The following is a 461,373-nucleotide window of genomic DNA, read 5'->3' on the forward strand; positions in this document are numbered from 1 at the left end:
CCGTCTCACGGGTCATTACCGTCTGGTAGCCCATGCCCTTGAGGCGGTCGCGCAGTTTTTTGGCCACGGACAGGGTGAGGTCCGCCTCCCGGCTGATGCGGTTGCGCGCGCCGCTGTCATGGCCGCCGTGGCCGGGGTCGATGACTACCGTGTTGAATCCGCGGCGGTTGGCGATGTACGTGGGCCGCAGGACGGGGTCAATGATTTTGTGAAGGTCCATGTTGGAGACCATCAGTCCCTTGGAGGGGTGGTCAGCCACGGGGTAGGACAGGATGAACTTCATGTTGTTCATGTACATGTCCTGGCTGTGTGCCTGCATGCGTATCTGAATTTTTTCCGGCACCTCGTAAACTTTCTGGCGTCCCTCCGTCCGTTCCCGGGTAAGCTTGTAATGGGTGCGCACTTCCGACATGGGGATGTACTGCACTCCGTTGATGGTTTCCGGATTCCATCCGAGCGCCGTGGACAGCGTCAACAGGAACATGCCCAGAATGCCGAGCATGGCTGTGCAGGATGTACGAGAGGACGGATACATAGGACGATATCAGGCACAGACTAACGGATTTTTCATGACGTACAAGAGAAAAGTTGCCGTGAAAGATCCTTTCATAAAGGGAGTGAACGGGATTCTTTCATTTTTTTCCGGCATGCCGGAAGTGTGGGGTCCTGACAGCGGCCTGCCGGAAAAACCGTTTCCGCGGGGTGCGGGAGATAGCTCCGGGTTTTTGTAAACGGCACGTTTCCAGTGCGTGCGTGGACGCCGGAAGAGGGATGCACCACATCATTGAATTCCGGCAGGAAAGCCGGAGAATGCAGTTTCCGGGAGGGTGGCAGGGATTTGAAGGAGGATGGAAAAAGGCGGACTCCCCGCAAAGAGGAGCCCGCCCGGTTGAAGGAAAAGTAAAGACGGCAGTTACTTGGCCGCCTTTTCGTCCATTTTGGCTTTAACCTGCTCTTCGATTTCCGAGTACAGTTCCTGATTGGATTTGAGGGCTTCCTTGGCGGCGTCGCGCCCCTGGGCGATCTGGCTGCCGTTGTAGCTGATCCAGGAGCCGCGCTTCTGGATGATGTCGTATTCCATCGCCAGGTCCAGCAGGCTTCCCACGGAGGAAATGCCTTCATTGTACATGATGTCGAATTCGCATTCCGTGAAGGGAGGGGCCACCTTGTTCTTGACCACCTTGATCTTGGTGCGGTTGCCGGTTACGGAGCCGTCGCTGCCCTTGATCTGGCCGATGCGGCGGATGTCCACGCGCACGGAGGCATAGAATTTCAGGGCGCGGCCGCCGGGTGTGGTTTCCGGGTTGCCGAACATGACCCCGATTTTTTCACGGATCTGGTTGGTGAAGATGCAGACGGTCCTGGCCTTGGAGATGAAGCTGGTCAGCTTGCGGAGGGCGGCGGACATCAGGCGGGCCTGGGCGCCCACGGTGGAGTCGCCTATTTCGCCTTCCAGTTCCTGTTTGGTGACAAGGGCGGCTACGGAGTCCACTACGATGACGTCAATGGCGTTGGAACGCACCAGGGCTTCGCAGATTTGCAGGGCTTCTTCCCCCGAGTTCGGCTGGGAGACCAGCAGGTCATCCAGGTTGACGCCCAGGCGGGCGGCGTATTGCGGGTCCAGGGCGTGTTCCACGTCGATGAACGCGGCCAGGCCGCCGGATTTCTGGGCCTGGGCAATGGCCGTGAGGGTGAGGGTGGTTTTACCGGAGGATTCCGGTCCGTAGATTTCCACGACGCGTCCGCGGGCGAACCCGCCCACGCCCAGGGCGCGGTCAATGAGAAGGTTGCCGGTGGGGATGACATCCACTTCCATTTTGGCGTTGTCGCCAAGACGCATGATGGCGTTTTCACCGAAGTCTTTCTGAATCTGGGTCAGGGCAAGGTCAAGGTTGCGCTTGCGTGCGGCCGACAGTTTTTCCGCTTCGGGAGATAAGGGTGTATCGTTACTCATATATCGTGGAAAATTATAGCTGAACGGGGCCTGTTTGCAAGCGTTCAGTGGGTCTTTCCAGAGTCATTTTCCCTTGATGTAGAGTAGAATTCTGACATGTGGGAAATCCTGTGAAAACCCGCGGGAGCAGGGTTATTCCTCAATGGGCTCCGCCAGCGGGATGTCCTCGTAGGCACCGTCAAAAAGGACGGGAACGTTATGTTCAGGGATGAGGTTGATGGCGTTGATTTTACGGTGGGTTTGCCGCGCGTGTTCCAGCGCCTGTTCCAGCTTGTCCACCTGTCGTTCCAGACCGTAGTGGCTGAACGTGGCCTGGCAGTCGTTGGAGAAGCGCACGCAGAAGGACCAGTCGTTGGGCGTGGAGATGGAGACGATGCCGGGCAGGAATTCGGATACGGCACCGGACAACAGTTCAATCAACTGCATGGGCGCTTCCAGATCCCGGGTACGGACGCCGTAGGCGAGCTGTCCGGAACTGGGTGGCCGGAGGGAGACGGAAGGCAGCTTTTTCTCCTGGATGTAGGGCATGTGGATCGTTTCCATGCATGGGAACATCACGCCGTCCTTGTCCGCCAGTACGCCATATTTGGCGTCTCCGGGATGGATTCCCAGCTCCGGGCAGTCAATCCAGGCCGCGGGAATGCGCGCGTCAATGTCCACAATCAGCGTGGGGTTGGAGGAAACCTGGTACTTGACGTCTGCCCGGCGGATGGCGGGGCATTTCTGCAGGCGCTGTTCCAGTACGGAGGCGTCTATGGAAAAGATGTTGTCCTGTGGCCCGATACCCATGACGGCGAAGGCCTGTTCCGCATTGAAGATGCCGTTGCTGTTCAGCGTAACGGTGTCGATGGAAAGCCAGTCGTACTTGAGGATGTAGTTGGCCCACAGGAAGACGATGGCGCTGATGAGGCCGATGATGAGCGTGTAAACGACAACGATGTGGTACAGCTTGCGCCGGAAGAGCCAGAAACGGTAATTCTTGCCCTTGCGTTCTATGGCCTCTTTTCTGGCCTCCCGTTCCAGCAGAAGCATTTCCTGCCTTTTGGCGGAGGAAGGGACTGGCGTTGTGACTTTATGAGACATCGGGGGGTGTGGGATGGGCGACTCCCCGCCCTTTGTCAAATACTACGCTATTTCCTGGGGGTGGCTAGCGATAATTCTGCAATTTTTTCACAGAGGGCTTCATAGGACCAACCGGCGGCCGCCGCGGCTTTCGGAAGCAGGCTGGAGGGGGTCATGCCGGGAATGGTGTTGATTTCCAGGACGAAGGGGGCTTCGTCCCCGTCGCGGAGCAGCACATCCACGCGGCCGTAAATTTCCACGCCCGCAGCGCGATAGGCCTGAAGGGCAGCTTCCTGAACTTTTTTTGCGGTTTCCTCCGGGAGGTCCGCCGGGCAGATGTAGTCCGTTCCGCCGCCCATGTTCATCCAGGGATATTTGTTACTCAGGTCATAAAAACCGGAACGGGGGCAAATATGGATGACGGGCAGGGCTTCTCCGTCCAGAATGCCTACGGTAAGTTCCCTGCCCTGGATAAATTCTTCCACCAACACTTCCGGGCCGTGGGTGACGGCTTCCTCCATGGCGGGCAGCACGTCTTCCTGCCGGTGAACGATGTGGACGCCCACACTGGACCCTTCACAGGGCGGCTTGATGACGAAAGGCAGCGGAAGGGACGGCATCATGATGCCGTTGGAACAGTTCAGGATTTCTGCCTTTGGGGTGGGGACTCCGGCTGCCGTGAAGATTTTTTTGGATTTGGTCTTGTCAAAACAGACGGTGCTGGAACGGGAGCCTGCTCCGGTGTACGGGATGCCGCGTTTTTCCAGGATGGACTGGAGTGCTCCGTCCTCCCCGAAGGTGCCGTGAATGATGTTGTAGGCCAGTTCCGTGCCTTCCGGCAAACGGAAGTCCGGGCCTTGCACGTCCACCCGCGTGACGTTGGTGAATCCGGCCCGGGCCAGGGCGTCGTAAACGGAGTTGCCGGAGACGAGGGATACCTCCCGTTCCGCGCCCGGTCCGCCGAGGAGCAGGGCGATGCTGAGGTCGCGTTTGAGGGTGCTCATGATGAAACAGTAAATGGTTGGTTAGAATTGAGGTTCGCGGTCGCCGATGACCTGGGCTTCCGATTTCAGGTCGATTCCCCGGTTTTCCATGGCTTCCTTGCGGATCATGTCGATCAGAATGGTGATGTCCCGTGCCCTGGCATGGCCCCGGTTAATGATGAAGTTGGCATGCACGCTGGAGACGCACGCGTCCCCCACGCAGGCGTTTTTCAGCCCCAGTTCATCAATTAGTTTGCCTGCGGGGATTTCCTCCGGATTTTTGAAGATGCAGCCGGCGCTGGCGCCCGAAGGCTGGGACAGCCTGCGTTTGGCGCGGGCGTTTTCCAGTTTTTCTTCAATTTCTTCCTTGGCGCAGGGGCTTCCTTCAAAGACGGCCTGCAGCACGAAGTTGTGGGCCAGGTCCGGAATGGAGCGGTACTGGGCGTTGAGATCGCTGGAGGGATGGCTGCGGATCTCCCCGTCTTCATCCAGGCAGGTGACGGAGACAAGGTTCCGGATCATGTCCCTTCCCATGGCTCCGGCGTTCATGCGGAGGCTTCCGCCCACGTTGCCGGGGATTCCGTCCATCCATTCCAGGCCGCCTAATCCGCTGCGGAGGGCGGCGGAGACCATTTTTTTCAGGCGTACGCCCGCTCCTGCCGTGATGAAGTTGTCCCGGATTTCCAGTGTGTCGAATTCTCCGCCGGAAGGGTGGATAACGGCGCCGCGCAGGCCGCCGTCGCGCACGATGATGTTGGAGCCGCGGCCCACGACGTGAACCGGGATGTTTCTGTCCCGGCAATAGTTGACAGCCGTCTGCATGGCGGCAAAGGTGGAGGGCTCCAGCCAGAATTGGGCGCAGCCGCCCACTCCCATGGTGGTGTGGCGGGACATGGGTTCATACAGCGTTCCGTTCAGGGATTCTCCCGCCGTGCGTTCCAGGTCTTCCAGCAGGGCTAGGTCCCGGGCGATGCGCATGCCGCATTCGTGAACGTTGCCCGCTCCCAGAGTCAGGAACAGGTCGCCGGGTTTCAGGGCGTTGCCGATGGCGTGGTGGGCCGTGTTGAGGTCCGGCAGGTAGCGGGTTTCCACCCCGCCGTGCCTGTGCATGGCGTCAATGATGGTTTGGCCGCTGATTCCTTCAATGGGAAGCTCGCTGGCGGGATACACGTCCGCCACGAAGACGAGGTCCGCAGCCTGGAGCACTTTCCCGAAGTCTTCCGCCAGCATCTGGGTGCGCGTGTAGCGGTGCGGCTGGAAGTACACGACCAGGCGCTCCGGCTGGAGGGAGCGGGCCGTCTGCAGGGTGGCGGCTATTTCCGTGGGATGGTGGCCGTAGTCGTCCACGATCCGGATGGAGGGGGAAAGGTATTTGGTTTCAAAGCGGCGTTTGGCCCCGGCAAAGGAGGCCAGGCCGCGCGTGACAGACGGAAAGTCCACGCCCAGTTCCGTGGCCAGGGCGATGGCGGCCAGGGCATTCAGTACGTTGTGGCGGCCGGGAATGCCCAGTTCCACACGGCCCAGTTCTTCCGTTCCCTTGAAAACGGTGAAGAGGGTGCGGCCGCGGCGTTCCACCACGTCGGCCGCGGTGTAATCCGCATCAGACCAGCCGTAGGAAACGGCATTGGGAAACCTGCCGCAGACGTCCGCCGCGCCGGGATGGGCCTTGCAGTAAATGATTTTTCCGCGGGTCTGGGTGCAAAGCTGGTGGAACACCGTCTTGATTTCATCCAGGTCCTTGTAGTGGTCCAGGTGTTCCGGCTCTACGTTGAGGACGATGCTGTGTTCCGGAATGTAGTTGACCAGCGTGCCGTCGCTTTCATCCCCTTCCGCCACCAGGTATTCGCTGTCTTCATTCCAGTGGGCGTTGGTGCCCAGCACGGGGATTTCCGCCCCTACGTAGTGGCAGGGACGCATGCGGCCTTCCCTCATCAGATGGGCGCAAAGAGCGGAGGTGGTGGTTTTACCGTGTGTGCCGGAGACGACTACGCCTTTTTTCCCGTTCAGGATGGCTGCCAGACATTCCGCCCGGCGCATGCAGGGAATATTGAGCTGGCGCGCGGCGGCCAGCGCCGGATTGTCTTCCCGGATGGCGCTGGAATAGATGACGATTTCCGCGTCCGCCACGGCGTCCGCAGAGTGCGGGCAGGAGAAAGCCAGCCCCAGGCTTTGCAGACGTTCCGTTTCCGTGCTGGTTACGCGGTCGCAGCCGCTGACCCTGTGCCCCATTTCCATGAGCATGAGAGCCAGGCCGGACATGCCGGACCCCGCCACTCCGATGAGGTGAAGGCGCGCCGGGGACTTCCTGTTGATGAGGCGTTTGTGCAGGGTTTTAATCATGGCTGGCTGGAGAGTCCGTGTTTTCAATGACGTTGGCGATGCGGGATACTGCATCAGGCATGTCCAGACGTAAAGCACATTCATTCATGGACGCCAGCAGGGCGGAATCCGTGAATACTTCCTTCAGGAACGCGGCGATGTCGTCCGGAGTCAGCGTGTTTTCACGCATCATACGCGCCGCGCCGTGGGCCGCGAAAACGCGGGCGTTGTGGGCCTGGTGGTCGTCCGCGGCAAAGGGGTAGGGCACCAGCAGGGCCGCTTTGCCCATGTGGGCCAGTTCCGTCAGGCTGGAGGCCCCGGAACGAGAGACGACCACGTCCGCGGCTGCGTATGCGGAGGCCATGGCGGAACAGAATTCAATGACGTGCACATGGGGCATGTCAGCCGTGAGCTGGCTGACCCGCGCAAAATCCGCCGCGCCGGTAATGATGAGAAAGTCGCACAATTCAGCGCATTGTCTGGCCGCTTCAATGACCAGGGAGTTGAGGTTCCTGGCCCCCTTGGGAGCCGCCCATCACCAGGACCACGCGGCGGTCCTGCGGCAGATTGAGCTCCGCACGGGCTTCCCGCCTGTTCTTGCGGACGGCCATTTCCTGGCGCACCGGGGTTCCGGTGACGATGCATTTGGCGGCGTTGAAGTAATGTCTGGCTTCCTCAATGCCCAGCAGCACATTCGTGCAGCATTTGGCGGTCATGCGGTTGGCTTTGCCGGGCAGCGCGTTGGAGTCGTGCACGTAGGTGCGGATGCCCTTGCGGTGAGCGGCGTATACGGGGGGGAATGAGGTGAAGCCGCCCATGCCAATAACGGCGTCCGCGTTCACTTCATCCAGCAGGCTGCGGCTGAAGCGGATGGCCTTATACAGCCTGAGTCCAAAACCCAGCAGCCCCAGGGACGGAATTTTAGGCATGGCGATGGCTTCAATGACGCGGAAGTCAAGATCGCCATAGTTTTTGCTGGCCTGGGCGTCCACCTTTTTCTGGGAGATGAGCAGGGTGACCTTGTGGCCGCGTTTCTTGAGTTCCTGAGCCACGGCTATTCCGGGGAAGAGATGGCCGCCGGTGCCTCCGCAGGCAATCACGATGTTCAGCGGGGAGCGTGTGGGAGAGGGCTGGGTCATAATCTTACGTCAATGGAGCGTTCGTCTTTGCGGGTGATTTCACAGTTGGGCTGTGCGCCGGTGGAAAATCTCTGGATGCTGGTGAGCATTCCCAGTGCGGCCAGGGTAAAGACAAGGTTGGTGCCCCCGAAGCTGATGAAGGGAAGCGGCAGCCCGGAGTTGGGCACGGCATTGGTTACCACCGCAATGTTCAGCATGGCCGGGCAGAAGATGATGGCCACGATTCCCACGGCCAGGAACCGCCCGTAGGCGTCCCGGCACTGCATGGCCACGCCGATGCCGGCGTATGTCATCAGGAAGTAGGCCAGAAGCACGGCCATGGTTCCGTAAAAGCCGAATTCCTCTCCAAGCGGGGCGAAGATAAAGTCCGTGTGGGCAAAGGGGAGGGTGCCGTGCTTTTCCGCGCTGTTGCCCAGCCCCACGCCTTCCAGGCCTCCGCGCGAAAGGGCGATGGCGGCGCGGTACTGTTGCAGGCCGGCCCCCTGGCTGTGGGCGTCCAGGTCCTTCCAGGCCAGGAAGCGTTCCAGGCGGTTGGCGTTGCTCTGTACGAGGAAGTAGAGGGATGCCCCGGCCACGATCAGGGCGGCGCCCAGATAGATTTTACGCGTGCCTGCCACGAACATTACGCAGAAGGCGGCCAGTGCCAGGGCTACGGAGGTGCCCATGTCTTTTTCAAACAGGATCAGGGCCAGCGGAATGCCGAAGATGATGCCCGGCATCACGAACCCCCACCAGAAGGAAGTGGTGCGGTCCCGATACAGGGCCAGCCAGTGGGCCAGGGCCATCATCATGCAGAGTTTGGCGCATTCGCTGGGCTGGAACTGCATGCCGATGGTGATCCAGCGGCGTTCCCCGTTGATTTCCTTCCCGATGCCCGGCACATAGCACAGGATCAGCAGGAAGGAGGCGAGACCCAGAATCCACCAGATGTATTTCCGCCACAGGCGGTAGTCTATGCGGGACAGGACCAGGGCGCCCACCAGCCCAGCGCAGGCGAAGGCCGTCTGCTTGAAAAGCGGTTCGTACGGATGCTTGGTTTCCTCAGCCCACGCAGCTGTACTGGACACCATCACCAGACCCACGACCAGAAGGCAGATGACGAAGAACCAGACCAGAATCATGCAGACTTTGGAAGACATGGCGGCAGCCGGACGGACCGGAAAAGATTACTTCTTGGGAATCATGATTTTCTGGCCGATCTTTAGACGTGCCACGTCCTTGTCGCTCATCTTGTTGAATTTCTGAATATTTCTCCAGTTCATTTTGTACTTGCGGCCAATGACGGAGAGCGTTTCCCCTTTTTTCACAATATGGGCGGTTCCGCTCAGGGCCGTGTCGGCTTCAGCGGGTTTTTCCTGGACGAGATTATCGCCGGGGCGCGCCGGGATGACCAGCGTGGTACCGCTGACCAGTTTCTGCATATTGGGGTTGACGGCTTTCAGGTCCGCGACGGAGACCCGGTTGTCACGGGCGACGCGTTCCCAGGTGTCTCCCGTGCGCACGATGTGGCGAGCGGGGCCTGCCACCGGGGCGGCATCGGGGATATGTTCCTGAGAGGTCGGGGCCGGAGCGGCCTGTTCCTGCCTGCCGGGGCGCGCGTCCACTACTTGTTCCGGCTGGGTGATGGTCACCGGGGCGGCGGGAGCCGCCTGGGGAACGGCGGGAGCCGTTACGGGAGCTGCGGCGGGGACGGGGATTTGCGGGACGGTGGGCGGGGAGGGCAGAGTGGCGGTCATTTCCACCATTTCCGTGGTGTTCTTGAACCAGGTGCTGCGCACCCACACCCCGCCGATGACGAGAAGATGGAGGAGAAGGAGGACGACGAGCCAGCGCACGACGGTGCTGCTGGGAGCGTCGTCTTCAAATTCGGAGACACGGGCACGGTACCTGCTGAGTTTGGCGCGAAGTACGGTACCCAGCTTGCGCTTCGGACGCGTGCGTCCGGTCGGATTGTGATCGGGGTTTTTGGTCGTTTTCATGATGATGGTTTTGGTGGGATGGTCAGGAGAGGGGAGATAGGGCATTCACGGCGTCGCGAAAAGCCTGTCCCCGCTGGGCGTAGCCGGTGAACATGTCGAAGGAGGAGGTGCCGGGGGAGAACAGGACGGTGTCTCCCGGCCGGGCGAGCAGGCGCGCTTTTTCCACGCAGTCCGCCACGTCTGCGGCTTTTTCCGTGGGCGCCGCAGGAGAAAAGGAGTCGTAAAGCTGGTCCGCAATCTGGCCGAAGACCACGCAGGCGCGCACTTTTTCCTTCAGCATGGAGCGGAGGGGGAGGTAGTCCAGTCCCTTGTCCTTGCCGCCGGCAATGAGGACGACGGGGGCGTTCTGGGATTTCAGCGCCGCTTTCAGGGCATGCAGGTTCGTGGCTTTGGAATCGTTCAGCCACAGCACGCCGTCCAGCGTGCGGACGGCTTCACAGCGATGGCCGGGAGGGGTGAATTCCTCCAGCACTTCCGCGGCGGTTTCCGCCGGGATACCCAGGTGGCGGCAGGCCAGCACGGCGGCCATGACGTTTTCCGCGTTGTGGCGCTGGCTCAGGGAAGTCCCTGCCAGGTTCAGCAGAGGGGAGCCTCCTCCCATGACAAAGGGTTCCCGGTAGTACAGGTCCGCTTCCGGGGATTCGGAGCTGAATGTCCGGACGGGAGCTTTCAGAGCGGGCAGATGTTCTCCGAAGCGCACCACGGCCAGGTCGTTTTTCGTCTGGTTGTCGAAGATGTGCAGCTTGGCCTTGTAATAGTCTTCCACGGCGGTGTAACGGTCCATGTGGTCCGGCGCGAAGTTGAGCCATACGGCCACGTCCGGATGAAAGTTGCGGATGGTTTCAAGCTGGAAGGAACTGACTTCCAGCGCCAGCACGTCCGGAACGGCATCCCGGAGAAGCACTTCCGCCATGGGCACGCCGTAGTTGCCGCAGGCAACGGCCTTTTTTCCGGCGCGGAGCAGGATTTTTTCCACCAGGGACGTGGTGGTGGTCTTGCCGTTGGTGCCGGTGATGGCAATGATTTTCCCCCGGTAGAAGCGGGAAGCCAGTTCCATTTCCCCGATAGTCTCCACGCCTTCCCGTCCAAAGGATTTGACAAAGGGGCAGTCCGTTTCAATGCCCGGGGAAATCACGACCAGGTCCGCGCGGAACGCGTGCCCGTCTTCTTGCGTGGCGCCTGCATGCAGGGGGATGTCTTCCGGCCAGCCGGTGATCGCCGGAGAAGTGTCGAATACGCACACGCGTCCGCCATGCTTCATGGCCAGGCGCGCCGCGGCGCGTCCGCTTCTTCCCGCTCCCAGAACGGCTATGTTGAGGTCGTGAAGATTCATGGGCGGTTTATGCGGTGGTGATGAGGAACAGGCCCAGGAACGCGAGCAGGAGGCTGATCATCCAGAACCGGGTGATTACCTGCGTTTCCTTCCATCCCTTGAGCTCAAAGTGGTGGTGGATGGGCGCCATGGCGAAGATGCGCTTGCCGTGGCGCAGCTTGAAGCTGCCTACCTGGAGGACTACGGATGTAGCTTCCATAACGAAGACGCCGCCGATGACGATGAAGAGGATTTCCTGCGCGGTGCAGACCGCCGCCATGCCGAAGGCGCCCCCCAGGGCCAGGGAGCCGGTATCCCCCATGAAGACCTTGGCCGGGTAGCAGTTGTACCACAGGAAGCCCAGGCAGGCCCCCACCACGGCCATCATGAAGACGCTTATTTCATTGGCAGCCGGATGGAAGGGAATGTTCAGGCCGTCCGCTATCAGCCAGTTGCCGGCCAGCACGGCAAGGATGGCGTAAGTAATGCCTGTGGCGACGGAACAGCCGGAGGCCAGCCCGTCCAGGCCGTCCGTCAGGTTCACCGCATTGGAGGCGGAGACCACGACCAGCGCGCCGAACGGGATATAAACGTACCACGGCAGATTCACCTGCCCGTAGAATGGGATGAAGAGGGAAGTGATGTAGTCGTGCAGTTCCACGCGCGGCTGCCCTTCCGGATACAGCCACAGGAAGGCGACGCCCAGCAGGCCCACCAGGGCTTGAACGATGAGTTTTTTGCGTGCGGAAATGCCGTCGGAAGTTTTTTTGGTTACTTTCAGGTAGTCGTCCCGGAAGCCCAGCAGGCCCAGCCCCACTGTGACAAACAGGCAGGAGATGATAAAAGGGTTGGCGACCCTGGCGCACAGAAGGGTGGCAGCCAGCGTGGCGCCCACGATCAGCACACCGCCCATGGTGGGCGTTCCCGACTTTGCTCCATGAAGTTCCGCCAGTTTGTGCACTTCTTCCGCTGTCCGGATGGGCTGGCCGATTTTCAGGGAAATCAGCGCACGGATGACCCTGGGTGCAAATGCCATGGTCAGCACGAAGGAAAGCAGGCAGGCCAGGAGAGCCCTCCCTGCCGTGTCTGCAAGCCCGCATCCGGGGCAGATATGTTCAATGAGGGAATACATGATTTACTGGGGCGGAAAAGTGAGGTTCATGACTTGCTCCATGCGGGCGGCGCGGCTGCCTTTGAAGAGGACGATGTCACCCGGGGCGACATGGTTGCGGAGCCATTCGGCGGCTTCCTCCGGAGCGGCGAGATACAGGGCCCGGGTGGCGGAACCGGGAGGGATGGCGTCCGTGATTTGCGCGGCGTCCTGCCCTACGCTGACTACATAGTCGAAATGGAGTTCCTCCGCCGTACGGCCCACCAGGGCATGGCCTTCCGCGGAGAAGGTACCCAGTTCCCCCATTCTGCCCAGCACGGCAAAGCGCCTGCCCGTGCAGGGGAGGTCGGCTGCCGTGCGCAGGGCCGCCTGCATGGAGTCCGGGTTGGCGTTGTAGGTGTCGTCTATCACCAGGATGCCGCCGCTCTGCTTGCAGTGCAGCCTGCCTCCCGTCAATTTTGCCTCGTTCAGGCCGGAGACGATTTGTTCCTTCGCAAGACCTGCCACCCAGCCGGCGGCGGCCGCAAGCAGTGCGTTGCAGACCATGTGGCGGCCATGCACGGGCAGTTCCACCGTTTCCCGGCAGAAGTCCGGTATGACGAGCGTGAACCGCGTTCCGTCTTCCGTGGAAATGAGGTTTTCCGCACGCACCGTCCCGGAATCAATGCCGCAGTCGATGCAGGTGGCGCGGGTGGACTGCCGGATCATGTCCGCATAGTCGCAGTCCGCGGGAAAGATCATGTGGCCGTTTTCCGGAAGGCATTCGGCAACTGTGCATTTTTCCCGTGCGATGTTGTCCCGGGAACCCATGTATTCCATGTGGGAGGTACCGATGCTGGTGATGATGCCGATGTGCGGCTGCGTCATTCCGCACAGCGGGGCCAGTTCCCCGGGATGGTTCATGCCTATTTCCCACACGGCCATTTCATCGGCGGGTTCCGCTTTCAGGATGCTGAGGGGGACGCCGATGTGGTTGTTCAGATTGCCTTCCGTGGCGACAGTGCGGAATTTCCGGGAGAGGACGGCGGCGGTCAGGTCCTTCGTGGAGGTTTTCCCATTGGACCCGGTCAGGCCCACGACGATCAGCTTCAGGTTGGAGCGCCACCAGGAGGCCAGTTTCTGCAGGGCGGTCAGCGTGTCTTCCACCAGGATGACGGCGCAGGAGGGATCAATGCCGGGTTCCACGCGGCTGACGACAACGGCCGCCGCAGTGCGGGAGGCCTCCGGTGCGAACAGGTTCCCGTCGAATTTTTCTCCGCCCAGGGCAAAGAAGACGGCATGCGGCGCCAGGGCGCGGCTGTCCGTGCAGACACCGCCGGAAGCGACCCTTTCAAAGGGGCCGCTGACCAGCTGTCCGCCGATAGCGTTGCAGATGCCGTGTGCCGTGAGGGAGGTCATGGGAATGATGGTCGTGTGTTATGCCTGCGTGAACTCGTCCTTGATGCGCATGTTGCGGCGCACTTCCTTGGCATCGCTGAAGTCGATGCGCCCCGTGGAAAGTTCCTGGTAGTTTTCATGACCCTTGCCGGCAATGAGAACGATGTCTCCCAGCCGGGCCTGGTCGATGGCCGTGGCAATGGCCCGTGCGCGGTCCGGGATGATGGCGTACCGGCCTTCCGGCATGCCCGCCGTGATCTGGTTGATGATGGATAGGGGTTCTTCACTCCTGGGATTGTCCGACGTGACGATGCATGCGTCCGACAGGCGTGCGGCCACGGCGCCCATCAGCGGACGCTTTCCCTTGTCCCGGTCCCCGCCGCAGCCGAATACGGTGATGAGACGGCGGGAGCACAGTTCCTTGAGCGTCTTGCAGACGTTTTCCAGGGCGTCCGGGGTGTGGGCGTAGTCAATGAAGATTTGTGCGCCGCCCGGATGGGTGAACAATTCCAGCCTGCCGGGCACCTGCGGAATGTTCTGGAGGCTGGCGATGGCGTCCCTCACGGGGATTCCTGCGCAGATGACGGCCGCCAGCGCCGCCAGACTGTTGTACATGTTGAACTTGCCGATCAGGGGTACGCGGACCAGGTAGCTTTTCCCCTTATATTCCAGCTCGTATTCGCTGCCCCTGGCCGTAGCGTGGTGCACGAGCATGCGGAAGTCCGCCCCCAGGGCGGAACCATAGGTTTTCACCGCCATGCGGCCGGAGAACATTTCCGCCAGGCGACGGCCGTAGGCGTCGTCAATGTTGATGACGGCCACGGGCTTGCGGCGGGATTTGGTGTCCGCCGCCATTTGCTCAAACAATTTCACCTTGGCCTGGAAGTAGTTTTCCATGGTGTGGTGGTAGTCCAGATGGTCCTGGGTCAGGTTCGTGAAGATGCCCACGTTGAAGTTGATGCCCGCCACGCGTTCCTGGTCCAGGGCATGAGAGGAGACCTCCATGGCTACTCCGCGGCAGCCGTTTTCCAACATTTCCTTCAGCAGGCGTTCCAGTTCCAGGGGACCCGGCGTGGTGTGGGTGGAGGGGGTAATTTCCTCCCCGTTGTCATAGGCGATGGTGCCGATCAGCCCGGCGCGCAGCCACGATTGCTTGAGGAGGGAATGGGCGATGTACGCCGTGGTGGTTTTCCCGTTCGTCCCGGTGACGCCGATCATGGACATGTGGCGGGAGGGGTGGCCGTTCCAGGCCGCTCCCATCAGGCTGACGGCCAGCCGTGAGTCAGCCACTTCCACCCAGGAGACCTTGGCGTCCATGGCCTGCTGCGTGCAGGGGGATTCCGCCACGACAGCGCATGCTCCGCGCCTGATGGCCTCCGGAATAAAGGCGTGCCCGTCGGCCTGCGTTCCTTTCAGGGCAATGTAGCAGGAGCCGGGCAGAACACGGCGGCTGTCGCATTCCAGATGGGAGATTTTCACCTGGCCGGAACCGGTGAGCGTATGCTTGGGAAGGTCTTTGAGAAGAGTAAGTAGCTTCATGATGTAGTTCTATCTGCGCGGCTGGTTGGACGGGGAAGCGGAGGCGGGAACCCGGGACGTTTTCTTGTCCGGATCTGCGGAAGGAGTATTCTTGGGAATGTTCATGGCCGCCGCCAGGCGCGTGGCCAGTTTCTGGAAGATGGGGGCGCAGACGGTGCCGCCGCCGGGGTGGCAGTGCTTGGAGGTGGGATCGTCAATGACCACCAGGCAGACGAAGGCCGGGTTTTCCACAGGCAGCATGCCCACAAAGGAAACGGTATAGCGGTTTTCATAATAGCCTCCGGTCGGCTTTACCTTGTGGGCGGTTCCTGTCTTGCCGCCTACGTTGTATCCTTCAATGCGGGCGCGCTTGGCGGTGCCGTCCATGTCTGTGACGTGAAAGAGCGCGTTCCGCAGATTTCTGGCCGTTTTTATGCTCATAACGCGGCAGACTTCCACAGGAGGGGAGGGCTGGAAGTTTTTGTCATCCACGTAGATGCCGTCCACCAGGCGGGGGCGCATGCGCACGCCGTCGTTGGCGATGGCGGCGTACGCCATGGCCACCTGCAGCGGAGAGACCATCAGGGAATAGCCGAAGCTGATGCGGGAGAAGTTGACGAAGTTGCTGCCATCCTGGCACTGGCTGTTGGTTTCCCCCGGCAGTTCGATGCCCGTCTTGGAGGAGAAGCCGTACAGGTCAAAGTATTTTTTATAAGTGGGCCAGCCCGCTTTCAGAGCGATACGGAAGGCGCCGGGGTTGCTGGATTTTTTCAGCACGCCTGCCAGCGTCAGAGCGTTGTAAAAGCGAGGCTTGTCCGTCACGGGGCGGGAGCCGGGCACGATGTAGGGCGTGCAGTTGATCATGGTGTCGAACGTGGCCTTGCCGGAATCCACGGCCGCCGTGGCCGCCACGATTTTGAACGTGGAGCCCGGTTCATAGAGGGATTGCACCGCGAAATGGTAGGCACCTTCCCGAAGGCCCTCCCGCGTATTTAAATTATAGTGGGGCCTGCTGGCCATCGCCAGAATGTTGCCGGTTTTAGGTTCCACCACGATGATGCAGCCCCTGGGCTTGTGTGTGCTGTCCGTATAGAAGGAAATGGCCGCATCCAGTTCCTCCTCCACAATGGTCTGGTATTCCATGTTCACCGTCAGACGCACGTTCAATCCGTCCACGGCGTCCTTGAAGCGGGAATCCGCGGAAGGGATGATGCGCCCGCGGCTGTCCTTCCGGCATTCCCGGATGCCGTCATGGCCCAGAAGCTGGTCGTCCAGCTGTTTTTCAAGGCCGGCAAGCGCGACGGGGTAGGGACCGCTGGTTTCCGTCTGGGCGATGTAGCCGAGAATGTGCACCATGCATTCAGGTACGGAATAGATGCGTTTGGAAGAGGTTTCAAACTGGAAACCCCGGATGCGGGCGTTCTGGATGGCTTCACGCAGAAGCTCCGCTTTTTCCTCCGACAGGTTTTTGGCGATGACGATGCGTCTTTTGGGGATTTTCCCGTCTTTTTCCACGGAGCTGATGATGTCCTGAACGCTCATGTCCGGCAGAAAGGGTGCAATGACCCTGGCGGCGTATTCCAGGTGGGCCTGAACGTATTCCTGCACCGTGGCCGGGTCGTAAAGCTCCTCCATTCTTTTTTGAGCCTTGTCCGTGCCTTCCGGTTCTTCCTCCGGTTCCTGGAGAAGAATTTTTGCCAGGTTGTATTCCTTGCTGCCGTTTTTCCTGCTGGCGGCCTGGTTGAGAATTTTCCTGCGGAATCCGGAGATGAGCCTTTCCTGCTCCTTTTCCGTTTCAGCTTCCGCCCAAAGGGGGGAGTGGACCGCCTTGGAATAGGCGAGCGCGTAGCTGATGACCTTGGGGTCGCTCAGGTGGTAGCCGTCCGCCACCAGGATGGAGCTGTGCATGTTGTTGGTGAGGATTTCCTCATTGGCATCCATGATGCGGCCACGCTGGGGGCGCAGTACCTCGCGTTCCAGAATGCCGCCGCTGGGGAGTCCTCCCGTTTTCCGCGGGGAGACAAGCTGGATGTTGACCAGGCCCAGCATGAGCCAGATGACCACGCCGCCCGCCACGCCGCACAGGACGAGGCTTCTTCTGGCGAATCTGGATTTCGTGAGCGTGGTCATGAACGGCGCGACGCGTTTAGTTGCCGGCCGCAGCGATGCGGGAGGCGTTTTTCGGTGAAATGTATTCTACGGCTGCGGGATCAATGGGCTGAAGGTTGGATTTGTCCTGGGCCAGCCTGTCGCGAATGGCCCATCGGCTGGTCAGGGAGGAGATTTTGGAACGGTAGTATTCCCCGGTAAGTTCGCAGGAGGCAATTTCGTCGTTCATCTGCTTGATATCGCGCGTAACCTGGATCTGGTCGTTTTTCAGGACTGCATAGGTGATGCCCGCGCCGCAGGTGAGGGAAGCGAAGGCAATGAGCCACATAATCATGCTTACGCTGATCTGGTGGCCGGTGAAATGCTGTTTGAATTTTTTCATGATGGTGGGAGCGGGAGAGCGGTGTCAGATGATTTTTTCCACGCCGCGCAATTTGGCGCTGCGGGAACGGGGGTTGGTTGAAAGTTCTTCCTCTCCCGCAGTGACTGGCTTGCGGGAAAGCAGACGGAAGCAGTAGTCCGGGTTGGGGCGCGGGGCAGGCCATTCCGGGCGGTCGATTTCCGGACGGCTGTGCAGATCGAAGAATTGCTTGACCCTGCGGTCTTCCAGGCTATGGAAGGTGATGACGGCCAGGCGTCCTCCCTTGCCGAGCAGGCCTACGGAGGAGGCCAGCAGTGAGTCCAGGGCGTCCAGCTCCCCGTTTACGGCGATGCGCAGGGCCTGGAAGGTGCGGGTGCCCGGATGCTGCCTGCCCTTGCGGGGCAAAACGGATTCCACTATCCGTGCAAGCTGTCCGGTGGTGGCGATGGGAGCCTGGGAACGGGCCTTCACGATGGCGCGGGCGATGGCGCGGGAGGCCCGCTCTTCCCCGTACTGCCAGAGAATGTCTGCAAGTTCCTCTTCCGGGGCTTCATTCACCAGGTTCCGGGCGGAAAAGGCGGAGCGGGTGTCCATGCGCATGTCCAGGGGGCCGTCCTCCCGGAAGGAGAAGCCGCGTGAAGCGGTGTCAAGCTGGTGGGAGGAAACGCCCAGGTCCGCCAGCAGGCCGTCCACCCGGGAAACGCCCTGCTGGGCGAGAAGGGATTCCACATCCTGAAAGTTGCCAGCAAGCACCTTGAAGCGGGAACCGAAGCGGGCAAGCTTGAGCGTGGCGGCGCGCCGTGCGTCCGGATCCCGGTCAATGCCCCATACGGTAGCTCCCTGTTCCAGGAGAAGTTCCGTGTGTCCTCCTCCGCCCAGCGTACAGTCCACGATGAGCTTGCCGGTGGCGGGGGCGAGCATTTCCACCGTCTCGTGCAGAAGGACAGTGGTGTGGCTGAAGTTCCCGGAGGAGTCTTCCTGCCCCTCCTTCGGAGCAGGGGCGGCCACAGTTTCCGCTTCACCGATTTCAGCCACCAATTCATCCAGTCTGGCGCCGACTTCCGTCGCTTTCAGAGCTTCCGTATGGTACGCGCTTTCCCAGTCCGCGGCGGGGGCCAGGGCTTTCCAGGAGCAGACCAGTTCATCCACTCCCATTTCTCCGGTCAGCTCCGCGATCACATGAACGTGGTTGCGGCAAATGCTCCACGCCAACAGACGGCAGGCCGCGCTGGCCGAGATGCCGTCCGCGAGCGCCTGGATGGCGTCCGTGCGGAGATGGGCTCCCGCGCCCGCGCGTAAAGAAAGCTCAACATGGTCCTCAAAGGCCCGGTTCAGGTCGGAGGACAATGCGCCCAGTTTGCCGTAGGCGCCCTTCTGGCCGGCCAGGGCCATTTCCGCGGTGATGCGGGCCTTCTGCTTCTGCCAGGCGATCATGTCCTGTGCCGGCAGGGCGTCATGCAGCCAGAAGACGATGGAATATGCCGTGACTTCCGCATCCAGTCCGGTCCTGGCGGCAATGCCCAGGCGGGAGACAAGCCAGCCCGGGCGCAACGCAAGCGTTGCGAAGGTGTCTGCCTGGTGCACGGACTGTGTAGACGGATCTGGAGGCATGAGAGGAGATCAGAAAATGCCGAAGGATTGGTTAATGTCGGAAATGCTGGCGTTTTCACGCAGGGCGACTTCTTCATAGGCCGAGGGTTCCCATAATTCGAAATAGCCGCCGCGGCCGGCGAGACGCACCGCGGAACTCAGTTGTGCATGCTCGCACATGGGTTTGGGAATCAGCAGCTTGCCCTGGGCGTTGATGATGGCTTCCACGCAATTTGCGTATAGTTTGCCGATGAACAGGTCGATCTGCGCTTCACTATAGCCTGGCGCAGATTTAATTTTTTCAATGAGTTGCAGGAATTTGTCCTTGGTGTAGACTTTCACCGTCGGCAGGTCAAGGCGCCGTCCGGATAGCAGGAGCAGGGCACAGCCTTCGCTTGGCCTCCATTCCGTCGGAATTGCAATCCGGTTTTTGGGGTCAAGCTTGTGCGTGTATGCACCAAATAGGTTGTCTGATACACTGCTCATCGCCTGCAAGTACACTACGTAGTGCTTTCAATACACTTTAATGCACCTGAAATGTCAACCCCGTACTGGATAAAGTCATTCTTTTCTTGCATGAATGCCGGGAAAAAAGCATTGATCCGGTCTTGCCCCGCCTACGGGAGAGGATTATATTTCCGCCCATGATGCAGTTTTGCGTGTTGGGCAGCGGCAGCGGAGGAAATGCCACCATTGTGAAAGCGGGGGATACCGTGTTGCTGGTGGATGCCGGGTTCAGCGCCGCAAGGCTCAGGGAAAGAATGAAATATGCCGGAGTAGAACCGGACGACTTGGATGCCATTCTGCTTACTCACGAACACGCCGACCACATGAAGGGCGTGCATCAGTTCACCAGAAAGCACGCCGTGCGCGTGTACGCCACGCGTCATACTGCCATGTGCGTCCAGGAAAAGGCTCCGGAAGCTCCCTGGACCTATTTTGAAAAAGGACAGTCTTTCAAGATAGGGGATATTGTCATTACGCCTTTTCCCACCTACCATGATGCCGTGGACCCCGTGGGCTTCAAGTTTGAGACGGAACAGTCCAGCCTAGGCTTTATCAGCGATACCGGGCAGGCGCCCGGATGCGTGGCGGAATATCTGTCCATGGTGGACAGCCTGGTAGTGGAATCCAATTACGATCCGGAGATGCTGGCGGCTACGCCCAAAAGGCCGTGGCCGCTGAAACAGCGCATAGCGTCCGGACACGGCCATCTTTCCAACGAACAGGCGTGCGACCTGTTGAGGCGTGTGGCGCACAATGCCCTGAAAAATGTTGTTTTGGCCCATTTAAGCGCTGAAAGCAATTCTCCGGCGTTGGCAGAAAGCCTGATGCGTGCTACATTGCATGACATAGGTCTCGGCTCCACCTCCCTGTTCTGCGCCATGCAGGATTCATCTCTTCCGTGGATACGGGTGTGCTGATCCCCGTTTTTCTTCCTTCCCCCGCCCCGTCATGTTCCTCTCCATCTGTGAAATCATGAGTACCATCATTGGCGCCCTGGCGGGATCCATTGCTTCTTCGCGGGTGAAGATGGACTTGTTCGGCGTGATCGTGTGCGGAACGCTGGCCGCTCTGGGCGGAGGAACCGTGCGCGACCTGCTGCTGGATATCCCGGTGTACTGGACGCTTCCCAGTGGGGAAATTTTTGTTCTTGCCGCCGTCATTACCAGTCTGGCGACCTTCTACCTGGCCCAGAAGTATCCGCCGCCCCTGGGAACCATCCGCGTGGCGGACGCCATTGTGCTGGCCCTCTTCGGCATGATTGGCACGGAAAAATCATATTTGCACGGCTATACGCCTACCGTTTCCGTGATGATGGGGATCTGCACCGGCGTGGCGGGAGGCCTGCTGCGCGATGTGCTGACCGGAAACGTTCCCTACGTTTTCCGTCCCGGTGAATTGTATGCCACGGCGGCGCTCATGGGCGGCGTGGCCTATGCCGCGCTCTCTTATCTGGGCATCGACTCTTCCACCTGCTTTGTGACGGGGTTCGTCGTGACGCTTTCCGTACGCCTGGCGGCCATTCGCTGGAACTGGAACCTGCCTTCCTACATTCCGCTGTTTTCTCCGGAAGCGGAGGCGGAAGTTTCCGAAGATTCTGAACCGTAAGGCGTAAAAGTCTTCGTGAATATCCCGCAAAAACAAGTACCGTGAAGCAGGGAGAAGGTTGCGGAACATTTTAAAATGGAAGTATTAAGACATCATGGACATTGAGCCAGTTGTTGCTGTTTTCGCTCTCCGGATGCAGGAAATTGTCCGTTTCATTGGAGACGACGGCTCTTGTTCAAGATTTTTGTCATTGTCGGAATTTGTAAAGTAAATAAATTCAATTATTTCTGTAGATTTATTGATCTCCATTGCCCAGCAGTTGATCACATTACGGTTGAATTTATTTCCTTCATGGGTATCCACTTCTCCTATCTTGAAATCATTTTGATAAATGTTGCTGTTAAGGGTGTCCTCTCCCATATGCCATTCCTGTGCATGCACCATACTTCCTGATGTATTTTCCCCGTTGGCAATGAAAGGATGATCAATTCCCATATGCCTTTTTTCCCAGGCCGTTACGGATGGATGCCGGAACGCCGGAAAAATTGTCCTGTCGCCATAACAGCAGGTTGCCGGCTGTTGCAGCCCAGGACAAATTGTAAGCGGTGCCGTCCCATCATTTTTTGGGGAATTTACGAAGACCTTCCGCGGGAAAATATGTTTTTGCCTGAACAGGAAGGATGCAGAAGGAGGAAACAGCGCGAAAATAAAGTAACCCGCGCATGAGAGATATATTGAAGATAATCAATAAGATTTGCTATCATCCTTGCCAAGGTATTACTTTCCCAGGCAGAAGGAGGAAAAAATGGCTCCCAGCACGTCTTCCGTGTCCACGGCTCCCGTGATTTCCCCCAGATGGGCCAGAGCTTCCCGCAGTTCCAGAGCCGTGAATTCCGGGCTTTCCTGCCGGGAGATGGATTCCGAGGCCAGGTGGACGTGTTCCAGGCACAGGCCCAGTTCATGCTGGTGCCTGGCGTTGATGGCCACCAGGGAGCTTCCCGCTTCACAGGGCAGTTGGGATGCAAAGGTGCGGATAATGGCTTCTTCCAGCTCTTTCCTGCCTTCTCCCGTGGAACAGGAGAAATGGATTCCGGAAACTTCCTGCCAGTCCGAATGGATCCCCAGGTCGCATTTGTTCAGGATTAGCAGGCTGGGCGTATTGCGGTTTTCAGCCAGAAGAGGGGCGGTCCGCGGAAGGGAGGCGTCCATCACTTCCAGAACCAGGTCTGCGGTTTCCAGTGCCCTGTTAGTTCGCAGAATGCCGGCCTGTTCAATGACGTCGGAGGATTCCCTGACTCCTGCCGTGTCAATCAGGCGCAGGGCCAGCCCGGCGATCTGGATGGATTCTTCCACGGTGTCCCGCGTGGTTCCGGCAATGTTGCTGACAATGGCGCGTTCGTATCCCAGCAAGGTGTTGAGCAGGCTGGATTTGCCGACGTTGGGCGGTCCTGCGATGGCTGTCCGGATACCCTCCCTCAACAGGCGTCCTGCGGCAGCCGAACCCAGCAGGCCGGAAAGCTGTTCTTCTGCGTTGCCGAGCCGTGAGAGAAGGGCGGACGCAGTGTCCGGAGAAATATCCTCGTCCGGGAAATCAATATAGGCTTCCACATGTGCCAGGACGTGGACAAGCTCGTCCTTAAGTTCATCCACCCGTGCCCCGATGTTTCCGTCCAGCTGGGATTGCGCGGCTCTCAGCGCCAGATCGCTTCCCGCGGAGATTACGTCCATGACGGCTTCCGCCTGGGTCAGGTCCATTCGTCCGTTCAGGAAGGCCCTTTTCGTAAATTCTCCCGGTTCCGCCGGAGATGCCCCGCACCGGTACAGGCGTTTCAGGAGGCGTTCCGTTACCAGCATGCCGCCGTGGCAGGAAATCTCCACCGTATCTTCCCCCGTATAGCTGGCGGGAGCCGGGAAGTAGGTAAGCAGCACCTGGTCGATGGGGGTGCCTTCCGCATCCAGCAGATGAGTCAAGACGGCGCGGCGGGGATGCAGGCGCTCCGCAAGACTCGGGCGGGTGCATTTGGCCAGGATCTCCATACACCGACCACCGCTCATGCGGATGATGGCGATGGCTCCCTGGCCTGCGGCGGTCGCCTGGGCGGCTATGGTGCGTTCCGGACCAATCATGACTCTATGGATTCAAAGAAGCCGCCGCCAAGCAGTTTGCCGCCATCGTAAAACGCGCATACCTGCCCCACGGCCAGGGCGCGCAGCGGCACGTCAAAGCTCAGGCGCACCTTTCCTTCCTCCAGATATTCGCAGGCGGCCCATTCCGCCTTGGCGCGGTAGCGCGGCTGGGCCATAATGCGGGAGGGCAACGGTAACAGGGTGTTGGAGATGCCGCCGACAACCGCATGGGAGGCATACAGGCCCTGTGTGGAAGTCTCTTCATACCCCAGGATAAGCTGGTTGCGCTTCACGTCCTTCCCCACGACGACGTACGCGACTCCTTCCCGCGGAGAAGCCACTCCGTGTCCCTTCCTCTGACCCATCGTGAAAAGGTGCAGTCCGTTGTGGGTGCCGAGAATCCTGCCTTCCGTATCCACAATTTTTCCGGGTTTGTCCGGCAGGTAGTGCCGCAGGAAGTCGCTCATCTTCACCTGGCCGATGAAGCAGATGCCCTGGCTGTCTTTCTTGTGGGCTGTGGGAAGGCCGTATTTGTCCGCCAGCGCGCGTACTTCCGGTTTCAGCAGATCGCCCAGGGGAAACATGGCCTTGGCAATCTGGGCGGGCCGCATCAGAGAGAGGAAATAGGACTGGTCCTTGTTTGGGTCACGGCCGCGCAGGATGAAGGAGCCCTGCGGCGTGTCGAGCCTGCGGGCATAGTGGCCGGTGGCGACGTACTCGAATCCTTGTTCCAGGGCATAATCCAGAAACACGCCGAATTTCATTTCTCGGTTGCATAGCACATCCGGATTCGGCGTGCAGCCGGCACGGTAGCCTTCAATCAAATAGTTCACGATGCGTGCGCGGTATTTTTCCACGAGGTCGATCACACGGAATTCGATCCCGATTTTTTGAGCGACAGCCAGCGCGTCCCGAATGTCCTGTTCCCATGGGCATTCCCCGGGAATGCCTTCATCATTCACCCAGTTTTTCATGTAAGCCCCCACGACTTCATGGCCCTGCTCCACGAGCAGCGCCGCCGCAACGGAACTGTCCACTCCGCCGGATAAGCCTACAAGAATACGTGCCACTGTGCTGGAAGGAAAATTGATGCCGACGCTCCCTGTCTCCGTTTGCGAGATTCGCTGCGCCAACTCCTGTAAATCAAATATGGCCCGGCAAGCCAAGGAAAAAGTGGCATCATTACGTGATGGGAAAGGCTTTCCCATTGGTCAGAAGGAAGGGATGTGGCGGACGGATCCAGTGTTTCAGGAGGTGAAGTCCTCCGTATGGGAAGATAACCGTCTGGAAAGATTTGAATTTATGATTTTTTTGTCTGATTGCGATTTAGGCGACTGATACGATTTATGGAAAGACTGTTTTTTTGAGAAACTGCCTTTTTTGATCATGGTGCTGTCCGGGCTGTTTTCGATCCGTCTTATTATTAATTGACTTTAAATGCTTTTACCATGTGGCTGAATAAATTAGGTGGAGGCGTATGCATAGCGTTCTGGATACTTTATGCGTTGCTGTCATGTTATTTTTTAATTAGTTTTTTGAATTTCAACAAGTTGTGATATGATTATTTGCGGTATTATGGACAATGGATGGAAGGATTGATGCCATGCAGGGATTTATTTGATCAAAAAGGGCCGTTGATCTGATCTATGGAGTGACCTTTTTATTGTTCAAATGATTTTGGCTGGTCTTTCTGCTGGAGCTGGTGACCATATTTGTTTCCATGGCATTCAGTTATAAGATTGATGTTCTATTTGTTTCCGCCAAAAAGGCGTTTTTTATTTTTTTGCTGCTTGTTTTACTCCTTTGCAGTTTTCCCTATTATGGAGAGAATATACGGTTACCGTTTATACTCCAGCACGTGGCAGAATGGATGAAGTGCCGCATTGGTTACTTTGAAATCCGTTCGATGAAAATAAACACCATACCGGGGGCGCATTATGCCCTTACTTGTACAACTGGCTGTACCGTGAAAGCCATTCTCAATGACGGAAAGAGGTCTCTCACCATACTGGAAGTAACTGCTGCCGGACAATTCTGTTTTACCGCTCCTACGGAAACCGTAGAGGTCTCCGATGAGAATGCCCTTGTAACGCAGACTTTTAAGGGCGCCGTTTTGGGATTGTCTGCCCAAGACGGCGGTATTAAAAACGGTGAGGATGCTGTTCTGAAGAATTTGACAGCCCAGGGAGGTACGTTTTCCAGCACTGTGAACGCCAACGGGGGGATTAATATTCCCGTAGCTCCATCCATGGACACGCAGGCGGCCAGATTCCGCGAGGTGCAGCTTCTTCAGGAGATGGAGTTTTCTCCATTGAGGACTTATTTCAAGTCTCCCGACCCTGTTCCCTTTGGCGTGCTTCTGGACCGTTTTTGGTGGGCTGCCAACAGAGATAATATGCCGGCATGGACAGTAGCCACGGCCGAGTTTTCCCAGATCAGTCCTGACTATTTCAATTTCGATTACGACAGCTTGACGAGTTGCTATTTTCCGATGTCCTGCGGTTTGGGGTTTGGACGGTGTTTCGATTCCATCGCCATCGGCAATGTTGCTTTCAATGCGGATTACGCGAGCCTGGATGGAGATCCGTTTGTCACGCCCGCGGATTATATGAGGTATTGGGTTGATGTTCAGATTGGCCGTCCGGCCAATGCTCAGTGCAGCGTGTTTGTCCGCATGTTCTGGTGGGATCGTGGTTCCAACAGTCTCGTCAATACCGAGTATCGCTCTTCAGTTCCTGACAGTCTTGCGTTGCGGGGGGTGGCCTTGTCCATGACGAGTGAGTTTTCCGGGGTGTGGCTGGTTGGTTTTGATAAGAAGGTTGGCCGTCTTGTTTCCTATAAGGTTTTGCCGGAGACGTTTGAAGGGAGTTCCTATCGTGGGGTACTATCCAATAATAGATTGTCTCTGGCAAAGACAGGATGGCATGCGGCTATGGGAGTCCATGCTCCCCGGTATTATGGAGGGACTGTTGTGGGAGAGTGGTGCAGTTTGATTCAGGCCAGTTAGAGTTATGAGTGAAAGACAATTACAAATTCAGTTTCCCCGGCCCGGAGTGTGGGAGGAGTTTACGATGACCGCCGTGTACCGGGATGCGGAGGGTTACATCCGCACGGACCGCTATACGCAAAAAGAAATACCCTCCAATTATCTGGAGGCGTTTGCGGGAGTAGTGTCTGTCCTGTGCGTTTTGTCGGATGACTGGCAGGCCAGACAGGTGTGGGCGTGTTTGCATGATGCTCCTGCCTTGGAAGAGGAAGATTTTCAGGATTCCTCGAATATTGCAGAAGTCGTAGTTCTGACGGTGGAAGCGGTTAATGCCGGAGGCGGACGCCGCATGTTTACATCCGCACATTATCCGAAGTTCGCGATTGATGCTGATACCGCCGTGGCGTTTTTCAAGCATTTTACCGGGTTCGGTAACAGTGGCATGAAAAATGGAATTGAAGTGGCTGGACGGAAAAAGCTACTGCTACACGGCGAAAAATCATGACTTCAGATCCTGCATGATGCGTTTTGCAAGCTGCCGTGCGGTAGAATTTTGATCGGCCGGCAATTCCCGGAGCCATTGTTCCCGTTTCAACCAGGTGCGCTGGCGTTTGGCGTATTGCCGGGTGGCAAGAGCCAGTTTCGCTTGGCAGATTTCACGAGTAATCTCCCCGCGAAGCATGCTGCGTATTAATGCTAGACCCAGGGTCCGTTCCGCCGTGGCGGAGCAGGGCCCCAGGGTGGCTATTTCTTCCACGGCTCCCTCTTGCATCATGCGCGCGGCGCGGAGAGCGATTCTGCTGTCCAGTTCCGGAACCTCCCTGGTGATGGCCCAGCCAGGCCCCCGAGGCGGCTTCAGCCAGTTCCGTTTCCAGAAGGAGAGGGGTTTTCCTCCGGCAAGGACAATTTCCAGATTGCGTTCCACATACCGCCGATTGGAGGAATTGGTCAGGACTGCACCTTCCGGGTCCAGGGAAGCCAGCCTGGCGTACAATTCTTCCGTGGAATAGTTCGCAAAAGAGGCGCGGAGGGCGGCATTCCCCGGCGGCGCTTCCGACAGGCCGTGAGAAAGGAATTTGAAGTACAGGCCGGAACCGCCCGTGATGATGGCCGTTTTTCCGCGGGAATGAATATCCTTCACGCACCGCATGGCGCGGTGGTAGTGTTCCGTGGCGTCCCAGGGCATTTGGACTGGAATGATGGAAACCATGTGGTGGAGAATGCGCGCCCGATCTTCCGGGGAAGGAGCCGCCGTCAGGATGGGAAGTTCCCGGTAGACCTGATAGGCGTCCGAACTGACGATCTCTGCTCCCAGCATTTCCGCCAGTTCCACAGCCACGGCGGATTTTCCCGACCCGGTGGGACCTGCCAGGAACAAGGTCATGGGAAACGCTATTTTGTTGGGGGGAAAAGTTTCAATCATAACATGGAGCAATGGCGGATAGTGCTTGTTGTTTCCGTGAGATACCTAAAAGCTGTTGAAGAAAAGGGTAAAGTGAAGACGAGATGGCTTCATATTTCAGGGCGTTGAGATGCAGGGCGCCCTAAGTGTAAAGGTTGGTATCCTTTCCCGGAAGTAAGAAATAGAGGGGAGGAATACGGACATTTTTTCAAAATCCTGTTTGAACAGCATTTTTTGAATATTTCTGTGCGCGATCCTTTTTGGTAATAAGCAGTGGAATGATAATGATGACGGTTGTTTCAGGGCTGTAAATTTCCTTGTTTTTTTAACGATGGCCATATTTCTTAAAAGAGTCGGCCAACCCAGACTTTTTTGTCCTCTCATATTCATGACTCCTGAAGGGAGGAAAGAGATGCTCTGTTCCAGAAAAGAAAGGGGATGAGCAGCGTATAACGCCGTTTGAACGCTTTTTTCCAGGAATTATTTCGACCCATGAAATAGGCTGCCAAAATCAGGAAGAATGCCACCCAGCCATTGAACACCGGCAGCCGGAACATGCTGGCGAAAGAAAAAATCGGCGTATGGACACATGCAATCAGGCATGCTGCAAGAAATCTGGATATGTCAATCCAATGTTCTTGGGATGATGCGTTTTTATCAGAAAGATTTGTTTGAGGAATTTGAGATGTCATGACAGAATCTGCCTTTTGGCAGTCCTGAGGCAGGCAAGAGAAATGTTCAAGGGTAGATGGCTCCCGGTGTTTCTCAAGGATGTTTGAGGCGTTCGGGAAGAGGTTTGTTCTCTGCGGGATTGCCGATGGCGAGACAGCCGGAGGGAACGTCTCTGGTGACGACGGCTCCCGCGGCGACCACGGCTCCGGGACCGATGGTGACGCCTTTCAGAATAATGGCTCTGGCGCCAATGAAGCATCCTTCCCCGATATGAATGGGGCGCCCCTGCTCCGGTTGTCCCCAGGTATTCCCCCATCTGGCGCCGCGCAGGGGATAGTGCATGTCATTGTCCAGAATCAGCGCGTTTGCGCCTATCAAGGTGTGGCGCCCTATGTGGATGCCGTTGACGCAGACCAGAGTGGCTCCGCTGACGCCGCAGCCGTCTTCCAGAGTAATGCGGGCTTCATGTGAAAGAGCCGCCAGGCAGGCATGATGGGAAAGAACCGGATTCATCCGTGCCATGGAGTGGATGGTGACGCCGTTGCCGATGGTGATGGAAGCTCCCGGGAATTTTTTGATCCGAGGCAGTCCGGACAGGATGACGCCCGTTCCGGTACGCACTCCCCGGAGTTTGAGGAGCAGGCATCCTATTCCGGAGAGCAGATGGATAAGGAATAATTTCATCAGCGTAAATGCAGCATGGTGTGATAACGTGAGAGGCAATCAGCCGCTGTTTGCTCTGCGTCAAGCAGACGGCGGCATTCCTGATGTTCCTCCATTCCCATGGAAAGGGCCGTATCCAGGTCTTTGGAAAGTTTCAGTGCGGCTTCCCTGATGGCTCCGCTGTCGCGGACTGGGATGATGTATCCCGATATTCCATCTTTGACATATTGGACCTGCCCCCCTTCCGCCGTGGTGATTACCGGGAGGCCCATGACTCTTGCCTCCTTCACGATGTTGGGACAACAGTCCGCCAGGGTGGGATGCGCCAGGAACCACGCTGTGGAGAGATGCTGTTGGAGTTCTGGGCGGGAAATGCTGCCCAGCCAGTGGATATTAGGCGTAGATTGGGCTTCCAGACGTTCTCTGAGAGCGCCTCTGCCTGCAATGAATAGCTGGATATGCGCAAGATCCGGATGCGAGAAAGCCTCCACCAGGTAGGAGATGCCCTTCAATTCATAAATAGTTCCGGCAAAGAAGCAGGAGGGTGTTGGAGAAGGTCTTCTGGCAAGATGGTAGAAGGAGGGCTCCACTCCGTATTCCATGCAGGAAAGCCGGGCATGGGGAGCAATCTCCGCAACGCGGTCGCACGCCCAGGGAGATTCACATGTAATCAGGTCATAATGCCTGACGGCCAATCGTTCCCAGAACGCCTGCATATGCAGGAGAAAAGCCTGCGGCGCGCGCTGGCAATAAGCGGTAAGGGCGCCTTGGTAGGAAAGGAGCTTCTTTCCCCGGAAGGTTCTTCCCGCCATCGCGTAAGCCTGTTCCACGCCCCATATGTGCAGGAGATCCGGCCGTATGCCGTTCAGGGTTTTGCGTATCCTCCGAACCGTTAGAAAATGGGCTGTAAGGATATTTTTGCCCATACTGCCCAGGGGAAGGATGTGGATAGTTTGGTTGTGCGTGTGGATAGTCTCCCCGGTAGAAACATCTTTACTGATTGTAATCCAATGGATATCAAAATCTTTCTGGTATTCCAAGGCATGGAAGAGGGCAAAAAGCCAGGGAATTGTACGCTGATCCTTGTCGCGAAAGGGAGCCAATAGCCGGCCAAGTGGCAGGTCGGCTGCTATGGCTAATACGGGGCGAAGGCGTTTAGTCGGCATGGCTTGAAGAATAGAGTTGGACGGAGGTGGAGGATAGCAAAGCGCTTGCGAACGGAGCAGGATACGGACGAAGACTTTTTTTGCGGATGGAGAAACTTATAAAAAATCCTGAATCCAGCAGACGGGCGATGAGGTGAATATCCCGGTTCAGGGAGTTCACGCTGTGTTTCGTTTCACAGGCATCCAGGTCTGCGTGGAGGGGAAATGTACGCAGCGATGAAGTGCCGCCCCTTGCTCATGAGCAACAACATAAATGAAAAGGAGGAATAAAGCAAGAACGCTGTATGAATCTTTACCGGATTCTTCCTTATACGGGGCAAGTTGTGAGTTTGTTTTTTATTCGGCGGTTGGAGGCAATGCGGTTCCGGGGAGAGGCTGTTTAAGACGCTTTGGAATTGTCTAATATGCCAACAGCTATTCATGCTTCAGCCTGGAATCTTTTTCCCGTTTAAGGCGGCGTTATCTCTGGCATATCCTTTTGCTTTCCTGCCGGAGAGGCGGCCTGCTTCAGCTCCCCTGACCGTGATGGATAAACTGCGCCTTCCGGTCAGCAATTTGACGCGGCGGTACTCAACCTGATGGCGAAGGAAAGTGCGGGAAAACCCCGTGCGGCGATCCGTGAATGATTTTCTTACGCCTCCGTGGCGCTGAAATCCTCTACGGACTCAGACACAATGGCGTTGATTTCCATGGTGGAAAACCCGTAATACGCCGGGTTCAGGCCGGACAGGCCGACATGCTGAGTCAGCGTCCCTATTCATACTTGCTGGATTCCCGTTGTGCCGGAATTGTCAATATCTAGGTAAACTTTCCCCAGGAAATTGCTCTCAAAGCAATGTGTCCCGCGCACCGTCGCTATCTTCATGCAGGGGGGTGTCGTTGAGCCGGAATGAACCAGACACAGTGCCCCTCGTTCCTCAGTATCTATCTGTCCATCCTGGTACTGTTCATAAACAATCTTCGCGACGCACAGGGGAATCCGCTGGTTTCCAGCAGCCTTGGCAAGAGAATGCTTCTTTTCACCTTCATCCCGGCCTCCTGATTGGACCAGTAAACCTCCCGGACGCGTACATGGTAACCACCTGCAACGGCGTCACGCGCGGGATTGAACGTCATATCCAGAATCTCTCCGAAAAAAGAACCGGAGGCGGAAGGAATAAGCGTGAAAGAATCCATCCCCAGCCCCGCGAGGAAGACGGCGGGGACCTTATAAACAGGCAGCGTCACCTTGCAGGAACCTGGGACAGGGAAACCGGCAGCGCAAAACCGCGCGTCCCGCTATAATTATGATAGGAATGGCCCGATTCGGCAAACCCGATCCTAGCCGAGACCGCTGTTTGCGCAGGCACCCGCAACCCGATGGAGACAGGGGCAACGGCCTCATCAAATGAGGAGCCTCCGGTGGCGGAACAGGAAGATTTCACAGGATAAGACGGGTGGGAAAAGCACTCGGCCGCCAAGGCCAGCCCCGCGGCATAAAGACGGCTGACCGCCGCCGTGTCCGTCGGAGCGCCCACGGCCAGCGAATGTTGATGCCCCCGTTGTCATTGATGGACCCTGTAAAAGTTCCGGGCTCCGCCGTCAGGTGCTTCAACACGGCATCTTCTCCCGGCAGGATGCCGCCCCGGACGGACAATCCCGGAACGGCTGTTTTGGAAGCCTTTGTGATCAGGGCGTCGCCGACGGATACTTCCACAGAATCCGTCGGAGCCGTAAAACCGTGTTGGCCTTTTTCCTGCGCCTCCAGAATAAGCATGGAATCCCCGCCGGTGTTTAACACAGCGCGAACGGTACAGGCTTTTGTACAAGTTACTGCATAAGAACTTCCCTTAATGGTATCGACTTTCATAAACGAATCGCCGGGGAAGTCATCAGGTCTAAAACGTTGACGTGTTCTGGAAAGCGTTTACGGACGGACATTTCCGGATGCAGCGCAATTCCTGAATGTAAGGAAATGGGAATGACCCGCTGGAAGGAAAATGACTGGAGCCGGTATTCCGTGATGAAGGATGGCGTTGAAAATCGGACGGATGCCGGGAAAATACGGGAACAGCCGCCGCAATCCTGCCGGTATTCCCGTGCAAGGGCTGTTCGCTTTTCTGCGGCAGGCATTTGGCCCGTGTTTTGCTGCCTGCGGAAATGCCGAATTTTCTCATGGAACAATCATTGGGCCTGGCAGGGAAGAGAGGGAAGGTGCAGGTGGTAAAACGGAGCGGAATTCATACGACGGACACGGATCGCGCGATGCGGGAAATATGTATGGCAGGCGTTCTCGTTTTATTTTTGCAGCCGGACTCTTAACTTTTGCAGCAACAGGAGAGGTAATGAAAAAATGATGACATTCAGGCAGTTGAATGAAACGAACAGAGCAATCCAGAGGCTGGTCAGGGTGCCCGTCATGGCTTTTCTCTCACGAATGTAGGGCAGCCACGCGTTGAGCCGGCTGCACATGATCCGGTCAATCCAGAAGCCCTGGGACATGCTTTGGTAATAATTCATGGCGGCGCGTGCGTCTTCCCGGTTTGTGGGGATGGCCATGAAATGCCTGAAAATGGCGGCATCCTGCTCCACTTTCGTATTCAGGTCAATGGGGGTGTACACGGCGGAATCCCGCCTTTGCCTGTACAGGACGGTGATGGAGTCATTGACGCCGATTATGGGGTGGAGGGAGGCGATGGACGCAAATGCGACAAGGTCTTCGCCATAGCGGAGATCCTCGGGGAACATGCCCCCTTCCGGGATGGCGTCACGGCGGATGATCGTCGATGATGTATGAATCCGAAAGTTATGGTCGGTAAAATAATGACACAGGCGTAAAACGGGCTGTTCTCCGGGATGAATATTTTTTTTATCCTGTTCGGGGGAAAAGCTCTTGGCATAGTTGGACGTGTACCATGCTGCGTTGGGATGAGCCTGAAAAAAATGGGCGGCGTGGCTTAAGTGCTCAGGCAGCCATATGTCGTCTCCATCCAGAAAGGCAATATAAGTGCCTTTGGCCGCGTTGATGGCGATATTGCGCGCGCATGATACGCCTTTGTTACGTTGATGGAGTACGGTAAGACGCGGATTGTCAAGCCTGTCCAGCAGTTCTGCCGTGCCGTCCGTAGAACCATCGTCAACGATGATGATTTCATAATCATCCCACAACTGGTCTTTAATTCCCGAAAGCGTCTCCTGAATATAATCCACTAAATTATAGACGGGGATAATAATACTGAAAAAAGGGACGCGGGAAGGCATTGTTATGTTACGGAATATTTCTCCGGATGAGGCTTGAAGTTAAACTGCGCAGAATACAGTATAAGCGGTACTATAGAAATTTCCTATTCGTGGTCAATGGCAAAGAAAGGGAATATCGACGATTCCCGCAGGAACGGGAAAAGTTCTTCTTGAATATTGTCTCTAATTCCTTTAGGGAAAGTTTGACTGTTATACGTTCATGAAAGTTCTCATCTCCGGCATGGCCTCATGGCATATGGACAAAACGGCTGCTTCCTTTGAGAAGCTGGGCTGTTTGTCCGGCATGTGGGTGAGCAGCAAAAACAGGGGGCTTCCCCTTGGGAAATATAAGCGCATTTGGCCCTACCATTTGGGCATGAAGCCTTTTTACCATGCTGCCCCTGCTTATCTTGAAGAGGAGATGAGGTGGAGGAGCCTTTGGCTTTATGATTGTTGGGTAAGGAGGCAGGAGCTCCCTGCCGATGTGGATGTCGTGCAGTGCCCGATGGGTTCTTGTACGCCTGTGTTTGACCTGGCTGAAGCTTCCGGAAGAACCATTCTAAAGGTGTTCGAAGCCATGAACGGGCATCCCACTACGCAACGCGGCTATTGGCAGCGGGAGGCGGATATCTATTCCCCCGGTTTCCGGATTCCCGTAGGAGAAAAAGTGTGGAGCCGCATGAACCGGGAAATTCATCGGGCCGATTGTGTTTTATGTCCCAGTACCTATGTTATGGAGAGTATGGTGGCCAATGGCGTTTCACCGGAAAAATGCCTGCTGAATCATTTTGGCGCGGACACTTCCCTCTTTTTCAAAAGAAAAAAGGAAGACATCCCTTCCTTCCCCAAATTCATCATTACGGGGAGCCTGACGGTTCGGAAAGGCCATCAGTACCTTTTCCTGGCTTTTCAGAAATTGGTCGAGCGATATCCCGATGCGGAGCTGCATGTATACGGAGGCATCCGGCCCGATTTCCGGCTGCTGTGGGAGAAATGGAAAACCTGCCCGCATTTGTATCATCATGGGTCCGTAGCCCAGCAGGAACTGGCGCGCCAGCTCGGCTCGTGTACGGCGTTTATACTTCCTTCCCTGGAAGAGGGGTTCGCCCGTTCGCTGCTGGAAGCCATGGCTGTGGGGTTGCCCATCATTGCGACTCACGAATCCGGGGCTACAACGCTGCTGGATGACAGGTCCGCCAGGATCATCCCTGCCGCCGATGCGGAGGCTATTTACTGGGCCATGAGGGAACTGTGCGACAACCCCGCCTTGGTGCACAGCCTGGGCGAGCAGGCGTATGCAGCGTTTGGCGGTTCGGAAAATACCTGGGAAGCCTACGCCGGGCGTCTTGCTGAAGCCTATCGGGAACGGCTGGAACGCTTGCGGGGAAGCGCTCAAAACGGACTCTGCGGCTAGGGAAAGGAAGGCGGCTTCTTATTTCCGGGCCGAACACAGGGAACTGAGGAGAAGAAGGTATTTGGCTGCAACTCGAGAGATGCGGGCAAGGAAAAAGGCTGTATTTTTCTGCGGAGTTCTGAAATTGAGCAGCATATCCATATAATAAGGGGCGATGGGCGAGGCTAGCAAAAGCCGGTAGTCATCCAGTATGGCGGCCGGCAGGGTCTCCTTCAGGGATCTGGCGTCTTCCTTAAGCATGGTTGCCGCGGCGGTGTGGCTGATGCCCGTCGTGTCAAAATAAGCGATAAATTCGTTGATGGGCTTGAACGTGGCTGACTCATGAAACAGAAGTGAAAGCAGCATTTTCCTGTCAGCGCAAATTCTGTAAGTCTCATCGAACGGATGCTTGCGGCAAAGCCGTGTTCTCATGAATGCCGCCTGGTGGCAGAAGTTTTTGATGATGAAATACAGGGTGCCATTTCTCCACGGCGGGGATGCCTTCCCGCCTGACCCCCCTGTCGTTATTACCCTTCCGCAAAACACGTCGGGAGCAGTTCCCTTCCGGTGCATGTCGGCAAGAACTTGAGAGGAATAGAAACAATCTCCGGAATTGAGAAAGCAGACATATTCCCCATGTGCCTGTTTCAGCCCCTTGTTCATGGCATTGTAAATGCCGGTATCCCGTTCGCTGGCCCAGTATGAGAGGGCGCCCTGGTATTCTCTGATGACTTCGGCGCTGCCGTCTGAAGAACCTCCATCAATGATGATATATTCATAATCGGTGCATTCCTGTTTGATGACGCTTTGGATGGTTTTTTCCAAACCTGCCCGGTTGTTCAGGTTGATGGTGACGATGCTGAATCTGGGAGGAGTGTCCTTCATGTTTTTTTGGTGGCACCTGATGATCTTAATTTATAGGGGAAGCGGCGTAGCAGGTCTCTTGCGCCCTGGCTGATGCATAATAGCAGAATGCCGTAACATACCGAGAAAGGCGCGCAGAGGCAGACTGCGTAGGACAGCCATGAACCGAATGAGGAACTGTGGTTGGGGAAAAGCGTAAGAAAAGGTTTGCTGATAAAATGAAAAGCCGTGTATAAAATGGCAAAGGCAAGCAGAAGGGGAAAAGTTTTTTTCCAGTACAGCAGGTAGGAAGTTTGCAATCCCCGGGAAAAAAGGTAATAGGGTTTCCATAGGACAATGATAAGCGCTGTACTGATGATCTTGCCCAGCAGAATACCATTGATGCCCAGATAAAAGGCTGTGGCAACGGTAATGCCGACGTTGAGAATCACTTCCGTCCAGGCGGCCCATGTGTCTGCATACAAACCGAAAGCCGTATTGAACATATCTACCGTGCCGCGGGTAATCATGATAAATACGTAAATCATCAGCAGAACCACAATGGAATTTTCCAAAATGTACTCACTGCCCAGCCACAGCGAAATGAAAGAATTGATGAGATGGTAGCTGCAAAAGACGATGATGCCGGCCAGGAAATACCGGAAAGCCATCAGTTCCCAGAATACGGACAGTATTCTTGGCCGGTTGCCCTCTGCAATCAGATTTCCGATCCCGGCGGTGATACTGTCCATAGTGGTGGTGAACAGCCCCGTAATGCGGGTGGTGATGAGAGTATAGTTGCCGTAATAGGCAACCATGGAAAGAGAAACGAAAGCGAAGACAAAAATCTGGTCGCTTTGCATTAACAGGAAATCCTTGATCTTGTGGATAAAAACCTGTTTAGTGCGGATCAGGATATCGGGATATTGGCGCTTGAGGGCAGCGCCGTTTCTGGTGCATGTCTTCAGCCAGGGATAGACCTGGCGCACCTTCCACCTTAATATCAGCGAGTATAAAATGCCGAAAGATAATTCGATGGCAATCCAGATGTACGGATTGCCGTATTTCCAGGTCAGAGCCATCTGAAGCAGTATCTTGAGAATATTGGCTGTCTGGAAATAGGCTGCGACCAGATAATTCTTTTGATCGGCAACAAACAGGATTTGCGTGTAGTTGACGAAATAACTGAGCAGAGACGAAAACAGGAATGTGTAGAAGGCGCTATAAACAACGCCGTAGGAAACAGGACTGTTCCGAAAGATCAGAGGAAAAAACGCGCTGAGGATAATAGCTGCGCCAAAAACAAATACCCCTATTTTTTTATAAAAAAATCCAAATAAGGAGATAATATCGCTGATGTCAGTTTTTTTGTTCTCCTGCAATGGTTTATAAAGGGCGAACGAGATGGCTGCCCCCAGGCCAAGTTCAGCCAGATTCATCAATCCCAGAATATTTTGCAGAGTGCCGATCAGCCCCAGAAAATTGCTTCCAAGCGATTTCAGAAAAATAGTGCGCGAAAAAAACGTACATGCCAGTGTGAGAATATAAAAAATAAAACTGACACGGGCATTTAGAATGCTTTTTTGGACGCGGGATTTTGGCATGTTAAAGCTGAATCGGCATATTGAGAAAACAAATCCAGTCAGGAGAAATGATTACTGGCGGAAGAAAAACGGGGAATTGTCAAAAAAATTAAATAAAGAATTAATAAAAAACTCCTTCGCATAAATGGAAGGAGTTGAAAGCGCAGGCATGGTCCAAATCAATACACATCCCGCTGGTAACGGCGGTGCTGCTTCATGTCCGCCACATATTCCGCGGCTTCCTCCGGAGTTTTATGGCCCCAGGTCTGGATCACTTCATGAAGGGCGGCATCCACATCCTTCGCCATGCGGGCAGCGTCTCCGCAGACGTAGAAACAGGCGCCGTTTTCCAGCCATTTCCAGAGCTCTTCGCCTTCCTGAACCATGAGGTGCTGCACGTATACCTTCTTCTCCTGGTCGCGGGACCAGGCCACGGACAATTTCAGTTTGCCGGTGCCGGTCAGCCGGTTCAGCTCGTCTTCATAACAGAAATCAGTGGCTCTGTACGGATTGCCGAAGAACAGCCAGTTGCCGCCCTTGGCGCCGGAGGCGGTGCGTTCCTCCCAGAATGCCCGGAAAGGGGCGATGCCGGTGCCGGGGCCAACCATAATGATGGGGGTATCCCCGTCTTCCGGCAGGCGGAAATTCTTGTTGGTATGCACGAATACCCTGGCCGTATGTCCCGGCTGGAGGCGGTCCGCCATGTAGGTGGAGCAGACGCCGCCGCGCTTGCGGTCACGCGCCGTATAGCGCACGGCGCCTACGCACAGATGCACTTCTTCCGGATGGGCGTTCGGACTGGAAGCGATGGAATACAGGCGGGGCATGATCTTCTTCAGCATGCTTACGAAAGCTTCCGCGGATTCAAAGGAAGCGGGATATTCCATGGCCAGGTCCAGCACGTCGCGGCCCCACAGGAAATTGCTGAGGGTTTCCTTGTCCCCGGCCAGAAGCGTTTCCAGTTCCTGGCTGCCGGAGGCCACCGCCCATTTGGTCAGCAGGGCCTTGTTGACGTTCGTGATGTCGTAATTGTTGATCAGAGCCTCGCGCAGATCGGTGCTTTCGCCGTCCGGAGTAGGGACGGCGGAGCATGGGCAGAAGCCGAGCTTTTCAATCAGCGCGTCCGCCAGGGCGGGATCGTTGGCGGGAATAACGGCCAGAGCGTCTCCAGCGATGTATTCCAGGCCGGAGCCGTCCAGGCTGTATTCAATGTGGATGGTCTCTTTGGGGCTGTCTTCCGCGGTGAGGTGCTTGACGGAAAGTACGGGTGCGGGAAACGGATTCTTCTTGCCGTATGGTTCGGTAGTCATGTGTGAGAATAAAGTCTGGATGAATAAAGGAGATTACCAGCGGATGGCGGCGGCGGCCCATGTCAGTCCTGCCCCAAAGGTAACCAGGACGACGTTGTCCCCCTTGCCGAACCTGCCGGAGCGGCGCGCCTCGTCAAAGGCGATGGCTACGGCGGCGGCGGAAGTGTTGCCGTATTTTTCAATATTGATGAATACTTTTTCTTCCGGAATGGAGAGGCGTTGGGCCACGGCATTGATGATGCGGAGGTTGGCCTGGTGCGGAATGATCAGTTTGATCTCGTCGGAAGTCAGGCCGGCGCGTTCAATCACACTGGCGGCGGAATCTTTCATGCGGGGAACTGCCTGACGGAAGGTTTCCTTCCCGCGCATGGCGAGGGTAGCCAGGCGTTCATGGGCGTTCTCCGCCGTGGTGGGGCAACGGGAGCCGCCTCCGGGAATCTGGAGGAGGTCATGCAGGGAGCCGTCCGTGCCGATGTCCGTAGCCAGGATGGAGCCTTCCCCCTCTTCCCCCGTGGCGGCCTGGAGCACAGCGGCGCCAGCTCCGTCCCCGAACAGGACGCAGGTGGTGCGGTCCTCCCAGTTCACGACGGTGGAAAGCTTTTCCGCGGCAATGATGAGCGCCGTTTTCATCTGGCCGGTGCCCAGGTACTGTACGGCCGTCTTCATGGCGAACAGGAAGCCGGAGCAGGCGGCGGAAATATCAAAGGCGGCGGCATTCCTGGCCCCCAGGGCATCCTGGATGTAGCAGGAGGTAGCGGGCGTGAACGTATCCGGGGTGATGGTGGAGACGATGATCAGGTCGATGTCTTCCGGCTGCAATCCGCAGGACTCCAGCGCGCGCTGGGCGGCCTTCGTACCCATGTGGGAAGTGTACTCGTCAGGGGCGGCGATGCGGCGTTCCACGATGCCCGTGCGTTCGATGATCCATTCGTGGGAAGTGTCCACCATCTTTTCCAGATCCGCATTGGTCAGGCGGCGTTCCGGAACATAGGAACCCGTGCCGATGATCTTGACGGGCAGTCTTTTAAAAGCGATTTCAGAATTTGCGGCCATAGCTTTAGGCGTATGATGAACAGAAAACGTCCTGACGTTTAATGTGGAAACAGTCTAAAAGAAAGGAAGCCCCATGACCAGCACAAAACGCAGGACTCCTGCCATGCCGTAAAGGGGTGTTCTACAACAGCCATCCCTGGCCGTTGGCGGGCGGAGTGGCGCCCATCTTGAGATAGGCGGAGGGCATCGCCACGCGTCCCCTGGGAGTGCGGCTGATGTACCCCTGCATAATCAGGAAAGGCTCGTGCACGTCCTCCAGCGTGGAGGCGTCTTCCCCCACGGCTACGGCCAGGGAGGAAAGGCCCACGGGACCGCCGTTGAACTTGTAAATCATGGCCTCCAGCAGACGCTTGTCCATCTCGTCCAGGCCGTCGTCGTCAATCTCGATCATCGTCAGAGCGTCATGAGCCAGCTGCTCCGTGATGATGCCGTTGCCGCGCACCTGCGCGAAGTCCCGCACCCAGCGCAGCAGGGAATTGGCCACGCGCGGCGTACCGCGGGAACGCAGCGCGATCTGAAGCGCGCCTGCCGGTTCCACGGGAACGTTCAGCAGCCCGGCGGAACGTTCGATGATGGCGCACAGATCCTCCTGCGTATAATAATCCAGCCTGTTCACCAGGCCGAACCGGGAACGGAGAGGGCTGGTCAGCATGCCGGCGCGGGTGGTGGCCCCCACCAGGGTGAACTTGGGAAGATTCAACTGGATGGAACGGGCGTTCGGCCCCTGGTCGATAATAATATCCAGCCGGAAATCCTCCATGGCCGGGTACAGATACTCCTCAATGGCTGGGTGCAGGCGGTGAATCTCATCGATGAACAAAATATCCCCCTTCTCCAGATTGGTCAGCACGCCGGCCAGGTCCCCCGCTTTCTCAATCTGGGGGCCGGACGTCGTATGGATGCGGCAGCCGACGGCATTCGCGATAATATTGGCAAGCGTCGTCTTCCCCAGGCCCGGAGGGCCGCTCAGCAGAATGTGGTCCAGCACATCGTCGCGCTGTTTGGCGGCTTCCACCATCAGCATCAGGCGGTCCTTGATCTTCTCCTGCCCGCGGAACTCGCTGAAGGCGGGCGGCCTGAGGGACAAATCAAAGGCGGAGGGGGGTGTCTCCGTGGTGCGTGTGTAAAAGGACTCTCCCATGCGCAGGACTAGCAAACCCGTCTTTGAGGCATCCGTCAAGATGGAAGTGCGGGCGGGAAACGTCTTTTCCGGGACATGCCGGAACCCTATGGTCTTTTTTTGATTGCGGAGGCAATGCGGTTCCGTCACAATCGCGCGCAATGAAATGGCGTATCCTACCTCTTTTGCTGGCGATAGGCGGCAGCGTTTTTGCCGCCGGCGACGTGGAATCCCGTCCCTATCAAATCATCCCGGAACCGGTCGAAATCAGCACTTCCTCCGGCGTCTGTAAATCCCCCAAAATCCTCAAGCAGGCCGCCAACAAGGCCCTGGGGCCGGAGGGATACAAAATCACCATCAAGCCGCAGGGCGTGGAAATTCAGGCAGGCGACCGCGCGGGCCTCTTTTACGCTAAAAACACGCTGGAACAGCTCCAGGCCCAGTACAAGGACGGCGGCATACCCTGTGGCGTCATTGAAGACAAGCCCCGGTTTGGCTGGCGCAGCATGATGATGGACACCGCGCGCCACTTCGTGCCGGTGGAGGACGTCAAAAAATTCATTGATGTGATGTCCTTCTACAAATTCAACAAGCTCCATTTCCACCTCACGGATGACCAGGGTTGGCGCCTCCCGGTGCCCGGGTACCCCAAGCTGGAAAGCGTGGCCTCCAAACGTAAGGAAACCTTTGGCAACAAAACGCCCCACGAAGGCATGTACACCAAAGAACAGCTCAAGGAGCTGGTGAAATATGCCGCTGCCCGGAACATTGAAATCATCCCGGAAATAGACGTGCCCGGCCACAATCAGGCCCTCTGCACCGCCTATCCGGAATTCCTCTGCTTCCCGAACCCCAAGCTGGAAGTGCGCACGAATGCGGGCATCTCCTACACCCTGGTATGCCCCGGCAACCCGGATGTCTGGAAATTCTACAACGCCGTCTTCAATGAACTCAAGGACATCTTCCCGTCCCAATACGTGCATCTGGGCGGGGATGAAGCCCCGGAGGACAACTGGATGAAGTGCCCCAAATGCGCCGACTTCCGCGAAAAAGCCGGTATCCGTGAAGAAAACAAAAAAGCCGCCGCTCAAAAGGAAATGGTGGAATTCTTCACCCGGTGCGCCAAAATGCTGAAAAGCCGCGGGAAAACGGCCGTCTTCTGGTATGAACCCATGGGCAAATATCCGGACGGAGTAATCGTCACCACGTGGAGAGGCGGCCACACGCCTAAAACGGTAGCCAACACCACGGGCGACAAAGTGGACGTTATCTGCGCCCCCAACGGGAAATGCTACTTTGACTATCCCCAGCTTCCCGGCGACTGGCCTTCCGGCCAGCCGGACACGGGCTGGATGCCCGTCAACACGCTGGAAAACGTGTATTCCTTTGAACCTCTAGCAGGCCTCTCCCCGAAGGAAACGGAACGGGTGCGCGGCGTAGACTGTTGCCTGTGGGCGGAACGTTTGCCGGACATCGAACGCGTCTTCTACCAGGCTTACCCGCGCGCCCTGGCCCTTGTGGAAACCGCGTGGTCCCCCAAGGAGATAAAAAACCTGAACCGCTTCAAGGACAAACTGGAATTCCACAAAAAATTCATGCAGGAAAAATGGGGTATCAGCCTCGAACGCCCGGAGAAGAAATAAGGACCGGATTGGCAAAAGCAGAAGCCTTCTTCATAAGGCTAAGAGCGTAAACATGGAAATAAGAGAATATTCTGTGCCTTTCTAGAAAAAGAGGAGTACGCGTGAGAAAACTCTCCTTTGCTCTATGGCAGGCCTCTGTGGATAACGGAGGCCTGCTTTTTGGATAGCATACATAGATTCTCTTATGGTTCAGGCCATGGCCTTGACCCTGCCTTTACCACCTTCCCTTTAGGATCTCTCCAATACTACCATCTTCCCCCTTTTCAAGTAACGGCTGGAAATGTAAAAAGAGCCTGTGGAAAACAGGAAAACGTCTTGCGAGTGAAAAAAAGATTGCCAAGTCTCTCTTCTACCGTTACATTACCCCCGCTTTCCTATCTAACACAATCTATCAACGGGCAGGTGTCAGAGTGGTCGAATGAGCACGCCTGGAAAGTGTGTGTACTGGCAACAGTACCGAGGGTTCGAATCCCTCCCTGTCCGCCATTAATTTTTCACCGCAATATGTTGTATATCAATATATTGCGTTTTTTTGTTTACAGGGTTATGGGGAAGAAATGGGGAAATTACTTCCATCATTACTGGTCACGGTAAATGGAGTTTTCTAGTTTTCCAGTGTTTACGAATCTCTCTAAATCTGCTATACTTCTCTAGTGACTGAATGTAATTTTCATTCTAAGAAGGCTCTAGGTAGTATCTTCTCTTTTTTTTCTGGATCAGGATTTCTAGATCTTGGATTTGAATCAGAAGGATTTAGAGTTGAACTAGTAAATGAATATAATGCGGACTTTTTAAAGGCATACCAGTATAATCGGGAAAAATTTAAAATTAAGCCCCCAAAATATGGACATCATTTATGCTCTGTCGAAGAATTTTTATCTAATAGTACATTTTCAGAACAAGTTAAAGCATCTAAAAGTAAGGGGTTAGTCGGATTTATTGGAGGTCCTCCTTGCCCCGATTTTAGTGTCGCCGGAAAACAGGCAGGGAAACATGGTGAAAATGGAAAATTATCAAGGACATATATAGATATAATACTTCAAGAAAAACCTGATTGGTTTCTGTTTGAAAATGTAAAAGGATTGTATCGTACAGCTAAACACAGGGCTTTTTTCGATGAATTGAAACATGACCTTTTGAATGCTGGGTATAGTATGGCGGAACGGCTTGTCAATGCTTTGGAATATGGTGCACCTCAGCACCGGGAACGTATTATTTTGATTGGCTTCAGCGAACCGTTGCGGTCAAAATTAGGACTGCCGGAAGGAGAAATAGGCGAACAACAATTTCCCTGGAAGAAATACGCCCAGAGAGATGCTTCATTTTTAATCAAGAATAAGGAGCAAACACCTAGGGATCAAACTGTTCAATACTGGTTTGAGCTAAACAAAGTAACAGAACATCCTAATAATAGAGGCTTTGTTCCTAGGGCCGCATTATCTAAATTTCTTACAATACAAGAGGGGGACGATTCTCGGAAAAGTGGAAAACGATTGCATAGGAACCAGTTTTCTCCCACTGCTTGTTATGGGAATAACGAGGTCCATATTCATCCTACCGAACCTAGGAGAATTACTGTAGCAGAAGCGTTGGCAATACAGACACTACCGAAAGAATTTTCCTTCCCTGATGATATGAGTTTGAGCTCAATGTTCAAAACAATAGGAAATGGCGTACCTTTCATTCTGGCAAAGGGGCTTGCAAAGACACTCAAATCTATGCTAGCCTCTCTCAGCAATGAGCCTTGATGCGAATCTCCTGTTTGACCAACTGAGGCGTCTTCCTGTTGACAGAGAGTATACCTATGTCAACCCTGTAACAAAAAATAAAATTCGTATAGTCCAAGTAATTGGTTACGAACGAATTGTTTTCCGTCGGTGTTCACAGCAAGACTCCTTGGATTCGGCAAAAAATGAAAATATCTCGTATGCTTTTGTGCAAAGGTATGCGTTGGCCTTGAAAAGTGGACTTCCTACTAATATAGACCGTGCAGTTGGGGCTTCATACAATGCAAGGTCAGTATTGGAAGCGTTAGTTGCTCATCTATCCAATTTCTGGGTTTGCTGGCCAGGACGCTTGGAGCAGTTGAATGATGGTAAAATTGTCCAAAAGGAAGGGCATAAACACCTTATATACCTGCCTAATGAAGGGCATCCATTGGGGCAGATTTGCACAAAGGATGTTGACTACACAATTTCAGAGATACCTACTCAATCAGCAATATATGAGGCTATTGAGCTTTCAGACGTTGCGACGGAAGCTCCTGCAGTTAAACTCGACATACCCATTGAAGTTAGAAGGCGGCATGCTCAAATACAAATTGCACTGATACAAATAGGTATAAAACTGGGATATCGCCCTTATGTTGCTGCTAACGATCAAAGTATCAAATATAAGGGCGAGCTCTTGAGTAACTTTCCAGGAATGATCAAGGATTTGAGCAGCATTCCATTACTGAAAGCTTTCCCTGATGCATCATCTGCTGGTAGATTAATTGACTGCATTTGGTTTTCCGAAGACAACACTGCCATGCCTTTTGTCATGGAAATCGAGCATTCAACAGGGGTGGACAGTGGAATCGGCAGGATGGATATTTTCAGGAAAAAAGCGCCAAAACTTGCAGGTATGCACTGGGTTATTGTCGCAGATGATGCCCAACGTAATTTTGTATTTTCCCATTCAAAAAAGGAAAAACGTGATGGAATGAAAATGTGGTACCTACCCTATTCTCATGTAGAAGAACTTTATTCTTTAATTAACCGTTATGATATCCAGGAAGTTGGAGATAAGTTCTTTGAAGCATTCATGGAACAAATCCCCTAAATGATCCCTGTTATTCAGGCTTTATCAGTAACATGGATTTCAGTATTTCAGGACTCTTCTGAATTACCTTAGCCTCACATTCCCAGATAATAATAACTCTGTATCCCATCAACTTAAGTTTCTCCTGGTTCTTCTTGTCTCTCTCTATATTTTTTGTAAATTTAACCTTCCAATATTCCGAATTACTTTTGGGTTTAGAAGCTATTTTACACCCTTCATGTTGATGCCAAAAGCAGCCGTGCACAAAAATGACTGTTCTGTATTTTGGGAGTACAATATCCGGTTTTCCAGGAAGATCTTTACGGTTGATGCGGAACCTAAAACCTAGTTTGTGAAGAATTGACCGGATAATTTTCTCAGGTTTGGTGTCCTTGCTTCTGATCCGGGACATCACTTGGCTTCGCTTCTCTGGAGAAAAGACATCCATGTCTTGAGCTTATCAAAATTGTGTAGTCATTACAATACTACATCTTCCGGCGGCCTGTCTCCCAACGTTTCACCCAATTTCTCCCACTCCGCCACTTTCTTTCTGCAATCCATCTCTCCTCCTGTTCCTTTCTCCATTCGTAATCATGCCAATTCTCCATACATTCTCCAAACTCATGAGGATTATCTGCACTGGGATTGCAGCTCCAAAATCTGTTCCAATCAGGATTTTCTTCTTCTGAATCACTGTCCATAGTTGACTATCTCGTGCTAAATCTCTTCAGGAACCTTCCCGCAATCTCTAAGTCATGCCTCAATATTCTGAACAACTTCCATAAGAACCATCTTAGGATTAATTATTTGGAATGATTTTTATTAAAAAATGCCTTCCTACAAAACTGATTGATCTTGGAAGTCCTGGAATCCGGTCATACATAATCATGCATTTGGTAATTCCTCCATTTATTATATTCATACATTGAGTGAGATCATTTTTCTTATAACTTATTTGTTTCCAATTGCATGTGAATTCTATGGGATTTCCGGGGAAACAATACATGGAATACAGAGGTATACATTTGAAAACTCTCTCTTTATCTTTAATATACATTGTATGAGACCATATTTTTCATAACTTGCTTATTGCAATATATTTGTAAATTTTAAACACGTTTTTATAAGCCTTTTTTTACGTTCCAGTACTTCATTGGACAGGATCACTTGGGAAATCCATGTTTAAGGAAATGCAGACTACAGTATACGGGGAATCATCTATACGCTGGTCATTTTATTCTGAATATCTCCAGAATTGATTGTACGGATTTTTTGGCAGGGGGGCTTAGGATCATCCTGCTTTCTAAATAAATTCCGTAGAAACCAATTTAGAATTAGATCTGGGATACGGTCTCATACAATAGACAAAAAGAGGGAGTGAATGGAAAGAACCCTTTCGACTCTTCCTTTTCCAAAAAGGCATTCCTGATTTCATCGGATAAAAAGAAAAAGCTTTCTCCAATCCTATCTCCAGTATTCTTTCGACGGATGCAACAGATAAGAAACTCAATTGCCCCTCCCGCCAATCCCCGCACTCATATTGAATAAGATCTATTTCTGTTTTAATATATTTGTTATCAAATAATTATAATTTGTAAGCAGATTTTTTCTTCTATTTTTTCAATCTATTGGAAAAAGGAATAACAATCCTACCAACCTCCTTGTATTATACAGTGTATGAGACCATAATTTTCATAATATACTTATTTTTATATCATTAAATAATTTCTGTTTCCTTGTCCGTATGTTCCCGTAAACATTTCACAGAAAGTTAAAAGAGTCTTCCTGGTGTTCTTTCCTGTTTTATTCTAAACAATTCCAGAATCATTTATAAGAATTATCCGGGCTCTTCCCTGGAAAATATATTCCTTTTATAAATTAAATCCGTAGAAATTAATTTAGAATTAAAAAGAACTCCATAGCATACAAAGCAGGCTTCATCCGGTCTCATTCAATAGAAAAAGTAAGTGGAAGGGGGGGTAACAGGTGAAAAAAAATCATTTTTCCTAGACGCCGGGGGGGGCGGGCTCTCTTCATTTCTCCCATTGAAACATTTCCTAATGCAGAAAAAGAATTTCATTTTTTAGAAAAACAATTTTTGGAGCGTTTGGGAAAGTCTCCCCTTCATATGAAAGCCTCTTTGTATATGTTGAGACTAGACAGAGATAGACTGATAATTGGGGCGCACTTTTGATTTGATGGGGGTAGTGTATGGAATGAGGTAGGGTATACGGTAGATGGTATGGGTATGATAAGATAGGACAAAGTGAGACCTATAGACAGATCTCACCTTGTTTCTTTGAAGGAATGTTTGATTGAGTGATTAAACTCTACGACGATGCATCATAAGAGTTGCGAGACCTAAGAGGCTGAGTGATGATGTAGTCGGTTCTGGTACGTTAGGTAGAGTTTCGAGTGTAAATGAGATAACTGGCGTCAAACGGTCTAGTCCTGATATATATATCCCATAATCCTCATAACCAGGCATAAGAACCTTATCTGTTTCATCATAAAGAGTTCCATTTTCCTTATAGATATTCTCATGCGAATTAGTACTCGTAACACCAATAGCTGGTGCCGCAATTGGTGTATCTGCCCATTCTATTATAGAACTTGTTGTGCCTTCCAGGCTGGTGATTGTACTTCCCTCTTTAAGATAGTTGAAGGTACTGTTCTTTCCATAGAAGACTGCCGTATACGTAACATTAGTACTTAGTTTAAGATCTTCAAAATCGAATGGATTTGAACCTACCAGAGTTCCTGGTCCATAAGGAGCATTATTCCAAGATGATTTGCCTACAAGATCCCATGTGGATGTTTGATTTTTTTGAAAAATAGCAATACCTAAACCTCCAGAAAAACCTTTATCAACTTGTCTTCCGTAAATGGTAAGATTCTGTAAAAGTACTGAATCTGGCAATGTTTCAGAAGTTGTCAACCAAGTCGAGTTGTTAAGAGTAAAATCAAAAGAAGTACATATAACATACGAAGGAGGACTAACTGGAGTATAATCGTCTGCGCCTGGGCTATAAATGGTTACTATGTCAGCATGAGAGATACTTCCTGCGAATAATAAAATAGCGATAGTTTTCATAGTCATTTATTGTTTATGTGTTTTATTAAAGTCGAAAAACTGATGTCGTACTGAGTCACCTCGTGTGTGGCATTGTGACGAATCAACGCGACGTCAGATGAGTGTTGTTCTATAACTCGGTCTTCTTTGATTGAGCAGAAGCGATTTTATCCAAGAGCTGTTAGAGGCGCTTTTCGTCTGCTGGGCCAGTTTGATTCCTTTCAATTGAAGTTCCTTGAGTTCTTCATCTTCTTCCGGCGTTAAGACTTTGCTGTTTTCCATAATCGTATTCGATTTTGAGTTTCTACTGTCAAAGAATCTCCAAAGTTCGTAGGAGATTCGTTATTTATTCCCTTATAGACCTCTTTTCTGAACTCGTTAGAAGCTGTATCTTGCCGAAAGTGAGGCTGATTGATTCACCTGGCTGCTTCTGGCTTCCAGCGTGTAAAATGCTCCTACGCTCCAGTTCTGGTTGATGATCCAGTTGGTTCCTGCATTCATCATGAAGGCGCTTCTGCCCGGATTGCTTCCTGCGTGCTTGTTGTCGATGCCGTAAATGGTGGATTTGACCGAAGGATTTGTTCTGGATACATCACCGACATAGGCGACTGTCAGTTCGGGAAGAAGAAGCTGTCCTCCTCCGACCGATACTTCCTTTTTAACCGTGATGCCTACCGGAACACTCCATACCTGCATATTACCGTCCCTGTATTGGCGGCTGCCGTTGGAATATGTTTCCGTGAAGCTTTCCTGCGATCCATGGACGTAATCAATTCCAATGAACGGCGTCAATGTGGTCTTGTCAGTGACTTTGATGTTCCAGTCGGCTTTAAGTCCGAATGTGAACACGTCGTCGTTCCATTTTGCATGACCGGGAAGGTATGAGGAATTACCGACAAGGGTGTTTGCCTTGTTTTCCACGGAACCATAGGCGAAATATCCGCTCAATCCCAGGTTTTGATTATCATTGATGGATTCCAGATAATTGGCGTACAGGCCGGTCATGATACTGTCCTGCTTGACGGATGCCTGGTTGTCGTCGGATTTGAACGTTCCGAATGTTTGACCGAAGGCAATGCCGGCGCGGAATTTCTTCGTCCAGGCGTAGTCAATCCCTGTCGCATACCCGCCTCCGTTGTACTGGAAGCCGTCTGCATGAGAGGTGGAGTTCATGGTAACGAAATCACCCAAACCGCTTACCCATACATTGGAATCTCCCGGTTGGGTGACCTTGAATTGAGAAACAGCCGTTTGACCGAAGTTCTTGACGACGCTTGTACTCGACCACAAGGAATTGGCGATATTGGATCCGTCCTTTCCGACCAGAGCGGCAGCTACAGCTTCGTCCACTTGTCCAATAAAACTCAATGTCCCTGTAGACGCATTCCAGAGCAGGCTTCCTTCCTTCAGTAGATGGTTTTTATCATCCAGGGAAAGGACAAAATCGCCGTTCCCGGAAACTGTTCCTTCCGTTTGGATAAGATCCAGAGTAAACGCTTCCGTTCCTGCGGCCAAAATGCCAAGACCAACTTCTACTTCGGTATTCACTGTTCCATTCAAATTCAGTATGTTAGTCACGGAAAGATTGGAATAGGTGCCTGAACCATGGTTCGCCAAGGTAGCGGCAGTAATCCCGTCCAAGTAGAAACCAAGCCTTGAACCATTATCCAAAGTCAGATCATTGTGCTGCTGGAATCCCGGACTATTGCCGACATAGAGCAGAGCGTTGGATTGGAGAATGGTCGAGGCGAATGTACCGCTGCCATTGACAGAACCGTTTTCCGCAATTGTCACTTCTCCCTTTACTGTCCCATTGTTGCTCAGAATGGATGATCCATTGACCAGAACATTTCCATTGACGGTATTCCTGTTGTCCAGGGATGCGCCTGAATTGATAGTAACATCATTGTTGATTGTTCCCCTGTTGTTGACGGAAGCGGCGACAGTATTTCCTGAACCATTGGAAACTCCAACGGTCAGCATGGAATCAGTCGTTCCAAGCACAGTGTTTTGAGCAATTTCCAGAAGACCGCTCTGAACATTGACCTGTTTGGATTCGTATTTGCCTCCGGTCAAAACAATGGCGGCATCGGTAATGTTTCCTCCAACCTGACCGACCTGAATGTCTGCGCCTGCATTTCCATTTTCTCCAACAATGCTGAATCCGAGGGTGTCTGATCCTGCCATGGTAAATGTTTGTGAATCACCGGTCACCAAGCTTCCTCCCATTCCATGGACATAGGAATTGTTGAGTCCGCTGGTAACCTCCGTCGCATCGACGTTTCCTCCATTACTCAAAGAGACGACAACATCCTTGGAAAGAGTGTCGGGAGCCTTACCATCCGTAATAATGGTTCCTGGTTGTTCCGGTTCCCCGGGATCGTATCCATTGTCAACCAGCGTCAGGGCATAACGTCCGTCTATCTGGGCGATGGATACGAATTTCTTGTCACTAATGTTCCGGGAAACTGTGGTGGTTCCACGATAACTTTCAGTAATCTTCAAAAGGCTAGTTTCACCAGTAATATCTTTACAGTAAAATACAATTGTCCCCGTCTCGGGGCTAGTGAAACCATCTTCCGGAGAAGAAACAGAGTGGAAATCAACTGTTGTATTCCCTGTAATAGATAAAGTTCCAGTTATAGTTATGTTAGAATATTTGTGACCACCATATGTAAATAGAGCTATCTCACCGCCATCCGAAAGAATGAGATTCCCTTGTAGAATTCCACTTCCTTGAGATGAAGTATCATTCCAAATCTTAAGTCCATGGTTAGCTGATACAGTATATTGATCTTTGATAATAATTCCTCGACAAAATTCCAAATTAACAAAGTCGTTATCCTTAATCGTCGCGTTTCTCAAATCAATGATAGATAAAGGGCCATCAACAGTAGAATCAACAAAAAATGAGCAGGGAGATTCTTTGTTGCTCGTTTCGAGGGAACCATTGAATTTCACTTGTGCCCCTAACTGTGCGTCTAATGATACATTTTTTAAAACGATACCAGAACTGATGGTATATTTGGCGTTACCAGTAGGGGGATTATATGAATCAGGCCAATCGGAAGATCCTCCACATATAATAAAGGAATCATTTTTGAAATCCATAGTACCTTGTCCTGTCAACATATAGGAACCGTCATCCGTTGATCCCCAGCATGGACCGTAAAATTTATCAAGATTAACAGACCAATTGCCGTCAAGGCTTAGGTTGACGTTATCAAATTGAGGAGATCCTGGATTTCCATAATCTCCGACATACTGATCCCAGTTATGGGTATTCAGGTTGATTGTTTCCGTAGCGATGAGCGGTTGCGAGATGCAGGCAAGCACGGCCGCCAGCAGTACTGTAGGCAGGTGTAACTTCATAATTGATGTGGGTTGTTCATTCTCCTTGGTTAGTAGGTGATAGCGTTTGAATATCGCGTATCTCCACAACTGTAAAGAGGTATTTTAGACCGTGGACATAAATTTCTCATTTCTGCGATAATGAATAAATGTCCAAGCAAAATGTACTCAAGGAATTAGGAGAAAGGATCAGAAACGAGAGAAAAGCCCAGGGATTCTCTCAGGAAGGATTTGCGCATGTTACCAATTTGGATAGAAGCTACTACGGCAGCATTGAAAGGGGAGAGCGCAACATCACATTTTATACCATCTGCGAAATCGCAGAAAAACTGAATAGGGATGTAGCTTTTTTCTGTCAGGATATTCCTCCTATCAAGCCAGGGAAATAACTGATCATTACGGCAAAATAATTGACAGTCATTGTATTTTATCGCTTACGAATCCCGTGGTTCATGACATGATGGATTCATGATCGGAGTTGCATACCAGCAAGGAACACATGTCCGCGTAATATCTCCTGAAGGACAAATCCTGTTCACTCAACAAGGAAAACTCTTGGGATTCTCTTCTGAGGTCGTCTCCATACTCAAAGGAAACGCCCTCTTCATTTGCGACCATCAGGGAAACACGCTATCCACTCATCGGTATGCGGATGACAAACCGGGCAAGGCTGGTTCATCGAAAAGCATCGTATTTTATCTCCTGTTGGGATGTTTGACCAAAATAGGAGACGCATACCGATTGTATCAATTTCTGGGTAGGGGAAACGCCATAGGAGCTGACGGAGGAGACTTGAATTGGAAGAATATCGGTATTTGGTTCTTATCCATTTCCTTCTGGTTGGCCTGCTCCTTTACGGCTTCAAAAATTGGAATCGCCGGATAATAAAACCGATTCATTTTACGATAAAAATAACTGACCATTATTGAGTTTTACCGCGTACGAACTTCCGTTTCTACGGTATAATGAACTCATACATGGCAGCGAAGAAGTTCAAATTATGCAGACTGGTTCAGGAGAACGACGGAAGGTTCCGCGTCTACTGGAATACCATCAACCCTGACGGTTCCACCAGGAACAACAAATGCAGGGTCAAGGACAGAAAGGAAGGTCTTGAGAAATGCCGGATCCTTGAAGAGGAGCTTTCACAAACCGGACTTGTAGAAGAAACAATCATCGATCCCGAAGACAGAATTATGATCGACCGGTTCTACAAAACCAATCCTTCCATCTCCCTGGCTGAATTCATCAGAAGATACATGAGCTTCGTCGCCCATCCCAAGCAAAGCAGGACAGTCATGGATCTTTTCAAGGAATGGAAAAAGCACAAGCTCCTGACGGCATCCAACAGGGAAAACATCCGCCTCACCCTCTCAAGAGTCAATGTCTTCAAGGAAGTATTCGGAAAGAAAATCGTCAGCACCATCCAGAAGGATGAAGTGGAAAAATGGCTCTATGGTCTGGATATAGCAGAAAAGACACGCCAGCATTACCGGGCAGCCGTCATCTCGTTCTTCAAATGGTGTGAAATCGACATGACCAACATCAAATGCCCCAAGGCTGTACGTCCTGAACCCGGCATTTATACAGTCGATGAAGCCGTCCAAATCCTCCATTACACGAAGGTACATCAAAACAAAATGCTCGCTCCGCTGGTCATCGCCATGTTCTGCGGAGTCAGGTTGTCCGAATTTGAATACATTACATGGGAGGAACTGGATTTGAGCAATCCCGATGAAGACGGAGACTTTTACCTGTCAGGAGGAAAAACCGGAAGACGCATTGTCCATCTCCCCAACGTTGCCAAAAAATGGCTTCTTACATGTGAACATACCAACGGACTTGTCTTTGATTTCGGACGATGCAAAAAACATGTCGACCGCATCTATGACGCCTTCAGGAGAACAATCCCTGAATACGTTGAAGCCAAGCAGAACGGATACCGGCACAGCTACTGCACCTATAAAGTTACCTGTTTCGGAAACATGGCCAGCGTAGCCGATGAAATGGGCAACAGCATCCAGATGATACGGAAGCATTACTACAAGCCTACCAGGAAAAAGGATGCGGAACTCTATTGGAAACTTACGCCTGAATACGTTGATTCACTCAATCTGGATTAACCGGATTCCCAATCGGAGGCTGCATGTGAAGTGCCCTGTTTGACTATTGCACAATACACACAAAACCTTTTGTCTATATCGAAACGAGAATCGGCATAAACAAAATCACACGCGGGGCAAATTGAGCAGATTGTCGTGCTTGCTTTCGTTAGGCATGGAACGCACATACTTCTCTCCCTTGAAACTCGTCATTTCTTCCAATGCAGGATAGGGGTAAATGTTGCCCCTGATAATCTTTCCTTGAACAAGCATGTCGTAAACTTGTTCCTTGGGATAAAACCCTTCCAATCCTTCTCCTGACAGGTAAATGGACTGGATATCTTGTTCATTTGGATAGGAAGGACTGCCGTATTTGAAATGAATCTTTGTCGCCAAAATCATAGTGGGACAATTTTACATGGATGATTTCCGGCAGTCTCCCTGAAACTGTATTACGCAATACATGCCCAGCGAGTTATTTGAATAATGGAATGAATCCAGGTTCAATTTCCCCCAGTGGGCACACTTGGCCTATTCCCATCAAATCCATATAGGGCAATCCAGGCTTCTTTATGGAACAATTTCCATGATCCATGCCTTGAATAACTTGAACCTGCTGTTCCTATTCCATTGATCATGAGTATTCCACATTCTTTCCATATCCATTTTATGTAAAAAACATGCCCTGGACAGTTGTCTTGGGAGAAGGATTCCCAACTCCATCGGGGGCTATCCGGACTCCGCCATGGTCAAATTAGACGGGACTCATCTATTCATCAGAAATGAAGTCCTATGTCCTTATTACTAAAATATCTCCATTCTTCCTATTGAGCTCAAAAACTGGCAGACAGCTGTCTTGGAGTACATGTTCCCAAATCCGTATGGGATAGACCAGGCTCCGTTATGGGCAAATTCCCTTGGGCATGTATCAGGTATACGGGAAAAAATTCCTTCTCCATTTATTTTATATATACATTGTATGAGACCATTTTTTGTATAATGAAATTGCTATCAGCATATTACAAAAAATAGTCTTTTGTGCATCAGGAAATACCCCGAAGAGAGCAAACAGCTTATTCTGAATAATTATCCAGAATAATTTGTAAGAATTAGCGGAATGCTCCCCTTGCTATAATACCGGACGGATACCCGGAAATTGTCTGCATGCCTTCAAATCCATTGAGAATTAAATTCCCTTGAACCAGATGTTCCTGCTGTTGGATTTGAACGGCCTTCCCAGTAGGAACATGCAGTACTTCATCCATCCGGTTTGATGGTGCCCCGGATCATAGTATTGCCTCCGAAGAAAATCCCTGTCCTGTAGCGTAACCGAGTCGTTTTCGCGGATTTTCAGTTCATCCAGCTTTCTCCTGATCTGGCAGTAATAAACGTACCTGGTTCCTTCTGTCAGTCCGAAACACCATTCAAAGAACTCTTTACCCCTGTATAGTAATATATTTTCAGGGACTCCCGGCTTCTTCTTCTCCTGGGTTGCCCAATATTCCCTGAGTTCCTTGACAAATTCATTCCATGGTTTTTGAGTGTATTTGTTTGGGATAGGACGCCTCCCCCTCTTATTCTCCCTGTATTTGACAGGACCTTCGTTCAGGTAATTATTAATCCATCTATAGACAGTCGCAGGACGTATACCCAGTTTCCTTGCAATGGCCGGAACAGGATTTTCCCTCTTATAGAGCAATACCGCCTTCCTGCGGAGTTTTTCCCGTTCTTCCGCAGTCAGCTTCCTCGTGTCCTGCTTATCCGCCGGGACAAATGGCCGTTTCCTTTTCCTCATTTTACCTGCGAACATCCATACAGGGAACGGACGAATGAATCAATAAGATTTTCATTATATCCTTATTATAATGTATTTTAGAGGATGTATATTTCCATAATAAAAGAGCACTTAGGAATAAAAAGAACATTCGGATACTACGAAGAATGTTTATTAAAAATAATAATAAATTGATGGGTGTAACCAACACCCGTGTCACAAAAACCATCATCAACAATTCCAAACTCATTAACGCCAATCAAACGGCTGAGAAAATCGGAATGCTCAAAAAGGACATGAAGCAAGTAGATGCCGAGAACTTGTTGAACGCCCTCCCTCTCGTCCAGGAGAACGGAGAACTGGCGCCAATACTTCCTCCCAAGGAATACGTCTACTTCACCATTCCTGTCAACAAGGTCAAACACGGCCTCTACAGGATGCTGTTCAATCCCAATATCAAGGATGGTTCCCTCAACAAGAAAACCAGGACAAAGATCACCCCTATCTTTGAAGAGGCACTAACCAGCCTTGGCATTGAATCCATCCCGGTTCATCCCTGCATCCTCAAATCCTATAACCTGAATTCCATCTTCAAGGCTGAGATCAACTCTCCTGGGTTTAAGGAACTTATTGAAAATGCTAGGAAAAGAAAGCCAAATAACAAAACTGCTTTTGTTTCTGAAATTGCCGGCAAGCGTTTCGATAATGCATACAGCCAAAATGATGAGCATCCACGGGTTTACAACATGTTCACCCCAATGCCTTCATCTATCAGGAAGCATGTATTCAAAAATGTCTATGGAGTTGACATGGTGGAAATTGACCTGACCAATTCCATTGTTCAGTGCCTTGCTGCACGCGGCCAATGCATGAAAATGCTCAAAGCGATCAAAACCAATACCCTGCTTCCTACAGATCAAGACGAAAGGGAAGAAACCAAGGAGAAACTTATCACATGGATTTTCTCCCTGTTGTCAGGTACTGCCGATAAAAGATGGATTACCAGATGTAAAAACCAGTTGAGGGAATTCCTCACCGACGACTACTTCGATGAAATGGAATCCTTCATCAAGGCGATCGACGATCTGGAATCTTCCCATACCCTGTTCCACTACGAGGATATCCTCCGGGAGTTCTGCCGGAATCATCCAGTCTGCATCAGCCTCCATGACGCCGTGTACATACCGGCAGACAGGACGGACCTGATTGATTCGCTCAAACAAACCCTGGACGAACACAAGTACTACTACAAGGTCAAAGCCCTCTAGGATCATCCCGGAGAACGGCATGGATTCCCTCCTTCACTGGGGGGAATCTTTCCGTTTTAATAGCAACAAACCTTTCAGAAGAAGTGACGGTTCACGACATTGATTCATCCCAGCTGCCAGTCGACGGATTCCAGGTTTTCTCGAAAGAAGCCTTGGACAATAATGCTTCGCATGGAGGTAGCAGGAAAAACGAAATCCTTTGAACGACCTCTTTCAAATGAACCGGAATCCCGGAAAGCAGAGAGACGGGAAATTTCTTTAGAAAGGCAGTCCATTGCACCTCCTTCATTTTCAGGAATGAAGAAGACGTTATTATCAAAGAGGATGGAATATCCAGATGGCGCCTTTCAAAAGTAGCCTGGAGGGATCGGCTTAGAAGATTTCCTTCAAACGAATGATGGCTGGACAGAACATAAATGTCATAAAAATCCTTCATCCTGGAATTTTGAAGTCCCAGGAAAACCATGGCATGGAATTTTTCAGCAATAGCGCTTTCCCGTGTATATCCCTGCAACATGGGTGGATTCATATCCAGCGCCGTAGGAAAATGAATGGGAATGGGAGCCGGCAGAACAATATCGGAAAAGCCTATGTCAATCTTCATCCGGATTCTCATCCGTTCCAGATACCCGAAAAACAAAATGCGGCGTCCCCGGTAATCCGATTCCTGGGTTATTTCCATGGAAGTCACCGACTCTGGATCAAATGACAGCCCGTCATCCGGCACGGGTACGTCCAGAATCTTTTGAATGCACGCCTCAATGAATGAAGCGCTATTATCCAATGTGCCCAACAAGTCTATATCCATTGTTGCCCTTGCCTGTGGAACATTCCAGACGCGCAGCATAAGCGCTCCTTTGAGGACAAAACTATGTTGAAATTCAGATTGTCCCAGACGGTACAGGAATCTCTCCATCGCATAGTACTGAACGATTTCCTGGAAATTCCGTCCGTTTTTCCGAGACAGGTTGTAAAGCTTGTCTCTTATTGAAGCGGCCTTGTTGGCGGGATGTTCCTTGCTCATACGAGTGTTTCCAGATAAGGCATGATCGTTCGGGTAACTCCGCGAAGAGCGGCATATTCATGAATGAGGGGAAGATTGACGGGATGATTATTCGCGTACATTTTGAGGGCTTCCAGAAATACATCCATTCCGACCCTGTTCCTGAAACGGAACACGTCCACCAGAGTCTTTTCCATATTGTAGACTTTCAGAGGCACTCCTTGCATGTCATGTGTTTCAATGCCCGCTTCATAAATGGCATCACGAAACCGGAATGTGTGCACGAGTGGATAGGAAGACCTGGGAGCATTCCCCTGGTAAGGAATGGCAATATCAACCGCATGGGGAATTTGTGTCGTCATGTCATGGAATGAAAGCGCCGACACAAGGCAAATAACCGCAGCAGGATATCTCCTGGCAACCATGAGCATTTCCGGCTCGTAAGGCAGGCTTTCATCGTTAAGACAGTAAAAGCCTCGTCCCCATCTTCGGATAATCCCCATCTCCATATATTTCTGCAGCATTCTTGCGGTCATCAGCGCAGGAAGAAGTTCCCCCCTCCGGATAACACCGCCTTTGTTACGGAAAAAATCTTTGATTGGAGCAGGGATAGTCATGAGTCAAAAGTACACACTTGGATGAATGATATGTGTACTTTTAGAACATTTGAAAGAACATGGCAAGTCGAAATTCTGGTCTCACCAGAACCATGCAGGAAGGAGTTGTTGGGCCAGAGATACCGGAAGATATACGGGGGAAGAGGTGAAAGGAAATGGCCTTCCCATGAAATTAAGAAGCATTTGTAATGAATAACTTACATAATGTCACCCCAAAAGCATCCATTTTCAGCTCAGCGAATTCATTGTTAATCACTTATGCTCAATGATTCGAGGCTTCGAATCCCTCCCTGTCCGCCATTAATTTTCCGCCGCAATGTATTCGTAATGAATATATTGCGGTTTTTGTTTGTAGGGCTGTGGGGAAGAAATGGGGAAAATTAGAAGAAAGAAACTGGACTCTTTTTTCTTCAATTGGTATTATAATCTCCACTATCATGGGGGATTCAACCGACTATTATAATCTAGCCATCAAGAACATAGCTGAATATGGTGATACGGATATTTTTCCATATCCAGTTGAAAATGCACTTTTTTTCGATGATCCTGGGAAAATAAAATCCCTCTTGGAGGATATAGACAAAAATTTCAATACATGGCTAAGTAATTACCCAATAGAGGCTATTCAAACTTGTGTTCCAGTTGGATACACAGGTTATCGCTGGGCTACACTAATTGATCCTATATGGAATGCATATTTTCTCGCTCAAGTTTTGAAAATATCCGAAAAATTAGAGGAAAAGAGAATATCTATAGATAAAGATACAGTATATTCATATCGTATTAATTTTGGGAAAGATAGTGGAAAAATTTTCAACAGCGAAATAAATTGGCGCAAATTTTACGAAAAATCTGCATTAATATGCGAAGGATTTAATTATGTAGTAAAATTTGATATATCTGATTTTTATAATAGAATATATCATCATCGGTTAGAAAATGCACTAAAGAGAACAGAAGCTGACGCTGACGTCATAAAAAAAATATTAACTATACTACAAGATATTTCAGGCAATGTTTCTTATGGTTTACCAATAGGCGGCAATGCTTCTAGGATTTTAGCAGAGATCTTATTGAATTCGATGGATCAAATGCTGTTGATAAAAAGAATAAAATTCTGTCGATATGTAGATGATTATATTTTATTTGCTGATTCATATGAAGATGCATATAAAAAATTAAATTTATGTGCTGAATTTTTACTAAAAAATGAAGGATTAGCATTGCAAAAAAACAAGACTCAGATAATGCTGAAATCTGAATTTATTTCACATGTAAGAGCAACTTTAGAAGGAGAAGACCGTGAAAAGAATAAAGAAAAGGTTCATTTCATGAATCTTCATTTACATTATGACCCTTATTCTATAACTGCAGCAGAAGATTACGAGACATTGAAATCTCAATTAAACCAATATGATATAGTATCTTTAATAAAATCTGAAATAAGAAAAAGTAGAATACATCAAGCTTTTGGCAAACAACTGCTTAACGCAGTAAGATATCTAGATAATGAGCAACTTAATTTAGCCTTTATTGTAATAGGTGAAAATCTTGATAAATTGTATCCTATTTATCCTTCGGTTATGATACTAGCTCATAAGAAACTTCTTTTATGTGAGAAATCAACAATCGAAAAATTCATTGGGCAGTTATGTGAATTGGTAGAAAACGATTCTTATATAATACAATCAGATAATAATGCTTCATATACAGCACGAGTGCTTTCTTTAGTTAATTTAGAAATATCAACTCAAGCAATAGCAAAATTATCCGAACGAACTTCAGAATTAATTCGTTTAAATTGCTTATATGCCATGATTAATTTAAAAAATGAATTTTGGCTATCAGATAGAATTAAGAATTTTCTTGCAGTAGGAAAATTTGAGAGAAGAACCCTGATCGCTGCTTCCTATTTCCTCGGTGATGAGGGGCAACATTGGAGACAGCATTCTAGAGAAAAGTTTTCAAAATTTGAAACTGTATTTAAAGATTGGGTTTCTTCTAAGTCTCCATTACAAAATAACTGGAAATTACCATTATGATATCGGAAACTAGTTTTTCTAAAAATTATTCGGCATTTTGGTTAGAATTTACACCGTGGGCTAAAAATTATCTTAATGCTATCAATGCAGGGTTGGCCGAAAATATTTTCCCTCCTATTTCCACTAAAGAAGACCCTTTATATAGATCCATTAATAACGTCATATCTTTTAATTTATTCAAAAATAAAAAAATAAATGGCATAGATGATATAGATATTTCCGTTCGAGAATCTTATGATATTTTATTGAATCTCCCTAGAAATAATTTAGAAAGCTATCAATTAAACGATGATAACTTGAAAATAATTCACGAAATGACAAATAGAATGTTATCCGTGTATAATGAAAACGATATTATTATTCATCCAAAATTTAATGGATGTGGAGTTTTAAGTAATTGTAAAGGAGATATTTATTATAAGGATGTTTTATCTGAAATCAAGGCTGGAGATAGGAATTTTCAAATTCAAGATTTACGTCAATTAATAACATATATTTCTTTAAATTGGACTTCAAATACGTATAAAATTGATAAGATACAACTTTTTAATCCAAGAACAGGAAAATTTTGGGAATCTCATATTAATAATTTTATAGAGTCAATAACAGATCTATCATATGAAGATTTATGTCAAAAAGTATGTAGTTATTTATCAGATTTATCATATGATGTAATCTTGGAATAGCATTAATAATATTTTATTAAAAATAATGCCTGATGATAGAAAAACTATAAAAGCATACATTTTCATGAGCTATGAGAACCTCATAAATGTTTTGCAAAACCAGTCTCTAAAACTCATTCTTCCTCAAGAAACTAATGATGTTTTTGAATGTAATCCTGTTTTTGATCCAATTTGGTTAGAAGAATCGGCTTATAGTGAAGCCAATGAGGTTGGTTTCATTAGTTTTTGCTCCGATTATAAATCTTCCGCAATGTGGGGATTATATGGAGATAGCCATAAGGGCGTCTGTATTGAATTCGAATTTCCATATACTTCAATAGATGATACTCGCCCCGAATTAGAGTATCATTTAGATTTTGATCATGAAGCAGCATTATTAGAACATGAATCTGAGGGAAAGAGTTTGATTTTAAGTGATGTAAAGTATTCAAATCAACGAGTAGCTTTTTTAAATGAAGAAGAACTAAAAAGAGAATTCGAGTTATTATCTGATAAACCCGATGATTATAAAAATTGGTGTAAAGAAAGGCATCAAGAAACTTATGTTGAGAGCTTGCATCGAAAAGACATTGTTTGGCAAGGAGAGAAGGAAAAAAGAATTTTATTTAATCTATGGCGAGATGGCATAATCTCGCGTGGAGAATTATTTTTTGTGAAAGGATTGAATAAATACATTAGACGTATTTTATTAGGTTGGAAATGTTCAAGAAGTACAAATAAAACAGTGCTCATAGTAAACAATACATTGGTTCAAGAAGCCGTATATATTGTCAATGTAGAACGTGTACATGCAAGATTTGATACGTTTGATGTATATACTGATAGCGAGGAACCTTATAATATTAATATTTTTTAATAAAAAGTCTCAACCCATCTTTTTCATTTCTTTTCCATTCATAATCATACCAATCCTCCAATCCATTCACGAAACTCATGAGGATTATCTGCACTGGGATTGTAGCTCCAAAATCTGTTCCAATCAGGATTCTCTTCTTTTGAATCATTGTTCATAGTTGACTGTTCTTGCCCTAAATCTCTCCAAGAACCTTCCCTGCAATCTCCATTGGCATTTCTCTATATCCTAAACAATTTTCATAGAAATCATTTTAGGATTAATTATTTGGAATCATTTTATTAAAAATGCCTTCGTACAAAACTGATTGACCTTGGAAGTCCTGGAATCCGGTCATACGTAATCATGCATTTGGTAATTCCTCCATTTATTATATTCATACATTGAGTGAGATCATTTTTCTTATAACTTATTTATTTCCATATGTTTGTGAATTCCATGGGATTTCCGGGGAAACAATACATGGAATACAGAGGTATACATTTGAAAACTCTCTCTTTATCTTTAATATACATTGTATGAGACCATATTTTTCATAACTTGCTCATTGCAATATATTTGTAAATTTTAAGCCCGTTTTCATTAGCCTTTTTTAATCTGCATAACTCTATTGTACATGATCATTTGGGAAACACATATTTTACAAAATGAGGATTACAGTATACACGGAATCATCTATACGCAGGTTATTTTATTCTGAATATCCCCAGAATTGATTGTACGGATTTTTTTACGACTTCCCTTATCAATTACCTTCCTTTCTGAATAATTTTCGTAGGAATCAATTTAGAATTAATGGCGCTGTATTCCTTTGATTCCAAGTGCTGGATACAGTTTGAGTGGGTACAAGGAAATGTTTAATTAAAAACGGCTTCGTACAAAATCTCCATAGAAGGATTGTGCCATGTTTCCTGCCAGTTGTACGCTGTATTCTTTGTCGGTAGAGGGTAATTATTCTGCATGTCTCCAGGATCATTTGTAAGGATTTCAAAGGAATGATGGGTATTAACCTACGCAAATCTGAAAAATTACCGCAAAAAATATTTTTGCCTTACATTGTGGCAAATGGACTTTGCTCTTTTTCCGATTCATCCATATCCTAATGGAGAAAAAGTTTTCATTTTTTTTACTATAGTATTATGGTATAATTGATAGTTGTGAAGAATAACCAAAATTCCTGAATAACCCTATTCACTTATTCCGGTTATGTCAGTTTGGGATTTTGGGTAGCTTTTATCGGTAATCCATTTTTTCGTTTCAGTCACCATTTCGGGGGTGACGGTGAAATCATAATTGGCATAGTCGCCGATATGGAATTGTCCGGTTTTGAAGAAGCCCCATTTCTCGAAGAAGTCGGTTAGGTCGGTTTTTGTGACGTCGCAGCATGCTTTGATGAATTCGAACTGGTATTTGATGGTATCATTCCCTCCGTAGTTTCCCGCGTTGTTGCGCAGGTATTCCATGACGTCAGGGTAGAAGTCGGGATGCCCGTTTTTGGTAAAGTAAAGATGGAGTTGCCACAGGGGGACCAGCTTGTTGAAGACATCCTTTGATTGCAGGTAGGCGATTTTTCCGTCGATGATTTCTTTGCGCGCTTTGTCGTAGCTGCCTTGGCGCTTCAAGCGGCTTTCGTTGCCTGTTTTGGCGGCGGCTTGCAGAGAGAAAATATTGTTGCTGACCTCCGTCATGCCGCCCCAGGTCATTGGGCGCATTTGCATGACGTGACCTACTTCGTGGGAGAAGCCCCAGCAGGCGTCGCCCTTGAGGACGTTTTCCGGATCGGTTACCATCCGCATGGTGCCGTTGTCTCCCAGGTAGGCGACTCCATCGCCATCGCGGAACATGTAGTAGTTGAAGTTCACACGGGCAAAGACGCGGTTTTTCGGGATTTTGCCGTATTTCTCAAGGCCCATCAGCTGGTATTGGATGCCGATCAGTTTGTCGTAGGCGTTGATCAGTTCTGTCCCGCGGTCCCTGGTGAATTTTTTCAGGAATTCAACGGGGTAAGCAACCTGGATGTATTTTCCCCGGGCGTCCATGATCGGGGAGACGGCCTGGTCAAGCAGGCGTACCCAGTCTTCGTTGGTATCGCCCCGGGTGGTGTCGAAGTAGCCGTTGACTTTGCCCGTCACGAAATGGACTGGGATTTTCGGCGCCGTGTCGGCATCGTTGCTGAAGTAGCTGATGTAGGCGTTGGCGGGCGTTTCCACATCAATGATGTTGATTCCTTCCTTGAGGGGAATCTGTTTTTTTGTGCAGTCCCCAGCCGTTGGGGTCTTTCGTCGGCTGCACTCCTTCGGCCGGCTTGCGCATCAGGTTCGGGAGCAGGAGGCTGATTTCACGCCCATACGTCTTGCCGACCAGTACGACGTGCTGCCCTTTTTCCAGGTAGACACCCGTCATGTTGTCGTATTTGCTGAATCCATCTCCGATTCTGAGATTTTTGCCCGTCTGGCGGGGTGAGGGGAGGGCCTGGTATTCGGCATACAGATAGTCCGGCTTGTAGTTGCCTGCCAGGATTTTGTCCGCGAGTTCCTTCATCGCGTCAGACTGGAAGGCGGAAGTATCCTTGACATCCTGTTTCAGGGCCGTGCAGGAGGTATCCTTGAATAGCTGGAGGTCATTGCCGATACTTTCCGGCGTATTGGCGGCAAATACCGTTGCGAGCGACAGCAGGGGAAGGGAGAGTAATGAAATGATCCGGTTCATAACAACGTGGGGAGTGAATGATTTTACGATGTTAGAAGTTACACTCTCCGTTTTCCTCTTCTTTCACCATTCCTCTTTTTACCGGCAAACGGAAATCCACCCGGCTTCAACACAAGGCCCGGGCTGTTTGATGAAGGGGAGCTCTTCAGTATGGTACTGTCAATCTTCTTTGCTTGTGATTTTGAAGGCTTCCATTGTTTTAATCCCTGGCCTCCCCCTGCTGCGGTTGCCGTGACAGGAGCATTCGCTGCTGTCATGCTTGAGCCATTTGCCTCGGGTGAAGCATTTTTCCCAGGTTCAGAACATGTTAGCGGGGCTTCCCGGTTCATGGCGTTCCATGGCGCTGGTTTCTCCTTGGGGACATTAAAGTTGTAACATGGTACACCTTTCCTTCTTCTTGAGAGTCTTATTCTTGAACGGAGAGGCTTCGATACTGTTTTAACAGGAGAGTAGCCTTCAACCGTTTTTCCAATTCCAGCTTCTGATGAAAGGGTCCTTCATTTTCCAAATCAGGTTATTGTTTTTGCGGGCTAACAAGCTGCTTTGGGTCAAGGCTACCTATTTTGCGCTACTGGCTATTATTACAGCCATTGCATCGATTTACCTGGGTGAGTTCGTGCCGTTTGATATTTTCCAGAAGATCGGGCCCGATACGGTTGATACGATTTTAAATATCCTGGCTTCAAGCATGCTGGCGGTTACGACTTTTTCCTTAACCACGGTTGTTTCCGCCTATGCAGCGGCTACGTCAAGCGTGACGCCCCGGGCCACCAAGCTGTTGATGGAAGATTCCACGGCCCAGAATGCACTTTCCACGTTCATCGGGTCCTTCATTTTCAGCCTGATTGCGATCATCTTTCTGAATTCCGGCATGTACGACCAGAAGGGAAGAGTCGTGTTGTTCGTTGTCACCCTGGGGGTGATTGCCATTATTCTGGTTACGCTCATCCGGTGGATTGAGCATTTATCCCGGCTTGGCCGGGTGGGCGAGACTTCAGAGCTTGTGGAAGGGGTGACACGGAAAGCGTTGCTGGCACGCGCCAAGGAACCCTATCTGGGGGCTAATCCCCTGGTTGACCGGGAGCTTGATATTCCGGAAAATGCCGTTCCCGTCAGGAGCGATCAGACAGGCAATATCCAATATATTGACATGGAGAAGCTGGACCACCTTTCCAGAGATAAGGATCTTAATATTTACGTTGTTGCGCTACCGGGGGATTTTGTTTCCGTTACCTCGATTCTGGTTTATGCTGACAAACCTGTGTCAAATGAAACCCGGCGTGAACTGCTTGGAGCTTTTGTGATTGGCCATGAGCGCAATTTTGAACAGGATCCCAGATTCGGATTGTGCGTGCTTGCTGAAATTGCCGCCCGGGCCTTGTCCGCGGCCGTCAATGATTACGGCACAGGCATTGATATTATCAACCGGGGCGTGCGCCTCCTTACGAATTACGCCCAGGCGGAACGCCATGCCGAGGTGAAGTATGAGAGAGTCTGGGTGCCTCCTTTAACTGTCTCCAATCTGTTTTCGGATATTTTTGCCCCTATCCTTCGGGATGAAGGAGGCATTACGGTTATTGACATCAAGCTGTTGAAGGCTTTTGCCGAGCTGTATAACCTGGATAACGGGCAATTCAAGGAAGAAGCCCGGAAATACTCCCGCCAGTGCTATGAACATGCGCTTAGAACCGTAGTGCTCGACGAAGACAGGGAGACGCTGAAAAAGCTGGTTATTGATTAGACCGTTGGTTTCTCCGTGAGAAAGGGAAATCCGGCCAAAACCGAGCGGGCTGAATTTTGAAGACAGCGTGAAGTTTCCCAAATGCCTGGGGTCGTAACAAAGGATTTATTTCCGGGCAGACTTCGTTGGTAAAAATCGGCCCGGAAAACGGAAAGGCTCCCGACATTTTTATTTCATCAATGGGGGTAGGCCGCAGCTGTTTCGTGTTGTTATAGCTGATGGTTAATGTTTTAGAATACCGTCTTTTCAGAGGGGATCAAGTTTCATCGTTTCCTGATGATTTCTTCCCCACATGGAAATTTTAATGAGGACCCGGCCGTACATGCTCATGATCGCGTGATCTTATGATGAAGATGAATATATGTGTCCGTTCCGGGGTGCTTTTCTGTCTGCTGATGGCGGGTGTCCCTTGCAGTTTTGCTCAGAAGCTCGTTTTAACGGACTGGAATTACCTGCCGTCCTATGGGCAGTCGCTTTCCGTAGGGTGGACGGCCAAGCCGGTCGTGACCACGGAGCAGAAGAACGGCAATTTAATGTTCAAGGGCGGCGTGCGGCCTTTTGAGGGCGGCAATGACCGGAGCGCCGCCGTTCCTCTGGTGGAGAGAGTTTCTCCGGACGGCGCCAGGGGGGAGACGCCCGTTTCCGGAGCATCCGGTAATTTCATGCGCCTGCTGAAGAAGCGCGATGCCGGAAAGGCCGCCAGGGTCCGGTTCCTGTGCTCTGCCGACGGCGTGGGAGGCGTCAGCATTGGTGTTCTTTCCAAAGGCAATGCTCCCTATCAGCGCATTCTGGATGATTTGACAGCGGGCCGCGAACTGGCGGACAAGGCCGGCAAGTCATTTTCCATGCCTTGTTTCCTGTGGACGCAGGGGGAAACCGACCAGCAGGACAAAAAAACAAGGGAATGGTACAAGGAGAAGATGCGCGCGCTGATTCAGGATATTGACGCGGACGCCAAGGCCGTCACCGGGCAGAAGAATGACGTGCTGTGCTTCGGGTACCAGGTTTCTTCCCACCTCAATTATTTTGCCCAGAATCCCACGGATTACCCTGTCATTGCCGTGGCCCAGCTGGATCTGGCCCTGGAGAAGGACAGCCGGTACATCATGGCCACGCCCATGTATCATTTCACCTATAGCGACGGGGTGCATTTGACGGCTCCCATGTCCCGGCTTTACGGGGAGTACGCCGGATACGTCATGTATAAGGTGATGGTGGAAGGCGTGAAATGGAAGCCCATCCATCCCGTCGCCCATGCAATCGGCAGGAAAGGGCAGGATTGGACAGTAGACGTAAAGTTTTTCACGCCTGTGCCTCCTCTGGTGCTGGATACCAGGACGATTCTTGATCCGGGCAATTACGGTTTTTCCCTGGTGAATGGCCGGGAAGAGCCTCTGGAGATCAAGTCCGTCAGCTTGAACGGTAAAAATGTTGTCCGCATTGTAACATCATCAGACCCTTCCGGCAGCCGCCTCCGGTACGGAATGAACTTGAAGGAGAAACTTCCCTCCGGTCCGCGTACCGGCGCCCGCGGATGCCTTCGGGATTCCCAGGGGGAGAAGGTTAAGACCCGTATTCAGGACGTCGTGTACCGCATGGATAACTGGTGCCCGTTTTTCGATTACCCCCTGGAATCCCGGGGCAGGATGAACAAGACGGATTCCAGGTAGATTTCCATAAGGCGGCCGGAGCCGCTTTTGTTCCTTTCTTCCTGCATGGTTTATCCATTCCTTCTGAAAGACATGGAGTTCCTGTTCTGGTTTTAGTAGCCTATACCCCAAATTGGAGTCGGTTCAAATGAGAGAATTCTAAGGCCTGGTTAGCGTTTGTAGATTGTTTGTCCAGCGTATAGTTTAGAAAATAAGAAGGATCGAGAATTTTTCCTATTGCTGTTGCAACTTGTCTCATTCTAAGCTGGCCGGACTTTTCTACGAACGAGACAGCCAATGAAAGCAAGCAAGCCAAGCATGGAGGTCGAAGGCTCCGGAATAGCATCACGCACCATGCCGTTGAGCCGTATGTTGCTAATCGCCAAACTTTCCTCAACATCTTCGGTCGTGTTGGCAAAAGCAATTCTGAATGTGACTTCGTTTATGTTGCTATAGGTTTGACTCCAGGAAGTTAAGTCGAAAGATACACTTTGATCAAAAGTTTTGAATCCTGCATCTGTTCCAACATTAATGACGCCTCGCTGGCTTGTCAGGCCAAGAGGTATCCAATCCTCTCCGCCTATGTTGGCGAAAATTTCAAATCCGAACCGTGAAGTTACTGTTGTCGGTTCCAGGACAGCCGCTCCCCAATCAAATGTAATGTTATATAAATCAAGGGATTTTCCTTCTTCTGCCTTGGTTGAAAATTGAATATATGATTTGTCATAGTGGGGGGTGTCGCTCGGCGTTGTATGATCATTGAACAGGGCCCAATAGTTGCCATTGCCACCCGATACGGTTGGGAAGTTGATCTTATCCTGATTTCTGCTGTAGGTGAATGAAGTGATGGCCCCCTCATAAGTAGTCATCTGGCTGCCTCCCGAAGAGTCAATGCCGGGTACTGTGGCAGCGTGGTTATAAGGGCTTTCCTGCCCGTCAAGGAAATGGGACAGCAACTCGGCTTGAACCGAGCTGCAAGCTGCAAATGCCACCAGAATGAGGAAAAAGTTTTTCATTGAAAATATTTTTTACTGTTTATGTTAAAGTAAGTTCTGGTGAAAATGTTCGATATCATCTGTATGTAATTTAAATGAAGGGGTTTATTTTATTCTGCACAACACTTTTCCCTATGTTGGCACAAAGCGAATAACATATTAAGTTTCTGTAGCTCAATAGACGCCCCAATTTTTGGAATAGACATTAACGCGCTTTTTTCCGCTTGTTCAGGATTGTCATACGTTCTTCCGGAATTGCCGTGTGGCCTCGTCGATATCCGATTTTGTAACTTGGCTGATATTCCATGATTGATCATCTTTTCCGCTGAAGCTGGCCCCGTTAGGCAGGCAGAATCGGCCGAGTGCGTCCAGTTGCCATATTCTCCAATGACTTTGATAAAGATCAGCATTTTACCCCCTCTGTTCCATGAAGCTTCAAATGCCAGTTTCATCTGGGAAAGCATCCATTATGTCCATTTAAATTAATTCCATTGCCGACTTTGAAAAATACCCCATATTTGTAGTAAGGTGATACGGGAAAGTTGCCGCCCCCATGACAATAAAGAAGCAGACAGCATGCAGAGCCTGTTGTTTTACAGAGGTTTCAGAAGGAGCCGCAGTCTCTTCTTGTCCGTCCGCACATTCTTCATTCTTGAGCAGACATTCGGCACGGTTTGCAGAGAAGCGTCTTATTTTTCCTTCCGGGGAAGGTTTCCTTGCCCGGACGGAATGCGGAAGAAGGAAGGTTTTTCATTAGAAGAGCGGCGTTTTCCCGAGATGAAGAAATTATCCGGTTTGGAATAAGAACTGGAGACAGGGACCATCTGTACCTTGCGGACAGGCACAAGATATTTTATTCCTTCCCGTTTGATTTCCAATGGAAATGGATGAAACCATATGGCAGGCTTCATCCCTTGGCGGCAAATAAACAACCGTTTTTACCCAGTCTGCATTCCCGTTGGAACGGTTTCCTCGGAAAGAAAACTTATGCCAGTTACGGCATCTATTTCGGGAACGGCGTTTTAGGCCTGCATTTTTGCAATGCGTTCAATCAGTTCCATGCACATACGGCCGTTGTGGTAGGGGCCTTTCCAGGCGTTTACTCTGAATTCGTTGTCTCCGTCCTGGGGATCCAGGTCTCCTCTGGAGAGCCATTCCCGGAATTTGCCGTCGCTATGGTCGGAGACATAGTTCCTGATGTAGTCGACTACGTTCATTGTCAGCGCCAGATATTTGGGATCACCCGTCAACTGGAAGGCATTGAAGAAGCCGATGACCGCTTCACTCTGCACCCACCAGGACATCTGACGGTCTACGAGTCCGTGCTCGTTGGCTTCTGCATACAGGCCTCCTGTGTCCGGGTTGATGCCGTCCGCGCATGCATCGGCAATCCGCACGGAAATCGGCTTGCATTTTTCCACCAGTTCCTTGCCTCCGTAAGCTTCGGCGGCTTCCGTCAGCAGCCAGGCGCCTTCAATGTCGTGGCCGAAGGAAAACAGGGTATCCGTTGATTTCCAGTCATCAGTCATGTAGGGCTTGTAGTGGAAGTATTCCTGGTCCAGCAGCTTGTTGGTCATAATGTCAATCAGTTCGCCCACGGTTTTCCTCAGCTTGGGATCATCATCCACGAGCATCAGAGTCGTATAACTTTCAATCATGTGCAGATGGGTGTTGAGCGCCTTGGATCCCAGGGAAGGGTCCGGAATATTGAAGCTGTCATCCCGCCTTTTCCAATCCCGGGTAAAGGTTTCAAAGTATCCCCCGTGTTTGGGATCCAGGGCATGTTTTTCCAACGCTTCATACATGTCCCGGGCCAGCTTCAGGCCGTCTTTGCTGCCGCTCGCTCTTGCCAATTCCGCTCCTCCATAGATGATGAAGGCAATACCGTAGGGGTATTTTGACTCATCCGCGGGGTTGCCCTGGGCGTCTACTACCCAGTAGGCTCCTCCGTATTCCTTGTCTACAAAGTGTTCCTTGATGTAATCCTTTGCATGGTTGGCCATTTCCAGATAGCGGGGATCCTTCAGAATGCGGTAGGCGCTTGCAAACGTCCACATGAGTCTGGCGTTGAGCACAATGGAGCGGTCGGCGTCCTTGACCGGTTCAAGCGTCCTCAGAACGGCTCCGTAAAAACCGCCTTTGGGGGCGTAGTCATAATTGATATAAAAATCCAGAATGTCTTTCAGTTCCTGCCTGGACCATTCATCCAAAGATTGCAATGTTTCCTTAGTTTCCATCGTTGTGTCTTTCGTTACATTTCATGGGCATCCCGTTTATTGATGCCCCCTGTTTCCCGGCTGCAAGTGCATTGCCAACGGAGGATCTCCATCCGGGTGGGGAAGGACGCAGGCTGTTGCACGCATCAACGTTTTTCGTTTCTCCTGAAAGGGTTACCGCCGGGACTGGGAACATGGCATGTCTGCATGTTCGTATTGGTTTTGACAGGTTCCATATTTTCATGTTGAGAATATGACCTCTGGACAAAAGGTTCCGTAGGGGAGGAATTCCTTGTCTCAGGATTTCTTTTAACGGATGTTTAAGGCGTACATGGCCGGAACGGCATACGGACGGATTTTTCATTGTCCCGGAGAAGGATTGTTTTTCTTTCATGTTTGACTATCAGAAGATTTTGTTAATATTTCACGGTGCGTGCATTGTGGCCGCCTCTGTTTTTCCACGGTCTGAACATCCTGGCGGCAAATTCTCGCAGGAAGGTGGTAAAAAAGTGTGCGTGATTATCGAGTCATGAATTCCTTCAAGAACCTGTTTTGTTCTCTTTCATTCTTTTTCCCGAGCGCGAGTCAGGTCCGGGAGGAAGTTTCGGAAAGACGGACTGATGGTATGCGTTATTCCAGGGCTTCCTCTGGTCTTCACGCCTATTCATGACATGGCCGTTGTCTGGAAGAAGAAAATGGAATAGGGTGGAAAAGATGATGAATTCCGTATTCAAGTGTTTGATGAGTGCCGTATGCGCCGTGGCATTGCCGGCATTCGGGCAGGATGAGAAGGCCGATTTTCCCACGGACAAGGCCGTGACCGTATTCAGCGCGGGGGAAGGGAATCCTTATGAGTCCATCCGCATTCCCGCGTTGCTCAATATCGGCAGGGGGCAGCTTCTGGCGTTTGCCGAAGGCCGGTATAAGAATACCGACCAGGGGGAGAACGATATTATCATGAGCGTCAGCAAGAATGGCGGCAAGACCTGGTCACGTCCCCGGGCGATCGCCAAGTCTCATGGGGCCACCTTTAATAATCCATGCCCGGTTTATGACGTCAAGACCAAGACCGTGACTGTCGTATTCCAGCGTTATCCCGCCGGGGTCAAGGAGCGGCAGCCTAATATCCCCCAGGGTTGGGACGACGAGAAGTGCATCCGCAATTTCATGATCCAGAGCAGGAACGGCGGTTCTTCCTGGAGCAAGCCCGTGGATATTACTAGGACGACCAAGCGGCCCACAGGGGTGGATATCATGGCTTCCGGCCCGAATGCGGGAGCCCAGTTGAGGAGCGGTCCCCACAAGGGGCGCCTGGTGATTCCGATGAATGAAGGGCCGTTCGGCAAGTGGGTGATTTCCTGTATTTACAGCGACGACGGCGGCAAAAGCTGGAAGCAGGGCCAGCCAACCGCCAATATGAAGGGCCTGGTGAATGAAACATCCATCGCGGAAACGGATAACGGAGGCGTGGTCATGGTCGCCCGCCACTGGGGCGGAGGCAATTGCCGCCGCATCGTGTGGTCGCAGGACGGCGGCGAGACATGGGGTGAAGTGGAAGATGCTCCGGAATTGTTTTGCGACAGCACGCAGAATTCCCTGCTGACTTATTCTCTGACGGACCAGCCTGCCTTTGGCGGCAGGAGCCGCATCCTCTTTTCCGGACCCAGCGCCGGACGGCGCATCAAGGGGCAGGTGGCGATGAGCTATGACAACGGCAAGACCTGGCCGGTGAAAAAACTGTTGGGAGAAGGCGGTTTTGCCTATTCCAGCCTTGCCATGGTGGAGCCCGGCGTAGTAGGTGTGCTTTATGAGGAGAACCAGCCACATATCAAGAAGCTGAAGTTTGTTCCCATCACGATTGACTGGCTGACGGACGGGAAGGACACGGGACTGCCGGAAGGAAGGAAAGCTCCGGTTCTTAAATAAGTTCGTGAACGGTAAATATTCGTTTTCCAACGGGACTGGATTTCCAGTCCCGTTTTTTATGAAGAAAGGGTTGAGGGGGGAAGAGACAATGAAAGGAATGTTCATGTGGCATGGTGGGAACCCGGCTGGCAGGGAATGGAGCCTCCGGCTTTCATGACTGAATTTGTGCCGAAGCGCAGCGAAGGGATTTTGTTTTTTACTTCCGGTCGCCGCAGGTCCATTTTCTTGATGATTTAATTGTTCATGAAAGAAGGGCCTGGCCTCTTTCCTCTGGAACGGGCCTTGTCATTGTTACTTGCTTTTAAAAGATTCATGGGGAGGATTTTAGTGTACAAACATGGTTATATCTGTTAGATGGCAGGATATTCAACTACTATACCTTATGAGAACTTGGTGCAAAAACATATGTTTTTGCACCATCTGGTAGTGATGGACCGGGAACATGAATTGGATCTTCATGCCGCGCTGGCGATCGGATATGCGGCCACACGGCCCTATACCTGGCCGGCCCTTTCTCCCGCACAGCTTAAATTAGGGTTCAGCATAAAAAGCCGTGACGGACAGCAGAGATTTCTTCTGAAATGGTATCGGGATACGTACACGGGGCCTACCCTGCGTCTGGTGGATGACCTCGTGGACCGGGTAGCCCGGAAGCAGGCAGCGGAAAAACCGAAGAAGACGCTGGAAACGATCAAAAATATTTTTTGAGTTTTTGTCGATTTCTCTATCTCGTTTGCGTAATATATTTATTATTAATATAATGTAAGTGTGAGAAATAGATCTATTTCTCACACTTACAGAATGAATTTAGTAAATATGGTGATGGGGCCAAACGAATGAGAATGAATCTGTTAAAATCACGCGAAATAATAATAATAATATTATAAAAATATATCTAATTACTTTACTGGATATATTCATATTAATTTGAAATGCTATATATATAGGACGTTTTCTACGTTGATTTCCTTTCATAATATGATGGCTATACTCTATGGGTTGATGCGCTCTTTGGGAGAACAACTTCCTATCTTCAGAGTTGATATATATAGAAAGGTATAGCATATGTTTGCGACATTATGCTTCCTAAGTCTCCCTGAAGTTCGGAAGTAGTAATCTTAAAAGCTAGAAAGGAGGGGTTCTTTCTAGCTTTTTTTGGTATGAGTTGAACGATGAGCAGACACTACCCGGATTCTTCGGAGAGTTCAAGGAATTTCTTAAAGGCTTTTATAAGAAGGTAAATTAACTTGGGCGCTTGTTGACTTGGGCGCTTGTTGACTTGGGCGCTTGTTGGAGTATAAATGTGTTGTTCGCATGAATTGTTATGCGTGGATTGAAAATTATATAAGCCTTTAATTTTAAGAATTATATAAATATAGTGCAGGTTCAAAAAGCCTGCACTATATTTGTTAGAATGTGAAAGGATTCTTTTATCACTACATTCCACTCCGCATAGTTGCTTTTTCCCGATGACAGGGTACGCATGCATTGCCGGCTTGATTCCGGGGCGGCTGCAGGTACTCTCCAAGGCATCCGTTGCCCTTGGAGCTTTTCCCATTCGGGAAGGCCGGCGAACGGAAGATGATTCCCCGTTTCAATATATGTCCTGGATTTATCTGGTGTTGGCCGGTCTCTGTGAGATCGGATGGCCTTTGGGCTTCAAGCTTTCACAGGCGCCCGGCACGGGTTCCGGCAGGTTTGCCGCCTGCATTGCGTTCTCCGTGTTCAGCATGGCTCTGAGCGGCTTCCTGCTGTGGCTGGCGCAACGGAACATTCCCATAGGTACGGCTTATGCCGTATGGACGGGCATCGGCGCTCTGGGCACGTTCATGGTGGGCATCCTGTGGTTCGGGGATTCCTCCAATGTCTGGCGCATGCTGGCGGCTACCTTCCTGCTGATCGGCATCATCGGGTTGAAGCTGGCCCCCGGACATTAATCTGTCTTCGTGGCAATTTGTGCCGGGTCGGGGGAAGGTTAGTGTGCAGCAGCTCTCCGGAGAGGTCAACGGTGGGAAAGGTGTTTTTCCCACACTGTTCCGCAGGCGTCGGAAGGCATGCGCCAGTCTCCGCGCGGGGAAAGGGCAATTGTCCCTACCTTGGGACCGTCCGGCATGCAGCTGCGCTTGAATTGCTGCCGGAAGAAGCGGCGGATGAAGATGCCCAGGCCGCGGCGGATGAATTCCGGCTGGAATTCTCCGCGGAAGGCGTGTTCCGCCAGATACAGGATTTTGTCCGGCTCCGCGCCGTATTTGATGAAGTGGAAGAGGAAGAAATCGTGCAGGTCGTAAGGGCCCAGCACATCTTCCGTCCTCTGTTCAATGGAACCGTCGTCTGACGGAGGCAGAAGTTCCGGGCTGACGGGGGTGTTGTTGATGTCCAGGAGGGTAGCCGCCAGTTCCGGGGATGATTCTCCTGCGATGTGTTCAATGAGGCACCGTATCAGCGTCTTCGGAATGGAGCAATTGACCGCGTACATGGACATGTGGTCCCCATTGTAGGTGCTCCATCCCAAGGCTATTTCCGACAGGTCCCCAGTTCCAACGACCAGCCCCCCGTTTTTGTTGGCCAGGTCCATCAGGATTTGCGTGCGTTCGCGGGCCTGGACATTCTCATAGGTGGTGGTGCGTTCGGCGGGGTCGTGCCCGATGTCGCCGAAGTGCTGGAGACAGCATTCGGAAATGGGAATTTCCCGGAGTTCCGCGCCCAGAAGGCGGCACATGTTTACGGCATTACCGTGGGTTCTGTCCGTGGTGCCGAAGCCCGGCATCGTCACGGCCAGAATGTCGGAGGCAGGACGCTTCAACGCCCGGCAGGCGCGGGCGCAGATGAGCAGGGCCAGCGTGGAGTCCAGGCCGCCGGAGATGCCTATCACCAGTCTTTGGGCATGGGTGTGTTCCATCCTCTTGGCAAGTCCCGCCGTCTGGATGGCGATGATTTCTTCGCACCGTTCCCGGCGGTGGGCCGGGGAGGGCAGGAAGGGCCGCGCCGGGTTGAAGGCGTATTCCAGGCCGGGGGCGGCGGGAATTTCCGCAGGCACGGTCAGATGAAGGGCGTTTCCGGCAGGGGAGAGAGATTTGCTGTCATTGAAGGAGCTTTCGGAGAGGCGCGCCGCCGCCAGCCGTTCAAAGTCCACGTCTGCAAGGATCAGGGAGCTTTCTCTGCCGAACCGTTCGCCTTCCGTCGCCAGCCTGCCGTTGTCCGCAATGAGGGAATGCCCTCCAAACACCACGTCCGTGGTGGATTCATGCACTCCGGCGGAGGCCAGGACATAGGCGCAGAGGCATCTGCCGCTTTGCTGTTTGACCAGTTCGCGACGGTAGGCGGCCTTGCCGGTGAGTTCCGTTCCGGCGGACGGGTTGAAGATGGCCCTGGCCCCCAGAAGAGCCAATTGGGAGCTGGGAGGAATGACGCTCCACAGGTCTTCACATATTTCCACGCCGAAGCTGAAAGGGGAGGAAACATCATGGAAGACGATTTCCGTTCCGAACGGGATGCATGCCCCGTTGACTTGAACTTCCTTCGTTCCCGTTCCCAGCTCCCTGCCGGAGGTGAACTGCCGCTTTTCGTAGAATTCCCGGTAGTTGGGGAGCACCGTTTTGGGAACCAGCGCCAGGACGCAGCCGGACTGGACCACCGCCGCCGTGTTGTACAGGGCGTCTTCATGCAGGAAGGGCAGGCCCACTACGGCAATTGTGCCGGAACCTTCCGTGGCTTCCGCAAAGCGGCGCAGGCCGTCCAGGGCCGCCTCTCTCAGGCGCGGCTGGAAGAAGAGGTCTCCGCAGGAGTAGCCCGTAATGCACAGCTCCGGAAAGACGACGGCCGCCGCCTGCTGTTGCGCAGCTTTCCGGAATCCGGCCATGAGCTGGTCGACGTTGTAGTCCACATCAGCCACGCGGAGCTGGGGAACGGCGGAGGCAAGTCTGTAATATCCGAACATGGGCGGCGCAGTCTGGAAAAATGGAACCCGCAGATGTTCGTTTTCCCGTAATCAGGACGCAATTCGGGAGGGGCGGGTCTGATCCGGATACTAAAAGCTCATGAAAGACTTGTAAAGCCATCAGTGGGGACTGCCTCCCTCCGTTTTGCCGGAAGGATGAGATGGGAAGGGAAACTCTCCCGTATGCCGCCCGAACGCCGGGCATCGGAAGCGGGCTTCATCTTTTTTCCGGAATCCGGCAGCGTGGCGGCTTTTCATGACCCGGGAACAGCATTGAGACTGGAACAACAGGAGAAAAAGAGTAAACCATACCGCAAAGGCTGATGAAAAATACTGACCGATTCACCGGAAAAGCCGGAGCCTATGCCCAGGGAAGGCCCGGTTATCCCTCCGCCGTTGTTGAGCTTCTGACCCAGGAAACCCGCCGGGAAAATCCCCGCATGGCGGATATAGGTTCTGGAACGGGCATTCTTTCCCGCGCCATGCTGGAGCGCGGCTGGACCGTGTATGGGGTGGAGCCCAACGATGACATGCGGAAGGAGGCGGAAAAGACGCTGAACGGCTTTTCTCGTTTTCATTCCGTGGCGGGAACGGCGGAACATACCCGACTTTCCGGTGCTTCGGTGGACCTGGTGACGTCGGCGCAGGCATTCCACTGGTTTGACGCCTTCGCGTTCAAGCGGGAATGCCGCCGTATTCTGACCGGGGAAGGCAGGATAGCCCTGATTTGGAATTCCAGGGTGGAAGACAGCCCTATTGTCCGGGAGGAAGGAAGCATCCATCGTCTTTACTGCCCCCGTTTTTACGGGTTCAGCGGGGGCTTGGCGGAATTGACGGACAGTATCGGAGCGTTTTTCGGCCACCGCTTCCGGGTATTCCGCTTTCCGAATAATTTGTCCTATACGCGCGACCAGTACCTCCGCCGCATGATGTCCGCCTCCTATGCCCTGATGGAGAACGGCGAAGGGCGTTCCTCCTGGCTGGCTGCCCTTGACGGGCTGTTTGACCGGTTTGAGATGGAAGGCCATGTGACGGTTCCGAATGAAACCGTTGTGTATTTAGGGAACTGCTGAGTATGCGCCGTCCACGTGCTGCATCGGGAAAAGGACGTCCCTGCGTTTCCCTGACGGTTGTTTCCTTGGCTCCCGGCCGGCGCAATGTTTTTCCGGCAGAAGTCCGCAATTTAAGAACCCTTCTGTCAGAATATCCCGGAAATATCCGACAATGGAAAGAGAAAGCTTTCGTTCAATTCATGGATTGAACGATGACGGCAGCCAGGATGGCGATGAATGCTAAAATAATAATGATGGCGGTAATATGGCCGGTTTTGTCCACGTCAAGAGTCCACTCCCTTTTAAGACGGGAAAGGTCTTCCCCTGCGGCATAGCGGGAGAAAAGGTCTTGGAGCTGGGAGTAGTCCAGATCTTTGGGCGCTATGTAAAGTTCCCTGTTCTTTCCGTTGACGAATGATATCTCGCAATGATAGCTCTCCGGATCGTTGCAGGCGGCCTGGAGGAACTCGTTTCCGCGGTTGCAGATGATGAAGGCCTCCGTATCGTCTTTGATGCCGGAAAGGGCTTCTTCCTGTGTTGCGCAGGGATCTCCGGAAAGTTCCCATATGATGGAAGGGCGGGATGAAGAAAGGCTCATGGAATGAAAAAGGGTCGTTGAGAACGGTAGAGGATGATTTCTCCTGCCGCCAGTATAAAAGAACTTCCTGCTTCTTTTTGTGGAGAAAACGGCTCCTGGAGGAATGTTCCCGAGGGTACTGAACGCTCTGCCTGGTGCGGCATTCAACGATTGTCTTTCCGCGCGCCATTCCGGTTCTGCATGTTTTCCTCCGGGACGTTCCGTCCGGATTTCTCCGGCCGCGCAGTGATAGCTGCTTTTGCTCCTCTGGAAAATCGTCCCGGATCTGCAGGCATGGCTTCTTCTCTCACATTATTCTTGCTTTATCCCGGTGGGCTTGCCGTGGTATGATAACTCACCGCCATGACGCAGCAGCCTTTTTCTCAAGAACCTTTCCTGGTTTCCGGATTGCATGGGGACCAGATTCTGGGCGCCCGCAGCAATCAGCAGGATTCCTTTTCCATCCTGGCCGGGGAGGATGCCCTGGTGCTGGTCCTGGCGGACGGCATGGGGGGATATACCGGCGGGGAACTGGCCAGCCGCGCGGCCATAGAAGGTTTTTCCCAGGCGTTTGAGCGGGAAAACCGTTCTCCCGGCAAGAGGATGAAGGCCGCGGTGGCCGCCGCCAATGAACAGGTGCGCGTCGTCCGGAGGAAGAGAGGGAAGGATGACGAGATGGGCACGACGCTGGTAGCGGCCTGGATAGGGCCGGAAGGGCTGCGCTGGGTCAGCGTGGGTGATTCCCTTCTGCTGCTTATTCGGGAGGAGAAGATGTTTCTGCTTAATGATCTTCACCAGTATTCCACAGAGCTGGAACGCATGGCGGATGAAGGTTCCATTAGCCGGGAGGAGGCCTTGAGCCACCCTTCCCGTCATTCCCTGACCTCCGCTCTGATGGGGAAGGAGGTGCCTTTGGTGGATCTCCGGGAGGAATTCTTCCCTCTGTTTCCCGGTGACCGTCTTCTGGTCGCCAGTGATGGGGTGGGCCCCTATCTGGATTCCCTGGGCCCGGCGGGAATACGGTATTTGTCCATGCTGTCCGCGGAAGAATTGGTGTGTTCCGTATTGGCCGGAATCAACCGGGACGGAGCGTCCAATCAGGATAACGCCACGCTGATCTGCGCGGAAATAGCGGAAGCGTGATTTTTCCGGAAGGAATGCAATAAGAGAAGCTCCGGGAACGGTTAATGGAGCTGGCCGAATTCTTAATCCGGCGTCAAGGAGCGATTTTTATACCGAGCGCCTTATGCTGTGCGGCCGCTTCTCTATTGGGGGACGTTTCCCTGGGAAAAACCTGCCGGATTGATGTGACTGCCGCCCGGAGCGCCGCAAGCCTTTACGGCCATTGAAAACAATTAATTCCGTCAGGATACGCTGATTTTCAGGAAAGAAAGTACGCTGCCATTCATGCTGGCTTTCGGCTGGTGCACGGGTCTGCGGCGCTTCATGCGGGAGTGGGATTATCTCATGTTCATTCGTAACGGATTAAGAATTCGCTAAGAATTAAATTGCCATGAGAATATTATCCATGATTCTATTAACATCCGGAATGTCTTCCATGGGAATTTCCCATGGCGCTTCCCTTGCGGTTTCTTCTCCTCTTCAGGAAGGATTGGTCATCCATATGGGATTTGATGCGACCGCGACTGAATATGACAGCTACACCGGCTATACCGGGGGCATCAATGCGTGGGGAGGAACGGGGATCGCGTCAGGCGGAGCTTTCGGCAGCACCGGGTACTTGAATTTGGCCGGGGCTTCCGGCGCGCATCCGGGAACATCCGCGGTAAGTGCCACCAATATCAGTGCGAATCATTTTTCCGTTAATTTTCAATTCAAGGACGTTTCCCTGAACAGCAATTACGTTCTTCGCATGACGACGGACACCGGCCGTACGTTTCAGTTTGAAACCATCGGCAATTCCATTCAACTGTTCGTGAGTTCCTCCCAGGGGAATTTTTATGCAGGGAATGTGGGTACATTGACCGGCAATACCTCCAATTGGCAGAATTTTACGATGACGGCTGGGGACGGAACCATTTCCCTGTATCTGGATGGTACAAGGACGGCGACTTACAATTTTGGAGACGCCGATCTTGGAAAGCTCAATTTTTTCCAATTGGGCTGCGGAAACAACGGCGTGAACGCGGGTACGCTGAAAATGGATGATTTCAGCCTATGGAACAGGGATCTGAGTGCGGAAGAGGTGCAATTCCTGGCAGAGCATCCCGCTTCGGACGTCATGGTTCCGGAAGCCTCCACTGCCTCTCTGGGCTTGTTCGGTCTTTTCGGCCTGCTGAGCCGGCGCAGACGGCGTTGAGCCGCCTCATTCTTTCCTGTTTATTTGCTGGCTCCGGGAGGTTTTTCATTTCAGAATCCGGTTCATCATGATGGCGAAACTACTCTACTGGGCTGCGTCCCTCTGCCTTTGTAATCAATTGCATGCGTCTTTATCAACCAATCAGTTGATCTATCTTCTGGATTTTGACGCGGCAGGGACTCCGGAGAAGCTTGTCACCGGTACGGGCAATGTGCCGTTTACGAGAGAAACCCCGGTAAGGATTACCCCTGGCGGTTTCGTGCACCATGAAACGGGCGGCGTGAACAATTCCGGTTATATACGCGCCACGGGCGGAACCGGGAACAGCCTGCAAATTTCCAATGGGAATGGCCTGCCCCTGTCCAGCAGGGATTTTTCCATTTCATTCAACGTCCGCCATTATGCGGGAGGAAGCGCTTTATTCGCCCTTGACGGGGCTACCGTCAACAGCGGCTGGACCATCTGGGGAGCAGGAGGCACCAGCGCCAGCTCCTGGAAAGATGAATCCGGCAATTCCAGTGCCTTCCCTCCGGCAGTTCCCTCCGGGGATGAGTGGCATTCCGTGGTGTATTCCATTCACAATAAGACTATAAATCTCTTTATTGACGGCAGGCACAGGGGAACCTGCACCATTGCCGGGAATTTCCAGTTCGCGCCCCGCATCCATTTGATAGGGTTGGGATGCACAGGCAACAATGCCAATGAGGCCGCTGCGGCCGATTTCGACAATATTGCGTTGTGGGGAAAGGCCATCACGACGGAAGAGGAAGCCAGGGCGGTCATGGAGGCCGTCCGTCCCGATCTCCTGCATCCAGCGGACCCTTCCGCTCCTCCCGTTGACGTGTACCACAGGACATGGAATTTCAATGAGATGGAGGACTGGCAGCATATGAACCAGAATACCCCCCATGATCCTGACCCGAATCCGGAGCCGAAAACCGTTACGGAAAACGGCTTGCTGGCCATTCATGTACGCAAGGGAACACAGGACCGCCGGAAAGTGCTGACAAAGGACAAGATTTATACCACGGGACGTTATAAATGGCGCCTTTACCTGCCCAGACTGGACAAGTGCGGAAGAACGAGCGTAGGCGCCTGGATTTACTGTGACGACCAGCACGAACTGGATTTTGAAATAGGTTCCGGCACGCAGGCGGAGAGAACCAGGCTGGGCGCCGGAGATGACGACCTGGTAGTCGCGATGACTTCCCAGGCCAATCCCTACGTATCCGGAAGACAGCTTGTCAAGACGGGCTGGCATACCGTGGAGATGGATTTGACGCTGGCCAACGGCAATTATGAAGTAAAGTGGCTGATAGACGGTGAAGTCCGTCAGACCCAGCGGGTGACGTTTGGAACAAGTTTCCCGTTCTTCATATATTGCAGCGTGGAAAACCTGGGATTCATGGGGGACCATCTCCCCACCCAGGACAATACCGCCTATTATGACCGTGTGGAGTATTATTACCATCCCTGATGCCATGAAGAGTCTTCTTTCCCTGCTTTTTTCCGGCAAGTTCCGTTCCTCCCTTTTTTGTGCGGGGCTGTTTCTGATGAGCGCTTTTGTCGTTTCTCCGGTCCTCGGGGTTTCCGGTTTTGAAGGCGGGGACGGCAGCCGGGAATCTCCCTACCTGATTTCCGGCCCGGAGGGGCTGGCCGCGCTGGGCGGTTATTGTGGCCCGGCCCACAGGGACAAGCACTTCATCCTGACCGGGGATATTGTTCTGAAGGGAGCGTGGACGCCCATCGGCTCCTCTTCCGCCGTGGAAGACGGGACCGGGGCCTTCCAGGGCAAGCTGGACGGCCGCGGGCATACCATTTCCAATGTCTCCGTGCAGACGGACGGTCTTGCCCATGCAGGGCTTTTTGCGGGATTGTATGAGGCGGATATCCGGGACCTTCATCTCAGGAACGTTTTCATCTCCCAGACCGTCAGGGCTGTTTCATCCGCTGGCGGCCTGGCGGCTTTTTCCAGGGGAACCCGGTTCCTGTATTGTACCGTGGAAGGGAGCGTCAGCTCCCTTTATGAAGCAGGCGGCCTGGTAGGGCGGGATGGCGGTGGTTCCTCCTTTGTGCGGTGTGGTACTGCTTGCTCCGTTTCCGCTTCTTTTTTTGCCGGCGGCTTTCTGGCCACGGGGCATGCCGGAAGTTCCCTGGAGGGTTGTTATTCCCAAGGCCGCGTAGTGGTGACACGGGAAAGCGGCGTTGAGTTTGACTCCTTTTTCCATGGCTACGGCGGCGGGATGGTGGCTTTTCTGCCGGAGACGGATGACAGCGTATCCGCCACGTTCCGAAATTGTTTTTCCACCTGCACCGTGGAGGCCGATGATGAAGGCAAGACATTTACGCTGGGCGGCTTCATGGGGTTTGCCTCCTGCGCCGGATTCATGAACTGCGTTGCCTCCGGCAGCGTGCGTGTTCTTCATTCCGCCAAGGGCTGGGCCGGCGGATTCACTGGAGACAGCGTGCGTTGCCGATACGTGAACTGCGCTGCCAGAGGGGCGGAAGTACGTGCTTCCTCTTCCCAGGATTATGCCTGTGCGGGCGGTTTTTCAGGGAGGAACAGCCTGGGAATCAGTGAGAATTGCCGCTCCGTCTCCAGGGTGGCGGCGCACGCCGCGGCGGTCTCCGGAGCCTGTACGGCCATGGCGGGCGGTTTCACCGGGTACAACCACCGGGGAGGCACGTTCTCCCACTGCTATGGGGCCGGGAACGTGGAAGGAACGGCGGGATCCTATTACGCCATGGCGGGCGGATTTTGCGGCTATGACATGGAAGGGAGCTATACCGGATGCGCGGCTTCCGGGTCTGTCGCGGGCACGGCGTCCAGCGTTTATGCGGGGGGAATTCTGGGATACATGGCGGATTCCGTTCTGGAAAATAATGCCTTCAACAGCGCCTCCACGATTTCCGCGCATGGAGCGGATATTTCCGCAGTTCACGGTGCCAATAACAGGAATGGCGCCTCCGCATCCGTGGCCGGTTCCGGAAATGTGTGGAACGGACTGGGCTTTTCCTTTGGGGAAGATGACTCCTCTCCGTGGAAGATGGGAAAGAATGCCCTGCCGGAGCTGTACTTTGAATCTTCCCTAAAAGCGGTAACTATTTTCCATATTTCTCCCGAACAGCTTTCCCTGGGCAGGGAGGGCGCGGGGAGCGTGCGGGTAGACGTTGTTTCCGAGGGTGCGTGGAACGTTGCTTCCAATGCGTCCTGGGCCGTGCCGGAAACCTTCTCCGGCCATGGAGACGGAAGTTTCACCGTGACGGCTGCTCCCAACAATTCCTCCGCTTCCAGAAGCGGGATCATGGAGGTGACCACACCGGAAGGGCTGGTTCGCCTGCTTTCTATCACCCAGGCCGGCAATCCGTATGAACAATGGAAGAAGGACCGCTTTCCGGCCGGAACGCCGGAGGATCAAATGGCTCCGGACGCATGCCCGGCGGGGGACGGCATTTCCAATCTGATGAAGTACGCCACGGGGCTTGACCCGCTCAAGCCCTGCGGAAGCGTTACCCGGCTTACGGTCAGGGAAAAGGATGGCGGCGACAGCCGACTTGTACTTGAATGGCCCGTTAATCCGGAGGCCGTTGACGTGGAGCATTCCGTGGAGTGTTCCCCTGATCTGGAAACGTGGACGCCCGTTCAAGTCATGGAAACAAAGGGGAAAACGGAGGCGGTTTTTGAAGACCCGGAACCCGTGCACGGCGGAAACGCGCGCCGCTTCCTGTGCCTGAAAGTCACCCGTCAATAGGATTTACGGTTAAAAAATGCCCCGCATGCCGGAGACGCATGCGGGGCATTCCTTTTAAATGGCTGGGGCCGTCCGCGTTCAGGAATGATATTCCTGGAGGGAGCGGGGAGATACCTTCACGTGCTGTGCGGAACGGATGCCCTCCACCGTGGCCCTGGCGGCGGCGATGGTGGTCATGTACGGAATCTTCTTCTGGATGGACTGCATGCGAATGAAGGAGTCGTCAATCATGCTGGTGCGGTCCACCGGAGTATTGATAATCAGGTCAATCTGCTTGTTGGTGATCATATCGCCCAGGTTCGGGCGGCCTTCGTGCAGTTTGTTGACCACTTCCGTTTCCACACCCTGGCCGCGCAGGTATTCCGCAGTGCCGCCGGTGGAGACGATCTTGAAGCCCAGGGAGATGAGGTCCCGGGCGATGGGTTCAATGAACTTCTTGTCGCGGTCGGAGACGGTGACGAGCACCTTGCCGGAGGTCGGCAGGATGCAGCCCGCGGCTTCCTGGGCCTTGTAGTAGGCCATGCCGAAGTTGTCCGCAATGCCCATGACTTCGCCCGTGGCGCGCATTTCCGGTCCCAGCACGGGATCCACTTCCGGGAACATGTTGAACGGGAAGACGGCTTCCTTTACGCCGATAAAGCGGCAGGCGCGCGGCTTCAGGCCCAGGTCCTTGAGCTTCTTGCCCAGCATGATTTCCGTGGCGTGGCGCGCCATGGAGATGCCCGTGACCTTGGAGACGATGGGCACCGTGCGGGAGGCGCGGGGGTTGGCTTCAATGATGTACACCTCGTCGTCGCAGATGGCGAACTGCACGTTCAGGATGCCCTTCACCTGGAAGTCCTTGGCGATCTTGGCGGCGTGTTCCTCAATGGTGCGGACGTGCTTGGGGGCGATGGTCACGGGAGGAATGGCGCAGGCGGAGTCTCCGGAGTGGATGCCGGCCAGCTCAATGTGCTCCATGACCGTGGCCACGAAGGTGTCCGTGCCGTCGGCCAGCGCGTCCACTTCCGCTTCAATGGCATTGTCCAGGAAGCGGTCGATCAGCATGGGATATTCCGGGCTGACCTGAATGGCCTCCACGCCATAGCGCTTCAGGTTTTCTTCATCGTAAATGACTTCCATGCCGCGGCCGCCCAGCACGAAGGAGGGGCGTACCATCACCGGGTAGCCGATCCGGCGGCCCAGTTCCACAGCTTCCTCCAGGGAGCGGGCGGTGCCGCTTTCCGGCTGGCGGATATTCAGGGCGATCATGCGTTCGCGGAAATATTCGCGGTCTTCCGCCAGGCGGATGCCTTCCGGCTGGGTGCCCATGATCTTTACGCCGGCGTCCTTGAGGGCCTGGGCGATGTTGAGGGGGGTCTGGCCGCCGAACTGGACGATGACGCCTTCCGGCTTTTCCTTTTCGTAAATGGTCAGCACGTCTTCCACGGTCACGGGTTCAAAATACAGCTTGTTGGCCGTGTCAAAGTCCGTGGAGACCGTTTCCGGGTTGCAGTTGATCATGATGGATTCATAACCGTTGTCCCGCAGAGTGAAGGCGGCGTGCACGCAGGTGTAGTCGAATTCGATACCCTGGCCAATGCGGTTGGGACCGCCGCCCAGGATCATGATCTTCTTCTTGTCGCTCACGGCCACCTCATCCGGAGCGCCGCTGTAGGTGGAATAGTAGTATTCCGCGTGTTCCACGCCGCTGACGGGAACGATGCGGTAGGAGGCCACGATGCCGTTTTCAATGCGGCGGGTGCGGATGGCCTTTTCCGGAACGCCGAAGATCTGGGCCAGATACTTGTCGGAGAAGCCCATTTCCTTGGCCTGGTGCAGCGTCTTGACGGGCAGGGAATCCCATGTCTGGGCGTCCAGCGTGTAGTCGAAGTCCGCCAATTCCTTCATCTGCTCAATGAAGTAGGGAGTGATGCGGGTCAGCTTCACGATTTCCTCCACGGTCACGCCGCGGCGCAGGAGTTCGTAAATCTGGAAAAAGCGTTCGCTGTTGCCGTATGTAATTTTCTCACGCAGCTCCGGCGTGGTGAGGGCTTCCAGCTTCTTTACGCGGCCCAGGCCGGCGCGGCCGATTTCCAGGGAGCGCACGGCCTTCTGGAAGGCTTCCTTGAAGTTCTGTCCGATGCTCATCACTTCCCCCACGGCCTTCATCTGGGTGCCCAGCTTGTCGGCTGCCTTGGGGAACTTTTCAAAGGCCCAGCGGGCGAACTTGACGACTACGTAGTCTCCGTAAGGCTCGTATTTTTCCAGGGAACCCTTGCGCCAGTAGGGCAGCTCGTCCATCGTGATGCCGGAGGCCAGCTTGGTGGAGACGGAGGCGATGGGGAAGCCGGTGGCCTTGGAGGCCAGGGCGGAGGACCGGGAGGTGCGGGGGTTGATTTCAATGACGATGATGCGGTTGTCCTCACGGTTGTGGGCAAACTGCACGTTCGTGCCGCCCGTGACGCCGATGGCGTCCAGAATGCGGTAGGAGTAGTCCTGAAGCCTGTCCTGCACATCCTGCGGAACGGTCAGCATGGGAGCTACGCAGAAGCTGTCCCCGGTATGCACGCCCATGGGGTCCACGTTTTCAATAAAACAAACGGTGATCTTCTGGCCCTTGGCGTCGCGCACGACTTCCAGTTCCAGCTCTTCCCACCCCAGCACGCATTCTTCCACCAGCACCTGGTTGATCAGTGAGGCGGCCAGGCCGCGGGGAACCACCTGGCGCAGTTCCTCCACGTTATACACGATGCCGCCGCCCGTGCCGCCCATGGTGTAGGCGGGGCGCAGCACGACGGGGTAGCCCAGCTCGGCGGCCACCTTCTCCGCTTCCTCCACGGTATAGACGGGTTCGGACTTGGCCACCGGCACGCCGATTTTGTCCATAGTTTCCTTGAAAATGATGCGGTCTTCACCGCGGGCGATGGCTTCCAGGTCTACGCCGATAACTTCCACGTTGTACTGCTTCAGGATGCCTTCCTCGTTCAGCTTGGAGGCCAGGTTCAGGGCTGTTTGTCCGCCCAGGTTGGGCAGCAGGGCATCCGGGCGTTCCTTTTCAATCACCGCCGTAATGCGTTCCACAGTCAGGGGCTCAATGTAGGTGTGGTCCGCCATGCCGGGGTCGGTCATGATGGTGGCGGGGTTGGAGTTCACCAGAACGACGTCGTAGCCTTCGGCCCGGAGGGCCTTGCAGGCCTGGGTGCCGGAGTAGTCGAACTCGCAGGCCTGGCCGATGATGATGGGGCCGGAGCCGATGATGAGGATTTTGCGGATGTCTTCGCGTTTTGCCATGGTATGATGCCTCTATATATAATCCGTGGTGGTTAACAATAAATGCCGGAAACAGGGTCCGCCCAAGGTGCGTTGCCTCTCCGCTCCGCATACCCGGCGCGTGACCTGACGCACAGTAAGGGACGCCGCACGATAAGTCCAGACAAAACAACAGGAAGCTTCAAGAGAAGGTTTGTGCCGGAATCTGGCGTTTTACATGGAAAAGGAAAGATGCGGCTATTTTTCCGTCCCTGTCCCTACTCCTTGCCGGCAACGCCTGGAAAGCGCCGCCGTAGGGACCGGAACGGGATTTCTCCGTGTGGCCTTGGCAGGAACGGCCGGGGATTTTCCTGCATCATTCGGCGAATGTGCTCCTTTTATTTCTCATCGGGTTCCGGTTCAGGGGAAATCCGCGGCACTCCGTTCTTGCCATTTTCCGCCGCGCCTATACTCTGGGGGAAGAAGATGAGGAATGCCCTGATGTTGATTTGCTGTCTCGGTCTGCTGTATTCTCCGGCAGCCCTGTCGGCGGGTTCTTTCTCCGCGGCCCGCCCGTCTGCCGGCCAGCGGGAAAACGAGGCCGCATGGTATCGGTCTGTGCGGAGCGGACTGTCCCGGTTCAAGGACGGTGGCGGCTACAAGGCCAACCGGCAGGCGTTGGAAGCCTTGGTGCAGAAAGCCTGCCGCTGGGATGCCAAGGCCGGAAAACCCGTTTTCCTAATTCAGGAAGCCAGACCCTCCTTCTGTTCCTCCGCCTGTTATCTTCTTCTTCTTAAAGCTTTGGAAATTTGGAATTACGAACGGTCCAAACCCGTTATTTCCGAGCGTGCGTGGCTGGCCCTGATGCCACGCATCGGCCAGCATGACGGCGACGGTCCGTGGGGCTGGGCCAACGCGAACGGGCCGGGATTTGCCATGCTGGTGCATTCCCTGGGTGCGGGAGTGAACTTCGAGGACTGGAGCCAGGCCCGGCCGGGAGATTTCATGAAGATTTTCTGGACGGACCACATCGGCCGCAAGGAATCCGGGCACCTGACGGTGCTGGTGAAGGATGGCGGAGACGAGGTGACTTTCTGGTCTTCCAACGTCCCGGACGGTTATGGATCCAAGACGGTTCCCAAATCCAAAATCAAGAGGGTCATTTTTACACGCATCACCCGTCCGGAACGGTTTAATCTGGCCCCTTCCATCGGCCATAATGCGTGGCTGGCTTCCCTGCTGAAGCAGGACGTGAGCATGAAAGAGGTCCGCAGCCACTGCGGCATGAAGGAGCCATGAACATCCCGGCATGATGGAAGAAATTCAGCAGTCTGTGGAGAAACGTTCCTTTCCGCCGTCCGTGACGCCGGAATGTTCTGTACTTGTGCTTGGTTCCCTGCCGGGGGACGAATCCCTGCGGCAGGTGCAGTATTACGCCCATCCGCGCAATGCGTTCTGGAAAATCATGGGGGAGCTGCTGGAGTTTGACTTTTCCCTGCCGTATGAGGAACGTCTGCGCCTGCTCAACCGGGGGGGAGTGGGGCTGTGGGACGTGGTGGCCTCCGGTCTCAGGCCCGGAAGCCTGGACCAGCACATCACCCGGGAACGGCCCAATGACATCGCTGCGCTGCTGGAACGCTTTCCGGGCATAATCACGGTATGCTGCAATGGCACTGCCTCCTACAAGTACCTTAAACGGTATTTTCCGGAATTGTTTCTCCGGGAATTCCCCAGCATCATCCAAATGCCGTCCACCAGTCCGGCGGCGGCGCGCCTGAGCTATGACCAGAAGCTCCGGGTATACGGGGAGGTGATTCTCCCGCTCCTCAAAGGCGTGGCGGAATAAGGCAAATTTAGGGCAATGCCCGGAAGGTCCCTATTTCTGTTTCCGGGAAGTCTTTGCTCCGGCGGCTTTCAGGAGGGCGACCAGGGCGTTCTTTTGCGTGGCGATGGCCCGGTCCAGCGGCGTAGTCCCGTTCGGGTCGCGGTAATTCACATCCACCTTGTGTTCAATCAGCAACCTGGCAACTTTATTCGTGGAACTCTCCAGAAGGCCCGTGGTGCCCGCCACAACCCAGAACGCGGCTTCCGAATTGGCCGGCTTGTAATGCCCAAAGCGCGGCTTGCCGTTGAGCTTGTTGGGATCTGCCCCATCATTCAGGAGGAGCTTGACGGTCTCCGTGCTTCCATACCGGGAAGCGGTGAGCAGCAGGGTTCTCCCGTCATTGCACACGTAATCCGGATCAGCTCCGTTTTCCAGAAAGTAGGTAGCCTTGGAAATGGCTCCGCTGAAGTTGTTTCTGCTGAGGATGGAGGAAACTCCATTTCCACGGCCAGGGCGCAGGACTTGTCGCCTCCTTTTTCCTCCCCCTGCCAATTGACGTCCACCCGGCACGAATGAAGGCTTTTACTTTGGAAAGATCGGGTTTGGTCCCCTGCTCTGGAAGTTCTGATAGGTCGTTTTTCCGTTGATGGTCGTGGAAGAATTCCTGTTTTCCCGTGCGGGCCTGTAATCCTTGAGCTTGTACAGGTATTCGTACAATTCCAGCCCTTTTTTCTGTCGTGTGGCCTGGTTAATGGACGGATCGACGGGGAGGGGCGCCATTTTGGGAATCAGGCGCAGGGAACGTTCCGCTGTGCGGTGTCCCTGCCGGGCGGCCTTGGCCTCCATATAAATTTGCCTTCCCTCTTCCGGAGTGACGGCCTGGGCGGTCATTAAACCGGCAAGGACGGCGGGCAACAGCAGGAATAAATATCGGTTCATATTCGTGCAGAGGGAGGGGAGATGGGGGACGGAAGGGCTCTCTGAAAAATGCGGACGACCGGAAAGCCGTCCGCTCCTACTTGCCGGATTCCTTGGAAGTTTTGGCCCCTGCGGCTTTCAGGATGCGCACCAGCCCATCCCTCTTCCGCGCAATGGCGCGGTCCAGGGCCGTTGTGCCGTCCCTGGCGCGGCGGTTGACGTCCGCCTTGTGCTGGATCAGCAGGTTGGCGACGGCTTCCAGGTCCGGGTCTTTGGCGTTGGTGGAATTGGCTGCGGCCCAGAGGGCCGTTTCCCCGTTGCCGGGTTTGTAATTTTTTTTGCGCGGTAACGTCAGGGTTTTGTCGGGGTCTGCCCCGTATTCCAGAAGCAGGGCTGCGAATTCCTTCTGCCCGTGCCTCGCGGCCCAGACAAGCAGAGGATAGCCCGAATCCCTTACGTAGTCGGGATCGGCTCCGTTTTCCAGCAGGTACTTCGCCTTGGAAAGAGGATAGTCGTTGGAATAGCGGCTGAGCAGGGAGAATGAGTTGCCGATCTTGCCGTTTTCTTTCAATTCCACATTGACGTCCGCACCATTGGCAATGAGCAGGTCCGCCAGTTCGTAAAACTCCATGTTGACGGCCAGGGCCAGGGGGCAGGATTTGTAATTCTGCGTATCTTCCCCCTGATAGTTGACATCCGCTCCGGCACGGATGAGGGCGCTGACCGCGGCCAGATTCGGAGCCGTTCCCTGTGCGGGGATTTTTCCTTTCTTATCGCGGCCAAATGTTTTGACGACAACTTCTCTCTCCGCCTTGTAATCCTTGAGCTTGTACAGGTATTCGTACAATTCCATCCCTTTTTTCTGTCGTGTGGCCTGGTCGACGGACGAGTTGACGGGCAGTGGCGCCATTTTGGGAATCAGGCGCAGGGAGCGTTCTGCCGTGCGGTGTCCCTGCCGGGCGGCCTTGGAAAACCAGAATTTGGCCTGGGAGGGGCTGCGTTTGACTCCATCCCCCTTCAGGTAACAGAGACCCAGCCTGTATTGAGCCTCCGCCTTTCCGGCCTTGGCTTCCGCATAAATCTGTTTGCCCTCTTCCGGGGTGACGGCGAGGATGGAGGCCACACCAGCAAGAGCGGTGGCTAGGAGCAGGATGCATGGGTATGTATTCATGGGTGTGTGTTGGTTTGGAAAAAAGGGAGATGTCCGGTCAGGAGGAGCCTACGGCGGCAAGCAGGTGCACATCCAGCGCCAGGGCCTCGTGGATGTTGAAATTCAGATCGTCCCGCAGTTTGTTGATCGCTTCCATGCGCCGCAGCAGTTCGTTCACGGGCATTTGCGCGGCTAGGGTCTGCACCTCCGGATGGATGGGAGCGACTCCCGGAGCGCCGGAAGCGATCAATGCCGCCTGCCCGAACCAGCTGCTCAGCAATTCAAGGGCTTGGGAGCGCTGTTCCAGGTACTCCGTTTCTATCTGGGCGGCGTTGGCGTCCTTGTTTCGGGATTCCCAGTCCGTGGTGTCCGTGCCCTGGGCAGCCTCTTTCGCTTCGTCTTTCAGGGCCTGGTTCATGTTTTTGGTGATGGCGGCTTTCGCCTCCGTCATAACGTCGATGAACTTGCTGCGGAAGGCCAGGGCCGCCAGATCGTTATTGAGGTTGCGGCAGGTTTCCAGCCAGTGGGGAAGCAGGGCCTCCTGGGTGGGGGTGAGCCTGAATTCTCCGGATTGCAGGAGATTGACGCGTACGCAGCGGGAAATAATCGTCTGCAAAAGCTGGTCCGGCTGGGCTGTGGCCAGGATGAGCAGGCATTGGCTGGGCGGTTCTTCCAGGGTTTTCAGGAAGGCGTTGGCCGCTTCGTCATTCATGCGTTCCGCATCCATGAAGATGGCAATCTTCCATTTTCCCTCTGCCGCGCATTGCTGGAGAAAGGGCTCCACGCCCCGGATGTCATCCCGCAGAATGCGGCGGGACTTGGATTTGGGGCGTACCAGCCGGCAGTATTCGTCGCGCACGCCGTCCAGATGGTCCGCCCGGATTCCGTTGATCAGTTCCAGCAGTTGCAGGATCAGGCGGGACGCGCCCTGGTGCTCGTCGCCCACGATGAGAAGAGCGTGGGGAAGCCTGTTGCGGGAGAAGGCGGTGCGGAGCAGGTCGAACGCTTGGGATGCCGTGAATGCCATACCGCCCTATGAAAGCATTTCGTTGCGTCAGAGCAACAGAAAAGATTGGTATATGCCGAATATTTCATGTACTAAGGGGGCCGGTTATGGAACAAAATGACATCGCATCCAGGATTGTCTTTGCCGACCGCGGCAAGGTGAATGTGGAAAAAGGCGTGGAATTCGCCCCCAAATTTGACCAGAATGGCCTGATTCCGGCCCTGGCCATGGACCATGTGACCCATGAACCCCTGATGCTGGCCTATATGAATGCGGAATCCCTGCGCATGACCATGGAACTGGGGGAAGCTGTTTATTATTCCCGCAGCCGCCAGGAAATCTGGCACAAGGGTGCGACGAGCGGCCATGTGCAGAAAGTGAAGCAAATTTTGATCGACTGCGACCAGGACGCCCTGATCGTGCTGGTGGACCAGTGCGGCGCCGGAGCCTGCCATACCGGGCACCACTCCTGTTTTTACCGTTCCGTCCCGTTTGGCGACGAACTGAAAGCACAGCCTCAGGGGCAGCCCCTTACCCTGCGGCAAGCGGACGGCGGCGTTGTCTTTGATGCCGAGGCCGTATACGGCAAGGGCCATTGATTCTTCTTTTGCGCGTCAATCTGCGTTCACCGGGTTGACGCGGTCTCGTTCCCTCCTGTAAAGTCATGAATGTGAAAAAGCTGCTTGTCCTCATGGCCGCCGTGGCCGGAACCTTCATACTGTGCCAATGTTCTTCGGAAGCACCTCCCCCTCCCGGAACCGTCCGCATGGTGGATCAGAAAGCCATCTCTCTGATGCAGGAAGCCAAGGGGAAAGAGGAGAAAAACGACCTTTCCGGAGCTATCAAGAAGTACAGGCGCGTGGTGGAAAAGCATCCCCTTTCACGGGAAGCCCCGCAGGCCAGGTTCAGAATGGCGGAACTTTACGAGGCCCGGAAGGACCCTGCCGAAGCTTTTGACCAGTACCAGAAGCTGATAGACCGCCACCCGGACAGCCCCTTGTACGCCAGAGCCATGGAACGGCAGAAGGAAATGGCTTTTGGCGCGGCCAGCGGCGCGCTGACCAACCGTGTTCTGTGGATGTTCGACGTACGGATGGACCCCAGAAACGTGACGGAATGGCTTAACCATGTGCGGGACAATGCTCCTTATGCGCCTTCCGCCCCGCAGGCCATGAATGTGCTGGGCAACTATCTGGCGGCTCGCGGCCGCATGAAGGAAGCCATTGAAGCCTACCAGAATCTGGTGGATAATCATCCGGATTCTCCGCTGGCCCCCATGGCCCAGCTTCAGATCGCCACCCTGTATCGCCAGGCGGCTGCCGACGGTGACCGCAACCACGTCAACGTGGCCCGCGCACAGGAAGCGTATGAAGACTACCTGCAGCGCTACCCGAATACCGCCAAAGCCGGAGCCGTCCGCGCGGACTTGGCCGCCATGAAGCGGGAACTGATAGCCCAGCAGCTGGAAGTAGCGGAATACTACCTGACCAAGATGAAGGACACGAACGCGGCCATCTTCTGCTATCAGGAAGTGGCTTCCAAAGGGGATGTCAATCCCGCCGCCGCCGTAAAGGCGAAGGCCCGCCTGAAGCAGCTGGGCGTGACCGTCAGGTAACAGAATCCCTCTTGCCATCATGAACCGTATCCGGACCGTCTTGAAACTCCTGTTGCCCGTTCTCTCTCTTCTGGCCGGTTCCTGCGGTTACCAGATGGGGGGCACCAAGCCGCCCAAACTGGAATTTGCGCAAACCGTCAAGGTCGACCTGTTTGCAAACAACTCCCTGGAGCCCCGCGCCGCCACGCTGGTGACAGGAGCGCTGGCGGATGAACTGCAGAGGGACGGCACCTATCGGCTGAGCTCCCGCGGTAATGCGGACATCCGGGTGCAGGGGGAGGTTTACTCCATCTCTTTCGACCAGCTCCGTTCCTCCCGGGAAGACACGTATAAAAGCTCGGAACTCGGCTTGCGCCTGGCCGTCAAATACCAGGTGGTTGACGGCAGGACGGGCAAAGTGCTTTATAAGGGGTCGGCTGAGGAAGTCGGCCAATTCTTTGACGTGGGGAACATCCAGACGGCGCGGACAAATGCCCTTTCCTACGCGGCGCGCCTGGTGGCAACCTCCATTGCGGAAATGCTGACCAACGGCTAGTGTTCCGCGTTATTCCGGGAGTATCCTTCACATGGCGGAAATAGAATACAGCGTTTACTTTGTTCCGGTCCCCATCGGCAACCGGGCGGATGTCACCCTGCGGGCGCTGGATGTGCTGCGCAAGGTGGATGCCATCGCCTGCGAGGACACGCGCCATTCCGGGCTTCTGCTGAGCCATTATGAAATACGGAAGCCGCTCCTGAGCATGCACGACCACAACGAACAGTCGCGCGGCGCGGAAATCGCCTCCCGCGCCGCGGGCGGAGAAAGCTTTGCCGTCATTAGTGACGCGGGCATGCCGGGTGTGAGCGATCCGGGCTACCGCCTCATCCAGACCCTCAAGGAAAAAGGAGTGAGCTTCACCGTTCTGCCGGGGCCCTCCGCCGTGGTTACGGCTCTGGTGGGGTCCGGCCTGCCTACGGACGCTTTCTTCTTTGGCGGCTTTCTGCCCGTCAAATCCGGGAGAAAGGGGGCCATGCTCCAAAACGCTGTTGAAGCAAGCCATACGAGCATCTTCTACGAATCCCCCCACCGCATCGTCAAGACCATGCGGGCGCTGGCGGCTCTGGACCCACATGTGCCCGTCTGCGTGGCGAGGGAATTGACCAAGACCTTTGAAACCTACCATCGCGGCTCCGCTTCCCGTCTGGCGGCGGAATTTGCGGAACGTGCCCCCAAGGGGGAAATCGTGCTGCTGGTAGGCGGCGTGAATGCGCCGCGCTTGTCCTGAAGGTGCGCTTAGGGAGGATTCATGCAGATGTACCCGGACGAAAAAAATCCGGAATACGTTCTTCCCTTTAATCTTTAGGCATCCGTCATTTGCCTTCTTCTCCTCCGGGTGGCGGAGGGCTGCGCCGGACTTATCAACTTGACCCTCGAAATGTGTCATGATAGTGTTCTAACATCATGCTTGAGGATAGAAGATCACGTTCCTCGCGCAAAGCACCTGATTTGGTGACTGACGAGCTTATTGTCATTCTTCATGAGGCCGGAATGCTGGAATTCAATGAAATCTTTCAGCGTGCCGTCGTCGTGATGAAGGAAAAGCACATGTCCCTGGGCGGCGAGGAAATCCTGAGGCTGAGAATTTATGAGAAACTCCAGAACTTGGTCAGCTCCGGCGGTCTGGTGAAAAAGGGCCGCGAATATACCGCCCAATCCAAGTTGATGACCTTGAAATCGGAGCCGTTGCCGGATACCCGCCTGTAGTGTGTCGATTTTTTAAGGTTATGCCGGAACATAAGGGTTCCGCTATGAACAGGGTTAAGCTCAATGGTTTTCCGAACTTCTGCAGGAAAATGATTGCTTGCTCCGGGGAAAGAGGAGTGCTGTCCATGGTAAACTTATCGCAGAATATTCAGAGTGAAGAATTTCATTTGTTTTCAGGCATTGGAGAGATTGAACGTGAACTCCATGATACCAAACATGTTACTCCTTCTGCCGAAGCCGTTTGTAATAATTCACATAATCTTCGGGGCCTATGTCATTTCCAAATTCGGCGCCTATTTTGGAGTCGATCTTTTTCCCGTCGGGACTCACCAGAATGCGAGTAGGATATAAGCCGATTCCGTACTTCTCTTCCAGCGGAGTCGGTTTTTTGGTGGATTTTTTGCTCGTTTTTACAAGAAGGCCGAGAGCTACGCCTTTCATGCCGCGTTTGAATGCGGCGGATTCAATATCCTTGATGGGGGATTTTTTCCAGGGATCGGGAAAATAAATGAGCACAGGAAGATTATATTTTACCGCATCTGCCATCACGGCTTCCGCTTTTGAATCCGGAGTCCATTTAAAATCGGGAATGGAGCTATCCTGAACCTTATTCTTCTCCATGTCGTTGAACATCTTTGGTCCGCCTGCGCTGCTTGTTTCCTCCGGATGGACTATTGGGAGATTTTTGATGCTTGACGGATATTTTCTAGCGGCGTTTCTGGTGACAGATACAATGCTGTTGAACAAATAAGGTTTGACGGAATGTTTGATCATGATTTGTTTTACGTACAGTTCGTGCTTTCATCCATTCAGAAATTCGATTCCGTCCAGAACTTTGGAAAACCCGTCCTGCTTCCTGCTATCCGGATGGGAACTGACGGAATATCCGTTTATTTTAATTCTCTCAAGGCCATACCCGTATTCATCATGAACCATGGCGCCCGGCCGCAAGGCTTCATGTGGAATGAGCCGTTGAGGGATGTGGCTGTAAAAGAAAGGGAACGTCAATTTGTATCTCTCTGAGTACTCGGCCAATTTGGACTCGTCATCATCGGAGAATCCTGGGATATATCCTAAAAATTGAATACGGTCATATTTTTCCTGCATGAATCGTATCCTCTCAAGCAACCGGGTTCTCTCCAGTTCATATGTTGCGTTGGAGCAGTCTCCCAGACTGCATAAGAGAAGGTAAGGTTTTTTGCCAGGGATTTTGGAAGGAATCATTTTTTTACCGGCGGAATCATATTGGTAAAGAGGAGTCTTGTTGATTTCAAACCATATATTGACGAGGGCGGTTTCAGAAAAATCCATTTTTTGGACGGTATCCGGCTTGATGTAGGTACGTTCCCCCTCCGGTAAGGCATCAAACTCTTCAAGTTTAGCCATGAGCTCCTGTGGATCCCTCGAGGAGAAGGGGACTTCACGTCCCTTGCCGTCGAAGACATGAATAGCGGGCGTGCCGTTCGTGTAATTGGGGTAAAAGCGGCATGGCAAATGGGATGGAAGCAGGTATGGATAGGGCAGCGGGTTGTCCAGTTTTTTCAGACGATTGACCACCCTGTCGTCAAAATCGTGTTCGCCCGGTAAAAATACGACAATACATTCGGTAGGAACCTTGCTCTTTTTCAGGGCTTTTTGCCACGCAGTGGAAGAATTCCCGCTAATGAGATCAATACTGGGACCGCAGCCAATACTTGAAAAAATGAAAACGTAATATCCGGCTTTTTCATTTACTGAAGCGGAAGCCCCCTTGGCATTGACAGTCCTCCCTTTTAAAGCCCGGGCTACTGGGGAAATGTCGTCATTTCCCCATGTCGAATTCAACCCCAAGAGAATAAAAAGAAGGAGAAGGAATGATTTTTCTGATGAAGTTCATGAATGCATATGGATTGGTGACGTGATTGAATGTATGAGATTTCCTTTTTGATGGGTAGATATTCTGATTTTTTTGTGGATTATATACTTTAATCTTTCCATCCTCATTTGTCCGAATTTCCTTAATTGGATTATTGGATAAAGGATAATATAAACGTTTAGCATTAAAATCTAACCGTTTGATAGAAGATAAACAATAGAACAGAATTATCCTATATAACTCCGTTTTTCATTCAAGTTCAATAGTGATCTGTCCTCCGAAAATAGATCCACAAAGAAAGTTAGGTTTGCTGACCTGACGAAAAGCAGTGAAGAAAAAATACAGTGTAAAAGGAATCCAGGGGACAGTCACCTTTTGCTTCCATTTTCATTGTTTCTTTCTACTTCAGTGTTGAAACAATGTTTATGTATCTTACAAGTTAGCGGGATTTGCTTAGCAAACGATAGACTTCCCCGGCTTTTTCCTTGTCAAAATTACTCCCGTTCAGAGTTTCCTCGGTATGATTTGATGCTTCCAGGGCATAATCTGCGGCTGTTTTTCCCTTGTGGTCCTTGGCGGAGACATCTGCTCCTTGGTCAAGCAGGATTTTCACTGTCTCCAACCAGCCTAATTGGGCGGCCAGGATTAATGGAGTTTTCCCATCACTATCACGGGTATTGACGTCAAGGCCCGCCTTGATCAGGATGGGAACGGCAGAAGCACAATTGTTGTAGGAAGCTACATGAAGAGCATTTTGTGTGGAATGTTTGCTGGTGGCATGAATATTGGCTCCTTTGGCAAGGAGTGTCTTGATGATGTTGACGTTTTCATGTTTGCGCATACACATATGGATGAGGACTGGCCCGGAGGAAGGGCAGACAGCATAGCTCGGAGTCGTGTTAATGTCGCATTCCGCCCCATGTTCCAGCAGAAAGTGTAACAAAATTTCATTTTCGTTCCAACAAGCATAATATAGGGAACTGCCATGATCCCTTTTAATATCAAATCCGTTTTCTTCCAGCAAATATCGCATAACAGCCAGATGGGGGCAATCTGGTTTACGACATTTGCAATTGCTTGCAGCCTGTCCCAGACAGGCGGAATGAAAGGGGATACCCTGTTCTTTCAGGAAGCGGAGCATATTCAAATCTCCTCGCCGTGCGGCAAGATAGGTAGTCCCTAATCCTGAAATGTCTGCATTCGGTATGTGCTGCAAAAGCAACTTTATCATCGGGATATGACCGGATGCCACCGCCGCATTCAAGATGAGGGAATGCTCTGGGTGGGTGTAGAGGATGTTGTCGCGGTTGCGTTTTTCAACTTTCTGGTCAAGATTTACCCCGTGTTTGATAAGTAGTTCCATCATGGGAACATTGCCGGATTCCGCCACGATTATGGCGGGAAACGCCTTATTTCCCGTCCGGCCGTAATAAGTGTATCCTTCCTGATTAAGATTTACACCGTGCTTGATAAGCACTTCCATCATGGGAACATTGCCGGATTCTGCCACGACGGCAACAGGAGTTGTTTTTTGGGTGAGGATCTCTACTTCCTGATTGATGTCAATCTTGTATTTTTTAATCAGTTTCTCCGCCTCCCGAGCCGATTTTTCGAACAAACGTTTCTGTTTTTGTTGATTTTGTTTCTGCTTCATGGCAGAGGGGGAAGATGTCTTGCCCTGTGGTTTTGATGACTGTAAATTCCTTTCATTGCAGGAAGAGGCTTTGAGTGTATCGCCCAATAAGGAGGCGAATTGCTTCATAGGGTTATCTCTGTCATCCCGGGCGAAGGACTGGGGAATGAACAGAAACAGGAAAAGGAGGAGGGCGGATAATGGCTTGTTAAAAAATGGAGGGATCATCTGCATGCAATGGGGTGGAGTGGTTCTGATGGAAGGGAACTTAGTTGGAAGGCTCAAATGATTCGGAGCGGGAAACGAGTTCAGGTACGTTGCGGCTCTTCAAATTCTTCCGTCTCGGGGAGGAGTTCGATACATTCCTCATCCCCATGGATGGATACGTTCGCAGGGAAAATGATTTCCATGCTCTGTACGGTTTCAACCTCAGGGGAATGGTCGCTGGTCCAGTAGCCTTCCACGGAGACATGGTAAACGGAACCTTTGACGGAGGTGAAAGTGAGGAGGGCCGGCGTCCCTTTGTTCTCTTTCGCATCGTAGGAGCCATCTCCTGAAAGTTTTTCATAACGAATTCTCTGGGGCCAAGTCTTTGTAGCGTGGGTAAGGATAAGCTGAGCCGTATTACCCTGCGGCTTGTACAGGATAATGCATAAATCATCTGCCTTACAGAATATTTCCTTCTCATCAGCCATCTTGATTCTGATGGAAGCTCCGTCCAGGGATTGGGGAGCCTTCACTTCTTCCTGCGAAAAGGCGGAAGGGGCGCACACAAGAGCCATGAAAGCAGATAAAAATGTAATGGGTATTTTATTCATGCGAATTTAGCTAACATGATGAATTGGCCTTATGTCTTTTTAAAGAGTGGATGTTATTGGGAGATTAACGGCAGAATAATTTTAATACTCAGCAGCTTTTCTCTGAAAATGACAGTATAGTTAGGTTCCTGGGCATCATTTGTTTCCGGATCTGTCGTGTATCCGTATAAATATCCGAAAAAAGCTCCTTCATAAATTTTATCGGATGATTTCTTTGTAAAGACGATGTATGGCTCGGGGTCAAACATGGTCATAACTTCTTCAAATGTATCCGAGGCGGAAAGACAAAGGGAAATATCCGGTTTTCCAGGCTGCTTGTCCAAGTCCAAAACAATTCCGGCTTCTTTTTCATCCGGATATTTTAGGAAGTAGTATAATAACATGCAGTTACTCCCGATTTTGTAACTGAAGGCTCTCTTATCCGTCTGGATCTGAAGGATGGCGCCTTCTTTCAGGGTTTTTGGCCCTTTTGTACTGCCCGTCACAGGACGGTTATCGTCAGGAAAAATAAACTCAATTTTTTTATCTTCCAGCATGGCTAGACGTTTTTGTTCCTCTTCGCCTCTGTAATTATAATGGGAAAACATGGATCCCGCGACTGTTCCGGAATAAATATTCCCTTTTTGTCCGGTGAAGGTAACAAAAGCCGGTTTTACTTTTTCTCCATAGACTTCTTCTATTGTTGTGGAACCGGTAAGCGAGTCTGAAAGATGGATTCTGGGCATGAGCCGCTTATGGTAGCGTATGATCATCCGGGCTGTATTTTTCCAAGGTTCATATCGTTCAATAGTAATGTTGGATGGATAGTATAATTCCCCGTCCAGATTGATTGTCGCCCCATTGATGGAACCGGGTGCCTCAATATATGCGGCGCACACTCCGGCTCCGCAGACGGCGGTAATAACAGGCAGAGGAAGTAATGAAAGAAGATTCATGGAATGTGGAGAGGAGATAGTAAATTAAAGATCACAGCTTTGAACGATATTGAGCAGTTCTTCCAGAATTCGGCAGCGCGTTTCAGTCATTTCAATGATCATGATGTTCATATTGGCTTTGAACCACCCGTCCTCTTTCCTGTTTTCATCACCTTTTTTAAGGCAGAATCCGTAGGCATACATGGTGGCGTCTCTGGCGGTAAGCCACGCTTGCTGGGAAGTCTTTAACGGTTCCGCCAGTTCCGGACGGAGCGCGTAATACCTCTGCAAGCGCTGGTAAACCCGTTGAAGTCTTTTTTCCCAATAGAACCAGAGTTTCACCCTGATTCTATTGGCTTGTTGTTCGTTGTTTGGATTACTGGATTTTTTGAGCAGCACCGTCAGTTCCTGCTTGTCAGGGACTATTCCGTTTTGCTGTTTTTCCGGAGCTCCTTTTGAAATATTACCGTAAAACATGAACAGTAACACGAGAGCCGTCATTTTCATTGGTAACGAAAGAGCCTGCATCATTTGTTGAAATATTGGAATCCGGATTCTTCAGCAAACGTTCGGGATGCGTTCCTTTGCGGGAAGGACGATTGAGGAATCAAGCTTCCTTCGTTCCTGAGAGAACAAGTTTTTTATACATAGCTGCAATGAGAGAGATTCCCATTACCGGAGCCAACAAAATGTTAATGACCATACCCAGGTCGGAACTGACCAGGGATATGAGACCGAGGAGAACCCCAAACGATACCGATAGAGCAATTGAGGCCAGAAAGTAGGAAAACTTGTTCCCGTAAGTGTATTTATTGCTTAATGTCAGTGCCTCTGTGGGATTGACTCCCTTGTCAATCAAAAGAATAGGCGCCAGCATCCATGAATAGGCCAGGACGATGCCGGGGATGATAAAGAGACATAAACCAATCGCTATTCCGAAGATCATTAGAGAAGCCATGATAAAAAATTCTCCAAAGAATTGCCTGTAGCGTCTGGCAAAAATACATGTTGGAGAAATAATTTTTCCCTTGGCCAAATCCACAGGAAGATTAAATATGGCTATCGTGGTTCCTATATGGATGTATGGAATCCAGATGGTTAAAATCCACAGGATAACTGCCAGAAAAACAGATAAAAAGTTTTTGAAGGCAATGGCATACGTATCCAATAAAATAGACAGAAATCCCTTGCCTACCTCTCCTTTGGCGAGAGCATGGAATTTTTGATTTTGTCTGGAAGGCTCTGAAGAACCGGGTCTGCCTTGCGGCGGCAGGATGTCACTTAAACAGCTCCATTGGGCATCCCCCTTCCGGATGACATTGGCGGATTCACGGATGGCTCCCTGTTCCAGCAGCTTGCGCAGTTCCTGTTTGCTGACGGGGCCTGTAACCTGTCCGTCGGCTGAGGCATAATAGTATGTTTTATCTGATTCGTTCTGATCCGCGGTTTGAGACGGCAGGAAGTCACTCAAACGGCTCCATCGGGCATCCCCTTGCCGGATGACATTGGTGGATTCACGAATGGTTTCCTGCTCCAGCAGCTTGCGCAGTTCCTGTTTGCTGACGGGGCCTGTAACCTGTCCGTCGGCTGAGGCATAATAGTATGTTTTATTTGATTCGTTCATAACGGTTCAATATATGTATCTGTTGGTTGGAAAAGCGCTTGGCGTCTTTATTGGCCAGCGTGATGGCGATGCGGAGGGGGCTGGACAGCGCATCAGGAAGCCATGAAACTTACCCTTGCAGGAATGGCTTTCCCGTTCAGGTAACTGATGCCGAATCTCCCGTGCGGACAGGTGCAGATTCTGTAAGAATCAGGGCGAAGACCGTCAGGAAATATGTTCTGCCCGGACATGAGTGACGTAAAGTAATGGTGTCAGGATTTTTTCCAGCCTCTCAGGATGGATAAAAGCAGTTCCGGCACAAGAGCCGCGAAGATATAGCACAAATGAAGAGCTATGGGCGCTGCCAGCAGTGAGAGCCATCCAATCACGCCGCATATGGACAATTCTCCCGACATCAGCAACCGAACAAGGAGACCTCCCTTGTCTTCGGAAAAGAGGACGGAACAACAAAAGCCGCACAATCCCAACAACCATACGGGAATTAGCGTCTGCGCCGCTACCAGCGCGAAGCGGAGCTGATACATCATATATCCAATAAGGTCCGAAGGCCCGGAGGCTTCCTTATCCGTCACTTCCATGAAAAGTCGGTCGCAATTCAAATGCAGCCAGATCATGTACAACTGGGAAGCCAGAGCCAGAATCGCCAGAAAAATAAAGAGCCCTTTTACAAAGAAGAGGGAAATGAGCGTGCCAAGCAATAAAATACACAATATGATGACATTGAGCCGGGGCAGCAACATGGAGGATAACACCGGCTTCCTGTTATAGAAATAGTTGACATTGGCTTTTGAGAACAAGCCGGAAATGTATTGCAGGATGACGCCTAGAAGAAAGCCTCCTCCCAACGCCGTCAGGAAGGTCCCTCCAGACATCCCGCCGTTTGCCTCCGCTGCCTTTTGTGCGGTTTCCATGGCTCTGGTATTGAACGTGGAATAAGGGTTCATGTACATGGATTTGGGGGCGGAAACAATGGAAGCAACGGCAAAAGCCAACAGGATGGATGTCAAAATCGTCATCACACTTGTCAGATGAATGGTGAAATTGACCCACTTTTTAAAGTAAGGCACCAATTTTCTGAATCCGAACAAACTGTACAGACGATTATCTATAAACGTATTGAGGTCATTGAGAGTTTTCTCGACTATATCCATGATCTGGACAGCTCCGTCGATGGCAGAAACACGGTTCTCTTCTTGCCGCTCCGTTGGCAGGGGCGGCAAGAAGACAGGGATGGGGGAGGGAACAAATGCGGTGTCTTTCCCGGACTGGTCATAATTCTTCAGCGCCTGCCTGATCTGACGCCATTGGGTTTCTCCTTTCCTGATGACATTGTCGGATTCATGGATGGTTCCCTGTTCCAGCAGCTTGCGCAGTTCCTGTTCGCTGACGGGGCCTGAGGCTTGTCCGCCGGGAGGGGCATAATAGTATGTTTTATCTGATTCATTCATAACGGCATGAATGGTGTGTATCTGTTGGCCGCAAAAGTTTGCGTGGGATTTATATGGAGCTAGAGAACGGTGGCATGTGACGGTTGGTTCCGGCAGGCTTCCGCCTTTTCCAATCTTTCTCCGCCAAGGGTGAATAGATCATTTCTGACAACAGGGAGGAAGGGAAGTGAGCCGTTCTCATGCCCATTCTGCATCACATTGTTTATTAGGGCAGCGTAATGACAATGCCGGCAAGCTTGATCCCGATCTCCTGTCCTATATTGGTCACCATATACCCCTTGACCGTGCCTGTGTATGTGTTTCCCTTTCTGCTGGTGAACGTAATGACGGCCAGTTGTTTCTTGTCATCATTCACCCACTCTTTAAAAGAACTGGCGCTGGTAATGATCCAATTCCTGGATTTTTGGGCATTAAATTGTTCAGAGTACTCAAAAGAGATCAGGGCAGTATTTCTTTGAGGTATATAGTCGCTTTTATTAATCCAGTATTCCCCTGATTTGAGCGTTTTTTTAGAAACGTTGTCTTCTCCTTCCAGTTTGTATTCAATGGTAATGGTAGCTCCGGCGATGGATTGCGGGGCATGGATGATGCTGGCTTCCTCCTTTTTCTTTTTTTCTAGCAGATTTTTCAGCTCCCGTTCCTTTGTTTTCAGTAAACGAAGTTGGTGCTCACTTTCCTGCAGGAAACGCTGCAGGGCGTCCATATTTTGATCCTGCTTGAGTATTTGCCGCTTAAGATATTCTTCTTGTTTCCCCAAAATGGAATCGGCATCAGGGTTCTGGGTATTCGGATGATGTTTGTTGAGTTGTTCTTCCAAGGAGGATTTTTCTTCTTCCAGGGAGGCGATTTTCTGCCCGGCATGCTGGAATAGTTCCCGGTTTTGTCCGTATGACCTGAACAACCATCCCGGAAAACCCAGAGAGAGAGCTAGAACCGAAGAGAGAATAAGGATTTTCATGGGGTAAGGGCGGTCAATTATTTTTGGATATGATGCGGTGGCCTTCGGAGGCGGCTGGGGGAGTTTTTGAATTGAGTTCCTCCCGCCAATGGATAATTTGCCCGCTAGAGTTGGTCTCCCATATCTCCTTGGCGTATCCTTGGAGGCTTCGGCCTCTCTGGTCGGCATACTTATAAATGTAAATAATTTCCACGTGATTATTCTTGTAGGCTACTTCGAGAAGGCGATAATTGCGCTGGGGCCATTTATTCCAGAATTTCCGGATTTCATTTATAACTATTTCCCTGGAAACTTCCCGATTGTTGGCGTACTGGTAATTGCAATAGGGGGCAAAGTGATCGGAAAGCGCAGCGGCGGTTCCTTGTTTGCGTGCCCTTAGGTAGGCAAGGCTGTTTTGTAACAGGCTCTTGTCGGTTTCCGGGCAAGGCGGGTTGATCATGGGGGCCTTGACGGTGGAGCTATTGACACATTCCACGAAGTTCCCCCCGTTCCTTGGTATTTCGATATTATTCCGGGTACTTTCACCCAATTCTTTTTCCAGGGCTTCTATGCGTTTTATGGCGTTGGATTGTTCAGCAAGGACGGAGTTGTGCTTTTGCCGGATTTGTTCCACGGCCTTTTCCTTTTTTTGCAATGTTTCCAGAAGGCGGATATTTTCTTTTTCCTTCAGGAGTTTGGTTTGATTGCCCTTCCGGGCTTCTTCCTGTTTTTGATGCAGAAGAGTTATTGTTTCAGACAAGGCCTCAGTATCTTTTTCCAGTTGAACGGTTTGTTCCGCAAAGGCTTTTTTTTCTGTGTACAAATAGTAGCCTAAGCATCCGCCTGCTGCCAGGATGACTACTGCTGTCGGAATGAGCCAGCTTAGTTGCTTCTTTTGTCCGGAATTGGAAGGGAGCGTGACCGGAGGCAGAGAAAGCGGAATCTCCGGCAAGGGCGGTTCGGGAGTGGCCGGAGGGGGAGGAAGCGGAATCTCTGGCAAGGGCGGTTCGGGAGTGGCCGGAGGCAGAGGGAGCGGCACTTCCGGCAGGGGGACTTCAGGCGCGACCGCAGAGGGCAGGGGCGGCAAGTCTGTTTGTGATTCCGCCGCATTATCCGGTGAGGGGGTTATATGGGAATCCTTCAGGTGCATGGTTCAGAAAATGAAAGGGAATGGGGTATCAAGCTTATCTTGCCGCCAGGTTGTGCTGTGGAGATTCCAGGTTGAAATGTTTATTATATCGTCCATCCGTCAGGACCTCCTTCAATTTTCATCGTATTAGTTCCTGCAGGAGCGATTTTGGGTTTGGCAACAGGTTTACCGTTTTTTCTAGTCAGGTGAAAGGAGAACGAACCACCCCGAAGATAGGAATTCCGATCATTGGCTGCATGCCATTTTCCACTGATAATGTGACGATTGCCGGAAATATTCCCTATGTAGGCAACAATAGTGCCTGCATTGCTCATGGAGGCCATTTTGGCACTTAGGTAGGATTGCCCCAATGATGTAAGCTGGAATTCAATCCGCCTGCCGTCGATTCTTCCGCCAATGCTCCCACAGGAGGACGGTTCCATGATTGGGGATGATGGTATGCTCAATTTACCTGAAACTATTCCATCCTGATATTCTGTGACGGTCAATTCACGCGTCTGCTTTCCACTTGTGCCGGTTACTGTTCCCCGGTAGGTGTATTCCGCCACAATGGGGGAGCAGGAGACCGAAAACAGAGCCACTGAAGCAACTGATAAGATGCCGCACTGTTTCAATGAAATGGGAAATCTGGACATAGTATGACCTGTTACGAATATTGCCCTTCGGAATGGTTACATTCCGTACATCGCTTGCCTTAGTTCGTAGGAGCCATAGTAGTCTTTCTGAAATAGCTCCATTTTTACGGGTTCTTTTTTAAACAGAAACTTTCTATATTCTTCCGTATCCCACATTTTCTTTTTCTCTTCTTGGGACATGGAGTTTTCCAGTTCCTTCGATTCTGCCCGGAGTTTGGCAATCTTTTCTGCCGCTTTATTGGCACTGGATTGATCCTTGATGTTTTCCATAAGCTCAATCATCTCTTCCTGCATGTTCAGGAACTGTTCCGTTGTACTTTTCTGACAGGATGCTGACGCAAGAGTCAGGATGAGTGCGCATGCTGCGGTGATGGTTTTTTTCATAATGTGTATGATGTTGTTGTTTTTTCAGAGTTGCCTGATAAGCAGGCTGCGGAATCCGGCTGCATTCCTCAGCCCGCTGAGGAGGATTAGAAACTGTAGGAGGCGTTGAGGTTGACGCTTTGGTTGGTTTGTCCGCTGCGGACTTCAAGCGTGTAATAAGCGCCTGCCTGCCAGTTCCTGTTGATTTGCCAGTCCAGGCCGGCACGTGTCATCAGGGCGTGCCTGCCGGGGGTATGTCCCCGCCCGGTTACGGATTGCCCGGCTGTCCAGGTGCGGGTGTACGGGTTTCTGCGAGCGATGTCCCCTACGTAGGCTACGCTCAGTTCCGGCAGAAGGGCCTGGCCATTGCCCAGACCGCAGACGGATTTGAGGCTGACACCCACGGGAATGCTCCATGACTGCAGACCCCCATTCCCGAAGGAGCGGCTGCCGCCGTCAAAGGTTTCTTCAATGGGGCCCTGGGTTCCGTACATGTAGGTGATCCCGGTGTAGGGGGACACGGTGAAGGTATTGCTGATCTTGATGTCCCAGTCGGCCAGCAGGCCGAAGGCGTAAACATTGTCATCCCAGCGGGCCCGTCCGGGTGTTTGCCGGGAACCGCCCACGTGCGTTCTGGCGGCGTGGTCAATGCTGCCGTAGGAGAAGTAACCAGAGAGATTCAGCTCATGCCCGCGGGCTAGTTCCTTGCGGACGTTGCCGTACAGGGCGAACATGAATGACCTCTGTTTGTCGGAGAGCATGGAGTCGGAACTCTTGTGGGTCCCGAACATCTGGCCGAATGCGGCTCCTGCCACGGCATCCTTTCCGAGAGCTACATCCGTGCCGACGGCATAGCCACCGCCTTGATAGGAAAATCCGCTCAGGGAGTCCATGGAGGACATGGAAGTGAAGTACCCCAGGCCGGCTCCCCACAGGCGGGAGGATCTGTTCCCTGCCATCTTGCCTTGCGCGCTTGCCGTACGTGCGAAGGAAGCGACGGAAGAGACGCTGCTCCAGAGGGTGTCTGCCAACAGCGCGGCGTCATGGCCTGCCAGGCCGGAGGCGGCAGCAATGTTCAGCTTGCCGGAGAAAGTGAGAAGCCCTGTTTCCGGGTTCCAGGCCAGAACTCCGCCGTTTTCCAGCAGGCCGGTTTCTCCGGTAAGATGGAGCTGTTGTTCCAGCGCGGCGTCTCCGGTGATTTCAGTCGCCTGGAGCAGGTTCAGTGTGAAGAACTCGGAACCTGCGGCAATCAGGCCGGAGCCGACGTGTACCTCAATGGACGGCGTTCCAGCGAGCGACAGGGTTCCCACGGTTGCGTGGAAATAGGTGTCTGTCGCATTCATCCCGGTGCTGAACGGTCTTGTGCCGTTGACGGAAAACGCCATTCCGGAGCCTTCTTCAAATGTCAGGCCATTGAAGTTGGCCGCCCCCTGAATATTCAAACGCCCCCCCTGCCGGACGGTGACGGACTCAAAAGAGCCGCCGCCGGAAAGGATGCCGCCATTCTGCACCAGAACCATGCCGGTAGTCTGGCCGCTGTTGCTCATCCAGCCCTGGAGGGTAACGTTGCCTTCCAGAGAGCCGCTGTTGTTCAACAGCGCGTCTTTCGCCACGGTGATTTGTTCAGCCGTCAAATCCCCCGTGTTGGCCAGGGCGGACTGGCTGTTCAGGTTGATGTTCGCAACATTCAATGCCTTGTTGTTGGTCACGGATCCGTCGGAGTTCACGGTAAGGGAACTGCCCTGAATGGCGCCGTTATTGATGAGGGAGGCATTGGTTTCTCCGCTGTTGCGGGAGGAACCGACGGTAATGACTGTGTTTTCGTGACCCAGAGAGGCTGTTTCTTTGATGTCGGCCAGGCCGCTGCGGACATTCAGGGAGGCGATGTTGTACCTTTCCCCACTCAGGTCAACGGCGCTACTGTTCAGGGAGCCGTTACTGCTGCCGATGGCGACGCCGCCGGAGCTGTTGCCGGCGGTTCCGTCAATGTCGTAGCCGATCCCTTTCTTGCCCGTCAGATTGCCCGTCAGGATCAGGCTTTGGTCTTCATTCATGACCAGCAGGCCGTCTGTGCCTTCTACAATGATCTGGTTGGTGAGCGGCGTGTTCTGGGGAATGCCGGTCGCGTCCAGGGTACCGCCCTGCAGATAGACGCGTTTGCCCAGGTCAGTAATGGATTTTTCTTCTCCGGTATCTACATAAATATCGTCTTCACCGGGCGTGGGTGTTGACCCTTCTTCCAGTTTAAGGATGACCCCCCATTTCCCCCCAGACAGGATCGTGGTTGCCAGTTCCGCGTTTTCCAGCGGGTTGAAGGTATTTATCCAGGTTTGCGTGCCGGCATCATAAGTTTCCGTCCAGCTCTGGAGCGTCCAGTCGGAGATATTGCCGGTAAAGTTGCTTCCGGCAGTTTCTCCGTTGAGTCGGAAAAGCGTCAGGCCTGCGTTTTTTTCATCGTTCAGGCTGGCATATTCGCTGTTCAGGTTGATGGTGGTGGAACCGGAAACGGAAAGTATTCCTGTGACATCGATTCCGTTGGTGCCATAGGAAGGAATACTGCCGGAGTTTTCCGGGGAGAGCCAGATGGTGCTGTCCGTCAGGTCCAGATTCGCATCAACGGTTAATGCGTAACCGTCATTCTGGGGCCTGAGCCGCAGCTCCGCTCCCGTCATGGTGACGGATTGCGCCTTCAGAGTCGACCCCGTTCCTCGGTAGTGATTCAGATAGGAGCCTTGTTCAAATACGATCTGCTGCGCCGTTAATGCCGTGCCCGATCCTGTAAATTCAACGGCAGAACTTTCCCGGACAGTATACTTGCCTCCTGCCGTGAAGGAGGAGCCGCTTTGGAATTCGATCCTGCCTCCGTCTTTCACGACAGTGTTTCCGCCAATATCCAGCGTTCCCTCGTGGAGTTTGGTGTAGCCGGAGGAGGTGAAATCCCCGCTCGTCTTCATGGTGGAGCCTCCGGTAATGTTTAGGTAGGCGTAGGAATTGCCGTCACATTCAAACGTGGCGGATCCCTCAATATTCAGAACCCCGTTATTGGAAAGCTCCGTGGTGGAATCTGCCTTGGCTAGATAATTAGAGTTAAAATTTTTCTTTTTTAATATATTTAAAATGGCTCTATCGGCGACGTTTAAGGAACCTCCATGCAGAATGACAGTGCTTCCGTATGTTATGGAGGAGCTCAGGGATTCTGTCAGGGAGCTTCGGAAGGCTTCCCCGGTGGTGTCCAGTCCCAGCGTTTGGAAAATTTGCTTCAGGTCGTCTTCTGCATGAAGGCCGGAGAACACAATGGCTCCGTTTCCCGTCACGGAATTGCCTTCACTGTCTTCATAAAGATTCAGAGAGAACATAGTATTGGAGGCTTTGACGGGATCGTAGAAGGTGATGGTTCCGCCGTCTGCGCCGGTGGAAAGTTCAAGTGTCCGAGTTCCGCTATCTTCGAGAGCTATGCTGTTGAGCACCGCCCCGGTCAGTATTCCTTCTTTATCATATTGCTTGACGTAGTTCCTCCGGAATTCAACAGTCTCATTGTTGACAATGGAGAGATAACTTCTGTTATGGCTATAGATGGCGCCTCCAAGGTCTTTGGCTGAGTTGCCTTGAAAAATAACGGATTTGTTATTGGCAATACTCAGTTTTTGAGAGAAATTAATGGCTCCTCCCGAGATGGCAGAGTTGCCGGAGAAGGTAACGTCTCCCTTATTATTCGTGATAAAGGTTGTGTCGCCGGTAATAACTCCTGAAGCGGCAGAGTTGTCGGAGAAGGTAATGTCTCCCTGGTTTTCCGTGAAGGTTGTGCTGCCGTCAATGATTCCTCCTGAAGCGGCAGAGTTGCCGGAGAAGGAGATGTTGCGCTGGTTTTCCGTGAAGGTTGTGTTGCCGGTAATGACTCCTCCTGAAGCGGCAGAGTTGCCGGAGAAGGTGATATCGCCCAGGTTCCCCGTGAAGGTTGTGTTGCCGTCAATGGCCCCTCCTGAGGTGGCAGAGTTGCCGGAGAAGGAGATGTTGCGCTGGTTTTCCGTGAAGGTTGTGTTGCCGGTAATGACTCCTCCTGAAGCGGCAGAGTTGCCGGAGAAGGTGATATCGCCCAGGTTCCCCGTGAAGGTTGTGTTGCCGTCAATGGCCCCTCCTGAGGTGGCAGAGTTGCCGGAGAAGGAGATGTTGCGCTGGTTTTCCGTGAAGGTTGTGTTGCCGGTAATGACTCCTCCTGAAGCGGCAGAGTTGCCGGAGAAGGTGATATCGCCCAGGTTCCCCGTGAAGGTTGTGTTGCCGTCAATGGCCCCTCCTGAGGCGGCAGAGTTGTCGGAGAAGGTGATATCACCCAGGTTCCCCGTGAAGGTGGTTATGCCGCAGGAAGAGCAAATGGCAGTTCCTGTGTTGCCTGAAAAAATGATATCTCTTTGATTTCTAGCAAAGCTTATGCTTTCGCCGGAATAGCTATAAATTGCTCTACCTTTGTTGTTTTTAAAGATAATGCTGCCAGAATTGTCTGTGAAGCTTACGGCTCCAAACTGGGTCGTAATGATTCCATTAAATTCGCCACCACAAACGCTGTTTTCTGAGAAGATGATATTGCCTTGGTTTTTTGTGAAGCTTATATTGCCAGATATGGTTCGAATGGCTCCTCCGCTGAAGTTATAAGTAGCGCCCTGAGTGACCGAGTTGGCGGAAAAGGTGATATTGCCATGGTTTTTCGTAAAATTTATATTGCCTCTTTTGGAGTCAATAGCTCCACCCGCTCCGTAATTGTCGCTGTCGGGAGCAGTTTGGCTAGAGGCGCTTGAGTTACTTAAGAAGGAGATATCGCCCAAGGTTTCTGTAAAATTTAAATCTCCAGAATCCGCGTAGAGGCTGTTATATAAGGAAATGGCTCCCCTTGAGTTACCTGAGAAAGTGATGTCGCTTTGATTATTCGTAAAATTTATGCCGCCGCCCTCATGTCCCCCAACAGGAATCTTTAACGAAAGGCCTATGGAGCTGTTTGAAAAGGTGATGTTGCCGTGGTTGTTCGTGAAAATTATTTCTTCGCCAATATAACACCCGGTGCTGTTGAAAATAATTTCCCCCGAATTACTGATTGTTAAATAATTTGTGTCTACGGCCGCAGATGAACTATTTGAAATATCAATTCGATACCATGAATCAAGGATAGCATTTTCTCTAATGAGGTCTGTCCAGACGTCGGTTTCCATATCGAGGCCGTTTAGGTAGCCGGCTTCAGCCTTGGGAAACGGATTTGCGAGAATCAGGGCGGAAAGTAAAGTCGTGCGGAGAGTGAGTGGCAGATAAATTTTCATGGGGCTAAAACAAAAGAAGGGTGGCAAAGAGAAGAGGGGGAAGGAGAATGCCGTGCACCTTCCGGCGCACGGCTGTATGAAGACACCGCAAGAGGATTAGTTGCCTTTGACGGTGGTGGTGTACTTGCTGACGACGCCAAGGATGTTTTCACGTTTGACGTCTACGCTGGAGACCGTGCTGATGCCTCCCTGGGCCTTGGCGGCGGAGATGGAGGAATCGCCCACGGCAACCAGGCCGAGGTATGAAGTAGCCGTGGCTACACCGGTGCGGGAACCGGAGGAATTGGTAGCGGCGATGGGATCTGCTACGCTGGCATATACCAGCCCCGTGGGGCGCTCCGAGAGGCCGCCGCAGCTGCAGAGCAGGGCGGAGGATGAGAGCAGGATGAGGAGTTTTTTCATGATTGGATTTCAATTAATTGGTTTGGCAGGCCTTCCCTTGTGGGAGGTTTCATGCGGCGTCATGCAACCGCGGATGCCCAAAAGAGAAGGCCTACGCTGGTGGATAACGAATTTGGAATCCGTATAGGCATTCCTGCGTCCTCTTTGTCATTAAACGGTTTGGAAAAGAATTACAGGGGTGAAGGTACGGTAAAGGGTAATGGGAGGCAATTATTGAACCTTTTGATTAATAAAGAACTATTTTTACTTGACTACGGATTCCAAACCCGCGGCAAAATAGATGGAATGAAAGAGGAAATATCAGCAATGGACCATGCGGCACTGACTATTTTAAGAAAAACAGGTCTGGACGTAGTGGAGGCCGCCCAGCTGGCGCATGAATTGCTACAGGCCAGCAGGGGGCGCGGCGGACGGCGGAAGAGAGCGAGGGAATGCATCCGGCTGGGAGAAGAGGCTTTAATTGCCAGAAGAAAAACAGTGGCGTTCAAGAGAGCCGTGGATGAGGCCATGGAGGCGCGGCATGACCGGAGGAAAAGAACCCGGGATGATTTCCGCTATATCAGCCGGCGTCTGTTAAGGTGCTGTCCGGAAATGGCCCGGAGACCCGTATGTTTTATCACGGCTCAGGAATGCCGGGCCTGGCTGGAAAAATCATTTGGCACCCTCAGACAGAGACATAAGGCCCGGTTGGTGCTTAGCGGTGTTTTCGGAACAGCCGTAAAACGCGGCTGGTGCCGGGAAAACCCGGTGACGTATGTAGATCTTCCGAGGCTGAAGGAAATTTCCATTCCCGTGCTGTCCCTGGAAGAAGTGCACCGGCTGCTGACGGCGGCGGAGGAATGTGCCAGCGGAGCGTGCCTGGCCGCGATTGGTCTTATGCTGTATTCCGGCATTCGTCCGGAGGAGGTGAAGCGCCTGGATTGGACGCAGATTAATTTACGGGAGGGCATGGTTTCCTTAAGGGCGCGGCACAGCAAGACAGGCGGAGCTCGCATCGTAACGATTCGGCCGGTTTTAAAAAACTTGCTGAAAAGAGCAGCGGCCATGGGATTCGGGGCAGGAAGCGTGTGTCCGCGTAACTGGTCGGCGAAGTGGAGGGAGGTGAGGCGTCTGGCCGGATGGGACGGGAAGGAGAAGAAGTGGCCTGCGGATATTTTAAGGCATACGTTCGCCAGCTACTTTGCAAGGCATTTCAAGAATTTGCATGTATTGCAGCTGGAAATGGGGCATGCTTCTTCCGATTTGCTAAGGACCAGGTATTTGAATATGGAAGGCATTACGGAAGTGACAGCCGCTATTTTTTGGGGGGAACTGCCGCGTGGGTTTTTCCCCCATAAAAAATGGCCGTCCCTGAATAGAGGCGGCCATATATGGGCGGGATGTGCCGTTCGGCAGATTAAAAGTTAGTGCGGAAGGCGATGTTGTAGCTCCAGCCGGTGAAGCCCTTCTGCTTGCTGGCGTCCGTACCGTTGGAATGGGCATATTCAACGCCCGCCATGATCTTGGCCATGTTCGGGTTACATTCGAAGATGTAGTAGTTCACGCCCAGGTACAGAGCCTGCATGCAGTCGGAAGTGCCGGAATAGGTGGAGTTCTGCGTGTAGCGCTTTTCCCACTTCACGGCATTGCTGCCTGCCGCCATTTGGTAGCGGACCACACCTTCCCAGTGGGGGGTGAACTTGTAGGACGGCATGATGGTCACGCCGAAGACGTTTTCAGCGCCGGCTTTCATGCCGATGACATTGAAGCCGGCCATGACTTCCGTCATTAAGGAAAAGTTCCCCTGGGAGCCTTCCCAGGTCAGTGCCACCACGTCCTTGGCGCCCGTGCCTTGGTACTTGGATTTGAAGCTGTAATCATGCAGGCTGTCGTATGCCTTGTTCTGGGCGTCGTCGCCCCACTTGGTGAAGTTGTGGGCGTAGTCCAGCCACAGGCGGCTTTTCTTGAGGAACACGTCATTGGAGGTGTCGTAGCTCAGGGTGCCGGTAACGAAGCAGTTGTCCTGGGAATTGAAAGCGGGTTCAATGCGGTTGTTGAAGCTGCCCGTTCCGGTGCCGCCGTTGCCGTTCAGCCAGATGCCTGCCGCCCAGCCGATCTTGTCTTTCTTGTCGGAGTTGTTCATCTGGAAACCGTAGTTGGTTTCCGAACGGAGCTGGTTGACCAGCATGGAGCGTTCAATGGTCAGGATGGCGGAGGAGGAGGTGCGGTATTCACCGGTGATGCGCGGCTTCATTTTGCCGATAGCATAGGTGATGGGACCGCCCTTGTACTCCAGATTCAGTTCATAGAGGGAATAGGTCAGGTCGGAGGTGTCCCAGCGGTTTTCTGCCGCATTATAGCTTTCAAGACCGTCCATGCCGCCAATGTTCCATACGTTGTTGAGCTTGAAGTTTTTCAGGAACTTCATGTTGAAGCCGGCGCGGAAGCGGCGCCATTCGTCATTGAAGCGGCGGCCGTTGCCTTCCTTTTCACCCATCACGCGCCCCTCTCCGTTCGGGTCGATCCAGTCCAGGCCGTACTGCATGCGCAGTGAGACGTTGAATTCCTGAATGTAGGGATTCTTGTGATCCCGTTCCGCATTAAACCATTTGAAGCGGTCGCCGAGCCACTGGCAGGTGGAGAAGCTGTCGCGGGCCAGCAAGGCGTTCCCGGTGGAGGCCTTGGACGGAGTTGTGTTGGCAAAGGCGGAGGCTCCGAGAGTCATGATGCCGATGACGGGGAGAGTATAGGTCTTCATTTGTTTTCTATGGTTGGTGTGTGTCTGTGAGAAGGTCTTCCGGGGGAAGGTTCTTCCTCACGGAGACGGCTTCTGTCTATCAAACCAGCCACAGGGCTGTCCAAGGCTTAAGAGTGACAAAATAGCCACCTGTTCCGCCAGTGTTTACAAGGTGATGCGGAGCCATTCCCGGCGCGCCAGGGCATCCGCTGCGGCCGCTACTTCCGCCTTCCTTTTGCTGGAGCCGCGCCCGGCGCCGACCGTATGGCCGTGCCAGAACACCCGTGATTCAAAACGGTCAGCGGAATCCCTGGGGCCCTTTTCCTCCGTTTCATAGGAGGGCGTTTCCGGCAGGATGTCCTGAAGGATGGCTTGGAGCTCCCCTTTCGGGTTGATTTCCTTGGGATGGCTGGCGGCGGAGTGCAGGGCGTCGTGCAGAACGCGCAGGGCTATGGCCTTGGCCGTTTCATAATCGGAATCCAGGGACATGGCCCCGAAGACGGATTCAAACGTGTTGGCGATGATGGAGTTTTTGCTTCTGCCGCCCGCTTTTTCCTCTCCCTTGCCCAAAGTGATGTATTTGTCCAGTTCCAGGATAAATCCGTATTTGCCCAGGTTGGCGCGGCTGACGGTGCGGGCGCGCAGTTGGGTCAGCACTCCCTCCGGAGCCTGGGGCATGTGGCGGTAAAGGTACTGGGTAACAGCGAGCTGTAAAATGGCATCTCCCAGGAATTCCAGCCGTTCATATGTCCGGCGCGTTTCCGGCTTGCTGTCCGTGCTGGGGTGGGTCAGGGCCTGTCTGAGCAGGTCCGGGTTCTTGAAACGGTAACCCAGCTTGTCTTCCAGCGCGGTATGGTTCATCCCGGGAATGCTAGGGCCGCCATCCCGGAAATGCAACTCCAAACGAAGGGTGTTTCCGGCAGGGAGGGGACGCCTTTTCCGCGTCATCCCAGTCGCTCCGCGGCTTTGACATATAGCCGGAGAAGTGTAGGATGATATGCGAATGAACGTTAGAGACCACGATGAAAAAAATTGATCCAAAGGAAATTCGGGATAATGCCGTGCAGTTGATTGGGCACGACTGGATGCTGGTGACGGCTGGAACGCCGGAGCATTTCAATATGATGACGGCCAGTTGGGGCGGCTTGGGCTTTATGTGGAAGAGACCCGTAGCATTTGTTGTGATTCGCCCGCAGAGATATACGTTCGATTTTATCGAGAAGGGGGAGGAATTCACGCTGTCCTTTTTCAGCCATGAATATCATAAGGCGCTGAGCGTTTGCGGAACGACGAGTGGTCGGGATACGGACAAGGTAGCCGCTTCCGGCCTGTCTCCGTATTTTACGGAAAATGGCAATGTGAGCTTTACGGAAGCCAGGCTGGTGCTGGAATGCCGCAAACTGTATGCGGAGGCCCTGAAACCGGAATGTTTTCTGGACAGGGCAATCTCCTCGGAGTGGTACGCAGCAGGAGATTTCCACAAGATGTACATTGTGGAAATATTGAACGCCTGGGTAGAGGAATAGCGCCATTGGCGCGGTTTTCCGCCTGCCGTTTTGGGTGGTCCTGGCGGGGGAATTCAACCCTGAACGGACCTGAGCGTGAAGTTTTCCAGCCGGAAGGCCGGAAGGGGGCAGGGAGTGTCATGCAGCCAGTCCAGATGGGTGGTGGTGATGAGGCTTTGCGCGTCTGCGGGCAGCGCCTGGAGGAAGGCAATTCTGCGCGTGGGGTCCAGTTCTCCGAAAACGTCGTCAATCAGGTGGATGGGTGTATGTCCCGTTTCTTCCGTAAGCAGGGATGACTGCGCCAGTTTCAGGGAAATGGCTATGGTTCTTTGCTGCCCTTCCGAGGCGAATTGGGCAGCGCTTCTGCCGTTGAGCGTGATTTCCAGGTCGTCCCGGTGCGGGCCGTTCTGGGTCTGGCCGTACCGGATGTCTCGGTCCAGCCCGGCACACATCCGTTCGTACAGGTCTCCTTCCTCCTCCGCCCGGTAGGCCGCACCTACCTGTTCCGCCCTGCCGCCGATGCTGCGGTACGCCATGATGATGTGGGGCAGGAGAAGCTCCAGAAGGCTGGCGCGCAGGCTTCTCAATTCCGTGCCGTATAGGGCGAGCTGCCGCGTGTAGGCATCTATTTGAAGCCTGTCCCGGCTTTTATGCTTGAGTAGATGGTTGCGCGTTTTCAGCGCCCTTCTGTAGTTGAACAGGGCTGTCCGGTAGCCGGGGTGCCACTGGGTGCCCAGAAAATCCATGTATTTCCGGCGCGCATCGGCTCCGGCCCGTACCAGGGAAAGATCGTCGTTGCCCATCCAGACGACGGGGTAGCTGTCCGCCAGGTAGCTGCGCTGGCCCCTGCGCGGTTCGCCGTTTACCTGGAGGTCCGGGGCATCCGGGGACCACAGGATGCGCCGGATTTGTCCCGGCAGTTCCCCCCGGATGCCGAATGACTGCCTGCCGTGCGCCGTCAGGGGGCTGGGGCGTGCCGTGCGCGGGGATTGCAGGCGCAGCAGGAAGCAGATCGCCTCCAGCAGGGTGGTTTTTCCCTGGGCATTGTTTCCCAGAATGACGGCTCCCTGCTGGGGTATCTGCCAGGAAAAGCTGCCGTAGCAGCGGAAGTCTATCAGTTTCAGCCTGGAGAGCATGGCCGGCGGGAGTCCGGGGAAGGGATTATTCCGTGGGAAGGGCCCGGATGGCATCCATCATTTTGTCCGTCAAATGCTGGTATGCCTCCTTGCCCTTGGCATTGAGTTCCGCCGGAGTGAAGGGAATGGGATCCCCCACCGTCACGGTGACCGGGCGGATTCTGGGAAAGGTGGCGCCGATGGGGAAGGCCTCAAAGGCTCCGCTGATGCGCAGGGGCTGTACGGGAACTTTCGTTTTGCTCAGGATGAGGCCGATGCCGCCCATGCCGTCGTGGATTTCCCCGTCCGGCGTGCGGGAACCCTCGGGAAACACGAGGACGCGCTTGCCGGATTTGAGCAGGCGGATGATGTGTTTGAGGCTGGCGGCGTCCGGATTTTCCTGGTCGATGGGGATGGCCTGGCACAGGGGGAGCGCCCATTTGAAAATGCTCTGGAACAGGGTTTTGCGGGCAAAGAAATAGATGCCTTCCTCATAGGAGATTCCCAGCATGGGCGGGTCCAGAAAGCTCTGGTGGTTGCTGACGATCAGCACGGGGCCGTCCTCAATGAGCTTCTCCCTGTTGATGACCTTCCAGGAGAAGAAGGCCTTGGAGATGCTTTTGAACAGCGTGTAGAAAACCCAGTAGAAGGAATTCATCTGGCGGAAAGTTTTTGTTGAATGTTGTCTGTAATGAAGTTGACGACCTGGTCAATGCTCATGTCGGACGTGTCCACCAGCAGGGCGTCCTGCGCCTGCGCCAGCGGCGCAGTGGCGCGGGAGGAATCCTTGCGGTCCCGATCCGCGATGGAGTCCGTCAGCCCTTCCGCGGCGCGGCGCGCGGCGCGGACCTCTTCCGAAGCGGTGACGAAGTACTTGAACGGCGTATCCGGGAACACCACGGTGCCTATGTCCCGGCCTTCCATGACCACGGGCTCCTGGCGGTTGTAATCCCTCTGGCGGTTCACCAGCAGGGCGCGGACTTCCGGAATGGCGGCGATGGTGGATACGTGGTCGTTGACTTCCTGCCGGGTGAGTTCCTCCGTCAGGGGAGAGCCGTTGCAGAGGACGATGGAGCGGCTTCCGTCCTTGCCGAAGGAGAGGGGAACGGAGGGCAGGGCGGCCAGCACGGCGTCCGTGTCCGCCGGGTCTATCCCCTGTTCCAGCATGTACCAGGTGACGGCCCGGTACATGGCCCCCGTGTTGATGAAGGTGTAGCCGAGGCGGTCCGCAATGAGTTTGGCGACGGTGGATTTACCGGAAGCGGCGGGACCGTCAATGGCAATGGCTGGGTGCATGAGTGTTTTTTGTGTTGGAAATGGGGGCGGAAGCTGTACGGATTGTAGCTTCCGCCCCCGCGGAAATCAAGACCGCGTTCCGGACGGCATGGGAAAAAGAGTTTCACTTTTTCCCGTAAATCCGTTATACAGCAGGGCATGGGCCGGCTCAAGCACCCGAAGATGGTGGATATCAAAGACATTTTGGACGAAAATACGCGTCTCCCTTCCCTGGTGGCCGCGTCCGCTGAAAAGTTGCTTGGTCTGGAACGTTTGAACAGGGCGTACGACAAGATCGTCCGCGACAAGGAGTCCGGTTCTCCGGAAAACTTCTTCCAGCTGGCTGCCAGGCATTTGAACCTCAAGTTGCAGCTGAGGCCCGGCGATCTGGAAAACATTCCCAAGAAAGGGCCTGTGGTTGTTGTCGCCAACCATCCCCACGGCCTGTCGGACGGCATCATGTTCGGGGAATTGCTGACCCGCGTCCGGGACGATGTGCGCATTCTTGCCAATGAACAGCTTTCCCTGTGCCAGGAATTGGAACCCTGGCTGATCAAGGTGGACGTGTACGAGGATGAGAACGCCAAGCGCAAGAACCTTTCCGGAATGCGGAAGATGATTGCGTGGCTGCGTAAGGGCGGCGTGCTGGGCATTTTCCCCGCCGGAACGGCTTCCAGTTTTTCCCTGGCCCACAAGCGGGTGACGGATGATCCGTGGAATTCCAATATTGCCGCCATTATCCGGCTGACGAAGGCTACTGTGGTTCCGGTATATTTCCCGGGGCGCAACAGCCTGCTTTTCCAGGGAATTTCCCTGATCAACCGTAAGGCGCGCGTCGCCTTCCTGCCGCGTGAAGTGGGCAGGGACGGCCGCCGTACGCACCGTATCGTGGTAGGCAAGCCCATTCCCTTCAGCCAGCTCGGGCAGTATGATTCCGACGAAGCTATGGTTTCCCATTTGCGGTTGCGCACCTACCTGCTGGGCAAGGGTTATGAAAAGAGCCGCCGCCCCCATGTACACAGGAAGGACAAGAAGGCAAAGATGGCTTCTCTGATTCCGCCCGTGCCCGCCAACGACATACAGGCGGAAATCGACGCCCTTCCTGCGGAGTGCCTGCATGCGCGCCAGGAAAATGGAGACTGGGACGTGTACGTGGCGGATGCTCTCCAGATTCCCAAAATCCTGATTGAAATAGGCCGACTGCGGGAGTACACCTTCCGCCAGGTGGGGGAAGGCTCCGGCAAGGCGTGTGACCTGGACACGTATGATAATCATTACAAGCACCTGTTCCTCTGGGACCGCGTCCAGAAGAAGATTGCGGGCGCCTACCGCATGGGAGAGACGGACAAGATTATTGCCCGCTATGGGGTGAAGGGATTGTACAACGGAGAATACTTCTCATTCTCTCCGGCTGCTCTTCAAGTGCTGGACCGCTCGCTGGAGATGGGCCGCGCCTTTATTGTGCCGGAATACCAGAAAAGGCCGCTGGCTCTCGGCTTCATCTGGGAGGGCATCGGCCAGTTCATGGCCCGCAACCATCATTACCGCTATTTGTTCGGAACGGTGAGCATTTCCCGCGACTATTCCAATCTTTCCCGCGCCCTGATCGTCTCTTACCTGAAGGCGCATGAAATGGAGCCGGAACTGAGCCGGGAAGTCAAGGCCTACAATCCGCCGCGCAAGGCGGACCTGAAAAGGTCGGAATCCTGCATTTTGCCCATCGGCCTGACGGATGCGCAGGGCCTGTCCCAGCTGGTAGCGGACGTGGAGGAGGACGGCAAGGGAATTCCCGTGCTGCTCCGCCAGTATCTCAAACTGAACGGGAAGATACTTTCCTTCGGCGTGGACAAGAACTTTGGCGATGTGCTGGACTGCCTGATCCTGGTGGATATTTTCAAAACTCCGGAACGTTCCATCAAGCGTTACATGGGCAAGGCCACGTATGAACAGCTTCTGCCCTACATCCAGCAGGAGCAGGAAAGCGGCCAGCCGGCGGAATAACTCTTTTCAGGCCCTTTCTTCGGCTTTTTCCGGCCTCCTGTTTTTCCGGAGCAGCCGGTTATTGGAAATGCCTGTATCCTCCGGGGAGGGATGAGGAAGGTTCCGGCGTCATCTCACCGATGACGGTGAGGGGCGTTTCCGGGAAACGTTCGGAGGCCAGGCGCAGGATTTCTTCACGGCGGCGGGGGGGGAAGGTCATCAGCAGTTCGTAATCCTCTCCGTCCGCAACGGCCTGGGCAGCCGTGAATCCCTGCCGGACCGGCAGCAGTTCTTCCTGTACGCGGAATCCCAGCCCGGAGGCGGCGGCCAGGCGCGGCAGGTCGGTGCCTAGGCCGTCGGAAAGGTCCATCATGGCCGTGACCAGTCCGGAGGCTGCCAGAATGCCGCCTTCCCTGACCCTGGGCGTGAACGCGAGATGGTGTCCCGTCGGGAAGCTCCCGCCCAGCACGCCCGTGACGGCAATCAGGTCGCCCGCCTGGGCGGTGCTGCGCAGGATAGCCTTTCCTTCCGGAATTTCTCCGGTCAGGGCCACGCTGATAATCAGTCCGTCGGACGGCAGGCCGGAGCTTTCCCCTCCCGCCAGGCTGATGCCGAATTGTTCCGCCAGGTTCCGCATGCCCATATAAATGCCTTCCACCTGGGAAACGGGGCGGTCCGCATGAATCAGCAGGGTGACCAGGGCATGGCGCGGCACGCCTCCCATGGCTCCGATGTCCGACACGGCGCGGGCCAGGGCCTTTCTGCCGATCAGTTCCGGATCCGTACCGGGAAGGAAGTGCATGCCTTCCACCACGCAGTCGGTTTTCAGGAGCAGGTCCATTCCTCCGGTGTTTCTGGTTACGGCGCAGTCGTCTCCGGGGCCGGTGACCAGCCCGTCATTGACGGTCATTAGCGGAAGAAGGCGGCGTATGAGCGCATCTTCCCCTACTTGGCGGATGGCGGAATCATGAGCCATAGGGTAGCAGCAGGCCGGGATACAGGATGTTGACCAGGGTGGTGGTGTTGAAAATGCAGTGGGCGATGATGGGCGTCCAGATGGATTCGGTGTATTCGTACAGCAGCACCAGGATGGCCCCGAACAGGGCCAGGGGAACCAGGGGAACCAGGCTTACGTGGATGATGCCGAAGAGGAGCGAACTGCTGATCAGGGCGAACCATGCTCCTGTATATTTTTTCATGATAGGGTACAGGTAGCCCCGGAAAATGAGTTCCTCCACGATGGGCGCGGCAATGGCGGCGCTGAAGCAGATGACGGCAATGAGGGGGACGTTGTCGGAATGCCTGAGCACGGAGACGATGGATTGTTCCGCCGGAGCGTGGGTCACCCGTTCAATCCATTCGAACAGTCCCATTTGGGCCAGAAGGAAATGGAGGGCAAGAACCAGCAGGTAGCCGCAGACGGGCGCGTAAAGCAGGATTTTCAGGGAATGCTTCTTCAGGCCCAGGGCATCCATTCTGCCGCTGTGGAACATGCGCACCAGCAGGACGAAGGCCAGAATGAGGTTCAGGCAGGTGCCGTTGAATACCTTGTAGCTGTCCAGCTCCATGTTTGTGGTGGTGGGCGGGGCGGAAGCGCCGGGAGGCGTGGCCGCGGCCATCAGGGCGCCCATGCTGAAGTACAGGACGACGATGCCGCACATTGCCATATCCAGCCCGTCCAGATGATCGACGGGAATATTCCATTTCAGCGGACGTTTCATGCCCGGAACCTGGGACTGGCGGCATACGCCCGCGGCTACGGCGATAAGCATGATGGCGATCAAGGTGGCCGAAAACAGAGTAATGAGCTGGTCCGTTAATTCATTCATGGGACAGATGAGCTTGGAATGATGCGCCGTGCCCGGCAAGGCGGGCACGCCCAAGGAAAGGTACATGTTTCTTTAGTGGAAATATGGCGATTTGCCAGAAGAAAGTGAGCTATCGCTCCGCGTTCCTGAAAAAAAATCATTCGGAAGGTAATGAATACTTTTCAAGGAAAAGCGGGTATGCTACGTTCGCAACGGATTATTGCCATGAATATTCAACCCAAAATCACGCCCGTGCTGGACCCCGGCTTCGTGCCGGCCGTTCTTTGGAATCAAGCATTTGAAGCCAAAGCTGCTGCCGATCCCGCCTCCCATCAAGTGGATATCGCCCTGACCCGCAATGACGGGACCTGCTTCCGCTGGTCCGGCAAGCTTCTCCCGCATACCGGAGAAAACGTTGCCCTGAATGAAACTTATGTGGAACGCATCGTGAAATTCCTGCTGTGGCAGAAGGGCGGCAACATCATCCTTGTCGCCGGCGATGATGCCATTGCGGACATGCTGGCTTCCCGTTACTGCAAGGGTGGCATCCGTGAATTTGACTGGGATTTCATCGGCAAGAAGATTTACGGTTCCCCGATCGAAGTGAAGAAGGTATCCGTGGACGAACTGCCTGAGGAATATTCCGGTTCCATGACATTGGGCCGCAATCTGGACGGCTACCGCATCGGCTTTGACCTGGGCGGCTCCGACCGCAAGTGTGCCGCCGTGGTCAACGGGGAAGTAGTCTTCTCCGAGGAAGTTGTGTGGGATCCGTATTTCCAGAAGGACCCGCAGTACCATATCGAAGGCATCCAGGACTCCCTAGAACGTGCCGCTGCCCATCTTCCGCGTGTGGACGCCATCGGCGGTTCCTCCGCCGGCGTCATCATCAACAGTGAGGTGCGCACTTCCTCCCTCTTCCGCGGCGTCAGCCAGGAGGACATTGAAAAGACCCTCGGCAAGGTGTTCCGCACTCTGCAGAAGGAAAAATGGAACAATATTCCCTTTGAAGTGGTGAACGACGGTGAAGTGACCGCCCTCGCCGGAGCCATGGGCATGAACGACAACGCCGTGCTCGGCGTCGCCATGGGCACTTCCGAAGCCGCCGGCTACGTGGACCCGGAAGGCCACATCAAGCCCTGGTTGAACGAACTCGCCTTCGCCCCCGTGGATTATTCCGAAGAAGGCGGCGTGGACGAATGGTCCAAGGACATGGGAGTGGGCGCCCTCTACTTCTCCCAGCAGGCCGTGGCCCGTCTGGCCCCTCGCGCCGGATTCCAGTTTGAAGGCATGCCCTTCCCGGAACAGCTCAAGAAGGTGCAGGCCGCCATGGCCGAAGGCGACGAACGCGCCCGCAAGATCTATGAAACCATCGGCGTGCACTTCGGCTATGCCATCGCGCATTACGCCAGGTTCTACGACATCCGCAACCTGCTCTTCCTGGGCCGTGTGGCTTCCGGAGACGGCGGGCAGATCATCATTGACAAGGCAGAAGAAGTGCTGCGCACCGAATTCCCGCAGTTGAAGATCCAGCTGCGCGTGCCGGATGAAAAAACCAAGCGCCACGGGCAGGCCGTAGCGGCGGCCTCTCTGCCGGCTATTTCCTGACAAACGGATGGAATTTTACAGGAGGGACCCGGACAGGGTCCCTCCTTGCCATCCATCTACGGAGCATGCGTCCCCGGGCCGGTTTTTCCGGCTGCTTAAAAAACAAAGAAGGATATGGAGAGGACGCCTCCGTTTTTCCATTTTTTTTCCGCAGCCGGCTGTGCTTTCATGAATTCCCAGCAAGACAACATCATCAATTGTCCGGAGTGCGGACAGGCCATGGACATTTCCCTGCTGCCTCCCTATGCCAATGCCGTCTGCCCCGCCTGCGGAGCCCTGACCCGCGTCAAGACGCGCATGGGGCCTTACAGAATCACCGGGAAGCTGGGAAAAGGCGGCATGAGCGTGGTTTTCCGTGCGGAAGATACCGTCCTGGGACGTGAAGTGGCCCTAAAGGTGTTGAATGAAACGTATGCGGGGGATGCCGTCCGCAGCGAACGATTTGAAAGGGAGGCCCAGATCATGGCCAGGGTATCCCATGAAAACCTGGTGCAGATTTATGCCGTGGGGCATGACCAGGGGCTTTTTTACATTGCCATGGAATTGGTGGAGGGCAGTGGTCTGGATTCCCTGATTACGGCGGAGGAACGCGTGCCGGAAGACAAGGTGCTGTCCATAGCCCTGGATATCGTGCGCGGCCTGGATGCCGCCTGGAATGCGGGCCTCATGCACCGGGACATCAAGCCCGCCAACGTTCTCCAGGCCCCGGACGGGGAAGCCAAGATCGTGGATTTCGGCCTCTCCCTGCTGCACAGCGAGTCCGACATGGAGCGGGAAATATGGGTGACGCCCTATTACGCCGCTCCGGAAACCCTGCTGCGCGGAGATGAAGATTTCCGCACGGACATGTACGCGCTGGGAGCTACCATGTACCATATGCTGGTGGGTTCTCCGCCCCGGGTGGATGCCTCCCAGTCGTCCGACATCCTGCTGGAGAGCAAGAAAAACCTTCCTTCGCTGGACCGATTGGTGAACGATATTTCCCCGCTGACCTGTTTCATCGTGGACAAGCTGATGGCTTTCAACAAGGAAGGCCGCTTCTCGTCTTACCCGGAACTGATGGCCGCTGTGGCACAGGCCCAGGAGGAATATTCCCGGGGCATGCAGGAATCTGGCCTGACTTGGGCGGAACGGCGTGCCGCTGATGCCCGGTGCGCCCGGCGCAGGAAACACCGCTTGGGGTTCATTCTGTCTCTCGCCTTCCTGGCTGTTTTGGCGTTGGGAACGTGGGGGGTCGTCTCCTGGCGCAAAGCCGCAAATGCCGCATCCGCGGCCGTTCCCCCGGTTCAGCCTCCTACGGCGGGAGCGGGAACTACTGCGGAGGATAACGCGGCCGTGGAATCCAGGCTGGAGCGGAGCATCCGCTTCGGCAATCTGTTCAATGAAGCCCAGAAAGCCCTGAACCGGGGGGATCTGGTGAAGGCTGCCGCCATGTTCGGAGATCTGGCGGATCAGCCGGACTGTCCGCTTTCCACAGCCGTTTGGGCGGGGGTGAACCAGGTGTTGTGCATGTGGACGCGCGGCCAGTTTCCGGAAGGGGTTGTGCGGCTGGAAGAGCTGGGCAAAAAGGTGCGGGACTGCAAAGACCCCGTGGAACTGGAACGCTCCCGGGATATCAGCGACCTGGTCGCGTACCTGGGCGCAAAAGACCGGAATTCCAGAATGCCCGGCCTGCGGAGCAATTCCGACCTGGCCGTGCATTATTATGCGGGAATGGCGCTCAAATGCTGGTACCTCGGCGGCATGTGGCCTGAATACGGGGCATTCCGGGATCTCATTGCCGGGGAAACCGCTGACGACAGGGACCGGAGCGTGCGGGAGCTGGCTTCTGCGTGGCTCAGCAACCTGAAGGAATATACCGGGCAGTATGAACGCCTGAAACAGGTGAAGGACATGCCGGAAAAATCGGTCGCGGAAGTAGAAGCCAAACGGTTTGCAGCAGACTTTCTCCGTGAACAAATGATGACGGGGGAGATTCCCTCCCTGCCTCCCTCCTATGCCGCGCTGGAAGGGATTCTGGATCATCTCCGGATGCAGTACCAGAAGGCCAGGGACTGGGAGGCCGCGGAAGCCATTCGTCTGGCTGAACTCAAGGAGAAACAGGAGCGGAAAAAAGCGTTGGAAGAGGCTGCCCGGCAGGAAGCTCTGCGCGCCGCGCAGTCCCGCAGCTATGACGATATTTGCCGTGAAGCGGCCGGCATCATGGAAAAAACGGGGGATTATGAACAGGTTTCCGCCCTCTATCGTGATGCGGAAGCGGTGGTTTCTTCCCCAGTCGTGAAAAGCAAGCTGGCCGCCCGGCGGGAAATGACGGACCGGATGAAGCCGCTGTTCTCCCGCCTGGAAAAGATTCTGCCTGAAATGCTGGAAAAGAAGCCGTGGAAGCCGCTCGTGCTGAAAAACGGGGACAAGGCCCGCGTGACGGGCATGGAGGGGCATTTGCTCACGGTAGAGCCATTGGAAAGCAGGGAAGGCAGTGATGCCTATAAGGCCAGCTGGGATGACGTGGCTTTCAATTCCCTGTATGTACTGGCGCGGGAATGCCGTCAGAAAAAGCCGGCGGAATTCACTCCTGTAGCGGATACGTACTCCAAGCCCCTTCTTATTTTCGGGAGCCTTACGCAGACCATTTCCCTCACCCAGCAGGAAAATGCCCTGCTTCAGATGGAACGGTCCTTCATTGAACAATGGAACCTGTGGATGGCTGCCCTGGATGCGGAGGAAAAGCCTCAGGGGAAAAATGATGAGGAATAGAGACGGTTTGGGAAAAACGTCCGGAAAAGTGATCGCGTCCACAGTTGACCAGGCCGTTTATGCAGTAAAATTTGCTTGATTCCGGAGCTTCGGGCGGGTCTCATGGCCGCATGAGACTGATCAGCTTTTTGACGCTGGCCTGCGTGGCCGGCTTCCTCTCTTCCTGCGGCTGTAATTGCAACCAGTATCCGGAGTCTGCTCTGAAGGATTACAAGCCTACCTCCAGCAAGCAATTCCGTTAACAGATCCCCTATGTTTGAAATCCGCGAAAAGCCGGAAATGGTGGAACGGGCCATGCTCGTTTCCATCTATTTTGATCCTTCCGAAGCCGGGGAAAAGCAGGCCATGCTGGACGAGCTGGAAGACCTTGTCTCCAACCTCGGCATCGGCATAGTGGGCAAGCACCTCGTCAAGTCCCGCGACATGCACGCCAAATTCCTGTGCGGTACGGGGAAGGCTCAGGAGGTGAAGCAGCTTGCCGTGGATTGCGGGGCGGACTGCGTGGTGTTTGACAACATGCTGGCGCCGTCCCAGCAAAGAGAGTGGGAGCGTCTGATTGACGAATGCGTGATTGACCGTGAAGAAGTCATTCTGGACATTTTTGCCAAACGCGCCCGTACGCGTGAAGCCACGCTCCAGGTAGAGCTGGCCCGCATGCAGTACTCCCTGCCGCGCATGGCCCGCATGTGGAGCCACCTGGACCGCCAGGGCGGCGGTTCCGGAGGCGGCAAGGGCGGCGGAGGCGCCGCCAGGGGCGAAGGTGAGAAACAGATTGAAGTGGACCGCCGCCTGGCGCGCGCCAGGATTGAAGCCATCCAGAAGGAACTGGTCATGGTTACCCGGCAGCGCGCCACACAGCGCAAGGAGCGGGAGCGGCAGGCCGTGGCTACGGCCGCAATCGTGGGGTACACCAACGCGGGCAAATCGTCCCTGCTTTCCCTGGTGTCCGGCTCGGAAGTCATGGCCAGGGACATGCTCTTCGCCACGCTGGATACCACGACGCGGAAGATAGAACTGCCCAATGGACAGCCTTTGCTGCTGACGGATACGGTCGGCTTCATCCGCAACCTGCCCCACCGGCTGGTGGAGGCGTTCAAGTCAACGTTGGAAGAAGCCGTTCTGGCGGATTTCCTGGTTCAGGTGGTGGACGCGTCCGATCCGGAAGCCGTGCGCCACTACGAAACCACGCTGGAAGTGCTCGCGGAACTGGGCGCGGGGGACAAACCCATGATCGTGGTTCTGAACAAGCTGGACCTGGTGCCGGAGGAGGAGCGGGCCGCGTTGACGGAGCGCCTGGCTCCCCATTTCAACGGAAGCCTGGTGTGCATGTCCGTACGGGAAGAAAAGGGGACGGAAGACCTGCTGCGCGCCTGCGTGGAAATGCTGGAAAGCCGTGTCCGGCGCGCCCGGTTCCTGATTCCCTATACGAGGAGCGATCTGGCGGCCGCCATGCACAGCGAAGGCATGGTGATTTCCACGGAATATGTGGAGGAAGGCGCCCTGGTGGAAGCCGTTCTGCCCGTGGCCTTTTACAACAAGGTAAGCCAGTTTCTGGCGGAACCTTCCTGCGAAGAATGAGCGGGAAAAGGCTGAAAGCCGGAGACGGGATCAGGAGATGCAGAAAAGCGCGGAGGCGCAGGATTCTTTCACCATGTTCGCGCAAGGCTGTTCCATCCGGAAAGACGGGAATCTTCCGGTTCCGGAATGAAAGGCATACACCGCTGGAGCGAAGGATTTGATACGTGATTTCCGTGCCGCGGAGGCAGAAAAGACAGCCATGCTTCTGCTGAGATGCTTCCGGAAGCCTGTCTTGTTCAATATCCCCAGGAACGCAAGCAATTTATCACTTCCGCCACCGGCAGACCAATCACATTATCCGTATCTCCGCGCGTGGAGGAGATGATCATGTCCCCATGTTCCTGGAAGGCATAGGCTCCGGCCTTGTCCATCACATGAACCAGTCCCATGTAGCGGCGGATGTCTGCGTCAGACAATTCCCGGAAGGTGACTTCCGTCAGGACGGCAATGTCCTTCATGCCCAGCGGAGACTGCATGGAGACCGCCGTGCACACGTGGTGCGTGCGTCCGGAAAGCATCCGCAGCATGGCGCGGGCGTCTTCCGTATCAAGAGGCTTGCCCAGGGGAATGCCATCCAGAAAAACGAGTGTATCCGCGCCGATGACAGTAGCCTGGGGGTATTCCCGGAAGACGGCCGCCGCCTTGGCTGCAGCATTATGCAGGCACAAATCCTGCGGTGGCATGGAGGCATCCTTCAACTCGTCCGTTTCCCGGACGACAGTGGAAAAATCCACCCCTGCCTCTGTCAGCAGATCTTTCCGCCGCGGGGACTGGGAAGCCAGAATGATGGGGGGAAGCATGGGAGGAATGAACAAACTCCTGTCAGTGGTTGCTAATGCCTGTGCTGATATTCAGGCTGCCCTTTCCCATGATCCGGTGGAAGGCTTCCGGAGAAATCTCCCGGATGGAACGGATGATGTTCCGCGTGAATCCGGCCATGCGCTTCCGGATGGTTTCCCGGTCCTCTGCGGATTCAAACTCCATGCCTACCAGGGCGCGTCCTACGCGTTCCCCGGTGTAAGTGTAATTGAAGTAGCATAGGGAAGCCAGGTCCGCGATGCGTTCCATGAAATCCAGGAAGGCTCCGGCGCGTTCGGGAAACTCAATATGAACAAACAGGGGGTGTTCGCACAACTCCGCCTGATAATGGATCATGCGGAAGCGCACGTCGTCGTCTTCACTGATGTCTTCGAACTCAATGCCCTTCTTTTTCAGAGTAGTGCGGATGGTATCCAGATCTTCGTCGGAAGCGGCGATGCCGAACACGGGGTACTGTGTATCTCCCTCCGTTTTGCCGTATTGCACATCCACCAGCGTGGTGGCCGGGGGCATGTGGCGCAGGTACTTGAGTACCTGGCCGCGCTTGGAGGCCATGGAGATGCGCAGATAGCGCGTCTCATGGTTGCCGATTCCCGCCTGGCGGGCGATCTGGGTGAGCTGGGTGAAATCCATGTTGGCTCCGGAAATAACGACGAAGCTCTTTTCATCCGGCCTGACCTGTCCCTCGTTCCACTGTTTCATGAACCCCGCCAGGCTCATGGCTCCGGACGGTTCCGGGACAATGCGGGAAGATTCCCACATGGCCCGGATGGCCTGGCAAACTTCATTGTTGGTAACGGTGACAAACTCGTCGATCAAATCCCGGCACAGCAGATAGGTATGTTCCCCTGGAATATGCACGGCAGTGCCGTCACAGAACACATCCACGTAATCCAGATTCACGCGGTGCCCCTGTTCAATGGAAGTTTTCATGGAGGCCTGGTCCACCCCCTCTACGCCGACTACCTTGATATCCGGCCAGAATTTCTTCAGCCAGCAGGCTACGGAGGCCGCCAGGCCGCCGCCGCCGATGGCCACATAAGCGCGGTCAAAGGGGCCTTCCCCGCTCATCACCACTTCATCCGCCAGCGTTCCCTGGCCGCCCATCGTGACCAGGTCGTCATAGGGGTGGACAAAGGTGCTCCCGTGCGTTTCCGCGTATTCATGGGCTGCGGCAGCCGTCTCGTCATAGCAGTCGCCGTGAAGGATGATTTCCACGTGGCTGCCGCCGTGGCGGCGCACTTCCGTCTGCTTCACTTCCGGGGTGGAGCGCGGCATGAAAATGGTGGCCCGGCAATTCAGGACGCTTGCCGCCAGGGCTACCCCCTGCGCATGGTTGCCTGCGGATGCCGCCACGATTCCCTTGTCCCTGGCTTCCTGGCTCAGGGCCGCCATGCAATTGTATGCTCCGCGCCATTTGTAGGCGCGGATGGGGCCCAGGTCCTCCCGCTTGGCATATACCGGGGCCTGGATGGACGGCAGATTCAATTTCTGGAGAGGAGTAGGTTCGCCTACGGCATAAACCCGTCGGCGGGCTTGAAGGATTTCCTCAAAGAGGCGGTCCGAAAGTGTGCTCATGATTTGTATTGCTGGAGCCATTCTAGCAAGCCCATGCGTCATTTCCAGTAAAACATGCTTCCCGTAGAATATGCCGGATTGGCAGGAAGTTTTCCATATGCCTGAATTCGGACCGGAAATGTTTTTTCGAAAATGCAGGATGATGGAAAAGCTCCGGAGAAGGCACAAAAAAACCGCCCGGAGGCGGTTGTTTTTGCAATGCAAGGTGGCGAAGCGGACGGGGCTCGAACCCGCGACCTCCAGCGTGACAGGCTGGCGCTCTAACCGAACTGAGCTACCGCTCCATGACCTTGGATTGTCCCGCCTTGCGGCAGGGACGTGGAGGCTTATACAGGCACTTCCTGGGGAATGCAAGACAAGAAATCACTTTTTCCTGCATGCGGGATGCGCCGGATGGGAAAAATGGAAAAAATGCTTGCACGGATTTAAAATCCGGAAATGTTCAGGAATGAGGCAGATAACAATTAAAATATTGATAGTGGCTGTGTTTGAAGGGTAGGCCGCCGCTTTTCCTTTTTTGTACGGTAAGCCGTTCAGTTGTCTTAAAATGCTTGCCATCAAAAATTGTCATTGACTCCGGATTTTAAATCCGTTACTTACTATTAGTAATATAGTCTGGTATATAGATTAATTATTCATTATCAATAAATTACTGTTATGCGTCCACATTTGCCTCTCTCTCTCTTGTCCGCCCTTCTGGCCTGTTTCATTTCTCCTGCATGGTCTGCCTATATCCTGAATGATAACGGAGAAACGACCATTTCCTTTTCCGACGATCAATATACGATTAAGGTCCCGGGCGGAGAGCCTGTGGCGCAGGCCGAATCTCCGGGGATCATTTATTTCACGGATATTACGGCGGCCGGTACTTACGAGGGGGAATATGAGCGCACGCTAAACCTGGAAGGAGGAACGTACGCAGGCGTGCAATTGTGGAATCTTGAAGGAACTGTGGGAACGACTTCTCTCAATGGAACAAACAATTTCATCATCAATATCGGGAGCGGAACTTCCTTCTCTTCAGGTTTTCATTTCTTGAGCTGGTCAAGGGAAACTCGTAATGTGGCGGCGGATATTACACTGAATGTAGACGCAAATGCCGGTACCATTCCGGGATTGTCCATCTTGGGAGACGGTAATAATGCCGCACATAAATTTGTTACGACGGGCACTGTTTCCGTTACCGTGGATGGGGGAAACTGGACGGGGTATCCTAGTATGGGTTTTTGCCTGGCTTTGGGCCTGGAGAGTTTTTTGCATACGGGCAATGTTAATTTTACCGTCAATGGAGGAACTTTTGCAACTGCTGTTTCAGCCGGCTCCGGTCGCGGAGGGGCAGGCCAGGGCTCCACTATTTTAGGGAAAGTTGATCTGGGCATTACAGGTGGAACGTTTAATGACGTTGTGTCCCTGCTGGGGGCGGGCATCATTAATTATGGTAACGAAGAAGAAGGAAAAAGCTACGAGGGCAGACTGAGCATCAGCGGGGGCGTGTTCAATGCCAATATACTGGGGCTTGGGAAAGGCAATGAAATCTCCGTCAAGCAGAACGCGGCGGTCTTCCTGGATATCAGCGGAGGAACCTTTAATGAAAACGTATTTGCGCAGGGGGCTACCACTACTATTACAGGCGGCACGTTTGCAGAAGGGAAGAAGCTGTTTGCAGGTAGCATGGTCAACAGGTCCACCCATAATCTGACCTCCACCAATATGACCCTGGATCTTGGAGGCAGCTCCACAGCGACCATGATTGCCGGGGGAACCTGGGTGGAAACGGCGGACAGTACGGTCAACATCACCGGTTCTACCAATCTGACTATTAAATCGGGGACGTACACGGGCCAGATCTGGGGCGGCTCGGTCGTCAACGGGACCGGGACCTCCACCATCAATGCCAATATCGGCACCGCCAATGTGACGATCGAGGGAGGGAGCTTCCGGGGGGCGCAGATTTCGGCAGGTTCCTATGTGGAACGGGGGAATACCACATCCAAACTGACTATCGGGGAAGCCAACCTGACCATCAGGGGAGGGGCCTTTACGGACACGGCCATCTATGCCGGTGGCCAGAAGACGGGCAGCACGGGCCACGAAACGACGCTTGCCAACGTGACCATTGAAGGCAACACGGCCACTTTTGAGGGCACTACGGCCATCTCCGGGCAGGGCCAGGGGGATGTGGTGACCCGCAGTGTGCTCAACCTCAACGGGGTGACAAAGTCAGACATGTTTGCCACGGCGGCGGTGACCGGTTTTGACGAGATCTCTGCAGGCGCGGGGACGGACGCGGTGATTGCCAACGCGACGGTACTGGACGGCCGCAGCGCCTTTACCAAGAGCGGAGAGGGCAAGCTGACGCTCTCCACGGCCACGGGCTATGACAACGCTCTGACGGTCTCAGGCGGGGAACTCCACTTCGGATTGGCGGATGGCGTAACTTTCGGCAACTCCATCACGATGGGCGGCGGGGCGCGTCTCTCCTCGGCGGGCAACATGACCCTCTCCCAGGCCTCCGGCCTGACGCTGGACCTGACGGGGCTGACTTCCTCCAGCGCTCCCCTCATCCAGTCGGGCGGCACGCTCTCCTTCAATGAGGCCGGCACGCTCACGCTGACCATCAACGGTGTGGACCAGACGATGGAAAACGACTACAAGCTGATCACGGCCGACAGCTTCGGCACGCTGACGGCCAACAATTTCCTATTTGATTCCAGCGCTCTTTCCGCCGATTACACGTATGCGCTGGAACTTACAGGCAACACGCTCTACCTGCGCGTCAAGGCGCTGGGAGAAGCCCTCAACTGGAACGGTGGAACGGCGGGCACCTGGGTGGCTGATGGAGGCGAGGACATCTGGCTCAACAAGGACAGTGAGGCCGTGACCTACGACAGCACGCTGGCGGCCAGCTTTGAAAACCTGTCTGGAGTGGCCACCTCTGCGGTCACCCTCAGCGGAGAAATCAGCTCGCCGCGCATCACGGTCAACAACACGCAAGGGGAGCTGGGAACCGCCTACACTTTCTCGGGAGACGGAGCCATTGTGGACGGTGAGGGAGGAACCACGGAACTGGTCAAGCGCGGCACGGGCGAGCTAACCATTGAAAACACGGGTACCAACACCTTCTCGGGAGGCACAACGCTCATGGAAGGTACCCTCAACCTCAATGCGGCCCAGGGTCTGGGCACGGGAACGGTAACGCTGTCCGGGGGAACGCTGGTGCTCAACACGACGGGAACGGCAGACGGCACGACGGGCCTGGTGGCGACCAACAAACTTATTTTTGCCGGAGGCACATTCATGTACGGCACGGGGGCCCTCCAGGACATCTCCGGCCTCATTGACGCGGGCGGCACGGGAGCCGTGCGCATCAACACCAACGGCAACGACATCTCCTGGGCCTCCTACAGCCAGGAACTGGGGAACAAGGCCCTGGTCAAGCTGGGCGACGGAGAGCTGGACATCTCGGTTACTGCCGCGGCTTCCGGCGAAACCGCCTACACGGGAGCCATGACCGTAGATAGAGGCCAGCTTACCTATAACATCACCCTGCCTGCGGGATCTACCTCCACCCGGATCTGGAGCGGAGCCATCTCCATTGCGCAGGGAGCCACTCTGCAATTCAACGAAGCGCGCGCCGTCAACAGGACAACGGTATTTACTCTTTCGGGAGCCATCAGCGGGGCAGGGGAGCTCATTCTGGGCCATACGGAAGGCACCAACCCCGGCGGTGGGCGCTACCAGGTCAGCGGGGATAACACCAGTTTCACGGGCACCTTCAAGCTCGTGGGCAACGGCACCAATACCGACTGGAACGAAGTGGGCTTCTCCAATGCGGAGGCGGTGGGAGGAGCCAGCCTGGAACTTGACGGGCGGGGCTTCTTCGTAAACGGCAACGTCACCGTAGGGGCCGACATCCACGTCACCGCGGCCGGGAGCTGGCTCAACGGCAACTCCAACCAGACGCTTACTCTGTCAGGGGATCTGACGAGTGAAGCCGGGGCCAACTTCGGCCTGCCTGCGGGCGCCGGCGTCAATCCCACGATGACGGCCATCTTCACGGGCGATCTCACCGGCTTTACAGGCACTCTGCACTCCGGTCAGGGAAATGCGATCCTCTCCTTCGGCGCGGGTGACGCGGCCGCCACACAGGCAAGCGGGGAATTCCTGAAAGCCGTCTCCCTGGGGGGGGCTGGCACCTACCGCGTCAACTACAGCGGCACGGGCAAAGATCTTCTTTATGCGGGCAACATCATCGACACGGCCAGGCTCAACGTCCAGGGAAGCGACAAGCTCATCCTGACCGGGGCGAACACGTCCACGGGAGAACTCTCCATTGCCCAGAACTCCTCCGTCCAGCTGGGCGACGGAACCGGTGACAACGCCGCCTGGGCCGGAACCATTAGCGGAGCGGGCAGCCTGGTAGTCAACACCGCGGGCACCTTTGCGGTGGGCGACAGGGCCAACAACCTGACCGGCACGCTCACGCTGGCCAACGGCACGCTCAACCTCTCTGATGCGGCCGCCACCACCAACATCCTCATCCAATCCGGAGCGTTGAGCAATGCCGGTAACTACGCCGGAACGGCCACGAACCGGGTGCGTGTCCAGGCCACTGCCGACTCCGGCAACATTGCCCTCGGGGGGCTGGATGCGAGCAAGCTGGGAACGGTTGCCACCACCACGGCAGGCACGCAGATCACCGGCCTCAAAAACGGCTCCACCTGGACCGTCAGCGGGACGGACAACAAATTGGCCCTGAGCGAGGGCAACATCTCCGGCGACCCGTTCACGGGAGCGGATGCCCTCATCCAATTTAACGGAACGGGAGACAACCTGGGTAGCATCTCCTTTGCAGAAAGCTCCACGCTCACCTTGAACCTTGCCGGCGTCATGGAGAAAATGAAAACGGCGGGCGGCGACCTGGAACTCCTGCTCACCAACGGCGGCTTTGCGCAGGACCTGGGCACGCTCAAGAACCACATCACGGCCGATCCTCTCTTTGCCGCGCTGGGCTTTGGCATCGTGGACGTCAATGGAGGCAGCATCGTCATCTCCGGAGACACGGACCTGGTTTACGTCTCCTCGGTGGACGGCACGGGCAGTGTGGAAAATCCGGTCACCAACCAGGCCCTCAACTTCTATCAGACGGTCATCGTCAACGAGGACCTCTACGTGGAATCCGACGGCACCATGGTCATTAAAAACCTGACTGCGCCGGGAACCAATCCGGGGCAGACGGGCACGGGCAGCCTCATTGTCACCAACACGGCGGACAGCAAGGGAAGCATCGAGCTGCAAAACAACCTCTTCCATGAAGACACGGGGGTGGACACCAGCTTTGCCGGAAACATCGGCGGCCTGGCCGGGGCGGCTGCCAATACGGACCTGGTCAAGACGGGGGCCAACAAGCTCACGCTGGAAGGAACGGTCAGCCTGGCCGGGGACATCATTGCCTGGCAGGGCACTCTCCAGCTCGACGGCACGGCCCATGTGGAAGCCCTGCGGCTTGATTCCACGGATGCGGACTCCCTTGCGGCAATCGGCGTCGGAGGCAGCGTGACGGCCAGGACGTTGTCGTCCGGCACCAACGGCGGCAACCTGGTGATCGATTCCTCCGGGACGCTGACGCTCACGGGAGAGGCCGAAGGCATTGCCAACACGCATATCAGTGGAGAGGGCACGCTTCACCTTGCGGAAGGCGCTTCCCTGGGGCTGGCCGCGGACAGTACGCTTTCCGGCGTAGTGCTGGAGCTGGACGGCTCCCTCAGCCTGGAGGCGGACAGCAGCGCAGGGGGCCTGAAAGGCTCCGGCGCCCTGACGCTCAACGGCCAGACCCTGAATATCCAGGCGGACTCCGGCCGGACGTACACCTTTGAGGGAACGCTTGGGGCCGGCACGCTGGACGTATCCGGCGCGGGCACGCAGGTTCTGCGCAGCTCCGGGGCGGATACGGGCCTGACGATCAGCGGCGGGAACCTGGTTCTCCAGGGCAAGGCGGATGTGGAGGAAGCCCGCCTCTCCTATGGCAAGCTGGTAAACAACGGCAATCTGACCATCCAGGCCAGCGACAACGCGCTGACCGCGCTCAACACCACCCTCACCGTGGACAGCGCCGCCTTTGGCAGCGGCTCGACCACCACCTTCACGCTCAACTCCGACGGAAACCTGGCGGAAAGCTTCATCCAATCCAGCGGCAGCATCGTGGTGGAAAACGGAGCCTCCTTCCACGTCACCACGCTTCCGGGAATCAACATCACCTGGAACCCGGGCAACCCGATGGAACTCTCGCTGATGGAACTCACCGGAACGGGAGACATCACGCTGGGGGACCACACGCTCACGGTAGGCGGCCTCTTCCTCACCTACTACAAAAACGCGCACTTGGTGCATGAAGGCAACAAAATCCTGCTCAAGGCCGAGGAACAAACCGACAACCCCTACGCGACCCTGGTGGACACGGCCAACTCGCTGGCCGGCGCCAACCTCGTCTGGGGAGCGGCGCGTGCCGGACAGGTGGACGAATATCTCACCGGCTTCCTCTCGGCCATCAACGACGACCTGGTCCACAACCCCGGAGCCATCCCGCGCAAAATGGCCGCGGCGGCCGGTTCCACGGTCACCAGCCTCTCCATGGCCCAGAGGGACGCGCTGCGCGACCAGATGAGCTGGCTGCGCAACCGCACCAACCAGATGGGCGTCAACCCCGCCTACATCAACGAAGACCTCCCCTGCTTCCACATGTGGATGCAGGGGACGGGCTCCTACGCCCAGCTGGACACCAGGGGGGATGAAAGCGGCTACAAACTCACCACCTGGGGGGGCACCTTCGGGGTGGACGTGGACCTCAGCGACTCCTTCACGATGGGGGCGGCCTTCACGGCCAACTACGGGGACCTGACGGCCAGCGCGGCGGACACGGCCGACGGCCACCTGGACAGCTACTACGCCAACCTCTTCGGGCGCTACCAAAGCAAGCGCTGGGCCCACACGCTCATCCTGACGGGCGGGTGGAACGATGCCAAACTCAACCGGACGGTGGACTACGGAGCGGGCAGCTACAGGACGCAAGGCAACACCAACGGCTGGGGAATGGGAGCAATGTATGAACTCACCTACGACATCTACCTCAACGAAAACAGGAGCAGCATCCTGCAGCCCCTCTTCAACGCCTCGGTGGTCACCACGCGCATGGACGGCTACCGTGAAACGGGAGCCGGCAGCATGGGGCTTGATGTGGACAAGCAGGAACTGACGACGGGGACACTTGCCTTGGGGGGCCGGTGGATGGGTCTTGTAGGCAGCAACATCTTCGGGAGGGAAGCGCTGGCGGAACTGCGTGTCAACGCGGCCCAGGACCTGGGCGACAGACGCGGGGAAGCCAATGTGGGACTCCTGGGCAACCCGGGCTTGCTGCAGAGGGTGCGCGGAGCCAAAGTCGGCCGCACGGCCGTGCAAATCGGAGCGGGCCTGAGCGTGCCGGTAGGGACGCAGGGAACGGTCTTTGTGGACGGCAACGCGGACATCCGCAACGGAGCCAGCTCGGTAAACGGAAGCATAGGCTACCGCTACGACTTCTAAAAAAGGTTAAGGCGCCAGGGGAGCGGCGGAAACGCCGCCTCTGCTGGAAAAAACCAGGGCCGCTGCGGTTCATCCGCAGCGGCCCTGGCTGTGCAAAGAGGGGGAGGGGAAGGAAATGGACTTAATGGACAAAGTGGACTTAATAGACGGAATGGACCCTATAACCCCTATGAGCCCTATGAGCCCCTAATGAACGAAACAAACTTTGAAGAGAAAAAACAGCTTAAAAAAACTATTCCGTTTTTTATTCTTCTAACAGTCTGCCTCCGTCATGCCATTCTCCGTACATCCTGTTGGCGCGGGTATGTTCCAGAAGCTTTTCCAGGCGGCTTTTAAACAGGTCCGGCTGGTTTTTCTTGATCTGGATGGTATCAATGCGTACATGGCGGTACAGACGCGGGAAGTTCAGAAAGTGGGCGTATGTTTCCGGTTCCCGGCGCAGGGCGTCCAGGATTTCGGAATCTATTTGGAAGGCTTCCGGGGCCATGTCCGGCAGGCAGTCCATCCCCCGCGGCGTCATCAATCCCATTCTGAGCAGGCGGCGGACGCGTTCCTTGTTTAGTTCCGACCACTTGCTTCCTTTGGCCCTCGGAGAAAAACGCTGGGCCAAATGCCCCTCCGGCGTCTTTTTGCGCGTGCTGTCAATCCAGCCGAAGCAGAGGGCCTCCTCCACGGCATCCAGGTAAAGAACGGCGTGCGGAGAGGGTTTGCGGGTGATGGGAATCCAGCAGGATGAGGCGGTGAGATGGTGCTTTTCAAGCCATGCTCTCAATTCTCCGCGCGTAGTGATGGGAAGCAACTGGTCCATGTCCATATCGCATGAGGTGAAGGGGGAGAATCATTCTGAGGCCGTGCACATTTCCGGTGTGTTTTCCCTGGAAAAGGCCGTTGCGGTTATTCCGGCTGTGTAAGCCCGGCTATGGAACAAGTCAATGCCAATCAGGGGGAAAGGAGTGTCTTTTTCTGGGACGGTTTTTACAACATTAAAAGAATCAGTTGTTTTCTCCTTGTAAAAACAGATGGGAAAGCTATACGTGTTTCATGAAGAAAAACGTGCTGCTGACCGGGCTGGGGCTGGTTCTGGCAGTTTGTGCGGTTATGGTTTCCAGGATGGCGTGTGCCAATGATACAGACAGCCGGGCTTCCGCCGCCCGCGAACGGGTAACGCCCGTCCTGAATTCCTTTCTGGGTCCCTGTGGAGCCAGAGTGGGTTCCCCGGTGTTCCTGCGTGCCGTGAAGGAGGATTCCCTGCTGGAACTCTGGGTAAAGCCGGACAAGGGAGAGCGCTACGTACTCGTCAAACGCTATCCCATTGCCGCATGGTCCGGAGAGCTCGGTCCCAAGCAGAAGGAAGGGGACAGACAGACGCCGGAGGGATTTTATGAGGTGGTTCCCACCGGATTGAATCCGCGCAGCAATTACCATTTGTCCTTCAATATCGGTTATCCCAATTCCTACGACCGTTTCCTCAACAGGACGGGAAATCTGATCATGGTGCATGGCAGGGACGTTTCCATCGGATGCCTGGCGATGACGGACCCGGGCATTGAAGAACTTTATACGATGGTGGAACAGGCCCTGGCGGCCGGCCAGAAAAGCGTGCCCGTGCAGATATACCCCTTTGTGCCGACTCCGGCACGGCTGATGCAGGAAAAGGATTCCCCCCATGCGGCATTCTGGTCCCTGCTGGCCCGCGCATGGAACTGGACGGAAAACCGCCACGCCCCGGCTCCGGTGGTGTTCAGGAACGGCAGCCTGGTTTTGGACAGTGACGCCCCATGTTCATGACCTGATGAGGGGCCAAGGAATCCATGAATTGCGGATGAGGCGATTCTTCGGACGGGTGCGGACAAGCTGTTTTAAGGGTGTGTCTGCCAAGCATTGCCCGGGCGCTTCCTGCATGGAATGGCAAATAAAGGCAGAATGGCTCTGCCGGGCTGCCATTTGAAGGAACAAGGGCGGAAAAAAGCCCCGGAACGGCAAGAATCCATTCCGGGGCTATGGAAAGACCGTCTACGCGGAGAAATCTTCTCCATGCAGGGCGCGCCATTCGTTAAACCAGTTGTGCGATCAGTTCTTCGCGGTCGCCCGGCAGGAAGTCCATCGGGGCGATTTCCGGCAATGTGTAGCACCCGGCGCCCAGCTTCATGCTGGCGCGTGCGGAGGCCACCATGACCTGGGCGGTCAGGGCCGGATTGTTGATGCGCATTTCAAATTTGAACATCTGGTTCTGCGTGGTTCCGGAAACGCCCTTGCGCTCCATCAGTACGCCGTGGCCCATGTCCTTCAGCGCGTCGATGTCCGGCACCTGCTGCACGCGGGTGTCATCATGGCTGAAGTAGGAATCGGACTTGATGGCAAGTTCGACGTCGGAAAATTTCGCGCCCTCTTTCAGCACCACGTACACCATGCGGCGGTGGACGCCGGAACCGGTGGGGATGGTGAGGGAAAGGGCGTCTTCCACGCCTTCCTTGGATCGCGCCACCACGCTGTGGCCCATGCTCATGCCGGGGCCGAAGTTGGTGTACGTGATGCCCTTGGGCGCCATGGCCAGCATCATGGAACGCATCACGGAATCGGTGCCCGGATCCCATCCGGCGGAAATGACGGCGACGGAGTCGTGCTTGATGGCCTGGGCGCCCAGGGAGCGGCGCAGGTCCACGATCTTGTCGTGAATGTCGAAGCTGTCCACCGTGTTGATGCCGCGGGCGAGCAGGGGCAGGGCCGTTTCTTCCACGCTGCGGGTGGGGGTGCACAGCAGGGCGACGTCCACGTGCCCCAGCTCTTCAATGTCCGCCACGGTCCTGATGCCGTGAACGGGTTCGCTGCCGGGGCGGCGCACAATGCCGACCAGTTCCATATCGGGAGCGGCGCGCAAGGCGTCCACGGAGTACTTCCCGATGTTGCCGTATCCTACGATGGCTACTTTGATCATCTTGGTAAATGGTATGGTTCAGGGAGCCGGGGGCAGGGTATCTGCCGGAGTGTTTCCCTCCCGTTGACGGCTGTCATTTAAGCTTTGTCTCCGGGGTATGGCAAGAGCGGAGAATGACAGGTGGAGCTGTGCGGCATCATTGTGTGTTATTTGAACGGGAAAGCTCTGGAGGCAGTCTGAATCCTCGGAAACTCTTCCAATGAAATGATGAAAACCAAATTAATTATTTTAGGCGTCGCCACCCTTCTTGGGTGTGTTTCCTGTCATACGATCGGCGGTGTGGGCAGGGATGTGGAATCCGTCGGCAACGATATCAATTCCGCCGCCCGGGCTACAAGCCGTGCCATGTAGGACGGCTAACCGCTGAATATTCAGAAGCCGCTTCTCCGGAAAGGGAGAGGCGGCTCTTTTGCGGAAAAGATGGACCTTTCCGCTTGGATCGCATTCCAGGGGATGTGTGCCGGAACGGGAAGTGTTCCGGAGTGGAGTTCCGAAGGCCGGGAGGCTTTTTACTGCTGCATGGAGCGGCTCGTGGCCTGGGAAGCGCTGTCTATTTTGCTGCCCATGGATTCCACGTCCTTTCCGATGCCGCTGATGGTGTTGCAGGAGGCAAGGCCGAGAGCCGCTGCGGAGGTCAGAAGAATGAGTTTGATGTTCATGGCGGTAGAATGAAATGTTGAAGGCCGCATGTTATCCCGCTTCCGTTTCCTTGTCAATGAGTCGAATGGTTGAAAGGGGGCTGAAGGGAACCGGAACGCGCCTCCCGGTGCTGAAGCTGGGCGGAATGCCGGTTTTCCGGAGGCACGGCGCTCATGGTTTGAGAGGGTTTTCCCCTCCTCCCGGGCGAAACATGGCATTTCGTTTCAGTCCTGAACTTCCACTTTGTCCGGAGTGCCGGCCTGTGCCAGTTTCCTTTTCAGGGAGATGACGAACCTGACCAGCAGGTAAATGGCCGCTCCCAGCAGGAGGACGGCCAGAACGGGCAATATGCAGGCCAGGATGGAGACGAGGGAGGCGGATACCGTTTCCGCCGTGGAGACCGCGGAATTGCCCAGTCCTCCCGTAGCGGCGGAGGCCGCCGCACGAATGGCCGCCATGCTGCCATGAATGACGCCCGCCGCTCCTCCGCCCGCAATGGCGGCCAGTCCCCACTGGAGCATGGGATCCATGTGGCCGATGAATCCGGCGGCCAGGATGGTGCCCGCGATGACGGCGGCGGGCGCTCCCAGTACGTCCAGCGTATTGTCAATGACGGGAAGGTAGTACCCTGCTATTTCCAGCAGAGTGGCTATGGAAAGCGTGATGAGGGCGGGAGTGCCGCCCAGCCATGCGAATTCCGGAGTAACGGTCAGAAAGCCCCCGTGGATGGCGATGGAGGCCACCAGCAGGGGCACGAAGATACGGAAGCCGCAGGCCGCTCCCAGCCCGATGCCGAGCAAAACGCCCATGACGGCTTCCATATTCATCTGAAAATCAGCTTAGTTTGACGGTGGTTTCCGTGGTCCCGGCCTGAACCGTAGCGGCAGGGACTGGGGCGGGAGCAGGGGCTTTTTTCCCGTCCGTGGATTTGCCCAGGAAGGAGGGCAGTTCCAGCCCTACGCTTTTGCCCAGTTCATGCAGGGGCAGCGTGTCTTTCACCAGGTTCTGGACGAATCCGCCCACGGAGGAGTCTCCGCCGTTGCCCATCACGATGACCTTGTCGAATTTCAGGCCCTTGACGGCTCCGGACTGGAGTTCCACGATTCTGGTGAGCTGTTCCGTTACCAGGAGGTTGGAGGCGGCGTCGGAAGAACCGGCTGCCTGTACAATCTGCCGGAAACCGCTGGCCTTCCCGGCCAGCACGGCCTCAATGGCGGCGGCTTCACCGCGGCCCACCATTTCCATGCCTTCCCCTTCCGCCTTTTTCTTGAGCAGGGTGGCCTGGGCCTCGCCCTCTGCAAGCTGGCGGATGGCTTCCGCCTCCGCCTTGCGCTGGATGAGCAGGGCCTGGGCCTTGCCTTCCTGTTCCAGTTTGAGTACTTCCGCAGTGGCCTGGGCCTGTACTTCCCTCTGGCTCTTTTCGATTTGGGCGGATACCAGGATGTTGGCTTCCTGGGTGGCGCGCTCGCGTTCGGCACGCTTCAATTCCGCTTCCTTTTCAGCCTGGTAGGCTTCTTCCAGGGTCTTGGCTTCCTGCACCTTCTGGGCCACTTCCGCCAGCTTTTTGGCTTCCGCCTGCTTCACTTGCAGCTTGGCGGCGGATTCCGCAATCTTGATCTGGGCCTCGTTCTGCCCTTCGATGGCGACGGCGCGGGCGTTCGCCACCTGGACGGTCTGGTCCTTTTCCGCTTCCGCCTTGCCGATTTCACCGCGGCGGGTTTCTTCCGCCACCTTGATGGTGGCGTCATTGATGGCGCGCGCGGCGGCTTCCTTGCCCAGGGCGTTGATGTAGCCGGAGGCGTCCTGGATATCCGTGATGTTGGCGTTGATGAGGTGGAGGCCCACCTTGTGCAGTTCCACGTCCACGCCTTCCGTAATGCCCTTGATGAGTTTTTCGCGGTCGGAGTTGATTTCCTCAATGGTCATGGAGGCGATCACCACACGCATCTGGCCCATGATGATTTCCGCGGCCAGGTTGCGGATTTCCTCCCGGGTGCGGCCCAGCAGGCGGGCGGCGGCATTCTGCATGATTTCCGGCAGGGTGGAGATGCCCACGATGAAGGAGGAGGGAACGTCCACGCGGATGTTCTGGGAGGACAGGGCGCCCTGCAAGGGCACGTCAATGTTGATCGGGTTCAGGTCCAGGTAGCTGTACGACTGGAGCACCGGCAGCACGAAGGTGGAGCCGCCGTGGTAGCATTTGGCGGGCTGTCCCGTGCCCACCTTGCCGAAGACAATGAGGATTTTGTCCGGCGGGCACATGCGGTAGCGGCTGAACAGCCAGGAGGCCGTCAGGATGATGAAGAGAACCAGAATGGCAATGGGTATTATCTTATCCATGGTGTTGTAATATGGGTGGTATGTTTGGGGTTGTTAATGAAGAGGTTTTACGGTGACTATGCCGGCGGCGACGGAAACCACCTCCACTGGCGTTCCGGCCGGAAGCGTTTCCTCCCCCTCCTGAATGGCCGGGAGGTACAGAAGCTGGCTGGGGTGGGCGATCGTTACCTGGCCGCCGCGCTGGCGGCCGCCGGGAATGCTGATGTACACGGAGCCGGTCATGCCCTTGAGGGTTTCATAGTTCAGGGTTCCGTCGGACTTGAGGCTCATGATGAAGCGCATGGATATGCCGATGATCAGGAACATCAGGATGCCCGTGAAAGCGGCGGCGGCTATGGAGGCGGCCATGCCCCAGCCCAGACCCTGGGCCAGCACGCCGCCCCAGCCGAAGCCCAGGAAGAAGCCTATGCCGGATTTGACGGAGAGCAGCCCTACGTCGGCGCCTCCGGAATCCGCGTCAAAGTCCAGGTCATGTTCTCCCAGGCCGAAGAGGGACAGGAGGAACAACAGCGCGCCTATGCCTGTCGCGGCAATGGCGATGATGAAAAAGATGGAGTAATCAGTCATAGGGTGGATTGATTAACAGGAGTATCCATGTTTGCCGCCCGCTTGTCTATGGAAAAAGGAGGGCGTATCCGGATTCCTGCCGGGAGGGAAGCGTTCCTTCCGCCGTGTTCCGGCATGTCCGGAAATCCCGTCATTTCATTTCCACGACGGCTTTTTCCCCTTTTTTGAGTTCCAGTTCCCGGAGCAGAAGAAAGTCGTTGGTCAGCAGCCCCATTTTTTCCACGGGGGTGGCGGCGTCTCCCACCGTGACGGTGGCCGTCTTGGCGCTGATTCTGTTGGGGAACCAGACACCCAGCCTTCCTTTGGCGTCCTTGTTGGCTGTGACGGTGAATCCCCTGGCGGCGTCCTTCGGATCGTTCCAGGTGATGTGCCAGGGAGACTTGGAGTGGGATTCGTCCAGGCGCGCGACCCAGGCGGGGTCTCCGTAAAAGGCTACCGTATCCCGGTCATGAATCAGCCCCATCTGATCCTTGCCCATGCCGTATCCGGCGGCGGCCATGCCCTTGGAAAATTCGGGATCGTCCTTGATGCCGCTGATGTCCGGAGAATTGAAATGCACGTCCATGAGCTTGGGGAAACGGGTCATGGTTTCATCCAGGATGAACTGGTTGTTCAGATACCAGGCTTCCGCCAGGCTGGAATTGTCATGGTTGCTGAAAAGCATGCCCAGAGTTCCCCAGCCGCCCTTGCCGTACCACGAAGGAACGGTGTAGCCCACAAGCTGGTTGAAGCCGTAGCGGCTCAGGGCGGTGACGGCCATGGAGTTTTTCGTTTTCATTACGTCTCCCACCAGGCAGTTGCCCGCGGCCAGCCAGACGGCGGGACCCTGGCCGGCTTTGATCACAGGTGCGTTGCTCCGTTTAATGAAGGCCATCAGGTCGTCTTCCTTTCCGTTGAACAGCACGCCGCGCAGGAAGGTGGTGAATTCCTTGAACTGTTTTTTATCCAGCACATGGAACTGGTTGTTTCCGGATACGATGATCCCCTTGCCGAAGGGCATTTCCAGATTGAACTGGGTGGCATGGGAGGCAGTGGCGAAGAACTGGGGGTCGTTTTTTTCCCAGTACTGCGTAAGCTTGGGCGTCACTCCCAGGGATCCCTGGTCTCCCTTTTCCTGCTCGCGCAGGCCGCGCGTGTAAAAGGACGGCGTCACTTTTTCCTTGTATCCGCGCTGTTCCATATACTGGAAAGGCTGCCAGTCCAGAATGCACATGCTTTCGCTGAACCGTCCGGAGTCAATGTTGGTGGTGCCCATGGCGCGGGTCATGACAAGGGGGGATTCCGCGGAGGCTATGCGCATGGCGTCTTCCGGCGCGTACCCCGTGACGATGCCCCAGATGCAGTCCCCGTAGGGGTCGCCATCCAGGCGGCGCGTGAGGCGGTGCAGGTCATTGACCACGGTTCTGTCTATCTCCTCCGGGCGCGCGACGACGGCCAGAAAGCGGGGAGCCATTTTTTTGAGAGTGTCCAGTTTGGCAAACATGGAATCCTTCACGGTGACGATGGCGCCGCCGTGCCTTTCCGCCAGCTTGTCTGCCACGGCTTTCCATTCCGGCATCGCCGCGGTTTCCTCCGAGATGATGATGGCGTAGTCATTCCTGGCGTTTGCCTCTTTTTTGGAGACGTTTGCGGCAGTGGCGTGAATGCAAAAAGCCGCCGTGGGGACGGCGGCCGGGGTCTTTTCGGATTTATCCGCCTGCTTTTCAGCAGGCGGAGCTTCCGCGGCGGGATGATCCGGCAGAATGTTCAGGTTGAGGTGTTCCCCGTTGCCGAAGATGTCCCTGGCAAGCTTGTTCACTTCATCCACCGTGATGGCCTTGACGTCCGGAATGCTTTCCCTTTGCTGGGTAAGGCGGTCCGGTCTGGCCTGGGAATCCTTCAGCAGGCCCATCCAGTAGCCGTTGTCGCGCTGGGCGCGCTCCATGGAATTGAGGATGGGATTGCGCGCCCGGTCCAGTTCCTCCTGCGTTACGTTCCCCTTGCCGAGTTCGGTTGCGATTTTGGCAATGGCATTGCGGACCGCGTCCTTGTTGCGCATGACGCCGGAGCTGATGGTGAAGATGTAGCCGTCGTCCGGATAGGTTTCGCTGATGTTGATGCCGGTGAAGGGGGAATAGGTTTCTCCCATGTCTTCACGGATGCCCTTGAAGACGCGGTCATAAAAGACGGCCTTGAGCATGTTCAGCCTGCGGGCCAGCTTTTTGTCTTCTCCGCCGGGCGTTTTCCAGAAGAGGCAGACCAGCGTCTTGTCAATGGAAGAGTCGTACTCCAGATCCCTGGAGAAGTTGAAGTCCGCCATGGCCGGATGGCGCAGTTTTTCGTCCAGCGCCGCCGGAGCGTCCGCGCGTTTGGGGAGGGCGCCCACCGTGCGTTCCAGCATGGGGATGATGTCCTCCGGCTTGAAGTCGCCGGTGACGGTCACTTCCATGTAGTTGTTCTTCAGGGGGGCGTCCACCCAGTCCCGTACTTCCTTGATCTGGTAGGATTCCAGCTGTTTCTGCTCGGGGAAGGTGAAGCGGGGGTTGTTCTTGTACAGGATGGCCGGGACCTGCGTCTTCATGGCTCCCTGCGCTTCATGAGCCAGCTTGTTGTAAAGCATGGGGATGGCGCGGCGGAGCTGGACGACGCCGTCCTCGCGGTAGCCGGGGTACATCAGGTAGGCCGTTTGAAGCTGGAGCTGGGTTTCCAGATCCTTCCGGTTGGTATTGCCCGCCAGCACAAAGGAGCGGTCCGTCATGGAAAAGCCTACGCCGACTTTTTTGCCGGCCATGACGGCAGCCAGGTCGTCATTGGAGTGGTTGGTCAGGCCCCCGCCGTTCATCACGGCGCCCGTAAAGATTTCCAGTCCGGCGGCTTTCTCCGGTCTGCTCAGCCCTCCGCCGTCCACGGCAAAGGTGATGTTGATGGAATCCTTGTCGAATTCCGTGGGCTTCAGGTTGACGCGCACGCCGTTGGAAAGGGTGAGCTGCGTGACTCCCAGGTCCGCGGCTTCTTTTTTGGCCGTTACCTTGCCGGGTTCTCCGAACTTGTAGGAGAATGCCTTCTGTTCGTCCACCCTGTAGGGTTCCACCTTGGCGGCCTGGGCTTCCCTGTAGGCCTTCATGGCCTCGGAGGAGCCCTGGGCATTTTCCTTGTTCGACGTGACGATCACTCGGGGATGGGCGTTGCTCCAGGCTTTTTCCAGGGCGGCCCGGCATTGTTCCGGAGTCAGGGTTTCAATAACTTCCCTGGAGATGGACCAGTCTTCCTCAGGCGTCGTGAAGACCATGTCTTGCGCCGCGCTCTGGGCGATGGCGGAAGCCAGGGACTCGGATTTGGCGGTAGGCCAGGATTTGATGGCATTTTCCGCGGCGGAAATGCTGTTGCTGCGGGCTTCCGCCAGTTCCTCCTTGTTGAAGCCGAATTCCACGGCGCGGCGCAGTTCCTGCTCCATGGTGGTCAGGACCGTCTTCCAGTTCTTGTAGTCCGCCCGGGCCTGGATTGCGTCCACCTCCGCTGTTTCCAGCAGTTCCATGCGGCCTGCATCCGCAGAAATGAAGGGGCACTCCGTGTTTTTCGCCATCTTTTCCAGGCGGCGGTTCAGCATGGCATACGCCATGTTCAGCGGAATGTCCTTGGTGCGGTTGGCGATGGTATCCGGCTTCTTCTCGTAGGGGCGGACGATGTTGATGCTGATTTCCGTGGAGGTGGCCTCCTTGTTGGTGATCCAGTGGCTGGTGGCCTCCGTCGCCGTTTTGAGGGTTCCCCGGTCGGCCTTGAAGGAATAGTCGTCCTTCTTCATGGAACCGAAGTATTTTTCCACCCATTCCTTTCCCTGTTCCGGGGTGATGTCCCCGGCGATGACGAGCTGCATCTGGCTGGGAACGTAATGAGTCTGGTAATAGTTCACAAATTTTTCCCGCGGGGCGTTCTGGATCACTTCCAGCGTGCCGATGGGATAGCGGTGAGGAATCTTGGTGCCGTCCAGCATGATGGAGAATACCTCTTTCATGACCCGGTAGCCGGCGGAGTCGCGCGCCTTGTATTCGCTCGTGATGATGCCGCGTTCCGCATTAATGGCGCTTTCCTCCAGCAGGGCGCCGTCCGCAAAGTCGCGCATGATGGTGAAGGCCAGGTTCACGGTGGATTCCTTCATGCTGGGAACGTCCATCGTGTACACGGTTTCGTCAAACGAGGTATAGGCGTTGGCGTCACCGCCCAGCCCCAGGCCTTCCTTCTGCATGGCAGGGATCATTTCTCCGCGCTTGAAGTGCTTGCTGCCGTTGAACACCATGTGTTCCAGGAAGTGGGAAATGCCCTGGATGTCGTCCGTTTCGTTCAGGGAGCCGGTATTGACGCGCAGGCGTATGCTGAAACGCCCCTTGGGTTCCGCATTCGGGCGGATGAAATAGGTGAGCCCGTTGGGGAGCTGCCCCTTGATCAATTGCGGGTCCTGTTTGGGAATGCCGGCTGCCGCCTGGGCGGCGGCCGCTGTGCGCGCCTGGGATTCTGCGGCAGGGGAAGCCGCCGCCAGGACGCATGCCGCGGCCAGAATGGAAGTAATGGTGAATGCCTTCATGGAAGAATGTTGTTGTCATGTTTCACATGGTTTTCCGGTCAAGTCAAGCGGGCTTTCCTGCATGAAGGAGGTGAAATTTCCGGTCTGCCGGGGAAACGGAAGTCTTTTCAAAAGGATGAGGAGGGAGTCCATTCGTCCCGCGGCCGGGGTTCGGAAATGCCGCAGATGCGGTCCACGCAGCGGTTCCAGGCTTCCTGTCCCTGATAGATCTCTACTTCAATGCGGAGGAAGTAGATGGGGACTTCCGGGTCTTCCTCCGGCTTTTCCAGCCGCACGGCATCTTTTTCCGTGGTCACGATCATATCCATGGCACGGTCCGCGCACCGGTCGTAGAATTCTTCCAGTTCCGACTGTTCAAACCAGTGGTGGTCCGGAAATCTGCGGCAGATTTCCACATTGGCGCCCAGGGAGCGCAGGGAATCCTCAAAGCTTTCCGGCCGGGCGATGCCGCTGAGGCAGGCCACCCATTTCCCCTTGAGCACTTCCAGCGGCAGGCGTTCCCCGGTGAAGACGTTTTCCAGGTACTTGGGGCCGTGGTCGCTGACGATGATTTCCGCCACGGGGTTATAGCGCCGGATTTTGGCAATCAGCTCGTCCTGCGGCTTGCCGCCGCATTTGGTCAGCACGATGTAGCTGGCGCGCGCCAGGCTGCTTTTGGGCTCCCGCATGGTGCCGCGCGGCAGCATGGCCCCGGTGCCGAAGGGGGCGCCACAGTCCACCAGCACGATGTCCAGTTCGTGGGCCAGCTTCAGGTACTGCATCCCGTCGTCCAGCAGGAGGGTGTCGCAGCCCAGATGTTCGATGGCGAAAATGCCGGACTTGATGCGGTTCTTGTCCACCAGCACCGCCACGCCGTCCAGATTCTTGGCCAGCATGAACGGTTCGTCCCCGGAATACAGGGGGCTGAGAAAGCGGGTGCGGCCGTCGCTGGCGATTTTAGGCAGGTTTTCCACCTGCCTTCCGTCCTTGTCCTTCCATTCCTGGGGGTCGTCCAGTTCCGCGCTCTTGTAGCCGCGGGTAAGAATGGCCACCTTGCGGCCGCGTTCCGTAAGCGTGCGCGCCAGCAGTTCCACCACGGGCGTTTTTCCCGTGCCGCCCACGGTAATGTTGCCTACGCTGACGACGAGCGTTCCCAGCCTGGCCTGCCTGGCAATACTGGAATGGAACAGGTACAGGCGCATCAGTACCACCAGCTTGAACAGCCAGGAGGCGCCTCTCAGCACCAGGCGCATCATCGTGGCGCGGAATCCCCTGGCGCGGCCGAAAATAACTTCCGTCCCCCACTCTTCAAACTCTTCCGATCTGGATTTCATGATATGCCGGCGGCGTGTGCGCGGAGTCCGTCAGTGAAGGATGCGGTGGCAGTTGTCGCAGTAAACGGTTTCATGGCCGCCGAGCACTTTCATGCGGGCATTGTCCGTAACGACCATGTGGCATCCGCCGCAGTGGCCTTTTTCATCCATGGGCACGATGACCGGGACGCCCTTGCTTTTGGTCATCCGCTCATATTCTCCCAGGGAATCTTCGGGAATGGCGGCGGCCAGGTCCGCGCGTTCGGCGGTCAGATTGTCCAGAAGCTGCTTGTCCGTTTCCGCGGTCCGGTCGAAGCGCGCCAGAATCTCTTCCATTTCCTTCTGGGAATCCTGCACCTTGAGGATTTTTTGCGCCAGGCTCTCTTTGGCCGTTTCCAGGCGCTCCATCAGTTCCAGTTCCGAGTTTTCCAGCTCGTCAATGGCCGCTTCCGTCTTTTCCACCTCCTGAATGCACATCTGGTATTCCTCATTCCTGCGGGTATTGGACTGGAGAGTCTTCATCTTGCCGATGTAGGAACGCTTATTTTCAATCGTTCCTTCCACGTCCCGTATGTCCTTTTCAAGGCCGGCGACTTCCTTCTTGGCGTCCAGAGCCTTCTGCTTGATAGCCTCCATTTGCCGGAGAAGGCGCGTTCTTTGTTCCGGCAGGGCGGCCAGTTCCTTGCGGAGCCTGGCAATGCGCGCATCCTTTTCCTGCAGGATCAGCAGTTGGTCTAAGTCAGCATGATTCATCGCCTGCCAGCCTACCATGCGTGGCGGGAGTGGAAAAGATTTTTTCACGGATGCCGGGAGGCCGGGCATACATGCCTCCGGATTTGAACGTCTTCACCGTCCGGAAAGATGCGGATGGGCGCCGGGTTCATGGAAATCCCGGGTTTTCACCCGGTTCCTGCGGAACAACCAGAAAGCGGCCGTCCAGAAAGAGGCAGAAGACCTTCGGAAGAGGTCGGCAGGGGCCGTTTTCCGGAAAACAGAGGGGAATCCTGATGCACGGAACGCTGTGGGAAGGCGCCGCGCCCGGATACTGGCGGCTGAGTGCTTCCAGAAGAGCCCTTTGCTGTTCCGGCGTGCCCACCGTCCGGGGACGGGAGGCGGCCAGTTCCGCGAATTGCACGGCGATTTTATCCTCCTTCTGGCGGCGCTGCCATGAGGTAAGGAGACAGAAGGCGGGTATCAGCAGGACAACCGCCAGAAAGAGGATGAAGGAATGGCTGCGGGGAGGCATGAAAAAGGGGAGGCTGCTCTCCAGCATAGGGAGGAGCGTCTTCCGCTCAATGAAAAAAGTGGAAAAACTTAAAACGTCAGAATGGTCTGCATGCGGAAGACGCTGGCATTTCCGGTGTCGTCCCTGCCCGCCGGATTGGAAATCCACAGCAGGGAAGGCTGGATCAGGAACCAGGGAGTGACGGAGATGTTGTAATGGCACTCCATCACCACTTCCTTTCTGTTCCTGGGCCGGCCTTCCGCCACGCTTCCGTCGTCCGGGCGGGTGACCGCCAGCGCCATGCCGAACTGGTTGGCTTCCCCCTCCGAACAAATTCCCAGATGCTGGAGGGGCTGGCTGCATACGAAGCCGCCTGACCACTGGACGGCCGCGCCGCAGGCGTTGTCCCGCGTGGAGCCGCTCCAGCCCGCGCGGCAGAAAACTTTCCAGGGGCTGGACCCCAGTTGTTGTTCCGCGTTCACGGCTATTCCGGCCACGGTATGCAGATTTTTCCGTTCCCCGCCTTCCGGCAGTTCGTTGATACGCGCAACAAAGGGAGTCAGCTTGACGGCACCGGAATCATGTATCCATCCGAGTTCCGCCAACAGATTGAAGTTCTTGCCATCCGTATGTTTCAGGGGAGACGCGTTTTGGGGACAACTGGTGAAGCTGCCGCCCATCATGGCGTACCACTGGTCGTGGAACTGGTGCTGGATGATCAGTCCCAGGTTGGAGTCCGCCATCGGGATGGTCTGGTTGTTAACGAAGGGAGACGCGCAGAATTGCCCGAATGAGGAGTTGGCGTAACTGTTGGTATCAAAATAATTCGTCTGGTTCACCACTCCGGCCACCAGGGCGCTTTTTCCACGGTTGAAGGATTGGAGCAGCGCTATTTCCGGCAGAAAAAAGATTCTTTCCCCGAAAATATCCGTGTGGGTGTCTCCCGTCAGGCCGATGGCATCGTTCATGTTGCCGCCCCGCCAGGTGCGGCCATTCAGGGCGGCGGAGCCTGAAAGCTCCAGCTTCAGCCAGGTATCCTCCTGCCGCGGGGACTTGATGAGGCGGTAGTTGGCATGGGCGTGCAGCAGATACCAGAGCTGGGTGCCGGGCTTGCCGGGCGCCGGGTTGTGGATGGAATTGTAGGAAAAGGCGTTTTCCACCAGGAATTCGAGTCCCTCCTTGTAGGCGCGGGTATGCAGGCCGCCCAGGGTGCGGGTGAGGGCGTCGTCGGGGATGGGAGCGGTTTCGTCTCCGTAATCCGCTCCCAGCAGGTTGATATCCGCCAGAAACTGCCCCTGGGGTTCCGGTCCGGAAGATTGGAGCATGTCCGTGCCGGCCTGTCTTCCCTGGGCGGCAAGAGCGCCCAAAAGGCAGAGAATGATAAATGTTCTGTGCATGGCAGTGTGTAGAGTGTCATGTGAGGAAAGAGAGCGGCAGGGTGAACGGAGCCTGCACATCCTAAAGGGAATTCCCTCCGGCGGGAAAGAAACAAATCACCCCGTCTGAGTCATGGCACAGGGAGAGATTTTTCCCGTAAACAAGATGCTGCGTCCCTGGGCGGGGAAGGAAAAACGCGATGAAACGCGCGCGGATGCTCCGTCAGAAACCGAGGGCTTCCTTCTGCCAGTTCAGCAGGGTGGCCATGCCTTTTTCCTTGTCTTCGGCGATGGCTTCCAGAGAGGCGCGGGTAATCAGGAAAGAACCTTCGATGCCCAGTTCTTCCGCTTTTTCGTCCCTTATTTTGCAGAGACGGTCCAGATTGGCTTCAAATTGTTCGGAATGCTGGCGGCGCTGGATGTGGGGACGGCACGGATAGTCGTCTTCGTCCAGCAGGTAGAATTTCTGTACGGCATCCGTGAACCGGCTGCGCCTGTGGGTATGGAAGCGGGGAGAGGGGGAAACAGGCCTCTGTTCCTGCAGGGCCACGCTCCATTGGATCAGGTCCGCATTGGAACAGACCATGAAGGAGGGCCTGTCCCAGCTTTTGGCTTCGGAATCCCGCCAGGCCCACAATTCCCGGAGGGCGGCCAGCCCCTTCCTGTTCAGCTTGCCGCTGCCCTGGATGCGCCAGGGGTCCGGATGACCGGTCAGATAGCGTTCCCGCGCACGTTCCATGGAATGGCGGCAAATCTCCTCAAACCAGCCCACGCGGCCTTTTTCCCGGAGGGCGGCCATCAGTTTGTCCGCCATGTCCAGCATGTAATTGACATCGTTCAGGGCGTAGGTGACCATTGTGGGGGAAAGGGGGCGCCGGGCCCAGTCCGCCTTCTGGGAGGACTTGCTCAGCGTGACGCCGTGGAAATGCTCCACCAGGGCGGCCAGCCCGAACTGGCGGAATCCCAGCAGGCGCGCCGCCGTCTGGGTGTCCCAGATCATGGCAGGCAGCGTTTCCCAGGCGCGCTGGAACAGGCACATGTCATAATCGGCGCCGTGCATCCATACTTCCGTGTCCCGCAGCCAGTTGTAAAACGGGCTCATGTCTTCAATGGCGAGGGGGTCGATCAGGCAGGAACCCGTTTCATCGGCATACTGGATCAGGCAGATTTTTTCCTGATAGCGGTGCAGGCTGTCGGCTTCCAGATCCAGGACAACCCGCCCTTTTGGCTGTGCGGCGGCGCGTTTGCGCCATTCCAGTAGTTCCTCTTTCTCGCTGATCATTTTGTTGTAACCGGGCGGAATTGAACCATGTATCCGGACTGGGGGCAACTGGAAATGCAAAAAAAGTGACGATGGGACAATGATGTGTTGCCTATTTCCCCAAAATAGGGCACGAAGAAAGGCGTATGGAAGAGGAAGCAGCAGGCGCCGAACGCAATCACGGGGAACAGCCCCTGGAAGAACTGATGAAACGCTGGAATTTGACCAACCATGATCTGGTCGCCATTTCCACGGAGCAGCTCACCCACAAGCAGGTCCAGAAGGCACGCCAGGGGCGGCAGCTTACGCTGAAAATGATGCAGAAGGTGTGCCGCGCCCTGAACGTGGCCATCTGGGAAAAGCTTACTCCGGTGCAAAAGGAGCACTACTTTGAATACATGCACAAGCACGTATTCAGCTATGCCAAGGGGTATGATCCGGCCTGGAAGGACCCGAATCTGAACATGATGGCCTGAGACTCCGTTTCCGCCGTGCAAGTCCGGGAATTTCGGTATTTTGGACGTTCATGCCTCCCGGTCCGGCGGTTTTTCCCGACTGTTGCTTTTTAATTTGATTCCAGGGAATTGTGGAGAGGAGGGTTCCATCTCCTCTATTCCTTGATATAATCCTTTTTTGGGAAAAAACCGGAGGGAAAGCTTTTTTCATCAGCTTTCATCTTTCCGGGAAGTTTTTGCCGCCAATGGGAACGGTTGATGAATAATAATGAGTGCTTTGTCTTTTGCCGCGGATTTGCAGTCCGGGGTCAACCTGTAATTTTGAGGAAAAAGCGTTTGAGCCAAATTTACGCCCGTTTATCCAGATATTTTTTTCTTCCGGGAACAGTAGTTTTCCTGTTTTCGCGGATCAATGATGTCCGCAGCAACGCGGGGAGGAATCTTCCTCCCTTTTCCGCCGTTCGGAATTTTATTAGAACGGTAGATGCTTGTGGCCAGCGGATTGAAACGGGCAGAGGATGGAACCGGATGTGCTCGTTTTCCGGATCATGGGTACTGAATCAGGCCGGAGGAAAGCCGGATTGTTTCCACCGCCAGGGATTTCCGGATTGCAAATCCGGTATTTATTGCCCCGCCGATGACGGCTCCATTGAAAAATGAAAAAGTTTCCGTGACGCGTCCGGATTCCGAGGCAGCTCATTTCCTGTTTGAGGCGGGCATCGCCGTTCTTATTGACAGCCTTGAAATCCGGGTGTATATGGCGCGCACTTTTGTCTGAGCCTTGCATAAAGATAAACCAACAACCATGAAAAGCATTCTCTTTCTTATCTGTTGCGCTGGAGTTTTATCACTATTTCTTGATAAATCCTTTGCAGAAGGCTTTCCGGCTCTCTCCGGAAACACTCCCGCGGTTCAGCGTGATGCAGCCGTGCTGTTGAATGGAGATTATATGCTGGCTGTTAGCGATTATGAGGAATTGAAGGAAAAGGGAGGGCTGCTGGTACAGTACCCGGCCCGGCAGAAAAAATTATGGAAGGGCGTTACTTTTTATTTTGAAAACAGAGCGGGAAGAAAAGTGGACGCCGTGGTGGAACCTGCGGCCGGCCATTCCGGAACCGGGGAAGAGGTAGGCCTGGTGAGGATTTCCCCTCCTTTTCCCCTGAAGCCGGGAGAGGAATGGCATCTCAGGCGGAAGCTGCGTTCCGACGAGCTTTTCAACGGGAAAGTGGCGGTTTCCCACATTGGGCAGGAGTACACGTTCCAGGGCGACGAGGACGCCGCCGTCAAGCTGGTTCACGGGGTGCTGGCAAATGCCCTGGTTTCAGGTAGCAGCCGTCCGATGATGCATGATCCTTCCCAAGGAGGCAATATGCACCTGCCTTCTCCGCCTCCCCATCATTCGGACACGGGGAAAGACGGCTCCAAGCCGTCATCCGGAAAGGACGAGGAACAGGATAAGGAGGAACAGGGGAGTAAAGGCGAGCTGGAATAGGAGCCCCTCCGGCAGGAGGTTCCGGCCTGTTCGACGGCGGGAACCTGGAGGAATGCCGCGGAACCTTTGGTCGCCGGGGCGGACATTGTTGTGCCGTCAGGTGGGGCGGCCCGTCCGGAAGAGGGTTACGATGGCGCCGTAACGATGGAGGGTTCCGGAGACATTTTCCTGGAAAGTTCCAACGTGAGCGACGCTGGAAACAAGGATAAATATTACCGGATGGACATCAATCTGGCAGGTGGAGCGGATTCCAGGGTTTACTTGGGATTTTCCAATTCCACGGCCCGTACGGCCTTCCTGCAGGGCAGGATTGCGGGAACCGGAACCCTGGTGCTGGAAAACACCAGCCGCGCCCGCGTTTCCATCTTTGACCTGACCGGGGCGGATATGAGCGGTTTCAGCGGAACGCTGGAAACGGCGGCTCCCCGTTCCAAAATGGACGGCAACGGCAATTACAACACTCCCGTCCAGGTCCAGGCAGCGGGCGACATGCACTCCACCGTGGTGGACCTCTCCCTGATCCGCCAGGGAGGAACGAATCCGGGCGGCCTGGACAACTGGCTGACGTCCGGAGTCGGCACACCCGCCTATGTGGTGCTGAAGCTGGAAGGGGATTTGAGCACCGCCGGGCTTGAGGGGGACACGGCAGGCGGCTCCTCCCGCGTCACGGTCGGAAATGGAAAGACCGCTACCCTGACGGTCGATAATGCGGAAGACCATGAATTCAAGGGAATCATCGGAGGAGCAGGGGCGGACGGAGCCTACCATGCGGGCACTGCGGACAGGGACAGCTACACCACCGGAAAGGTTATTGAAGCGGACGGAACGGGAATCATCAACCTGGTCAAGAAGGGAACCGGCACCCAGACTCTTTATGCGGCCCATCTGGGCAGCCTGGATATTCAGAATGGAACGCTCCGCATAGGGGAAGGCGGCGGCATCACGCTGAAAGACGGTTTTTCCATGTCTTCCGGCGCACGGCTGGACATCGCCTCCGGCGCTTCCCTGACCCTGAACGGAAGCGCCCGTGCGTCCGAACTGGCCCTGATGTCCATTCAATCCTCCGGAACAATCACGTTCGGCCATGAGCTGGTCATGGACATGGAGGGAACGCTGGAGCTGGATTCCTCCGTCCAATTTTCCCATGGAAGCATGCTGACGGTAAATGCCCCCGGGCCGGACGCGGAATCCGGAATCTCCCGGAAGCTGGTTTCCGTGACTGACGGGCATGCGCTGTCCCTTTCCGAAGGAGTGTACAAGGAAATAATCCGGTATGCCGAGGGGAAGGATGCGGACGGCAACCGGATTTACCGGGACATCGACGTGTACGGCGGCATTACGCTGAACGTTCAGGGCAGCGACAGATGGCAAATGCTGCTGACCGGGCTGGATTCCTCCTCGCTGACCGGAACCTTTTTCGATACGGACAAATTCACCTATTATGTCTGGCAGGGAAATGCCTCCGGCTCCGCGGAAGGAAATGTATGGGCAGACGGTTCTTCCGGCAGCAGCCCGTGGGAGGGCGGCCTGACCTTCCGGAATGGAGACCGGGAAGTCTGCTTCGGCATGAAGGATTTGTCCGGAAAGGACATCAACAGCTTTGACGTTTGCATTGAGGGCACGGTGGGTATTTCCAGCATGACGGTCACGGTGGACAAGACGGCGAATAACGGTCTGGGCTACAGGTTCCATGCAGTGGCGGAAGGCGGCGGCTGCATTGCGGATGGGGAGGCGGATGCTCCGGGCTATCTGCGCAAGGAGGGGCAGGGAATGCTGACGCTGGCTACCTGCAATACGTTCTCCGGAGGCACGGAGATTCTGGAGGGCAGCATCCTTGCGGCACGCGAAGGAGCGCTTGGCTCCGGCAGCATCCGCATGGCGGACGGGACGCAGCTCTACATCAACTATCCGTTCGCGAACGAACTGGACAGCTCCTACCGCAATCCAACGATTTCCAACGACATTCAGATAGGCTTCTCCTCCAAGGACTCGGCCCGGGTTATCATTGGCTATTCGCCGATGTCCCTGGCAGAACGGGATGAAAACTCGGAAAACAACTCCGGCTACCAGTGGGACTACCTGACCTCCCGCCACTGGCGCACCCTGAGTCTGACAGGAAGGCTCAGCGGGTATGGTGAACTGACGCTGATGGGCTATACCTCCACTACGTCCAACGGGGCGGACAAATGGGCGAGCATGTTCCGCATAAGCGACGAAAACCTGCCGGAAGGGGAAAAATCCGATTTCAGTGGCACGGTGAAACTGGACAACTACATCCTGTATTCCTCTGCCAAATCCTCCGCCAATGCCAACGCCAACAACGACCGCCTTGACGTCCGCAAGCCGGGAGCGGTTCAGCTTTCCATAGAAGACGACGCTCTGAGGAACGCCAGGGTAGACCTGACGCGCGGGCATGCGGTGAATGCCTCCGACAACGGAACCGCCTTTGAAGGCAAGGAGCGCATGGACCTGTACCACATTCTCCTGGTCCGGTCAGATTCCATTCTGGCGGGATTGCAGGGAGACCTGATCGGCAAGACGCAGGACACGGAATACTACGGCGGCACCTATTCCATCGCCGGAGAAGTGGACACCCTGCGCGTTCTGACCAATTCCACCAGTACGCTGACACTTGATGTGAGGGAGGCGGATGAACTGTATTTTGACTGTGACATTCTTCCGGTGGAACAGGCGGAATATCCGCTTCTGTCCATTACGGGTGTGGAGGGGATAGCGGATTCCGGCCGCCTGAATCTGGACGGAGATGTGCTGGTGCGCTTTTCCGGATATAACTTCAGCGGCACGAGCACGATTGACAAGGAGTACTACCTGGTAACCACGGAAAACGGCATTTTTGTCAACGGCAGCCTGGGAGGATTCCAGACGCGTACGATTTCCGTGGGCGGCGGCTATTTCGGCATTATCAAGATTACAGAGGATTCCCTGAATCTGGTCATGACTGTCACCAATACTCCCACCCGCACCTGGTACAATGGGGAAAGCGGGGAAAATGACGAGGCCGTGGCGGCTACGGACAATGTCTGGTATTGCCAATACGGAGGCGGATGGCCAGGGAACAGACCGGAACCACTGGCTGGAAGGGCTCGGCAAAAATCTGGGTGTGAACGGTTTCTACAGGGATTCCTATCACGTCGTCTTCGGCAGGGAGGGCGACGGAAAGACGGGGGCGGTGGAAATGGACGGAGGAAGGGAATATAACGTTGTGCAGATCAGAGGGACGGTCCGGCCCGCATCCATCCGGGTTAAGGACGACGTTAATTACATTTTCCGCGCCCATGTCGGCGGAGGCATGATTGCCGACGGCCCGCTGCCGGACGATTACGGAAGCGGCGACTGGAAAACCATTCTGACCAAGGATGGAAAAGGCACCCTCATTATAGAGACGGCGAACACCTATTCCGGTGGAACGGAAGTCAATGGCGGCAGGATCGTCATGCGTGACTCCTCCGCCCTGGGAACGGGGGAAATACGGATGTTTGACGGAACTTCCCTGGCTCTGGGTTATGCCAGTTCCGGATTTGTCCAGCAGGTGGCGTCCCTGAACAACCTGCTGACGGTTGCAGATGATTCCCGCGTAACGGTGACTCATACGGACAGGGTGATCGGCGCCGTGATTTCCCGGGTTCAGGGCGGCGCTGCCGCCAACCTGTTTTTGCAGGATTCCACCGACCATGCCAATAGCGTTTTCCGGCTGGACGACGGCTCCGGCTTTTCCGGAACCGTCAGCATGGGAGCGGCTGCCGGGGCCAGCGGAGTGGTGCAGGCCTCCCTGGCGCAAAACAAGTGGAACCATGCCTCCTTTGACCTGAGCTTGAACGGAGCGAAAACGACGGTGCTTCACCTCTATCCCATGGATGAGGGCCATGAATGGAGCCTGGCTGGAGTAGCGGGGATGGATGAGGAATCCGCCATTACGGCGGAGAAAAGCGCCGGGAAGGATTCCTCCGTTACGCTGCATTTGTCCACCCAGAGGCAGGACCGCGTTTACAATGGCGACATGGGATTCGGGCGGTATGTGGATATGTACGACAACGGCCTGATGAACGATTCCGGCTATATCAGCCTGATCAAGACGGGAACGTTCTCCCAGACTGTCGGGAACGCCCGCCTGGCAGGCCTGGACATTCAGGAGGGGATCATCAAGGTGGCGAAAACGCTTTTCCTGGAGGGGAAATTGAATGTTTCTGAAAACGGCAATCTGGTCGTAGGGGGCGGAAGTTCCAAAAACGTGTATGATTATGACTTGCAGGTGAATGACGGAGGCGTGCTGCGGCTGGGCAGCGGGTTCGGCTCCCTGTCCGGAACGGCTTATACGGAAAACGGCGTTGCCAAGGTCGGCAACATGATTCTTCTGAATGGCGGGGGCATATTGGGCATGCTGGATGCCGACTGGAACACCACTTATGAAATGGTGGTGGACGCCGGGAGCGCGGACTTCGTACTGGACACGACTGGATATGATCCGGACACCATGACCGCGTCCGGGGACAGCCATGTGATGACCTTCAACGGGGAAATCAAGCCCGGCAAAACCTCCGGGACCATCTGCATCAGGAACGACAACGCCGGCCGGAATGGCCGCGTGGTGCTGGGAGGCGCCAATACCTGGGACGGCACTTTCCGTGTGACGGACCATGCCGCCCTGGAACTGGCCCATGCGGAAGCCCTCAACACGAAGGCCGGAGTTGTTCTGCAAGGGGCGGACTCCCGGCTGGACGTCAAGGCCGGGGTTGTTTCCTACATCAGTTCCGTGGAGCTGAAGGGGATCGGAGCCTCTGTCAATACGCTGAACTCTTCTTCCCCGGCGGATGCCTCCGTGACGGTGACGGCGCGGACCGGGGCGGGTTCCTCCTCCGTGGCCGGGGCTTCGTTCGGGTCCTCCGGCGGGTACGGCATTGTCCGGGGCGGAAGTTCCGCTGACCGCGCCCTGTTCCATGGCGTGAAGGTGGAGGTCAGGACCGGGGCCGCCCTCTCCCATACGGAGTTTTCCGGGTCTCTGCTGGATGTCGCCGCGGGGCAGCAGGCCGTCATCGCCGACATGCTGATTCATGCTGCGGATTCCGGCATCAGGATGGGGGAACTTTCCTCCCTCACCGTTTCTTCCGCGGCCTCTTCCGTTCCCGGACTGAACATCAGCTATGCCGACGGCAATTTCTCCATGACGAATGCCTCCACCTGGACGACCAATGCGCTGATCACCGGAACGGGACAGGCATCCCTGGACTTTTCCGGAGGGGTGAATCTGCTGCTTACGGAATGCAGCGGCGGCCTGATGGACCAGTTGATGGCCTCCCGGGTGAGCACTATCAACTTTGTCCTGTGTGACAGGGACCTTCCGGGCAGCGCTTCCAACGCCGATTTTTCCACGGTCTGTGTGCTGTACGATACCGCCCTGAAAAATGCCGGTTTCGTGTTGGACAATGAAGGCACCTGGATGAATGACGGCGTGGTTACGCTGGTGCGTCCTGTTCCCGAACCCGCCTCCGCCGCACTGGGCCTCCTGGGGCTGGGGGTGCTTTTGCTGCGCCGCCGCAGGCATTGAGTGGTCACCGGGCTTCCGTGCTCCCTGTCCCTCTCTGGATTCAGGGCCGGGAGAGCGGCGCATAAAAAATCCGGGAACCGCGGAGAGAAACGCGATTCCCGGAAGAGAAATAGCTGGGAACTCCGTTATTCGGCGGATTTCGCCTGCTGCCAGCGGGCTTCCATCGCGTCCAGGTCCGCCTGGTCCAGTGTGAGGCCGTCTTTGGCCAGCAGGCGTTCCATTTTATTGAAACGCCGTTCGAACTTTTTGTTGGCGCCCGTCATGGCCACTTCCGGGTCTATTCCCTTTTTGCGGCACAGGTTCACCACGGAAAACAGCAGGTCCCCCAGTTCTTCCGTGATACGCGGATCTTCTTCCGGCAGGGGCAGTATCTCCTCGCATTCAGCCGTTTCTTCCTTCACCTTGTCCAGGGCTCCCTGGGCGTCCGGCCAGTCAAACCCGGCTTTCGCGGCTTTTTTCTGAAGTTTCCAAGCCCGGAGAAGGGCAGGCAGCCCCTTGCCCGTGCCGTGCAGATAGGGGGTGGATTCCGTCCCTTTTTCCTGTCTTTTGATCTTGTCCCACTGGGTCAGGACGGCGTCCGTCGTATCCGCCCGGGAGCTGGCGAATACGTGGGGGTGGCGGCGGATGAGCTTTTCACTGACTTCGGCGGCCACGTCATTGAAATCGAACCGTCCGTTTTCCTGGGCGATTTCCGCGTGAAAAACGACCTGGAGCAGCACGTCGCCCAGTTCCTCCCGCATTTGTTTCCAGTCGTCCCTTTGGATTGTGTCCACAGCCTCGTAAGCTTCCTCAATCATGTTGGTGATCAGTGATTTATGTGTCTGTTCGGCGTCCCAGGGGCAGCCTTGCGGCGCGCGCAGGCGCTTCATGATGGAGATGAGGCGCTGCATCTGGAGGGCAGGCTCGTGGCATTCAATCATTTCAGTGTCGTTCATGACAGGGGCCATACTAATCCCGCGGGGGCGGATGACTAGCAAAAATTCCGCTTTACCCGGAAGGAATCTCCCTGCACACTCGACCGCATGGAAGTTCACACGTGGAAAGAACGCACGGATGAAGGAACCCTGGTGTACAGGGCATGCCACCACGCCAATAAATGGAAGCTGGAATGCGCCCCCAAGGTGGGCCGTGCGGAACGCGACGATGTGGAATGGGAACAGGTGGAATTCACGCGTGACCTCTGGATTACTCTGCGCGACCTGCTGTGGCGCAAATACCAGCGCAAACGCTGCCCGTGGCGCCTGATTGAGGCCATTGACAAGCTTCTGGAAGACATGCCGGAGGAAGAATCCGCCGTCTCTCCGGATGAGGAGAATGAATAGCGGGTTTTCCCGGGAGCTTTTGATACGTGGGGGGAATGCTGGCGGAAATATTCAGGGAATGGTCTTCCTGGGTATATCCCTTTGTCTGTGAGCTATGCGGTTGCCGCAGCCCGGACGGAAGGTACGTCTGCCCGGCATGCCGGGAGCGTTTTATTTCCATAGAGCCACCCTTCTGCGCCGTTTGCGGGGAGCCGGCGGAGGGTTCCTTCATTCCCGGCGGGATGTGTTCCCGCTGTGCCGGGGACTCTCCCTCCTTTGAGGAGGCGCGCGCCGTGTACGTCAATGACGGAGAACTAAGGGAACTGCTTCTTTCCTTCAAATATGCCGGAGCCCTGCACTTGGCCGGAACCTTTGCGGGGATGATGGCGGAAGCCGTGCGCGGAAACCGCCACTGGTTCGGAGGAAGGGAGCGACTGCTGGTTCCGGTTCCGATGAACTGGCGCAAACTTGTCCGGAGAGGATACAACCAGACGGAGGAACTGGCCGTGCTGCTGGGGAAGGAACTTGGCTGGGCCGTCGCCCCGGTGCTGAAACGCCTGCCGGCCCGGATGCCCCAGGCAAGCCTGGCACGGGAACAGCGTCTCAGGCACGCCCGGAAAATATACGCTGCTCATGAAAGCAAGTTAAAACGCCGCCCCATCAGTGGCCGGGACATTCTTTTGGTGGATGACGTATTCACAACCGGAGCCACGGCAGATGCCTGTTCCCGTCTGTTGCTTCGCGCCGGAGCCTCTTCCGTCTGCGTGCTGACCCTGGCGCGGACGCACCATGCATGGCATGGCTGAACCGGAATTTTCTTTCACGCCCACTTCATCCTTCTTACAATGGGACCATGAATCTGGAGCTGGTGTTTCAAACGGAAGACGAGGTCATGTTTTATGATACGGATTGCGGAGGCGTGGTCCACAACTTGGCCTATCTGCGCATGATTGAAGCCTGCCGCACCAAACTGGGAGCAAAGCTGGGCATGGATTATAAAACCATGGGTGACCTCCAGCAATTCACCGTGGTGGTGCGCCACGAAATCGACTACGTTCGGCCGGCCGTTCTGGGGGATACGATTGTGACGACCGGATGGCTTCAGTCCGTGGAAAGAGCCAGTTTCTGGTGTGATTTCGAGATGTGCCGTGCTTCCAACAACGATTTGCTGGTGAGAGCTCATCAGAAACTTGCCTTCGTGCAGATGCCCCAGGGCCGTCCCGTACGCATTCCGTCTGAGTGGCGTACGCGGTGGCAGGAGTGCATGGAATCCTGATCTTTTTTCATCCCGTGCCCCATTTTACTCTTGCCATGCGTGGAAAGGTGGTGTTTACTGCTTCCGCCCTTCCACCAAGGGTAAAGTGCTTGGGTAGCTCAGTTGGTAGAGCAGTAGACTTTTAATCTATTGGTCCCGGGTTCGAGTCCCGGTCCAAGTACCACTTCTTTTTTCAATTGAAACTCCGCGGGGATTGATCCCCTGCGGAGTTTTTTATCGGTTGTATGGGCGAACCGGAAGGCTTATGAAAATTTCCAAGGGAGCCTTTCTCCTGAATGAACCGGGAAGCCGGGGGGTCAGGCGCAGGAATTCCGATCTTCCGGAAAGTCCGGACGGCTTGCCTTTCCGGCTACTCTTTTTTCTATTTTATGGAACAGTAGAAAGTGGTTTTTCAGATGATACAGCCATGATTTGATGACGGCCAGTTCATGGTCTTCCAGAACCACGGGCGGGGACAGAAGCGGGGTTCTCTTCACGGCCACTTCTATCAGGCCGACGATTTCATTCCTGTGGCACACTACGGGGACGGCAATGTATTGCAGATATTTTTTCTCCGGAGGCTGATTGCGCTTGCGGAAGAAAAAGCGCGCCACCTGGCGGGGCGTGGAGAGAACCAGGGGATTGAGACGGTGCTCCATGAATAGCTGTTCATCCAGCATGGAAGGGGTATTGGTGACGGGCCGCGGCAGTTGTGCCAGAATGGACGGAGTGTCGTCATTATGGTCTCCCTGGGCGTATCCTTCTACGCTGAGCAGGATACGGCCTTCCGTCTTTTCCGCCTTGATGTAAAGTACCTCGAAGATGAGGGATTTTTTGTATTCCGCCAATGCAGCGGCAATTGTGGCGCACAGGAAACCGCTCCCCTGGCTGAAGTCCCATGGCATCTCCTGGGAGCCGTCCAGTTTGTTGGCAAAGTTTTCATATTCTTTACTGAGGGCGGTACATGCCTTTTCATAGAGAGTTGCGGTCTGGCATTTACGGATGCAGGACCGTACTTCCCCTTCCTCTTTTTTATTGAGCATGAGCTGGCATTCCACATGCCAGATGATGAAGGCAAGACCCAGGATGATGAGAATAATGATTTTTCCGGTATGGCCGTTTTCTATCGGCGTGCCGCCGACGATGGAAATGACGACGACCAGAATGGGCTGGAATATGTTCGCTTTTTTGAGGAAAGAGTTATTGGTTTCTTTGGACATGGCGACATGCAGGAAAGAGAAAATTCAGGAGGACATTCTGCACAAAATACATTTTGAAAAATCTCCGGCGCTTATGTTTCAAAAATATTCCATATTGTAAAAATAATTTAAGATGCGAGTATGAAGAATGAGGCGTTCATCTGAAAGAAGACTTATGAAAGTTTAATAGAACTATATTTATAATCAATGAGTTTTTCTTAATTTAGAAGTATTCTAATACTCTATCATCTTGAAAGGGAATGCTTCTGTAGTTTAAATAATTGTTAGAAAAAAGGGAGAAATGTCGGTTTTGGAAACGGAGAAGTAAAACGGGCGTGTTCTTGCAATTTTTCGCAAGGGGAGAGAAGAGGAGAGGCAAACCATTTGTCAAGGGAAACCGCGTGATGCGCCCTGGACGGAATAGCGTGTTTTCATAAATTCCGGTCCAAGGGGATTTTTTGAAAATTAATGATGATGAAAATACAATGGATGATGAAATCACGAATCTGGAGTGTGATTCCTTCCTTTTTTCTTTGTGTCTCCGGCTAGTGAGGAAATCTTGTCAGGTGAACAGTATCTCCGGAAAGCCGGGAGAATAAAGGCAGCAAGGGAAGTAGTCCCGCAAGGAGTGGAGGCTGTTTTTCATGGAACCTTGAATAAATTTCGTTTTCTGCAAATTATTAACTATTTCGTGAATTTTAATTGGTGCAATGCAACGTAAAAGGTATTTTTTATGCTATTGCTCCTCATTTCCCGGAAGTCCCGCACATCTGTTGTTCCGAGGAGATGACGCTTGCATGACCGTTTGGACGGAAGGCTGTGTTTTCCCGGAGGCTTTCTGCAAAGAACCCCCATCCCCGTTTGTTTGAATACGCTGAATGGGGAATGGCATTTCTTCCAGAAGGTCCTCTAAAAATAGAAGCGTATTGGTCGCCGTTCTCCTTTTATGGAGTTTCATGACCCTGTATCTTGAGCAGTCGTCTATCGCCGTATATTGATACATGCCCGGGCCCATGTTGCAGGCATCCAATTTGGATTCTTTCCCCAGGAAGCGAGGCTCCATAACGACGCCAATGATTTTTCTTACCCTGTTTCAAAGGTGGCTTTGCCTCGGAGATGGCGAGTATGTTGTGGATTGTCCCAAGAGAGAGGCCTGATGTTATGATTCAAAAGAAGTTCACATGGCAGCGGCGTGGTTCCAATGTTGCGAGTCCTTCGAAGAACCATGACCAGATTTGCAAGTTCTTCGTTGATTTTACTACCTTTATCCAGGAGGGTAAGTGCCGAATGAAAACTTGAAGCTGGCCCCTTTTAATAACGAGAAACGGCTCTTCCGGGCTGGGCCGTAAAGATTACGCAGACGCCGGACAACACTTCCGGAGTGATGAAAACAATGGAAAAGACGCCGTCTTCCTTCCCATTTCCAGAGTGTTAACACCGGATGAAATTCGTTTGTCGAAAAATATTCTCACTCGGAGAGGCGGAGTCCAGGAAGAGCGGGTAAAGGAAAAAGAGCGTTGTAGAATTGAATTCTGGGAAGAGACCTTTGGCGGAATGAAATTGACATATATGATTTTTCATTTATTGCTTCCTTAAACATGCGGCACGCCGCCATTTGTGGTGGAACCAAAAAACTTGTTGTTAGAAAACAGATTTAAAAAAATTGGAATGAAGGCATCAGACTGGAAAAAAGTATTACTGGCGTTTTCTTTGGCTTGGCCGTCCGCTGCGACTGCAGGGGATTATGTGTTTGCCCCCGGCGTTTCGTTGACGGAAGGCTGGTATGATGTAAACAAAGCCTACACCCCTGTGGTGCCATACTGGAAATTTGTTATAGAAAATGGCACGGGATCTGTAAAAGTGGATTCAGACCGCATGAAAAAAGAATTCCCTTATGATGACACGAAGCATTGCTCGGCTGCCGCGGCTTCCAATCTGCTTCATTCCTGGTGGGACAGGAACAGGGCTGTTTGCGAGGAATTATACGGTCCTGTCTCCGGAGTACGTACGGCCTATACAGGTTCCAGAGACAAATATTCTGCCCAGAATTCTGAAATATTCCGCTGGTATATACAGCATTGGCAGGGAGTGGGCAATCCATTTGACGTCAAGATGAAGCAATATTTTTTCCAGGATTATTTCCAGGAGTATTTTCCCAGTTACAGCAGCAACATTTCCATTTTGGGAATATGGACGATGGCTTTCCACAATTCTCTGTCTACTCTCACCAATCAAGTCCAGGGGCTTGTGGACCGTGGTCCTGTGGCGCTTACGGTAAATATAGGAGGGTTCGGTCATGCTATTACCTGCTGGGGATATACTCTGAATGGAGAGGGGTTGCTGGAATCTCTTCTAGTGACAGATTCCGACGATAGCATGACCGGATTGGCTCAGTTGCTTGTATCCCAGGAGAAAAATAATGAAGGGAATTTTGTGTTTACGGGAGCCCGCGCCCTGGATGGAGCCGCCTTTCTTGAAAAGGAAATCGTGGTGTCTTCCAGTGACACGCGCAAGGAGTCAGTTTCTCCTTCTCTGAATTACAAGGATGCTTATGTGATGCAATTTTTCAGTCTGAACGATATGGCTCTTCCTACTCCGGAACCTTCATCCGCCTTGTTTTTGCTGGCAGGTTGCGCACTAGCCTGGAAAAGGCGCCGTTGAAGGCGGAAAAGGTGGAGAACGGGTTTTACTGGAAGGCTGGTTTTTTACCGCATGCTCTCTAGCCGTGCCCTGCGGCAATAGATTTTCCCTCGGTTTTCTACTTAAAGAAAGTTATTGACGGTGTTCCTGGCAGGACTTGAACCTGTACGCCTTTCGGCGCCAGGCCCTGAGTCTGGTGCGCCTCTCAATTTCGCCACAGGCGGGACAAATGCATGGACGCACTCGGCCGTACCGCACTCTGGTGTTCAAGATCAAACAGGAGGATTTGTTTTTGACATGCTCCAGAAATGTACCGCATGGCGGCAACGGGTGGCATCTTGTTGAGCATCTGTCTGCGGGCCGCATTCTTTCCCCTTCCCGGGCGGATGTCGGGCTTCCGCGTGTTTACCTCGTGACTGAACGGAAGGAGCGCTAAAAACGGGACAGGAGCAAAAAAAAGCCTGTGGCGTATCTTTATATCGACACGGTCACCGCCTGCCCTCTGGCCGCCGATGTGACAGAGGGGGGGTCTTGAAGCCGTAGGGAAACGGTGCGCGCTGGTTTATTTCCCGGTGAAGGGGGACAAGTTCGTGGTGGGCGCCCCTGTGGAGGGAACCCTGAGGAAGGTCAAGTTTTACTCCGACCTGGGGATGACCGCCAGCGACGGGGCGCAGTGTTTTATGTATGAGGCCTACCAGGCTGATTTTAAAAAGCGGCGCGAGAGGTCAAGAGACAGATTATTGCCTTGGTTAAAAAAACAGTCCTGAATCCGGAGCGGGATTTGCCGGGCGTTCCGGAGAACGGATTCAGCTCATGATGCAGAGGACTGGGTTGCTTAAACTATAGAAGAAAATGCTTCTTAAGATACCCGTAGCAATGCGGAACAGGTGAATAACAGTTCATTGGGAGCCTCGGCTACTTAAGTGTATAGGTTCCCAATTTTTTTCATAGCCGGCCGGATTGAATTTGTTGCGCATCCCCAGCTTGGCGGAGGGAGGGACGATGCCCAGGCGTTTCTGGTTTTCCAGCCGTTTGGCGGCAATGGCGCCGGGAGATTTGCCTTCATACAGGGGGCGCCGCGTACTCCATTTTTCCTTTTTTACAACATGGTGTTGCCGCCGTTCCCGGTCATGAACTCGGTTTCTCCAGAGCGCTGTTTTCCGTGGAACCATGCGGATTCCGGAGGAAGAGCGCCGGGCGCCGTCTTCAGGACTCGGTCCATGCTACCACCACAGAATGGCGCAGAGCAGGATGGCGGCTCCATAGGCCATGCCGCCCAGGCAAAGGGGAGTCCACCAGAAGGGTTTGGAACAGATTTTATTGACCATGTCCCGGTAAAGATAGGGCTTTCCTATCCAAAGGAGGGAGAAAAAGATGACGATGTAGCACCAGATGGGGATGAGCAAGCGCGTGACTAATGCCGTTTTCTTTAACGGGAACTTCCTCCGGATGTGTTCCGGGTGTCCGGGAAACAGTTTCCGGACAATTCCCGGTGAGGGCCGGCCCGGAACGGAATGGCTCCGGATCAACCACGATTTTTTCGCAAAAGGCGTTTCAACCGGAGCATCTGGAAAAGGGTGGGGTTCCGGTTCCGGCCATCTTTTTCTGGCTTGCGGGGGTGCGGGGATTATTCGGCATGCGTTTCCTGCGCCCACTTTCTGTATTGCTCGGACAATTGCTCCACCAGAGCCTTGTGCCGGGGGGCCAGGTTGTTCTGTTCCGTCCTGTCTCTGATGTCGTAAACCTGCCAGGGTCCCCGGTTGGGAGCCACCAGCTTGAATTTGTCCGTCAGAGCGGCGCGGTTTCTCTGGTGTTCCCAGAAAATGGTACGGGGAGGGCAGGAGTTGGGAATGCTGTCCCATACCTTTTCCGGCGGAATTGAAGCGGGTTTGGACCAATAGGAGTTGAGCGGCTTGCCGTCCATGTGGCTGGGGACGGACAGTTTGGCCCAGGTGAGGCAGGTGGGGGCTATGTCCTGGAGCAGGAACGGGGCGTGGTAGCGTGTTCCGGGGCGCAGAACCTTGGGGTAGCGGATGATGAAAGGGGCGGAGAGGCCGCCGTCAAAGGTCTCAATCTTGTATTGGCGGTAGGGCGTGTTGGATACGGCCGCCCACATGGGGCCGTAGCCGTCCCGGCAGCCCACTTCCCCCAGCGGGCCGATAGGCAGCACGGTTTTTTTGTTTTTGTTGTTTTGTGGCATTTCCGCCGTCGCCCCGTTGTCCGACAGGAACATGACGATCGTGTTGCCGCTGAGGCGGTGGCGGTCCAGGGATTCCAGAATTTTGCCGATGCCCCGGTCCATAATGGAGATTTGCGCGGCGTAGGTGGCCATGCATCCGGATATGTATTCCTTGCGTTCCCTGGAATTTTTTTCATAGCCGGCCGGATTGAATTTGTTGCGCATCCCCAGCTCGGCGGAGGGAGGGACGATGCCCAGGCGTTTTTGGCTTTCCAGCCTTTTGGCGGCAATGGAGCCGGGAGATTTGCCTTCATATAGGGGCAGCATTTTTTTTATTTCCTCCCTGGGGGCTTGGAGGGGCGTATGCGGAGCCGTATAGGCTACGTAAAGGAAGAAAGGAGCTTTTGCCTTGGCGGCATCGTCAATATATGCCAGGGCAGTCTGTGTGATGTCCTCCGTCATGTAAAAGTCATCGGGCAGGTCTTCCGGCTTGAGCAATCTGCCGTCTTCACCGAAGGGACGGTCAGGCATGGGCTTGTAATAGTCCGCCGCTCCACCCAGGAGCCCGCGGTAGCGGTCGAAGCCTCGGTCCCAGGGATAGGTTCCCCGGACTTTTCCCAAATGCCATTTTCCGGACAGGTAGGTGCGGTAGCCGGCTTTTTTCAGCAGTTCCGGCAGGGTGGGAATGTCCGGTTTCAGGCGTCCCCGGTAGCCGGGACGGCCGCTGTCGTCGTCCAGCAGCCCCACGTCCACTTTGTGGGGTTCGCACCCGGTCATGATGGAGGCCCGGGAGGGGGAACAGCGGGAGGCCGTGTAGCATCGCGTAGCCTGCATTCCCTGCCTGGAGAGAGAGTCGATGTTGGGAGTGGGTATTTCAGAACCGTAGCAGCCCAGATCGGACCAGCCCATGTCGTCGGCTAGGATGAGGACAATGTTGGGCCGGGCAGCGCGGACGGTTTGCAGAGAGAGGAAGGCTATCGCTGTACAGGAAATGAGCCGGATCAGACAACGCATGATGGAGGTATAGGAAATCATGGGAGGGAATAAAAGCATTTTCTGTTTGCTTCCTTCATTGCGGCTCAAAGACGAACGGGCGGAGCGCGCCGGCACTGCGCCGGAACGGGGAAAGGCACGCAGGGCGTGTTGGCGTCCATGGCATAAGCGGCATGGTGTAGTCCGCACTCCGTTTTTCCTTTTTGCAAAATGGCATTGCGGCCGTTCCCGGTCATCAGCCCGGTTTCCCCGGAATCTTGTTTTCCGCGGGAGCCATGAGGATTCCGGCGGTGAAGAGTGCCGGGTCCGGCGTCAGGATTCAGTCCGTGCTACCACCACAGAATGGCGCAGAGCAGGATGGCGGCTCCGTAGGCCATGCCGCCCAGGCAAAGGGGAGTCCACCAGAAGGGTTTGGAACAGATTTTATTGACCAGGTCCCGGTAAAGATAGGGCTTTCCTATCCAGAGGAGGGAGAAAAAGATGACGATGTAGCACCAGATGGGGATGAGCAAGCGCGTGACCGGATCTTTCAGATAAGCCGCAAAAAGGAGGGGGGAGGCCACCATCAGGCCGAAGAGGCCGAGAGCCCGTGGAAAGAGCAGATTTTTCACCTGGGTGATCATCAGGACCAGAAAGACGGGGCAGGCAAGCTGGAGCAGCCACCGGATGCCCTCGAATTCCGCCAGATCCACGCGGAGGGAACTCAGTATTCCCAGCCCCTGGGGAGCCACGAGCAGGAAGAACCAGAACAGGCCCACCGCCAGCAGAATCTGGGCGAGCAGATGGTTGCGCGAAGAAGCCAGCAGAAACGCCTGCGTCTGCTGCCTTCTCACCAGAGCGAATAGATGGCCGAGCAGCAAAACGGAACCCAGGATGTACCCCGCCACATGCAACGGTATCATTTCATACGGATGCTCAAAGGAGGTATACGGGTTCATCTGAACACTAACCTTAATGATTATCCCGTGTTCGTAAAGGCGAATCAGCGGGGGAAGGAAGAAAATTCCATCGGTTTCCTGCTTCCGGGCCGCAGGACGGCTCTTCCGATAGGAGTGAAAAGTTTCTTAAGAGTCCTTGGTGATTTTTTCAAACGTAGGATCGTCAACAGGCGCTATTTTCCCGTCTGCGTAAAGTACCATGATAGCTCCCTGGTGGCGTTCCAGGGCGGGAACCACGATTTCATCAAAGTCCTGCGAGGTGATGACGCTGCGGCCGTCAATGGGGTTGCCGTCGCTGAGCCACGGCTTGTTCCTCAGGGCCTGGCCGCGCGCCACGTTCATGGGGCGTCCCTTCCGGTTGTCCAGCCAGCTGGTATAGGAGACGGTGTCCGGTCCGGCGGGCTGGTTGGGGTCGTTGGAGTTGAAGTAGGTAAGGTGCTTGTCATTCTTGCAGCGGAAGGTGTCCGGGAGCATGTTCGGCTCCTTGTCCGTGAGGGGAATCAGGTCCGGCTGGCCGGCGTTGACGATGGGGGCCAGGGCGTCCCACCAGTTGCGGCAGGCCTTGGCACTCAGGAGACTGTCCTTCATGCCGCTGGAGGGGAGCTTGCCCCCGTTCTGGGCTGCGAATTCCTTGCCCCAGTCGCTCAGCCTGTGAAGATTGTCCGTGCAACGCGTCCGCGCCGCCGTTTCCGTGGCATGGGAATATACCGTGTAGGAAATGCCCGACAGCAGGGCGAGAATAGCGATGACCACGAGGACTTCAATGAGCGTGAAACCTTTGCTGCGTGAGGTAAATGAGCGGGCTTTCATGATTTCCTGATATTGTACATGATTGCCGTCGCTTGAAAAGCCAGAAACTGTTTCCGCAGGTGAAAAGCCGCGTCTGTTTCAAAGAAGCTGCATGGGCTTCTATACTGATGGCAGGCGAGGTTTTATGAGATATTACGGGAAAACGATCCCGTATATGGCGGGACATGTTCCCGGAAACGGAAAAGGCCGGCCCCGTGGAGGAGCCGGCCTGGTATTAAAACGGGAATGCGCGGACCCGCTTATTTGGCGGCTGTGACGAGCGCGGCGAAAGATTCCGGCTTCAGGGACGCGCCGCCCACCAGGGCTCCGTCAATGTCCGGCTGGGCCATGAGTTCTTCCACGTTTTCCGGCTTCACGGAACCGCCGTACTGGATGCGTACCTTGGCGGCGGTATTTGCGCCGAAGACGTCCGCAACGACCTTGCGGATAAAGGCGTGCGCTTCCTGGGCTTCCTTGGAAGTGGCGGTCAGACCGGTGCCGATGGCCCAGACGGGTTCATAGGCAATGACCAGGTTGGCGACTTCTTCCGGCGTCAGGTCCTTGAGACCGCCCTTGAGCTGGATTTCCAGCACGGGTTCCAGAATGCCTCCCAGGCGTTCATCCTTGGTTTCTCCGATGCAGAAGATCGGGGTGATTCCGGCGGCGATGGCCTTCTTGATCTTGGCGTTGATGATGGCGTCCGTTTCACCGAAGTACTGGCGGCGTTCGCTGTGGCCCAGCACCACGTACTTGAGGCCCAGCTCCTGGAGCATGCTGGTGGAGATTTCACCGGTGTAGGCTCCGTTGTCATACTGGGAAACGTTCTGGGCGCCGATGGCGATGCATCCGCAGCCGCCCAGGGCGTTCAGCACGGAGGGGATGGTGGTGAAGGGGGGAACGATCACGGTGTCGCAGGCGACGTCCTTCCCTTTGAGGATGGTTTTGAAGCTTTCGATGAATTGGGCGCCTTCAGCGGGGCCGATGTTCATCTTCCAGTTGGCGGCAATAATTGGTTTGCGGGACATAAATGGAATGAATTAATCAGGAGCAGGCATTGTTGACAAATCGGGGCCGAGGTCAAGCACAGATCAAGAGGGCCGCATATGCTCCGTCCGATTTTTCCTCCTGCGGAAGGACGAGTTTTTCTTCCTTCAGGGTCCATTCCGGATGGTCCTTCAGGAATTCCCGGACCAGCAGTCCGTCTTCCTCCGCGTCAATGGAACAGGTGGAATAAACAAGCCTTCCTCCCGGTCTGACGGCGCGGGAGGCGTTTTCCAGAATGGTCCTCTGGAGGGCGGCCAGCCGCCGGATTTCCTCCGGATTCAGGCGCCAGCGTACGTCCACGCGCCGCTGGATGACGCCCGTGTTGGAGCAGGGAACGTCCAGCAGCACGGCATCGAAACGCTTTTCCCATTGCGGAGGGCAGGGGAGAGCCCAGTCCGCCTGAGCCGTGGCTACGGAGGGGGAGCCGTACCTTGCCAGATTTTCCCGCAGGACAGGCAGACGGTGTTCGTGAAGATCCGTGGCAGTGAGGCGCGCTTTTCCTCCGGTGGCGGCGATGATGGCTGTGGATTTTCCTCCGGGGGCGGCACAGGCGTCCAGGATTTCCTCATCCGGCTGCGGCGCCAGCAGGTCGATGGCGTAGCGGGTGGAGGGGTCCGCTACGTACAGGGCACCGGAGTTGATTTCTTTCAGCGGCAGGAGGCCTTCCACGGAGAACCAGCCGGGAACGCCGCCGAGCGGGATGAGGCCCTCCGGGGTTTCATTCAAGGGAATGAGGGAATTGGCGCGCACGTAGATCCGCGGCGTGGTGTTGTTCCATTGAAGGAGCTTCCGGGCGGCTTCCGGTCCGAACTGGGCCGTCCATTTTCCTACAAGCCATCGCGGGGTGGAATAAAGGATGTGGAGGGGGAGTTTTTCCCGTTTCGCCAGAATGGCTTTTTCCTTCCGCAGCGCATTGCGCAGGATGGCGTTGACCAGACCCCGCAGGCGGGACGGCGCCAGATTGACGGTTTCATACACGGCGGCATGGTCCGCCATGCCCAGCAGAAAAAGCTGGCACAGTCCCAGTTGGAGAATGAGCCGCACGTTCATGTCCAGCCTACCCTGGCGCAGCGTGCCGATCACGTGGTCCAGCCAGCTCTGGTTGCGCAGAACGCCGAAGACCAGGGCCTGGACCAGATGCCTGTCCGCCGGGGACAGGGTGAGGCGCGAACATTCCCGGTCCACCAGGGTTTCCGCAAAGGCGCGGCCTTCATGCCAGCGCGTCAGGCAGGCCAGGGCGGCCTGGCGCGAGTTGGATAGGTTGCTGTTCACCGGGGTACTCTACCTGCGGAATGGGGAAGTTTCAACCAGCAAAAAAGAGGAAAGGAATGGAAAGCTGCGGGGATTTCTCCCTATTACCTGTCTTTCCGCGGACTGCCCACTTCCTTTTTGTAGATGGCCTGGAGCCGTTCCAGCTGTTTTTCCGCCAGATTGTTCCTTTCTTCCGGGTCCCTGCTGATCTGGAACAGGAGCCACTGGCCGTTTTTTCTGGTCAGTTTCCAGCCGTCTCCGGTGATGATCGTGTGGTCGATGACGATGTAGTCCCTCAATTGGCCCGGTTTGCCCAGCAGCATGTTTTTGTAGGAGACGGCGTCCTTGCCCGCAGGCATGCGGACCCCCGCCAGGTCGGCAAAGGTGGCCATGTGGTCGTAATTGGCCACCAGGCTGTGGCAGACTTTTCCGTGCGGGAGGGTTCCTGGCCAGGAAACGATCATGGGAACGCGGATGCCTCCTTCGTGGTTGGTCCATTTGAGTCCCGCCAAGTTGACCATGGCATTTTTCAGGCCCACTTTCCCGCGGTTGCCGCGGAAGACGTCCAGCAGTTCCCCGTTTTTATCCACTACCCCGCCGTGGTAGTCGAGGCTGCGGCCGCGGCCCTTGTCCGTGCGGTAGTAGATTTCATGCCCGTTGTCGGAAGCGAAGATGATCATGGTGCGTTTCTCCAGGCCCAGCTTGTGCACCTGGGCGACGATGGCCTCCACCTGCCTGTCCAGCTTGTCCACCATGGAGGCGTATTCCTCCTCCGCCGCGCCGCATTCCTTGTTGCCGCCGGAGGCGTTGGTGTAGGCCTTGCGTATTTCAGGGTTCCTGGCATAGATGTTTTCCGCGGGGGGGATGTCCACCGGCCCGTGGGGAAGGTTGGTGGAGAAGAAGATGAACATGGGCTTTTTGCGGTTTTTCTCCATGAACTTGAGGGTTTCCCGCAGCATGACGTCCGGGGCGTAGGTGACTTTGCCCTCCCGCTTGCCGCGGCGTTTTTCCGTAGCGCCCTGGGAGTAGTTTTCCGGAGTTTTTCCCGCATCGGCGTGCGTGTTTCCTTCCAGCGGCAGGCGTTCTCCGTTTTTCCAGAGGAAGGAGGGATAGTAGCCGTGGGCGCGCACATGGTCCATGTAGCCTACGTAGTGGTCCCAGCCGTGGCGCTGCAATTCCCCGTGCCACGTGGTGAAGCCCCAGTCCAGCTTTCCGAACTGGGCTGTGACGTAGCCGGCCTTTTTCAGCATTTCCGGGAGGAATACTTCCTGCGGGGAGGGCTTGATGCCTGCCCTCCGGGCGGCCTTTTGTTCAAATTCCTCATTGCTCCAGCGTTGTTTTTCCGCCGTGATGACCAGGCCGCCGGGAGTTTCCGAGTAGGATTTGGAGTGGCTGTCATGCACGCCCATGAGCAGGGAGGCGCGCGCCGGGCAGCAGTACTGGCTGCTGTAGCACCTGGTGAACATGATGCCCTGTTCGGCAAGACGGTCGATGTTGGGCGTTTTGACTAGGCTCTCGCCGTAGCATCCCAGCAACCCCATGCCCATGTCGTCCGCATAAATGAGGATGATGTTGGGTTTGGGCGGGGGTACGGCTGCCTGGGATAGGCCGGCGGTCATCAAAAGGGCCGTCTGCAGGAAGAGTCGCAGGAAAGTGTGCATCATAAGTAGTACGGCAGGGACAATTTCCTCTATCGATAAATAAAAAGCCGCCCGGAAACTACTTTTCCGGACGGCTGGCAAAAAGTCGGTGCCTTTAGTGGCCGTAAGGTTTGTTGACGCGGCTGAATTGCTTCAGGCGCAGGCCGTTGAGGTGGATGAAGCCTTCGGCGTCGTCCTGATTGTACAGTTCTTCGTGACCGCCTTCCATGGTGGCGATTTCTTCGGAGTACAGGGACTGCGGGGAACGGCGTCCGGCGTACATGACGTTGCCCTTGTAGAGTTTCAGGCGCACTTCGCCGTTGACAGTTTCCTGGGATTTGGTGACCAGGGCCTGGATGGCCTCGCGTTCCGGCGCGAACCAGAAGCCGTTGTACACCAGCGTGGCGTATTCCGGAATGAGGGAGTCGCGCACTTTCTGCACTTCGCGGTCCACGGTGATGGTTTCAATGTCGCGGTGGGCCGCCAGCAGGATGGTGCCGCCGGGCGTTTCATAAATACCGCGGCTTTTCATGCCTACAAAGCGGTTTTCCACAATGTCCACACGGCCGATGCCGTGCTTGCCGCCCAGGGCGTTGAGCACGTACATGACGCCCAGCGGGCTGAGCAGGGTATAGCCGTCGCGTTCGCCGCGGGGGGTGACATCCAGTTCTTTCAGCAGACTGGCGAGTCCGTCGTATTGAATGCCGACCACGTCGCCCTTTTCATACAGGAGCTGGATGTATTCGGCCTGGTCCGGGGCGTCTTCCGGAGAGACGGAAAGCTTGTACATTTCACGGTCGGCCGGGGTGGTGCCGTCGTACCAGGTGTCTTCCAGCATGCCCGCCTCAAAGGAAATGTGGAGCAGGTTGCGGTCCATGGAGTACGGTTTTTTCAGGGACTGGCGGATCGGAATGCCGTGGGATTCCGCGTAGGCGATCATTTCCGTGCGGCCCGGGAACTGCTTGCGGAATTCGGGGTCGCGCCACGGGGCGATGACCTTGATGTTGGGTGCCAGGGCGTTCACGGCCAGTTCAAAGCGCACCTGGTCGTTGCCCTTGCCGGTGGCGCCGTGGGCGATGGCGTCCGCTCCTTCCCGGATGGCCAGGTCCACCATGTCCTTGGAGATGCAGGGGCGTGCTATGGAGGTGCCCAGCAGGTAGCGGCCTTCATACAGAGCGTTGGCCTGCATCATCGGAAAGATGTAATTGGTGGCGAAGTCTTCCTTGAGGTCGCCGATGAAACATTTGGAAGCGCCCGTCGCAAGGGCTTTTTCTTCCAGGCCGTCAAGTTCTTCAGCCTGGCCTACGTCCGCGCAGTATGCGATGATTTCGGCATTGTACTTTTCCTTGAGCCACTTCAGAAGAATGGAGGTGTCAAGGCCGCCAGAGTATGCAACTACGATTTTCATGTACGTCAGTGATTAGTGTGCGCGGCCATGATGCCCCATTCCCTTTCCGGTGGAAAGGACAAAATCGTCTTGTACGGCGTCCTTTTTCAATATTCCCTTCCGGAAGGGGCAGGAGGGGATGGGCGGAGTTTTTGTCCTGGTCCGCCAGGGTGGGGACGGGGAGGGAGCAGGAAGAGAAAAGGGGAAGAAGGAAGGCTTCCCGGAAGGGCGGGGAAGCGGGAGTTCCAGAGATGGTTAGGAAGTGTTAAGCAATTCCGGGCGTCCTTTCCCGGAACGGGTTCCCCGGCGGCGTTCTCCGCGGTCCGTTTATGGAAGAGGCAGGTATTCAGAGTCATAGATGTATGGACGGGAAAAGGCCGGATGACATTGAAAACAGCTTGAATTTGATGAAATTGAAAAAAAGCGCTTGATTTTTCACTGCGGGGCCTCTACTTATTCCGCCGAACTTATGGCTAAGAAGAGCTGGATAGCAAGAGACAAGAAAAAGGCTGACACCGTCAAGCGCTACGCAGAGCTGCGCGAGCAATTGAAGGCTGAGAAGGATTATATCGGTTTAACCATGTTGCCCCGCAATGCAAGCCCGACCCGTATGGTCAACCGCTGCCTTGTTTCGGGCCGCCGCCGTGCATTCATCCGCCGCTTCAAGCTTTCCCGTATTTCCTTCCGCGAACTGGCCAACGCCGGCATGATCCCCGGTGTGACCAAGTCCAGCTGGTAAGAGAGGAAAAGGTTGCAGCCTTACAAAGATTTTGACGCTAGGCTGATTTTTATTTAGCCTAGCGTTTTGCTATGCCCATATACGAGTATATTTCCGAACACCCCGACGATCCCGAACAGTCCTGTCCGGTGTGCCGCCGCGGTTTCGAATTGCGGAGGCCCGTGGACCGTGCGCCGCTTGAAAAGTGCCTGGTGTGCAAGCACCCGGTGCGCAAGGTGGTCAGCCGGGTGAATGTTCCGGAAATCACCAAGCCCCTGTCCGTTTCCGACGCCAAGGCCGCCGGCTTTACCGTGCTGGAAAAACGGGACAAGGGTGTTTATGAAAAATTGTGACGTACAAAGCGTGTGCATGAGAACGGTTTTTCCCGTATTTTAAATCCAACGGAATGAGTGATCCAGACCCTCTGAGTATTCTTGCGGCCTCCGGGGCCGCTGAAGTGCCGGTTATTGAACCGGCGCTGGGTGGGATAGCGCTGGCAATGGCCGGCCTTGTCCTTTTCTTATTATTGAATGCGTTTTTCGTGGCGAGCGAGTTCGCCCTGATGAAAGTACGCGAAAGCCAGCTGCACGCCGAAGAAGGCGCCACGGCGCGGACGAGAAGGAAGCTGGTCCTCGCTAAAAAGGCGGTCAGGCACCTGGACCTGTATTTGTCCGCCTGCCAGATAGGCATCACGCTTTCCTCCCTGGCGCTGGGCTTTTTGGGCGCTCCGTTCGTGGCGGAGCTGACGGCACCCTTTCTATACTCCCTGGGCCTGGAAGCCTCCGCGCCCGTTTACTGGGCGGCCCTGGTTCTTACCTTCCTTTTCTTTGCCTGTTGCCATGTGGTTCTGGGGGAATTCCTTCCCAAGTGCATGGCGGTCCGGCATCCCGGCAAGTCCGTCATGGCGGTGGCCCCCCTGCTGTATTCCTTTTATGGGGTGTTCAAATATACGGGCATTCTCGGCCTGACCAACGGAATCGCCCGGTTTATCATGAAATACCTGCTGGGAATTGATCCCGGAGCGGCGGCGTGTACTGTGCACAGCACGGATGAACTGATGTACTTGGTGGAGGAGAGCGAGCGCTCCCGCGAACTGACCCGGCAAGAGGCGGAAATCTCCAAGAACGCGCTTGAATTAAACGATATGTGCGTGAAGGACGTCATGACGCCGCGTTCCGAAGTGGATGTGATGGACCTGACGGCTCCCTTTGAACAGAACTGGGCTCTGGCGCGGGAATCATGGCATACCCGTTTTCCGCTGGTGGAGGGAGACCATCTGGACGAGGTGAAGGGCTGGGTGCACGTGAAGGATCTGCTCAAGCTCGTGGGCCAGGATAATCCTGACCTGATGAGTGTGAAGCGGGAATTGCGCGTGGTGCCGGATACGATGCCCCTGGACAGCCTGCTGACTTTCTTTTTGAAGGAGCACGCCCATTTTGCCCTGGTGGTGGATGAATTCGGCGATTCCATCGGCCTCGTGTTCCTGGACGACATTTTGGAACAGATCGTGGGCGATGACATTCAGGATGAATTTGACCGGGATGAAATGCGCGAATTTGTCAAGACGGGCAAGGATACTTATGCCGTGAATGGCGCCGTCACCCTGTTTGACCTGGCGGACTATCTGCCGGAGATGGACCTGGATTGTCCTGGTGTGACCACGCTGGGCGGCTACATGATCAGCCAGCTGGGGCATATTCCGGAGGAAGGGGAGGAATTGAAAATAGGCCGTTACCGGGCTGTGGTGACGGGATCGGACGGCAGAAGGATCACGCAGATTTTGTTGACCAGGCTGCCGGAGGAGCAGGAGGAGAAATAATCCCATGGCGGAAAGATCACACCCGGACATGAGTTTTGAAACGGAGGCGCGGGCTTCCGGCTTCCTGCACGTGGCTGGGGTGGATGAGGCCGGACGCGGCCCGCTGGCCGGTCCCGTGGTGGCCGGTGCCGTGATTCTGCCGCAGCATCTGGAAGGCCTTCCCGGCTTGAACGATTCCAAGCAGCTCACCGCCGCCAAACGGGAGGCCCTGTTTGCCGCCCTGCTGGAACGTGCGGACGTGTATTGTTCCGTGGGCATTGCCTCCACGGAGGAGATCGATCGGCTCAATATTCTGCGCGCCACCCATCTGGCGATGGCCCGCGCCGTGGAGGGGCTTTCCCTGCGGCCGGATTTCTGCCTGGTGGACGGACTCCCCGTGAAGGGACTGCCCGTGCCGCACCGCGCCATTGTGAAGGGGGACGGCAGAAGCCTGTCCATCGCCGCCGCCAGCGTGCTGGCCAAGGTAACGCGCGACCGGATGATGACGGAGGCGGACGCCGAGTTTCCGCAGTATGGTTTTGCAAAACACAAGGGGTATGGCACCAAGGTTCACATGGAGGCCCTGCGGAAGCATGGGCCTTGTCCGCTGCATCGCCGCTCGTTTGCGCCTGTTTCACAGATGGAATTGTCCCTGCCTGAATAGGGAGGTGCGGAGTACGGACTGGCTGGGCGCTTACGGGGAGCTGGCTGCGGCCTCTTTCCTGCGCGCGGCTGGCTGTTCCGTTTTACGGAGGAATTGGCGTCCCGTCCGCGGAGGGGAGATTGATTTGGTGTGCCGTGACGGAGCCTGCCTTGTCTTTGTGGAGGTGAAAACGCGCACGCATGGCGGCTACGGGGGAGCGCGCCGGGCCGTGAATGCCCGCAAGCGCGCCCTGATCCGCCAGGGAGCGGCTGAATGGCTGCGCCAGCTTCCGGACACGGTCCCCTTCCGCTACGATATTGTGGAAGTCATGTACCGGGAAGGTGAAGTTCCGGAAATCACGCGCCTTTGCGGAGCGTTTGGAGAGCGGGACTTGGCGGCGTCATGAAAAATGCCGCAGGCGCAGGGCGTTGAGGATGACGGAAACGGAACTCAGGCACATGGCCGCCGCCGCAATGACCGGGGAGAGCAGGATGCCCCAGAAGGGATAAAGGACGCCCGCGGCTATGGGGATGCCCAGTGCGTTGTATATGAAGGCAAAGCCCAGGTTGGACTTCATGTTATTCACGGTGGTGGTGGAAAGGGCGAAGGCCTTGGAGATGACCAGCAGGTTCCCCTTCACCAGCGTGACGCCGCAGCTCTGCATGGCTACGTCCGACCCCGTTCCCATGGCGATGCCCACGTCCGCCTCCGCCAGCGCGGGGGCGTCGTTCACGCCGTCGCCGGCCATGGCAACCACGCTTCCCTGCTTTTTGAGGCTGGAGACCAGAGATTGCTTGTCCGCCGGGGACATGCCTCCGTGGTATTCGGGAATTTCCAGTTCCTGCGCCACGGCTTCCACCGTTGCCGGCGCGTCTCCGGAGGCGATGATGATGCGGATGCCGCGCGCCTTCAGGTCCGCAAGAGCCCTGCGCGTATTGTCGCGGATTTTGTCCGCCAGGGAGAACGCCCCCGCCGCCTGTCCGTCCAGCGCGGCAAAAACGGTCACGCGGCCCTGCCGGCGCTGTTCATCCACCCACGGAGCCAGGGAGGAGATGTCCACGCCCTGTTTCTGCATCATGTCCCCGGTGCCCAGGGATACCTTGCTGCCCTGGATGGTTCCGGCCACGCCCCCGCCGGGGAAGGACTGGAAGTCCGCAACGGAGTCCAGGGGGAGTTTTTCATCCCGCGCCCTCTGGACGAAGGCGCGCGCAATGGGATGTTCGCTGCCTTGTTCCAGGGAGGCGCATTGGGCAAGCAGCTTGTCCATGTTCATGCCGCCTGCCGTGGTGACGTTGACGAGGGAGGGCCTGCCTTCCGTGAGGGTTCCGGTTTTGTCCATGACCAGGGTGTTCACCTTGTGCATGGTTTCCAGGGAAGCCGCGTCCCGGAACAGGATGCCCAGGGAGGCCGCTTTTCCGGAAGCCACCATCATGGACATGGGGGTAGCCAGTCCCAGGGCGCACGGGCATGCCACAATCAGGACGGCCACGGCGTTCACCAGCCCGTGCGGCCAGCTCGGCTGCGGCCCCCAGAATCCCCAGACGAAGAATGTGAGTATGGCGACCGCCGCCACGGCAAGGACAAAGTAGCGCGCCACCTTGTCCGCCGGCCGCTGCATGGGGGCCTTTGTCCTCTGGGCCTGGGCCACCAGGCTGACGATGCGTGCCAGCACGGTGCCGTCCCCCACTTCCCGGGCCGTCATGGTGAAGGTGCCCGTGGTGTTCAGCGTGGCGCCGATCAACGTGTCTCCGGGAACGTGGGTGACGGGAATGGGTTCCCCCGTGAGCATGGATTCATCCACATCGCTCCCTCCGTCCTTCAGGATGCCGTCCACGGGAATCTTTTCTCCCGGTTTTACCCTCAGCACGTCGCCGGGCTGGACTTCCTTCAGGGGAATGTCGCTCTCCACGCCGTTGGGCAGCACGAGGTGCGCCGTGGAGGGGGCCAGGTTCATCAGCGACCTGATGGCTTCCGCCGTGCGGGACCTGGCCTTCAATTCCAGGACCTGCCCGAGCAGGCTCAGGGAGATGATGATGGCCGCCGCTTCATAATACACGGGTACGTGGCCGTCGCGGACGAAGACCGCAGGAAACCATCCGGGCATGATCGTAGCCGCCAGACTGTACAGGAAGGCGACGGAAGTTCCGGCTCCGATCAGCGTCCACATATTGGGATTGCGCGTTTTAACGGATTCCCAGCCACGGATCAGCAGCGGCTTGCCCGCCCACAGGACTACGGGGGCGGCCAGCAGCAGTTCCACCCAGTTCTGCACCCCTGGATTCAGCCATGCGGCGATGTGGCCGCCCATGGAAATGGCAAAGAGCACGATCACCAGCGGGAGGGAAATGTAGAAGCGCCTGCGGAAGTCGTCCAGTTCCCTGTTGTCCTGCGGGGCGGCGGAAGGAAGCACGGGTTCAAGCGTCATGCCGCATATAGGGCACGAACCGGGATGGTTCTGCCGGATTTGGGGATGCATGGGGCAGGTGTAAACGGCGCCGGAAGGGGAGGGGCCTGGGGAAGAAGGAAGCATGTCCATTCCCTTCATATTCATGCCCCCGAGGGGTGAGGAAGAATGGGAAAGAGCCTGTTCCGGGACCTCGTTTTTGCCGGAATCATGCCGGCAATGTGAGCAGTTCGTCATGTCCATACGAAAAGTGAGACAGGACGCGGTCCCGTTCCGTTTCAAATGGGGCGTGATTGGGATAACGAAAAGGATTCATGCCCGCGGTTTTTCCGGAGCGGGCATGAATCCGCCACACTATATTATATATAGTGCAGGAAAGGGCCGGAAGGGTTATTCCGCCCTCAGGGCCAGGATGGCTTCCATGAATTCCTGGGGAATGTCCAGGTGCGCCAGTTCGTCCCGGAGAATGACTCCGTTCGCGCCGGCATCCAGCATCCGGCGGGCGTCTTCCACGGTGCGGATTCCACCGGCGGAAAGAACGGTGACGGAGGCGGGGAGTTCTTCAATCAGTCTTTCCGTGACTGCCGGATTGGCCTGAAGTGTGTGCGGGTCCGCGTTGTTGATGCAGACGAAGTCGGCTTCCAGATCCATGGCGGCTTCAAGCTCTTTCAGGGTATGGACTTCCATCATCACGTCCAGCCCCAGTCCGGTGGCCATGCGGTACAGGGGTTCCAGCTCCTTTTCCGGAACGGCCGCCACGAGGAGGTTGACGGCGTCCGCCCCGGTGACGATGGCCTGGCAGATTTGAACCGGGTGAATGAAGACGTCGCGCGCCATGACGGGAATGGAACTTATCTTGGAAATAGCGGATACCATGTCCCAGGACCCGCCGTATACCTGCGGTTCCACCGCTATGGAGACGCCTTGCGCGCCGCCCTGCACGAACATGGAGTACTGGCGCCTGATGTCCATGTCCGCATGTGGGATCCCCTGCGCAGGATAGGCCCGGGAGATTTCCGGAATGACGGAGAGGCGGTCTTCGCTCAGGTCCACGGCGGTTCTGAATCCCGCATAGTCGTTCCTCAGGATGGCGGAGGCCCGCAATTTGCCTTCCAGGGGAAGGATTTTTTTCAAGTCGGCGCGTTTGCGCTCCAGAATGGCGTTTAAATAATCCATATGTTACTTTCTGGGTAGGAAATAGGAACGCTGTTTGTCGGAGATGGGGAGCCCCGCCCGTTCCATGACGCACAGCATGTCTTCCCAGACCTTTCGCTTTTCCGAAATATCTTCCGTTCGCAGCAGGTAGCTGGGATTGTAGGTAACGCGCACGGGTGTGTCGAAAGCCGTGTGAAAGGTCCCCCGCAGCGCGGAAAGCGGCGTTTCCCCGGATTGGAGGATTCCCCTGGCGGCAATGGCGCCCAGGGCGACGACCACTTTCGGGCGCACCAGCATGATTTCCTCCCGGAGGATGGGGCGGGAAATTTCTATTTCCCGGTCGGTGGGGGGGCGGTTGTTGGTGAGTTGCCGGGGCAGAGAGGGACGGAACTTGACCAGATGGGTCAGGTAAATGTCCGAACGGGAAAGGCCCATGGCTTGGAGCATGGCGTCCAGCTTTTCTCCGGATGGTCCTGCCAGGGGCCTGCCCAGCTTTTCTTCATACAGTCCGGGAGCGTCCGTCACCATCATGATGTCCGCCCGTGGATTGCCGGAGGAAAAGACGGGGGTTTCCCGCAGGGAATTCAGGTTTTTGAGGGGCGGCCAGTGCAGCACCAGTTCACGGAGGGAGGCAAGCTTTTCTTCTTCCGTTTCCCCTTCCAGATCAAAGGCCACGTGGCGCGGAACGGCTGGTTCCTCTTCTGTTCCCCCGGAATGTACGCCGTTGAGGATGGCCCTGAGTTCGTTGCCGAAGGAGATTTCATCCACGGAAGCGGGTTCGGAACTTTCCGGAACTCCCTCGGGATGGGGATGTTCCATGCCGGAAACGGGCGCAGGGGGGGCGGAAATGTCTCCCCGGGCCAGCCGGCGCGCTTCAATTACCCACTGCCTCAGGACTTTCCGGGCCTCTTCCGTCACAGGCGCATGCTCCACGCCTCTGGATAACAAAGAGCGCAGATAGTCAAGGGTAAGGTGTTGGGGCAGGCCGGCGGACATGTTTGGCCGGAATTATAATCTATTTCCCTGTGGATGCAACAGCCCATTGGGTATGCGGCCGTCTCACCGGAAGGGGAATTTGCATGAAGGGAACACAGCATTTCGTTCACTGTTTTTAAGCAATGATTGAGTTCCCGCCTCTTTCCCCTTGAACTTTTTTATGAAAACTTTTGAAGGATTGAATGCTTTTTGTGTTAATAATGCATTCATTGTAAAAGAGTTTTCTTCAAAAGAAAAAAGTGTGTCGTACTATGATAGAAAAAGAGACTTCGTGAAGTATATTATTTGTCATGATATGACAAAAATGCGGCATGTTTTTTATATTGTTGATTTTTAATGTGTTGTGGTAAGGGTTTTTTTGTATTTACAAGAGGTGGTATAGAAAAAAAGTTTGCCAAGGCTGAAATTATTTCGTAACCAAGAGCCGCCGTTGCTGATTTTTGTCGGCACCGCACGCGGCCAGAAGGTTTTTTTTCAGGCATGATTGCCGCGTGTGTGGCGCTATAACCACGTACCACATGAATCTACGAATAATTGCCACCCTGTCTTGCGCCGTTATGGCCATGTTTGTCAGCAGCTGTGCGACAAATGGTGCCGTCACCGGCACGGGGAAATCCGATAGTGATACTCTTGTCCTGGCCCGCGTAAGTGAAAAATCACCGGGCTTTGTTCAGCCTCTGGCACCCAGCCGTTCAGCGATGCCCTCTTCCAGCCTTCCCAAACTGGGGCGCGACAAGCACAAGATGCCGTTTTACCATCCGTCCCAGCGTACCCGCGTAGTGCGTACGACGGCTTACACACATTCCGAACGCGACCATTTGGCGTACGGCCCCCGCAATGCGGTGGGCACGTCTCTGAAGTACACGTCTTCCGTGCGCAGTGCGGCGGCGGACTGGTCCGTTTATCCGCTGGGGACCACATTCCGCATCAAGGGCCAGCCCTACCTCTATGTCGTTGACGATTACGGCAGCGCCCTGGTAGGCACGGGCACCATTGACATTTACCAGCCCAGCAAAAAGCTGATGAAGGATTGGGGGCGCCGCTATGTGGAACTGACCATTGTGCGCTGGGGAGATCCGGCCAACAGCCTGGAAGTTCTGAGCAGCCGCCGTGGCTACAGGCACTGCCGCGCCATGTACGCCGCCCTTCAGCACCGCGTGTCCAAGGGACTGTACGCCAAGGCCGACAAGTAACCCTGCGGGAAAACGCTTTTATACCGCTCCGCCATCTATCGGGACGGCGGAGCGTTTTTTTTTGTTTTCCGCCGCGCCTGCGGAATGGTATTCTGGTGGCATGGACAAGAAAGAACGGGCCTCCGTCGTGCAGGAGGAGCTGATGAGGCTGTATGAAAATCCGCCCATTCCCCTTACCCATCATGACCCTTATACCCTGCTGGTTGCCGTTCTTTTGTCTGCCCAGTGTACGGACAAGCGTGTAAACCTGGTTACTCCTGCTCTGTTTGCCCTGGCTTCCACGCCGGAGGAAATGGCCCGGCAGGACGTGGAGGCCGTGCGTGAAATCGTGCGTCCCTGCGGCCTTTCGGAGAGGAAGGCTTCCGCCATCGTGAATCTGAGCAGGATTCTGGCGGAGCAGTACGGAGGGCAGGTCCCCTGCGACTTCCAGGCGCTGGAATCTCTGCCCGGCGTGGGTCATAAGACGGCCTCCGTTGTCATGGCGCAGGCGTTCGGCGTACCGGCATTTCCGGTGGATACCCACATCTTCCGCCTGTCGCGGCTGTGGGGGCTGAGCAGTGGAAAAACGGTGGAGGCCGTGGAGCGTGATCTGAAAGAGCTTTACCCTGAAAACACATGGGGGGATCTCCATTTGCGTATCGTGCTGTACGGCCGTGAATACTGCCCCGCCAGGGGATGCGGAGGGAGCTGTGCCATCTGCAGCCGGCTGAACCGGGCAGCGGGTTTTACGGACGCTTGAATTTTGACAGAGTCCAAAATGAATGCTTGCAAGTCTGAATTTGCATGCTTTAATACACCAGTATCTTTTCGAACAACCATATAACTTACATTATGAAGAACCTTTTTAGACTGGGTTTCCGTTTCGCTGCATTCGCTACTGTGCTGATGGCTGCATTTTCCACGTCGGCCTTTGCCCAGGATGCGGCAGCTGCTGCCCCGCAGGAAAAGACCATGCTTGACAAGTGGATCATCGCCGGTGGTTGGACCATGATTCCGATCATGCTGGTGGAAGCCTTCATCGTTTTCCTGGTGATTTACAACATGGTCGCCCTGAAAAAGGACAAGTTCTGCCCGGAAGATCTGAAAGTCACCCTTCTTCAACTGATGGCCGAATGCCGGATCCGCTCCGCCATTGAAGTGGCCGCCGGCAGCCCCACCTACCTGGGCCGCCTGGTTGCCTACGCACTGCCGAACGTGGATGCCACCCGTCCGGAAGACCTTGGCAAGGACGCCATCGAAGACGCCATTGCCGATTTTACGGCCAACGAAAGCCGTTCCGTATTCAAGTGGATCAACATGCTTGCCCTTTGCGCGCAGATTTCTCCGATGCTCGGCCTCTTCGGGACGGTGCAGGGGATGGTAGGGGCGTTCGGTACGCTGTCTACTGCGGGCCAGGCGGATCCCACCCAGCTTGCTGGTGACATTTCCGTGGCTTTGCTGACGACGTTCTGGGGCCTGATCAACGCCATTATCGCCACTCCGTTCTTCTTCTTCCAGAAGGGTATTGCCAATGCCCATGTCGCCGAATGCGTGGGGACGCTGCAGGAAATGGTGAACACCTCCATCAACGTGGTGAACGCTGAAGCCCAGCTTGCCCGCATCCCCGAAGGCTTGGCTTGATCGCAGGCGAGCCTATGGTCCGGCCCGTAAACTTCCGCCCCAGGCGGAGACGGGCCGGAGAATCTCAACCAAATGTAGCTTATGGGGAAGAAAAAAGCCAATATAGCTTCCGATGAAGAGAGCGGGGAAATGGATATGTCCCCCATGATCGACATGGTGTTCCTCCTGTTGATCTTCTTCGTGGTGAACGCTACGGCCATTACCGTTAAAAAGGATAAGAACATTCAGATGCCTACGGCCACCAGCTCCGGTGAAGTGAAGTCCGCCAACGGCTGTATCGTGGTGAATGTGTACGGGGAAGGCGAAGGCAAGCGGCCCGACGGCATGAGCAATGACGTGCGCTGGGCCTCCGATGTCAGCGCCCCGCTCAATTCTCCGGATGAATTGAAGGAATATATCAAGAACCTTGCGGAACGCTTCAAGGACAAGCAGGATTTTGAAACGCGCCTTTATCTGCGCGGCGACCAGAAGGCTCTGTTCAAAGGCTCCCGCGAAGTCATTCGCGTGGCGGCGGAATGCGGAGTGACCAAAGTGGTCTTTGCCGTGCTGCCCGCCAAGAACTCCGCCCCCGCAAGCAGGGAAGACTAATCATCACGCATCATGGCCAGACACAAGAAATTGGAACCGATTGAGGATGAAGATCCCAAGCTGGATATCTCGTCCCTGATCGACGTATGCTTCCTTCTGCTGATTTACTTCATCGTGGCGACCTCTCTGATTCAGGAACGCAAGCTGGACATGTCCATGCCCGGCAGCGCTCCGAGCGATACGGCCGCCCAGATCGAACCCGCTCTGATCCGCATCATCAAGGACGGCACCATTTACTGGGGCAAGGACAACAGCCTGATGATCGACAATGACATGAACAACCACAACCTGTCGACGCTCGTGCAGCAGCTGGAAGCCAAGAAGCAGGAAGCCAGCGCCGTAGGCACCAAGCCCGTCGTTCAGTTGTGGGTGGAAGGCGAAGTCCCCCACCAGCGCGTCATTGACGTCATGAACGCCTTGACGGAGGCCGGGATTACAACGGTGGCCCTGACCGACCTCAAGGACGATTAAAGGCGGAAGCCTTGACTGGATTTCAGCTCCCGGGCCTTTGTGGCTTTCCGGGAGCTTTTTTATCGAGCGGAAGGCTGGATGCCGGGACCGTTTATCCCTTTTCTTCTCATGTTCCGGAACTGGTGGAAGGTTTTCCAGAGGCTCTTTGAGGATGGGGAGGCAGCAGGGTGCGGGAATAAATAAACGAGGCGCGCGTGCGGCTTCTTGCATGGATGACTAAAAAGGCGAACTTTCTGCTTTAGACTTTGCCGCATCTTGTTAAAATGACGCAATCCATTACAGGCAGGCATATTTCCTGCTTTTGCGGAGATGCCGTACCTGTTCGACTATCTCTTCTGTTTCAACGATTTTTTAAACACATGATCAACTCAAACTATACTACTGCACTGGCGGCCGGCCTGGTTTCCGTGCTGAGCATTGGCGCGGTGATGCCTTCTCATGCGCAGAATGGTCCGCGCGATTATCAGCGTACGGCCCTGGCTGCCATGAGGGAAGGCAAGTGGCAGGAAGCTCTGGATGCCGTCGACCGCTGCATCCGCGTTTATGAACCCCGTATCAAGATGCTGGGCCTGGATGACGGTTTCGGCTGGTTTTATTACCAGAAAGGTGTCTGTCTGTCCCAACTGAAGAAATACAGTGAAGCCGTGGAGGCTTTCAAGGCCTGCTATACCAAGTTCCCGAGCGCCAGAAACCAGCTCGTGAAGATGGCCCTGTTCCGCGAAGGGGAAAATTACTGCCGCATGGGCGAATTCGGCAAGGGAGCCGAGCTTCTGGAAAAGTTCCTGAAGGAATACCGCAACGATCCCGTTGCCAGAAACGTGAACGCCGGGGAAGTGCAGGGCCTGCTGGCCCAGTGCTATTTCAGGATGGATCCGCCTTCTTTCGACAAGGGGCTGGAAAACCTCACCGCCTGCGTGAATTCCCGCTACAAGGGACGCCGCATTTCAGACGCCGTCATCACCAATTCCTTCCTGGCGATGGTGGAGTCCGCCATCAAGACCGGCAAGTGCCAGGAAACGGTGAAATTTGTGGAAGCCCACCCTTCCGTGATGAACATCAGCCCCACCCGCGTGGCGCTGTACGCCCCCAAGCTGGTGAGCGATATTGCGGAAGCCCTGGAAAAATCCCGTTCTCTTCTTCAGAGCGGCAAGCAGAAGGAGTCTGAAGACTATGCCTCCCTGGCCCTGACGCTGATGGGGCTTTTGCCCGACCAGGCCGGAGTGCTGGCGGACGCCAACCATTCCCTGGACCGCCTGGGCCGCGCTAACGGCGCCGTTCCCGGCGTTACCGATCTTTCCCATACGCTGGACAAGTCAAAGGTGAACACCTTGATCGAGCAGTTCAACAAGATGAAGGAGGAAGGCAAGGTTCTGGATGCCTTCACGTTCAATTTCATGGGCAACCAGGCCATGGTGCATGGTTCGCAGCGCGTTGCCCGCGCCGCCTACCAGCTCATCAATGACTTCTATCCGGATGCCCCGGGCAGGGAAGACAATCTGTTCTACCTGGCCATGACCACCTGGCAGCTTGGGGAAGCGGACAAGGGCGGGGAGCTGGTGGCCCAGCATATCAAGGAATTCCCGAATTCCAAGTACGCCCCCACCTTGAATACCCTGTCCCTGGAAGGCTTGCTGAAAGACAAGAAGTTCGATCTTTGCGTTCAGCAGGCGGACAAGGTCATGGAACTGCACAAGGGCGATCCCACCCACAAGTTCTATGAACTGGCCCTGTATTGCAAGGGCGCTTCCCTGTTCAACCTGGGAGCCGCTGATGCTGCTCGCTACAAAGATGCCGTTCCCGTGCTGGAACGCTTCGTCAAGGAATACAGGGACAGCACCTACCTGAAGACGGCCATGTATCTGCTGGGTGAAACGTACACGAACCTGGGCAGGGCGGATGATGCCATCCAGGCTTTCACCAACTATATTGCCCGCTTCCCGGAAAAGGATGACGCCAACCTGGCCGCCGTGCTTTATGACCGCGCCTTCAATTACCTGGGCCGCAAGAATCCCGGCGACGAGGAGCTTGCCATCAAGGATGCCAAGGAAATCGTGGACAATTTCAAGGACCACCGCCTGTTCCCGTATGCCAACAACCTGCTTGCCAGCCTTTACGCCGGCAGCAAGGAGCATGAGCAGGAATCGGAAGCCTATTCGCTGGCCGCCCTGGAATCCGCCAAGAAGCTGGGCGACAAGCGTCCCGCCGCGGAAGCCGTATACAACCTGCTTGTGAACGCCACCAGGAAGCCTCTTCCCCTGGAGCCGAAGGAGGCCGTGGAGGCCGCCCGCAAGGCCCGCCGGGATGAAGTCAAGAAGTGGTATGACGAATACTGGAAGGTTGCCGATATGCCCGGCAGCCGCTACAGCCTCCAGCTTGCCGCGGCAGCCATGGACTTCTTCAAGGACGACAAGGAAATGTTTGACCCCACGGCCGTCAAGATGCAGGAAGTCATTGTCCGGGAAGGCAAGAAGGACGACCCCAAGATGACTGTTCTGCTGGAGGAAGCCGTGAATTCCTATACCAAGAATTACATGGCCGGCTACAAGGCCCTGGGACGGGAATTGGACGCCAACGCCCTGCGCAATCACTTCTACAGGTTCCCCGGCGTGGACAACAGCAAAGATAAGACCTTGAGCGCCATGCTCCGCATGGCCGTCATCGCCCAGACGCAGGAAGTCTTTGAAAAGGCACCTACGGAAACGGACGAGCAGCGTGCCGCCAAGGCCGCGCAGGAAGGTTTGGTCAAGCAGCTTTTCGTGGAACTGAAGCGCGACTTCAAGCCCTCCGACCTGCCGCCCTACACGCTTGTCAAGCTGGGCATGCACCTGGCCAATACCTCCCAGCCGGAGGAAAGCATTGCCTACTTTGATGAAATCCTGGATCCGTCGGAACCGAATCCGGTGCGCAAGCAGGCCCGCATCAACGGCATGTCCAAGTACCGCAAGAACGCGGTCTTCGGCAAGGCCGTGGCTCTGGGCCGCAGCAAGGATAATGCCAAGGTGGATACCGCCATCAAGATGATGAGGGATGAACTCAGCAAGGAGGAATCCAGCTCCAATCCGGACCGCAAGGCCATGGAAGACGCCCAGTATAATCTGGTCAAGTTTACCGCCGCCCGCCAGGACTGGCCCGCCGTGATTGCCGCCGCGGAGAAATACCGCGCCGACAAGTCCTACAAGAAGAATTTGCCGGAAGTCCTCTTCCTGCAGGGGCAGGCCTACCTGAAGCAGAATGAGCCGGACAAGGCCCTGGTCTGCTTCATGAACATTACGGGCGCCGATTACAAGGGCCTGGTGAAGTGGTCCGCTCCCGCCATGCTGGCCCAGATGGATACGCTGTGGAATAGAAACAGGATGTCCCAGGGCACCGGCAAGCAGCCTTCCGACAGGTACGTCGCATGGAGGACGGGCAGCCAGTATGTCCAGTTGCTGGATACTCCGGCCAACCGCAAGAGGATGACCGCGGAGGACAGCGACCTGCTCAACCAGGTCAAGGACAAGGTGTCCAGATTCGGTTCCGATCCTGCCGTCAGCCAGGAACGTTCGGACATCGCCGCCTATGAAGCGGCCATCCGTTCCGCCAGGGGGCAGAAATAACGAAACACGGTTAGCATATAAACGATATGAAAGCACTTTCAGTAATAATGGTATTGGCCGGTCTGTCCACTCTGGTTCCGGCCATGGCGCAGAACGCCGCGGACCCTCCCCGCCTGAGGGCCCGCGTAGCGAATCCCGCCATCAAGAATGGCCGCCCGACGGATATTTTCATTCTGTCGGCCAACGGTCCCATGGTCCAGTTTGTGGAAACACGGGAATCCCAGGACATTCTTCAACAGGCTGCCAGCGCGTTCAGGACGTTGTACATCTTTGAAACGGATGACTTCGTCGACGCGAAGGTAGCCATGGAAAACCGCAAGTACCAGGACGCCCGCAACAAGTTCCATGCCCTGATCGGCAAGTATGCCGCCACGCTTCCCATCAAGGACAGCCTGTCCGCCCGGGCAGCCGTCAATGAACTGGAATGCGCCATGCGCATGATGGACTGGGCCGGCGTGAAGGGACTGGTGTCCCGGTTCCCCGTCAGGGCTGCCAATCTGTCCCCTTCCGCACAGAATGATTTGGAAGTAGCCAAAATCATGGCCCTGATTCCGGACAGGAACTGGAACGAGGTGAAGACCCAGGCCTCCTCCTTCCTCGCAACGAAGAAGAATGCCACGCGCCTTCAGCAGGCGCGCATGAAGTACGCCCTGGGAGCAGCCTCCCTTGCATCAAGGGACCCCAACAAGGCTTTGGATTATTTTGCGGAAGCGCTGGTGCTCCTGCATGGTTCCGACGAGAACCTCGGTTCCGCCAGCATCACCCGCTCCCTGGATGCCTACCTGCGCATGCCGGATGTTGCCCAGTTTCTGGAAAACTCCGCGGTGTCCGCCGCGGTGGAGGCCAGAAAGCATAATCCGGAAACCGTGATTCCCGAGATGCAGATGAAGACGCGCCCCCTCAACGTGAAGGAAGCGGCGGCCCTGTACCGCCTGCATGAACTTATGTTCCCGGACAAGAAGTTGCCGGCCAAGTACGATGCCTTTGCCGTTTCCTACAAGAATCCCTCCGCCGGTACTGCCGCACAGGCTCCCGCGGAAGCGGAAAAGAAGCAGTAGGAACCAGTCAGGGAAATACTTAGAACTTTTCCCCGGTTTAAACGGAGCCGTCCTGCCCAGGTTGCAGGGCGGTTCCGTTTTTTTCATGGCGTGGATGGCGGCCTCATGTACCGGAAGGCGGCAAGCCGTTCCGTAACGGTACACTCGTGAAGCTGCATGAAACGGACATTTTCTCCAATCCGGCATTAATATGGCATGACCCGTGACAGGACGGCTTTGTAAAGCCGTCACCATTTGGTGCCGCAACAGGAAAGATCGTCAAGCCCTTGTCCGGCCTGCCGATGGAATGGCCATACCGTGCTTTCCCCAAAGCCACAAGAGAAAGACGGTCCTTGCAGTCAAAGGCAGAAGAGAGCTCAAATGCGGAAAAAATGCCCTAGAAGACTGGGAGCGGTGTTTAACGGCATAGCGAAACGCTGCTTTCCCCTACTGAAAAAGGCTCCTGTTCCCTGCGGCCAGGGAGGCGACATTCAACCGATCCGGTAAACAGGGAATTGCCTCCGTTGTCCCGGCCCGTTTTATCCGTTATAAAACAAGCATATCGTTGTCGTCAAATTTGTCACGCGGTCCCCACGCGACTTCCCAGTAGTAGCCATCCAAATCAGTAAAATAAGCATGAAAACCGCCCCAGAAGACATCCTGAGGTTCTTTTACAATCGTTGCTCCAGCCTTGCGGGCAAGTTCGACGATTTTCACCACTTCTTCCTTGCTTTTGGCATTATAGGCAAGCGTGATTCCATTAAATCCCGTACCTGTTTCCGGTGGAGTGTCCTTGTTGATATCCTTTGCCAAAAGATCCAGAGGATATAATTCCAGTTTCGTGCCGGAAGTGTTAAAGAAGATGACATCGGGGGTGTTGCTTTTTTCCCTTGTCTGAAAACCCAGTCCGTCCCGGTAAAAGCGGATGGCCTTTTCCATGTCTCTGACACCCAGGCATATGATATTCATTCTGTTCATGTCCGGTTTTTCCTTCACTTGATAAGATAAATTCTGCCAATTCCAATTTGACACGTTCGCCTTGTTGATTTCAGGCGAACAAACACCCGTTCCTTTTTTCTACTCTGGTATTCGCCTGAGCAAATGTCAAACGGCCCCGGTCTGGCTGCAAATTCAGATCATCGTTCATAAGGTGGTTTACGAAGTTGGGGTCCGGTTGGGCACCATGTTATCTTGTACGGCTTGCGACGGAAAGGCCTCATGGACGGACTTTCCATCCACGAGCAAGAGGATGCTTTTACTGTGAATGTTTTCATGGCAGTTCTGAAACAGGCTTGGTACGGGCCGCTGCCGGAAGGAGGAAGATAAAGGACGGAATGCCCTACGGGAGGGTGGGAGCGCTTTTGACGTCTTCCAGCCATTTTTCGTACACTTCCGGGGAGATTTCGGAAGGCTTGATTTCCGAACGTTCCCCCCAGAAGACGGCCGTATGCAGCACGGGGATGCCTTTGGCGTCCAAATGGCGGTCAATGGCGGCCTTGTGCTCCATCACGGAATCCCGTTCCAGCCCGTGCACCACGCCCATGATTTGTGCGCCGCCGAAGACGTCCCCCCCCTGTTCTCCAGTAGCAGTGGGTCATGCAGATGTGGCGTCCGCATTCGGAACCGGCCCGGATTTCCATGCCGGCGGGTACCGTCCAGTGGAACAGTCCGTTGTATTTGGTGACGGGGCCGTCCTCTGTTCTGGCGCGCACATGCTCCAGGAAGGTGGCGAAGCGGCCAATCACCTGTTTTCTGTCCAGTTCTTCCGCCGTGCGGCAGTATTCTTCCGTACCCAGTCCCATTTGCGCGGCGCGGAGGGACCAGGGGGCTTCCACCATTTCCTCCGGTTTGAGCTGTTCCTTGACGGAAAGCAGGACTTTCCATTCCAGACCGGAGAGGGAGACGGTTTTCGTCTCCTGCATGGGGGCGGGTTCCGGCGTCTTGTCGCCGGGCTGGAGGTGCCTGCGGCGCATATGGCCCACGCCCAGCGTAAAGACGCCGCGGGCCGGCAGCAGGACATAGCCGGCCGCACCGACGTGGCGCTTCAGGATGTCGCAATGTTCTTCCAGCGTGCCGCAGCCCACGGGCACCTTGATCGTGGTCCAGAGCCGGTAGCCGGCCCCGGGATTGGCATGGTCCGTGTTGCGGAGCACCACATGGCCCGTGAAGGGGTCGTGTTCCTTCATCCAGTCAAAGGCGGCTTCCAGCTTTTCTTCCGGCACGTGCCAGGCTACCAGGGCTCCCTGGGCCAGCTTGGTGGCCAGAAGCGTCTGGCGCACGCGCCGCACCACTCCGGCGTTCATCATGGCCTTGAGCCGTTCAATGACCAGGGGCACGGGATGGCCGCACTGTTCGGCAATGGCGTGGAAGGGCAGACGGCGGAAGCCTTTGACGCGATCTTCCGCCACCATGAGGATGTCCGTGTTGACGGGATCGTTCGGCGAGGTGGGAATGCGGTTCATGGAGAATTAAAAAAGGCCGGGCGACCAAGTCGCCCGGCCGGAAGGCTGGTGGTGCAATAGTACGGGTTACTGGCCGGATTGGTACAGGGGTTTGTTGTCGTACCGGGCGTCGTAGATGGCAAAGCTTTCGCGGTGCTGGTTGTGGTCGCCGCGGAAGATCAGCCTGCCGCTGTGCTGGCGTTCCAGTTCCATCAGAAGGCTGGAGTCTTCATTCTTGAAGCGGGAGAGCACTTCCGAGTTCACGACGATGACCATGTCACCGATGGTGTCGCGGTATTTCTGGATGCAGGCGTAGATCTGACGCTGAATTTCCACGCTCATGGTCATCACGGATTTGATGCGTCCGCGGCCGGAGCAGTACGGGCAGGGATCGTGAACAGATTCCCGCAGGCTTTCGTTGAGGCGCTGGCGGGTCATTTCCATCAGGCCGATGGGAGTGATTTGGAGTACCTGGGTTTTAGCCTTGTCACGTTTCAGGCGTTCCTTCATGGCCTTGTAAACGGCCTGCTGGTCCTTCCTGTGGCGCATGTCGATGAAGTCCACTACCACCAGGCCGCCGATGTTGCGCAGGCGGAGCTGGCGGGCGATTTCATAGGCCGCTTCCAGGTTGGTGTCCAGAATGGTTTTATCCAGGTCCTTGGTTCCCTTGTTGCGCCCGGTGTTGACGTCGATGGCGATCAGAGCCTCCGTTTCGTCAATGACCAGGTAGCCGCCGCAAGGCAGCAGCACCTGGCGCTGGAACGCCTCGTTGATCTGCTTTTCAATACCCAGTTCTTCAAAAATGGGCGTGCGCACGGGGAAGTGCTGGATGTGGCGCTTGGCGCGGCGGGAAATCTTGCCGGCAATGGAGCGCATGTGTTCCGTGGTTTCTGAATCGTCGCAGATGATGTTATCCACGGTGTCCGTCAGGAAGTCGCGGGCGGTGCGTTCAATGAGGTCCGGTTCCTTGTACACGCACACGGGAGCCGGGTTGGCCTCTTTCTTTTCTTCCACGGAGTACCATTGTTCCAGCAGCATGGCCAGGTCCCGGACGAAGTGGCGGTAGCGCTGCCCTTGGGCGACGGTGCGCATGATGATGCCCATGCCGTCCGGCACATTCAGCTTCTGCATGATCTGGCGCAGGCGCAGGCGTTCCTTCGGGTCTTCGATCTTGCGGGAGATACCGAATTGGTCTGTGAAGGGCATCAGGACGAGGTAGCGCCCGGCCAGGGAGACGTTGGTGGTGACGCGCGGGCCTTTCGTGCCGATGGGGCCCTTGGTGACCTGCACCATGATTTCAGACCCGATGGGGTAGATGTCCGGAATGTCCTTGGAGGTGATTTTGCGCTGCTGCTTCTTGGGACGGCCTTCGCGTTCGATTTCTTCCAGGCTGGAGTCCAGAGCGGCGGGCAGGGCGTCCCAGAAGTGGAGGAACGCGTTTTTTTCCTGGCCGATGTCCACGAACATGGCCTTGAGGCCCGGTTCTATGTTTTTGACGCGGCCCTTGAAGATGCCGCCTACGATGTTGTCTTCGCCTTCGCGCTCGATGGTGTATTCTTCCAGCACGCCGTTTTCCAGAAGGGCTACGCGGCGTTCGAGTTTTTCGGCATTGATGATGATTGTTGAGCCTTCCATGGGATCACATGATCCGAAGCCGAAGGCTCTTTTGATTTTTTTAAGCATTTTTGTAAACACGGGGTGTGAGTAAGCTAGGGTGTGCTATTGCCCGTAATGTTTCCGGAAGGCCATTTCCCGGCGGGAGTGGCTGGAATGAAAGTCTTGGCAGGGGCCGGAAAGGAATCATGGCGGGCAGGTGCGTTTGACCGGATGCGGCAGGATGGAAGCGGAGGGCCGGACGAATGGTGCCGGCTCTGCCGGATTCAGTCTTCCGCATCCGTAACATTAGTGAAGAAGTCCAGTTCCTGAAGGGCTTTTCCCGTCCCTTCCGCAACTGCGCTGAGCGGATCTTCCGCGATGTGGATAGGCAGGCCGGTCTGCTCGTGAAGGAGCTGATCCAGTCCGCGCAGCAAGGCGCCTCCGCCGGCCAGAACAATCCCCCGGTCCACGAGGTCGGCGGCTAGTTCGGGGGGGCAGCGCTCCAGAGTCGTGCGCACGGCGTCAACGATGGTGTTGAGTTGTTCCGTGAGTGCTTCCCGCACTTCTTCAGAGCGGATGGTCACTGTCTTGGGAAGGCCCGCGACCAGGTCGCGGCCCTTGACCTCGATAGAGAGTTCCTGTGGCAGAGGATAGGCGGAGCCGATGCGGATTTTGATATCCTCGGCGGTGCGTTCCCCGACCATGAGATTGTAGGTCCTCCTCATGTAGGAGATGATGGCGTCGTCCAGTTCATCCCCTGCGCAGCGCACGGAACGGCTGTAAACGATGCCGGAAAGAGAGATGAGGGCCACTTCCGTGGTGCCCCCGCCGATGTCCACGATCATGTTGCCGGCGGCTTCCTGAACGGGAAGGCCTACGCCGATGGCAGCCGCCATCGGTTCCTCAATCAGGTGCACGCGCCGCGCGCCCGCCGCTTCCGCGGATTCCTTGACGGCCCTGCGCTCCACTTCCGTGATGCCGGAGGGGATGGCGATGAGCACGCGCGGCTTGATCAGGTAGTACCTGGCCGTAGCCTTTTTGATAAAGTAGCGGAGCATTTCCTCCGTGATGTAGAAGTCGGCAATGACGCCGTCCTTCAGTGGCCGGATGGCCGTGACGGAACCGGGGGTACGGCCCAGCATGCGCTTGGCTTCGTCCCCCACGGCCAGTACCTTGTCCCCCTTGACGGCTACGACGGAGGGCTCGCGCAGGACGATGCCCTGGTCCTTGACGTTGACCAGCGTATTGGCTGTGCCCAGGTCAATGCCAATGTCATAGGAGAACAGTTTGACAATTTTCTGAAAGAAAGATGACATAAAAAAACTAGTGGATAAAGGCGGGCGTCCCGGTCTAACCCAGGGGGAGCCATGCTTTTTCCTTTTCACGGGACTGAAAGTCTGACCCCCGGAGCCGGGGCTGCGGAACGGTTCCGCACAGGACGAATTGACTATGAAAAAACATGCCAGTCAGGTCAAGCGGAAGATGCCTGATGACGTATGTATTTGCATTATCAGCAAGGATGTATTATAGGGGTGAAAGACCCGCACGGATTTTTCCGTAAAAAGTCTTTGCAATAGAAACATCCCATTTATTATTTATGAATATCTCTCCTGTTTTTTTGGCGGCCGCAGTTTTGTCCGGAGCCATGTCCGCGCATGCGGACCAGAAAAACGCCGCCGAGGAGGCAGCTTCCTCCACAGGCCAGTATTCCGTAGCCGGGGCGCTCCGGCTGCCGGAACAGACGACCAAAAGGCATGTGTACGGCATGAACGTAGGCTGGAAGTTTTTCAAGGGGAAGAATGTTCCGCAAGGGGTGACCGGAGCGGATTTTGACGATTCCTCCTGGCAGTCCGTGAATCTTCCCGACGGCATCGAATTGCTGCCGGAAGAGGCCAGCGGCTGTTCCAATTACCAGGGACCGGTCTGGTACCGGAAGACGTTTACGGCGCCTGCCGATCTGAAGGGCAGGAGAAATACCCTGTATTTTGAAGGCATCATGGGGAAGAGCGAGGTATGGGTGAACGGCGAGAAGGCCGCAGAACATTTAGGCGGGTATCTTCCCGTCATCGTGAATTTGGACAAGTGGCTGAAGCCGGGCCAGAAGAACGTCATCGTCGTGAAGGCGGACAATTCCAACGACGGTTCCTATCCTCCCGGCAAGCCCCAGGAGAGTCTGGATTTTGCCTATTTCGGCGGCATTTACCGTGATGCGTACCTGATTTCTACGGGACCCGTTTACATCACGGACCCGAATGAAGCGGGGACCGTGGCTGGCGGCGGTATCTTTTTCCGAACGCAATCCCTTGATCCCCGCACCCGGAAAGGAAAGACAGCGGTGAAGGTGCAGGTAGCCAACAATACGGACAAGGAACAGAAGGTGCGCGTGCAGGCACTGATGACGGACCCCAAGGGCGTGGATCCCGTGGGGGAGACGGCTCCCCTTGTGATTCCGCCGCATTCCACGGGTGAAGTGGATATTCCCCTGGTGATTTCCAATGTGAGGCCGTGGTCTCCGGATAATCCCAATTTGTACACGCTGAGCGTGGAGGTCTGGAAGGCCGACGGAGGAACGGATGCCAAGAATCCGGCCCATTTGCTGGACAACCGTTCCATGAGGGTGGGTATACGGACTGTGGAAATTACGGAGAAAGGTCTGGTGCTGAACGGTTCCCTGTTCCCGGAAAAATTGATCGGGGGCAACAGGCACCAGGATTTCGCCCGGCTGGGCAATGCCGTACCCAACAACCTGCAATGGCAGGATGCCGTGAAACTGAGAAAGGCGGGCATGCGCGTTATCCGCAGTGCCCATTATCCCCAGGATCCGGCTTTCATGGATGCCTGCGACCGTCTGGGACTGTTTGTCATCGTCGCTACGCCGGGATGGCAGTTCTGGGGCAAGGGGCCTTTTGCGGACCGGGTATATGATGATGTGCGCCAGATGGTGCGCCGCGACCGGAACCACCCCTCCGTAATGATGTGGGAGCCCATTCTCAATGAGACCCATTATCCGAAAGATTTTGCCAAGAAAGTCCGTGACCTGGTGCATGAGGAATACCCGTATCCGGGGTGCTATACCGCTTGCGATGCGGTGGCCCAGGGCAGCGAACATTATGAAGTGCTTTATGCCCATCCCTCCACGGGAGACAAGCACTGGTCCATCAAGGAGCGGAAAAACAACAAGCCTTATTTCACCCGGGAATTCGGGGACAACGTGGATACCTGGTCCGCCCATAATTCCACCTCCCGCGTGGCGCGCCATTGGGGGGAGGTTCCGATGATGGTTCAGGCCCTGCACTACCTCAAGACGTCCTTCCCCTATACTAACTATGATACCTTGAACGCCGCTCCGGCCTACCACTTCGGCGGCTGCCTGTGGCATCCGTTCGATCATCAGCGCGGCTACCATCCGGATCCCTTTTACGGCGGCATTCTGGATGCCTTCCGCCAGCCGAAGACGTCCTATTACGCCTTCATGTCCCAGCGGCCCCAGAAATCCCAGAACGAACTTGGTTCCGGTCCCGTGGTTTACATCGCCAATGAATGTACCCCGTTTTCTCCGGAAGACGTCACGGTATTTTCCAATTGTGATTCTGTGCGTCTGAGCGTCAACGGAGGAGCTCCGGTAGAAAAGAAGGTGGGTTCCTATTCCAGCGGCCTCAAGCGCGTGCCCGTCGTCTTCCCGAAGGCGTGGGATTTCATGGAAAACAAGAAGCTTGCCCGCGCCGGGAAGGAAGGTGCGGTGAAGCTGGTAGCGGAAGGCCTGATTGGCGGGAAGGTAGTGACCAGGCATGAGGTGCGTCCGTCCCGGCGTGCGGAGAAAATCCGCCTGCGCCTGGACCGGGAGGAAGGGGTGGAAGGGGTGGAATTGTCCGCGAACGGTTCCGACGTGTTTGCCGTGGTGGCGGAAGTCACGGACAGCCGCGGAACGGTGAAGCGCCTGAATGATGAAGAGATCGTTTTTTCCATCGAGGGGCCGGCCGAGCTGCTGACGGATTCTCCGGACGGCACGCTGGTTCAGCCTGTCAAGTGGGGGTCCGCCCCGGCGCTGGTGCGCCTGGGAACGCAGCCCGGCACCGTGACGGTGAAGGCTTCCGTGAAGCATCCCGGTTCCCAGAAGCCCGTTTCCGGCGTGTTGAAGTTTGACACGAAGGCCTCCGGGCTGAAGATGCTTTTCCAGGAAGATGCCGTAGGCAAGTCCCGAAAAGGCGGAAAGGCCCAGCCTTCCTCCGCGGGAACTGCCTCCGAACGGGAAGAGGCCCTTCAGCTGGAGTTGGAAAAGGTCCGTCACGAACTTAATAATTTGCGCAATGACAAGGTAAGCCGCCAGCAAAGCCACTTTGAATAACAGAAAGCGTTCGTTATGCTGAGAGAGAAAATAGTCCGTAACTGCATGTTCCTGCTCCGGGTGGGGATGGGAGGCTTTTTTCTTTTTGTGGCAGGGCGCAAGCTCCTTCATCTGGACCAGCTCCAGACAACCATAGACCGTTTCTCCATTTTCCCGGAGGCCTGGGGGCATCCCCTGGCTTCCCTGGGGGTGGCGTGTGAAATCGTGGTGGGCCTGGGGCTTCTGTTCCGCAGGACCTGCTCCGGAGCCGCTCTGCTGGGCAGTGCGCTGACGTTTACGTTTGTGGCCCTTTTTGTCCAGGGATGGATCAGGGGGCTTTCCCTTTCCTGCAACTGCATCGGGGTGGAGCGGGAAGTGACCAGCTATCCTTTTGAAGTGGCATGGCGGCTGGGTCTGTTTGCCCTGATGCTGGTTATCCTGTGGAGCTCCAGCCGGAAGGGGAAAACCTACTTCAACGTTACCCGGCTGGATTTCAGCGAAATGTAAGGCAGGCCATCCGGGAGAAAGGGCACGGGTTTCCGGTGGCATCCGTTTCCGGCGGAGTGTATCTGTACCGCCCAGGTGCGCCGGCTCACGCCTTGTGTGGTTGAAAAGCGTTCCGGAACATGGTGGAGGGGAATCCTCCTTCTCCGGAAACATGTCCTTTTTGAAATACAAGGCAATAAAAAACCGCCTGCCGGAAAAACGGCAGGCGGCTTGATAGAAAAAACGTGTGTTGATCAGGCTTCCTGGGAAGCTTCTTCCTGCACCTGTACCACGCGGAAAGGCACGCGGGAGGCCAGTTCTCCGTCCACCGTCAGGTCGATGGAGTAGTTGCCCGGCTTTTCAAAGCGCAGGCCCTGGAAGTTCATGATCAGGTTGCGGGTGAAGAAGGAGGCGCCTTCCGGGAAGGCGGGCACCGGGAAGTTGATCTTGATGGGCATGCGTTCCTTGTCCAGCGGCGTGCCGTCGGCGTCAACGATGCTCAGACCCAGTTCATGGTTGCCTTCGTCTTCAGGGGTGAGGCAGATGCGCAGGGCAACGGCGCAAACGGGATGCACTACCGGGAACTGGCGCGCGACCAGGGAATCGAACCCGCCCTGAATGCAAAGTTTGCCCTGGTAATCGGCGGCGAAGTCACAAAGAGTAGAAACTAAAATATCCATGTTGTGATAATGTTGGTGTATTTTGACCCGCTTTCATTTGAAAGGCGAGGAATATTGGACAGAACTATACTTACGCCGGACCTATTGCAAGATAAAGGTGCAGAAAATATTGTCATTTCTCCGGGAAAGTCCGGTTCCGCTTGAGGTGGTGCGGGAATCCCTGTACTACTGGTGCAGGCAACGCGTTCGCTGGCATGATCCGATGGTTTTTTGACATACCCTCCAAGCTGATCCACTGGAGGTTGAATCTGGTCAGAACACTGGGCGCCTATGTTCCGTGGCTGCGCCGGGATGACGGGTCCATGAAGATCCACGCCGGAACGCTGGTGGACCTGTTCGCTACCATTTTGAGCGGCCGCCGCCACTTGAGCGCGCGGGATGCGGACGCCGCCCTGGATATTCTGCGCTACACTTTCCCGGAAGTGGAGCACCGCTGGCTTTCCAACCGGTTTGAACGGTCCATGCGCGCCAGCCTGACGGTGGAGGACGTGCTGGCGTCCGCCGCCTCCGGCCGGGATGAAACGGAGCGCATGGCGATTGCCCTGGAAGTGCTTTCCCTGCTCATCAATACTGGAGACCCCAGGATGACCGGGGAGCTGTTTGATCAAGTGACGTACGGGCTTGAACTGCCGGGAGCGGCCAACCATTTAAGGCAGCTTCTGATGACTCCGGATGTGGAGGCCCAGGAACCGGCCTACAGCGTGAGTTTTTCATCCGGAATCGGCGGAGAGGTGTCTCTCCCGGAGTCCGACCAGGGGATCTCCTTCCGGCTGATCCGGTGTTCCCGCCTGGTGCTGGTGGTTAACGACGGCTCCAAGTCCATCGTGGTGCGCGGGCGGCATTTGGCCACCGGCGGAGTGATGCCGCTGACCAACGGACAGGTGGTGCTGCTGCCTTCCGGGCCGCTGAGTTTTGAGGATTTCGCTTTTTTCCTGGATTGCAAGCGTTCCGGCAAGCAGGAAGTCTGCTATCTTGTCCTGGACAACGGTTCGCTCCAGATCAGCCGCATGAGGTCCAGAGCCAGCGCGGTGCGCGTGAGCATGGGGCTGGCCTGCGAGGTGGAGGTGCTGAGGCCGGAGGTGGAGTTTGTGGTGGACGGCCACCGGCTGTATCCCGGAGAAAGTGTCAGGATGGAATATTATTCCTCCTTCACGCTGGATGGGGAAGGCCCTTTTTCGATGGGGGAGATGCAGAACGCCCTGTCCGACATCGGACGCCGCTTCCGCCTGGACCCCGGCACCCGCAAGCTGCGCGTGACCAACATGCCGGAAAAGGCGCGCAAGGGGGATATGCTGCTGACTCCGGGGCTGGCAGCCGGAGTAGTGCTGGAGGTGTCTTTTTCCAGCGCTACCAATTCCGGCTGGCTGGAGGTGATGGAGGCGTCCATGCCTCTGTGGATCAACGGCAGGATTGTCAAGGGCCGGATGTCTTTAAAGGACGGGGACGTGGTGCACCTGAATTCCTACCATGCCCTGCGCTGCCGGTTTTCCGCCGGGGTGCTGGATGAAGAGTACCACGCCATCAGGACGCTCAGCGTGGAGGGCGTGACCAAGGAATTCCGGCGCTCCGGACGCGTTCTGGATAATATCGACCTGAGCGTGAAGCGCGGAGAAATGGTGTGCATTTTGGGGCCCAGCGGGTCCGGGAAAAGCACCCTGCTGGCCATGATGGCGGGGCATCTGCCGCCCACGCGCGGATGCATCCGCTACAACAACCAGCTCCTGTACAGCGCACCGGAACTGGTGCGCCCCTATATTGCCTTCATTCCCCGGGAAGACATTTTGGACGCCGCCATGAGCGTCTCGGAACACATCGCCCAGGCTACCATCATACGGAGGCCGCGCCTGACGCGCTCCGGCCGTGCCAGGAGGGTGAACGCCATCCTGAAATTCCTGGGGCTGACGCACATCGCTTCCCGCCGCGTGGGGGAAATGAATGCGCGCACCATTTCCGACGGGGAGAGAACGCGCCTGAACCTGGGGCTTGACCTGGCAGGCATTGCGGACGTGTTCCTGCTGGACGAGCCCATTAGCGGCCTTTCCACCTCGGATGCCAAGCTGGTCATGCAGACCCTGCAGAACATGAGCCGCGACAAGATGGTGATCGCCACGATGCACCGCCCCAGCACGGCCATTCTGAACCAGTTCAACAAGGTGCTGGTGCTGGACCACGGCGGCCAGATGGCCTACTGGGGTGATGTGCCGGGCATGATGCGCTATTTCCGGAAGGCGGCCGTGGACATGTCCATAGACGTCTCGGAAGAGTCCCGGACCGCCGGAGGTGCGGATTACGTATTTGAGGTGCTGGAAGCCCCCCTTTCCTGGCACGACCGCCGCCGCAGGCAGCATCCGCGGCTGTGGCAGGAACGCTTTGAGGGCTACCGTTTCCGCAACGTGATGGGGCACCATCATGAAGGAGGCGCCCCCAGGACGCTGTATGAAGGCACGCTGGAGTTTCCTCCCGCTCCCCGCCGCAGCGTGATGCAGCTGTGGCGGCTTTTCCGCATCTGGGCCGTACGCACGTTTCTGGGGCGCGTCCGGAGCCGGATGGGGCTGTACACCATGCTTCTGGAAGGTCCCGTGCTGGCCCTGCTGATTTCCCTGACGCTGCGCGCTTCCTCCAGTCCGGAATACACGTTTGCCACGGCTCTTCACATTCCGTCCTATCTGTTTCTGGCGACGATCGTAGCCATGTTCTTTGGCCTGACCGGGGCGGCCAGCGAGGTGCTCAAGGACCGTGCCCTGCTCAAGAGAGAAAGCAATTCCAAAGTGTTCGTGACCGGTTACGTTCTTGCCAAGGCGCTGGTGCTGACAGGGCTGTCCGCCGTGCAGTCCGCCCTGTTCCTGTGGGTGGGGAACGCCATTCTGGAAATCCATGAAATGTTTCTGGTTTACCTGGGGACGATGACTCTGACGGCCTTTATCGGTGTAAGCCTGTCCCTGCTTGTCTCCGTCTTTGCCAAAACGGAGCGCGCGGCGCTCAACATGGTGCCGCTGCTGCTGATTCCCCAGATTCTGATGGCCGGGGCCATCGTGCATTTTGATGAAATGAACCAGTTCATTCCCTGGTCCGCCCACCGCACGGACGAGCATGGCCGCCTCAAGCCGGGCCGCGTTCCCCTGGTGGCGGAGTTTTGTCCCCTGCGCTATTCCTTTGAAATGATGGTGGTGGACCAGGCCTCCAAAAACGTCTGGGAAAAGGAACGGGAAACCATTCAGGAAAAAGTGGATGAACTGAAGGCCAAGCCCCAGTTGAGCAACCGTGAATTTGAGGAGTTCAAGCTGCTCAAGCTGGCGCTGCTGCACATTTCCGCCATTGGCGCGGAGGATCCGGAACAGGCGAAAGATGCCGTGCGAACCGTCCGGCGCGCCGCCATCGACGGTTCGGAAAAAAGCTACAAGCGGACGATCTCCGAGCTGGAGCAGAAGGGAAAAGGCAAGCCTTCCGTCAAGTCGTTCTATGTCAACGACCGCATTGTGATGCTGGATGAGTCCGCGGAAATTCAGCGGGTCAGCCGGGATACGCTGGACCGCCCGGAGATTTTCCTGGCGCGCCGCCAGCCTCTGCCGTGGGGCAATTCCGGGAAGGCTCCGGATGATCCTGGCTATAGCGCGGACGAAGGGACGGTGCCCACGCCGTGGAAGGACTCCGTGTTCCTGTTTCTGATGGGAGCCGCACCTCTCTTCGTGACGGGACGCGTAATCAAAAGGCGGCTGGAGAAAGCGGGCTAGCTTTTCTCCGGAGACGGGCCATGATGGCGGCAGTGTTTGTTTGCGGATGTTGTTTCAGACAGGAAAAACAGGTTTTGCATTCTTTCCCGTGTTCCTGGATGACGGGCCGCCGGCGGTTTTCCCTTTCCCCTTCTTTTGTCCGTGGCGTTTCGGGGCGGCAGACGCTGCGAAGATATGAATCCCCGCAGTTATTTTATTGACGTTTACGGAAGAAACACTATTTTAGAAAAAACTTATTTTTCCATGATGTCTGCCCGTTTATTCAATAAGTATTCTCTCTCTTCTCTGTCTCTGGCAGCATTGTCTGTCGGATTTCTGTCCTGCGGAGGCAGCGGCGATACTGGGGAAGGGGATTGTCTGCCGACCGGGAGCAGACTGGACATGGTAGTGCCGATTACGGATGAAGTAAACCCGGAAAATCGCGGTGATCTGACTATTCAGTTGACGGGCAATGGCTCCGATCTCCCGTTGGCGAAGATCCAGGGAGCGGCGGCCAGTCCTGCGATTCCTGCGGAGACCCACATGATCTACAGGAGACCGAGTGCCGAGAAAGCTTCCCTGAAAGGAAACTTCGTAATAGCCCAGGGACAGATTACCCTGCCCGGTCCGATTGTGGTGATTTTTTATGGCTCCGTCCAGGTGGATATGGATATTACGTACCAGGCTTCCACAAAGCATGAAGATACGAGCGGCACATGCACGGGGTTCGTTCGCTTCATAGGCGCCGTGCAGGAGGGCGGCGGGGCCGTTGCCGGAACCCCGTGGTCCGGAACGACCGGCAACGTGTACTACCACCCCACCGGCAATTGATTGGTCATCTCCTCAAGTGGCCCATGAGTCACAGATTTTATATTCAAAGTGCGGTGGTTCGCAAAGGACTTCCGCGCTTTTTCTTTTACAGGGAAATATGTTGAGAACGTGGAAGAAATCCTGCCTGACGGCATTGCCATGCGTCTTCGCATTCAGCCAGCTGCATGGAGCCGTGATGGATTCCGTCCCGGATGCGGGCAGGGAAGCCCCTGTTGCCGCACAGGACTGCTATATCAATGCATTCAAGGCCAAGATCGTGCCCGAGAGGATACGCTCGTTCGCCATGCCGGCGGACGGGATTGTCAGCAACTGGATTCCGGCGGAAGGGAGGGTCCGGAAGGATGCCATCATTGCTACGGTCAATGAGGACGAGATCGAGATGGAGCGCAGAGATCTGGAAGTCAAGATTATGAAGGATCGCATCGCCAAGAAGGAAGAACTGTCCGAACTGGAAAAGCAGCTGGAGGAGATGAAGTTCTATTCCTCCCTGTCCCGGGAAGAAAGGGAGTATGCCAGCAAACAGCCGGAGGGGGGGCAGAAAGCGGAGCAATCCCTGAAGGAAAAAATAGAGCTGGTCAAGAAGGAGTTGACCATGGTGGAAGACAAGCCCAGGCTGGAGTTCCGCAAGAAGGAGGAAAAGTACATCCTCAGAATGCCCTTTGACGGCAAGCTGCAGTACCAATTCTCCTTTCCGCGGGACGACAGCACGTCCCTGTATCTGGATGCGGCATCTTCCATTGCGACCGTTTGTGATGATTCCGCCTATTATATTACCATTTCCATTACCGATCCCGATCTGACCAGGCTCCCTCCGGAATCCCTGTATCTGGCAGTGCCCATGAGCGACGGGTCCTCTCTGAAGGGAACGTTTGCTTTCAAGCGTGTGGAAAAGAACACCTCCAGCGGGGGGGATTTGCTGGCCTACTTTTTCCGCCTGCCTCCGGAAGAGCATGAGCGGGCACATGCCATGCTGGGCTCCAATTGTACGGCCAGGCTTTATTATTCCCCCCCCGGAGAGGTAATCCGCCTTAATAAAATCCGGCTGGCTTCCAGTCCGGAAGGGAGAAAATGCTCCTCCTGGCAGGAACTTCTGGAAAAGATGCATCCCGATCTGGAGCTGGTCGTGAGCGGTGAAACGGAATTGATTGTTCGGAAAAAATGAAATTGGAATGTGAATCCGTCTGGTTCAGCTATTCGAACAAGCAATGGATTTTTGAGAATTACAACAGGGTTTTTTCTTCCGGAATCACTATTTTAAAGGGATATTCCGGATGCGGGAAGACTACGCTGCTGAAAATTCTGGCCGGTTATCTGCGGCCCCAGCGGGGGAGGGTGCTTACCCCCCGCCGCGCGTCCCTGACGGATGCGCTTTACCGCCGCAAGGAGGTGAGCTACATGTTCCAGGGCATCAACCTGCTGCCTCTGGCAACGGTGGAAAGAAATCTTCAGCTATGCGCGGAAATGGCCATGCTGCCGAGAAAGCAGTGGAAGCGCAGGGCAGATGACCTGGTGGAAAGGCTGGGTTTGGAGTCCCTGCGCCACAAGAAGGCCGGAAGCCTGTCCGGCGGGCAGGCCCAGCGCGCCGCCCTGGCCCGGACATTGATGAAGGATTCCGATATTCTGCTGCTGGATGAACCTACTTCCGGACTGGATGACGGCAACACGGAGATCATCAAAAAACTGATCAGGGAGTATCCTGCCGACAAGATTTGCATTCTGAGTACGCATGATTCACGCCTTTTTGATCTGACTCATGAAATCATTGATTTTAATCAGCCTGTATCTCTTTAAGGATACGCTTCACCGTTGGAAGGAAAGGCCGGCCAGCCCTCTTTCCCGGGTACTCGTTGCGTTTTTTCTTTCCTTGTGCGCTCTTTCCTTTCTTGCGAATTACGTTCTTTCCTCCAAAATGCTGCATGATGAGATCAGGAAGAACGGAGCGGACCTGATCATGGTTTTTGATACCGTGCGTGAGGGAGAGGCCTCCAAAAGAAATCTGCTCCAGCACGAACTGCCTCTCCTGCACGGCTGCGACGTTCTGGCCCTGAAGGACTCCCCGGCCGGGTTTGCCAGGGTGGGGAAGCCCGCTTTCCCTATTTTGGAATACAACATGGAGTCCTGCGCTTTTCTTGCCGATCTGGAGTTGGAGGCGCATCCTGTCGTCCTCCTGTTTAATCCCGGCAGGAGTCCGCTGCATCCGGGGCCGTGCGTGGTATCCATCGGAGATTTTGATTTTTCCCTGAATGCCTCCCCGCTTCCGGAAAACCATTTGCTGGGGAAGCTGTATCCTTCCGGAGTGATTTTGACCCCGGAGGGTGCTTTCAATTCCGGATTGGATTCCCCCATGAGCAATTACCGTTATGTCATCCGGGTGCATGAGATGACCGCAGCCAATATCCAGAGCATTGAGGAGACGCTGAACAACATTGTACGCTATGACGGGAGCATGACGATAGTCCAGACGCACGTGGGACTCCTGAAGAGGCTGGAAGTTCTGATGAGCAACCAGATGGAATGCCGGATGGGTTTTTCCATCGGCATTGCGGTTATCGTGGGGATTCTTCTGACTGCCCTGGCTTCCATGGAATTCCGCCAGAACGAATATGTTTATACCCTGATGAAAAGTTTCGGGGTGCGGCCTGTCCTTCTGATCCTCACATTCATTGTTGAGAATATTTTCCTGATAGGCATTTCCTTTGCCGGAGCCGTATGGGCTTTCATGAAGACGCAGAAGATCGTCCTCGGAGAGTTTTTCAAATTGGGCGATACCGTTCTGACGTATGCCGATATACGGCAGGATTTGTGGCTTCTGGGCGTTTCCCTTTTAGGATGCGTGCTGTTTTCTTCCATTCCGGTCGCATTCTCCGCCTATCGCCCCATCGGAAAGGTTTTGAAATAGGCCGCATACAGGTAAATTCCGTTGTTTGGGAAAGGAGACACAGGTTCTGTTCCCTGCAGGAGGATGGAAAGGAATCGGGATAAGGAGTTTTGGGGCTTTGCCCTTCTCCGGCGATAGGTTGGACGTTGGAATGTCCGTTTTTCCATGATCCGGTCCGGATTATCCGGCCAGACTGCACCGTACAGGATTAAAGACGGGTATTGCCAGGGAGAGTGCCCTTCCCTGTTTTTAGGGAGGACTTTTCCGCCATGAAAAAACCCGCAGAGATATCCGCGGGTTTTTTGGAAAGAACAGGAAGGATGAGCTGTTAATTCGGTAAATAGAATTTCGTAATCGTTCCGGGGCGGTCCGTGACGGCAGGGTCGGCAAAGTAAATATCGGATACGGCGCATGTGGCGCTTCCGGTTCCCTTGGTGACGTTTTGGACATTGGTCATGACCATGTAGCAGGGGAAAGCTTCTTCCCCATCCCTGTTGGTGTACCAGTAAAAGGATACTTCACTTGCAGTGTCGTCCGCGGGAACGTAGCCTCTGACGTGCATGGATGCGTTGCTTGGGCTTCCGCTTTCGCCGGAATAAATGGTGGCGTTCTGTGCGGAAATCACATTAAAGCTAAAGACGTATGAGACTTCTCTGCCTTCCGGGTCTTCCAGGGAAACGGTTACAGTGCGGGCGGTGCCCACAGGAAGATAGATTTCTTCCGTTTTGCTGGAACCGCCGCAGCCCGTAAGCGCCGAGATGCATAATACAGAAGGGAGCAACAAGGAAGTCAGGATGCAAAAACGGGTATTCATATGGATGAGAAATGTCGTGAATTATATCGAGGAAGGGGAGGATTAGTTGTTATAGAAAACGGTGATGTCCGCCGTGACATTGTTGAGAGTTTCCATCTCCGCTCCTGCGGGTTGGGATGAAAGGGTGGCTCCTTCCCCTCCTGCCACTGCATGCGTGGACTGGTCAAATTCGAGAGAAGGTATGTCCAGGGAATAGGCGGTAGTATTGTTGGTGCCCTGGGTCCAGCGCAGATTCAGGTGAGCGGTATTATCGCCTGTTTTGTAGTACACCACGGTGGGGGCGCCGTTCCATAAGGCAATTTGACTTCCTCTGGTGGTGAGCACGGATTGCCCGGTGGTGTCAGTGATTAACTCAAAGATGTTCGGGAACGATGAAGCCGTTATGCCCAGCGAAATGGATACCGTGGTACCGTTAAGCGTCGTGGGGGCACTGCCGCTGCCGCTGCTGCTTCCGCCGCATTGGGTGAGAAAGAGGAGTCCTAGGGAGCAGCAAGCCATGGAGATGGTTTGAAAAAGAGGGCACATAACAACTAACTGGATAATATTTATTGCGCAGACTGTGGTATTTCCTATGGTTTGTCAAGGAAGGAAATCTGGAAAATGAAAGACACAGGAAAAGGCCTTGATGGAAAAGACGGAGCCGGAGCCGCCTCCAGCCCTTTTTTCCTTTCCAGCCCTAGTTCCTTTCCCGGATCTGTCGTGTTGGTGCTTGACTTTTCAGGGGCAGAAGTTATGAAACGAACACCCTCATGCTTTTTTTCTCCCCGGTTTCCCGCCTTTTCCGGAGGCCATTCAGAGCGGCCTGGTTGAAGGGCGCATTGTGTTCCTGCATTTGCGCCTCCGTCTGGACTTCCTGTTCCGTGGACAAGCACATGGAAAGAAAGGCGGGAGAGTTGATGGACCGTATGGCCGCTATTCCCGATTGGAATCGGCTTCCCAGAAAGGAGATTTCATGGGACCAGGCCATGGCCTGCATGATGGAGGGGAATTTGGATTTGAAGCGTTCCGAACAATCCCTCAGGACGACGGAGCGTGCGGTCGTCAATGTATTTACCCAAATTATCCCGGGTGTAAACCTGGACTGGATGCTGACGAAGGAGCTGAGCGAACTGAGCCGGGTGACGGCACAGGATGTGGAGTACAATACCAACATTCTGTTCAATATGCCGTCTCTGACCCAGATTCCCTTTGACTATTATTCCGCCAAATCCGCCGTTTATACGGCCCAGAAGACGCTGGAAATGAAAAAAAGGGAGCTTGTGTCCCGCCTGTACCGGCAGGTGCTTTCCTATCAAAATGCGCGTATCAGTTACAGGAACCGGCTAAATTCGCTGCCTTATAACGATGACGGGATTCAGAAGAAGATAGCGGAACAGGAACTGGAGAAAAGCCTGGATGATATTTCCGAGGGATTCGCCACGCTTATGGGGAATATGGAGGCCCGGTGGCTTGTGAGGCCCGAAACGATGCCCAGGCTGGACTGGGGAAAATACAAGTCCGCCGCACGCCATTTGGACCTGCTGGTGGTAACTATGGTCGCCATGGAGCTGGAAGCGTCCAGATTGCAGGTGCTGAATGCCAAAATGAAGTTTTTCCCGTCCGTGGATATCAATTTTTACAGCCCCACCCTGTTTTCCAGTACGGGCGGCACGTATCAGGGCTTTTTTGCCGGAGGAGGGGACATGCAGGTGAATATGAGCCTGCGGGAAGAGCTGGATACTCGCCTGATCTCGTGGTTCCAGTATAAGACGGCCAAGGAGAATCATGATTTGATGCAGAAAAAGGTTCTGATGGATTTGCAGCAAAGGCGCATCAAGGTGGCCGCGCTGATGGAGAGCCGGAGAAGGTTTGAGATCTGGAAGCAGGTGATTCTGAAAGAAATTGAGTTCAAGAAATCCCGCATGGCTTTTTCCGGCAAGGAGTATCTGGAACAGCGGAAGGATATTAAAACGATGTATGAGAACCTGGATTCCGAAACTGCGAAAAATGCGGAAGTGGAAGCGGCCCTGATCATGGAGTACGGGTGGTTGAAGTAGGCGGTGCGCCGGAGGGATGGGTGCTGTGTGACTGCGGCGTCTTACTCTCTTGAAGCCCTCCCATGCTTGTGCTACGGTACAGACATGCAAAAAGTTCGGCAGCCTGTGGGCATGGCGTTGATGATTCTGGCTTTCCCGGAGGCCATTTATGGCGTGTTTCCCTGGGGACTGGCCGTGGGCGGCGTGTTGTTCCTGTTAGGGCTGATTGTGGCCGTGGGGCGCTTTTCCGCGATTGTGTGGTCCTGGTGCCTGTTTTCCCTGGGCGTTTATCTGGCAGCCCCTTTTATCTGGATGTGGAATCCGGATTATTTTTTCAGCAGCAGCTTTGACTACCTGGCCCTGGCGTGCCTGGTGGGAAGCCTGGTGCTTCTCGCCATTCGTTTTGCCGTCGTGCCCGTGTTGTGGCCGAAGGTGGTCCGCCACTTTGTGGAAGGGGGCCCCACCTTGGAAGACCTGGCCCCGGAGAAGGGGAAGACGGTTGCCGAATTGAGGAAGGGCGTCATGAGCAGGAAGGTGAACTTCCTGTTCGGCCATGCGGACAAGGAACTGGTGGAAAAGTGGGGCAGGATCGCCCAGAGCATCGCCGCGCTGTCCAAAAGCCGGAAACGGCTGACCATTTATGTGACGGCAGCCCTGCTGGTCTGGCCGCTGGCCGTGTTTCTTCTTTCCGGCGGCATGGGTGGGGCGCTGGACCGCGACATTGACCGCATGTGGGAAACCAAGCCGTTCCGGGATGGGATGGTGGCGGCCACCCCCGCTGCCATGAATGCGGCGCGGCGCGTGTTCAGGAGCGAACGTTCCCTGCGCGGTCTGACGATGGAACAGGCGCGAGCCTGGCTGAAGACGGATCGCAGGAATCCTGCGTTCAAGCTGGGCAAGCCGCGCTATGATTTTGAAAGTGACGAGACCGTCATGGTCCTTTCCGACGGCCGGGATTCCATCCGCCTGGTGGCGGTGTTCAATGACGCAGGCCAGATCATCCGTTCATGGCCGGAGGAATATATGACTCTCATGGTCCGGGATTTGGAGAAAGACTGAATATTAAAGACAATTTTTTTGATTTTTAGTATTCAGTAACTGCAGGAAATCCTGCGGGGTTCCTTTACAGCGTACGCTTTTGCGGAGGAGTCAGGCTTAGTCTGCCGTCGCTGATGTGGAGGCCCATGCCGCTTTCTTCCACCATGTGGATGAGGGGCAGGCATGCCTGCAGCAGGTTTTCAAAGGCGGGCAGCAGGAAGATCATATAGCCCTGGGGCACGGACAGGCCGCCGATGGTGCCCCCCACGTGGATGCCGCCCGGAAGGGTTTTGTCATTGTAGAATTCAAAGCGGGTCTGAACGGCCATGTAGTTGTGCGGATCCATGGACTGGAAGGGAGTCAGGAACAGGGAAATGGTCTGGCGGGAGTCCACACCCGTATAGCGTTCAATGATGATTTCCATGTAGCCTTCCCCGATGGAGCCGTCAGGCTTTTCCTTGCCGCCATGCAGGCGCACGCCTACGGCGGGATTGGTGGCGAAGATGGCCAGGGCTCCGTGTTGCTTGGGCTGGAGGGAGGAGGCCAGATAGCGGTTGATGTCTTCCTCCGAGAAGGAGACGGAGGCGTCCCTCGCTACGGCCTGCTTTACTATTTTGGGAATGTCCGGGGCGTTGTCCTTTTGGCGGAAGCCCGGCAGGGAGCTCGTTTCCTGAGGTTGCCAGGAGTTGTAAACCAGCCAGGAGATGCCGGCCAGAATGGCGATGGTGAGCAGGAAGATGATGTTGCCGACCAGGGAGAAGGGCGTTTTTTCCCGCACGGGTTTTTCCGGCACGGCCTGGTCGTCCGGATCGTAGAAGTGTTCCACGATGTTTTCGTGTTCCGGCAGGTCGCGCAGGTTTCTGGTGTCGGCGGAGTTGTTCCGTTCCGGATCTTCGTTGTCGGATGAGGCGGACATGGGGCGGCGGCGGGGTTACGGAAGCCTGGGGAATTTGGAAAAGTCCGGTTCGCGCTTTTCCACGAAGGCGTTTTTGCCTTCCTTGGCTTCCTCACTCATGTAGTAGAGCAGGGTGGCGTTTCCGGCCAGGTCCAGCAGGCCCATCTGGCCGTCGCAATCCGCGTTGAGGGACGCTTTCAGGCAGCGCAGGGCCAGCGGGCTGTGGCGGAGCATTTCCCGGCACCAGGAGAGCGTTTCCTCTTCCAGCCTGTCCAGGGGCACGACCGTATTTACGAGGCCCATGTCCAGAGCCTGCTGCGCGTCGTACTGGCGGCACAGGTACCAGATTTCACGGGCTTTTTTCTGGCCCACGATGCGGGCCAGGTAGGAGGAGCCCAGCCCCCCGTCGAAGGAGCCCACTTTGGGGCCGGTTTGTCCGAATTTGGCGTTGTCCGCCGCAATGGTCAGGTCGCAGACGACGTGGAGGACATGCCCTCCGCCGATGGCATAACCGGCCACCATGGCGACGACAGGCTTGGGCATGGTGCGGATGGTGCGCTGCACGTCCAGAATGTTCAGGCGTGGAACGCCGTCTTCGCCGATGTAGCCCGCATTTCCGCGCACTTTCTGGTCGCCGCCGGAACAGAAGGCGTCCGGGCCTTCACCGGTGAGGATGACCACGCCCACCTTGGGGTCTTCATGCGCTGCGTTGAGGGCGTTGAGCATTTCATGAACGGTCTGGGGACGGAAGGCGTTCCGGACCTGGGGGCGGTTGATTGTTATTTTTGCGATGCTGCCGTCGTCCGTGGTTTCATACTTGATGTCCGTATATTCCCTGGCGGTGGTCCACTGTGCGCTCATAGCGCTACTTTAATGACGGGCCGGACAATGGAAAGCCAAAAGTGCGCCGCGGCGCCTTCCGGACGCACGGCGCAGGATGAAGGGGAAAACCGCGGACGGGAACGGATGGCGGCAGGAGAGTTCCGCTTTATGCGGTTTCTTGTACTTCCCTGTTTTCAGAACTTCTGCAGTGCGAAAACATGGTCCGGATGGAAGGCGGGAAGGTTTCATGACGGAGTTTACGGCGTGCGGGAGAGATGGTTCCGGAACGCCTTTTTTCATGTCCGGAGGGCTGCCGGGAATGCTCCTTCCTTAACGGAAGCTGGCGGCATTTGTGATTTACGGCATGCTCTTCTGTGCTAAATTGAAAACGGTATGATACATGACCTACTGGTGCGCGGCGTGACGGTGTTTCCCGGCAGCGAACATTTTGAGTTCGTGCCGGGAATCAATGTAGTGGTAGGCGGCAATGATTCCGGCAAGAGCCATTTGCTGAAGCTGTGCTATACCGTGGCCAGATGGAGTGCGGATGGCGGCAAGAAGTCCCTGCCGGAAAAATGGGCGGAAGAACAGAGGCTCAGGAAGGACCTGATGCGGGTGTTTGCCGCCCGCGGGCTGGCCGGGCTGACCGCCCAGAACCGCGGGAATGCGCACGCCCATGTGGAAGCCGGAATGGAAGGGGAGGGTGTGCCGGAGGGGATGGGAAATCTTGTTTTCGATTTCCGGGCGGGGCAGGAGGAGGAAGGGCTGCATATTCAGGAAATGCCCAAGCGGTTTCTGAATGTTCCCGTCGTGTTTCTGGCGGCGCGGGAGGTGCTGACTATTTATCCTAGCTTTGTCCAGGTGGGGAGCAGGTTTCCCGAGTTTCTGGACGGGGGAAGCTGGGATCTTTGCCGATATCTGGATGTGGATGCAGGTTCCGTTCCCATCAGCACGGATGCAGGCCGCGTGGTGGCCCGGCTGGAGAAGATTATTGGAGGCGGGGTGGTGAAGAGGGACGGCCGGTTTTTTCTGCAAAGGCCGGGGCTTCATCCCATTGAGATGAGCCTGGTGGCGGAGGGCTTCAAAAGGCTGGGAACGCTGAGCTACCTGATCAGAAACGGTTCCGTGAGGAAAGGGTCCGTCCTGTTCTGGGATGAACCGGAGATGAATTTAAACGCCTCTCATCTGCCTGTGCTGGTGAAGACCCTGACCGGGCTTGCCAAGACGGGGGTGCAGGTAATTCTTTCCTCCCACAGCCTGTTCCTGCTCCGGGAGCTGATGATCCAGCTTTCCGAGTCACGGAATGCCATGGTGCACAGGAAGTTTTTCGGCATGATCGTGCCAAGGGGAGACCGTTCCGGCGTACGGGTGACGTGCGGGGATTCCCTGGAGGATGTGGGGCCTATTGAGTCGCTTGAAGCGGAAATCGAACAGGCGGACAGGTATTTGAAGCTGAGCTATGAGTCATAAGCCGTCAGAAGCCCATTACGTGGAGGGAGTCCACCGTTTCTGGATCGATGAGGGCTACGTCGTGTGCCGCATTGAATGTTCCGGCTATTATGCGCGCCAGGCGCAGAATTTCTGCGGCGGGTGCAAGGAAATGGATTTTCTGCTCTACCATCCGGAGCGCCGGGATTTGTGGCTGATCGAGGTGAAGGATTACCGCTTTGATGCCCGCCCCAAGGTGGGCGAGCTGGTCTGCGCCCTGAGCCGCAAGGTTAGGGATACCATGTTTCTGCTCAGGGCCGCGTCCGTGGCCGCACCGGAGGAAGATCCGGCGGAGGGAATTTCCCTGAAGGAATTCGCCGTCCTGGCATCTGGGGCGAAGACGCTCCACCTGGCTTTTCTGCTGGAAATGGGGATGGGAGGCGTTTGGTCGGACGGGGGTGTGCTGGCCAACGTCAAGAATATGCTGGTTACTTCCATGCGGTTTCTGGACGCCGACCTGATTTGTGCGCCGATTACGTACCCTTACCGCATCGGCCCATGGCGCGTGACATCCGCCCAGGGAGAGGTGAGCAAGCGCGTGGAAATTCGGAGAGCCCGGAAATTGGAGGAGATTCAGGCCCAGAGGCGAAGGGCAAGGCAGAAGGCCCTGGAGGAACAGTCTCATTGGGGGGAGGCCCGGGATGTCCGGACGGAGGAAAAAATCCCGCAATGGAAACAGAGGCTGCGCCAGCGCCTGAATGGAGAGACGGCAAATCACGAAGGACGACGCAGAAAAGGGAAACGGGATTGACGCCGGGGTTGTCTATTTCCCCATTGCCGTGGGGGTGATCGCTTCTTGCACCTGCTGAATGGCATGTCTCGGAAAAAAGTTTTATTTTACAATGTCTGGCGTATCATGCCGCCCGATTCATTAACTTCTGTGTGTTGATCGTCTCATGTCTGACCGAATGCCTCCCAATCCTCCTCGTCCTCCCAAATTTCCAGGCTCCGGAAAGCCCGAATCCCCCAACTGGGGCGTGTGGGTGATGGTTCTCCTCATTGTAGGCGTGCTTGCCTTTGGTTTTTTCACCCCTGAATCCTTTGGACTGGGGCCCAGGAAGGAAAGTCTGGAATCTTTTGAAGCCCAATACAAGGCCGGCCGGGTGGTCCTGAACGATCCGAAGGCTCCGGTGGAAGTGGTACTGAGTGAAAACGGCTCGGAAGGGGTGATCCACGCCCTGGTGTACAAGAAGGACCTTCAACCGAAGGTGGAAATGAAGCCTTTCGTGCTGTCCTATTCCGCATCCTTGCCGGACCGCGACAAGCCTTTGCTGAATGAACTTTCCGGCTACCGGATTGTGGAAGGCAGCTGGGTGGACAATATTCCCAAGGAAGCGCAGAAGCTTTCCGTGAACGAATTCAACCGCATGGCTCTGGAAGGCCGTATTGCGGGAGGCAATGAAGCCCCCATACTTGCGGATACCGGGAATGAGAATGTACTGTCCGGTCAGCTTGTGACCCGCATCTGGCCCGCAGCCACGGGGGACGCCGCCGTGGACAAGCAGAGGTTTGAACGTGTGGAGGTGCCCTTTACGCTGGAATTCCAGGGCGACCGGGTGAAGGAACTGCTGGGTCCCGATACGAAGTTCAAGCGGGAGTCCGGCTCCTGGGGCGGCATTCTGCTGAATCTGCTGCCCATTGTGTTGATTCTGGTGATTTTGTTTTTCATGTTCCGCGCCCAGAGCGGGGGAGCGAGAGGCGCCATGAGCTTCGGCAAGAGCCGGGCGCGCCTCATTTCTCCGGAAAAGAACAAGGTGACGTTCAAGGATGTGGCCGGCATCAGCGAGGCCAAGGAGGAAGTGTGGGAGCTTGTGGAGTTCCTGCGCAATCCGGAGAAGTTTCGTGAACTGGGTGCGACCATTCCCCGCGGCGTGCTGATGGTGGGCTCCCCCGGTACGGGGAAGACTCTTCTGGCCCGCGCCATTGCCGGTGAGTCCAACGCCTCTTTTTATTCCATCAGCGGTTCCGACTTTGTGGAAATGTTCGTAGGCGTGGGAGCCAGCCGTGTCAGGGACATGTTCGAACAGGCCAAGAGAACGGCCCCCAGCCTGATTTTTATTGATGAAATCGACGCCGTGGGCCGCCAGAGAGGCTACGGCATGGGCGGTGGCAACGACGAAAGGGAACAGACTCTGAATGCCCTGCTGGTGGAAATGGACGGCTTTGAGAATAATGCCAACGTGATTGTGATTGCGGCCACCAACCGTGCGGATATTCTGGACCCGGCCCTGCTGCGTCCGGGACGTTTTGACCGCCAGGTGGTGGTGAACCTGCCGGATGTCCGCGGCCGCGAACAGATTCTGCAGGTGCACGCCAAGAAAGTGAAGATGGCGCCCGGCGTCAGCTTCAAGCGCATTGCACGTGGTACGGCCGGTTTTTCCGGAGCCCAGCTTGCCAACCTGATCAATGAGGCCGCGCTGCTGGCCGCCCGCAAGGGAGTAAAGGAAATCACGGAAGCGGAACTTGAAGAAGCCCGCGACAAGGTCAACTGGGGCCGTGAACGCCGCAGCCTGGCAATCAACGAACGCGGCCGCCGCATTACTGCCGTGCATGAGGCGGGACATGCCATCTGCCTGCTGAAAACGCCGCACAGCGAGCCTTTGCACCGCGTGACCATCGTTCCCCGTGGGGGCGCCCTGGGCATGACCATGTGGCTGCCTGCGGACGACAAGATGCATCAGCTCCGTTCCGAAATGCTCGACCAGCTTGTCGTAGCCATGGGCGGCCGCTGTGCGGAACAAATCGTGTTCGGAGACGTGACCAGCGGCGCCACCGGCGATATCAAGAGCGCCACCAATCTGGCGCGCCGCATGGTGTGCGAATTCGGCATGAGTGAAAAACTGGGGCTGATCGAATACGGCGAACACCAGGGAGAAGTTTACATTGCGCGCGACCTGAGCACGCGTTCCCGCAATTATTCCGAGTCCACGGCCGAGCTGATTGACGCGGAAGTCCGCCTTCTGGTGGACACCGCCTATGAGCGCGCCATGACCATCCTGACGGAAAACCGCGACAAGCTGGATATTCTGACGGAGGCCCTTCTTGAGTTTGAAACGCTGGAAGGCTCCCAGGTTGTGGATATTCTGGAGTACGGGGTGATGAAGAATCCCCCGGAAAAGGTGACGCCGCCGCCCATGCCTTCCGATGTGGAAGAGGAAGGGAAGAAGGAGGAATCCGGCGCGGAGGATAAGAAGAATTCCGAAGAAGGCCGGAAGGATGAAGCTGCAGCAAACAAGGACGGGGAAGACAAGGCCCCGGACAAGGAACAGGACCCCTTCTCCTATAATCCCGTGGAGGATTACGGCAGGGACCGCGAAGATAAAAATTAACCGAATAGAAACAAGCGAATATGGTATCCATTGATGCTATGGAGTTGGCCAAGATGTGCGCCCGCGCCGCAAATGACGCCAAGGCGGAAAATGTGCGGGTGTACGATCTGCGCGGCATGTCCTCCCTGACGGATTTCATGGTTGTGTGCACAGGATTGTCCGTTCCCCATCTGCGCGCCGTCATCCGGGACCTGGAGGAAGCCGTGAGAGAAAAGACGGGAACCGTCCCCACCTACGTGGAAGATACGCCCGTGACCCTGTGGTCCGTCGTGGATTACATTGATGTGATGGTTCACATCATGGGGCAGGAAACGCGCGAATTCTACGGGATGGACACCTTGTGGAAAGACGCTCCCGTGGTAGAGTTCTGAACATTCCGCAAGCCGGTTTTTCCGCCGTACCGCCGGTTTTCCGGGGTACGGCTTTTTTTGTTCCCCGAGGATGGGCGGAATATTTCTAACAAGATTCCAACCTTGCGTTGGTGGTGGAATCGGATTAGTCTTCCAGCGTTATTTATGAGTAAGGCCGGACCCAGCACAACCCCGATGATGGAGCAGTATCTTCGCATGAAGAACGGGCTGCCTGAAGACGTCTTGCTGTTCTTCCGCATGGGGGATTTTTACGAGATGTTTTTTGAAGATGCCAAGGATGCGTCCTCCCTTCTGGGGCTGACATTGACCAAGCGCCACGGCATTCCGATGTGCGGCGTGCCCCATCACAGCGCGGAAGGCTACATCGGGCGGCTGGTGAAGGAAGGGCGCCGCGTCGCCATTGCGGAGCAGACCACGCTGCCACAGCCCGGAAAGCTGGTGGAACGGGAGCTGACCCGCGTCATTTCCGCAGGGACTCTGGCAGACATGAATTTGCTGGATTCCTCCCGCCACAATTACATTGTGGCTTTGTATAAAGACAAAAAGCGGCTCGGCCTGGCATGTGTGGACCATACCACGGGGGAGTTTTCCGTGGCCCAGTTCGAGCACATGGACCTGTTGCTGGACGAGTTGTCCCGCATCAATCCTTCCGAGCTCCTGATCAGCGACGAGCAGAAAGACAGTTTCCCCGGCACCCATCCCACCCTGTATTACGACGGATACACTTTTCTTCCCTCCACGGCCATTCCCAGCCTCTTGAACCATTTCCGGGTGCATTCCCTGGACGGCTTCGGCTGCGCGGAAATGACTGCGGCGCTCGGAGCGTCCGGCGCGGTTCTGCATTATTTGAGCTACCAGCTCCGGAGACCGACGGAACATTTGCGCCGCATTTCCGTACGCGCTACGGAGAATGCCGTCCTGATCGACCAGGCCAGCCAGAGAAATCTGGACCTGGTGGATTCCCGCGGGGGCGTGAAGCTGTCCCTGCTGGGGACGCTGGACCGGACCAGCACGCCGATGGGCGCGCGCAAGCTCCGGGACTGGCTGCTGCACCCCCTCTGCGATCTGGGGAGGCTGCAGGCGCGCCAGGACATGATTGCGGCGCTTTTGCAGGAGCCTTTTTTGATGAGCAAGCTCCGGGACAGCCTGAAGAATGTCCGCGACATGGAGCGTTTGACGGGGCGCATTTCCCAGGGAGCCGGGAATGCCCGCGATTTGCAGGCCCTGGCCAGTTCCCTGGGCCGGATTCCCGCGCTGAGGGATGATTTGGAGTCCCTGCCCGGCGGCGGAGAGATGCTGGAGAGCATCCGTTCCCGCATGGGATGCTTTGACGAGCTGGTGGACCTTCTCCAGCGCGCGCTGGTGGACGAACCGCCCGTGACGATCAAGGAGGGCGGCATTATCCGGGAGGGCTATCACGCCGGGCTGGATGAGCTGCGCCTGGCCTCCCGCGACGGCAAGGCATGGCTGGCCCAGCTTCAGGAGAAGGAGCGCAAGCGCACGGGCATTGATTCCCTGAAGATCCGCTTCAACAATGTTTTCGGCTATTACATCGAGGTGACGAAGTCCCATTACGACAAGGTGCCTCCCGATTACCAGCGCAAGCAGACACTGGTGAATGCGGAGCGCTTTGTCACCCCGGAGCTCAAGCAGATGGAGAATACCATTCTGGGGGCGGACGAACGTTCCCGGCAGGTGGAGTATGAACAGTTCCTCCTTCTCCGGGAGGAGGTGGGCCATCACATTGACGGCATCCAGATTACCGCGGACGCCATGGCGGACCTGGACGTTTTGCTGGGGCTGGCGGAGATTGCGCAGCAGTACCAGTATTGCCGCCCCGTGCTGGACGATTCCATGACGCTGCACATTGTGAACGGCCGCCATCCCGTGATTGAACAGAGCCTGTCCGGCGATGTGTTCGTTCCGAACGATTCCTTCCTGGAACCGGAGGAGAATCGGCTGATTCTGCTGACCGGCCCGAACATGGCGGGCAAGAGCACCTATATCCGGCAGGTGGCCCTGATTACGCTGATGGCCCAGATAGGTTCCTACGTTCCGGCGGAAGCCGCCCATGTGGGGCTGGTGGACCGCATTTTCTGCCGTGTGGGCGCCAGCGATGATCTGGCGCGCGGCCAGTCCACCTTCATGGTGGAGATGAGCGAGACTTCCCTGATTTTGAATAACGCTACGGAACGTTCCCTGATTATTCTGGATGAGATCGGGCGCGGCACGGCCACCTTTGACGGTCTTTCCATCGCGTGGGCCGTGGCGGAGTACCTGCATGACGAACTGAAGTCCCGCACGCTGTTCGCCACGCATTACCATGAGCTGACGGATCTGGCGCGTTCCCGGACGGGTGTGCAGAATTACAACGTGGCCGTCCGCGAATGGAAGGAGGAGATCGTCTTCCTGCGCAAGATCGTGCAGGGTGCGGCGGACAAGTCCTACGGCATCCAGGTGGCACGTCTGGCGGGGATGCCCGCCGTGATTGTGGACCGGGCCAAGGCCATTTTGTCCCATTTGGAGATGAATTCCACGCGGCCCCGGAAGAAGGAGCGTTCGCGCCTGGCGGAACCCAGGGCCAAGAATACCGACATGGACGACGATATGCCTGCCGGGGAATACGCACAGCTGGAGTTGTTCTGATATGCCGCGTGCCGGGGACATCATCGGCAGCCTGCGTTTTGCCGCCATTGATTTTGAGTCCGCCGGGGCTGCCCGCGGGGATACGGACCAGCCTGTGCAGATCGGCATTGCCGCATGTTCCTCCCTGGAGGCGGAGCCGGAGTTGTGGACTTCCTATATTGCTACGGACAGGCCGGTCCTGTGGTCGGCTTCACAGGTACACGGCATCACCACGGAGATGCTGGCGGACGCTCCGCCTTTTCATGCGCTGTGGCCTGATATCCGCTCCCGGCTGGGCGGCGCCGTGGTGGCGGGCCACAATCCGGCCACGGAGAGGAAGTTCCTGCGGCGGTTTCCGGGACACGGATTTGGTCCCTGGCTGGATACTCTGGTTCTGGGGAAGATGTGCGTTCCCGGGCTGCCGGATTATTCCCTGTCCACCTTGTGTGATGCCCTCGGAGTGAGTCCTTCCGTGGATGCCCTGCTGCCCGGACGCCGGTGGCATGATGCGTTGTACGATGCTCTGGCGAGTCTTTTAGTCGTCCGTTTTCTGGTGCGGGAGTTGAAGTTGTCCGGCCAGCCTCTGGAGGTTTTCGGCAAGGCGCTGGGAAGGTGATTTTTCTTCCCTGGAAGTAAGATGGTTCTGTGGTAGAGCGTATTTCCATGAAGGATGAATATGCGCGTTTTTTTTACCGTGTGCCTGTTTTGGGCCGTGTTTTCCGTTGGTGCGAACGCTTCACAGGAGAATGCCATTCCCGATCCTCCCGACGTCGCCAAGCTGAATACGCAGCCTTGGATTCCGGCACGCTACAAGGTTGTCCGGGAACAGTTGATGGGCAAGGAATGCGGCGTGTTGTTCGTGGGGGATTCCATCACGCAGGGATGGGAGCAGGAGGGGGCGGAGCCCTGGAAGAGATTGTTTTTGCCGATGAAGGCCGTCAATTTCGGCGTAAGCGGGGACAGGACGGAAAGCATGCTATGGAGGATGGAGGATACGGGCCTGGCTGTGAAGACGCCGCCCCGTTATTGTGTTTTGCTGGCCGGGACGAATAATATAGGCTGGTGGAAAGGGAAACAGGCTCCGGAAGATACGGTAAAGGGTATCCGGGAGGTGGCTTCACGCCTGCTGAAGAAATTTCCCGGCACTCATTTGATTCTGATGGAGGTTACTCCTTACGGTCCCGACCCCCGCGGTCCGCTGCGGAAGCGCCAGGAGGAGATTAATGAACTCCTGCGCAAGCCCGGGCTTCCAAGAACTACCGTTCTGTCCATTAACAGGGATTTGCTGAATCCGGATGGAACGTTCCGGGAAGGCATGTTCAGGGACAAGGTCCATCTGACGGCAAAAGGCTATCAAGTATGGGCGGATGCCCTTTTGTCCTTTTTGAAGAAGGGCGGATAGCCGTCGTCCGTTGAGAATTCCTTGTTCATGTGTTCCGCGTAAAGACCTCCGAAGCGGGCGCCTCAGCGCTTCATTTCCGTTTCCAGGAATTCAAGCAGGTAGGAGGGAGACAGGAGTTCTCTGGTGACGACCGGTTTTTTCCCCGGCAGGTACAGCGCGTTTACGGGAACAGCCGTGCGGCCCAGGTTTTTGAGTTCCCGGTCAATGACGGGATTCGTCCGTGTTTTGTCCGCCTTCATCATGACGATGCCGTATTTTTTGAACGCGGCCAGCACTTCATCCGTGTAGGAGGCCTTGTTTACCTGGCAGGTGGAGCACCAGCGGGCCGTAAAGTCCACGTAAACGGCTTTTCCCTGACCCAGGGCAGCCTGCATGGCTTCCGGGCTCCAGGGGGCCCACACGCCTTCTTCCGCATGGCTGGCGTTTTTGTTGTCTGCTGGAGCCGCCGCTCCCGCCTCCAATTCACGGTCGAACCAGGCGGAGCTTTCCGGCGGCAGCATGTAGAAGAGGCCGGCAAGAAGGAACAGGATGGCGAAGATGCCCCCCGTGATGCGTGATTTCCGGCTGCGGTAGATGGGGCACCATCTGCCATAGATCCAGAAGGCCATGGAGAAGAGCACGAGGCCGAAGAAGAGGAAGAGGATGTCCTGCGGGTGGTTGTCCGCATCAAAGAAGGCCATGTAAATCCAGAGGAAGTATGCGGCGGTGCCGAAGATGAGGAAGGACATGGCCTGTTTGAAGGATTCCATCCATGCTCCGGGTTTGGGCAGGTATTTGGTCAGGACGGGGAAGGCTCCAAGCACGATGTAGGGGAGGGACATGCCGAGGCCCATCATGGTCAGGCAGAGCACAATGCCCAGCGGGGGCTGGAGCATGGCCGCACCGATGGCCTGCCCCAGGAACGGGGCACTGCAGGGGGTGGAAATGACGGTGGCCAAAGCGCCGGACCAGAAAGAGCCGGCATAGCCTTTTTTATGCTGGAGTTCGCCGCCCATTGTCGTGGCTTTGACACCTATTTCAAAGACGCCGAACATGCTCAGTCCCAGGGCCAGCATCAGCCCCAGCAGGCAGAAGTTCACCCACGGGTTTTCAAACCAGAATGCCCAGTTGACGATTCCTTCCGCGCCGCGGCCCAGCCAGAAGTCGCCGCTGAATATTCCGGGGCCGGCGGGGGAGGACCAGTCGAACATGTTCGCTTTCAGGGCGATCAGGATGGCGGTGATGATCCAGAAGGAGATCATGATGCCGAGTACGAAGGTGAGGGAATGGGCCAGCACTTTTTTTCTTTCCCCGCCGCCCAGTTGGACAAAGCTCATGATTTTGAGCCCGATGACCGGGAAGACGCACGGCATGACGTTCAGGATGATGCCGCCGAGGAACATGAAGAACATGATTTCCGCCAGACCCATTACGGGGGGGGCGGGAACGGAAGATTCGGGGGAGGCCGCTGCGGCGGATTCCTGTCCCGCGGCGGAGAAGGGGGCATTGGACGCCGTGATGCTGACCCCCTCATCGCCTATGCGGAGGATGCCGGAAAGGCTTGAGAGAGGCTTGTCCTTGTCCGCTTGAGGCAGGTTGTTGGGGTAAAGGCCGTCCGTAGTATCATTGAATTGCATGGACAGCTCATAAGTGGAGTCATCCAGTTTTTTGAGAGTCTGGGGAACGGTCGGGTTGATTTCCCCCTGGTCGCAGAAGAAGTAGGCGGGAGCGTCCGGAAGGGGAGTCCCGGAAGTTTTCAGATGAAGGACGACGGTTTTTCCGTCCTGGGAGATGCGGGACTGCATGCCTTGTGCCCAGGCCGGAGTGGAAAGTCCTACAAGGCCCCGGACCAGGGAGGCGGCCTCCGGGGAGGGCCGGCCTTCTCCGCGTTTCAGGGTGACGGTGAAATCCCTGGTTTCTGGAGCGGCGCATTGTTCCGCGCACATTTGCCAGGTCATGGTGGTGGTGAATGATGCCTGTTCCGGGGCATTGTTTTCCGGGGTAATGCGGAAGGCCATTTTCGCCTTGCCGCTGTAGCCGTAGAAGTCCACGATTCCCTTGCCCAGTTCCGGAATCTGCCAGAAGGGACCTTCAATGCGGAATCCGGGCGTTTCCTTCATGGAAGCTTCCAACGGCATGCCTACGGAGCCCGGATTTTTGTAATACACGTGCCAGTGGTCCGGGAGGGCCAGTTCCGTGACTACCACAAAGGGTTTCGCAGCGTAGGATTCCACCGTGGCTCTGGCCGTGCCTGACGCCTGGGGCGTGCCGAAGTCTCCGGCACCCCCGAAGCTCATGGCGTCGAAGTTCTGTGCCGTTCCCGTGGAAATAATGCCCGACAGCAGCCCCAGTGAGAGGATGGCCGCATTGAAGAAGCTTTTCATGGGAAATTCGGGTAACATAAAGAAATGCCGGATTCAATGTTTGTGTGTTGCATGGCCGAGAACCTTGTATAAAATACGGTCATGGTAAAAACTATTACAACGTACGAAGGCGGCCTCCGCTGCTCCATGATGCATGAACCGTCCGGTGCGCGGTTTTCCACGGATGCTCCTGTTGACAACAATGGGAAAGGAGAGTCCTTTTCTCCCACGGACCTGGTGGGTGCGGCCCTTGCCGGCTGCATGAGCACCATCATGGGCATTGTCGCTGCGCGGAAGGGCATCAAGCTGGAGGGGATGACGGTGGAAGTGAGCAAGCACATGAATGCGGACCCCCGCCGCATTGGAAAACTGGAAGTGACCATCAACGTTCCGCTGCCCGCTGATCACCCGGACAGGAAGATGCTGGAACAGGCCGCGTTGAGCTGTCCCGTCAAGCACAGCCTGCACCCGGATATTGAGATTCCCATTACCTGGAACTGGATCGGATGATTCCGGTGTCTGTTTTGGGAGGCCGCCTGTTTCGACAGGCGGCCTTTTTTATGATAAAAATGTTGGAAAAATGAGGAAATGGCTTACTTTGCTTGACTTAATATTTGTAATTGTTCATGTTTCCGCCGATGAAAGTTTTTCCTCTGTTTTCCTTTTTGTTTTCCATAGCACTGATAGGAACCCTGGGCGGGTGCGGCGGCGGATCAGGCCGCTCAGGAGATGACGGGGGGTCTTCCCTGAGCGGGCGTACGGCTGTTCTGGTGGAGGAAGGAACGGCTTTATTCAGCCTTCGATTCACAGGACGGGATGTGAATATTACCCGGATGGGGAACATGTTTGAGTACAAGGGAGTTTATGCGTATGCTGTCCGTCCTGACCGCCATTCCGCGATTCTCGATATCAAGTCCGGTGCGGATGGCGATACGTACTGCACCATGAGAGACGTTCTGATTGTTTTTGACGATGCCGAATGCAACAGCGGCAGCATCGTTTCCGGAACGTGTACGGAGTTCGGCCCTCATCTTGATCCGAAGGTCCAGGGTGAACCCCAGCCCATGGGAGGGTGGATTTTGGATCTCTCTCAGAATTAGCGGTTTATGTATGTTTTAGCAGTCCAGAACCAGGGGGAAGTGCGCGCTGAGAGGATAGTCCGTGACCTGGATTAGTTCCACACCGTACAGGGAGGCGATGGCGGGAGCCTCCGATTTGTCGTAGGGCTCGCAGTAGTAGATGGTTTTTACGCCGTGGGCGCACAGGGCCTGCATGCAGGAGGTGCAGGGCATTGTGGTGCATGCCACAACCCTGGCCTCTCCGCGGCGGAACAGGCTGCACAGGTTGATTTCCGCATGGAGCATGTATTTCTGGCGTTCGTCCCGGCTGGCCCAGAAGGAGTCTTCCGCCTTGAATCCGGGGTAGAGCCCGTTGTAGGCGGTGCCGATGACGCGGTTATCCGCATCCAGGGCGGCGGCTCCCACCTTGCGGTACGGATCTTCCGACCGCAGAGCCGCGGCATGCGCCAGGGTCATTACGTACTGCGGGAAGGGGAGGCGGGGATGGGATGAGTTGCTATTCATGGTTGGAAGACTGGAGTTCCGCAAGGAAGCCTGATTCGTCCAGGTACAGGTTGGGAGGCAGGGAGTAGGGCGTGGACAAGGTGGCTCCTGCAATGATGGTGGAAGAAGGCGGGTTCAGATAGAAGCCCGGCAGAAGGCGTCCCCGCGTCCGGGCGCGCATGCCAAGCTGGACGGTGCCGTCATCCAGCTTGAAGACGCTTCTTTTCATGGACATGGCCAGAATGATGCCGCGGTCTGTAGCAAAGCAGGGGCGCCAGCCGATGTTGGGCAGGACGAGGTCACCGGAGCCACTGAAGTCGTACAGGGGCGTGCGCGTTTCCGGAACCAGGCTGTAGAGCCTGCGGCGCAGGAAGTCGGCACCCGCTATCTGCCTGATCCCTTCCGGCATGCTGTGGTCCCCGTCCCCGATCAGGTAAACGGGGGTGCCGGTGAGGATGGGCCACAGGACGGCGGCCACCGTTTCATGGACTTCTTCATGTCCCACGCTGGTGAGCAGGAGTTCCCTGGGCTGGAGCGCGTTCACTCGTTCAAGCTGCTGGGCGTTCATCCAGAAGTCGCACAGGCGGCTCTGGGAGCGGGAACAGTCCAGAAGGGTCGCCAGCCATTTCCGGAGTTCCGGGTTTTCAGCTTCCACAGTGTCGTTCATCAGGCATTCGGCTATCTCGTAGCCGGTAAGCCGCGTGTTTTTGACCGTGACAAGGGGCTTGTGGCCGATATGCTCCAGGTGGTTCAGAATGGCGTCCCTCCCGATGCTGGCGGCGATTTCCAGACAGGTGGATGAGAGTTCCCGCAGCGTATTGATTACCATCGGCGGATTAACCGCATCCGGCGCGATAGGCTCGCCGACGGCCGCCGTGAAGCGGTAGGGAACGTGGAGGGGGGCCTTGGAGAAGAAGCGGTTGCCGGAGTAGGAGAAGATGCTGCCCCACAGCTCGTCCATATAAATGGGAATGATCGGGCAGCTGGATTTTTTAGCGAGCATTTCCAGTCCCCTCCGTGCGGCGCACAGGGTGCCCGTGCGCGTGAGCTGCCCTTCCGGGAAGATGCAGATGACTTCCCCGGCCTTGAGGGCCTGGATGGCCTTGGAGAGGGATTCACGGGGGTTCCGGGAGGAGATGGGAAGGCAGTTGAACAGTTCCAGTATCCAGCCGAGCCAGCGGATAGCCACGAATTCCTCCGCCACAATGAAACGGATGGGGCGCGGACAGATGAGGGAGAGGAAGAGGGCGTCCCCGTAGGTAACGTGGTTGGCGACGATGATGGCCCCTCCGTCTTCCGGAATGCGGTCCTGGTGGATGATGCGTGAACGGTACACGATCCGCATGATCCAGAGGCCCATCATGCGGATGAATTCGCGAGGGATAAGCCGGAACGCCACGATCGTGATGACCACGCCCAGCACGGCCAGCACCCAGAATTGGTTCTGGACGGAGAAGATGTTCCTCAGCATGAGCTGGAATCCCACGGCCACCAGCCCCATGATGCAGTCCATCAGGTTGCCGGCGGCGATGACTGTGCTCCGGTTGGACGGATCACAGTTGTCCTGGAGATGGGCGTTCAGGGGCACCAGATAGGCCGCCGCAAAGGCGCCCGTGATGCCGAAGCCGATGTTGCTGGCGAGGGAACCTGGCGCGAAGAAGGACATGGCGATGCAGCCAACGGTAAAACCGATGGCGCCCAGAGGGATCAGCCCCAGCTCGATTTTTTTGCGGCAGATGACGGAGGCGATGACACCCCCGACCACGGTGCCGCCGCTGAGCCATGCCATCAGGATGGCGGCAGACATGCTGAATCCGGCGTCGCCGATGGGATGTTCCTGGGCGATCTGCAGGGAGATGAGCATCAGCGCCCCGGCCAGGAACCAGAAGTAGGAGATGCCGATTTCACTGAGCCTCAAGTCCCGCTGGCTCCAAAGGTATTTGAGCTGGACGAAGTGTTCGTAGAAGAGCTTCCATTCAAATTTCCGCGTCTGCTTGGAAGGATACCGGGGCAGGAACAGGGCGGCCACCGCCACGGGAATGGCAATGAAGGTGAGAATCATGGTGGGGAAGGCCGCCGCTTCCCAGCCGTCGTTGGAAGATACCTGAAGAATGTCGAACCAGACGAAGATGCCGATCTGTGCGGCAAGCATGGACAGGATGAGGCTCATTTCCATCAGCCCGGAGGCGTACCCGAGCTGCCGGGATCCCACCATGTCCTTGACCACTCCTTTTTTCGCGGGACTCAGAATGGTTGCCTGGACGGAAAAGATGCAGAACCAGAAGACGGCCATTTCTATGTTTTCATACCTGAAGCACAGGAACATGGCCCCCAGCACCAGGATTTGCAGGAAGGACATGAATTGGATGATGCGCGCCTTGCAGAAGCAGTCCGCCAGCCATCCGACAAATGGAGAGAACAGGATGTACGGCAGTACAAAGATGCAGCCCAGGATATACTGGAGGGAGTTGACCCAGGAGTCCGGTCCGTATGCGATGTTGTTCGCGGCCAGCCAGACGCCCAGCGGGATCAGCAGGAATTGGGCCGCCTTTTCATTGAAGGCGTTCTGGGCTTGTATGAGAATCAGGGAATAAAAACCTCTCCATTCCTTTTTTGAGGGGTTTTTTTTCTTAGATGTCTGTACGTCATCCATGTGGGGCGGATTGTAGCAGATCACGGGGGGTAGGGAAGGATAATCTGTCTATTGCATCCTTGGCGCCGGGCAGGCGTTTCCCTGAAATTATCAGGCATCCAGGAATAGTTTTTTATGACTTGCTGGAGGCTCCCGTCTGTCAGCGTGCAGCCGTAATGCTGTTCGGAAGTGTCCCGAAGGCAGGGAATTCCGAACGGGGACGGGATTGTTCCGTGAACTCCGGGCATGGAGTGTTTCATTTTTGAAAAGATGAAACACCCCAGTGGAATTGCAGTGATTGCGTGGAAGTTGCCGTTATCGGAGCGCGGATGTTGTTTTTTGAGAGGATATCCGTCCGGGTGCTGCCGTCTATTTCGGATACTTTTATGCCGGGTGGCTGTTCCGTTCCGGCGAAGATGAAAGAAGGACAACGGCCTGTTCCGGCGATTTTCTGTGAAACGCAGGACAATCCGATTATGACGGAAGCGTGGGGCGCCGGTTGGCTTGATATGTTCCGCAGGAATGCTATCTGGACGGTATTCCGGTGTTTCCTGCTTCGGAGAAGAACGCTACGGCTTTTTTCTGGCAGAAGAGCTGGTTCGCGCGTTTCGCAAGATATATTTTAAACGGGAATTAAAGGGCCTTGGAGGGGTTGAATAGGGGAGGGGGAGGCTTGGAAGACTTTCTTCCCGAAAAGACGGTTTTTCCGGGAAGTCAGCGGAATAAAGCGGGGCGGCGAGAAAAGGGCTGTTTCCTAAACTCAAGAATTCCCTTGTCATGAAGTGTTTCGGCAAACGGGCTTTATGGTTGACAAGAAGGTGGGGGGTCGTAGGATGGCTTTGAAATATATAACCTGAAGAGAGATTATATGAACACTTCCCAGACGATTGGCATGCTTTTTGCCGCAGGCGCAGTCCTTTTGCCTTCCTGCGAGACGGAGCGCATTAATGAACGGCCCATCGGCATTTATCCTACGGGGAATGTCTATCCGTCCGGACCGAGTGTCCTCGGAGACCAGAGCGACAGTCTGCTGAACGAAGTCCAGGGAGGAAATTCTCTGGATCCGTCGTCCGCGCAGAATTCCGGATTCAATCCCGATCCGGCCCAGACCCAGGGAGGAACCATCAACCGCATTCTGGGCGGCGGCAATAATAACGCTTCTTCCCAGCCTGCCGTTCCCAGTCCCACGGTTCCGAATCCAGTGGGCAATCCTCCCGTCACCGGAATTGCCCCGCCCAAACCTGTGGAGCCCGCCGCCAATTCTTCCATTCCCGTCGCATGGCCTACGGGCGATCCTACCGTGGTGGTCAGCCCGTATGACCGCACCAAGAAGATCAAGATTCTGAACAGGAGCACGAACAAGCCCTATCCTTCCGGAACCGTCCTGCGGGATACCAATTTCCCGAATGAGGTCAAGAAGTTCCGCGTGCCCTGATGCAACGGCGGAGTGATGCCGGTCGCGCCCTGGACATGTTCCGTGTTCCGAGGCGTTGATGTATCCGCCCGCAAGTCCATGAAAGACGCTTCCAAGAAACAGCCCTCTTTTTCTTCCGTAGCCATTATGGGGCCCGGCCTTCTGGGGGGGGCCCTGGCGCTGGCGGTGAAGGTGCGGATGCCCCATGTCCATGTGCGCCTGTGGGGCAGGAGGCCGGAACCGCTGGAATACGCCCTCTCCATTGGTGCGGCTCATGCCGTTTCCACCCGTGTGGCGGAAGCGGTGCAGGGGGCGGACCTTGTTGTGCTGGCTACTCCCGTGGGGGTGATGCCGGATATCGCGGCCGCCATGCTGCCGGCCTTGAAGCCGGGCGCCGTCGTGACTGACGTGGGTTCCGTGAAGGGATGCGTGCACCAGTCCGTGGGGAGGGCGCTGACGCGGGCCGGAGTGGCGTTTATCGGTTCCCATCCCATGGCCGGTTCCGAGAAGCAGGGCATGGAGCATGCTTCCGCGGAGTTGTTCCAGGGGGCTACCTGCATTTTGACGAATGACGAGCACGTGCATGAGGATGTTCTTCTTTTGCTCCAGCGGTTTTGGGAGCGTGCAGGCTGCCACTGCATCAGGATGCAGGCGGCGGTCCATGATTCCACCGTGGCCCGCATTTCCCATATTCCGCACGCTCTTTCCGCACTATGCGTTCACAGTGCGCTGGACGGAGGTGATGTGGAGCTGCTGGGGCTGGTGTCCGCCGGCGGCTTCCGCGACACCACCCGCGTTTCCATGGGGGAACCGTCCATGTGGGCGGAGATTCTGACGGAGAATTCCCCGGCCGTTCTGGAACGGCTGGATGCGGCGCTGGCCCAGTTGGGCGACGTGCGGAAGTTTCTGGCGGACGGGGATAAGAAGTCTCTGGCGGAATGGCTGAAGAAAGCCGGAGAGAGCAGGGCGCAGGCTCTGGGACTGTAGGTTTTTCCGGAGATTTTTCCGTGCATGATACGCCACGGGTTTGCCGGGATGAAAGACGGCTGTTATTAAATTGTTAACAAACGGGCATGGACGGAACGGCTTTCCGTTTTATACTTGCCGCATGCGTTTACCTGCCATGAATAACCGCCGTTATCGCCGCCACGGGCGCGGTTTGCACCGCGCCGCCGCCATCGGGAGCCTTCTTGTCCTGGGGCCGTCAGCCTATGCCGCCGTGGACAAACCGGCAGCGGAAGAGGACGTTCAGGAAATGCCGGAACGGGTCATGACCATCCGTTCCAAGTCCCTGCGGGCGGAGACGGTGAGCACGGCCACGCTTACGAACATGAAAACGGAAGAGGTCCCGCAGACGGTAAACGTGATTACGCGGGATCTGATGGAGTCCAAGGGGACCGATTCCCTGGTGGAGGCCCTGCGCATGGATTCCTCCGTCAATACGGGCGGGGACATGCTGATGTCCCGAACAGCGGACCAGTACACCATCCGCGGTTTTGCGGGGAGTGACGTACAGATAGGCAACATGCCTCTTCCGCGCGGCATGGGGTACGGCATGGATACGTCCCTGGTCGAGAATATTGAAATCGTCAAGGGCCCCATCGGTTCCATAGCCGGCGGCCAGTCCAGCACGCTGGGACCCTACGGGGCGGGCGGCTCCATCAATCTGGTTTTGAAGACGCCGGAGTTTGTGGACAGGACGGAACTGACGGCTTATGCCCGTTTTTCCCACCACGGCCAGAAGTACCGCATGACCATTGACGATACCCGCTACCGGGGCGACGAAACGGACGGTTTCGCCCTGCGCACGGTGGCCGCCGCCGAATACGACCGCCCGTTCTGGCTGAACGGCGATGCCAACGGCGGCCAGAAGTATACGGTTTCCCCCATTTTCCGCTGGCAGCACGATTCCCGCACCAAGACAGTGCTGACGACCAGCTTCCAGTATCAGAATTCGCCCACCTATATGGGCATTCCCGTTCTGGCCGGTCATTTTGTGGGTCCTTACGACGCTTGGTACGGTTCACCGAGCGGCCGCCTCAATTCCAAGTCCCTGCTGGCAATGCTGGATTTTGAACGCAAGCTGGAAAAGGTTTGGACGGTCCGCATCGGCGGCGGCCTGGGCTACAGCGACGTTGATTATAATATCTGGGGCGTTTCCTCCTCTCCCGGCCGCGGGGGCGGCATGACCACGCAGGAGTATTACAACCAGATGATTGCGGACGGCAAGGCCAAGTATGAGGCTTCCTGGAGCGACACGCAGAATATCAACTGGAATTTTTATTCCAACGCCCTGGCGGAGTTCAAGACCGGCCAGGTGGCGCATGAGGCGCTCATGGGCGTGTCCTATACGGGACGCAGCGTGTACGGGGACGGCTCGTCCATGAATAATACGAACGATTATTTTTCCCTGTATGATCCGGCTCCCGTGGTTCCCTCCCCCCGGGATTATTCCGGCCTCAATTCGGACGATTCCGTCATCCAGCGCGCGGGATTTCTGTTGCAGGACGTGTTGTCCTACGGAGAATGGCGCTTCCTGGCCGGGGTGCGCGGCGACGCTCATTTCAGCATGGACAATAATTACGCGTTTGCCTGGAGTCCCCGCTTCGGCATCACCCGCATGATCGGGGAGCGCGTGGCGCTGTTCGCCAACGCCGCCCGGACTTCCGCGCCCAACTTTGGCTACAAGGATGAGAACAACAAGGAACTGACCAATTCCTGGAGGACGGACCAGATGGAGTTCGGCTTCCGTGTCAGTCCGGTGGACAAGGTATGGTTTTCCGCTTCCTGGTTTGACATTATCCAGAACAATACTCCCGTGATTTTGCCCGGCTCCCTTGACAGGTATTATGCGGACGGCTCCAAAAGGGCGGAAGGCGTGGAACTTTCCCTGACCGGGGAAATTACCAAGAATTGGAGTTCCTATCTTTCCTATACCTACACGCGCACCAAGAACCGGACCACCGGGGAGGTGTATCCCACCATCGCGCCCAATGCGCTGGCCATCTGGCAGAAGTACCGCATTGACGGCGGCCTGCTGAACGGCACTGTTCTGGGGCTGGGCTACCGTTGCAAGGATTCCTATTACGCCACGTTCCGAGGCGAGAAGATCGCGGATAATTACACGATTCCTTCCTACAGCGTGTTTGATTTCACCGTGGAGATTCCCCTGCCGGAGACCAAATGGCTGAAGGATGCTACGCTGAGGCTGGCCGTGTACAATATTTTCGACAAGAAGTACGTGCAGTCCACCCGCCACGCCGTTCAGTGCACCGTGGGCGATCCCCGCACGTTTGAAGTAGGCCTGAAGACCACATTTTAACCCTCTATTCCCGCCATGAGTTCCCCCGTTATTTCCGTCAGCCGCCTCAAGCGAAGTTTCAAATCCGGCACCGGGGAGGTAACGGTACTGAAAGATATCAGCCTGACTGTTCCCCAGGGAGAGTTCGTAGCCGTCATGGGCGCGAGCGGTTCCGGCAAGAGTACCCTGTTGAATGTCTTGGGAGGGTTGCTTTCTCCGGATGAAGGTTCCGTGGTGGTAGATGGCCGGGATATCGGCTCCATGTCCGATGCCGCCCTGACGGTGTACCGGAGGGACCGCGTAGGGTTCATTTTCCAGATGTTCAACCTGGTGGGCACCCTGAGCGTGGAAGAGAATATCCTGCTGCCTTCCCTGGCGGGAGGACGCAGGATTTCCGCCGCCGCACTGGACGCCATGATTGAGAAGGTGGGGCTATCCCACCGCCGCCATGCCATGCCGGATACCCTCAGCGGCGGAGAGCAGCAGCGCGTGGCGATTGCCCGCGCCCTGATTTCCGAACCTGCTCTGGTGCTGGCGGATGAGCCTACGGGTAATCTGGATTCCGAAAACACCCGCCTCATGGGCGATTTATTCCGGGATTTGCACCGCACGCAGGGTTGCGCCTTCGTGCTGGTGACGCACGCGCCGGATGTGGCGATGTGGGCGGACCGCGTGATCATACTCAAGGACGGCCGCATTGTGGACGACAGGTCTACAGCGGAGTTTTCCGGACCCGTGGAACTTTCCTCCTTTTATGAACGCACGCTGAACGACGCCTTATGACGCCGCTGCCCAAACTGATCTGGCGGGATTTGCTGACCAACCGGGGGCGCGTGGCCGTCAGCGTGTTTGCCATTCTCGTCTCCGTCAGCCTCATCGTCTGGATGATGGGAAGCTATGATACGCTGGTCAAGGAGTTCGACAACGATGCCGAGGCCTACATGGGCAATTACGACCTTTGCCTGGTGCCGGAAGCGCCCAGGGGACCGTTGCCTCCCGGGGGGCAGCCCCGGTTTGCCGATCCGGAACTGGCCGCGCGCCTGGCGGCCTCTCCGCTGGTGGAGTCCGTCAACGCCGCCTGCCAGGTTCCGCGCCTGCAGATCGGCTGTGCGAATGAACGCGGCAGTTTTGACGAGCAGACGCGCGACCGCATGGGCATTCCGCCCCAAAGTCCCATCCTGGTGGGGAACCTGGCCGCAGAATGTCCTTACGACCTAGAGGAAGGCGTCTGGCCCGACATGGCGGCTTCCACCGCCATGGAGGGGGTGCTGGGAAGCGGAAGCGCCAGGTATTTCCGCGCAGGCATAGGTACTGTCATGAGTGTGCGCGTGGGTGCGCATGTGTACGATGTGAAGGTCGTCGGCATCGTGAAGCAGGCAAAGGCAACGCCCGGCGTCATCATGGGGCCGGGCGGCATGGGGGGCGGTCCCGCTTTTTCCTCCCTGTTCGTTCCGGCAAGCGTGTGTGAGAAGATCACGGGGCGGCCTTTTGTTCCCAATCTGATTTATGTGCGCCTGAAGGAGGGGGTGGACAAGAAGGAGTTTGTGGAGAGTTTCCGGGAGAAGCTGTCCAGGGCTTCCGCTGCCGTGGCGGATACGGATTCCATCATCCAGCGGCTTTCCAGTGACCGTTCCGTGCGTCAGCAGAAGGATAGTGCGGAAATGTCCGTCTGGCTTGTCCTTTTTTCCTGCGTTTTTATTATTTTCACCACCTTGAGTATCGGCGTCAGCGAACGCACGCGCAGGCTGGCCCTGTTGCGCGCCCTCGGCATGAGCCGCATGCAGATTGCCCTGCTGATTGTGGGGGAAGGCCTGTTCCTGTGCATTCCGGCCCTGCTGGGCGGCTTGGCCGCCGGGTTCTGCCTGGTGTACCTGCTGGAGGAAGGTTCCTCCACGCTGCCTTCCCTGACCTGGACGACGGCACTGGCCGCGGCCGCGTGCGCCGTAGGCGGGGCTTTGCTGGCCTCCGTGATTCCCGCCTGGCGCGCTTCCCGCCAGTCTCCGCTGGAGGCGGCCGTTCCTTCCGCCGGATTCATGGGGAAGGTGAGCCGTGTTCCCGCGTGGTCCGTCCTAGCGGGCCTTGCGTGCGTGGCGCTCCAGCCCGCCGCCCTGCTTCTTCCGGGACTGGAGGTGGAGACACGTAAATGGATGTTCGTCTGGCTGGGGTATCCCGGCCTGGTTGTCGGCGCCCTGTTTCTTGCCCCCGCTTTCGTCCGCGCGACGGAATGGGCCGGGGCGTGGCTGACGGGGCTTCTTCTGCGCGTGCCCCATGCGTTCCTGCGGGTCCAGCTCAGCCGCAATCTCAGCCGTTCCGTGGGAACGGCGGTGTCCATGTCCGTGGGGCTTTCCCTGTTTGTGGCCGTGCAGACCTGGGGATATTCCATGCTGGTTCCTTTTTCTCCGGATTCTTCCACGCCCGGAACGCTGGTTTCCTTCCTGCACACGGAGTTCCGGCCGGGAGACGTACCTGAGTTGATGGCGCGGCCCAGCCTGAAGAATGCCCGGATGTATCCCATTTACGTGGATGAACCGGATATTTCCCCGGAACAGATGAAGAGCCCCGGCTTTTCCGGCATGCGCAACCGTTCCGTGGTGCTGGCGGGAATTCCCGTGGAGAAGATGGCGGAGGGGAAAGATCCCCTGTTCCAGCCCGTGTTTGTCTCCGGCAATCCGGAAGAGGCCTATGCCATGCTGAAGTCCACCCGTTCCCTGCTGATTCCGGATACGTTCGCACGGACGGTAGGCTTGAAGGCGGGGGATGATTTGATGCTGGTGAATCCTTCATCCCGGGGGAACCACCCGGGGAATGCGTCTGAGGGCGGTTTGCGCGGGGCGCGGGTTGGCGCTTTTTCCGCCCCTATGAAGGGGGAACCCTGGAAGGTGGCCGGCATTGTCTCCTTCCCCGGCTGGCACTGGCTGACCAAGACCAGCGGCATGCGCGTGCGCCGCGGCGGTTTTGTGGCCGCCCTGGCTATTGCGGATGAACGCTGGCTCAAGGAGGATTACGGCCACCAGGGGTTCCAGTTTATCTGGGGGGATACGGCTCCCGGCGTGACTAATGTGGCGCTTCAGGATGATTTGGGCGAGTTCGCCCTGATGAAGGCCCGCGAGCGGGCGGGAGGGGAGGAAGGCGTGAAGCCGCTGGTGAAGGCTCTGACCCGGGAGAGCCTGGGCGGCAGCGTCACCAGCCGCGGGGACAGCGTGATTTTTACCATGAGTCAGCTTCCGATCATCATGATGGTGATTGCCGTGCTGGCGGTTTTGAATACCGTGCTGGCCTCTGTTCAATCCCGCCGGAGGGAATTCGGACTGATGAGGGCAGTCGGCGTGCCGGGAGGGATGGTGATGCGCATGCTTTGGGCGGAGACGCTGATGATTTCCCTGTGTGCCATCATCATGAGTCTGGTGCTGGGCGTTTTGGCGGCCTGGTGTTCCATCCAGATTCTGGAGTACGGTTATCACTTCGGCATTGTTACGCCTCCCATCACGATGCCCTGGGCGCATCTGGGGTATGCCGTGCTTCTGGTGCTGACCCTTTCCACATTGGCCTGCCTAGCGCCTGCCTGGCGCATGAAGAGGGCTTTCGTGACGGATTTGCTTTCAGCGGGCGAACGGTAGTTTTTTCAACGGGTGGGCCAGAGGACTGGCCGCTTTTAAAGCGGCAGGGGAAGTGTCTTGCTTTGAGGCAAAAGTAACTGGACCATATTTTTAATATGGTTCTTCCAACAGATTTTACCCCTTTCCGGAACAGGGGATGTCTTGGGTGCCGTCTGTGGCTGGCGATTGCCGTTCTGGCGACCATGTACTGCTGGCTGGCATTTACGGGGACCGTCGCTTCCGCTGCGCCGGGGGATGATTGGATCAATTCTACAGCGGTGGGAGAGACGTTTGACAGCTTTCCCGCGACGGCTATATCCAGCCTGGATGGACATTATGGTTTCTTTGCTGCTTCTGCCGGAGATGCGGAGATCGTGGACATGAGCAGCCGCGGGTTTGGCCGCAGTTTGAAGATTAACGGAGCAAGTGGAAGTGTGTCTGCCCGCAGCATAACGCTGCATTTTTCTTTTCCCCTGGAAGAGGAGTCTCCCTGTGCGTTCCGTGCGATGCTGGGTGGACGGCTACAAAGAATGCCGATTGGCTGGTCATTGAGTCCGTGGAGGGAACGGATGGGAATGGAACCATTTCCATTTCAGCGCAGGCCAACGGCGGAGTTTCCACGCGTACCGCGGCCTTGACCGTTTCTTCCTTCTTGGCATCCAGAGATGTTCTTGTGGAACAGAGAGGCGGGAAGTTGACGTGGAATGAGTGGAAGAAGGACAAGATCATCGGCAGGGACCCCTCCAATTCCCAGACCGGACCCGGACAGTCTGCCGCAGGTGACGGAGTGCCCAACCTGTTGAAGTATGTTACGGGAATGGATCCCCTGAAGCCGGCCGGCAGTCCGGTCAGTATTTCTGAGAAGGATAACCGCCTTCTGATGACGTGGCCGGTCAATGAGGAGGCCGTCGGGATTTCCCTGAAAGTGGAAGCTTCCTCCAATCTGAAAGATTGGACAGAGTCTTATGAAGTCACTGTTCCCGGAGAATAGAGGCGTCCGGGCCGGACGCAGATGTTGGAAGAAAAGTTATTGATAGTTGTTTTCCAGATAAGTATGGTATTTTCATGCCTGTGGAAATGAAATATTATTACCATACTTCCGACGGCGAATTGCACGGTCCTGCAGAGTTGGATTTTCTGGTCCGTGAAGTGAAGTGGGGTGGCCTGCCGGATTCTCTAATGGTCCGCTCTGAAAACAGTGGCGAGTGGATTTCTCTCGCGGAGGTCGTTCAAGGGAATACTTCCGTCGGCTGGCCCTTGGATGTCATGTCCGTAACGCCGGAAGAGCTTGCCCGGATGTCGCGCTGGAAACGGTTGTGGTATTATTACCGTCGGTCCTGGAAAATGGCATTCGTGCTTGAAGGCCGGGCTTCGCAGCAGGAATGCATGCATGTTTTCCTGTCCATGACGCTGGCGGATTGTCTGGCATTCGTGGCCGCGCCGCTATTGAGCGGATTGATGCTGGCGTTCCTGTTTCCGGGGAAGGTGAGCGAGTCCGTTGTCTTTTTCACCGGAGGGACCATTGGTGTTTTGTTATGTCTGCTGGTCGTCATTCAATCTTTTTCCCTCTGCTGGAGAAGATTGCATGATTTATCGCTGCCCGGGTACTGGGTCTTTGCGCTGCCCGTCGTGTCTTATGCAGGTAATTGGCTGATAACGTGGCTGCTGGAACATGCGGGGATATTGATCCCCAGGACCGGAATGATGCATTATCCGGGCATTTCCCCAGCACTTGCATTTGTGGCTGTCGTTTCAGTCGTGGTCTCCTTAGTCATCATCGTTTTGTCCCTGACCTGGATTGTTGCGCTGCTGGGAATGTTCCGCGGTATGGAGGGGGAAAACAGGTACGGCCCGCGTCCGGAGATGTGAGGCACGGTTGGTTCCATCCTGAAAGGAGGAGGGAATGAATGAAACGGTACTATTACCGTACTTCCGACGGCGAGTCGCACGGCCCTTCAGTTCTGGATTTTCCGGTCCGGGAAGTCCGCTATGGGCCGCTGTCTCCGGAGTTGATGGGTTAGAGAGGGCGGAGTGTCGGGAAAGCATTGTGGGTGCATTGGACAATTCAAGTGATTTAAAGCCTTTTGAAAGGCCGGATGTTGGTAGAACAAGCCGTCGGGAAAGTGGAGGAAGCTGTTATATTGCTGGTTCCGTTCCTGACGCTTGACGATATTTTGTTCACATGTTCCTCCCATAAGGAGACTGCCTGAGCGTATCGGTTTTCCACAGGAGTTTTGCCCCGGCTTGGTGGTTTTCTTTCTTATAATTCCCAGGTGGTTTGAGACGCTGCCGTTTGTGGGCTGCCGATTATTTTATGGTTTTATTTTTCCCTGGGATGCAGGCGTTTTCACGATGCCGGGGTGAGCGGCGCGTTGCCGGCGGCGGCATGGTTAGGGGTGATTTTTCCGGTGTGTTGCCATTGGACAGCCTGATGGGGGAGTCGTTTTTGAGCTCGTAGGCGTGGTTGATGTTCTGGACATTGTCCGTGCTTTTCACCATATTGCTGACGGAGAAGAGAGGCAAAAATCAGCATGGGCCTTTTCCTTCACAAAGACGGTATGAAAAAGAAGATTGACGTAGATTCATGGCCTAGAAAGTCACATTACGAGTATTTCCAGACTTTTGACTGCCCGATGTTTTCCATTACGTTTCCCGTCAGGGTGGATGCGCTGTACCGTTATGCTAGGGAGAATGGGCTGTCCTTTTTCGCCGTGTGCATGTTTGTGCTGCTGAAGGCACTGAATGAGGTGCCCCAGTTTCGGCAGAGGGTGGAGGATGGGGACGTGTGGGAGTATGAGTCCGTGGATGCCCTGGTTCCGGTTCTGGCCGCCGACGGGGAGTTTTCCCAGATTGTTGTGGAGTACCGGGACAGTCTGTCCGTTTTTCTGGAACATGCCCTTCCGTTGATTCAGGCGGCCAAGGGTGAACCCGCCCGTGCGAATCCCTGCCACCGGACGGATATTGCCGTGTTCAGTTGTCTTCCATGGATGCCGTTTACGCAGGTAGCCAGCGCCTACAGGTCTTTCCGGGGGCAGTACCTGCCTCTGATTCACTGGGGAAAGATGGAACCCGATGCTTCCGGCAGATTGATGATGTCCGTGGCCGTTCAGGCCAATCATGTATTGGTGGACGGTGTGCATGTTGGGAATTTTTATAAAAATATTGAGTATTTGTGTTCTCGATTTTAAGATAGGGGCCTATGGCCTCTCTGCTGCGTCCGTCCGGTGATTACCGCTCTCTTCTTTCCTACCAGAAAGCGGAACAGATTTATGATTTGACGTATTATTTTTGCAAAACATATTTGTCGTGCCGCGACAGGACAGTAGATCAGATGGTTCAAGCCGCCCGCTCAGGGAAGCAGAATATTGCAGAAGGCAAGGAGGCGGGGCTGACATCTCTGGAGATGGAGATCAAGTTGATAAATGTCGCCAGAGCCAGTCTGGATGAATTGCTGGTGGATTATGAAGATTTTTTGAGGGTAAGGAAGTTGCTCTTATGGGAGAAGGATTCCCGGGAAGCGCAGTTTGTCAGGAAAAAAGGGGCGGACAAGACCGCGGGACGGGATTATTTTCTGAATCTGGCCCGGACGCGGCCACCGGAAGTGATAGCCAATATGGCGATTTGCCTGATTTTTCAGGCCAAGTTTTTGTTAATGAGGCAGCTTGAGTTTTTGGAAGGGAAGTTTCTCAGAGAAGGAGGGATGAGGGAAAGGATGAGCCGGATGAGAAGGGCGGTGAGGGATAGGGGTGATAGGGGTGATAGGGGTGATAGGGGTGATAGGGGTGATAGGGGTGATAGGGGTGATAGGGGTGATAGGGGTGATAGGGGTGATAGGGGTGATAGGGGTGATAGGGGTGATAGGGGTGATAGGGGTAGGATGGGAATTTCCCATGATCTCTAAAATTCTCTATAAATTCTTCAATTGTTCCAGAATTTTAATTTCCGGCCAGGCAGCCCGGGCAGTTTTGTACCCAGTGACCGGGGGATATTTCCGCCAGTTCCGGTTCCCGGTCTTTCAGGCATAGTTCCGGTTTGCCCAAGGTGTTTCTGGGGCGGAAGCTGCATCCGGAGGGGAGGTGCGTCATGTTGGGAGGCAGGCCGGGAATGGTGTAAAGGGGGGCTCCCTTGGCGTGTTGGCCGGGGATGGATTTCATCAGAGCTTTTGTATAGGCGTGCCGGGGATGTTCCAGGAGTTCCCCGGAGGAGGCGCTTTCCACGATGCTGCCCGCGTACATGACGTTGATGCGGTCCGCATACTGGCGCACCACTCCCAGGTCGTGCGTGATGAGGATGACGGCGGTTCCCATGTCCTGCTGTAGTTTTTTGATCAGGTCCAGCACCTGTTTCTGAACGGTGACGTCCAGTGCGGTGGTTGGTTCGTCCGCGATGAGGATTTCCGGCTTGGTGATCAGGGCCATGGCGATCATGACGCGCTGCCGCATACCTCCGGAGAATTGGTGCGGGTAGGCGTTCATGCGCTGCTCCGGGTCCGGTATGCCGACAAGGGAGAGCTGTTCCAGGGCTCTGGCCAACGCTTCCTTTTTGTTTATTCCTTCATGGATGACGAGCGGTTCCGCAATTTGTTCCCCGACGGTCAGATACGGATTGAGGGAGGTCATGGGGTCCTGGAAGATCATGGAGATGCGCCTGCCCCGGATGAAGCGAAGTTCTTTTTCCGAACATTGGAGCAGGTCCGTTCCGTCCAGCATGGCGGAACCGCTTTCAATGCGGCCCGGAGGCATGGGAATAAGCCCCATCATGGAGTAGCAGGTGACGGATTTTCCGGAGCCGGATTCCCCCACGATGCCGAGCGTTTCCCCTGGCGCTACATCAAAGGATACGTTTCTTACCGCCCTGACGATGCCCGCCCTGGTGTGAAAGGAGGCGCTGAGGTTCCTGACGGAAAGCATGCCGGAGAGGGGGAAAGGTTAGTCGTTACGCACGCGTGAACGGGCGGAGAAGATGACCGGAATGCCGGGGGCCGGGTAGTTTTCCCGGATTTTGTTGCGCAAGTATTGGGAATAGCTATCCGTAAGCAGGTTTTTGTCATTGACGAAGAGGACGTAGCGCGGTACCGGAATGGTGCTGTATTTGGGGTCCACGGCCGTGGTGACATAGTAGATTTTAAGCCGCTTGGCAGAGCCACTGGAGGTACCGGGCGGGTTCATCTGCTGGGCAAGCTGGATGAGGCGGTTGAGCTGTCCCGTGGTGGGTAGCGCGGTGGATTCCCGGCGGATGCGCGTGATGACCTTGAAGATGATTTCAATACCTTCCGATTTTTTCGCGGAGGTGGTGATGAACGGCGCGTAGTTGATGAAGAAGAGCTCCCTGCGCACTTGTTCCTCCACTTCCACCATGCGATCCTTGCGCGGGGCGTTCGGGTGGAAGAGGTCGAATTTGTTGACGATGATGATGCAGGGTTTTCCTTCTTCCGCGATGATGCCGGCGATGCGGCGGTCCTGCTGCGTGATGCCCGCCGCGATGTCAATGACCAGCAGGCAGATGTCCGCCCGGCGGATGGCTTTTTCACTGCGCATGGCGGAGAAGACTTCCACGGAGGTGTCCCGCCGGGAACGCGGGCGCATTCCGGCCGTGTCAATCAGAACGTAGGGCTGCCCGTCATGCAGGTAGGGGATGTCAATGGCGTCGCGGGTGGTTCCCGCTACGTCTGAGACGATGGTGCGCCTGTCCTGGAGGATGGCGTTGACCAGTGAGGATTTGCCCGCATTGGGGCGGCCTACGACAGCTACCTTGATGGGGGGGGCCGTTTCCGTGTCTTCTGCCAGAGTTTCCTCCATTGCTTCTTTCAGGGGGGCCCCTGCTTGCTTGAGAAAGGAGTCCAGTTTGGAGGCCAGTTCCGAGAAGCCACGGCCATGAGCGGCGGAGAGGAAGATGTAGTCGTTAAATCCGAGTCCGGAGAATTCCCCCAGGTTGAGGTCCTGTTTTTCGTGGTCGGCCTTGTTGAGCAACAGCATGACCGGAACTTCCGATTTGCGGAGATGGTCCGCGATGCTTTGGTCAATGGGGGTGAGGTGGTCCCGGCTGTCCAGCACGAAGAGGATCAGGTCCGCCGTTTTCATGGCTATGTCCGCCTCAGCGGCTACCTGTTCCGCAAAGCCGTCGCCCAGCCGGGCCCCGATGCCGCCCGTGTCCATAAGCTTGCAGGCATGGTCCGTGATTTTGCAGGGTGCGCTGATGCGGTCGCGGGTGACGCCGGGTTCATCATGCACGATGGCGATGCGCCTGCCCGCCATTCTGTTGAATATGGCGGATTTCCCGACATTGGGCCTGCCTACGATTGCAATGGTGGGGACGTGCTGCATGCACGCCATGATACGGAAACGATCCGGGCAGTTAAAGACAATTCCGCGCCAACGGAAGACGGCTCCTCAGGAACCTTACCCCTTGTGCCTGGCCTTATTGTGAAGGTAGAGGGCAACAGCTATCGTGATGACGTTGGGAAGCCACAGCAGGATATAGGGCAACACGGTTCCGCTTTTGCGGGACAGGTCCGCGAAGATGAGCGCCACAAAGTAGAGGGAGGCGATCAGGATACCCATGGCAAATCCCGTGGAAGTGTCTTTCCGCCGGGTGTTGATGGCCAGGGGCACTCCGATGAGGGCAAAGACGATGCAGGCCAGGGAGAAGGAGGCGCGCCTGGGCAGTTCCGTGGCGAATTCCCGCGTTTGATTTTCATTCAGGTAGCCAGGGGTGTTCAGGGCCTCCCTGATTTCCTCGTTGGTGAATCGGTTGGCCTTGATGCGGCGGCCGGAATGCCTGTCCGTGCTGATGCTCCTGGGCATTTCATCCACGACCACGCTTCTGGAAATTCCGTTTTTTTCCTGCGTGGTGACGAGCGTATTGAACAGATGAAGTTCAAATATCTTTTTTTCCGGGGAAAAGTGGTAGGTAACGCGTTCCGCGTGCAGAGCTACAGCCGGGGATTTGTCCGAGGCTTTTTGGTAGATATGCATGCCATAGATGAGCTTTTCCTCCGGTATATGCTTGTCAATGTAGATTTCCTGGTCGTCGAATTTGGTGATAGCCTGTCCTTCACGGAGCAGCCCCTCCGGGTTGATGGAGGCCGCCTTGATCAGCAGTTCGGAGATAGCCTGCTTGGCGCGGGGCGCCAGGTCTATGTTGATCCAGTAGCAGAGGCCGGAAAGGGCAATGCCGATGGCGATGGCGGGCGCGCTCAAACGCCACAGGCTCATGCCCGCCATGCGCATGGAGGTGAGCTCGTTGTCAGAGGCCAGCCTCCCGTACACCAGGAGTACCGCAGTGAGGAACCCCCACGGGATGGAGAACATCAGGGAGAAAGGAATTACCTGGAAGATGAATTCCATGACAATGCTGAAGGGGGCTCCGCTTTCCACCAGAAGCGGTCGCAGTTCCTTGAACAGGTTTCCCAGCAGAAGCAGGGCGCTCAGGGACATTACCCCCAGGACTGTCACCCCCAGTAATTGTCGGGCAATGTATCTGTCAAAGATTTTCATGCAGTAAAACCGTGCGTTTTATTCTGCCCGAAGCCTGGAGACAAGTCAATCACGCGAACAGCACAATCCATATGCGCGTGGGAGCGGACGTATATCCGGACGGCATGGGGTGCGCCCGGAAAGAGGTTGTCTCATTTCATTTGATCGCTCTGCCGTTCAAGTTCCTTGAGCAGTCTTTCCCGTTGCGGAGGGAGTTTGCCGAAGTGGGATTTCAGAATGACATGTGCGGGAATTCCGGGGTGGGAAATGCCGTGCAGCCGCGCGAGTTCCTGTTCAAAGTGGAGGACGGCCCGTACGGAAGGCATGTTTTTTTCCAAATAGGTGTATGCCCTTTGTAAAAGGTCGTAGAATTCCGGAATGGGCGTGTCCGGTTCCAGCATCTGGAGGAGCAGGCGCGCGAAGTAACCTGCCGCGGAGAGGCGGCAGTAGTCCGTGCGGAGGGAAAGGCGCGGGGAAATGAGGTCCACGGTGGTCAGCGTATGCAGGTCGCCCTTTTTCGCCGGCGTCCACTGCATACGGCACTGGTAAAAGATATCCAGCCGTCCGGCAAAAGGGCTGGATTGTTTTCTTGCTCCCTTGGCCGCCGTTCTGATGATGCCTTCCCCGGAACACCAGACGACGATCAGGCCGTTTTCCCCCAGTGGGTAGAGCTTGAGTACGGTGGCGTCCGCATTCATGAACGGGATTTTTCCAGCCCTGTTTTTTCAGGCTGGTTCGGGACGGTTTGCCCGTAGGGAGAGGGCAGGATGCCGGCCTCCGTCATGGCGTCCGTAAAGGCTTGGAGGGCACTGGTTCCCTGGTAGATGCGGAAGGCGGAGAGTACCTGTTCCTGGGCTGCATTCTGGTCGCCTCCCAGATATTTCATGACTGCCTGGATGCAGTAGTAGTAAGGGGTGTCGTCCATGGGACCGTAGAGGTTTTCCAGCTCTTTGGCAAGGGGCTGGTTATCAAGTTTACGGGCACAGATGTAGCGCTTGAATTGAAGGAGTGGGATAATGCCGTTTTTGTCCGTGTCTTTGAAATGAGGCAGGAGTTCCGTGAAGGCTTTCAGAGCCTTGGCATAGTCGTGGCTTACGTAGAGGGCTTCCGCCAGGTTGAATTGGACAGTGAGGTTTTCCGGGTCCAGTTTCAGCGCCTTTTCAAAGTTTTCCAACGCTTTTTCAATGTTGCGGATTTCAATGTAGCAGGCGCCGCGGAGGTTGTACAATCCGGGGTTACCGTCAAAGATTTTTTCCAGTTCCAGGAGGGAGAAGAGGCTTTCCAAGGTTCTTTTTTGTGCAAAGAATCGTTCGGCCTCCTGGAATTTTCCGATGTATTGTTTTCTGGTTTCTTCCGGCAGGGTGTTGAATTTCTGAACCCAGGCGGGTGTTTGTGCAGCGGCTTCCGGCGGTTGGGAGGAAGCGTGGGGTATGGCAAATGTGAGGGCTGTGATGAGAAGGATGAAGGTTTTCATTGAGGATTGGGAGTCAAATGAGGAATAATTTTTTGTATCGCGGCTTCAGCCGTGAGTCCATATTTTTTTCTGAGAATGGATTCCGAGCCGTGTTCGATGAATTGGTCCGGCCATGCGATGGCTTCCACGGGAATGGTGATTTCTCCGGCTTCCAGGGATTCCAGGACAGCAGAGTTGAATCCGCCGCGGATGGAGTGGTCTTCAAAGGTGCAGACCACTTTGCTGCGGGAGGCGTGGAGGCGGATGCATTCGTCGTCAAGCGGCTTGATGAAACGGGCGTTGACCAGAGTGACGCTGTAGCCTCGTTCTTCCAGGAGCGTGGCCGTGTCACGGGCGATTCCGATCATGATGCCCAGGGAAACGAGGAGGACGTCGTTTCCTGTTTGAAGCACTTCCGCCTTGCCGATGGGCAGGATTTCCGCTGTGGCGGGAAGGGGTACGCCGGAGCCGCATCCCCTGGGATAGCGGATGACGGTGGGGCCGTTTTGGTAGTGGTTCATGGTGCGGAGCATGTGGACGAATTCCGCTTCATCCTTGGGCTGCATGAAGACGACGTCCGGAATGCTGCGGATCATGGCGATGTCAAACAGGCCGTGGTGGGTGGGTCCGTCGTCGGGGGAGAGTCCGGCCCTGTCCATGCAGAAGCGCACGGGGAGTTTTTGAAGGGCCGCATCATGCTGGATCATGTCCACACAGCGTTGCATGAAGGTGGAGTAGATGGCTACGTAGGGTTTCATGCCTTCCGCCGCCAGGCCGCAAGCGAACAGGGCACCGTGTTCTTCCGCTATGCCTACGTCAAAGTAGCGCCTGGGGAAGGCTTCCTTGAACAGGTCCAGCTTGGTCCCGCTGGCCATGGCCGCCGTGATGGCCGTGATGGATTCATCCTGTTTCGCCATGTCCACCAGCGTGGAGCCGAAGATTTGGGAGAAGGTGGGGGTTGGGGTGCCCTGCGTTTCCCCGTCGTGCACGCAGTAGGAGCCCAGTCCGTGGAATTTCGTGGGATTGTCCAGAGCGGGCTGGTAGCCCAGTCCTTTCTGGGTGACTATGTGCAGGATGACGGGCTCGTTCAGGTCCTTGATGTAGTTCAGCGTGCGGATCAGCGTGGGGATGTCGTGCCCATTCAGGGGGCCGAAGTAGCGCAGACCGAATTTGTTGAACAGCAGGGAGGGGAAGATGAGGTTTTTGGTGGTACCTTCCAGCTTGAATGCGAATTCCTTGGCCTGGGTTCCACCGAGTTTTTCAATGAAGGAGGCGGTCTTGTCCCTCAGCCAGGAGAAAGTTTCCGAGGTCTGCAGGGAGTTGAAGTATTTGGCCAGGGCCCCCACGTTTTTGTCGATGGCCCATTCGTTGTCATTCAGAATGGTGATGTAACGCCTTGTGGTCTGGCTGATGTTGTTGAGAGCCTCCAGTGTAGTGCCGCAGGTGAAGGCTGCGTCTCCGGCGACGGCGACCACGTGGTAGTCCTCCCCCTTGAGGTCGCGAGCCGCGCACATGCCCAGCGCCGCGGAGAGGGCCGTGCCCGCGTGGCCCGCCCCATAGGAATCATGAGGGGATTCCGACATTTTCGCGAATCCGGACAGGCCCTGGTACTGGCGGATGGTATGAATTTGCTCTGCGCGGCCTGTGAGCATTTTATGGACATAGGCCTGGTGGGAAACGTCAAAGATGATTTTGTCCCGAGGCGTTTCAAAGACGCGGTGGAGGGCGATGCTTAGTTCCACTACTCCCAGGTTGGGGCCCAGATGGCCGCCGGTGACGGCAAGGGACTGGATCAGGGTGGAGCGGATTTCTTCAGCCAGCCGGGGGAGCTCCGCCTCCGGGATCTGCATCAGGTCCGCATGGTTATGTATGCTGCCCAGCAGTTCCGGCAATTCAGGTGAGGGAGAATTCATTGGCGTTTGGAGCGTCTGGTTCCGCACCGTCCTGTTCTTCTTGGGCGGTTTCCGGGTTGCTGAGTGTCTGGATGCGAAGTTCCGCATTGTGAAGAATGCTGCGGCAGTGGCGTATGAGCTTGTTGCCTTCTTCCACGAGGGCGATCATGTCTTCCAGCTCTGTGACGGGGGCTTCCGTCAGCCTGATGATTTCTTCCAGGCGGGCTATGGATTCTTCAAATCCGGGAGAGTTTTTCCGTTGTTTAGCCATATGAATTGGTTAATTTTGAAGTGCGGGACCGGGTTGTTGAAGGTCCCTGTAAAGGATCATGTCCGCGCCCATGATGAATTGGCGGGAGTCTGACTGGCCGAAGCGCTCGGCCAGTTTGGAGAGGGCGCCGCTGTGGTTGAATATGTATACGGGGTTTTTGTCCCTCGTCTGGCCGAGGATGGAGCCTTCCAGAACGAGCGGCGCGAATTCCCCGTAATAGCCGGATACGGCCCTTATGTCCTTACCCATGGTGGAGGAAGGAGTGACCAGAATGCTGCCTACCTTGCCGCCGTGGAATGAGAGGACGCGTTCCAGCGTGGTGAAATGGGAGACAAGACTGGGGATGTCAAGAGTTTTCCTGTCCGCGTACCAGCTGACAGCTGCCGGCTGGTCCGTGAGGATGAAGTCCCCTGCCTTGGTTTGGTTGCGCACTTCCTGGCTGATGCCCAGCGGATAGTACGGAGGCCATGCGGGAATGCCCCGGTGGGCCGTCAGGATGCCGACACGCACGATATGAGGCAGGCTGAGCAGGAGGGGGAGGGCCGTGACCAACAGCGCCAGAAGAAGGACACCGCCGCGCAGGACGGGGGCCGCTTCCTTGGAATGCCTGGCAATCAGGTTGAGGACGAATGCGGTGCCGAATGCCGTGAAGAAGGGGGAGAAGAGTATCTGGATTTGTCCGATGGAGATTCCCGGCTTGTTGACCGTGTAGAGGGCCATACCCACCGTAGCCAGGCACCACATGGAGAAGATGCCCCATTTGGCTTGGTTGACGGGTTTCTTTTTGAATGTGTGCAGCAGAGCCAGCAGAAAGACAAGGGCCAGGGGGAGATGCCCCAGGTTTTCATAAAGAATGTCTCCCTGGGTAATGATGTTGTTGATGATGGATATGACGGCCGTTTGTGCGCCGATGGGGATGTCTCCGAAAACGAGCGCCTTCATGGCTGTGCTTTCCGAACCGAGAAGGCCGGTGCAGATGGTATAGAAGGCGGTCCCGAAAATGCTGCCGCTGGTGGTTTTGTTTATATAGACGGGATAGGCCAGGAAGAGCAGCAGGATCGCCAGGACGGGGAGACAGTAGAGACCGTGCGGCTTGAAGCGGATGCCCACGAAGAGCAGGAAGCCGACCATGGGCCAAAGGCCGATCCATCCCGTCAGGCAGACGCAGGAAAAGCAAATGGCGCTGAAGACAATGGGCCACAGGAATTTGCGGTTTTCCTGGTCATTGACCAGTGCGGTGTATAGGAAGTGAACGCCCCATGTGAAGAAGAAGAGCATGAGCATTTGCGGGAGGCCGCTGGTGGCATATTGCAGGAATAGATTGCTGAAAATCATCGTCAGGCAGGTAAAGCTGGCGATGGTGGTGTCAAATATTCTGCGGAGCACGTAGTAGCAGCTCAGGACAGAAAGAATGAAGAAGATGGCGGAGACGGCGGCCACGATGCGGTCCGGCAGGTAGATCATGGAGTCTCCGGTCATTTTCCAGAGTTCATAGTTGTGTATGCCCGCCAATTTAAATACGGCCGCTTCCACCAGAATGTTCAGCGGAGCATAGCGCGTGTCACGGAGCTTGTAGGGAGAGAATTTTTCTGCGTCCACCAGGCTTTTCCCCTGACCTGCCAGAATGGCTTCCTGCTCCCGGAGCTGGGCGTCGGAAAGGAGGGGGTTGAGTCCGGACTTGCTGCTGTCCGCAATGAGCTGGATGGGGCGGATTCTGTGGGTGATCAGGCCTTCTCCCCTCGCTACGTTGCGGGCGATTTGGGCTTGGTCCATGGCGGCGTCTGACGAGAGGCCGCGGAAGTTGAAGAAGAATTGAACCCCCGTGATGACCAGCAGCAGTATGAGGACAATGAAGAACGGTGCGCGGGAGCCTGTGTTAGGCGGATTCATATGTCTTGGAGTTCTTGTAATTTGCGTTGAAGCGTGCGGCGGCTGATGCCCAGCAGAAGGGCCGCTGCCGTTCTGTTGCCGTTTGATTGGGCAAGCGCTTGCCGGATAGCGTTCCGTTCAAGCAAGGATAAATTCAAAACCCCGTGCGGGACAAGCCCATTCTGTGTGTTGTTCCCATTGTCCGGGAGAGGATCCCCGGCGGTTTTCCCGGCAGCCGGGGGGGATAATGCCGCCTGGAGCTGGGGCGGGAGGTGCTGAAGTTCTATCCGGTCCGAGTTGCACATGACCACGCCGTGCTCCATGGCCGTGCGCAGTTCCCGGACATTGCCGGGCCAGAGATAGTTCCGTACGGCGTGAAGGGCTTCCGGAGAGAGGGATTTGAGTTCCCTGTTGTTTTCCCGCGCGAATTCCTTGAGGAATGCCGCCGCCAGCAGAACTACGTCTTCCCTGCGGTCACGGAGGGGAGGCATCTGGATGTGAACCACATTCAGGCGGAAGTAGAGGTCTTCCCGAAATTTGCCGTCCTGGACGAGTTGCTTCAGGGATTTGTTCGTAGCGGCGATGACGCGGACATTCACGGGAATGGACGTGTTGGAGCCTACGCGTTCTATCGTCCGTTCGGAAAGCACTCGCAGAAGCTTGACCTGCGTGCTTGCGTCTATTTCCCCGATTTCATCCAGAAAGATGGTGCCGCCGTCCGCCTGTTCAAAACGGCCGATGCGCCGTTGGGCGGCTCCGGTGAAGGAGCCTTTTTCATGGCCGAACAGTTCGCTCTCCAACAACTGGGGGGAGAGGGCCGCACAGTTGACGGCCACAAATTTGTTTTCCGGCCTTCCGGAAAGGGAATGGATGGCCTGGGCTACGAGCTCCTTCCCGGTTCCGCTTTCCCCTTCGATCAGCACCGTCGTTTTACTGGGGGCTACCTGGCGTATCATGGAAAATACATGCTCCATGGCGGTGGAACGGCCCAGCAGTTTTTGTAGTCCGGAGTCCGCCTGGATGCGGGAGGTGAGTTCCTGGTTGGCGGTTTCCAGGTTCCGGGTATGCAGGGCGCGTTTGAGCACCATTTCCACTGCATCCAGATTCAGGGGTTTGGTAACGAAGTCGTAGGCTCCCTGCTTCATGGCTTCCACTGCGGCATCCACGGAGCCGTAGGCCGTCATCATGATGCTTTGTGGAGGATGGGGCAGAGCGGCGGCGGATTTAAGTACGTCCATGCCGCTTTCCCCGCCCAGTCGCAGGTCCGTGAGCACCAGGTCCGGAGATTCTTCCCGCATGAGGGTGACGGCCTGGGCGAGATTGGAGGCGGTGTACACTTCATAATCATCCTGAAATCCCATGCGCAGGGCGTCGCGCGTGGGCTTTTCATCATCGACAATCAGCAGGACGGGCATGTTCATGACGGCACGGAGGGAGGCAGGAGGCGGATAGTGCGTTCCACGCGCGGCAGGAATACCGTGAAGGTGGTTCCCTGGCCCGTCTGGCTGGCAAGGGTGATGGAGCCGCCGTGCTCCTTGACGATGCGGCGTACGATGAGCAGCCCCAGACCGGAGCCGGTGGATTTGGTGGTCAGGAAGGGTTCGTAAATGCTGCCCATGACTTCCGGGGAGATGCCGCAGCCCGTGTCCGCCACGGTTACGAATACGCTGTCATCCGTATAGCCGCTTTTGATGAGGATGGTCCCTCCTGCGGGAGGAATGGCCTGATAGGCATTTTTGATCAGGTTGTAGAATACCTGCTTGATCTGCACGGGGTCCAGGCTGAGGATGGGGAGTCCGGTTTGAAGTTCCGTATTGATCTGGATGCCGCGCTGCCGAATTTCCGGTTCCAGCAGTTTGAGGACGTCCATAATGATGTCTTCAATGTTGTGGGGTTCCCGGATGGGCTTGGTGGGGCGAATAGCCTGGAGGAATTGTTTCAGGATAACGTCAAGCCGGGTGGTTTCTCCTTCCGCCGTTTTCAGCAGTTCTTCAAAGTCGTTCCGGTATTCCGGCGGCAGTTTTTTCGCCTTCCGGGCAAGGAGCTGGAGGTGCAGGCCGATGGAGTTGAGCGGATTGCCTATTTCATGGGCTACGCCGGCCGCCAGCAGGGTCAGCGCATTGAGCCGCTCCGCCTCGATGTTCTCCGCATTGCGCTTCTGCTGGGGCGTTTCGTCGCGGATGAGGATCAGGTGGCCCTGGCTTTTATTGCCGATGGGGGGAAATGAAAATATTCAGGAATTTATGCTCAGGGTAGAAGATTTCCACATCCCGCGAAACGGCGGTATGGCTTTGCTGGACCGTGTTCCAGGAGCAGTCGCGCCCCAGGAAGATACAGAAGTCCTCCGGCGTGATGTGTTCGGGTTCCTTGTCGAATAGTTTGAGCGCCGCCTGGTTGACGAACAGTATTTTCCCCTTGCTGTCCAGCAGGATCAGTCCTTCCTGGATGGATTCGAACACCTGCTGGAAGAAGCCCTGCTGTTCTGCCAGCTTGACGAAGAAGCGCTGAAGGTCTTCCTCCTTGATATGGTCGATGCGGTCGATCAGCTTGTCGATGGTGTCCTTCTTCATGGCGGCGCCGTATCCCTTCCGGGCATGCACTATATATAAAGGGAAGTATGTCGCAAATCAAGCGGATGTGACATATTGTCGCGCATTTGCGTCTGGACATGTTTCCGAAAACGGGGGGCAGGATAACGGCATGGATGAAAATCACCCCTGCATGCCTTTTGTCAGAACGCGCCAAGTAGCCTTTCACGATACGGACGCTTCCGGCGTGGCCCATTTTACCCGGCTGTTGTGTCTGGTAGAGGAAGTGGAGCATGAGTACCTGCGTTCCCGCGGGCTGGAGGTGCTTTCCCCGGATTGCGGCTGGCCCCGCGTGCATGTGGAGGTGGATTACTCCAGTTCCGCCGGGCTGGGGGGACTGGCTGAGCATTGAGTTGAGCCTGGGCCATGTGGGAAGCAGCTCCCTGGAATGGAAATTTGCGGTGTTTCATTCGGAACGCCCCGTGATGCAGGGAAGGTACGTCGTCGTCCGGGTCGGGCGGGGCAGCAAGCCGCAGGCTATTTCAGAGGCGGAGAAGGAATGCCTGATTTCAGGCTTTTCAAAAGAGGGGAATGCCTGTAAGTAAGGCGCATGTCTAAAAAGCCTGTCGTTCTTGTCATTCGCGACGGCTGGGGCCGCAATCCGTTGGGGCCTGATGTCGCGAAAGAATACGGTGACGCCACTGTTTTGGCTGATACCCCGTTTACTGATTACCTCCTTGCCAACTATCCCCACAGCCTGCTGGGTGCTTCCGGGGAAGACGTGGGTCTTCCCGACGGGCAGATGGGCAATTCCGAAGTGGGTCATCTGAATCTGGGTGCGGGACGCGTGGTGTATCAGGATCTTTGCCGTGTGGACAATGCCATCAAGGACGGCTCCATGGGTGAGAACGCCGTATTGAAGACCGCATTTTCCCAGGCCGTTTCTTCCCGCCTGCATTTGCTGGGCCTGGTGAGCGACGGCGGCGTGCACAGCCACATCAACCATTTGGCGGGCATTGTCAAGTACGCCTATGAAGCGGGGGTGCGCGATATTTGCATTCATGCCATTACGGACGGGCGCGATTGCTCCCCCACCAGTGGAGCCGGATTTATGCGCCAGCTTGAGGAAGCCGTGAAGCCTTACGGAGCCAAGATAGCTACGGTGATCGGCCGTTTTTACGCGATGGACCGCGACAAGCGCTGGGACCGCAACAAGCTTGCGTGGGACGCCATCGTTCTGGGCCGCGGCGAACAGTGTTCCTGCTCTCCTGCCGAGTATGTGGAACAGTGCTATGCGAAGGGCGAAACGGATGAGTTCCTGAAGCCCGGCATTTTCGCGTATGGCAACGAACAGCGCGTGCGCGATAACGACGTGGTGTTCTTTTTCAATTTCCGTGCCGACCGAGCCCGCCAGATGAGTGACGCCTTCCTGTATTCCGATTTTGACGGATTTGATCGCGAAGTGCAGCCGAAGGTGCATTATGTGACCCTGACGGAGTACGATGCCAAGTATCCCTCCCCCATTGTGTTTGAGCAGGAGCAGCTCGACAACATTTTCGGCCAGATCGTTTCGGAAGCCGGGAAGACCCAGCTCCGCATCGCGGAAACGGAAAAATACGCCCACGTCACTTTCTTTTTCAACGGAGGCGTGGAGACGCAGTTCCCCGGCGAAGACCGTATTCTGGTTCCTTCCCCCCGCGAGGTGGCTACCTACGACCTTAAGCCCCAGATGAGCGCGGAGGAAGTGGCGGACAAGTTTGTGGAAGCCGCAGACAAGTACGACGTGATCATCATGAATTTTGCCAACGGAGACATGGTAGGCCACACGGGTTATCTGGAAGCCGGCGTTGCCGCGTGCGAAGCCGTGGACAATGCCTTGGAGAAGTGCGTGAAGAAGATTCTGGAGCTGGGCGGCAAGCTGCTTATCACGGCGGACCACGGCAATGCCGAACACATGCGCAATGAGGACGGTTCTCCGAATACGGCCCATACCACCAATCTGGTGGACCTTATTTACGTGGCGGAAGACAAGGACGAGGTGAAATTGTCCAACGGCATTCTGGCGGACGTGGCTCCCACGCTGTTGAACTTGATGGGGCTGAAACAGCCTGCCGAAATGTCCGGCCACAGCCTGGTGACGCCCAAGAACTGATCCGGTCTGCGTTTTTTCATTTCCCGTTCGTGCGCCGGTTTGCACGGACGGGATTTTTTTGTCATGGCGGGATTGCGGGAACGGTCCGCTTGAGAGAAAAGCGTGTCTCTAAGAAAAATATTCAGGAAAAGGGAATAAAAGACTTGTCATGGTGTGAAATCACGTTATATTTGCCGTCCCCAAACGCACCAGAAGGTGCAAGAAATACGTTTTCTATCGGGTTTGCCTCCGGAAAAAAGGCGCGCTTCCTGCTTACTGAAAGGGATGTTCGCCTTGAATATCGGTGCAGACCGACGAACCACAACCAAAGCAGGAAAACATGCCGACTATTAATCAGCTCGTCCGCAAGGGACGTATTACTCCGGAAGAGAAGTCCAAGTCACGCGCTCTTCATAGCTGCCCGCAACGCCGCGGTGTTTGTCTCCAGGTGATGACCCGTACGCCCAAGAAGCCGAACTCGGCTCTCCGCAAGGTGGCCAAGGTCCGTCTTACCAATGGTGAAGAAGTGATCGCCTACATTGGCGGTGAAGGCCACAACCTTCAGGAACACTCCATCGTGCTTGTTCGCGGCGGTCGTGTGAAGGACTTGCCTGGTGTTCGCTATCATATCGTCCGCGGCGCTCTTGACTGCCTCGGTGTCGACAAGCGCCGCCAGGGCCGTTCCAAGTATGGCGCCAAGCGCCCGAAGGCTGCTGCCAAGTAAACATTAACAATCTTACCTATTAAATATTATGGCCCGCCGTAAACGCGTCTATAGAAAAATCGAACGTCGTGACCCCCGTTACGACAGCACTCTTGTTGGCAAGCTGATCAGCAAGGTTATGCTGGATGGCAAGCGCTCCCTTGCGGAACGCATTGTGTATGCTGCCATCGACATGGCTAACGAAGGTACGGACAGCATTGACCCCCTGGAAGTGATCACCCGCGCCATTGAAAACGCCAAGCCCCGTGTGGAAGTGAAGAGCCGCCGTGTTGGTGGCGCCACTTACCAGGTGCCGCTTGAAGTGGATCCGGCCCGTTCCGAATCTCTCGCCATGCGCTGGATCGTGAATTATGCCCGCAACCGCAAGGGTGTGCCGATGCACAAGGCGCTTTCCAATGAAATCAAGGAAGCCGCCAACAACCAGGGCGCTGCCGTCCGCAAGCGCGACGATGTGCACAAGATGGCCCAGGCCAACCGCGCCTTTGCCCATTTCCGCTGGTAATCCCTTCCGCGACCATCAGCAGAACCATTCACTTTCGATCTTACAGATACTTTCCAGACACTATGTCCGATCACGTAAACAATCCCAATCGCAAGGCTCCCCTTGAGCGCTACCGCAACATCGGTATCTCCGCTCACATTGACGCCGGCAAAACCACTTTGTCCGAGCGTATTCTTTTCTACACCGGCATGATCCACAAGATCGGTGAAACCCACGACGGTTCCACCACTACCGACTGGATGGAGCAGGAACGCGAACGCGGCATCACCATTACCTCAGCCGCCGTTACCACCAACTGGAAGCAGGTGAAAAATGAAGGTATCACCAAAATGTTCGAAGGCGAAAACTTCCAGCTGAACATTATTGACACTCCCGGGCACGTTGACTTCACTGCTGAAGTGGAACGTTCCCTCCGCGTGCTTGACGGCGCCATCGTGGTATTCTGCGGTGTGGCCGGCGTACAGCCCCAGACGGAAACCGTGTGGCGCCAGGCCACCAAGTACAGTGTTCCCCGCATGTGCTTCGTGAACAAGATGGACCGCACCGGCGCCAACTTCAACAACGTTCTGGACGATATCCATAACAAGCTGGGCGCCAACGCCGCCGCTATTCTGATTCCCATCGGTTCCGAAGACCAGCTCCGCGGCCAGATCGACGTGGTGAACCAGAAGGCCATCATGTACGCCGACAATGACCGTCTGGGTTCCACCTATACGGTTGAGGAAATCCCCGCCGAGCTCAAGGAGGAAGCCGAACTGGCCTACCATGAGCTGGTAAGCCGCGTGGCTGACGTGGACGATGAACTTGCTGAAAAGGTTCTCATGGAAGAACCCTTCACCGCCAAGGAACTCAAGGAAGCCATCCGCCGCGCCACCATCACCAACAAGTTTATCCCCGTTGCAGGCGGTTCCGCCTTCAAGAACAAGGGTGTTCAGTTCCTGCTTGATGCCGTGGTGGACTACCTTCCCTCTCCGGTGGAAACCGTTCCCGCCCACGCTGAAAGTACGCTGGATCCGGAAAAGACTTTTAAAATCACCGCTACGGACGACGCCAAGCCCATGGTGCTGGCGTTCAAGCTCTGGGCTGACAAGTTCGTCGGCAAACTGGTGTTCATCCGCGTGTATGCCGGCGTCCTCAAGAAGGGTGATACCGTGTACAATCCCCGTACCCGCAAAACGGAACGCGTGGGCCGCATTATTCAGATCCAGGCTGACCAGCACACGGACATTGACGCTGTGTATTCCGGCGACATCGCCGCCATTGTGGGTCTGCGCAACGTGACTACGGGCGACACTATCACCAGTCCGGACAACGATATCTGCCTGGAGCCTCCCACCTTCCCGGAAACCGTTATTTCCATGGCTGTGGAACCCAAGACCAAGGCCGACCAGGAAAAAATGTCCAATGCCCTGGGCCGTCTGTCTGAAGAAGACCCGACCTTCCGCGTGAAGACCGATGAAGAAACCGGCCAGACCTTGATTTCCGGCATGGGTGAACTTCACCTGGAAATCATCATTGACCGCCTGATGCGCGAATTCAAGGTGGAAGCCGACATCGGCAAGCCCCAGATCGCCTACCGCGAAACCATCACTGCTCCCGCCCACGGCGACGGCAAGCTGGTGAAGCAGTCCGGCGGCCGCGGCCAGTACGGCCACGTTGTTATCGACGTGAAGCCGAACGAACGGGGCAAGGGCCTCACCATTGAAAACAAGATTGTGGGCGGCGCGATTCCCAAGGAATACATGAACGCCGTTTATGCCGGTCTCAACGAAGCCATGACCACGGGCGTTATCGCCGGTTATCCGGTGGTGGACGTACACGTTGAAGTGGTGGACGGTTCCTATCACGAAGTGGACTCCAACGAAAACGCGTTCAAGATGGCCGCCATTTTCGCCATGAAGGACGCCTTCAAGAAGGCCAAGCCCATCATGCTGGAGCCCATCATGTCCGTTGAAGCTTCCACGCCGACCGACTACCAGGGCGACATCATGGGCGACCTGAACCGCCGCCGCGGCCAGATCAGCAACATGGAAAACAAGGCCAATGCCTGCATTCTCAAGGCCATGGTTCCCTTGTCCGAAATGTTCGGTTACTCTACCGCCATCCGTACCCTTTCCAGTGGCCGCGCCTCCTACTCCATGGAGCCGTCCCACTTTGAACAGGTGCCTCAGAACCTCGTTGACCAGATTGTCAGCGACAGGGCCAAATAAACAACCTTTGAAGTATAACCAATAGACCGCACGTCCATGCAAAGTCCAAAAATCCGCATTCGACTCCGCGCTTTCGACTCCCGCGCCATCGACCGCTCCTCCCAGGAGATCGTTGAAACCGCCAAGCGCACCGGAGCCAAAGTTCACGGCCCGATCCCGTTGCCGACCCGCATTGAGAAATTCTCCGTGAACCGTTCCGTTCACGTCAACAAAAAGTCGGCTGAACAATTTGAAATCCGCACCCATAAGCGTCTGCTCGACATCGTCGATCCGACCGCACGCACGATTGATGAGCTCAAGAAGCTCAACCTTCCCGCCGGCGTGGACATCACGATCCGCATCTAGTTTGGTACCCGGATAAGTAATTAAAAAACAGAAAGACACACTACAATGGCTCTAGGACTTATCGGAAAAAAGGTCGGTATGACCCGTCTGTTTGACCAGGAATCCGGCGCTATGGTGCCCGTGACCGTCATTGACGTCAAGGGCAACACCTTCGCCCAGATCAAAACGGAAGACAAGGATGGCTACAATGCCATTCAGGTTGCCTTTGATGCGCAGAAGGAAAGCCGCGTGGCCAAGCCTCAGGCCGGCCACTTCAAGAAACTGGGCATTCAGCCCACCAAGCTCCTCAAGGAATTCCGCGTGGAAGCTTCTGAACTGCCTGCTGAAGGCGCTGAAGATCCCGGCGTGGATCTCTTTTCCGCCGGCCAGTGGGTTGACGTGATCGGCACTTCCAAGGGCAAGGGCTTCCAGGGTGCAATGCGCCGCCACAACTTCCACGGCTCTCCCGCCGCCCACGGTTCCATGATGCACCGCCGTACCGGTGGTGTGGGTGGCTGCTCCACCCCCGGCCGCGTCTGGAAGAATCAGAAGATGCCCGGGCAGATGGGCAACGCCAGGCGCACGGTTCAGAACCTGAAGGTTGTGGCCGTTCGTCCGGAGGACAATGTTATCCTCATCTCCGGCGCCGTTCCCGGTGCACGCGGTTCGTACCTCGTGATCCGCCCCGCCAAGAAGAAGTAGGCTTTAGCAACCACACATTGAATATAGGAAAACCTATCTATGTCCGCAAATACCTTTACATTAGAAGCCGCCGCTGCCGCCAACATCCAGGTTGCAGGCAGTGACAAGGGCTCCCAGGCCGTGCACGACCTCATCGTGGCTTATCAGGCAAACCGCCGCACTGGTTCCGCCAACACCAAGACCCGCGGTGAAGTCAGCGGCAACAACAAGAAGATCTTCCGCCAGAAGGGCACGGGCAACGCCCGCCACGGCGACAAGCGCGCTCCCATCTTCGTGGGCGGCGGTGTGGTCTTCGGCCCCCGTCCTTGTGACTATTCCAAGAAGGTGAACAAGAGCACCCGCCGTCTGGCCCTGCGCCGCGTTCTGGGCGATCTGATCGCCGCTTCCAGAATCAGCACCGTTGCCGAATTCTCTGTGGCCGACGGAAAGACCAAGTCTTTCATCAAGGCCGTCAAGGATCTGACAGACGCCAAGAAAGTGCTCATCGTGGCCGCTTCCTTTGATGAAGCCACCTACCTCGCCGGCCGCAACGTTCAGGACGTGCTCCTGATGACCGCCGCTGAAGTGAACATTGAACAGCTCATGAAGGCTGACGCAGTGATCCTCGTTGACAATGCTTTAGAAACCCTCGCCAGCCGTACTGCTTAAGAAGCCATGAAAGACATTTACCAAGTCATTAAGAAGGTGCGCATCAGCGAAAAGGCCACCATGCTCCAGGAAACCACCGGAGAGCTGGTCCTTGAAGTTGACCGCGACGCCAACAAGATCGAAATCAAGAAGGCTGTTGAAGTTGCTTTCGGCAAGAAGGTCGCTTCTGTCCGTACCGCCAACTATGACGGCAAGCTCAAGCGTCAGCGCCGCGCTGACTCGGGTCGCACCGCCCATTGGAAAAAGGCTTACATCAAGCTTGCCAACGGTGAAACCCTTGACCTCGTTTAAAGCCCCTATTAGGAAGGAAAGCTATCATGTCCCTCAAGTCATTCAAGCCAGTTACTCCCTCTAACCGCTACAAGGTGTGGCCGTCCTTTGACGAAATCACTACCTCCACCCCGGAAAAGAGTCTCTGCCGTCCCCTCAAGAAGTCCGGTGGCCGCAACAATAACGGCCGCATCACCACCCGCCACATCGGCGGTGGCCACAAGCGCAAGTACCGTCTGGTGGACTTCAAGCGCAACAAGTTCGATGTGCCTGCCACCGTACTCACCATCGAATACGATCCCAACCGCACCTGCCGTATCGCCCTGATCGAATACAAGGACGGTGAAAAATCCTACATCCTGGCCCCCAACGGCCTGCAAGTAGGCATGAAGGTGGAAAGCGGCCAGAAGGTTGCTCCCAAGGTCGGCAATGCCATGCCTTTGAAGAACGTTCCCCTGGGTACCTCCGTTCACAACATTGAAATCCGTCCGGGTTCCGGCGGCAAGGTTGCCCGTGCAGCCGGTCAGCAGGCCATCGTTTCCAACCGTGAAGCAGGTTATGCGCTGATCAAGATGCCCTCCGGTGAAATCCGCCGTTTCAATGAGGATTGCTACTGCACCATCGGTCAGGTCGGCAATACCCAGCACATGAACGAAATGTCCGGCAAAGCCGGCCGCACTCGCTGGCTGGGCGTCCGTCCCACCGTCCGCGGCATGACGATGAACCCCGTCGACCACCCGAACGGGGGTGGCGAAGGCAAGTCCAAGTCCGGTGGTGGCCGCCAGCACCTGAAGTCCCCCTGGGGCCATGTCAAGGGCCAGAAGACCCGCCGTCTCCGCAAGCCCAGCGACTCCGTCATCGTACAGCGCCGCAACTCCAAGTAATCAATACACAATAACTTTAACTAGGATCATATAACATGGGACGTTCTCTCAAAAAAGGCCCTTTTGTCAGTCAAAAGCTTCTCGCCAAGATCGATGCTCAGCTTGAATCCGGCGATCGCAAGCCGATCAAGACCTGGAGCCGTGCATCCATGATTACGCCAGACTTCGTCGGCTTGACCTTCCTGGTGCACGCCGGCAAGAACTTTGCCACCGTGTACGTCACGGAAAACATGGTAGGCCACAAGCTTGGTGAATTTGCCCCGACTCGTGTCTTCAAACAGCACGGCGGTATCGGTAAGAAGTAATCAGTAAGTTAACAATCAACATGTCGAACTCTTCTTCCATCCTTGCCTATTCCCTCTCGGCCATTGTTGGTCTGGGCGGAACCATGCAGGGAGCGGAAGAGGGTACGGCGGCACTGACGCGCAGAATCGAGCGTCTCGAAAAGCAGAATGCGGCCCTCAAGGCGTCCTACGCTCAGGCCCGCATTGATGCCGACAACGCGAATGCCCAGCTTCTGGACATCCGTTCCCGGCTGGAGGCTTTGGGAGGCGCTGCGCTAGGTAACAGTGAGGAACGCCTGATTCAGGCGATGGCTAACATCGAGGTTCTCAGCGACCGCATTCAGCGGCTGGAACAGGCGTCAGTCAAGCTCTCCGGGGCTATCCTCGCCTACATGAAACAGGCCATATCCGAGGATGCGGACGCCAGAACAGCAGTGGAAAGCTCCCTGCGCCTGCTGGATTCCGTGCTCGGATACAGGCAACAGCCCGTGCGAGATGGCGCGGGAACCCAGGCGGAAGCCAAGGTGCTCAGCATCGACTCCGAGTCCGGAGTGGTGGTGGTCAACGTCGGAAAATCCGCCGGGATGCAAATCGGGATGCCATTGCTGCTGACCCGTGGAGCACAAACCATCGGAGAAGCCGTAGTCACGGACGTTCGCAAGGATGTGTGTGGCGCGCTTGTTCAGAAGCTCATGGCGCCGGCCGATCCGGTGCGCGTCGGAGATTCTGCCTCAGTAAAAACCAACGATTAAATCATCTTCATAAATAACCTGCACTACGAGGAAAAACCCATGGAAGTGAAAGCTGTTTACAAATACGCCCGCATCTCTGCCAAGAAGATGCGCGATATTGCTCAAGAAATCCAAGGCTTGTCCGTCTCCCAGGCGACCGACATCCTGTCCTACACCCCCAAGAAGGGTGCCTATCTGCTGAATAAGACGCTCAAGTCTGCCGTGGCCAACGCTGAAAACAATGCGGAATTGTCCGTCGATACGCTCGTCGTGAAATCCGTCATGGTTGATGAAGGCCCCACCATGCGCCGTACCATGCCCCGCGCCCGCGGATCCGCCAACATGATCCGTAAGCGCACATCCCACATCACCGTTGTACTGGCCGATCAAGAAGGCTAAGTTCATCACAATCTAACACACATATAGCTGAACTAACATCATGGGTCAGAAAGTAAATCCAATCGGGTTCCGCCTCGCCGTCAACAAGGACTGGCGCTCCAAGTGGTACGCCACGGGCCAGGATTACGCCACCAAGCTGCATGAAGACTTGGTAATGCGCAAATACATCAAGGAGCAGCTGATGTCCGCCGCCGTTTCCAGCATCGTGATCGAACGTGCCTGGAATAGTGTCCGCATCACCGTTCATACCGCCCGTCCGGGTCTTGTAATCGGCCGCAAGGGCGAAGAAATTGAAAAGATCCGCCAGTACCTTCAGGGTCTCTGCGGTGCTTCCACCCAGGTCAACATTGACATCGTGGAAATCCGCTCCCCTGAGACGGACGCCCAGCTTATCGCTGAAAACGTGGCCGTCCAGCTGGAACGCCGTGTTTCCTTCCGCCGCGCCATGAAGCGCGCCGTGCAGGTTGCCATGGAACGCGGTGCCGACGGCATCCGCATCCGTTGCGCCGGCCGTCTCGGCGGTGCCGACATCGCCCGTGCCGAATGGTACCGCGAAGGCAAAGTGCCGTTGCAGACTCTCCGCACGCCGATCGACTACGGCTTTGCCGAAGCCCGTACCCTGTACGGCATCATCGGCGTGAAGTGCTGGGTCAACAAACGCGATGAAGTCGTTTCCCAGCAGAGTTCCCGCCCGTCCGGCCCCCGCGGTCCCCGTCGTCCGCGTGCCTAAGAAAGCCGCCATCACATTGTTCATCACACTTAACACAAGGAGGAATAAGATATGCCTTTAATGCCCAAAAGAGTGAAGCACCGCAAGATGCACCGCGGCAGCCGTTCCGGCAATGCCACCAGCGGTACCTATGTTGCCTTTGGTGACTTCGGCCTTCAAGTGCTCGACCGCGGTTGGATTACCAACAACCAGATCGAAGCCTGCCGTATTGCGATCAACCGTTACCTGAAACGTAAAGGTAAGGTGTTTATCCGCATTTTCCCGCAGAAGTCCTTTACGTCCCGTCCCCCGGATACACGTATGGGTAAGGGCAAGGGCGCCGTGGAAGGCTGGGTGGCCGTTGTTCGCCCCGGGAACATTCTGTTTGAAGTAGGCGGCGTGACTGAATCCCAGGCCCGTGAAGCCCTTCGTCTGGCTTCCAACAAGCTGGGCGTACCGACCCGCTTCGTCTATCGTCAAGGCGTTCAACACTAAAGCTACTCATCACCATGTCCGATAAGAATTCCCCCAAAGAACTTCGTGCTATGTCCGCCAAGGAGCTTTCCGCCCTGGTGCGCAGCCTTCGTGAAGAACTCTTCAATCTCCGTCTCCAGCAGGCCACCGGCCAGCTGGAAAACAACCAGAGAATCCGCACCGTCCGCAAGGATCTTGCCCGCGCCCTTACCATCAAGGGTGAAACCGGGGAAGCGTAAACTGAGGATTTCCGGTAACAACAGAATATTCTACACTTTTAGAATCCAATGTCCGAACAAACCGAAACAACCAAGAAGCCCGGCCTTCGCAAGACGCGCGTCGGCGTGGTGACCTCCACCAAGATGGACAAGACCATCGTCGTGGAATACGTTGCCCGCGTTCCGCACCCCAAGTTCAAGAAAATCGTTAAGAAGAGCAAGAAGTTCTATGCCCATGACGAAAATTCCGCAGCCAAGGTAGGCGATAAGGTACGTATCGTTGAAACGCGCCCGCTTTCCAAGCTCAAGTGCTGGGAACTGGTGGAAGTGCTTACCCACTAATCAGGAATCAACCATTAAGTAAAGGAGATTTGATACCATGATCCAGATGGAATCCCTAGTCCAGGTGGCCGACAATACCGGCGCCCGCTCCGCCAAGATGATTGGCGTCATCGGCAAGCGCACCCGTCAGGCCCACATTGGCGATATTATTACCTGCCACATCCGCGAATCCATTCCCACCGCTTCTGTGAAGAAGGGTACTGTGGTGAAGGCCGTGGTGGTGCGCACCGCCGCCCCGATCCGCCGTGATGACGGCTCCGTGCTCCGTTTTGACGGCAACGCCGTCGTCATCATCGACAAGGATAACAACCCGCGCGGCACCCGCATTTTCGGGCCGGTCGCCCGTGAACTCCGTGAAAAGAAGTTCATGAAGATTGTTTCCCTTGCTCCGGAAGTGCTCTAATCGAGTCACGTCAGAATGTTGAAAAGCCGCCTTCCTTTTGGGAAGGCGGCTTTTTTATGGCAGGCAGGGGAAGGGTCGTTGCCATTTACAGCCGGGAAAGAGGGTGAGGGAACATGGCATCCGGGTGTTTGGAAGACCGTTTGCAAGGTTTCTGGTGCAGCGAGGGCAAGAGCCGGAGGAAATGCTTCTATGAAGCATTCAGAGGGCGGAGAATGGTCCCTGATGAATCTGCGTGTGTCCCCCTTTTCTTCCGTAGTTTCCGGGGGCTTTTAATGCCTGCTGTTTTCCGCGGCGGATTTGCCGCCCAACTGCTGGGCCGAGCCGCAGGCCGGACAGCGGAACCAGTTGAAGAGGAATATATGCAGCGCTGTTGCGAATACATAACCGAACAGCGGAATGTGGTGTGCCGCCTTGTTGCGGTTGTATTTTTTAAAGGAGAAGAGGGGTGCCCGGCATACGCTGCATTTCCGGGGAAGGGCCACGGCAAGGTAAAGAATCAGGGCCAGTATCCAGGGACCGAAGCAGAGGCAGATGATTTGCCAGCCCCGTTCTCCGTTGAGCAGCATCATGGTTGTCAGAATAATGGCGGAAATGCTGCTGGCGAAGAAGAGAAGAACGGCTATGGCCCCGATCCAGGTCCGAAAAGGAGTCAGGTGCTTAATGCCTTTTTTCCGCAGGTAGGTCTTGCGGTGTTCCTGCACGGAGGCTGGTTTGGCGGGACGGTAGCTGTATTCTTCCCGGGACTGTGATTTGGAGGCAACAGACTTGCCGGCTGATCTGGCGGGAAGTGCGGATTTTCTCTCCGGGAGAAGCACTTTAGGTGTTTCTTCCGTTTTCTCCGTAGTATTCACAGGAGTGGCGAGCGGCAGGATGAAGCCCGCGTCCCGGGTAATGCTGTCCGGGCTTGCCGCCCTGGGAGCAGTGAGGGCCTGGGCCACCCATTCCCTGAACACAGGTGCCGCAGGTATTTCCACCTCCAGTTTCAGTATCCGTTTTGCCTGATGAAGTTCAGGCAAAACGGTGAAGGGATCAATCGCGGCGAATTCCTTCAGCGTACTGATGCCGACCGCTTCCAGCAATTCCGCGAATTGCTTCCGGTCTTCAAAGTACTGTTGAAGATCATTCATTCCGGGTAGAATATGTTTTTAGGAGAGGGAATCAAGCATCGCTTTCAGCTGAGTCTGTTTTGTTTTCCAGTCCGCCAGGCGCTCCTTTTCCTGGGAAACTACTTCCGCAGGGGCGCGTTCTACAAAGCCCGCATTGTCAAGCTTGGCAGATGATTTGGCAATTTCCCTGGAGATTTTATCCAGCTCCCGTTCCAGGCGCTCCCGCTCCGCTTCCACATCAATAAGGCCTTCCAGCGGCAGGAAGAGTTCGCCGAGAGGCGTGAGAGCCGCCGGAGTTCCCTTGGGTGCGGCGTAGGAAGCGTCGCGGGTGACGGATTTGGCGTTCGCGAGGATGGAGAGCCGGGAAAGGATATCCTGCGGAACGCCATTGGCCGTTTTCAGGACGAAGCTGACGTTTTTGTTTTTGGACAGATCGTATTCCGCCTTGAGGTTGCGCGCCTTGTTGGCCGTTTCATAGAGGGCAGCAGCTTGTGTGCATGCCAGCGTGATGCGTTCCCCGTCCATCCCGGCCAGCAGGCCGTCCGGAGAGGGCAGGGGAGTGAGCATGAGGGGTAGTCCTGCGTTGCCTTCCGCAAAGCCCAGGGAGGACCAGAGTTCTTCCGTGATGTGGGGCATGACTGGATGCAGCAGGGCCAAGTAATGGCGAAGTACCGTGTCCATGACAGTCAGGGTGGCTGCCCGTACGGAGGAGTCCGCGCCGTCCCTCAGGTCGCCTTTGACGGCTTCCAGGAAGCGGTCGCAGTATTCATTCCAGAAGAATTGGTACAGCACCTGGATCAGAGCATTGAATTCATAGTCCGACAGTGCTTTTTCCACGTCCGCGTGGAGCTGTCTGAGCTTGGAAATGATAGCAAGGTGAACGGAGGAGTACTGCAGGGCAGTTTCTTCCCCCACATTACCCTGCATGAGGCGGAAGCGGGTGGCATTGTAGAGTTTGTTGGCAAAGTTGCGGCCTTCCCCGATCTGGCTTTCGTCAAAGCGAACATCCGTCCCGGTGGGGGCGATGCGCATGAGGCCGAAGCGGAGACCGTCGGCGCCATAGTTGGCGATGAGGTCCAGCGGGTCCGGTGAGTTGCCCAGGGATTTGCTCATTTTGCGTCCTATTTTATCACGGATGATGGAGGTGAAGAAGACGTTGCTGAACGGTTTTTCATGCTGGAAGCGGTAACCGGCCATGATCATGCGGGCCACCCAGAAGAAGATGATGTCCGGTCCTGTGACCAGGTCTGTGGTGGGGTAGAATTTGGCGCGGGTGGCATCGTCCATCGTAGCGAAAGGCCACAGCCAGGAGGAGAACCACGTGTCCATCACGTCGTTGTCCTGAATCCAGTTTTCCGGGTTCTCCGGAGGTTCCGTTCCCACGTAGATGGAACCGTTTTCCAGGGCAGACGCATCCAGCGCGGGAGCGTTCCGGAGTTCTTCCGCCTTGTCTTTTCTGTACCAGACGGGGATGCGGTGTCCCCACCAAAGCTGGCGGGAGATGCACCAGTCCTGAATGTTTTCCAGCCAGTGGGCATAGGTTTTCGCCCAGCGGGCGGGGCGGAAGGTGATGTCTCCATCGGCGACGGCGTCCGCAGCCTCCTGAATGCAGGGGTATTTGAGGAACCATTGCATGGAGAGGCGCGGTTCGATCGGAACATTGGCGCGTTCGGAGAAGCCTACCTTGTTGTCATAGTCTTCAATTTTGACCATGAGGCCGGCGCTCTCCAGCATTTCCACTGATTTATGGCGTGCGTCAAAGCGATCCATGCCGTGCAGCTCCGGAACGTCCGGGCAGTTGATATGGCCGTCGGGAGTAAGGATGTCGATGATTTCCAGATTGAATTTCTGGCCGATTTCAAAGTCCGCCTTGTCGTGGGCCGGGGTGATTTTGAGGGCACCGGTGCCGAATTCGATTTCCACGTATTCATCCCCGATGATGGGAATGGGCGTGGAGTTGAGTGGGCGCATCACGTTTTTGCCGATGAGATGGGCGTAACGCGGGTCCTTGGGGTTTACGGCCACAGCTACGTCCGCCATGATGGTTTCCGGACGGGTAGTGGCCACATGAAGGGCGCCCGAGCCGTCTTCCAGCTTGTACAAGACAGTGTAGAGCTTGCTTTTTTGCTCCGTCATGATGACTTCCTCATCGGAAAGGGCCGTCAGGGAGACGGGGCACCAGTTGACCATGCGGCGTCCGCGGTAGATGAGGCCTTCCTTGAAGAGGTCGATGAAGACCTGTCCGACAGCCCTGGTGTATTCCTCATCCATCGTGAAGCGTTCGCGGTCCCAGTCGCAGGAGCAGCCCAGTTTGTGAAGCTGGTTGATGATGATGCCGCCGTGCTTTTCCTTCCATTCCCAAACTTTTTTCAGAAAGGCTTCACGGCCCACGTCATGGCGGGTCTGTCCCGTGGTCTGCCTGAGGTCCTTTTCCACGCGCACCTGCGTGGCGATGCCCGCATGGTCCGTTCCGGGAAGCCACAGGGCTTCATATCCCTTCTGTCGCGCACGGCGCACCAGGATGTCCTGGATGGTGTTGTTCAGCACATGGCCCAGGTGGAGCACTCCCGTGACATTGGGGGGAGGAATGACGACGGAGTAGGCGGGCTTTTCGGAAGCCGGGTCAGCCTTGAAACAACCTTTTTCAATCCAGAGGGATTGCCATTTTTCTTCCACGAGGGACGGATCATATGCTTTGGGCAGATCAGACATGCGCAAGAGGGTAACATAAAGTTTTTTTCTTTCAATCCCTACATGAGACGGAGGAATGAGAAGGAACGTCAATTTCATTTCTTCCGCTGCGTCATGAAAAAGCCGCCGGTTCCCGTGCGGGAAACGGCGGCTGGTTCAGGAAGGTTTTTCCTGTCCTTATTTAACTGTTACGGTTGTCTGGGCAGCTTTGAGTCCATTGGAGATGACCTGGAGGGTTGCCTTGCCGGATTCTCCCTTGCGGGAGCGCAGAATGACCTGGGCAAGGCCGTTAAAGGCTTTGATTTTCAGAATATTCTTGTTTTCCGGATTGGCCATGGTGGTGAAGTCCGTCGGGTCTCCGTTGCAGATGCCGGCAATTTCCACAGGGCCGCTGACCTTGAAAGTGAGCATGTTTTTGCTGCGCGGAACCATGCGGCCCTGGGCGTCCCGGACGGCAACGGTGACGTAGGAGAGGTCATAGCCGTCTCCGTTGATTTCATTGCGGTCGGGTTTCAGGGTAAGGGCTGCTGGTTTTCCGGTGGTGGCCACCGTGTCCGTAGCCCATACCTTGCCGTCCTTTTTGGCAACTACCTTGAGGGTGCCGGGCGTGTATTTCACGTCTTCCCACACAAGGCGGTAGCGGTCTTTTTCTCCCTTGCCCTTTTTGCGGACTCCCAGGGATTTGCCGTTCAGGAAGAGTTCCGCTTCATCTCCGCTGGTGTAAACGTGTACGGGTGTGATTTCTCCCTTGCGTTCCGGCCAGTTCCAATGGGGCAGGATGTGGGCCATCTTGACGTCCGGCCTCCATTTTGCCTGGTAGATGTAGAAGCGGTCCTTCTTGAAGCCGCACAGGTCCACAATGCCGAAGTAGGAGCTGCGGGAAGGAGCGCGGTTGCCCAGCTTTTTGAGTTCCGCCATCAGTTTTTCCCGTTCCGGTCCTTCAGGCACGTTCAGGGCGTTGGTGGCGTCCAGGTTGTACGGAGTGGGTTCGCCGAGGTAGTCGAAGCCCGTCCACACGTATTCCCCCGCGCTGTTGGGGTTGTCGTCCTGGGCGGCGAATTCCACGTCCGGACGGTATGCCCAGCCAGGGGCGTACAGGTCGTAGGAGCTGACCTGGTAGAGGAAGAATCCCTTGCTCTTGTTCCAGTCCACGGGGAAGAAGTATTCTCCGCGCGTACTGACACAGGAGGAGGTTTCACTGGCGTAGAAGGGCTGGTCCGGCCGGTCCTTGGAGAAGGCCTTGTATGCCCAGGGCTTGTAGTTGTAGCCGTACACGTCCAGAGTGTCCGCAAACCCGTTCCGGGCGGCGCCTGCGTCATTGCAGCCAGCCGTTACCTTGCGGGTGGGGTCTTCCCGGTGGAAGAGGTCCGTCAGGGTCTGGGAAACGTGGTGCAGGCTCTTGTTGCCCTGTTCCGGCACTTCGTTGCCCGTACTCCATGCGATGACGCTGGGATGGTTGCGGTCCCGGTGGCAGAAGTTGACCAGATCGCGTTCGTGCCATTCGTCAAAGTAGTTGTGGTAGTCCTGTCCCTTTTTGGCGCTGTGCCACATGTCAAAGAGCTCGTCGATAACCAGTATTCCCATTTTGTCGCACAAGTCCAGAACTTCCGGAGCGGGCGGGTTGTGGGAGGTGCGGATGGAGTTGACGCCCATTTCCTTCAGGATTTCAATCTGGCGTTCATAGCCGCGCGTGTGGGCGGCCCCGCCCAGCGGTCCCAGGTCGTGGTGCTGGCAGACGCCATTGAGCTGGACGCGCTCGCCATTGAGATAGAATCCGGTGGGCTTCCATTCGATGGTGCGTACGCCGAAGTTCGTGAATTTCTGGTCAATGATTTTGTCCCCCACCTTGACGATTGTTTTCATCTTGTACAGATGGGGTGCCTTGAGCGTCCACAGAGTGGGATTTTTGAGCGTGAGCGTGCTGGTGACCTTGCCTTTTTCTCCGGCGGGAATGGCTTCCCCCTTGGTGGTGACGGAGGCCACTACCTTGTTTCCGTCCAGGATTTCTTCCGTGACGGTGGGGGTGACAGGCTGTTCCGTGGTGTTTTTCACCGTGGTGTCCACTTCCACCTTGGCTGCGGATTTGGTGATTTCCGGAGTTTTGACGAAGACGCCCCAGTGCTCAATGTGAACGGGGTTGGATTCCGTCAGCCATACATGGCGGTGAATGCCCCCGCCCGGATACCAGCGGGAGGAGTTGGGGGGATTGTCCACCCTGACGGCAATGGAATTTTTCTGGCCGAATTTCAGGAAGGGGGTGATGTCCACGCGGAAGGAACCGTAGCCGTATTTCCATTCTCCGGCGAGTTCTCCGTTCACATAGATTTTCGGGCGTGACATTACGCCGTCAAAGTCCAGATAGAATTGGTTGCCCTTGGCGTCTGCGGGAATTTCCAGCGTTTTGCGGTACCAGCCGATGCCTGCCCATGGGAGCTTGCCAGTTTCATTGGGAAGGTCCATGCGGTAGGGGCCTTCAATACCCCAGTCGTGCGGCAGGTTCAGGGACCGCCAGTTTTTGTCGTTGAAGCCGGGGCTGGAAGGGGTGTCGTTTTTTCCTCCGCTGGGGGCCTGGGGACGAATGGTTTCCCCCTTGGCGTCGGTAAAGGTGATTTCACGAATGCTGGCCCAGTTGCCCTGGTTGTTGCCTGTAGCGGTAACACGGAAGTAGCGGGCCTTGCCGCTTTTGTTTTCCACGGTGTCATCCTTGCTGTTGTTCTGGCCGGAGGTTTTGTCCTCAATGGTCGTCCAGCGTTTTCCGTCGCTGGAGCTTTCCAGCTTGAAAAGGTGGTTGTTCTGTTTTTCCCACAGAATGTTGATTTTTTTTACATCCACGGGGCGCCCCATGTCCACGGTCAGTTTTTCTCCGCTCTTGCTGCCGTCGGCGCACCACCGGGTGGACTTGTCGCCGTCCACGGCATTGTCGGCGGGGTTGCCGGCTTCTTCACTGGTTGCCGTGGCGAATCCCAGGGTTTTCCCCGGTTCCGGGAGAGTGCTGCCGTCCGGCATTTTGCCGAAGCGGGCGAATTTCCAGTTCCAGTCCAGGCTCTCCGTTTTGGTGGCATCCAGAGGAGCACCCATCAGGGTAGCGATGCTGAATGCCGTCAGGCAGAGGGTCGTACGTGTAATGTTGGCGAACATATCTCCCTTATTACGTCTGCAATTTCGTGATCTTGCAAGAATTTTATTCGACAAAGCTCTGTTTACTTGTGCGGAATGCGCATGGAGTCAACGTATCCGGCGGGATGACGGAGGCCGACCATTCCGTTACATATAAGACATCTTTCCGGGAGCGAATGACATGGGAGAGCTTCCGGAGGGTATGAGGAGGCTGCATGAAAAAGGGCCTCTTTACTGAATGAGAAAGAGATAAGAGGACAGAACACAGGAAGGAAATGCCGGACCGGCCGTTGTGGCCGGTCCGGCAAAGGGGAAGGAAAAAAGATCAGATGTATACCTTGACGATGGCTTTTTTCCTGAGACGGTCCACCCATTTTTTATAGCGTTCATTGCTGCGCTTGTTGCGTGCCATCATGTCGATTTGTTCCTTGATGGCGGAGAGGGGGGGCGGAGGCGCCAGTTCCTTTTTTTCCACCATCACAATGGTGAAGCCGGTGGCGTCCACCAGCGGGCCGATGATTTCCCCGGGCTGGGCTCCAAAGATGATGGCGGCGAATTCAGGAGAAAGAGTGGAACGTTCCGTGACGGGCCAGTCGCCGCCCTTTTCCGCGTACATGTCCTTGGAATAGCGGGTGGCCATTTCCGGGAAAGTTGCTTTTTTGGCCCTTATTTCGTTGGCGATGAGGTCTGCCAGGTTGAGCTGGACTTCCGGCGTGGAGGCGGAGTCATTGCCGAGCATGGGTATGAAGATTTTCTTGAATTTGACTTTGTCTTTGGTCAAATCCCGGTACTGTTCCTTGGTAGCTTCATATTCCTTCCGGAGTTCTTCGGGAGTAGGCGGGATCTCCTGGTCGTATTTGGAAGCGCGCATGATTTGGACCTGAAGCTGGTTTTTCGTCATTTCCCGGAAAGATCTGATAGTCATGCCGGACATGCTCAGGTTTTTCAAAAAGGCGTCGCGGTCTCCATTGAACGTAGTCAGGATGGTGCGGTTGATTTCCTGGTCGATCAGGGAATCGCGGATGACGCCGCCCATGCCTTCAAATTCGTTGCGGAGCAGTTCGCGTTCCACCAGGTCTTCAATGATGTTTTTCTTGGCCAGGGCAAGCTGCTTGTAAAATTCCGGTCCCTGCTTGGGATATTGCGCCGCCAGCTGAGCGCCGATGGGCATCAGCCGGACGCTGACCTCGTTGGCCGTGATGGGCCGGCCGTTGACTGTAGCCGCTATCCGGTTGACGATGCGCTGTGGCCGGAGGCGGGAAACGGGGGCTTCATCCGGAGAAACGCGCCTGGATTCATCCGGACGGACGGTTCTCCCTCCGCTTTCCTCTCCACGAAGCTGGACGGACCTGGGCAGGGTCGCTCCGGGGTTCACCACGCTTTGGCCTTGTGCGGCCAGGGTCATGGTGCAAATGAGAAGCGTCTGGATATGGGTCCTGATATTCATGAATATGTGGGAAAGGCTTGAATGCGTCCGAATCATAGGAGACAGACATGTGAATACAATACATTTTTGGGTATGTATAGTGGCTGTATCATGGCCGCCAGCCGGTTCCGAAGACAGTCCGCGCGGGCGCTTCCTTTCCTGCTGACTGTGGATATGCTTGGTGGCTGTCTGTTTTCCATATAAAATAAATGCCGATGTACGAATGCCGTTTATTGAACGGGGCTGTCCGTTCTGCACGTCCGGCCAATATTCCCACCCTGTTTACGAATGCGGCGGCGGCATGGGCCGCCGTGGCGGGGGGAGAATGGCCGCCACCCGGCATTTACCTGGGCGTGGTGCTGACGGGGCTGTTCTTTTATTTGTACGGCATGTGGGAGAATGACCGGGTGGACGCCCGCTGGGATGCCAGCCGGTATCCGGACCGTCCTGTTCCGTGCGGGGCTGTCAGCCCGTCTTTTTTAAGAGCGATTGCGCTGATGGCCGGACTGGCCGGGCTGGTGCTGAATATGCTGCTGGGCGGGGAGTTTGCCGTGGGGGGACTCCTGCTGATCGTTATTTCCCTGTACAATATGTTTCACAAGTTCTGGAGCGGCTCCATCCTGCTGATGGGACTTTGCCGCGGGCTGTGGGTGACGGTTGCGGGGCTGATTTTTTCCCATGCGGAGGGCAGGGCCGTTCTGCCGGATGCCGTGCTGTGGTATGCTGCGGGGTTGACCGTGTTTACCTGTGTAATTTCCCTGGTGGCGCGGCGTGAGGCGGGGCGGCCGCGCGTTCAGGCTGCGGTGGGGTTATTGTTGTCAGGCATGTGCCTGTTTGACGCGGCATGGCTGTTTTCCTTCGGTTCCTGGCTGGGAGCAGGAGCTGTCGTGTTATGGGCCGGGACGCGGCTTTTACAGAAACGGGGCGTACGCGCTACATAGGTTTGGATTGAAATGACAGGAAAAATATGCATGATTTGACGGGAGAAAGTGGGTTATGAGTGAATTGATCATCAAGATAGGACCGTTGTTCTGGGTATTGAGCGTGCTGGCCGTGTACGGCCTGGCGGTTGTGGCGGAACGTATTTTGTATTTCCACAGGATTCAGATCAACACGGGGGATTTTTTAAGGGGCATTTCCAGGCTGGTGAAGGCCGGCAACGTGGATGAAGCCAGGCATGAGGCGTCCATTCTGCCCGGTCCCGAGGCTCGCGTAGTTTCTTCTGTACTGGCCCATTCCGGGCTGGAGCGCCAGGAACTGCGCACGGTTGCGGAGGATTCCGTTCAGATGGAGGTGTTCCAGATTGAAAAGAATATCCGCGGATTGCTGGTGGTGGCTACAGTCAGCCCGCTGGTAGGTGTACTGGGGACTATTCAGGGATTGATCGGATTTTATTCCCAGCCCGGAGTGCTGGAAGGGAAGGCTCCCACCCTGGCCATGTCTGACGCCGTGTTCCAGGCTTTGCTGAGTTCCGCCCTTGGGCTGAGCATCGCGATTCCCGCCTATTTGTTTTATTGTTATCTGGCTTCCCGCGCCCGTCAGGTGGTCCATTCTCTGGAGCGTGCCGGAACAGAAGCCGTCTGCCTGGTATGCGACGCCCGCCAGGAGCGCGAGGATGGGGAACGCATGGCCGGCAGAAGGGACTGAGAAAGTTTAAAGGAGACGGAGAGACGTGCAGATCAAAACCCGTTCAACCTTGCCCTCCGGGGCATTTTTCCTGCAGGTGATTGTTCTGCTGGATCTGGTGATTCTTGTGTGTGTGCTGACGGTGATGACTTCCCGTGTGGGGATGGAGTATGGTTACGAGGTAAAGGCTCCAGCCTCCGGATTCCTGATGAATATCGTGGGAGATGTGGAATTTATTTCCGTTACGGCCGGAGAGCAGCCGTCCTTTTACCTCGGAAATCGGCTGATTGAGGGGGGATTGCCCGGAGTCGCCGCGGAACTGGACCGGATTGTCCGCAGCCATGGGACGGACGGAGGTGACCGCATGAGCATTGCCCTGCGGCTTGATTCTTCCGTTTCCCACGGTCTGAGGGAACAGCTTGAGAATATGGTGCTGTCCAGGGGAATGAAGTGTTATATTGCCACTGAACCAGCAGATTGACATCTTTTCTTCCCTCCGCATGAAGCTGAACAAAAAGAGCCGGGCCAAGATTTTCGACCTTCATCTGGGGTTGACGTTTGATTGGCGTGAGACTGGTATTCTGCGCTGGCGGATTTTGTTGTGGATGCTGTTTTTCGGCGTTTGTCTGTCGGTTGCTGCGGTGTTTGTGGATGTGGACGTTCCCGGTGTCCGGAGACGTGCGAACCAGACGGCGGCCGTCATTTTGTTCCCTGCGGACAATCCCCGCCTGCATCAGTATGTGCTCCGCAATACTCCTCTGCCTGTAAGAGGACCGGTGTGGGCTGACCCCGTGACGGCTGGACCCATTGGGGAAACGGGCGTGACACTGCCCTCTCTTAGTTCATCGGATACACCCCTGGAGCTTCTTCCTCCCGTGCCGTTGCCGACCGTAGCGGACCAAGTGTGGCGCATGTGGCAGTATCCGGATTTTCATATTCTTTCCGTGATGAATCCGTCTCTGGACATTTCCGGCACGTGCGTTCCCTATTTGTCTTTTTATTCTCCCGGCCTGGATGGACGGATTGTGACGTCGGGAGTCCTGGATGGTTTTGCCAGAAGCGAAGACCATACCGGGCTGAGAAGCGAATTTTTTGTGGTCGTGGACGAGTGGGGCGTTCCTTCCCAGGTACTTTTGCTGGATTCTTCCGGGAGTTCCGGTGCGGATGATTCCGCCATGAGGTTTGTACGTTCCCTGCGCTGGGTTCCTTCTGCGGCTCCACGCAGCGGCACCATGTCCATAGAATGGAAGGAGGCGGAAGAGTTATGAATATGTCTGTCCAGGATTTCCTGACGCGCCTGTTTCTGTTTGCCTGCGGCGGTTTTGCCGCCGTGGTGTTTGCATGCTTTGTGACGGGGTGCGTGCGTTCTTTTCTGGAAAGGCGCCGCAAGGTTCAGTGCCGGATATGCAGATACCGGTTTTACGCTACTCCGAATAACAGCCATGCGGAATGTCCGCATTGCGGCGCGGCCAACAGGAGCTGAAGGGTGTCCGTATCTGAAACTGCGGATTAATAGATCCGCAGGGATTCTTCATCAATGGGCAGGGAATCCATGCCCAGGTCTTCCGCCCCGTGCGTTCCCATTTCCTCCCGCACGTAGATGACGTCCACCCGGCTGCTTTTGCCTTCTCCGGAGCGGTAGCGGATGCGCGGTTCCCTGATGACCACGGTATTGCCTCCCATGGCGGCGGCTTCCTTGGTGAAGTAGTTGATCAATTCCTTGTCATCCATGGAAACATGGACAATGCGGCCGTCCGGACCGTCAAAGTGTCCCACATTAGTATATTCCCCCATGGGATATTCATCAATGACCAGAACCTCGTTCTGGTGAATAGGGGCTCGGGGTGCGCCGGATGTTACGGGCGTCCAGGCATTGGGTCCTGTTGGGGAGGAGCAGGCTGTAATCAGACTTGTCAGGCAGAAGCCCACGCTGAAAAGAGGCGCTTTCATGGTTTTCCTGCCGTTAATAATCGGCAGGAGGTACAAAAATGCAACGGTAAACTTCGTTGCCATCGTGAAAGATTTGCACCATGACACGGTCCGGCGTTCTTTTCACGCAGTAAAAGTCGTGTTCCTCCGGAATGGGCGGCGCATAGCGGCGGGAGGAACGGCGGGCAAAGACATGCTGGCGGAATACTCCCACAACGGCATGATTGCTCATCTTGACGATGGTGTAGTAATCGCTGGTAGGCAGGGTAATGGAAGGCGGGACGTCTTTGGCACTCACGGGAAGGAGTATAGATGGCGGCTGAAAATAAAGTCGAATCTGAAATGTGGCATGAGATCACGTCCTGCACGTTTTCCCTAGTCCGTCCGCCCCATCATTTCCCTGGTTTCCTGAATGGTGTGCGCCTGCGCTTCCCGGATGCTCATCATGGAAGGCTGTTCAAAATTTTTCCGCTTGGCATCAATGTCCCTGTTGATTTCATGGCCGAATTGTTTGTCCGCCTCTTTCCAGGTGCGTCCCTGAATTTCCGCCTTGCGCATGGCGTATTGCTTGGTGGCGTCCTGCCAGGTGCCGGTATTCACTCCCTTGGCATGAGCAATGAAGTCCGGGACTTCCGTCTTACCATCCATGAAGGATTTGGTCCCATCCCATTTTTTGGTTTCAAACCTGGTTCCCGCACCGTCAAACTGCTTTTTCTCAAATCCGGAGGTTTCAAAGGCTTTTTTCTCAACGGAGGAAATTTCCCCGCCGTATCTGCGGCCTTCAAAAGAGCTCCGTTTTTCAGAAACCATCTTCATTTCCCCGTCTTTATCCTTTTGCACGGAGAAGCCGCCGGCAAACCGGTCCATCAGGTCCATGGATTTTTGATTCCTGGTTTCCAGGCTGTTGGTAACAGTACGTTCGGTAGCGCAGGAGCAGAGCCCTGCAGCGGTAATCAGGCAGAGATGCGTTATCCGGAACATGCTCACATTCCCATTTTCCCGATTGGGAGGAAAATTGCAAACAAAAAGGCGTCTTCACCATGAGGATGAAGGCGCCCGGAGTAATTTGTCTTTCCCTGTGCCGGGGTTACTTGGAGGCGGTCAGCTTGGCGACCTGGTCCTTCAATTCCTTGCCAACTTTAAATTTGACCACGGAACGGGCCGGAATCGGTACATCCTGGTCGGGGTTCTTGGGGTTGCGACCCACTTTGGGCTTCACTTCCTTTACCTGGAAGGTGCCGAAGTTGCGGATCACAACACGGTCTCCCTCCGCAAGGGTGCTGGAGATAATGTCCACGGCACGTTGTACGATGTCGAACACTTCAATCTGAGTGAAGTTCGTTTCGGCGCTGATTTTGTTAACGAGGTCTCGTTTTGTTAATGTTTTAGCCATATGAAGTGCAGAATGATATGAATGTATGAGTTTTATAGTTCACGGGGGATGATTTGTCTCCTAAAAAATAACAGAATCCGTGGCATGCTTGATTTTTGCGTATTCAACTGGGTGATGCAGGGAATTTGCTTGACCCTCCTTGTTTGCATGCTTTCCATTATTGTTCCCCGGATATCCGGAGCAGAGAAGAAAGCGTATGCGCACCACTTTTACAACCATGCTGACCGGCATCCAGGCCGGAAAACTGGAGGCTATTCTTGATACAAAGGGTTTTGAAAGGCAGCAGGTGCCCTACGCCCGTTTTTCCTTTTCCGGCCCCTCCCTTCTAGTGACAGTGTATGAAAAAAAGAACAAGCTTCTCGTGCAGGGTAAAGGGACGGATGAGTTTGTCGAATTCATCCTGGAACCGCAAGTAACCGGCCTTCTGTCCGTAGCGGAGGAAGAGGCAAAAGAGGCGTGTACGGCCCACTTCGGCATTGATGAGAGCGGCAAGGGCGACTACTTCGGCCCGCTGGTTGTCGCCGGAGTGTATGCGGACGCGCGCATAGGGGCGGCTTTGCGGAAATTGGGCGTATGCGACAGCAAGCTGGTGTCCACTTCTTCCCGAATTCGTTCTCTGGCGGAGGGAATCCGCAAGGTTCCCGGCATCCGGTTCCATTTGGTGAGCATCGGGCCGGAACGGTATAATCAGCTTTATCCCGAATTCAAGAATTTGAACCGTTTTCTGGCCTGGGGGCATGCCACTGTCATTGAGGGGCTGGTGGGAAAGGTGCCGGACTGCCCCATGGCGCTGAGCGACCAGTTTGCCAATCCTTTCGTCCTGAAAAGGGCGCTGGCCGCCAAGAAGCTGGCCATCCGTCTGGAACAGCGAACCAAGGCGGAGAGTGATGTCGCGGTAGCCGCCGCTTCCATTTTGGCGCGCGAGCGCTTTGTAAACTGGATGGATGCCGCGGGAGAGGCTGCCGGAATGAAGCTGCCGCTCGGCGCGTCCGGACAAGTGGTGAAGGCCGGCCGCCGGCTTGTAGCCACGCATGGGGAAGAGATGCTGCCGAAGGTGGCCAAGATGCATTTCAAGACCACGCAGTCCGTCTTGAAATGATTCAGGCGGGTGTGGCCAGGGGCGGCGCTTCCCGTTTCCATTTGCCGTCCCCCACGGACAGAACGGTAATTCTTACTCTGTCCAGGCCGTGGTGTTTCATGTCCAGGCGCTCGGCGGCTTTTTCACTCAAGTCGATGATGCGGTTCCTGACGAACGGTCCCCGGTCGTTGACGCGGACTTTAACAGATTTTCCCGTGCGCAGGGATTGGACAAGCACTTCGCAGGGCAGGGGGAGGGTGGGATGAGCCGCATGCAGGTGCCAGGGCCGGACGTTTTCCCCGATGGCCGTCGATCCGCTGACAAGGCCCCAAAGGGAACACTCATTATAGTGGGAGGCAATACCTGTTTGCTCAAATCCCAGGGCCTGTTCCACGCTCATGGGATGGTAGCGGTGGCCCCGTATGGTGTATGGACGCGTCATGTAGCCGGGATAGTCCCGGCTTTTGGGGGAGGACGAACAGGCGGCCAGCCATAAGAGCCCCGCCAGCATGGCCGTCCCCCTGATGATGCCCGCATGCATGTTGTAGTTATAGGGAAGGAACATCGTAAAATGCAAGCCGCCGCTGTGTTTTTCCTTTTTTGCAGACGTTATGCTCCCTGGAGGGAAGCAGCGGAACGGCTCCGTCTTGCCGGTTCTGGCCTTTAGCTGGACGGGATGTGCTTGTTAGTTGATTTGGGTTGACTTGGTTTACATGCTTGCGTAGCTTCGGAGGCGTTGCTGGCAACTTACTACAATAGATTATATAATGAACAGACAAGCATTTTATCCGCATCTCTCAGTGGATTGTGTGTTGATGGGGTTCGACGAGGAAGGACTGAAGGTCCTCCTGGTCGAAAAGACGCATGTTGATCCGGGCCATACGGGAGCCATTTCCAAGCTTCCCGGAGATTTGATTTATGAGGACGAGGAGCTTGACGCGGCTGCCCGCCGCATCCTGTTTGACATGACTGGCATGTCCTCTCCCCATTTGGAGCAATTCCATACGTTCGGCTCCCCTTCGCGGATCAAGAACCCGGCGGACAGGGAATGGGTGGAAGCCACGTCCGGACGGAAGATCGGCCGGCTGGTGACAGTAGCCTATATGGCCATGCTGAGGATTTCAACCAAGCTGCGCAAGCTGATGGAGAGCCACAAGACCCGGTGGGTGCCCGTGGATGATCTGCCGGAGCTGGCTTTTGACCACCGGGACATTGTTGAACTGGCTCTGGAAAGGGTACGTTCAGCCGTGAAGAAGGAGCCGGCCCTGATTTACGACATGCTGCCTTCCAAGTTTACTGCTCTTCAACTCCGGAGGCTGAATGAGGAAATTCATGGCAAGTCCATGGATGTGCGCAATTTCCACAAGAAGATAGCCGCAAGGCCGTATATCGTTCAGTTGGACGAAAAGGAGGAGGGGGTGGCGCACCGCGCGGCGCGCTACTACCGCTTTGACCGTAAAATTTACAACCGCCTTTACTGTCGGAACTGACGCAGGACCGTTTGACCGCACTTTTTAGAGCTCCCTTGCGCCATGTTGCGGAGGGAGCTCTTCTCATTTGACAGAGTCCGGTTTGTAACGCATCTTATGCGCACATTGATTCCCATGACAGAGCCTGCATTTATTCCGGAAGACTATTTTGGCGCGCTGACCCCCTCCGAGATTTTCGGGGAAGACGGCCTGTTTGAAGTGGACTTGGGGTGCGGGGACGGAGGTTTTCTTCTTCAGATGGCGGAATATTATCCGGAACGCCGTTTTCTAGGTGTTGAGAGATTGTTGGGACGGGTGCGGAGCGTGTGTTCCAAGGCGGCGTCCCGCGGTCTGGACAACGTGAAGATATTCCGGGTGGAGAGCCGTTATTTTTTGGAATGGCTGATATGGCCAGGCCGGATTTCCAGATTGCATTACTTGTTCCCGGACCCCTGGCCCAAGGAGAGGCACCACAAGAACCGCTTGGTGCAGGATGATTTCATGCCCGTGCTGCACCGTTCCCTGGCGGATGGCGGGGAGTTTCTGTTCAAGACGGACCATGAGGAATATTTCCTGTGGGTACTGGACCGTGCGGAACGCTGCGGCCTGTTCAGCCGCGGGAATTGGGAGGAAGGGGAGTTCTTTTATCCGAAGACGGATTTCCAGCTTCAATGGGAATCCATGGGGAAGCCCACCTACTCCGCCCGTTTTATCAAACGCCAGAAAGCCTGATTTCATGCCTTTTACGCTTCATCAGAAAGATTCTTCCACAAACGCGCGTCTGGGTACGCTTGAATTGCCCCACGGCCGGGTGCAGACACCCATTTTTATGCCGGTAGGAACGCAGGGCTCCGTAAAAACCCTGCATTCCCAGGATTTGGAAAGTCTGGGCGCGCAAATTATCCTGGGGAATACGTATCATTTGTCTCTCCGTCCCGGTTCCGGATTGATCAGGGAAATGGGGGGACTGCACCGTTTTTCCTCCTGGAACCGTCCCATTCTGACAGATTCCGGGGGCTTTCAGGTCTGGTCGCTGGCGAAGCTCCGCAAGATCACGGAAGAGGGCGTGCGTTTCCAGAACCATCTGGACGGCGCGTACATGATGCTCAGTCCGGAACGATCTATGGAAATACAGGCGGATCTGGGGAGCGATATTGCCATGCTCTTTGATGAATGCCCCCCCCTATCCCTGTGACCGGAAGTATGCGGAAAACTCCCTGGGCTACACGCTCCGCTGGGCGCGGCGGTGCAAGGCGTGGGTGCAGGAACACCAGCCCTGTTCCGGGGAAGGGCGGCAGCACCACTTCGGCATTGTTCAGGGGTCCGTATACGCGGATTTGAGAAAACGATGTGCGGAGGAACTGGCTGCCATGGATTTTGACGGCTATGCAATAGGCGGTGTTTCCGTGGGTGAGCCGGAAGATGAGATGCTCCGGGCGATTGACCATTCCGCTCCCTGGCTGCCGGAGGACAAGCCCCGCTATGCGATGGGGCTGGGCACGCCTCCCCAGCTTCTGGAGATGATTGCCCGCGGCGTGGACATGTTCGATTGCGTGATGCCTACCCGCCTGGCGCGCCACGGCGTAGCCCTGACGCCGGACGGCCCCATGCATATCAAGAACCAGCGCTGGGCGGCGGACATCCGCCCCATCGACTCTGAAGGGCATCCGCATGTCACACAATTCTCACGGGCTTACGTGCGTCATCTCTTCAAAGCAGGGGAGATACTCGCTTTAAGGTTGCTTTCTTTCCAGAATCTGGAATTCTATCTCCGGCTTATGGCTCAGGCGCGTGAGGCCATAGCCGCCGGCACGTTCGGCTCCTTCAAGGATTCATTTATCGCGCGGTATCAAGCAAACGACATTTTATGAGTATCTTCATGTTAGCACAGGCCCAGGATGGCGCGGCAGCTCCTGCCGCTCCCGTTACTACCGCCACGGAAAGCGTTCCCGCCGGCCAGCCGGCCCCGGAACAACCGAATATTTTCGAGCAGATTTTCGGCGGTCCCATGTTCATGTTCGTGGTCATCATCATTCTGTTCTGGGTGATGCTGATCCGCCCGCAGAGAAAAGCCCAGAAGGAGCAGCAGGCGCGCATTGCATCCCTGCAGCGCGGGGACAAGGTGGTCACGAATGCGGGCCTTCACGGTTTTATTGAAAAGGTCAATGACCGCACCGTTTCTCTCAAGATTGCGGAAGGCGTGATCGTTGAGCTGGAAAAGAACGCGATCGTTCACGTTGAGAAGTAATCGCCGCTTCCGCGTTTTCCGCATTTTCAGCATCCGTCTTGTGCCGGCCGCCGGCAGGGGGCGGATGTTTATTTTGAAACCGTCTTTTCATGGCGGGGTTAATAAGAATGACCATGAAATTGCTTCAGTCCTTCATCTTATCATGTGCCGCTGCACTGGTGTGCGGTTTCCTGCCGCAGGCTGCGGCCCAGGTTGAACCCCCTGCTGCGGAGGGGTGGGAAGCGGCTCCTCCTGTTCCCAGGCCCGGTTTGGAAAGCCTGCAGGTAACCCTACTGATCCGCCAGATGGTGCTTGACGAGTATGACGGCTCGGGAACGGGCGTTTTGTCGGAACAGGACAAGGCCCGGCTGGTGAAGGATGCTCGCGCCGCACGCCAGGAGGCCCGGAGAAAATTCTTGATGCAGTTTGACAAGGATGGCGACGGAAAACTTTCCCCTGAGGAATACAAGGCATTCCGGGAACATGTGGAAAAGTTCCGCAGGGACCGCGGCGGAGAAGAAGGCCCGGACAAGCGCCGTGCTGGAGGCCCTCCCCCTCCTCCTCCTCCTCCCGGAATGGAACCGGGCGTGTCCATGGTGGAAATCAGAACGCCGGGGAAGAAGCGCTTCATGGTGGCGCCGGGCCTCTTTCTGCTGACCAGGAACATGCTTTTGAAGAAGTATGACGCCAATGGAAACGGGCGCATTGACCCGGAGGAACATGCTCTTGTCATGAAAGATGCTGCCGTGCTGTACCAGGCCAGACTGAAGGAAATGATGGACCTTTACGACCTGGACAAGGACGGCACGCTCAGTCCCGTGGAAAAGGAGCAGGCCCTTGCCAATAGTCACCGGGACAGCCCTCTGTATTCCATGGAAGAGCCGGACGACATAGATTTGTTTATCAGGGCGAATATTAGCGAGGTCCTGCTGTTGGAGGCTCCGGTGAACGGAGGGCAGGAGGAAGAATCGGAATAACTCGGTTTCACCATGGAGCAGCCGCTGGAACCGGAACGGGCCTTTTTGCAGTATTTGGAGGTGGAAAAACAGGCATCCCCGCATACTGTTGAGGTTTATGCCCGCGCCCTGCGCCAGTTCCGGACATGGGCCGGCGCTTCTTTTACGGCGTGGGAAGCCTGCACGGCTGAACAGATGAGGGACTGGCTGTTCCAGGAATTGAAGGATGATGCTGCTACGGCGTCCATTCGCCTGCGTTTTGCCGCCCTGCGCAGTTTTTACCTGTTCATGATGCGGCGTTGCGGACTGGAGGCCAGTCCGATGACGGGCGTTTCCCTGCCCAGAAAGAAAAAAAGCCTGCCCGTTTTCCTGACCATCAACCAGATGGTGGAATTGCTGGAATTGCCGTACAAGGTACCGGTGCCTCCCAACGCCCCGGGGTGGCTGCCTTACCGGGATGCTGCTATTCTGGAACTCTTCTATTCCTGCGGCATGCGGTTGAGCGAACTTGTCGGCTTGGACGTCAACAGCGTGGACCACCGATTCCGCGGGGTGCGCGTGATGGGGAAGGGGCGCAAGGAGAGGATTCTGCCTGTGGGTGCTCCCGCTCTGTCCGCCCTGGAAACGTATGCTTCCATGGCCGGGCTGCCGAAGAATTCCCCCCTCTTCGTTTCCCGCATAGGCACCCGCCTCAGCGCCCGTGCCGTGCAGATGATGCTGGACAAATACGTAAAGCTTTCCTCCATCCCGTTCCCTATTTCCCCCCATAAAATCCGGCATACCTTCGCCACGCATATTCTGGATGCCGGGGCGGACCTGCGTTCCGTCCAGGAACTGCTGGGCCACGCTTCCCTCTCCACTACCCAGATATACACCCATGTGACGCGCGCCAGAATGGCGGAGGTTTACAGGCAGGCGCACCCACGGGCATGATTTTCACTTTTCTCGTTCATGGAAGAACTCATCTTTGCAGGAATTCTGCTGCTTTCACAGGCTTCTCCCGGTCCCGACCAGGCTTTCGTCACCAGAAGCACGCTGGCGTACGGATTTGGAGCCGGGGTGATGGCCGCCCTGGGCATCGGCACGGGCGTGGTGGCGCATGCCGCGCTGGCGTGTACGGTAGGGGCCTCCGTCTTTCACAGTCCGCTGGGTCTGGCGCTTTTCTGCCTGGCTTCCTGCTGGATGCTGTACCTGGCCTGGAAAATATGGCCCCGCGGCGGGAAGCCCTCCGTCCCGGCGGGGGACAGCTTGCCGCCGGCCTCCTCCATTTACCGGGACGCCCTGCTGACTAATCTGATGAATCCCAAGGCCACTTTCTTCTTCGTGGCTTTGTCCTCCCCTCTGCTGGAGAAGAACCATTCCGTGTCCTACGCCTTCTTCATCGGGATGCTCATCGTGGTTACGGGCACGGTGGGGTGGATACTCTGGGCGCTGGTATTCCGCTGGCATCCCATCCGGATTTTTTATGACCGCCATGCCAATTGGGTGGACGCCGCCTTGTCCCTGGCGCTTGCCGGATTCGGCTTCAGCATGCTGTACTCCTTCGGGCGTATGGCTGTGGAAAGTTTTCCGTAATGAAGGGAAGAAGGGGTGCAAAGGTTTTTTTGCTGGAAAATAACTCTGGTGTTGACAATGATCCCATTATATCGCATACATCTGCACCCGCAATGGGAAGCTGACCGTGCACGCATGCGAGCGACAAACCGCGGGAGTTCTCATTAACATCTTTTATTTAAAATTGATATGGCAGTAGCAATCAGACTCAACCGTCAGGGTTCCAAGGACCGTCCTTACTATAAAATCGTAGTGGTAGACAGCCGCGCTCGCCGCGACGGCCGTTACATCGAACAGGTAGGCACCTATGATCCCATGCAGGAAGGCGTCAACTACACCATCGACCTGGAAAAGGTTGACAAGTGGCTTTCCAACGGCGCCCAGCCGTCTGAAACGGTGAACTCCATGATCCGCAAGGCCCGCAAGGCCTGAGCCGCATAACCGTTCAGCTTTCCCTGAAGGCGTTCCTCCTGTGAGGATCGCCTTTTGTTGTTTCTTGCAAAAGGAGGGAAAGCCCCTGGGGGAAGCTCACAGAAAAGGAATACGCAACCGTATCAGCGTGAACGGAACACCCGGGCGGATTCAAGGATGCCGAAAGTGATCTCGTGAATGTGGAGGTTGGCCGTATCTATGGTGAGATGGGCCGTTTCCTGATAAAAGGGAAGACGTTCGTCCATAAGACGTGCAAGCACCCCCCTGGGGTCCGGAGCTTGCAGCAGTGGGCGGTTGGAACAGCGGGAAATGCGCTGGTACAGAGTATTCACATCCGTATGAAGCCAGACCACGAACCCCAGTTCCTTCAGCAGTTTCCGGTTCTCCGGGCGGATGGTGATGCCGCCGCCTGTGGAAATGATGCGGCTGTGCCTGCTGCCGGACTGCATTTGGCGCAGGACGCCGGTTTCCAGGTCACGGAAGTGGGATTCTCCGTGAGTCTTGAAAATCTGCGGAATGCTCATGCCCGCCTGCTGCTCGATTAGTTGGTCCGTATCTGTAAAGCGCAGATTCGTTTCCCGATGCAATTCCTTCCCGATGGTCGTTTTGCCGCACCCCATCAGCCCGATCAGGATGATGTTAGGCAGGGGGGGGCGCACCGGGTCCTTCATACCCCAAGTGTACTCAATCCGCCCGCTTGAGAAAACAACTTTTTAGCCGTATGCCCTTTTCCGGCCCGTAGGAAGGGCAGGGGATGATGTCTGGCTTGACGCAGGAGCATCCTTCAGGCAAGGATAGGGCCATGCAAACCGACATATTCGAGGTGGATCCCCTTTCAGACAACCGCAAGCTGTATGTCCGCGCGGCTGAAGCGCTGGCGGCGGGTGCTCTGGTGGGGATTCCCACGGAAACCGTTTACGGCCTGGGGGCGGATGCCCTGAATCCCGATGCGGTGGCTAAAATTTTTGAAGTCAAGGGACGCCCTTCTTTCGACCCGCTCATCATTCATGTGCATCATGGGAAAGAAATCGAGAAATACACGAACATTCCAGAAGAACTTCGGGAACTGGTGCACACCCTGGCATCCAAATTCTGGCCGGGGCCTTTGACCATGGTTTTGCCGAAAGCGGATATTATTCCGGACATCGTCACCAGCGGGTTGCCTACGGTGGCCGTGCGGGTAAGCGCCCATCCGGCGATGCGCGGCGTGGCCAAGGCTTTGGGGAGGCCCGTAGCAGCGCCCAGCGCCAACAGGTTCGGCCACATTAGCCCTACTTCCGCCTCTGCGGTGGAAAAGGAGCTGGGCGGCAGCATTGAAATGATCCTGGATGCCGGTGCCTGTTCCGAAGGACTGGAAAGCACCATCGTGCGGCCCATGATGGACGACAAGGGAAAGCCTGCCCTGGAATTGCTCCGTGAAGGACCCGTCACCAGGGAACAGTTCAGGAACATGGTGAAGATTATCCGCCGCAAGCCCTCTTCCAGTCCCGTGTCGGAAGCCGTCCCGGCAGATGCTCCCGGCCAGCTCGCCAGTCATTACGCGCCGCGCAAGCCCATGATGTTGCTGGAGCCCGGCATGGAGTTCACGCCTGTGGAGGGAGTGCGCTACGGCCTGCTTTCCTACGAAGGCACGTCCGACCTGGCCCAGGAGGGAAACTGGGCTGAGGTGGTGGCCATGAGCCCCGGCAGCGGCCGTCTGGCGGAAGCCGCCGTACGCCTGTTCGCCCTCATGAGGCAGATGGATGAAAAGGGGGCCATTGACGTCATTGTGGCGGAACCCGTTCCGGAAGCGGGACTGGGCCGCGCCATCATGGACCGCCTGCGCCGGGCCTCCGCCGCCAGGGAATAATCTGTTCAACCCCCCTGCAAAATGGTAAACAACCTGACGACTTCTTTTTGATGCCATGTCTTCCACGCTGTTTGAAAAAATTTGTGCCAGGGAAATTCCTGCGGACATTGTCTATCAGGACGATCAGTGCGTCTGCTTCCGGGACATCGGTCCCCAGGCTCCCACGCATCTGCTGCTCGTTCCCCGCAAGCCCATTCCACGCCTGTCCCTGGCCGATGAAGGGGATGGTGCCCTGCTGGGCCACATGATGCTGGCCGCAGGCAAAATCGCCCGCAGCCTGGGTATTGATGAATCCGGCTTTCGTCTCGTTATCAATAACGGCCCCGACGCCGGAGAGGCCGTTCCGCATTTGCACATGCACATCCTGGCCGGGAGAAAGCTGGAATGGCCTCCCGGCTAGGCCGCAGGAACTTTCTCTCTTTCCGGACGCCGGAGCGCACGTGTCATTCCTGCTTCTGCGGATGCGCGTGCCGCCCTGTCTGCTTGTCAGGTACGGAATCAGCCTGTAAGATGCATTTATGAAAAGATTGCTGGTAGAACTTGAGAATTTGCCGGAAGCGGGGAAAAAATACAGCGGGGAGCTGGATTCGGAAATCTTCGGCATAGATGATGAAGAAGTCACGTCCATCGGGCCGCTTGCCTTTGACTTGCAGGTTCAGAGGTTTGAAAATGAACTGTTCGTGAGAGGAAAAATTTCCGCTCCCTTCAAATTCCGTTGCGTCCGCTGCCTGGGTCACTTTGACTACGTGGTGGAAGTGGAGGATTTTGCATCTTCTTTTGAAATTGACAATCAAACGGTTGTAGATGTATCTGATGCCATGAGGGAAGAAATCGTGCTGGACTTTCCTGCATACCCGAAATGTGCGGACGGCGGCATGGAAAACGACTGTATGGCGAAAACTCCGTATTTTGGAGTGGACAAACAGGGGCAAACGGGTGTAAACAGTCCTGCCCCGATTGAAAACAGCGGCGTGTGGGACGCCCTCAATGAACTGGGGGACCAGCATTAATCACCTTTTTACCAACTAAAATTATGGCAGCACCAAAGCGCAGAACGTCCAAGATGAAGCAGCGTACCCGCCTTGCCGCCCAGGCATGGCGTGCTCCGAAGCTTCGCAAATGCCAGAATTGCGGCAGCAGCATCCCCGGTCATACCGCTTGTCCGAGTTGCGGCACCTACACGACTCGTTCCGGCAAGGAAATCGTGGTGAAGGCGGAAGCCTGAGCCTGCGATCCTGAACAACTTTAAAAAATTTTCCGCCGTACCGCGGCGTAATGATTTTGAACCCTCAGCCGCTTTTGCTTCGCAAAGCGGCTGAACTTGCTTGAAGCGGAGTGTTTTTCTGCTAACATATTTCTTCAACAAATACGTATGAAGATTGCACTGGATGTGATGGGCGGCGACAATGCGCCCGATATTAACATGGACGGGGCGAAACGGGCCCTGCAGGACTTCCCCCTCATTGAAAAAATCTATCTCGTAGGCAGGGAGGATATGGTGCGCAATTCCTGCGACCGCTGGGGCTTGTCCGGCCCGCGTGTGGAGATCGTGCCCGCGGCGGAAGTAGTGGAAATGAATGAATCCGGTCTGATGGCCGTCCGGCAGAAGAAAAACTCTTCCATGTCCGTCTCCGTGGATCTTGTCAAATCAGGGGATGCGGATGCTGTTGTCAGCGCCGGCAACACGGGAGCGGCCGTAGCGGCCGCCACCATTAAGCTCCGTCTGCTCAACGGAGTGGAACGCGCCGGAATCGTGACGCAGCTTCCCAATGAATTCGGAGTCTGTAATGTGACGGACACCGGCGCCAACCCGGATGCCAAGCCCCGGCATCTGGTGGGATATGCCGTTATGGCCGGCATTCTGGCACGCACCGTTTATGGCAAGCCCGTGCCGAAAGTGGGTATCATGAGCAACGGGTCCGAGGATGAAAAAGGAACGGATTTCACCAAAGGCACTTTTGCATTGCTGAAGCATCTGGAGGAGCGCGGCGTGCTCCCCTTTGAATTTGTGGGCAATGTGGAAGGCCACGATCTCTTTGAGCACGAAATAGACGTAGTTCTGACGGACGGATTTACCGGCAATGTTCTGCTGAAAACCTGTGAAGCCACGGCCAAGGCATTTGGCAAATGGCTTAAAATGGAACTCCAGGCGAATCCCCTCCGGATGATGGGAGCGGCCTGTGCGTCCGGGGCGTTCCGGGCCATGAAGACGCGCCTCTCTGCGGATGCCGTAGGCGGCAGCCCCCTGCTGGGAGTGAAGGGCGTCACCATCATCGCGCACGGCAGTTCCTCCCCCGTAGCCATCCGCAATGCCTTGCGCGTTTCCATGGAAATGGTGCATACGGGTGTCAATCCCCTCATTGAAGAGGAGATGGCCAAACTGGGTACCATTCCGGAAATCTCGGAAGTGTACCCCAAATAATCAATCATGTTTCATCTTTTGAAAAAAAACGCCGCGGCGGAAGAAGGCAAGGGACCGGAAACGGTTGCCGGAGTCCAGCATACCCCGGGCGACCGCCTGGATTCCAATCCCGTGGTTTCCGTTGCCTTGTGCGTCCTGGTTTTCATTATCCTGCAATGGATGGGCAGTTACAGTCCGCATTGGGGCAGGTCCTTGTGGCACCATGTTTCCGAGGCTTTTCTGCTTTTTTCCGTGACGCTGGCATTAATGCCCATGTATTGGCTCTGTGCCGGGTCCCAGCGCAAAAAAAATAAAACTTTTGTAGTTACTTGGGGCACTGTTCTGGTGCAATTGCTCTTCTTCGGACTTATTCGTCACGTGACGTCGGGCATCACGTCCGACATAGGCAATGAGCTTCTCTACCTGCCTTACATGATGGCTCCGCTGATTGTGACGGTGCTTCTGGGGCCGCTGCTGGGAATGTTCGCCACCATCAGCATCTGCATGCTCGGCGGCTTCTTTATACTGCCTGAGCAATACATGCCGGAAAAACAGGTCCAGTTCTGGATCTTGAGTTCCCTGTCCGGCATGCTCACGGTACTTCTTACGCACAACTTGAGAAATCGTGCCCAATTGTTGCGGGCGGGATTCTTTGTAGGATTGCTCATCATGGTGCTGAGCTGCATCATGGGAGTGGTCAACCTCCAGGCGTGGGATTCCGACCTGGTGGGCGTACTGGTATGCGTAGCGGTATCCTTCGGCATCAGCATGCTCACCAGCGTGCTGATCAGCGGGGTGCTTCCCATCATAGAGGGTGTCTTTAAAATCATCACTCCCATCTCCTGGCTGGAAATGGCGGATATGAACCGTCCCCTCATGAAGCGTCTGCAAATGGAGGCGCCGGGAACCTTCCACCATTGCCTGATGGTTGCCCAGCTTGCGGAAGCTGCGGCCGAGGCCATCGGTGCCAACCCCATCGAATGCCGGGTGGCGGCCTACTACCATGACATCGGCAAGGTGCAGAATCCCCTTTATTTCATTGAAAACATCATGGACGGCCCCAATCCCCATGATGAACTCACGCCCAGCATGAGCGCCCGCATCATCATTGACCATGTCAGTGACGGTGTGGAAATGGCCAGGGCCAACAACCTGCCGCGGCCTTTGGTGGATGCCATCGAACAGCACCACGGCACATCCCTGGCATACTTCTTCTATCGGAAAGCCCTTCAATACCGTGACGAAATCCTGAGCAGGGTGGAAAGCGGACTCGCCTCTCCGGATGATGTTCCGGAAGTGGTGGAATCCAACTTCCGCTACAAGGGACCGAATCCGCAAAGCAAGGAGACGGGCATCGTCAGCCTGGCGGATATTGTGGAAAGCGCTACGCGCTCCATGGGCAGGGTTTCCTGCGAGGAAATGCAGAAAAAAGTGGATGACCTGCTCAAGCAGAGAGTAGTGGACGGTCATTTGGATGACAGCGGTCTTACCTTCGGAGACCTTAAGAAAATCCGGAATAGTTTCATTCAGACGCTGAAAAGCATCCATCACAACCGTATTGCGTATCCTTCCCCTGCCCATAGTCCGGAAGCAAAAATAGAAAAAAACTCGAAAACTCCCGAGCAGGAAGATTCCGAGAAACAGGAAGGAAAGACGCAAGAAGGCGAATCTTCTCCCGGCATCATGGAATTGCCGGATGACGCCGTCGGCGCGAAAAATGCTGAAAAACCGGAAGAGGAAAAGCCAGGGAAAGAGGAAAAGGATGAACCCGCATCTTGAGCTTTACAGTCATTTGGAGGAAGGGCGCATTCCGCCTGCCGTCATGGGATCCCTGTCTTTGGCCCTGAATAATTGCCTGCCTGCCGTACTGGCCTTGCCGGAAGGCCCTGTTCCTGTCCTCTCCGGTCTGGAGGAAGTGGAAATAAGTATCGTGGATGATGACTCCATCCGGGATGTGCATGCCCGTTTTCTGGATGACCCCTCTGAAACGGACGTCATCACCTTCCCTCATGGAGACGGACTTGGAGAAATCGTCGTCAGCTATGATACCGCCGTTCGCCAGGCGGTGGAATACAACGAACCCGTTTGCCGGGAACTCTTCCGGTACATGGTGCATGGCCTGTTGCATCTGCACGGTTACATCGACACGGAGCCAGAGGAAAGAGAGCGGATGTTCTCCCATCAGGAACCTCTGGTGGGAAAATTCGGACAGGAACTTGCGGGCATGTCTTTTCCGGATAATGCCTGAACGGCAGCCGGAACGCCGTTTTTTATGGATACGGGCTTGCCAAGCCGAGAGCATCTTTGCTACTCTCCTTCCACGCCATGCGTCCATAGCTCAGTTGGATAGAGCAACTGCCTTCTAAGCAGTGGGTCACTGGTTCGAATCCAGTTGGACGTGCCACTATAAACCCCGTAAGCCGCAAGCTTGCGGGGTTTGCCTTTTATGGAGCATGCCCGCGTTCTGTCTCCCTGCGGGAAAAGGTCTTTCAGCCGTCTGAAGGCAATTTCCCGGAATGCTGGAAGAGGCCGGCACGAATTCGGGGCGGCTGTGTTCGTCCTGTAAAAGTGTGTGGATACATAATTCCAGAATCTTGTACATGCCGTACGTGTTCAGGTCTATGCCGGGATGGAGTTTCTGGAATTTATGGATGATGGACATCTCCGCCTCGGAAAAATTGACGGAAAACGCATGCGGGGACATAGGTCGCGAAACATTTTCCTGCATCAGCTTCTCAATAAACAGGGACTGCGTGGCTGGAATTCTTCCGCTGGCTGAAAACCAAGTATGCACGGTCCGAACGGAAACCCGGCATTGTTTCGCCAACCACTGCCGCGTTTTACCATGAGCTTTGAGCCACTCCTTGACTTTGAGGCGTTCGGGGTCGTTTCTATCCGGAAAAGACGACAGGCGCAAATCGGGCTCGGACATCAGCGCCGGAATAATCCGGGCGAGCGCTCTTTTGGTATTATCGGATATTTTGCGTACGCTCATCTGGGCGTAAAACGTCTGAGGGCGGATTCCTATTTCCCCGGCCAGTTGATAGGACTTACAATGCTGGCATTGAAGCCATTCCCTGACTGTAGCGCGTATTTCGTCGTCTGACATGAAATTACTGGGGATTTGGTAATTGCGTGCAGGTTGGGCACTGAATATTCAGCTCTCCATTCTTCCTTTCCATATGATTGGGTTGAGCGTCCGGGCCGGCTTCCTACCTTTTGCACTTGATGTTGGAAAGTGCGTCCAAAGCTTCACTGGCCCATTCCGGTACGGTTAATCCATGTCTTTCCGCTTCCGATCTGAACTTTTCATATCGCTGTGGAGTTACCGGAACATGGATGCTGTTTGGATTTTTGATCTGAGCTGCACGAGCGTGTTTGGCGTACTCTTCCTTCATGATTCTGTCAATGAGACGTTGTCGTGCAGCAGGGATGGGTACGGTGGATAGCCACTTGTCAACCTGGCTTTTGCTTACGCCGCAAAGATCGGCGAATTCATCCCTAGTCATTTTTGTGAGGGCCAGAAACTTCCTGATGCTGGACTTCATATCATCCATGCGCGCATTTTTCGCATTCAGAAAAATCTGGCAAGACCTTTCTAATGTGTTTTCTCTTTTGGAAAATAATATTGTCTTTGATTATCCTAAAAGGTAAATTTTTTTTCTTAAAACCAATGAAATTCAAAAAAATGTGGATGCTGGAAATTGACATTTTCTGCCCTCGGGGGAAAAAGCTCATGCTTAGCATTTTTTCTCTTCTCCAGTACTCCGGCGCCGCATAAATTTTCCTGCTGCGGGGAGAAATGAATCTTGTTTTGCCATCCGACTGGAAATCCTCTTCTATAATCTTGACGCGGCTGGTTCCGGGAGTATGGTTTTACCATGTTGAATTTTAATCTGCTTGTTTTGGGCTGTTCCGCAGTTTTTGCGATGACTGCGGGTATGCCTTCAATGGCTGGCTCTTCTGAAAAAAAAGAAGATAAAACTGCCGCCGCGGCGGAAGCTTTGCCTGAAATGCTTCTGGATGGAATTCCGGAAGTGTGGCTCCAAGGTGATCCCGTGAAAAAATGGGAAAAGGACAAAGTGTATATTTTTGAATTCTGGGCAACCTGGTGCGGTCCCTGTCTTGCTGCCATGCCTCATATGGAACATCTGCACCAGGTGCTCAAGGGAAATCCAAACCTGCAGATCATCGGGGTAAACGTGATGGATCGCAAATCTCCGGAAAACCTGAAGGAATTTCTGAAAAACAGGCCGACTCCCCTCACTTATACCATGGCCGTGGACCTGGATGGAAAGCGCACCAAGGCAAAATGGCTGGATCCTCTGGAAGTAAATGGAATTCCACATGTTTTTGCCATTAAAAACGGAAAACTCATCTGGCGGGGGCATCCCTTAAAGCTTTCGGAAGAAATGCTGACGGCTATGTTGAAGCCGGACTTCTCAGCGGCCTCCCTGCCGGTCGAAACAGCGGATGCGAGAGATAAGGAAAACAAGATTTTCCTGCAGACGAGGCAGATGGTCAACCAGCTTGTCCAAAAAAATGGCAGACAGGGGGCTGATCCCCTTTTAAAGCAGATTCAGGAATCGAATCAATTTTCACAGGACAGGCTGATTTATTTGAAAACCATACCTTTCAATGTTCTGCTGAAACAGGGAAAATATGATGAAGCACAATTGGTCCTGAATGACCTGACGGAAGAATATTCAGATAATTACCGTGTGCAGATCAATGTGGCCGGTAGCTTGCTGCAAGCAGACACCATGCCATCTGATAAATTGGATGCCGCGCTGGTAGAACGGTGCTTGCGCCGCTGCATTGAAATCTCGAAAAAGGGAAACAAGGAGGCATCTCTTCCGTGGCGCATGATGGCGGAATTACGGGAAAAGCAGGGCAAGAGAAAGGAGGCTCTGGAGTATATGGAAAAAGCCATTACGCTTTCATCTTTGGGAAAAGCATGGGCAAAGCTGCAGGAACAGACGGGGGATAAGGAAACGCTCCAGTCCTTGTTGGACCGTGCGACGGAGGGGATCAGGCCGGAACCGCCTCGCAAGATGCAGGAAATAGAAGCGGTTCAGGAAGATTCCTTTTATACGCCTCTCTTGAAAAAGCAAACCTGGTTCAATCATCCGGGCTTGGCGGGGCTTCCTGCCGGGAAAACTGTTTTTATCGACTTCTGGCGAGCCTTTTCGAAGGATGGAAAGCTGGTAGGGGATATTCCCGCCAATACGCTGGATATTGTCTTGAAGAAATACGGGCTTTTGGATCACCCTAATGTCAAAGTACTGGTACTGTCGGTGAGGCCGTTGAACAAGGAACAAGTGAAGGAGTGCCTGGAACGTCCCGGCATGTGGTCTCCCTATCCTGTTGGGGTTCCTTCCGATGACTCTGTAATGGACCTTTTTAACTCTCTTAAACTTCAATACTTTCCGTCGTCTGCCGCCATTCGTGACGGTGTGGTTGTATGGGCTGGAGAAATCAAGAGAATGCCTTCCTGGGTAGCGGACTTGGCGGCCAGGGATACGCTTGACAAAGATAAACTGACTGAAGAGCTTGCCAAACGCCAGGCATACGACCAGGAGCTTGAGGGTGTGTACAAAAAGTCCTTTGAGCTCCGCAAACAGAAAAAATATGAGGATTACATCAAATTGCTGGAAGAAAATGCAGAGCGTTTTTCCGACAATCCCTCCTTCTCTTCCACAGTAGCTGAAATGCGTGCCGGACAGGCAGTCAAGGAAAAGGATTACCGTAAGGCGGTTGATATTCTGGACAAGATGCTTGCCCGCTTTCCCCAGGAAGACACCCTGGCCTCCTACACGTTGAAAATCTATAGAAACTTGGATGAAATGCAGGAGAACAGCTACGACGCTTCCCGGCGCGCCTTGCAGATCATGCGGGATGCCAATACTCGCGGTGATGGCGGCTATAATGCCGCTTGTTACCAAGTCATGATGGAAATGGCCATGGACAAAAAAGACTATGCGCAGGCAAAAGAGGATGCCCTGAAAGCATTCCGTGAATTGCCGCTGGTCCATCAATATGCAGCCATGAAGAAAAAACAGAAGGAAATTTAAGCCTGCTGAAACATTTTACCCTCTTTCCCTGTGAAAGGGGGCTTTTTTATGGGGAAATGTGAATTTTTAAAATGCCTATAATCAATGAGTTTTAAAATTGTTGAAAAACAATTCGAAAACATTTTCAAAATATATTGACAAATGGGTTGGTTTTAGTAGACTTCTCGGCACGCCAACACGGCGGCAGCACGAAAGGCCCACGGCCCTGGGAACCCTGCAGATGGGTTTTGGGGAGGAAGGCTGGCCGTCTGCAGGAAGCTTTTTTAAAGAGAGCGCCGATAAGAAGATTTTCAAGGGAATGACTACCGAACCCTACGCAGGGCCGTCCTATGAGCGATGAGAATCGCCGATGGGTAAGCGGTCTGAAGGAGCGACCTAGCTCTGAGAGGGTAGGGTTGGTAGAAGCAAGGGAAGGAAAAAAGGTCGTGACGCGCGCCGTGCTGGAATAAGCGAAGAGGCACGAGGGAGACAAACCCGAGTGAAGAGCTTGCGAAGCATGGCGCAAATGAAATCGAGAGATTCCATTTGGTCCAGCAATTTCAAAAATTATATTTGATGGAGAGTTTGATTCTGGCTCAGAACGAACGCTGGCGGCGTGGATAAGACATGCAAGTCGAACGGGAGAATTGCTAGCTTGCTAATAATTCTCTAGTGGCGCACGGGTGAGTAACACGTGAGTAACCTGCCTCTTAGTGGGGGATAGCCCTGGGAAACCGGGATTAATACCGCATACGATTGAAAGATCAAAGCAGCAATGCGCTAGGAGATGGGCTCGCGGCCTATTAGTTAGTTGGTGAGGTAACGGCTCACCAAGGCGATGACGGGTAGCCGGTCTGAGAGGATGTCCGGCCACACTGGAACTGAGACACGGTCCAGACACCTACGGGTGGCAGCAGTCGAGAATCATTCACAATGGGGGCAACCCTGATGGTGCGACGCCGCGTGGGGGAATGAAGGTCTTCGGATTGTAAACCCCTGTCATGTGGGAGCAAATTAAAAAGATAGTACCACAAGAGGAAGAGACGGCTAACTCTGTGCCAGCAGCCGCGGTAATACAGAGGTCTCAAGCGTTGTTCGGAATCACTGGGCGTAAAGCGTGCGTAGGCTGTTTCGTAAGTCGTGTGTGAAAGGCAGGGGCTCAACCCCTGGATTGCACATGATACTGCGAGACTAGAGTAATGGAGGGGGAACCGGAATTCTCGGTGTAGCAGTGAAATGCGTAGATATCGAGAGGAACACTCGTGGCGAAGGCGGGTTCCTGGACATTAACTGACGCTGAGGCACGAAGGCCAGGGGAGCGAAAGGGATTAGATACCCCTGTAGTCCTGGCAGTAAACGGTGCACGCTTGGTGTGCGGGGAATCGACCCCCTGCGTGCCGGAGCTAACGCGTTAAGCGTGCCGCCTGGGGAGTACGGTCGCAAGATTAAAACTCAAAGAAATTGACGGGGACCCGCACAAGCGGTGGAGTATGTGGCTTAATTCGATGCAACGCGAAGAACCTTACCTGGGCTTGACATGTAATGAACAACATGTGAAAGCATGCGACTCTTCGGAGGCGTTACACAGGTGCTGCATGGCCGTCGTCAGCTCGTGTCGTGAGATGTTTGGTTAAGTCCAGCAACGAGCGCAACCCCTGTTGCCAGTTACCAGCACGTCAAGGTGGGGACTCTGGCGAGACTGCCCAGATCAACTGGGAGGAAGGTGGGGACGACGTCAGGTCAGTATGGCCCTTATGCCCAGGGCTGCACACGTACTACAATGCCCAGTACAGAGGGGGCCGAAGCCGCGAGGCGGAGGAAATCCTGAAAACTGGGCCCAGTTCGGACTGTAGGCTGCAACCCGCCTACACGAAGCCGGAATCGCTAGTAATGGCGCATCAGCTACGGCGCCGTGAATACGTTCCCGGGTCTTGTACACACCGCCCGTCACATCATGGAAGCCGGTCGCACCCGAAGTATCTGAAGCCAACCGCAAGGAGGCAGGGTCCTAAGGTGAGACTGGTAACTGGGATGAAGTCGTAACAAGGTAGCCGTAGGGGAACCTGCGGCTGGATCACCTCCTTTCTATGGAGTAAGTGCAGCATTGACTGCATAGGTCGGTTCTCGTCTTGAGGGATGAGAAAGCGTATCTCGCGAGGGAGCGCAACGAACTAAACAAGATGTGTAAAGCAGGCTCGCCTTTGAGCGGAGCCGGTACGACGTGCGTCACGGCCTTTTTTTCTGAAAGAACCGCAACTGGGGGTATAGCTCAGTTGGTAGAGCGCCAGCTTTGCAAGCTGGATGTCCGGGGTTCGAGTCCCCGTGCCTCCACCAGTTTCGGTAAAGAGGGACAGAAACAAAAGACTTTGGTAACTAATCTTTAGTCTTTGGTAACTGTCTCGCAAGAGACCCAAGCCGGGCCTGTAGCTCAGTTGGTTAGAGCACGCGCTTGATAAGCGCGGGGTCACAGGTTCAAGTCCTGTCAGGCCCACCAAAAAATTGATTATTGGAAGGAAGACGAAAATTGACATCTGCGTGGCAAAGAAAACGATTGCTGAGAAGCAATCGCTTTCCAACAAAGTGGGTAGTTGAAAAACAACTACAATACACAACATAAAACATGCATACCAAGATAAAAAGACAATACAGTAAGTCACGAAAGGGCTTTGTGGTATTGTGGAAGTGGTAACAAGCTTTTGCAATATGATGAAGTAAGTAAGGGCGTACGGTGAATGCCTTGGTGCCAACAGGCGAAGAAGGACGCGGCAAGCTGCGAAAAACCTCGGGAAGCTGCAAGCAAGCGATGATCCGGGGGTATCCGAATGGGGTAACCTGATCGAGGCAATACTCGATCGTTCATACCTGAATACATAGGGTATGAAACGCGAAACCCGCTGAAGTGAAACATCTCAGTAAGCGGAGGAAAAGAAAGAGAAATCGATTCCGTAAGTAGTGGCGAGCGAAAGCGGATGGAGCCCAAACCGAAGGTACTCCTTCGGGGTTGTAGGACCACGACATATTCGACCATACTGGATAGTAGAACAGCCTGGAAAGGCTGGCCATAGAAGGTGAAAGCCCTGTAGACGAAATCCAGAGTGGGAATTAGTGGAATCCTGAGTAATACATCACACGTGGAACGATGTATGAATCCGCGCGGACCACCGCGCAAGGCTAAATACTAGTTGGCGACCGATAGTGAACAAGTACCGCGAGGGAAAGGTGAAAAGAACCGCTGTGAGCGGAGTGAAATAGAACCTGAAACCGTATGTCTACAAAGTGTCAGAGCAGAGCGATCTGCGATGGCGTGCCTTTTGTTTAATGAGTCTGCGAGTCAGTGTTTGTGGCAAGACTAAGGGCTTCCGGCCCGGAGTCGCAGCGAAAGCAAGTCCGAATAGGGCGAATCAAGTCGCAGGTACTGGACCCGAAGCGGAGGTGACCTACCCTTGGCCAGGTTGAAGCATGGGTAAAACCATGTGGAGGACCGAACAGGTGAACGTTGAAAAGTTCTCTGATGAGCTGAGGGTAGGAGTGAAAGGCTAATCAAACCCCGTGATAGCTGGTTCTCTTCGAAATGCATTTAGGTGCAGCGTCACGTGCTGATGCGCGGGGGTAGAGCACTGACAAGGCTAGGGGGCACACCCGCTTACCAAACCTTATCAAACTCCGAATACCGTGCAATGGAACGTGGCAGTGAGACAGTGGGGGATAAGCTTCATTGTCGAGAGGGAAACAACCCAGACCAGCAGCTAAGGTGCCTAAATAACGCTCAGTGGAAAGGATGTGGGATTACACAGACAGTGAGGATGTTGGCTTAGAAGCAGCCACCATTTAAAAAATGCGTAATAGCTTACTCATCGAGTGATCCTGCGCCGAAAATGATTGGCGATCAAGCGTTATACCGAAGCTCTGGACTTTGCCGCAAGGCAGAGTGGTAGAAGAGCGTTGCATGCGCATTGAAGGGTGATGGCGACTGACCCTGGAGCGCATGCAAGTGAGTATGCAGACATGAGTAACGTAAAGCCGGGTGAAATCCCCGGCCGCCGTAAACCCGAGGTTTCCAGGGCAACGTGTTTCGTCCCTGGGTTAGCCGGGACCTAAGCCGAGGCCGAGAGGCGTAGGCGATGGACATCAGGTTAATAATCCTGAGCTCGCGACCCTTAAACTGGGGGGACGCATGAGAAAAGATGACTAGGTTATTGAATTCCGAGTTGAGTCCACGGACTCAGCGCATCATTGGATCGAGTGCCAAGAAAAGCCCCAGCGTATGCTAAGCGACCCGTACCGCAAACCGACACAGGTGGGTGGGTAGAATATACCAAGGCGTAAGAGTGAAACCTGGTTAAGGAACTCGGCAAATTAGCCCCGTAACTTCGGAAGAAGGGGTGCCTGCAGCGATGCAGGCCGCAGAGAAATGGCCCAACCGACTGTTTATCAAAAACACAGCACTCTGCAAAGACGCAAGTCGAAGTATAGGGTGTGACACGTGACCAATGCCGAAAGATTAAGGCAAGGGGTTAGCCGCAAGGCGAAGCTCTAAACCCAAGTCCCGGTGAATGTCGGCCGTAACTATAACGGTCCTAAGGTAGCGAAATTCCTTGTCGGGTAAGTTCCGACCTGCACGAATCGTGAAACGAGTTGGGCACTGTCTCAACCAGGCGCTCAGTGAAATTGTAGTGGCGGTGAAGATGCCGCCTACCCGCAGAAGGACGGAAAGACCCTATAGACCTTAACTGTAAGCTGTCATTGTTTCTTCGGTTTTAATGCTCAGAGTAAGTGGGAGACGCTGAAGATGCCCTTTAGGGGGCATCCGAGTCATCAATGAGACACCACCCTTTGAAACTGGAGGATCTAACCCTGAGCCGTGAATCCGGCCAGAGGACCGTGTCAGCCGGTCAGTTTTACTGGGGCGGTATCCTCCCAAAGAGTAACGGAGGAGCGCGAAGGTGGGCTCAGCCCGGTTGGCAACCGGGTGTCGAGTGCATGGGCATAAGCCCGCCTAACTGTGAGACCAACAAGTCGAGCAGATGCGAAAGCAGGCCCAAGTGATCCGGCGGTAGAAAGTGGAATTGCCGTCGCTCAACGGATAAAAGGTACCTTAGGGATAACAGGCTGATCACGCCCAAGAGTTCATATCGACGGCGTGGTTTGGCACCTCGATGTCGGCTCGTCGCATCCTGGGGCTGGAGAAGGTCCCAAGGGTCCGGCTGTTCGCCGGTTAAAGCGGCACGCGAGCTGGGTTCAGAACGTCGCGAGACAGTTCGGTCCTCTATCCTCTGTGGGCGTTGGAAAATTGAGGGGTTCAGACCTTAGTACGAGAGGACCGGGTCTGACGCACCACTGGTGCATCGGTTGTACTGTCAAGTGCATGGCCGAGTAGCTAAGTGCGGAAGGGATAAGCGCTGAAAGCATCTAAGCGCCAAGCCCATCCCAAGATGAGTTTTCCCTATAGGTTCGTGGAAGACCACCACGTCGATAGGTCGCAGGTGTAAGTGCAGCAATGTATTGAGCCAAGCGATACTAATCACCGATAGACTTCATCATATTACATCACACTCCCAATCGTGAATACAACTTACCAAATGTCCTATTCACCATATGCATGATTTAAACACCACCAGCCACGCAGATGTCAGTTTACGCTGACCCCCCCCTTCCCAATACATCCCCTTAAACAGGAAGAAAATCTCCTTGCCACACACAACAAACACTAAAAAATCCCCCCCCAAAAAAAAGCACCCCTAACAAGGGCGCCGGGCAGGCAGGATGAAGATCAATAAAAACTCTTCCCCCTGAAGCCCGGTGGCCAGAGCGCAGTGGTCCCACCCGGTCCCGTTCCGAACCCGGAAGTGAAACGCTGCCGCGCCAATGGTAGTCGGACGATAGGTCCCGCAAGAGTAGGTCGCCGCCGGGATTTTTTACCTCAAGCCCCTGAAGTTTAAACAACTCCAGGGGCTTGCTCTTTTCTTGAAAATACAACTAAACTACTATTGAAAAAAAACACTTAAAGAACTCAATGGACGTAATGGATGTAATGGACAGAGTGGCCTCAGGAGACTTAAGGAACAAAAATTCAAACCTTCTCTGTCTATTATACCCTCTTTGCCATCTTTGGCCATGAAAGCCATAAGATCCATTACGTCCATGAAAGAATTTTAACGAACAGTTGAAAAGAACCACGGAATTTAAGGCACCACTGGAAAACAAGATAAAGTAAAAGATGCCGGAATTTTTCTCACTTTGAGGATTGATTTTGAAAGACGGGGTACGGTGCTGAATGTATAGTCATTACCATGATTTCACGCTATGCTTCCATTTGTTCCATTTTGGGATTGGCTGCCGCTCCTGTAATTTTGGCGGCTCCGGCGGATGTTTCTCCGGTAGCGGCGGCGGAAGGAGTGGTGGAGCGTGTGACTCCCTCCGCCAAAGGTGCTGTGTCATTCAAGCTCAATCCCGCCTTACAAAACAGGATCACGATTTCCGGGATCCCAGGCTCCATTCGGGTGGAGGCTTCCGACGTGCGGCACCTGATAGCCGGCTATGGCTGGTATTTGAAAAATATTGCCAAGGTTCATTTGTCGTGGAACGGCAACCGGCTTGCCCTGCCTTCCCCATTGCCGGCTCCTGCAAGACCTGTTACGATTGAGTCTCCCTGGAAGACTGTTTTTGCCTACAATTATTGCACCTTGTCTTACACGGCGGCTTTCTGGGACTGGAAGAGGTGGCAGCAGGAAATTGATTTTCTGGCTTTGAACGGTTTCACCCATGCCCTGGTGACGGCCGGATTGGAGAAGACCTGGGAAGATTTTTTGATCGGCCTGGGATATCCCAGGGACAAGGCCATCCGCTTTATTCCCAATCCGGCGTTTGCCGCCTGGTGGAACATGGGTAATCTGGAGGGACACGGCGGTCCGCTCTCCCAGCGCCAGATCGATAGGATGGCACAGTTGGGAAAACGGATCGTGTCCCGCATGGAGCAACTGGGCATGACTCCCGTCCTCCAGGGGTATGTGGGGTTTGTTCCCGCGGATTTTGCGGAGAATGTCCGGATGAAAGGATTGAAGTTAATTCCGCAGGGGGAATGGGTCAATTTCAAGCGTCCCTGGATTGTCGACCCGACATGCGAGGCATTTCCCAAGCTGGCGGAGGATTGGTATCGTTCCCTTCGCAAGGTGTACGGTATTTCCGGAAAAATGTTCGGCGGCGATCTGTTTCACGAAGGGGGGAGCAAGGGGAATATCAATGTGACACAGGCGGCGGAGGCTGTCCAGAAGGCCATGCAGAAGGCTTCTCCCGGTTCTACGTGGGTGATTCAGGCATGGGGAGGTAATCCTTCCCGCGAGTTGTTGAATGGCATGGATCCGAAGCATGCGCTGGTTTTGCAGTTGACCAAGGATATGGCCGACGGAGGAAAGAATTTAAGGACCTTTGACGGTATTCCCTGGGTCTGGTGCGAGTTGTCCAATTTCGGCGGCAATACGGGAATGTACGGAGGCATTCCCCTGTTGTCGCGGTTGGGAAGCGATTTATCCGCACACATGGACAAGGGATTGACGGGCATGGGAGTTTTGTCCGAAGGTCTTGAAACAAATCCTCTTCATTATGCCATGTTTTGCGACCGCCTGTGGACCTTGGAGGATATCCCCGTCAAGGAATGGCTCCGGCAATATGCTCTTCAGCGCTACGGCAAGGCTCCGGAATCAGTTGTCCATGCCTTGGGAGTCCTCTCTTCCTCCATTTACAGTCCCGTCCGTTCCCAGGAGGGATGCACGGAGTCCATTGTCTGCGCCCGTCCGGCCTGGAATGTCCGCAAGGCTTCCACCTGGTCCAGCGGGGAAAGATATTATCGTCTGGGGGATATCGTCAGCGCGGCGCGCGATTATTTGAAGGCAGCCAATGAACAGCCGTCGCTGGTGAAAGAAGAGACGTTCCGCTATGATCTGGTGGACCTGGTCCGCCAAGTGCTTGCCGATGCCGCCTTTTACCAGCTTCAGCGGGTTCGGGCCGCTTTTGATGCGAGGGATGTTCCCGGCTACAAAAAACAGGTACAGGTTTTTCTGTCCCTGATCACGGATATGGATGCGGTTCTGGCGACGGACAGGCAGTTCCTGCTGGGGACTTGGCAAGAAAAGGCGCTGAATTGGGGGGAAACCCGCCAGGAGAAAGCCCTGATGGATCGTTCCGCCAAGATGCTGCTGACAACGTGGATCGACCAGGCGCCCAGGGCACTGAACGATTACTCGAACCGTCAGTGGGCCGGATTGGTAGCCGATTTTTATCTGCCCCGGTGGAAGAATTTTTTTGAGTCCCAGTTGGAATTGCTGACCGGGAAGAAGGACCGTGCTGCTGCGGATGCTTCTTTCATGGATAAGACGATTCAAGAGGAACTGGCATTCGCCGGCAATGGCAAGGTGTATCCGGTTGCTCCGTCCGGAGATGTTCTGGCGGTAGCCAACCGGGTGATGAAAGCCCGGCAGAAAGTGCTCGACTCGCTGTGTCGGGACGAGAAGTATTCCTCGGGACTCGCCTGGGATTTGAAACAGGGTTCCCCGTTGCGGTTCGATGTAACGGACCGGGTGGATGCTCCGGGCACTTACACAGCCACGTTTCAGTGGAAGGGAGGCCCCAGTGCCTTGAAGATTCATTCCGTCAAATTGTATGAAGGTGACCGGGAAGTGGCTGCGGATGTTCACGAAGGGTGGACCGGCGTGGAGAATAACGGGAATTCCTACACGCTTGTTTTAAAGACGTACCGCACCAATCTGGATTCCTATATGCTGAAAGCGGAGGTGAGCGGCGCGTCCGGAGTGGATTCCCAGGGAGAAATGATTCTGAAGAAGAACGGGAATTGAATGCCGGTTCAAGGTTTGTTTGATTCAGGCTCCGGGAAATGTTTTTCCCGGCATCCGATGCATGGGGCTGGAAGGATGTATCAACGGGCGGACTGGTAGATGCTGAACATCAGGATGGCCATGCCTGTCAGGGCCGCCCCGGCAATGATGCCGGAAGCGGTGGGGATTTTATATTCCCTGGATTTGGACCGGAAGAGATGGTCTGCCGCCCAGCCGAGGACGGCCCCGGCAAAGAAGAGGAACGAGTCATTCCATTGAATGGCCCACGCAAGGCCGAAGCCGATGGGGGTAGGCAGCCATTTCCCCACAGCGGGAAAGTAGCGGGGAACAAGCACAAGAACCAGACCAAGAATGCCGCCTGCAATGATGGAAAGAACCTTGATGCTGTGCAGATGGCTGAATCCCATGCCGAGGGCTTCCGCCGTTGCCGCCCATGTCCTGGCCCCCGGTGCATTGAAAGCCTGGAGGGCATCCACGTCCGGCACCAGGGAGCGGAACGCCAGCACGGAGACTAGCGTTCCCAGAAAGATGCCGGAGAATTGAGCAATGAATTGCTTGCGGGGGTTGGCTCCCAGCAGATATCCTACCTTGAGGTCCACGAGCAGGTCGGCCGAAGAGCTGGAGGCTCCGGAAGTAATATTGGCCGCCATAAGGTTGGCCGTAACGTGGCCGGGCGCAATTCCTCCGAAGATCAACTGAGTGACTTTTCCCATGGCTCCGGTGGGTGTGATGTTGGCTTCCCCTGTAATCCGGCATACGACAAGCGCCAGAAAGAAGGAGATGAAAACGGCGAAACAGCTCATCCAGTAGGGAACGTCAAAGGTAGTGTAGGCCAGGTAGCTGAGCGCGATGAGGGAGATGATCTGCCCGGCCAGGAACCAGCTCATGGGCGTTTCTATTTTTTCCACATCCGTCAGATGGCGCTTTTTGTTCATGGAGAACATGGCTCCCAGGGAAGAGAAGGAGCGTGCGATGCTTTTCCATTGGAAGAGGAAGGCCACGATGCTGGCTATGACCATGCATGCGGTGCCTCCCCACAGCGTCCATCCAACGCTGTCGCGGTAGCCGGCTCCAGCGGCAAGCAGGCCCTGGCTTTCCAGCCAGGGAACGTACAGAGCCCAGCAGACGGTACCCCCGATGAAAAGGCTGAGGGAGGTTTTCATGCCCACCAGTGCGCCTGCACCCACAAACATGAGGTCCCATTTGAAGAAAATGGTTCTCTGGTACCAGTTTCCCAGGATATGCTGTTGGACAGTTCCCAGCCATTTTTCCCCGCCCAGGGCCATGGCGATGGCATTGGCGGAGGCAAACAGTGCGGAGTAAAGCAGGGCCTTGGCCTGTCCGGCCGCCTTTTTCCCTTCCGAATAGAGGACTTTGAGCGTTTCCGCCGTGGCGATGCTGTCCGGGAATTTGATTTGCTCGATGTTGATCATCTGGCGTTTCATCGGAATGGCCATCGTGACGCCCAATACGGCGATAAAGAAGATCCAGGCAAAAGTGACTCCCAGGGGCATGTGCTGTCCGGTGAGCAGGAGAAGGGCGGCTACGGCCGATGTAAGCGTGCCGCCCGTGGAGTAGCCTGCGGAGCTGGCGGCGGACTGCATGCAGGTGTTTTCCAGAATGGTCATGGGAGATTTGGAAATTCCCAGGCGGACAAAGGCGTTCCAGAGAGCAAATGAAATGATGCCCGCCGTCAGTGCTACGCCGAAGGACCAGCCCATCTTGAGGTTGGCGTACAGATTGGTGAGGGAGAGGATGGAGCCCAGAAGCATTCCGACGATGACGGCTCTCCAGGTAAGCTGTTTGATTCTGTCTCCGGAACCCAGATAGACCTGGTCGTACCATTGTTGTTCTATTTCTTCTGGGGTTCCCCGGAATCCGTCCAGGGGCAGAGGCTTTTCCAGGCAGGAAAGGGGTGGCTGTCCGGCGGGAACATCAGTGTGCGGCATATGGCCGGAACATAGCATGGGAGAACGGTCTGGGAAAGCCGTATCTACCGTTCTTCTGCGTTTGGCAGGAGTTCCGTTGGGGCTTGCCTGCCCGTGGCTGCCGTGATTTAATTCGCCCATGAGCATTTCTTTTACGGATAAACTTGCCGCCCGCATTGAAAAGACCGGTTCCGCGTTGTGCGTGGGCCTGGATCCGCGCCCTGTCATGGATGATTTGCAGGCCGTTCCGGTCCTGCTGCGGAAGGTGGTGGAGGAAACCGCTCCTTATGCGGCCGCGTTCAAGCCGAATATCGCCTATTTCGAGGCCATGGGACTGCGCGGTCTGGAAATGCTGGAAGAATTGCTGCCTGATATGCCGGATGACGTTCCCGTGGTGCTGGACGTCAAGCGCGGCGACATCGGAGAGACCCAGAAGTATTATGCACAAGCCTATTTTGAACGCCTGGGTGTGGATGCCGTTACGCTGAGCCCCTTCATGGGGTATGATACTTTGGAACCTTTTCTGGATTACGAAGGCAAGGGCGTTTATTTGCTGACGATTACGTCCAATCCCGGTTCTTCCGACATCGAACGCCGGGAGCTGTCGGACGGACGCAAGGTATATGAGCTGGTGGGAGACATGGTACGGCGGTCCATGCAGGAAGACCGCAAAACGTCCGTAGGCATGGTGGTGGGTCTGACCAATGCCGATTCCGACATTTTGGCGCGCATCCCGGACGCTCCTCTGTTGATTCCCGGACTGGGTGCCCAGGGAGGCGATCTTTCCAGCCTGAGCGGTTCCGGCCATGCGGCGCCTCCCCTGATCAACGTGTCCCGCGGTATCATGTACCAGAATCCGGAATTGGGCTTTGCGGAAAAGGCGCAGACGTTTGCCGCCCGTATCCGTGAGGCTTTGGATTATTGATTCCCGTGCGTATGTTCATTTTTCACGAAGATAACAAAATGGTAACGTCCTGCGTATGGCTGGACTGCTGCTTGTCAAAGGGGCTGTGTCTGTTATATTAAAAAGGCATTTGCCCTTTGCCCACTGCTTATGGATGAAAATCCCCGGATTGTGAGGCTCAAGCCTCGTTCCTCCTCCAAACCTGCAATATTGATTGCTCTGGGGGCGGCTGTGGGCGTTCAGGTAGCCTTGTGCGCCGTGCTGGTGGCCATCCATTATCAGGAATGGTGGCTTCCTTCCATCCAGAAGGGAGAAATTGTCATGGAGTTCGTGGCTCCATCCGATGAGGTGCTTGAAGAAGTGAATGAGGTGAGCCCCGTTCCCGTGGACCCTGCGGTTGCTCCGCCAACCGTCAGTTCCGTTCCGGCCATCGCCACGGATGAAGACCTTCTCGCCGTGGAACTGCCGGACCATGAACATTCGCCGGATGTGGAGGATATCCGTCCCGATGTCCCGGAAAGCGAATTTCTGCCGGAGGAACTGGTCGCCATGCAGATCAACATGAGGGAGGTAAAACCCCGCCCTGCCGTGAAAAAACCGGTGGTTCCCGTTGCCGGACACGCCGTGCCGGATGAGAATGTCACTCCGGACAAAAAGGTGCGTTATAAACATGCTCCGTCCTTGCCCGGTTCCGTAAATTCCTCTAGGGTGGGCAAGGTGAATGCCGTGGTGAAAGTCGTGGTGGGGGTAAATGCCCGTGGCGAACCTACATCTGTCAATCTCCTCCAGTCTACCGGAAAGGCGGAATTGGACCGCCTTTTCATGCGCTGGGTGAAGGAGAATTGGACTTTTTATCCGGCAGAAAAGGATGGCGTGCCCATAGCTTCCAAGGTGGTGGTGCCCGTCCGGCTGAACATCGATTAACCTGCAAGGAGGAAACGAAAAATGATTCCGGAGCAAACAGAGAGAAGGCCCATTTACGTGATCGGGCACCAGAATCCGGATACGGACGCCATCTGCTCCGCCATAGGAAATGCGGAGTTTTTGAGAACTCACGGAGAACCTGATGCCATAGCCGCCCGGTGCGGAGAGATGACGCTGAGGACTTCATGGGTGTTGGAGAAGGCCGGAGTGCCGGAACCTGTGTTGATTCACGACGTGACGCCCACTGCCGGGACGATTTGCCGACGGGATGTGATCAGCGTGAGCCCGGATGATACGTTTTTGACGGCATACCGCAGAATGACGGAAAATTCCCTCCAGACTATTCCGGTGATTGATGCGGACCGCAATCTACATGGCCTGCTGCGTTATTTTGACTTGTTGAGCCTCCTGATGCCGCTGAACATGACGGAGATGAATGTACGGTCCGTCTTTTCCAGCCTGAGCAACATTGCCGGAACCATTGACGGCAAGTGCCTGACCGGAGAGACGCTGAGCGAGGAAGAGACCCAGAATATCCTGCTGGTGGGCGCTTCCAGCGAACCGAGCGTGCGGACGAGGCTGGCCAATTACAAGCGGAAGGGAATCGTGCAGGACCTGGTGGTGATTTGCGGAGACCGTCCGAATGTGCAGTTGTACGCGGTGGAACACGGAGTGCGCGCCCTGGTGACGACGGCGGGTTCCTCTCCCTCCCTGGATATTATTGAAACCGCCCAAGCCACGGGGACCTGCATTCTGAGCACACCTTGGGATACGGCCAGTGTCGGCCAGTTGATCCGCTGTTCCCGGAAGGTCAGGGAACAGGTTCACACGGATTATGCGGTGTTTCCCGAGAATATGCCTCTCCCGGAACTGCGGCAGGCCGCCGTCAAGCGCAAGCAGGCCCTGTTTCCGGTAATGAGCGTGAGAACAAACAAGATGATCGGCGTCCTGAGCAAGACGGATCTTGTCGATCCGCCCCGTACGCGTGTGGCCCTGGTGGATCATAACGAGTTTTCTCAGGCCGTCAAGGGTGTGGAAGAAGCGGAAATCGTGGAGGTAATGGACCATCACCGCCTGGGGACCCAGCTTTCTACGCGCGATCCCATCCGTTTTCTGAATGAGCCGGTGGGTTCCACCTCCACCCTGGTGGCGCGGAGGTTCTATCATCGCGATGCGGAGCCTTCCCGGTCCACGGCCATCTGTCTGTGCGCCGGCATTTTATCGGACACGCTGAACCTGACTTCTCCCACTACTGCCCGGGCGGACCGGGAAATGCTGGAATGGCTCACCGGAATTGCTAGGATAGACGCCAAGAAGTTTACAGAAGAGTTTTTTGCCACCGGCTCCCTGCTGCGTTCCAAAACGGCTCCCACCGCCATTGTGCAGGCAGACCGCAAGACATTTACCGAATATGGCCACAAGATCAGCATTTCCCAGATTGAGGAAATTGGCATGTACGGCCTGAAGGAGGTTCAGGAAGATTTGCTGGATGAACTCCGGAAGCTTGAAAAGGAAGAGGATTTGAAGCTGGCCTGCCTGTTGGTAACGGATATCGTCACACATGATTCCATGCTGCTGGCGGTCGGTGATGAGGAAGTGCTGGAGCACATAGAGTACGAGCGCCTGGGTCCCAACCTGTTTGCCGCCAAGGACGTAGTCAGCCGCAAGAAACAACTGTTTCCGGCCATTTCCCGCGCCTTGAAGGTATTATAGGGATTTTCTCTCCCTTTCCGAAACAGGGCGCGGAGATTACGGCATGGATATATCCGCCAGAATGGAACGTCTGAACGTGTCCGGAACAAGGACGGTGCAGGCCCGTTCCGGACGGAGTGGATGCGTGCAGAAGACGCGGTCCAGACGGAGCAGGGGAAAATCCACGGGCTGCGTGGCGCCGTATCCGGCCCCTTTGAGTTTGAAGCAGTCCTGAAAGTCCTTGTTGAATTTTACAAAAATGGGGGATTGAGGCGCCGCATTAAAGTTCCCCGCCAGAATGATGGGTAGTTCCCCTCCCTGAACCCCCACTTCCCGGAGAGTGTCGAACAGGTACTGGATTTGTTTGCGGTGGACAAAGCGGAGGGTATGGAAGTACTTCCAACAGGCGGGGGAGTACAGGTCAAAACGGTGTTCAAAGGGATCCAGGCTGAGATTGATCAGCCGTATCGCCAGGGATGAGCTTTCCGGAATCCAGTCCACGATGAGACCTGCCGTGTCTGTGATGCTGTGTACCGGTCCCATTTGTCCGTGGCGGACGATAATGGCGCAACTTCCTATCTGCTTGATATGGGCGGTGCGGCCGAAGATGCTGTAGGCGAATTTGAGCGTGCGGTTGTGGTTGCTGCAGCCCTGGAGGAAGATGACATCCGCCCGGAGCTTGGATATCTGTTCAATGGGCGGGTTCTCCCCGCATGCGCCGTACAAGGTGAGTATTCTTATATGGCGGTTGTCGGGGGATGGGGGCATTTTGTAATACTCCATGCCGGTTCTGGAGATCGGCTGGAGAAAGTCCGTAGTCATGATGCCGTAGGCAACCCAGACAATGACGCCCAGAAGGCCGATGCGCGAGCCGAAGACCAGCCACGCAATAAGCGCCGGGAAGGCGAACATGAGGCAGCATGCCCAGAGGGGCAGGGAAGTCATGAACGCCATCGTGTCCGATCCGGACCAGAAGATGGTGGCAATGATGACCCACAGGCACAGGGAGACACAACCCAGAGCTTTCCCGAGCTGGTTGACTCCGGATAGCGCGGGCGGTTCCGCCAGGTGTTTGCGTCTTCTGAGCCTGTGCACCGTGGTGATGGGTTAAATGCCCATGCCGGGAGGTAGATCCAGCCCTCCGGTCAGTTTCTTCATTTCTGCCGCAGCGGTTTCCTTGCCTTTGACGATGGCGTCATTGATGGTTTTCAACACAAGCTCCTGAAGGAATTCCGCATCTGAGGGGTCAATGATGGAGGGATCAATGAATAGTTCCGTAATGTTGCCGTCACAGGTAGCGGTAACTTTAACCTTGCCGCCCGCACCTTCCGAGGTGACGGTCTGGGAGGCCAGTTTTTCCTGGGCGGCGGCAAGTCCGGATTGCATTTGCTGGACCTGCTTCATCATTTTCATAATATTCATGGCTTTATAATGTGGATATGGGTGTTCTTGTTTATTGGGAAATGATGCGGGCACGGAATATCTCCATGGCTGCGTCAATCAGAGGGTCTGTATAATAGGAGTCTTCTGCATCGTTCTCCCGTGGGGGCGTCTCCTGAACGGGAGCGGCAGGTTTTCTTTGCGGTTCCTGGGATTTGGGGGCGGCCTCCGGGGTGGACGGGGGGGGGGAGCGGGCAGCGGTTCCAGTTGTTCCTGGATGGGCTCGGGAACGGAAGCGTCTGCACGGACGGTGAGGACCACCGGAGTACCTGAACGGAGGGAGAGATCGGCTTCCAGTGCGGCTCGGAGAGGTCCGGATGCCAGACTGTCCATGCCCTGGCGGTCAGAGGGGTGGAAGACCACCGTAACAAACGCCCCGTCATGGCCGGAGAAGACGCTTCCGGCCAGGAAATCCGCCTGAAGGGGGAATTTGACGGCCGCTTGTTCCAGTGCGGCTTTCCAGTCCGCTTCTGTAATGGTTTTGGCAGCAGGGCGCGGCTGTTCTTCCTGTTTTTCTTTCTGGTTTGCGGAAACAGGACGGGCAGGAGTGCTTTCCATGCCAAAGAGGTTATCGAAAAAACTGCTGGTGCGCTTCTCCGGCGGGAGCCCTTCTTCCGGGTCCATGAAGGTCGGTTCCGTGGTGTCCGGGGGGGCTACGGGAGTGTCTGAAAGAGCGGATGTAATCCGTGGCGTTTCTTCTGGTTGTTTCTGCTCCGGCTGAGGTGCGGGCGCAGGAGATGTTTCCGGTTCCAGGAATGGCGGCTCTTCATCGGAGATAGAGGGAAGGGGAGCTTCCTCCGCGGCAGTTGCGGAAACTTCCGGTTCTCGTTCCGGAGAGGCCAATACGGGGGAGGGAGAAGGTTTTTCTTCCGCAGGGGTCGGCGTTCCGTATTCCGCTTCACTTTCCTGAACGATGGCTGTCGTGTCCTTGCTGGATGCAGAGAATTGTGGAACGGGATCCATGAGGTCCTTGTCCTCATGGATATCAGGTGTTGCGGGCGCAGGAGACGGAATGTCCGCAAAGGATGCCGGATTGGCTGTGGGGGCAGGGGAGGACTGAATGGGCTGGCTGTTGGATTCCTGTGGAATGGAGGAGACGGATGCTGGAGCAGCCGGATTTGTTGAGGCGGGAGCGGCCTGCGGCAGGGAGGAAGGCAACGGCGCTCCTTCCAGAGCCATGATGATATCGCTGATGCTTGCCTCCGCCAGAGCGTGAACGGCTTTGATCAGACCCATTTCCAGATGCAGCCTTTTATTGGTGGACCACCGCATTTTATCTTCTGTTTCCGCCAGCACTTCCACCAGACGCAGTATCTTGTCCGTTTGAGTGCGCTTGACGAGTCCGGTAAGTTCCTCTTTGGACGCCTCCGGCAGAGAATCGAAGTTTGCTTCCGGGTCCACCTTGGCGACGAGGATTTCCCGGACGGAGGAAATGATTTCGGAAAGGAACTGTCCCATGTCCCTGCCCGCTTCCGCCTGTTCATGGAGAAGGTGGAGAAGGCTGGGTAGTTCCTTTTTGAGAATCAGCGCCAGCGCTTGGGCTACAGTTTCCCGTGAGGTGATGCCGAAAATGTGGAGGACCTGTTGTTCTTCAATATGGTCGCCGCAGAAGGAGACCAGCTGGTCCAGCATGGACTGGGCATCCCGCATGCCGCCGTCCGCCACTTTCGCTACGGCGAATGCAGCCTCCCTGCTCAGGGAGATTCCCTCGGCGGAGGCGATGTGGAGCAGGTGGTTGGCAATGATTTCAGAAGGGATGGGACGCAGGTCGAAACGCTGACAGCGGGAAAGAATGGTCGGCAGGATTTTGTGCGGCTCCGTGGTCGCGAAAATGAATTTGACGTGCTGTGGCGGTTCTTCCAGCGTTTTGAGAAGTGCATTGAAGGATTCCTTTGTAAGCATGTGCACCTCGTCTATATAAACAATGCGGAAGTTGCCTCGGCTGGGTGCAAAGCGCACATTGTCCCTCAAATCCCGGATGTGGTCGATGCCGCGGTTGGAAGCGCCGTCAATTTCCAGAACGTCCAGGCTGCGTCCTTCCGCAATTTCCTCGCAAATATCTTCGTGCGGGTCGAAGTCCACTTTCGGGCCGTCGGTACAATTCAGGGCTTTTGCGAAAATTCTGGCAGTGGATGTTTTTCCTGTGCCGCGGGGACCTACGAAAAGATACGCATGGGCGAGGCGATTGTGTTCAATGGCATTTTTCAGCGTCTGGACGACGTGATCCTGTCCAAGGACGTCATTGAATGTCAGAGGACGATATTTTCTGGCAAAGACCTGGTAACTCACGGTTCAGGAAGACTAAAAGATGCGGCTCTATTTGAAAAGAAAATAGAGTGTAATTGTTTTAAGATGCTGATAAGATTACGCTTTTGACCTCTTCTTACGTAACCGCTCTGAAAAAAATATCAAGAAAACGATGAGGATGTCATTTTGATGTTGAAATCTGAAAATGTTCATGCCAATCTCACAAAAGTAACAGGAACCTTCTCATCTCTATTATTTCCTATGTGGGTTAAAATATCAATCGCAGCCTTGGTCATCGCTCTTCTCGGTGGAGCCATGTATTATCTTGATAACGAGGAAGCTCTAACCAAGGAGCGCAAGGAATGCGGCTCTCGTTATAAAAATTTGAGCGCCCTTCGGGACGAATTTACGAGTGAAAAGACCAAATACGTGGAGTTCCTCGTCAAGAATGAAGGGCTTACGGCCGACATCAATGCCCTGACCAAGCAAAAGGATGAACTGGAAGCCGCGAACCAGGAGCTGGCCTCCGCCAATGAAGCCAAGAAATCCGAGCTGCAAACCCAGCAGACTGCCTTGGCGGACCTCCGGTCCAAGAGCAAGGATATGGAAAGTATTCAGGCTATTGCCGACAGAATCAAAGGACTTGAAGAAGAATCCAAGCAGTTGCAAGTGGTCAAGCAGGGGGAACAATCCAAGCATGATGCCATTGTCGCGGAAACGGAACAGCTTGTCGTCAACAACAATGCTCTCCGCCAGCTCAAGGCCGACCAGGACGCCCATCTTTCCCCCCCCAATTTGAAGACCAGGGTTTCCCAGGTGATTGATGATTTCAATGTAGTCGTGATTGAAGGCGGCGCTGCCGACCTGGGCGTTGTGCCCGGTTCCAAGCTGGCCGTGATGAGAGACGGCAACAAGATTGCCGAACTTGACGTGAATGCCGTTGAATCCCGTGTTTCCACAGCAACCGTTCTTCCCAGCACCGTTGCCGCTGGTGAACGTGTTGAGGCCGGAGACGTCGTCGTATCCGTCCGTCCGTAATTTTCCCGGTTCAAAACTCATCATACACTCTCATCTATATACACAATGAAAACTGTCTTAGTAGTTTTATTGATTCTTGCCGCAGGAGCAGGCGCTTGGTTCTCCGGTCTCAGCGGTGTTTTCGGCATCAATGGCCAATATCAGGATTTCAAGGAAATGATTGCCTATCGCAAGGTTCTGGACAAGGAGATCCGGGATTGGACGGGATTACGCAATGACATGATCAAGAACCGCGGGCGTGCTGCGGAAGAAAACCTGAGCCTCATTTCCAACAAGGCTTCCGTAACTCAGCAGCGTGATGAACAGCTTTCCAAGGCAGCGGAATTGAAAGAGGAGGAAGTAAAGCTGAATGCCGATCTGTCCAAGATTAACCAGCAGGTTCAGGAACTTCGGACTCAGTTAAGTGAATTCGGTGTTTCCAGTGTTGAAGAAATCCAGGCCAGGATGGAAGCCACGGAAAACGCCAACAAGAAGCTTCAGGAAGAAATCGACCAGATCAAGGGAGCAACGGAAATTGCCGCCAAGAAGCGTACGGAGCAGGCTACCGAACTGGCCAATCGCCAGAAGGAACAGGCTGAATACCGTGCCGCGCTTGCCAAGAACAGCGGGGAATATCCAGTGTTGTCCGTGGATCCCCAGTGGGGCTTTGTGGTCATTGGCGCCGGACAGGGCAGCAACATTGACCAGAACACGGTTCTGCTTGTCACCCGCAACGGCCGCAGTATCGGCAAGCTGAAAGTGACTTCCTTGGAAAAGAACCAGACGGTGGCCGACATCGTCAAGGACAGCGTCCCTGCGGGCATGAGCATCCAGCCCGGCGACATGGTGCAGCTTCTGCGTCCGGTTCAATCCGCCAGATAAGGTTCTGTCACGCATTTTTCTTGAACCCCGCTGTGCTTCCGGCATAGTGGGGTTCAACTTTTATACGGAATGATGAAACAATCTACAGGAGTTCTACTGCTTGCGTCTTTTTCCTTTTTGCTTGCTTCTTCCTGTTCCTGGCTGATGGAGCCCAAGGAACATGAGCGTGTGCCTCAGCCGCCGCCCGGTCCTGAAAAGAGCGCTCTTCCTCATAACAAGTCGCAAAGATTTGAAGCGGAGGCTACGCTTGGGCCTCTGGCCACTCCCAGACGCTAAAAGCGTTTGAATTAAGGGGCACCAGTGATTCTGTGCTTTACACCTTCCTGCAAACCCTATACAAAAAGCTTCGATTTCCAAGCGGAGAGATGGCTGAGCTGGTCTAAGGCACTCGACTCGAAATCGAACGTGGGACGCAAATCTCACCGTGGGTTCGAATCCCACTCTCTCCGCCAGTTTTTATTGATTGAGCCCGTCTTCACAGACGGGCTTTTTTCATACTGGAAAGTCCGAAGGGAAAAAGACGTATCCGGTCAGACCGGCTTTTTCATACCATAGCTGTTATAGCTGTAATAATTTCTCTGCACCACCGACGTTGGTTTTCCGATGATGATATGGTCCAAAAAACGGATTCCCAGCAATTGGGCTGATTCCTGGATACGTTTGGTCAGGGCATTGTCCGCTTGGCTGGGGGTCGGGTCGCCACTCGGATGATTGTGCGCCAGGATGAAGCCGTAGGCATTATGAATGACGGCCGGGCGCAGGATGTCGCGCGGGTGGGCAATGGATTCATTCAGGGTCCCCGTGGAAATTTCGACGGGCTTGATGAGGTGGCACTGGGCGTCCAGAAGAAGAACAAGCACTATTTCCTTGTCTTTCCAGCGCATAGCCGTGGTCAGATAGTCGTAAATGTCCTCCGGCGTGTTGAGCGGGCGTCTTGTCAGAGTCTCCCGAAGAGCCCGGGCACCCAATTCAAATGCGGCGCACAGGGTGGACGCTTTCGCCATTCCTATACCCTTGCAGATTTCCGCTATTTCTGCGGCTTCCATATGGGCCAAGGCATCCAGGGAACCTGCCGCCTGGATTAGGTCGGAAGACATGTCCAACACATTTTTCCCCTTAATGCCCATTCTGAGGAAAATGGCAAGGAGTTCCGCGTTGCTGAGGCTGTGTCTGCCTTGGCGGATGAGTTTTTCACGGGGCAGCGATTGTGAGGGAAGATCCTGAAGTTTGCGGGAGATCATTAGTAGCAGAGGCGGGCGGTGGAAAGAAGCGCGGCGGGCAGATGGCGGAGAGTGTCTCCGGCGGTCAAGCTTTGCTGGGTGGCCGCTCCGCTGGAGATGGCCAGTTCCGAAGCCCTGCCGCACAGATAGGTTCCCAGCACGGCAGACACCAGGAGGGATTCTCCCTGCGCGATGAATCCTCCGCAGACTCCGGCAAGCACGTCGCCCTGTCCCGCCGTCGCCATGGCGGGTCCTCCCGTGATGTTGTAGAATAAGGGTTTACCCCTTTGCGTGACGATGCTGCGGGCTCCCTTGTAGATGAGGGCCGCCTCATGCTCCGCGAGGAAGAAGTCCGCAATGTCCGCCCGGATGGAGCAGTCATCCGCTTCCGGCAGCAGACGGCGGATCTCTCCGTGATGGGGAGTCGCCAGAATGTGTTTTCCCAGTTTCCACTGCATGGCCGCGGCCAGATTGAGGCCGTCGGCATCCAGCAGGGCAGGAGTATCGGTTTCCAGAATGATGCGTATGGCTTCGGCGTCTTCCTCCGATACGGAGCCGATTCCCGGCCCCAGGAGAAACGCGCTGAAAGAGCGGATGGAAATGTCTGCATAACTGTCCACAGGTTTAACCATGATTTCCGGAGGCATGCACGCCGCCGCCACGGGATAGACGGAACGGTGGACATGCAGGGTGACCAGACCTGCTCCGGCCCGCAGGGCAGCTTCACAGCAGAGCCGCGCGGCTCCCAGCATGCCTTCCGAGCCGGCAATGACGCCCAGGTGGCCACGCTTGTTTTTATAGTCCGTATAAGGCCGTGCGGAGAGAAATTTGGTGAGGCGGGAAGAGGTGATGATTTCCGTGGCGGGAAGAGCTTGTACATGGAGGCCGGGGAGTTCAATACACACCAGGCGTCCTGCATACAGCGTAGCGTCGTCATCCAGAAGACCCTGCTTGACAGCCCCTATGCACATGGTGAAGTCCGCTTCCACGGCGTGTTCCTGAGGCATGCCCGTGTCCGGATCTATTCCGGTGGGGATGTCTACCGCCACCGTACGGACGGCTCCGCAACGGTCGCGCAGGTAGTTCATTTCCACGCAAAGGTCCGCTATTTCCTTGTTCAGCAGGCCGGAAGCCCCAATGCCCAGCAGGCCGTCCAGAAGAACCATCGGCTTGCCCGTAACAGGAAGTGGTGCTTCCTGGTATTCCAACAGGGGCGGTGATATTTCCGCAAACTGCCTGAGGGGCAGTTCCCCCCATTGGGAACGCGGATAGGCGGCGCGGAATCCTGTATCCCATCCGTGCCGCTGGAGAATGTCGAGAACGGTGATGGCATCCCCGGCATTGTTGCCTTTGCCCAGATAAGCCACGCAGAGGCCGGGAATGGGAAAGAACTGCATGATGGCTTCCGCGATGCCGGCAGATGCCTGTTGCATGAGGGTTCTGGCCGGCGTTCCGCTGATGATGAGTTCTCGTTCCGCAATCCGCATGTTTTCCGTGGAGCAAATTTTCATGACGCGTTAATGGAATCAGCCCGCACTATACGCAAAAAAACCTTCTCCTGCAAGCCGGAGAAGGTTTTTTACGAAAGGAGTCAATCCGGAAAAATCCGGGAAACGGCTAACCGATGCGGAACGTGATGCGCGCCTTGGTCATGTCATAGGGAGACATTTCCATGCGGACCTTGTCACCTACTACGATTTTGATGAAACGCTTGCGCATCTTGCCGGAGATGTGGGCCAAAACTTCGTGCCCGTTGGGAAGGCGCACCTTGAACATGGTGCCTGCAAGCACTGCGCAGATAGTGCCTTCCACTTCAACCTGGCTTTCGGAGCTTTCCTCCTTGGGTGCGGATTTGCTGAAATGCTTTCTGCCCCTGGTCTGCCGTCCTGCGCCTGTGCCACCTTGCGGGCGCGGCCGTCCGGGGCCTCCCGCGGGACGCGATCCTCCCGGCCCTCCGCCCGTTCTCGGGCCTGCTGCTCCGCCGGTCTGTCCTGCCGGGCGCGGCTGGCCAGGTCTGGCCGGGCCGGCGGGCCTGTTGCCGTTGCCGGCCGGTCTTGCACTGCCTCCGCCTGCCGGGCGTGCGCCGGGGCGGGAATTCTGTCCGCCGGAAGGGCGGCTGCTGGGTCTTGGATTCGGGCTGATATGATTCTCCTTGTTAGGTTAGCAAACGCGCGGATACGAATTTTTGCGCAGGCGCATGATAGGCGATATTTCCGTGAGAGCAAGCCCTGAGTGTGGAAACGTCATAATTAAGCAACAATTCCGCAGACAGAAGGGAAAAAAGGGGCTAAAAGCGGTGTAAAAGAGAAAAAGTATTTGACATTTACGTGAATAATCATTAGGAATGCGCCCCCGAATTGGAAGATTACGGCAGGATGCCGAAAAACGAGAACGAAGAATTAAACCATGAAGACCTTCTCAGCCAAACCGCAAGAAGTAGAGCGCAAATGGTATGTTATAGACGCTGCCGACAAGGTGCTCGGCCGTGTCGCCGTTGAAGCGGCCAACATTTTGCGTGGCAAGAACAAGACGATTTTTACCCCGCACGTTGATTGTGGCGACTTTGTCATCATCGTGAACGCGGACAAGGTGGTGCTGACCGGCAACAAGGAAAATGCCAAAATTTACACCCGTTTCTCCGGCTACGTCGGCGGCAAGCAGGTGGAAACGCCCCGGAAAATCCGCGCCCGTCGTCCCGAGCTTCTTCTGGAACTGGCTGTAAAGGGCATGGTCCCCCATACACGTTTGGGCCGTCAGCAGATGACCAAGCTGAAGGTTTACGCCGGAGCCAGCCACCCGCATGAAGCACAGCAGCCTACCGCCGTTACCCTTTAACCGATTTTCCCAGACATGAGTCAGACAACCCCATACAACGCCACCGGCCGTCGCAAGACCGCCATTGCACACGCTTGGCTTACTGAAGGCTCCGGCCGCATCACGATCAATCGCCGCGGTTTTGAAGAATACCTTCCCACCATTCAGTTGCAGAACGCCGTTCTTCAACCTTTCCAGGTCACCAATACCATGAACAAATTTGACGTGAATGTCGTCACCAAGGGCGGTGGCATTCATGGCCAGGTTGGCGCCATTCGCATGGCGATTGCCCGCGCTCTGGTAATGGTTGATGAAGCTTCCCGCGCCCAACTGCGTGAATTCGGTCTTTTGACCCGTGATTCCCGCATGAAGGAACGCAAGAAGGCTGGCCGTCCCGGTGCCCGCAAGCGTTACCAGTTCTCCAAGCGCTAAGCTTGGGCTGGTTGCGAAGGAACTGGCATTTACCATTTCTTTCTCGGAAAAAGAGCTGTTCCACTTTTCAGTGGGGCAGCTCTTTTACGTTGGTAAAAACGTCATAAGGGGATGAAACGGATTGCTTATCCGGAGTTAACTCTAAAATTTTAAGGAAAATATTTTAATGCGAAGGACTCCTTTTGAAAAAAGCCCTCGTTGGAAAGCGGGTCTTTTTTAGATTTTCATAAACTGATTTTCAGGCACCTCCGTTAAGTTTATTTTTTCCTTTTAATGGTTCAAAATATCCGGCCGCAACTGCACCGGGTATTTTTTTGCATGCGCCGGCAGAGTCATCCCCGTCTTTGCCGCTGGTCCGGAGAAATTCTTCTGCATGGTTGGAAAAGAAATCCGTTTCCGGCAAATTCTGTTCCGGGAAGGGGAGGCCCCGTGGGGATTACCGGTGGTATGGTGTTCCCGCCAGGATGGTATGGCAACGGTAAAGCTGTTCCAGAAGAACGACGAGTGCCAGTTCATGCTGCAAGGTGAATTTGCTCAAGGCCAGAATATGATCGCACCGGGAGCGCAGTTCTTCCGTGTGGCCGTCCGATGCCCCGACAAGAAAAGCAATGCGGCGCACGGAGCGCATTTGCCAGTTCTGCGCCAGTGTTGCCAGTTTGTTCGTGGTCCAGAGCTCGCCTCTCTCGTCCATGGCGATGCGCAAACATCCTTCGCTGGCTGTCAGCAGCCGTTCGGAAACGTCTCTGGAATTGCCGTCTTTGACAAGTTTCAGTTCCGTCTTGCCGAATGGCTTGAGGCGGTTGAGGTAAAGTTCCACGCCCTCCCGGGCATAGTTCAGCGCAGGTTTTCCTGCGGCCAATATGAGAAATTGCATGTGGGGTCAGTATTTGGATGGAGTGTTAAGATAGTCCAGCAGGGCACGGGCCCAGGTTTCCGAAATGCCGCGAATAGCAGCGATGGAGGCCGGGTCCGCTTTTCTGATGGCGGCTACGGATTTGAATTTTTCCAGCAGCAGCTGTTTTTTCGCCGCGCTCATGCCGGGGGCATCGTCCAGCGCGCTTTCCTTCATGCGTTTTCGGTATAATAGTTCGTTGTATCCGTTAGCGAAACGGTGGGCTTCGTCCCGGATGCGCTGCATGAGCTTGAGGGCTCCCATGCTGTGGGGCAGGCGGAGCGGTTCCGGCTGGTGCGGGAAGAAGATTTCCTCCCTTTGCTTGGCCAGTCCCACGATGGGCATGTCTCCCAGGCCGATGGCCTCCAGGTCCGCCAGGGCGGAAGAAAGCTGTCCTTTGCCGCCGTCTACCACTACAAGGTCCGGAACTTTGATGGGGGCCTTTCCCTCCGCACTGAGTTTCTTGAGCCACTGGTACAGCGTCATGTCCGGCGGCCGGGAGGCCACAGCATCGCTTTCCATCAGGATGCGGGAATAGCGCCGCCTGATAACTTCCGACATGGAGGCGAAGTCGTTCTGCCCGTCCACCGTGCGGATGCGGTAGCGGCGGTAGGCCTTGTTGTCCGGTTTGCCGTTGGTGAAGCGCACCATGGAGGCTACAATGTGGTTGGAAGAGACGTTGGAGATGTCAAAGCATTCCATGATGGCGGGCGGTTCGTCCAGTCCCAGTGCCTCGCCCAGTTCCTTCATGTCTTCCTCCGGGCGCACGGTGCCGGGAAGGTTGGGGGTGCCTTTCTGGAACCGGCGCGCCGGTTCCAGCGTCTTGATCAGGTTATCCCTGATATTCCTCAGGTACGCGGCGCGTTCAAAGTCCAGACTGTCGGCGGCCTGCATCATTTCTTCAGTCAGCGCGTCCAGCGCGTTCTTCTTCCCCACTCCTTCCAGCAGGCGCACGGCCTGTTCAAAGTTTCTGTTGTAGTTTTCCACGGAGATGCGGCCTACGCACGGCGCGGAACAGTTGCGGATGACGTCCGCATGGCAGTGCTTGAAGTCGTTCAATCCGGGATTTTTCACTTTGCAGGTGCGGAGCCGGAAATGTCTGTTGAGCCATTCCTGGGTGGCGTACAGGGCCTGGGAATGGACAAAGGGGCCGAAGTAGCGCGCGCCGTCCTCCTTGCGTACCCGGGAGAGCTGGAAGCGCGGCAGGCGTTCCCCCTTGGGAATTTTCAGGAGGGGATAGCGCTTGTCGTCCTTGAGCTGGATGTTGTAATGGGGCCGGTACTGCTTGATGAGCTTGCTTTCCAGCAGGAAGGCCTCGTGATCGTTGCGGGTTTCAAAATAGTCAAAGGAGGCGATGGCGTTGATGAGTGCGCGGGTCTTGTGGTTGGCCAGCGTGGCTCCGGTAGGGGAAAAGTAGCTCGCCAGGCGGCGGTGAAGGTCCTTCGCCTTTCCTACGTAAATGGTATTGCCCTGGGCATCCTTCATAATGTAGACTCCGGGTTTGTGCGGAGTCTGTCTCCAAAGCTCCTTCAATGTTGGTGTTTCATGATCTGCCACACAGCTATTATGCCATAGGCGGCAAGAAAGGGAACTGCGGAAACGTACTGCATTACGGGCAGTTGGCTTGCCTAGGAAGACTTCTTCTGTATAATCATTATGTCTTTTGTATGAATCCTGTATCATTTTCCACCCTGGCCAGCGCCATGGACTTTGTCGTGGGCGATAGAAATTACCCTCTTTCCGAGCTGTTCATGAAAGGGGGCTTCATCATGTGGCCGCTTCTCCTGCTGTCCATAGGGGGCGTCGTCGTTCTGGTCATGTGCTGTTTTTCCACCCGCGCCGCCGCCGTACTTCCCCCCAAGCTGGTGGAGCAGGCGGAGTCCTTTATCCGCAAGCGCGATTACACGGGACTGGCCATTCTCTGCAAGAACGGCGATTCCTGTTATGCGCGCGTGATGCTGACGGTAGCTAATTTCATGCAGCGCAACCCTTCCGCCCAGTTTGAGGAAGTAAGGGAAATCGCCGCCGCAGAAGGTGGGCGCCAGGCCGGTTTCATGAGCCGTCAGATTTCCTGGCTGTCGGACATCGGCGCGCTGGCCCCCATGCTGGGGCTGCTGGGTACGGTCGTCGGGATGATGAAAACCTTTTTCGAGATCGCCAACGGGGATTTTTCCGGCGGCAAGCAGCGCATCGACATGGCGGGGGGCGTGGCGGAAGCCCTGATTACCACGGCAGGGGGACTTCTGCTGGGGATTCCCGCCATTCTGGCCTATGTGTATTTCCGCAGCCAGGTGCACAAGCGCGTGGGAGACCTGGAGGCCGCCGTGACGCACAGCGTTTCCGTAGTGGCCACCCAGCTCCACAAGCCACGCTCAGGCCCTGCCGGAGCTTTTCATGAGGAAGAACTTCCCCGGGTCCCCGTGGATCCCACCTCCCTGCGTGACGTGCGCGGACTTTAACCGGGGATATCCCAGCCAGCAACACCGGAAGATCATATGAAGTTTCGTTACAAGATGCCCAACCCCATCGGGTTCCAGCTGGCGCCCATGCTGGATATCGTGTTTCTGCTGCTGGTATTTTTCGTCGTGACGCAGACTTTTGAGGATGACGAACCGGACCTTTCCATCACCCTCCCGTCCGCGGAGACACCCAAGCCCGGGGAGAACGCCACCAATGAGATCATCGTGAACATCCGCAAGGACGGCACGGTGATGATCAACCGCCAGCCGTACACGATGCCGGAACTGGAGGAGAAACTTCTTTCCGTCGCCCGCTTGGACAAAACCATGCTCGTCCGCATCCGCGTGGATGAAAAGGCGGAATCCGGCACAGTCGTGCACGTGATGGACGCCTGCCTGAAGGCCGGGCTCAACAATGTGTCTTTCTCCACGAGGCCTCCGTCTCCGTCTTCCATCAACGTTTTCACTCCTCAATCTTCATGAAATCCCTTTTTCCCATCAGTGCCGGACTGGCGGCCCTGGCAGTATGCGCCGTCGCCCAGGAGCATATCCCGGACGCCGCTCCGGTGGACGACGGTCCGCTGGTTGCCAATCCGGAGCAGGACAGCCTGGACATGGCGGACATGCTGTACAAGCAATCCCAGGAGCCGCAGACGAAGGCGAACCCGCAGGAATATGCGCGCCTGCTTGATCTGAGCCTGCGCAAGTACCTTGAATTGTCCCAGCGGTTCCCCCGTTCCCCCCAGGCTCCTCTGGCAGAATACCGCGCGGCCATGTGCCTGACGGAGCTCGGAAGGAAAGAGGAAGCCCATACTCTCTTCCAGAGGCTGACGCAGACGGGAACCCCGGCTCTGGTCGCCGCTTCCGCCTACCGTCTGGCTACGGATGCCTCCGCCGCCGGAGAGACGGACAAGGCCATCCAGTATTACCAGCTTGTTATCCGCAGCGCGGAGCAGAATGATTTGAAGGTGGATGCTCAATACCGTTTGGGACGCCTTTTTCTGGCCAGCGGTAATCCGGAAGCTGCTGCCAACATGTTTTGCGCGGTGATCGGCAATCCCCAGGCGGACAAAAAATTCGTCCTGGTAGCCCGTATGGGATATGCCGCCTTGTGTGCTGATTCCGGCCGTCTGGGAGAGGCGTATGCCGAATACCGCAAGGTGCTGGACACGCCCGGAGTGGATGCAAGAAACCGTGGCATTGCCATTCTGCAGGCGGCAACGCTGGCCACCAAGCTGAAGAAGAACGCGGAGGCGCAGAGCCTTTATGAACAGATACTGAAAGATGAAACTCTGAAGGAAATGGCGCCGGAGGCCCGCATGGGGCTGCTTCTGGGTTTGTACCACATGGGCAAGTACAAGGAGGTCATGGCCCAGTACGAACAGCAGAAGGGGATGAAGATGCCGACCAAGGAAGGCCAGGTGCGCCTGCTGATGCTGATGGGCCAGACCGCCTACAAGCTAAAGGAATACCAGAAGGGGGCGGAGTTCTTCCTGGAGGCGGAAAAAACCGTGCCTTACACGCAGGAGGCCATGCAGGCTTCCTTCTACCGGCTTTTGTGCTACAAGGAACTCAAGCAAAAGGATCTGCCTCAGCGAGCCCAGAGTTTCCTGAATCATTATGCCAAGGCGTTTCCCACCAGCGAACTCCACGACATGGTACGTTTGATGGCGGCGGAGAGCCTGTTCAGCACCAGCCCCGCGGATGCGGCCAAATTTTACGGGAGCATCAATTTTGACAAGCTTCCGCCCAAGATGCGCCCGGATATTCTTTACAAGAGTGCCTGGGCCGTTGCCCAGGCAGGCAACCGGGAAATGGCCGCCAAGCTGCTGACGACTTTCATTGACGGATATCCCCGCGATCCCCGCATCTGCGAAGCCCTGACCCTGCGGGGAGACATGTACGCCAAGACCAAAAAGGAAACAGAGGCCCTGCAGGATTTTGACCGGGTAATTGCGCGCTGGCCGAAGGAGGAATCCGCGGCCGCCGCCTGGCAGAGGGCCGCGCAGATTTATGCCGGCCGCCAGGACCTGGTAAATATGGCGAAGTATTACGAAGGGCTGATCAAGAATTTTCCGAAGGCCTCCCCCGCCGCCCTGGCGGAAGCCCATTTCCTGCTGGGCCGTGCGGCGTTTGACCAGGGGGATTTTCAATCCTCTATCAGCCACATGTCGGAGGCCAAGACGCTGGACCCCCAGAAATATGGGGAACAGGTCAACGTCCTCACCGTTCTTTCCTACCACAAGCTCCAGGACGTAAACAAATTGAAGGAGGCCCTGGAAACCCTCCAGAAGGAAAACCCGGCGGCCGTGTCCCGCGTGCCGGACGTGATTCCCGCATGGCTGGGCCTTCAGGCTTACGGAATGAAGGATCTGGAGACGGCGGACAAGTACATGACCTGGGCCACCCAGAACGACCAGCTCCAGAACGTGAAGAAAGTGATCTGGCGCAATCTGGCGAAAGTGCGCCTGGCCTTGAAAAAGTATGACCGCGCCCTTGTGGCTTCCAACAACTTCCTGAAGGTGGAGGACCAGCCCTACCGCCGTGCGGACGGCATGCTGGACAAAGCCTCCATCCTGCTGGGCCTGGGCAAGTATGCGGATGCCCGGAAAACGGCGGAGGAAGCGCTTGCCCTGGGGGTGGAAGGCCCCCTGATGGCCTCTCTGAAAATCGTGCTGGGGGACATCTCCTATGCGGAAAAGAAATTTGATGAGGCAGCCAAGCATTACGGCGTTACGGCGGAGTTGTTCGTCAACGACGCGGAGCTGAAACCCAAGGCCCTGTTCAAGGCGGCGGAAGCTCTGGACAAGGCCGGCCGCAAGTCGGAGGCTTCCCAGTACCGCGCCCGCCTGCAGAAGGAATTCCCGGACTGGAAGCAGGAAGGGGAGTCACTGCCGCCGGATGCCCGCTAGACGTCTGGAACGATTGGAAACGGAATGGAGAACAGGCGCAAAAGATGGTATGATCTGTTCGGATTGCTGCCCCGCAATCTGGGGCGCGTCCTGCTGTGGCTGAGCATCATCCCTATCTCGTTCATCATCATCCTGATCATTTACGCGTGGCGGGCGGACCAGTATAATCTGGACGAAGTTCTGGCTCCCCTGGAAAACTGCGCCGCCTATGACCGGAACGGCCAGTGGATAGGCACCCTGACGGACCACGACCGCGTTTACGTAGCGCGCCATGAATTGCCGGATAATCTGGTGAACGCCTTCATCGCGCGGGAGGACGAAGCCTTTTTCGATCACGGCGGCATCGTTTACACGTCCATCATCCGCTCCATCTGCCGGAACCTGACCACCCTCTCCTATGCGCAGGGAGCTTCCACCATCACCATGCAGCTTGCCCGGAATTGTTATGAACTGGGGGGAAAAACGCTGGACCGGAAAATCCTGGAGATGGCCGTAGCCCGCCGTATAGAAGGAAAATATTCCAAGGATGAAATATTGACGGCCTACCTGAACCGGATTTACTTCGGCCAGCAATGCTACGGCATCGCCCAGGCCGCGGATCTGTATTTCGGCAAAAAAGTGGGAGACCTGACTCTGGCGGAATGCGCCACGCTGGCCGGGCTGGTGCGCGGCCCTTCCATATACAACCCCGTTTCCAGCCCGGAGGCCGCCGTCAAGGTGCGCAATGCCACGCTGGAACGCATGCTTGAATGCGAATTCATCACCCAAGAGCAAATGTGGAAGGCATCCTCGGAACCGATGACCGTGGCGGGAGAAAAGGAGGCCAGCCCCGCGTCCTATCCCATTCTGGTGATTTCCCGTGAATTGGGCAGTCTTGCCTGCTGTGACCAGCAGGAAGAGACTTCCAGCATTTTTGTGATGACCACGCTGGATTTGGATTTTCAGAGAATGGTAGAGGAGATGAGTGAGCCGGCCCTCATTGCTTTGGAGAATTCCCCTGTATGGAGCGGCCTTCCGAAGAGGGTGGACAACCATCTGAAAGGCTGCGTCCAGGCTGCCGTGTTGTGCGTGGATTCCCGCAAAGGCGACATACTGGCCGTTACGGGAGGCCGCTCCGCCCTGGACGGCGTGGACAGATGGCAGGCAAAGGTAATGCCCGGTGAATTGTTCACGCCTGTCGTCAACCTGTGCGCCGTGGACCAGCGCCGGACCGTCATCCGCAGCAACCCGGAAGTGACGGGGCGCGGCGTGGGATTCAACACTGTCATTGAAACGGCGGGAAAAGCCGGGTACAAGGGGGATTTGCCGCGTTCTCCGGAACTGTATGCCGGGAAGTTCCGCACGTCCCTGGCGGATGCCGTCAACGCGCTGTACATGATTGGCAACGGCGGACTCAACGTGCAGCTTTCCGCAGTCCGCCAGGTGGGAACGACCAAAAAAAACCTGGTGATGGTGAATGCTCCTTCTTCGGAGGAAACCCACCGTGAAATCCTTCCGCGGGAATCCGTCCATCTGGTGGCGGGGCTTCCCCCCTTCCGCTATGACGAACGTACCAGAAGGACGGTCGTGAATGTGGCGTTGCCTGAATATAGCGGGCATTTCTCCTCTGTCAGAGGCCGTTATTATACCGTGTACGTCTGGGTCGGATTCGATGCCCCGGATGAAGCCGTATACAAGAAAAGGGGTGTTTCCGCCGCCCTGGCGAAGACATGTTCTACACTGGCGGAGAACGTGTACATCCGAGCGGAAGAGGCCAGAAAGGCTGCTGCCGCCGAGCGCCGCGAGCAGGAAACTCCGCAGGGGCAGACCTCCCTTTAAACGATTTTTTTATTCAAACATATCATGAACCACTCGCCTGAAATGACCGTAGCCATCCGGGCGGCCAAGTCCGCCGGAGCCTTCCTGAAAAAGCATTTTTATGACCGGAAGAAGGTGGATGAAGCCAGCCAGAACGACATCAAGCTGGAACTGGACAAGCTGTCCCAGAAACTGATCACGGAGGAAATCCTCTCCGCTTTCCCCACTCACGCCGTGCTGGGGGAGGAAGGCTACACCGGAGACCGGAACAGCGAAAACGAATGGATCGTGGACCCCATTGACGGCACGGTGAATTATTTCTATACCATTCCGTGGTTTTGTGTGTCCATCGCCCTCCGCCGCGGCGGGGAAGTGGTGCTGGGCGTGATTTACGATCCCATGATGGACGAATGCTGGCATGTGGAAAAAGGCGGTGTTCCGTACATGAACGGCGTACCGATGCATTGCAGCTTCCGGAAGCGCATGGCGGAGGCCGTCGTATTCGTGGGGCACGGGAAGACGGACGGTTCCAAGGAAAAGGGAATTGAACGCTTTGCCAAAATCGCCTGGCAGGTGCGCAAGGTGCGCAACAACGGTTCCGCCGCCCTCGCTCTCGCCTACATTGCCTGCGGCAGGTTTGACGCCTATGTGGAAAGCGTCATTTCCATCTGGGACATTGCCGCCGGCGTCCTGCTGGTGGAAGCCGCCGGAGGAAAGGTGATTCTGGAACCGAAGAAGGACAATCCGGAACAGTTCGCCATTGTTGCCTGGAACGGATGCATCCCGATCGTGGAAGCCCTCGGAGAATAACCCCAGTACTATTGACGGATGAACATCATGATTGCACTGACCGGGCTGGGTTACGACATTCACCGTTTTGCGGAAGCCCCCCGCCCGCTGATGCTGGGCGGCGTACACATTCCCTCCGGCAGAGGGCTGGACGGCCATTCCGATGCGGACGTCCTGAGCCATGCCGTTGCGGACGCCCTGCTGGGCGCCGCCGGACTGCCGGACATCGGCTTCTGGTTCCCTCCGGGCGATCCCGCCTGCAAGGACATTTCCTCCCTGGACATTGTGGCCAAGGCCGTTTCCCTGATCCGGGAACGCGGCGGCCGCGTGGTCAACGTGGATTCCTCCCTGATTGCGGAAGCACCGCGCATTTCTCCGTATCTGGAGCAGATGAAAAACGCTCTGGGTTCCGCACTGGGCATCTCAGCCGCCCGAGTGGGGGTAAAGGCCACCACGAATGAGCAGCTTGGCGCGCTGGGGCGCCGGGAAGGCATCGCCGCCTTTGCCGTGGCGTCCATCCTGATGCCGGAAGAAGAGTTGCAGCCGTAACCGTTTATGGATCGCCTCCTGGTTTTCGGCACGGGGAACGCCACCGTCACGGAATGCTACAATACCTGTTTTTCCCTGACGGACGGCAAGGAATTCCTGCTGGTGGACGCCGGCGGAGGCAATGGCATCCTGGGCATTTTGAAACATATGAAAGTTCCGGTGGAAAGGATGCATCACGCTTTTCTTTCCCACCGGCACACGGACCACATGCTGGGCATGGTATGGGTGATCCGCCTCATCGGGACCATGATGACTCAGGACCGTTATGAAGGAACGTTTACGGTTTATTGCCACCGGGAACTGGCGGCGGATCTGGAATGCCTGGTACGCATGACGCTGGACAAAAGGGTTGTGCGTCTGGTCGGGGAACGCATCTTCATGGTTCCGGTGGAAGATGGAGAGGAAGTGAACGCCGTACCGTACCGGCTGACCTGTTTTGACATTCATTCGGACAAGACGCGCCAGTTCGGCTTTTCCACGGTGCTGAACGGGGGAGGCAGGCTTGTTTTCCTGGGAGACGAACCGTACCGCGATGCCTGCGAGCCTTATGTCCGCGGCGCCCGCTGGCTGCTTAGCGAAGCCTTTTGCCTGCATTCGCAGGCCGACGTGTTCAAGCCCTATGAAAAATACCACAGCACGGTCAAGGATGCCTGCGAGCTGGCGGAAAGGATGAACATTCCCAATCTGGTGCTTTGGCATACGGAAGACAGTAATCTTGCCTGCCGCCGTTCCTTATATTCTCAGGAAGGGCGGATGTATTATTCCGGCAACCTGGTCATTCCGGATGACGCTGATATTGTCGCCCTTTAATTTGGCGAAATAGAGGCGGATTAAGAATCCGCGGTCAATGACAATTTTTGGCGTTTAAGGGATTTGATCATAAGATCATGTTTACTGAGCAAACAATACAAAAGAGCACTGGAATTTGATAATTTTATAATATACTGCTGACTAGTGGATTGTATTATTTCATAACAATAATGTTTCCAACCGCGGATTCTTAATCCGCTAGTTTGCCATTGAGTGGATGCGGTAATGTTTTCAGCAACAAACCGCTCCCATGAACAATTACATGATATAGACGAGAGAAACCGGACTTCTTGAAAAGGAAGTCCGGTTTTTTAGAAGGTGGCGTTCCGTTAACTTATACCTTTCTTTTCCCTGCATCCCGGATCTGGTCTTTCCGTGAGGGTATGTTCCTCCGTGAACGCAAAAAAGTGCGCCCGCATGATCGGGCGCACTGTGAAAGGGAAGGAGGAATAAAAGCGTCCGCCTATTTTTTGGGCGTCACATTGCGCATGTTGCGCCCCTTGGCTTTGCGCTGCTGCTCTTCCAGGGCCACGCGCTGCTGTTCCATCATCCGCTGGAAGAAGCCGGGCTTTTTCTTCTTCTGGGACGGAGCCAGCACGGGCATGGGCAGGCGGCGAATCAGCGCCGTCTGGCCGATGGAAATGAGGTTCTGCGTGGTCCAGTACAGGGCCAGGGCGGAAGCGAAGTTATAACAGAACAGGAAGAACATCAGGGGCATCAGATTCATGATGATGCGCTGGGAACGTTCGCCCGCCTGCGGTGTCATCCGCATTTGCACGATCATCGTGACGGCCATGATGAGCGGCAGGATGTTGATCGGGATGCCGAACAGGTGGCCGACGGTATCGGGCAGGGACAAGTCCGTCATCCACAGGCAGAAGGGCTGTCCCCGCAGTTCCGCGGAATATTGAAGCACGCGGTAGAAGGCGAAGAAGATGGGAATCTGGATGAGCATGGGTACGCAGCCGCTGGCCGGATTGATGCCGTATTTCTGGTACAGCTTCATCATTTCCATGTTCACCTTCTGGGGGTCGTCCGGATATTTTTCCTTGAGTTTCGCCATTTCCGGCTGAACCAGGGACATGCGCTTCATTGCCAGATAGGATTTTTTGTGCAGCGGCCAGATAAGAGCACGGACGACGATGGTCATGCAGATGATGGCTACGCCCCAGTTGCCGAACCACCCGTGGAACAGGTTGAGCAGCCAGTTCATCGGCACGCTCAGGAAGACGAGCCAGCCGTAGGCCATGATGTCGCTGATGGCGGGATAGGTAAGGTTCAGGTCGCGCAGATAGGCATTGAATTTGGGGCCTGTGTAAATATCGTAGGTGAGTGTCTTGATCTCGTTGGGCGCCATGGCCAGGTTGGGAATACCCATGGCCAGGGTCACACCGGGCACCAAGGCATTGTTTTCATGGGCTAGGGGAAATTCCTGGCGCGTGGCGTACACCGTGGAGCCTGCGGATTGTTCCTGCGGAATGAGGATGGTGGCGTAGTACTGGCTCATCACCCCGGCGTAGGTCAGGTCCTTCAGTGGGCCTTCCAGCACGCGGGGCTTGGCGGTGCTGAAAAAGCCGCCCGTGAAGTGGGAGGGGGCCTCCTGTTCCAGGGAGCCGTCCGCATGGTAGAAAAGGTGGGTGTAGGTATCCTTGGGTTCGCTCTTGGCGATGGGGTAGGCACTCCCTGCAAAGATGCCCAGATAGCGCAAATCCTGGACATTGGGGGCTTTGTTGAGAAGGGAGACGGTCAGGCGGATGATGTATTTGCTGCCGGGGAGCACTTTTCCGGAAGAGTCCGTGACGGGGTGGAGCGTGTAGGTCTTGGAAATGAAAAGCTGGCGCGCGGCGTCATAGCCTTCCAGGGTGACGGAGTCCGCCGTGCGCTTGACTTCCTTGTACACCGTGTTGTCATAGGAAGGGTCCTGCGTGGCGTCCATGTTGAAGACGAGTTCGCCAATGCCCCGGTTCTGCGCCTCGTTGATGGTGATGTTGTGGTCCGTAACCTTCTGTGTGTCTACAATGTCGTTGTGAAGAGTGACGCCACCGATGGAGCCGCCGATGCGGTTGAAAGTGTAAGTGATGAAGGGCTTTTGCTGGCCATCCACCTCTTCTGTAGCCACGAGGGTGATCGGATTGTTCTTGTCTTCCTCCAGGGCCTGATTGGCGGAAAGCTGTCCTGAAGTAGCGGGTTCGGAGGCTGTTGAAGTTCCCGGCGCGGCAGTGTTTACGGCGGAAACCGGCTGCTGGACGGCGACGGGAGGCGCCGTAACGGGTGTTTCCTTTTTATTGTTGCCGAGGTAAATGTTCAGGCCCAGAAGGGCGGCGCAGACGCCGACAATGATCCATGAAGTGCGATCCATAATGTGATATAGCTTGGTTGGAAAAGAGTTTTACAGGGAGAGGGAGAAAAGTGAGTTAGCGGGAAGGGCGGGGAGGCGGCACGGGATCATACCCTGAACCGCCCCAGGGGTTGCATCTTAAAATGCGCCATGTTCCAAGAATAAAACCGCGCCAGGCTCCGTGGACCTGGACGGCCCGGATGAAGTATTGGGAACAGGTGGGAGTGTAACGGCAGCCGCAACCGGGGCCCCCCAGCGCGTGAAGAGGGGCACTGATGAAGAATTGGTAACCCCGAACCAGGGTGATAAGCAGCCATTTCATCATGCCGTGTCTTGTTGTCCGGAAAGCAGTTGCAGTTTTAATTTGCGGGCGGCTTTCTGCCAGTCCCGTTCCAGGTCGGAATAGCTGGCTTCCACCGCCCGCCATCTGAGCACGCACACCATGTGCACGCCCTGTTGAAAAGGCTCTCCGTGTGCCCGGAGTATTTCCCGCACCCGGCGTCTGAGCTTGTTGCGAACGACGGCGCAGCCTATTTTTTTCGTGCAGATGATGCCGAATTTGGAAGGTTCCTCCGGATCTGCCAGCGGGGCTGCGCTTAAAACAATAAGCCGACCTGCTACGGATGGTCCCTCGTTGCGTACCCGGGCAAATTGAAATGCCCTGGTCATGCTTTGTTGACGAGTAAGACGCATCTCCCGCGGGTCGGCCCGTGAAAAGAATGTTCCAAGGAGGCGTTAACCAAGTCCTGACGGCGAATTAACGGCCGTGCTGGATGGTATGGCGCTTGTACTGGATTTCGGCTCCCTTGGGAAGAAGGCGCTTGCGGCCTTTGGCGCGGCGGCGGCGGATGATATCGGCCCCGTTCTTGGTCGCCATGCGTGCACGGAATCCGAACTGGCGCTTGCGGCAGCGCTTGGATGGTTGATAAGTCCTCTTGCTCATGATATTGAAAGATGCTTCTTGTGAATTACTAGATTCAGTGCCGTCCGTCTAAGCGGCCTATGCACAACCGGACAAAAAGGATAACTATTTTGGCCGTTTTGTCAATCCGTCAGGCGATTATTTGGCGTTTTTCTTGGGTGCAGCCGTGTTATTTTTTCTATTAATGATTGATAATAAATATATTTTATGGCCGTGAAAGCGCTCCGTTTTTACAGGAAGAGCAATTCCGCATAGGTCGGAACGGGCCACAAGTCTGCATCCGTCATCCCTTCCAGGGTGTCGATGGTCTTTCTCAAGTCATCCATTCCGGTCTGAATGTCTTTCGTGTTTTTCTGATTCACTGCCTGCCTCAGCATCCGCACCTGGGCGGGCAGGAGGTCCAGCAGTTCTCCGATCCGGTTGGCGCGGTCCGTCGTGGCTTTCATCCCCGCCTTGATTCCGGAAGCCTTCATCTGCGCAATGGCGGAGGTGAGCTGCGTGAGCTGTTCCGTGACGGCCGGAATATACAGGGTTTCCACCATCAGGAGGGCCGTTTCCGCCTCAATATTGATTTCCTTATGGAAGATTTCCGACTGGATTTCATGGCGGGCATGGAGTTCCACCGGGCTGACCACCTTGTATTTTTCAAAAAGCGCCCTGGCTTTGGGCGTTTCCAGTGCCGCCAGCGCCTCGATGGTGCCGGGCGTATTGGCCAGCTTGCGGCGTTCGGCCTCCTTGATCCAGGCTTCTCCGTAGCCGTCCCCGCTGAAGAGGATGCGCTTGTGCTTCTTGATGATGTTCTGAAGCAGCTTGTTGAGCGTCGTGTGGAATTCTTCCGGCTTGTCCTTGACGGGTTCCAGGATGGTGCAGATTTCATCCAGGCTTTCCGCGACGATGGTGTTGAGCACCGTCATTGGCCATGCGCAGGTTTGGGAAGAACCCACGGCCCGGAATTCAAACTTGTTGCCGGTGAAGGCGAAGGGGCTGGTGCGGTTCCGGTCGGAAGTGTCCAGCGGGAACATCGGCAGCGTATCTACGCCGATGCTCATGGTTTTCACCGTGCATGCCTTCTTGGTGCCGCCTTTTTCAATCTGCTCAATGATTTCGTCCAGCAGGTCCCCCAGGAAAATGGAAATGATGGCCGGAGGAGCTTCATGGGCTCCCAGGCGGTGTTCGTTGCCGGATTTGGCGACGGAGGCGCGCAGCAGATCCGCATGTTCGTCCACGGCCTTGATCGTGGCGCAGAGCAGGGTGAGGAAGATGGCGTTTTCCTGCGGGCTGGAGCCGGGATTGAGAAGGCTGCCGTAGCCGGGGGCGGAAAGGGACCAGTTGTTGTGCTTGCCGGAGCCGTTCATTCCCGCAAAGGGCTTTTCATGGAGCAGACAGACCAGGTCGTGCTTGTTGGCTGTTTTCCTGAGCACTTCCATGACCAGCATGTTGTGGTCCACGGCCAGGTTCTGGCTTTCAAAAATGGGCGCGATTTCAAACTGTCCGGGAGCCACCTCGTTATGGCGCGTCTTGGAGGGAATGCCGAGCTTCCACAGGGCTTCGTCCACGTCCACCATGAATTCCAGCACGCGGTCCTTGATGGAGCCGAAGTAATGGTCTTCCATCTGCTGGTGCTTGGGCGGCACATTGCCGAAGAGAGTGCGGCCGCACATCATCAGGTCCGGGCGCAGGGCATAAAGCTGCTTGTCCACCAGGAAGTATTCCTGTTCCGCGCCCAGGTTGGCGGTGACGTGGATGTTTTCCGGACCGCCAAAGCAGGCCAGCAGACGCTGCGCCTGGCGGCAGACGGCGGTCATGGAGCGCAGCAGGGGAGTCTTCTTGTCCAGTGCCTGCCCCTTGTAGGAACAGAAGGCGGTGGGGATGCACAGGGTGGCTCCATTGTCCGTACGCTTGATGAAAGCGGGGCTGGTGGGGTCCCATGCCGTGTAGCCGCGGGCCTCAAACGTGGCGCGGAGACCGCCGGAGGGGAAGCTGGAGGCGTCCGGTTCCCCCTGGACCAGGCTTTTGCCGGAGAATTTGAGTTCCAGGTTGCCTTCCGGGTCCACTTCCACAAAGGAATCATGCTTTTCAGCCGTACTGCCGTTGAGGGGCTGGAACCAGTGCGTGTAATGGCTGGCGCCCTTTTCCAGGGCCCAGGTCATCATGGCCTGGGCCACTTCATTGGCAATATCCGGGTCCAGCTTTTCATCCTTGCGGATTGTCGCCAGCAATTTTTTGTAAACGGGGCGGGGCAGGTAGCCGCGCATGGTCTCCATGTTGAAGACGTCCTGGCCGTAGATTTCCGCAATAAAGGTTGCGGCGTTGCCAACATCGGAAGGTGTGTTTGTGTGCATCTTGGTAGGGAACGCGCCAAAAGGCTCGAAATCTACCAAACCTTAAAAGAGCGTTTTTTGCAAGCCGAATCCTGCCAGTCCGTTATTTTCACCTGGAATGCCCTTCATGGCGGGGAAAACCGTTTTTCCTCCTGCCTCTTCTACTGTTCAGGCTGCATCAGACCGGGCTCCCAATGAATTGGAAGCCCGGTCCTTCTCGTCACATATCCATTGTGAAATGGGAGAAAGCAGCATGAAAAATGCCACGCCCTCCTACCACCATAAATATAGCGGATTTGGAATCCGTTTGATAAAAAACATATTTTAAAATAACTATATCTCATTATAAATCATTATGATATTGTTACTAAAACGGATATGTTTTTTATATCTGCGTTTCTGATGATGCAGGTATTTTTATATCAAACCCTTTTAATGCCAAAAATTATCATTGATGCCGGATTCCAAAGCCGTCTTTTATGGAAGCAGGACAAATCGGTTGTTCCGGATATAGGAAGCGGGAGAGGCCATTTTTCTCCGGGGAATAATTTCCCTCCTGCTGCGGACTATGTTTCCGGGGCTTTCCTTTCGGCAGTCCGGGACAGTAGTCGGCGTATAAAAGCCGGGCTCCCTTTCAAGGAAGCCCGGCTGTGCTTGCATCTGCTCTTTTTTATTAGAAGGAATAACCTACTCCGAGCATTACCCGCTGGTTCACGAAACTGTCGCGCGCCTCCACCTGGTAGCTGCCATACGCGCTCCAATTGGCCGTTACCTGGAGCCGGCCGGAAATCCCCGCCCTCACTCCCTGCCGCGCGGGCTTGCTGCCGTCCACTCCCCACCCATAGCCGTTGCTGACCAGGCGTGCATAGGTTCCCGCATTGCTCCGGTACACGTCCGGGAGATACTCCACGCTAACCGTATGGCTCCAGGGCATGCCGCCCAGCGTCAGCCCCTGGGTCAGGGAAAGGCCCACGGGAAGGGCCAGATTGCGGTAATGGCCCCGGTCAAACCGGCGGGCCATCTCTCCGCTTTCCGTAAACGCCTCCTGCACCACATCCGTGTATTCCACGCCGATATGGGGGGTGAGAACGAGGTTTTTGCCCACGGGCAGATCCCATGCGACCTTTACCGTGCCGTCCCATGCCCGGTTGGTCCATGAACCTGACGAGTTCTGGCCGCCGGAGGTCACGGAGGAAAGGCGGTTGTCGCTGCTGCTGAAGCCGGCGGCGGCAGTGATGGTCAGAGCCTGCCCCTTGTTCATGGGGAGTCTCCAGCCGGTGTAGATAAGGCCCATATTGGTGTTCTGCCGGTTGGTGGCCCGGTATTCCCGGCTGATGTTTTTGCCGGAGGTGTAGCCGTAGGCGACGCCGCCCAGCCATTGTTCTCCGAGCTTGTAGTCTCCCCCTACGGCAAAGCCGCCACCCTGGTAGTCAAACCCTTCAATGCCGCCCTTGGTTCTCTGCATTTGGAAATCTCCCAGTCCGCTGGTCCAGACATTGCTCTTGAGAGGGGAGAGGAAGCGTGCCGTATCCAGGTGTTCCAGCCCCGTGCCGGTGAATGAACGCAGAGTGGAGGCGGAAGAAAGCATGGAATTGGCTATGTTGCTCCCCTGGAGCTCCGCAATGACTCCTTCCTCAACGACACTGCCGGTGGTAAAAACAAGGGAGCCTTCCTCGTTCAGATCCCAGTTCATTTCCAGAAGGAAGTTCATTCCCTGGTCATCCCGCATGGCGACCCTGTGGTCTCCCGTTTCCTCAAGAATTCCTCCGAAAGAGGCCGCCTTGATGGTCAGTACGGTGTCTCCTGCGGCAACTCCGGAAGAAGAGGCGTACACAGTCAGCCGATCGGCGGAAACGGAACCTGCGGCCGTGATGGAGGCGGCCTCTCCGCTTAGGCTGAGATCAAGCGTAAGCGTTTTCAGGGAAACATTCCCGGAAGCGGCCAGGGAGGTACGGCGTCCCATGGCCAGTATTCCGCCTTCCTGGACGTAGTTGACCAGTTCCAGGGCCGCCCTTTGGTCCAGACGGACAGTACCGTTGTACTGGAAGGCATCCCCCGTCAGGGTGGAGGTGTAATTGGCAGCGTCTTCCGAGTCTGCATAATCCCTGCCGGAGAAGAGGATTTCCCCCTGGCAGTCCTCCCCTTTGTTGAAATGCAGGGAAGAAGCGTTCTCCTGTTCATCCTGCATGACGATGGGGTCATAAAAGGCAATTTTGCGGCCGGCCGCGGCACCCAGTTCCACCTTGTGTTTTCCATCCGCCAGAATGGCGTTGGCGATTGGGTCCGTACCGCCTGCGTACATGACATTGCTCTGGAATATGATATCGCCCCCGTCAGCCAATAAAATGATCCGGGCGTCGGCAGGACCAGTGGGGCTGCCATATTCATCTTCTATGGGTGCAGAACTGCAGATGGCGCCTCCAAAATATGTTGCCGAATTGTTTTCAAACAGGACATCTCCCTGCACGTGCTGAATGGATAATACATTATTTTCAGAGACGGAGCCCGTTTCAAAATAAATGGCGCCGCCGAAAGTACCCGCATGGTTTCCGGTGAATGATACGCTGCCCTCCACGCCGGAAATGGAAAGCATGCTTTCCGTACCATTGACAAAAATGGCGGATCCGGCATAGGAACTGTTGTTCTGGAAAAGTATATCTCCCTGAATGTTGGAAAGCTGAATAGCTGCATGTCCGCTGAATAATTCGTCGCCCCAGTTGACTTTGCAGCCTGCTGTCAGGCAGGCGCCGAAGGCATTATCCCCGGCATCGTTGTTCACGAAGCGAACGCCGCCGGCGATGGTGTCCATGATGATGGTGGCATTTCCGGTCTTCACATCATTGAAAATGCTGATGACGCCCTGGCCGGCTGAAAAGGTATTGTCCCGGACATCAATTCCTCCTCGGACATTGGTGATTTGGATTAAACTGTTGGAGCTGTTTTCCGTTTTGTTGGAGCTGTAAATAAGCAATCCCAGCCCGGATTGCGCCGCTCCGGAAGTTTTTGTGTTATTGCTGATGGATAAAGTTCCTCCAACATTGTCTATGAGAATGGTGTTATTCCCGGAAGAGTACAGAGACACCAGGGCGTCCGCCGCGTTTCCGCTGCGTTCCATCGTGTTGTTATCCAGACACACGTTTCCGCCGATATCGGTGATGGAAAATACGGAATTTCCCTGATTGTTGCTTAATTCAACGGCTCCGTATGTCCCGCCGAGATGAAGGTCGTTCAGTCGGGAAATGGACAGGGTGAATTCATTAATACGGGGATCATCGTTTTTCGAACGGAAAAGGAATTGGGCGGTTTTGTTCGTGGTATCTTCCTTGTTCAGGGTAAGATTCTGCAGGCCGTCTCCTTCAAACGAGACTTCAAATTGTTCCTGGGGAATGGAAGGATCTGCCTGGAATACGGTTGTACCATACTCCATGTCAGTACTGAGTACGTAACGGACACTTTCAGTGATGGAAACATTTTCTCCATCTGCCGGAGCGGCGGCGTCATTTGCAATAGAGGGAAGAGTTGCAAAGACATACGCCAGCAGAGTCAGGGGAAGTTTGATTTTCATAACGATGATACTTTATGCGGATTTATAATCCGGAGTATTCTGTTGAGGCAAAGCTGCGGCTTTTTTTACAGTTGGACCTGAAGCGCGTATTCCTTAGAATTAATAAGTTATTGCCAGTTGAGATAATGATGCAATATATAGGAAGTAAGTGTTTTCTGGCTTTTCAAAGTCTTGAAAAGAGGAGGAGCGGGGAAGATTCCTTCTCTCCCGCGCTTTGGAAATAATTTACCCGTAAAAGCCGGTTGGCTTCAGTTTCCCGGTAACATTTTCCAATTAAATGAAAAAGGATTCCAGTCTAAATGCTTTCCCCTTAAAAATATGGATTGACTCCGGATTATAAATCCGCAGTTCCTTTTTCCTGGTAAGGTAAGTTTATTAAAATAAACATTTAAAACAGGGTGTTATCGGGGAAAAACTGCCATGGAGGTATGATCCGGCAAGCCTTCCGGACGCAGTTTCCGGAAATTGTTTGGTCAAGCCAGGGGCGCCACTGAAATTTTCTGGCACATGGTATGGGACTGCCCTGGAGCAAGATGAAGGGTACGGGGTGAGGCATTCCCCGTTTCCACGCAAAGAAATTTGTTCCAGGAATCCGCTCCCAGGTCCGGCATGTCCGCCGCACCCTGCTGGCCAGGGTTCCAGACGATGACGGAAGAGGCATGCTCCCGCTCCACCGTGATGGAACGGTTCATGACCGGATCTTCCAGAATAATTTTTCCCGTGTGGTCCGGACAGTCGTACACGCGGTCCAGGCAGCCCAGGGGCGCCAGGGGGCGTTCCCCGTGTTTTATGGGCTGGGCGGCATATTCCCGGAAGGGAACATTTTCCAGGCCCAGAACGCGGCATTTGGTCAGGTTGCCGACGGCAAAATAGTTATGGAAGGCTTCGGTGAGCTTGCAGGGGAGCCTGCGGACGGTGGTCTCCAGCTTCATGGCCAGAGATGAACCCAGCGTCAGGCGCAGAATGGCGGCGGGCTGTCCGGCGTCATCCGGATACAGGGCCAGGGAAAGAAGAAGATTGCCCCGCATATCCGTTTCCTGATGATGGAGGCGCCACTCGGAAGTGCGGGCAATGCCGTGGGCAGGGCCGTTTTCCGCTACTCCGAACCAGGGCCAGCAGACGGGAATACCGCCGCGGATAGCTTTTCCGCGGGAAAAGACCGCCTTTGGGGAAAGAAACAGGCATTCCTGCTGGCCCGCAGGCTTCCAGGAAACGAGGTGGGCTCCCTGCAAGCAGAGGGATGCCGCGCAGAACGGCGTTTCCACGTCCAGAAAGGTCAGCCCCTGGTCTGTAACGCGTTCGGAAATCATGGCTGCAGTCGTTCAATCGCCCATGAACCGTCTTCCTGCCGCGTGTACATGAAGCGGTCGTGAACGCGGCCTGGGCCGCCCTGCCAGAATTCGAAGGCTTCCGGAATGATCCTGAAGCCGCCCCAGAAGGAGGGCAGAGGAATTTCTCCCTTGGAGAATTTGTTTTTCAGTTCCATGAGTTTCATTTCCAGCAGTTTTCTTCCGGAAATGACGGAACTTTGCTGGGAAACCCATGCTCCCAGTTGTGATTCCTTGGGGCGGGAAAGGAAGTATTTCAGGGATTCCGTGCGGGAAACCTTGACGGCTTTTCCGTAAATAATGACCTGCCGTTCCAGCATGACCCAGGGGAGCATCATGCAGACCTGGGGATTTTCCTCAATGTCGCGGGCCTTATGGCTACCGTAGTTGGTAAAAAACACGAACCCGGTTTCGTCAAAGTACTTGAGGAGCACCGTGCGCAGGGAAGGGCGCGCCTGAGCGTTGGCCGTGGCCAGGGAAAAGGCGTTGGGTTCCGGGATGCCCGCTTTCAGAGCCTGGTCAAACCAGGTTTGGAATTGTTCAAAGGGATTGGCCGCCAGATCCTTCCTGTGCAGCTGGCCCTTGAGGTATTCTTCTCTGAAATTGGACAGGTCCATGATATGGGAAAAGTGATGGTTTTATTCCACGCTGAAATCCAGCCCCAGATCCAGCGATGGAGCGGAATGGGTGACGTAGCCCACGGAAACGAAGTCCACGCCGGATTCCGCAATGGCCGCCACCGTGTCCAGATTGACGCCGCCGCTGGCTTCCAGCAGGGGGGTGGAGCGGTCCCCGCGCAGGGCGACGGCTTTTCTGAGCGTTTCCGGCGTCATGTTGTCCAGCAGAATGTGGTCCACGCCTTCCAGCTTGAGGAAGGATTCCACCTGTTCCAGGGTATCCGCCTCCAGCTGGATTTCCACGCCGGGCTTTTCCGCGCGGAGGGTGTTGATGCACTTTTGGAGATGTTCTGTATTGCCGTCCGTCATCAGGTGGTTGTCCTTCACCATGGCCCGGTCGTAAAGTCCCATGCGGTGGTTGGTGCCGCCGCCGTGGGCCACGGCGGCTTTTTCCAGAAGGCGGTAGCCGGGCGTCGTTTTGCGGGTGTCCAGAATGCGGGCGCTGGTGTGGGAGACGGCCTTTACGTATTTCCGGGTGAGGGAAGCCACACCGGAAAGGCGCTGGATGAAGTTCAGGGCCGTGCGCTCCGCACCCAGAATGGACCGGGCGGACCCTTCAATGAGCATGATTACGGCGCCGGGCGCCACGGCTTCCCCGTCGTGCAGGTATACTTCCACCTTCAGGCTGGGGTCCACCTTGCGGAATACTTCCGCCGCCACGTTGACGCCGGACAGAACGCCTTTCTTGCGGGGCGTCAGGATGGCCCTGGCCGTCAGGTGTTCGGGAACGAAATAAGTGGAGGTTACGTCGCCAGGGCCGAAGTCTTCGGCTAGCGCCATGTCGATCAGCGCGGCGACGTTGTCGGATACGTTTTCTGCGGGCATGAACGGGAAATGTTGCTTAATATTCGCGGTTGAGAAGGTAATTCGCTATTTCCACCAGGCGCGTGCGGCGTTCTTCCGGGAAAATCATCAGGGCGTCCAGTGCGGCCTGGGTACGGCACTTGGCTTCGGAACGGGCTCCTTCCAGGCCGATCAGGGCCGGACAGGTGGATTTCTGGGAGTTCACGTCCTTGCCCGCCGTTTTGCCGAGCTTTTCCGTGGAGGCGGTCAGGTCCAGAATATCGTCGATCACCTGGAAAGCCAGGCCCAGGTTGTAGCCGAAGTCCGTGACGGCTTCCAGCTGTGCTTCCGTAGCGTCGGCAGACATGGCTCCGAACCGGAGGGCGGTGGTTACTAGGGCAGCCGTCTTGCCTTCATATACGGCGCGTACTTCCGGCTCGGAAAGCTTCTTGTGCTCCCCTTCCAGGTCCAGTACCTGGCCGCCGATGAGCATCTTGCTGCCGCCGGTGGCCGCCAGTTCCGCCACGTAGTCCCGGACGGTGTAGCGTTCCGTATCGTCCACCCGGGCGATGACGGCAAAGGCTTCCGTCAGCAGGGCATCTCCGGTCAGGATGGCGATGCCTTCTCCGAATGCCTTGTGGCTGGTGGGCTTGCCCCGGCGCAGGTCGTCATTGTCCATGGCGGGCAGGTCGTCGTGAATGAGGGAATACGTATGCATCATTTCCACCGCGCAGGCAGGGATCAGAGCGTTGACGGCCAGGCCGCCGCAGGCTTCCGCCGCAGCCAGGCAAAGCACCGGACGCATTCTCTTGCCGCCCGCAAACATGCTGTAGCGCATGGCTTTGTGGATGGTTTCCGGGCTTTCGTCCTCGGCGGGAAGGAGCCTGTCCAGCGCCGCGTCGATCAGGGCGCACTGTTCGGTAATGTAATCTTTCAGGGATTGTTCACACATGGCGTTATGAAATGGGTACGGGGTGGGATTTGTCTTGATTCAGCGGTTGATTAAAAGTTCTGCAATCTGCACGGCGTTCAGGGCCGCGCCTTTGCGCACCTGGTCACCTACGACCCACAGGGCCAGGGCGTTGTCGACGGCCATGTCCCTCCGCATGCGGCCCACGTAGCAGGTGTCGCCGTTGGTGCTGTCCAAGGGAGTGGGCCACAGGCCTTCCGCAGGATTGTCCATCAGGGCCACGCCGGGCTTGCCTTCATAGGCCTGGCGGGCCTTTTCCAGGTCTACGGGCTGTTCAAACTGGGCGGTGACAGAGATGGAATGGGAGCGGTACACGGGAACACGGACGCAGGTACAGGTAACCTTGAGTTCCGGCAGGGAAAGAATTTTGCGGCCTTCATTGAGCATTTTCAGCTCTTCCTTGGTGTAGCCGGTGTCCGTGAAGGAGTCGATCTGCGGCAACAGGTTGAAGGCGATCTGGTGCGGATAAACATTCTTGACCACAGGGTGGCCGTCCACCACGGCGCGCACCTGGGACTCCAGTTCCGCGATGCCGTGCTGCCCGCTGCCGGAAACCGCCTGGTAGCTGGACGCAATGACGGTTTTCAACCCGAACTTCTGATGAAGGGGGAACAGGGCCATCAGCGTGATGATGGTGGTGCAGTTGGGATTGGCGATGATGTTGCGCGGATGGTTGAACGCGGCGTCCGGATTGATTTCCGGCACGACGAGGGGAACGTCCGGTTCCTGGCGGAACGCGGAAGAATTGTCGATAACCACGCAGCCTGCCGCCGCCGCAATGGGGGCGAATTTCAGGGAAATGCCACCGCCCGCACTGAACAGGGCGATGTCTACGCCTTCAAAGGATTTCTCCGTCAATTCTTCCACAGTCAGCATTTTTCCACGGAAGGCTACCTGTTTGCCCGCGGAACGGGCGGAGGCCAGAAGCTTCAGGGAGCCGACGGGAAAGTTGCGTGTTTCCAGGCAGGACAGGATCTCGACGCCCACCGCTCCGGTGGCGCCAACGATGGCAACATGGGGTGCTTGGTTCATGATTGTGTCAGAAAATGGCGGAATCGGTTCCGCATGCGGACTATTGTAAGGGTTTTGGGAGGGAAAGCAATACGGGATCAGGTGGCAGGAAACTGCGTCCGGAACCGTAAAATTAAAAAATCCTGTTAACTATTAACTGTTAATTATTAACTACTAACTCTACTTAACCCACTTGCCCGCGCCTTCCGGCAGGCGTCCGTTGGAAACGGGAGCATAGCGGGTGGATTCCATATTGCCCCAGAGAGGAACGCCTACGATGCGCTTCCACCAGCCGGACATGCTGGCCCCCGTGTAGCAGCCGAAGCTGCGGCAATCGGACTGCGGGGAAAAAATATCCCGGCGGATGCGGTTCAAGTCCGTTTCATGAATCCATTCCGTGGAAACGGCCATGATGTTGTTGCCGTAATCCAGCATCCAGGCAAAGCAGTTGGAGTGGCCGAAGTAGTAGAAGGATTCCACTTTGTCCCCCTGGAAGCGGGGAGAGGAATTCAGGGCGCGGATGGCCTGGTCCGCGGTATTCACCCAGACAAGTTTGGTTTTGTATTTGGCGGCCAGATCGGAAATCCACTTCGTGTAGGGTTTTCCGTCCTCCTTGCCGCGCGTCACATAACCCGGACGGTACACGATCCACGTGATTCTGGCCCCGGGGTCCGCCTGCTGGATCTGGGCGATGCGGACGGTGGACGCCCGGACGAAGTTGGCCCACCAGTTGTCGTGCCTGTCCGGCTGTATTCTCAGTCCTTCCCATTGTTTCAGGGCCGGACCGCCGCACATGACAACGTGGACGGCGCGGGACATTCCCGTACCGCCCAGCACCAGCGCCAGGGCAAGAAGAAGGCGTGAAAACATGTTCGCAACCCTACATTCGCTCTCCTTGCCTGTCAACCCGGAGGAACGTTTTTTCAGGGAACAGACACATATGGGTTCCCGTGGGATGATTTCCGCTTCCCTTTAACAATTCACCACATTCACGGCCAGGCCGCCCTGGGCCGTCTCCTTGTATTTGGACTGCATGTCCCGTCCCGTGTCCAGCATGGTGCGGATGACCTTGTCCAATGGAACGAAGTGCGCGCCGGTGCCTCCCATGGCGATGCGGGCGGCGTTGATGGCCTTGATGGCTGCGATGGCGTTGCGCTCAATGCAGGGAATCTGAACGAGCCCCGCAATCGGGTCGCAGGTAAGGCCCAGGTTGTGCTCCATGCCTATTTCCGCGGCGTTTTCCACCTGATGGGGCGTCCCGCCCAAGTATTCCGCCAGTGCGGCCGCAGCCATGGAGCAGGCCACGCCCACTTCCCCCTGGCAGCCTACGTCCGCGCCGGAAATGGAGGCGTTTTTCTTGTAAAGGATGGCGATTCCCCCTGCGGTGAGCAGGAAGCGGTGAATGGCGTCCGGATACGGGGAAACGCAGAATTTGGTGGCGTAATTGAGCACGGCGGGGACGATCCCCGCTGCACCGTTGGTAGGAGCGGTGACGATGCGCCCGCCCGCGGCGTTTTCCTCGCTCACGGCAATGGCGTACAGATTGATCCAGTCCATGATGGAGAGAGGGTCTTTCAGGGCCGACTCCCCGTGGACGAGCAGGGACTTGCGCAGGCTCTTGGCGCGTCGCGGTACTTGCAGCACGCCGGGCAGGTTGCCGCGCGCGCTCATGCCGCTGGCGATGGACTGCTTCATCGTTGTCCAGATCAGGTCCAGCCGTTCGCGCACGTCGCGCTCCGGAAGAAGGGCGCATTCATTGGCCATCACGATGGAAGAAAGGGGGCAGTGGCGTTCGTCCGCCATGCGCAGCAATTCCTCCGCGGATTCGTAGGGGAGGGGAAACGGTTCCCGGTCCGGTTCCACCGGATGCAGCAGTTCCTGCTCGGAGGCGACAAAGCCGCCGCCTGTGGAATAAAACACGGCGTCTTCCACCGGGGCTCCGTCCTTGTCGACGGCTGTGAAAAGCATCCCGTTCGGGTGGAGCTTCAGGGGCTGATAATGGGAAAGGTCCAGGTCGCGGGAGGGGGAAAAACGGATGGTCTTGTCTTCCGTAACGGACAGGGTTTCCTGCTGGTGCAGGCGCGCTATCATTCCGGGAATGTCGCGCGGTACGACGGTCTGGGGTTCTTCCCCCAGCAGGCCCAGCATGATGGCGGTGTCCGTTCCGTGGCCGTGTCCGGTGGCGGCCAGGGAGCCGTAGCATTCGCAGCGGATGCCTTCTATTTCCGGCAGATGGGGGGAGGAGCGCAGTTGTTCCAGAAAACGGTGCGCCGCCCGCATGGGACCTACCGTGTGGGAGGAGGAGGGGCCTATCCCGATGCTGAAAAGCTCAAAAATGCTGTAGTGGTGCATGTCCGTTCTTCCTGTGACGGAGAAAGGCCGGTATTCCCGCGGGAACCCGGCCCTTTCCGAAAGTTTGTTCCCTTACATGCCCAGCAGGTAGCGTTCCGCCTCAATGGCGGCGGCGCAACCCATGCCGGCGGAGGAAATGGCCTGGCGGTAGTGGGGGTCCGCCACGTCGCCCGCGGCGAAAAGGCCCGGCGTCCTGGTGGACATGAGGCCGGGTTCCCGGACGATGTAGCCGGACTGGTCCCTATCCACCAGATCACCCAGGAAAGAGGTGTTCGGCGTATGGCCGATGGCCATGAATACGCATTTGACGGCCAGTTCCGTTTCCTCTCCGGTGACGAGATTTTTCAGCATGACGGCTTCCAGTTCCCCCTTGTCGTCCGTCTTGTAAGCTGCGATGGTGGAATTCCAGAGCGGAAAAATCTTTTCGTTCGCCAGCGTGCGTTCCGCCATGATTTTGGAGGCCCGGAGGGTATCGCGGCGGTGAATCAGATAAACCCTGGAAGCGAAGCGGGTCAGGAATGCGGCTTCTTCACACGCGCTGTCTCCTCCGCCAACCACGCAAACAGGAACGTCTCGGTAAAAGGCGCCGTCGCAGGTGGCGCAGGCCGTCAGCCCGTGGCCTATCAGCCCTTCTTCCCCCGGAATGCCCAGATAGCGGGCGGATGCCCCGGTAGCGACGATGATGCTGCGGGCCTCGTAATTCTGGCCGCTGGTCTTGACGGTGAACAGTCCGGTGGCTTCATCCTTGATGACGCTTTTTACATCTTCGTAAGCAAAGCGCGTACCAAACTTTTCCGCCTGCTGCTGCATCAGGAACATGAGGTCCGGCCCCATGATGCCGTCCGGAAAGCCGGGGAAATTCTCCACTTCCGTGGTGGTAGTCAACTGCCCTCCTATCTGGGAGCCCGTAATCAGGAGGGGGGAGAGATTGGCCCTGGCGGTGTAGATGGCCGCAGTGTAGCCCGCGCAGCCCGCGCCGATGATAATGACTTGTTCGCTCATAATGTGTGCAAGTGTTCGCCATGGATGATAGGGACCGGCGGCTCGTTTTGCGAGTAGATTTTGCGCTATGCCGTATCAGGGGATTCATCGGCGCCCTTCCGGCTTTTTCCTGGCGCTGGCCGGCGTGGTAAAAAGCCGTTTGCAGGTATCCTGGGCAATCGTTTGCAGTGTTTTGGCCCTGGCCTGCGGAATATTGCACAGACGGACCCCTTTCAGCGTCAGTTTGCCCGGCAGCCCCACCGGAGACTTGCCGAACAGGGTGCAGTACATCACGCATGCCGTCAGGTAGCTTCCCTGTTCGGAAGGATGCTGTTCGTCCTCCAGATAAAGCTTGATCTCCGGATGGCGTCTGGAGCAATTCTCCCAGGCGATGCCTACGGGTGCCAGGGCTGCCTTCTCCTGCCGGGCGAGCTTCAGATAAGTATCCCGCAGGGCCTGCTGTTCCCCTTTGTCGGGGATGTTGGAAGCGCCTTTCCTTCCCCATGTCAGGAACAGCACGGGAGTGCCGTTTTCAGACCGAACTTGCGAGCACAGTTTTTTTCCGAACTCCAGAGTCCGTTCCGGCGCAATGACAGGCGTGGCGCTCTGATCCTGAAGGACGACGAAATCCCAGGAATTCCCCGTTAATTTCTTTCTGGCTTCTTCATCGTTCCAATGGGAACTGAAGGAAGCCGCCGGAGCTGCATGGATATGCACGTCCGCCTGGAGTCCCCTGATGTCAGCCATAGCCATGACCATGGCGGGCATCCGGTTGAAAAAGGTGTAACTGTTGCCCATGAAAAGAATCCTGGCCCCTTTGCGCGCTGAGGCATATACGGGCCATGCTTCTTCATGGACGGGAAGATTTTGCGCCTGAACGCAAAAGGCACTGCCGAACCAGAGGGCGGAGAGGAGGAGAAAGATCTTCATGAAACTGTTTATGTAGTTGGATGCCATGCCGGATACAAGGCTAATTCCGTCGTTTTCGTTTCCTCGTTCCATCGGGCCTTTTGGAGAGGCAATTTTGGATTTTGATTTGAAAGGAATTGTTATCTGCTCCCGGAATTTCTCCCGTATGAAAGAATGCGTTCATGCCGCCCACGAAAATGGGAAATCGGATGATAAGGAAAGGGGTGCTCTGTAGAAGGACTTGGGAAAACCGGCTCATGTAATATATAAATAAATGTATTTTTCTTTTATATGTAATGTCAATTTTTTATGAAATATGTTGGATGTCTGGGGCTGATTACAGAAGAAAAGCTGGTTAAATGAGAAAATACAACTGCATGACTCGGTGATTCGTTTCGGGAAGCTTGCCGGAAATTGCCGGATATGCTTGGATGCAGGGCATGAAGCCTGAAACCTTGACCAAGCGCCGTGTGACGGGAGTGGATGATCCCCTGTTTGTGGAATCTCTGGATATCTACCGGACTAGCTTTCCGCTTCATGAGCAGCGGCGGATTCAGGATTTTCCGCTGGCGTTTGAGGACCCGGGTTTTTATTATGAAGCGTTTTTGGATGAAGCGGGCCGGGTGGCTGCCATTCTGGTGACCTGGCGGCGGGAGGAATTCGTGTATCTGGAATATTTCGCCGTGAGTGCCTCGCTGCGCGGCCAGGGAGCGGGACAAAGGATTCTGGAGGAGCTGCGTGACACCTTCCCGCACAAGGTCATTTTGGAAATTGACCCTCCGGAGGACGAGATTTCACGGCGCCGACTGGGGTTTTATCAGCGCCATGGTTTTGTACCCAACCCCCAGTTCGACTACATCCATCCTCCCTATACGGCGGAAGGGGAATCTTATCCCCTGCTGTTGATGACGCATGAGAAAACGCTGGATGCGGACGTTTACCAAACCTTCGTGCAGTTCCACCATGAATGGGTGGTGCGGAGGTTCTATCACGTCAGCTCCAGGCCTGAGTGACGGTTTCCCGGTCTTCAGGCGCGAGTTTTTGGGCGAGCCGGTCCTTCATGCGGAGTCCATATTCCGGAATACTCCATGAATGAAGCGGCTGGACGGCGGAATTCGTGAACTGCCAGGACGGAACGGGAATGACTACATCCAGCACCTCCCCGGCCCTGCCGGGCATGGCAGCCAGCACGCGGGCTACCGTGGAGGAAAGTTCCGCATGCTCATCCAGAATGTCCAGCAGCCAGTTGCAGCCCAGTTCGGTCGGAATGGCCTCCGTCCCTTCCAGGAGTTCCGCAAGGCGGTCCGGAGAAAGTTTTTTGGAAATGGATGCCAGATAAGGGGCGAACCGCAGATCCCCCAGACTCATCAGGGCGTCCAGCGCCGGGGACATGCCGGCCTGTCCCGGAAGGGGAGCGGCGCAAATGATATCCGCCAGTCCGGCGATCCCCGGGAAGCGTTCTTCACGTTCCGGAGCCGCAAGCGTATAAATCAGGAAGGCGGCCTGGCGGCGAATGTCCGCCAGTTCGTCCGTCATCGCAAAGGGGAGCAGGGCGCGCCATCCGTCGCCTTTGCGCTGCCGGATGAAGGCCGCAAGTTGAAGGGCGCACTTCTTTCTGGCGTCCGGGGCGCAGCAGGATTGGAAGGTGCGGTAAATTTCAATGCCTTCCGCCTGCCTGTTTTTTTCATTACAGGTGACCAGGCCGTAGGCGATCATGGCCAGGGGCCACTGGTCAGGGCCTATTTCGTCCCTGCGGGAGGGATCCATGACGAGCGCGGCAAGCCGCTTGATTTCCGACAAAGAACTGGTTTGATCCTGAAAAAGGCCCATGCCCGCATGATAGCCTCCGGCGTGGGGCTGCCAAGGAAAAAAGCCGCCGCGCCGCCATGGAGTATGCCAGCGGAACCGTTCGTCCTCCCTGCTTCGTGAAAATCGTTATGGGGGGGAGATTCTTGACAGGTTGTCCGTGACGATTGCGGCTAGTCGGCATTCCTCCATCCGGAGCGCTTGCGCCGCAGCCCGGTAAAGGTCCGGCAGGGCCTCCGGATGTTCGTCCGATTCCAGCGCCAGACGGTACAGGGGAACGGATGTAAAAATATCCGCACGCTCCATTTCCCGGGGGCCGATGGACAGCAGCCAATCCTCGGAAGGCAGGTCGGACGCCGGATTCAGCGCCCCGTTCCAGCCGTGCAGGATGGCTTTCAGGCGGGGGTATTCTCTCAGCATTTCGGCCAGACTTCCCCAGGCGCGGCAGCAATGCAGGGCAACAGGGCGGTTCATCTGAGCGGCCATGTCCAGATGCACGCGTAGCGCGTCTTTTTGCACTTTCATGTCCGGAATGCCGCGGCGGCATTTGTCCAGGCCGGTTTCTCCTACTCCCGCCTTGGGGAAACGGTGCAGGAATTCTTCCAGAAGGCGCATGTCCCGGCGCCATGCGGCCGAATCAAGAAACCACGGATGAATGCCGAAAAACGGGGTGACGTTTACGTCCCGTTCCGCCAGCAGCGCCGTCTGTTCCCAGTCCGCCGGGGACGTTCCGCAGACGAAGCGGAGGCCGGCGCCGGAAGCGGCGGGAGAGGGATGGGTATGTGCGTCCGGCAGATCCATGATATCAGTGGGACAACGGACCTCCGTTCCCGGTTTCGATAATGTCAAAGCTCAGCTTGGCCAGCCGCACGGCGGCGGCGCCCGTTTCCTCCTCGTCGTGAATGACGTTGACGATTCCGGCGTGATGCAGGGAAGCCACTTCCGAGCGGAATTTGGCGCGGGCAATCACAGTGATATCGGGATTGGCATTCTTGATCTGCATGTAGGTGGACAGGGCCGGATTCGGGTCCGGGAAAGTGAAGGCGATCAGGCGCGCCGTCCGGATGCTCGCCAGCTCCATGGTGATCTGGTGCTGGATGTCCCCCAGAAAAGCCAGATGGCCGCCGTTGAGCAGGGATTTGACGGTATCCGCGTTCAAGTCAATGATAATGCAGGGGATGCCGTACCGGCCCAGGCTTTCGTGCATTTTTCTGCCTACGGGGCCATAGCCGCAGATGACGGCATGGTCCTTGATGCCGGATACGCGCGTAATCAGGGTTTCCACGCTCATGCGTTCATTCTTCAGCTTCAGGCCGGGAATGCGCACCAGCAGGGGGGTAAGGCGGCGTGCCGCCTTCATCAGCAGGGGCGTCATGCCCATGGAAACGGCAGCAATGGCGTACACGTTGGCCGTCACCAGGGCGGGAATGGGGGTGATCTCCTGCATGAAAGGAATCAGCACCAGGGAGAATTCCCCCACGTTGGTCAGGGCCGTGGAAGCCATGATGCCCATGCGCCCCGGAATTTTCAGGAAATGCGCCGCCACAAGGCAGGCCACGAATTTGACGGCGAGAACGAAGGTGGCGAAAACGACTACGTTGCCGATGTGTTCCCACAAATCGTTAATATCGATCAGCAGTCCCGCGGAAACGAAGAAAATGGTGAGGAAAAGGTCCTTGAACGGAAGCACTTCGCTGAGAACCCGGTGGCTGTAATAGGAGCCGCTGACGAAAAGTCCGGCGGTGAACGCTCCCAGCTCAATGCTCAATCCCAGCAGGCTGGCGAGCATGGCGATGCCGGAGCAGATGGCGAACACCATCAGGGTGAACAACTCCCGGCTTTTTGTGCGGGCCACGGCCAGCATAACGCGCGGAAGCAGATAGCGGCCGATCAGCCATGCGGCGGCCAGGAAGATTACGCCTCTCAGTACGGCGGCTCCTATGTTGAACGCCGTTTCCCAGGAATCGCGGGAGGTCCCGAATATCTGGGGCATGATGGCCACGAGCATGATGGCAGCAATATCCTGGAACAGCGCGATTCCCAGCGCCATCCTGGCTCCGGAAGTGCCGCTCAGCCCGAATTCCTGGAATGATTTCAGGGCTACCGCCGTGGAGGACAGCCCCATGATGGCCCCCACCGTCAGGGAATGGCTTAGATCCATGCCCGTCACGTAATGCAGGCCCAGCCCGAAGACAGCCGTGCAGAGGAACATCTGGAGGCCGCCGCCCAGCAGAGCCGTTTTCCGCAGGTGCTTGAGTTCGTCCAGGGAAAATTCCAGTCCCAGCGTGAACATGAGCAGGATGATGCCTACTTCCGAGAGAGCCTGGATGCTGACGTCGGAATTGGGAATGTGGTCCAGAATGCCGCAGTTGGCCAGAATGACGCCGCAGATGAAGTAGCCCGCCATCAGGGACTGCCGGAAATGGGCCAGAATCAGGGCGATCGCGATGATTCCCATGAACACGACGGTCAGCAGCGTGAAAAAGGGCGGGGCTGCATTCGGTTCCGCGGAAGCCAGTACAGAAAGGAGCATCATGGGCGGACGGAAAAAGGACTCAGGGAATGGTGATCAGGCTGACCTCCGGCGGGCAGTTGAAACGTCCCGGCCCCACATACCCTATACCGGGAGTGACAAAAACGGATTTCTTCCCGTAAGGATAAAACCCGGAAGCCATGGTTTCCCCTTCCATCATCAGCAGGGGAGAGGAAAAAAAGGGAAGCCTGATCTGTCCTCCGTGCGTATGGCCGGAAAGCATCAGGTCCCAGTGGTAGCGGTCCAGCAGTTCCCTTCCCTTGGGGTTGTGGCACAGGACGATGGTCGGCATGGGGGAATCCCCCCCCGGTTCCGCCGGAGTCATGCATTTGTCCGGAAAGCAGTCCCCCTCCCGTACGTCTCCCAGCCCCGCCAGCTTGAACTCGGCATTCCCGAGTCTGGGAACGGTGATGAAGGAAGCGGAATTCCTCAGCAGCGTGAAGCCTCCCTCCTTCAGGATACGTTCCACATTGCCGGACAGGGCCATGTCATGGTTGCCCAGGCAGGCGTAGGACGGAGCGATGGAGGAAAGCTTCTGAAACTGTCTGATGTAGTCTCCTGCATGGGTGGCTCTCTGATAATCCGTGTAAAGGTCTCCCAGAAATACGATCATGTCCGGTTTGGCTTTCCCCGCCATCTGCACCGCCTCTTCCAGCAGGGGAAGGCTCGTGTGTACGTCCGACAGGACCAGGATGCGCAGGCCGGAAAGGCCGGGCAGGCATCCGGCCGGGGCCTGCGTTTCACGGAATTTCAGAGTGTTGGCCTCCCACTGCATGTAGGAAAGGAGCAGAGACCCCAGAAGAACGGCTGCGGCGGCCAGGTAAAGGAACTTGCGGAGCAGGGAACGTTTTTTGGAGGGGGCGGGAGCGGCAGTCATGAATGAATGGGATTGAGTATAGCCAGTTCCGGGGAAGTGAAAAGTCCGTTATGGCGTACGAGTTCGTTGTCCAGGTAAATGTCTCCGCCTCCGGCCTCTTCCGTCTGGATGCAGACCATGTCCCAGTGGATTCGGGACTGGTTGCCGTTGTCTGCCACATGGTAGGCCTGTCCCGGCGTCAGGTGGAAGGAACCGGATATCTTTTCGTCAAAAAGAATGTTCCGCATCGGTTTGGTAATGGCCGGATTGACTCCGAAGGCGAATTCCCCCAGACGGCGCGCTCCGGAATCCGTATCCAGAATGGCGTTGAGCTGCGCGGTTTTGTCTCCGGCCTCCGCGTGAACAATCAGGCCATCTTCCAATGTCAGGCGGATGGAATCGAATGGAATGCCCTGGAACAGGGAGGGAACGTTGAAGGAAATGTGTCCGTTGGCGCTGTCGATGACGGGGGCCGTAAACACTTCCCCGTCCGGCAGGTTGCACTCCCCGGCGCAGGGAATGGCATTCAGTCCCTTGATGGAAAAGGCAATCTCCGTGTCCGGCCCCGTAATGCGGATCTGGTCGGCGGCTTCCATCATCTCCGCCAGCCGTTTCATGGCGGGGCGCAGGGCGCCATAATTCATCAGGCAGGTGTGGAAATAAAAATCCTCAAACTCTTCCGTGCTCATGGCCGCCTGCTGGGCCATGCCTTCCGACGGCCAGCGCAGCCCGCACCAGCGTGTGTGGCGGATACGTCTTTGGGACACGGGATTCAGAGCCTTCATGGCTGTGGCCATGTTCTTCTGGGGAACGGAGGAAAATTCAAACGCGTTTCCGCCTCCGCGAATTTCTATATAGGCGTCCATGTCCTCCATTTCCGCCATGCGGTGGCGGGCGATGGCTTCATACTGTTCCTCCACGGCTCCGGAAAGCATCTCCCGGTTCAGGCGCGTCTGGTTCAGGCGCAGAAAGGGGAGGGCGCCTGCAGCGCGCACTTCCCGGATGAGGGCCACTCCCATTTCTTCCGGAATATCCGTCAATTCCAGAAGAACCCGGTCACCCGGCCGCAGGGCGGTGGAATACCCCGCAAGCTGGGCCGCCAATTCCTGAAAACGAGTGTCTCTCATGCCTTTATTAGGTGAATACGCCGGGCTTTTTGTCAAGCCGGAGGCTTGCCACGGGCAAAAATCTGTGGTTTCATCCCCCGGATGTCCAGATTGCCCAAATTAGGAATACTCGGTTCCGGTTCCGGCTCCAATTGCCAGTCCATTCATGACGCCATCCGCTCCGGCGTCCTCAAGGCGGAAATAGCCGTGGTGATGTCCGACAACCCGGACGCCTACATTCTGGAACGAGCCCGTTCCTGGGGCGTTCCGGCGGAAGTGATCGACTGCGCGGGCTTCAAGACCAAATTCCCGGAGGAATCCCAGGCCGCCGTTGCCGCGCGCCTGAAGGAATACGGCGTGGACTGCGTGTGCCTGGCCGGCTTCATGCGGCTGGTAAAATCCCCCCTGCTGCAGGCGTTCCCCTCCCGCATCGTCAATATTCATCCTTCTCTCCTGCCCGCGTTCCCAGGATTGCACGCCTGGGAACAGGCCGTCCAGGCAGGTGCGGAGGAAAGCGGCTGCACCGTGCATTATGTGGACGGCGGGATGGACACGGGCCCCATCCTCGGGCAGGCCCGCGTGCCCGTATTGTCCGGAGATACGCCGGAAAGCCTGCATGCCCGCATTCAGGCGGAGGAGCACAGGCTTTATCCCGCCATGATTGCCCGGGTTCTGGAGACTTTGGAGTAATGCGGCCGCGGAGAAACGCGCTTTTCCGGAACTGATGACAGGATGACTTATTCTCTTGTCTTGTTCTGTGAACGGAATCCGTTAAAAAGGAGTCCTCTTTTCAAGTAAAGGATAAAAACAACCATGAAGATGAAACCTTCCATCGCCCTGTTTGCCGCTTCCGCCCTTCTGGCGGGTATGGCCGGCGCACAAGACAAGGCTGCTGAAGCTCCGGCAGCCGATCAACCCAAACAAGAGAAAGAAATTACTGTGTCTCCTGAACAGATGAAAAAGGACCTGGGCTATTTCCTGGGCTTCCAAAGCGGCCAGCAGCTTGGCTCCGTTCCCACCCTCACCTTTGACGATCTGGACCAGGAATCCTTCCTGCAGGGCATCAAGGACGGCATGGTTCGCAAGCCCGCCAAGGACCAGGACCAGCTGAAGCCTGCTCTGGACGCGTTCCAGAAGCAGATTGACGAGCGCATTGCCGCCAAGGCCAAATCCAATCTGGAAGCCAGCAAGAAATTCATGGAGGAAAACGGCAAGAAGGAAGGTGTGGTAACCACGAAATCCGGCCTCCAGTATAAGGTGGAAAAGAAGGGAGGCGACGAAAAATTTGACGAGAAGAAGTTCAAGAATCCCATGTTCAAGGTGAAGTACAAGGGCACGCTGCTGGACGGCACCGTGTTTGACGACACCAAGGGACAGTCCGTGGAGCTTCCCCTCCAGGTCATTCCCGGCTTTGCAGAAGCCCTGACTACGATGCCCGTTGGCTCCAAGTGGATTGTTTACATCCCTTCCGAGCTGGCCTATGGGGAAAACACTCCCGGCGCACCGATTGAACCCAATTCTCCCCTTATTTTTGAACTGGAATTGGATGGCATCTCGGAAGCCCCGGCTCCCCAGGGCGGTCCCATGAGCATTTCTCCCGAACAGCTTCAGGAAATGCTCAAGCAGAGCGGAGCCCAATAATAAAATGTTTCAATTTTTCAGGCCGTTCCTTCGGGAACGGCTTTTTTTGTGTCTTCACCAAGATGATTTAAGTGTTGCTGCGTTCTCCGGATTGCGAATTCCCTTTATTTTGTTTATTTATATAAATATATAATAATCATTAATTTATGTAATTTGTAAATGTTATATATAATATTTTAAAATGATTTGATCAATTTTCTATATTTTCATGAAGTATTCATGGAGAACCTTTAAGAAAAATAGTCTTGCCAACGGATTCGCAATCCGGTTATTACTGAGGGCAACATTATTGTGATATGAGACTTCATCTTCCTCCTCGTCTGCGTTTTGCTCTTATTGCTTCTCTGATTTCTTTTACCGGGTTTTCTTCATTTTCTGCACGGGCAGCTACTTCCGCCGATTTTTGGCAGGCTCCCGCCTTTGGCGGCACGGAATTCACATGGACGGGCGGTGGCGGTGATAATGCCTTGGGTACGGCGGGTAATTGGGCGGGAGATGCCGCTCCGGCCCGGCCTGGTGACACGGGGCCTCATCTTATTTTTAACAATGTGGATGTTAACGTTACGGGCGCACCCCCCTCTACTTCCGACCAGGGGGGAATCTCCGTTACGGGTGACAGCAATGTAACGGTGGGCTTGGGGCCGTACGCGGGAAGCATTTTTGTGGGAAGCGGTTCAACCCTTTCCACATCATTTGGAACCCAGATCAAGAATAGTGAAGCGGAGGGCCATGCCAATGTGTATGTGGAAGGTACATTGAACCTGACGACACCGAGCGGCAACCTTAATCTTGATAATGGTCCCGGTGCGGGCAACCATTACTGGCACATCGGCCTCAACGGCCTCGTCAATCTGGCAAATACGTCCACGGTTACTAAAAACGGAAAAACGTGGAATGTGGAAGTGGTGGTTGCAAACAGCATGGAAGATACGTCCCTGACCAACCGCACGCTGACCACGGACATGGTGCTGACCCGCAAATTCATGACGGCTGGAGCCGACCTGGGAAGCTCTCTGGACAATCTGCTCATCTGGAAGCAAACCGGAGAAGATGCCTATGAAGCGTTGACGCAGGTTGATTCCGTAGATCAGCTGGGGGCAGGCGACTTTCTGCTTGTGTCCACTGGTTCCGGAATGTCCGTGCAGTACAAGGGGGCGGGCTACGCTGCAGAGACCCTCATATGGAATTCCGAGTCCGGCATTTGGAGTGACAAGGGAACGGGCTGGTACAAGGAAGGGGATGGCGGAAAAACGGATACCTCCTTCCTGAACGGGGATTCTGTCATTTTCAATGCTGATGAAGGCAATAAAACGGTGACTGTTGCCGGAGCCATTGACGTCAAATCCATGACATTTGAAGATGGGACCGTTTATTCCCTGCTTTTGGAAAATTCGGCTTCCCTGGCAGCGGAATCCGTCATCCTGGGCAACAATGCCGAGCTCACCTTGGGAAGTGATGCCAGCCGCTTTTCTTCTTTCTCTTCAGAGGTTAGCGGTTCGGAAGGGGCTTCCCTCAGCGTGTGGCTTACAGCATCCTCAAATGGAAACAATACTGTCTCTCTGGGGGCTGCTTCCGGTCTTGAAAATGTTTATATCAATGGAACGCTTGCCGCCAACCTGTCGGGAGCCGCCTCCTCCACCAGCATGGGAAATGCCGTCCTGCATATGAACAATGGCAGTACCTTCCTGATCCGCAGCGGGGCGGGCAATACCGTTGCTCCGGCTTCCAGAATGGTGGTGGAAGGGGACATGACTTTTGAACTGGGGGATGGACTTACCACCGCTTCCGCATTCACCACGAACATCGTGGGCGGGGATTCCGTTGCGGCTTCCAACAATCTTATATTCAAAGGGCACACCGGGAATGTAACGGTCACGGGGAATATTGACTATGCGGGAAGAATTGGTTTTAACGAGGCTTCCGGAGGATATGGCCCGTCTGTAACATTCAAAGACAATACCATACGGGTGGGATCCATCAAGAATGACTATTGCACGAGCATCATGAATTTCAACAATAGTCAGGTGACGGCAACAGGTGTTTACATGGGCAGCCGCTGGGATGGTTCCCAAATTGTTTTGAATCAAGGTACGGAGATGTCCACCGGCCAATTGCGCCTGGGGGACAGGAACGGGGACCCCTCTATGTCCGAGTGCGTTGTCGTAGTAAATCGGGGGGCTACACTGAATGTAACGGGAACATCTAATGGCCATGCTACTTCCCGCAGTCTTCTTCTTGCCCATTGGGCGGCAGGGAGCGGCAGAATTAATTTGCAGGGGGGGACTCTGAATTCTTTTGGTGCTACGATGTTCCTGGCCTGGGCTGGTACTGAAACCCAGTCGAAAGGAACGTTTAGTGCCACTTCCGGAACGGCCAATCTGCTGGGAATGGATTTCTGGGGAGAAAGCGGCGGAGTATTTAAGGGGCAATTCCTTCTGGGTACTGCGACAACCGGGGACGCCCGTGTGAACTTCGGGACATCCGGTATTACCAATTTTGCCGGTTCCTCTGTCATTCAGTTAGGGGAAGGTACGCTGGGTGCCCTGGGTAATTGGTCGCTCTCTTACAATACTGATTATACGGAAGCGTTTGTCAACTTGGTTGGTTCGGTGAATGGTACCATTATTGACACGCAGGATGCCAATGACGGAACCACGGACCGTACGATTACATTCCAGAATGGACTGACCGGCAGTGGAAAACTCGTAAAAACAGGAGCCGGCACCCTCGTTCTCAATGGCACCGCCAAGGCTCCGGTTCCCGCAGACGGGGACACGGCTGCCATTCCCGGCTTCACCGGAACGGTGGAACTGCGGGAAGGCAGCCTGACCGTAAAAGATTCCAGCGTCATCGGGCAGGGAACCCTGCTCATCGGGGGAGGGCTTTCTGTTGCTGTAACTTCCGAGAATGGATATTCCCTGGATGCCGGTTCTACGCTGGGCACGACCAACATTGCGGGGGGTACGGCTACGTTGGGTGCGGTCCTGACACTGAACGGAGGCGTCTTGAGTTTTGATTCCCTGAGCACGGATACGGCTGCCTTGACGGTTAATTCCGTAAACGGCAATTCGGCTACGGATGTGCAGGTGGCTTTGTCTTCTCTCACTACCAATACAAATTATGCCCTGCTGCATGGCACGGGGCTGGAGGACAAATCCTTCACACTTTCCGGAGCGGCGGCTGAATTGTACAAAGGTTCGTTTGAGGTGATCGACAATACCTTGTATGTTTCCTTTACGGACAAGGAGGGCCTCCTGCGCTGGAAGAGCGGTAACTGGAGTACCTCTGAAGCGGACCTTTCCTGGGATCTTGACGGAACTCCATCCTCTTATACGGATGGTCAGACGGTTTACTTCTCCAACGGGGACGGCGTAAACAAAAATGTAACGATTGTCGGTGACGTGGCGCCGGGCAAAATCAATATTGTGGGAACGGACTTCGTCTTCACCGGGGATGGTTCCATTACCGGGGAAACGACGCTGAACCTTCTGGACGGCGCGTCCCTGACCCTCAACAATACCAACTCCTACAGCGGAGACACGGTCCTTTATGACGGCAGCAAGCTTACTGTCGTCGGGAACGCCCTGGGCTCCAGTACGGTGTTTTTGCGGGGTAACTCCGTGTTGGAAATAACCACAGGCACCTGGAACGGATTGGGTACGCGCCTTAGCGCCGACTCAACCGGTACCTTGAAACTGTCGGGGAACGTCACCGGAACGACGACGGATGCCTTGAGCAAGGTAACTTATGAGATTGGTTCCGGTACGCGGCTGACGCTTTCGGCGGGTACGTATGGCAACACGATCACCGGTGCCGGCAGCTTGTGGTCCGCCTCCGGAACCACGGTATTGAAGGGGAAAGTTGACATTGGCGGAGAATACAGGTTGATAGGGGTGAAGAACACGGCCTCCAGCTGGACGCTGGATTCCAATGCCTCCCTGACGGCGGGCAGCTTCATCGGCCGTTATGAATTCAACGGCACGACGACGCTTAATATTAATGCGGGCGCCGTCATGAACATTACTGGCACCTTGCAAGCGGCCCGCGACGGCAAGTCCATCATGAATATTGCCCAGGACGCCATGGTTCTGGCCCAGACCCTGGATTTGGGCCAGAACTGGGACGGCAGCGAAAAGGGGGCCACCATTAATTTGAATGGGGGAAGTCTGATGCTGGGGGCCGGAGGAATAGTGGCGACTGGGAATTCAAATACGATCGCCTTGAACATGAACTCGGGAACGCTGGGCACAACGGCGGCGGAAGGCTGGTCCACGACCCAGAACATGACTCTTGGCGGTAAATTGACGGTTGATACGCGTCAATATGATGCGGGGACCAAATCGTATAACGACCAGCCCGGTACCACCATTACGCTTGGCGGTGTTCTCTCGGGAACAGGCAGCCTTGTCAAAAACGGCTCCGGCACCCTGACCCTGTCCGCACAGAATACCTACACGGGCCAGACCACGGTGAACGGCGGCACGCTGGCGTTCACCAACACGAACGCCATGACGCTGGGCAGCATCTCCATGGGCGCGGGCGCCAGGATGACCACGGCCTCCGCCCTGACGCTGAACAGCGGCGCTACGCTGATCTTTGACATGACTGGAGTCGTAGCAAACGGCCCGATCATCAATATCCAGGCAGGGGCCCTGGCTCTGACGGATGCCAACTGCACGCTGACCATCAACAACTATGGTGAACTGGAAGCATCCGACTACGTCCTGGCCCAGTGGGCTGCGGCGGGCAGCCTGACCACGGATTCCTTCACCTGGACGCCGGACATCACCCGGGAAGGCTTTGAATACTCCGTCGTGGTGGAAAACAACCAGCTCGTGCTGAAAGTCGTGGACGTCAGCGGAGACAATGGTTTTGTCTGGGACGGCGGAACGGACCGCAAGTGGATCAACACCAGCATCGGCGGCTGGACTACGAAGCTGACGGGAGTGAATACGCTGGACGACCAGGAAATCTATTTTTCCGCTGCGGAAGCGGGTGAAGTGAGGGTCTCCGGTACCGTGACTCCCAAGAGCGTCGTCTTCAACGGCGGCTCTTACAAGCTGATCAGTGATCCTGACAACGCGGGTTATATTGCGGACTCCGTTGCCCCCACTACGCTTACCGTGAACGGCTCGGCCAACGTCACCCTGAACCTGGCGAATACCTACACCGGCGGCACAGTGCTCAACGGCGGCATTCTTACCATTGGCGCGGACGGCGCGCTGGGCACGGTGGGGGACATCACGTTCAACGGCGGTACCCTGGCTTATGCGGACTCCACAGCCGGTAAGGACGTGACAGAGTACGACATTTCCAGCCGCGTCAAGGTCGGAGACGGAGGCGCCCTGAACGTTTCCGTGCTGGGTGCGGATGACACCGTCACCTGGGCGGGACTGACGGCTGGCGTCATGAACACAACGGCCACCACTTTGACCAAGACGGGCGCCGGTACGCTGGCCCTGGCCTATGCGGATGCATCCCTGGCCCATCTGACGGTACAGAAAGGTACGCTTGCGTTCACATCCGGAGCCACACTGGGCGTCAATCCCAATAATGCCACCATCATCCAAGTGGATGAAGGAGCCACGCTGGCCCTGGCCGGGGGAACGGTCAACCTGCACGCCCAGCTCAATGGTGCGGGCACCATCATGATAGGAACGGCGGACAGCGCCGGGCAGGGGAGCGTCACCAATACCGGCAATAGCAACTTCACTGGCAGGCTGGAATTGCTTGGCAACGGTGAAAACATGAATACCAACGACAACCGTGTGGCATTCAATACCGGCGGGTCCCTCGGGGCGGGTACGGTTTTCATTGACGGCAAGGGCTTTCATTTCTCAGCGGGAACAACGGCGGCCAACATGGAAATCGGCGCACAGCACGGTACAGTGCAGGATGGTTCCTCAGGGGGCAACTACACCTTCTCGGGGGCTATTTCCGGTTCCGGATCGTGGGGGCTGGCCCAGAACGTCAAGCTTACCAACATTCTTATTGGTCCGCTCAAGGACTTCCGGGGAACCCTGTCCACGAATGCCACGAATAATACCGGCGGCTACCAGAACTGGAACTTCGGCAATGGAGGTGCATGCGCGACGGGGACCGGAAACGCGATCTTCGGGGACGGCGCTGTTCTGGACGGCAATGCGGGGTCCACGGATACATCTCTGGCCGCGCGTTATACGGTCAATTACAACAATGCGGAACTGCTCCTCAACGCCACTGTGCGGGGCAACGCCAGCCTGACGCAGGCCGGAACGGGTACGTTGATTTTGGACAAGATCAACACTGCCGCGGGCGACCTTGGCATTACGAATGCCGCGGGTGTCGTGCAGTTGGGCACGGCCGGCCAGGCGGCCCAGTGGTCCGGGACGACGCTCTCCGGTGCGGGTACGCTGAAAATAGTCAACGGAAACCTGACTTCTGCGATGACCCGTACGGAAGGTTCCACGGCAGGTATCGTCGTGGATTCGGCGGCCGTCATTAACCTGGGCGAAACAAACGGAGACCTGCTCACCGGCATCACCCTGGCCTCCGGCGGCAAACTGGCCGGCGTTTCCGGAGACATCACTGTTGGAGAGGGGGCCACCGGCAGCCTGAACCTGACGCTTGGGACAGCCAACGTTGGAGAAGGAGCCGCCGGAGCGGCGATGATTGACCAGGGTAACGGTAATTTGATCATCAACGACTCAGCACGCGTGAACCTGGACGTGGACGCGATCGTGAACACTCTTATAGCGCATAAGGGCGCAGGAACGGAAAGCTGGCTGACGCTGACGACGGGAACGCTTCAGTGCGACGACCTGGCAAACATCCAGTTCAGTGCGATTCTGTCCAACTACGGTATCCGTGTAAAGGATACGAACGGAGGAAGCCTGGTACTGAGCGGTCAGGTCAGCGGACTGTACATGGTGGATGACACCGCTACGTCTGATCCTGATACGGTAACGCACTACGGCACGCTGGGCATGTACTCCGGAGTAGTGGTTGGTCAGAACAAGACGCTGACCGTACAGCTCGCCGGTGCCCCTGGCGCCGAAGACGGGAACGGGGCGGTCATCAACAACCTGCTTGGCGGTACGGGAAGCACGCTGAAAGTGGAAAACACGAATGCGGACGGCGGCAACGCCGTCGTCATTCTGAACAATGAACGCCTGGAAACGGGGCTGCCCGCACCGGACGACTACGCCGGGGCGGACACGACCATGGGCGGCAACATCGTCGGAGAAAACGGAGTCACCTTCGTGAAGCAGAATACGGGCAACCTGAAGGTCAATGGTTCCTTTGTGACGGATACCTTGCGCGTTGAAGGAGGCACGCTGACGCTTGACGGCACGGGCAATGACTTTGATCATGTAGTGCTTGCGGGAACGGGTTCCGCTTCTTCCCTGGTTGTCGGCAAGAATGCCGTGATGGGTGACCTGACGGACGAGGGAGAAGGCGGAACGCTGTCTCTCGGTTCTGGTGCAACTGTAACCATTAATGGTGCAAGTTCCCTTGACAACAGCACGATTGAGGGAAATGGAGCACTCGTTCTCAATGACAAGCTCACGCTTTCCGGCACAGCCGGTCTCCGCGGCGGCAACGTGGTGGAACTGGCGAAAAACGATACGGCTTCCGGAACTCTTGACATAGGCTCCACTACGGGCAATGCCGTCTCCGGCCTTGGCGGAGAAGGGACCCTGAAGAGCAATGGCGGGGATCTTTCCGTCAACAGCGGTGATACCGGCTCCGGCCATGTCTTCAGCGGAACGCTGGAAGGAAAAGGAACGCTCTCCATCACGGGCAAGGCCGGTCAGGTCCTGAACAATGTGGTGACGGCATCCGGCAGCAATTGGGCCCTGAACAACAGTGGACGCCTGGATATCCGGATGGGCGGCACGGTAGATGACCCGAAGGCCAACACGGCGCTCACTCTGAGCAGTCTGACGCTTGGCAGCGGTTCCACGACCAACCTCACGTTCAACACGGACTATGCCGGCCCCATCATCAATGTAACGGGGAACATCAGCATCAGCCAGGGCGCGGACATCGTACTCAGCTCCACGGGCAAGAATGAACTCGTGCTGGGTGCGGACGGGAGCTACACGCTCATGCAGGGCGCGGGAGACATTGACCTCGACGGGAGCGACAAGCTCGCGATCACGCTGGACTCTTCCGCGGCATTCAAGAAATTTGAAAGCGGCGCGTACCTGACCATTGACGGAGGAAATCTGGTCCTGGTGGCCACGGCTTCCAAGGATAACAAATATGCCCGTGTTGCACACTCCTTTAACTCGAGGGCCGGGGCGGAACTGCTCTGGAACTTGCCCGGAGGCATTCCCGGAGACTCCCTGCTCAAGCAGGTGGACGACGCCATCGGTTCTCTGACGGCATCCAATCCGGGAGAGGCGGCACGCGCCATGGCTGCCGTGGCGGGTTCTACGGTCAACGCCCTGGGTACCGCCCAGCGCGACGCGCTGAGAGAACAAATGGGATGGATACGCAACCGCACCAACCAGATGGGCGTCAACCCCGCCTACATCAACGAAGACCTCCCCTACTTCCACATGTGGATGGAAGGCACGGGCTCCTACGCCCAGCTGGACACCAGGGGTGATGAAAGCGGCTACAAGCTCACCACCTGGGGGGGCACCTTCGGGGTGGACGTGGACCTCAGCGACTCCTTCACGATGGGGGCGGCCTTCACGGCCAACTACGGCGACCTGACGGCCAGCGCGGCGGACACGGCCGACGGCCACCTGGACAGCTACTACGCCAACCTCTTCGGCCGCTACCAAAGCAAGCGCTGGGCCCACACGCTCATCCTGACGGGCGGGTGGAACGATGCCAAACTCAACCGGACGGTGGACTACGGAGCGGGCAGCTACAGGACGCAAGGCAACACCAACGGCTGGGGAATGGGAGCGATGTATGAACTCACCTACGACATCTACCTCAACGAAAACAGGAGCAGCATCCTGCAGCCCCTCTTCAACGCCTCGGTGGTCACCACGCGCATGGACGGCTACCGTGAAACGGGAGCGGGCAACGCGGGCCTGAGCGTGGACAAGCAGGAATGGACGACGGGGACACTTGCCTTGGGGGGCCGGTGGATGGGTCTTGTAGGCAGCAACATCTTCGGGAGGGAAGCGCTGGCGGAACTGCGTATCAACGCGGCCCAGGACCTGGGAGACGACCGGGGAGAAACGTCGGTGGGCTTCCTTGCCAACCCCGGCTACACGCAGCAAGTGCGTGGAGCCAAGGTAGGTCGGACGGCGTTGCAGATAGGAGCGGGCCTGAGCGTGCCGGTGGGGACGCAGGGGACGGTCTTTGTCAACGGCAACGCGGACATCCGCAACGGAGCCAGCTCGGTAAACGGAAGCATCGGCTACCGCTACGACTTCTAAAGAAGGTTAAGGTGCCGGAGGAGTGGCGTAGCCGCCGCTTTTTCTGGAAAAACAGAAGGCCGCTCCGGGTAACCTGGGGCGGCCTTGTTATTAGTCCGGGAAATGGACGGAATGGACCTAAGGGACTTAGTGGACTTAGTGGACTTAGTGGACTTAGTGGACTTAGTGGACTTAGTGGACTTAGTGGGCAGGAAGCGTTTTTTCTCTGTTTGGTCCATTATGTCCACTCTGTCCATTCCATTCTCCCCCCTAAACCCCCCAATCAGCATTTTTCCTCCCTCTCTGCAAAAGACGGCCCAAATTGTCTTTTATTACTTTTCCGCTACTGAGAGACTAAAAAAGCCGGAGAGCTTGCTTTAGACCCCTTTTTACGCGATTATGACGGGTTTTTGCAGGGGTACGCCCTACGCGCGCGCACGCGTTTCTTAGATTAGTCTTGCAAAAAATTAAGATCGGCGTAGTATATTTCAGTTATGTCCGAAGATACCAACGAGGTTGTTGAAACCACCGTTTCCACGACGGCGCAGCATGAATACGGCGCCGCGCAGATTGATAAATTGGAAGGCCTGGAGGCTGTGCGGAAGAGGCCCGGCATGTACATTGGGGACCCTGATGAGCGCGGCTTGCACCATTGCGTATTTGAAGTTCTGGATAACTCCATTGACGAGCACCTGGCCGGCTACTGCAGCAAGATTGACATTGTGATCCACGTGGACGGCTCCATTTCCATTGTGGACAACGGGCGCGGCATTCCGGTGGATATGCACCCAAAGTTCGGCATTCCCGCCGTGGAACTGGTGCTGACCAATCTGCATGCGGGGGGCAAATTCGGCCAGGGAGCCTACAAATATTCCGGCGGTCTGCACGGGGTGGGCGCCAAGTGCGTGAATGCCCTGTCGGACTGGTTCAAGGCGGAAGTCCGCCGCGACGGCCAGCGCTACCAGATCAAGTTTGAACGCGGCAAGACGACGGAACCCCTGCGTGTGGTGGGCGGCTGCTCCTGTGAAATAACGGGAACCACCATCACCTTCTTTCCGGACGCCACCATTTTCACGGATACCACGGAATTCAAGTTCGACCGCCTGACGACTCGCCTGCGCGAGCTTGCCTTCCTGAACCCCGGGCTGGTCATTGAGCTCATCGACGAACGGGAGGCTCCCGTCCGCCGCGAATCGTTTTACTATAAGGAAGGCATCGTGGAATTCGTCCGCCAGCTCGGAATGAACAAGGATGTCATCAATGAAGAGCCTATTGCCATTTCCGGCGTCCGCAAGGTGGAAGTGGAATACGACGGCAAGAAAATGGACGACGACGTTCTGGTGGACGTGGTCTTCCAGTACAACAGCACGTATGAAACCAACATCCTCTGCTTTGCCAACTCCATCTACAACGGCGACGGCGGTACGCATCTTTCCGGCTTCCGGAGCGCCCTCACGCGCGTGATCAACGGCTATGCCAAATCCAACGGGCTGCTGAAGGAAAAAGACCCCTCCCTGAGCGGGGAGGACGTCCGGGAAGGCCTCGTGGCGGTCATCTCCGTCAAGATGCCCAATCCCCGCTTCTCCTCCCAGACGAAGGACAAGCTGGTGAACACGGAAATTGAGGGCGTGGTGAGCAACGTCGTGTACGAAGAGATCAAGACGTACTTTGAGGAAAACCCGGCGATGGCCAAAAAAATCATCGAAAAGAGCATCACGGCCGCCCGCGCGCGGGAAGCCGCCCGCAAGGCCCGTGAGACGGTGCGTAAAAGCGCCCTTTCCATCGGCGGCCTGCCCGGCAAGCTGGCGGACTGCTCCGACCGGGATCCCGCCAAATGCGAACTCTTCATTGTGGAAGGTGACTCCGCCGGCGGTTCCGCCAAGATGGGACGCGACCGCCGCACGCAGGCCATCCTGCCTCTGCGCGGCAAGGTGCTCAACGTTGAAAAGGCCCGGCTGGACAAAGCCCTGGGGAGCAAGGAAATCCAGAACATGATCACGGCCATTGGCGCCGGGATCGGGGAAGGGGATGACGAAGCCTCCTTCAAGCTGGACCGCGTGCGCTACCACAAAATCATCATCATGACTGACGCCGACGTGGATGGCGCCCACATCCGGACGCTGCTTCTCACCTTCTTCTGCCGCCACATGCCGCAATTGGTGCGCGCCGGGTATCTCTACATCGCCCAGGCTCCCCTCTACCGCATTATCCGCAAGAAAAAGGAGGAATACGTGCAGGATGACGTCGCCCTGAACCGCAAGCTCATTGAGCTGGCCGTCAACGACGTGACGCTGCGCATGGCGGACGGTTCCCGGACGTTTACTTCCGAGGAACTCTCCACCATCCTGGAAACGCTGGTCAACCTTCAGCGCTACACGGAATCCGTACAGACGCAGGGCGGCTCCTTCGGGGACCTGCTCACCCACCGGGACCAGCACGGGGAATTTCCCGAATTCCTCGTCAAAATCCGCTGCGGGAATGAAGAAGAAATATGCTACTTCCATGATGTGGAAGCCCTGACGGCTTTCTCCGACGAGAACAGGGACCTCTTCATCTTCGGGATGCCTTCGGAAGAAGAACTCCTTGCCAATCCCGTTCCGGACCGGGAAGGCCCCAGCCGCCGTTCCATCACGCATGAACTACATGAAGCCAAAGCCATCACCCGCACGCTGGTGCGGCTGGCGGAACTGGGCATACCGTCCAACATGCTCGTTTCCCTGGACAAGCCCCTGTTTGAACTGGTGGAAGGTGAAGGGGAAAAGGAACGGATCACCCCCCTCTTCTCCGTCATGGACATTCTGGAAACCGTCATCGGCATCGGCAAGCGCGGCGTGGAAATCACACGATTCAAGGGTCTCGGTGAAATGGACGCCAAGGACCTGTTCAAGACGACGATGGATCCGGAAAAGCGCGAGCTGCTCCGCGTCATCCTGAATGACGACAACGCCGTGAGGGCTGATGAAATGTTCACCATCCTGATGGGGGACGTCGTGGAACCCCGCAAAAACTACATTGTGGACCACGCCCTCAATGTCCGCAACCTTGACATCTAATCCCCATCCTTTTTCTCAGCACCATGGAAAACAATAGAATCAAACCGGTGGACGTAGCCAACGAACTGTCCACCTCCTTCCTGGACTACTCCATGTCCGTCATCATCTCCCGCGCCCTGCCGGACGTGAGAGACGGCCTCAAGCCTTCCCAGCGGCGCATTCTCTACGCCATGAAGGAACTGAACCTCAGCCCGGGCGGGAAGACCCGCAAATGCTCCAAGATCGTGGGGGACACGATGGGTAACTACCACCCGCACGGGGATGCCGCCATTTACGGCACACTGGTGAACATGGCGCAGGACTGGTCCATGCGGGACATCCTGGTCATCGGCCAGGGTAACTTCGGTACTCCGGACGGTGACCCGCCCGCCGCCGCCCGATACACGGAAGCCAAGCTCTCCGGCATGGGGGTCGCCCTGATAGCGGACCTGGACAAGGATACGGTGGACTTCGTTCCCACATACGACAACGAGCATACGGAACCCACCGTCTTCCCTTCCGCCTTCCCCAACCTGCTGGTGAACGGCGGCACCGGGATTGCGGTGGGGATGGCCACCAACATGCCTCCGCACAACCTGGGGGAAGTGGTGGACGGCATCTGCGCCGTAATTGACTCCCCGCACATGACGGTGGATGAACTGCGCCAGTTCATCAAGGGCCCGGACTTTCCCACCGGGGGCGACATTCTCGGCTTCTCCGGCATTGACAACTACTTCCGCACCGGACGCGGTTCCGTGCGCATCCGCGGCAAGATCGACATTGAGCAGACGGATTCCGGCAAGGACCTGCTCATCATCCGGGAAGTGCCTTACGGCGTAAACCGCGCCGCTCTTCAGGAACGCATCGCGGAACTGTACAAGGACAAAATCCTGACGGACATCTCCGGCATCCGCGACCTTTCCGACGAAAAAACCTGCATTGAAATCGAGCTCAAGCGGGACGCCCGTCCGCAGGTGGTCATGAACCAGCTCTACAAGCTCACGTCCATGGAGACCTCCTTCTCCGTGAACATGCTGGCGATTCACGACAACCGTCCCAAGACGCTCGCCATGCTGGACGCCATCAACTTCTACATTGAGCACCGGCGCGAGGTGGTCGTGCGCCGTACGCGCTACTTGCTGGGCGACGCCGAGAAGGACGCCGAACGGCTGGAAGCTTTCCTGCTGGCCCTGGGCCACATGGACGACTTCATCCGCATTATCCGCGACTCCAAAAACAGGGAGGAAGCCCGCGAACGCCTCCAGGCATATACCTTCACCACGCAGACGGCGGAAAGCCTTGGCATCCTGATCCGTTCCCAGCCCTCCGTGGAGGGGGACCGCTACATCTTCACGGAACGCCAGGTAAACTCCATCCTGGACCTGCGCCTGTACCAGTTGACGGCCCTGGAAAACGACAAAATCTCCGCGGACTACATGGAGCTCCTCGTCCGGATCAAGGACTATCTGGACATTCTGGCCAACGAATCCCGCGTGCTGGGCATCGTGAAGGACGAGCTGATGACCATCAAGGACAAATACGCCACGCCGCGCGTCACCCGCATCATCCCGTTCGCCGGCGACATGGCCATTGAAGACCTGATCCCGAACGACACGATGATCGTCACCATCACGCACAGCGGCTACATCAAGCGCACCAACTCCGCGGAATACCGCGTGCAGGCGCGCGGCGGCAAGGGCGTGAAAGCCGCCACTACGAAGGGGGCGAAGAAAGACACGGAAGCGGACTTCATCGAACACCTCTTCGCCGCCCAGAACCACGACTACCTGATGTTCTTCACGAACACCGGGCGCGTGTACGTGGACCGCGTGTACGAAATTGACGAAGCCGCCCGCAGCGCGCAGGGCCGCAACATCAAAAACCTGCTGGACCTTCAGCCGGAAGAAGCCATTGCCGCCATTCTGCGCCTGGAACGCCGGGTGGATGAAAAGGGCAATGACATCACCTTCGCGGAGGACAGCGGCAACGTCGTCTTCGCTACAAAGGACGGTACGGTCAAAAAAACCAGCTTGAACGACTTTGTCAACTACCGGAAGGCGGGTATCATCGCCATCAACCTGGAAGAAGGCAACAGCCTGGTGAATGCGGAACTGACCACCGGGGAAAACGAAATTGTGCTCGTCACCCACGACGGCATGAGCATCCGCTTCCCGGAAAGCGACCTGCGCACGCAGGGCCGCAACACCATCGGCGTCCGCGGCATCCGTCCCCGTGCCGGGGACTATGTGGTGGCCCTCGCCATCGTGGATCCGCAGAAAACCCTGCTGGTGGCCTCTGAAAACGGGCTCGGCAAGCGCACCTCCTTTGACGAATACCGCACACAGGGCCGCGGCGGTACCGGCATCAAGACCATGAATTGCACAGACAAGACCGGTAAGGTGGTATCCGCCACAGTTGTCTCCGATGAGGATGAACTCATGCTGATGACCACAGCGGGGCAGTCCGTCCGCATCAAAGTGGCGACCGTTCGTGAAACGGGCCGTGCCACCCAGGGCGTGAAGCTGATGACTCTGAATGACGGAGAGGCCATCCAGGACATCTCCATCGTCATTCCGGACGATGATGAGGAGGAAGGGATGGAAGGGACCGAAGCCGGGGAGGACGCCGCCGACTCCGCGGAAGAAGAACCCGCCGCTGAAGCGGAAGCCTCCGGAGAAGAATAAAACTCACAGGACCCCCGCTCCGGAATGCGCCGGAGCGGGGGTCTTCATCCATCCTTTTTATGGAAGAACCTCTTTCCCTGCAAAAATGCGCCGAACGTCTGGAACGGCGCGGATTCAGAAGCTTTGTGGTTCCTGGCCTGAAAGAAGCCGCGGACCTGATGCGCGGCCTGGTGCGGGAACTCAGCCCGGCGTCCGCCTCCTATGGGGATTCCATGACCTTGAAAGCCACAGGAATTCTTGATGAACTGAATGCCAGCCCGGATATTCAGTTCTACGACGGTTTCGTTCCGGACATGGACCGGGAGGAAAAATGGGAAATCCGCCGCCGCGGCGTGACGGCGGACCTGTTCCTGACCGGAATCAACGCCGTCAGCATGAAGGGAACCCTGCACTGGGTGGACATGGTGGGCAACCGGGTGGCTCCCGTCGCCTTCGGCCCCCGGAACGTCATCCTGCTGGCGGGCGCCAACAAGCTGGTGGCTACGCCGGAAGAGGCGCGCGAACGCATCCGCCGCATTGCCCCGCTGAACGCCAGGCGCCATGAGGACTTCAAAACTCCCTGCATGTACACGGGAACCTGTGCGGACTGCAACTCTCCGGACCGCCTGTGCAACATTCACATGTCCATCGTTAAATGTTTCCCCAAGGGAAGGATTGCCGTCATCCTGATGGAGGAATCCGGGGGGCTTTGAACCGTTCTGCCATGTCCCCTCAATCCCGGATGGAAATCATGGCTCCGGCGGGTTCGTTCGAATCCCTGGCCGCTGCACTTCAGGGCGGTGCGGACTCCGTGTACTTTGGCGTAGGAAAGCTGAACATGCGTTCCCGCGCCACGGCAAACTTTGCGGAGGAAGACCTGCCGGAAATCGTGGCCCGCTGCCATGAAGCGGGGGCAAAAGCCTACCTGACGCTGAACATCATCGTGTATGATGAGGAACTGGAAGCGGTGCGGAATCTGTGTGCCGCCGCCAAAGCCGCCGGAGTGGACGCCGTCATTGCTTCTGATCTGGCGGTGATCACCCACGCGCATTCCATCGGGCTGGAGGTGCACATGTCCGTGCAGGCCAACGTCTGCAACATGGCTTCCGTCAGATTTTACGCGCAGTATGCGGATGTGGTCGTGCTGGCCCGGGAACTGACGCTGGCGCAGATCAGGCGTATCATTGACGGCATCCGGAATGAAGAAATCTGCGGACCTTCCGGCGATCTTCTCCGGGTGGAAATCTTTGCGCACGGCGCCTTGTGCGTGGCCGTATCCGGCAAATGCCACATGAGCCTGGCGGCTTACAATTCTTCCGCCAACCGCGGAGCCTGTTTCCAGAACTGCCGCCGCGCCTACCGCGTGACGGATGAGGAAACGGGCAACGAACTGGTGATTGACAACAAATACGTAATGTCCCCCCGGGACCTGTGTACTGTCCAGGTTCTGGACCAGATTCTGGATGCCGGTGTCTCCGTCCTGAAGCTGGAAGGCCGGGGGCGTTCTTCCGACTACGTGCGGACGGTGACTTCCGTGTACCGGGAAGCGGCCCGCGCGTGCCTGGAGGGAACCTTCTCTCCGGCCAGGGCGGATGCGTGGATGGAGCGGCTGGAGTCCGTCTTCAACCGGGGATTCTGGAAAGGCGGTTACTATCTGGGTGTAAAATGGGGGGAATGGAGCGGCTCTGCGAACAGCCGCGCCGCCCTGCTGAAAATCCACATTGCCAAGGTCGGCAACTTCTACCGGAAAAACGGGGTGGCGGAAATCTGCCTGGAGGCGGGTGCGCTCTCTGCGGGCCAGACCATTCTTATTGCCGGCCCCACCACGGGAGCCGTCCGCGTGGTGGTAAAGGCCATGCGGAAGGAAACGGAAGAAGGCATGGTCCCCGTGGAATCCGCCGGAAAAGGGGAAACCGTGTACATCGTGGTCCCCGAACAGGTCCGGCGCCGGGATAAGGTCTATCTGCTCCGCCGCCGGAGGCTGGAAGACGCGTCCGGGAATAATTGACGGATTATGTTGATTCTCTTTGCCGGTGTCATATATGATTCATCCTGTTTTTTTGTTTTATTTATGAATCATGTTCAAATGGATTCTGTGACGAGGAATTATTATTTTTAATGATAGATAGTAAAGAATTCCCTTTGCCACATATAATAACCATAGAAAAGCATATTAGGGCAGACGACATACACAGAATTGCGGTGTCCTTCATTAAAATGAAGGAGGACAAGGCCGAACCCGTACCCGGTTATTTCATCCACAAGGATGCAAATGACGATCCGGTCATGACCGATGAGGTGCTTATCCCCATCAACCACAATACCAAGGAACGCAAAGAAAGCTGGAAAGGGTATATCAAGGTAGAGAATCTGGGAAAACATTATTTCCGCATTGACGGAGACGATGAACTGACCCTGAAGATCCCTCATGCCAAAGTCAATATCATGACCGGAGGCGGCTCCCTCACCCCCGAAAAGGCGAAGGCCATGCTGGAGCGAGGCTTTTATTACTGCGAACTTGGAGTACACCAACAAGGCCTACAGGCCGTAAGCAAGGTCCTATGAAGGATGCAAAGCCATCATGAGTACGGAAGCAATGCCTCCCGAAGGCAAATACGTGAAGAACGATACCACTAAATCCGCCCTTGCCGAAGGGACGCTCCTGAAGCTCATGAAGCTGGGGTTGGGATGCCGTATCGACTGGCCCAAGGAAGCTACAGCGCTAGTCTGGTGGACGACTGCGTACTTCCAGAGTATCACTTCCTCTTCGATGAAATGGCGAAGGGTGAGACAATGTCAGTAATCTTATTCCTTGCCGGAAAGCCGGCCATTGCGGAAAATATGATCTTATCTTCCAGCGTAGTGTTGAGGGAGAACGCCGTTCACCGTTGCTCTGCTGACGAATAATTGTTTAGCAAACCATGCGTAAGTTTTTCGATTTCTCTCGAGCCATATTATGATCTCATCTGGCGACATATTCTTGATTCTTAGGCTCATATCGCTGAAAGTCAAAAATATTGAAGCTACATTGTCTTAATGAGTATTTTTGAATCTTGACACTAATAATCTTGATGATTGCTCTTGCTCAAGAGTATCCCTTCCAAGCTATAAGAACACTACCTAGCCATTTGTGGCTAGGCAGTGTCTTTTTGACGTTCTTATGAGAATTGAAGAAGCCTGTTTTTGTACAAAAAACTTGTACAACTTTTCGGTACATATAGGTCATGAGTAACGATACAATATCATGTTCTGCCGCTCGACAAAATCTGCCAAAGCTTGTAAAGGGCGTTGTTAACGATTCAACTCCTGTAGTCATTAAAAGCAGGGTGGGAAACGTTATTCTCCTGTCTTTCGAGGACTATTCCTCCTTGCGTGAAACAGCCGAATTGATGCGATCCCCGGCAAATGTCCGGCGCATCATGGAGGCTCGCACGGCAGTTGACGAAGGCAAGGCGTTCGAGGTTTCTCAGGAGGAAATAGAGAAATCGTTCCAATGATTTGTGTAAATAGCGTATATGAATACGAATTACGCAATCAAATGGACTCCCCAGGCATGGGAAGATTTCCAGTATTTAGCTAAATACGAAAAACGGTTGGCTAAAAAGGTATTAGCCTTATTGGAAGAGTTGAAAACAGATCCTTTCAAGGGCAATGGAAAGCTGGAGCCTTTGAAATATGCTCTTTCCGGATGTTGCTCCCGACGTATTGACTGGGCCAATAGATTAGTATACGAAATCAGAGATACAACAGTCTATATCTTGAGTACATGATATCACTACGACAAATAGAAGAGTCTCACGATGGAAGATATTAAATTAGAGTTATTTACTAAATTTTTCACTCTTGAGAAAGGGGAATCAAATACTCTGGAACTGTTTGATTTTTGTACCCCATTCCTCAACCAGAAAAATGTATATGCACAACCATGGCTGCCTATCGCTGAAATGGGATTTTCTCACAGGGACAACAGCTATCTACGGTAAATAACACCCGCGCACATAAAGAAGGGAGAAGAAACTTTTGAGTATTACCCTTCCAAACGTGAAGAAATAGTAATGTACGCATTACGCTACCTGGCAGCGCAACAACAAATAGAATGCCAAGTAGAGAAGGATGAGGAACTCGTCACAATCGCCTTCACGCTACATCAACTCAGAAACGAGTTAAAAAGAATAGGGCATGGCTATAATTGGCGTGAAATTTCTGAAGCGATTGAAATCTTATCGAAGGCATCTCTTTCCGTCGGCTTTGACGTAGGTAAAAGACAGTTTGAATGGACCGGAACATATCTCTCAAACGTAAGAAGCATGAATAAGGCAGGTGGAAAAGTAACTGGTGAATCATGCCGGATAGTCACGTTACATCCTATTATCAACAAGGCTATTCTGTCGGCTTCAGTCCGTCTGATTAACTACGAAAGGGATATGAGGTTAAAATTGCCTTTATCCAAATTGATTTATTGCCGTTCCTATCGACTGGTATGAAGTCGCCAATGACAATAATGGGATTCCACCCAAAAGGGACTTCGGTACTTCTCAAGCGTAACCGCTGAGGAGTTCAAGCAGATTGCCTGCATCATTTTTGGGGAACAGTCCCAATACAATGAGCAGGAATATCTTGCCATTGCCTCCGTATGCCGTAACCGCTGGGGACGGGGACGCCACGGCAGCATTGACAATCGTACGCCTGTCAAGACAGTCGCCGAAAATCTTGTAAAAAAATCGTGGGACAGTATGGGAGGGCGCCAGTACACCAAGGCTATGGAAGGCACACTGAATGCGGAGGAATGCCCTAATCTGGAAAAAGCCAGGGAAACGCTTGAAAAGGTACTAGGAATGGTGGAAGCTCCCTATCCTTATGACCGTTCCGTGTCGCGCCCCGGTGACTTGGATCTGAGCAACTATGTCACGATAGGCGAACATGACTTCTACAAGAACAAGCAATTTCGCTCCTGTGCGAAGCCCGATGGATGGGATGAGATGCCGATTTATCCGGGGAGTCCCCTCGATAAGTAACAAATCATCTCTGTTTAACCTCAACGGGCCAGATTTGGACAGTCTGGCCCGTTTTTATGGCTGGAACGATTACCCCGGAAAAGACCGTCCCTGCGGGGACGGAAGAGGACAGGGGCTATCGTTCCAGGAAACGCTTCCATTCCTTTTCCAGGTTCTCTGGCTCCACGCCGTCCAGGTGCTCCTGCTTCTTTTGCATGAAGGACACTTGAGCCTGGGGAATAGTAAACGAAAAATGTTGACTGATGGAGGTCTTTCCCGGAAGCCCCCTGGCGCCTTCCAGCATGACGGTGAGGCCCGTTTCATCCAGCAGAATGCCTTTTTTTAACAGGTCCGTCCATATCGTGTATTTGGCGATGGGAACCATGGTTCCCTGCTCATTTCTTTTCAGGCACCAGAACGTATAACACATGCAACTTGCTCCCGTATCCTCCCAGATAACTGCCAGGGAACGGTCGTCGTTCCATATGATGGGGTTGGACGTAACCTGATAAACCCTTCCACTAAAGTTGATGTCCGGCAGGAAAGCGTCCCTGGGATCTTTTACAGGCAGGGGCGTGGCGGAGGCATTTTCCGCGCTGTTTCCGTTTATGGGGAACAGCATGGCCGTTCCCGCAAGCATATATATCAGATTTTTTTTCATGGCATCTTGTATCAAGTTCTTATTAAATCGGCTATGCAGGGCAAGCCATTGTCTGCGTTAATATGATAAAATCACCTTAAAAACAAGGTTATTTCCTGTTCCGGAAATACATGGCAGGCCAAATCCTTGCGCATGAATTGCAAGATACTTGCTATAAAAATCCCCCTCTCTCCGAAACGGAGCAAAGTCTTGTTCTCTAAGCCAAAACGTTATTCCTGCCTGCCATGTACGAGAAAAAATTGCCTTTTGATATTGATTGCGGATAGCGGTGGCGATTGCCTGTCCGTTCAGGTACCGGGTCAGGGCGGAGATGTCCGCCTGGGTAACGCCGTTATTGGCACCGGCGTCCACGGTGATGATGAAGGTTTGTTCCAACTCTGAACGACGGTGCCCGGCGTGGAAGTCATTTTACTCAGCGAATAGCCTTCCGGCGCAAATCCCCAGCCGTCGTTGTCGCCTTTAGTGTAGTTGACTTTCAAATTCCAGTTGCTGGATTCCTCCAGACCGAACAGGACGGACCAGTTGGTAGTGCCTTCCCCGTTCAGACTGGCTTTGACGACAAAGCTGAAACTATTGTTCAAGGAAAGGAGGGAGGCATTATCCCTAAAAGTCAGCCGGGAATCGCTGGAATTGTAAATGCCGTCCGTGACGGAACCGCCGCCGAAGGACGGTGTGATGCCGGAATAGGAAGCTCCGTTGCAATCCGTTACCGCGATATTGTCCGCGTTCGGTGAGCTGGAAGTCCCGGTAAAGGACATATCCCATATCAGTGTCGCTGCTGCCTGGACCGCATGCAAGGTGCCAAGCATGGCTGTTCAGGAGAAAAGAAGCAGTGTCTTTTCATGAATTTCAAATTGAAAATGTGGTTAATATTATTATTTTTATAAGTTGAAATGGTTATTCTGCGGATTAACAATCCGGATGTCAACGCGTTTTTTAAATATTAGACCGTTAATGACTTATGAAAGGAGAAACAGGACAGTAATATTTCCTCAGAAAAACAACCTGAGGCAAGGTGTGAATCCAGGAAAATTCAAAGAGAAGATAGGGATATTTCCGTTATCCTGATTGTTAATCCGCGGCGCTTGCTTGTTTGCCCTTATGGACCCGGATTAGAGGTAAAACAGCGTCCGGGAGAGAAATATAATTCCAGGTGAAGGAAAAAAGAGGTGCTGTGCGTAGTATGTAAAACTGTGTGCCATGTTTGACTATTGTTCCATTCTCCGCCTTTCCTTCCTGGGCTGTGCCGTGATGTGCTCCGGCGTGCTCCAGGCTGCCGGCTTGCAGCCGTGGCTGCGGGATTTGTCCGGAATTCCACTTCCTGAATCTGGGAAGGACGGGAATGAATGGATGAAAAAATTATGGAGCCGTACGGCGGATTATGTGGCGTCTGTTCCCGAGCTGGAAGCCGCCGATGACTGCGGGGATGCCATGGTGATGCTGGCTCCGGTATTCCGGGCGTGGCCGGATCCGGAAGCGGCGGGGGCAAGCCTGGCTAAAATTCTTTCCCTTCCCGTGGAGCAGGCGGGGCCCCTCTCTTCATGGAATGACCTGATGAAGCATGAAGACGCCATTTTGAAGCAAATCCGCTTCCTCAGACTGAAAAAGCTGGCTGCCCGTTATGATGCGGAAGCCATCCGCCGTGCCGTCGCCCGCAACCGGGAAAAATATGGAGAACGGTATCCGGATGCCGACAAATTCCTGGCGCGGCTTGATGCCTGGGAAAAAAAACTGGGGCCTCTTCAGCCGTGGATTGAAAAGGCGGGACCGGACCAGGAGGATATCCTGAGGGAACTGGTGGAATTGCGCAAAAAAGCTCTGATTGACTCCCTGCCGGAGCGGGATTCCGTCAGGGAATGGGTGGCGGTGCGGCGGTTCAACCCGTCCGGCGGAAGCACCTTCAACCATGACCGTCCGGCCAACTGGCAGGGCATCAGCAGCATGCCGGGACCCGGACGCGTGTACCGTAGCAGCATCGTGAAATTCAGCGGCACGTCTTCCTCTTCCCCGGCGGGCCGCCTTTTGGAGGACGACCGCTGGATGGGGCATCTGGAACTGGATTTTTCCGGGGAACGGCTCATGTTTACGGGCAACCGCTTCGGAAAAAAGGAACAGCGGCCCTGGGACGTTTTTGAACTGGATTTGAAGACGGGCGGGAAGGAAAACCTGACCGCCCACATGCCTGCGGATACGGACAGTTACAACTCCTGCTATTTGCCGGACGGGCGGATCATCTTCATCAACACGTCCGGCATGCAGGGGGTGCCCTGCGTATCCGGCCAGGACTATGTGGGCAATATCCATTTGTATGACCGGGAGAAAAAGACGACGCGGCGGCTCACCTTCGACCAGGACAACAACTGGTTTCCGACGATGCTCCCGGACGGCCGCGTGATGTTCCTGCGCTGGGAATACACGGAAAGCGCTCATTACTTCAGCCGCATCCTGATGCACATGAACCCGGACGGCAGCGACCAGAAGGAATACTACGGCTCCAACTCCTACTGGCCCAACAGCCTGTTCAATGCGCGGCCCCTGCCGGGCAGGCCCGGCATGTTTGCCGGCATTGTCAGCGGCCATCACGGCGTGCGGAGGCTGGGGGAACTCGTTCTCTTCAACGTGAACCGGGGACGGGCGGCTACCGCGGGTGCGGTGCAGAAAATTCCGGGCTACGGAAAGCCCGTGGAAAACGTCACCAAGGACAGGCTGGTGGATGAACTGGATACGCCCTATTTTGCGGAGCCGTTCCCGTTGAATGCGGAATCTTTCCTGGCCGTTTCCTCCCCATCCGGCAAGGGGGGAGTGACCAACGTGGTCTGGTGCGACGTGTACGATAATATCGTTCCCCTGACGGCATCCTCCTACTTCATTTATGCCGACCCCACACCCTTGAGGCCGCGAAAAAAGCCTCCCGTGTTGCACGACCGCGTGAAGCCGGACAGCAAAACGGCCACGGTATATATTTCCGACGTGTACCGCGGCCGGGCCATGGAGGGCGTGCCCAGAGGTGAAGCCAGGTCTTTGCGCGTATTCATGTCCGAATACAGTCCGCGAGACACGGGCAGTCATTATGCCATGGGCATGGAAAGCAACTGGGACCTGAAGGTGCTGTACGGAACGGTGCCCGTGAATCCGGATGGGTCCGCCATTTTCACCGCCCCCGCCAACCAGCCTTTGACCCTTCAGGTGCTGGACGGGCAGGGACGCGCGCTGTCTCTGATGCGGAGCTGGTTCACCGCCATGCCGGGAGAAACTTTGAGCTGCATCGGCTGTCACGAGCAGCAGAACGCCGCGCCTCCGGCCAGGCCGGTCATGGCTTCCCGGCAGAAGCCTGCGGACATTGTCCCGTGGTATGGGCCGGCCCGCACGTTTTCCTTCGTCAATGAGGTGCAGCCAGTGCTGGACCGCCATTGCATCCGCTGTCATTCCGCAGAAAGCAAAAGCAGGGAAGGAGTTCCGGATTTCATGACTCTGGAGGCCGTCAAGGGCGCTCCGGCGCCGGGGTCCGTGGCCTATTGGAACCTGCATCCCTACGTGCGCCGCAACGGACCGGAAGGGAACTATCTGGGGCTGGCCCCCACGGAATTTGCCGCGGATACGTCCGAACTCTACCAGTTGCTCAAAAAAGGGCATCATCATGTGGACATGCCGGAGGAAGACTGGCACCGCCTGGTGACGTGGATGGACATGAATGCTCCCTATCTGGGCGAATGGCCCGGAGAACGCAATGAAAACCTGCTGAAGCGCCGCTATGACCTGCACAGGATGTTCTCCGGAGTGGAACGGAACTACGTGACCATGAAGGATTCCCGTTTTCGCAGGGATGCCTGGGCGAACGTGTCCCATAGCGGATGCTCCGTTCCTTCGCTCCGCGGAGAAAACATACCCGTTCCGTCCCCGCGGAATGAAACGCTGGCGCTGGATTTGGGGAACGGCGTCAACATGGCGTTCCGCCGCATTCCGGCGGGAGAATTCAAGATGGGAAGCGAGCTGGAAACCTCCGCGGAAAAACCCGTTGCCAGAGTGCGGATGGAAAAGCCGTTCTGGATGGGGGAAGCTGAAGTGACCCTGGAGCAATACCGCCAATTTGACCCGGAATACCTCAACGGCTGGTACGACATGCACTACAAGGACCAGGTGAGGCCCGGTTACGACATGGACGCCAATCCGCGGTTCCCGGCCATCCGCGTACCGTGGACGAAGGCCATGGAATTCTGCCGCTGGCTTTCCGCAAAAACCGGTAAAAAGGTGACTCTCCCCACGGAGGCGCAGTGGGAATATGCCGCGCGGGGCGGGACGGAGACGGACTTCTTCTTCGGCGGCCGTGATTCCGATTTTTCCTCCTATGCCAATCTGGGAGACGTGACGCTGAAGGAACTGGCCGTTTCCGGCGTGGACCCCAAGCCGATCAGGAATCCCAACCGTTTCTGGGACTTCGTACCCAGGGATGAGAAATTCAATGACGGAACGCTGCATCTGGCCCCGGTCAAAAGCTACAGGCCGAACGCCTACGGGTTGTACGACATGATCGGGAATGCCGCGGAATGGACCCGTTCGGAATACAGGCCCTATCCCTGGAATAACGGGGATGGCCGCAATGAAAGCATGGATTCCTGCGTTCCCCGCGCCGTGCGCGGCGGCTCCTGGTATGACCGCCCCAGGCGGGCCACGTCCTCCTGGCGTTGGGGATATCCCGGCTGGCGTCCCGTGTACAACGTGGGCTTCCGTGTGATTATTGAAGACTGATTGACTGCCATGAAGATGAAACATATGCTTCCCTCTTTTCTTGCCACAGCCTGCTGCCTGCTGGTCCTTGTCTCATGCAGGCAGGAACCGGACTCCGGGGCCGGTCCCGTGGCTCCGGTGGATGTCAAGGTTTATGGAAAACTGGCTGCCGTTCTGGGGCATGAGAGCAAAAAGCTGGAACTGGTGGACCCCGGTTCGGGGAAAGTGGTGAAAAGCATCAGCCTGTCCGGGAAGCCCAACGGCATGGCAATTGACGGAAATATCGCCTATGTGGCGGAAGGCGGCCCCGGAGGCATGGTGGAAGTGGTCGCTCTGGACACGGGAACCGTGAAGGGTGCCTTCCCGGCAGGGCATACGCCCATGTCTCCGGTGGTGCTCAATGGTAAATTGTATGTGGCCGCCAGATTCGATTCCAAGATTGTGGAAATGGACATTTCTTCCGGAAAAGTGCTGAATTCCTGGCCTGCCTCCCGTGAACCGGTGGCCCTGGCCGTCTCCCCGGACGGAAAGAAAATATGGGCGGCCAACCATTTGCCCGCAGGCGCGGCGGACGGGGACTTCACTGCGGCGGCGCTGACCCTGGTTGAGAACGGGAAGGCGGTTCATTTCCCCCTGGCCAACGGAACGCAGGGCGTGCGGGGCATGGCCGTTAGCCCGGATGGCCGCTACCTGGCCGTGGCGCACGTGCTGAGCCGCTACCAGGTGCCGACGACGCAACTGGACCGGGGCTGGATGAACACGAATGCCGTGACTATCATTGATACGGCGCATCCGGACAGGCCGCATCCCGTCCTGCTGGACGATCCGGACGCTGGGGCCGCCAATCCGTGGGGCGTGCTCTTTTCCCCGGACGGAAGCCTTCTGCTTGTCACACATGCCGGCACGCATGAACTCTCCGTCATTGATTTTCTCGCATTGCTGGCGCGCATGAAGAAGGAGGACCGGTCAGGGAACCCCGTGTCCGAAAGGCTGGGATTCCTGCACGACATCCGCACCCGCGTCCGCCTGCCCTTGAACGGTCCCCGCGCCCTGGCTTCCGACGGAGAAAATGTTTATGTAACGGGATATTTCTCCGATACGCTGGCACAGGTGCCGCTCAAGACGGACGCCGTCCCCCGGAACATTCCCTTGAACGCGGAATACCGGCCTTCCAGGGAACGGCTGGGTGAACAGTACTTCAACGACGCCTCCCATTGCTTCCAGGGGTGGCAGAGCTGCGCCACCTGCCACCCGGACGCCCGCGTGGACGGCCTGAACTGGGACCTGCTGAACGACGGCATGGGCAATCCGAAAAACACGCGCACCATGTTCCTCTCCCACCGGACAAGCCCCGTGATGAGCCTGGGCGTGCGTGCGTCTGCGGAAGTGGCCGTTACGGCAGGTTTTGTACACATCCAGTTCATGGAGCCGGACGGAGACCTGGCCGCATGCGTCAACGAATACCTGAAAAACATGAAAGAGGTTCCCAGCCCGTCTCTGATGGCCGGCCGTCCTTCCCGCCCGCAAACGAAGGAAACCGGGTGCGCCCAGTGCCATATGCCCGGCGTGGAGCGTGGAGCTCTTACAGAATCCGCGCGCCGGGGCAGGGAAATCTTCAAGACTGCCGGGTGTGTCCAATGCCACCCCCATCCGTATTTCACGACCAAGGAGCTGGTGGCCACAGGAACGGCGAAAGGGCTGGATGAAGGCAGGAAAATCCTGGTCCCTTCCCTGGTGGAAGTCTGGCGCACCGGTCCCTATCTGCATGACGGCCGTGCGAAAACCATCCGGGAGGCCATCACCGTGTACAACCGGGGAGATATTCGCGGAAAAACGAGCGGTCTGAACGACAGGGATCTGGAAGACCTGGTCAACTACGTACAATCCCTTTAAAGGGAAGAAAGAGAAGGTATGGCTGGAAAATTACGGGAAATATCCGTATGGGATGATGGAACCGGAAAGGGGGAACGTTTCTTCTGCATGACTGCGGAACCGGGCGGAAGCTTTGAGGAAGAGTTGCGTTCCCTGATGGACAGGTACCGTCAATCGGGTGGGGACGGCGGAGATGAGTTCCTGCTGCGCTTCCATGTCAGCGATCCTGTGCGGCAGGCGGAACCGCTGCGCCTTGCCGTGGGAGGGCGCCGTTCCTATGTTTCCATCGTGGGGCAGCCCCCGGCAAATGGTTCCCGCGTGGCGCTGGAGGCATGGCATCTGGACGGCATGCTGGAAAAAAGGAAGGAGGAAACGGAAGAAGGAACGGTGCTGGTGGCGCGGAGGAAGCATTACCGCCTGTTTCTGGCAGGCAGGCGCACGGCTGCCGTGTACGGCAGCCACGACCAGATGCAGGAGGAATTCCGCTGGCTGGACCGTGTGGCCGCCGCGCTGGGAGGAACTGTCCCGGCTCTGGTTCACCGCACCTGGATTTACTGCCGGGACATTGACAACAACTATCGGGGGCTGGTGGAAGGCCGCAATGAGAGCTTTGACCGTTACGGACTGAGTCCGGAGAACCATTACATCGCCAGCACCGGCATTGAAGGCTGTACGGAAACGCCGGGGCGCCTGCTGCACATGGACAGCCTGGGCATTGCCGGGCTGAAGCCGGGGCAGGTCAGGTACATGGAAGCTCCGGACTACCTTTCTCCCACGCACCTGTACCGGGTGGCTTTTGAACGCGGCGCCCGCATCGTGTACGGCGACCGCTCCCATTACTTCATCTCCGGCACGGCCAGCATTGATGCGGCGGGGAACATCGTTCATCCCGGGAATGTGAAGCGCCAGACCGTGCGCACCCTGGAAAACATGCATGCGCTGATGGAACGGAGCGGCGGAAGCCTTTCCGACCTCAAGCAGGCCGTTGTGTATTTGCGGGACTGGGCGGACAGGGATGTGGTCGGCCGTGCGCTGATGAATTCTCCGCTGGCGCACGTGCCGCACCTGCTGTTGAAAGCACCGGTCTGCCGTCCCGGCTGGCTGGTGGAAGTAGACGGCATCGCCGTCAATGGAGCGGGAGATTCTTCTTTTGCTCCCTTGTGAGCGGCAGCCGTTTCCCGCCCCTGCGGAAATTGGGGGCTGTCCCGTTCTCCTGGAAAAATCGGTTTCCGGCATGTGCGCTGCCGGGCATTCAATCGGACCGTCGGGGGGCTGAATACCCCCACCCTGTCAAGGGCGCATTCTTTTCTTTCTGCCTGCTCCCTTGTACAGGAATTCCGTTTTGGGCTCACGTCCAACGGTACGGTCGATCAGGTCGGGAATTTCCTTGTCGGAATATCCGGCCAGTTTGATATATTTCCTTACCAGGGCCGCATTTCCCGGAAAATATTCTACCAGTAAATTTAAAAATGTTTTTTCCAGGGAATCCGTGCGCATTTTGGCGGCATTGTTGCGCAAATCCTCAGTGCTGATTTTATTGTGAATCAGAATGGATCTGAAATTAGCCTGGTTGATGTCGATTTTCCGGTCACGGTAAAGCAGCCTTTTCTTTTCTTCCTCTTCCTGGAGCTGCCGTTTCTGTTTTTCTCCCAGATCCGGATCATAATTTTGTTTGATGTCGTGAAGAATTTTAGCGGCATAAAGGGCATACAGACCAGCAATTTTCTCACGCGAGACGGACAGCACGGCAGCAAGCCTGTCTATATCCTGCGTGGCTATATACCGGGCCGCGCTTGTCTTGACGTCGTAATCCAGTGTCTTGTCCTCTCTCCAGGAAGCGGGAATTTCCGGAGATGCGTCCATTTGGAAAAGGGGCGCCGCCGCAATGTAATAAAAAGTCCACAACTCGTTTTGGCATTGTTCCGTATTTTTGTCCTCAATCCTGCCATTCTCCTTCAATAGTTTTTTTGATCTTTTGTAAAAATCTTCCAGTCTTCCCTGGGCCAGAAGATCCTTGAGACCGCAGGCGGAATATTGCGAATGTTTAATAAAATCGGGATAAGGCGGTTTTTCCACGTTTGGATTCAGGACTGCCGGAGCGCCATGAATGAAAGAAAGGGACAACAGGCCGCAGAATAAACATGCAAGGAGGCTTTTCATAAAAATTTGGTCAGGGTTTCCGGTTTTCTCTTTGAAGTATAATATTGCATTTTGATAGCTGTGCGTTGAACGCCGCGTCCGAATTTGGTAATTTTGACGGTTACTCCTTCTTCATTGGGGGCCGACCACGTAAACAGGAAGCGCTGGTGCTGCGTAGTGATGTCCAGAAGCGGTTCAGACATGCGGCTGGTGCTGAATTTGCTGACCCATGTCCACTCCTGGGGCAGGTCCTTGCACTGGTTCATGGATTTGGGAGAGCCAATATTGTCAATAAATACATTCCGGTTATTGACATTGCTCCAAATGGGCATGGGTTTGTGCTCGCTTCCCATTTCGGGAAGGGGATCCGGAATGTTTTTTAAATGCGTTTCCAGCATTTCCACCTTGTGAAAACTCACATCCGTGGGGTGGAGAGTGATTTCAAGCTTGGCAGAGCAGCCCGTTTCCGTAGGAAAAGCCTCGAAATTCCATTCATCGTATCCTCTTTTCCCCGTGCTTGGATTTTTGGCATGCTGGGCGGTGACTTTTTGATGGCCCTCAATATCGGCTTCCGGAACAACGACTGTAAATTCTATTTCTTTAACCATGTTGTGTTCAGTCGTGGCCTGGACGACCAGTTTTCCTCCTTGAACGGAATAAGGGCTGAGCTTAAGTTTGACGGGGTTGCCCATTTCTTCATCCAGCTCTCCCAGATTTTCTCCTTTCAGAATGGTCCATTTGATCTTTTGAGCATTCCCGATGAGGGAATCTTTTCCTGTCAAAAGAAGATCGACGGATTCTCCTATGCCCAGCCTGGTCCGCTTTCTGTCGTCCGCTTCATCTCTGGGCGGTTCTTTCCCCTCTTCTCTCGCAATATGAATATCGGCTGATAATTCATCCGCCGTTGATTCGATTTGAAGGGCTCCCGTATCTTCATCCTCTGCCTGGATGGGAGGCAGTGCGGCTAATCCAATCAGATACACGGTCCATTTCAGGGAAAGGAAGGAACTGGTCATGGGATGGAAAAACTCTCTGATAAATTCCATGAAAGAGCTTTTTTTCTCCATTGTCCACAAATAATTTTTATAAAATATGGATTAATTTGCAATCTAACAATTATGTAAGGTAATTAAAAAATTGATGATAAATAAGAAATATTATAAATAGCTGTTCCTGCCGGAAATGGCTGAATAAAAGGAAATGGCCGATTTCGCTTGTTATCCCCCGGGAGGGCGGCTACCGTATCTTTGCATGATGTACCGCCTCAACACAGACCGCCTGGTACTTTTTTCCGTGCTGTTGTGGGGTCTTGTCCCTCCGGGAGTCTTTGCATGGGGCAGCAATCCGCCCACTTCCGACAATGTGAGGTGGCTGGACCAGTTCTGCTCCAGTTATGTGGAATTCCTGACCATGGGAGGGATCCTCGGAATCATCATCGGCTTTGTGTGCGCCGCTTTGATCTGGCTCGTGCACCGTCTCACCTGGACGCGGAGTGTCAAGATAGCCGTCCTGTTCCTGCTGTCCGCCGTGATTCTGATCTTGTACGGCGGCTCCTTGTCCTTTGCGCTGTTCTATTTGCCTCTCGCCCTGATCAACCCTGCTGTGTACTGTTTCAGCGTGAGCAGGGCGGAATGACCGGGAAAAGGGGCGCTTAAGGCGCCCGGTTCTTTTGGCATGCACCCTCCGGAAGAGTGGGATGGAATGGTTTTTTTTGATTGACGGTCAATGAATAGGGTGATAATTTATAATGAATAAATTGCCGCTCCCTATGAACAGACTGCTTTCCGGCATTGCCGGCGGACTCATTTCCTTTTTTTCATTCCGTCATGGCTTGCTCTATGTTGTCATGGCCTCATTGCTGCTCCCGGCAAGCTGGGCGGAGGAAAAAACGTGCATGCAGCTTACGCCGTCGGGCTGGAAGGAGAGGAAGGACAGAAAAGACGAGTATTTATTGCCGGTGCTGAAGGAAAAAACAGGAACCTTGCCCTTATTGGACGGAGGAGTATGGAAGCAGGAAGACATTGTTCCTCCCGAAGGGAGCGTGGCGTGCGGAGACAAATTTCTTCTGCCCGGGTTGAAGGGAATGCAGAATCGCTGGCTATTGATGGACCGGGAAGGAAATGAATGCGCCCATTTGGATGTGTATTTGTTTGAGTCGGAAAAGATGGCGAGAAAGGAATTTATTCTTGAGCGCGAATCGTTCTCCCAGCTGGGAGATCTTGTTGTCTGGGGGAAGGATGTGGCCGGAGAACGTGGAACCTGGTGCATGTACCGCTTATCCGGAAAAAGCGTGGACTGTCCTGAGTTTGCTGTGCGGGGAAATCTGGGAATCAATTTCTGGACGGGCGGACGGGATTTTTCCATTTCCCTGCCGGAAGTGGAACAATTGTTTGATTTGTTTCTGGACAGGAAAAATCATATTGCCGCCGGAGAGGAGCTAAACCGGGCGTTGGAAAAAAAACGGAAAAGGAGGGCGGAATATGATAGAGAAAAGAAGGAACAATACCTCATGGATGAAAAAATAGGTCCGGAGGAACGACGCCGGATGGACCCCTGGTACGGGATGCCTGAATTATGCCGGACGATTGCCGGATTTGGCAGGGAACAGGCCCCCGTGGATTTGCTGAGGCATAAGGAGGTTTTGAGTGAAGAACTTCAAATTCCGAATGTTCATGAGGGCTGCATGCACTTTGCCCTGTTTCACAGAGGGTTCGAACATGGACTCTATCTTGGCATGTTTCAAGGGTTGTGCCATGGCGCCCATGCCGTGCTGAACCCTGTCACCCCCTGGGATGATACGCTCACCAGGTCGGACTTTATAGAAATCCTGGTGGCGTATGCGCGCAGCCGGAAGGAGGCGATGGAGCTGCTGCTGAAATTGCGCTTCTACGATCCGAGGAACACGAAGCGTGATCCGCGCGACGTGGCGGCTGCCACGGTAGTGAAGCCGGGGAAGGTAGGAGATTTCGACCTGGGATGCGGTCCCGTGCTGGGTCCGGACGGGGCGTTGGTGAAAGGGAGCGAGCAATCTGCGGTGTATTTCCTGAGAGGGAATACGGCCGTCATGGTTTTGTCCACAGATCCCGGGTACTCCGTTCTGGGGATAGCCCGGAAACTGGATGCTGCGCTGGAAGGCAAAGGCGACGCTCCCGTTTCCCAATCCGACTGACCGTTTTTTATTTGTATGACACCATGCCATCATGAACGGAAAAATCGTGGGCCCGCTGTCTGTATTTTGCGGGCGCCATATCCGTTTTATGGCTCGCCTTCCGTTGCGTTCGATGCGGAAATTCAGCTTGAAGTTCTTTTCCGGTGATATGCGGAGATGGGAGAAGGCGGTCATCCATCCGTTTTATTCCGTCGCAGGGCGGAAGTTCAGGGTTGAGGTACATGATTTATCAGGGGAGGGGGCATGCCGGAACCCGGATTGTTCAGAATAGGGTGCTTTGGTGAAGTGCCAGGTGTCCGGAGAAGGCATGGGAATGCGATTTAATTTCCGTAGGACCACCCTGCCTGATGATGCCATTGCGGCAGGCGGTTGCTGCGGGGAAAAGCGCGGGATGGCCTTCTGGGGGAATTCGTTTTCCGTTTTCTTTTCCGTGAGGTCATTTGTCCCTGCCGTGGCGGATGTCCGTGGCTTCCTTCAGGAAGACGACGGCGGCGGCGATGGTTTTGGCGATGTCTCCGATGCGCTCGATGGAGCGGATGATGAAGAGCAGGTTGACGTTGAGGGAAGGTTGTCCGGCTTCCGCCGGAGTAACGAGGCCGCCCAGGGCCTTGCGGTGGGCCTTGTCCAGCTTCTTGTCGCGCTGGCGCACTTCCCGCGCCGTTTCCATGTCCTGTGTTTTCAGGCTTTCCACAGCGTCCCGGAATTCGGAGACGGCCATGTTCAGCAGGGGGAGGACGATGTCCGGGGCAAGGGATTCCTGCCGCTTGATGGAAGCTTTGGCATGCCGGGCGATGTCGGCGACTTCCTCCGCGCATTCGCGGAGCTTGTCCGTACAGCGGGAGAGGGAGAGGACCAGGCGCAGGTCGGAGCCGAGGGGGTGGAACTGGATGAGGACGGCGGAGCAGAGGGAAAGAATCTGGCGCGTTTCTTCATCCAGCAGTTCATCGTCCGCAATGATGCCGTTGGCTCCGTTCATGTCCGCGTTCGAGATGACATGTTCCAGTACGGCCATGTGTTCCAGCAGGCTTTCGCAGACGCAGTTGACGCGGGTCTGGATGTTGTTCAGGGCCAGATCGTAGTGAGGGAGGATGTGGTTGCCGGGAGGTGTCATGAGGTGAATGGCTTGGAAGTTGGGCTTTTTAGCTGAAACGGCCCGTGATGTAGGCTTCCGTTTCCTTTTCTCCGGGATTGGTGAAGATTTGGGATGTTTGCCCGTATTCGACGAGGCGGCCCATGTACATGAAGGCGGTGTTGTCCGCGATGCGGGTGGCCTGCTGCATGTTGTGGGTGACGATGACGATGGTGAGGTCTTTTTTCAGGTCTTCCATCAAGTCTTCGATTTTCAGCGTAGCGATGGGGTCCAGCGCGGCGCAGGGTTCGTCCATCAGCAGGATCTGCGGACGGTTGGCAATGGCGCGCGCGATGCACAGGCGCTGTTGCTGGCCGCCGGAAAGGCCGTAGGCGCTTTCATGCAGCTTGTCCTTCACTTCGTCCCACAGGGCGGTTCCTTTCAGGCTGCGCTCCACTGTTTCATCCAGTTCCGCGCGGCTGTTGCGGCCCGCCACGCGGAGGGGGAAGACGATGTTTTCATAAATGCTTTTGGGGAACGGGTTGTATTTCTGGAAGACCATGCCCACCCGCTTGCGCAGGGAGATGACTTCCACGCGCGGGTCGTACAGGCTGGTGCCGTCTATGCGGATGTCTCCTTCATGGCGCACTTCCGGGATCAGGTCGTTCATGCGGTTGATGTTGCGGAGCAGGGTGGATTTCCCGCAGCCGGAGGGGCCGATAAGGGCCGTCACCTTGTTGGATTCAAAGGTCATGCCGATGTTGAAGAGAACCTGCTTGTCTCCGTAATGGAAGCAGAAGTCCTCTACCTCGATGATGGGATCGTCGTCTGCGGCGGATGGTTCAGTCATGGGAGGTGGAAATAAGGGGTGGAATGCGGCGTTTCCGCGTCAGAAACTGGACGCTGCGTATTTCTTGCGCAGGCGGTTGCGGATGAGGATGGCCGTGAGGTTCATGACCACCACGAGCAGGATGAGCAGCAGGGTGGTGGCGAAGACCATGGGCTGCGCGGCGTCCGAGTCCGGGGACTGGAAGCCCACGTCGTAGATATGGAAGCCCAGGTGCATGAATTTGCGTTCCAGATGGATGAAGGGCCCTTCTCCGTCAATGGGCAGGGACGGGGCCAGCTTGACCACGCCCGTGACCATCAGGGGGGCCACTTCCCCCGCACCGCGGGCCATCGCCAGGATCAGCCCGGTCATGACGCCCGGCAGGGCGCTGGGAAGAATGATGCGCTTGATCATCTGCCATTTGGAGGCCCCGCAGGCCAGGGCCGCCTCCCGCAGGCCGCGCGGCACGGCGGAAAGCGCTTCCTCCGTGGAGACGATCACGACGGGCAGCGTCATCAGGGCCAGCGTGAGGGAGGCCCACAGGATGCCGGAGGTGCCGAAGGTGGGCGTGTTGTCCACGGCCAGTTTTTTCCAGTAGAAGAGTTCATCAATCGTGCCGCCCAGGTAGTACACGAAGAAGCCCAGGCCGAAGACGCCGAAAACGATGGAGGGCACGCCCGCCAGATTGTTCACGCAGATGCGGACGGCCTGCACCAGCGTTCCCTGCCTGGCGTATTCTCTCAGGTAGATGGCGCCGATGACGCCTACCGGGGTGACCAGGGCGCTCATGAGCAGGGTCATGATGAAGGTGCCGAAGATGGCGGGGAAAATGCCGCCTTCCGTGTTGGCCTCCCGCGGATCATCCACAATGAAGTGGTACAGGTTGTGGAGAAAGACGCCGCATTTGCCGAAGAAGCCCAGGTCGTTTGAAAAGTAGCCGTATACGACCTTGTCCAAGCTGATTTCCTTCTTTTCTCCGTCTCCCAGGGAATAGACGAGCGTGTCGCGGCCCTGCTGCGCCCGGAGTTTGCCCGCTTCCGCCGTGTATTGTTCGTATTCGGCATTGAGCCGGGCTACTTTTTCATTGAGTTTGGCCAGTTCTTCCACAGGGTTGTCCACATCCCTGACGACGGGATTCTGTTTGAGCGCGGCGGTCTTGGTTCCGTTTTCCTCCCGGATGTCGTAGGAACGTTCAATGGCCTTGATGTCCAGCCGCGCATCCGCCAGCCTAGTGTTGACGGTTCCTATTTTTCCGGTATCTATGGCCTTTATTTCCTCCCTCAGTTCCGTTTCATGGTCCAGCGCGCGGCGGAAGGCTTGCACGAATTCGGGGGATGAGGCCGGAATGGTTTCTCCGGAGGCCAGCTTGAGTTCCAGCGGCTTCACCAGGGCCTTTCCCCCTTCCATGCGTTCCAGGCAGAGAAGCCCCTGGGGCGTGGAGGAGGCGGAGATGTTGTGCACGTCCACATAACGGTAGGATTGCCCGTAGGTTTCCTTGCTGCCGGTGAAGAGCTGGTATTCCCGGATGTCCTTGGCGGTAGAGCCGGGCTGCGTGGGGTCCGCCGGAACGTGGCGTGTCTGGTCCTTGGTGATGCTGGCGTACAGGGTGGCCGGTTTTTCCCCTTCCGTGGCGGAGGACACGGTCAGTTCATGGATTGTCTTGGGCCAGAAGGCCTCCATGCCGTTGACAAGGATGATGCCCAGCAGGCCGAAGATCATGATGAGGCCCACAGAGATGCCTATGGAGGTGATCCAGATGTTGGCTTCTCCCAGGGGGCGTCCGGGAGCGGAGGGAAGAGTGAAATCCGGTTTCATGGAAGAGGAAGGTTGGAAAGAGAAGGAGAGAGGGTCAGACGACGTTGAAGCGTTTGCGGAGGCGCTGGCGCACGATTTCCGCCAGCGTGTTCAGGATGAACGTCATGGAGAACAGGATGAGGCCGCCGAGGAAAAGGACGCGGTAGTGGGTGGAGTCCTGCGCCGCCTCCGGCAGCTCCGTGGCGATATTGGCGGAGAGGGTGCGCATGCCGTTGAAGATGTTCCAGTCCATGATGGGGGTGTTGCCCGTGGCCATCAGAACGATCATGGTTTCCCCCACGGCGCGCCCCAGCCCGATCATCAGGGCGGAGAAGATGCCTGCGGAGGCTATGGGGAGAACGACCGTCCGGACTACTTGCCAGCGGCTGGCGCCCAGCGCTTCGGACGCGGCGATGAGGGAGGGGGGAACGTTGCTCAGGGCGTCCTCGGAAATGGTGAAGATGACGGGAATGACCGCAAAGCCCATGATGAACCCGACGACGAGGGAGTTGCGCTGTTCATAGGGCATGCCGAATCCGTTGCGCCACAGGTCAGCAAAGCTGGCCGCCTGGAAGTCTCCCGCCCCCCACAGGCTCATGATGCCGCGGGTGAGGCTGATAAAGGGCTGTTCCAGCCAGTAACCCAGGTATTCCCAGCAGAACCAGGTGCAGAGAAGAATGACGGGCGTCATGACGATGTATTCCAGGCCGTTGTTGAATTTGTTCCTCCATGCCGCCGGACGTGTGGTCCAGAACCAGGCGAGAAGGGCGGCCAGGGACGGAATGAGGATGGCCATGCAGACCAGCGCCGGCACCTTGTCCTCCATTCTGGGAGCCAGGTAAAGCGCCCCGAAGAAGCCCAGCACCACGGATGGCAGGGAGGCCATGATTTCCATCACGGGCTTCACCACCCTTTTGACGGAGGGCGGCATGAAGTGGGCCGTGTAAACGGCTGCCATGACCGCCACGGGTACGGCGAAGACGAGGGCGTACAGAGTGCCTTTCAGCGTGCCGAAGACCAGGGGCATCAGGGAGAGCTTGGATTCATAGTCGTCCGTGCCTCCTACGGATTGCCACAGCCATTTGGGGGAGTCATACCCTTCGTACCAGATTTTGCCGATCAGAGCTTTGGAGCCGGCTTCCGGATGCCTGTCCTTGATGGAAAAGAAGTGGACGCGGCCTTGTCCGTCCGTGGCCAGCATGGAGTTGAATTCCGCGTTGGCCGCCAGTTGAACCGGGGAAAAATTCAGTCGGTCGCTTTCCCAGCGGATGTCCGCCGTGGTGCCGTAGCACAGGCGTACGGCGTGCGGCGAGGAGACGAGGAAGGAGCGGTTGATGCCGGAGGCGGCGTAATGCTGCACGGGACCGTTCAAGGGAGGAAACTTCTTGGTTTCTCCAAAGAGGCGCAGAGCAGTGCCGTTTGCCTGCGGGTGGGGGTACAGGCTGAAGATTTTCAGACTACCCCTGTTGCCGCCCAGTACCAGGGACATGTCCCCGAAGAGCCAGTTGACGGTGGTCATCCTTTCTCCGCCTCCCAGGGGGGACGGGATGGTCTGGCGCTTTTCCCAGGTTTCCGAGTCTTCGTTGTAGGCGAAGTAGAGGAGCTTGTCCGTATCCGTGGCGATGATGAGGCTGTCTCCCGAATTGCCGGGGAGCATGGCGACGGGCCTGCCGTCCAGGCACTCCGTCAGGTCGTGGAATCCGGAGGGGACAAATTCCCCTTCATGGAGAAGGGACCGGGATTCTTCCAGTGTCATCAGCAGGAGGCGCGGCCCCTGGTCCGTTTCATTGATTGTGGAAAAAATTTTCCGTTCTCCCGCGTCTGCATAAGCCACGCCGGATATTCTGCCCGGAACCTCGCCGTTTTCCGTCATGGGATGGAGCGGGCTGATTTCCGTTCCTGCGTTTCCGGGGCCGTGGGCGTTCGTCCGGCCGTGGATATTAAGACCGGAGTGAACGGAAATGATGCCTACCTTGCCGGATTTCGTGGCGACAGGATAGGCTGACAGGAATGAATTGTAGGAGTGGGCGCAGACGGTTTCATTGTCCGGCAGCGCAACGGGCATGGGGTTCAGACTGCCGGAATCCTTGTCCAGAAAGAAAACGTTCCTGCCGTTGTTGTAAACGAAGGGCTGCGTGCCGGAGGGGTCCAGTCCCCACGTTCCCGTGGCCTGGGGTGCGGGAGCGAGGCTCTGCCCTTCCTTTACGTCTGCGCCTTGAAAGAGGGGGATGGTAACGGCCAAAAGGAAAAAGAGGATGCCGAAAACGGCGACGATGACGGTAAAACCTCCGCCGATGATGGTCTTGGTCATGATGCGGTCAAACCACAGTGTGGTTTTCGCCACCTGAAAGCGTTCGGGAACGGGTTTGGGCTTTCTGGCAGGGGCCGGGGAAGGGGAAGATATGCTCATGACGGTAGGCGAACGGCGAGAGTGTGGAGCAGGGCCTGGACTGGCGGCCCGCAGCCCTGCTCCGGCAGGCGTTTGTTCAGGGGGATTGTTTATTCAAGGCTCTTGAGGATGTCCGCACTGACTTTGGCGGGGATGGGATAGTATCCGTCCTTGGTCACGATTTCCTGTCCGTCCTTGGAGACGATGAACTTGATAAATTCTCTGGTCAGCGTGTCCAGGGGCTCGCCGGGCTTCTTGTTGACGTAAATCAGCAGGTAACGGGAGAGAGGATATTTGCCGTTGATGCAGTTGTCGTAAGACGGTTGAACCGCTGCCTGGCCGCTCTTTTCAGCGATGGAGAGGGTCTTGACGCCGGAGGTGACATATCCGATGCCGGAGTAGCCGATGCCCTGCACGTCAGAGCTGATGCCCTGCACCACAGCGGAGGAGCCGGGCTGTTCCTTCACGGAGTTTTTATAGTCTCCCTTCTTGAGGGCGATTTCCTTCACGAATCCGTTGGTGCCGGAGGCGCTGTTACGGCCGTAGATGGAAATAGCCTTGCCTTTCATGGAGGGAACGCCTGCACTGCCCCAGTCGGTAATGTTGGAACCGCCACGCTTGAAGGTGGAGGAGAAGATGGAGTCGATCTGCGTCAGGGAAAGAGACTGGATGGGATTGTTCTTGTTGACGAAGAAGGCTACGGCGTCCAGGGCTACCTTGATTTCCGTCGGCTTGTAGCCATACTTGGCTTCAAAAGCCGCGATTTCTTCCCGCTTCATGGCGCGGCTCATGGGGGCCAGCTGTGCGGTGCCTGCCGTCAGGGCGGGCGGAGCCGTGGAGGAACCTTTTCCTTCAACGCCGATCTTGACGCTGGGGTACTTCTTGCTGAATCCTTCCGCCCAAAGGGTCATCAGGTTGTTCAGTGTATCGGAACCGACGGCGCTCAGATTACCGGAAACGCCGCTGGTGGGCACATACGGCTTGATGCTGGTGTCAACGGTTACTTGATCGGCTGCCATGCCCAGGGGGCTGAGTGCGGCTGCGATTGTCAGGATTTTGGCGACAAATTTCATGGCGTCTTTTCTGTTGTGTTGCGTCTCCCTCCGGGGCGGTGTTCGGTACCGCTGGCGGCGGGCGACGTGGATGTGATATCCTTTCCACCCCCCTGTGTGGAAGTGAATCCCGGTTAAGAAATCGTCACAATCTGCGGCGGTCCGCAGATAAAAAGCCGCCGCGTTCCGGGAAAAGGAAGGCGGCGGCTGTCAATGATTGCCGAATGCTGAAAGAAAAGGGCGGTAGGAAAAGGGGAGGGATTCCCGGACAGGAAGCCCTTCAACCCATTTTTTACTTCTTTATCACACCTCTTCAGGTGAGAGCCATCGGAAGGAAACAATGTTGAAGCGTCGGCCAAAAGCCTTGTTCACCGCACTCAAATCCGTCGTTTCCAGCGCCCCGGTCTTCATGTTCACCTTCGTTGCCGCCGTCTCGGGACTGTTCACAGGGTCCACGTAGTTGATGCCACGCTGCACCACCGCCTCGCACCACGCACGGGAAAGCACCACTCCCTCCCGGCTCGTCACTTCCCCGTAGGCGCGGATTGTAAACGTGTCGTCGCGCGTCGTCAGGATGTTGCCCAGCACCGCAAGCACGTCCGACTGGATCAGGTAGCCGGGAGCCGCCGTGAAGACCGACCCCTTGGCCGCATCCGCGTTCGGATAACCCGCCTTGGGTGTGATGACCATGTCCGTGAGTTCGTCAAAGGTGCTGTTGATTGAGCTTTCGTCAATGGCCGCCTGAAGCGCCCCCTTCACCCCCATCTCTCCGCTCTGCAGGCGGCGGTTGATGAAGTCGGACATGTTCAGGAAGGGGCCCCTCTTCTTGACTTCCTTGACCATGTTGTCGGCCAGTGCGCGGATCTGCGTGTCGCTGAGCGTGCGCAGGTCCGACCAGGCCATGGCCTCCCCGTCGGGGATGCCGTTGGTGATGCCAATGGAGCCGTAGTCGTCCACGTGGGACTTGTTGCTGCTGGCCACCCCGAAGCGGGAGAAATTGGCCTGGTTGCCGCTCAGCACCGAGGGCCTGCCGTTGGAAGAGTAGAGGAGCTTGCGGTTCTTGAGGCCCATGAGCATGGCCTCCCAGGCTCTCCGGGAGGTGGAGTTGACGTTGAAGCCCCCGGCGATGGGCAGGTACTTGGCGGAGAGCTTGTAGCCCTCGTCGGTTTTGGCCAGCTCGTCGATGACCGCTTCGGCGGGCTTGCCCTGAAGGTCCGGGGAGAGGCGCCTGTTGGCAATGCCTGCGGCCTTGTTGGAGGAAGTGTCCGTGGAGAAGGCCTCCTTGAGGACGGCCTTGAGGTCCTCTTTGGCGGAGCCGCCGATGCTGCGGGGCCGCGCGGCCAGGGATGAGGTGAACCAGGAGTCCCAGAGGGCGTCGTTGATCATCAGTCCGTGGTCCCAGAAGTCTCCCAGGGAGGCGTCGCCCATGATTTCATTGTGGGAGAATACCTTGTCGGCAGGCAGCATGGGGTCGGCAAAGGAGTTTCCGATGCCCACGCCCGGAACGCCTGACTGGTAGGCGAAGCGCTTGGCGATGGCAGCCCTGGAATCGGTCTTGTACCATCCGGGAGTAAGCCTGAATCCTGCGAATCCGGCGAGGCTGGAGGGCTGCTGGAATGGGAGTTCGGCGGCCACAATCTTGTTGACCTGTTCGGCGCCGGGTCCGCCGAAGGGGGAGAGTCGGGTGCCGTCGTTGGAGAGGATGTTGGAGATGGTGATCTGGAAGAAGTCGCTGTTGGATTGCTTGACCTCGAACTGGTAGGGGCTGTATGAGCGTCCGAGTTCGGATGCGGTGGGCATCTGGCCGCCCCAGAAGAGGGGGCTGGAGTGCTGCCAAGTCTTGGCGCGGTAGTCCTTGCCTTCCGGGTAGGCGCCTACGACGGGAGTCTTGCCCCATTTGGCGGAGACTCCATAATAGGCGATGAAGTAGGGATACGGTCCTCCGGATTCCGGTTCTGCGAATTTGCCCCGCTTGGAATCGTTTTCATTGGAGTCTCCGCTGGTATTGTTGGTCCATCCGGTCGTCGGAATCCTTGTGGCCTGGATGATTTGTTCTTCAAATCCCCAGTTCAGGTTGAGCATGGCAGGGGAGATTTTAGCGAAAACTTCCGGATCGGTTGTGGAGGAGCCGGAGAGCGTCGTAGGCTTCCCTATCTGGCCGGGGTTCATGAGCCCGGCGCCCATGACAAACGTGCGCAGCTTTTTGGATGCCGAGGAAAACTCGTCCGTATACTTATGGCACAGAACATGGTCGGGAGGAGTGCCCCATGATTTGTTGCCATTGTTGCCCACCAGTTCATCATCCGTTTCCGCAAACCGGGCCCAGAACGTATATTTGGTAGGCGTGTCGAATTCGGTGTTTTCAAAATACTGGTACTGGAGTCCCGTATAAATGTTGACGCCGTAGGAAGCCATCTCGCTCAGGTCCTGCGGCCAGCCTTCCCGAAGGGCGAAGTTGTCCGTCCGGATGTCATTCCCGTTGATTTTGGATTTGTAAACGGCTCCTTGCTGGATTTTGTCGGTACGCGTGGTGGAGGGAAGGGCAAAGACGACGATTTCCCCGGCCTTGAGGATGGATACGTCCCCCTTGTTTACCTCTCCGGTGCTGTCGTTCAGGCGTGCCGACTTTCTGTAGGAAGCGCCGAAGTCGGCAATCTGGCGGTCATTTACGGCGCCATAGGAACCCTGGGTGTAAGGAGTCAGCGGATGTTCCGTATATCTTCTCAAGTCGGAAAGAGGCTGGCTGCTTCCGTTGACATTGTCCGCAAACAGCATGGGCATGAAACGGTGTTCCCCGAAGTAGGAACCCCACGGGGAGCCGGACGCCCCTTCCATTTTCATGTCCACATTGTACGGGTTCCACCAGACAAAGACGGGGATGACGGAGACGGACGTGTTGATCCAGCCGCCGTTCTGGGCCTGGAAATCGTTCTTTGTCAGATAGGTCCCAATGAAATTGTAGTAACGCAGCAGGATGGGATGGCGCATGTAGGTGTAGCGGTTGTCCATCATTCCCATGTTGGCGGAAGCGTCCGCGGCTACCAGCGTGCTGGGCGTCTGTCCATTCCATTCCAGCGCGGCGGAGGCATCCTGGCCGTCCCTTTTGGTTGAAGAGTCCCACACATTGGCCCACAGGTGGAGCTGGTTCCAGGAGCCTATCGGCCGGTTCTGTTCCGTCGGAGTTCCGTCCTCCGTGGCGTAGGGACGCAGGCCGATGTCCGCCGTGTCTCCACGGAATTCCTCAGGCAGTTTTTCCTGGGACAGCATAATATTCAAGTCCTTCTTCAAACCGCCGAATTTGGAATCCGTCTGGAGGCTGGAAGAAACCAGGGTGATGTCATGGTAAAGCTCTCCCAGGTCTTTCAGGCGGCCGTTTTTGCTGTTGGCAAGAAGCGTGTCACGGGAGATCAATTTTCTGGCTGCAGATGAATCGTCGCTGGAGCTTTCCGACATTAATGAGGCAATATTGAGGGTGTCCAGATCCGGGCCGGGGGTATCCCAGGTGGAGCGCAAAACGGTCAGCGTGTCGGTGCTTTCCTGGGAGGCATGGGGCATCAGGTTGATGCGCGCCTTCTGGTTTTCCGGCGTAATCCACCAGGCAATGTACTTGCGCGTGTTGGCATTCTTTTTCAGCCCCGTATTCCTGGAAAAATCATCCACGCGCACCAGCCGGGCGTAGATTTCCTTTTTGTCCTGGTTGCGGGCTCCCACCGGAGTTCCTGCGGTGCCGGGGCCCAGCAGGCAGACACTGCGGAAATTGCGGTTGGAACGGGTCCTTTGGCCCAGAAGGTTTTTTCCGGCTTCCAGGGTGCTGAGCCTGCGCAGGTCGGGATCGGAAATCAGCCAGCGGCGGAACATGGAGCTTCTGCCGGTATCGTAAGTGGAAGCGATGCTCATGCCTGAGGAATTATTCCTGTTGAGCCAGGTGTCCCAGCTGTTCCAGGCGCCCAGGATGTAGGGGGAGCTTCCTTCGCTGGTGCCGGAAGAGAGAATGCCGGAGTTGGCGGAAACGCGCTGGTCGGGTCCCAGCTCGCACTGGAGCTGTCCCAGGGATACTTCCAGGGAGAATCTGGCCAGGGACTTGGCCTCAGCGGCCGCCAGTTGTTTCTCGGAGATGCGCACCTGGGAGGATGCGATGGTGAGGAGGCCTACGCTCAAGAGGGCCAGGAGCATCATCAGGGTGATGGTTGCAATGAGCGCGAAACCCTTGCTGACGTGCCTGGCAGAACGTTTTGTAAAAGTTTTTGTGTTCATGGATAGTAGACGGAAGATTGGAAAACACTCAGGAGAAATTTGCCATGTGCAGTTTCTGGCAGCTTCCCTGTTTCTATTAGTCTAGAGGCGCCATAGGGGGAAACAAGGAATAACCCTATCTCTGCTGAAAAGACCAAGTAATTTATTTTTAACATGTTGCGACGGTTTGTTCTGTTGATTGAAAACCAACGGATTTCTAATACGGTGAACGTCGCGGGAATAGGGCAAGAAGGCCAGGTTAAGAAATCGTCACCATTCCTGAATGGTCATTGTGGCGGAGATTTGCGATATCATGGGGGCAGCGGTGATGAGCCGCGCCATGGTCAGAGATATGAGCCTACCGCCTGCAATACCCGATCAAACCGCCGTGGAGGTGGATTCCCTGGATTTCTGCTACGGCAGCAAACAGTCGCTTTTTAACGTCAACATGTTGATTCCAAAGAACCGTGTCACGGCGTTTATCGGGCCGTCCGGCTGCGGAAAATCCACACTGTTGCGCTGCATTAACCGGATGAATGACCGCATTCCGGAGGCCCGCGTCACTAGGGGGGCCATCCGCATTGACGGAGTGGATGTAACTTCCCCAACGCTGGATCCCATCCGCCTGCGCCGGGAAGTGGGCATGGTTTTCCAGAAGTCCAATCCCTTTCCCATGAGCATTTACGAGAACGTTTCCTACGGCCTGAAGCTGGCGGGAGTGAAGAACAGGGCCGTTCTGGATGAAGCCGTGGAAGAGAGCCTGAACCATGCCGCCCTGTGGGACGAAGTGAAGGACAGGCTCCATACTCCCGCCAACGGACTTTCCGGCGGCCAGCAGCAGCGCCTCTGCATCGCCCGCTCCATCGCCGTCAAGCCGCGTATTTTGCTGATGGATGAGCCTTGTTCCGCCCTGGACCCCATCGCCACGGTGCGCGTGGAGGAGCTGATGCACCGCCTCAAGGAGAAATTCACCATCGTCGTGGTGACGCACAATATGCAGCAGGCCACTCGCGTTTCCGACCTGACCGGTTTTTTCATGCTGGGAAGACTGGTGGAGTTTGATTCCACGGAGAAGATTTTTTCCCGCCCGTCCATGAAGGAGACGGAAGATTATATTACGGGAAGATTCAGTTAACAAATAAAAGACGATTTATGATTCCATCAACATGTTCATGCAGGGCCGGTTGCCGCCGTTTGTCCGGAGTTTCCTGTTCCGCCCGGCGTTTTGCCGCTTCTACGAGGAAGACCGGCGGCCTGCGCAGGCTGCATATTTTTTACCATGCCTCCAGGGCGGCTTCTTCCGATCATCAAACCAACATTTCCGTCCATGAATCACGACGCCCACACCCTGCGGGAATTTGATGCCGCCCTCACTTCCCTGAACACGCATTTGCTGCAAATGGCTTACAAGGCGCAGAACGCCCTGGACCTGGCTGTTTCCGGGCTGCTCCAGCAGGACGAGGATTCCGCCAACCAGGCCATTGCCGATGACGAGGAACTGGACGAACTGGAAATGGCCATGGACCGGGAAGGCCTGCATCTCCTGGCGTTTTTCAGTCCTGTAGCGTCCGACTTGAGGTTGGTGCTGGCTTCCATCCGCCTGTCCGCCATTTATGAACGCATGGGGGACGAGTCCGTCACCATCGCCAAGAGGGCCAACAAGCTGAATAAAAGGCCCCGCCTCCAGGAAGCCGGATTGGTGGAACCCGTGTACCGGGAGCTGGCCGAACAGTTCAGGGCCGTCAACAAGGCCGTTTCTTCATGGGATGCCCCGGTCCTGGCTTCCCTGGCGCCGGGACTGGCGTCCCTGGCGGAGAAAACCGGGACCTTGACGGAAACATTCGCCCGTCTGCCGGAACATTACCGGGACAATCTTTCATCCGTGGCGGATTTGATATTCATTGGCCGTTCGCTGGAACGCATCGCGGAAGGATTGCAGAAAGTGGCTGCGGAAGCTCTTTACGGAGTCGGGCCTCAGCAGCCCTGAACGGAGGGGCCGCCGGCGTTCGGACAAATGCTTGCCTGTTTCGTGATTTTTGTATAAGACATGGAACATGAAAGGACAACGGAAGGATGTCTTTTGCAACCTGGCCGGATGGCCCTGGGGGCTCCTGCTGGTGATGGCCGCTTGCGCCCTGCCTGATTTATTGAAAGTTATCCGCGTTTACCGGGGATTGGAGGAGATATTGTGGCCGAATCTATTATGGGCGGCATCCGTACTGTTGATAGGCGCTCTTTGTTTTTTCTCCATGCGGCGGTTTCAGGCAAGAGTGGGCGAGAGCGGGATAACCGTGACCCGCTTTTTACGGCCTCCCCTGTTTATGGATTGGCGTTGCGTCAGACACGCCTCCTGCGGCAGGATAGGTGCGAACGAATGGCTGGTGTTGAAATCGAATGATAAGATGGTGAAGATCGGAAGGATGGAACTGGGGAAAGGCAGGTATGATTTATTGTGCGGAATGGTGAAGGAAAAGTTGCGGCAATTTCATCAGGGAGCCCTGCGTGAAGATGGGGAATTTCTGCCTCTGGATAGTCGGAAATTGATGCGGAGGAATATCTTGTATATGATTCCCGTTGCTCTTTGCTGCGGTTGGATCGGAGGAAGCCGCCCCTCCGGCGCTGATATGCCCGGACGCGAGGATATGGGGTTAATCCTGTATTGCGGCATCCGGCATGAACGGAATGTGGAAAAAGCCCGCAATTATCTGGACGGGAACACCATTGAATTTCTGGAACGGGCTTTAAAACATCCGGACCTGGTCAAACCGTATGACCGCATTCATGACGGGGATTTCTTTTCTTGCCCGGAACGGTATGGCCGGGACGCCTATCTGATAGGCAGCCTGAAAGCGGGGGGCCTGCTGAAAGACGTTCCAGGAACGGCTGAAGACTGGCTGAACAAGGGAGTGTTTTACCGTCCGGCCCATGCCATTCTGCGGCGGCTGGAACGGTAGCCGTCCTGGCCTCATCCATGTGCGGCAGGCGCATTATGCAACGATTGTGTGACGGCAGGCCGGATGAGGAATCCGCCTTTTTATCTGATTGTCCAGGAAATGTTGCGCGTGACGGATTGACCGGGGCGCAGAAGAACGCTGGGGAAGTGGGGAACGTTGACGGCATTCGGGAAGCCCTGGGCTTCCAGAGCAATCCCCTGGCGCGCCTTGGGAAGGTATTCCCCCGTGTAAACCTGGAGTCCCGGGGCGTCCGTCGCCACGATCAGGCGGTGACCTGAAGAAGGATCAAGGAGGATGGCCGCAATCTTGTCGCCTGGTTCGGAATCCAGCACGTAATTATGGTCCAGTCCGGCGGCGGTGTCCGGATGGGCGGCGGAGTTGCGTTCCCCAAGCAGAGCCGCCCTGCGCAGGTCAAAGTCCGTGCCTTCCACGGGCAGGATGCGGCCGTCCGGGATGTTGGTGTCATCCGCGGGGGTGTAGGCGGAGGCCCGGACTTCCAGCGTCATGGAGTTGATGTCGGGTTTTCCGGAAAGGTTCCAGTAGGCGTGGTTGGTGAGGTTGACGATGGTGGCTGCGTCCGAGTACGCCTCCATGCGCAGGTGGAGTGTTTCCTCCATGAGCGTGTAGGTGGCTACTACTTCAAGATTGCCGGGGTAGTTTTCCTCCCCATCCGGTGAATGGAGTGTCAGCACCAGCGTGCTGCGTGCGGCTTCCTGAACCTGCCATATTTTGCTGTCAAACCCCTGGAGGCCGCCGTGCAGGTGGTTGGGGCCGTTGTTGACGGCTACGGAATGGGCGTCACCGTCAATGGAAAACCTGCCTTTTGCGATGCGGTTTGCGACCCGGCCGCAAATCGCACCGCAATAACAGGTGTCTTTCAGCATGTCTTCAAAGCTTTTGGGACCTACGATCATATCCATGCCGTCCTTGACGACGGAGATGATGCGCCCCCCATAGTTGCTGATCCGCACTGTCATCCTGTCGGAGGACAGTTCAAAGATTTCAACAGGAGCGCCGCCGGGTAAGGTGCCAAAGATCATGCCGGAAATATTGCTGGATAACTGGATAGTCTCTTAGTAGGCCAGAACGCGGGAGCCGGCGTTGCCGATGATGACGCGAACCTGCTGTCCGACATAGATCGGGTTGTTTTTGCCGACAGGCTGGACGACGGTATAGTTCCGGGTGCCGTTTCTCGTCTGGTTCAGGCGCACGGTGATGCGCTGTCCGGTCGTGTTGTTCACGGCCTTGTCAATCTGGTTGCCGGCAATGGCGCCGATGATGGCACCCCCTGCCGCCGTAGCGTACTTGGCGTTGCCGCCGCCGAACATGGCTCCGGTGAGACCGCCTGCCACCGCACCCACGCCGGTGCCGGCATTGGCGTTATTGGCCTGGATCTTGACGGTTTCCACGCTGGTGACCGTACCGTAATAGGTTTCCTGGACACCGCCGATTTCATTCATGTTGTAGGTGTTCGGGGAGCCGAAATTGGTGCAGGAGGTAACGGACAGCGCAATGGCTGCGCAGCCGATGGTGAGGATGGAGGTGGCTTTCATGATGTTCTTATAAAATGGGTTGAAGGTTGAAATCAAGTATTTTAATGGTCACCGGGAAGAGTCTGTTTACTCCGTCCGGCGGAGAAAACCCCTGCCGGAAATATTCCGGCAAGGGTTCATGTTCATGAGGATGGTTCCCGTTGGGCTCAAGCCTTGGGCGCTTCTTCCTTTTTGGAGCAATCGCAGGGCTTTTCGCCTTTGCTGCAGGGCTTGTCACATTTCTGGCCGCACTTGCCGTCCTTGTCGCACGTGGCGTCCTTGGTGCATTTTTTGTCTTTGCCGCAGCACTTCTGGGCGGCGGGAGCGGAGGAATCCGCCGGGGCGGCTTCCTGGGCGTAGCCGTTGAAGCTGAATGCGAAGGCAAAGGCTGCTACAGCGAGGATTTTCTTCATATGATTTATTGTCTGTGTTGTTGGTTTAATCAATGAAACGGCGCGTTTCACACCGTTCTACGTCTTCATAGAGTTGCAGACTTTAAGATTTGTTCAAAAAAATATGGTTGGAACATGTTTTTTACGGGGTGTTTCTGTATTCATTTGTTCTGTGGGCGGGATGAAGAAGTCTGACAGTGCGGGAGTGCGGACGGAGCGGCGGCTTGCACAGCCCCTTTTCTTGGGGCAGAGTGAAAAATATGAGTTCAGTTAAGGAACCTGTGATGCACCGTTTTGGGAACGGTTTGACGGTTTTGATCAAGGAGGACAAGTCCCATCCCGTGGTATCCCTTCAATATTGGGTGGGCACGGGCTCCATGAACGAGGGGCATTTGCAGGGCAGCGGGATTTCCCATTTGCTGGAGCATCTGGTGTTCAAGGGGACGGAGAATTACTCCGGGCAGGATCTGGCCCGCAAGGTGCAGGAACGGGGAGGCCATTGGAATGCCTATACGAGCGTCAACCGCACCGTTTTCTATATAGACGGTCCGGCGGAGTCCTGGCAGGTTTTCCTGAATCTGCTGACGGAGCTGGTATTTTCCCCCACTTTCCCGGAAGGGGAGCTGGAACGGGAGAAGGAAGTGGTGCGCCGGGAAATGGCCATGTACGCGGATGAACCGGATTCCGTGGCCTACCAGCTTTTAATGCAGACGCTGTATCTGAAACATCCCCGCCGCTGGCCCGTGCTCGGTGAACCGGAGGTGTTCGACACCCTGACCAGGGAGGACGTGCTGGAGTATCACGCCTCACGCTATGTTCCGAACAACGTGGTGCTTTCAATCGCCGGGGATGTGGATGCCAGGGAGGTTTTGTCCCACCTGGAACTGCTGGTGGAGGATTTGAAAGCGCGGCCTCTGAACCGGGAGCCGTTGCCGCACGAGCCCCACCAGTTCGGTTCCCGGACGGTGCGGAAGGAGTTTGCGGTACCTTATTCCAAATTAAGCCTGGCGTGGCGTCTGCCCTGTTCCGCGCATCCGGATACGCCGGCGCTGTCTGCCCTGGCCAGCATTTTGGGCGGCGGCCGTTCCGCGCGGTTTTATGAGAAATTCCATGACCGGCTGGGGATGGTATACAGCATTGAAGTGCATTCCAACCAGTCCGAGTCCGATGAAGGAGCGTTCACCATTACCATGGACGTGGACCGTGCCCAGCGGGACAAGGTGCGGGACCTCATTCTCCAGGAACTCCGGAATCTGGAACGGGAAGATTTCACGGAAGACCTCAAGAGAGTCTGCAAGCAGACGAGAGTGAGCCGTTTGCGCCGCAAAAGCTCGGCTTCCGGCATGGCCTCGGAAATGGGGGCGGACTGGTTCGGCGCGCGCAACTTGAACTTGTCCTCCGAATGGCAGGAGGCCATTGAACGCGTGACTTCGGAAGACCTGCACCGGGTGTGCGCCGGATGGCTGTCCTCCCCGAATGTGACGGAAGTCAGCCTGGACCCGCTGGGCAGCAATGCGGAGGAGGTTCCTGCCGGCAGTGAGGAAACGGATGCCGTTCTGAGCGAGCTTGTGCTTCCCAACGGTTTGAAAGTGGTTGTCCGGGAAGACCACCGGCTGCCGCTGGCCTATGCCTGCCTGGTGTTCAAGGCCGGATGCCCTGCGGAGAATGAGCGGAACGCGGGCGTGACGGATTTGATGTCGGAATGCCTTCTTAAGGGTACTACCACCCGCTCCGCGGCGGACATTGCCCGGTTTTTGGAAGACATCGGCGGCGCGATCAACACCTCTACAGGCAACAATTCCCTGAGCGTGGGCTGCCAGACGCTGGCGGAAGACCTGGATGCCGCCCTGGAGCTGATGGCGGATGTCGTGATGAATCCTTCCTTCCCGGAAGACGCCTTCTTCAAGGAAAAGGAAACCTTTGTGGCGGATGCGGAGGAAGATATGGAAGACCCTCTTTCCGTGGCGTTCAGGCAGGAACGGCACGTGGCCTACGGCAATGTTTCCTACGGCAATTCCCCGGCGGGAACGGCGCAAAGCCTCTCCTCCCTGACGGTGGAGGATATCAGGAAACAGTACGAGCGCATTATCTGCGCCTCCAATGCCGTGTTATGCATTTCCGGAGATGTGATGAAGGATAAAGTGCTTCCCCTGCTGGAAAAACATATGGGAGCCATGAGAAAAGGCAGTCCGCCCGTGCTTGCCCCTACGCCCGCCCTGAAGTCGGGAAGGGAAGTCACCGTGCTGGACAAGCAGCAGGCCGTTCTGGTGGTGGGCGTGCCGGGGGTGGACGTGGTCTCCCCGGACATGGCGATGGCCCTGATATTCCAGGCGTGGTGCGGGGACATGGCTGGTCCTGTGTTCACGAACATCCGGGAAGAAGCGGGTCTGGCCTATTATGCCAGTTCCTCCCTGTTCATCGGCATGGATGCCGGGGGCATCTGCTTTTACCTGGGGACCTCTCCGGAACATCTGGAGGAAGCCGAAAGGCGCTTGGAGGAAACGCTGTCCATGATCTACGAACAAGGAATGACGGAAGAGGAGCTGGAGCGTACGAAGGCTTCCGCGCTGTCCTCCCGTCTGCTGGCCATGCAGTCCAATGGCACGCTGTGCCAGATGCTGGCTCTGGATATTCTGTTTGGACTGCCGCTGGACGCTTTTGAAAAGCAGACCCGGGCCATCAGGAACATGACCGTGGAGCAGGTGAATGGCTTTATCAGAAAGATTCTGGACCCGTCACAGCCCCGTTCCTGGTCCATCGTGCGTCCGGAGAATCCGTAAATGAGCGGCATTTGCCGTGGTTCTGCGGCATTGGCTTCCGGAAACGGAAGCCTTTCTTTTGTTACGGCTGGAGGTTTTCCCGGAACATGGAGGAAAGGAATATCCGTTCCGGTCATGAAAAAAGCCGTCCCTCCTTCCGGAGGAACGGCTTGAAAATGGGTTTCCCGTGCTTTAACCAATTTCCGTGCGGCCCAGCAGATGGGCGCCTTCTTCCATGGCCAGGCTGCGGGTCTTCATGTCTCCGACGACGCGGGCCTGCTGCTTGAGTTCACAGCGGTCGGAAGTGACCTTGCCTTCCACGTTGCCGTAAATGCGCACGTCTCCGGCGGTGATGTCGCCCTTGATCTGGGCCGTTTCACCAATGGTGACTTTTCCCTTGTCGGAAATGATTTCGCCTTCGATTTTTCCGTCGATGTGCATATCATTCTGGAAACGGATGGTTCCCTTGATTTCAATGCCGGAGGCGAGGAAGTTCGTTACATTGTCTGTCATTGTCGTGAAGTGGTTGGGTGGTGAAGAGTGCTGGCTCAGATGGTCATGATGTCCTTTTCCTTGGCGGCTACCAGATCGTCAATTTCCTTGACATACTTGTCCGTGAGCTTCTGGATCTGCGTTTCCAGGTCCCGCTGGCCGTCTTCCGTCACAATGTTGTCCGTCTTGAGCTTTTTGGCGGAGTCCATGCCATTCTTGCGGGCGCCGCGCACGCGCACACGGGCTTCTTCCGCCTGGGATTTGACGAGCTTCACCAGATCCTTGCGGCGTTCTTCCGTCAGGGCGGGGATGGGCAGGCGGATGGAGCGCCCTTCCACGATCGGATTGAGGTTCAGCTTGCTTTCATTGATGGCGCGGCCGATGTCGTGGGCCGTGCTGGGGTCGAAGGGCTGGATGAGGATGAGGCGGGGTTCCGGCGTGCTGATGACGGCCAGGCCCTTCAGCTTCATAACGGAGCCGTAGCTGGATACGTGCACGTCCAGGTTTTCCACAAGGCCGGGAGAGGCTTTGCCCGTGCGTACGCCGGAGAATTCCTGCCTGGCGAAGTCCACGGCCTTGAGCATGGCTTCCTCCGTCTCCAATAGTAATGTTTCTGCGTCCATATGATGGTTGATGCTAAGTGTTTTTTTGTATGGTTGAAAGGTTTTTCCGCCGGGTTCAGCAGATCGTGGTGCCGATGGGCTCCCCGAGCAGGGCGCGGGTGATGTTGCCCGGAGTGTGCATGTCGAATACGATGATGGGCTTTTTGTTGTCCATGCAGAGGGTGAAGGCCGTGGAGTCCATGACCTTGAGCTGGCGTTCCAGGCATTCCTGATAGGAGATGGAGTCAAAGCGCTTGGCCCCGGAAACTTTCTTGGGGTCCGCATCATACACGCCGTCCACGGAAGTGGCCTTCATCACGACTTCCGCGTTGATCTCGCTGGCGCGCAAGGCGGCCGTGGTGTCCGTGGAAAAGAAGGGGTTGCCTGTTCCAGCGCCGAAGATGACAATTTTGTTGTTGTCCAGGTAGGAGCGGGCTTTCAGGCGGATGAAGGATTCCGCCACGTTTTTCATTTCAATGGCGGATTGAACCACGCAGGGTACTCCGGCGCGTTCCAGCGCGCTTTGCAGGGCCAGGGCGTTCATGACTGTGGCAAGCATGCCCACGTAGTCCGCCGTAGCGCGGTCCATGCCGCGCACGCTGGCCTTGGCGCCGCGCCAGAAGTTGCCGCCGCCCACTACCAGCCCGATCTGGACGCCTGCGCGGTGCGCCTGTGCGATTTCTTCAGCGATGCGGGCGACGATTTCCGGAGAGATATTGTCCATGCTTCCAGGGCTTCGCAGGGCTTCTCCGCTGAGTTTCAGAAGTATTCTTTTAAAAACAGGTGCTGGTGTGTCAGACATAAATGCGGCTTTTACGCAGACAAGATTGAAATTTCACGGGGGAAAAAGAAAGCAAAAAGAACAGCTTTACTGATTTTTCTCTGGCGTGCCGGTGATTTCCACTTTGATGGGGGTTCTGCTCTCCACGCTGCGGGTGGGGAAGGGGAAGGAAATGCCCTCCGCCGCAAAACGGTGCTTGATATCGTGCGCCAGGGTTTTCTGACAGTCCAGGAAGTTGTCCTTCAGGCACCAGGCCCCTACCGTGAAACCCAGGGAAGAGTCCTGAAAACCTGAAAACATGATGAGTGGCGCCGGGTCGTCCAGGCAGAGCTTGTTTTCCTTGACTACTTCTTGAAGGACGCTTACGACGTGCTCAATATCGCAGTTATAATCCACGCCCAAGGTCAAATCGCAGCGGCGCGTGGAAAAACGGGTGATGTTGCTGACCGGATTCTTGATGATCATTTCATTGGGAATGCGCACCATGGTATTGTTCGGCAGCCGGAGCTGGACGGACATGAGGTTGATGGAGTCCACGTTGCCGGTAATTCCGTCCACTTCAATCATGTCTCCCAGGTTGATCTGCTTTTCCCCTACCAGGAAAAGGCCGCTGATGATGTTGGACAGGGAGGTCTGGGAGGCGAAGCCCACGGCCACGCCGATGATGCTGGCCGCACCCAGCAGGGTGAGGATGTCAAACCCCATCAGGGCGAAGGCCTCCACGCCGATGATGATATAACCCGCGTTTTTGACGATTTTCACCGTCAGGCGGGACGCCTGCGGAGACATTTTCATGGAGGTGATTTTGCGGAGCACCTGGCAAAACAGTTTCAAAAGAATCCAGCTGATGACCAGCCAGATGATCACATGCACGATTTTTGCCCCGGCGGACTGCACCATCTCCAGCTTGAGCCAGTCCGGCATGTTCAGAAAGTCCATGGTTTTTGTCCATATGTCTTCCGTGGGGCCTGCTGCCATGAAGTCCGCATTCATGCCAAGTGTGTAGCAAAGGCGTTCATGCGGCTCAAGGGGCGTGCGCGTATTCTTCCCGTTTTATGACGGGAACATTTTCAGGGAAAGGATTGGGGAATGTGCATGAAGATAGACAAATATGGGGATAGGAGCCGGGTCCCCAGTGGAAAATGTTTTAGATCAACATGAATAAAACTACCTCATTATGGGATGTGCTGGACTGGCTGTCCTTGCCGTTTCTGCTGAAGCCGGACCTTCACGTTTTTTGGAAACCGGACGTGCCGCCGGTTAATACCCATTCCGGGATGGCTTCAGAAAAGCCGGGCCCCGGTTTGAACGCTTCAAGCAGTGTCATTCCCCCTCCGGACGCACGGTTGCCGTCACTGTGGCGGGAAAGGACGGGAGAAGCTGTGAGGCGGATTTTGAAGACTCCGAAACGGAGGCCAGGGCCGCGCATGCGGCGTGGGAGAAAAGACAGGGGACCAAGTCCAGAATCTTCGGCAATCAGGCGGAGCAGGAGGCGGTGCCAAAATTTTTCACGGGAAGCGGAGCGGAAGGCTCTGCTGGGCGGATGCAGAAATTGAAACTGGCCGTAGAGGCTTGAAAGATAGACGGGATTCCTACCGGAAAGCTGGCAGAAGTCTTATCCCGGCGGATGAAACAGGCGACCATGAGCAGGATGCAATCAACTACTTGATTGCCGACAACAAGGTGAATATAACTCTGGAACAGGGGCGGCGGCATTGTGATCCTTCCGCGGTGCATGAAAAATCAAAAAGGCCGTTCCGCAAAATGCGGAACAGCCTTGAAGCTGCTTGAAATGCTGGTTACTTGCTGAGGTAGCTGGCCACGCCTTCGTGAGACGGAGTCATGGCGGCTTCACCCTTGTGCCAGCCGAGCGGGCAGACTTCTCCGTACAGCTCGAAGTGCTGGAGGGCGTCCACGACGCGGATGGCTTCTTCAATGGAGCGGCCCAGCGGGAAGTCATTGATGAGCTGGTGGCGGACGATGCCGTCCTTGTCAATCAGGAAAAGGCCGCGGTAGGCGATCATTTCCCCGGAGACTTCGATGTTGCCGTCTTCATCGATTTCCTCGTTGCCGGCCAGAACGCCGTAGTCGGAGGAAATGGTCTTGTTGATGTCGGCCACGATGGGGTAGCTGACGCCCTGGATGCCGCCCTGTTCGCGGGGGGTGTTCACCCACGCCCAGTGGGAGAATTCGCTGTCCGTGGAGCAGCCGACGACGGCTACGTCACGCTTGTCGAATTCGCCGAGCGCCTCCTGGAACCCGATCAGTTCCGTGGGGCACACGAATGTGAAGTCCTTCGGATAGAAGAAGAGGATCACATATTTTTTTCCCTTGAACTGGTCAAGGCTGAAATCCGGGACGATGGTACCGTTGACGACTGCGTTTGCACTGAAATGAGGTGCTGGTTTTCCGATGAGGAGCATGATATGTTTTTTGGTTTGGTTCTAAAAGAATGATTCCAAAAAACGAGAGGAAGTCAAGTGGCAATGACGTTCCGCAAGTGGCAAAAGGGCCTGTTTTCTCTTGAAAACGAGACTTGTTTTGTCAGTATTGGCTGCATGTCATCCCTGAAGGCGCAGCAGGACCAATGGTCCGGAAAGATAGGAGTGATTCTTGCCGTGGCCGGAAGCGCCGTGGGACTGGGCAATTTTTTGCGTTTTCCTGGCTTGGCCGCCCAATACGGCGGCGGGGCGTTCATGGTGGCTTACGGCATCATGCTGGTTCTGGTGGGCGTGCCCGTGGCTTGGGCGGAATGGTCCATCGGGCGCAGGGGCGGCCAGCAGGGCGCCCATTGCGCCCCCGGCGTGTTCTGGTACCTGACGAAAGGGTCCAGGCTGTGGAAGTTCCTGGGCGTGCTGGCGGTGCTGGGGCCCTCTTCCGTGGCTTTTTATTATATGGTGGTGGAGGCGTGGTGCTTCGGCTACTTCTGGAAAATGCTGACGCAGCCGGAGCTGTTTGTTACGGCGGAGAGCACGGCGCAGACGTTCTTCTCCTTCACCGGCATGGCCGGAGACGGAAGCGCCCTGTTGTCGGACAACGGAATGCTCTGGATCGTGGGCGGCGTTATTCTGATCAATCTGGGCATTATCTACCGGGGCATCAGCAAGGGGATTGAGATGTTTTCCCGCTGGTTCATGCCCGTGCTGCTCCTGGTCTCCGTGATATTGCTGGTGCGCATCCTCTGCATCGGCACTCCTGATCCGAATTATCCCGACCGCAGCATTGAACAGGGGCTGGGGTACATGTGGAACCCCAGCAAGGTTCTGGTGGAGGAAAAAACGCCGGAAAGCGGGGAGTGGAAAACGGTTTCCATGGTTTCCGCCTCCAGGCCGGGAGCGATGGAGGAGGCCGGACGCCAGGTAGAGATGTCCAACGGAACGCTGAGGCTCACGAAGGTGACGCTTTGGGATGGACTGCGGAATATCGAATTGTGGGTGGCCGCCGCCGGGCAGGTGTTTTTAAGCCTTTCCGTGGGGACGGGGCTGATTCTGACGTATGCCAGCTACGTGCGGAAAAAGGAGGACATCGCCCTCAGCGCCTTGTCGGCCTCCGCCTCGAACGAGGTGTGCGAGGTAGGGCTGGCCGGCATGATGACCGTGCCCGCGGCTGTGGCGTTTCTGGGTGTGGCCGGCGCGGCCGGGCAGGGTACCTTCGCTCTCGGGTTCATGGTTCTTCCCCAGGCTTTTGCCAAGATGGGGTCAAGCGTGGTATTCGGCAGCCTGTTTTTCCTGCTGCTTTCCGTGGCGGCGGTGACCAGCTCCATTTCCATGATGCAGGTGGGGCTGGCGTTTATTGAGGAATTCATGGGGTTGAAGCGCAAGCTGGCCGTGGTGGTGCAGGGTTTTTTCGCTTCTACGGGAACGCTGGTCGTGGCGTGGTTCAGCAAGGACCTGCTGGCGATGGATACGTATGACTTTTTTCTTGGCACTCTCTGCTTTTTCATGAGCGGCATGGTGATGATGATTCTGTTTTCCTGGAAGCTGGGTGTGGATTCCGGCCTGCGGGATCTGGAGGACGGTTCCGTCATCCGGATTCCCAGGATTTACCGTTTCATCATGAAGTATGTGACGCCTACCCTGCTGCTGGTTATTTTCCTGGTCTGGCTGGCGGAAAATATCTGGGTGAAGCAGGCGGCACCCGTAGCCGCCCTGGGCCGCGGGGAACACGGAGCCGTGATCCCGATGGGATTCCTGGCGGCGTACGTGCTGTTTCTGGTTTTCATCACCATGGCTTCCAGCAGGCACAAAATATATCACGGTCCCCGGTAGGCGGAGGGGACGGGCGTGCGGCTCCGGGGCAGGCGGCCATGTGCGGGAGGGCCTCCGGTTTTATCTGCACGTGGCAAGGGTTTAGGGCTCCTTGCGGGGGAATTCGCAGGCTTGACCATGCGCGTATTTGCTATAGTCTGATACCATGTCCAGAACGAGGAGGATACGCAGAAAGAAGGCCCGAACCGGAGGACTCTGGAAAAAGCTGCTGCTGTGGGGTGTTCTTGGTGCGGCCGTTTTGGCGGTTGCCGGAGTGGCGGGGTCCTATCTGTACGTGAGGTCTTATCTGAAAAGCGACTCTTTTCTGTCCATGCTGCGCCAGTCCGCGATTGACGACATGAACGTGGATGACGCCCGGATCGAACCCCTGGAGTGGGACGGTTCCGGAATACGGTGCGGCGGGGTGACCATGCAGGGGCGCGAGTTCCTGACCAGTCTCCAGGCCAGGTCCATTGAAACGGAGTTCAGCCGCTGGGACCTGCTGAAACGCGCTTTTGTCATCAATTCCGCCAATATTGCGGAGCTGAAGCTTCAGTTGTCTCCTGTACCCTTCCGCTTCAAGGAGAAGGAGGACGGCCCCAAGAGCTGGGTGGAAGAAAACATTTTGCCGGATACGTTCCGGCTGGAGAAGGGAAGCATTAATTCCTTTTCCGTTTCCTACGGAACTTCCGGCCATCTGTATACCCTGGACGGGGCAGGTGTGGAGTGCACGCATGATGACGGCTCCAGCCAGTACAGGTTTGACTTGCGCGGCGGAAAACTGCTGGTTCCTTTCAAACTTTGCCCGGAATTTTCCCTGATGTCCGGAACGGTGCAGTTTAATCACTCCAGCGGGCGCCTGAACGTTCCCTCCTGCCGTCTGACGACCGATGCGGGCGGCTATTTGGATATCAAGGGTGACTGGGACAGAATGACCTCATCCTGGACTGCCAACGTCGTGATCAATAGTATTCCCGCTTCTTCCATATTGGCTGACGACTGGAAGAAGCACGTCCAGGGAGAAGTGAGCGGCGGCGTGGATTTGCGCGGTGATCAGGGCAGGCTGACCCATGTGGCCGGACTGTTCCGCCTGCAGAACGGCATGCTGTCCGGGCTGCCTGTCCTGGACAGGCTGGCCCTGTTTTGCGATTCCTCCAGATTCCGCCAATTGGCCCTGCACAAGGCTTCCGCCCAGTTCCGCTACGGCAAGGGAGTCTGGCATGTGTCCGATGTAGTAATAGAGAGCGAGAACCTCATGCGGGTTGAAGGCTGGCTGGAAATAGGGGATGACGGTTCCTTAAAGGGGCGCTTTCAGGTCGGCTTGCGGGCGGATGGCATGTGGAATTCCCTTCCGGGATTTTCCGACGTGTTTTCCGCTTCCCGCCAGGGCGGGGGGGCCGGGCTCGTCTGGGCGAATGTGAACATTGGCGGAACATTGGACAACCCTTCGGAGGATTTGTCCGCACGCCTGCTTAAGGCAGCCGGGGAACGTTTGAAGGAAATCGGCATGGAGAAAGTGGCTGAGGCGGCAGACGTAGCCTCGCGCCTGTTCAACAAGGCGGCGGGGAACGGCAGGGACAAGGACGAGAAGAGGGAGGACGGATTCAGAATTCCTGCCGCGGACAAGGTTCCTGTTCCGGTGATGCCCAATCTTCGGGATGCCGCGGAAGAAGGGCTCAAGACCGGAAGCGGTTTGATGGACGGCTTGATGAATCTCTAAATGGAGCTTGCTGATGAAACCATATCCTTTCCATACGGTGCAGACGGTGGCTGTTATTATGGAACGCATTGCCGATACGGCATTCCGCGCCGCCCTGCCTAATGGCAAGACAACCGTGGCTTTCGTGGAGAAGAAGAATGCGCCGTTGAGGGATGTTCTCCAACCGGGCGACCGGGTAAACGTAACTATTTGTCCGGCGGATTTTGACCGGGCCCGCGTGGACGGACTCGCGGATTAACGGATTTGGCGGTCAAATTTTCCCGAGGCCGGGATTAAACCCGGCCCGGTCCGTGCGTACGGTTCATCCTTTACGCAAATGACAATAGCTATGGATGAAAGGCTGGATGAGTTGGGAAGGGATGGCCAATGGCCCTCATCAGGAGGGCAATTATGATGGCCGATCAGAAGGAATTGTGCAGGGGTTTTCAAATCCGGTGGGCGGAAATGACGATGGAAAATAATTGTATCTCTTTAGATCTAGGTAATTTAGATAATGTATTGAAGAATGGGCTGAAATCACGGATATCTGGACAGTGTACAGATGAATTAATTTTTTTATTCTAATTCAACTATCTGTGTTGACGCCGGATTTGAAATCCGTTATTCGTAGCGTGTTACCATCCATGGGGAATTGGTGCAAAAAAACACTATTTAACACAGTTAACTATACTTGAAGATGAAGCCCTCCTTATTTTTTGCCGCCTCGCTCATCGCGCTTGCAGGCACGGCCCAGGCAGCGATTATCTTTGATTACCAAGCCAATCCCGGAACGACGACTGCCCTGTATGACCCTTCCGTTAGTGAAGGTGTTTCCATCACAGGCCAAACGGTCACCAATGGTTCCGGCGCCGCGTTGTTGCAGAAAACGGGTACCAATTATGTGAATTCCTTTTTGAGTCCCAACGTGAATGTGGGGACCGGAGGTACATGGACCCTGACTTTGTCCTTCACCGTAACGGAAGATGTAACCATTGATTCAATAGCTCTGAATCTTTTTACATTCAACGGTTCCAATCAGATTCAGAACAGCAACCGCAAAGGTGCGTATACGTTTAATTTGAAACTGGGGGATACGGTTCTGGCCAGTTGTGCCGATTCCTCTCTGACTTATGCGGGAACCGGGGATACCACTGCTTCCGGCGCACAGAAGGCCAGCGTGGAGACACTGGGGCAGCGGGGCGGTTCTTCCGGAGTGAGGGAAGAGTCTTCCCTGGACAAGGCTGTTACCTTGACGGCGGGAGAGACTTATTCCATGGAGCTTTCTCTGTCCCGGGGGGCGGAAACCAATGGGTATTTTGTAGGGCTGGGGGCCATTGAATTGAATACTGTTCCCGAACCCGCCACGGCTTCCCTGGGTCTGGCCGGATTGACCGTATTGCTGCTGAGACGCCGCAGGGGATGATGTCTCCCGCAGTGTACCTGTTTTTCAAGCTGCTCCTGTAATTAAAGGGAGCAGCTTTTTTATTCCCTGAGTAGGGAAATTGGCGGTTAGGAGGAGGCAGATGATCTCATGGCAAGCTGAATCAAGCCGCATGAAATAGGCGTTTTCTCATGTAAAAAGGGGTACGAATGAGGTGTGTATGATGCCGATAATGGCGAACATTAATCAATGCGACCAGTCATGTGACATTATAAAACGGGATACCGAAGAAAATGACTCCGGCGGTCTGGGGGGCGAGCGCTCTATTTGGCAAATACCTCAAAATCCAGCGTTCCCCGTTCGGATCCATTCACAATAAGCGTAATCGAATGCTTGCCGGGGTAATGCTTCCGTGTACTTGCATCCTCAAACGAATGGGTTTTCGTGTAAGGCTGCTTACCGTTTTCCTCTAAGGAAAGTTCGGATATCTGGAGTATCTTACGGTTTCGTCTGCCGTTTGCCTTCACATAATCAATGCCATATTCCAGCCTTACCCTGGCTGTTTTTTTGGCCTCAATCCTAAAGAAAAAGGTGATTTCCCCTCCAATGCAAACAGACGCAGCCCCAGCATGATTCATGCAATCGGTATCCGCGAATCCAAAGATGTCCAGCACTTCCCTGTTGCCCTTTTTAAGAAGTGTCCTGCACCCGTGTCTTACAATCCAGTCCGTATGGCTGTTCCTGCCGAAAGAAGGCGGTTAAAGCATGGTTCTGCCTTCCAGAGCTTTCATCAGGGTCAGCGTATCCGCATGGCTGAGGCCGGACCCGGCGGGCAGTCCCTGGGCGGGGCGGGAGATTTTGCAGTCCAGGTCTTTCAACAGGTGGTGCAGGTAGGTGGCCGTGGCTTCCCCTTCCACGTCGGACCCCGTTGCGAGAATGACTTCACACCCCGGCTGGCCGGCCACCCGTTCCACCAGGGACTGGATATTGAGGTCTTCCGGTTCAACGTCGTCCAGCGGGGAGAGTTTGCCCCCCAGGCAATGGTACAATCCGCGGTAGGCGCTGCTGCGTTCAATGGGAATCACGTCCGTGGCCTGTTCCACCACGCAGATGGTCCGGACGTCCCTTTCCTCGTCCCGGCAGGCTTCGCAGAGGGCTTCCGCCGTGCTGAAAAAGCCGCAGACCGGACAGGGCGTGACACTGTCCGCCGCCTGGCCGATGGTCCGGGCGATGGATTCCGCTTCTCCCATGTGCCCCTGGAGCATCCACAGGGCCATGCGTTCCGCGCCGCGCGTGCCGATGCCCGGCAATTGCTTGAGGGCGGCGACCAGTTCAAGCACGGGCAGGGGATAATCCAGATTATTCATGAGATGAAAGGGGGCCCTGTTCCGGCTTTGCCGGGAGGGGCCACAGGATGGCCAGCAGGCCTGCAGTTCCGGCGGAAAGCAGGCAGGGCACAAAGTTGAAGAAAACGCCCCAGAGGCCCAGGGCCGGAGTGAAACAGGCCAGCAGGAGCAGGAAGGCGGCGAGAACGGCCGATTTGCGAAGAATTCCGCGCATCATCAGCAGATTATAGGCCGCGCCGAGGGTGAGCAGGATGCACAGCAGGAATCCGCCGCCGGGGGACAGGGCCGGGGCATCCGGGGACAGCAGGAACGGAGCCTGGGCCATGGCTTTTCTCAGGGCGAATGACCAGGAGGGAGTTACCCCCACCGAGTAGAGCACCACGATGAGGGCGATCCCCGCTATGGAGAACAGGGCCCAGCGCATGAGCAGAATGTCCTGATGTGTTTTGGAGGCCATGGTTGTAAAAATGCAGAAGGCGGAAGCGCGATGACTGCGGTGAAACACAAGCATCGGCACTTCCGCCGGGAAGATTCCGGGTTCCGGAAGGAATCAGGAGAATTTCTTCACGATGACGGAAGAGTTGTGACCGCCGAACCCGAAGGAGTTGCTCAGTGCGGCGTTCACCTTGGCTTCACGCGCCTTGTTGGGCACGCAGTCCAGGTCGCATTCCGGGTCCTGGTTGTCCACGTTGATGGTAGGCGGAATAATGCCGTCCTGCATGGCCATGAGGCAGGCCGCCAGTTCCACGCCGCCCGCAGCGCCCAGAAGGTGCCCGGTCATGGATTTGGTGGAACTGATCAGCAGACCGTTTTTGGCGTGGTCACCGAATACGGCCTTGATGGCCTTTGTTTCGCAGATGTCGCCCAGGGGGGTAGAGGTGCCGTGCGTGTTGATGTAGTCGATGTCTTCCGGCTTCATTCCCGCGTGGTCCAGGGCCATCTGCATGCAGCGGGCGGCTCCACGGCCTTCGGGATCCGGAGCGGTGAGGTGGTAGGCGTCCGCGGAGATGCCGTAGCCGACGAGTTCCGCATAGATTTTGGCGCCGCGTTTTTGTGCGTGTTCCAGCGTTTCCAGAATGACGACGCCCGCGCCTTCACCCATCACGAAGCCGTCGCGGTCCACGTCATACGGGCGGGAGGCGCGCTGGGGTTCGTCGTTGCGTGAGCTGAGGGCCTTCATGTTGCTGAAGCCCGCTACGCCCGTAGGCAGGATGGTGGCTTCCGCCCCACCGCAGACCATGACGTCCGCATCGCCGAATTTCATGATGCGCCATGCTTCCCCGATGTTGTGGTTGGAGGTGGCGCAGGCCGTGACGATGGACATGTTGGGACCGCCGAAACCGTATTCCATGGAAATGAGGCCGGAGGCGATGTTGCTGATCATGTACGGGATCATGAAGGGGGACACGCGGGCCGGTCCCTTGGAGAGAAGCGTAGCGTGCTGGGTTTCCAGCGTGCCGAGGCCGCCGATGCCGCTCCCGACCATGACGCCGATGCGCGTCTTGTCCACGGCTTCCAGATCCATGCCGGAGTCCTTCAAGGCCATTCCGGCCGCGCCCATGGCAAAGTGCGTGAAGCGGTCCACGCGGCGGGCGTCCTTCGGAGTCCTGAAATAGGGGGTGGGGTCGAAATCCTTGACTTCACCGGCGATTTTCGTGGAATAATCGGAGACGTCCATGGATTTGATGGTGTCAATCCCACTGCGTCCGGCCTTCATGGCTTCCCAGGTGCTTGCAAGATCATTGCCCAGGGGGCTGATCACTCCGATGCCGGTGATAACAATTCTGCGGTCGGTCATAATAAGTGTGAGTGGTTGCAAATAATGCTTAAACCAAAGTAAACGACATTCCGGGAAAGGTCAAGCTAATCCCCCGCGGCCCGGAAGGCCGGAAGCATGGCCTGAAAAAGGTTTTTACGACCCTGTGCGGTCTGGCCCCTTATTCTCCCGGAGCATGGAGGCGCCCGTTTGCCGGACGGCATCCAGGATGAAGTCCACAATGGGGACCGTATCTTTCAGGCAGCGGGGCTGAGGGGCCGCTCCGGCTTCAGGGCCGGCCTTGGTGCTGGCGCCTTCCGGGATACGGGGCAGTTTGGCGATGGGAACACCCGCAGGAATGCCGGGGCGCTTATGGCCTGTTTCCGTCAGCCATGCCAGTTTGAAGAGGTTGTGCCGCTCCAGGATTTTCCTGAAGGCGTCTCCTTCCGGGAAACGAACGTCCGGGGGGAGGTTCAGGAAGGAAGCTACTGCGGGCCAGACGGACCTGGCGATCATCAAATGGCCTTCCGGGCCGGGATGGACGCCATCAGGGGCATAAATGAATCCGGGATTCTTTTCTTTGGCGGTCCTGATTTGGCGGGAAAGCCCGGGGCGCATGTCCGCCACCAGCCAGCCTTTATTTTTCTGCCCGTTCAGCCATCCGGCATAGATGTCCAGAACCGCGTTGTAGCGGGCGGAGTCTTTTTCAGGCGTGTCCGCCATGTAAAGGGGAGGCGTCACGGCGATGAACCGGGCTTTGGCTGATTCTGCCTTTGCTTTCAGTCGTTCCATGCCTTTCTGGTAGGCTTGAAAGTTGGCCTTGGAAAAAGGCTGCATCATGCCGTCGTTCATGCCGTAGCAGGCGATGACCAGGGTGGGCTTGTACCGGGAAAGAATGGCGTCCAGGCGATCATGGATGCAGGGGCGAGGAAAGGCTCCCTGCGCATGGCCGGGCTCTGAAAGTCCGGAGGCTGTTTCGCTGGGAAGGGAAAAGTTGACGATTTCCGCATTCCTGTACGCGGAATTCTGCCGCAGGCCGGATTCCAGGAGAGCCGGCCAATAGCCAGCGTAGGGGATACTGTCCCCCAGAATGGCGATTCTGGGAACTGCTGCCGGGGATTGGGCCGGGAAGAGTGCGAGCAGGACCGGAATGATGCGTATGATGGACATTCCCATGATACGTCACTACGTGGGAGCAGGAATGGATGTTTCAGGGAAACGCCTGTCCGGAAAGAGGAATGCCGCAGGAGTCCCCTGATGGAACTCCCGGTGGGTGTCCGGCTCTTCCTTTTTCCGTCTTCAGGATATGTGTCCAGCGATGACTGGTTGAGGAGCAGGCTGGAAATCCAGGGAAAGGGAATTGACGCAATAACGCATGTTTTTCGGCGTAAGACGTTCGCCACTAAATAGATGTCCCAGGTGTCCTCCGCAATGTGAGCAGGTGATTTCCGTGCGCTGGCCGGAGTTCTGGCGGATGCTCCGGACGGCGTCCGGCAGGGAGTCGTCAAAGCAGGGCCATCCGCAGCCGGCATCGAATTTGTCTTCCGACCGGAACAGGGGTTCCCCGCATTTGCGGCAGACATAGGTGCCCTGTTCGAAAAAGCTGACGAATCTTCCGGAAAAGGGAGGTTCCGTTCCCTGATGCTCAATGATGCGCTTTTCCGTTTCAGTCAGCGGATGCCGCCTGCGGGAGGGACCGGGATCAGGCACGCTCTGGGAGGCGGGAACTCCTCCTTCCACGGCCATGACGCCCGCCACGCCTTCCGCGATCGTCGCCATCCATGATATCCAGTGTTTCCGTTCTTCCGTATTCATACGGGGGTAAGACCGGAGCAGATGCGGTTTCGCTCATTCATGGCACGATATCTTGTGTATAAGGTTCTTTTTTAGGGAAGAAACCAGAAAATATGGGAGTATGTGGAGGTATTAGTATTCCAAATCCAGCCAAAGCTGTTCCCAGACGCCCGGAAGGTGTTCTTCAAGAGGGTTGGAGACGGACAGGCCCAGAAGGCGGAAGGTGCTGTCTCCGGAATCCAGTTCTTCCATCATCGTGCGCGCCAGGGGCAGGATGTCCTCCATGTCCGTCAGGCAGTCCGGCACGGTAATGCTCCGGGATTTCTGGACGAAGTCCGGGAATTTGATTTTCAGGGTCAGGGTATTGCCCCGGAATCCGGCGCGCGCCAGGCGCCCCGCCAGTTCTTCCGCCAGAACGGGGAGGCTGTTTTCCAGGGCCTGGGCTTTAGTGACGTCTTCCCGGTAGGTCTGTTCGCAGCCCACGGATTTGCGGATGCGGGATGATTCCACGGGGCGCTCGTCAATGCCGCGGGCGAAGTTGTAGAATAGGACACCGATTTTTCCGAAGTGGCGGACCAGGAATTCCTGGTCCCGTTCCCTGAGCTGGGCTCCGTTGGTGATGGACAGGGCGTGCATGCGTGCGGCGGTGGCCTGTCCCACGCCCCAGAAGGATTCGATGGGCAGGCGCGCGATGAATTCCGCGGCGCGGGAGGGGTGAATGGTGAACAGGCCGTCCGGTTTGCGGTAGTCGGAAGCGATTTTGGCCAGGAATTTGTTGTAGGAGACCCCCGCGGAGGCCGTCAGGCGCAGTTCCTGGCGAATTTCCCTTTTGATGCGCCGGGCGATTTCCACGGCCAGCGGGATTCCCGGCTTGTTTTCCGTGACGTCCAGAAAGGCTTCGTCCAGGGAAAGAGGTTCCACCAGGTCCGTATAACGGTGGAAAATCTCGCGGATCTGGGCGGAAACGGCTTTGTAGACGTCCATGCGGTTGCGGGTGAAGATCAGCTTGGGACAGAGTTTCATCGCCTTCATGGAAGGCATGGCGGACCGGACCCCGAAGCGGCGCGCTTCATAACTGGCCGCCGCTACCACGCCGCGCATTTCCGCACGTCCCACGGCAATAGGTTTGCCGCGGTATTCCGGATGGTCCCGCTGTTCAATGGATGCGTAAAAGGCATCCATATCCACATGGATGATTTTTCTCTGTTTCATGGGGAATGTCCGTGTTCCGGCCGATACCGGATGGGTGAACGGAGAAGACGGCTCAGGATACCACGGGTTCCCTTTTCAGTCCAGTTGGACGGGGAAAAAGGGGATGTTGAGGAAATTTATGTTTCCAGTGGGAAATGGATTTTTCAAAGGGAGGAATTATGCATTCAACGCAGAAGAAAACCAGGAACCGGGAATCCGGACAAGAGAGGCGGCCGGATGGATGGGCGTGCGATTGGGGGCTGCTCTCCGTGCCCGACAGGGGTGTTGTCCAATATCCTGAAGAAGCGGCTTTCATCCGCGTTTAAGGAGATGCGCGGATTCCTTTTTTCATGGAAGTCCCCCGTCTTCCGGCTTGAACCGGGGATGCCGGTAAACGGAGAAAGGAATTCAGGGAAAAGGAATAATTGGAGTTAGGCGTTTGTCCGGAATATGGTACATTGCGGACATGTCCAACCGGAAAAGGGGAGGCCTGGGGCGCCTGCTGCAAAAGGTCTTGAATATGGATGAGGCCGAGCTGCCTGCAGCGGCGGGAGGCATTCTGCTGTTTTTTCTGCTGTTCCTGGCGTATTCCATGCTGCGCCCGGTCCGGGAAATGATGGGCATTGCGGGCGGAGTCCGGAATTTGCAGTGGCTGTTTACGGCTACGTTTGCGGCATCTCTCATGTTTCAGCTGTTGTTCGGGTGGATTGCCTGCCGCGTGCCGAGAAGGTCCATCCTTCCGTGGACGTACGGATTTTTTATTCTCAATCTGGGGATGTTTGCCGCACTCATGTTGGCGTGTCCGGACAGTGTCTGGACGGCACGGGTGTTTTACGTGTGGCTGTCCGTTTTCAATCTGCTGGCCGTATCCGTGGCATGGAGCGTGCTGGCGGATGTGATGAGAGGAGGACAGGTGAAACGCCTGTTCGCGCTGGTGGCCAGCGGCAGCAGCCTGGGAGCCGTGCTGGGGCCTGCCGTGACGGCGTCTCTGGCCGGAATAGTGGACAGCATATGGCTGTTTGCCCTGGCCGCCATTCTTCTGGGGCTGGCGGTTCTGGCGGGGATGTATCTGCACCGCTGGCGGGACGGGAATCCGGCCAGCGGAGGGGAAGCAGGCGCGCCTTTTCCGGAGGATTGCCGGGCGCGTCCCCTTGGCGGCAACCCGTTTACCGGGGCTTCCGCCGTGTTCCGTTCCCCCTTTCTGATGGGGATCGGGCTGTTCATCGTTCTTCTGGCCAGCACCAACACCTTCCTGTACTTTGAACTGATGCGGGCTGTGGCTTCCGCCTTTCCCGATCCTGTCCGGCAGACCCGGGTGTTCGGAATCATTGATGTCATTGTTCAGGGGAGTACCATGCTGCTGCAGGTGTTTTTTGCCGGGCGCATTGTCCGGAGGTTTGGACTATCCGCACTGCTGGTGGCGGTTCCGGTCCTCATTTCCCTGGGATTTGTCTGGATGGCTTTTTCTCCGGTCTTTGCCGTGGCAGCCGTCGTGATGGTAGCGCGGCGCATTGGAGAATACGGCCTGGTGCGGCCTGGACGCGAAATGCTGAATTCCGTGCTGTCTCCGGAGGAAAAGTACAAGGCCAAAAGCTTTATAGATACGGTGCTTTACCGCGGCGGGGACGCCGCGAGCGCATGGCTGAAACGTTCACTTGACGTTCTGGGCGGCCATTCCCCGCTTGCCATGCTGGGCGGGGCCGCTATTTCCGCCCTGTGGGCGGCCACCGGATTTTTCCTGGCCCGCAGGCACCGCGAGATGGCCGGAAGACAGGATGAAGGCTGAAAGATTGTTCCGGAGAAGGAAATGAAAAGGGAGAAAGGAAGACCGGCTCCCCCGGACGGGGAGGAAAAATGTGGAAGATATGCTCTTGATCCCTCCTGTTTTTTGGGTTACTGATATATAACCTGTTCTTCACTGAATGATTATGTGTCTGTCCGGCATATGGCAGAAAGCCGCCTTCGGTTAAAAAAATCCGGTACTTCCTATGATGTCTGGTTGTTTCGATCTAGTTTATAAGCGTGCCTTCGCTCTGTCTTCCGGCATCCGGAAACTTCGGTTATTCCGGTTTGCCGTCAGGTTCGCGGGGGCATGGATGCTGCTCGTTCCTTCGGTGCCTGCTTCCGGGACGCTTCCCTCCCTTCCTCCCGTTGAAGAGGGGAAGGGACCGTCTTTCTTTCTTTTCCGCCGCATGGCGGATTCCGTCATGGCATCAGCCCGGCAGGGGAATGCCAGGGCACAGTTCCTGACCGGAGTTTGTTATTATACCGGGGAAGGGGTGGGGAAAGATCTGAAAGAAGCGTTTCAATGGTTTTCCCGTGCCGCGCAGCAGGGAGATCCGGAAAGCCAGTTTTATCTTGGGGTGATGCATGAATGCGGAGAAGGTGTGGAACAGGATGCAAAAAAGGCTTTTGAATGGTACCTGCTGGCAGCCGGGCAGGAATATGCGCCGGCCCAGCACAATGTGGGGAATTTTTATTATAAGGGAGTGGGGACGGAGAAGGATTTAAAGAAGGCGGTCAAATGGCTGACTCTGGCGGCTATGCGCGGAATACCCCAGTCGCAGAACCTGCTTGGTCTCTGTTGTACGGAAGGGCTGGGCATGGAACAGGATTTCAAGGAAGCTTCCAGGTGGTATACTTTGTCCGCCCAGCAGGGACTTGCCGATGCCCAGAACAATCTGGGGATTCTCTATGAGCGGGGGCTCGGGGTTCCTCAGGATTTCAAGGAAGCCTTCAAATGGTTCTCCGCCGCTGCCCGTCAGGGATATTTTGCTGCTCAAAATAATCTGGGAACCCTGTATGACCGGGGTCTCGGAGTCCGGCAGGATTGGAAGAAGGCGTTTGAATTATATTCCCTGGCTGCGGCGCAGGGGTATGGAATGGCCCAGAGCAACCTCGGAAAGATGTATGAGACGGGAAGAGGAGTTCGGCAGGATTTAAAAAAAGCATTCGATCTGTATTTGTCCGCCGCGCAGCAGGGAGAGGCCGACGGCCAAAACAACGTGGGAGTCATGTATGAGAGAGGAATGGGAATCCCGCAGAATTTGAAAGAAGCGTTCAAGTGGTTTTCCGCCGCCGCCCGGCAGGAAAACGCATGGGCGCAAAACAACCTCGGAGCCATGTATTATTACGGTCGTGGCGTTCCGCAGGATCCAAAGGAGGCGTTCCAATGGTTTTCTCTTTCCGCCGCGCAAGGCAATTCTTCCGCTCAGAAAAATCTGGGACTCCTGTATGAATATGGACAGGGTGCGGAAAAGGATCTGAAAGAGGCGTTCCAATGGTTTTCCCTGGCTGCCGTCCAGGGAGAGAATGATGCCCGGTACCGGTTGGGGCTTTTGTATGAGAATGGCAAGGGTGTTGATAAGGATGTAAAGGAAGCGTGCAAATGGTATGCCCTTGCGGCGGAACAGGGGCATCCCGCGGCTCAAAACAATCTGGGGACCATGTATGAGGCGGGAGACGGGGTGCAGAAGGATTTGAAGGAAGCGTGCAAATGGTACGCCCTTGCGGCGGAACAGGGATATGCCGCGGCTCAAGACAATCTCGGGACCATGTATGAAGGGGGGCAGGGAGTGGAGAAGGATTTGAAAGAGGCCTTCAAATGGTATCTGGCGTCCGCCCGGCAGGGAAATTCAAACGCCCAGTATCATTTGGCGCGGATGTACCTGAAAGGTGCAGGCGTGGAGCAGGATTACCGTGAAGCTGTGAAATGGTACGGGAAAGCGGCGGAACAGAACGTTCCGGCTGCCCAGTTTGGGCTGGGGCTGCTTTACCTGACAGGGAACGGAACTGAGCAGGATGAGGCAGAAGGCAGAAAATGGATTGCCAAGGCGGCGGAACAAGGCCTGGAGGAAGCCCGGGATATGCTCAAACTGCTTGATGACCTATTTCCGAAACAGAACGGAGAAGATTGATTCCGGCCAGTACAGGCTCAAAACGGGCTGCTTCATTTCTGCCGAATCCCGGAGGAAGGGAGGAGATTCGCCAAGGGTACATGGATCACGGATAGCCGCAGAAGTTGCGGCAAATGGTCAGTCTATCACCAGTTCCATTTGAATATCGACCCTTTCGTAGGCCGGATGGCTTTTCGGAATTTCCTTGAACCCCAGTTTTCTGTAGAGCCGTATGGCCGGGCGCAGAAGCGTGTTGCTTTCCAGAAAGATTTTTTTGCATCCCAGTTCTTTTGCCTTGCTGATGACGGTCCGGCACAGCAATACACCGATTCCTTTTCCCTGAACCCCGGGACTGACTGCGAGCTTGGCCAGTTCATATTCATGCTCCGGATCGTCTTTTTTGCACAGAGCGCATACGCCGACAGGTTCATCCCTGTACAGGGCAATGAAAATGTGGCCTCCTTTGTCCAGAATGTATTCCTGCGGGTGGTCCAGCGCCTTGTGGTCGGGTTCTTCCATTTCCCAGTGGGCGGTGATCCATTCTTCATTGAGAGCCTTGAAAGCGGATTGGTAGCGGGGCTCATAGGCAATGACGGCGATGTCTTTTCCCTCCCTCTCCTTTTTGGCTTCTTTTACCCGTTCGAATAATGTTTTTTCCGACAGCAGGTCTTCCCATTCTTCAATGGCCCGCCACAGGTCGTTCCGGGCCTGCCGGGCGATTTGTTCCACGGCGGATTCAACGTCGGGATAGCATTCGGCCATGATTCCGGCCATTTTTTTTCCTTTGGAGGACAGCGTGACCATGTTTCTTCTTCCGTCCGATTTGTCCCTAGTTTCTTTCACCAGTCCCCTTGCTCCCATTTCTTTTACGATGTTGCTGACGGACGGATGCGAATGCCCTATTTCCCTGGCGATTGCGGTGATGGTCTTCGCCTCGCCGCGGGACAGCACAAAAAAGACGGGAAACCACTTCGGGCGGATGTCCACGCCGTACATGCCGTAAATTAGTTCGGCGTCGTTTGTTATCTTATCCGTCAGCATGCGCAGCCTGCTTCCGATGGCCATTTTGCCCGTCTGGTTGAAAAAATCCATATCGTTTTTGTGTTATTAAAAACGTAATTAGTTACGAAATTAATTACGTATTATCTCATAGATGTCAAAGATTTTTTTACCCATTTTGCGAAACTTCGTTCATTTTGTCCGTGTTTCCAGGATGACCGCTCCGGTATTTGTTTCCCATAGTATCTGGCGTACGAATTTTTCTCCGATTGGGCCGGGGCCGGAAGGACGTGCCGCCCTTTTTAAGGCACGGCTATTCCTGATTATTGAGGAATAATAGGGAAAAGAGAATGAAAGACCCTTGCAAAACACTTCTTTTGCAAGGGTCTGGAATTGAAAATCTGGTAGGCCCGGTAGGAATCGAACCTACATCGTCGGTACCGGAAACCGATGTCCTATCCATTGAACGACGAGCCCATGTTCCAATCGGAACGAGAGAGATAGAATATAAAAAACGGACCGGATGCAAGTGTTTTTATGCGGGTGACGAAATTGGAGGGGAAGGTGGGGCGGAAGGCAAAGGGCTGAACAGCGGAGTTGTCCGGCCTAGGGGCGCATTCAGGGATGGGCGGCAGGAATAGCCTGGGTTCCCGTCAGGAGATTTTGTGATGGAAGGAGAAGATGGCAGCGAATACGGATACCGCCGTTACGATCAGAATGGCCCCGAAGAGCGGCCAGAGGTCCAGGAATCCGGCCCCTTCCAGGAAGATGCGCTGGATGAGTTCCAGGCCGTACCGCATGGGGTTGAGCAGGGTAAGGTCCTGGAAGATGTCCGGCATGCTGGAGATGGGGGTGGCGAAGCCGGAGAGCATGACCATGGGCACCAGGAGCAGGAAGGTTCCCACAATGGCCTGCTGGAGGGATTGGGCGAAGGAGGAGATGCACAGCCCTATGGCCGTCGCGGTGATGATGAAGAGCAGAATGGCCGTGGCAAGGAGCCAGATGGAGCCCTGGAAGGGGATGCGGAACCAGAACATGGCCACCAGCACCACGAAGACGGCCTGCATGGAGCCGGTGATGACCGTGGCGATGCCTTTGCCCAGCAGGATTTCCCCCGGGTTGTACGGGGCTACCAAGAGCTGGTCAAAGGTGCCTTCCTCCCGTTCCCGGGCGATGGAGAGTGCCCCGGAGAGGATGGAGTTGATCAGGGCCAGGACGGCGATGAGGCCGGGCACGATGAACCAGCGCGTAATGAGATTAGGGTTGAACCAGGAGCGGGTTTCTATTTCCACCGGGGAGGCGCCGCCGTTTCTGGCGGCCAGGTCCGCGCCGAAGGCGGAGGCGATTTGCTGGGCGTAGCCGAGGGCGATGGCTGCCGTGTTTGCGTTGCGCCCGTCCGCAATGAGCTGAAGGGAGGCAGGGCGGCCCGTCTGGAGGTTGCGGGAGAAGTCCGGCGGAATGGTGAGCCCTATGACGATTTTCCGGTTGTCGATCATGCGGTCTATGTCCTTTTCCGTGGATGCCGCGGCCTGCCGCCGGAAGATGCCTGTGCCTTCCAGGTCCGCAATGTACTGGGCGGCGGATTCCCCGCCGTCCTTGTCCAGCACGGCGTAGGGCACGCGCGTGACGTTCATGGTAGCCGCGTATCCGAAGATGCAGATCTGGATGATGGGCGGGATGATGAGGGCCATGCGGCTTTTTTTGTCCCTGAGCACGGCCAGCAGTTCCTTTTTGACGAGGGAGGTTATTCTGACGAAGAAGTCCATGACGTTATTCCAGGGATTTGGGAGCTTTCAAACGGGCGATGCCCATGAGGACGACGGCAAAGACGCCCAGTGTGATGCAGCACGGGATGATGACGGAGGGGATGTCCCCGGCCAGGAAGAGGGTCTGGAGCAGGGTGACGTAATAGCGCGCCGGGATCATGTAGGTGAGGGCGCGCACGGCGGGCGGCATGTTCAGAATGTCGTACAGGAAGCCGGAGAGCATGAGGGCCGGCATGAAGGTGCCCATGATGGCGAACTGGCAGGCCAGGAACTGGTTTTTCGTGGCCGTGGAGATGACGAGCCCCAACCCCAGGGCCACAATGAGGAACAGGGCGGAGACCGCCAGCAGCAGGGTGAGGGAGCCGCGGATGGGGATGCCGAAGACAAAGGCGGCGAAGACCATGGAGATGGCCAGGCTGACCATGCCCAGCAGGAAGTTGGTAGCCGCCTTGGCAGTGAGGATTTCCCCGCTGCCCACGGGGGTGACGAAGAGGCTTTCCAGTGTGCCCCGTTCATATTCCCGCGCCATGACCAGGGAAGTGAGGAGCGCCCCGATCATGGTCATAATGGTGACGATGACGCCGGGAACCAGGTAGTAGTGGCTGTCGTTGGCTTCATTGAAGCGGGTGCGCGTCTGTACGTCCAGCACGGGGGCGGACTGTCCGTGCAGGGAGGCCCCCCAGGAACCCACAACGGCCTGAAGGTAGTTGCGGATGAGGGTGGCCTGGTTGGCGTTGACCCCGTTGACGACGATCTGGACTTTGGTGACGCCGCCGTTGAGGGTGTCCGGGGCGTTGCTTTGCAGGGCGATGAAGGCATCCACTTCATGGGTGCGCAGCAGTTCTTCCGCCTCGCGGGTGGAGAAGACGCGCCGGGTCTGGAAGTATTTGGAGAGGGTGAGGCGCGTTTCCAGATTGGTGGATTCGCTGGAGGCCGGAACGGCCAGGTACGCGATGCGCACGTTTTTGATGTCCATGCTCATGCCGTAGCCGAAGAGGAGCAGAAGCACGGCGGGAAGGATGACGGCGATTCCCACGTTGCCGGGGTCTCTGACTACCTGGTGCAGTTCCTTGACGATGAGGGCGCCGATGCGTTTGAGAGAGGAGATCATGGGTTTTCCCCTCCTTTCTTCATGTATTTTTCCGTGATAGCCAGGAAGGCATCTTCCAGGGAGGCGGGCGCGCCATCCTCCCGGGGCGGGGCGTGTTTGCGTATTTCATCCGGGGAGCCTTCCGCCAGCGTGGTGCCGTCCATCATGATGAGCATGTTGTCGCAGAATTCCGCTTCTCCCAGGAAGTGCGTGGTGATGATGATGGTGACTCCTTTTTCCGCCAGCGAGTTGATGCGCAGCCAGAAGTCGCGCCGTGCCAGCGGGTCCGCGCCGGAGGTGGGCTCGTCCAGAAAGAGGATGTCCGGGGAGTGGAGCAGCCCGCACGCCATGCTGAGGCGCTGCTTGTAGCCGCCGGGCAGGTGGGCGGCGGGGGCGTTCATGTAGGGGGTGAGGCGGAATTCCTTTTCCATGGCCTGGATGGCCTCCTTTCTTTCCTTCCCGGCCATGCCGTAAGCCCCGGCGAAGAATTCCAGGTTCTGCCGCGTGGTGAGCATGCCGTACATGGAGAATTTCTGGGCTACGTACCCTACTTTCCGCCGTGCCCGGGCGGCGGCTGTCCGCAAATCAGCACCCGCTACGTTGAGCGTGCCGCTAGTGGCAGGCAGCAGCCCGCAGAGCATGCGGAAGGTGGTGCTTTTCCCGGCACCATTCGGACCCAGCAGTCCGAAGACCTGCCCTTTCCGGACGGAGAAGCTGACGTGGTTGACGGCGGTGAAGCTACCGAATTGGCGCACGAGGTCCGTGACCCGGATGACGACGTCCCCTTCCGCCGCCTGTTCCGGGAGCGGCTTGCCTTCCGGAACGGGAATGTCGCCGGACGCCGGGTCCGTTTGTTCCGCCAGCAGGGTCATGAAGCCGTCGGAGAAATCCGGACGGCCCGGCTGGGGATGGTATTCCTCCAGTTTTTGCCGCGTGGGGTGGTCCGGCGGCAGGATGATGCGGACTGTTCCGCCCTGGGGCGTGGCGTTGATGATGCCGGGCATGGTGGCCAGCCTGCTCTGGAACTGGCGGGTGTTGATTTTTTCCGGGGTCTGCACCGTGACGCACATGCCTTCCGCGCGCGCGATGACGTCCGCGGGCGGCGCGTCCACGAGCAGCCGCCCCTGATACATGATGAGGGTTCTGTTGCAGTAGGCGGATTCATCCATGTACGAGGTGCTGACGAGCACCCCCACGCCTTCCTCATGGGAGAATTGCCGGAGGATGTTCCACAGTTCCCGGCGGGAGAGTGGGTCCACGCCCACCGTAGGTTCGTCCAGCAGGATGAGGGACGGGGAGGAGATCAGCGAGCAGCACAGCCCCAGCTTCTGCTTCATGCCGCCGGAGAGTTTGCCTGCCAGGCGTCCGGTGAAGCGTTCCAGGCTGGTCATGGAGAGGAGGTCGCGGAAGCGTTTTTCCCGGTCCTGGCCGGAGACGCCGTGCATGCGGGCGTAAAGCTCCATGTTTTCCCGGACGGTGAGGTCCTCGTACAGGCCGAATTTCTGCGGCATGTAACCGATGGAGGATTGAATGGCACGGCTTTTTTTCACGGAGTCCAGATTCAGGACGGAGATGGAGCCTTCATGCGGTTTCATCAGCCCCGTGATCAGGCGGATGAGGGTGGTTTTTCCCGCGCCGTCCGGCCCCAGCAGCCCCACGATTTCCCCGGAAGACAGGCGGAAGGAGATTCCGGCCACCGCCGCAAAGGGGACGCCTGCCGGGTCCGGGAACATTTTGCGCACGTTCCGGCAGTCGATCAGAAGACGGGAGTTTGCGTTCATGGCCTGGACTGTTCCGGAGAGGGCCGGCCGTTTTCCTGGTCCAGGGGGATAGTGACTGTGGCCGGGGCGCCCAGGCGCAGCCGGTTGTCCGGGTCGTCCACGATGATGCGCACTTCATAGACCAGGGCTGTTCTGAGGTCCGGCGTTTCCACGTTCTTGGGCGTGAATTCCGCAACGGAGGAAATGAAGCCCACCGTTCCCTTGAAGTCCGTGCCGGGAAAGCTGTCGTTATGCACGGTGGCGGAGAAACCGGGCCTGACTTTTCCAAGCTGGGTTTCCGTGAGGTATGCCCTTACCCATTTGGTGTGGTTCAGGGAGAGGTTGTAAACGGGTTTCTGGGGTGAGGCCATGTCCCCTTTTTCCAGGATGCGGTTGCGCACTACGGCGTCACTCGGAGCGTAGAGAATGGCGTCTTTCAGATTTTGCTCCCTGATGGTGAGATTGGCCCTGGCCTGGTTGTACTGGGCGAGTGCCTGGGCTATGTCTTCCGCGCGGGAGCCGGCCAGGAGCAGTTCCAGCTGTTTTTGCGCTACGTCCAGATTGGCGGCGGCCACCCGCTGGGAGGCTACGGCGTCGTCCGCTTCCTGCCGGGAGATGGATTTGGTTTCAGCCAGCGCCACGAGCCTTTTGCTGCGCAGGGCGGCATTGTTCAGCGTGGCCTGGGCGGATTCCACATTCGCCCGTGCCTGGGCTATTTCTTCCCGGCGGGGGCCGTTTTTCACCCGCAGGTAGTTCTGGCGGGCGGCTTCCGCCGTCTGGCGCGCTTCATCTACGGCCTGCTGCAGGCGGACCGTTTCCAGCGTGGCGAGTTTCTGTCCGGCGGTGACGGTGTCTCCTTCGTCCACCAGCACGGAGTCGATCCTCTCGGAGATCAGGAAAGCCAGATCCACCTGCCTGAGGTCCACGTTGCCGTAGAGCACGGCTTCCTGCTCGGGGCCGGCGGGAGCTTCCCGGTAAATGAACCAGGCCGCCGCGCCTGCGGCACACAGCAGGATCAGGATGATCACCAGCTTTTTCATGTCTATGTTTATACGCATGTATAATATTTCTTTGCAAACAAAAACGCAGTCATCATGACGGAGAAGGAATTAGCGGTTTACTAAGGGGGGGAGAACGGGCATAATCCGGCGACTTTTACTTTTCCAATCGATATGATGACCGCCACCGAGATCCGCCAAAGCTTTCTGGAATTTTTCCGCGAGAAACAGCACACGGTCGTGCCTTCTGCCTCTTTGATGCCCCAAAGCCCCGGCCTGTTGTTCACAAATGCCGGCATGAACCAGTTTGTTCCCTATTTCCTGGGCGTGTGGACGCCGCCGTGGAAGCCCGCCCGCGCCACGGACACCCAGAAGTGCATCCGCGCCGGAGGCAAGCACAATGACCTGGAGGATGTGGGCTATGATTCCTACCACCACACGTTTTTCGAGATGCTGGGCAACTGGTCCTTCGGCGATTATTTCAAGAAGGAAGCCATTCACTGGGCCTGGGAGCTGGTCGTGGAACGCTGGGGGTTTCCGGCGGAACGGCTGTACGCCACGGTGTACGCGCCGGACAAGAGCAAGGGGGATCCCGGGGAGTTTGACCAGGAGGCCTGGAATTACTGGGCGGAACTGTTCCGTTCCCGCGGGCTGGACCCGGAGGTTCACATTGTGCACGGCAACGTGAAGGACAATTTCTGGATGATGGGAGAGACCGGTCCCTGCGGCCCCTGCTCCGAATTGCACGTGGACCTGACCCCGAACGGCGATACGCAGGGCAGGCTGGTGAACAAGGATTCCGATTTGTGCATTGAGATTTGGAATCTGGTGTTCATCCAGTACAATGCGGAGAGCGACGGTTCCATGCGCAACCTGCCGGCCTGCCATGTGGATACGGGCATGGGCTTCGAACGCGCCTGCTCCATCATGCAATGCACGGACGGGTTCAAGGATTTTTCCCGCAAGCCTTCCAATTACGCCACGGATGTGTTCCGCCCGCTGTTTGACAGGCTGGAAGCCTTGAGCGGCCGGGAGTACTCGGACGTTTATCCCGCCCCCGGCTCCAAGCTGGTGGCCGCCGGGGACGACGTTCTCCAGGAGGCGATCGCCTTCCGTGTGATTGCCGACCACGTGCGTACTTTGAGTTTTTCCATTGCGGACGGAATTTTGCCGGGCAACAACGGCCGCAATTACGTGTTGCGCCGCATTTTGCGCCGTGCCGTGCGCTATGGTCGCCGCCTGGGGTTCACCCAGCCGTTCCTGGCAGAACTGGTGGATACGCTGGTGGCCTCCTTCGGCCAGGTGTTCCCGGAACTGGTTTCCCGTGCTGATACGGTGAAGGAGGTACTGACCCGTGAAGAAGCCAGCTTCAATGAAACGCTGGACCGCGGCCTGGAATTGTTTGACGCGGAAACCGCTTCCGCCGGGAAGGTGACCGGCGAGTTTGCCTTCAAGCTTTACGATACCTACGGATTCCCGGTGGACCTGACCGCCCTGCTTGCGGAGGAACGCGGGCTGGACATCGACATGGAACGCTTCAACCGTCTGATGGAGGAACAGCGCGACCGGGCCCGCGCGGCGCGGAAGAGCGAAGTGGTGCGCGCCCTGGATTTGAAGACGGACGCCGTAACGGATTTCACGGGCTACGATGTGGACGAGTGCGCCGCTACCGTGCTGGAAGTGAGCCGCCAGGGGGACTCCCTGTTTATTATTACGGACAAGACGCCGTTTTACGCGGAGATGGGCGGCCAGGTGTCCGATGCCGGACTGATCGAGATCGGCGGGGACAGCTACCACGTGGCGGCCGTCCAGCAGATCGGCGGAGCGCGCGCCCATGTGGTGGAGTACCAGGAAGGGCTGAACGTGAAGCCCGGGGACCGCGTGCATTTGAGCATTGACGCGGAACGCCGCCGCCGGGTGGAGGCCCACCATACCGCCACCCACCTCCTGCACTGCGCCCTGCACCAGGAGGTGAGCCCGGACGCGGCCCAGCAGGGGTCCTTCGTCTCGGAAGACCGCCTGCGCTTTGATTTCAACAGCGGAGCCGTCACGCCGGACCAGCTGCGGAAGATTGAAGAGAAGGTAAACGGCTGGATTGACGCCGGACTGCCGGTGTATTGCACGGAACGCGCCTATGCGGAGGTGAAGGGGAATTCCGCCATCGCCCAGTTTTTTGGGGACAAGTACGGAGATTTGGTGCGCGTCGTCCAGGTGGGCGGCTGCGAGAACGCGCTGGATGGCGTCTCCATGGAGTTCTGCGGGGGCACCCACATCGCGAACACGAAGGATATCGGCCTGTTCAAGATTAAAAGCGAAGGAGCCATCGCCTCCGGAGTGCGCCGCATTGAGGCCATGACGGGGGATGCCGCCCTGGAGATGATCCGCCAGCACGTCGTCGCCAAGAGCCTGGAGATCGCCAAAGCGGTGGAAAAGATCAAGGAAGTGAATTATGCCCTGGAGGACATGGGGCTGGAGCAGGTTCCGGTTCCCACCATTGAGGGCAAGCCCGGCCTGTCCGCCATCGGAGCTTCCGACATTCGCACGGTGAACGAGTCTCTGGAACGGTTTGACGCCAGCGTGGAACATTTCAAGCAGACGGCCCTGGATGCGGAGAAGAAGCTGAAGAAGGCCCGCGCCGGACAGTCCGCCGCCAGGGCCGACGCCCTACTGAACGAATGGCTTTCCGGTGGTTCCGCTTCCCTGATTCAGGTGGCGGAAGGGTCGGGGGAGCTTCTTCAGGAACTGCTCAACGGCTTGAAAAAGCGCCAATATGCGGGGGCGGCCTTTCTGCTGTGCGTAGACAGTTCTTCCTTGCTCCTGGGGGCGTATTGTGGCAAAGATGCCATTGCAGACGGCTTGTCCGCCGGGGATTTGGTCCGCGAGGTGTCGTCCCTTGGCGGCGGCAAAGGCGGCGGCCGGGCCGATCAGGCCCGAGGCTCCGCCCCGCAGGATGCGGACCCCCAGACGCTGGCCGCTGCGGCGCGCAAGATTATCAACGGGTAAGCCCCGAAGGGCAGCTCCAGTAAAAAGCCGATCATGGACAAGAAGATTTTTCCGGATGAACCCGAAATTCCCATTTTGCCGAACCTGTTCACGGCAGGGAACCTGGTGTGCGGATTTTTCGCCATTCTGACGATTTTTGAAGGGATCAACCAGGCGGACAGCGATGCCGTGGCGGCCTTTGCCTGTTATCAGAACGCCACGTTCCTGATTTTCGCGGCTTGTCTGTTCGATTTGTTTGACGGCCGGATTGCGCGTATGCGCGGGCAGGACGGCCCGTTTGGAAGGGAGTTCGATTCTCTGGCGGACATTGTTTCTTTCGGCATCGCTCCGGCGCTTCTGGTGGCCAAGGCGGTATTGTTCCAGCTTTCTCCGCCGGAAGTGGGCTGGGGCATCGGCATTTTGTACCTGCTGTGCGCCGCCCTGCGTCTGGCGCGCTTCAACTGCATGGCGTCGGCTCCCCGCAAGGAAGGCCAGAGCAGCGATTTCGTGGGACTTCCCGTTCCGATGGCGGCCGGGGCTGTGGTTTCCACCATGTATCTGGTGATGTACCTGGCTGGCAGGGCGCCGGATGGGGCCATGGACCTGGGCGTGTTCAAGTACGTGATCGCCCTGGCGATGGCAGGCGTTTCCGTGCTGATGATGAGCCGGGTGGTTTATCCCAGTTTCAAGCACATCAACATGCGTACGCGGGGTACGATGTACGCGATCGTGCTCATTGTGCTGACGGTCATCTGCATTTTCAAATTCCCGTGGGTGATGCCCGCGGTCATTTTCTCCATTTACCTGCTTTATGGGCTGGTGCGCCCCTGGGTGGCCCGCCGCTGGCGGAACAAGCTGGAAGCCAGCGACGGGGAGGAGGAGTAACAGAATTTTTCCAGCAAACGGAGGACCTTGCCCTGGCCATGCCGCCACAGGAACTGTGGATATTCCTTGCCCGATGCCGGGTCTCTTGTTCCAACTTTGTCCTGAACGCCATGTATCGTTACTCCATATCCCGGGAAGATTTCCACGCATGCGTCAATCATCTTCTTGGCCGCCGAGCGCGAAAGGCTTTTTATGCGGTGCACCTCAAGAGAGGCATTTTCCAAGTAATAGCTTTACTGATTATTTTTTATGTTTGCTGGTATCTTCAAGCAAATTATGCGGAATCAGGATGGGTTAAAGCTTGGTTTCCTGCAGGTAATGTAATGGTTTTTTACTATATTTTTATAGTTTTGATTTTTTTAAATCGAAACTATTTACTTTGGTCTTGTATCAGTCGTTTTGGCTGTCTCTCCCGTCAATTTATTACCGAATATCAGCGTTAGCAGCAATGCGATATTCCAACAAGATTATTCTACATAATTCCGTTTTAAATTATATACGTCTCTAGAAAAATCTCAGCTGGAAGCATCAGCGACATGATGCAAGAATACAATCGAGCATGAAAAATGCTCTCGAAAAAATTAGCAAAGGCAAAGAATGGGACGAACCTGATTTGATGGAATACGACCCGGATAAAAAAGAAATAAAATTTCTTAATAAGACTCCTAAGAAGTGTTCATTGCCTCCAGATTGGGAACAGTCATTGAATCACGTTCAGGATAATCTTTACTATGGTTTGGTATGGACGGGTCAAAACAAATTATTATTCCATTCAAATCTACTGGAAATGATAAATCGTCTTTTTAATCTTAAATCATAGATCCTTTGATTTTAATTATGTACCGTTATTCCATTTCTCAAGCATAAGCACGTGCAGGCCTTTTATTTTCATTCTATGGTTTGTTGCTCTCCTGTTGCTCCGGTAGGTGCAAGTTCATTATCGATAGTCAGGATGGATGCAAACGTGGCCGTTTTCTGGAGATGCAGTAGATTTCTTTTACGTGTTTTCTGCTTTGTGTGTTATTTTCAGAGGAAAAAATTTGATAAGCTTAATTGACTTTACATCTTTTAAACAGATAAATATCGGAAGCGTTTAACCTTGCCTCTTGAGAAGATGGAAAAAGGTAAGGACTGGGAAAATCCGGATTGGATGGAATATGATGAAGAGAACCGAGAGATAAGGTTTCTCAATAAGCAGCCCGGGACGTATTCAATTCCGCTCCGCTGGGAAGATTCTCTTACTAAGGTGAGAGACGATTTGTTCTGCGGTTTTGGTACGAATCAATCGGGAAAGCCTATTCTTATTCCTTGGAAAGGACAACACACAAATTGAAAGCGATTCTGCGGCTTGGGCTGGAGCCAGGGCTCTCTAAGCTTTGGTTGCAGTTGTATAAGCACGCTTCCTGATCCTGGACCTGATCACGAATATCATATATTCGTTACTTCATCGTTGGAAATGAATTCCAGTAAGCGGCATGTCAAGCCGTGCAAGTTGTGCGATTTCATCCCTCCCGTTGGGAACGATATGCTGGATTTGAGGAGTTCCGGCACTTATCGGTTTTTCTTTTTGAAGTCGTCCGCAAAGGGGTCCCTTTCCGGAGCGGAAGGCCCGTTGTGGATTTCAAGGTTCTTGTTTTTGACCAGCGTGATGCATATGGGCTTGCTCCGGTTTCCCTGGGCGTCATACCTGTACAGGAAGCGGCGGACGAGTTCCTTGGTCTTGGAGTCGAACATGCGTTCTTCCACCAGCTCGGCGTATTGGTTGTAGCCGTAGCTCACATGGAACAGTTCATTTTTCTTGCCGTCATAAATCAGGCAGGACGTAAGCTGTCCGAATTTGCCGCGGGAATAGTAGGTGACGGAGACAAGGACGTTGTTGACGTTGTAAGTGCGCTTCCGCATTCCCTGGCCGTTGGAAGTTCTTTCAAAATAGCTGCGCGAACCGTCCTCATGCTTGACCAGGCGGGAGGAAGAGGGTTCCCGTATCTTGAATTCGTCCTGTCCGGCCTGGAGGGCGGAAGCCGCCAGGGCCAGCGGGACGATGAAAAGCAAGGGCGATGTTTTCATGATGAAAAAAGTGTTTCTGACTTATTAAAGTGATGTATAGTGCCTTTGACAAGAACGTAATTAAATGAATTGGTTCGTAAGGCGACATGAGTTGAACGTAGAACGCGGCGGCGTGCTGATGGGGATTGTGAATGTTACTCCGGATTCCTTTTCCGACGGAGGCCGTTTTTATGCGCTGGAAGAGGCCCTTGGCCATGCGGAGGAGCTGGAACGGCAGGGCGCCGTTATTCTGGACATAGGGGGCGAGTCCACACGTCCGGGAGCGGCGGAGGTTTCCGCGGATGAGGAGGTGGCCCGCGTGCTGCCCGTGGTGCGGGAGCTCCGGAAGCGGTCGGAGGCCGTGATTTCCGTGGATACACGCCATGCCGCCGTGGCCGCCGCGGTGCTGGAGGCGGGGGCGGACGTGATCAATGATATTTCCGGCTTGTCGGACCCCGGCATGGCGGAACTGTGTGCGGAAGCGCGCTGCGGTGTAGTGGTGATGCATATGCAAGGGCGCCCGGAGACGATGCAGGACGCGCCCGCATACGGGGATGTTCTGGAGGAGGTGCGCCGCTATTTTGAGGAACGGTATGATTTTCTGCTGGGAAAGGGGCTTTTGCCGGAACAGGTCTGCTGGGACCCCGGCATCGGTTTCGGCAAGACGCTGGACCATAACCTGACTCTTCTTTCCAATATGGACCAGCTGCATGTGGCGGGGCGTCCGGTGCTGCTGGGCCTTTCCCGCAAGCGCATGCTGGGCGCCATCCTGGGCGGAACGGATTCGGGACGGGAGCCGCTGAGTACTGCGGTGATGACGGTATGGGGGCATTTGCACGGCGCCCAAATCCACCGCATTCATGATGTGGAAGAGAGCGCCCGCGCGCTGCGGCTGGTCCAGGCCGCCGAACCGTTTGTACGCTGAACATTCCATGGTTTCCGCCTCTTCACGTCCGGTATTGACGTCGCTGGCGTCCGCGGGGTTTGCCCTTCTGGCTGCGTGCCTGTTTCTGGCCCTCAGGGGCGTCTGGCCGTTCGGCAGCCATTTTCTGGAGTACATGGACAACGGGCAGATGGTGTACCCGTCCCTGAAGTATTATGCCTCCGCTCTGATGTCCGGAGTGTGTGACGGCTCTTTTTTTTATGATATCAATGCGGGGTGCGGCATCCGGGTGAGCCCCTCCCTGCCTCATCAGCTTTTGGTCCCCTCCTCCTGGATTGCCGTGGCGATGGGGGATTCCTTCCTGCTGAGGGACATGGTCTGGGTGATGCTGGCGGACGTGGTCTGCATTTGCCTGACGGCTTCCTGGTTCCTGAGGCGCGTGTTTCCATCCCTGTCCGTGGGGTGGACCGTGCTTTTGACCGCCGGGTACGCCCTGGGGGGATTTTTCCAGACCAAGTACGGCTTCATGCAGTTTCTGGACCATGCCGCCATGTTTCCGCTGTTTGCGCTGGGGCTGTACCGGCTGGTGAACGGCGGCCGGGGGTGGCTGTATGCCGTGGGGCTGTTCCTGCTGGCTACCTCCCTGTACAGCGCTTTCATGGCCGTGGTGGTCGGGTGGCTGTTTGCGTGGGCCTATACGCTGCCGTTGAAGGGAACGGAAGAGCGGCGCATGATTCTGGGCCGCGTTTTCTGGTACACGGCGGCGGTGACGCTGGTTACCAGTTATTACTGGCTGCCGATGATGGAGATGAGCCGGGATTCCATGAGGTCCCTGTTCATGACGGCTCCCTTGTTTTCCGAGCTGCTGTGGCCGTTTGATCCTCCCAAGTTCCTGGAACGCCTGTATTCCTGCCTGCCGGGGATGGCCCCGGCCGCCCTGGCAGTCCTGTTCCTGGTGCGGAGACGGAGGGAGTCCGCGCCTCCGGACAGGTGCGTGCGCCTGTTTGTCCTGCTCCTGGCGGCTTCCATTCTTCCGGCGTTCGTGGAACCTTTCCACCGCGCCGCCCATTTGTGGAGCTACGTGGATTTTCCCGTGCGGTTCGGCTTTGTTCCCGGACTGGTCGTGACGGCGTTTTGCGCCTGGATGTTGACGGGAGATCGGCTGCCCGTGCCGCAGGGCCGGAGATTCGGATGGCCGCTTTGTCTGGGATTGCCCGCCGCGGCGTTTGCCGTTTCCGCGGTTGTTCTGCACGTGGCGGAGATGGATGTTGCCGTCCGCCTGCTTCCGCTGCTGTTTTTCCTGTGCGCCTGGTTGATCTGGAAGCATGCGGAAGGCAGGAGGCTGATGGGCGGCATTGCCGCCGTGCTGCTGCTGGGGCTGCCCGTGGGGGCTGCCGCTTTCTGGAAGAAGGGGGATGAGGAAAAGGCTGCCGTGCAGTGCCTGAATGCGGAGTGGCTGGCGCGGCAGATGCATGGGTATCAGGGGCTTTTGCGCGTGAAGGACCGGGACAGGGTGATGGTGGACAATTCCGCCTGCCTGGGGAACATTCCCTCCATCAGCAATTTCCGGCACACGACGAGCATTGCCCATTTCCGTTTTCTGAAGAACCTGGGATACCGGGACGAGTTTACGCGCACTTATGGACAGGGGGGAACCCTGTTTTCCGATCTTTTGCTGGGGCACGGATTCGTGCTGGCGTCCTGCCCCGTGGAAGGCATGGAAGATGTCCTGTCCCGCGACGGCATGTATTTGTACCGCCTGCCGGGCGCGCAATGGGGGCGGGTGGTGCCTGAAAGCGCCCTGGGGCTGGAGCTTGACGACAAGGCTTCCGTTTTCGAGAATCTCAATGTATTGTACGCGCGGCTGTTCCCTTCCGGCAAGAGTCCGCTGTACGTTCCTGCGGAGGCGCGGACGGAAGTATGCGGGAATGCCTACAGCATGAGGATTCCGGAGCGGGATGGGGACGTGTACGGCTTTCCCCTGACGGATACGGATGAATTGAAGGTGGACGGGCGGGAGGTCCCCGTGATGGCGGAAGCGCAGAAGAAGCCCGGCTGGAAAGGGAGGACTTACAACGGAACTCTGGAATTGAAATCCGCCGTAACCGGCGGGGAAACCCTGGTAACCGGGGTGATGCGGCGGCTGGTGGAGTGCCCCATGATCGTGGCCGCCGCACAGCAGGGGGAATGGGATTTGCCCGCATTTCCGGAAGGTTCCGCCCCCCGCAGGATGGAGGAACGGGGGAGAGGCGGCCACGTGGAGGTGGACCTTGCCGCCGGGGCAGGGGAGGCCCTGATGATTCCGGTGGTATATGACAGGGGATGGAGCGCCGTCCGCAACGGGGTTTCCGTGCCTGTGGAGAAGGTTGGGGAGTTGATGGCGGTGCGTTTGGAACCTGGACGGAACCGGGTGGTGTTTGATTATTTTCCCCCTCTGCTGAAGGAAACGTTGGCGGTGTCCGCTGTGGCGGCCCTGTTCCTTTTGCTGTATGCCGGGTGGGCGCGTCGGCATCCGGAAGCGCCGTTGAGAAGGGCCGTGCTGGCTTGCGGTTACCGCCTGTTCCTGTTTTGCTGCGCCTGTCTGCTGCTGGCCGTGTATGCCGGGTCCGTTGTTGTGTTTGCCGTGCAGTGCCTGTTGTAACAGGGAGTGCGTGCGGCAGTTTACGGGGGCTTTTTTCACCGGAAGCGGGATGAAAATGAGAAAGAGATTTTTTTGTCTTGCGTATTTTCTGAAATTACAGAAAATAGAGTCATGGTTTTGGACGACGTGCAGAAAGCTTTTGTGGAGCAATGGGGGGAGATGGGCGCCAGATGGGGCGTCAGCCGGTCCATGGCGGCGGTTCATGCGTTTTTGTATTTGAGCGAGGAGGCCCTGAGCGCCGATGATTTATGCGAGGCTTTGTCCATGGCGCGTTCCAATGTTTCCACGGCGCTGAAAGAACTGGAGGGGTGGGAGCTGGTGTTCCGGGAAAGCAGGATGGGGGACAGGAAGTCCTATTACCGCGTGCAGGCCGATGTGTGGGAGATGGCCAGAGCCATCATGAAGGAGCGTAAGAGGAGGGAGGCCGAGGGCGCCTTGAGAACGGTCGGCGAATGTCTGGAAAAAGCCCGGAAAGTGCGGAACGAGTTTCAGGAAGGCAGACTGGAGGCCATGCAGGAGATATTGCAATTGGGCTGTTCTTTTGCGGACAAGGCCGCTTCATGTCCGCCTTCCCTGATTAAGAAAGCGCTGAAGATGGGAGGAAAGGTTCTGGATTGGGTAGCCAGGAAGTAAAGGAAGAGCCGCCCGGAGATATGGTTGAAGAAAGAGTGAAAGGCATGATGGTGTTCTGAAATTTCTGTAATTATGGAAAATAGAGAAATAAAATGAAAACGAATGTGTGTGAATGTCCGGACAAGGTTGCCGTGACCGGCGTCCTGGGGTACAGCGGGCGTTATATGGCCCGGAAGCTTGCGAACCGGGGCGTAGGGGTTGTCGGGCTGACCAATTCCTTGGGGAAGCCCAATCCGGATGGATGGCGGCTGTCTCCCCTGTGCTGGAATGATCCCGTCGCCTTGGCGGAGAGCATGAGGGGATGCCGTGCCCTGATCAATACGTACTGGGTGCGGTTCAATTCCCGGTGGTTTTCCCATGCGGAGGCTGTGGAGCATACAAGAGTGTTGTTCGAGGCCGCCGCCAAGGCCGGAGTGGAAAGGATCGTGCATATCAGCATCACCCATCCCGACAGGGACAGCAGCCTGAGCTATTTCCGAGGGAAGGCGGAGTTGGAACGCATGCTGGAAAGTCAGGATATTCCGTATTCCGTCTTGCGTCCGGCCGTCTTGTTCGGCGAACGGCCGGGGGAAGATATCCTGATTAATAATATGGCCTGGGTTCTGAGGAATTTTCCGGTAGTGGGCATTCCGGGGAATGGGGAGTACCGTCTTCAACCGATCCACGTGGAGGATCTGGCGGCTCTGGCCGTCCGGGAGGCGATGGCGGAAGACGGGGAAAACAGGGTTATTGAGGCGGTAGGGCCGGAGGCCTATACGTTCCGCGGCCTGTTTGCCATGCTGGGGGAAGCGATAGGCGTCAAAAGGCCGGTTATGTCCGTTCCCCCGTGGAGCGCCCTTGCCGCCGCCAGGGTGATGGGGGCGTTCCATCGCGATGTGATGCTGACAAGGGACGAGATACGTGGATTGATGGAGGACAGGCTGTGTGTTGAAGGAGCCGTTCCGGCCGGTTTTTCCCGGCTTTCCTCATGGGCCCGGAAACATGCTCAGGAGTTGGGAAGGGCGTATGCCTGTGAAATGGCCAGGAGGAGAGTTGAACGGTAGCTTTTCCGGAAAACGGGGCGTGCCGCTCCGGGCGGGACAGGCGCAGGACGCCGCGGTGTCCTGCCCTGCCGCGTGACGTGAAAAGGCTTTGCGCTTTTGAAGGATGGTTGACAGCGGAGCGTGGCCGGGTAGAGTGGCGTTATGCAGTCTTCCTATTGTCCGAGTCCCTATCGATACACGCGCCGCGTGACCCGCGAAGTCATGGTGGGCAATGTGGGTGTTGGCGGCGCCAATCCCATCCGCGTCCAGTCCATGTTGACGTCCGACACGCGGGATACGGATGCCTGCGTGAAGGAGGCCCTGGAGCTGGCCGCCGCCGGCTGCGAGATTATCCGGCTGACCGCCCAGACGAAGGCGTATGCGGCCAATCTGGAGAATATTTCCCGCGAATTGCGCGCGGCAGGCTGCCATGTGCCGCTGGTAGCGGATATTCATTTCAAGCCGGACGCCGCGATGGAGGCCGCCAAATGGGTAGAGAAGATCCGCATTAATCCCGGCAATTTCATCGACAAGAAGAAGTTCGAGGTGCGCGAGTACACGGATGCCGAGTACCAGGAGGAACTGGACCGCGTGCGGGAGGAGTTTACGCCCCTGGTGCTGTTCTGCAAGGAACATGGCCGCGCCATGCGCATCGGTTCCAACCACGGTTCCCTGTCCGACCGCATTTTGAACCGTTTTGGCGATACGCCGGAGGGAATGGTGGAGAGCGCCATTGAGTTTGCGCAGATTGCCCGCGACCTGGATTACCATTCCCTGGTGTTTTCCATGAAGGCGTCCAGCGTGAAGGTGATGATCGCCGCGTACCGCCTGCTGGTGGAGCGCATGAACGCGCTGGGTCCGGACTGGAATTATCCCATCCATCTGGGGGTGACCGAGGCGGGGGGCGGGGAAGACGGCCGCATCAAGAGTGCGGTGGGCATCGGGTCCCTGCTGATGGACGGCATTGGCGATACCCTGCGCGTGTCCCTGACGGAAGATGCCGTGCGCGAGGTGCCCGTGGCCTACCGGCTTTCCAATCCGTTCCAGCCGTCCGAAAGGCCGGACGATCCCCCCTCCGCGTTTCCGGAACCGGAGTTGTGCTATGATCCCCTGAAGTTTTCCAAGCGGCAGGGCGGCCTGGCCATGTGCTACGGCGTTCGCCTGGGCTGGGAACAGCCCGTGCGCGTGGTGGTTCCCGATGCCGGTTTTTACGCCCTGCAGGATGAGCGCGGCGCCATGGGCGACATGATGCCGGAGCTGGCCCTGGGCCAGTTGGACGCCATTGAAGTTGACCCCCGCAGCGATGCCGACCTGGAGCCGCTGAAAGAGTTGGCGGAGCCGTCCATCGTGACCGTGAAGAACGGGCTGGACATGGAGCCGGTGCACGCGTTCCGCCTGCTGGCTTCCCGCATTGAGGACAGGCATTTGATTTTGCTGAAGGATACGCTGGCGCCCGGTTCCGTTTCCGGAGAAGACGTGCCGCTGGTGGCCGCCCGGAATGCGGGCTCCCTGCTGTGCGACGGGATTGGGGACGCTTTGCTGGTGCAGGGAGAGTCCGATCCGCGGCTGGCTTCCTTCCTGGCCTTTAATATCCTGCAGGCCACCGGGATGCGGTTGACGCGCGCGGATTACGTTTCCTGCCCGTCCTGCGGGCGCACCCTGTACAATATTCAGGAGGCGACGGACCGCATCCGCAAGGCCACGGAACATTTGAAGGGGGTGAGGATTGCCGTGATGGGGTGCATCGTGAACGGGCCGGGAGAGATGGCGGACGCCGACTTCGGGTATGTGGGGGGGGCTCCGAACAAGATTAACCTGTATGTGAAGCATACCCCCGTCAAGTTCAATATTCCCGAGGAAGAGGCGGTGGAGAGGCTGGTGGACCTGATCAAGGAGTACGGACGCTGGGTGGAGCCGAAACGGGAGAGTTTTTAATACGGAAGACCGCACGGCATGGGAAGGGTGTTTATCAGCGGCGGAAAAGGGGGACTGGCCCGCGCCGTGGCGGCGCATTTTTCCGCCGCCGGATGGGCAGTGGACGCCCCCTCCCGTGCGGAGCTGGACGTGGGGGACTGTTCCGCCGTGGAAGAGTGGTTTGCGGGGCGGCCTGCGTATGATCTGGCGGTGTGCGCCGCCGGAGTGACGAAGGACCGCCCTTTTTTGAAACAGACGGAGGATGAATGGGACGCCGTGATGGGCGTGAATGCCAGGGGGGCCGCCTGGTGCGCCCGCTGCGCTGCGGCCGGCATGCTGCGGGAGGGCAGAGAGGGGCAGGTCGTGATGATCGGTTCCTATGCCGCGTACAGGCCCGCGCCGTCACAGGCGGCGTATGCCGCTTCCAAGTCAGCTCTGGAAGGCCTTGTCAAGAGTCTGGCCCGGGAGTGGGGGAAGAAGGGAATCCGTGTGAATCTGGTTTTGCCGGGGTTCATGCTTACGGATATGACGGAGGGATTGCGCGGAAGCGTGAAGGAGGCGGCTTTGTCCCGGCACGTTTTGGGCAGGTTCAATACGCCGGAGCAGACGGCGGCGTTTCTTCTGTTTCTGCAGGAGGCGCTGACGGCCGCCTCCGGGCAGGTTTTTGATCTGGACAGCCGGATTCTTTAGGGGGTGGCCGGGGATTCCGAGGCTACCGCCGGTTGTTGTGAATCTGCGGGGCGTTCAGCGGTTTGTTCCGCGTTCAGGAGGCTTTTGATCCACGGGATGACGGCGTCTTTTTTGAAGAAGTGGTTGCGCGGATCGACGTTGGCCAGGCGGAAGAATTCGGTTCTGTCCAGTCCGGAGGGGAGGCGTTCCCCCTGCCAGCGTTTGGCGGGGTCCGCAAAGCGCGGCTGGTGCAGGAAGCGGAAGGCGTCTTCCCTGCCCGCCATGCGGTAGGCCTGCGCGATAAGGCCGAAGTCCCGGTCCAGCCCCCCTTCCGTACAGATGACGGGGCGCGGAGCCAGGGAGGCGACGATGTCCGGGAAGTCGAATTGCTGCCAGAAGCCGGGTATCAGGTGGCGGATGGAGTTGGGCGCAGGGCGGGAGCCGTTGGCGGACGGTTTGGTCATGGTTTGCGCCCGTTCCAGCGTACGGCACAGAAAGTCGTTGTACACGAAGGCATAGATGTCCGGGTTAAGGACTCCCAGAACCATCATGGGTTCCGTGCCCAGGGAGAAGCCGCTGAGGATGATATGGCTTTTTTGTATGAAGGGGAGTTTTTTTACCCAGTCCAGAATGCATTGGTCCGTGTAGGATGTGTAGCCCAGCCAGCTCCAGTCCATTTCCAGCAGGAGGCGCGCCAGGTTGTCGTAGTCGTGGGAGGCGCGTCCGGCCGCATGTTCCGCGTCTCCCTGTTCTCCGGCGCCCGCGTTGTCCACCACGACGGCCACCCAGCCTTCCCGGACATAGTGCCAGGCCATGGCGTTGGGACTTGGCCGGGGAAGGGGGGAGTTTTCCAGTTCCGCGGATGTTTCCGCCGCCAATTCCTCCTTGGTCTGGTCCGACCCGGGAATGCAGAAGAGGACGGGTGCCGGGCGCTGCGGTGTGGCGGAGTCCGGTACGAGTACCAGAAACGGTACGGCGGCGTTCGGGAAAGGATAGCTTTCCCATTTTTCCACCCTGTATCCCTGCCGTGAAACGGTTTTGACGAGCCTGGGGGGCTGTATTTCCTGCGAGGCCGGGAATTTCATCAGCTTTTTCATGGCCTGGCGCACCTGTTCCCGCCATGAAGGGAAGTTTTCAGGGGGCATGCCGGGCTGAAAGGCGCATGCCGGGCGCACTTGTTCCAGCATGGTTTGGACAATGCCGCGGGAGGAGGTATGGCGACGGTCCGCGCGCGGCGATTGGAGGACAGCCCATTCGGAAGGCTGGAAGGCCGTTGGGGAGGGAGAGGCGGCCCATGCCGGCAGGCAGCAGGCGAGAAGAAGGGTGCTGCGGAAGAGTGTTTGCAAGGGCATGGAGGAGAGTTTGCCACGGTTTTTCCGGTTTTTCAAGAAGGCTGGACTGGTCTGTTTTTCATCCGTTGTGAGTGGGAAAGCGGAGAAAGCTGATGCCTTCCGTGAAATATTTCCCGCATTGGGGGAAGAATGCCTTCCTCCCTGTGTTTTCCGTTTTTTGCGGCTGATTATTCTTCCCCTGTCCTGTGGAGGGGAGTCAAGAGAAGTAACGAAGATGGGGAAGCTAAGGCTTTTCAGTCCCCCTGGTTATGCCGGAAGGGAGATGTTCCGCAAGAGCAGGCAGATACCGCCGTAAAGTTTCCGTAGTGTCCATGAGTTCGGCTTTTCGCCTTGCCGTAGATATTTATGGATTGCCTTTCATTCCCGACGTATTCGGGGCTTGTTTCCGGGGCGGCGGAGGGGTACTTTTCCCGGGTCATGATTTCGGAGGGGAACAGCTGTGCGGAACCGCGGGTTTGCGGGCTTGGCCTGGCTTCCGCATTCGGGCTGGGCGCGGAGGCTCATGTCAGCGGCGTCCGGCAGGGACTCCAGGTGTTGAAGCCGTTGAAGGAGTTGTGGGGTGCGGGGCATCCCTGGGGTGATGTCCGCAGCGGCTGGATTCCGGAGCGGGGCATGTTGTGCAGCCGCCGGAACGGCCCGGCGTCCCAGTTGGCCCTTCTTCTGGCCCGCCAGGCCGTGGAGGAAGCCGGATGGGGGCCGCACGAGCTGGAGGACGCCGCGCTGATTGTAGGCAGTTCCCGCGGGAATGCCTCCGGCTGGCTGAGTCCGTGGCCCGGCAGGCGGCCCATGAAGATTCTGGCCGTGCCCAATTCCCTGCACAGCGAGCTGGCTTCCTGCGTGAGCATTGAACTGGGCATTCACGGTCCCTACCATGTGCTGGCAAGCGGCTGCGCCGCCGGGCTGGATGCCGTGGGGATGGCGGCCATGCTGATGCGGCAGGGTATCGTGAAGCGGGCCCTGGCTGTGGGGCTGGACCTTCCCTTGTGCCGGGAGCTGCTGGGGACGTACTGGGCTTCCGGCATGTTGTCCCGCAACGGCATGAACGATCCCTATGGTTCCGGTGCGGACGGGATGTGCATTTCCGAAGGAGGGGCTGCCGTTGCTCTGGAAATATCTGCGGAGCCGGGTATTCATTTGAGGGATTATGTGGTGAATTCCGACGCGTTCAGTCCGCTGGGCATGCCGTCCGACGGGAAGCGCATTGCGGAGCTGCTTGAAAGGGTTCTGAAGGGATGGGATGGAAGGGTGCCCCTGACCGTGTGTCCCCATGCCAGCGGTACGGCGGGGAATGCCCTGTCCGAACGGAATGCCCTGGAGCTTGTTTTTAGCCGGGACAGCCTGCCGGACCTGAGGATGATGAAGCCGTGGACGGGCCATGCGATCGGCGGCAGCGGCATTCTGGAGTTGGCGCTGATGCTGGCTTTTGTGCGTGAAGGAAGCCTGCCTCCCAATCCCGGCTGGGTGAGTTCTCCGTGCGGAGGGGCCGTTCCGGCGGCGGAAACAGCGCTGGACGGAGAACGTTTGCTGGTCAAGTCCGCCGCGTCCATGGGCGGCCATAACGTGGTGCTGAGTTTGTCCGTGGATGCCTGATTGCTGTCTCCAATATATCTGAGTATGAGAAATCCTGAACGGTTTTTATCAGAGTTGAAGTCCGCGGGGCTGCTGCGCGTTCTGCGGAATGTGGAATGCCTGCCCGGCGGGATGGCCCGCATGGAGGATGGCCGGGAAGTGGTGAATCTGGCCAGCAACGATTATCTGGGGCTGGCACATCATCCGGCTCTGGTGGAGGCTTTTGCCAAAGGCGCGCGCGACGGCGGGGCGGGGGCCATGGCTTCCCGCCTGGTAACGGGAACGCGCCGTGCGCATTCCAGGCTGGAAGAGGCCCTGGCCGTTTTGAAGGGGACTGAAGCGGCCGTCAGCTTTTCCTCCGGTTACGCTACCTCGCTGGGAGTGATTACCTCCATTGCGGGCCGGGAGGATACGGTGGTCATGGATAAGCTGTCCCACGCCAGCCTGATTGACGGGGCGCGGCTGTCCGGAGCCCGTTTGTCCACATTCCTGCATAACGATATGGAATCGTTGCGGAAAAAACTGGAGTACCTGCGGAGCACGAATCCTTCCGGAGGAATCCTGGTGGTGACTGAATCCGTCTTCAGCATGGACGGGGATCGCGCGCCTCTTCAGGAGATCGTGCGTCTGAAGGAGGAGTTCGGCGCCTTGCTGCTGGTGGACGAGGCCCACGGATTCGGCGTACTGGGTGAACATGGAGCCGGGCTGGCGGAAGAGCTGGGGGTTTCCTCCGGAGTGGATTTCCAGATGGGTACGCTGAGCAAGGCGGCCGGGCTGAGCGGAGGATATGTGGCCTGTTCCCGGGCATGGGCTGATGTGATGATCAATTCCGCCCGCTCCCTGATTTATTCCACGGCTCCGCCTCCAGCGCTGGCCGCAGCCGCCCTGGCAGCGGTACGGATCATCAGCGGGGAGGAGGGGAAGGAGCTGCGCCGGCATGTTTCCACTCTGGCGGATGCTCTTTCCGGAGCCCTGGGTATGCCGGGACGGCCCGTTTCTTCCATCTTTCCGGTCGTGATCGGTGAGAACGGGGCGGCCCTTTCTGCAGCGCAGGAGCTGCTGGAACAAGGTTTTCTGGCTCCCGCCATACGCTACCCAACCGTGCCGCGCGGAACGGCCCGGTTGCGCATCACGGTGACGGCGGCCCACCAGCCCGAACAGATAGAAGCGCTGGGGAAAAGACTGGCGGATTTGCTGGGGCGCGTGCATTAAAGTTTTCATCACTCGTTATGAATGTTTTTTCCTGCCGTTCCCTGCATTTGGTGCTGAGCCTGTTTTTTCTTCCCATGGTGGTGGTGTATGCCGTCACCGGCCTGCTTTATCTGGCCGGTACGGATGAGAATTTTACCTCCACCGTGACGGTGCATGAGCTGGACGGCACCGACCGTCCTCCCTACGAAGCCTCCCTCCGGGAGCTGGAACGGCGCGGAGCCACGCTGCCGGAGGGGAAAGTGCGTCCATTCAAGGGGAATTACGTGCTCGGCCCTTTGACGGATGACCATGTGTTGTTGATCAGGAAGGGGGATGCGCTCCGCGCGGAGATGGTGTCTCCGGGGGTGTATTCCAAATTGCTGCTGGTACATAAGGGGAAGGCCGGATGGTGGTTTACTTTTCTGGGCGGGGGGGCCGCTTTTTCCCTGCTGGCGGCTTATGTGACAGGCGTCGCCCTGATGTGGAGAAGCCGCAGCAAGCGTAGGTTGATGTTGTTCAGCGCCGCGCTGGGTATTGGCGCCGTTGCGGCGGGTTATCTGCTGCTTTAAGCAGTGTCATAAGGAGAACCCGGTTAGAAAGGCGATATGTCCCCCTGGATGTTTTTACGGGTTCTTTTTCAAGTCAGGCGCGCCGGGATGCCAGAGCTTGCATCTTGACAGGAGATAGATATTCCAGTAGGACGGACACAACGATTCCAAGAAGGAATTTCAACAACCCCATATAGGAATAATACGATGATGAACGATCCCTCTTTCCCCCAAAATCCGTCCTGCTGCAGTGGTTCCCCTTCCTGCACGGCTGCCCTGGTCCTCGGCATTATTGCCCTGGTTCTTGCATTGATAGGCTTTTTCCCGTGCCTGGGCTGGGTGGCCCTGATCCCGGCCGGCCTTCTTGCCATTATCGCGTTGATTATGAGTATTGTGGCCGCAAGCAAGGGCTCTCCCAAGGGCGCGCTTGTCGTTTCCATTATTGCCGTAGTGCTGACGTTGATGGCCTGCGGCGCCCAGATATGGATGGTCAGCTCCGCTTCCGCCTTTGCGGAAGAACACAGCGTGGAATTTCAGAAGATCATGGATAATTCGACCAAGGAAGTTCCGAAGGAAGGGGAATCCCTCCGGAGGCCGCAGGCTCCCGCTCCTGCTGTTCCCGCTGCGCCTGCCGCCGAAAGGGGAGAAACGTCCGATACTCTTTAAAAGCCGGGCAAGAGGTTTTTCCCCGGATCATTTATATGTTACATGGCGGGGATGCCAGGCATTCCCGCCATGATTTGTTCGGCATGATCAGGAAAGTATGGCTCCCCGTGTGGGCGGGATTATCCCTTATGCTGCTGATCCCTTCCGTCATGGCTTTGCTGATTAGTCCGGGAGGGATGAATTCCATAGCCGCTGCCGTTGCCGTGCCCCATCAGGAATGTCCTCTGTGCGGCATGACCCGCGGTTATGCAGAAATGGCGAACGGCCATGTACGCGAGGCGTGGGAATGGAACAGGGGAGCCCCGTTCTGGTTTTCCATTGGCCTGCTCAACGGCGGAGCCGCCGTGATTTACGTGTTGTGGATGTTGATGAAGAGATACAGAGAAAAGGATATGGATTCAGGCCAGCGGGAGCGGTGAAGGGGGCCATTTCAGGGATTTTCCTTGTTTGCCCGGCTGTGACGTCATGTTCTTTCATTTAATTCCCGTCATGAAGAGAAGGGGAGCATAAGACAGGAAATCCTGATTTCCAACATTTCTTAAATTTCAATAATTGTTTTTATTTCCGGATGTTGCGGCACATCCAGCGAAGATTTGCAGGGGACCTGATGTCTCTGAAAACAACCAGGGCGCTTTTTGTGTAACGGAAAGGCACCTTGACAGTTTTTGTCTGAATTCTTTAATTTCAAGAGTGTTTCCCGGATGGGGAATGCCAATGAAAAAATGAATTATGGACAAGTCAAATGATTTGGACGGGATTCGTCCTGTTCGCGAAGCTGTTTCGCCGATTGCGGCACTGGTTTTAGGTATTATCGGATTGGTGCTTGCAATTCTCGCCTTTCTTCCATGTCTGGGTTGGGTGGCAGTTATTCCCGGGCTGCTTTGCGCCATTTTATCCGTGATTCTGGGAGTCGTCGCGGTAAGACGCTATGACAATAGAACCTACTGTATGGCCAAAGGAGCGTTGACTTGCGGTTGTATTGCTCTGGTAGTCATTATCGGCGCGGTTATTTACCAGGGGATGATTCTGGCTCCGGTCATGAAGCAGGCGGATGTGCATACGCACGAATTCCGGCGCACTGCCCTTCGCGCCGTGAATGAGGCCAAAAAGGATATGTGCCCGGATTCCTGTGAAGCGGTGGATCGGGTCGTCTCCGTAGTGATCAAACCGGACGATTCGTCGGAAACCGTGACTGAAACGTTTTTGGAAGTAGCTCCGCCTCCGGAACGGGGAGCTACCGCCGAGCTGGAAGGTCCCGTTCCGGAACGTTTCAAAGAGCAGGATAAGTAATTTTCCGAGAAGAGAGAGGGCGGGCTCCATCTTTCCAATTTTTGAGTGTGTCTGTTTCGGATTCCCTGCATTATGGCGAATGACCCCCGTATATGTTCCGCAGAACGGGCCGGATTTGTCCTGTGGCTGCTTCTTATGTGAGCGGGCGTTCTTTGATGAATCATGGAGAAAGGGCAGTCCGGAGGGCTGGAAAATAACTTGAAGTGCTGAAGCAGGAAATTCATGGAATGTCCCTCCTGTCCGATTGGGGGCGGGCAGTTGGAGGGAATGCTCAAGCAGCGTTGATCGTTGAAAACGTAAAAGGCGTGGGAATGGAGATCTGAAAAAGATTCCTGCACGGTTGGGAGCGGATGACGGATTTATTTCGTACCATGCTCCGGATTTGCAGGAAGAAGAGCTTGCCGCGGAGGAGGCATGCCACTTGATGATTGATTCAATAGTCTTGGGATCAATGGTCTAGGCCCCTGGAAACAAGGTGCGTTTTCAAAAGATGATGGGAGAAATGGAGCTGATGCGAGGCATCATTTCAATTGAACTATCATTTATATGAACCAATCCATATCAGAATATGCGCAGGGTATGCCTGCGGAACGGCCGGGAATGACATTTTTCATTCCCTGCAAAGCTAATAATGCCCCTCTGCTGGTTGAGGCGGTTCAATGCATCCGCTGGAGCACGCCGGAAGCGGGCATCGTCGTTCTGGACGACGAGCGGGCTCCGTGCCCCCAGACCGTGAAGGAAGTATTGCTCCATCTGTCCGTAGAATGGAAGCTTTTGAAAAAAACGCACACGTCTTCAGACCATGCGGCCTCCATCCTTTCCCTGATGGCCCAGTCCATACGGCATCCGGAGGACGTTCTGGTGCGCACCAAGCCGGATAATCTGGTTCTGTGTGCCGATTTCCTGAGGAACTTCGGCCGCTCCGGTTCCGGGCTCTGCGGGACCTGTTTGCGCTCCGGTTTGCTGAGCAATGAGCTGTATGCCTTGAAGCCCCCCGTTCTGCTGGCCATTCTTCAGCATTTGGAACAGTCTTCCTCCACGATGAAGTGTCCGGAAGGAGCGGTGGTTCTGGGGGCGTTTACCGCTTTGTTTCCGGACGGGGCGCCGCTGCTTGCCAAGGCATGGACGCGCGGCTCCGGAGGTCCCCTGTGGGGATATTACAACTGGATGACTTTCCCGTCTGCGGAATCCCTGGCGGATATGGACGTGGTTTCCCTGAGCCGGCGCTACCAGGACAAAGTGGCGCGTTCTGCACGGCTTTCCGTGATGAGGTGCCTACGCCGCACGCTTGGCATTCCCCGTACCTCCGCCAATTCCCAGGGCGCCGATGAATAACAACAGCAGCATCTCCGGGAATGGGTTGAGGAAAAGCCCGGCGAAGTTTTCCCCCTTTTCCCGGCGGATACAAACATTCAACGAAAAAACAAGGTGAATGAAAACGGCAATCATCTGCCTGCTCCGGAATAGTCCGAAGACATTCATATCATCCTGAGGCCATGGCTGCTGCTGATTTTTCCCGGCAGGATTTTTGTGAGAGGTGCCATATTGTGCTGTGCCCAACGGATGTGGCGGAGAACTGGCCGTGCATCGGCTTTGAAGCGATGGCGGGCGGGAGCGTGCTGGCCGTGGACAGGCGCGGTGCCTAGGAAAAAGATGATCGAATACGGCAGTCCGATAGGAATGGAGGCTTCCCTGGAGAGCTGGGGGAGGCGTTTGCACGATTGCGGAATTGCCGGAATGGGCCTGCCT

At 55.9% G+C, this 461,373-nt stretch carries 400 protein-coding genes, 8 tRNA genes, 3 rRNA genes and 2 pseudogenes (1 of these 413 cut by a window edge); 209 read left to right on the plus strand and 204 right to left on the minus strand.

Annotated features, from left to right (window positions below; all coding sequences use genetic code 11):
- Nucleotides 1-502, minus strand: the 5' portion of a protein-coding gene (locus V3C20_RS06230; protein WP_161981669.1) for an N-acetylmuramoyl-L-alanine amidase. 485 nt of this gene lie to the left of the window's left edge; 502 of the gene's 987 nt are visible here — the first part of the coding sequence; it begins with the start codon at nt 500-502; its stop codon lies beyond the left edge, outside the window.
- On the opposite strand from V3C20_RS06230, the gene V3C20_RS06235 reads away from it, so the two are divergent.
- Entirely contained in the window at nt 501-731 is a 231-nt protein-coding gene (locus V3C20_RS06235; RefSeq protein WP_161981670.1) for a hypothetical protein, read from the plus strand. The genes V3C20_RS06230 and V3C20_RS06235 overlap by 2 nt on opposite strands.
- Before the next feature lie 182 nt (nt 732-913).
- Here the strand turns inward: V3C20_RS06235 and recA are convergent, their stop codons facing one another.
- The 16 genes from recA to V3C20_RS06315 all read right to left on the minus strand — a co-directional run bounded on the left by recA (nt 914) and on the right by V3C20_RS06315 (nt 19,309).
- Nucleotides 914-1,954 carry a recombinase RecA gene (gene recA, locus V3C20_RS06240; RefSeq protein WP_067572044.1) on the minus strand — a complete coding sequence of 347 codons (1,041 nt, stop codon included), beginning with the start codon at nt 1,952-1,954 and terminating at the stop codon, nt 914-916.
- Between the two features lie 132 nt (nt 1,955-2,086).
- Nucleotides 2,087-3,037 carry an FtsQ-type POTRA domain-containing protein gene (locus V3C20_RS06245; protein ID WP_130084301.1) on the minus strand — a complete coding sequence of 317 codons (951 nt, stop codon included), beginning with the start codon at nt 3,035-3,037 and terminating at the stop codon, nt 2,087-2,089.
- 47 nt (nt 3,038-3,084) lie between these two features.
- The gene (locus V3C20_RS06250) at nt 3,085-4,020 is read right to left on the minus strand and encodes a D-alanine--D-alanine ligase (RefSeq protein WP_130084302.1); all 936 of its coding nucleotides are present in this window, start codon (nt 4,018-4,020) and stop codon (nt 3,085-3,087) included.
- Between the two features lie 21 nt (nt 4,021-4,041).
- On the minus strand, nt 4,042-6,339 hold the full coding sequence (murC, locus tag V3C20_RS06255; RefSeq protein WP_130084303.1) for a UDP-N-acetylmuramate--L-alanine ligase: 2,298 nt from the start codon (nt 6,337-6,339) through the stop codon (nt 4,042-4,044).
- Nucleotides 6,332-6,784: a glycosyltransferase gene (locus tag V3C20_RS06260; protein WP_330935440.1), complete on the minus strand. Its 453-nt coding sequence runs from the start codon at nt 6,782-6,784 to the stop codon at nt 6,332-6,334. Before V3C20_RS06260 ends, murC begins: the two co-directional genes overlap by 8 nt.
- A 22-nt stretch (nt 6,785-6,806) precedes the next feature.
- Complete coding sequence (locus V3C20_RS06265) at nt 6,807-7,457, minus strand: UDP-N-acetylglucosamine--N-acetylmuramyl-(pentapeptide) pyrophosphoryl-undecaprenol N-acetylglucosamine transferase (protein ID WP_330935441.1); 651 nt, start codon at nt 7,455-7,457, stop codon at nt 6,807-6,809.
- Nucleotides 7,454-8,596, minus strand: coding sequence for a putative peptidoglycan glycosyltransferase FtsW (locus V3C20_RS06270; protein WP_130084305.1), 1,143 nt, complete (start codon nt 8,594-8,596; stop codon nt 7,454-7,456). Before V3C20_RS06270 ends, V3C20_RS06265 begins: the two co-directional genes overlap by 4 nt.
- Nucleotides 8,597-8,623: 27 nt before the next feature.
- A complete protein-coding gene (locus tag V3C20_RS06275; protein ID WP_149873785.1) occupies nt 8,624-9,436 on the minus strand; it encodes a LysM domain-containing protein in 813 nt (270 codons plus the stop codon).
- Between the two features lie 22 nt (nt 9,437-9,458).
- Nucleotides 9,459-10,769: a UDP-N-acetylmuramoyl-L-alanine--D-glutamate ligase gene (gene murD / locus V3C20_RS06280; protein WP_130084307.1), complete on the minus strand. Its 1,311-nt coding sequence runs from the start codon at nt 10,767-10,769 to the stop codon at nt 9,459-9,461.
- A gap of 7 nt (nt 10,770-10,776) precedes the next feature.
- On the minus strand, nt 10,777-11,880 hold the full coding sequence (mraY, locus tag V3C20_RS06285; protein WP_130084308.1) for a phospho-N-acetylmuramoyl-pentapeptide-transferase: 1,104 nt from the start codon (nt 11,878-11,880) through the stop codon (nt 10,777-10,779).
- Nucleotides 11,881-11,883: 3 nt separating this feature from the next.
- Nucleotides 11,884-13,257 (minus strand): UDP-N-acetylmuramoyl-tripeptide--D-alanyl-D-alanine ligase, encoded by a 1,374-nt coding sequence (gene murF, locus V3C20_RS06290; RefSeq protein WP_130084309.1) that lies wholly within the window; start codon nt 13,255-13,257, stop codon nt 11,884-11,886.
- Nucleotides 13,258-13,275: 18 nt separating this feature from the next.
- Nucleotides 13,276-14,775, minus strand: a complete 1,500-nt coding sequence (locus V3C20_RS06295) for a UDP-N-acetylmuramoyl-L-alanyl-D-glutamate--2,6-diaminopimelate ligase (RefSeq protein WP_130084310.1) — start codon at nt 14,773-14,775, stop codon at nt 13,276-13,278.
- A gap of 9 nt (nt 14,776-14,784) precedes the next feature.
- On the minus strand, nt 14,785-16,884 hold the full coding sequence (locus tag V3C20_RS06300; RefSeq protein ID WP_130084311.1) for a penicillin-binding protein 2: 2,100 nt from the start codon (nt 16,882-16,884) through the stop codon (nt 14,785-14,787).
- A gap of 16 nt (nt 16,885-16,900) precedes the next feature.
- Entirely contained in the window at nt 16,901-17,245 is a 345-nt protein-coding gene (locus tag V3C20_RS06305; RefSeq protein WP_130084312.1) for a hypothetical protein, read from the minus strand.
- Nucleotides 17,246-17,269: 24 nt separating this feature from the next.
- Nucleotides 17,270-18,835, minus strand: a complete 1,566-nt coding sequence (gene rsmH / locus V3C20_RS06310; protein WP_238623838.1) for a 16S rRNA (cytosine(1402)-N(4))-methyltransferase RsmH — start codon at nt 18,833-18,835, stop codon at nt 17,270-17,272.
- A gap of 9 nt (nt 18,836-18,844) precedes the next feature.
- Nucleotides 18,845-19,309 (minus strand): hypothetical protein, encoded by a 465-nt coding sequence (locus V3C20_RS06315; RefSeq protein WP_130084313.1) that lies wholly within the window; start codon nt 19,307-19,309, stop codon nt 18,845-18,847.
- A gap of 149 nt (nt 19,310-19,458) precedes the next feature.
- Between V3C20_RS06315 and V3C20_RS06320 the strand changes: the two genes are divergently transcribed.
- Both V3C20_RS06320 and V3C20_RS06325 read left to right on the plus strand, forming a co-directional pair.
- A complete protein-coding gene (locus tag V3C20_RS06320) occupies nt 19,459-20,238 on the plus strand; it encodes an MBL fold metallo-hydrolase (RefSeq protein ID WP_130084314.1) in 780 nt (259 codons plus the stop codon).
- Between the two features lie 55 nt (nt 20,239-20,293).
- Nucleotides 20,294-20,926 carry a trimeric intracellular cation channel family protein gene (locus V3C20_RS06325; protein WP_161981381.1) on the plus strand — a complete coding sequence of 211 codons (633 nt, stop codon included), beginning with the start codon at nt 20,294-20,296 and terminating at the stop codon, nt 20,924-20,926.
- Between the two features lie 84 nt (nt 20,927-21,010).
- Here V3C20_RS06325 and V3C20_RS06330 read toward each other — a convergent pair whose 3' ends face one another.
- The 3 genes from V3C20_RS06330 to mnmA all read right to left on the minus strand — a co-directional run bounded on the left by V3C20_RS06330 (nt 21,011) and on the right by mnmA (nt 24,063).
- Nucleotides 21,011-21,361, minus strand: coding sequence for a hypothetical protein (locus V3C20_RS06330; RefSeq protein ID WP_130084316.1), 351 nt, complete (start codon nt 21,359-21,361; stop codon nt 21,011-21,013).
- A 282-nt stretch (nt 21,362-21,643) separates the two neighbouring features.
- Complete coding sequence (gene mnmE / locus V3C20_RS06335; protein WP_130084317.1) at nt 21,644-22,993, minus strand: tRNA uridine-5-carboxymethylaminomethyl(34) synthesis GTPase MnmE; 1,350 nt, start codon at nt 22,991-22,993, stop codon at nt 21,644-21,646.
- Nucleotides 22,990-24,063: a tRNA 2-thiouridine(34) synthase MnmA gene (mnmA, locus tag V3C20_RS06340; RefSeq protein WP_130084318.1), complete on the minus strand. Its 1,074-nt coding sequence runs from the start codon at nt 24,061-24,063 to the stop codon at nt 22,990-22,992. The genes mnmE and mnmA overlap by 4 nt, the downstream gene beginning before the upstream one ends.
- A 79-nt stretch (nt 24,064-24,142) precedes the next feature.
- Here mnmA and V3C20_RS06345 point away from each other — a divergent pair, with 79 nt between their 5' ends.
- The 3 genes from V3C20_RS06345 (at nt 24,143) to V3C20_RS06355 (ending at nt 26,484) form a co-directional block, all read left to right on the plus strand.
- Nucleotides 24,143-24,331, plus strand: a complete 189-nt coding sequence (locus tag V3C20_RS06345; RefSeq protein ID WP_130084319.1) for a hypothetical protein — start codon at nt 24,143-24,145, stop codon at nt 24,329-24,331.
- Nucleotides 24,332-24,713: 382 nt separating this feature from the next.
- Nucleotides 24,714-26,000 carry a hypothetical protein gene (locus V3C20_RS06350; RefSeq protein WP_149874307.1) on the plus strand — a complete coding sequence of 429 codons (1,287 nt, stop codon included), beginning with the start codon at nt 24,714-24,716 and terminating at the stop codon, nt 25,998-26,000.
- A gap of 4 nt (nt 26,001-26,004) precedes the next feature.
- A complete protein-coding gene (locus V3C20_RS06355; protein ID WP_295874956.1) occupies nt 26,005-26,484 on the plus strand; it encodes a hypothetical protein in 480 nt (159 codons plus the stop codon).
- Here V3C20_RS06355 and miaA read toward each other — a convergent pair.
- The 7 genes from miaA to V3C20_RS06390 form a co-directional block, all read right to left on the minus strand.
- Nucleotides 26,479-27,363 carry a tRNA (adenosine(37)-N6)-dimethylallyltransferase MiaA gene (miaA, locus tag V3C20_RS06360; protein ID WP_161981679.1) on the minus strand — a complete coding sequence of 295 codons (885 nt, stop codon included), beginning with the start codon at nt 27,361-27,363 and terminating at the stop codon, nt 26,479-26,481. The genes V3C20_RS06355 and miaA overlap by 6 nt on opposite strands.
- Nucleotides 27,364-27,767: 404 nt before the next feature.
- Complete coding sequence (locus V3C20_RS06365; RefSeq protein WP_130083342.1) at nt 27,768-28,073, minus strand: acyltransferase family protein; 306 nt, start codon at nt 28,071-28,073, stop codon at nt 27,768-27,770.
- 73 nt (nt 28,074-28,146) lie between these two features.
- Nucleotides 28,147-28,737: a DapH/DapD/GlmU-related protein gene (locus V3C20_RS06370; RefSeq protein WP_130083341.1), complete on the minus strand. Its 591-nt coding sequence runs from the start codon at nt 28,735-28,737 to the stop codon at nt 28,147-28,149.
- On the minus strand, nt 28,737-29,882 hold the full coding sequence (locus V3C20_RS06375) for a glycosyltransferase family 4 protein (RefSeq protein ID WP_130083340.1): 1,146 nt from the start codon (nt 29,880-29,882) through the stop codon (nt 28,737-28,739). Before V3C20_RS06375 ends, V3C20_RS06370 begins: the two co-directional genes overlap by 1 nt.
- A gap of 1,420 nt (nt 29,883-31,302) precedes the next feature.
- Entirely contained in the window at nt 31,303-31,662 is a 360-nt protein-coding gene (locus tag V3C20_RS06380; protein WP_130083339.1) for a hypothetical protein, read from the minus strand.
- 65 nt (nt 31,663-31,727) lie between these two features.
- Complete coding sequence (locus V3C20_RS06385; RefSeq protein WP_149874230.1) at nt 31,728-31,994, minus strand: hypothetical protein; 267 nt, start codon at nt 31,992-31,994, stop codon at nt 31,728-31,730.
- 165 nt (nt 31,995-32,159) lie between these two features.
- Nucleotides 32,160-33,122 (minus strand): glycosyltransferase family A protein, encoded by a 963-nt coding sequence (locus tag V3C20_RS06390; protein ID WP_149874231.1) that lies wholly within the window; start codon nt 33,120-33,122, stop codon nt 32,160-32,162.
- A 199-nt stretch (nt 33,123-33,321) separates the two neighbouring features.
- Between V3C20_RS06390 and V3C20_RS06395 the strand changes: the two genes are divergently transcribed.
- The gene (locus V3C20_RS06395) at nt 33,322-34,515 is read left to right on the plus strand and encodes a glycosyltransferase family 4 protein (RefSeq protein WP_130083336.1); all 1,194 of its coding nucleotides are present in this window, start codon (nt 33,322-33,324) and stop codon (nt 34,513-34,515) included.
- Nucleotides 34,516-34,533: 18 nt separating this feature from the next.
- Here V3C20_RS06395 and V3C20_RS06400 read toward each other — a convergent pair whose 3' ends face one another.
- From V3C20_RS06400 to ruvB, 5 genes are all read right to left on the minus strand, one after another.
- Nucleotides 34,534-35,379 carry a glycosyltransferase family 2 protein gene (locus V3C20_RS06400; RefSeq protein WP_130083335.1) on the minus strand — a complete coding sequence of 282 codons (846 nt, stop codon included), beginning with the start codon at nt 35,377-35,379 and terminating at the stop codon, nt 34,534-34,536.
- Nucleotides 35,376-36,941: a sugar transporter gene (locus V3C20_RS06405; RefSeq protein WP_130083334.1), complete on the minus strand. Its 1,566-nt coding sequence runs from the start codon at nt 36,939-36,941 to the stop codon at nt 35,376-35,378. The genes V3C20_RS06400 and V3C20_RS06405 overlap by 4 nt, the downstream gene beginning before the upstream one ends.
- Nucleotides 36,942-37,099: 158 nt before the next feature.
- Nucleotides 37,100-38,230 carry a sulfite reductase subunit alpha gene (locus V3C20_RS06410; RefSeq protein WP_130083333.1) on the minus strand — a complete coding sequence of 377 codons (1,131 nt, stop codon included), beginning with the start codon at nt 38,228-38,230 and terminating at the stop codon, nt 37,100-37,102.
- Between the two features lie 33 nt (nt 38,231-38,263).
- Entirely contained in the window at nt 38,264-39,283 is a 1,020-nt protein-coding gene (locus tag V3C20_RS06415; RefSeq protein ID WP_275124780.1) for a beta-ketoacyl-ACP synthase III, read from the minus strand.
- Between the two features lie 121 nt (nt 39,284-39,404).
- Nucleotides 39,405-40,424, minus strand: a complete 1,020-nt coding sequence (gene ruvB, locus V3C20_RS06420) for a Holliday junction branch migration DNA helicase RuvB (protein WP_130083332.1) — start codon at nt 40,422-40,424, stop codon at nt 39,405-39,407.
- Nucleotides 40,425-40,564: 140 nt separating this feature from the next.
- Between ruvB and V3C20_RS06425 the strand changes: the two genes are divergently transcribed.
- The 4 genes from V3C20_RS06425 to V3C20_RS06440 all read left to right on the plus strand — a co-directional run bounded on the left by V3C20_RS06425 (nt 40,565) and on the right by V3C20_RS06440 (nt 44,869).
- A complete protein-coding gene (locus tag V3C20_RS06425) occupies nt 40,565-42,046 on the plus strand; it encodes a beta-N-acetylhexosaminidase (RefSeq protein ID WP_130083331.1) in 1,482 nt (493 codons plus the stop codon).
- A gap of 396 nt (nt 42,047-42,442) precedes the next feature.
- Nucleotides 42,443-42,532: transfer RNA gene (locus V3C20_RS06430), tRNA-Ser, on the plus strand.
- A gap of 167 nt (nt 42,533-42,699) precedes the next feature.
- Complete coding sequence (locus V3C20_RS06435) at nt 42,700-43,794, plus strand: DNA cytosine methyltransferase (RefSeq protein WP_202975645.1); 1,095 nt, start codon at nt 42,700-42,702, stop codon at nt 43,792-43,794.
- Nucleotides 43,784-44,869 carry a restriction endonuclease gene (locus V3C20_RS06440; RefSeq protein WP_130083330.1) on the plus strand — a complete coding sequence of 362 codons (1,086 nt, stop codon included), beginning with the start codon at nt 43,784-43,786 and terminating at the stop codon, nt 44,867-44,869. Before V3C20_RS06435 ends, V3C20_RS06440 begins: the two co-directional genes overlap by 11 nt.
- Before the next feature lie 10 nt (nt 44,870-44,879).
- Here the strand turns inward: V3C20_RS06440 and vsr are convergent, their stop codons facing one another.
- The 4 genes from vsr to V3C20_RS06455 form a co-directional block, all read right to left on the minus strand.
- Nucleotides 44,880-45,296: a DNA mismatch endonuclease Vsr gene (gene vsr, locus V3C20_RS13445; protein ID WP_130083329.1), complete on the minus strand. Its 417-nt coding sequence runs from the start codon at nt 45,294-45,296 to the stop codon at nt 44,880-44,882.
- A gap of 1,875 nt (nt 45,297-47,171) precedes the next feature.
- Nucleotides 47,172-47,942, minus strand: coding sequence for a PEP-CTERM sorting domain-containing protein (locus tag V3C20_RS06445; protein WP_161981242.1), 771 nt, complete (start codon nt 47,940-47,942; stop codon nt 47,172-47,174).
- 93 nt (nt 47,943-48,035) lie between these two features.
- The gene (locus tag V3C20_RS06450) at nt 48,036-48,203 is read right to left on the minus strand and encodes a hypothetical protein (RefSeq protein ID WP_153812581.1); all 168 of its coding nucleotides are present in this window, start codon (nt 48,201-48,203) and stop codon (nt 48,036-48,038) included.
- A gap of 96 nt (nt 48,204-48,299) precedes the next feature.
- The gene (locus V3C20_RS06455; RefSeq protein ID WP_130083327.1) at nt 48,300-51,293 is read right to left on the minus strand and encodes an autotransporter outer membrane beta-barrel domain-containing protein; all 2,994 of its coding nucleotides are present in this window, start codon (nt 51,291-51,293) and stop codon (nt 48,300-48,302) included.
- A 128-nt stretch (nt 51,294-51,421) separates the two neighbouring features.
- On the opposite strand from V3C20_RS06455, the gene V3C20_RS06460 reads away from it, so the two are divergent.
- The 3 genes from V3C20_RS06460 (at nt 51,422) to V3C20_RS06470 (ending at nt 53,395) form a co-directional block, all read left to right on the plus strand.
- Complete coding sequence (locus tag V3C20_RS06460) at nt 51,422-51,661, plus strand: helix-turn-helix transcriptional regulator (RefSeq protein ID WP_102722130.1); 240 nt, start codon at nt 51,422-51,424, stop codon at nt 51,659-51,661.
- Nucleotides 51,662-51,740: 79 nt separating this feature from the next.
- Nucleotides 51,741-52,157 carry a hypothetical protein gene (locus tag V3C20_RS06465; protein WP_130083326.1) on the plus strand — a complete coding sequence of 139 codons (417 nt, stop codon included), beginning with the start codon at nt 51,741-51,743 and terminating at the stop codon, nt 52,155-52,157.
- A 92-nt stretch (nt 52,158-52,249) separates the two neighbouring features.
- Nucleotides 52,250-53,395, plus strand: coding sequence for a site-specific integrase (locus tag V3C20_RS06470; protein WP_130083325.1), 1,146 nt, complete (start codon nt 52,250-52,252; stop codon nt 53,393-53,395).
- 105 nt (nt 53,396-53,500) lie between these two features.
- On the opposite strand, the gene V3C20_RS06475 is transcribed toward V3C20_RS06470, so the two are convergent.
- Both V3C20_RS06475 and V3C20_RS06480 read right to left on the minus strand, forming a co-directional pair.
- A complete protein-coding gene (locus tag V3C20_RS06475) occupies nt 53,501-53,776 on the minus strand; it encodes a DUF3892 domain-containing protein (protein WP_102722133.1) in 276 nt (91 codons plus the stop codon).
- A gap of 784 nt (nt 53,777-54,560) precedes the next feature.
- On the minus strand, nt 54,561-55,184 hold the full coding sequence (locus V3C20_RS06480; protein ID WP_102722134.1) for a helix-turn-helix domain-containing protein: 624 nt from the start codon (nt 55,182-55,184) through the stop codon (nt 54,561-54,563).
- Between the two features lie 245 nt (nt 55,185-55,429).
- On the opposite strand from V3C20_RS06480, the gene V3C20_RS06485 reads away from it, so the two are divergent.
- On the plus strand, nt 55,430-56,416 hold the full coding sequence (locus tag V3C20_RS06485) for a hypothetical protein (RefSeq protein ID WP_149876504.1): 987 nt from the start codon (nt 55,430-55,432) through the stop codon (nt 56,414-56,416).
- Between the two features lie 91 nt (nt 56,417-56,507).
- Here the strand turns inward: V3C20_RS06485 and V3C20_RS06490 are convergent, their stop codons facing one another.
- Both V3C20_RS06490 and V3C20_RS06495 read right to left on the minus strand, forming a co-directional pair.
- Entirely contained in the window at nt 56,508-57,440 is a 933-nt protein-coding gene (locus V3C20_RS06490) for a nucleotidyl transferase AbiEii/AbiGii toxin family protein (protein ID WP_130083323.1), read from the minus strand.
- On the minus strand, nt 57,437-58,036 hold the full coding sequence (locus V3C20_RS06495) for a type IV toxin-antitoxin system AbiEi family antitoxin domain-containing protein (RefSeq protein WP_102722137.1): 600 nt from the start codon (nt 58,034-58,036) through the stop codon (nt 57,437-57,439). The genes V3C20_RS06490 and V3C20_RS06495 overlap by 4 nt, the downstream gene beginning before the upstream one ends.
- Before the next feature lie 437 nt (nt 58,037-58,473).
- Here V3C20_RS06495 and V3C20_RS06500 point away from each other — a divergent pair, with 437 nt between their 5' ends.
- From V3C20_RS06500 to V3C20_RS06510, 3 genes are all read left to right on the plus strand, one after another.
- Nucleotides 58,474-60,078, plus strand: coding sequence for an RNA-directed DNA polymerase (locus V3C20_RS06500; protein ID WP_130083322.1), 1,605 nt, complete (start codon nt 58,474-58,476; stop codon nt 60,076-60,078).
- Nucleotides 60,075-60,764, plus strand: a complete 690-nt coding sequence (locus tag V3C20_RS06505; protein WP_130083321.1) for a hypothetical protein — start codon at nt 60,075-60,077, stop codon at nt 60,762-60,764. The genes V3C20_RS06500 and V3C20_RS06505 overlap by 4 nt, the downstream gene beginning before the upstream one ends.
- A gap of 64 nt (nt 60,765-60,828) precedes the next feature.
- On the plus strand, nt 60,829-61,620 hold the full coding sequence (locus tag V3C20_RS06510) for a DUF2971 domain-containing protein (protein WP_149888691.1): 792 nt from the start codon (nt 60,829-60,831) through the stop codon (nt 61,618-61,620).
- Here the strand turns inward: V3C20_RS06510 and V3C20_RS06515 are convergent.
- The 3 genes from V3C20_RS06515 to V3C20_RS06525 form a co-directional block, all read right to left on the minus strand.
- Nucleotides 61,607-61,768, minus strand: a complete 162-nt coding sequence (locus V3C20_RS06515) for a hypothetical protein (protein WP_153816305.1) — start codon at nt 61,766-61,768, stop codon at nt 61,607-61,609. The two genes, V3C20_RS06510 and V3C20_RS06515, sit on opposite strands and share 14 nt — an antisense overlap.
- Nucleotides 61,769-62,804: 1,036 nt before the next feature.
- Nucleotides 62,805-63,827: a M60 family metallopeptidase gene (locus V3C20_RS06520; RefSeq protein ID WP_330935442.1), complete on the minus strand. Its 1,023-nt coding sequence runs from the start codon at nt 63,825-63,827 to the stop codon at nt 62,805-62,807.
- A 1-nt stretch (nt 63,828) separates the two neighbouring features.
- Nucleotides 63,829-64,326, minus strand: coding sequence for a hypothetical protein (locus tag V3C20_RS06525; RefSeq protein ID WP_330935443.1), 498 nt, complete (start codon nt 64,324-64,326; stop codon nt 63,829-63,831).
- A gap of 150 nt (nt 64,327-64,476) precedes the next feature.
- Between V3C20_RS06525 and V3C20_RS06530 the strand changes: the two genes are divergently transcribed.
- The 3 genes from V3C20_RS06530 (at nt 64,477) to V3C20_RS06540 (ending at nt 67,737) form a co-directional block, all read left to right on the plus strand.
- Nucleotides 64,477-64,701 (plus strand): hypothetical protein, encoded by a 225-nt coding sequence (locus tag V3C20_RS06530; protein WP_130083318.1) that lies wholly within the window; start codon nt 64,477-64,479, stop codon nt 64,699-64,701.
- A 142-nt stretch (nt 64,702-64,843) separates the two neighbouring features.
- The gene (locus V3C20_RS06535; protein ID WP_161981241.1) at nt 64,844-66,067 is read left to right on the plus strand and encodes a DUF2254 domain-containing protein; all 1,224 of its coding nucleotides are present in this window, start codon (nt 64,844-64,846) and stop codon (nt 66,065-66,067) included.
- Between the two features lie 353 nt (nt 66,068-66,420).
- Nucleotides 66,421-67,737 carry a sialate O-acetylesterase gene (locus tag V3C20_RS06540; protein WP_161981240.1) on the plus strand — a complete coding sequence of 439 codons (1,317 nt, stop codon included), beginning with the start codon at nt 66,421-66,423 and terminating at the stop codon, nt 67,735-67,737.
- Between the two features lie 239 nt (nt 67,738-67,976).
- On the opposite strand, the gene V3C20_RS06545 is transcribed toward V3C20_RS06540, so the two are convergent.
- The 3 genes from V3C20_RS06545 to V3C20_RS06555 form a co-directional block, all read right to left on the minus strand.
- Nucleotides 67,977-68,732 (minus strand): hypothetical protein, encoded by a 756-nt coding sequence (locus V3C20_RS06545; RefSeq protein WP_130083315.1) that lies wholly within the window; start codon nt 68,730-68,732, stop codon nt 67,977-67,979.
- 89 nt (nt 68,733-68,821) lie between these two features.
- Nucleotides 68,822-69,163, minus strand: coding sequence for a hypothetical protein (locus V3C20_RS06550; RefSeq protein ID WP_130083314.1), 342 nt, complete (start codon nt 69,161-69,163; stop codon nt 68,822-68,824).
- Between the two features lie 570 nt (nt 69,164-69,733).
- The gene (locus V3C20_RS06555) at nt 69,734-70,948 is read right to left on the minus strand and encodes an AGE family epimerase/isomerase (RefSeq protein ID WP_130083313.1); all 1,215 of its coding nucleotides are present in this window, start codon (nt 70,946-70,948) and stop codon (nt 69,734-69,736) included.
- 693 nt (nt 70,949-71,641) lie between these two features.
- Here V3C20_RS06555 and V3C20_RS06560 point away from each other — a divergent pair.
- The 3 genes from V3C20_RS06560 (at nt 71,642) to V3C20_RS06570 (ending at nt 74,790) form a co-directional block, all read left to right on the plus strand.
- Nucleotides 71,642-72,853, plus strand: a complete 1,212-nt coding sequence (locus tag V3C20_RS06560) for a sialidase family protein (RefSeq protein WP_161981238.1) — start codon at nt 71,642-71,644, stop codon at nt 72,851-72,853.
- A gap of 405 nt (nt 72,854-73,258) precedes the next feature.
- Entirely contained in the window at nt 73,259-73,561 is a 303-nt protein-coding gene (locus V3C20_RS06565) for a hypothetical protein (RefSeq protein WP_130083311.1), read from the plus strand.
- 893 nt (nt 73,562-74,454) lie between these two features.
- Nucleotides 74,455-74,790: a multidrug efflux SMR transporter gene (locus V3C20_RS06570; RefSeq protein WP_102712491.1), complete on the plus strand. Its 336-nt coding sequence runs from the start codon at nt 74,455-74,457 to the stop codon at nt 74,788-74,790.
- Nucleotides 74,791-74,855: 65 nt separating this feature from the next.
- Here V3C20_RS06570 and V3C20_RS06575 read toward each other — a convergent pair whose 3' ends face one another.
- Nucleotides 74,856-76,790, minus strand: coding sequence for an NAD(+) synthase (locus tag V3C20_RS06575; RefSeq protein WP_130083310.1), 1,935 nt, complete (start codon nt 76,788-76,790; stop codon nt 74,856-74,858).
- 323 nt (nt 76,791-77,113) lie between these two features.
- Here V3C20_RS06575 and V3C20_RS06580 point away from each other — a divergent pair, with 323 nt between their 5' ends.
- Nucleotides 77,114-77,863, plus strand: a complete 750-nt coding sequence (locus tag V3C20_RS06580; protein ID WP_130083309.1) for a class I SAM-dependent methyltransferase — start codon at nt 77,114-77,116, stop codon at nt 77,861-77,863.
- Nucleotides 77,864-78,035: 172 nt separating this feature from the next.
- On the opposite strand, the gene V3C20_RS06585 is transcribed toward V3C20_RS06580, so the two are convergent.
- Nucleotides 78,036-78,440 carry a hypothetical protein gene (locus V3C20_RS06585; RefSeq protein ID WP_130083308.1) on the minus strand — a complete coding sequence of 135 codons (405 nt, stop codon included), beginning with the start codon at nt 78,438-78,440 and terminating at the stop codon, nt 78,036-78,038.
- A 33-nt stretch (nt 78,441-78,473) separates the two neighbouring features.
- Here V3C20_RS06585 and V3C20_RS06590 point away from each other — a divergent pair, with 33 nt between their 5' ends.
- The 5 genes from V3C20_RS06590 (at nt 78,474) to V3C20_RS06610 (ending at nt 84,491) form a co-directional block, all read left to right on the plus strand.
- Entirely contained in the window at nt 78,474-78,770 is a 297-nt protein-coding gene (locus V3C20_RS06590) for a hypothetical protein (protein ID WP_130083307.1), read from the plus strand.
- Between the two features lie 12 nt (nt 78,771-78,782).
- A complete protein-coding gene (locus V3C20_RS06595; RefSeq protein WP_130083306.1) occupies nt 78,783-79,562 on the plus strand; it encodes a protein phosphatase 2C domain-containing protein in 780 nt (259 codons plus the stop codon).
- 415 nt (nt 79,563-79,977) lie between these two features.
- Complete coding sequence (locus V3C20_RS06600; RefSeq protein WP_161981237.1) at nt 79,978-80,739, plus strand: LamG domain-containing protein; 762 nt, start codon at nt 79,978-79,980, stop codon at nt 80,737-80,739.
- Nucleotides 80,740-80,806: 67 nt separating this feature from the next.
- Complete coding sequence (locus tag V3C20_RS06605; RefSeq protein ID WP_130083304.1) at nt 80,807-82,216, plus strand: LamG-like jellyroll fold domain-containing protein; 1,410 nt, start codon at nt 80,807-80,809, stop codon at nt 82,214-82,216.
- A gap of 4 nt (nt 82,217-82,220) precedes the next feature.
- The gene (locus V3C20_RS06610; protein ID WP_161981236.1) at nt 82,221-84,491 is read left to right on the plus strand and encodes a BACON domain-containing protein; all 2,271 of its coding nucleotides are present in this window, start codon (nt 82,221-82,223) and stop codon (nt 84,489-84,491) included.
- Between the two features lie 78 nt (nt 84,492-84,569).
- Here V3C20_RS06610 and carB read toward each other — a convergent pair whose 3' ends face one another.
- A complete protein-coding gene (gene carB, locus V3C20_RS06615) occupies nt 84,570-87,764 on the minus strand; it encodes a carbamoyl-phosphate synthase large subunit (RefSeq protein WP_130083302.1) in 3,195 nt (1,064 codons plus the stop codon).
- A 459-nt stretch (nt 87,765-88,223) separates the two neighbouring features.
- Between carB and V3C20_RS06620 the strand changes: the two genes are divergently transcribed.
- Nucleotides 88,224-89,021, plus strand: a complete 798-nt coding sequence (locus tag V3C20_RS06620; RefSeq protein WP_130083301.1) for a hypothetical protein — start codon at nt 88,224-88,226, stop codon at nt 89,019-89,021.
- Between the two features lie 10 nt (nt 89,022-89,031).
- Nucleotides 89,032-89,568 carry a DNA-deoxyinosine glycosylase gene (locus tag V3C20_RS06625; RefSeq protein WP_202975644.1) on the plus strand — a complete coding sequence of 179 codons (537 nt, stop codon included), beginning with the start codon at nt 89,032-89,034 and terminating at the stop codon, nt 89,566-89,568.
- A 30-nt stretch (nt 89,569-89,598) separates the two neighbouring features.
- Here V3C20_RS06625 and V3C20_RS06630 read toward each other — a convergent pair whose 3' ends face one another.
- The 4 genes from V3C20_RS06630 to V3C20_RS06645 all read right to left on the minus strand — a co-directional run bounded on the left by V3C20_RS06630 (nt 89,599) and on the right by V3C20_RS06645 (nt 92,642).
- Nucleotides 89,599-90,117 carry an ankyrin repeat domain-containing protein gene (locus V3C20_RS06630; protein WP_130083300.1) on the minus strand — a complete coding sequence of 173 codons (519 nt, stop codon included), beginning with the start codon at nt 90,115-90,117 and terminating at the stop codon, nt 89,599-89,601.
- Nucleotides 90,118-90,129: 12 nt separating this feature from the next.
- Nucleotides 90,130-90,486, minus strand: a complete 357-nt coding sequence (locus V3C20_RS06635) for a hypothetical protein (protein ID WP_130083299.1) — start codon at nt 90,484-90,486, stop codon at nt 90,130-90,132.
- Between the two features lie 76 nt (nt 90,487-90,562).
- Complete coding sequence (locus V3C20_RS06640; RefSeq protein ID WP_130083298.1) at nt 90,563-91,636, minus strand: ankyrin repeat domain-containing protein; 1,074 nt, start codon at nt 91,634-91,636, stop codon at nt 90,563-90,565.
- Between the two features lie 37 nt (nt 91,637-91,673).
- Nucleotides 91,674-92,642, minus strand: coding sequence for a hypothetical protein (locus V3C20_RS06645; RefSeq protein WP_130083297.1), 969 nt, complete (start codon nt 92,640-92,642; stop codon nt 91,674-91,676).
- Between the two features lie 86 nt (nt 92,643-92,728).
- Here V3C20_RS06645 and hisI point away from each other — a divergent pair, with 86 nt between their 5' ends.
- From hisI to V3C20_RS06670, 5 genes are all read left to right on the plus strand, one after another.
- The gene (gene hisI, locus V3C20_RS06650) at nt 92,729-93,220 is read left to right on the plus strand and encodes a phosphoribosyl-AMP cyclohydrolase (RefSeq protein ID WP_130083296.1); all 492 of its coding nucleotides are present in this window, start codon (nt 92,729-92,731) and stop codon (nt 93,218-93,220) included.
- 65 nt (nt 93,221-93,285) lie between these two features.
- Entirely contained in the window at nt 93,286-94,236 is a 951-nt protein-coding gene (locus tag V3C20_RS06655) for a tetratricopeptide repeat protein (RefSeq protein WP_130083295.1), read from the plus strand.
- Nucleotides 94,237-94,255: 19 nt separating this feature from the next.
- Complete coding sequence (gene lptE, locus V3C20_RS06660) at nt 94,256-94,771, plus strand: LPS assembly lipoprotein LptE (RefSeq protein WP_130083294.1); 516 nt, start codon at nt 94,256-94,258, stop codon at nt 94,769-94,771.
- A gap of 31 nt (nt 94,772-94,802) precedes the next feature.
- Complete coding sequence (rsmI, locus tag V3C20_RS06665; RefSeq protein WP_130083293.1) at nt 94,803-95,501, plus strand: 16S rRNA (cytidine(1402)-2'-O)-methyltransferase; 699 nt, start codon at nt 94,803-94,805, stop codon at nt 95,499-95,501.
- Nucleotides 95,502-95,725: 224 nt separating this feature from the next.
- Nucleotides 95,726-95,980: a hypothetical protein gene (locus V3C20_RS06670; RefSeq protein WP_130083292.1), complete on the plus strand. Its 255-nt coding sequence runs from the start codon at nt 95,726-95,728 to the stop codon at nt 95,978-95,980.
- A 219-nt stretch (nt 95,981-96,199) separates the two neighbouring features.
- Here V3C20_RS06670 and V3C20_RS06675 read toward each other — a convergent pair whose 3' ends face one another.
- From V3C20_RS06675 to V3C20_RS06740, 14 genes are all read right to left on the minus strand, one after another.
- Nucleotides 96,200-96,754 (minus strand): hypothetical protein, encoded by a 555-nt coding sequence (locus V3C20_RS06675; RefSeq protein ID WP_149873797.1) that lies wholly within the window; start codon nt 96,752-96,754, stop codon nt 96,200-96,202.
- A gap of 27 nt (nt 96,755-96,781) precedes the next feature.
- Nucleotides 96,782-97,810, minus strand: coding sequence for a hypothetical protein (locus V3C20_RS06680; RefSeq protein ID WP_130083290.1), 1,029 nt, complete (start codon nt 97,808-97,810; stop codon nt 96,782-96,784).
- 464 nt (nt 97,811-98,274) lie between these two features.
- Complete coding sequence (locus tag V3C20_RS06685; RefSeq protein ID WP_130083289.1) at nt 98,275-99,702, minus strand: ankyrin repeat domain-containing protein; 1,428 nt, start codon at nt 99,700-99,702, stop codon at nt 98,275-98,277.
- Nucleotides 99,703-99,776: 74 nt separating this feature from the next.
- Nucleotides 99,777-100,250: a hypothetical protein gene (locus V3C20_RS06690; protein ID WP_130083288.1), complete on the minus strand. Its 474-nt coding sequence runs from the start codon at nt 100,248-100,250 to the stop codon at nt 99,777-99,779.
- A gap of 89 nt (nt 100,251-100,339) precedes the next feature.
- Entirely contained in the window at nt 100,340-101,221 is an 882-nt protein-coding gene (locus V3C20_RS06695) for a hypothetical protein (RefSeq protein WP_130083287.1), read from the minus strand.
- 24 nt (nt 101,222-101,245) lie between these two features.
- Nucleotides 101,246-101,731 (minus strand): lysozyme inhibitor LprI family protein, encoded by a 486-nt coding sequence (locus V3C20_RS06700; RefSeq protein ID WP_130083286.1) that lies wholly within the window; start codon nt 101,729-101,731, stop codon nt 101,246-101,248.
- A gap of 76 nt (nt 101,732-101,807) precedes the next feature.
- A complete protein-coding gene (locus V3C20_RS06705; RefSeq protein WP_149873375.1) occupies nt 101,808-102,824 on the minus strand; it encodes a DUF4339 domain-containing protein in 1,017 nt (338 codons plus the stop codon).
- Between the two features lie 251 nt (nt 102,825-103,075).
- Nucleotides 103,076-104,272 (minus strand): DUF4339 domain-containing protein, encoded by a 1,197-nt coding sequence (locus V3C20_RS06710; RefSeq protein WP_130083284.1) that lies wholly within the window; start codon nt 104,270-104,272, stop codon nt 103,076-103,078.
- 205 nt (nt 104,273-104,477) lie between these two features.
- The gene (locus V3C20_RS06715; RefSeq protein ID WP_130083283.1) at nt 104,478-105,230 is read right to left on the minus strand and encodes a hypothetical protein; all 753 of its coding nucleotides are present in this window, start codon (nt 105,228-105,230) and stop codon (nt 104,478-104,480) included.
- A gap of 13 nt (nt 105,231-105,243) precedes the next feature.
- The gene (locus V3C20_RS06720; protein WP_130083282.1) at nt 105,244-106,359 is read right to left on the minus strand and encodes a hypothetical protein; all 1,116 of its coding nucleotides are present in this window, start codon (nt 106,357-106,359) and stop codon (nt 105,244-105,246) included.
- An 83-nt stretch (nt 106,360-106,442) separates the two neighbouring features.
- Nucleotides 106,443-106,994: a hypothetical protein gene (locus V3C20_RS06725; protein ID WP_130083281.1), complete on the minus strand. Its 552-nt coding sequence runs from the start codon at nt 106,992-106,994 to the stop codon at nt 106,443-106,445.
- A 36-nt stretch (nt 106,995-107,030) separates the two neighbouring features.
- A complete protein-coding gene (locus tag V3C20_RS06730; RefSeq protein WP_130083280.1) occupies nt 107,031-107,378 on the minus strand; it encodes a hypothetical protein in 348 nt (115 codons plus the stop codon).
- An 86-nt stretch (nt 107,379-107,464) separates the two neighbouring features.
- A complete protein-coding gene (locus V3C20_RS06735; RefSeq protein ID WP_162007314.1) occupies nt 107,465-112,174 on the minus strand; it encodes an autotransporter outer membrane beta-barrel domain-containing protein in 4,710 nt (1,569 codons plus the stop codon).
- Between the two features lie 582 nt (nt 112,175-112,756).
- A complete protein-coding gene (locus V3C20_RS06740; RefSeq protein WP_130083278.1) occupies nt 112,757-113,062 on the minus strand; it encodes a TRL domain-containing protein in 306 nt (101 codons plus the stop codon).
- Nucleotides 113,063-113,368: 306 nt separating this feature from the next.
- Between V3C20_RS06740 and V3C20_RS06745 the strand changes: the two genes are divergently transcribed.
- Complete coding sequence (locus V3C20_RS06745) at nt 113,369-114,469, plus strand: tyrosine-type recombinase/integrase (RefSeq protein WP_161981231.1); 1,101 nt, start codon at nt 113,369-113,371, stop codon at nt 114,467-114,469.
- On the opposite strand, the gene V3C20_RS06750 is transcribed toward V3C20_RS06745, so the two are convergent.
- The gene (locus tag V3C20_RS06750; protein WP_130083276.1) at nt 114,459-115,799 is read right to left on the minus strand and encodes a porin; all 1,341 of its coding nucleotides are present in this window, start codon (nt 115,797-115,799) and stop codon (nt 114,459-114,461) included. The genes V3C20_RS06745 and V3C20_RS06750 overlap by 11 nt on opposite strands.
- Before the next feature lie 144 nt (nt 115,800-115,943).
- Nucleotides 115,944-116,639: a ribonuclease III gene (rnc, locus tag V3C20_RS06755; protein WP_161981230.1), complete on the minus strand. Its 696-nt coding sequence runs from the start codon at nt 116,637-116,639 to the stop codon at nt 115,944-115,946.
- Between the two features lie 161 nt (nt 116,640-116,800).
- Between rnc and V3C20_RS06760 the strand changes: the two genes are divergently transcribed.
- Complete coding sequence (locus V3C20_RS06760) at nt 116,801-117,304, plus strand: flavin reductase family protein (RefSeq protein WP_130083274.1); 504 nt, start codon at nt 116,801-116,803, stop codon at nt 117,302-117,304.
- Between the two features lie 53 nt (nt 117,305-117,357).
- Here the strand turns inward: V3C20_RS06760 and recF are convergent, their stop codons facing one another.
- Genes recF through cmk form a run of 3 tightly spaced genes read right to left on the minus strand, consistent with a single transcriptional unit; the run spans nt 117,358 to nt 119,694 of the window.
- A complete protein-coding gene (gene recF, locus V3C20_RS06765) occupies nt 117,358-118,419 on the minus strand; it encodes a DNA replication and repair protein RecF (protein ID WP_161981229.1) in 1,062 nt (353 codons plus the stop codon).
- Between the two features lie 25 nt (nt 118,420-118,444).
- The gene (locus V3C20_RS06770) at nt 118,445-119,056 is read right to left on the minus strand and encodes a lysophospholipid acyltransferase family protein (RefSeq protein ID WP_130083272.1); all 612 of its coding nucleotides are present in this window, start codon (nt 119,054-119,056) and stop codon (nt 118,445-118,447) included.
- Nucleotides 119,053-119,694 carry a (d)CMP kinase gene (cmk, locus tag V3C20_RS06775; RefSeq protein ID WP_130083271.1) on the minus strand — a complete coding sequence of 214 codons (642 nt, stop codon included), beginning with the start codon at nt 119,692-119,694 and terminating at the stop codon, nt 119,053-119,055. The genes V3C20_RS06770 and cmk overlap by 4 nt, the downstream gene beginning before the upstream one ends.
- 162 nt (nt 119,695-119,856) lie before the next feature.
- Here cmk and V3C20_RS06780 point away from each other — a divergent pair, with 162 nt between their 5' ends.
- Nucleotides 119,857-121,674 carry a lysophospholipid acyltransferase family protein gene (locus tag V3C20_RS06780; protein ID WP_161985287.1) on the plus strand — a complete coding sequence of 606 codons (1,818 nt, stop codon included), beginning with the start codon at nt 119,857-119,859 and terminating at the stop codon, nt 121,672-121,674.
- Between the two features lie 58 nt (nt 121,675-121,732).
- Here the strand turns inward: V3C20_RS06780 and V3C20_RS06785 are convergent, their stop codons facing one another.
- Both V3C20_RS06785 and V3C20_RS06790 read right to left on the minus strand, forming a co-directional pair.
- Complete coding sequence (locus V3C20_RS06785; protein ID WP_130083269.1) at nt 121,733-122,629, minus strand: thiamine-phosphate kinase; 897 nt, start codon at nt 122,627-122,629, stop codon at nt 121,733-121,735.
- Nucleotides 122,619-123,482 carry a type II CAAX endopeptidase family protein gene (locus V3C20_RS06790; protein WP_161981228.1) on the minus strand — a complete coding sequence of 288 codons (864 nt, stop codon included), beginning with the start codon at nt 123,480-123,482 and terminating at the stop codon, nt 122,619-122,621. The genes V3C20_RS06785 and V3C20_RS06790 overlap by 11 nt, the downstream gene beginning before the upstream one ends.
- 204 nt (nt 123,483-123,686) lie before the next feature.
- Here V3C20_RS06790 and V3C20_RS06795 point away from each other — a divergent pair, with 204 nt between their 5' ends.
- From V3C20_RS06795 to hflX, 4 genes are all read left to right on the plus strand, one after another.
- Nucleotides 123,687-125,069 (plus strand): ROK family protein, encoded by a 1,383-nt coding sequence (locus tag V3C20_RS06795; protein WP_130083267.1) that lies wholly within the window; start codon nt 123,687-123,689, stop codon nt 125,067-125,069.
- A gap of 168 nt (nt 125,070-125,237) precedes the next feature.
- A complete protein-coding gene (locus V3C20_RS06800; protein WP_161981227.1) occupies nt 125,238-127,823 on the plus strand; it encodes a serine/threonine-protein kinase in 2,586 nt (861 codons plus the stop codon).
- Between the two features lie 110 nt (nt 127,824-127,933).
- A complete protein-coding gene (locus tag V3C20_RS06805) occupies nt 127,934-128,065 on the plus strand; it encodes a hypothetical protein (RefSeq protein WP_275124779.1) in 132 nt (43 codons plus the stop codon).
- Between the two features lie 10 nt (nt 128,066-128,075).
- A complete protein-coding gene (hflX, locus tag V3C20_RS06810; protein WP_130083265.1) occupies nt 128,076-129,401 on the plus strand; it encodes a GTPase HflX in 1,326 nt (441 codons plus the stop codon).
- 236 nt (nt 129,402-129,637) lie between these two features.
- Here hflX and V3C20_RS06815 read toward each other — a convergent pair whose 3' ends face one another.
- The 3 genes from V3C20_RS06815 to V3C20_RS06825 all read right to left on the minus strand — a co-directional run bounded on the left by V3C20_RS06815 (nt 129,638) and on the right by V3C20_RS06825 (nt 132,082).
- Entirely contained in the window at nt 129,638-130,216 is a 579-nt protein-coding gene (locus V3C20_RS06815) for a Maf family protein (RefSeq protein WP_149873798.1), read from the minus strand.
- 7 nt (nt 130,217-130,223) lie between these two features.
- On the minus strand, nt 130,224-131,798 hold the full coding sequence (locus tag V3C20_RS06820; protein ID WP_238623783.1) for a pyridoxal-phosphate dependent enzyme: 1,575 nt from the start codon (nt 131,796-131,798) through the stop codon (nt 130,224-130,226).
- 206 nt (nt 131,799-132,004) lie between these two features.
- Nucleotides 132,005-132,082, minus strand: a tRNA-Asp gene (locus V3C20_RS06825).
- A 373-nt stretch (nt 132,083-132,455) separates the two neighbouring features.
- Here V3C20_RS06825 and V3C20_RS06830 point away from each other — a divergent pair.
- The gene (locus V3C20_RS06830) at nt 132,456-139,376 is read left to right on the plus strand and encodes an autotransporter domain-containing protein (RefSeq protein ID WP_330935336.1); all 6,921 of its coding nucleotides are present in this window, start codon (nt 132,456-132,458) and stop codon (nt 139,374-139,376) included.
- A gap of 244 nt (nt 139,377-139,620) precedes the next feature.
- Here V3C20_RS06830 and V3C20_RS06835 read toward each other — a convergent pair whose 3' ends face one another.
- On the minus strand, nt 139,621-140,190 hold the full coding sequence (locus V3C20_RS06835) for a YdeI/OmpD-associated family protein (protein WP_130083261.1): 570 nt from the start codon (nt 140,188-140,190) through the stop codon (nt 139,621-139,623).
- Nucleotides 140,191-140,417: 227 nt separating this feature from the next.
- On the opposite strand from V3C20_RS06835, the gene V3C20_RS06840 reads away from it, so the two are divergent.
- A complete protein-coding gene (locus V3C20_RS06840; protein ID WP_130083260.1) occupies nt 140,418-141,164 on the plus strand; it encodes a L,D-transpeptidase family protein in 747 nt (248 codons plus the stop codon).
- A gap of 265 nt (nt 141,165-141,429) precedes the next feature.
- Here V3C20_RS06840 and V3C20_RS06845 read toward each other — a convergent pair whose 3' ends face one another.
- A complete protein-coding gene (locus V3C20_RS06845) occupies nt 141,430-142,311 on the minus strand; it encodes a diaminopimelate dehydrogenase (protein WP_130083259.1) in 882 nt (293 codons plus the stop codon).
- A gap of 207 nt (nt 142,312-142,518) precedes the next feature.
- Here V3C20_RS06845 and V3C20_RS06850 point away from each other — a divergent pair, with 207 nt between their 5' ends.
- Entirely contained in the window at nt 142,519-142,662 is a 144-nt protein-coding gene (locus V3C20_RS06850) for an entericidin (protein ID WP_082770106.1), read from the plus strand.
- A 158-nt stretch (nt 142,663-142,820) separates the two neighbouring features.
- On the opposite strand, the gene V3C20_RS06855 is transcribed toward V3C20_RS06850, so the two are convergent.
- The 10 genes from V3C20_RS06855 to V3C20_RS06900 form a co-directional block, all read right to left on the minus strand.
- The gene (locus tag V3C20_RS06855) at nt 142,821-142,970 is read right to left on the minus strand and encodes an entericidin (protein WP_130083258.1); all 150 of its coding nucleotides are present in this window, start codon (nt 142,968-142,970) and stop codon (nt 142,821-142,823) included.
- Nucleotides 142,971-143,174: 204 nt separating this feature from the next.
- Nucleotides 143,175-143,777 carry a DUF4126 domain-containing protein gene (locus V3C20_RS06860; RefSeq protein WP_130083257.1) on the minus strand — a complete coding sequence of 201 codons (603 nt, stop codon included), beginning with the start codon at nt 143,775-143,777 and terminating at the stop codon, nt 143,175-143,177.
- 7 nt (nt 143,778-143,784) lie between these two features.
- Nucleotides 143,785-145,290, minus strand: a complete 1,506-nt coding sequence (locus tag V3C20_RS06865) for a flotillin family protein (RefSeq protein ID WP_130083256.1) — start codon at nt 145,288-145,290, stop codon at nt 143,785-143,787.
- A gap of 33 nt (nt 145,291-145,323) precedes the next feature.
- Complete coding sequence (locus V3C20_RS06870; RefSeq protein ID WP_130083255.1) at nt 145,324-145,857, minus strand: hypothetical protein; 534 nt, start codon at nt 145,855-145,857, stop codon at nt 145,324-145,326.
- A 130-nt stretch (nt 145,858-145,987) separates the two neighbouring features.
- Nucleotides 145,988-150,415 carry an insulinase family protein gene (locus V3C20_RS06875; protein ID WP_130083254.1) on the minus strand — a complete coding sequence of 1,476 codons (4,428 nt, stop codon included), beginning with the start codon at nt 150,413-150,415 and terminating at the stop codon, nt 145,988-145,990.
- A gap of 107 nt (nt 150,416-150,522) precedes the next feature.
- Complete coding sequence (gene lpxK, locus V3C20_RS06880; RefSeq protein ID WP_130083253.1) at nt 150,523-151,728, minus strand: tetraacyldisaccharide 4'-kinase; 1,206 nt, start codon at nt 151,726-151,728, stop codon at nt 150,523-150,525.
- A 30-nt stretch (nt 151,729-151,758) separates the two neighbouring features.
- Nucleotides 151,759-152,478 (minus strand): C4-type zinc ribbon domain-containing protein, encoded by a 720-nt coding sequence (locus tag V3C20_RS06885; protein ID WP_161981470.1) that lies wholly within the window; start codon nt 152,476-152,478, stop codon nt 151,759-151,761.
- Nucleotides 152,479-152,587: 109 nt separating this feature from the next.
- Entirely contained in the window at nt 152,588-152,953 is a 366-nt protein-coding gene (locus V3C20_RS06890; RefSeq protein ID WP_149873766.1) for a hypothetical protein, read from the minus strand.
- Between the two features lie 68 nt (nt 152,954-153,021).
- Nucleotides 153,022-154,329 carry a carbohydrate porin gene (locus V3C20_RS06895; RefSeq protein ID WP_161981225.1) on the minus strand — a complete coding sequence of 436 codons (1,308 nt, stop codon included), beginning with the start codon at nt 154,327-154,329 and terminating at the stop codon, nt 153,022-153,024.
- 202 nt (nt 154,330-154,531) lie between these two features.
- A complete protein-coding gene (locus tag V3C20_RS06900) occupies nt 154,532-155,590 on the minus strand; it encodes a ribonuclease D (RefSeq protein ID WP_130083249.1) in 1,059 nt (352 codons plus the stop codon).
- A 125-nt stretch (nt 155,591-155,715) separates the two neighbouring features.
- On the opposite strand from V3C20_RS06900, the gene V3C20_RS06905 reads away from it, so the two are divergent.
- The 4 genes from V3C20_RS06905 (at nt 155,716) to V3C20_RS06920 (ending at nt 163,079) form a co-directional block, all read left to right on the plus strand.
- On the plus strand, nt 155,716-156,045 hold the full coding sequence (locus V3C20_RS06905) for a hypothetical protein (protein WP_130083248.1): 330 nt from the start codon (nt 155,716-155,718) through the stop codon (nt 156,043-156,045).
- 913 nt (nt 156,046-156,958) lie between these two features.
- Entirely contained in the window at nt 156,959-157,516 is a 558-nt protein-coding gene (locus tag V3C20_RS06910) for a hypothetical protein (RefSeq protein WP_130083247.1), read from the plus strand.
- Nucleotides 157,517-157,606: 90 nt separating this feature from the next.
- A complete protein-coding gene (locus tag V3C20_RS06915) occupies nt 157,607-160,735 on the plus strand; it encodes an autotransporter-associated beta strand repeat-containing protein (RefSeq protein WP_130083246.1) in 3,129 nt (1,042 codons plus the stop codon).
- Nucleotides 160,736-160,826: 91 nt separating this feature from the next.
- Nucleotides 160,827-163,079, plus strand: a complete 2,253-nt coding sequence (locus tag V3C20_RS06920) for an autotransporter-associated beta strand repeat-containing protein (RefSeq protein WP_238623789.1) — start codon at nt 160,827-160,829, stop codon at nt 163,077-163,079.
- A 125-nt stretch (nt 163,080-163,204) separates the two neighbouring features.
- On the opposite strand, the gene mazG is transcribed toward V3C20_RS06920, so the two are convergent.
- Nucleotides 163,205-164,014, minus strand: a complete 810-nt coding sequence (mazG, locus tag V3C20_RS06925) for a nucleoside triphosphate pyrophosphohydrolase (RefSeq protein ID WP_130083245.1) — start codon at nt 164,012-164,014, stop codon at nt 163,205-163,207.
- Between the two features lie 87 nt (nt 164,015-164,101).
- Here mazG and V3C20_RS06930 point away from each other — a divergent pair, with 87 nt between their 5' ends.
- From V3C20_RS06930 to V3C20_RS06945, 4 genes are all read left to right on the plus strand, one after another.
- Nucleotides 164,102-164,401 (plus strand): hypothetical protein, encoded by a 300-nt coding sequence (locus V3C20_RS06930; RefSeq protein ID WP_067571009.1) that lies wholly within the window; start codon nt 164,102-164,104, stop codon nt 164,399-164,401.
- Between the two features lie 35 nt (nt 164,402-164,436).
- Nucleotides 164,437-165,186, plus strand: a complete 750-nt coding sequence (locus V3C20_RS06935) for a ComF family protein (protein WP_130083244.1) — start codon at nt 164,437-164,439, stop codon at nt 165,184-165,186.
- Between the two features lie 47 nt (nt 165,187-165,233).
- Nucleotides 165,234-165,656 carry a thioesterase family protein gene (locus V3C20_RS06940; protein ID WP_130083243.1) on the plus strand — a complete coding sequence of 141 codons (423 nt, stop codon included), beginning with the start codon at nt 165,234-165,236 and terminating at the stop codon, nt 165,654-165,656.
- An 87-nt stretch (nt 165,657-165,743) separates the two neighbouring features.
- Nucleotides 165,744-165,819: transfer RNA gene (locus V3C20_RS06945), tRNA-Lys, on the plus strand.
- Between the two features lie 133 nt (nt 165,820-165,952).
- Here the strand turns inward: V3C20_RS06945 and V3C20_RS06950 are convergent.
- Nucleotides 165,953-166,855, minus strand: a complete 903-nt coding sequence (locus V3C20_RS06950) for a hypothetical protein (RefSeq protein WP_130083242.1) — start codon at nt 166,853-166,855, stop codon at nt 165,953-165,955.
- A gap of 1,647 nt (nt 166,856-168,502) precedes the next feature.
- On the opposite strand from V3C20_RS06950, the gene V3C20_RS06955 reads away from it, so the two are divergent.
- Complete coding sequence (locus tag V3C20_RS06955) at nt 168,503-169,495, plus strand: hypothetical protein (protein ID WP_130083241.1); 993 nt, start codon at nt 168,503-168,505, stop codon at nt 169,493-169,495.
- Nucleotides 169,496-170,373: 878 nt separating this feature from the next.
- Here the strand turns inward: V3C20_RS06955 and V3C20_RS06960 are convergent.
- The 9 genes from V3C20_RS06960 to V3C20_RS07000 form a co-directional block, all read right to left on the minus strand.
- Nucleotides 170,374-170,646, minus strand: coding sequence for a hypothetical protein (locus V3C20_RS06960; RefSeq protein WP_149873763.1), 273 nt, complete (start codon nt 170,644-170,646; stop codon nt 170,374-170,376).
- 51 nt (nt 170,647-170,697) lie between these two features.
- Complete coding sequence (locus V3C20_RS06965) at nt 170,698-170,880, minus strand: hypothetical protein (RefSeq protein ID WP_130083240.1); 183 nt, start codon at nt 170,878-170,880, stop codon at nt 170,698-170,700.
- Between the two features lie 221 nt (nt 170,881-171,101).
- A complete protein-coding gene (locus tag V3C20_RS06970) occupies nt 171,102-172,688 on the minus strand; it encodes a sulfatase-like hydrolase/transferase (protein WP_161981223.1) in 1,587 nt (528 codons plus the stop codon).
- A 287-nt stretch (nt 172,689-172,975) separates the two neighbouring features.
- A complete protein-coding gene (locus tag V3C20_RS06975) occupies nt 172,976-173,548 on the minus strand; it encodes a hypothetical protein (RefSeq protein ID WP_130083238.1) in 573 nt (190 codons plus the stop codon).
- 162 nt (nt 173,549-173,710) lie between these two features.
- On the minus strand, nt 173,711-174,394 hold the full coding sequence (locus V3C20_RS06980; RefSeq protein ID WP_130083237.1) for a prepilin-type N-terminal cleavage/methylation domain-containing protein: 684 nt from the start codon (nt 174,392-174,394) through the stop codon (nt 173,711-173,713).
- 239 nt (nt 174,395-174,633) lie between these two features.
- On the minus strand, nt 174,634-175,398 hold the full coding sequence (gene tpiA, locus V3C20_RS06985) for a triose-phosphate isomerase (RefSeq protein ID WP_130083236.1): 765 nt from the start codon (nt 175,396-175,398) through the stop codon (nt 174,634-174,636).
- Nucleotides 175,399-175,450: 52 nt separating this feature from the next.
- The gene (locus V3C20_RS06990) at nt 175,451-176,689 is read right to left on the minus strand and encodes a transcription antitermination factor NusB (RefSeq protein WP_130083235.1); all 1,239 of its coding nucleotides are present in this window, start codon (nt 176,687-176,689) and stop codon (nt 175,451-175,453) included.
- Between the two features lie 83 nt (nt 176,690-176,772).
- A complete protein-coding gene (locus V3C20_RS06995; RefSeq protein ID WP_130083234.1) occupies nt 176,773-178,332 on the minus strand; it encodes a sulfatase-like hydrolase/transferase in 1,560 nt (519 codons plus the stop codon).
- A gap of 91 nt (nt 178,333-178,423) precedes the next feature.
- Nucleotides 178,424-179,716, minus strand: a complete 1,293-nt coding sequence (locus V3C20_RS07000) for an argininosuccinate synthase (RefSeq protein WP_130083233.1) — start codon at nt 179,714-179,716, stop codon at nt 178,424-178,426.
- A 448-nt stretch (nt 179,717-180,164) separates the two neighbouring features.
- On the opposite strand from V3C20_RS07000, the gene rpsN reads away from it, so the two are divergent.
- The 5 genes from rpsN (at nt 180,165) to V3C20_RS07025 (ending at nt 183,260) form a co-directional block, all read left to right on the plus strand.
- Nucleotides 180,165-180,434 (plus strand): 30S ribosomal protein S14, encoded by a 270-nt coding sequence (gene rpsN, locus V3C20_RS07005; RefSeq protein ID WP_067570980.1) that lies wholly within the window; start codon nt 180,165-180,167, stop codon nt 180,432-180,434.
- A gap of 71 nt (nt 180,435-180,505) precedes the next feature.
- The gene (locus tag V3C20_RS07010) at nt 180,506-180,766 is read left to right on the plus strand and encodes a zinc ribbon domain-containing protein (protein ID WP_130083232.1); all 261 of its coding nucleotides are present in this window, start codon (nt 180,506-180,508) and stop codon (nt 180,764-180,766) included.
- 53 nt (nt 180,767-180,819) lie between these two features.
- Nucleotides 180,820-182,232 carry a hemolysin family protein gene (locus tag V3C20_RS07015; protein ID WP_130083231.1) on the plus strand — a complete coding sequence of 471 codons (1,413 nt, stop codon included), beginning with the start codon at nt 180,820-180,822 and terminating at the stop codon, nt 182,230-182,232.
- A 4-nt stretch (nt 182,233-182,236) separates the two neighbouring features.
- Nucleotides 182,237-182,875, plus strand: a complete 639-nt coding sequence (locus V3C20_RS07020; RefSeq protein WP_130083230.1) for a ribonuclease HII — start codon at nt 182,237-182,239, stop codon at nt 182,873-182,875.
- A gap of 4 nt (nt 182,876-182,879) precedes the next feature.
- Nucleotides 182,880-183,260 carry a YraN family protein gene (locus V3C20_RS07025; protein ID WP_202975643.1) on the plus strand — a complete coding sequence of 127 codons (381 nt, stop codon included), beginning with the start codon at nt 182,880-182,882 and terminating at the stop codon, nt 183,258-183,260.
- On the opposite strand, the gene V3C20_RS07030 is transcribed toward V3C20_RS07025, so the two are convergent.
- The 4 genes from V3C20_RS07030 to V3C20_RS07045 form a co-directional block, all read right to left on the minus strand.
- Nucleotides 183,255-185,495: a copper-translocating P-type ATPase gene (locus V3C20_RS07030; protein WP_161981222.1), complete on the minus strand. Its 2,241-nt coding sequence runs from the start codon at nt 185,493-185,495 to the stop codon at nt 183,255-183,257. The genes V3C20_RS07025 and V3C20_RS07030 overlap by 6 nt on opposite strands.
- A 153-nt stretch (nt 185,496-185,648) precedes the next feature.
- Nucleotides 185,649-186,434: a hypothetical protein gene (locus V3C20_RS07035; protein ID WP_130083227.1), complete on the minus strand. Its 786-nt coding sequence runs from the start codon at nt 186,432-186,434 to the stop codon at nt 185,649-185,651.
- A 3-nt stretch (nt 186,435-186,437) separates the two neighbouring features.
- Nucleotides 186,438-187,409 carry a uracil-DNA glycosylase gene (locus V3C20_RS07040; protein WP_130083226.1) on the minus strand — a complete coding sequence of 324 codons (972 nt, stop codon included), beginning with the start codon at nt 187,407-187,409 and terminating at the stop codon, nt 186,438-186,440.
- A gap of 281 nt (nt 187,410-187,690) precedes the next feature.
- A complete protein-coding gene (locus V3C20_RS07045) occupies nt 187,691-187,891 on the minus strand; it encodes a hypothetical protein (RefSeq protein ID WP_130083225.1) in 201 nt (66 codons plus the stop codon).
- Nucleotides 187,892-187,927: 36 nt separating this feature from the next.
- On the opposite strand from V3C20_RS07045, the gene V3C20_RS07050 reads away from it, so the two are divergent.
- The 7 genes from V3C20_RS07050 to V3C20_RS07080 all read left to right on the plus strand — a co-directional run bounded on the left by V3C20_RS07050 (nt 187,928) and on the right by V3C20_RS07080 (nt 195,935).
- A complete protein-coding gene (locus V3C20_RS07050; protein ID WP_238623779.1) occupies nt 187,928-188,602 on the plus strand; it encodes a 3D domain-containing protein in 675 nt (224 codons plus the stop codon).
- Nucleotides 188,603-188,702: 100 nt separating this feature from the next.
- On the plus strand, nt 188,703-189,341 hold the full coding sequence (gene nth, locus V3C20_RS07055) for an endonuclease III (RefSeq protein WP_130083224.1): 639 nt from the start codon (nt 188,703-188,705) through the stop codon (nt 189,339-189,341).
- A 92-nt stretch (nt 189,342-189,433) separates the two neighbouring features.
- Nucleotides 189,434-190,222 carry a MotA/TolQ/ExbB proton channel family protein gene (locus V3C20_RS07060; RefSeq protein WP_130083223.1) on the plus strand — a complete coding sequence of 263 codons (789 nt, stop codon included), beginning with the start codon at nt 189,434-189,436 and terminating at the stop codon, nt 190,220-190,222.
- An 81-nt stretch (nt 190,223-190,303) separates the two neighbouring features.
- The gene (locus V3C20_RS07065; protein WP_130083222.1) at nt 190,304-190,810 is read left to right on the plus strand and encodes a biopolymer transporter ExbD; all 507 of its coding nucleotides are present in this window, start codon (nt 190,304-190,306) and stop codon (nt 190,808-190,810) included.
- Between the two features lie 12 nt (nt 190,811-190,822).
- Complete coding sequence (locus V3C20_RS07070) at nt 190,823-191,281, plus strand: biopolymer transporter ExbD (protein ID WP_130083221.1); 459 nt, start codon at nt 190,823-190,825, stop codon at nt 191,279-191,281.
- A gap of 359 nt (nt 191,282-191,640) precedes the next feature.
- Nucleotides 191,641-194,877, plus strand: a complete 3,237-nt coding sequence (locus tag V3C20_RS07075) for a tetratricopeptide repeat protein (RefSeq protein ID WP_161981221.1) — start codon at nt 191,641-191,643, stop codon at nt 194,875-194,877.
- A gap of 26 nt (nt 194,878-194,903) precedes the next feature.
- Nucleotides 194,904-195,935 carry a hypothetical protein gene (locus V3C20_RS07080; protein ID WP_130083219.1) on the plus strand — a complete coding sequence of 344 codons (1,032 nt, stop codon included), beginning with the start codon at nt 194,904-194,906 and terminating at the stop codon, nt 195,933-195,935.
- Nucleotides 195,936-196,460: 525 nt separating this feature from the next.
- Here V3C20_RS07080 and V3C20_RS07085 read toward each other — a convergent pair.
- From V3C20_RS07085 to V3C20_RS07105, 5 genes are all read right to left on the minus strand, one after another.
- Nucleotides 196,461-196,892 (minus strand): VOC family protein, encoded by a 432-nt coding sequence (locus tag V3C20_RS07085; protein ID WP_130083218.1) that lies wholly within the window; start codon nt 196,890-196,892, stop codon nt 196,461-196,463.
- A gap of 361 nt (nt 196,893-197,253) precedes the next feature.
- Nucleotides 197,254-197,457 (minus strand): hypothetical protein, encoded by a 204-nt coding sequence (locus tag V3C20_RS07090; RefSeq protein WP_330935337.1) that lies wholly within the window; start codon nt 197,455-197,457, stop codon nt 197,254-197,256.
- Nucleotides 197,399-198,376 (minus strand): Lrp/AsnC family transcriptional regulator, encoded by a 978-nt coding sequence (locus V3C20_RS07095; protein WP_330935338.1) that lies wholly within the window; start codon nt 198,374-198,376, stop codon nt 197,399-197,401. Before V3C20_RS07095 ends, V3C20_RS07090 begins: the two co-directional genes overlap by 59 nt.
- 66 nt (nt 198,377-198,442) lie before the next feature.
- The gene (locus tag V3C20_RS07100) at nt 198,443-199,990 is read right to left on the minus strand and encodes an Rne/Rng family ribonuclease (RefSeq protein WP_082770105.1); all 1,548 of its coding nucleotides are present in this window, start codon (nt 199,988-199,990) and stop codon (nt 198,443-198,445) included.
- Between the two features lie 245 nt (nt 199,991-200,235).
- On the minus strand, nt 200,236-201,267 hold the full coding sequence (locus V3C20_RS07105; protein WP_012419593.1) for a rod shape-determining protein: 1,032 nt from the start codon (nt 201,265-201,267) through the stop codon (nt 200,236-200,238).
- 281 nt (nt 201,268-201,548) lie between these two features.
- On the opposite strand from V3C20_RS07105, the gene V3C20_RS07110 reads away from it, so the two are divergent.
- Nucleotides 201,549-204,296, plus strand: a complete 2,748-nt coding sequence (locus tag V3C20_RS07110) for a glycoside hydrolase family 2 TIM barrel-domain containing protein (protein WP_130083216.1) — start codon at nt 201,549-201,551, stop codon at nt 204,294-204,296.
- 15 nt (nt 204,297-204,311) lie between these two features.
- Nucleotides 204,312-204,782 (plus strand): MauE/DoxX family redox-associated membrane protein, encoded by a 471-nt coding sequence (locus V3C20_RS07115; protein WP_130083215.1) that lies wholly within the window; start codon nt 204,312-204,314, stop codon nt 204,780-204,782.
- A 233-nt stretch (nt 204,783-205,015) separates the two neighbouring features.
- Here the strand turns inward: V3C20_RS07115 and V3C20_RS07120 are convergent, their stop codons facing one another.
- The gene (locus tag V3C20_RS07120; RefSeq protein WP_067570945.1) at nt 205,016-205,441 is read right to left on the minus strand and encodes a hypothetical protein; all 426 of its coding nucleotides are present in this window, start codon (nt 205,439-205,441) and stop codon (nt 205,016-205,018) included.
- Nucleotides 205,442-205,635: 194 nt separating this feature from the next.
- Here V3C20_RS07120 and V3C20_RS07125 point away from each other — a divergent pair, with 194 nt between their 5' ends.
- From V3C20_RS07125 to V3C20_RS07145, 5 genes are all read left to right on the plus strand, one after another.
- Complete coding sequence (locus V3C20_RS07125; RefSeq protein WP_130083214.1) at nt 205,636-209,172, plus strand: ATP-binding cassette domain-containing protein; 3,537 nt, start codon at nt 205,636-205,638, stop codon at nt 209,170-209,172.
- Nucleotides 209,173-209,553: 381 nt separating this feature from the next.
- Nucleotides 209,554-209,982, plus strand: coding sequence for a hypothetical protein (locus V3C20_RS07130; protein ID WP_130083213.1), 429 nt, complete (start codon nt 209,554-209,556; stop codon nt 209,980-209,982).
- Between the two features lie 97 nt (nt 209,983-210,079).
- Nucleotides 210,080-211,144, plus strand: coding sequence for a hypothetical protein (locus tag V3C20_RS07135; RefSeq protein WP_130083212.1), 1,065 nt, complete (start codon nt 210,080-210,082; stop codon nt 211,142-211,144).
- On the plus strand, nt 211,141-211,773 hold the full coding sequence (locus V3C20_RS07140) for an ATP-binding cassette domain-containing protein (RefSeq protein ID WP_130083211.1): 633 nt from the start codon (nt 211,141-211,143) through the stop codon (nt 211,771-211,773). Before V3C20_RS07135 ends, V3C20_RS07140 begins: the two co-directional genes overlap by 4 nt.
- Nucleotides 211,736-212,881: an ABC transporter permease gene (locus tag V3C20_RS07145; protein ID WP_130083210.1), complete on the plus strand. Its 1,146-nt coding sequence runs from the start codon at nt 211,736-211,738 to the stop codon at nt 212,879-212,881. Before V3C20_RS07140 ends, V3C20_RS07145 begins: the two co-directional genes overlap by 38 nt.
- Nucleotides 212,882-213,188: 307 nt before the next feature.
- Here V3C20_RS07145 and V3C20_RS07150 read toward each other — a convergent pair whose 3' ends face one another.
- Nucleotides 213,189-213,674 carry a hypothetical protein gene (locus V3C20_RS07150; RefSeq protein ID WP_130083209.1) on the minus strand — a complete coding sequence of 162 codons (486 nt, stop codon included), beginning with the start codon at nt 213,672-213,674 and terminating at the stop codon, nt 213,189-213,191.
- A 42-nt stretch (nt 213,675-213,716) separates the two neighbouring features.
- Nucleotides 213,717-214,199, minus strand: coding sequence for a hypothetical protein (locus V3C20_RS07155; protein WP_130083208.1), 483 nt, complete (start codon nt 214,197-214,199; stop codon nt 213,717-213,719).
- 224 nt (nt 214,200-214,423) lie between these two features.
- Between V3C20_RS07155 and V3C20_RS07160 the strand changes: the two genes are divergently transcribed.
- Complete coding sequence (locus V3C20_RS07160) at nt 214,424-215,710, plus strand: hypothetical protein (protein WP_149873761.1); 1,287 nt, start codon at nt 214,424-214,426, stop codon at nt 215,708-215,710.
- An 84-nt stretch (nt 215,711-215,794) separates the two neighbouring features.
- On the plus strand, nt 215,795-216,748 hold the full coding sequence (locus V3C20_RS07165) for a hypothetical protein (protein WP_130083206.1): 954 nt from the start codon (nt 215,795-215,797) through the stop codon (nt 216,746-216,748).
- 64 nt (nt 216,749-216,812) lie between these two features.
- On the opposite strand, the gene V3C20_RS07170 is transcribed toward V3C20_RS07165, so the two are convergent.
- Nucleotides 216,813-217,643 (minus strand): hypothetical protein, encoded by an 831-nt coding sequence (locus V3C20_RS07170; protein ID WP_130083205.1) that lies wholly within the window; start codon nt 217,641-217,643, stop codon nt 216,813-216,815.
- A gap of 15 nt (nt 217,644-217,658) precedes the next feature.
- Nucleotides 217,659-218,483, minus strand: a complete 825-nt coding sequence (menB, locus tag V3C20_RS07175; RefSeq protein ID WP_130083204.1) for a 1,4-dihydroxy-2-naphthoyl-CoA synthase — start codon at nt 218,481-218,483, stop codon at nt 217,659-217,661.
- 354 nt (nt 218,484-218,837) lie between these two features.
- Between menB and V3C20_RS07180 the strand changes: the two genes are divergently transcribed.
- The 7 genes from V3C20_RS07180 (at nt 218,838) to V3C20_RS07210 (ending at nt 227,659) form a co-directional block, all read left to right on the plus strand.
- On the plus strand, nt 218,838-219,914 hold the full coding sequence (locus tag V3C20_RS07180; protein ID WP_130083203.1) for an AAA family ATPase: 1,077 nt from the start codon (nt 218,838-218,840) through the stop codon (nt 219,912-219,914).
- Entirely contained in the window at nt 219,904-220,683 is a 780-nt protein-coding gene (locus tag V3C20_RS07185) for a hypothetical protein (protein ID WP_130083202.1), read from the plus strand. Before V3C20_RS07180 ends, V3C20_RS07185 begins: the two co-directional genes overlap by 11 nt.
- A 157-nt stretch (nt 220,684-220,840) precedes the next feature.
- Entirely contained in the window at nt 220,841-223,261 is a 2,421-nt protein-coding gene (gene ftsH, locus V3C20_RS07190) for an ATP-dependent zinc metalloprotease FtsH (protein WP_240047048.1), read from the plus strand.
- 20 nt (nt 223,262-223,281) lie between these two features.
- Nucleotides 223,282-223,632 carry a ribosome silencing factor gene (rsfS, locus tag V3C20_RS07195; RefSeq protein ID WP_130083201.1) on the plus strand — a complete coding sequence of 117 codons (351 nt, stop codon included), beginning with the start codon at nt 223,282-223,284 and terminating at the stop codon, nt 223,630-223,632.
- A 144-nt stretch (nt 223,633-223,776) separates the two neighbouring features.
- Nucleotides 223,777-226,278, plus strand: a complete 2,502-nt coding sequence (mutS, locus tag V3C20_RS07200; RefSeq protein WP_238623774.1) for a DNA mismatch repair protein MutS — start codon at nt 223,777-223,779, stop codon at nt 226,276-226,278.
- Nucleotide 226,279: 1 nt separating this feature from the next.
- Entirely contained in the window at nt 226,280-226,873 is a 594-nt protein-coding gene (locus tag V3C20_RS07205) for a 3'-5' exonuclease (protein WP_130083200.1), read from the plus strand.
- A gap of 60 nt (nt 226,874-226,933) precedes the next feature.
- Nucleotides 226,934-227,659, plus strand: coding sequence for a GDSL-type esterase/lipase family protein (locus tag V3C20_RS07210; protein WP_161981219.1), 726 nt, complete (start codon nt 226,934-226,936; stop codon nt 227,657-227,659).
- Nucleotides 227,660-227,721: 62 nt separating this feature from the next.
- On the opposite strand, the gene V3C20_RS07215 is transcribed toward V3C20_RS07210, so the two are convergent.
- Nucleotides 227,722-230,022, minus strand: coding sequence for a thioredoxin family protein (locus tag V3C20_RS07215; RefSeq protein WP_161981468.1), 2,301 nt, complete (start codon nt 230,020-230,022; stop codon nt 227,722-227,724).
- Nucleotides 230,023-230,103: 81 nt separating this feature from the next.
- On the opposite strand from V3C20_RS07215, the gene V3C20_RS07220 reads away from it, so the two are divergent.
- Nucleotides 230,104-230,511, plus strand: coding sequence for an OsmC family protein (locus V3C20_RS07220; RefSeq protein ID WP_130083197.1), 408 nt, complete (start codon nt 230,104-230,106; stop codon nt 230,509-230,511).
- A gap of 128 nt (nt 230,512-230,639) precedes the next feature.
- Complete coding sequence (locus V3C20_RS07225) at nt 230,640-231,101, plus strand: hypothetical protein (RefSeq protein WP_130083196.1); 462 nt, start codon at nt 230,640-230,642, stop codon at nt 231,099-231,101.
- Nucleotides 231,102-231,116: 15 nt separating this feature from the next.
- On the opposite strand, the gene V3C20_RS07230 is transcribed toward V3C20_RS07225, so the two are convergent.
- Together V3C20_RS07230 and V3C20_RS07235 are read right to left on the minus strand one after the other, a co-directional pair.
- Nucleotides 231,117-231,584, minus strand: coding sequence for a deoxycytidylate deaminase (locus V3C20_RS07230; RefSeq protein ID WP_130083195.1), 468 nt, complete (start codon nt 231,582-231,584; stop codon nt 231,117-231,119).
- Nucleotides 231,577-234,216, minus strand: coding sequence for an MFS transporter (locus V3C20_RS07235; RefSeq protein ID WP_149875023.1), 2,640 nt, complete (start codon nt 234,214-234,216; stop codon nt 231,577-231,579). The genes V3C20_RS07230 and V3C20_RS07235 overlap by 8 nt, the downstream gene beginning before the upstream one ends.
- Before the next feature lie 281 nt (nt 234,217-234,497).
- Between V3C20_RS07235 and V3C20_RS07240 the strand changes: the two genes are divergently transcribed.
- From V3C20_RS07240 to V3C20_RS07285, 10 genes and pseudogenes are all read left to right on the plus strand, one after another.
- Nucleotides 234,498-234,821, plus strand: a complete 324-nt coding sequence (locus tag V3C20_RS07240; protein ID WP_130083193.1) for a hypothetical protein — start codon at nt 234,498-234,500, stop codon at nt 234,819-234,821.
- 242 nt (nt 234,822-235,063) lie between these two features.
- Nucleotides 235,064-235,630, plus strand: a complete 567-nt coding sequence (locus tag V3C20_RS07245; RefSeq protein WP_130083192.1) for a hypothetical protein — start codon at nt 235,064-235,066, stop codon at nt 235,628-235,630.
- 78 nt (nt 235,631-235,708) lie between these two features.
- Nucleotides 235,709-236,596: a prephenate dehydrogenase/arogenate dehydrogenase family protein gene (locus tag V3C20_RS07250; protein ID WP_161981653.1), complete on the plus strand. Its 888-nt coding sequence runs from the start codon at nt 235,709-235,711 to the stop codon at nt 236,594-236,596.
- 136 nt (nt 236,597-236,732) lie between these two features.
- Complete coding sequence (locus V3C20_RS07255; RefSeq protein WP_161981652.1) at nt 236,733-238,931, plus strand: TonB-dependent receptor; 2,199 nt, start codon at nt 236,733-236,735, stop codon at nt 238,929-238,931.
- Nucleotides 238,932-238,946: 15 nt separating this feature from the next.
- Nucleotides 238,947-239,693, plus strand: coding sequence for an ABC transporter ATP-binding protein (locus V3C20_RS07260; protein ID WP_130083189.1), 747 nt, complete (start codon nt 238,947-238,949; stop codon nt 239,691-239,693).
- The gene (locus V3C20_RS07265) at nt 239,690-242,527 is read left to right on the plus strand and encodes an ABC transporter permease (RefSeq protein WP_130083188.1); all 2,838 of its coding nucleotides are present in this window, start codon (nt 239,690-239,692) and stop codon (nt 242,525-242,527) included. The genes V3C20_RS07260 and V3C20_RS07265 overlap by 4 nt, the downstream gene beginning before the upstream one ends.
- A gap of 466 nt (nt 242,528-242,993) precedes the next feature.
- Nucleotides 242,994-243,497: pseudogene (locus V3C20_RS07270) on the plus strand (BACON domain-containing protein); the annotation flags it as partial.
- A gap of 86 nt (nt 243,498-243,583) precedes the next feature.
- A complete protein-coding gene (locus V3C20_RS07275; protein WP_161981217.1) occupies nt 243,584-244,375 on the plus strand; it encodes a DUF805 domain-containing protein in 792 nt (263 codons plus the stop codon).
- Nucleotides 244,376-245,064: 689 nt separating this feature from the next.
- Nucleotides 245,065-245,694 carry a CatA-like O-acetyltransferase gene (locus V3C20_RS07280; protein ID WP_161981216.1) on the plus strand — a complete coding sequence of 210 codons (630 nt, stop codon included), beginning with the start codon at nt 245,065-245,067 and terminating at the stop codon, nt 245,692-245,694.
- Nucleotides 245,695-245,705: 11 nt separating this feature from the next.
- Nucleotides 245,706-246,407: a four helix bundle suffix domain-containing protein gene (locus V3C20_RS07285; protein ID WP_330935339.1), complete on the plus strand. Its 702-nt coding sequence runs from the start codon at nt 245,706-245,708 to the stop codon at nt 246,405-246,407.
- A 34-nt stretch (nt 246,408-246,441) separates the two neighbouring features.
- Here the strand turns inward: V3C20_RS07285 and V3C20_RS07290 are convergent, their stop codons facing one another.
- From V3C20_RS07290 to V3C20_RS07335, 10 genes are all read right to left on the minus strand, one after another.
- Nucleotides 246,442-247,416, minus strand: coding sequence for an ABC transporter ATP-binding protein (locus V3C20_RS07290; RefSeq protein WP_130083182.1), 975 nt, complete (start codon nt 247,414-247,416; stop codon nt 246,442-246,444).
- Between the two features lie 18 nt (nt 247,417-247,434).
- A complete protein-coding gene (der, locus tag V3C20_RS07295; protein ID WP_130083181.1) occupies nt 247,435-248,829 on the minus strand; it encodes a ribosome biogenesis GTPase Der in 1,395 nt (464 codons plus the stop codon).
- A 75-nt stretch (nt 248,830-248,904) separates the two neighbouring features.
- On the minus strand, nt 248,905-250,002 hold the full coding sequence (locus V3C20_RS07300; RefSeq protein ID WP_130083180.1) for an LptF/LptG family permease: 1,098 nt from the start codon (nt 250,000-250,002) through the stop codon (nt 248,905-248,907).
- 131 nt (nt 250,003-250,133) lie between these two features.
- A complete protein-coding gene (locus V3C20_RS07305; protein ID WP_130083179.1) occupies nt 250,134-250,679 on the minus strand; it encodes a recombination protein O N-terminal domain-containing protein in 546 nt (181 codons plus the stop codon).
- Nucleotides 250,676-251,455, minus strand: a complete 780-nt coding sequence (locus V3C20_RS07310; protein WP_130083178.1) for a tetratricopeptide repeat protein — start codon at nt 251,453-251,455, stop codon at nt 250,676-250,678. The genes V3C20_RS07305 and V3C20_RS07310 overlap by 4 nt, the downstream gene beginning before the upstream one ends.
- Nucleotides 251,452-253,347, minus strand: coding sequence for a 1-deoxy-D-xylulose-5-phosphate synthase (gene dxs / locus V3C20_RS07315; RefSeq protein WP_130083177.1), 1,896 nt, complete (start codon nt 253,345-253,347; stop codon nt 251,452-251,454). Before dxs ends, V3C20_RS07310 begins: the two co-directional genes overlap by 4 nt.
- Nucleotides 253,328-253,597, minus strand: coding sequence for an exodeoxyribonuclease VII small subunit (gene xseB / locus V3C20_RS07320; RefSeq protein ID WP_130083176.1), 270 nt, complete (start codon nt 253,595-253,597; stop codon nt 253,328-253,330). The genes dxs and xseB overlap by 20 nt, the downstream gene beginning before the upstream one ends.
- A 9-nt stretch (nt 253,598-253,606) precedes the next feature.
- Nucleotides 253,607-255,487, minus strand: coding sequence for a glycosyltransferase family 39 protein (locus V3C20_RS07325; protein WP_130083175.1), 1,881 nt, complete (start codon nt 255,485-255,487; stop codon nt 253,607-253,609).
- Nucleotides 255,484-256,887: a sigma-54 dependent transcriptional regulator gene (locus V3C20_RS07330; protein WP_130083174.1), complete on the minus strand. Its 1,404-nt coding sequence runs from the start codon at nt 256,885-256,887 to the stop codon at nt 255,484-255,486. The genes V3C20_RS07325 and V3C20_RS07330 overlap by 4 nt, the downstream gene beginning before the upstream one ends.
- Complete coding sequence (locus V3C20_RS07335; RefSeq protein WP_330935340.1) at nt 256,884-257,336, minus strand: ATP-binding protein; 453 nt, start codon at nt 257,334-257,336, stop codon at nt 256,884-256,886. Before V3C20_RS07335 ends, V3C20_RS07330 begins: the two co-directional genes overlap by 4 nt.
- Nucleotides 257,337-257,354: 18 nt before the next feature.
- Here V3C20_RS07335 and V3C20_RS07340 point away from each other — a divergent pair, with 18 nt between their 5' ends.
- Entirely contained in the window at nt 257,355-257,693 is a 339-nt protein-coding gene (locus V3C20_RS07340; protein WP_330935341.1) for a hypothetical protein, read from the plus strand.
- On the opposite strand, the gene V3C20_RS07345 is transcribed toward V3C20_RS07340, so the two are convergent.
- Nucleotides 257,671-258,036: a PAS domain-containing protein gene (locus V3C20_RS07345; RefSeq protein WP_330935342.1), complete on the minus strand. Its 366-nt coding sequence runs from the start codon at nt 258,034-258,036 to the stop codon at nt 257,671-257,673. The genes V3C20_RS07340 and V3C20_RS07345 overlap by 23 nt on opposite strands.
- 151 nt (nt 258,037-258,187) lie before the next feature.
- Here V3C20_RS07345 and V3C20_RS07350 point away from each other — a divergent pair, with 151 nt between their 5' ends.
- The 19 genes from V3C20_RS07350 (at nt 258,188) to rplN (ending at nt 269,949) form a co-directional block, all read left to right on the plus strand.
- The gene (locus tag V3C20_RS07350; protein WP_330935343.1) at nt 258,188-258,406 is read left to right on the plus strand and encodes a hypothetical protein; all 219 of its coding nucleotides are present in this window, start codon (nt 258,188-258,190) and stop codon (nt 258,404-258,406) included.
- Nucleotides 258,351-258,599 (plus strand): hypothetical protein, encoded by a 249-nt coding sequence (locus V3C20_RS07355; RefSeq protein WP_330935344.1) that lies wholly within the window; start codon nt 258,351-258,353, stop codon nt 258,597-258,599. The genes V3C20_RS07350 and V3C20_RS07355 overlap by 56 nt, the downstream gene beginning before the upstream one ends.
- 5 nt (nt 258,600-258,604) lie before the next feature.
- Nucleotides 258,605-260,146, plus strand: coding sequence for a 2,3-bisphosphoglycerate-independent phosphoglycerate mutase (gene gpmI, locus V3C20_RS07360; protein WP_130083171.1), 1,542 nt, complete (start codon nt 258,605-258,607; stop codon nt 260,144-260,146).
- Nucleotides 260,147-260,465: 319 nt separating this feature from the next.
- Nucleotides 260,466-260,849: a 30S ribosomal protein S12 gene (gene rpsL, locus V3C20_RS07365; RefSeq protein ID WP_012419365.1), complete on the plus strand. Its 384-nt coding sequence runs from the start codon at nt 260,466-260,468 to the stop codon at nt 260,847-260,849.
- Nucleotides 260,850-260,877: 28 nt separating this feature from the next.
- Nucleotides 260,878-261,351 (plus strand): 30S ribosomal protein S7, encoded by a 474-nt coding sequence (rpsG, locus tag V3C20_RS07370; protein WP_067570857.1) that lies wholly within the window; start codon nt 260,878-260,880, stop codon nt 261,349-261,351.
- Between the two features lie 62 nt (nt 261,352-261,413).
- Entirely contained in the window at nt 261,414-263,561 is a 2,148-nt protein-coding gene (gene fusA / locus V3C20_RS07375) for an elongation factor G (RefSeq protein WP_130083170.1), read from the plus strand.
- A 36-nt stretch (nt 263,562-263,597) separates the two neighbouring features.
- Entirely contained in the window at nt 263,598-263,906 is a 309-nt protein-coding gene (gene rpsJ, locus V3C20_RS07380) for a 30S ribosomal protein S10 (RefSeq protein WP_022397787.1), read from the plus strand.
- Between the two features lie 45 nt (nt 263,907-263,951).
- Nucleotides 263,952-264,587, plus strand: coding sequence for a 50S ribosomal protein L3 (rplC, locus tag V3C20_RS07385; RefSeq protein WP_067570855.1), 636 nt, complete (start codon nt 263,952-263,954; stop codon nt 264,585-264,587).
- Between the two features lie 39 nt (nt 264,588-264,626).
- Nucleotides 264,627-265,235: a 50S ribosomal protein L4 gene (gene rplD, locus V3C20_RS07390; protein ID WP_067570854.1), complete on the plus strand. Its 609-nt coding sequence runs from the start codon at nt 264,627-264,629 to the stop codon at nt 265,233-265,235.
- A gap of 6 nt (nt 265,236-265,241) precedes the next feature.
- Nucleotides 265,242-265,526 (plus strand): 50S ribosomal protein L23, encoded by a 285-nt coding sequence (rplW, locus tag V3C20_RS07395; RefSeq protein WP_130083169.1) that lies wholly within the window; start codon nt 265,242-265,244, stop codon nt 265,524-265,526.
- 26 nt (nt 265,527-265,552) lie between these two features.
- Complete coding sequence (rplB, locus tag V3C20_RS07400) at nt 265,553-266,389, plus strand: 50S ribosomal protein L2 (RefSeq protein WP_067570852.1); 837 nt, start codon at nt 265,553-265,555, stop codon at nt 266,387-266,389.
- 35 nt (nt 266,390-266,424) lie between these two features.
- Nucleotides 266,425-266,694, plus strand: coding sequence for a 30S ribosomal protein S19 (gene rpsS / locus V3C20_RS07405; RefSeq protein ID WP_012419357.1), 270 nt, complete (start codon nt 266,425-266,427; stop codon nt 266,692-266,694).
- A 20-nt stretch (nt 266,695-266,714) separates the two neighbouring features.
- Entirely contained in the window at nt 266,715-267,425 is a 711-nt protein-coding gene (locus V3C20_RS07410) for a hypothetical protein (RefSeq protein WP_130083168.1), read from the plus strand.
- 39 nt (nt 267,426-267,464) lie between these two features.
- Complete coding sequence (rplV, locus tag V3C20_RS07415; protein ID WP_130083167.1) at nt 267,465-267,803, plus strand: 50S ribosomal protein L22; 339 nt, start codon at nt 267,465-267,467, stop codon at nt 267,801-267,803.
- Nucleotides 267,804-267,843: 40 nt separating this feature from the next.
- On the plus strand, nt 267,844-268,533 hold the full coding sequence (rpsC, locus tag V3C20_RS07420) for a 30S ribosomal protein S3 (RefSeq protein WP_130083166.1): 690 nt from the start codon (nt 267,844-267,846) through the stop codon (nt 268,531-268,533).
- 51 nt (nt 268,534-268,584) lie between these two features.
- On the plus strand, nt 268,585-269,007 hold the full coding sequence (gene rplP / locus V3C20_RS07425) for a 50S ribosomal protein L16 (protein ID WP_022397796.1): 423 nt from the start codon (nt 268,585-268,587) through the stop codon (nt 269,005-269,007).
- A gap of 14 nt (nt 269,008-269,021) precedes the next feature.
- The gene (gene rpmC / locus V3C20_RS07430; RefSeq protein ID WP_022397797.1) at nt 269,022-269,225 is read left to right on the plus strand and encodes a 50S ribosomal protein L29; all 204 of its coding nucleotides are present in this window, start codon (nt 269,022-269,024) and stop codon (nt 269,223-269,225) included.
- A gap of 48 nt (nt 269,226-269,273) precedes the next feature.
- Nucleotides 269,274-269,546 (plus strand): 30S ribosomal protein S17, encoded by a 273-nt coding sequence (gene rpsQ, locus V3C20_RS07435; RefSeq protein WP_130083165.1) that lies wholly within the window; start codon nt 269,274-269,276, stop codon nt 269,544-269,546.
- Nucleotides 269,547-269,583: 37 nt separating this feature from the next.
- A complete protein-coding gene (gene rplN, locus V3C20_RS07440; protein ID WP_012419350.1) occupies nt 269,584-269,949 on the plus strand; it encodes a 50S ribosomal protein L14 in 366 nt (121 codons plus the stop codon).
- Between the two features lie 269 nt (nt 269,950-270,218).
- On the opposite strand, the gene V3C20_RS07445 is transcribed toward rplN, so the two are convergent.
- From V3C20_RS07445 to V3C20_RS07460, 4 genes are all read right to left on the minus strand, one after another.
- Entirely contained in the window at nt 270,219-271,076 is an 858-nt protein-coding gene (locus V3C20_RS07445; protein WP_130083164.1) for a hypothetical protein, read from the minus strand.
- Between the two features lie 18 nt (nt 271,077-271,094).
- Nucleotides 271,095-273,767, minus strand: coding sequence for a valine--tRNA ligase (locus V3C20_RS07450; protein WP_130083163.1), 2,673 nt, complete (start codon nt 273,765-273,767; stop codon nt 271,095-271,097).
- A gap of 156 nt (nt 273,768-273,923) precedes the next feature.
- On the minus strand, nt 273,924-276,884 hold the full coding sequence (galB, locus tag V3C20_RS07455) for a beta-galactosidase GalB (RefSeq protein WP_130083162.1): 2,961 nt from the start codon (nt 276,882-276,884) through the stop codon (nt 273,924-273,926).
- A gap of 304 nt (nt 276,885-277,188) precedes the next feature.
- Entirely contained in the window at nt 277,189-278,310 is a 1,122-nt protein-coding gene (locus V3C20_RS07460; RefSeq protein WP_161981214.1) for a peptidylprolyl isomerase, read from the minus strand.
- A 188-nt stretch (nt 278,311-278,498) separates the two neighbouring features.
- Here V3C20_RS07460 and V3C20_RS07465 point away from each other — a divergent pair, with 188 nt between their 5' ends.
- Genes V3C20_RS07465 through V3C20_RS07485 form a run of 5 tightly spaced genes read left to right on the plus strand, consistent with a single transcriptional unit; the run spans nt 278,499 to nt 281,398 of the window.
- The gene (locus V3C20_RS07465; protein WP_130083160.1) at nt 278,499-279,230 is read left to right on the plus strand and encodes a UbiA family prenyltransferase; all 732 of its coding nucleotides are present in this window, start codon (nt 278,499-278,501) and stop codon (nt 279,228-279,230) included.
- 55 nt (nt 279,231-279,285) lie between these two features.
- On the plus strand, nt 279,286-279,936 hold the full coding sequence (locus V3C20_RS07470) for a MotA/TolQ/ExbB proton channel family protein (protein ID WP_130083159.1): 651 nt from the start codon (nt 279,286-279,288) through the stop codon (nt 279,934-279,936).
- A 25-nt stretch (nt 279,937-279,961) separates the two neighbouring features.
- On the plus strand, nt 279,962-280,396 hold the full coding sequence (locus tag V3C20_RS07475) for a hypothetical protein (RefSeq protein ID WP_130083158.1): 435 nt from the start codon (nt 279,962-279,964) through the stop codon (nt 280,394-280,396).
- Nucleotides 280,397-280,415: 19 nt separating this feature from the next.
- The gene (locus tag V3C20_RS07480) at nt 280,416-281,183 is read left to right on the plus strand and encodes a hypothetical protein (protein WP_130083157.1); all 768 of its coding nucleotides are present in this window, start codon (nt 280,416-280,418) and stop codon (nt 281,181-281,183) included.
- Nucleotides 281,180-281,398 carry a hypothetical protein gene (locus V3C20_RS07485; RefSeq protein WP_130083156.1) on the plus strand — a complete coding sequence of 73 codons (219 nt, stop codon included), beginning with the start codon at nt 281,180-281,182 and terminating at the stop codon, nt 281,396-281,398. The genes V3C20_RS07480 and V3C20_RS07485 overlap by 4 nt, the downstream gene beginning before the upstream one ends.
- Before the next feature lie 26 nt (nt 281,399-281,424).
- On the opposite strand, the gene V3C20_RS07490 is transcribed toward V3C20_RS07485, so the two are convergent.
- From V3C20_RS07490 to V3C20_RS07505, 4 genes are all read right to left on the minus strand, one after another.
- Nucleotides 281,425-281,865, minus strand: coding sequence for a hypothetical protein (locus tag V3C20_RS07490; protein ID WP_130083155.1), 441 nt, complete (start codon nt 281,863-281,865; stop codon nt 281,425-281,427).
- A 13-nt stretch (nt 281,866-281,878) separates the two neighbouring features.
- Nucleotides 281,879-282,142, minus strand: coding sequence for a hypothetical protein (locus tag V3C20_RS07495; RefSeq protein ID WP_067570818.1), 264 nt, complete (start codon nt 282,140-282,142; stop codon nt 281,879-281,881).
- Between the two features lie 77 nt (nt 282,143-282,219).
- Complete coding sequence (locus tag V3C20_RS07500; RefSeq protein WP_130083154.1) at nt 282,220-282,825, minus strand: hypothetical protein; 606 nt, start codon at nt 282,823-282,825, stop codon at nt 282,220-282,222.
- A gap of 106 nt (nt 282,826-282,931) precedes the next feature.
- Nucleotides 282,932-283,273, minus strand: a complete 342-nt coding sequence (locus tag V3C20_RS07505) for an HU family DNA-binding protein (RefSeq protein ID WP_306419612.1) — start codon at nt 283,271-283,273, stop codon at nt 282,932-282,934.
- Nucleotides 283,274-283,454: 181 nt separating this feature from the next.
- Between V3C20_RS07505 and rnhC the strand changes: the two genes are divergently transcribed.
- Nucleotides 283,455-284,336: a ribonuclease HIII gene (gene rnhC, locus V3C20_RS07510; RefSeq protein WP_215811731.1), complete on the plus strand. Its 882-nt coding sequence runs from the start codon at nt 283,455-283,457 to the stop codon at nt 284,334-284,336.
- A gap of 1 nt (nt 284,337) precedes the next feature.
- Here the strand turns inward: rnhC and V3C20_RS07515 are convergent, their stop codons facing one another.
- Complete coding sequence (locus V3C20_RS07515; RefSeq protein WP_202975642.1) at nt 284,338-284,880, minus strand: septal ring lytic transglycosylase RlpA family protein; 543 nt, start codon at nt 284,878-284,880, stop codon at nt 284,338-284,340.
- 202 nt (nt 284,881-285,082) lie between these two features.
- On the opposite strand from V3C20_RS07515, the gene V3C20_RS07520 reads away from it, so the two are divergent.
- The 9 genes from V3C20_RS07520 to rpsP all read left to right on the plus strand — a co-directional run bounded on the left by V3C20_RS07520 (nt 285,083) and on the right by rpsP (nt 290,953).
- A complete protein-coding gene (locus V3C20_RS07520) occupies nt 285,083-285,805 on the plus strand; it encodes an NUDIX domain-containing protein (RefSeq protein WP_130083152.1) in 723 nt (240 codons plus the stop codon).
- 114 nt (nt 285,806-285,919) lie between these two features.
- A complete protein-coding gene (gene trmB / locus V3C20_RS07525) occupies nt 285,920-286,516 on the plus strand; it encodes a tRNA (guanosine(46)-N7)-methyltransferase TrmB (RefSeq protein WP_130083151.1) in 597 nt (198 codons plus the stop codon).
- A gap of 4 nt (nt 286,517-286,520) precedes the next feature.
- On the plus strand, nt 286,521-286,979 hold the full coding sequence (locus tag V3C20_RS07530; protein WP_330935346.1) for a tRNA guanosine(34) transglycosylase Tgt: 459 nt from the start codon (nt 286,521-286,523) through the stop codon (nt 286,977-286,979).
- Entirely contained in the window at nt 286,954-287,655 is a 702-nt protein-coding gene (locus V3C20_RS07535; RefSeq protein WP_330935347.1) for a tRNA guanosine(34) transglycosylase Tgt, read from the plus strand. Before V3C20_RS07530 ends, V3C20_RS07535 begins: the two co-directional genes overlap by 26 nt.
- Before the next feature lie 8 nt (nt 287,656-287,663).
- A complete protein-coding gene (yajC, locus tag V3C20_RS07540; protein WP_231863909.1) occupies nt 287,664-288,032 on the plus strand; it encodes a preprotein translocase subunit YajC in 369 nt (122 codons plus the stop codon).
- A 113-nt stretch (nt 288,033-288,145) separates the two neighbouring features.
- On the plus strand, nt 288,146-288,988 hold the full coding sequence (locus V3C20_RS07545) for an EF-hand domain-containing protein (RefSeq protein WP_161981213.1): 843 nt from the start codon (nt 288,146-288,148) through the stop codon (nt 288,986-288,988).
- A 12-nt stretch (nt 288,989-289,000) separates the two neighbouring features.
- A complete protein-coding gene (locus V3C20_RS07550; RefSeq protein WP_130083148.1) occupies nt 289,001-289,900 on the plus strand; it encodes a tyrosine recombinase XerC in 900 nt (299 codons plus the stop codon).
- 18 nt (nt 289,901-289,918) lie between these two features.
- Complete coding sequence (locus tag V3C20_RS07555) at nt 289,919-290,542, plus strand: LysE family translocator (protein ID WP_130083147.1); 624 nt, start codon at nt 289,919-289,921, stop codon at nt 290,540-290,542.
- A 168-nt stretch (nt 290,543-290,710) separates the two neighbouring features.
- Nucleotides 290,711-290,953, plus strand: a complete 243-nt coding sequence (rpsP, locus tag V3C20_RS07560; protein WP_067570799.1) for a 30S ribosomal protein S16 — start codon at nt 290,711-290,713, stop codon at nt 290,951-290,953.
- A 122-nt stretch (nt 290,954-291,075) separates the two neighbouring features.
- Here the strand turns inward: rpsP and V3C20_RS07565 are convergent, their stop codons facing one another.
- Complete coding sequence (locus tag V3C20_RS07565; protein WP_130083146.1) at nt 291,076-291,624, minus strand: shikimate kinase; 549 nt, start codon at nt 291,622-291,624, stop codon at nt 291,076-291,078.
- Between the two features lie 131 nt (nt 291,625-291,755).
- On the opposite strand from V3C20_RS07565, the gene V3C20_RS07570 reads away from it, so the two are divergent.
- The 8 genes from V3C20_RS07570 to V3C20_RS07605 all read left to right on the plus strand — a co-directional run bounded on the left by V3C20_RS07570 (nt 291,756) and on the right by V3C20_RS07605 (nt 297,607).
- Nucleotides 291,756-292,802 carry an L-threonylcarbamoyladenylate synthase gene (locus V3C20_RS07570; protein WP_130083145.1) on the plus strand — a complete coding sequence of 349 codons (1,047 nt, stop codon included), beginning with the start codon at nt 291,756-291,758 and terminating at the stop codon, nt 292,800-292,802.
- A 55-nt stretch (nt 292,803-292,857) separates the two neighbouring features.
- A complete protein-coding gene (locus V3C20_RS07575; protein ID WP_130083144.1) occupies nt 292,858-293,202 on the plus strand; it encodes a histidine triad nucleotide-binding protein in 345 nt (114 codons plus the stop codon).
- A gap of 118 nt (nt 293,203-293,320) precedes the next feature.
- Nucleotides 293,321-293,812 carry a hypothetical protein gene (locus V3C20_RS07580; protein ID WP_130083143.1) on the plus strand — a complete coding sequence of 164 codons (492 nt, stop codon included), beginning with the start codon at nt 293,321-293,323 and terminating at the stop codon, nt 293,810-293,812.
- A 23-nt stretch (nt 293,813-293,835) separates the two neighbouring features.
- Complete coding sequence (rpmF, locus tag V3C20_RS07585) at nt 293,836-294,027, plus strand: 50S ribosomal protein L32 (protein WP_067570795.1); 192 nt, start codon at nt 293,836-293,838, stop codon at nt 294,025-294,027.
- Between the two features lie 147 nt (nt 294,028-294,174).
- Nucleotides 294,175-295,224, plus strand: coding sequence for a phosphate acyltransferase PlsX (plsX, locus tag V3C20_RS07590; protein ID WP_130083142.1), 1,050 nt, complete (start codon nt 294,175-294,177; stop codon nt 295,222-295,224).
- A 6-nt stretch (nt 295,225-295,230) separates the two neighbouring features.
- Nucleotides 295,231-296,982 carry an HDIG domain-containing metalloprotein gene (locus tag V3C20_RS07595; RefSeq protein WP_130083141.1) on the plus strand — a complete coding sequence of 584 codons (1,752 nt, stop codon included), beginning with the start codon at nt 295,231-295,233 and terminating at the stop codon, nt 296,980-296,982.
- Nucleotides 296,966-297,451, plus strand: coding sequence for an rRNA maturation RNase YbeY (ybeY, locus tag V3C20_RS07600; RefSeq protein WP_161981212.1), 486 nt, complete (start codon nt 296,966-296,968; stop codon nt 297,449-297,451). The genes V3C20_RS07595 and ybeY overlap by 17 nt, the downstream gene beginning before the upstream one ends.
- A 79-nt stretch (nt 297,452-297,530) precedes the next feature.
- Nucleotides 297,531-297,607 (plus strand) — tRNA-Arg (locus V3C20_RS07605).
- Here V3C20_RS07605 and V3C20_RS07610 read toward each other — a convergent pair.
- The 3 genes from V3C20_RS07610 to V3C20_RS07620 all read right to left on the minus strand — a co-directional run bounded on the left by V3C20_RS07610 (nt 297,608) and on the right by V3C20_RS07620 (nt 299,338).
- Nucleotides 297,608-298,198 (minus strand): hypothetical protein, encoded by a 591-nt coding sequence (locus V3C20_RS07610; RefSeq protein WP_330935348.1) that lies wholly within the window; start codon nt 298,196-298,198, stop codon nt 297,608-297,610.
- A gap of 217 nt (nt 298,199-298,415) precedes the next feature.
- A complete protein-coding gene (locus V3C20_RS07615; protein WP_149873760.1) occupies nt 298,416-298,760 on the minus strand; it encodes a hypothetical protein in 345 nt (114 codons plus the stop codon).
- A gap of 107 nt (nt 298,761-298,867) precedes the next feature.
- Nucleotides 298,868-299,338: a hypothetical protein gene (locus V3C20_RS07620; protein ID WP_162532032.1), complete on the minus strand. Its 471-nt coding sequence runs from the start codon at nt 299,336-299,338 to the stop codon at nt 298,868-298,870.
- Here V3C20_RS07620 and V3C20_RS07625 point away from each other — a divergent pair.
- The 7 genes from V3C20_RS07625 (at nt 299,337) to V3C20_RS07655 (ending at nt 310,105) form a co-directional block, all read left to right on the plus strand.
- On the plus strand, nt 299,337-301,277 hold the full coding sequence (locus tag V3C20_RS07625) for a hypothetical protein (protein WP_330018833.1): 1,941 nt from the start codon (nt 299,337-299,339) through the stop codon (nt 301,275-301,277). The genes V3C20_RS07620 and V3C20_RS07625 overlap by 2 nt on opposite strands.
- Before the next feature lie 552 nt (nt 301,278-301,829).
- Nucleotides 301,830-303,341, plus strand: a 16S ribosomal RNA gene (locus tag V3C20_RS07630).
- 173 nt (nt 303,342-303,514) lie between these two features.
- Nucleotides 303,515-303,590: transfer RNA gene (locus V3C20_RS07635), tRNA-Ala, on the plus strand.
- 83 nt (nt 303,591-303,673) lie between these two features.
- Nucleotides 303,674-303,750: transfer RNA gene (locus V3C20_RS07640), tRNA-Ile, on the plus strand.
- A gap of 211 nt (nt 303,751-303,961) precedes the next feature.
- Nucleotides 303,962-306,797, plus strand: a 23S ribosomal RNA gene (locus tag V3C20_RS07645).
- A 254-nt stretch (nt 306,798-307,051) separates the two neighbouring features.
- Nucleotides 307,052-307,167 (plus strand): 5S ribosomal RNA (rrf, locus tag V3C20_RS07650).
- The 16S, 23S and 5S rRNA genes sit together here with 2 tRNA genes alongside, the layout of an rRNA operon.
- 379 nt (nt 307,168-307,546) lie before the next feature.
- Complete coding sequence (locus V3C20_RS07655; RefSeq protein WP_130084909.1) at nt 307,547-310,105, plus strand: alpha-N-acetylglucosaminidase; 2,559 nt, start codon at nt 307,547-307,549, stop codon at nt 310,103-310,105.
- Between the two features lie 80 nt (nt 310,106-310,185).
- Here V3C20_RS07655 and V3C20_RS07660 read toward each other — a convergent pair whose 3' ends face one another.
- The gene (locus V3C20_RS07660) at nt 310,186-312,054 is read right to left on the minus strand and encodes an OPT family oligopeptide transporter (RefSeq protein WP_161981675.1); all 1,869 of its coding nucleotides are present in this window, start codon (nt 312,052-312,054) and stop codon (nt 310,186-310,188) included.
- Nucleotides 312,055-312,172: 118 nt separating this feature from the next.
- Between V3C20_RS07660 and pyrF the strand changes: the two genes are divergently transcribed.
- The 3 genes from pyrF to V3C20_RS07675 all read left to right on the plus strand — a co-directional run bounded on the left by pyrF (nt 312,173) and on the right by V3C20_RS07675 (nt 315,574).
- The gene (gene pyrF / locus V3C20_RS07665) at nt 312,173-312,958 is read left to right on the plus strand and encodes an orotidine-5'-phosphate decarboxylase (protein ID WP_130084907.1); all 786 of its coding nucleotides are present in this window, start codon (nt 312,173-312,175) and stop codon (nt 312,956-312,958) included.
- A 129-nt stretch (nt 312,959-313,087) separates the two neighbouring features.
- Complete coding sequence (locus V3C20_RS07670) at nt 313,088-313,861, plus strand: TonB family protein (protein ID WP_130084906.1); 774 nt, start codon at nt 313,088-313,090, stop codon at nt 313,859-313,861.
- A 21-nt stretch (nt 313,862-313,882) separates the two neighbouring features.
- Nucleotides 313,883-315,574: a putative manganese-dependent inorganic diphosphatase gene (locus tag V3C20_RS07675; protein WP_130084905.1), complete on the plus strand. Its 1,692-nt coding sequence runs from the start codon at nt 313,883-313,885 to the stop codon at nt 315,572-315,574.
- Between the two features lie 36 nt (nt 315,575-315,610).
- Here the strand turns inward: V3C20_RS07675 and V3C20_RS07680 are convergent, their stop codons facing one another.
- The 3 genes from V3C20_RS07680 to dnaX all read right to left on the minus strand — a co-directional run bounded on the left by V3C20_RS07680 (nt 315,611) and on the right by dnaX (nt 319,282).
- A complete protein-coding gene (locus V3C20_RS07680) occupies nt 315,611-316,648 on the minus strand; it encodes an endonuclease/exonuclease/phosphatase family protein (RefSeq protein ID WP_130084904.1) in 1,038 nt (345 codons plus the stop codon).
- A 12-nt stretch (nt 316,649-316,660) separates the two neighbouring features.
- Nucleotides 316,661-316,975: a YbaB/EbfC family nucleoid-associated protein gene (locus V3C20_RS07685; RefSeq protein ID WP_130084903.1), complete on the minus strand. Its 315-nt coding sequence runs from the start codon at nt 316,973-316,975 to the stop codon at nt 316,661-316,663.
- Between the two features lie 78 nt (nt 316,976-317,053).
- The gene (gene dnaX / locus V3C20_RS07690; RefSeq protein ID WP_130084902.1) at nt 317,054-319,282 is read right to left on the minus strand and encodes a DNA polymerase III subunit gamma/tau; all 2,229 of its coding nucleotides are present in this window, start codon (nt 319,280-319,282) and stop codon (nt 317,054-317,056) included.
- A gap of 273 nt (nt 319,283-319,555) precedes the next feature.
- On the opposite strand from dnaX, the gene V3C20_RS07695 reads away from it, so the two are divergent.
- The 3 genes from V3C20_RS07695 (at nt 319,556) to V3C20_RS07705 (ending at nt 321,591) form a co-directional block, all read left to right on the plus strand.
- Entirely contained in the window at nt 319,556-320,278 is a 723-nt protein-coding gene (locus V3C20_RS07695) for a hypothetical protein (RefSeq protein WP_149873402.1), read from the plus strand.
- A gap of 45 nt (nt 320,279-320,323) precedes the next feature.
- Nucleotides 320,324-321,139: a hypothetical protein gene (locus tag V3C20_RS07700; protein ID WP_130084900.1), complete on the plus strand. Its 816-nt coding sequence runs from the start codon at nt 320,324-320,326 to the stop codon at nt 321,137-321,139.
- 359 nt (nt 321,140-321,498) lie between these two features.
- Nucleotides 321,499-321,591, plus strand: a tRNA-Ser gene (locus V3C20_RS07705).
- A gap of 78 nt (nt 321,592-321,669) precedes the next feature.
- Here V3C20_RS07705 and radC read toward each other — a convergent pair.
- From radC to infA, 3 genes are all read right to left on the minus strand, one after another.
- Entirely contained in the window at nt 321,670-322,380 is a 711-nt protein-coding gene (gene radC / locus V3C20_RS07710) for a DNA repair protein RadC (protein ID WP_130084899.1), read from the minus strand.
- Nucleotides 322,380-323,870, minus strand: coding sequence for an NAD(P)H-hydrate dehydratase (locus V3C20_RS07715; protein WP_130084898.1), 1,491 nt, complete (start codon nt 323,868-323,870; stop codon nt 322,380-322,382). The genes radC and V3C20_RS07715 overlap by 1 nt, the downstream gene beginning before the upstream one ends.
- 106 nt (nt 323,871-323,976) lie before the next feature.
- Nucleotides 323,977-324,501 (minus strand): translation initiation factor IF-1, encoded by a 525-nt coding sequence (gene infA / locus V3C20_RS13450; protein ID WP_342779014.1) that lies wholly within the window; start codon nt 324,499-324,501, stop codon nt 323,977-323,979.
- A 264-nt stretch (nt 324,502-324,765) separates the two neighbouring features.
- Here infA and rplM point away from each other — a divergent pair, with 264 nt between their 5' ends.
- Both rplM and rpsI read left to right on the plus strand, forming a co-directional pair.
- Nucleotides 324,766-325,194 (plus strand): 50S ribosomal protein L13, encoded by a 429-nt coding sequence (gene rplM / locus V3C20_RS07725; RefSeq protein WP_067572668.1) that lies wholly within the window; start codon nt 324,766-324,768, stop codon nt 325,192-325,194.
- A gap of 15 nt (nt 325,195-325,209) precedes the next feature.
- Complete coding sequence (gene rpsI / locus V3C20_RS07730) at nt 325,210-325,605, plus strand: 30S ribosomal protein S9 (RefSeq protein WP_067572667.1); 396 nt, start codon at nt 325,210-325,212, stop codon at nt 325,603-325,605.
- A 436-nt stretch (nt 325,606-326,041) separates the two neighbouring features.
- Here the strand turns inward: rpsI and V3C20_RS07735 are convergent, their stop codons facing one another.
- Both V3C20_RS07735 and V3C20_RS07740 read right to left on the minus strand, forming a co-directional pair.
- A complete protein-coding gene (locus tag V3C20_RS07735; RefSeq protein ID WP_130084897.1) occupies nt 326,042-326,479 on the minus strand; it encodes a 23S rRNA (pseudouridine(1915)-N(3))-methyltransferase RlmH in 438 nt (145 codons plus the stop codon).
- A 6-nt stretch (nt 326,480-326,485) separates the two neighbouring features.
- On the minus strand, nt 326,486-328,054 hold the full coding sequence (locus V3C20_RS07740) for an excinuclease ABC subunit UvrC (protein ID WP_275124809.1): 1,569 nt from the start codon (nt 328,052-328,054) through the stop codon (nt 326,486-326,488).
- Between the two features lie 110 nt (nt 328,055-328,164).
- On the opposite strand from V3C20_RS07740, the gene V3C20_RS07745 reads away from it, so the two are divergent.
- Genes V3C20_RS07745 through V3C20_RS07775 form a run of 7 tightly spaced genes read left to right on the plus strand, consistent with a single transcriptional unit; the run spans nt 328,165 to nt 335,813 of the window.
- Nucleotides 328,165-328,956, plus strand: a complete 792-nt coding sequence (locus tag V3C20_RS07745; protein WP_161981434.1) for a MotA/TolQ/ExbB proton channel family protein — start codon at nt 328,165-328,167, stop codon at nt 328,954-328,956.
- 36 nt (nt 328,957-328,992) lie between these two features.
- Nucleotides 328,993-329,439 (plus strand): biopolymer transporter ExbD, encoded by a 447-nt coding sequence (locus V3C20_RS07750; RefSeq protein ID WP_130084894.1) that lies wholly within the window; start codon nt 328,993-328,995, stop codon nt 329,437-329,439.
- Nucleotides 329,436-331,868: a tetratricopeptide repeat protein gene (locus tag V3C20_RS07755; RefSeq protein ID WP_130084893.1), complete on the plus strand. Its 2,433-nt coding sequence runs from the start codon at nt 329,436-329,438 to the stop codon at nt 331,866-331,868. The genes V3C20_RS07750 and V3C20_RS07755 overlap by 4 nt, the downstream gene beginning before the upstream one ends.
- A gap of 24 nt (nt 331,869-331,892) precedes the next feature.
- A complete protein-coding gene (locus V3C20_RS07760) occupies nt 331,893-333,686 on the plus strand; it encodes a transglycosylase domain-containing protein (protein WP_130084892.1) in 1,794 nt (597 codons plus the stop codon).
- Nucleotides 333,687-333,710: 24 nt separating this feature from the next.
- The gene (locus V3C20_RS07765; RefSeq protein ID WP_130084891.1) at nt 333,711-334,475 is read left to right on the plus strand and encodes an inositol monophosphatase family protein; all 765 of its coding nucleotides are present in this window, start codon (nt 333,711-333,713) and stop codon (nt 334,473-334,475) included.
- Between the two features lie 18 nt (nt 334,476-334,493).
- Nucleotides 334,494-335,003: a 2-C-methyl-D-erythritol 2,4-cyclodiphosphate synthase gene (ispF, locus tag V3C20_RS07770; protein ID WP_130084890.1), complete on the plus strand. Its 510-nt coding sequence runs from the start codon at nt 334,494-334,496 to the stop codon at nt 335,001-335,003.
- Nucleotides 335,004-335,009: 6 nt separating this feature from the next.
- A complete protein-coding gene (locus V3C20_RS07775; protein ID WP_130084889.1) occupies nt 335,010-335,813 on the plus strand; it encodes an MBL fold metallo-hydrolase in 804 nt (267 codons plus the stop codon).
- Nucleotides 335,814-336,276: 463 nt separating this feature from the next.
- Here the strand turns inward: V3C20_RS07775 and yidC are convergent, their stop codons facing one another.
- From yidC to V3C20_RS07850, 15 genes are all read right to left on the minus strand, one after another.
- Nucleotides 336,277-338,172 (minus strand): membrane protein insertase YidC, encoded by a 1,896-nt coding sequence (gene yidC, locus V3C20_RS07780; protein ID WP_130084807.1) that lies wholly within the window; start codon nt 338,170-338,172, stop codon nt 336,277-336,279.
- A gap of 55 nt (nt 338,173-338,227) precedes the next feature.
- The gene (yidD, locus tag V3C20_RS07785) at nt 338,228-338,476 is read right to left on the minus strand and encodes a membrane protein insertion efficiency factor YidD (protein ID WP_240042127.1); all 249 of its coding nucleotides are present in this window, start codon (nt 338,474-338,476) and stop codon (nt 338,228-338,230) included.
- Nucleotides 338,473-338,844 carry a ribonuclease P protein component gene (rnpA, locus tag V3C20_RS07790; protein WP_130084809.1) on the minus strand — a complete coding sequence of 124 codons (372 nt, stop codon included), beginning with the start codon at nt 338,842-338,844 and terminating at the stop codon, nt 338,473-338,475. The genes yidD and rnpA overlap by 4 nt, the downstream gene beginning before the upstream one ends.
- Before the next feature lie 64 nt (nt 338,845-338,908).
- The gene (rpmH, locus tag V3C20_RS07795) at nt 338,909-339,094 is read right to left on the minus strand and encodes a 50S ribosomal protein L34 (protein WP_012420297.1); all 186 of its coding nucleotides are present in this window, start codon (nt 339,092-339,094) and stop codon (nt 338,909-338,911) included.
- A 209-nt stretch (nt 339,095-339,303) separates the two neighbouring features.
- Nucleotides 339,304-341,415, minus strand: coding sequence for a glutamine synthetase III (locus tag V3C20_RS07800; protein WP_130084810.1), 2,112 nt, complete (start codon nt 341,413-341,415; stop codon nt 339,304-339,306).
- A 652-nt stretch (nt 341,416-342,067) separates the two neighbouring features.
- Nucleotides 342,068-344,959 (minus strand): autotransporter outer membrane beta-barrel domain-containing protein, encoded by a 2,892-nt coding sequence (locus tag V3C20_RS07805; RefSeq protein ID WP_130084811.1) that lies wholly within the window; start codon nt 344,957-344,959, stop codon nt 342,068-342,070.
- Nucleotides 344,960-345,432: 473 nt separating this feature from the next.
- On the minus strand, nt 345,433-346,269 hold the full coding sequence (locus tag V3C20_RS07810; RefSeq protein WP_130084812.1) for a D-hexose-6-phosphate mutarotase: 837 nt from the start codon (nt 346,267-346,269) through the stop codon (nt 345,433-345,435).
- A complete protein-coding gene (gene pdxH, locus V3C20_RS07815) occupies nt 346,266-346,904 on the minus strand; it encodes a pyridoxamine 5'-phosphate oxidase (protein WP_130084813.1) in 639 nt (212 codons plus the stop codon). The genes V3C20_RS07810 and pdxH overlap by 4 nt, the downstream gene beginning before the upstream one ends.
- Nucleotides 346,905-346,925: 21 nt before the next feature.
- Nucleotides 346,926-347,789, minus strand: a complete 864-nt coding sequence (gene nadC / locus V3C20_RS07820) for a carboxylating nicotinate-nucleotide diphosphorylase (RefSeq protein ID WP_130084814.1) — start codon at nt 347,787-347,789, stop codon at nt 346,926-346,928.
- A gap of 16 nt (nt 347,790-347,805) precedes the next feature.
- Nucleotides 347,806-348,699: a polyprenyl synthetase family protein gene (locus V3C20_RS07825; protein ID WP_130084815.1), complete on the minus strand. Its 894-nt coding sequence runs from the start codon at nt 348,697-348,699 to the stop codon at nt 347,806-347,808.
- 39 nt (nt 348,700-348,738) lie between these two features.
- Nucleotides 348,739-349,749, minus strand: a complete 1,011-nt coding sequence (locus V3C20_RS07830; protein WP_130084816.1) for an aspartate-semialdehyde dehydrogenase — start codon at nt 349,747-349,749, stop codon at nt 348,739-348,741.
- Between the two features lie 159 nt (nt 349,750-349,908).
- Entirely contained in the window at nt 349,909-350,598 is a 690-nt protein-coding gene (locus V3C20_RS07835; protein WP_130084817.1) for a hypothetical protein, read from the minus strand.
- 102 nt (nt 350,599-350,700) lie between these two features.
- Nucleotides 350,701-352,080 (minus strand): L-serine ammonia-lyase, encoded by a 1,380-nt coding sequence (locus tag V3C20_RS07840; protein WP_130084818.1) that lies wholly within the window; start codon nt 352,078-352,080, stop codon nt 350,701-350,703.
- 72 nt (nt 352,081-352,152) lie between these two features.
- Entirely contained in the window at nt 352,153-353,082 is a 930-nt protein-coding gene (trxB, locus tag V3C20_RS07845) for a thioredoxin-disulfide reductase (protein WP_130084819.1), read from the minus strand.
- Nucleotides 353,083-353,166: 84 nt separating this feature from the next.
- Nucleotides 353,167-353,991 carry a hypothetical protein gene (locus V3C20_RS07850; protein ID WP_130084820.1) on the minus strand — a complete coding sequence of 275 codons (825 nt, stop codon included), beginning with the start codon at nt 353,989-353,991 and terminating at the stop codon, nt 353,167-353,169.
- A 419-nt stretch (nt 353,992-354,410) separates the two neighbouring features.
- Between V3C20_RS07850 and V3C20_RS07855 the strand changes: the two genes are divergently transcribed.
- Nucleotides 354,411-354,983, plus strand: coding sequence for a GNAT family N-acetyltransferase (locus V3C20_RS07855; protein WP_161981432.1), 573 nt, complete (start codon nt 354,411-354,413; stop codon nt 354,981-354,983).
- On the opposite strand, the gene V3C20_RS07860 is transcribed toward V3C20_RS07855, so the two are convergent.
- From V3C20_RS07860 to V3C20_RS07880, 5 genes are all read right to left on the minus strand, one after another.
- A complete protein-coding gene (locus V3C20_RS07860) occupies nt 354,964-355,800 on the minus strand; it encodes a hypothetical protein (RefSeq protein WP_130084822.1) in 837 nt (278 codons plus the stop codon). The genes V3C20_RS07855 and V3C20_RS07860 overlap by 20 nt on opposite strands.
- A gap of 105 nt (nt 355,801-355,905) precedes the next feature.
- Nucleotides 355,906-356,577 (minus strand): TatD family hydrolase, encoded by a 672-nt coding sequence (locus tag V3C20_RS07865; RefSeq protein WP_130084823.1) that lies wholly within the window; start codon nt 356,575-356,577, stop codon nt 355,906-355,908.
- Between the two features lie 4 nt (nt 356,578-356,581).
- Nucleotides 356,582-358,312 carry a cation:proton antiporter gene (locus V3C20_RS07870; protein ID WP_130084824.1) on the minus strand — a complete coding sequence of 577 codons (1,731 nt, stop codon included), beginning with the start codon at nt 358,310-358,312 and terminating at the stop codon, nt 356,582-356,584.
- A 19-nt stretch (nt 358,313-358,331) separates the two neighbouring features.
- On the minus strand, nt 358,332-359,186 hold the full coding sequence (yaeI, locus tag V3C20_RS07875; protein WP_130084825.1) for a phosphodiesterase YaeI: 855 nt from the start codon (nt 359,184-359,186) through the stop codon (nt 358,332-358,334).
- Nucleotides 359,183-360,292, minus strand: coding sequence for an aminopeptidase (locus tag V3C20_RS07880; protein WP_130084826.1), 1,110 nt, complete (start codon nt 360,290-360,292; stop codon nt 359,183-359,185). The genes yaeI and V3C20_RS07880 overlap by 4 nt, the downstream gene beginning before the upstream one ends.
- Before the next feature lie 81 nt (nt 360,293-360,373).
- On the opposite strand from V3C20_RS07880, the gene purN reads away from it, so the two are divergent.
- The 13 genes from purN (at nt 360,374) to V3C20_RS07945 (ending at nt 381,987) form a co-directional block, all read left to right on the plus strand.
- On the plus strand, nt 360,374-360,961 hold the full coding sequence (gene purN, locus V3C20_RS07885) for a phosphoribosylglycinamide formyltransferase (protein WP_130084827.1): 588 nt from the start codon (nt 360,374-360,376) through the stop codon (nt 360,959-360,961).
- Nucleotides 360,962-361,084: 123 nt separating this feature from the next.
- On the plus strand, nt 361,085-361,912 hold the full coding sequence (locus V3C20_RS07890) for an FKBP-type peptidyl-prolyl cis-trans isomerase N-terminal domain-containing protein (protein ID WP_130084828.1): 828 nt from the start codon (nt 361,085-361,087) through the stop codon (nt 361,910-361,912).
- Between the two features lie 548 nt (nt 361,913-362,460).
- The gene (locus V3C20_RS07895) at nt 362,461-371,298 is read left to right on the plus strand and encodes an autotransporter-associated beta strand repeat-containing protein (RefSeq protein WP_161984026.1); all 8,838 of its coding nucleotides are present in this window, start codon (nt 362,461-362,463) and stop codon (nt 371,296-371,298) included.
- Nucleotides 371,299-371,771: 473 nt separating this feature from the next.
- Nucleotides 371,772-374,330: a DNA topoisomerase (ATP-hydrolyzing) subunit B gene (gyrB, locus tag V3C20_RS07900; protein WP_130084849.1), complete on the plus strand. Its 2,559-nt coding sequence runs from the start codon at nt 371,772-371,774 to the stop codon at nt 374,328-374,330.
- A 23-nt stretch (nt 374,331-374,353) separates the two neighbouring features.
- Nucleotides 374,354-376,993, plus strand: coding sequence for a DNA gyrase subunit A (gene gyrA, locus V3C20_RS07905; RefSeq protein ID WP_330935349.1), 2,640 nt, complete (start codon nt 374,354-374,356; stop codon nt 376,991-376,993).
- A gap of 59 nt (nt 376,994-377,052) precedes the next feature.
- Nucleotides 377,053-377,685, plus strand: coding sequence for a lactate utilization protein (locus V3C20_RS07910; RefSeq protein ID WP_130084851.1), 633 nt, complete (start codon nt 377,053-377,055; stop codon nt 377,683-377,685).
- Between the two features lie 11 nt (nt 377,686-377,696).
- On the plus strand, nt 377,697-378,980 hold the full coding sequence (locus V3C20_RS07915; protein WP_130084852.1) for a peptidase U32 family protein: 1,284 nt from the start codon (nt 377,697-377,699) through the stop codon (nt 378,978-378,980).
- Between the two features lie 209 nt (nt 378,981-379,189).
- Nucleotides 379,190-379,537 (plus strand): hypothetical protein, encoded by a 348-nt coding sequence (locus V3C20_RS07920; protein ID WP_130084853.1) that lies wholly within the window; start codon nt 379,190-379,192, stop codon nt 379,535-379,537.
- 16 nt (nt 379,538-379,553) lie between these two features.
- Nucleotides 379,554-379,775: a hypothetical protein gene (locus V3C20_RS07925; protein ID WP_130084854.1), complete on the plus strand. Its 222-nt coding sequence runs from the start codon at nt 379,554-379,556 to the stop codon at nt 379,773-379,775.
- A 421-nt stretch (nt 379,776-380,196) separates the two neighbouring features.
- Entirely contained in the window at nt 380,197-380,469 is a 273-nt protein-coding gene (locus tag V3C20_RS07930; protein ID WP_130084855.1) for a type II toxin-antitoxin system Phd/YefM family antitoxin, read from the plus strand.
- Between the two features lie 18 nt (nt 380,470-380,487).
- Nucleotides 380,488-380,742 (plus strand): Txe/YoeB family addiction module toxin, encoded by a 255-nt coding sequence (locus tag V3C20_RS07935; RefSeq protein WP_130084856.1) that lies wholly within the window; start codon nt 380,488-380,490, stop codon nt 380,740-380,742.
- 285 nt (nt 380,743-381,027) lie between these two features.
- Nucleotides 381,028-381,456 carry a hypothetical protein gene (locus tag V3C20_RS07940; protein WP_130084857.1) on the plus strand — a complete coding sequence of 143 codons (429 nt, stop codon included), beginning with the start codon at nt 381,028-381,030 and terminating at the stop codon, nt 381,454-381,456.
- A gap of 276 nt (nt 381,457-381,732) precedes the next feature.
- Nucleotides 381,733-381,987 (plus strand): hypothetical protein, encoded by a 255-nt coding sequence (locus tag V3C20_RS07945; protein WP_130084858.1) that lies wholly within the window; start codon nt 381,733-381,735, stop codon nt 381,985-381,987.
- Nucleotides 381,988-382,102: 115 nt separating this feature from the next.
- On the opposite strand, the gene V3C20_RS07950 is transcribed toward V3C20_RS07945, so the two are convergent.
- Genes V3C20_RS07950 through V3C20_RS07960 form a run of 3 tightly spaced genes read right to left on the minus strand, consistent with a single transcriptional unit; the run spans nt 382,103 to nt 383,436 of the window.
- Complete coding sequence (locus tag V3C20_RS07950) at nt 382,103-382,627, minus strand: hypothetical protein (protein WP_149874221.1); 525 nt, start codon at nt 382,625-382,627, stop codon at nt 382,103-382,105.
- A gap of 57 nt (nt 382,628-382,684) precedes the next feature.
- A complete protein-coding gene (locus V3C20_RS07955) occupies nt 382,685-382,978 on the minus strand; it encodes a hypothetical protein (protein ID WP_130084860.1) in 294 nt (97 codons plus the stop codon).
- Nucleotides 382,927-383,436: a hypothetical protein gene (locus tag V3C20_RS07960; protein WP_130084861.1), complete on the minus strand. Its 510-nt coding sequence runs from the start codon at nt 383,434-383,436 to the stop codon at nt 382,927-382,929. The genes V3C20_RS07955 and V3C20_RS07960 overlap by 52 nt, the downstream gene beginning before the upstream one ends.
- A gap of 391 nt (nt 383,437-383,827) precedes the next feature.
- Between V3C20_RS07960 and V3C20_RS07965 the strand changes: the two genes are divergently transcribed.
- The 3 genes from V3C20_RS07965 to V3C20_RS07975 are packed head-to-tail and all read left to right on the plus strand — an operon-like array spanning nt 383,828 to nt 390,388.
- Nucleotides 383,828-387,373, plus strand: coding sequence for an SUMF1/EgtB/PvdO family nonheme iron enzyme (locus V3C20_RS07965; RefSeq protein ID WP_130084862.1), 3,546 nt, complete (start codon nt 383,828-383,830; stop codon nt 387,371-387,373).
- A 9-nt stretch (nt 387,374-387,382) separates the two neighbouring features.
- Nucleotides 387,383-389,245, plus strand: coding sequence for a YncE family protein (locus V3C20_RS07970; protein WP_130084863.1), 1,863 nt, complete (start codon nt 387,383-387,385; stop codon nt 389,243-389,245).
- An 18-nt stretch (nt 389,246-389,263) separates the two neighbouring features.
- The gene (locus V3C20_RS07975) at nt 389,264-390,388 is read left to right on the plus strand and encodes a Rid family hydrolase (protein WP_130084864.1); all 1,125 of its coding nucleotides are present in this window, start codon (nt 389,264-389,266) and stop codon (nt 390,386-390,388) included.
- Nucleotides 390,389-390,514: 126 nt separating this feature from the next.
- On the opposite strand, the gene V3C20_RS07980 is transcribed toward V3C20_RS07975, so the two are convergent.
- Both V3C20_RS07980 and V3C20_RS07985 read right to left on the minus strand, forming a co-directional pair.
- Complete coding sequence (locus V3C20_RS07980; RefSeq protein ID WP_130084865.1) at nt 390,515-391,300, minus strand: hypothetical protein; 786 nt, start codon at nt 391,298-391,300, stop codon at nt 390,515-390,517.
- 80 nt (nt 391,301-391,380) lie between these two features.
- Nucleotides 391,381-392,409, minus strand: a complete 1,029-nt coding sequence (locus V3C20_RS07985; protein ID WP_130084866.1) for a hypothetical protein — start codon at nt 392,407-392,409, stop codon at nt 391,381-391,383.
- Nucleotides 392,410-392,614: 205 nt separating this feature from the next.
- Between V3C20_RS07985 and V3C20_RS07990 the strand changes: the two genes are divergently transcribed.
- Both V3C20_RS07990 and V3C20_RS07995 read left to right on the plus strand, forming a co-directional pair.
- A complete protein-coding gene (locus V3C20_RS07990; RefSeq protein ID WP_130084867.1) occupies nt 392,615-392,998 on the plus strand; it encodes a hypothetical protein in 384 nt (127 codons plus the stop codon).
- Between the two features lie 211 nt (nt 392,999-393,209).
- Nucleotides 393,210-394,532, plus strand: coding sequence for a hypothetical protein (locus V3C20_RS07995; RefSeq protein WP_130084868.1), 1,323 nt, complete (start codon nt 393,210-393,212; stop codon nt 394,530-394,532).
- Between the two features lie 436 nt (nt 394,533-394,968).
- On the opposite strand, the gene V3C20_RS08000 is transcribed toward V3C20_RS07995, so the two are convergent.
- The 6 genes from V3C20_RS08000 to V3C20_RS08025 form a co-directional block, all read right to left on the minus strand.
- Nucleotides 394,969-395,643, minus strand: coding sequence for a phosphate uptake regulator PhoU (locus V3C20_RS08000; protein WP_130084869.1), 675 nt, complete (start codon nt 395,641-395,643; stop codon nt 394,969-394,971).
- Nucleotides 395,644-395,671: 28 nt separating this feature from the next.
- Complete coding sequence (gene pstB, locus V3C20_RS08005) at nt 395,672-396,451, minus strand: phosphate ABC transporter ATP-binding protein PstB (RefSeq protein ID WP_130084870.1); 780 nt, start codon at nt 396,449-396,451, stop codon at nt 395,672-395,674.
- Between the two features lie 39 nt (nt 396,452-396,490).
- On the minus strand, nt 396,491-398,245 hold the full coding sequence (pstA, locus tag V3C20_RS08010; RefSeq protein ID WP_130084871.1) for a phosphate ABC transporter permease PstA: 1,755 nt from the start codon (nt 398,243-398,245) through the stop codon (nt 396,491-396,493).
- 34 nt (nt 398,246-398,279) lie between these two features.
- Nucleotides 398,280-400,634 carry an ABC transporter permease subunit gene (locus tag V3C20_RS08015; RefSeq protein ID WP_130084872.1) on the minus strand — a complete coding sequence of 785 codons (2,355 nt, stop codon included), beginning with the start codon at nt 400,632-400,634 and terminating at the stop codon, nt 398,280-398,282.
- Nucleotides 400,635-400,723: 89 nt separating this feature from the next.
- A complete protein-coding gene (locus V3C20_RS08020; RefSeq protein ID WP_130084873.1) occupies nt 400,724-401,686 on the minus strand; it encodes a phosphate ABC transporter substrate-binding protein in 963 nt (320 codons plus the stop codon).
- A gap of 282 nt (nt 401,687-401,968) precedes the next feature.
- Nucleotides 401,969-405,919 (minus strand): hypothetical protein, encoded by a 3,951-nt coding sequence (locus tag V3C20_RS08025; RefSeq protein ID WP_149875544.1) that lies wholly within the window; start codon nt 405,917-405,919, stop codon nt 401,969-401,971.
- A gap of 331 nt (nt 405,920-406,250) precedes the next feature.
- On the opposite strand from V3C20_RS08025, the gene pstB (V3C20_RS08030) reads away from it, so the two are divergent.
- The 3 genes from pstB (V3C20_RS08030) (at nt 406,251) to V3C20_RS08040 (ending at nt 408,852) form a co-directional block, all read left to right on the plus strand.
- On the plus strand, nt 406,251-407,033 hold the full coding sequence (gene pstB / locus V3C20_RS08030) for a phosphate ABC transporter ATP-binding protein PstB (RefSeq protein ID WP_130084504.1): 783 nt from the start codon (nt 406,251-406,253) through the stop codon (nt 407,031-407,033).
- A 192-nt stretch (nt 407,034-407,225) separates the two neighbouring features.
- On the plus strand, nt 407,226-407,885 hold the full coding sequence (locus V3C20_RS08035) for a PhoU domain-containing protein (protein WP_161981438.1): 660 nt from the start codon (nt 407,226-407,228) through the stop codon (nt 407,883-407,885).
- A gap of 67 nt (nt 407,886-407,952) precedes the next feature.
- On the plus strand, nt 407,953-408,852 hold the full coding sequence (locus V3C20_RS08040; protein ID WP_130084498.1) for a hypothetical protein: 900 nt from the start codon (nt 407,953-407,955) through the stop codon (nt 408,850-408,852).
- A gap of 80 nt (nt 408,853-408,932) precedes the next feature.
- Here the strand turns inward: V3C20_RS08040 and V3C20_RS08045 are convergent, their stop codons facing one another.
- The 3 genes from V3C20_RS08045 to V3C20_RS08055 all read right to left on the minus strand — a co-directional run bounded on the left by V3C20_RS08045 (nt 408,933) and on the right by V3C20_RS08055 (nt 410,797).
- Complete coding sequence (locus V3C20_RS08045) at nt 408,933-409,892, minus strand: aldose epimerase family protein (RefSeq protein ID WP_130084497.1); 960 nt, start codon at nt 409,890-409,892, stop codon at nt 408,933-408,935.
- 33 nt (nt 409,893-409,925) lie between these two features.
- Nucleotides 409,926-410,405 (minus strand): glycine zipper 2TM domain-containing protein, encoded by a 480-nt coding sequence (locus V3C20_RS08050; protein ID WP_130084496.1) that lies wholly within the window; start codon nt 410,403-410,405, stop codon nt 409,926-409,928.
- Nucleotides 410,406-410,551: 146 nt separating this feature from the next.
- Nucleotides 410,552-410,797, minus strand: coding sequence for a hypothetical protein (locus tag V3C20_RS08055; RefSeq protein ID WP_130084495.1), 246 nt, complete (start codon nt 410,795-410,797; stop codon nt 410,552-410,554).
- Nucleotides 410,798-411,036: 239 nt separating this feature from the next.
- Between V3C20_RS08055 and V3C20_RS08060 the strand changes: the two genes are divergently transcribed.
- Nucleotides 411,037-413,556 carry a pitrilysin family protein gene (locus V3C20_RS08060; protein WP_130084494.1) on the plus strand — a complete coding sequence of 840 codons (2,520 nt, stop codon included), beginning with the start codon at nt 411,037-411,039 and terminating at the stop codon, nt 413,554-413,556.
- Between the two features lie 171 nt (nt 413,557-413,727).
- Here the strand turns inward: V3C20_RS08060 and V3C20_RS08065 are convergent, their stop codons facing one another.
- The 4 genes from V3C20_RS08065 to V3C20_RS08080 form a co-directional block, all read right to left on the minus strand.
- On the minus strand, nt 413,728-414,048 hold the full coding sequence (locus tag V3C20_RS08065; RefSeq protein ID WP_012420356.1) for a polymer-forming cytoskeletal protein: 321 nt from the start codon (nt 414,046-414,048) through the stop codon (nt 413,728-413,730).
- 35 nt (nt 414,049-414,083) lie between these two features.
- On the minus strand, nt 414,084-414,650 hold the full coding sequence (gene frr / locus V3C20_RS08070) for a ribosome recycling factor (RefSeq protein ID WP_067571688.1): 567 nt from the start codon (nt 414,648-414,650) through the stop codon (nt 414,084-414,086).
- A gap of 55 nt (nt 414,651-414,705) precedes the next feature.
- Nucleotides 414,706-415,431, minus strand: coding sequence for a UMP kinase (pyrH, locus tag V3C20_RS08075; RefSeq protein ID WP_130084493.1), 726 nt, complete (start codon nt 415,429-415,431; stop codon nt 414,706-414,708).
- A gap of 66 nt (nt 415,432-415,497) precedes the next feature.
- Nucleotides 415,498-416,403, minus strand: coding sequence for a mechanosensitive ion channel family protein (locus V3C20_RS08080; RefSeq protein ID WP_130084492.1), 906 nt, complete (start codon nt 416,401-416,403; stop codon nt 415,498-415,500).
- A gap of 364 nt (nt 416,404-416,767) precedes the next feature.
- On the opposite strand from V3C20_RS08080, the gene V3C20_RS08085 reads away from it, so the two are divergent.
- Nucleotides 416,768-416,986: a hypothetical protein gene (locus V3C20_RS08085; RefSeq protein ID WP_149875604.1), complete on the plus strand. Its 219-nt coding sequence runs from the start codon at nt 416,768-416,770 to the stop codon at nt 416,984-416,986.
- A gap of 223 nt (nt 416,987-417,209) precedes the next feature.
- Here V3C20_RS08085 and V3C20_RS08090 read toward each other — a convergent pair whose 3' ends face one another.
- Entirely contained in the window at nt 417,210-417,836 is a 627-nt protein-coding gene (locus V3C20_RS08090) for a peroxiredoxin (RefSeq protein ID WP_161981439.1), read from the minus strand.
- A gap of 132 nt (nt 417,837-417,968) precedes the next feature.
- On the opposite strand from V3C20_RS08090, the gene V3C20_RS08095 reads away from it, so the two are divergent.
- From V3C20_RS08095 to V3C20_RS08110, 4 genes are all read left to right on the plus strand, one after another.
- Nucleotides 417,969-419,678, plus strand: a complete 1,710-nt coding sequence (locus V3C20_RS08095; RefSeq protein ID WP_161981664.1) for a sodium:calcium symporter — start codon at nt 417,969-417,971, stop codon at nt 419,676-419,678.
- Between the two features lie 145 nt (nt 419,679-419,823).
- Nucleotides 419,824-421,377, plus strand: coding sequence for a hypothetical protein (locus tag V3C20_RS08100; RefSeq protein ID WP_130084490.1), 1,554 nt, complete (start codon nt 419,824-419,826; stop codon nt 421,375-421,377).
- A 13-nt stretch (nt 421,378-421,390) separates the two neighbouring features.
- Nucleotides 421,391-421,615, plus strand: a complete 225-nt coding sequence (locus V3C20_RS08105) for a hypothetical protein (protein WP_130084489.1) — start codon at nt 421,391-421,393, stop codon at nt 421,613-421,615.
- A 438-nt stretch (nt 421,616-422,053) separates the two neighbouring features.
- Complete coding sequence (locus V3C20_RS08110; RefSeq protein WP_130084488.1) at nt 422,054-422,779, plus strand: PEP-CTERM sorting domain-containing protein; 726 nt, start codon at nt 422,054-422,056, stop codon at nt 422,777-422,779.
- A 281-nt stretch (nt 422,780-423,060) separates the two neighbouring features.
- Here V3C20_RS08110 and V3C20_RS08115 read toward each other — a convergent pair.
- The 7 genes and pseudogenes from V3C20_RS08115 to dinB all read right to left on the minus strand — a co-directional run.
- Nucleotides 423,061-423,486: pseudogene (locus V3C20_RS08115) on the minus strand (hypothetical protein); the annotation flags it as partial.
- Nucleotides 423,487-423,495: 9 nt separating this feature from the next.
- Nucleotides 423,496-424,104, minus strand: coding sequence for a recombination mediator RecR (gene recR / locus V3C20_RS08120; protein ID WP_130084487.1), 609 nt, complete (start codon nt 424,102-424,104; stop codon nt 423,496-423,498).
- Nucleotides 424,097-424,540 (minus strand): hypothetical protein, encoded by a 444-nt coding sequence (locus V3C20_RS08125; protein ID WP_130084486.1) that lies wholly within the window; start codon nt 424,538-424,540, stop codon nt 424,097-424,099. Before V3C20_RS08125 ends, recR begins: the two co-directional genes overlap by 8 nt.
- A gap of 93 nt (nt 424,541-424,633) precedes the next feature.
- Nucleotides 424,634-425,881 (minus strand): beta-ketoacyl-ACP synthase II, encoded by a 1,248-nt coding sequence (gene fabF, locus V3C20_RS08130; protein ID WP_130084485.1) that lies wholly within the window; start codon nt 425,879-425,881, stop codon nt 424,634-424,636.
- Between the two features lie 114 nt (nt 425,882-425,995).
- On the minus strand, nt 425,996-427,015 hold the full coding sequence (locus V3C20_RS08135; RefSeq protein WP_130084484.1) for a GDSL-type esterase/lipase family protein: 1,020 nt from the start codon (nt 427,013-427,015) through the stop codon (nt 425,996-425,998).
- Between the two features lie 123 nt (nt 427,016-427,138).
- Nucleotides 427,139-427,654 (minus strand): peptide-methionine (R)-S-oxide reductase MsrB, encoded by a 516-nt coding sequence (msrB, locus tag V3C20_RS08140; RefSeq protein WP_238623854.1) that lies wholly within the window; start codon nt 427,652-427,654, stop codon nt 427,139-427,141.
- A gap of 111 nt (nt 427,655-427,765) precedes the next feature.
- Entirely contained in the window at nt 427,766-428,845 is a 1,080-nt protein-coding gene (gene dinB / locus V3C20_RS08145; RefSeq protein WP_130084483.1) for a DNA polymerase IV, read from the minus strand.
- Between the two features lie 499 nt (nt 428,846-429,344).
- Between dinB and V3C20_RS08150 the strand changes: the two genes are divergently transcribed.
- Complete coding sequence (locus V3C20_RS08150) at nt 429,345-430,610, plus strand: MFS transporter (protein ID WP_342779003.1); 1,266 nt, start codon at nt 429,345-429,347, stop codon at nt 430,608-430,610.
- 328 nt (nt 430,611-430,938) lie between these two features.
- On the plus strand, nt 430,939-432,741 hold the full coding sequence (locus V3C20_RS08155) for a tetratricopeptide repeat protein (protein ID WP_161981808.1): 1,803 nt from the start codon (nt 430,939-430,941) through the stop codon (nt 432,739-432,741).
- A 117-nt stretch (nt 432,742-432,858) separates the two neighbouring features.
- Here V3C20_RS08155 and V3C20_RS08160 read toward each other — a convergent pair whose 3' ends face one another.
- From V3C20_RS08160 to V3C20_RS08185, 6 genes are all read right to left on the minus strand, one after another.
- Nucleotides 432,859-433,812 (minus strand): GNAT family N-acetyltransferase, encoded by a 954-nt coding sequence (locus V3C20_RS08160; RefSeq protein WP_130084480.1) that lies wholly within the window; start codon nt 433,810-433,812, stop codon nt 432,859-432,861.
- 309 nt (nt 433,813-434,121) lie between these two features.
- A tRNA-Arg gene (locus tag V3C20_RS08165) sits at nt 434,122-434,196 on the minus strand.
- Between the two features lie 176 nt (nt 434,197-434,372).
- Nucleotides 434,373-435,485 carry an ABC transporter permease gene (locus tag V3C20_RS08170; RefSeq protein WP_130084479.1) on the minus strand — a complete coding sequence of 371 codons (1,113 nt, stop codon included), beginning with the start codon at nt 435,483-435,485 and terminating at the stop codon, nt 434,373-434,375.
- A gap of 4 nt (nt 435,486-435,489) precedes the next feature.
- Nucleotides 435,490-436,596, minus strand: coding sequence for an ABC transporter permease (locus V3C20_RS08175; protein WP_130084478.1), 1,107 nt, complete (start codon nt 436,594-436,596; stop codon nt 435,490-435,492).
- The gene (locus V3C20_RS08180; RefSeq protein ID WP_130084477.1) at nt 436,593-438,356 is read right to left on the minus strand and encodes an ATP-binding cassette domain-containing protein; all 1,764 of its coding nucleotides are present in this window, start codon (nt 438,354-438,356) and stop codon (nt 436,593-436,595) included. Before V3C20_RS08180 ends, V3C20_RS08175 begins: the two co-directional genes overlap by 4 nt.
- Nucleotides 438,353-439,375, minus strand: a complete 1,023-nt coding sequence (locus V3C20_RS08185) for an efflux RND transporter periplasmic adaptor subunit (protein WP_130084476.1) — start codon at nt 439,373-439,375, stop codon at nt 438,353-438,355. The genes V3C20_RS08180 and V3C20_RS08185 overlap by 4 nt, the downstream gene beginning before the upstream one ends.
- Before the next feature lie 132 nt (nt 439,376-439,507).
- Here V3C20_RS08185 and alaS point away from each other — a divergent pair, with 132 nt between their 5' ends.
- From alaS to V3C20_RS08205, 4 genes are all read left to right on the plus strand, one after another.
- A complete protein-coding gene (gene alaS, locus V3C20_RS08190; RefSeq protein WP_130084475.1) occupies nt 439,508-442,336 on the plus strand; it encodes an alanine--tRNA ligase in 2,829 nt (942 codons plus the stop codon).
- A 33-nt stretch (nt 442,337-442,369) separates the two neighbouring features.
- Nucleotides 442,370-443,200, plus strand: coding sequence for a CDP-diacylglycerol--serine O-phosphatidyltransferase (gene pssA, locus V3C20_RS08195; RefSeq protein ID WP_130084474.1), 831 nt, complete (start codon nt 442,370-442,372; stop codon nt 443,198-443,200).
- Nucleotides 443,201-443,310: 110 nt separating this feature from the next.
- Nucleotides 443,311-443,643: a hypothetical protein gene (locus tag V3C20_RS08200; RefSeq protein ID WP_149874458.1), complete on the plus strand. Its 333-nt coding sequence runs from the start codon at nt 443,311-443,313 to the stop codon at nt 443,641-443,643.
- A 116-nt stretch (nt 443,644-443,759) separates the two neighbouring features.
- The gene (locus tag V3C20_RS08205; RefSeq protein WP_130084472.1) at nt 443,760-444,020 is read left to right on the plus strand and encodes a hypothetical protein; all 261 of its coding nucleotides are present in this window, start codon (nt 443,760-443,762) and stop codon (nt 444,018-444,020) included.
- A 731-nt stretch (nt 444,021-444,751) separates the two neighbouring features.
- Here the strand turns inward: V3C20_RS08205 and V3C20_RS08210 are convergent.
- Nucleotides 444,752-445,267: a hypothetical protein gene (locus V3C20_RS08210; RefSeq protein ID WP_130084471.1), complete on the minus strand. Its 516-nt coding sequence runs from the start codon at nt 445,265-445,267 to the stop codon at nt 444,752-444,754.
- A gap of 64 nt (nt 445,268-445,331) precedes the next feature.
- Here V3C20_RS08210 and folP point away from each other — a divergent pair, with 64 nt between their 5' ends.
- From folP to V3C20_RS08240, 6 genes are all read left to right on the plus strand, one after another.
- On the plus strand, nt 445,332-446,171 hold the full coding sequence (gene folP / locus V3C20_RS08215) for a dihydropteroate synthase (protein WP_130084470.1): 840 nt from the start codon (nt 445,332-445,334) through the stop codon (nt 446,169-446,171).
- On the plus strand, nt 446,107-448,770 hold the full coding sequence (locus tag V3C20_RS08220; protein WP_130084469.1) for a YfhO family protein: 2,664 nt from the start codon (nt 446,107-446,109) through the stop codon (nt 448,768-448,770). The genes folP and V3C20_RS08220 overlap by 65 nt, the downstream gene beginning before the upstream one ends.
- A 111-nt stretch (nt 448,771-448,881) precedes the next feature.
- Entirely contained in the window at nt 448,882-449,403 is a 522-nt protein-coding gene (locus tag V3C20_RS08225; protein ID WP_130084468.1) for a MarR family transcriptional regulator, read from the plus strand.
- Nucleotides 449,404-449,495: 92 nt separating this feature from the next.
- A complete protein-coding gene (locus V3C20_RS08230; protein ID WP_130084467.1) occupies nt 449,496-450,446 on the plus strand; it encodes an NAD-dependent epimerase/dehydratase family protein in 951 nt (316 codons plus the stop codon).
- Nucleotides 450,447-450,587: 141 nt separating this feature from the next.
- The gene (gene ispG / locus V3C20_RS08235) at nt 450,588-452,360 is read left to right on the plus strand and encodes a (E)-4-hydroxy-3-methylbut-2-enyl-diphosphate synthase (protein WP_130084466.1); all 1,773 of its coding nucleotides are present in this window, start codon (nt 450,588-450,590) and stop codon (nt 452,358-452,360) included.
- Nucleotides 452,361-452,378: 18 nt separating this feature from the next.
- Nucleotides 452,379-453,029, plus strand: a complete 651-nt coding sequence (locus V3C20_RS08240; RefSeq protein WP_130084465.1) for an SDR family oxidoreductase — start codon at nt 452,379-452,381, stop codon at nt 453,027-453,029.
- On the opposite strand, the gene V3C20_RS08245 is transcribed toward V3C20_RS08240, so the two are convergent.
- Nucleotides 453,026-454,360 carry an alpha/beta hydrolase family protein gene (locus tag V3C20_RS08245; RefSeq protein WP_130084464.1) on the minus strand — a complete coding sequence of 445 codons (1,335 nt, stop codon included), beginning with the start codon at nt 454,358-454,360 and terminating at the stop codon, nt 453,026-453,028. The genes V3C20_RS08240 and V3C20_RS08245 overlap by 4 nt on opposite strands.
- A 417-nt stretch (nt 454,361-454,777) precedes the next feature.
- Between V3C20_RS08245 and V3C20_RS08250 the strand changes: the two genes are divergently transcribed.
- The 8 genes from V3C20_RS08250 to V3C20_RS08285 all read left to right on the plus strand — a co-directional run bounded on the left by V3C20_RS08250 (nt 454,778) and on the right by V3C20_RS08285 (nt 461,270).
- On the plus strand, nt 454,778-455,950 hold the full coding sequence (locus V3C20_RS08250) for a beta-ketoacyl synthase N-terminal-like domain-containing protein (RefSeq protein WP_161981397.1): 1,173 nt from the start codon (nt 454,778-454,780) through the stop codon (nt 455,948-455,950).
- A 24-nt stretch (nt 455,951-455,974) separates the two neighbouring features.
- Nucleotides 455,975-457,141 carry an 8-amino-7-oxononanoate synthase gene (locus tag V3C20_RS08255; protein WP_130084462.1) on the plus strand — a complete coding sequence of 389 codons (1,167 nt, stop codon included), beginning with the start codon at nt 455,975-455,977 and terminating at the stop codon, nt 457,139-457,141.
- A 17-nt stretch (nt 457,142-457,158) separates the two neighbouring features.
- Entirely contained in the window at nt 457,159-457,689 is a 531-nt protein-coding gene (locus V3C20_RS08260) for a hypothetical protein (RefSeq protein WP_130084461.1), read from the plus strand.
- A 186-nt stretch (nt 457,690-457,875) separates the two neighbouring features.
- On the plus strand, nt 457,876-458,334 hold the full coding sequence (locus V3C20_RS08265) for a hypothetical protein (protein WP_130084460.1): 459 nt from the start codon (nt 457,876-457,878) through the stop codon (nt 458,332-458,334).
- Between the two features lie 35 nt (nt 458,335-458,369).
- Nucleotides 458,370-458,753 carry a DUF2752 domain-containing protein gene (locus tag V3C20_RS08270; protein ID WP_130084459.1) on the plus strand — a complete coding sequence of 128 codons (384 nt, stop codon included), beginning with the start codon at nt 458,370-458,372 and terminating at the stop codon, nt 458,751-458,753.
- Nucleotides 458,754-459,063: 310 nt separating this feature from the next.
- The gene (locus tag V3C20_RS08275; protein WP_130084458.1) at nt 459,064-459,624 is read left to right on the plus strand and encodes a DUF4190 domain-containing protein; all 561 of its coding nucleotides are present in this window, start codon (nt 459,064-459,066) and stop codon (nt 459,622-459,624) included.
- 600 nt (nt 459,625-460,224) lie between these two features.
- The gene (locus V3C20_RS08280) at nt 460,225-460,959 is read left to right on the plus strand and encodes a hypothetical protein (protein WP_130084457.1); all 735 of its coding nucleotides are present in this window, start codon (nt 460,225-460,227) and stop codon (nt 460,957-460,959) included.
- 161 nt (nt 460,960-461,120) lie between these two features.
- Entirely contained in the window at nt 461,121-461,270 is a 150-nt protein-coding gene (locus V3C20_RS08285) for a hypothetical protein (RefSeq protein ID WP_153812555.1), read from the plus strand.
- The last annotated feature ends 103 nt before the right edge of the window (nt 461,271-461,373 follow it).

Origin of the sequence: Akkermansia sp. RCC_12PD (genome assembly GCF_036417355.1) — a bacterium.
GTDB lineage: Bacteria > Verrucomicrobiota > Verrucomicrobiia > Verrucomicrobiales > Akkermansiaceae > Akkermansia.

What these genes read in the sequence shown, in the direction of transcription:
- V3C20_RS07625 (WP_330018833.1), top strand. Translation starts at nt 299,337, where the DNA reads ATGCCTCATATGGAACATCTGCACCAGGTGCTCAAGGGAAATCCAAAC.
- V3C20_RS08225 (WP_130084468.1), top strand. Translation starts at nt 448,882, where the DNA reads ATGGTTTTGGACGACGTGCAGAAAGCTTTTGTGGAGCAATGGGGGGAG.
- V3C20_RS06750 (WP_130083276.1), bottom strand. Translation starts at nt 115,799, where the DNA reads ATGAAGACCTATACTCTCCCCGTCATCGGCATCATGACTCTCGGAGCC.
- V3C20_RS06325 (WP_161981381.1), top strand. Translation starts at nt 20,294, where the DNA reads ATGAGTACCATCATTGGCGCCCTGGCGGGATCCATTGCTTCTTCGCGG.
- murF (WP_130084309.1), bottom strand. Translation starts at nt 13,257, where the DNA reads ATGACCTCCCTCACGGCACACGGCATCTGCAACGCTATCGGCGGACAG.
- V3C20_RS07075 (WP_161981221.1), top strand. Translation starts at nt 191,641, where the DNA reads ATGATCAACTCAAACTATACTACTGCACTGGCGGCCGGCCTGGTTTCC.
- V3C20_RS07305 (WP_130083179.1), bottom strand. Translation starts at nt 250,679, where the DNA reads ATGAATGCGGACGCCACCGTACTCAAGCTCTACCCACTGGGGGAAAAC.
- mazG (WP_130083245.1), bottom strand. Translation starts at nt 164,014, where the DNA reads ATGAACGACACTGAAATGATTGAATGCCACGAGCCTGCCCTCCAGATG.
- V3C20_RS06975 (WP_130083238.1), bottom strand. Translation starts at nt 173,548, where the DNA reads ATGATACCGTTGCATGTGGCGGGGTACATCCTGGGTTCCGTTTTGCTG.
- nadC (WP_130084814.1), bottom strand. Translation starts at nt 347,789, where the DNA reads ATGCCCGCAGAAAACGTATCCGACAACGTCGCCGCGCTGATCGACATG.
- V3C20_RS06585 (WP_130083308.1), bottom strand. Translation starts at nt 78,440, where the DNA reads ATGAGCCTTTCTTCATCCCGCCCTTCCATCATATGGGAACTTTCCGGA.
- hisI (WP_130083296.1), top strand. Translation starts at nt 92,729, where the DNA reads ATGGAACAAAATGACATCGCATCCAGGATTGTCTTTGCCGACCGCGGC.
- V3C20_RS07080 (WP_130083219.1), top strand. Translation starts at nt 194,904, where the DNA reads ATGAAAGCACTTTCAGTAATAATGGTATTGGCCGGTCTGTCCACTCTG.
- V3C20_RS07135 (WP_130083212.1), top strand. Translation starts at nt 210,080, where the DNA reads ATGTTGAGAACGTGGAAGAAATCCTGCCTGACGGCATTGCCATGCGTC.
- V3C20_RS06510 (WP_149888691.1), top strand. Translation starts at nt 60,829, where the DNA reads ATGAGCTATGAGAACCTCATAAATGTTTTGCAAAACCAGTCTCTAAAA.
- V3C20_RS07115 (WP_130083215.1), top strand. Translation starts at nt 204,312, where the DNA reads ATGCTGAGAGAGAAAATAGTCCGTAACTGCATGTTCCTGCTCCGGGTG.
- V3C20_RS08205 (WP_130084472.1), top strand. Translation starts at nt 443,760, where the DNA reads ATGAAAAATGCTCTCGAAAAAATTAGCAAAGGCAAAGAATGGGACGAA.
- V3C20_RS07745 (WP_161981434.1), top strand. Translation starts at nt 328,165, where the DNA reads ATGAATCCTGTATCATTTTCCACCCTGGCCAGCGCCATGGACTTTGTC.
- V3C20_RS06940 (WP_130083243.1), top strand. Translation starts at nt 165,234, where the DNA reads ATGAATCTGGAGCTGGTGTTTCAAACGGAAGACGAGGTCATGTTTTAT.
- V3C20_RS06445 (WP_161981242.1), bottom strand. Translation starts at nt 47,942, where the DNA reads ATGAAAACTATCGCTATTTTATTATTCGCAGGAAGTATCTCTCATGCT.
- rpmF (WP_067570795.1), top strand. Translation starts at nt 293,836, where the DNA reads ATGGCAGCACCAAAGCGCAGAACGTCCAAGATGAAGCAGCGTACCCGC.
- rnc (WP_161981230.1), bottom strand. Translation starts at nt 116,639, where the DNA reads ATGAACCATACCGCGCTGGAAGACAAGCTGGGTTACCGTTTCAAGAAC.
- V3C20_RS06345 (WP_130084319.1), top strand. Translation starts at nt 24,143, where the DNA reads ATGGCCCGGCAAGCCAAGGAAAAAGTGGCATCATTACGTGATGGGAAA.
- V3C20_RS07275 (WP_161981217.1), top strand. Translation starts at nt 243,584, where the DNA reads ATGAAATATTATTACCATACTTCCGACGGCGAATTGCACGGTCCTGCA.
- V3C20_RS07180 (WP_130083203.1), top strand. Translation starts at nt 218,838, where the DNA reads ATGATACATGACCTACTGGTGCGCGGCGTGACGGTGTTTCCCGGCAGC.
- V3C20_RS07610 (WP_330935348.1), bottom strand. Translation starts at nt 298,198, where the DNA reads ATGAGCGTACGCAAAATATCCGATAATACCAAAAGAGCGCTCGCCCGG.
- V3C20_RS07285 (WP_330935339.1), top strand. Translation starts at nt 245,706, where the DNA reads ATGGCCTCTCTGCTGCGTCCGTCCGGTGATTACCGCTCTCTTCTTTCC.
- V3C20_RS08135 (WP_130084484.1), bottom strand. Translation starts at nt 427,015, where the DNA reads ATGGGAATGTCCATCATACGCATCATTCCGGTCCTGCTCGCACTCTTC.
- V3C20_RS07490 (WP_130083155.1), bottom strand. Translation starts at nt 281,865, where the DNA reads ATGAAAGCGCCTCTTTTCAGCGTGGGCTTCTGCCTGACAAGTCTGATT.
- V3C20_RS07940 (WP_130084857.1), top strand. Translation starts at nt 381,028, where the DNA reads ATGTACGCATTACGCTACCTGGCAGCGCAACAACAAATAGAATGCCAA.
- V3C20_RS06710 (WP_130083284.1), bottom strand. Translation starts at nt 104,272, where the DNA reads ATGAATGAATCAGATAAAACATACTATTATGCCCCTCCCGGCGGACAA.
- rpsJ (WP_022397787.1), top strand. Translation starts at nt 263,598, where the DNA reads ATGCAAAGTCCAAAAATCCGCATTCGACTCCGCGCTTTCGACTCCCGC.
- menB (WP_130083204.1), bottom strand. Translation starts at nt 218,483, where the DNA reads ATGAGCGCACAGTGGACCACCGCCAGGGAATATACGGACATCAAGTAT.
- V3C20_RS08080 (WP_130084492.1), bottom strand. Translation starts at nt 416,403, where the DNA reads ATGAATGCGGACTTCATGGCAGCAGGCCCCACGGAAGACATATGGACA.
- rplN (WP_012419350.1), top strand. Translation starts at nt 269,584, where the DNA reads ATGATCCAGATGGAATCCCTAGTCCAGGTGGCCGACAATACCGGCGCC.
- V3C20_RS08095 (WP_161981664.1), top strand. Translation starts at nt 417,969, where the DNA reads ATGTCATCCCTGAAGGCGCAGCAGGACCAATGGTCCGGAAAGATAGGA.
- V3C20_RS06855 (WP_130083258.1), bottom strand. Translation starts at nt 142,970, where the DNA reads ATGAACATCAAACTCATTCTTCTGACCTCCGCAGCGGCTCTCGGCCTT.
- V3C20_RS07550 (WP_130083148.1), top strand. Translation starts at nt 289,001, where the DNA reads ATGGAGCAGCCGCTGGAACCGGAACGGGCCTTTTTGCAGTATTTGGAG.
- V3C20_RS07660 (WP_161981675.1), bottom strand. Translation starts at nt 312,054, where the DNA reads ATGCCGCACACTGATGTTCCCGCCGGACAGCCACCCCTTTCCTGCCTG.
- V3C20_RS06930 (WP_067571009.1), top strand. Translation starts at nt 164,102, where the DNA reads ATGGAAGTTCACACGTGGAAAGAACGCACGGATGAAGGAACCCTGGTG.
- V3C20_RS07110 (WP_130083216.1), top strand. Translation starts at nt 201,549, where the DNA reads ATGAATATCTCTCCTGTTTTTTTGGCGGCCGCAGTTTTGTCCGGAGCC.
- V3C20_RS07335 (WP_330935340.1), bottom strand. Translation starts at nt 257,336, where the DNA reads ATGGACGTCCTCAAACTGCTGGAACCGGAAATTCGGCAGCGCGGCATC.
- cmk (WP_130083271.1), bottom strand. Translation starts at nt 119,694, where the DNA reads ATGCACCCAGCCATTGCCATTGACGGTCCCGCCGCTTCCGGTAAATCC.
- V3C20_RS08250 (WP_161981397.1), top strand. Translation starts at nt 454,778, where the DNA reads ATGATTTCGGAGGGGAACAGCTGTGCGGAACCGCGGGTTTGCGGGCTT.
- V3C20_RS06250 (WP_130084302.1), bottom strand. Translation starts at nt 4,020, where the DNA reads ATGAGCACCCTCAAACGCGACCTCAGCATCGCCCTGCTCCTCGGCGGA.
- V3C20_RS06295 (WP_130084310.1), bottom strand. Translation starts at nt 14,775, where the DNA reads ATGAAGCTACTTACTCTTCTCAAAGACCTTCCCAAGCATACGCTCACC.
- V3C20_RS06725 (WP_130083281.1), bottom strand. Translation starts at nt 106,994, where the DNA reads ATGTCCAGATTTCCCATTTCATTGAAACAGTGCGGCATCTTATCAGTT.
- V3C20_RS07840 (WP_130084818.1), bottom strand. Translation starts at nt 352,080, where the DNA reads ATGCACCACTACAGCATTTTTGAGCTTTTCAGCATCGGGATAGGCCCC.
- pstB (WP_130084870.1), bottom strand. Translation starts at nt 396,451, where the DNA reads ATGACTGAACCATCCGCCGCAGACGACGATCCCATCATCGAGGTAGAG.
- V3C20_RS07130 (WP_130083213.1), top strand. Translation starts at nt 209,554, where the DNA reads ATGGTAGTGCCGATTACGGATGAAGTAAACCCGGAAAATCGCGGTGAT.
- V3C20_RS08180 (WP_130084477.1), bottom strand. Translation starts at nt 438,356, where the DNA reads ATGAACGCAAACTCCCGTCTTCTGATCGACTGCCGGAACGTGCGCAAA.
- V3C20_RS07520 (WP_130083152.1), top strand. Translation starts at nt 285,083, where the DNA reads ATGAACAGACAAGCATTTTATCCGCATCTCTCAGTGGATTGTGTGTTG.
- V3C20_RS06865 (WP_130083256.1), bottom strand. Translation starts at nt 145,290, where the DNA reads ATGGATAAGATAATACCCATTGCCATTCTGGTTCTCTTCATCATCCTG.
- V3C20_RS07750 (WP_130084894.1), top strand. Translation starts at nt 328,993, where the DNA reads ATGAAGTTTCGTTACAAGATGCCCAACCCCATCGGGTTCCAGCTGGCG.
- V3C20_RS06440 (WP_130083330.1), top strand. Translation starts at nt 43,784, where the DNA reads ATGAGCCTTGATGCGAATCTCCTGTTTGACCAACTGAGGCGTCTTCCT.
- trxB (WP_130084819.1), bottom strand. Translation starts at nt 353,082, where the DNA reads ATGAGCGAACAAGTCATTATCATCGGCGCGGGCTGCGCGGGCTACACT.
- purN (WP_130084827.1), top strand. Translation starts at nt 360,374, where the DNA reads ATGTCCAGATTGCCCAAATTAGGAATACTCGGTTCCGGTTCCGGCTCC.
- V3C20_RS07220 (WP_130083197.1), top strand. Translation starts at nt 230,104, where the DNA reads ATGGTAAAAACTATTACAACGTACGAAGGCGGCCTCCGCTGCTCCATG.
- pssA (WP_130084474.1), top strand. Translation starts at nt 442,370, where the DNA reads ATGGACAAGAAGATTTTTCCGGATGAACCCGAAATTCCCATTTTGCCG.
- rplC (WP_067570855.1), top strand. Translation starts at nt 263,952, where the DNA reads ATGGCTCTAGGACTTATCGGAAAAAAGGTCGGTATGACCCGTCTGTTT.
- V3C20_RS08185 (WP_130084476.1), bottom strand. Translation starts at nt 439,375, where the DNA reads ATGAAAAAGCTGGTGATCATCCTGATCCTGCTGTGTGCCGCAGGCGCG.
- V3C20_RS06610 (WP_161981236.1), top strand. Translation starts at nt 82,221, where the DNA reads ATGAAGAGTCTTCTTTCCCTGCTTTTTTCCGGCAAGTTCCGTTCCTCC.
- rplB (WP_067570852.1), top strand. Translation starts at nt 265,553, where the DNA reads ATGTCCCTCAAGTCATTCAAGCCAGTTACTCCCTCTAACCGCTACAAG.
- V3C20_RS07145 (WP_130083210.1), top strand. Translation starts at nt 211,736, where the DNA reads ATGAAATCATTGATTTTAATCAGCCTGTATCTCTTTAAGGATACGCTT.
- yidD (WP_240042127.1), bottom strand. Translation starts at nt 338,476, where the DNA reads ATGATGAAATGGCTGCTTATCACCCTGGTTCGGGGTTACCAATTCTTC.
- ispG (WP_130084466.1), top strand. Translation starts at nt 450,588, where the DNA reads ATGCAGTCTTCCTATTGTCCGAGTCCCTATCGATACACGCGCCGCGTG.
- V3C20_RS06580 (WP_130083309.1), top strand. Translation starts at nt 77,114, where the DNA reads ATGAAAAATACTGACCGATTCACCGGAAAAGCCGGAGCCTATGCCCAG.
- rpmC (WP_022397797.1), top strand. Translation starts at nt 269,022, where the DNA reads ATGTCCGATAAGAATTCCCCCAAAGAACTTCGTGCTATGTCCGCCAAG.
- V3C20_RS07000 (WP_130083233.1), bottom strand. Translation starts at nt 179,716, where the DNA reads ATGAAAATCGTAGTTGCATACTCTGGCGGCCTTGACACCTCCATTCTT.
- V3C20_RS07260 (WP_130083189.1), top strand. Translation starts at nt 238,947, where the DNA reads ATGAGTTCCCCCGTTATTTCCGTCAGCCGCCTCAAGCGAAGTTTCAAA.
- V3C20_RS07805 (WP_130084811.1), bottom strand. Translation starts at nt 344,959, where the DNA reads ATGAAAATCAAACTTCCCCTGACTCTGCTGGCGTATGTCTTTGCAACT.
- V3C20_RS06550 (WP_130083314.1), bottom strand. Translation starts at nt 69,163, where the DNA reads ATGAAACTGGCATTTGAAGCTTCATGGAACAGAGGGGGTAAAATGCTG.
- V3C20_RS06685 (WP_130083289.1), bottom strand. Translation starts at nt 99,702, where the DNA reads ATGCAGATGATCCCTCCATTTTTTAACAAGCCATTATCCGCCCTCCTC.
- V3C20_RS07215 (WP_161981468.1), bottom strand. Translation starts at nt 230,022, where the DNA reads ATGAAAAGCTTCTTCAATGCGGCCATCCTCTCACTGGGGCTGCTGTCG.
- yajC (WP_231863909.1), top strand. Translation starts at nt 287,664, where the DNA reads ATGTTAGCACAGGCCCAGGATGGCGCGGCAGCTCCTGCCGCTCCCGTT.
- V3C20_RS08020 (WP_130084873.1), bottom strand. Translation starts at nt 401,686, where the DNA reads ATGAAATTTGTCGCCAAAATCCTGACAATCGCAGCCGCACTCAGCCCC.
- V3C20_RS07250 (WP_161981653.1), top strand. Translation starts at nt 235,709, where the DNA reads ATGAAAGACGCTTCCAAGAAACAGCCCTCTTTTTCTTCCGTAGCCATT.
- V3C20_RS07325 (WP_130083175.1), bottom strand. Translation starts at nt 255,487, where the DNA reads ATGAATCCGCCTAACACAGGCTCCCGCGCACCGTTCTTCATTGTCCTC.
- V3C20_RS07460 (WP_161981214.1), bottom strand. Translation starts at nt 278,310, where the DNA reads ATGAATATCAGGACCCATATCCAGACGCTTCTCATTTGCACCATGACC.
- xseB (WP_130083176.1), bottom strand. Translation starts at nt 253,597, where the DNA reads ATGGCTAAACAACGGAAAAACTCTCCCGGATTTGAAGAATCCATAGCC.
- V3C20_RS07870 (WP_130084824.1), bottom strand. Translation starts at nt 358,312, where the DNA reads ATGATGCTCCTTTCTGTACTGGCTTCCGCGGAACCGAATGCAGCCCCG.
- V3C20_RS06385 (WP_149874230.1), bottom strand. Translation starts at nt 31,994, where the DNA reads ATGCCTGCCGCAGAAAAGCGAACAGCCCTTGCACGGGAATACCGGCAG.
- V3C20_RS08060 (WP_130084494.1), top strand. Translation starts at nt 411,037, where the DNA reads ATGAGTTCAGTTAAGGAACCTGTGATGCACCGTTTTGGGAACGGTTTG.
- rpsS (WP_012419357.1), top strand. Translation starts at nt 266,425, where the DNA reads ATGGGACGTTCTCTCAAAAAAGGCCCTTTTGTCAGTCAAAAGCTTCTC.
- V3C20_RS06795 (WP_130083267.1), top strand. Translation starts at nt 123,687, where the DNA reads ATGAATATTCAACCCAAAATCACGCCCGTGCTGGACCCCGGCTTCGTG.
- pyrH (WP_130084493.1), bottom strand. Translation starts at nt 415,431, where the DNA reads ATGTCTGACACACCAGCACCTGTTTTTAAAAGAATACTTCTGAAACTC.
- V3C20_RS08210 (WP_130084471.1), bottom strand. Translation starts at nt 445,267, where the DNA reads ATGAAAACATCGCCCTTGCTTTTCATCGTCCCGCTGGCCCTGGCGGCT.
- V3C20_RS07290 (WP_130083182.1), bottom strand. Translation starts at nt 247,416, where the DNA reads ATGCTTTCCGTCAGGAACCTCAGCGCCTCCTTTCACACCAGGGCGGGC.
- V3C20_RS07850 (WP_130084820.1), bottom strand. Translation starts at nt 353,991, where the DNA reads ATGAAGATCTTTCTCCTCCTCTCCGCCCTCTGGTTCGGCAGTGCCTTT.
- recR (WP_130084487.1), bottom strand. Translation starts at nt 424,104, where the DNA reads ATGAATAATCTGGATTATCCCCTGCCCGTGCTTGAACTGGTCGCCGCC.
- V3C20_RS06350 (WP_149874307.1), top strand. Translation starts at nt 24,714, where the DNA reads ATGGCATTCAGTTATAAGATTGATGTTCTATTTGTTTCCGCCAAAAAG.
- V3C20_RS07125 (WP_130083214.1), top strand. Translation starts at nt 205,636, where the DNA reads ATGATCCGATGGTTTTTTGACATACCCTCCAAGCTGATCCACTGGAGG.
- V3C20_RS06740 (WP_130083278.1), bottom strand. Translation starts at nt 113,062, where the DNA reads ATGAAAAAACTCCTCATCCTGCTCTCATCCTCCGCCCTGCTCTGCAGC.
- V3C20_RS06555 (WP_130083313.1), bottom strand. Translation starts at nt 70,948, where the DNA reads ATGGAAACTAAGGAAACATTGCAATCTTTGGATGAATGGTCCAGGCAG.
- pdxH (WP_130084813.1), bottom strand. Translation starts at nt 346,904, where the DNA reads ATGGACCTGTCCAATTTCAGAGAAGAATACCTCAAGGGCCAGCTGCAC.
- V3C20_RS06390 (WP_149874231.1), bottom strand. Translation starts at nt 33,122, where the DNA reads ATGCCTTCCCGCGTCCCTTTTTTCAGTATTATTATCCCCGTCTATAAT.
- V3C20_RS06960 (WP_149873763.1), bottom strand. Translation starts at nt 170,646, where the DNA reads ATGGTTCCACGGAAAACAGCGCTCTGGAGAAACCGAGTTCATGACCGG.
- V3C20_RS06780 (WP_161985287.1), top strand. Translation starts at nt 119,857, where the DNA reads ATGGTGGATATCAAAGACATTTTGGACGAAAATACGCGTCTCCCTTCC.
- rplV (WP_130083167.1), top strand. Translation starts at nt 267,465, where the DNA reads ATGGAAGTGAAAGCTGTTTACAAATACGCCCGCATCTCTGCCAAGAAG.
- V3C20_RS06355 (WP_295874956.1), top strand. Translation starts at nt 26,005, where the DNA reads ATGAGTGAAAGACAATTACAAATTCAGTTTCCCCGGCCCGGAGTGTGG.
- V3C20_RS06730 (WP_130083280.1), bottom strand. Translation starts at nt 107,378, where the DNA reads ATGAAAAAAACCATCACCGCAGCATGCGCACTCATCCTGACTCTTGCG.
- V3C20_RS07755 (WP_130084893.1), top strand. Translation starts at nt 329,436, where the DNA reads ATGAAATCCCTTTTTCCCATCAGTGCCGGACTGGCGGCCCTGGCAGTA.
- V3C20_RS08025 (WP_149875544.1), bottom strand. Translation starts at nt 405,919, where the DNA reads ATGAACACAAAAACTTTTACAAAACGTTCTGCCAGGCACGTCAGCAAG.
- recF (WP_161981229.1), bottom strand. Translation starts at nt 118,419, where the DNA reads ATGCTCTCCAGGCTGAAACTGATAGACTTCCGCTGCTACGGCAGCTTT.
- V3C20_RS07085 (WP_130083218.1), bottom strand. Translation starts at nt 196,892, where the DNA reads ATGAACAGAATGAATATCATATGCCTGGGTGTCAGAGACATGGAAAAG.
- rnpA (WP_130084809.1), bottom strand. Translation starts at nt 338,844, where the DNA reads ATGCGTCTTACTCGTCAACAAAGCATGACCAGGGCATTTCAATTTGCC.
- V3C20_RS06800 (WP_161981227.1), top strand. Translation starts at nt 125,238, where the DNA reads ATGAATTCCCAGCAAGACAACATCATCAATTGTCCGGAGTGCGGACAG.
- V3C20_RS06890 (WP_149873766.1), bottom strand. Translation starts at nt 152,953, where the DNA reads ATGCCTCCCCGCAGCCATTCCTTCATCCTCTTTCTGGCGGTTGTCCTG.
- rplW (WP_130083169.1), top strand. Translation starts at nt 265,242, where the DNA reads ATGAAAGACATTTACCAAGTCATTAAGAAGGTGCGCATCAGCGAAAAG.
- V3C20_RS06700 (WP_130083286.1), bottom strand. Translation starts at nt 101,731, where the DNA reads ATGATGCAGGCTCTTTCGTTACCAATGAAAATGACGGCTCTCGTGTTA.
- V3C20_RS07185 (WP_130083202.1), top strand. Translation starts at nt 219,904, where the DNA reads ATGAGTCATAAGCCGTCAGAAGCCCATTACGTGGAGGGAGTCCACCGT.
- rpsC (WP_130083166.1), top strand. Translation starts at nt 267,844, where the DNA reads ATGGGTCAGAAAGTAAATCCAATCGGGTTCCGCCTCGCCGTCAACAAG.
- V3C20_RS06625 (WP_202975644.1), top strand. Translation starts at nt 89,032, where the DNA reads ATGATGGAAGAAATTCAGCAGTCTGTGGAGAAACGTTCCTTTCCGCCG.
- dxs (WP_130083177.1), bottom strand. Translation starts at nt 253,347, where the DNA reads ATGAATTCTCCCTCACCTGAATTGCCGGAACTGCTGGGCAGCATACAT.
- V3C20_RS07930 (WP_130084855.1), top strand. Translation starts at nt 380,197, where the DNA reads ATGAGTAACGATACAATATCATGTTCTGCCGCTCGACAAAATCTGCCA.
- V3C20_RS07765 (WP_130084891.1), top strand. Translation starts at nt 333,711, where the DNA reads ATGAACCACTCGCCTGAAATGACCGTAGCCATCCGGGCGGCCAAGTCC.
- V3C20_RS07685 (WP_130084903.1), bottom strand. Translation starts at nt 316,975, where the DNA reads ATGAATATTATGAAAATGATGAAGCAGGTCCAGCAAATGCAATCCGGA.
- yidC (WP_130084807.1), bottom strand. Translation starts at nt 338,172, where the DNA reads ATGGATCGCACTTCATGGATCATTGTCGGCGTCTGCGCCGCCCTTCTG.
- V3C20_RS07070 (WP_130083221.1), top strand. Translation starts at nt 190,823, where the DNA reads ATGGCCAGACACAAGAAATTGGAACCGATTGAGGATGAAGATCCCAAG.
- V3C20_RS07255 (WP_161981652.1), top strand. Translation starts at nt 236,733, where the DNA reads ATGAATAACCGCCGTTATCGCCGCCACGGGCGCGGTTTGCACCGCGCC.
- V3C20_RS08050 (WP_130084496.1), bottom strand. Translation starts at nt 410,405, where the DNA reads ATGAAAGCCACCTCCATCCTCACCATCGGCTGCGCAGCCATTGCGCTG.
- lptE (WP_130083294.1), top strand. Translation starts at nt 94,256, where the DNA reads ATGAACCGTATCCGGACCGTCTTGAAACTCCTGTTGCCCGTTCTCTCT.
- mnmE (WP_130084317.1), bottom strand. Translation starts at nt 22,993, where the DNA reads ATGATTGGTCCGGAACGCACCATAGCCGCCCAGGCGACCGCCGCAGGC.
- V3C20_RS06715 (WP_130083283.1), bottom strand. Translation starts at nt 105,230, where the DNA reads ATGAAAATCCTTATTCTCTCTTCGGTTCTAGCTCTCTCTCTGGGTTTT.
- V3C20_RS07570 (WP_130083145.1), top strand. Translation starts at nt 291,756, where the DNA reads ATGCAAACCGACATATTCGAGGTGGATCCCCTTTCAGACAACCGCAAG.
- V3C20_RS07555 (WP_130083147.1), top strand. Translation starts at nt 289,919, where the DNA reads ATGGAAGAACTCATCTTTGCAGGAATTCTGCTGCTTTCACAGGCTTCT.
- V3C20_RS08035 (WP_161981438.1), top strand. Translation starts at nt 407,226, where the DNA reads ATGAATCACGACGCCCACACCCTGCGGGAATTTGATGCCGCCCTCACT.
- recA (WP_067572044.1), bottom strand. Translation starts at nt 1,954, where the DNA reads ATGAGTAACGATACACCCTTATCTCCCGAAGCGGAAAAACTGTCGGCC.
- V3C20_RS07970 (WP_130084863.1), top strand. Translation starts at nt 387,383, where the DNA reads ATGAAGATGAAACATATGCTTCCCTCTTTTCTTGCCACAGCCTGCTGC.
- frr (WP_067571688.1), bottom strand. Translation starts at nt 414,650, where the DNA reads ATGGACGCAGAAACATTACTATTGGAGACGGAGGAAGCCATGCTCAAG.
- yaeI (WP_130084825.1), bottom strand. Translation starts at nt 359,186, where the DNA reads ATGACTGCCGCTCCCGCCCCCTCCAAAAAACGTTCCCTGCTCCGCAAG.
- V3C20_RS07985 (WP_130084866.1), bottom strand. Translation starts at nt 392,409, where the DNA reads ATGGAATTTATCAGAGAGTTTTTCCATCCCATGACCAGTTCCTTCCTT.
- V3C20_RS07160 (WP_149873761.1), top strand. Translation starts at nt 214,424, where the DNA reads ATGCTTTTTTTCTCCCCGGTTTCCCGCCTTTTCCGGAGGCCATTCAGA.
- der (WP_130083181.1), bottom strand. Translation starts at nt 248,829, where the DNA reads ATGCAGCACGTCCCCACCATTGCAATCGTAGGCAGGCCCAATGTCGGG.
- V3C20_RS08000 (WP_130084869.1), bottom strand. Translation starts at nt 395,643, where the DNA reads ATGACACCTCCCGGCAACCACATCCTCCCTCACTACGATCTGGCCCTG.
- V3C20_RS08015 (WP_130084872.1), bottom strand. Translation starts at nt 400,634, where the DNA reads ATGAGCATATCTTCCCCTTCCCCGGCCCCTGCCAGAAAGCCCAAACCC.
- V3C20_RS07165 (WP_130083206.1), top strand. Translation starts at nt 215,795, where the DNA reads ATGCAAAAAGTTCGGCAGCCTGTGGGCATGGCGTTGATGATTCTGGCT.
- V3C20_RS06695 (WP_130083287.1), bottom strand. Translation starts at nt 101,221, where the DNA reads ATGAATCTTCTTTCATTACTTCCTCTGCCTGTTATTACCGCCGTCTGC.
- V3C20_RS07965 (WP_130084862.1), top strand. Translation starts at nt 383,828, where the DNA reads ATGTTTGACTATTGTTCCATTCTCCGCCTTTCCTTCCTGGGCTGTGCC.
- V3C20_RS06545 (WP_130083315.1), bottom strand. Translation starts at nt 68,732, where the DNA reads ATGAAAAACTTTTTCCTCATTCTGGTGGCATTTGCAGCTTGCAGCTCG.
- V3C20_RS06590 (WP_130083307.1), top strand. Translation starts at nt 78,474, where the DNA reads ATGATTTCTCCTGCCGCCAGTATAAAAGAACTTCCTGCTTCTTTTTGT.
- V3C20_RS06980 (WP_130083237.1), bottom strand. Translation starts at nt 174,394, where the DNA reads ATGAAAGCCCGCTCATTTACCTCACGCAGCAAAGGTTTCACGCTCATT.
- V3C20_RS08065 (WP_012420356.1), bottom strand. Translation starts at nt 414,048, where the DNA reads ATGACAGACAATGTAACGAACTTCCTCGCCTCCGGCATTGAAATCAAG.
- V3C20_RS06770 (WP_130083272.1), bottom strand. Translation starts at nt 119,056, where the DNA reads ATGAATTCCTTCTACTGGGTTTTCTACACGCTGTTCAAAAGCATCTCC.
- V3C20_RS08260 (WP_130084461.1), top strand. Translation starts at nt 457,159, where the DNA reads ATGAATGTTTTTTCCTGCCGTTCCCTGCATTTGGTGCTGAGCCTGTTT.
- V3C20_RS06675 (WP_149873797.1), bottom strand. Translation starts at nt 96,754, where the DNA reads ATGATCAAACATTCCGTCAAACCTTATTTGTTCAACAGCATTGTATCT.
- rsfS (WP_130083201.1), top strand. Translation starts at nt 223,282, where the DNA reads ATGGTATCCATTGATGCTATGGAGTTGGCCAAGATGTGCGCCCGCGCC.
- V3C20_RS06560 (WP_161981238.1), top strand. Translation starts at nt 71,642, where the DNA reads ATGATGAATTCCGTATTCAAGTGTTTGATGAGTGCCGTATGCGCCGTG.
- V3C20_RS07655 (WP_130084909.1), top strand. Translation starts at nt 307,547, where the DNA reads ATGATTTCACGCTATGCTTCCATTTGTTCCATTTTGGGATTGGCTGCC.
- V3C20_RS06595 (WP_130083306.1), top strand. Translation starts at nt 78,783, where the DNA reads ATGACGCAGCAGCCTTTTTCTCAAGAACCTTTCCTGGTTTCCGGATTG.
- V3C20_RS07100 (WP_082770105.1), bottom strand. Translation starts at nt 199,990, where the DNA reads ATGGAAGGCTCAACAATCATCATCAATGCCGAAAAACTCGAACGCCGC.
- ftsH (WP_240047048.1), top strand. Translation starts at nt 220,841, where the DNA reads ATGCCTCCCAATCCTCCTCGTCCTCCCAAATTTCCAGGCTCCGGAAAG.
- V3C20_RS06900 (WP_130083249.1), bottom strand. Translation starts at nt 155,590, where the DNA reads ATGATCAGCGAGAAAGAGGAACTACTGGAATGGCGCAAACGCGCCGCC.
- V3C20_RS08125 (WP_130084486.1), bottom strand. Translation starts at nt 424,540, where the DNA reads ATGGCCTCCAAAACACATCAGGACATTCTGCTCATGCGCTGGGCCCTG.
- V3C20_RS07040 (WP_130083226.1), bottom strand. Translation starts at nt 187,409, where the DNA reads ATGTCCGCCGGCCTGCCCCAACACCTTACCCTTGACTATCTGCGCTCT.
- V3C20_RS07090 (WP_330935337.1), bottom strand. Translation starts at nt 197,457, where the DNA reads ATGGGCGTGGTGCACGGGCTGGAACGGGATTCCGTGATGGAGCACAAG.
- V3C20_RS06905 (WP_130083248.1), top strand. Translation starts at nt 155,716, where the DNA reads ATGGAAGAGGAAGCAGCAGGCGCCGAACGCAATCACGGGGAACAGCCC.
- V3C20_RS07535 (WP_330935347.1), top strand. Translation starts at nt 286,954, where the DNA reads ATGAATGCCCCCCCCTATCCCTGTGACCGGAAGTATGCGGAAAACTCC.
- V3C20_RS07410 (WP_130083168.1), top strand. Translation starts at nt 266,715, where the DNA reads ATGTCGAACTCTTCTTCCATCCTTGCCTATTCCCTCTCGGCCATTGTT.
- V3C20_RS06460 (WP_102722130.1), top strand. Translation starts at nt 51,422, where the DNA reads ATGTCCAAGCAAAATGTACTCAAGGAATTAGGAGAAAGGATCAGAAAC.
- rpsN (WP_067570980.1), top strand. Translation starts at nt 180,165, where the DNA reads ATGGCTAAGAAGAGCTGGATAGCAAGAGACAAGAAAAAGGCTGACACC.
- V3C20_RS07205 (WP_130083200.1), top strand. Translation starts at nt 226,280, where the DNA reads ATGCCGCGTGCCGGGGACATCATCGGCAGCCTGCGTTTTGCCGCCATT.
- V3C20_RS07825 (WP_130084815.1), bottom strand. Translation starts at nt 348,699, where the DNA reads ATGTGTGAACAATCCCTGAAAGATTACATTACCGAACAGTGCGCCCTG.
- fusA (WP_130083170.1), top strand. Translation starts at nt 261,414, where the DNA reads ATGTCCGATCACGTAAACAATCCCAATCGCAAGGCTCCCCTTGAGCGC.
- V3C20_RS08040 (WP_130084498.1), top strand. Translation starts at nt 407,953, where the DNA reads ATGAAAGGACAACGGAAGGATGTCTTTTGCAACCTGGCCGGATGGCCC.
- V3C20_RS08230 (WP_130084467.1), top strand. Translation starts at nt 449,496, where the DNA reads ATGAAAACGAATGTGTGTGAATGTCCGGACAAGGTTGCCGTGACCGGC.
- V3C20_RS06885 (WP_161981470.1), bottom strand. Translation starts at nt 152,478, where the DNA reads ATGGTAGGCTGGCAGGCGATGAATCATGCTGACTTAGACCAACTGCTG.
- V3C20_RS06565 (WP_130083311.1), top strand. Translation starts at nt 73,259, where the DNA reads ATGTTTTTGCACCATCTGGTAGTGATGGACCGGGAACATGAATTGGAT.
- V3C20_RS08255 (WP_130084462.1), top strand. Translation starts at nt 455,975, where the DNA reads ATGAGAAATCCTGAACGGTTTTTATCAGAGTTGAAGTCCGCGGGGCTG.
- V3C20_RS07170 (WP_130083205.1), bottom strand. Translation starts at nt 217,643, where the DNA reads ATGTCCGCCTCATCCGACAACGAAGATCCGGAACGGAACAACTCCGCC.
- V3C20_RS07675 (WP_130084905.1), top strand. Translation starts at nt 313,883, where the DNA reads ATGATTCCGGAGCAAACAGAGAGAAGGCCCATTTACGTGATCGGGCAC.
- V3C20_RS07500 (WP_130083154.1), bottom strand. Translation starts at nt 282,825, where the DNA reads ATGTTCCGGATAACGCATCTCTGCCTGATTACCGCTGCAGGGCTCTGC.
- V3C20_RS07865 (WP_130084823.1), bottom strand. Translation starts at nt 356,577, where the DNA reads ATGGATCTGCCGGACGCACATACCCATCCCTCTCCCGCCGCTTCCGGC.
- V3C20_RS06570 (WP_102712491.1), top strand. Translation starts at nt 74,455, where the DNA reads ATGTCCTGGATTTATCTGGTGTTGGCCGGTCTCTGTGAGATCGGATGG.
- V3C20_RS07265 (WP_130083188.1), top strand. Translation starts at nt 239,690, where the DNA reads ATGACGCCGCTGCCCAAACTGATCTGGCGGGATTTGCTGACCAACCGG.
- V3C20_RS06895 (WP_161981225.1), bottom strand. Translation starts at nt 154,329, where the DNA reads ATGCACAGAACATTTATCATTCTCTGCCTTTTGGGCGCTCTTGCCGCC.
- V3C20_RS06575 (WP_130083310.1), bottom strand. Translation starts at nt 76,790, where the DNA reads ATGTTCGGATATTACAGACTTGCCTCCGCCGTTCCCCAGCTCCGCGTG.
- gyrA (WP_330935349.1), top strand. Translation starts at nt 374,354, where the DNA reads ATGGAAAACAATAGAATCAAACCGGTGGACGTAGCCAACGAACTGTCC.
- V3C20_RS07545 (WP_161981213.1), top strand. Translation starts at nt 288,146, where the DNA reads ATGAAATTGCTTCAGTCCTTCATCTTATCATGTGCCGCTGCACTGGTG.
- V3C20_RS06415 (WP_275124780.1), bottom strand. Translation starts at nt 39,283, where the DNA reads ATGGCCGCAAATTCTGAAATCGCTTTTAAAAGACTGCCCGTCAAGATC.
- V3C20_RS06500 (WP_130083322.1), top strand. Translation starts at nt 58,474, where the DNA reads ATGGGGGATTCAACCGACTATTATAATCTAGCCATCAAGAACATAGCT.
- V3C20_RS06465 (WP_130083326.1), top strand. Translation starts at nt 51,741, where the DNA reads ATGATCGGAGTTGCATACCAGCAAGGAACACATGTCCGCGTAATATCT.
- V3C20_RS06745 (WP_161981231.1), top strand. Translation starts at nt 113,369, where the DNA reads ATGGACCATGCGGCACTGACTATTTTAAGAAAAACAGGTCTGGACGTA.
- V3C20_RS07920 (WP_130084853.1), top strand. Translation starts at nt 379,190, where the DNA reads ATGAAGGAGGACAAGGCCGAACCCGTACCCGGTTATTTCATCCACAAG.
- alaS (WP_130084475.1), top strand. Translation starts at nt 439,508, where the DNA reads ATGATGACCGCCACCGAGATCCGCCAAAGCTTTCTGGAATTTTTCCGC.
- V3C20_RS06605 (WP_130083304.1), top strand. Translation starts at nt 80,807, where the DNA reads ATGATGGCGAAACTACTCTACTGGGCTGCGTCCCTCTGCCTTTGTAAT.
- V3C20_RS07300 (WP_130083180.1), bottom strand. Translation starts at nt 250,002, where the DNA reads ATGAAAATCTTTGACAGATACATTGCCCGACAATTACTGGGGGTGACA.
- mraY (WP_130084308.1), bottom strand. Translation starts at nt 11,880, where the DNA reads ATGTATTCCCTCATTGAACATATCTGCCCCGGATGCGGGCTTGCAGAC.
- V3C20_RS07565 (WP_130083146.1), bottom strand. Translation starts at nt 291,624, where the DNA reads ATGAAGGACCCGGTGCGCCCCCCCCTGCCTAACATCATCCTGATCGGG.
- V3C20_RS06410 (WP_130083333.1), bottom strand. Translation starts at nt 38,230, where the DNA reads ATGACTACCGAACCATACGGCAAGAAGAATCCGTTTCCCGCACCCGTA.
- V3C20_RS07670 (WP_130084906.1), top strand. Translation starts at nt 313,088, where the DNA reads ATGGATGAAAATCCCCGGATTGTGAGGCTCAAGCCTCGTTCCTCCTCC.
- plsX (WP_130083142.1), top strand. Translation starts at nt 294,175, where the DNA reads ATGAAGATTGCACTGGATGTGATGGGCGGCGACAATGCGCCCGATATT.
- ispF (WP_130084890.1), top strand. Translation starts at nt 334,494, where the DNA reads ATGAACATCATGATTGCACTGACCGGGCTGGGTTACGACATTCACCGT.
- V3C20_RS07925 (WP_130084854.1), top strand. Translation starts at nt 379,554, where the DNA reads ATGAGTACGGAAGCAATGCCTCCCGAAGGCAAATACGTGAAGAACGAT.
- V3C20_RS06785 (WP_130083269.1), bottom strand. Translation starts at nt 122,629, where the DNA reads ATGGCTCATGATTCCGCCATCCGCCAAGTAGGGGAAGATGCGCTCATA.
- V3C20_RS06600 (WP_161981237.1), top strand. Translation starts at nt 79,978, where the DNA reads ATGGGAATTTCCCATGGCGCTTCCCTTGCGGTTTCTTCTCCTCTTCAG.
- V3C20_RS06995 (WP_130083234.1), bottom strand. Translation starts at nt 178,332, where the DNA reads ATGATGCACACTTTCCTGCGACTCTTCCTGCAGACGGCCCTTTTGATG.
- V3C20_RS08285 (WP_153812555.1), top strand. Translation starts at nt 461,121, where the DNA reads ATGGCTGCTGCTGATTTTTCCCGGCAGGATTTTTGTGAGAGGTGCCAT.
- V3C20_RS07465 (WP_130083160.1), top strand. Translation starts at nt 278,499, where the DNA reads ATGCCGATGTACGAATGCCGTTTATTGAACGGGGCTGTCCGTTCTGCA.
- V3C20_RS07350 (WP_330935343.1), top strand. Translation starts at nt 258,188, where the DNA reads ATGCCTTTTGTCAGAACGCGCCAAGTAGCCTTTCACGATACGGACGCT.
- V3C20_RS08280 (WP_130084457.1), top strand. Translation starts at nt 460,225, where the DNA reads ATGACATTTTTCATTCCCTGCAAAGCTAATAATGCCCCTCTGCTGGTT.
- dinB (WP_130084483.1), bottom strand. Translation starts at nt 428,845, where the DNA reads ATGAAACAGAGAAAAATCATCCATGTGGATATGGATGCCTTTTACGCA.
- V3C20_RS06640 (WP_130083298.1), bottom strand. Translation starts at nt 91,636, where the DNA reads ATGAATACATACCCATGCATCCTGCTCCTAGCCACCGCTCTTGCTGGT.
- V3C20_RS07915 (WP_130084852.1), top strand. Translation starts at nt 377,697, where the DNA reads ATGTCCCCTCAATCCCGGATGGAAATCATGGCTCCGGCGGGTTCGTTC.
- V3C20_RS07935 (WP_130084856.1), top strand. Translation starts at nt 380,488, where the DNA reads ATGAATACGAATTACGCAATCAAATGGACTCCCCAGGCATGGGAAGAT.
- V3C20_RS06265 (WP_330935441.1), bottom strand. Translation starts at nt 7,457, where the DNA reads ATGACCCAGCCCTCTCCCACACGCTCCCCGCTGAACATCGTGATTGCC.
- V3C20_RS07700 (WP_130084900.1), top strand. Translation starts at nt 320,324, where the DNA reads ATGAAAACTGTCTTAGTAGTTTTATTGATTCTTGCCGCAGGAGCAGGC.
- V3C20_RS08270 (WP_130084459.1), top strand. Translation starts at nt 458,370, where the DNA reads ATGTTACATGGCGGGGATGCCAGGCATTCCCGCCATGATTTGTTCGGC.
- V3C20_RS07530 (WP_330935346.1), top strand. Translation starts at nt 286,521, where the DNA reads ATGCCTTTTACGCTTCATCAGAAAGATTCTTCCACAAACGCGCGTCTG.
- V3C20_RS06425 (WP_130083331.1), top strand. Translation starts at nt 40,565, where the DNA reads ATGAAATGGCGTATCCTACCTCTTTTGCTGGCGATAGGCGGCAGCGTT.
- rpsQ (WP_130083165.1), top strand. Translation starts at nt 269,274, where the DNA reads ATGTCCGAACAAACCGAAACAACCAAGAAGCCCGGCCTTCGCAAGACG.
- rpsP (WP_067570799.1), top strand. Translation starts at nt 290,711, where the DNA reads ATGGCAGTAGCAATCAGACTCAACCGTCAGGGTTCCAAGGACCGTCCT.
- V3C20_RS07140 (WP_130083211.1), top strand. Translation starts at nt 211,141, where the DNA reads ATGAAATTGGAATGTGAATCCGTCTGGTTCAGCTATTCGAACAAGCAA.
- V3C20_RS06495 (WP_102722137.1), bottom strand. Translation starts at nt 58,036, where the DNA reads ATGACTATCCCTGCTCCAATCAAAGATTTTTTCCGTAACAAAGGCGGT.
- V3C20_RS06705 (WP_149873375.1), bottom strand. Translation starts at nt 102,824, where the DNA reads ATGAACGAATCAAATAAAACATACTATTATGCCTCAGCCGACGGACAG.
- trmB (WP_130083151.1), top strand. Translation starts at nt 285,920, where the DNA reads ATGACAGAGCCTGCATTTATTCCGGAAGACTATTTTGGCGCGCTGACC.
- V3C20_RS06365 (WP_130083342.1), bottom strand. Translation starts at nt 28,073, where the DNA reads ATGACATCTCAAATTCCTCAAACAAATCTTTCTGATAAAAACGCATCA.
- V3C20_RS06470 (WP_130083325.1), top strand. Translation starts at nt 52,250, where the DNA reads ATGGCAGCGAAGAAGTTCAAATTATGCAGACTGGTTCAGGAGAACGAC.
- V3C20_RS07280 (WP_161981216.1), top strand. Translation starts at nt 245,065, where the DNA reads ATGAAAAAGAAGATTGACGTAGATTCATGGCCTAGAAAGTCACATTAC.
- V3C20_RS06820 (WP_238623783.1), bottom strand. Translation starts at nt 131,798, where the DNA reads ATGAGCACACTTTCGGACCGCCTCTTTGAGGAAATCCTTCAAGCCCGC.
- V3C20_RS06645 (WP_130083297.1), bottom strand. Translation starts at nt 92,642, where the DNA reads ATGGCATTCACGGCATCCCAAGCGTTCGACCTGCTCCGCACCGCCTTC.
- V3C20_RS06485 (WP_149876504.1), top strand. Translation starts at nt 55,430, where the DNA reads ATGCTCAAAAAGGACATGAAGCAAGTAGATGCCGAGAACTTGTTGAAC.
- murD (WP_130084307.1), bottom strand. Translation starts at nt 10,769, where the DNA reads ATGAATCTTCACGACCTCAACATAGCCGTTCTGGGAGCGGGAAGAAGC.
- folP (WP_130084470.1), top strand. Translation starts at nt 445,332, where the DNA reads ATGAATTGGTTCGTAAGGCGACATGAGTTGAACGTAGAACGCGGCGGC.
- V3C20_RS07715 (WP_130084898.1), bottom strand. Translation starts at nt 323,870, where the DNA reads ATGAAAATTTGCTCCACGGAAAACATGCGGATTGCGGAACGAGAACTC.
- V3C20_RS08110 (WP_130084488.1), top strand. Translation starts at nt 422,054, where the DNA reads ATGAAGCCCTCCTTATTTTTTGCCGCCTCGCTCATCGCGCTTGCAGGC.
- V3C20_RS08045 (WP_130084497.1), bottom strand. Translation starts at nt 409,892, where the DNA reads ATGATCTTTGGCACCTTACCCGGCGGCGCTCCTGTTGAAATCTTTGAA.
- rplD (WP_067570854.1), top strand. Translation starts at nt 264,627, where the DNA reads ATGTCCGCAAATACCTTTACATTAGAAGCCGCCGCTGCCGCCAACATC.
- V3C20_RS06760 (WP_130083274.1), top strand. Translation starts at nt 116,801, where the DNA reads ATGAAAAAAATTGATCCAAAGGAAATTCGGGATAATGCCGTGCAGTTG.
- V3C20_RS06270 (WP_130084305.1), bottom strand. Translation starts at nt 8,596, where the DNA reads ATGTCTTCCAAAGTCTGCATGATTCTGGTCTGGTTCTTCGTCATCTGC.
- V3C20_RS06950 (WP_130083242.1), bottom strand. Translation starts at nt 166,855, where the DNA reads ATGTCCAAAGAAACCAATAACTCTTTCCTCAAAAAAGCGAACATATTC.
- V3C20_RS07345 (WP_330935342.1), bottom strand. Translation starts at nt 258,036, where the DNA reads ATGAAGAAGGACACCATCGACAAGCTGATCGACCGCATCGACCATATC.
- murC (WP_130084303.1), bottom strand. Translation starts at nt 6,339, where the DNA reads ATGATTAAAACCCTGCACAAACGCCTCATCAACAGGAAGTCCCCGGCG.
- V3C20_RS07210 (WP_161981219.1), top strand. Translation starts at nt 226,934, where the DNA reads ATGCGCGTTTTTTTTACCGTGTGCCTGTTTTGGGCCGTGTTTTCCGTT.
- V3C20_RS07515 (WP_202975642.1), bottom strand. Translation starts at nt 284,880, where the DNA reads ATGTTCCTTCCCTATAACTACAACATGCATGCGGGCATCATCAGGGGG.
- ybeY (WP_161981212.1), top strand. Translation starts at nt 296,966, where the DNA reads ATGAACCCGCATCTTGAGCTTTACAGTCATTTGGAGGAAGGGCGCATT.
- V3C20_RS06830 (WP_330935336.1), top strand. Translation starts at nt 132,456, where the DNA reads ATGCGTCCACATTTGCCTCTCTCTCTCTTGTCCGCCCTTCTGGCCTGT.
- V3C20_RS06455 (WP_130083327.1), bottom strand. Translation starts at nt 51,293, where the DNA reads ATGAAGTTACACCTGCCTACAGTACTGCTGGCGGCCGTGCTTGCCTGC.
- V3C20_RS08150 (WP_342779003.1), top strand. Translation starts at nt 429,345, where the DNA reads ATGGATGAGGCCGAGCTGCCTGCAGCGGCGGGAGGCATTCTGCTGTTT.
- V3C20_RS07150 (WP_130083209.1), bottom strand. Translation starts at nt 213,674, where the DNA reads ATGAATACCCGTTTTTGCATCCTGACTTCCTTGTTGCTCCCTTCTGTA.
- rplM (WP_067572668.1), top strand. Translation starts at nt 324,766, where the DNA reads ATGAAGACCTTCTCAGCCAAACCGCAAGAAGTAGAGCGCAAATGGTAT.
- V3C20_RS07120 (WP_067570945.1), bottom strand. Translation starts at nt 205,441, where the DNA reads ATGGATATTTTAGTTTCTACTCTTTGTGACTTCGCCGCCGATTACCAG.
- V3C20_RS06840 (WP_130083260.1), top strand. Translation starts at nt 140,418, where the DNA reads ATGAAGAAAAACGTGCTGCTGACCGGGCTGGGGCTGGTTCTGGCAGTT.
- lpxK (WP_130083253.1), bottom strand. Translation starts at nt 151,728, where the DNA reads ATGAAATCCAGATCGGAAGAGTTTGAAGAGTGGGGGACGGAAGTTATT.
- rsmI (WP_130083293.1), top strand. Translation starts at nt 94,803, where the DNA reads ATGGCGGAAATAGAATACAGCGTTTACTTTGTTCCGGTCCCCATCGGC.
- V3C20_RS07155 (WP_130083208.1), bottom strand. Translation starts at nt 214,199, where the DNA reads ATGTGCCCTCTTTTTCAAACCATCTCCATGGCTTGCTGCTCCCTAGGA.
- V3C20_RS07015 (WP_130083231.1), top strand. Translation starts at nt 180,820, where the DNA reads ATGAGTGATCCAGACCCTCTGAGTATTCTTGCGGCCTCCGGGGCCGCT.
- V3C20_RS07310 (WP_130083178.1), bottom strand. Translation starts at nt 251,455, where the DNA reads ATGAAAACCTTCATCCTTCTCATCACAGCCCTCACATTTGCCATACCC.
- V3C20_RS07960 (WP_130084861.1), bottom strand. Translation starts at nt 383,436, where the DNA reads ATGCTTGGCACCTTGCATGCGGTCCAGGCAGCAGCGACACTGATATGG.
- V3C20_RS07810 (WP_130084812.1), bottom strand. Translation starts at nt 346,269, where the DNA reads ATGATTTCCGAACGCGTTACAGACCAGGGGCTGACCTTTCTGGACGTG.
- V3C20_RS07245 (WP_130083192.1), top strand. Translation starts at nt 235,064, where the DNA reads ATGAACACTTCCCAGACGATTGGCATGCTTTTTGCCGCAGGCGCAGTC.
- V3C20_RS06275 (WP_149873785.1), bottom strand. Translation starts at nt 9,436, where the DNA reads ATGAAAACGACCAAAAACCCCGATCACAATCCGACCGGACGCACGCGT.
- V3C20_RS07860 (WP_130084822.1), bottom strand. Translation starts at nt 355,800, where the DNA reads ATGGGCCTTTTTCAGGATCAAACCAGTTCTTTGTCGGAAATCAAGCGG.
- V3C20_RS07890 (WP_130084828.1), top strand. Translation starts at nt 361,085, where the DNA reads ATGAAGATGAAACCTTCCATCGCCCTGTTTGCCGCTTCCGCCCTTCTG.
- V3C20_RS06690 (WP_130083288.1), bottom strand. Translation starts at nt 100,250, where the DNA reads ATGGCTCTTGTGTGCGCCCCTTCCGCCTTTTCGCAGGAAGAAGTGAAG.
- V3C20_RS07050 (WP_238623779.1), top strand. Translation starts at nt 187,928, where the DNA reads ATGAATCTACGAATAATTGCCACCCTGTCTTGCGCCGTTATGGCCATG.
- V3C20_RS06320 (WP_130084314.1), top strand. Translation starts at nt 19,459, where the DNA reads ATGATGCAGTTTTGCGTGTTGGGCAGCGGCAGCGGAGGAAATGCCACC.
- V3C20_RS08265 (WP_130084460.1), top strand. Translation starts at nt 457,876, where the DNA reads ATGATGAACGATCCCTCTTTCCCCCAAAATCCGTCCTGCTGCAGTGGT.
- pstB (WP_130084504.1), top strand. Translation starts at nt 406,251, where the DNA reads ATGAGCCTACCGCCTGCAATACCCGATCAAACCGCCGTGGAGGTGGAT.
- V3C20_RS07580 (WP_130083143.1), top strand. Translation starts at nt 293,321, where the DNA reads ATGAAAAGATTGCTGGTAGAACTTGAGAATTTGCCGGAAGCGGGGAAA.
- V3C20_RS07775 (WP_130084889.1), top strand. Translation starts at nt 335,010, where the DNA reads ATGGATCGCCTCCTGGTTTTCGGCACGGGGAACGCCACCGTCACGGAA.
- rplP (WP_022397796.1), top strand. Translation starts at nt 268,585, where the DNA reads ATGCCTTTAATGCCCAAAAGAGTGAAGCACCGCAAGATGCACCGCGGC.
- V3C20_RS06875 (WP_130083254.1), bottom strand. Translation starts at nt 150,415, where the DNA reads ATGAAGGCATTCACCATTACTTCCATTCTGGCCGCGGCATGCGTCCTG.
- V3C20_RS06515 (WP_153816305.1), bottom strand. Translation starts at nt 61,768, where the DNA reads ATGATTCAAAAGAAGAGAATCCTGATTGGAACAGATTTTGGAGCTACA.
- V3C20_RS06860 (WP_130083257.1), bottom strand. Translation starts at nt 143,777, where the DNA reads ATGAATATGGAAGCCGTCATGGGCGTTTTGCTCGGCATCGGGCTGGGA.
- V3C20_RS07230 (WP_130083195.1), bottom strand. Translation starts at nt 231,584, where the DNA reads ATGAATAGCAACTCATCCCATCCCCGCCTCCCCTTCCCGCAGTACGTA.
- pstA (WP_130084871.1), bottom strand. Translation starts at nt 398,245, where the DNA reads ATGAAACCGGATTTCACTCTTCCCTCCGCTCCCGGACGCCCCCTGGGA.
- V3C20_RS08170 (WP_130084479.1), bottom strand. Translation starts at nt 435,485, where the DNA reads ATGGACTTCTTCGTCAGAATAACCTCCCTCGTCAAAAAGGAACTGCTG.
- V3C20_RS07225 (WP_130083196.1), top strand. Translation starts at nt 230,640, where the DNA reads ATGAAAGTTTTTCCTCTGTTTTCCTTTTTGTTTTCCATAGCACTGATA.
- V3C20_RS08200 (WP_149874458.1), top strand. Translation starts at nt 443,311, where the DNA reads ATGTATCGTTACTCCATATCCCGGGAAGATTTCCACGCATGCGTCAAT.
- V3C20_RS07450 (WP_130083163.1), bottom strand. Translation starts at nt 273,767, where the DNA reads ATGTCTGATCTGCCCAAAGCATATGATCCGTCCCTCGTGGAAGAAAAA.
- V3C20_RS06835 (WP_130083261.1), bottom strand. Translation starts at nt 140,190, where the DNA reads ATGGACATGGACCAGTTGCTTCCCATCACTACGCGCGGAGAATTGAGA.
- gpmI (WP_130083171.1), top strand. Translation starts at nt 258,605, where the DNA reads ATGTCTAAAAAGCCTGTCGTTCTTGTCATTCGCGACGGCTGGGGCCGC.
- V3C20_RS06405 (WP_130083334.1), bottom strand. Translation starts at nt 36,941, where the DNA reads ATGCCAAAATCCCGCGTCCAAAAAAGCATTCTAAATGCCCGTGTCAGT.
- V3C20_RS06330 (WP_130084316.1), bottom strand. Translation starts at nt 21,361, where the DNA reads ATGGGAATTGATCATCCTTTCATTGCCAACGGGGAAAATACATCAGGA.
- V3C20_RS06935 (WP_130083244.1), top strand. Translation starts at nt 164,437, where the DNA reads ATGCTGGCGGAAATATTCAGGGAATGGTCTTCCTGGGTATATCCCTTT.
- V3C20_RS07695 (WP_149873402.1), top strand. Translation starts at nt 319,556, where the DNA reads ATGTATTATCTTGATAACGAGGAAGCTCTAACCAAGGAGCGCAAGGAA.
- V3C20_RS06505 (WP_130083321.1), top strand. Translation starts at nt 60,075, where the DNA reads ATGATATCGGAAACTAGTTTTTCTAAAAATTATTCGGCATTTTGGTTA.
- gyrB (WP_130084849.1), top strand. Translation starts at nt 371,772, where the DNA reads ATGTCCGAAGATACCAACGAGGTTGTTGAAACCACCGTTTCCACGACG.
- V3C20_RS07855 (WP_161981432.1), top strand. Translation starts at nt 354,411, where the DNA reads ATGAAGCCTGAAACCTTGACCAAGCGCCGTGTGACGGGAGTGGATGAT.
- V3C20_RS08100 (WP_130084490.1), top strand. Translation starts at nt 419,824, where the DNA reads ATGTCCAGAACGAGGAGGATACGCAGAAAGAAGGCCCGAACCGGAGGA.
- hflX (WP_130083265.1), top strand. Translation starts at nt 128,076, where the DNA reads ATGTTTGAAATCCGCGAAAAGCCGGAAATGGTGGAACGGGCCATGCTC.
- V3C20_RS06540 (WP_161981240.1), top strand. Translation starts at nt 66,421, where the DNA reads ATGAATATATGTGTCCGTTCCGGGGTGCTTTTCTGTCTGCTGATGGCG.
- rpsL (WP_012419365.1), top strand. Translation starts at nt 260,466, where the DNA reads ATGCCGACTATTAATCAGCTCGTCCGCAAGGGACGTATTACTCCGGAA.
- V3C20_RS06655 (WP_130083295.1), top strand. Translation starts at nt 93,286, where the DNA reads ATGAATGTGAAAAAGCTGCTTGTCCTCATGGCCGCCGTGGCCGGAACC.
- V3C20_RS07355 (WP_330935344.1), top strand. Translation starts at nt 258,351, where the DNA reads ATGTGGAGGTGGATTACTCCAGTTCCGCCGGGCTGGGGGGACTGGCTG.
- V3C20_RS06525 (WP_330935443.1), bottom strand. Translation starts at nt 64,326, where the DNA reads ATGAACCGGATCATTTCATTACTCTCCCTTCCCCTGCTGTCGCTCGCA.
- V3C20_RS08275 (WP_130084458.1), top strand. Translation starts at nt 459,064, where the DNA reads ATGGACAAGTCAAATGATTTGGACGGGATTCGTCCTGTTCGCGAAGCT.
- V3C20_RS07575 (WP_130083144.1), top strand. Translation starts at nt 292,858, where the DNA reads ATGTCTTCCACGCTGTTTGAAAAAATTTGTGCCAGGGAAATTCCTGCG.
- V3C20_RS06400 (WP_130083335.1), bottom strand. Translation starts at nt 35,379, where the DNA reads ATGAAGGACACTCCTCCCAGATTCAGCATCGTCACCATCAACCTGAAC.
- V3C20_RS06720 (WP_130083282.1), bottom strand. Translation starts at nt 106,359, where the DNA reads ATGCACCTGAAGGATTCCCATATAACCCCCTCACCGGATAATGCGGCG.
- V3C20_RS07995 (WP_130084868.1), top strand. Translation starts at nt 393,210, where the DNA reads ATGGCCTCATTGCTGCTCCCGGCAAGCTGGGCGGAGGAAAAAACGTGC.
- V3C20_RS06300 (WP_130084311.1), bottom strand. Translation starts at nt 16,884, where the DNA reads ATGACCACGCTCACGAAATCCAGATTCGCCAGAAGAAGCCTCGTCCTG.
- V3C20_RS06450 (WP_153812581.1), bottom strand. Translation starts at nt 48,203, where the DNA reads ATGGAAAACAGCAAAGTCTTAACGCCGGAAGAAGATGAAGAACTCAAG.
- V3C20_RS07615 (WP_149873760.1), bottom strand. Translation starts at nt 298,760, where the DNA reads ATGGATGATATGAAGTCCAGCATCAGGAAGTTTCTGGCCCTCACAAAA.
- V3C20_RS07480 (WP_130083157.1), top strand. Translation starts at nt 280,416, where the DNA reads ATGAAGCTGAACAAAAAGAGCCGGGCCAAGATTTTCGACCTTCATCTG.
- V3C20_RS07485 (WP_130083156.1), top strand. Translation starts at nt 281,180, where the DNA reads ATGAATATGTCTGTCCAGGATTTCCTGACGCGCCTGTTTCTGTTTGCC.
- V3C20_RS07445 (WP_130083164.1), bottom strand. Translation starts at nt 271,076, where the DNA reads ATGAATGATCTTCAACAGTACTTTGAAGACCGGAAGCAATTCGCGGAA.
- radC (WP_130084899.1), bottom strand. Translation starts at nt 322,380, where the DNA reads ATGATCTCCCGCAAACTTCAGGATCTTCCCTCACAATCGCTGCCCCGT.
- V3C20_RS07030 (WP_161981222.1), bottom strand. Translation starts at nt 185,495, where the DNA reads ATGACGAACTGCTCACATTGCCGGCATGATTCCGGCAAAAACGAGGTC.
- V3C20_RS07105 (WP_012419593.1), bottom strand. Translation starts at nt 201,267, where the DNA reads ATGTCATCTTTCTTTCAGAAAATTGTCAAACTGTTCTCCTATGACATT.
- carB (WP_130083302.1), bottom strand. Translation starts at nt 87,764, where the DNA reads ATGGCAAAACGCGAAGACATCCGCAAAATCCTCATCATCGGCTCCGGC.
- tpiA (WP_130083236.1), bottom strand. Translation starts at nt 175,398, where the DNA reads ATGTCCCGCAAACCAATTATTGCCGCCAACTGGAAGATGAACATCGGC.
- V3C20_RS07060 (WP_130083223.1), top strand. Translation starts at nt 189,434, where the DNA reads ATGAAGAACCTTTTTAGACTGGGTTTCCGTTTCGCTGCATTCGCTACT.
- V3C20_RS06245 (WP_130084301.1), bottom strand. Translation starts at nt 3,037, where the DNA reads ATGTCTCATAAAGTCACAACGCCAGTCCCTTCCTCCGCCAAAAGGCAG.
- V3C20_RS06305 (WP_130084312.1), bottom strand. Translation starts at nt 17,245, where the DNA reads ATGAAAAAATTCAAACAGCATTTCACCGGCCACCAGATCAGCGTAAGC.
- V3C20_RS06635 (WP_130083299.1), bottom strand. Translation starts at nt 90,486, where the DNA reads ATGAACCGATATTTATTCCTGCTGTTGCCCGCCGTCCTTGCCGGTTTA.
- V3C20_RS06870 (WP_130083255.1), bottom strand. Translation starts at nt 145,857, where the DNA reads ATGACTGATTACTCCATCTTTTTCATCATCGCCATTGCCGCGACAGGC.
- V3C20_RS07045 (WP_130083225.1), bottom strand. Translation starts at nt 187,891, where the DNA reads ATGCCTGAAAAAAAACCTTCTGGCCGCGTGCGGTGCCGACAAAAATCA.
- V3C20_RS07760 (WP_130084892.1), top strand. Translation starts at nt 331,893, where the DNA reads ATGGAGAACAGGCGCAAAAGATGGTATGATCTGTTCGGATTGCTGCCC.
- V3C20_RS07835 (WP_130084817.1), bottom strand. Translation starts at nt 350,598, where the DNA reads ATGTTTTCACGCCTTCTTCTTGCCCTGGCGCTGGTGCTGGGCGGTACG.
- V3C20_RS06375 (WP_130083340.1), bottom strand. Translation starts at nt 29,882, where the DNA reads ATGCCGACTAAACGCCTTCGCCCCGTATTAGCCATAGCAGCCGACCTG.
- V3C20_RS08105 (WP_130084489.1), top strand. Translation starts at nt 421,391, where the DNA reads ATGAAACCATATCCTTTCCATACGGTGCAGACGGTGGCTGTTATTATG.
- V3C20_RS06805 (WP_275124779.1), top strand. Translation starts at nt 127,934, where the DNA reads ATGAGACTGATCAGCTTTTTGACGCTGGCCTGCGTGGCCGGCTTCCTC.
- msrB (WP_238623854.1), bottom strand. Translation starts at nt 427,654, where the DNA reads ATGAATACGGAAGAACGGAAACACTGGATATCATGGATGGCGACGATC.
- vsr (WP_130083329.1), bottom strand. Translation starts at nt 45,296, where the DNA reads ATGGATGTCTTTTCTCCAGAGAAGCGAAGCCAAGTGATGTCCCGGATC.
- V3C20_RS07020 (WP_130083230.1), top strand. Translation starts at nt 182,237, where the DNA reads ATGGCGGAAAGATCACACCCGGACATGAGTTTTGAAACGGAGGCGCGG.
- V3C20_RS06530 (WP_130083318.1), top strand. Translation starts at nt 64,477, where the DNA reads ATGGTACTGTCAATCTTCTTTGCTTGTGATTTTGAAGGCTTCCATTGT.
- V3C20_RS06395 (WP_130083336.1), top strand. Translation starts at nt 33,322, where the DNA reads ATGAAAGTTCTCATCTCCGGCATGGCCTCATGGCATATGGACAAAACG.
- V3C20_RS07735 (WP_130084897.1), bottom strand. Translation starts at nt 326,479, where the DNA reads ATGCAATTTCTCATATTGGCCGCAGGAAAACCTGCGCTGAACTATGCC.
- rnhC (WP_215811731.1), top strand. Translation starts at nt 283,455, where the DNA reads ATGCTGACCGGCATCCAGGCCGGAAAACTGGAGGCTATTCTTGATACA.
- V3C20_RS08055 (WP_130084495.1), bottom strand. Translation starts at nt 410,797, where the DNA reads ATGAAGAAAATCCTCGCTGTAGCAGCCTTTGCCTTCGCATTCAGCTTC.
- V3C20_RS07595 (WP_130083141.1), top strand. Translation starts at nt 295,231, where the DNA reads ATGTTTCATCTTTTGAAAAAAAACGCCGCGGCGGAAGAAGGCAAGGGA.
- ruvB (WP_130083332.1), bottom strand. Translation starts at nt 40,424, where the DNA reads ATGGGAGAGTCCTTTTACACACGCACCACGGAGACACCCCCCTCCGCC.
- V3C20_RS06475 (WP_102722133.1), bottom strand. Translation starts at nt 53,776, where the DNA reads ATGATTTTGGCGACAAAGATTCATTTCAAATACGGCAGTCCTTCCTAT.
- V3C20_RS07800 (WP_130084810.1), bottom strand. Translation starts at nt 341,415, where the DNA reads ATGCACACAAACACACCTTCCGATGTTGGCAACGCCGCAACCTTTATT.
- V3C20_RS06970 (WP_161981223.1), bottom strand. Translation starts at nt 172,688, where the DNA reads ATGATTTCCTATACCTCCATCATGCGTTGTCTGATCCGGCTCATTTCC.
- V3C20_RS07975 (WP_130084864.1), top strand. Translation starts at nt 389,264, where the DNA reads ATGGCTGGAAAATTACGGGAAATATCCGTATGGGATGATGGAACCGGA.
- V3C20_RS07065 (WP_130083222.1), top strand. Translation starts at nt 190,304, where the DNA reads ATGGGGAAGAAAAAAGCCAATATAGCTTCCGATGAAGAGAGCGGGGAA.
- mutS (WP_238623774.1), top strand. Translation starts at nt 223,777, where the DNA reads ATGAGTAAGGCCGGACCCAGCACAACCCCGATGATGGAGCAGTATCTT.
- V3C20_RS07235 (WP_149875023.1), bottom strand. Translation starts at nt 234,216, where the DNA reads ATGGATGACGTACAGACATCTAAGAAAAAAAACCCCTCAAAAAAGGAA.
- V3C20_RS08175 (WP_130084478.1), bottom strand. Translation starts at nt 436,596, where the DNA reads ATGATCTCCTCTCTCAAACGCATCGGCGCCCTCATCGTCAAGGAACTG.
- V3C20_RS07830 (WP_130084816.1), bottom strand. Translation starts at nt 349,749, where the DNA reads ATGAACCAAGCACCCCATGTTGCCATCGTTGGCGCCACCGGAGCGGTG.
- V3C20_RS06620 (WP_130083301.1), top strand. Translation starts at nt 88,224, where the DNA reads ATGTTGATTTGCTGTCTCGGTCTGCTGTATTCTCCGGCAGCCCTGTCG.
- V3C20_RS08220 (WP_130084469.1), top strand. Translation starts at nt 446,107, where the DNA reads ATGATGTGGAAGAGAGCGCCCGCGCGCTGCGGCTGGTCCAGGCCGCCG.
- V3C20_RS07035 (WP_130083227.1), bottom strand. Translation starts at nt 186,434, where the DNA reads ATGGATTATTTAAACGCCATTCTGGAGCGCAAACGCGCCGACTTGAAA.
- galB (WP_130083162.1), bottom strand. Translation starts at nt 276,884, where the DNA reads ATGTTCGCCAACATTACACGTACGACCCTCTGCCTGACGGCATTCAGC.
- V3C20_RS06790 (WP_161981228.1), bottom strand. Translation starts at nt 123,482, where the DNA reads ATGAATGAATTAACGGACCAGCTCATTACTCTGTTTTCGGCCACCTTG.
- nth (WP_130083224.1), top strand. Translation starts at nt 188,703, where the DNA reads ATGGACAAGAAAGAACGGGCCTCCGTCGTGCAGGAGGAGCTGATGAGG.
- V3C20_RS07950 (WP_149874221.1), bottom strand. Translation starts at nt 382,627, where the DNA reads ATGAAAAAAAATCTGATATATATGCTTGCGGGAACGGCCATGCTGTTC.
- V3C20_RS08160 (WP_130084480.1), bottom strand. Translation starts at nt 433,812, where the DNA reads ATGGATTTTTTCAACCAGACGGGCAAAATGGCCATCGGAAGCAGGCTG.
- V3C20_RS07990 (WP_130084867.1), top strand. Translation starts at nt 392,615, where the DNA reads ATGATGTACCGCCTCAACACAGACCGCCTGGTACTTTTTTCCGTGCTG.
- V3C20_RS08240 (WP_130084465.1), top strand. Translation starts at nt 452,379, where the DNA reads ATGGGAAGGGTGTTTATCAGCGGCGGAAAAGGGGGACTGGCCCGCGCC.
- V3C20_RS06235 (WP_161981670.1), top strand. Translation starts at nt 501, where the DNA reads ATGGCTGTGCAGGATGTACGAGAGGACGGATACATAGGACGATATCAG.
- V3C20_RS07330 (WP_130083174.1), bottom strand. Translation starts at nt 256,887, where the DNA reads ATGAACATGCCCGTCCTGCTGATTGTCGATGATGAAAAGCCCACGCGC.
- V3C20_RS06490 (WP_130083323.1), bottom strand. Translation starts at nt 57,440, where the DNA reads ATGAGCAAGGAACATCCCGCCAACAAGGCCGCTTCAATAAGAGACAAG.
- V3C20_RS07010 (WP_130083232.1), top strand. Translation starts at nt 180,506, where the DNA reads ATGCCCATATACGAGTATATTTCCGAACACCCCGACGATCCCGAACAG.
- fabF (WP_130084485.1), bottom strand. Translation starts at nt 425,881, where the DNA reads ATGACCGACCGCAGAATTGTTATCACCGGCATCGGAGTGATCAGCCCC.
- V3C20_RS07095 (WP_330935338.1), bottom strand. Translation starts at nt 198,376, where the DNA reads ATGAACCGCATTCCCACCTCGCCGAACGATCCCGTCAACACGGACATC.
- V3C20_RS06920 (WP_238623789.1), top strand. Translation starts at nt 160,827, where the DNA reads ATGATTGCCGACGGCCCGCTGCCGGACGATTACGGAAGCGGCGACTGG.
- V3C20_RS07620 (WP_162532032.1), bottom strand. Translation starts at nt 299,338, where the DNA reads ATGGCAGCAAGACAGGGACCGCACCAGGTTGCCCAGAATTCAAAAATA.
- V3C20_RS06850 (WP_082770106.1), top strand. Translation starts at nt 142,519, where the DNA reads ATGAAAACCAAATTAATTATTTTAGGCGTCGCCACCCTTCTTGGGTGT.
- V3C20_RS07910 (WP_130084851.1), top strand. Translation starts at nt 377,053, where the DNA reads ATGGAAGAACCTCTTTCCCTGCAAAAATGCGCCGAACGTCTGGAACGG.
- V3C20_RS06480 (WP_102722134.1), bottom strand. Translation starts at nt 55,184, where the DNA reads ATGTTCGCAGGTAAAATGAGGAAAAGGAAACGGCCATTTGTCCCGGCG.
- V3C20_RS07470 (WP_130083159.1), top strand. Translation starts at nt 279,286, where the DNA reads ATGAGTGAATTGATCATCAAGATAGGACCGTTGTTCTGGGTATTGAGC.
- V3C20_RS06370 (WP_130083341.1), bottom strand. Translation starts at nt 28,737, where the DNA reads ATGAAATTATTCCTTATCCATCTGCTCTCCGGAATAGGATGCCTGCTC.
- V3C20_RS08245 (WP_130084464.1), bottom strand. Translation starts at nt 454,360, where the DNA reads ATGCCCTTGCAAACACTCTTCCGCAGCACCCTTCTTCTCGCCTGCTGC.
- pyrF (WP_130084907.1), top strand. Translation starts at nt 312,173, where the DNA reads ATGAGCATTTCTTTTACGGATAAACTTGCCGCCCGCATTGAAAAGACC.
- V3C20_RS06845 (WP_130083259.1), bottom strand. Translation starts at nt 142,311, where the DNA reads ATGATCAAAGTAGCCATCGTAGGATACGGCAACATCGGGAAGTACTCC.
- V3C20_RS06955 (WP_130083241.1), top strand. Translation starts at nt 168,503, where the DNA reads ATGAAGGCATCAGACTGGAAAAAAGTATTACTGGCGTTTTCTTTGGCT.
- V3C20_RS07880 (WP_130084826.1), bottom strand. Translation starts at nt 360,292, where the DNA reads ATGAGAGACACTCGTTTTCAGGAATTGGCGGCCCAGCTTGCGGGGTAT.
- rpsI (WP_067572667.1), top strand. Translation starts at nt 325,210, where the DNA reads ATGAGTCAGACAACCCCATACAACGCCACCGGCCGTCGCAAGACCGCC.
- rsmH (WP_238623838.1), bottom strand. Translation starts at nt 18,835, where the DNA reads ATGCCTCCAGATCCGTCTACACAGTCCGTGCACCAGGCAGACACCTTC.
- V3C20_RS07945 (WP_130084858.1), top strand. Translation starts at nt 381,733, where the DNA reads ATGGAAGGCACACTGAATGCGGAGGAATGCCCTAATCTGGAAAAAGCC.
- rpsG (WP_067570857.1), top strand. Translation starts at nt 260,878, where the DNA reads ATGGCCCGCCGTAAACGCGTCTATAGAAAAATCGAACGTCGTGACCCC.
- rpmH (WP_012420297.1), bottom strand. Translation starts at nt 339,094, where the DNA reads ATGAGCAAGAGGACTTATCAACCATCCAAGCGCTGCCGCAAGCGCCAG.
- miaA (WP_161981679.1), bottom strand. Translation starts at nt 27,363, where the DNA reads ATGACCTTGTTCCTGGCAGGTCCCACCGGGTCGGGAAAATCCGCCGTG.